A 461,373-nucleotide genomic window follows, 5' to 3' on the forward strand; every position below is an offset into this window, starting at 1 on the left:
AACCAATCCGCTCTGCCCGCTCCTTAATCGTGTCCTGAGCAATATCACGCCCATGCATCCGTATTGATCCGGAAGTAGGTTTATAGAAGCCACAAATCAGCTTAGAAACTGTAGATTTCCCAGCCCCATTTCGCCCCGCTATACAGACCATCTCTCCTTTATGAATACAGAGATTGAGCTTATCCAGCACCTGCTGATTTTTTTCGTATCCAAAAGAAATATCTTGCAGTTCAAGGATGGGTGGGCTCTCCAGCTTATCCTGGCGTGATTGATTGCACTCATACCAGATCTTAAGTTTATTAGAACACGCCTCCAACTGAATATTGTTCACATGCTGCGGATTCATATTTGCTGTAATCGAACATCCGGCATACTTCAAAGCCGTTAAATAGAGAGGTTCCCGAATGCCAACTTCTGAAAGCAACGTTGTGCTCAACAGCTCTGCAGCCGGCATATCCGCCGCAATACGTCCTTCATGGATCACAATAATACGATCCACCGCCCGATGCAGCACCTCTTCAAGACGATGCTCGATCATAATAACGGTTTTACCTGTCTCTTTATGCACTCGATCAATAAGCTCAATCGCTTTTGTACCGGTATAAGGATCTAAGCTTGCCAGCGGTTCATCAAAGAGCAGGATGTCCACATCACCTACCAGTACACCTGCCAAGGACGTTTTTTGCTTTTGTCCACCCGATAACTCCTGAGGAGAAGAGGCCAGAAAGTCGTGGATATCCACCGCTCTTGCGGCAGCCGCCACTTTGCTCTTCATTTCTGTCTGCTGAACCACATGGTTCTCTAGACTGAAGGCGATATCCTCACCAACCGTTAATCCTACAAATTGTCCATCCGGGTCCTGCAATACGGTACCTACCTGATTGGACAGCTCTGCGATACTCAGATCCTTCTGCTCCTGGCCTATAACCCGTAATGAACCTGATATTTCCCCTCTGTAAGCAAAAGGGATGAGACCATTAATGCAATGAGCCAGTGTACTTTTCCCAGAACCTGAGGGTCCCACGATAAGCACCTTCTCCCCTTCAACAATCGTTAAGTTAATCCCCTGTAGTGTGGGTTCCTGCTGCGCCCGATATTGAAAGCTGAAATCCTTAAATTCAATCATTACTTTTTTCATCTGAGACCTTCCTCTGGGTTAATGTGAAGAGAAAAAAGCCGGTGATTTCCACCGGCTTTTTAGCTTGGATATGTATTCCACTCAAGCTTCTCTAGTCAAGCTGCCCTGTTTCGTTCTTGTCTTAGCATACGCAATGGCTAGTAAAGATCCGATCACTGCCACCGAAGCTATATTTAATGCACCTGCGGTCAGTCCTTGCGTAAATACTTTATTAGCGGGTTCTGCATAGATCAGAATATCCAACACTGGGGCTACAAGGAACCAAGCTACAGCATTCGCTGCAATCTGAGCCAGATTAAAGCGTATTATTTCCTTCCGTCCGAATTCCCCGTCATGAATAGCGATTCTAGCTACTAACAAGCCAATAACCAGCCCTACAATTCCTGATGATATGACCCAACTGAACCATGGCGATCCATAAGATATCGTATCCTTCAGGGTATGCCCGATCAGGCCTATAAATAATCCGGCAAACGGGCCGTACAATAGGGAGAACAATGCCAGTAATGCGTATGTAGTCTCGATGTTAGTGTTTGGAATACCCGAAGGAATCGAGCCGAATCTCCCCAATATAACGAATAAAGCAGAACCAATACCAATCGCTACAATCGTCTTGATCGACAACACCTTTTGTTTTGCCATGTTTTCATCTCCCCCAACGCATCTATTATGTTTTATGTGATTATACATCGGAATAGTCGGAATTACTATAGAATCTAAATAAAAAAATCTGCAAAGCAACATAATGTTGGCTTTGCAGATTCATAGTTGATAATTCAGATCCTATTCTCTATTACTTCACTGTCACTGATACTGTAACTGTTTTGCCGCCTAGCTTTCCTTTAATGGATGTCGTTCCTTTACTCACAGCTACAATCTGACCACTTGCAGATACTCTCGCTACAGAAGGCTTGGAGCTAGTCCATACCGCACTTCCAGTAACAACAGCAGTCTTACCAGTATCATACTGTGCAGTCACAACTACATTCTGAACGGCTCCCGGAGCCATTTTCAGTCTGCTCTCATTAACGGTCAGCTTTGTTAATTTAGGAACTACAGTAATTTTGACACTAGCAGCAATCCCTTGGTAAGATCCTGTCAACGTAGCAGTACCTTCTGTTACTGCTTTAACGGTTGTAGCTTTAACCGTAGCAACCGCCTCGTTTGAGGACTCCCAATTCATACTGCTGGAGACATTCCCTGTCTTACCATTAGAATAATAAGCCGTTACCTTTATCGCTTTAGAGCCTTTAATGTTCATTTCGATAGCAGTAGGTTCTACAACTAGCTTAGTAACCTTTTGTTCAATGGTAACTGGGATACTGATGGTTTTATTAGCGTAAGTTCCCTTTAAAGTAGCAGAACCCTTCACCAGTCCTTTGATTACCTTACCGGAAGTTGTTGTCTTGATAATCGCATTCGTACCGGTAAGCTCCCATTCCATAGTTGCAGTAGCATCAAGTTCACTGCCGTTTTCCATCACAGCTTTTACTTCAGGAACAGCCTTCTCTTCACCAGTAACAATCACCAGGTTTTCTTCTGGTCCAAGCAAGACAAGGACTTTATCTTTCACTGTAACCTTTACTTCAACACTTTTTTCTCTTACAGCAGTTTTTGAAGTCGTTGGGTTTTCTGATTTTATTTTACCGATAACCTTCACAATACCTGCCGATTCAGCTACAATCTTGCCGTCTTTAATGGTGGCAATCTCATCATCCGCAGAGGTCCACTCAATATCACTACTAAGATCTAGCTTTGTTCCGTCAAGCTTTGTACCATTTACTTTTGGAAGGCTTACGGTGTCATCTGTGTAAAGCTCCAATTCCGTCTTGTCGGCTGCCAGTTCTGTGATCGTAGGATACACTGTCAGCTTAAAGCTTTTATTAATTCCTCTGTACTCTGCTTTAATAACCGAAGTTCCCACTGCTTTAGCAGTCACTGCCGCAGTATCGCTACCAGGCGTAACGGTTGCCGCCAATTGGTTATCCGAAGTCCATACTGCGCTGCCTGAAATGTTCGGAGTAGAATTCGCAGCATCGCGAACCTCAGCTTTAACGTTCAGGGTTTCGCCCATAAACAGGAATTGATCTCCTGTAGGAGTAAGTAGTAGCGCTTCATAAGGAGCACGTACATATACGTCTACTGTTTGTGTAATCCCTAGATAGGATACTGTAATTACAGCTTTACCAGCAGACAACACTTTGATCTCGCCTTTGTCTACTGTAGCTACACTAGCACTAGAAGAGGACCATTCTGCTTTCTCTGAAATATCATTTGCGCTGGATTTTGTAGTTTCTTTAGTCTCTGCAACCAACTTCAAAGGTGCATCTCCGACTAGCATCTCTAGTTCTTTAACGATTTTGTCGTCATGTTTAAGCTCAATTTCAGAATAAGGCAATTTCACTACAGCCTTAAAGGTTGCTGTTAAGGTCTTGTATTTGGCAGTGATCGTTGCTGTACCTTCACCAGCCAAAGTGATCTTACCTTCTGCAATGGTCAACACGCTTGTGTTGGAGCTGCTCCAAGTAGTATCAGCCGTTACATCCTTAGCAGAAGTCGCTGTTTCTCCACCAATCGCATTGGCTTTGACCAGCAGTTTATCCTCATCATCACCCAATTTGTAGTTCCCTTCAGAACTATATTCGAGCTTCAGTTCTTTAACAGGATGGGCTACCTCAACTTCAATGGTAGCAAGTGCATGATTATAAGTCGCTGTAATAATAGCTTTTCCACTGTCAATCGGAGTCAATAGGCCATTTACTACCTTTACAGCGTTTGTGTTAGAAGAATTCCATACAACTGCACCTGTCACATCTCTTTTAGATGAGGACCCTTCCACATTCGCATATACCTTAAGTTGCTTTGGCGTTTGTCCAACCGTAAGCTCTACTTTAGCGGAGCTTTCGAATTCAATCGAGTTGATATCGCCGGTCGCTGCAAAGACACTTACCGGAAAAACCGCAGTAGCTAACAATATCATGATGAGGAGCATTTTCGTCATTTTCCTGTACACAGTCATTTGTTCTCTCCCTTAGGCTATAATGTCGTTCGGTGGTTTATCCCCACACTCTTTTACTTATATCGACAATTGTACCCTAAGTGTTTACCCCCTGGCTCTATAAAGCGAAATTCGGGACTTTCAGACTAGATAATACGGTAAAGGTTGATCAAAATATTAGGAAGTAATATGCTAACTACTAAATTCTTTCTTGAAACAAGGGGGCTACGATGAGTGCAGAGAACGTCCAACTAGAAGCAATCCCGTCTCCTAAACAGGAAGATAGCTTCCTTAAAGGGGTAAAAGATTGTATTCCCACACTACTAGGGTACTTAAGCATCGGACTCGCAGCAGGTGTTGTTCAAAAGACAGCCGGGCTCAGCATTGCTGAGATTGCCTTAATCAGCTTGATTCTTTACGCGGGCTCAGCTCAGTTTATAGCTGCTGGAATGATAGCTGTTAGCAGCTCGCCTGCGGCCATTATTATTACGATATTTATCGTGAATCTTCGCCATATTTTGCTTAGTGCAGCTCTTTCACCTTATTTCCGCCATCTTTCCCCACTGAGAAATATGCTGGTTGGTTCTTTATTGACTGATGAGACCTTTGGAGTTGCCATCAATCAAGCTTTGAATAAGCAGCAAATCAGTGAAAAATGGATGCACGGTCTAAATCTCACCGCTTATTTAAATTGGTTTCTTGCGAATGTAGCGGGAGCTTTTTTAGCCCAGTGGATCTCAGACCCTGATCAATTCGGTTTACAGTTTGCCTTACCTGCGATGTTTATTGGCATTCTTGTAATTTCCATGATTGACCGTAATAAAATCAAACTAGATTTGGTTGTCGCAATCCTTGCCGTGATCATAGCAGTAGGAAGCTCCTTCCTATTCTCCAGCAGTGTTGGAGTGATTATCGCTACAGTCATTGCTTCAACGACAGGGATGGTGTTTGAAAAATGGAAGTAAGATGGGATGTATTTCTGATCATTCTAGGAGCAGCTTTTGTGACCTTTATTCCCAGGGTGGTTCCGCTCATGATCCTTAGCCGGTTTGAATTGCCAGAATGGGGAATGCGCTGGTTAAACTATGTTCCTATCTCTGTTATGGCAGCATTAATAGGTCAGGAGATATTTTTGAATGATGGGAAATTTTCGTCTTTAGCTAATAACATTGAGCTTTTTGCGGCACTGCCTACTTTTTTGGTTGCGATAAAAACCCGGAGCTTGCTAGGCACTGTACTGGCGGGGATTGTTTCAATCATGATTCTACGGATGTTTTTTTGATCCACTTCTACGCGTATGAAGTCACTATCGGACACAGCTGACCTTATTCGCAGCATTATCCCACTTTTGGAACACTAACGGACACCATAGTCGCTATTGTCTTGAAAAACACCTATTATGTACCACTTTCTAAGGAATAACTGCACTGGAGTCCGAAACTAAGCATAAAAGGCAAAAAAAATGCAAATAACGCCATCTGGGTCCGAAAGCATCAGGAGATTGTTATGAATTGGTGGTCTAGGCAGCAATAACTAAAAACAGAGCAGCCCTTCCCCGCTAACGGGAAAATGGCTGCTCTGTTGTCTTTTACTAATATCTATTGCTTAACGGATATCAATTGCTTAACGGACAGCCTGCTGAAGCCCAGTCTGACTAACCCCGACCAACTCACCGCGGCATTCGTTCACGCCAGCTTCCGTTATCTTCACCTGACAAAGTTCTCCTTGGAGTGAATCTTCTCCATCAAAGAACACCTGCAAATAGTTGTCGCTAAATCCATGCTGGATATTGCGCCCCGGAGCCCCTTTTGCGGCTCTTTCCGGAATAACACTTAATGTCTGACCTACAAATTTGCGAGCATAAGCTATTTGCATTTCTTCCGAAAGATCAATCAATTCCTGCACGCGTACATTTTTGATTTCTTCGTCGATCTGATTCTCCATCCGCGCTGCTGGAGTGCCCGTCCGCTTGGAGTAAGGGAATACGTGCATCTCGGAGTAATTAATAGCTTTCATGAAGTCGTAGCCGGCACGGAACATTTCATCGGTCTCCCCCGGGAATCCAACGATAACATCCGTAGTAATCCCGACATCCGGCATCGCCTGACGGATCAGCTGCATTTTGGCGTAATATTCTTCTGTCGTATATTTACGGCGCATCGCTTTCAGCACATCATTATGTCCGGCTTGCAGCGGGATATGCAGATGACGGCACATTTTAGAGGAACGGTTCAGCACCTCCAGCAGCTTCTCATCGATCTGGCTAGCTTCGATAGAACTGATACGTACCCGCTCCAGTCCATCCACCTTATCTAGATCCCACAGCAAATCGGCTAGACGGTAATTATCAAGATCGTCACCGTAACCACCGGTATGAATACCCGTGAGAACAAATTCCTTATACCCTGCTTCTACTAATTGATGTGCCTGGGTTACGATACTTTTGGGATCACGGCTGCGGGAAAGTCCACGCGACCATGGAATGATGCAGAATGTGCAGAAGTTGTTGCAGCCATCCTGAATCTTCATAAAAGCACGCGTCCGATCCGCAAAGCCAGGTACATCCATCTCTTCGAATTCACGTGTCTTCATAATATTACGAACAGCGTTGACCGGCTGACGTGAGGCTTCAATGTTCTTTACATGCGTCATGATCTGATCGCGGTCCTGGTTACCAATAACAAGATCGACACCAGGAATATCAAGAATCTCACCAGGAGAGGTCTGCGCATAGCAGCCAGTAACCGCCACGATAGCTTCTGGATTGCGGCGAACGGCACGACGAATCATTTGACGGCTTTTTTTGTCACCTGTATTAGTTACAGTACAAGTATTAATCAGATATACATCGGCGGGTCCCTCGAAATCGACCTGCTCGTAACCTTCATTTTTGAATAGCTGCCAGATGGCTTCGGTGTCATAAAAATTCACTTTACAACCTAAAGTATAAAATGCTACGGATGGCATCTCTTAAGCTCCTCCCATTTCTCCCGATTCATATAAAATACAAGCAGCGGCAACCATGCCCGCTGTCTCACAGCGCAGAATACGCCGTCCTAGTCCTACGGAAACCGCACCAGCTTCTTCTGCCTTTTGGCATTCCTCTGGTGTAAAACCCCCTTCAGGACCTACCACAATCAGTACCTTCCCACCAGCCTGCGGTGAAAGCGAGGATAACCAAGGGGCAACACTGCTGCGAAGCTGCAAGCCTTCTTCTTTTTCATAACAGAAATAAACAGCATCATATTCACTAAAAGTCTGTAGCAGCTGCTTCCAGGATAACGGTGAGCCTACAGCCGGAACGATGTTCCGGTGTGCCTGCTCGGCAGCTTCTTTACAAATTTTACGCCAGCGGTCCAGCCGCTTACTTTCCTTGCGTTCATCGTATTGTACAATCGTGCGCTCCGACAGAAAAGGAATAAAACCAACGGCTCCAATTTCTGTACACTTTTGAATGACAGTTTCCATCTTATCGGCCTTGGGTAAGCTCTGAGCCACTGTGATTTTTATCCGCGGTTCATGCGTCATCTCCAGGGTTTCCAGGATGTTCACTGTCACTTCCCCTATTTCGATCTGAGCAATCTCCACTAACGCTTCACGGGAGACGCCATCGCTGACAATAAGCTTGTCCCCAACCTTACCGCGCATGACTTTGGCAATATGCCTTGCATCTTCCCCGTCAATTCTAACGTTATCTGCACCAAACTGCTCTGGTGTAACAAAATATCGCTGCATCTCTTCATCATCCTGTTCATGAATTCAGTAAGAAGAAACGGTAAAGACGCCTTAATAAAGACGTCACCCGTTTCTTAGAGAAATATAACTATGGATCAGGCGAAATTTAACTATCCTATTTTTCAACAAATTACATAATACAATGTTTAAGCAGGGTTGACCAGACTTCAGTCCCTACCTTAGCTGCCAAACATTCTTAGGAATAGCTGCACAAATGTTCTCGACATTTCACTAGCCCAGTGGCCAAGAGGATCGATGGTATAGGTTCGTAACCCTGGAATAAACAGAATTAATAAAAAGATAAATACAGCCCATTGCTCAAATTGCTGTAATCTGCCCCGAATGGAGCGAGGAGCAATATCCTCCACAATCCGGTAGCCATCCAGCGGAGGCAATGGAATCAGATTGAACAAGAATAAAAAGAAGTTCCATTGAATAAAGGTGCCAAAAAACAGATACACTGCCTCTAAAACGCGATCATTGGAGATCGACTCTAATACACCGGTTGCCGCAAGCACCCCATATATTAAAGCACCAATAATCCCTAGTAACAGGTTACTGATTGGGCCCGCAGCAGACACAATGACTCCCATCAGACGGGGGCGGCTAAAGTTATCACGGTTTACAGGAACTGGACGTGCCCACCCGAAACCAGCAACCAGCAGCAGTAAAATACCAAAAAAATCGAAGTGTACAGCAGGGTTAAGCGTCATACGTCCTAATAATCTAGCGGTAGGGTCACCGAACTTATTTGCGAAATAAGCATGACTGAATTCATGTACTGTAAAAGCAATTAAAATCGTAATGAGCAGAAAAGGAAGCTGATCCAGATCTACACGTATTATACTTTGCAATATATCCATTTTTACCTCTTTCCGGCTGTAAATGCCACCCAATCTTCTTCACGGGATACTTCCATAATCTCAAAGCCGGACTCTTGTAGTGCGTTAGCCACAAGCCCTTCTTTATCCTTGTAAATACCAGAGGTAATATACAAGCCTCCTGGCTGAAGTGCACGATACACATCATCCGTAAACAATACGATGATTTCTGCCAAAATATTCGCAACTACAATCTTCACCGGGAGTGTAACGCCGAGGCTATCCTCTGTTACTTGCTCCGCAGGTGTTCCCTCAAGAGTGTGACCCGGTCTAGCGGATGGCCACATTTCTCCAGCAGCCGTGTCAGCTACACCTTCACCGCCTAGCAAGGAGAGCAGGTCGCTTTCTTTTACCGTAATGAACTTTTCAAGTTTATTCAGTGCTACATTCTCGCGCGCACTTTCAACAGCTACAGGGTCCAAATCTAACGCCAGCACGGATTTCGCACCGAGCAGCATTGCACCTACAGCCAATATTCCTGAACCCGTACCAACATCGATTACTTCTTCGCCGCCGCTAATATTCTTCTCGAGCGCACGCAGGCACAAAGCTGTTGTAGGGTGAGTCCCTGTACCAAATGCCATACCAGGGTCCAGCTCAATGATTGCTTCATCTGGGCTCTCAGGTGTATATTCCTCCCAAGTTGGTTTAATCGTGAGACGCTCCGATACCCTGAGCGGTTTAAAATATTGCTTCCAAGCATGCGCCCATTCGTCTTCATCTACGGTTTTCCAAGAAATCAGCGATTTGCCCGGATCAATGCCGTACTCACGCAATTCTGCTACCCGTGGAGTCAGTTCTTCTATAACAGCATCCATATCCGTGGAATCGGCATAATAACCTTTGATTACCGCTTCCCCTTCTGGGATATCATTCAAGGGTTGGTCGTATAATTCACCGTAACGCGTATTCCGTTCTTTACTGAGTGTTCCGGATTCTTCAATAGAAACCCCACCCGCTCCTGCTTCATATAAAAAATTCGAAATCATTTCTTGTGCATCTTCTGTTGTATGTATCGTCACTTCATGCCATAACATCTTTATGTGATCCTCCTAAAGTTTTGTGAGCGTTAGCTTCATTGATTAACTTCGTGCAAAACTGGCTTCGAAAGCATAGGCTTAGTTTTGTGAGCGTTAGCTTCATTGATTGACTTCGTGCAAAACTGGCTTCGTAAGCATAGACTTAGTTTTGTGAGCATTCGCTTCATAGTATAACATTTCTTCTTGGGGTAACGCCAAACTACAGATCAACGCTCTGCCATGCCCGTGCTGTTCCTGCAAAAGCAATCGAGCGAATGATCATCTACCATCCCCGATGCCTGCATAAAAGCATAACATATGGTAGAGCCGACAAACTTCATGCCTCGCTTTTTTAATGCTTTACTCATTGCGTCAGACTGAGCCGTTGAAGCAGGGACATCCGCACGTGTCTTCCAATGGTTAAGTGTAGGCGCGCCCCCCACAAAGCTCCAGAGATAATCTGAAAAGCTGCCTGTTTCCGCACTAATTTGCAAATATACTTTTGCATTACGAATGATAGAATCAATCTTTAAGCGATTTCTAATAATCCCGGGATCGTTCATCAGCTCAGCAATTTTCAGCTCATCATAATGCACAATTTTTTCCGGATCAAATCCATCAAATACCTCTCTGTAATGTGCCCGTTTTTTTAAGACGGTGTACCAGCTTAACCCTGCCTGCATGCCTTCGAGCATAAGTAATTCAAACAGCTTCCGGTCATCATACAGAGGTTTGCCCCACTCTTCATCATGGTATGCGATATATAAAGGATCCTCATTAACCCAAGCACAGCGAGTGATTTCCATCCTTTTCTCTCCTTTACGCTAATCCTCGCTGAGTCCACTCAGCATCTACTCACTGTAAACGAAAAAAAGGGAAGAACACAAGGTTCCTCCCTAAAAAAGATTTTCTATGGCCGCAGCTGCACTCTTGTTTCTTTATCCGGATCGTCAGTCGTATAGAAGAATATATAAATAGAAGCTTCTGTACCTTTGAAACCCTTGTAAACATCAATGGCCTTATTGTTTCCATCCCCAGTGAAATTAACGGTCAGAGGTTTACCTAAAATACGCTCTTTCCCCAGTCCGATATGGGTCTGGTTAATTCCACCGAAGCGAGCATCTTCACTTTCAGTCTCTACATAAAGATCGGCACCCTGCATATAGTACGTCCATTTTACCGGGTATCCGCTAAGCTGCTGGATAAGCGTCTGTTTCTTATCAGATATATTCGTCAACAGAAGTGGTGTTTTTTCGTCCTTGTTAATTTTATAGCTGCCGTGCTGAGTCACCTTGTATTTAGCAACAAAGGTAATTGGCGTCTCTTCTGTGATTTCAAGGTCAACTGGCCGCTCAAAACGAAGCACTGTTAATTCCGGCTCACCTTCTGGAGATCTCCAGAAATTGCCCTCCAGCGTCTTGCCTGCTACTTCAAGAGTAGACTTTTGATACGGGAAATTATTGCCTTTCTCTTTACTTCTAATAGCGATTCGAATTTGAGTAGGCGTCACTACCATTTTCTCCAGCGTGTAATTAGGTTCGCCCTCTTCTAGCGGCAGATTCAATGAAGTATTTATGGTTCCGCTCTCCATCTGCTTTTTGCTTAATTGAAGATCAAAAGCTAGGGGCCCCTCAACCTTTTTCTCTTGTTTCATGTACTGCAGCTTGTAATTCACTTCTCCGCTGGAAATATCAGCCGCCTTAAAATATTGCTGGGACGTATATTCCCCGTTTTCTCCCGGTGTACCGAAAGCACCTCCAGCCAGCGAATTTATGAGCGTTCCGTTTTTGTAAGCCACTATATTTGGAAAGGCCCATTCTTTTGTTTCTGGCTGATCAAAAATGATTGCTGAAGAGAATAATATTTTTTCTTGTCCTTGGGTAAAAGGTTTCACCTCTATGCTGCGCATTCCTTCCTGTCCAATAGGAAACTTTTGTGTCTCCTGCGATTGGATATCCAGCGGTAAATCTAACTCCTGTGTACTAAAGGCTTGCAGATTATCTGCAACTAGTTGCACATTCACAGTATCCTTTTTCGGTGTCCAATCACTCTCGAAATATCCGTTGTAATGTTGATTTTTCTCATCCCATAACACATAACTGAACTCACTAGGACCATTCGCCCCATCTGCGCCCTTCAAAGTCATTCCATTAACATTCCAATTTTCATTTTCCAAGCGTTTTCCTACATCCAAAGTGAATAAGATAACCGTCCGATTCTCATCCACAATCGCTGTATGTAGCTTCAGAGTTACTCCATCCTGCGTCACTGACTGGTTCAGTTGTTGTCCGAGATTTTGGGCCAGCGCTGCTTGAACGCCTCCTCTTCCATGGAGCAAATTATCCCAATCATAATGCACTGCTGCATATACGGGTGCCGCTGCAATAAGTACTGAAAATGAAGCCACCACAGCTATTTTACTCCAGTTTCTCCCTCTGTTCCCACTACCATTCGCCATACGAAGTTGTAGGGGAGTCATTGTACTGTTTTCTTGCTCTAAACGTCCCCACATGCGTTCAAAATCTGGATAAGGCACGCCTTTATCTTCATTTAAACGATGCTCCAGCATATTTTCTAACTTTTTCAAAAGCTTCGCCCTCCTTTAGTTCAAGTTGAACCCCAGCCTCCTGCAGGATTCTCCTCATTACCGTTAGCCCTTTATGCAGCCTAGATTTGGTCGTTCCAAGTGGAATGGACAGCAGATCCGAAATTTCAGCCAGACTGAAATCATGCATATACCTAAGTGTGAGCACCATCCTAAGTTTGATAGGGACCTGGCTCATATATTGCGCCCACTCGACCTCCGTCTCACGCTGCTCAATCTGCTGCTCCACAGCTGTTTCTGCCGTTTTATTAAAGAAATGAAGGTTGTCCGTAATCTTCTGTTGTAAAGTCCGTTTTCGTTTCAAATGATTGAGGCAATGGTTGACCGTTATTTTCATAATCCAAGCCTTGATATGCTCCACGTGCTCACGATTACTGCGAAATACGGTAATAAAGACATCCTGAGTCAAATCCTCTGCATCCGCCGCGTCATGCACCATATAGTAGCAAGTCCGGTATACATCTTTATTGTAGGTTTCAAATAACTCCCGGTTACTCTCCAAATTTTACGCCCTCCTTTCTTGACTGAGATATCTATATGACAACCAATCCTTGGAAAAGGTTCGTTTTTCTGAGCATAAACTATCGCTACTCTTAAAGACATAGAGAAAATCAAACAGGCTTAATAATCTGAATGAAGCAAATGGAGGAAGGACAATGACTCTTTTAACTACTGGTCCGATAGAAAACAATGTTAACTCAGAAGACAACACAAGACTTACACAACAGGTCACTGTCAAAATTGCTAATGGTAGCGGTCAGATTGCTTCCACAGTTCTGATCGAAGGCTACTACATAAATGAAGAAAGAATTCAATATGTAGGCGATCTGCTAGATGTGATGCCAAATCAGGTAATAACTAAAATTATTTTGCGGATTTTGATACCTTCGAATTTTTTTCACAACTGCTAGTTTGCCAGACCATCCAATCCAACTCTCATTTTGGGGTAAAGACAGTGCAGAGAAATTAGTAACCCAGCATCGATTAGCTACAGCAGAATTACTCGGATATGGGGCAACTGGGGGGACGGGGGGCTAAAGGTGGGACTGGCTCTGATGGGGCGATTGGGGACACCGGAGTTACTAAGGTTAGTGTTACTGTAGACGGAGTCATCACAAATCATAGATATATGATTCCTACCTTGATTGTTAACAAAATCGGATAATACCAACAATAAAAGGGTCCATCTCTTTTAAGTAGGAGACCGACCCTTTTTTGCTGATATTCAATCTATCAACATACATATTAACAATTAAAGGATATCCATAACCTCGCGCGCTTGTGTGTCGAGATTTTGTGCAGAAGAAGCAATCTTCGAAAAATCCTCCAACGCTACCAGAACCTGCTGCTGACTATCTTCTATATTTTCTTGCACTTGATTTGTTCCTATAGAGATCTTTCCAATTTCCAGCGTGATCGCATCCACACTATCCCGTACCTTTATGATCGAATCTTGTACCATGGAAGATAATTTTCTTACTTCTTTTGCCACTACGTCAAAACCTCGCCCATACTCCCCCGCATGAGCTGCTTCAATAGCTGCATTTAGGGCTAATAATTGCGTTTGCGAAGCAATATTGCGAATCGTTTGCACGATGCTATGAATCGATACAGCTTGCTTTTCAAGATTAGCTAGAGTATGTGTATTTTCTATCGATACTTCGGCGATTTTGTTGATGCTTCGTAATAATTCTTGACTGCGCTCAATACCTAAATCTGCTCTTTGATTCAAGCTGTCTGCCATCTCTTGCATCCGTTGCACAACATTACTCATGTTACTTTGTCTTTGGGTAATATTAGTTGCTATTTTAGATACTCCGATGACTTGTTCATTGCTTTCATCAAACACTGGCATGTAGGTAGCTTCAAGCCAAACCGCATTTCCTTTCGAATCCATTCGTTCGATCTTATCCTGAAAACTCTTCCCTGTAAAAAGATCCTGCCAAAACCGTTCGTAACCTGGGCTATCTGCGAAATGTGGAAAACAGAATTCTTTATGATGCATTCCGTACATTTCATCTTTTTTATATCCCATGGAATTTGCAAAAACTTCATTCACATAAGCTACCCGGCGATCAAGGTCAAACCGGATAATAGCTAAATTTCTTTCTAAAGATCTAACAACAAGCTCATCAGTAACTCCTTGAGAGTGTACCAGCCCCATTCTAATTCCCCCTGAAAAAATTCAATAGTTGATTGGTCGTAGCTAGTATATTCGAACAATTATACATCCTTAATCTGTAGTGTGATATTAGCTATATTACTTAAAATATTTATAACTTCTGCAGACGTTAATATACTTGAAAGTGATGATAATTAGGGTAAACATCCCTAATGATGTGCAAGATTCGAAGGTTGATCTATCATTTAGGGAAATACTCCCCAAAAACTCATGAAATCAGGCCTTTTTCTATCTTTTCAGGGGATTTTCAGGGAGGTTTTCCCTAATTTCATTTTCCAACAGAAAAATATCTACAGCTACGTCGACTATGAGACCCCCAAATTCTTCTTAGCGGTAACCTTACTTATAAGCTAAAAACTTGCCTAACTTAGTTCATTTTTACTGATCTAATAACAAAAACCCCAGCTGCAAATATCAGCTAGGGTTCAAACTCTCAATTTCATTTTCAAATTCCTATCATTCTCAATCCCATGTAGCAAAGTATGGAAGTTCCTCCGATTCAAATGCACTCCAGCCAGACTGCGGCGCAGCAAGCCACGCCTACCCTCGCCTTCGTGCAGCAGTTATCTGCAACCTGGGCGAATATTTTCCTTCTCCCATTGTACGCACAGTCAAAAGTATCTTACTTATTGGATTTATAATCTTTTATCTTAATCCCCAAAACCATATCCTTCTGATATGCGTCAGCTTGCTTCAAACCAATAATCCTTGGGTCCGAAGGGTAGTGACGTTCAAGATATAACAAAAATGCGTGATGAAACCTAATTTCAGCATCCAATTTATTCAGTTCATTCGGATGATTCTCTAGTTCGGTTAATTCTGCTTCCCATCGATACAAATCGCTCGCCTCAGAGCGCTCCATACGAACCTTCTCTGTCAGCTCCCGCAACTCAAGATAGGCGCGTTTTACTTTTGGAGAGTACAACTGCTTCTGGTTCAAATAGGTTAATAATGCGATCAATAAGGCTAACCCTGTCCACAAAATAACGTTATCCATCTTCTCCCCCCACACTTAAGCTCTTCGCCCTAATTATACATGCCCAAACGCAAAAATACCCCACAAAGTGAGGTATCCGCCTTAGCTTTTTTAGCTGCTATTCTTTCTTCATAATCTCATTCAGCTGACGTTTGTCCGCTTCTTGTGCGCGATCCTGAGCTTCAATATCATCAAGATCGGCTTCCGCCGCCGAGAATTCTACATCCTCTGCTTTAGCTTCGTATAACATTTTCAATTTCTCCGTCTTGGAGAAGATTTGTGAGTTCTCTCTATCCATTGTTCGTCTCCTTTCTTTTTACTCAATGAAGTGCCTGATCAGGCCATCCCGCCTGCTTCTTCAATTAAGCGCAGAGCCTGATCGTAGGACTCCGTATGCACAATAACCGTAAGCAAAATATCTCTCCCCGTTGGACCACCGTTACCACCATGACTCATCCCGCTAGAGCTGGTGTCCGCAGCTGCAAGTATGCCTGTGTGTGCATGCTCAGCGGTCATGGAGTCCATTCTGGCCACATTGCCTGTCACCGGATTTACCCCTGAGCTAAAGCTGGTACCTCCATATCTACTGAAGCGATCAATGGAAACTTCAATGGCCCGAAGTGCACGAAGCTTGCGCGCGACGCCTTCGGCTTCCTCTGGACTTTTAAAATATGCCAAAATATATCTTTCCGACATCTTATCCCCGCTCTCGCTTGAAATTCAGATATCTGTTGCATTCATTTATATTGTCTTAATTTCATTTGTTTTATGCTCTGATTTTCTTATATTCCACTTATCTACTGGGAATTCGACATTTTCCTCAACGCTTCGCTGCAATATGGTACTAAAGTTGTATATTCGATTTGAAGTTATAGCTGTAGAATAAATTTAATTTTCATAATTTTTTACATTTTATTTTGAGGAGGAGAACCACAGACACATTGCAATACAAAAAATTCATTTGGGAGGATGAACTTATTTGAAACGTACCTTTAAACACTCTATTCAAAGATTCGGTATTGGAGCGGCAAGCTTCGGACTGGCTGTGTCTGTTCTTTTTCCATCAGCTGCATTTGCGAACTCATCCCTTGAATCTTCAACCCTCGTTACGGATGTACAGTCTCAAAGTGTAACCCCTCATAACTATGCTGGAATACTCAAAGGTTCAGCACCAGTTTCAGTAATTGTGGAATTGACTAATAAACCAGTCAGTGTGTATGTAAATGAGGCAAAAACTTATTCTTTACGATCCTCAGTCTCCTCACAACGCAGTAAAATTATCTCAGAGCATAAAAGCTTTATTTCCTCAACACAGAAAATCGATGCCGATATCGGTTTTGAATACAGTGAGATTTTTAACGGGTATTCCATTACGCTGCCAGCCAATCAAGTAAACAAGCTGTTAGAGCTTCCAGGCGTTGCGGCTATCTATCCAAATGAAGAAGTACATGCACTAGCAGACAGTGTTGAAGTAGCGACATTACCTGTTACACGTTCCTATTCAGACAGCGGCAAGCTAATAGGCGCGGACAAACTACATGATTTAGGTTACACAGGCAAAGATATACAGGTAGCTGTTGTCGATACTGGTATTGATAAGAATCACCCTTTGTTAAAAGATAATTATAAGGGTGGCTATGATGTATATGATCAGGATGATGATCCGGCTGAAACAGCCCCTGATGCTAACTTCCCTCCAAGAGCAGGTACTCCTTACGAAACCTCGCATGGTACACACGTTGCCGGGACAATTTTAGATGTGGCACCTGAGGTAGAATTGTATGCGTATCGCGTACTTGGTCCCTATGGATCTGGTTCCACAGCGGATGTAATTGCGGGTATTGAGAAAGCAGTCGATGACGGAGCAGATGTTATTAACCTTTCTCTAGGCTCTAGTGTCAACCAAAGCTATTCCGCGAGTTCAATCGCGATAGACAATACCGTAAAATCGGGCGTGAACGTTATTGTTGCCGCCGGTAACGCTGGTCCTGATGCAGGAACACTGGGCGAACCCGCTGGTGCCCAACTCGCGCTTAGTGTTGGAGCTTCTACTACTCCGATAAATACCCCTTTCTTTGATATTGGCGATGTTAAAAAGATTCCCGGGACATTAGCCAGTTACTCCCCAGATTTAATCGATAATATTGCTGGCAGTAAGATCGTTTTCGCTGGTCTTGGGAGTCCTTCCGATTACAAAAATCTGGATGTCAAAGATAAGGTAGTGCTTGTTGATCGGGGCTCGCTGAGCTTCTCAGACAAATCTCTTAATGCCAAAGCTGCTGGTGCGAAGCTTTTGCTGATTGCCAATAATGAGCCTGGTGAAATCAGCCCCACCCTTGGTGCGCCTGGGGATTACATTCCTACCTACGGAATCAGTCAAGCCGATGGCAAAAAAATAAAAACTCAGATGGCTGCGGCTAAAGATATAATCAGTTACTATATAGCGCTTGAAGTAAATCAGTTAGCAAACTTCAGTTCTATGGGTCCAGGGATGCCCGATTATCTAATAAAACCTGATGTTGTAGCGCCCGGAGTCAATATCAACTCGACGATCCCTAGCTGGGATGGGAACTATGACCAAGCTTTTGGCTTGAAAAATGGCACTAGCATGGCAACCCCACATGTTGTAGGAGCTGTGGCTTTGTTACTGAGTAAAAACTCTGATCTGAAGCCAAATGAAATTAAAGCTCTGCTGATGAACAATGCTGATCCTATTTTTAACCGTGATGGGAATTCTTACTCCTTGTACCAACAAGGTGCAGGTTTAATTAATCTGGAGAAGTCGATAAACGCTAAATCCATTGCTAAAGTCGGTGAGATCCTTAACAGCGGTCTTCCGGGTACTGTTGAAATCCCTTATTACACAGGTTCCTTATCCTTCGGCTTACAGCCAAAGGGTGTTACTGTAACGAAAGCTGTCTATGTAGAGGACTTTAAAGGAAACGGAGAAACATACACCCTGTCCACCAAATGGCTGACAGAAGCTCCTACTGATATTAGTATTGATTTTGCACCAAACAGCGTTACCTCAGGGGCAGATCAATATGCACAATTTACACTCAATGTATCTAAAACAGCAAAAGAGGGCGCATATGAAGGCATCCTGTTACTTACCTCTGATACAGAAACCCTTCGTCTGCCATTTAACGTTGTTGTAGGTGACCAATTTAATGTAGCACCTATTAATCAGCTCTCTTTTGAAAGTCCACAAATTTCACCTAATGGTGATGGTCGCTCAGACGACACCACATTTACCTTTTCTGTCAATGAAGAGCTGGAAGGCATAAGTTTCGTTGCCTCTTCAAAAGATGCTCCTGCAACAGTTTTAGGTGAAGTTTATGCGATCGATGAGAAGATCTATCGTGGTGTATACGAAGTTCCAAATTGGGATGGAACATTAACAGACCTGGAGACCTCCGCCAAGTCTACTTTAGCAGATGGTCACTACTACATCATTCCTGTGCTTCCCAATGGGCAACTGCTCGAGAAACAAAAGGCCGAGTTCACAATTGATACCGAGAAGCCGCTAGTTTCCGGCATCACCATTGAGGAGTATGAACGCGAAGCGCCAACCGATCCTGGCGTGGCACAAATTAGTGGTTTCATTGATGATGACCTAATGGCCTATTATATTTCTAATACAAACCCTATTGGAAACTGGTTTACCGTATATGCCGAAGGCAAACATTATGATGGGAATGCTTATAAATTTGGCGGTGTGATTGCAAATAACGGTGCCTTTACCATTGATGTTCCTGTTAACGAGGGGCTAAATGAGTACAAAGTCCATGTGGTCGATAAAGTTGGCAATGGTGCAGACGACGATGATTACGTTCAGCGGCTGCTTTATAGCACAGGGGACGGAACTTTCACAGTAACTCCGGCTCTTTCTGCATCCACCATTGAAGTAGGACAATCTGTGACCGTTAATTTAGATTATTCCGTGACAGATGAGGTTTATGGCGTCTATGGGGCTTCATTCGGTGTCATATACGATGATTCCCTTGAAACACCAGTAATCCAGCCAAGCGTACAGCTGGTTACGTATCAAGAGGAGCATTTCTCTAGTGTTCCACTTACAGAATATTCACAAACGTATGATCTTGGAGACGGCCACAAACTGACACAATATAGTGTCAATCTGTCAGGAGGTGCTTATCACGGCTCTGGCTCACTAGCCCAAATAACCTTCGAACCAGCAACAGCAGGAGATTATTCCTTTGAGCTATATGATGTCCAGATTTGGAATGATGCCACAACATCAACTATCCCATCTGGTTTGAGAACAGTAAGTGTAACTGTAAACACACCTGAAAAACCTACACCAACGCCAACGCCAACACCATCAGCAACGCCAGATCCAACAGAAACACCAACACCGACACCAACACCATCGCCTACATCGCCTCCATCTTCTGAGTCGTATGTACCTACAGCAACCAGCACTCCCACTCCTGGACCTTCTTCCAAATCCGGGAAGCTAGTAGAGACAGCCGATCCAGCTGGTGGTAAAGCTTCAGCGGTGTTTAATATCTTAGATACTGCATTAAAAAATTCGATTCAGAATGCAAAAGATAAGACTTCTGTACTTGATCTTAGCGATGTGAATTTCAATAAGTATAGCCAAGTCGTTATTACGCTTACCCCGGCGCAAGCTGAACAGTTGAAGAAATCGGAGAATGCACTCAGCCTTAACGGTAATGGATTCAATGTTCTTATTCCAGCGGCAACCCTTCCGGATTTCATTAGCAGCAGTGGTTTGTTGCTTACGATAAGTCTGGCTGATGCTAGTGATGCAGCAGTGTTATCAGAAAGCTCAGCTGCGATCAATATTGGTTCTTCCATTCTTACCATCAAAAATGGTTGGACAACCGGAAAGCCGGTTACCCTTCAGCTTAATCTAAAAGACAGCAGTCTACGTGATGCTCGAAAAACTGCCGCCTATGCAGAAACAAAGGATCATAAATGGTCCTATCTGCAACCTGGATCTTTCTCTAAAGAAGGTATTCTACAGTTTACAGTTACTGGCGACGGCTCTTATAGCGTGGCATCCCGTAATGTAAGCTTCAAGGATATCGGCACACACTGGGCTAAAGGCGATATCGAAGTTCTTGCTGCTCATGGCATCATTGCCGGCAAAGGAACCGATGGCAGCTTCAAACCTGCTGACACCTTAAATCAAGCGGAACTGTTAACGCTCTTCGACCGTCTACTCGGAAAAGGTGACACATGGAATACTCGTATCAAACAAAGTGGTTCACGCGATGTGCTGACTCGCGAAGAAGCAGCCCTTATCATTGCTGAGGCCCTAGGCGCTGATCTTACAGTAGCTAAGACTCCTTTGAGCTTTAAGGATGCCGACAACATCGCTGCAGAAGCACGTAACGCCGTAGCCTATGCTGTAAGCAAAGGTTATCTCAAGGGCGTTGGTGCGGACAACTTCAATCCACAAGGCACTCTGACTCGTGCACAAGCAGCAACCATTCTGAGCCGTGTGTTTGAGGACCTACGTTCTTAAACAGTATCTAGTTGAACTCTCAAAGAAAGCCCCAGCAGCCATTTGGCTGCTGGGGCTTTCTCGTCTTAAGGTCACATCTGCGGCGTATACGAGGCAACTATCGGACACAGTTGCACTTAAACGCTGATTTATGCGACTTTTGCCATGCCAACGGACCCCATAGTCACTATTAGCACGTAAAACACCAATCATCGGCGCTTTTCTGAGCAATAGCTGCACTGGAGTCCGAAACTTCGCACAAAAGGAGAAAAATGTGCTAATTGCATCAGCTGAGTCCGACTTCGCACAAAAGGCGATAAATGTGCAAATAGCGTCATCTGGGTCCGTATGCCTCCAGATTCTTCTGGGTCCTATCCACTCAGATGATTATTCTCAGCGCTATCGGACACAGTTGCACTTAAACGTTGATTTATGCGACTTTTGCCATGCCAACGGACCCCATAGTCACTATTAGCACGTAAAACACCAAATATGAGCACTTTTCTAGGCAATAGCTGCACTGGAGTCCGAAACTTCGCTCAAAAGGAGAAAAATGTGCAAATAGCGTCAACTGAGTCCGTATGCCTCCAGCGTCTTTTGGGTCCTATCCACTCGGATGATTATTCTCAGCGCTATCGGACACAGTTGCACTTAAACACTGGATTATGCGCTATTTGCCATGCCAACGGACCCCATAGTCGCTATTTGCACGAAAAACACCAAATATGAGCACTTTTCTAGGCAATAGCTGCACTGGTGTCCGAAACTTGGCTCAAAAGGAGAAAAATGTACAAATAGCGTCAGCTGAGTCCGTATGCCTCCAGCGTCTTTTGGGTCCTATCCACTCGGATGATTATTCTCAGCGCTATCGGACACAGTTGCACTTAAACACTAAATTATGCGACATTTGCCATGCCAACGGACCCCATAGTCGCTATTAGCACGAAAAACACCAATCATGAGCACTTTTCTAGGCAATAGCTACACTGGAGTCCGAAACTTCGCTCAAAAGGAGAAAAATGTGCAAATAGCGTCAGCTGGGTCCGTAAGCCTCCAGCGTCTTCTGGGTTCTATCCACTCAGATGACTCAGCGCTATCGGACTCAGTTGCACTTAAACACTGGATTATGCGCTATTTGCCATGCCAACGGACCCCATAGTCGCTATTAGCACGAAAAACACCAAATATGAGCACTTTTCTAGGCAATAGCTGCACTGGAGTCCGAAACTTCGCTCAAAAGGAGAAAAATGTACAAATAGCGTCAGCTGAGTCCGCAAGCCCACCTAGATAATTCAAAGCATATAGTGTGTTTAAAAAAGCTGGAGACCAGTCGGGGGGTTCAAGGTTACAGGGTTCGGGGTTCGGGGTTCGGGGTTCGGGGTTCGGGGTTCGGGGTTCGGGGTTCGGGGTTCGGGGTTCGGGGTTCGGGGTTCGGGGTTCGGGGTTCGGGGTTCGGGGTTCGCGGTTCGCGGTTCGCGGTTGCCGGGCTTGTCGGGGTCGGGGTCACCGGGGTCACCGGGGTCACCGGGGTTACCGAATTTACCGGGGTTACCAGGTTTACCGAGGTTACGGGATTGGCCGAGTTAGCCAAACACGCAGAATTTCGCAGGTTCAAGCATCACAGCTCCTCCAAAGATTTGCATGAGGTTAGTTAACTGGCCCTGCCCTAATCTCATGCTAAACAAAAACGCAGAGCAGCGATCCCCCAAGAACGGGAGGATCGCTGCTCTGCTGTCTTTTTCTATTCATTTACTGAATGAATGAGTTAGGATATCAGTCCCCGCGAAACGCACGTTTCACACGATCAAAGAAGGACTGCTCGTGCTCATGTGTGTTTTCTCCGTTCAGAGAAGCGAACTGGCGTAGCAATTCTTTTTGCTCTTCATTGAGCTTGCTAGGTGTCACAACAATTACTCGTACATGCTGATCACCTTGGCCAGATCCACGCAGACGTGGAACACCTTTACCTTTGAGGCGGAAGAAAGTGCCTGTTTGCGTTCCGGCAGGAATCTTCAGCTTCACTTTTTCGGTTAAGGTTGGAATTTCAATCTCATCACCAAGTGCTGCCTGTGCAAACGTAAGCGGAACCTCGCACATAATATCATCGTTCTCACGCACGAAGAAATCATGCGATTTAACACGGATAACAATATACAAGTCTCCAGCAGGACCGCCGCGTAAGCCGCCTTCGCCTTCGCCAGTCATGCGCAGCTGTGCACCGTCATCAACACCGGCCGGGATGCGCACATGGATCTTGCGTTGCTTTTTAACCTTACCCTGTCCGGCGCAAGTCGTACATTTTTCCTTAATAATCTTACCTGTACCACTGCAATGTGAACAAGGACGACGATTACGCATCTGTCCAAGCGGTGTATTCTGTACGAATTCCTGTTGTCCACTACCATGACATACGGAACAAGTCTCTGGTTTAGTGCCCGGTTTAGCCCCGGAGCCGTAGCAGGTATCGCAAGTTTCTGTACGTGGAATAGTAATATCGGTTTCTTTGCCGAATACCGCTTCCTTGAATTCAATGGTCATGGTATACTGCAAATCCCCACCGCGCTGCGGTGCGTTAGGATCACGGCGTCCGCCGCCTCCAAAGAACATATCAAAGATATCGCCAAGCCCTCCGAAGTCGCCACCACCGCCGCCTCCGAAGCCGCCCATACCTTGGTTAGGGTCAATATGGCCATATTGGTCATATCTAGCTCGCTGTTGTCCATCACTAAGAACATCATAAGCTTCTTTTACTTCCTTAAACTTAGCTTCAGCGTCATCTGCTTTATTCACGTCTGGGTGATATTGGCGCGCCAATTTCCGGTACGCTTTTTTCACCTCATCGTCTGAAGCATCTCTACTAAGGCCAAGCACTTCATAATAATCGCGTTTATCTGCCACTGCTTTCACCTCCGTGCATACATACTCAAATTCCTTATTATCTGTCAAACAAACCATTATACGATAAAACCTCAGGATCTGACCATCCAGATTCAGCGATGTTTATTCTTACAATATCAGAAGGCGCATTCGCAAAGAGTGTGCAATCTGATATTACAAAAGGAAAGTCAAAACACGGGATGACCCGGTTTTGACCTTCCCTTCTAAACTATATAAGAATTTATCAGTTTCCTATTACACTTATCGTATAAGGTTACCCTTGATTCTTATCTTCGTCAACAACCTCATAGTCAGCGTCAACTACATTATCTTTTTTAGGAGCGCCTTCAGAGGCTCCAGCGCCACCTTCAGCACCTTGCTCAGCTTGAGCAGCTTGTTCGTACAGCTTCATGGACAACTGTTGTACAATCTCAGTCAATGCTTCTGTAGCTGCATTGATTTCTTCAAGATTGTCAGTTTCAAGTGCTGCTTTAACTTTATCTTTAGCTTCATTTGCTTTTTCAACATCAGAAGCATCAGCTTTATCGCCAAGGTCTTTAATTACTTTTTCAGTAGAATACACGAGTTGGTCAGCACCGTTCTTCGCTTCCACCAGTTCTTTACGCTTACGGTCTTCCTCAGCGTGAAGCTCGGCATCCTTCATCATTTGTTCTACTTCTGCGTCGCTCAGGCCGCTGGAAGAAGTGATAGTGATTTTTTGGCTCTTGTTCGTGCCTTTATCTGTTGCAGATACATTTACGATACCATTGGCATCAATATCGAAAGAAACTTCGATTTGTGGCACGCCACGTGGTGCTGGTGGAATCTCGTTCAGCATGAAGCGTCCCAGTGTCTTGTTGCCATTTGCCATTTGACGCTCACCTTGCAGCACGTGAATCTCTACGCTAGGTTGGTTGTCAGCAAAGGTTGAGAATACTTGGGATTTGCTTGTAGGAATCGTAGTATTACGCTCGATCATCTTCGTGAACACGCCACCTGCAGTTTCAATACCCAGGGAAAGCGGAGTTACGTCAAGCAATACAACGTCTTTAACATCACCAGTCAATACACCCGCTTGAACAGCAGCACCAAGAGCTACTACTTCATCCGGATTCACACCTTTGTGTGGTTCTTTGCCAGTAAGCTTTTTGATAGCATCTTGTACAGCTGGGATACGTGTAGAACCACCAACCAGAACGATTCTAGTAAGGTCTGCAGGGGTCATGCCAGCATCAGACAATGCTTGACGAGTTGGTCCCAAAGTACGTTCTACCAGACCAGCAGTCAGTTCATCAAATTTCGCACGAGTCAAGTTGATCTCTAAGTGCTGAGGTACGCCGTCAACCACAGTGATGAACGGAAGCGATACAGTTGTTGTCAGTACGCCTGACAATTCTTTTTTCGCTTTTTCAGCTGCATCTTTCAAACGTTGTACAGCAGATTTATCTTTGCTCAGATCAATGCCTTGCTCTTTTTTGAATTCGGATACCAGGTAATCCATAACCACTTGGTCAAAGTCGTCGCCACCCAGCTTGTTGTCGCCGCTTGTAGCTTTTACTTCGAAGAAGCCATCACCAAGTTCAAGGATGGATACGTCAAAAGTACCGCCACCAAGGTCATAGACTAGAATGGTTTGATCTTCGGATTTCTCCAGACCATATGCCAAAGCTGCTGCTGTTGGCTCGTTCACAATACGCAGAACTTCCAAACCTGCAATTTTACCTGCATCTTTGGTAGCTTGACGTTGGCTGTCATTAAAATAAGCAGGAACAGTAATAACTGCTTGAGTAACAGTTTGGCCAAGATAAGCCTCTGCATCGGATTTCAGTTTTTGCAGAATCATTGCCGAAATTTCTTGTGGGGAGTAGTCTTTACCATCAATGCTTTCTTTATGGTTAGTACCCATGTGACGTTTAACAGAGCTGATCGTACGATCAGGGTTAGTAATCGCTTGGCGTTTAGCCGTTTCACCGACGATACGCTCGCCGTCTTTCTTAAAGCCTACAACCGAAGGGGTTGTACGCGCGCCTTCTGGGTTTGGAATTACTACGGCTTCGCCGCCTTCCATAACGGCAACGCAAGAGTTCGTGGTTCCTAAGTCAATACCGATAACTTTACTCACAATAATTTGCCTCCTCTAAAGTTATATGGAGCCTAAGCTCAATAAATTTATAAAAATATCAAAAAAATTCGATTGATAATAAACTATCCGGGCAACAGCCTGCAATCGGATAAATAGTAGGCAAAAGCACTGCTGCTTTATGGCGAGCAGAAACTGCCCGTCCTATATAGACAGACTACATGCTGACTTTGACCATGGCCGGACGAAGAACTCTATCTTTCAGAAGATATCCCTTTTGAACCTCTTCTGTAACGATACCCTCTTCGTACTCCTCGCTCTCAACCTGCATAATAGCCTGATGGTATTCAGGATTAAAAGGCTGTCCTACTGTTTCCATAGCTGTAAGCCCCTCAGCCTTCAATACCCCATCCAGCTGACGGAAAATCATATTAACGCCCTTCGCGAAAGCTTCGGATTCAGGATTAGCTGGAGTAGTGACTAACGCACGCTCGAAATTGTCCAGCACGGAAAGCAATTCCGTCAGGAGCTTGGAGGTAGCATATTGAGCCAACTCTTCTTTTTCCTTCTGGGTACGACGACGGAAGTTATCAAAATCAGCTTGTGCACGCAAGGCACGACCTTGATATTCATCAGCAAGATCCTGTAGGCGTTTCACCTCAGCACCTGTATCTGAAGCACCTTCACTAACGTTTTCAGCTGTAAATGAGTCGGCATCTGAGACTACTTCAGCCACAGGCTCCTCATTGATCAATTCCTCTTTGAATTCATTAGAATCTTGAACTTGTTCCTTTTTCAAGTTGTCTTCACCTCCTTAAAATCATTCACGAAATCATGTTGACTCTGTTCACTTATACCAGTGCGCCAGCATCGCTGTCAAATCTCGGGATAAAATGCCCAAGATCCCCATCACTCTTGCATATTCCATACGGGTCGGCCCAAGGATCCCAATGCTTCCTAGTGCCTGCCCATCAAGTGAATAAGTGGCGGTGATCAGACTACAGTTAGCGAACGCTTCGTGATTGTTTTCTGTTCCTATTCGTACTTGAATACCTGTGCCACCCACTGTAGGGGCCAGCATTTTGAGCAGTGTCGGTGTCTCTTCCAGCAGATCAAGAATACTCTTCACCTTGTCTACGTCTTTGAACTCAGGCTGTGTCAGCATATTCGTTGCTCCGCTGAGATAGATGCGCTGCTCTTGATCGCTTTCCAGCGCGGTGTCCAGCACCTGCATTAATTCTTCATAATGTGAGATGTGACGCTGCATTTCTTCGCCAAGCTCGGAATAGAGCCGAGTCTTCAGCTTATAGAGTGGTACATTGACCAGTTTACTATTCAGTAGGTTAACCACTTTCTCCATCTCGGAAACAGAAATCTCCGGCGGAATGTTCACCGTACGATTCTCAACTTGCCCCGTACTTGTGACGATAATGGCCACAGCGGTTGTATCATCTAATGGTAACAACTGAAAATGACGCAATGAAGTATGAAAAACCTCCGGTCCCAGCAGGATGGAAGTATAATTCGTCATATTGGAAAGAATCATCGCCGCATGTTGGATTACCTGCTCCATTGCATTTAGCTTCTCGGCAAAAAAAGCGCGGATCGTGCCCATTTCTGCCGTTTCGGCGGAATTCCACGGTACCAAATGATCCACATAATATCGGTATCCTTTATGGGAAGGAATTCTTCCCGCCGATGTATGAGGCTGCTCGAGATAACCTAAATCCTCTAGGTCAGCCATTTCATTTCGAATCGTAGCCGGACTGTATCCTACATCTCCCCGTTTAGAAATGCTGCGAGATCCTACTGGCTCTGCCGATGAAATATAATCATCCACAATTGCATTTAGTATCATTCTCTGGCGATCAGTTAACATGTTATTCCCTCCTATCGGCTGTGGCTCCGATTCGTTAGCACTCGACTCAGATGAGTGCTAACCACTAATACAAAAATACCAAACTGACATTGACATTGTCAAGTCAGTTCAGTATCTTAAGCACTGCTATTTCATCGCAGGCATGCTGCTTTTTACAATTCACGCAATCTGTCCATACTTTTTCAGGGAAAATCTCTTTCTGGACGACTTCAAATCCATTTCTAAGAAAAAAATCAACAGCATAGGTTAGTGCCATTACCTTTGGGATTTTCTGGTTCCTAGCTTCCTCGACCAGCTTCGCCAATATCATGGAGCCTACGCCTTTACCCTTGCCTTCATCATTCAATCCAATTGAACGAATCTCTACGAGATCATTCCCGAGCTTGAAAAGTGAACCACAGCCTACGAATCTGCCTTCGATTTCGGCAACTACGAATTGATCGATCTGGCGTGTCAGCGCCTGCCGGGAACGGGGCAACATGATGCCGCGCTGGGCATACTCTTCTATCATTAGATACAATGGCTCAACGTCTTCTACCACAGCATTTCTACAAATCACCTGTGCGTCTCCCGCTGGAGACGAATGGCGAATCATTTCCGTCTTGGCAAGCACTTTGGTTCACCCCTCTGTTGATAATATGAATAAATATACAACAGAGTGAATTACAATTCAAGGGGTATTTTAAAATTAAACTTCTGTCAGGGCGCCTACAAATTCAGCAAAAACATCGTTCCCAAACAAGATTCCTTGCTTGCTGAGTCGGTAAACCCCTGCTTCTTGTTCCAACAGCCCTGCATGCAGCATTTTATGCAAGGATTTCTCGAATACTTCCTCTATTGAACGCCCGAATTGCGCCTGAAAAGCTTCATTAGAGACGCCCTCATGCATACGCAAGCCGACCATCATAAAGTCTTCCATCGCTTCTGCTTCTGAGATTGGGTATGCATCCAGTCGTGGCAGCCCTTTACGTGTGGCTTCTACATATGGATTTACGCCCTTAACATTAATATGCCGCTGACGCCCCACATATCCATGTGCTCCTGCTCCTAGACCATAATAATCTTCATTACGCCAGTAGGTGATATTATGGCGGCTCTCCATTCCTGGTTTCGCGAAGTTACTGATCTCGTATTGATTGTAACCTGCTTCCTTCATCGAGGACATCAACAGGAGGTACATTTGCAATTCATCTTCTTCATTAGGAAGAGGAAGCTTGTTCTTATTAAACAGCGTGTGAAAAAGAGTATTCTCCTCCACCTTCAAGCTGTAAATAGAATAGTGGGGTAGATCCAGCTCCAACGCCTTGCGGATACTTTCGCCCAACATCTCAACAGTTTGATTAGGCAGCCCAAACATCAGGTCAACCGAAAGATTATTTAGTCCAACTGCACGTGCATTCTCTAGGCTCCGGTATACATCATCTACATTATGAATCCGGCCGATGCCTGTGAGCAGCTCGTTCTGAAATGCTTGAACACCAAAGCTCACCCGGTTCACGCCGCCTTCTTTCATAACCGTCAGCTTGTCCAGATCCGTTGTTCCAGGGTTAGCTTCCATAGAAAACTCAATATCTTTATCCCAGTTGGGGAAATGCGTGCGAACAGACTTTAAGAAATAAGCCATTTCATCAGGTTTTAAAACAGTGGGTGTGCCTCCGCCGACGAAGATCGTTTTGATAACACCCGGAGGGGTGTTCTTGACGGTCTGCTCCATCTCTCGATCCAAAGCTTCGAGATAATCCATAACTGGCTGATCCTTGAGTACATAGGAATTGAAATCACAATAAAAGCACTTATTGGTACAAAAAGGGATATGAATGTATACAGCCTCAGGGGGACGGCCATTAGTCTTCGTTGTCATTAGCTGTCTCCTTTATATAAAAATATCGTTTGAATAGTGTAATCTAAAAAACAAGAAAAGGGAAGCCTGACGGCTTCCCTCCGAGGGCGTTCATTTATAAATGAACTCTATTTTATAATATAAGAAAGTATAAGTTTTACGTTATCCTATATATTTTGTATTTCCCGCAGAAACGGATACCGTCCCTATAAGGACGGCAAAGCCGTTGCTTCTTGATAAATCCGCATTTCCACAAGTTCGGCATGTACTCCACCGTTAGTTTCATGAATAACGATCCGGACAGCATCTGTAAGGACAGGCTTCTCTAATCGATGAACATTTTTCCGGCGATGGTTATCTTTGACACGGAGCATGACTTGCCACGCGCCATCAATGAGCAGCTCTACATCATAGTTCTTTACCAGTTCAGGAATCACTAGAAATGGCGTTTCATGGTGATGTAAGTTGATGAGATCTTCATTGACATCATCATTAAAGGTGAAATGGATTTCGGAGACTGGAGCAGCATCCGGGAGACGCGCCTCTACCCACTCCGATCTACCCGCGGTCATCGGCTCAGAAACCCAGCTATGTGGTCCCGCGAAAGGTCGAACATACCCATCAATGACTTTAGATGCAGCATATGCCGATGTTTCTACTGCAAAGCAGAAATGCCTGCGTACAAGTTGTTTCATGCTCCACTCTATCACCGGCTGATCTGGCTGATGATCCTCCAGCGCTGAATCAACAACGGATTTAGCACCTCGCTCAAATGTAATGACACCTGTGATTGGGGTTTGTGAAATATGCAATTGAAGGTGTTCATTAGCTCGAATAATAGCGAAGATATTACATTCGCCGATAAGACTACATTTCTCCTCTTGTATCGGAACTTCAATCCAATGCTGTTCTCCAGCCTGTACTGTTAAAACATCAACCTGTTTGCACTCCGCCGGCACGTAATTTTCCGCACGTCCAGTCATCCAGATCTCCACGGTCAGCTGCGTCTGAATACTTGCTGACACAAGCAGCCTTAACCCACGGATACTTCCTTCAACCGGAAACAAAATCCCTACATCATGAGAAAGCTCATAAGCTTCGGCTGGACGATCCAGCAGGATACCATTCAACGTGCTGGATGCATGAATCTCGCTTTTTCTGGCGAGGTCCAGTGGATCTTCGTTACGTAATCCAATAATCGAAGCATCTTGCTTTAACATCACCTGTTGCAATTCATGCATATGCTGCTGGCGAATTTCACGTGGGGTCACACCTTTGATGACGGATAAAGCTGCACCTGCTCCAGCTGCTTCACCCATGATCGCACAGGTTGCCATAACACGTGTTGTTCCAAAAGCCACATGAGATGCACTGATATTACGACCCGCGAAGAATAGATTCCCCACATTCTTCGAATATAGCGAACCAAATGGAATATGGTAGATCCCGTCCGCATGCAGATGCTTGGAGCCACTCTCTTCTGCGTACATCCCTTGCGGTGGATGCAGATCAATCGACCATCCTCCGAATCCAATCCGGTCTGCAAATTCACGCTGCGCAAGAATATCATTTTGCGTTAAGATCGTATCGCCAACAAACCGTCTGTATTCACGTTTACCCGGAATTGAGCCAACCCACTCCAGCGTCATATTTTCGGCATCAAAATGACCTGAGTTTTTAATGTAATCCCAAATCCCATAAATAACAGAGGATAGTTCATCACGTATACGTTCATTCTCATCCACCGTATCAAGCTCGCCGCCCCACTCAATCCACCAGTAGTGACAGCCTGAATCCCCACTCCGAATGACCCGGCGGATCGGGATAGACGTTGTTGTAATATCCTTCGCGAATGAGGGTGCAACATAACGTACCGGTTTTCCAGTATCCTGTGTATAGAACAATAATGTACTGCCTAATGTAATATTATCAGGCACTTCTGGTGCCCATTCCTCATTAAATTCATGACGGGCTTCACGTCCTAATCGGAAATCCGCTCCTGCTAGGAAGCCCACTAAACCATCACCCGTACAATCGATGAAAGCATCGCTCTCGAACGTGATTAAACGCTCAGATCCCATCATCCAGCCGGTCACACTCTGAATCGTACGCTCCTCTGCCTCACCTTCCGCTTCCACTTCACGTACATCGGTATTTAGGAACAAGCTGATATTCGATTCTGCCTTCACCGCTTCGAGCAAGGTTAGATCCCATAGATATGGATTCCCTTCCGGGTTCCGGTATTGATTCTCGATGAACAGCTCACCCATAATGCCTGTCTCACGTGCATAGCGATTTACACCATGTCCTGTTGCACCACATACCCATACCCGAACCTCTGAACTCGAGTTACCACCAAGTACAGGACGATTCTGTACCAGTGCTACCTTTAACCCAAGACGTGCTGCAGCAATCGCCGCGTTCATCCCTGCAAGTCCACCCCCGACCACTGTCACATCGGATTTAACCGTTTCTGTTCTCATGTCAGTATCCCTCCTATAGTTAGCCTTTCACAGCCGAGCTAGAAATTCCTTGAATAATATATTTCTGACCTATGAAGAAGATAACAATCATTGGAATGATCGCAGCCGACGAAGCGGCCATCATCCCGTTGTAATCCACATTGTTCTCAAGAATAAAATTCTGCAATCCAAGCGGAATGGTATATAACTTAGGGCTCTGCAAAAATACAAGCGCATTCTCATAATCATTCCATTGCCAGGAGAAATCAAGAATAGCAAACGTAGCGATTGCCGGCTTCGCTAATGGCAGAATTAAGCGGAAAAATATTTTGTAATGACCGGCTCCATCCAGAAAAGCAGATTCCGTAATTTCCTTAGGAATGCCCATAAAGAACTGCCGAAGCATAAATACACCGAAGATCGAGAACATGGCTGGAAGGATTAGGGCCAAATGCGTATTGTAAATCCCAACCCAGTTAAACATGATAAACTTAGGAACAAAAAGCACCTGCGGTGGAACCATCATCATGGATAGATATATGACAAATAGGCCATCCCGCCCTTTAAACGAAGTACGTGAAAATCCGTAAGCGGCAAGGGCAGATAGAAACACAGCTCCCGCAGTTCCAATAATCGATATCTTAAGTGAATTTAAATAATACGGAACAAAATCATAACTTCCTGTCCACACCCGAATATGATTGCTCCAGTTGAGAGATGAAGGCAGCCATTCGTTAAACACCTCGGCAGGTGTCTGAAAAGATGTGCTGAGCATCCATAGAAAAGGCACAATCATAAATAGTCCTAGAACAAACATGATGATCGTTACTGGCAGCTTCACCTTCATGTTTCCTGCTTTTTCATTCATACCGCCTGCTCCTTTAATTTATGGTTTCGGGGTCCCGCAAAGCACCACTTTGTAGGGTTATTTAGTAATGAACCCAGCGCTTTTGGCCGATCCACTGAATGACTGTAATGACGAGAATGACGGCGAACAAGAACCATGAAATGACTGAAGCGTATCCCATATCGTAATAACTGAATGCTGTTTTATAAACGAATAGTGATAAGACCGTCGTACTTCCGCTAGGTCCTCCAGCCGTAATGGCTTGAATAATCGAGAACGATTTCATCGTCATAATTAATCCGGTAATCATTAATAAAAAAGTTGTTGGACTAACAAGAGGCCATACAATTTTCCATGTTGTTTTGAATGTGCTTGCACCATCGATCCGGGCAGCTTCTAGCTGCTCTGTCGAAATTTCCTGTAGTGCTGCTAAATATATGATCATATTATAGCCAAGCATCAGCCAGATCTGTACGATATCAATGGCATACATTGCGGTTTCCGTATCCGCAAACCACCCTGGCGGCGATGTTATGCCAATCCAGCGAAGCAGTTCATTGATGGGTCCCTGTGAAGGCTGAAATAGCAGCATCCAGACAAATGCAACGGCTACTCCACTAGAGATATACGGCAGGAAAAACATTCCACGCAATAATCCTTTAAGATACACACTGCGGTTTAGAAATAGCGCCACAATAAAAGCGAGCACCATCGATACTGGAACCGATATCAGGAATATCACCGTATATTTGATCGAGGCATAGAAATTATCGTCATGGAACAACCGTTTGAGATTATCCAGCCCGGTAAATTGCCAATTCGGATTTGAAAATTGATAATTCGTAAACATCAGGACAAAGGAAAAGATTGCAGGAATCACAAAGAATAAGAGAATACCAATCATATTCGGGAGAATAAAAGTCATGCCGATCCAGCCTTGTCTGTCCATCCAGCTTCTCCGCTTCACGGTATCGCCGCCTTTCGTATGCTGAAAAATGGGTACACGAAAGAGAAGAACGAAGAATTCTTCCTCCTTCTCTTTTGTGCCAGCTATTTCTTTATTTCATTAACTCTTGCGAACGGGTTTGCATATTTTTCATCGTGGTATCAATATCTTGCTTATTTAAGAAGTATTTTTCATACTCTTCTTTACGTGCATCAATGGCTTGTTGAGGTACATTTAGCTGGAAGGATGGGAATTTGCCGAATACAATATTATTCATTGAATCTGTATCATATTTGTCTTCTACACCATTCAAGAGAAGGCTCATCGCTTCCTTACTGTCTACACTCTTAGAGGCTGGAATACGCCCCCCGCTTGCCATTGGCAGCATACCGCCATCCGCATACCATTTTGCGAACTCCCAAGCCGCATCCAGGTTCTTGGACTTTGCATTAAGAGCAAGCATGTCGCCCACACCTCCCGAATATTTATAATCCTTTTGATCTTTATTCACTTTTGGAATAGCGGCGAACGCGGTTTTGAAATCATGCGGATAGTCCTTCAAGTTGTTCGCATTGCGGAAAATAAACTCACCTGCTGCCAGCATTGCCGCTTTGCCTTGCAGGAACATGGTGTCAACCGGCATTTTACTGGTCAGCTGCTCCCCATATTCCGGTGTGGATTTGTCCACGAACATCATGTTATGCAATATTTCCAGTTGCTGTTTCCAGAGATCATTTCCAAAGTTTGAAGTACCATCCGCCTGTTTCACACCCATTCCAGCAAGCGTACCGTCCATCGTTGTTGCGAAGGAGGAATCTGCCTGCAATAATCCGTACACACCAGGTTTCGTTAGCTTCTTCGCATACTCCTCAAGATCTGACCAAGTCCAGTCCACCGCAGGAATCGGTAATCCTGCTGCATCCAGCATATCTTTGTTCAACCATACAAACGCCATGTTTTTCTTTGTAGGAATCCCATAGTATTTATCATTGATTTTCCACATCGCTGCGTCCTCGCCGATCTGGCTGTCGATATCATAATCTGTTTTCGTGCTTAGATCCAAGGCAACGCCTGCATCCATACGTTTCTGTAAATGAGCAAGATCGTAGTTCATGAAAAGGTCTATGTTTTGATTGGTCATCAAAGCAGTGTCCAGCTTTAAGTTGCCTGCATCGTCATTTACATTACGGATATACTCGACCTGAATATCTGGATGATCTTTATTCCAGTTATCAACTACAGCTTGAGGCCCGGCTTCTGCAGGAACTGCCCCCCACATCGTAAGCTTTATTTTCTCCTTTGCTGGTTCTCCATTTGCACTGCCCTGCGATGCATTACTTCCACCACTCCCACAACCAGCCAGCATCGTACCTGCTAATAAGACAGAAAGCACTGCAGGATACCACTTTTTCTTCATAGATAGCTTCCCCCTTGGAAGGATTATGTGTTGTGCTCTACATCTATAACTTTATCATCAGAGCGGATTCTGGGGGATGAACTACATTTGGGAACTTATAGAACGTTTTTTGGTTCTTTACGGAATTCATTTGGCGTGACACCACACCACTTTTTGAAGATTTTTATAAAATAATTATCGTTCTCAAAGCCTACTTGCTGCCCAATCTCGCTAATTGTTAGCTTCGTTTCTGCAAGCAGCATTTTCCCAGCCTGAATCCGACGCTCTTGAATATAATTGGTCAACGTTTTCCCTGTCTTTTTCTTGAATAAGTCACTTATATAGCTGGCATCCATCCGGATCAACTCTGACATGGATTTGAGCGAGATGTCCTCAGCATAATGTTCTTCAATATAAGCTATAATTTTGTTCATCTCCACATGATCTGTCGGTCCCGTTTGTTGCTTCTCAGGAAACCATTTATCGGCCTTCTTCATCTTCACCATTCGCTCCAGCTCGGCCTGAACCTTACCCATCGTCTGCTTCAAACCTTGGAGATCTAAAGATAACTTCAGAATGTAGTCCGAAGCCCCAAATACGAGCGCCTGCCGGGCGTATTCAAATTCACTCAATGCGGTCAACATTACAAACCGGCAGTCGAAGCCTTCCTCTCGCGCAATTTGAAGAAGCTTCACTCCATCCATCACCGGCATATTGATATCCGTCACTACCACATCAGGCTGAAGCTCACGAATCATTTGCAAGCCTACTTCTCCATTCTCCGCCTCACCTATAATTTCAAACGGAATCCCAGCCTTTAAGAATAGCTTCCGTATACTTTTAACCGCAGGTTGTTCATCATCCACAATTAACGTTCTCCACATGTGAGCTTACCTCCATCGTAAGGTTTTGAAATAAGGAATGGAAAATGGATGATCACTTCAGTTCCTGTATCCGAAGATACAATGTCCATACCTGTCCGTTGATTCTTAAACAACAGCTCTAAGCTCTCCCTAATATTCTGAACACCGATTCCTTTACGTTTCCGTGTAGCCTTATTCAGCTGTGCTCTTTCTATCCCCATGCCGTTATCTCTAACCTGCAGATACAGCTGTTGCTCAGTCACTTTAGCGGAGATATCAATTCTCCCTTGTTTTACAGACTGACCGAAGCCGTGAATCAAGCTATTTTCAATTAAGGGCTGCAGACAAAATTTAGGGATTAATGCGTATTGCAGTTCCTCGTTGATATCATATTGAATTTCAATCCCATGTCCAAAACGTTGCCGCTGTATCTCCATGTAAGATTCTATTAGTACGATTTCATCCTTTAACAGGATCAAATCGACTTCAGTATTTAAGGTTGTCTCCAATATTTTTCCTAGTGCAACACAAATTCCATAAATTTCATCATCATCTTTATCTAAGGCAATGCTCTTTATCGTATTCAATGTATTTAGTAGAAAATGCGGGTTCATCTGCGAAAGTAATACCTGAAATCGAACGAATTGCTTCTGTTTTTCTTCAAGCTGAAGTCGCTGCAACAGCTCATTTAAATCATGGATCATGATATTGAAACTCTGAGTCAGGGCAAGAATCTCTCCCCGCCCTTGCTCGGGTAATTTCATTTTGAGATTCGTCTTAGCGGTCATTTCCATCTTCTTCTGTAGCTTCTTAAGCGGTACTGTAATCGTCGATGATATGAAATAAGTTAATAGAACAAATAGCAGCAGAATGATTCCAAATCCACCAAAAAAACGTCGTTTCTGCTTGTCTACCTCAAGAAATAGCTGTGCTAGCTGCACCTTTTTAACAACATAGCCATTTAACTCCTCGATGTAGCTGTATGTGTATAAACTTTCCTCCTTCGGGTCGACAATGGATGCAGCACGCCCCGTCTGCCGCTGGTTGGCGCTCTTCACAATACTCTGCGCAATATCAGGGGAAAAAGTCTCATCCTTAAGCGGATTAAGCATCACACCCCCCAAGGCATCGAGTAGAAATAAAGCCCCTTCCTGTTTACTCCCTAACGTTGATCTGGTAAACCACTCCTCATAATCGATACTTAATCTTGCATAGGCATAAATATTCAAACCATTATCACGCATAACCTCATAGAGACTAAGCATTTTCTTACTTGTTGTACTTTCCCGGACCACATTATTCTTGTCATTCGGATTCCATATATATCGATTCGTTCCTTCTCGCTTCAAGGCTTGAACCCAATCCTCCGATTGGATTTCGTCGTAGCTCAAGGTTTCCTTTGGCATAAAGGAAGTGTATGCGTTTCCATGAAGATCGATTAATGTATAATACACCGTCGCTCCACTCATAAAGAATGTATTTTCAATCGCTCCAAACTTGTTTTCAACGAGTTTTTTTCTCGTGATTTCATCAGATTGCTCGGGATTCTTCATTATCGATAAAATCGTCGTATCTTGTTCGAGTAATGACCCTGTTTTCATCACGAGACTCATGAGATCAACAAAACCATTCTTAATACCAATAAGCTGCTCTATGTTCTTCGTTTCCGCATTATCCTGCAGCATTTGTTCTGTCTCTTTAAAGTTATATAGAACGAGTATGGCAATGGGTGTTAGTACCAACAGCAAGAAAGCTAACAAAATCCGATTCTTAAAGGTACTTGGCGTAAGTTTCAAATATAATCGCTTCACGAGGACTCCCCTCACTTTGTATGTGCTTACAATCCTTCCCCCTATTGTAATCTGCTCCTGCTTAAAAAAATAGAGCCGGGATATTCTCCCGGCTCTACCTATTTTCTACTCATCGATCTTCAGTACTGCCATAAACGCTTCTTGTGGTACTTCTACACTACCCACTTGCTTCATGCGTTTCTTACCTTCTTTTTGCTTCTCCAGCAGCTTCCGTTTACGGGAAATATCGCCGCCGTAACATTTAGCAAGTACGTTTTTGCGCATCGCCTTAACGGTTTCACGCGCAACCACCTTCGTACCCACAGAGGCTTGAATCGGCACTTCGAACATTTGACGCGGGATAATCCCCCGCAGCTTCTCACAAATGATACGTCCGCGGTTGTAGGCACGATCGCGGTGAACGATAAAGGACAAGGCATCGACCTGCTCATTGTTAAGCAAGATATCCATCTTGACCAGATTCGAACGACGGTATCCGCAAATTTCATAGTCGTAAGAAGCATATCCTTTCGTACCGGATTTCAACTGATCAAAGAAATCATAAACGATCTCTGACAGCGGAATCTCGTACGTAATCGTTACACGATTAGTATCTAGATATTCCATATTTACGAACTCGCCGCGTTTGTTCTGGCACAGTTCCATTACAGTACCCACGAAGTCGTTAGGCACAATGATCGCTGCTTTAACATACGGCTCTTCAATGTAGTCAATCGTACCGATCTCCGGATAATGTGACGGGTTGTCGATTTGGATCATTTCGCCATTGGTCAGCATAATTCGGTAAATAACACTCGGCGCTGTTGTGATTAGCGGCAAATTGAACTCGCGCTCAATCCGCTCTTGAATAATCTCCATATGCAAGAGTCCAAGGAAACCGCAACGGAAACCAAATCCAAGTGCGCTTGAGCTTTCCGGCTCAAAGCTTAGCGAAGCATCATTTAGCTGGAGCTTCTCCAGTGCCTCACGAAGATCGTTATAATCGGAGGTCTCAATCGGATACAACCCGCAATATACCATCGGGTTGATCTTACGGTAACCCGGAAGCGGCTCAGCAGTAGGATTCTTTGCGTCAGTGACAGTATCACCGACACGGGTATCTCCAACATGCTTGATCCCAGCTACGATAAAGCCAACATCACCGATGTTCAATTCATCGACAATGGTCATACGTGGCATAAATGCGCCAACTTCAATGACCTCGAAGGTCTTCTCAGTTGCCATCATCTTAATCTTCGAACCTGCACGGATCTTCCCGTCCATTACGCGCACATAGACGATAACGCCTTTGTAAGGATCGTAGTGAGAGTCAAAGATCAATGCTTTAAGCGGCTCTTCTGAATTACCGGATGGCGCAGGAACCTGCTTCACCACCTGCTCCAGAATTTCCTTGATTCCGATACCGGCTTTGGCAGATGCCATAACCGCTTCACTGGTATCCAGCCCGATAACATCCTCAATCTCCTGCTTTACCCGGTCAGGGTCAGCGTTTGGCAAATCAATTTTGTTGAGCACAGGTAGGATTTCCAGGTTATTATCCAGTGCTAAATACACATTGGCCAGCGTCTGTGCTTCAATTCCTTGAGCCGCATCCACAACCAGCAGTGCGCCTTCACATGCTGCAAGACTGCGGGAAACTTCATAGGTGAAATCGACGTGCCCCGGTGTATCAATCAAGTTGAGATAATACTCTACACCATCGTCTGCACGATAGGTTAAACGCACGGCTTGCAGCTTTATTGTGATACCACGTTCGCGCTCCAGATCCATCTGATCGAGTACCTGTTCCTGCATTTCACGCGTGGTTAGTGCCCCCGTGTATTCCAAAATGCGGTCAGCTAGTGTCGATTTACCATGGTCTATATGTGCAATAATCGAGAAATTGCGAATTTGTTGTTGTCTTTTCTGAACGTCAGTCATTCCTTACCCCCACAGACAGCCTGATATTAATCCACTTATTATAACAGTACAAGCTTACTCCATCAATCCCGCGCTGGCCCAAAACAAAAGAAACAGCTATACACGATCCCGTGAAATAACCGTTTCTTCTAAATTTGCTGTTAATTTTCTGCCGAAGCGAACAATGAAACTACCCAGCGGATTCCCTTCTGGGAAGCCTGCTGCAAGAGACCTGCCGTCTTATCTGCCAGAACATCGACTGTAGGCTTTTGCTCCTCAGGAATTAGAATTTGCTCCGGAGATTTCGTACTATAATCATCCACAACTTGCTGAGGAGGATCTGCGGCTGGCGTTATATTGCTATTTTGAGGCAAAGGAGAGACGGCCGTATATGCACCTGTGACAGGATCGATCACCATTGGCACATATACATAAGTCTGCCCACCCTGTGTCACACCATTCTTTTGCAGTTGTGGCTGTGGCTGCATGCCTGTTACTTGACTGGTAGGTGTAGTCGGGCTGGCATTCCAGCCGGGCAGAATCTTAGAGACTGTTGACCCCCCACTTCCGCCGAACTGCATCCCTAAGAGGATGCCAATCCCTGCCCAAATCCCGACCATAACCAGTTTTTTTCCGAAACGCGACATGTACACCACTCCTTTTTAATCCTTGGTAATTTATTTTAAGAAGCTCCGTTTGATTTCTTTGGTGTTGTAGTGGGATTCGCCACTTTTTCAGGTGCGTTCACCTTCTCAGCGTCATGACTGCTCCAGTAAACATCAGCGATAGCATCCGCCAAAATATCAGCCGTACGCTTTAATTCCTCAGCCGAATTATCAATTCCGCCCACTTCAATCAAAACACTATTAGGAGAGAGGGTCTGATTGTACTCCCCGTTATTTCCTTTACCCGCAGCTTTTCCCCATATCCCACGAGATATTCCCGGGTAATTCTTTTCAAGCTGTTGATGAATCTTATTGGCAAACTCTTCGTTCTTCTTCCAGTCTTTATTTGCATGTCCAATGATAAAATAGACCTGTGCGTAGCTTTTCCCGTCAATAACAGCTGTTGTTTTGCTATGACGCTGCGAATCGCGGTGAATGTCGATAAAACTATCCATTTCCTCATTTGCGCTGAGTGCTGATTTAACCAAGATCCGGGAATATTTATAGGAAAAGTTCCAGTTATAGTCGGTGATTTTGGTTGGAAAATCTTCTTTGGCATGAACCGTACCAATCCCGAGCTGTTCCAGTCTTTTCGTAATATATGATCCTACCAGCATTACATTTTTAGTTGAAACTCCGGAGCTGGGATTTTCATTTGCTGCCCCTAACAGAGGGTTGTAGGCCTCTCTAGGATGTGAATGATAGATTAGAATCCGTTTGATCGAGGTATCCTTAGTGCTGTCTGTGCCGCTTTGCGGATCACTCTTATCCGTCCCTTCCTCCGCTGATGGATCAGGAGATGGTGCAACCGTCGCTTCAGGCTGCTGTGTTGTAGTATCTCCATGCTTGTCCCCTTCGTCCGGAACAGAAGTTTCTGCATCTTCACCACCCTCAGCCAGTTCATCAGTCCCAGGATGATAATCCACTGGTGCTCCTGTAGATCCACCTGAACCTTTCCGCAAAAGAAATGGATCATCCGCCGCCATCCCCGGCACTTCACGAGAGACTAGACTCTTAGGGTCGCCTGGATTCACGCTGGTCAGCAACTGAAATACGAAAGAAGTTACCTTTTCACCTGAAAAAGCGGATGGCTCTTTACCCTGCGGTAAATGCGGCACCTCCATCCCCAGCAGCTCCATGAAAAAACCACTGGACAGGGAGGCGGCAAGCCCCTTCATTGAAGGAATGGGTGAAGAGCTAAGCTTCTGTCCGGCCAATCCACCGGCTCCAAGCAGCATAAAAAATACTAGTGAACCTCCGGCCAACAGCAGCATCGTTCTCCCCAGCGATAAAACATCCAGCATTTTTCCCCTTAAACGGCCGATGTTCCAAAGCTGAAACCATTTTTTATTCATTGTAGTTATGTCCTCCTCCAGCCCTCTGTAATCTCTTATACTCCAAATCTATGAGCGCAAGAGCAATACTAGAACCGAAAATGAGAGAATAGACATAAAGCCCGTACAGGATACCTTAATTCAGCATCCCGCCGGGCTAAACAAACCATAATTCAGTTAGTGGGTATACGCGCCAACATTCTCAGGATCAACCGCATCATGTAAAGCCGCATTCAGACCACTGGCCACAATATTCGCGATCCCTTCAATAAATTCATCGATTTCCTTGGGAGTGACAATCAAATCGTGCCCCAGAGGTTCAAGCACTTCCTTCACTAATGACAAGCGTTCCTGCTCAGAGATATCGTCCAGCATCCCCATGATTTCCTTCGTATGGTTTGCTCCTTGCCCGAAGTGATTTTTCATCATCTCCAGCACATTATTTACAATAGTTGAGGCATAGCAGACAGTGGGCACTCCGATTGCGATACAAGGAACACCCAGAATTTCTTGGGTTAATCCACGTCGCTTGTTGCCAATCCCCGAACCGGGATGGATCCCAATGTCGGCAATTTGAATCGTCGTATTGATACGCTCCAGTGACCGGGATGCCAACGCATCTATGGCAATAATAAGCTCAGGTTTCGTCCGATCCACGATTCCCTGCACGACTTCACTCGACTCAATCCCAGTCAGCCCAAGCACTCCAGGAGCAATAGCGCTCACCTTACGATAACCAGGGGAGATCTGATCCGGAACCAGCTCATAGAACTGCCGCGTAATGAGTGAGTTCTCCACCACCAACGGACCCAGTGAATCCGGTGTAACATTCCAGTTACCAAGACCAACAATCAACACAGATGCATCCTTGCCAATCCCAATTCTGATCAAAAAGTCCTCAAATTCGCGGGCAAAAACTTCTGCCACCTTTTGCTGCAAGCCTGTATCTCCGCCACGCAGAGCGGGTACCTCAAGGGTTACATAGTTACCAATTGCGCGTCCTATTGCCTGTGATCCAGCAGCATTAGCTACACCAAGACGGGTCACTTTAATCCCATCAGACTCTTCCACTTCTTCGTTCACACCAGGGATCGGCGTTCGTTGTGGGCCTTGAGCCATTTCCTTTGCCTCTAATGCCAAATCGGTGCGCACAGAATATAGCTGCAGATCCGGTTCCATTGTGTACCAGCCTCCTAAAAGTTTTGTAAGCATACACTTCCATGAATTACTTCGAACAAAACTCACTTCGAAAGCAGCTGCTTAGTTTTGTAAGCATACACTTCCATGAGTTCATCCTCATTTGGCAAGCTTCTGCCTATGCTCTTTTGTCGATAGTGTGCGAGAGAAAGCCAATGTTTATGCAGGATACGGAGGTTTAATTTGAAAGCTTTAAGTATTGCTTTTTGCTACCGGTCATGCTAAACTATTTTAAGTTGTGAATCATTTGATAATGATTTCGAATGTCTTACAGGAGGTGAATGCAATGCCAAATATTAAATCCGCGGTTAAACGCGTAAACACGAACGAAAAACGCCGTGCACTGAATGCTTCCCAAAAATCCGCGCTTCGTACAGCTGTGAAAACTGCTGATGTAGCTCTGACTGGTACGGAAGTAGAAACTGCTCAAGCTGCTTTCCTAGCTGCTTCCAAAAAGCTGGACAAGGCCGTAAGTAAAGGTCTGGTTCATAAAAATGCGGCTGCCCGCAAAAAATCCCGCTTGGCGAAGAAATTGAACGCTCTTACGGCTCAAGCCTAAGACGACATTCATAATGAGCAATTGAAGAACCTGACCGCTATGCTTCATACGGTTAGGTTTTTTTTGTGTCTATTAATTAATAATAAGTAGTGTTTAAGAGATGTTTATTAAATGAAAGAAGACCCCCTCAGAGAGGCGGTCTTCTTTCATTTATTTATTCTCTTTTTTCATTTCATAATAGTTACCATCCCATAAAAAAATCATCGTTTGATCGTCTTTAACAATAAAACTGCTGCCGGGATTCGTCCAATTATTTATAGACACCGTCTTAACCGATTCCGTCTCGATGCCAAGGTCACTTAATTCATTTCTGTATTCGTTAAAAAAGTCATCCTTTGTAATGCTCTCTTCTTTATATTCAGGGTTCATAATTTCATCTTTATCAAAAGATGCCTTTTCTTGCGAATAAGTTACCCGCATGCCAATAAGCTTTTCATCCTCCGCTGCCGAGACAGGTGTAGAACCTACTAGACCTTGTACACTCCATTCCCCAAAATAAGAAGGTGCATCTGCAGAGGTATTCGTATTCGCAGGCGACTCAGAAGCTGAACCTGACGGTGAATTAGTATCCGTTTTGCCACAGGAACTAATTAATAGAACGAGTAACAGCAGTGCCGAATATTGAAATATTCTTTTCATAGTCAGATCATCTCCAATACTTTTTCCCCTTCTTAGCTCAGACACCTAAACGCAGCATGAACAGCTCCAGCCCTAGAACTTTGTCTATAGCCCCTGTTTTCATTTTATAATCCAGATCCGCCAATGCACTTAAGATTTGCCGTAATCGTTCACTGGAGAACTTATGGGCCTGCTCCCCAGCAAGCTTAACCGCATATGGATGCAATCCGATCTGTGACGCAATCTGTCCCTGCGAATAACTATGTGCTGATAAATCCTTAACCTGCAAAATAATGCGGAACTGCCGCGCAACCAACGCTGCGATCTTGATCGGTTCCTCACGCTGCTTCAGCAGCTCATATAAGGTATCAAGCGCCTTATCAAGACGCAGATTAGCGATATCCTCAACAAGCGTAAACACATTTTGTTCTGTTCCACGGTGTACCAGACTCTCTACGGCCCCCGCATCCACAGTGCCGCCCTTACCAGCGAATAAACAAAGCTTGTCCATCTCTGCAGATAAACCTTGCAAGCCTGTGCCTGCATTCGTTATAAGAATTTCTGCCGTGCCAGGTGCCATTACACAACCCCGCTCACGAATTCCTTTTTCCACCCAGCGCAGCAGCTCTTCTGCTCCCAGCGGATTAAAGGCTAATACTGTGCCCACTGATTTGACAGTCTTCACAATTTTTTTACGCTCATCCAGCTTATCATTATTCACCATAAAGACGATTACACTGAAGTCTACAGGATGCTGCAAATAGTCACTTAAAAGATCTATACGATGCTCCAGTTTGGCATTTTCTTTGCCCGCTGTAAATAACGAGGCATCCCGCACCAGCAATAATTTACGTTCTACCATAAATGGCACAGTCTCCGCTTCTTCTACCACAGCCTGCACCGGCGTCTCAGAGAGATCAAAGGGAATAACTGCGAAATCACGATCCTCTTTAGCAATCAGCTGTTCTTCCAGCAGTGCCGTGAATTCATTCATTCGAAATTTCTCACTGCCATATAAAACATATAACGGTGAGATCTTCCCTTGTTTGATTTCTTTTATCGCCGTTTTGGCATCCATCCCGCCACTTCCTTTTCCATTCATCTAGCCCATTTTGTCCAGAGTTCTATTGTAGCAAAAAAAACTACAAAAATGCATGCAAAAACGGAGAAACTCTGGCAGCCATGGCCAAAGCCTCTCCGTTTAAGCGGCGCATCTATATAAACGACGGAGTGCGAAGCTCTAGAAACTCCGCATCCGGCGGTCATACCGATGTTCTGCAAAACCTATACTTTCTAGTTCCTGTCCTGTTGATATAGTATATTCAGAAACTTCGAAAAAAGTTCCAACCCCACTTTAATTTGTTGAAGATGAGGTTGGAGTGTTCGTTGGTGTCGCCCCAGGGGATACAGCCGGACTTGAAGAAGCTGCTTCCTGTACAGTGTACACCTTGGTTACATTCACACCATCTTTTTCAGTCACGTACGTAAACTTCGAGCTGTCCGCAGACCATTCACCAGAAATCCAATTTCCTTCCAGCGGGTAAGAGTTTACGGCTAACCGTTCTTCCGTTGAGCCCGCTGGCGACTTCTTATAAATCACAAGCTGCAGCCCAACAAATTCTATAGCATACTGACCATCAGGAGAAGTCCAGGTCTGCACATTAGGATCTTCAGAACTGCTTAAGCTCATAACTTCCCGTCCATAGTCATAAGGAATCTTTAAAGAATCCTCCATCAGCGGAGCAGAATCAGCTGCGCTGTCTGAATTCATATCAGCAGTTTGCTCCTTATTATTCACCTTTAGCTGATTGCTACTGGCATTACTAGAATCTGAATTTTGAGATTTCGTGGCGACATCCTGCTTTGGCGAAACAATTTTCTCTGTAGGCTTAGGATCTGCGCTTTGAGGCGGTTCGGTGATCGACCGCCCTCCAGCTCCAGCTCCCGCATCAGCTGCATCCGCCGGTGCACTTGGCATCGAGGTAGGGTCCACTGGTCCTGTCGCTCTATCTAAAGCGGCGTTATCTTCGTTCATTACCGGTGCATCCGTCTTATACTGCGCAGCGCCCTCGTTCTCTCCACCAGCGGCAGGTGAAGCTCCATCAGAGTTAGCAGTAATAGAAGCTTGTGATTCCATTGCTGTATCCTTAGTATCATCGCTGGCTGTTTTAGCACTATCCTGCATCCTTTGTTCTACTTCTGCCCCAGGCATTTTATCGGGCATATTAAATATTGCGATCCCTAATAGAACGGCAGCTGCAATAGCTCCAATGCCTGTCCGTGTTGCTATAGAGGTTCCCTTGGAAGGTTTACCACGGGAGCTTTCACGTGAAAATGGGACAACAACCTGCTCCTCAGATCTCACAGCACTCTGTTCACGACTGCTTCGATCCAATTCTGCAAGCTGAGGTAAAATAGAGTCAACCAGACTAAACGGGGGTTTCACGTCTGGCAACTGCTCCAATTCATTGGAGAGAAGTGTCAGGCGCTCAAAGACTTCCGCGCAGGAAGGACAATTATCGATATGACGGAACATCTCAACAATCTCATCTTGACTCAAATCTTTGTCTAAATAGCGGTGCATCCATTCCATCACCTCCGCGCATTTCATCCCGATACACCACCTTTCTGGTACTCCTGAAGTCTATTCTGCAGTTGCTGTCTAGCCCGAAATAAGTACGATTTCACTGTATTCAAGGGCAAATCCAGACAATCTGCAATCTCGTTGTAAGAAAAATCCTGTAAATAGCGCAGGACGATGACTGTCCGATGATGCTCGGGCAATTGATCAATCGCTTCGCGTATATCCTCAGCTAAATAAGAGGATAGAACCTCACGTTCCACATTGTGTTTATCCTGAAACACCATTTCATGTTCATCAATAGAAACTGTAGGTTTAGTTCTTCTGAATTTATCAATGCAAATGTTAGTGACGATTCGCTGAACCCACGTTTTGAACTGGGCCTTCTCCTCATATGAGCCGATTTTTGTATAAACCCGGATCAAGGCTTCCTGAGATGCATCTAACGCATCTTGTTCATTATGCAAAATGTAGAAGGCCGTTTTATATACATGTCCTTCAATTTCTCGCAATAGGGTGATTAGAGCGTCGCGATCGCCCGCTTGAGCGGCTCTGATGAGTCCCTGCTCCACCACGAAGGTTCCCCCTCTCTATGCAATCTTACTGACGCGCAAGACTGCGAATTTGTTGCAACCGTGTAATTAATATTTTTAGAATACCAAACTTTTCTTAGAACGTCATGTTAAGCCAGCCGTTACAACGCGCTATCCCGCATTGCACAGCCAATAATTCCTACTAAGCATACAGGGGAAACAACAATCATTCAAATACTCTTTTTCACTATCTTAGTAACAAAAATGACATCAAAAGAAACGGCCTATCCCCTTGTCGGAAATGAAGCCGTCTGTCTTAAATATTACCCTCCGGTATCGAGCAAGAAACTCTATTTATAGAGCGCAATTTTGCAGAGCATGAAGACCGCGTAGTTTTCCCTAGTCTCATCATCCACCACATAGGCTTCTCCATTCTCAAATAATTGAGGGTTATTGTAATTGCGCTCTAATCTGTAGATCTGCCCTTCCGTCACCTTACAACCATGGAATGCCGACTCAATTTCTACGTACTCAGCATCATCTTCATCCGCTGCTTGATACAGCTTTTTATCATTATAAGCAGGCATATACTCACTCCCGGCTGGATAATAAATCCTGACGTTCAGTCCATGTATCACTACTCTTCTATTATATAGTTTATTATCTTTATCCCGATTCTATACTTTCTAAAAAGCATAGAATAAAAGGAATAATGACAGCTCAAAGAAAATCAACATAAAAAGGCTGCATGGCCAACGTTTGTCAGCCACACAGCCTATAAATAAAAACGCGAATCTGGATTTCAATCTCCGTTCGAATACATTAAATCCCTTTTATCTCTTTAAACTTCGCCACATATTGGGCAGCAAGATCGGTAATCTGATCATATCGGCCATTCTTCGCCGGTGCAGTCAAATTCCCCCCAATGCCCACAGCCATGCAGCCGTTTGCAATCCACTTCTCCATATTGTTCAAATCCACGCCACCGGTCGGCATAATATTTACATGTGGCATAGGACCTTTAACCGCTTTTACATAATCCGGCCCGAAAGCACTGCCAGGGAACAATTTAAGCACATCCACGCCGTACTTCAGCGCTTCCTTCATTTCATTTAATGTCATGCAACCAGGCATATAGGGAATGCCATAAAGATTACACATCTTAGCTGTCTCCACTTCAAAAGAGGGACTAACCACAAACTCTGAACCTGCAAGAATGGCTATTCTAGCTGTTAACGGGTCCAAGACAGTTCCGGCGCCAATCACCGCACGACTTCCGTACTCAGCAACCAATCTCTTAATCGCCACATCCGCGTCTGGTGTAGTAAAAGTTACCTCAATATTATTTAGACCGCCTTCTATACAAGCAACGGACATCTTAAAAGCTTCCTCAGCACTATCTGCTCGAATAACCGCTACAACCCCGACGGATGCCACATTCTGCAATACTTTCATTTTCTTCATCAGTAGACTCCCTTTCTCTTGGTACGATCATAGATAAACAGGAAATACTTTTTTAGATAAACTTTTTTATTAAATTTACTAATTATTTCGTTTTGTTCTATAAGGAAATAGTAATAACAATACGATTAACAGTCAATACATTTTTATTACATCAGGTGCAAATAAGTAATAAAATTTAAGAAAAACCTTTATAAAACAAGGGTTTATGGAAACATTATTTTCTTTTTACGAAAAAAGTTTTTTGGTTAACAATTATTCTTTTATTGTACAAAACCGATTTATGTGATAATTTCAAATTACAAATCATTATACTGGGATAAAATCATTACCCTAGGAGGAACTAAAAATGAGTAAACAGCTGGATGCCGTCACTTTCGGGGAGCCGATGGCGATGTTTTATGCGAATGAGGCCGGTCCTCTGCATGAAGTATTTTCGTTCTCCAAAGCATTAGCAGGTGCAGAAAGCAACGTGGCTACAGGCTTGTCGCGTTTGAATCATCCTACCGGTTATGTTACGAAGCTTGGCGAAGATAACTTTGGCACATTCATTGCTCAGGCGATGAAGAATGAGAACATTAATACGGACAATATTACTTTTACTAAAGAGTATTCAACAGGCATGCTTATCAAATCGAAAGTGGTTACCGGCGATCCAAAGGTCGAATACTTCCGCAAAAACTCCGCGGCCTCCACGCTTAGTCTGGAGGATTTCGACGAGGCCTACTTCAATTCCGCAGGACATCTGCATGTTACAAGTATCTCCGCCGCTTTGTCCAAGAGCTGTCATGAATTTTCTATTCACGCTATGGAATTTATGAAGAGTAAAGGAAAGACGATCTCTCTGGATCCTAATCTGCGTCCTAGCTTATGGCCGGATACAGAAACAATGGTGAGTACCATCAATGATCTGGCTACACGCTGCGACTGGTTCCTGCCGGGACTCGGTGAAGGTAAAATCCTTACCGGACTGAGCACACCCGAAGAGATTGCAGACTATTACCTGGAGCGTGGCGTAAGCTTAGTCGTCATCAAGCTTGGCCCTGAAGGCGCTTACTATAAATCCTCTGCTGGGGAAGGTTACGTGGACGGATTCAAGGTGGAGCAGGTTGTTGATACGGTGGGTGCAGGTGATGGATTTGCGGTTGGCGTAATCAGTGCGATGCTGGAAAAGCTTCCGATTGCTGAGGCCGTCAAACGCGGCAATGCGATCGGTGCGTTAGCCGTCATGTCGCCAGGCGATATGGACGGACTTCCCACCCGTGAGGAACTTGCGAAGTTTATGCAACAAGAAGTCTAATAATTGCAAAAAGACACAGAGCAGCGATTCTCCGTTATTGGAGGAGCGCTGCTCTGCTTTTTGGGTTGCTGATTGGCTGCTATTGCTATGCTATGGCTTTGGCTTTGGCTTTGCTATGCTATGCTATGCTATGCTATGCTATGCTAAGCTTTTGCTTTTGCTTTTGCTTTTGCTTTTGCTTTTGCTTTTGCTTTTGCTTTTGCTTTTGCTTTTGCTTTTGCTTTTGCTTTTGCTTTTGCTATTGCTATTGCTATTGCTATTGCTATTGCTATGCTTCAGCAGTGTAATCAGTTCGCTCTGGGGCTTTCGGACCCAAAAGACGCTATTTGCAATTTTTTTACCTTTGCGGCGTAGTTTCGGACTCCAGTGACACTATTCCTTATGAAAAAGGGCATTTAGCATGTTTTCCATGCCGATAGCTGCGATGGGGTCCGATAGTACTCCAAATATGGGATTATACTGCATATAAGGTCAGCTGAGTCCGATAGTGACTTCCTACGCGAGAATATTACCCAATCAAACCCAAGTTTAGTGTTTAGATAAAGTTAGGTCCAATAAAAGGGGAAGTGCCCAGCAAGCTAAGAAATAGCTGCTGGGCACTCCCCTTTTTATAGTTCAAACTTATTTGTAAGACTTCACCGACTGCCCTTGCTGCAAGGTCGGCGGGAAACGATATGTAATTGGAACAGAAGCTCCCTTATCCTCGATACAAGAGAGTATAATCTTGGCAGCCTGCATCCCCATCTCGTAAGCAGGCTGACGGATTGTCGTAATGACCGGATTATAAATTTGCGCGAATTCCGCATCATCTATCCCGATGACCGACAACTGTTCTGGAATAGAGATGGCATTTCGATTCGCATATTTCAGAATTTCCGCTAGTGTGATGTCGTTCGTAGCCAGCAGTGCAGTTGGCGGCTCCGGCAGTGCTAATAAGTGTTCCAGCCCCGAAGCTAATTCCTCTTTGGATACACTGCAAATATACTCCTCACGCAGCGTTATGCCCGCTTCTTCCATCGCTTTTTTGTAGCCACTAATCCGCTCTTTCCGAGGGGTAATCGCATGCTCCCCAATTGGAAGGGACACCAGAGCAATCCGCTCATGGCCTTGCTGAATTAGCTGCCCTACGCCTATCTTTGCCGCCATTTCATTATCCAGCAATAGACTCTGCGTGGTGATTCCATCTACTAGACGATCCATAAAGACTAGCGGGAAATCAGCCTCTACCAGCTTGCTATAGGCAGACGGGTTATTCCCTGTAGGAAAAATAATCAGCCCATCCACCTGACGAGCGATTAAGGTTTCTACATATTTGCTTTCTTTCTCCGTATTCTCATCTGCGTTGCATATGATCACTTGGATTCCGTGATGCTGCAGCTCATTCTCAATCGCCCGGATACATTGGATTGACAGCGTGTAGTCAATATTAGCTACGATGATCCCGACCATATGCGTCCGGTTCTGCTTCAGACTGCGCGCCAGACCATTTGGCTGATAATTAAGCTCCTCAATTACGGCCTCAATCCGGTTTTTCGTCGCTTCGCTCATATATTTAAAACGTTTGTTCAAAAATTGGGAGACCGTACTTTTCGAAACTCCCGCTTTTTGAGCCACATCATCAATCGTTAACTTCTTCATCGCTTCGGCTCCACTCTTCTCAAAAGAAAATACTTTATCAAAAAGTATAGCTTTTATTTAGTGATTTATCTACTAGGGAGTCTGACTGTAAAATTCCTGATACAGCTCATTTTGTCGCTCTTCTGATAAAAATGCCCAATCTTCATCTAACCACCCTGGTCCACCTTTCGTAAGAATATCAGCTTTATAAAGTTCTCCATTCATCTCATATTCCATGGTTAACGATTGTCCATTAATGTCTCTAAATCCAATGGTCGATGCAGGTGTTTGAATGCTTAAGGTCTCCATATCATAAAGCACTGTTTTGTCTTGGTATGTCTTATCTACCGGGTATTCTAGGTAACTAAATACGATCTGGTCATGCTCCTTATCCACTGCGATTATTGACTTATATTCTAATAGCTCCCAATCAAAGGACGTAAGCTCTTTCGGTACCACTGATTCTCCTGTCGCTGCTTTTTTAACATTTAGAATAAAAAATCTACCATTCTCCATAATGCCTGAACCTATAGTCTTCGTATAGGTAAATAGCAGAGCGTAATCGCCCGCTCCAAAAAATCCACTCAAATATTGATAAGTACTTGCCCCTCCTGCAAAAAGAGGTAAAGTATAAATCCTAGTAGCTGAAGAAGCCGATAATTCCGTCTGGTCCTTCGAGCTCAGGTAAAGAGTGAACGGTTCTGTAGGATGTGTGTACTTTGGCTTCTTGTAGTCCACCATCGGGGGTGGCGGCGACCAAAGGATTCCCGCTGTTGTCTCAACGGCATACGCTTTACTCTTATCTCTGTTCATTGGCAAAGGCATGTAGTATTTCTTACCGCTAATCTCAAATTCTACTGGACTTGTCGGAGGCTCTATCGCTTTATCATTAGTTGCAGGACTAGAAGAAGGCAGTATGCCTGCGCCTTGTGACTGAACGGATGACGAATGGATTGGCCCTGTGTTTTTCCATATGCCCATAGGGAAGGTAAGCGCACCTATCAACAAAATCGTAGCCAGACTGGTCAACACCACATTTTTATTTATCCAATAACGTTTGTAAGCTGAACTTTTATTCGCAGCAGCCTGTTCGATCCGCATCATTAACTCAGACGTAAAACCATCTTCAATGAAAGGATTTTTGCCTGCTTGCGCATACCAATCCGTCTGCCCGATCATCACTGGATTACTATCATCGGCGTTGCGTTTCATTCCCTCTCCTCCTTCTGGATAGCCTCTTTAACCTTCTCTCTCGCCCGCGCGAGCCGAGATTTCACGGTTCCTTGTGCTACATTCAGCAAATCTGACATTTCGACAATGGATAATCCATGTTGAATATCTAGCACAAGCACCTCTCTGTTCTTCTCTGGAAGGGTCATAATAATTTCCCAGATCCGGTTCGCATACTGATTGCCAAGGGCTTCTTTTTCCGCAGAAGGTGCATTAACAGCAGCAGGTTGATCACCCAAAGCTATGAATCTGCGCCAAAAGCTATTTTTGCTCCAACTGAAGGCCGTATTTCTGGTAATCGTAAGCAGCCAGGTTTTCATCGAAGATTGCCCCCGGTATTTCCCAACATTCTTGTACGCCTTCAAAAACACTTCTTGGCTGATATCATTTGCCTGCTCTCGACTTCTAGTTAAGAAAAAAGCATAATTCCACACATCCGAGCCATACGCCTCCATCATTTCCCGCAAACTCATTGCGGGCGCATACGCTGCTGTATATGGTATATCTTCGCTTAGCATGTTTCGCCTCACCTCTTGCCTAATAAGACTTTCCAAACTTGAAAAAGTTCCCTCTAAAATAAAAAAATAGGTCATTTATTAAAAAACACCACCGATGAACGTTTAAGCGTTCACTAGTGGTGTGTGGATATTTTTTAAAGAGAGCTGAATTTCTCCTGTAGCCGCCGTGCAAGCTCATCGTCTGATAACGGATTACGATGCGTATTTTCCAGATAGATATGCTTTTCGGTCTCGGGCATCAAATATTCCTTATACCATAAAAACATATCCGGACTATCCCCCTGAATCCGCAAAAATTTACGGGCCGTTTCTACGTGATCTATAGTGTTGGCAATATTGGTCAACCAATCAGCCCGATAAAAATGCTTCCACTGGCCGATCTCTGCCCGTAAAAGAGCCTGCTGGCCCTCCTTATAATCCCAAACCGCATGAGAAGCTTCGATAAACGCCTCTGGAAATCTCTCTTCTTGGTAACACATATACGCCTGGCAAAGAGAGGATAATCCTCTGCACCCGCTCCAATGCAGCTCAATTTGAACTAGCAGTTGAACATGCAGCCTGTTTCGCTCTTTTTCGGGTAAAAGTTCCATCACCTCTAGGCACTGCTTTCGCAGCAGATACCAGACTAGTATTACTCGCTCAGCTCGATCCCTGAACCATCGAACCTGCTCTACAAAAGGAACATCCCCTGAGGCCCAGCGCAGTCGCTCATCGCTCTCCGTCTTATTTTGCAGCCAATGCCCTATAATCTGCCTTGCCGGATGATGATAGAATTCATCGCCTGCGCGGTCGTCAGCATTAGGACCATATACTATGGTGTTTTTGAAGTAGCTTTTGTACAATTGTGCAATTCGCCCCTGCTGCGCTGTGTAGAAACGGTTAACGAAGGTCTGAAGCTGTTCATCAGCATCTGCTGTTCCATCCATCCACAACTTTGCTGTCAGATCTAATGTATAGAGATGAGGCAAAATATTCCCTGAATTCACTAGCAGATATTCACTAGCCCCTGCCGCAAATGCCCCCTGTAATTCCTCCACTATAAAGGACGGATCCGTTGGGAATTGTGTTAGATGATTGGAGGCCTGCAAGTCGTGGAAGGTGACGTGGTAATATACCCCGTTTTTGCCTTGATCTCCTGCCTCGGGTAGAGCAGGCACGCGCAGATTCAGATGGCCATGTCGTCGCGACACCATTTTACCGTATCCGTTATCCGCCCATATTTTAATAACACCTTCTGGCACTTCGATCTTTCCTTGTTTATACAGCTCCGCAATTTCTCCGTACATCGCCATACAGCACACAGGCTGGTCCACATATTCACAGATCATATCGTATTGCTTGCGAACTACAAATGAGATCAAATCGCCCCGTTTCTCCGGAGTATCAAAAGAGGGATCATTCTCCCAAAAAGGTTTATCGCCCTGTCCGCGAAAGGAGAGCACCCAGAGTGTTTTTTCATCTTTTTGCCGCTCGATAGCTTCTCTCCACAGCTGTTCAAATAATTCTGGATATTCTTTATAGCTAGCCTGCTTGCCCGGAAAAGCACGCAGGAACATTTGCGCACCAAGCGGCTCCGCATGATGATGTGTGATCCACAGTCCCATATCCACCGCAAGCTGATGATGAATTCCGTTTCTCGGCAAATCCGTCCCGGGGATTACCATATTTCCACCACAGCGCAGCAGCGCTTCAAAAACAGGCTCCCATACCTCCGCCGTCGGAGGATAATCCTCCTTCCAGCCGATAAGACACACTTCATCATTCACGAACCAACCTCGGTAGCGTACCTTTGGCTGAATGCTGTTGTAATCAGAAACAGGTAAATTGATCGCATCTTTCTTAACAGGAGGAAGCTCCGCCCAGAACCAGAAGGGATCGACACCAAGCACGTGGCGGCTATAATGAAGCATCCCATAAATAATGCCCAATTCATCGCGGCCGATAATATGCAAGATCCGATCCTCTTCACTACCTGTAAAACGCAAACAAAAACCCTCCGCCCATTCCGGGCAGCCATCATCCTCTGTCGCATAACGAATAATTACAGTAGCTGCTGCTCCTTGTACCGGAGCTTTTCCGAACACCTGCTCATGATCCCTGGCGATCATCCGCCAAGCATGTCCAATTGGATTACTGCGTTCCACTTGAACATCATATACACTTTCCGCTGTGACTCTAAATTCTGCATATGTATTCACTATCGCTTCATCTCCTAATTCGCTACAAAACACGGAGGACACAAGCTTCTCACCACCGCACTTTGCAACATAGTTTAAGTAGGCATAGAGTTTACCAGAATCTTCTATCTCTATTATAAAGCGTTTACATATATTGTGCATGCGTAATAATTACTGGAGGAGGACGGCGGCAACTGGATTAGAGCAGCTGGTGCTAGAAAGGACAACAGTTACTAGCATTAGAGCAGCTGGTGCTAGACAGGGACAACAGTTACATACTTAGAACAGCTGGTGCTAGAACAAATGAACTGGGATCATCAGCAAGTAACAGGAACTTATGTGAAAGTTAGTATCGCTACAACGATAATATGTAACTGAGGTGCTTTGATATGTTCATATGGAGCGTTTAGTTGCACTTTGTGCAACTAAAAAAGATCTTTCCAGCTCATAAAGTGATTTAGTTGCACTTCATGCAACTATTTCTGCTCAAAATTAGAAAATAGGCGTTTTTCCAGATTTTAAGTGTACAAAGTGCAACTAAATGAAGAACCAGCTACTTTAAATTGCGATCTATTGCACAAAGTGCAACTAAACAAGGTTTTAGATTTTATAGTGGTGTAAAAGACCACGAAAGGAGCTTTAAAGGGGCCTTAAAGGGACTTTATAGAGCCTGCGAAAATTAACATACACCAACCCAGCACTCAATCACATTACTCGACTACCTCCCTAATCCGCTCCCTCCGCCAACTTATGACGCACAATAATCCCTTCGGCCCGCACACGCATCTGGATCTCTCCCTGCTGATCCGTTCTATAAATAGCAGCTTGATTAGCTTTCAAACGTTCCAATACCTCAGCTTTCGGATGACCATATAGATTATTTACTCCTGCAGAAATTACCGCAGCGGCTGGGTGCCAAAACTGCAGCCAAGACTCGCCTGTTGAAGTTTTGCTCCCATGGTGAGCTACTTTCAAAACGTCAATGACAGGTCCTGCGTTAATGCGCTTTTGCAGGGCTTGCTGCACAATCTCCTCCTCGGCTTCCAGATCCATATCTCCGGTAAACAGAAAATTTCTTCCGTTCATCTCTAGACGAAAAACTACAGAATCGTGGTTCTGATCCTCCAGCAGTGGGATGCTATTCAGCATAGAAGAACCTGACGCTGCTCCCTCTCTATCTTGTTCTTCCGGCCATAAAAAGGACAGCTCCGTCTTATCATCCGGGGAAAGCCTCATTCCCTGATGTACGGCATACAGTTGAACATTGTTCTCCAGCGCAGTCCGCATCATCTCCATATAAGATTCACGGTCAGCGAGTGTGCCATTAAAAAGCAGTGCCGAAACCGGAATCGCCTCCATAACGGCTTGGAGTCCCCCGGCATGATCCTGATCCCCATGAGTCAAAATAATCGCGTCCAGACGGTGGATCCCACGTTTTTTAAGCAAAGGCACCAACACTTTAGCCCCTACCTCGAACGGGCTGCGGCGAATGCGCCATTCTTCTTTTTGCCCAAAATTTAACGTTCCTCCACCATCTACAAGAATATGAGCTCCTTTTGGTGTAGTGATGAGGATACTGTCGCCTTGCCCGATATCCAGGTAACTAATCGTCCCTTTACCCGCCTGACGTTCTGACTGATAACCCTTGTACAGCATTAGGCCCAGTCCAACCGCAGATAGTAGAACAATCGCTCCGCTCCAACGTACAATCTTAGGTTCATCCAAAAAATACTGTGCGCTCCCCGTTCCCCCAAACCCGCCGTGCTTGTTCACAGATAAACCAATCTCAGCTAACGGCCTCGTCTCATCCTCCATATACTGAGGTGTTGCGCGGGCTTCTACTCTTAGCTTGGCAGCATACAACAGCCCATACAATAAGACATAATACACTCCAATCCAAAGCAGTGAAGGCGAGCGCCAAATCAGAACTCCGCCAGCAAAACCATTAATCCATTCAACCGCATAAAAAGTAACGTTATTCAGCAGCTCCGTAATATGTGCCAAAAAAATCGCGGCATCTCCCCACAATCGTCCAAGCAGTAGCGCAAGCGTTCCTAACGGCAATACGATAAAAGTAATAAAGGGCACAAAAACCAGATTAGCCACTAAAGACAGCAGAGAAAATTGATTAAAATAATAAATCGTCAATGGAAATGAGACTAACTGGGCAACTAGAGTCACAGAGACGGCGCTTTTAAGCCAGCGTGGCAGTGCGCTCAGCAGAGGGTCCATAAGCGGAACGTAGACCATTAATCCTAAGGTCACCAGAAACGACAACTGGAAACTGACACTGAGCAGCATGTAAGGATTCCAAATCAGCATAACCAGTGCCGCTGCAGCCAAAATATTCAGTCCATCCTTCAGCATGCCAACTCGTGCAGCGAGCAATGCAATCATACTCATTAATCCCGCACGCACGATAGACGGACCCGCACCTGTCAACAGGACGTATACAGGAACGAGCACTAAGGTGACTGTTAGCGTGGTTTCTTTTGTCATCCGTAAGCGCCTGAATATAAATAAAAGAACACCAACATACACCGCAACATGCATACCTGAAATGGCGAGGATATGTGTCAAACCAAGTTGTGAGAACTGCTTAAAAGTATCCGGATCGAGATCATCCTGCATCCCAATCACCAAACCCTTCATATATCCAGAGTGGCGCGCTTGAAACAGCCGATCCGTCTCCGCTCCAAGAACTGCCCGCGCTTTATCATTCCAGCGTAAGATCATTAACGGATTCCATGAATCTGGAGCAGTTGCTTGCACATTTTCTGCACCTTGACTCTTTAGAAGCCAGTGAATCTTCTGCGTATGCAAATAGGCCCGATAATCAAACCCTCCGTAATTCCGCGCTGTTGCTGGCTCTTCAAGTACACCGTTTAGCGACACCTGATCCCCTCTGCGCCACTCCGCAGCAATAGCGATTTCTTGCTCGGCAAGTAGTTTGATCTGCACCATAATTAACTCCCCATGCACTCTTTTATCTTGTTCGTCCCGCGGATCAGGTGAAGCGGCATCTTCCTCAGTAATCAACGATAACTCTGAGAGCTTCATCGTGAAATCAACCCGGTCCCCGTCCCGTTCCACAACGGAAACTATCGTCCCCTTAGCCTCCACGGCAGTCTCATTCAACTCCGACAATAATCTCCCTAGCGCTTCAGGCAGGTGACTTAAATTACGGCCTTCATTCCATTCCCAATATCCAGCGGATAAACTAATCGCCAAACAAAATATCACCAGCTGTTTCCAGCTCATGTTCACCCAAACCCTCATACTAACCAGTAAAAATAGTAATCCAGCCCACGCCAACCATAAGCTAATCCCTGAGAATAAACACGCTGCTGCACTTCCAGCCACCCAACACACTGTAAAACTTAATAAGGGTCTCTCCTTCAAGCCTCCATTCTCCTCCTTTCGCAAGATAAAAAAAAGAACCTCTGCATACGCCATAAAAGCGCACGAGAGGTTCTTCCTCAAGCCATCTTATTCAATTAGGGTTGTACAATACAGCTACTCCGCTACTTTAATCATCGTTTCACTTGGCGGCTCATAATTCTCCAATTGGCGAAATACGATGCCTTTGGCAGCCATCATTGCTTCTACCTTTTCCATATCCTTACGGTAAGGACGATAATACACAATCTCCACAATACCGCTATTAGCCAGCATATTTGCACAGGTCCAGCAAGGCTCATCCGTCACGTAGACGGTACTGCCTTCCCGGTCAATCCGGTCTGTGAATAGCAAAAGATTCTGTTCGGCATGAATCGTGCGAATGCAGCGCTGTTTCTTCACCATAGTCTCTACGCCATCCACGATCTCCATCTCATATTGCTCCGAGAGCATACAACCTGCCTCTGAGCAATCAGGTACGCCCATTGGCGCCCCGTTGTACGCGGTACCAAGCAGCTTCTTGCCTTGCACCAGTACAGCACCTACATGTCGTCGTGAGCAGCGTGAACGAGTTGAGACCATACAGGCAATGTCCATGAAATAAGTATCCCAGTCTTTACGATAGGCAGTAGTCATAATCAATCTCCATATCCTTCTAAATAGTTGTTAACTATTGTAGCACATCCCCGCAAGTTTTCACTAGGACAACGGTTGTGGCACTTCCAACGATCTTCATTTCTTATTTATCTTCAAAATATTACTAAAGCTTTTAACTTCTCCAGCATTTTAGGTCCTATCCCCTTTACCTTTCCCAGATCAGACAGGCTGCGAAAGGTCCCTGCACGGTTGCGGTAATCCATAATTGCCTGAGCCTTCTTTTCTCCGATGCCCGGAAGATCCATCAGCTCCTTAACACCCGCAGTATTCACATTTACTTTACCTTCCTGTGAAGCTGCTGATATGGAAAGCTCAGTTGTCTCCTTAGCCGCAACAACTTTATCCCCTGCCGGCGTTTGCTTCCCTGCAATGTTTGGCATTTGAACTTCTGCCCCTGCTGGTGTTTGGCCTTCTGCCATTGGCGTTTGGCCCGCTCCTTCTGCTCTCTCCCCCGCAACTGCTGTCGAAGCTTTTTCAGCTTCCGAAGTTTGATCAGCTTGTTCTGCTTGCGCTGCCTCCTTAACCTTCTCACCTTCTTCAGCATTCCCAGCAGCTTCAGCCTGCCCTGCATCTTTCTCTAAATGTAGCTTATTTCCCTTCGTCTGATGACCTCCCTCACTGCCCCCAGCAGCTGGAGCGGCACCAGACTCAGCGATTCCAACCGCTTGCTCCATACCAACATTCAAAGTCTCCCACCCGGCAATCCCGGAATCGCCCTTGCTCCCTGCCGCCCATAAAAGCCCACTTCCTATTACAGCAGCAGCCACTCCGAGTACGATACTTCCTTTATTCATATTACTTTCCTCCTCACAAAAATTCTTCTTATGCCTTTTTGTGAATCTTCATACATTCCTGCGGCTGGAAACTCCTTTAATAATTCATACAAAACCTGTCATCTGTCCAAGTCTATCCTGCATACATATAACGAAGAGCATTCATGTCAGTTAGTAAATAAGCAACGCTAGAAAGGAGGAACCACAGGTGAAAGTTGGATTTATCGGAACAGGCAGCATGGGCAGCCTGCTGATTGACGCCTTTCTTTCTTCCGGAGCCCTGAATCCGTGCGATGTACTCGCCAGCAACCGCAGTCTGAATAAACTGCTGGAGCTAGAAGATCGTCATCCCGGCATAAACTTATGCGGAAGCAATAGTGAAACAGCGACTGGAAGTGACATTGTTTTTTTATGTGTAAAACCGCTGGAATTCAAAACCTTAACAGATGAGATCGGCCCTTATCTCCGTAGCGATCAAATCGTCGTATCCATTACAAGTCCCGTTCAATTGCAACATCTGGAATCCGCTTTGCCGTCCAAAATAGCCAAGATCATCCCCAGCATTACACACTGTGTCAAAAGTGGGACATCACTGTGCATATTTGGCAGCAGGCTTAATAAAGAAGACAGGCTCGTGCTGCTGCAGCTGTTGTCTTTCATAGGTGTTCCTTTGGAAATTCAAGAGGCCCATACCCGAATCGCTTCTGATTTCTCCAGCTGCGGACCTGCGTTCTTGAGCTATTTCATTGAACGCTGGATTGAAGCTGCGGTGGAAGTTACCGGGATTGAAGAGACGTTAATCAGCCGGCTTGCAGGTGAAATGCTGCTTGGAACAGGCAAGCTGCTAACAGAAGGAGAATTCACCCCGCAAGAGCTTCAAGAACGTGTAGCTGTCCGTGGTGGGATTACAGCAGAGGCACTGAACCATCTTCGCATTAGCCTTGAGGGCGTATTCGAACGTCTCATCATGACTACCCATGATAAATACGATGAGGATGTTACCAAGCTGGATGCGTTATTTGGGCATGACGGTATTATTCAAAGTCCCGTAGACCGTTAGAAAACAATAAAACCCGCAGCACGGAATTCTCCGTTGCTGCGGGCAATATTGCGTTCTTCGCTTAACCCACTACGATATTTACAAGCTTGCCAGGAACCGCAATGATCTTGCGTACGGTTTTACCTTCTACTGCTGCACTCACATTCGGGAGTGACAACGCATGAGCTTGCATCTCTTCTTGACCCATATCCTGCGGGATCAATGCGCGTTGTACGATTTTACCATTTACCTGAATAACGATTTCAACCTCAGCATCCACCGTCCATGCTTCATCATACGTTGGCCAAGCCACGTAGCTGATACTTCCTTCGTGACCGAGCAGCTGCCACAGCTCTTCAGCGATGTGAGGCGCCAGTGGTGACAACATTTGTACGAAGTGTTCAGCAGCTTCTTGGGACAAAGTTTCTTGCTTATAAGCATCGTTAATAAAAATCATCAATTGGCTAATTGAGGTATTGAAACGCAGATGCTCGAAATCATCAGTGACCTTCTTAATGGTCTTGTGCCAAGTGCGTTTGAACTCGTCAGTGCCACCGTCTGCTGTGATTTTGGTGCTCAGCTTACCATCTTCACTCACGAACAGGCGCCATACACGGGACAAGAAACGGTGAACTCCTTCTACACCCTTTTCATTCCAAGGTTTGGTTGCTTCCAGAGGGCCCATAAACATTTCATACACACGCAGCGTATCTGCACCAAATGCTTCTACAATCTCATCAGGGTTGATGACATTTCCGCGTGATTTACTCATTTTTTCATTATTATTTCCAAGAATCATACCTTGGTTAACCAGCTTATGGAAAGGTTCTTTTGTTTCAACTACGCCGAGATCATAAAGCACCTTGTGCCAGAAACGTGCATAGAGCAAGTGAAGCACGGCATGTTCTGCTCCACCAATATACAGATCTACTGGAAGCCAGGCTTTTTGCTTCTCAGGGGAGCAAAGCTCTTGATCGTTTTTCGGATCAATATAACGCAGGTAATACCAGCAGCTGCCCGCCCATTGCGGCATGGTGTTCGTCTCGCGGCGAGCCTTCATGCCAGTCTCAGGATCGATAGTTTCCACCCACTCTGTTACATTCGCAAGTGGAGATTCCCCTGTACCCGAAGGTTTGATTGCCTCTACATCTGGCAGTACCAGCGGCAGCTGATCCACCGGAACAGTCTTCATTGTGCCGTCTTCCAAATGCAGAATTGGAATCGGCTCTCCCCAGTAGCGTTGACGGCTGAACAGCCAGTCACGCAGACGATAAGTTACTTTGCCTTTACCTACGCCCTTCTCTTCCAACCAAGCAATCATCTTCGCAATCGCTTCTTCATTCTTGAGTCCATTCAGGAAATCAGAATTGACATGCGGGCCATCTCCGGAATAAGCCTCTTCTTCAACGTTGCCGCCTTGAACGACTTCCACGATATTCAGGCCGAATTGTTTAGCAAATTCCCAGTCGCGAGTATCGTGACCCGGAACTGCCATAATTGCTCCCGTTCCGTAACCAGCAAGCACATAATCTGCAATCCAGATTGGCGCCTTCGCACCATTCACAGGATTAATTGCATATGCGCCTGTGAAGACACCACTCTTCTCTTTCGCCAAATCCGTACGCTCCAGATCGCTCTTACGAGAAGCTTTTTCACGATATTCTGCCACAGCAGCACGCTGTGCTTCAGTTGTAATCACATCAACAAGCTCATGCTCTGGTGCCAATACGCAGTAACTTGCTCCGAACAGTGTATCTGGTCGTGTAGTAAACACGGTCAGGTTAGCTTCGTGACCTTCAATGTTAAAGTTCACTTCTGCACCTGTTGATTTCCCGATCCAGTTGCGCTGCATATCCTTGATGCTTTCGGACCAATCCAGCTCTTCCAGATCCTCCAGCAAACGCTCAGCGTACTCTGTAATTCTCAGAATCCATTGACGCATCGGTTTGCGCACGACAGGGTGACCTCCGCGCTCACTTTTACCATCGATAACCTCTTCGTTGGCAAGTACCGTACCCAGTGCCTCACACCAGTTAACAGGTACTTCTGCTACATAAGCCAGGCCTTTGTTATACAACTGGATAAATATCCATTGTGTCCATTTATAATAATCCGGATCAGTCGTACTGATCTCGCGGTCCCAATCGTAGGAGAAACCCAGCGATTTGATCTGACGACGGAAATTATCGATGTTCTTATCGGTAAAATCACGTGGATGCTGGCCGGTATCCATCGCATACTGCTCAGCCGGAAGTCCAAAAGCATCCCAGCCCATCGGATGCAATACGTTGAAACCGCGCATCCGTTTGTAGCGAGAAACGATATCCGTCGCTGTGTAACCCTCTGGATGACCTACGTGCAGTCCTGCACCTGAAGGATACGGAAACATATCCAGTGCATAAAAATTGGGTTTTTCAGGATCTTCTCCTGTCTTAAAGCTTTTGTTCTCATCCCAGAACTTTTGCCATTTCGGCTCAATAGCCTGCGCCCGGTAACCAGTAGCGGGTATGCTATTTGTTTGGTTGTCGCTCATTGTCTGCTCCTCCTTGGAGTGTTACTTCTTAGATTTCTTATTTCTTAACCAAGCATATTCGCCCTCGGTGTCCATATAAGGACGGTAAGCATTTATGCGGGAAATATAAGACATGAAGTATTGCGTGAAACGTATACTCTCTTATATTTACAAAAAAACCTCCCATCCCTAGCGTATTATCGCTAGGGACGAGAGGTTATAATTCCCGTGGTACCACCCTAGTTAGCGGCTGAATATACTTTATTCTGCCACTCACTTTGCACCCTTTAGCGGGGGTGAGGCGACGGCGGTTCATTCATGACATCCATTATCTCTTATGGATATCCTGTAAACTTGCACCGTTACTCCGAGGTGAGTTCACTCTGTTCCGTTAACCGACTCGCACCTTAGTGCCGGCTCTCTGCAATAACGGTATAGAATTAATACTCCTCATCATCGAACAACTATATACTGAGTCATCAGTAATATTCCCCAACATTATATACAAAACTGTTATCAATAGTCAATGATTATCCCTTTATACAGGCTTTCGTTTGATTAAAAACGCCATAAAGTGTTGAATAACGACTTTTGCAGCTGCAAAGAACGGTACAGCAAGGATCAGTCCAATCATCCCTGCCAGCTCACCACCTACCAGCAATGCAAAGATAATAAGCAGCGGATGCAAATGTAGCGTCCTGCCTACTACCTGTGGAGAAATAATATTGCTCTCCACAATTTGGCATAAAGTGTTTACCACAGCAACCAGTAGAACTAATCGAAAAGAGACGGTCGAAGCCATCACAATGGCAGGTGCAGCCCCTAGAAAAGGACCCATATACGGAACAATATTAAATACTGCCACCACACTGGCGAACAGTAAGGCATAAGGCATTCCGACGATAGCATAGCCGATATAGGCGAGCACACCTATAATGATGCAGACCAGAAATTGTCCGCGAATGTAATTGCCGAGCGCGGCATCAATATCTTTTAACAAAGTAACAATAGACTTGCGGCGTGCGCGGGGCAGACAAGAGACCACCGTCCGTTCAAATACGTCAAAATCCTTCAGAATATAGAACACCAGAAACGGCACGATAAAAGCATTGAACAGCAAGTTAATCGTTGTCCCTATGTTATCGAGAAAATGAGAAATCCCTTCGGCCAGACGATTCTCCAGTTGAAAAAACCAGTTGTTCATCCCCATTTCAACCCCAGGTGGTATTAGCCTTGTATTCATATGGCTCATCAGGCCTTGGGCTTGCAGTGTGATCTCAGGCAGATGTTCATTTAACTCTTCAAGCTGCTCAATAAACATCGGGATAAGGTTGATGGCGATCACGGTAATCGCCGTTAGAAACACTGCATATATAAGTAGAACAGCTACGCTACGCGGCATCTTCCGTCCGGCCAGCATACTAACCACGGGATTCAGCACATAGGAAATAATCATAGCTGCCAGAAATGGAGCGAGGATTGCCTTTAAGAATACAAAAATCCCCTGCAGCATCGGACGAAGCAACCAAACAAAATACAAAATGATCAGGGATAGCAGCACTCCGATCATCCAGCGGAACCATTTACTTTGGGACCATTGTTCCATGAGAGTACCCTCCTGCGGTAGAGCCTGGACTAGCTTCGTAAATAAGTATATGTATGGCCGCAGCAAAATAACCATCAAACACACAAAAAAGCGTCAATAACCTTGCAACTGATTTCAGCTGAAAGGAAATTGACGCTTAAGTACATAGAGCAGTCTTGCTTACAAAGCAAGATTCATAGTTAAGACGACGCATGAATTTGCGGGAAATCCTGAGTCATATCATCCCCGGAGAACAGGTCGTCCAGTGAGCTTAGTGTGCCGTCTTCTTCAACTTGATAAACCGACATTTTCTCGCCATTTACCGTCAATTCGATGAAACAGCCCCAGCAATAAAACTGGTGGGAACCGATCTTTCCGATATCTTTGGAGTTGCAGTTTGGACACTTCATATAATACATTCCACCTATCCGTTAACAATATTAATGGCTTTTTGTAGCCGTTCTTCGCTCATCGCAGGAACCATTAATGCATTCTCACCAATGGACATCTCGTCAGAACAAGGCAGCCATTTGCGGCCTTCGATCAAATCAGTGACAAGCCCGTCACTAATTTCCAGCGCTCCTATTGTGTTTCCCAACTTTTGGTCAAAATAAACATCAGATATTCGTCCGAGTATAGTTCCAGTTGTAGTTAGCACTTTTAAATCCTTAAGTTTGTTCTTTCCAAGTAGAAAAGTACAAGGTATATGATCGGCATCTATCTTATCAATCGACTCTTTACTACGAATCATGACAGCATCCTCGCCGTAGGCCACAATATCTTCCCATGCCACAAATTTCACATGGCCACCAAAAAAAGATTTGCTTTCCAGTTCAATACCCGTAATATTCCAGTTTGAATCGAGCAAAATATCGACAATTTTGCCGATTGCGTTACCCTCTTCAACTTCATATACAGCCAAGCCGATCAGATCTTGAAGTTTCATGGCTGCTCGGTCTCCTCACTTTGAGTGTAATTACGAGTTCTCAAAAAGTGAAAGCCCGAATGATCGGGATACCTATCATAGCCTAGAAGTAACTAGTCTCTGATACGCAGCCGATTCAGAATGGTTTCAACTTTTCGAGCAACGTACTCAATTTCTTCAGTAGTATTACCCAAACCCATGCTAAATCGAATCGCGGACCCTAAAATATTTTCTGGAAGCTCCATTGCTCTCAGAACATGGGATATTTCCAGTGATCCTGACGTGCAGGCTGAACCGCTTGCCGCCGCAATCCCGTCCATATCCAGGTTCATCAGCATAACATCTGTTCTAGCTCCCGGGAAGCTCAAATTCAGTATACTTGGCAAAAAATGCTCGGTATTGCCGTTAATCGAATAACTTTCCCGTCCAATCAGCGTATCCAGCTCTTCAAGTAGTCTATTGCGCAGGAGCTGCACTTTTTGTCGACGTTCTGATAGACCTGTAACTGCTATCTCAACAGCCTTGGCAAATCCAGCAGTACCTGCTAGATTTTCTGTTCCGGCTCGTCTGCCGCGCTCTTGAAGGCCACCGTGGAGTCTTGGATGCAGCGGTGCTCCACTCCGCACATAAAGGCCACCGATCCCCCCAGGTCCATTGATTTTGTGAGCTGTAAAGCTCATGTAATCTACCGGAAGCTCCCGCAGTGTGATCGGTAAGGCACCAAGAGCTTGTACAGCATCAACATGGAACAGAATTCCCCGCTCTCTGGCAAGCTGGCCAATTTCCTGAATCGGCTGAACGGTTCCTACCTCATTATTGGCATACATTACACTGATTAGCACCGTGTCTTCCTGCACCGCTGCTTCTACGTCTGCAACGGATACTCGGCCTGTAGAATCCACAGGAAGATAAGTAACCTTAAAGCCTTCCTTCTCCAGCTCTTCGCAGGTATGTAGCACCGCATGATGTTCTATCGCAGAGGTGATAATATGATTGCCTTTCTGGGCAACAGCAGCGACAGCTCCATAGAGGGCTAGATTGTCGCTTTCGGTTCCGCCGCCAGTGAACACCCACTCTTCCGGCGAGCAGCCTAAAAAGGCGGCGATAGTATCGCGCGCCCCATTTAATATTTTCTTGGCTGAACGTCCGAACTGATGTACACTGGACGCATTTCCATATTGTTCTGTCATTATATTCAGCATGACCTTGGCCACCTCGGGATGAACCGGAGTTGATGCGGCGTGGTCCAAATAGATGGTTTTCATCATTCATTTCTCCACTTCTAGGGTATAGGACAATAGTTCGTTTTTAAGAACTATTAAATTATACCGCGCGAGAAGTTAGTTTTCCACAAACTAAAGAACACAATATTGTAATCAATTCCCTACATAGGCTAGGATAATGACAGCCAATTCTCTTCAGAGGTAACTTCTATGCCGTTTTTTCTAAGTAAAGCCGCAGTCACGCCGTTGCCAGCGATCTTCTTCCCTTTGAACTCTCCGTTATAAATCATGGTGCTGCCGCAAGAAGGACTGTTTTCCTTGAGGACTACCATCGTGGCTGAAACCTCTTGAGCTTTTTCAAGCGTAATATAGGCCCCTTTTAAATATAGTTCTGTTACATCTGTTCCCGACCGGTCCACTACTTTTGCCGTTCCTGCAAGCACATCCTCACCATCCCCGCCGACAATTTCAGCTGGCTCTCTAGGCGTAGAGAATCCCCCTAATAATTCCGGACACACAGCAATAGCCTGATTCTCATTCAAAAGCTTCTGAATTTTCTCATCCAAACAATCCGTACCATTATATCTTACCTTCATGCCAGCTAAACAAGAGCTTACCAAAATCACCTATATGCACCGCTTTCTTCATTCATTGTGCTTCGTTTATAATAAGATACAACCCTCAACAGCCGTTCAAGCTAAGAAATATTTCGAGCATAACATGCTGATTACAAGCTGTAAACAAATCTAGCCTCAAAAACGACCGAATGGGAAGTGTATAAAATGTGCGGACGATATACAATAACAGTCACCATGGAAGAGCTGATGGTCAGATATTTTGCCAATGATTCTACCATTATCCACTATGCTCCAACATATAACGCAGCACCCATGCAGCAAATTCCGGCAGTCATTAACACAGGGTCCAGCAATAAACTTGGGGAACTGCGCTGGGGTCTGGTTCCTTCTTGGGCCAAAGATGATAAAATCGGCAGTAAAATGATCAATGCCCGGGCAGAGTCACTCCTTGAGAAGCCTTCTTTCAAGCGATTAGTAAGCTCCCGCCGCTGCATCATCCCTTCTGATGGTTTCTATGAATGGAAGGCACAGGGCAGCAGTAAACAGCCCATGCGAATCGTGATGCGCGATGGGGGTATTTTTTCAATGGCCGGATTGTATGATATTTGGATGGACCCTGAAGGTAATAAATTAAGTACCTGCACGATTATAACGACTACCCCAAATGAACTTATGGCTGAAATCCATAACCGTATGCCAGTTATTTTGAAGCCTGAGGATGAGCCTGAATGGCTAAGCCGGAGCAATCAGGACGCAAATTCGTTAATAAAGCTTCTTAAACCCTATGATCAGCATCAAATGAGAGCCTATCCGGTTTCCACTGCAGTGGGAAATGTCCGGAATAATACGAAGGAATTAATCAATGAGATATAGAAAACAATATTATTCAAATGGTGGGAATGATTGTCACCCTTTTATTGACACTAATTCTGACCTCGTTGTTAATCCATGAAAAAACATCTTAACCCTGCAGATTAACCGCAGAGTTAAGACCAGCGCCGCTCAATTTGAATTCTACGTCCCATCAATTGATGATACATCTGTAGAAATCTGTCTGCATACAGCTCGGAGGACAGGTTAGTCCGGATATGCCATTCTCCATTCATCCTGATTCTGGCCCGCAGTGCCGGATCATCCATTAAGGATAGAGCAGCATTCACAGCTTCATCCAGCTGCCCTCTCGTGTATATTTTTCCAGTGTGATTGTTAATGACGAGTCTTCGAACGCCGTCTGAATCTGTAGTAAGTACAGGACAACGGCACAACATCGCCTCAGCAACCGCATATCCAAATCCTTCCAGAATCGAGGTGGAAAGGAGCAAACCTCCCGAATCACCAATAATGCTCATATAATCTGCCATTTGCTCATGAGGAATATTGGAATACGAAATTAATCGTGAAGAAATCCCTGTCTCAGCTACAAATTGATCAAAGCTTTCTTTTTGCTCTGGATCAAACAACGTGTCATCCTGAAAAATCCATAAATAAAGCTCGGGATGGATCGTCAGCAGCCTTTGCCCGATTTGCAGAAATTCCCGCCAATTCTTATTCGTTTGAATGCGTCCTACCCAACCGAGGATAGGGAAACTTTTGGCGGGATAATTGGTATATCCAAACTGATCGCAATCGATCGGATCATCAAAACAATATTGTGGAATGGTTGGAAATCCGCCTTTGAAAAGCGCCTGCAAATGGGTTGTTTCCGGATACAGCAGTGCATCGGTGAGCCTGTAAATGCGCTCTGTAAAATTATTAACGACCTGCTCAGCTTCATCTAAGGTACCTAAACCCTGCACTTCAAAAACAAGCGGCCCTTTATACCCAAACCCTCGAATCCGCTCTGCTAAGTTAATATCCGTACACACTACAATTAAGTCAAATGCTTCCCGAGCAAGCATTGCCCTGATCTCGTCATCACTATTGGTAATATGCGTTTGAATGTTACGGATATTCTGCTGTCCTTTTCCATGGTGTGTATACAGTAAATGGCACTCTACACCGCGAGCATATAACGCTTGGCAGCGAACTCGGTTCAGAGTTTGCATACCACCACTCGGGTTATAAAAAGTGAACAAAATCTTCATCATGATCACTCATTCGCAAATTATTTTAGGTAAAAGAGGTCTTCAACAAATCATACAAATCTGCGCTGCGAAACAGCTCATTATAATAGTGGCTTTTGGTCGAGGGGACATGTCTGTGTCGAAATCCAATCAAGCTATGATCATCCGTGTAGTAGTTGGAAATCGTATCCCCACCCGTAGTAATCAAAGCTTCCAGCATGTACTCAATATCGAGCGCTCCTATAAAAACCTTTGGACCTAAAACTATCGTAAATGGGGTGGATAGCTGCTCAATAGCACTGCAAATCGCGTGTGACTCCACAGCCCCAGGCAGCCAAGCGAACGCTGTCGCAGGATGAGGTATGGTTTCCAATAGAGCTGATGGCTGACGTGTAGTTGATAAATCCAGCACCCGGCATTCATAATTGCTATACGTTTGTTCGTACAGATTCTCTATCCTCGTTATTTCATCCGCACAAGCATTCACTACAGGATATAAAACGGTAATCATCGCCGGAATCCCTCTGCGAAACCGCGCCTGATGGCGGGTCAAATGATAGGCATATCTCCATCTACGATGATTTTCAACCGAATGTAACTGGGCAGATACACTAAAGGTAGAATCCACACGATAATTCACCAGTTCCACCGGTATAAAGCGAATCTCACAATGTTCAGCCAGTCTCAGCCAGTAATCATAATCTTCCACCGGTTCCATTCCATAAGCTCCAACAAGCTTCGCAATCTGTGTTTTGTACATAAAAGATACGCCAATGAGCGAATAATCCAGCAATCTCTCTTTGGGCTGTGACTGATAATTACGCTGCGTAGCCAATTGATGTTCGTTGTGAAGAAACTTTCCCTCGTTATCGATGCTTTGAAAAGAACTGAACACGATGCCTAACTCCTGTGGACCTCTAACTAGCGCCCCCCGAAGGATTTCGAGGAAACGGGGTTCATAAACATTGTCGCTGGAAACCCAACTCAAATATTGAATACTGGGCTCACTAAACAAAAGATCAAAGCCAGTATTCAGTGCATGTGCTATACCCCTGTTCTGTGCGTAAGAGATAACCGTTACCCTCGGATCTTCGACAATAATGGATCTCACGAGCGGTTCCATTTCTGGTGCTCCATCGATCACAACAACCAGCCGAAAATTGGTAAAAGATTGGTGTAGAACAGACTGCAGAGCTTGCCGCAGAAACTCCGGCTTTTGGGTATACACAGGCATAACTACTCCTACATCCGCCATGATTTTTACCTCTCTCTACATTGGAGTATAAAATCAGTATATTTTGATTCCTCTCATATGATTGTGTGAATGCCCCTAAAATACTTTATTGCGCCTAAAAAAGCAGCAATCGCCCTATTTCTGTCAGCGACTGCTGCTTAATGGTCTAAACGTTACTATTATATAGGGATAGATAATGCCGTAATCTGCGTCAATTCAGATTGAAGCACTCGCTGATCAGTAACTAGATTTCCGAACTCGTCCAGCCCATACACGGAGGTAACTACTTCTGCCAAAGGAAAAGGACTACTAATTTGTACCTCGTAAGCCAAATTGCCCCCAATGAAAAACTCTCTAATATCAGAACTCTTTGCAGGAACGTAATACCCTGTGACATAAAGCGGAGTAAGAACTGGCATCGAATATGGAACACCAAAAACTTCGACGATCATCATTGCACTCGCATTACTTGTGTTACGAACACTGACTACTACATTACTTGCTGCAGTACCAGTTGCTCTTGTATTTGTAATAAGACCTGTTGTATAAGGCATTTCCTCACTCCTCCTTTTGGTTTCTATCAACTTATTCACCAGGAAGCCGATAGTTGTGAGGCAAGAGGAAGGGGAAACTCGTGGAATAACAGCCAATTAGACAGGTAGAAGATTATATTGATATCATTTCCGTTCCGCTTTGAGGATATGTCGACGGGTGATTTCTGCCTTCTTATAAACAAAAATAAGTACAAATGTTCGCATATAAAGAATAATAGTGTTAAAATAAAGTTATACTAATCCTAAACTAAAGCCTAAGGAGTCTTGCCTAATGAGTCAAAGAGTTGCTTACAATGAAGTTGCACCTGAGGGTATGAAAATCATGATGGATATGGAGATGTACACCAAAAAATCTACGATTAATCGGACTACAAGAGAACTTATCAAAATCAGAGTTTCTCAAATTAACGGATGTGCTTTCTGTATAGATATGCATACATCCGAAGCTCGTAAAATGGGTGAAACTGAACAACGAATTTATTGTTTAAATGTTTGGGAGGAATGTACTTTTTATACACCTGAAGAGAAGGTTGCTCTAGAACTAGCTGAGCATATTACGCTAATCCCTTCCAAAAGAGTTCCGGATGAGCTATATAAGCAAGTACGTGAACATTACGATGAGAAACAATATGTTGATCTTGTGCTGATTATTAATCAAATCAACAGTTGGAACAGAATTTCTATTGCAATGGGAAATACCCCCGCAGCACAATAATTAACATTAATTAACCTTAATGAACACTTTAGGGTGTTCTTTTTTTATTCTCCGCTCCGCACGTTCCACGGCTCCGTTGATATATGAATCATCTCATTAAAATGCCCTGCCAGTATAATCACTAGCAAGGCATTTTTTCTTGCGATCGTGTTGGGTTAGTTCAATAACAATTTCTGATTTTAGTACTCTCTTTTATTTCCCTTCTTTACGTACTCCCACTCAACCTCAACATTTTTCCTAACTCTTTGCAAAAGTTGAAACAAGACTTCCGTTTCTTTTTCAGATAATCCTGCTAACGCAACCAAGTCGGTATGGTCCCCTTCTCTCTTCAGAAAAGAGTAGGCTTGTTTGCCTTTTTCAGTTGTGAATAACCTTTTTATTTTTTTGTTCGTTTCATCGTCTTTCTTTTCAATAAAACCTTGGATTTCAAGCTTCTGAATCGCACGTGCTGCTGTTGTTCGGTCCACCTTTATCATTTCCGACAGCTTTTCTTGAATAATGCCCGGATTCTCATATATCCGGACCAGATATAAATACTGCCCCTTTGTAAGCTCTAATTCCTTGAACTCTATATTACTTATGGAATCTAATGCCCTCGCTATCATTCCAACTTCACGAAGGATCTCTTTCATTCAATCACCTACCAGTTCCAATAATGTTGTATTTACAACAATATTGATTGTATATATACTTATAATTGTCGTTAATTCATTATGACGTTTTTCCTAAAAAAAACAAATACAGAATGGAGTAAGCAAGAATGAATCTTAAAAGAATTACACTAATCGAGGAACTTGAAGCTGCATTTTCAATCAGAAAAAAAGTATTTGTTGAGGAACAAGGCGTTCCCCTTAATGATGAATTTGATGAATTCGATACACTGAATGGAGAATGTGAACATGTCCTGGCCTATTATGATGGGCAACCAGTTGCCACAGGAAGGATCCGCGTTCTTGATGGTATAGGTAAGTTAGAGCGTATTTGCATCCTAGAACCTTATCGTAAATTTGGAATTGGGAAAAAAATCATTTCGGCATTAGAAGAGATCGTGGTGGAAAAGGGGCATCAAAAAGTTAAATTGCACGGGCAAACTCAGGCGGAGGGCTTCTATAAGAAACTTGGTTATCGGGCTTCATCTACTGAATTTATGGAGGATGGCATCCCTCATCTTTTAATGACTAAAGATCTTTCTGCTTCAAAAGAATGAAGAAGTTTAGTGTAACTACGTTTTCCATTTTCACTTGCGGGATTTTCATCTTAACCCTAGGCGTTTCACTAACAATAATCTCTGACCTTGGAGCATCACCTTTTGATGCACTTTTAGTGGGTCTATCCAAAAATGTCGGTCTTACAGTAGGCAGTTGGGAAGTACTGATCGCATGCCTATTGATTGGATGTAATTCATGTTTATCCAAGCAAAGACCGGAATTATTAGGGCTGGTAACTGCATTCATAGCAGGCTTAGGTATTGATATGTGGCTTTTTTTGTTTAACCATCTGATCGAGCCTAATCTGTGGATCAGTAAAATTGCTTTTTATGGTTTAGGCTTAATCGCAATTGGATTAGGTACATCCATTTATTTATACGCAAATTTCGCACCGATTCCAGTGGACCGGCTAACATTAGTACTGCAAACGATAACTAGGCTTAGTATACTATTTACTAGAACAATCATTTATCTTGTTTTCTTATTTGCCGCCATTATTTTCAATGGGCCTATTGGGATTGGCACTCTACTTACCATTTGTTTAGGCGGATTAATTCTTAATTACTTTATGCCACTTACACAGAAAGTCTTGGACCGATTGCTACAACATTAATAGCGAACTCCGCTAAAGAAACTTGATTTATACAACAAACCATAATCTTATCATTGGGAGTGAATAATTTGGAGATTAGAATCGATAACTTAACCGGAACCGAAATCATAGCATTGATCAGTGAACATCTTCAGAGCATGTTTGAGCAATCTCCCCCAGAGAGTGTACATGCGTTGAATTTAGATAAATTAAAAACACCTGAAATCACCTTCTGGAGTGCCTGGGAGCAGGGCGAACTCTTAGGTTGCGGTGCTCTTAAAGACATGGGTAGCCATCATGGTGAAATCAAATCCATGCGTACTTCTACCAAGCATCTTAGGAAGGGCATTGCATCTAAAATGCTTGCCCATATTATTAAAGAAGCTAAGCAACAAGGCTATCGGCGGCTGAGCTTGGAAACCGGATCCACTGAAGGGTTCGAAGCGGCTAGAAAACTATATGAACAATATGGGTTTGAATACTGTAGTCCGTTTGCAGATTACATTGAAGATCCCTATAGTGTTTTTATGACGAAAGAATTATAAGTACTGTAGAGGTGCTTACTTGACTACTAATCAATGGATACCGATTCTCGCAGCGTTCATCGGAGCCTTTTGCTGCTGGATTGCGCTCCTTAATAAACGTAAGAACAAATAGAATCACAGATAATAAAAGATAAAAAAAGACTCCCAAATGGGAGCCTAAAGGTTGATTTATAATACTGTTGAGTTATCTTTCATTGGAGATCTAAATATAAAACATGTAATTGTCAGCCAAACTCTCTTCTTTGTAGTTAATCAAATCATAAAGTGTTGTGGAATCCAGCACATCGGCAATACTGTCGCGAATACGCAACCATAAATCCCGTTTCGCTGCATCGTCCTCTTCCGTGAAGTCTACAGGAGAGATAGGGCCCTCCAGCACACGGATGATATCACCGGCAGTGATAGCATTCGCCTCACGCGACAAAATGTATCCGCCATATGCTCCACGAATACTTTTTACAAGTCCTGCATTGCGCAGAGGAGCAATTAGTTGCTCCAGATAATGCTCGGAAAGACCATTTTTCTCAGCGATACTCTTAAGTGAAGTTGGTCCTTCACCAAATTTCAGTGCAAGCTCCATCATAATTGTTAGTCCGTAACGACCTTTAGTTGATATTTTCAAAGGGGCACCTCTTTCAGTTTAATGTCTGATTATTGTATACTATTGATTCGGCAAGTCATTTGGATTGTCATATCAAGGTATTCCGATAATTACTCTCAGTTTATGTTATCATATCCGAAGTCACAAATGAAATGGAAAACAAAACATTTTACGAGAATGTTCACCCCAGGTGGACATTTTGTTGTTTCCAGTCTCTTATTTCAGAGGTTTAGAGTAGACAGGTATGTTATAATACATTTTGAGCCGGGTGTTCCATGAATGACCGGTATTTTGGGTACAGAAATGGTGATTACGATGACAAAAGCAAAACAAGACACCCGTGTCGTCGTCGGCATGTCCGGAGGGGTCGATTCCTCCGTCACGGCGCTTCTGCTCAAGCAGCAGGGCTATGACGTCATCGGCATCTTCATGAAGAACTGGGACGATACCGACGAATTCGGAGTATGTACGGCCGAAAGCGATGCAGAGGATGTTCGCCGCGTATGCGAGCAGATTGATATTCCTTACTATACCGTTAATTTCGAGAAGGAATACTTTGATAAGGTATTTTCTTATTTTCTCGATGAATATAAGGCCGGCCGGACGCCAAATCCTGACGTCATGTGCAACCGCGAGATTAAGTTTGGAGAATTTTTGAACAAAGCTCTTCAGCTTGGTGCCGATTATGTCGCAACTGGACATTACGCACGTGTTATAGAAGAAGATGGTGTGTACAAGCTGCTCCGCGGCGTAGACAACAATAAGGATCAAACCTATTTCCTGAATGCACTGGGGCAACATCAACTCTCTAAAACAATGTTCCCTATTGGACATCTGCCGAAACCTGAAGTGCGGAGAATTGCTGAAGAAGCAGGACTTTACACTGCCAAGAAAAAAGATAGCACAGGCGTCTGCTTTATCGGCGAGCGCAACTTCCGCGAATTCCTCAGCCAATATCTCCCGGCACAAGCTGGCGATATGGTTGACATAGTAACTGGAGAGATCAAAGGCCGCCACGACGGACTTATGTATTACACGTTAGGCCAACGCCAAGGCCTTGGTATTGGTGGCTCTGGCAACGGCGAACCGTGGTTTGTAGCTGAAAAAGATCTTAGCCGCAACATTCTTTATGTAGTACAAGGAGACAAGCACCACAGCCTGTACTCCACTAGCCTGATTGCTTCCGGTGTTAACTGGATTGACGGTCAAGCGCTTGGGCAAGAGCCGCTGAAATGCACCGCCAAATTCCGGTATCGCCAGCCAGATCAAGGCGTGACCCTTACAGCGCGTGAAGATGGAACGATTAATGTAGCCTTTGATGTTCCACAAAAAGCGATCACACCTGGTCAAGCCGTTGTCTTCTATCTCGGTGAGCAATGTCTCGGCGGCGGAACGATAGAATACGCGGAGAAGGTTGTTCCTTCAGCACAAGTGTGAATGTAAACCAAACTTCTATAAAAGCTTGATCTACAAGTAATCGTAGTAACTCACAATATCTAACTAGCATACCAAAGCACGAAATAGTTGTATTTAATACAGCTATTTCGTGCTTTTTTATTTCTTTTTGGGTTTTAGTTGCACATTGTACAGTTAAACTGAGCTTATATCTCAATAAGTATCCATATACTGATAAATAGTTGTATGAAGTGCAATTAAATTACGTTGGCGCGGCTAGAGCCTATTCTAGTTGTAGGAAATACAATTAAAACGGACATGAAGCCACAATTAGTCGCAGTGCAGTCGCTAACCAGCCAATAACAAAAAAAGCCCCAGCCAAATGGCTAGGGCTTCCCTCATTTAGACTTTAAGGCTCAAGTCCCCATGCTAGAGCACCATTCAAGTACAACGGCACATGATTCCATTCCGTGTACGATGTTTTGGTAGGATCATACGAGTAGTCTCCAACCTCGTTGTAATTGCTCCAGTCCGTTTTGTTGACCCGGATCTGGATATCACCCGTGTTGGCTCCCGGTGCAAGACTGCCTGCACCTGCGCCAAAGGAGATTTCTAAATAATAGTCCGCTCCAGTTTTGGCAGGGTCTACCTTCACGAATGTTCCCTGTATATTACTTCCACCGATGTTAGCATAGTCAACATTAAATTGTTGAGGTTTATCGCCATCAATCGTGTAATAATACCGCAGCTTTACATCGCTAAGCGCTACAGCCGTATCCCCATTGTTAACAATTTGCAGCTGCGGGCGGAACTGATTATCTCCCGGATTGGTATCACTTGTCCGGTACTTCACCACCAAATCTCCTTGTGCCGGAATCGGTACATCCATAGGCTTGGCGTGAACCTCAGGCGAATTCGGGCTCTCTCCAACCACGTTGGAAGCACTAACTACATAGTAATAATCCGTACCGTTAACCACGGAAGTGTCACTGTAAGTAGCTTGAGTGACAACAGCCACATCGCTGTAAGGGCCACCAGTTGTTGCAGCTCTTTTCACAGTATAGCTTGTAGCTCCAGTTACGTTGTTCCAACTAAGATCTACAACTTGGTTACCAGCGACCGCACTTGGTTTAGAAGGTGCTTTTGGAGCTACTGGCTCCGTAGGCACGCTGCTGTTGATCAGTCGATCGTATTCTGCATAAGCAGTTGCCATATCTACTTGCGACCAGAAGCGATGGTAGGTAAATTCAGGGGCCCCATTGTCCCATGTTTTAGTCACTTTATTAAAAGAAGTATTGTATTTGTCCAGCAGATATTGCCACTTAGAGTCATTTACGATATTTGGACGGATATCGGTATAGCTTGCATATACCCCATTTCCGCCTTTAGCAGGATCGGAAGGCACTGTTGATGTACCAGGGATTGTATTTCCTTGGCCGAATGTACCTGTCCAGCCGCTTGGGAAATAGACTTCTTTAGTGAAATAGCGAGAATAATCTGCACGGCTTTCGGTAGTTGCAATACCAATTCCATCGTTATAACCCCATGCCGTGTCTAACAAAGATTTAGCCAGTACCTGAGCTTCTCCTCCCAGAGTACTGTAGCTGCCATGTTCAGCTTTGGTGCCAGCCGCATAGAAGGTAAGTGCCTTAATATAGCTGCCCAGTACACCTGTATCTTGGCTTGGACTCTTAGTTACGGCTTTCAGGTTATTGTTTGCAGTAGAACCACTGAAGCCATTCCACGTATTAGGTTGTCCTGTCCATTCCACATTACCTGGAATCCAGAATTCTCCTGGTGCAGAGACTGTAGCCACTTGCGGATTGGCGCCTCCAAGAATTCGATTTCCTTGGCTGTTCAGATAGTAACCTTCAGCATCCGTAACTGGACGTTTGTTGGCAAAAGCATAATCTTTAGACCAATCTACCCAATTTTCTATAACTTGTTTTGCCATTTGGAAGTTTTCAGATGTAGTGTCTCCGTTAGAAGCAAGGATATAGTACAGCTCTGCTACCCGCTCCACACTCCATGCCTGCATTCCGAACCAGTTATTGGATGGAGGATCGTGGTAGACTGGAGCTTCGTCATAGGCCATGCCATAAAAAGTACTGGTTCCAGCTGGATAAGCCTTGTAAGCGCCTTGATAACTATTGGTCGCTCCACCGGCAATTGCCCCTTCAGAGGACTGCAGCCAAGTATAAAATTCCAATTGACGTTTCAGAGAATTTTCCCAATCCTGCCCACCTGTAGCTGATGACGGAATCAGACCACCATCCGAATCAGAAAGTGCGTAGGCAGCTACGACATTCTGATACCCTTGGTGGGCATGGCTCGCACCGATTCTCCAAGCCCAGTTTCCTGTAGCTCCAAGTCCACCGCCCCATGCGGTATACCAAGCCAGAAGATATTGATTAGAGTCTTTGCCAGTCCCGGCATCAGGGGTGCCGTCAGTAGCAGCACTTCCTACTTTTTGGAAGTATTTATCATACATACCGTAACGCAGGAAATCGCCCATTTTCTTAGCTTTATTCAAATACACTGTATTGTTGTAGCCGAGCTCTTTAGCCCAGTACATTGCTTGTACTGCGCGTGCATCGGCATCTGTAGCATTTGTGTAACGCCATTGAGCGGAAGGCACGTTAGCTTCTTTTGTGAATAGACTCATGAAGCCTTCGTTTGCTTTTCCGAACGTTTTGTCATCTTGAGACGGGTGAGGGACCGCCTCCCAAACGGACTCTTGTTCACCCCGTTGGAATGTATTCACATAAGCGGCTGTATGCGTAGGATTCAGCAAGTTGCCGAAGCCGTACCAGTTGTCCACGTCTACCAGCCAGTGCATCAAGTAGGTCTGGTTGTTGCCATACGTCGCCTTCAATTCAGCATCTAGCGGATCTTTACCTGCTGTATACTGGCCACCTAGCTGACTTGGATACTGATCCGGCTGAGCATGCTCCGCTGCATACGTAGCCGGGCTGTTCGGATTGTAATAACTCATGGTTGGCTGCTCTTCCTTGCCATCACCTTCGTTAATAGGAATGATATATTTCTCCATGTTGTCCCAAGCGGATTCCAGCTTAGTCCAGTCCCCTGTGTGATAACCATAGAGTACCTCAAGCCACATCCAATAACTGTAAGCTTCTGAGGTCGTCATATGTCCGTAATCAGGGGCTTCACTCATCAAGGTCTCTACCGCATGATAAGGTACTCCTTCGGCAGAGAAATAACCATTTGCGGGGTCTTTTAGCTGCGCATATAATTGCAGAAATCGCGTCTGCTCCGTAGTTGAAGCGTGAGCAGTCTGAGGTCTAAAATTAAATAGACCGGTCATGAGTGAGAGAAACAGGACTGTGGCCATTATTACAGAAACAGGCTTCTTTATTAAGCTCAATTTCATCATCTTAGGCAAGCTCCCTCTCTTGGATATATTTATGGTTCTAAGCCCCATACAAGTGTTTCACCTTGATAAAGTGTAACCTTATTCCAATCGGCAAATGTCTGCTGAACCGCGCTGTAGGAATAATCATCCGTTTCATTATAAGCCGTCCAGTCCGTCTTATTGGTGCGAGCCTGAATCTCGCCGCTATCTCCACCAGGCGCTATACTTCCAGCCCCTGCACCAAAAGAAATCTCCAGATAATAATCCGCGCCCGTACTGGCGGGATTCAGCTTAACAAAACTGCCGCTTAAATTACCACTGCCCACTACAGCATAATCACAATGAAACTGTTGTGGTTTATCCCCATCCACAGTGAAATAATAACGCAGCTTCAAGCCGCTAAGTGCCACAGACTCGGTTCCTGTATTCATAATTCGGAACTGAGGGCGCAGCTGTCCATCACTGGCATTCGTATCATTCGTACGATATTGCACCTTCAAATTTCCCGTTGTGGGCTGTGTCGGTTCTTGGGGATTAGCACTAACCTGTATAGATGGCAAGCTCTCCCCTACACTATTCGTGGCAGTGATCACATAATAATAAGTGGTTCCGTTCACCCGTCCACTATCCATGTAATCCGTTCCCGTGACATTCTCAAGCACCGTATACGGGCCTCCACTCACTTCACTGCGTTTAACGGTATATTCACTGACCCCGCTAATCGCATTCCAAGTCAAATGGACAGTCCCATTACCTGCTACAGCCTGAACATTAGTCGGACGTGCAGGGACTTGAGGTTCTCCAGGTTGTCCGCCACCCGCTGGAAGTTCTCCATACATGTGCACACCTGCTTCAAACACCGGAATGTTCGCTGTTTTTACAGGAGTTACTCCTTGAGCTGCCACCCCTTGGAATGAAAAATCATTAGCATTATTCCAGAAGTTAGTGTTCAGCGGAGCTGCAATTCGGAATTGAATCTCCTTACGATGAGCAGATTGTCCACCCGGATAAATCAAAGTACCTGTAAAATCAACCTTAGTATAGTAGATATGGTTAGCTGCATCGTAAGGCTGAAGTGCAGACACCGTTCCACCCTGATTGTAGCCTCCCGCTGTAACCGTAATATCCTCAGGACCATAACCAGCCGCTATCGCTTCACTAAGATCCACATAATAGTTAAAAGACATCTCTTTACTGGCCCTTGCCGGCCAGCCCGTACGGTTATTCAGCAATGCTCGAATCTCTACAAAGTTGCTGCCACTAGCATTCACAGAGGCTTCGACAAACATCTCATCTTCACGTGTCTCTGCAGGTGGAAATTGTGCAAGGGGCTGTTGCCCTTGTCCATGCAGCAGCACCATTTTTGCAATAGCTCCTGTAAAAGCTGCATTGTAATCGGTTGCAACTTCATTCGAGACATAATCGTTAATGGAGTCGGTGTAACTGTCTGTTTTGGACGGGCCTCCAACTAGCGCTCCGTACAAGACATGGCGATGATTTACCGGAACGCTCTGACTATCATTCCATGATCCATGTGAGGTTCGATGATGGGGATGCTGAGGAGAATTATTACCAAAACCGATAACATAACTGCTGTTTCGTGGATTGTCGCCAAGCATATACGTAATTTGTCTCTCCGCGAAAGAGCGCGCCGTATCTTTCTTCACCGGATCGCTCACCCAGTCTGAGTAAACGAAGGCCATAAAAGCCTGATTGGCTGCATAACGCAATGCGCCCCATTGATCCAGATGGGCTAGTCCGCCAGGTGTATAGGCAACACGGTCACTTGTTCCACCCACTCCAGTCGTCCAATACTGCATATTCCGTTCAGTGGATTGAATGAACTTGGTCTGCCCGGTGATTCGTGCCAACAGTAATTGAGCGCCATAATGCTTGTCGTCCCAAGACTGTGTCCACTGATACCCCCAGTTTCCAGCCTGATTCGTTCCCCATTGATCGCTTGCTGCAATAGCCTTATTGAGATACTGCTGATCGTTAGTCGCCAAATACAACCAGACAGCCCCCCAGCTCAATTCATCCGCGTAACCGCTCCAAGAATTATAATATTGTTTGACGTCGGTAATGCTGTCGGAATAGGAGCCGCGATAAGTGTCTGCAAAATTGTAAAGCTGTTTAGCATGCAGCAGCAGCTTGTCCGCGTATACGGCATCCGTATCCCTGAAAATAATGGATGCTGAAGCTAACGCTGCAGCTGTTTCTGCGGCAAGATCTGATCCGGGATGAGTGGCATCAATTTTGTAGGAAGGTCTCTGCATCTGCATGACTTCTGCGGGTCCCCACCAATTATGATCGGTTGTTCCGTTACCAACTTGTCCCCACAGCTCGTTAGGAGCGGTATGAGCTTTCACAAAATAATCGGTTGCCCAGCGAATATTGTCTAAAATTTCCTCCAGCTGCCCAGACCCCTCATATCCTTGCTTGTACTCATAAACTGACCATGCCAGCATCGTTGTAGAATAAGCCATAGGCAAACCGAATTTAACGTGATCACCGGCATCGTACCAACCACCAGTCAGATCATGTCCCACATCCGCCCCGTCCAAAAGACCGGAATCGCCCCGCCATTCCACCCGATTGTTATCTGGCAATTCACCAGACCGCTGGGTTTCGTAGAAATAAATAGATTTTTGTAGAACCTCCGCATAGTTGTAGTCTCCGGCCGCTGCCTCTGCTATCGCCGGTTGAAATGCAGCATTTGAACAAAATGTAAGCGTAAACAACAAACTGAACACCAGTCCTTGTTTCCTATACCTCTTGATCATTTCTACTGCCCCTCTCTTCAGTGAATGCCACAAGAAAGATTACACCTCAGTCCCGTAACACCTCCCTCACTTGAATCAGGTACCTGTCATTGCGATCATCCACTCACCTCACTCTAAGAGCTATATTTAAGCGAAAGTTTCGCTCTCACCCAAAATATACCATATCTTTCATTAAAACACTATATTTTTACAGGAAATAATGCACAAAATATAGGAATAATTGTTAATTTAACGGAAAATAAAAAACAGCAGCTCAGGATTTCTCCTTGAACTGCTGTTCATTAATCCCCTCTTACTGAGCCACCGCAGCTTTATCTGCAGAAACCGCAATGTCGTTATAATAGAGTCCGGTTCCATCACCAATTGCAAAGTTTAGAACACGGTTATTAACCGGCACAATCACAGCACGATAAAGTGTTGGGAATACTGGAATCTCATCAACCATAAATTGTTGCCACTCTTTATAGATTTCTTTACGTTTGTCTACATCAAATGCAGCCTCAGAGATCCCTTCGGCGAGCAAACGATCGTTCTCTGCACTGGAGTAACGTGGGAAGTTATAGATTGCATCTTTACCGTACAGGCCTGATGGGTCAACGTCAATCCCTACCCCCCAAGCACCTTGGTACACATCAACAGTAGGATCATCCTCACCATTTTGACCTATGCGATCATAGAAGGTATTAAACTCTACCATTTCCAAAGTTACATTCAGACCAATCGCTTTCCAGGATTGTACATAATATTGAGCCAGCGGCTCAGCAATGTCTCCACCAGTCATCGAAATGAAATTAATCTTCAGCTCGCTGCCATCTGGATTCGTTCTAAATTCACCGTTTAATTTGTAACCAGCGTCATCCAGGATCTTTTTAGCTGCTTCTGGATCAAAAGCTACGCCCGGATTGGTAGTATCATGGAATTCTGGATGGGACGGTGGAATCAAGGTAGTCGCATTCCAACGCAGACCATTATAGAACTTTTTACCAACAGTATCATTGTCAACCGCAGCCCACATTGCTTTACGAAGATTCACATCCGCCATTTTAGCTTTAGGATCGGTAACAACCTCTTTTTTCGTTGCATCCCATTTGCCAAGCTTAAATCCAATATACGTATACGCACGGTCAACCGCCCCGAGATACTCAACATTTGATAGCTTCGCATTATCTGGGAATTGATCAATAGGGAAGGAATCCACCAAGTCAACTCCACCAGATTTCAGTTCTTGTACAATCGTTGTTGGGTTGATAACCTTCAAAATTACTTTATCCAGTTTAGGGGCTCCACGCCAGTAATCTTCATTCTTAACAAATACTACAGACTCACCAGGAACGATACTCTCTACTTTAAAAGCTCCGAAGCCAATTGGCTTTTGGCGGACTTCAGGGGAAGAGGAGATTTTGGCAACATCCATGCCGCCAAAGATATGTTTGGCTAATGGATAAATCCATACGCTACCCGTTAACAAGGAAGGTGTAGATTGCTTATAAGTAATTTGCAGTTTCTTATCACCCAGCACTTTAATCCCGGATATGGTCTTGGCCTTACCGGAATGGTACTCATCCATGCCTTCAATATTAGTGAAGTCAGAACCGTAACGAGGACCATCATAAGCAGGATTACCAATAACTTCATGGGCGAACAACCAGTCTTCAGCCGTTACTGGCTTACCATCCTGCCAGTTTACATTGTCGCGAATCGTAAAGGTAAAGGTACGTCCATCTTCTGCAACTTCATAAGTAGCCGCACCATCATTAGTATAAACATAGTCTTTATCCCAAGTTAACAAACCTTCATCAAACCAGTTCAGAACTTGAGCATCTGGATCTCCAGAATAGAAGTTCCAGTTCAAAGTGCCTTCAAATGGACTATCGGAAACAAGTCCAAATGTAATTGTCCCTCCGTCAATAGCTTCACCTTGGTTAGTCTTAACGTTACTGAAATCTTTAATGTTATAAAGTCCGTCTTCTGCCTCAGGCGCGGCCGTTGCTTCTGCGGTTGCCGCAGGTGCGCTGGCGTTAGGAGCTGCTGTTGATTCAGCCGCTTCGTTGTTGTTCTTGGAGCCGCAAGCCGCAAGAGCGAACAACATTACAAACATTAATGAAACTAGTAAAGCTTTTGAACGAATGGCTTTTCTCATTTAATCATTTCCTCCCTTATTATCCTTTTCTTTGTCTTGCGTCGGTCGCACGTTTTAGCGCTTGACCCACATTATTTATACTCAACATCAATACCAGGATCAGCAATGATGCGGGTAACCAGATCCACCATCTGAACTCAAGAGTCTGCGGATTTCTCGCATAGCTTACTAGAGTACCCAGACTGGGTGTACTTTCTGGAAAACCAAAACCTAGAAAGGATAGGCCTGATTCCAATCCAATATTAGCTGCCAGATTCAAGGTCATTGTTACGATAATGATTGAGCTTAAGTTCGGCAGAACTTGCGTAAACATAATTTTTAGATTGGAGGAGCCTAGGGTCTTAGATGCCTGAACATAATCCAATTCCTTCTCTTGTAATGTCTTGGAACGAATGAGCCTGGCAATCCCCATCCAAAGAAATGCTGTCATGATAAAGGAGAAGGTCAACGTATTGTATTTAGGAACTGCGCTGACAAAAGCTATAACAATCATTAGAAAAGGTAGAATCATGAAGAAATCTACAATACGCATCGCGACATTATCTACCGTTCCCCCAAAGTAACCTGAGACTAAACCTACCAGAATACCGATAATTCCCGTAAAAAATGTAACCATAAAGGCAATAGACATGGAATTTCGTGTTCCTATAATTAATTGACCGAATACATCCCGTCCTCCATAATCAGTCCCCAGCCAATGCACAGCCGAAGGCTTCTCATATAGGGCGAACAAGTCAACCGTGACAATTTCTTTCTGATCTAAAAATAAGGAGATCCCATATACAGCAGCAATAATCGTAAATAGGAAAATCAACGAGACCAGTGCCAGCTTATCCCGCACCATCTCCCGCCAAACAATTTTGAAGCCCGATGGACTTTTATCAGTTTCCTGCAGCAGAGCTATCTCTGCGCTCGTCTTTGCCATTTCATTCACCCCAAAGTGTTCATCTTCTTATTTAATCCGGATACGAGGATCTACGATACTTAAAATAATGTCTGATAACAACGCACCGACGATGGAAGCAACCCCATACAGAAGAACGAGGGCTGTTACCACGCTGAAATCCCGAATCGTTATCGAACTTAGAAACAGCAAACCCATTCCTGGATAGCTGAAGATCGTTTCAACGAACACCGTACCACCGATTAACCCAGTGATCTCATATCCAAAAAATGCAGCGATCGGCAGCAAGGAGTTTCTCAAAATATGACGATTGTATACGCGTGACTCCGAAGCCCCTTTAGCTCTAGCAGTGAGAATGAAATCTTTTTGCTTCGTATCAATGATCTCATTTCTCAGATATTGGACGGTCCCAACCGTTGCAATTAGCGCCATAGATAACGCAGGCAGAAGCAGATGGTAGAATTTACTCCAGAAGTGACTTAGTGTACCTGGAACTTCCCCGGGACTGACACTGCCGCTGGTAGGAAACCAATGAAAATGAAATCCGAAAACCCATACCATTAAAAGTGCAAAAATAAACAACGGTGCAGCAAATCCAATATAGGTATAGCCAGTTATCAAGCGATCCAGCCACGAATCGTTATAACGTCCGCTGGTAATACCAAGCGGGATAGCAATAAGGTATGTAAGAATCAGCGTAACAATGGCCAGCCAAAGTGTGTTCATCAGGCGTTGTCCGATTAGTTCTGAGACCGGCATTTTGAAACGGAAGGACTGGCCGAAATCCCCTTGTATCGCTTTAGTGATCCAATCCCAGTACTGGATGTACCATGGATCATTTAGACCGAGCTTTTCTCTCATCGCATCAATGGCCGCCGGATCAATATTCGGATCGAGCATTCCTGAGAGTGCGTCACCAGGCATCGCCTTCGCCATAAGAAAAACAAGAATACTTAATAGAACTACTTGAGGGATCATTATAAGAATTCTACGAACGATAATCTTCCACATATTCTCAACCTTTCTCAGGCAAGGCTACCAGATGAGTCTCGGAAATTGATTTTAATGGATAAGCCATGCCTTCTTCATCAAAATAATTCCGGTGCGCTTGTTCATATTCCTTGCTTACTGATTTTCTGAATTCCGTCTGCTTTTCTCTCTGTTTCGGATCAATATCAGGAATGGCGGCAATGAGTCGTTTGGTATAAATATGCTGAGGATTGTCAAAAATATCTTTAGCAGTCCCTTGCTCCACATGTCGTCCTTTATACATAATCCCTATGTGATCGCACATATGCCTGATGATCCCGAGATCATGACTGATAAATAGAAAAGTAAGATTCAGCTCTTTTTGAATGTCCTGCATGAAGTTAAGCACCTGTGCCTGTACTGAGACATCTAGCGCAGATACCGGCTCGTCAGCAATAATAAGTTTTGGCTTGAGTGCAATTGCTCTGGCAATTCCGATCCGCTGCCGCTGGCCGCCAGAAAATTCATGCGGATATTTCAGGATGTTCTCAGGACTTAAGCCTACTTGTAAAAGCAATTCCTGCACCCGGCGTTTTTCTTCCCCTGGAGACATTTTTTCGAAATTACGCAACGGTTCTGCAATAATATCGAGTACACGCTTCTTAGGATTTAAGGAAGAGTACGGATCCTGAAAGATCATCTGAATGTCTTTGCGGACATTTCTTTGCTTTCGTACACCCCTCAAGGCCAAATCTTGCCCTTCAAAAATCACGCTGCCGCTAGTAATAGAATTAAGACCTATAATCGCGCGACCCGTTGTCGTCTTTCCGGAACCAGATTCACCAACCAGACCATAGGTTTGCCCAGCTTCAATGGTAAAATTAACATTATCGACAGCCTTAACTACGCCAACTTCCCTTCGAAAAACACCGCCGTGGATCGGAAAATGTACTGCTAAATTTTTAACCTCAAGAAGTCCCATTGTGGATTGCCTCCTCGTTAGTATCAGGGAAATGGAAATTGTTATAACAGGTGCAGCGAACGAAATGTCCGGGTGCGACTTCATGCAGCTGTGGGTTCTCCTCATGCTCCGATTCAGGAATCCAAGGCGTCCGTGCCGAGAAACGGCAGCCCTTACGCGGAAGGTTTTGCAGTGGTGGAACAATCCCCTGAATCACATGCAACCTGGATTTTTCTTCTTTTGCCGTTGGAATGGAGTTTAATAAGGATCTCGTATATGGATGTTTCGGATTAGACGTCAACGTAAAAATATCTGCGATTTCGACGATTTGTCCGGCATACATCACCGCAACACGGTCAGCCATTTCGCTTACAACCCCTAAGTCATGAGTGATTAAGATAATGCCCGCTTCCATATCGTTTTTTAATTTTTTAATAAGTTCAAGGATTTGTAATTGGATAGTCACATCTAGTGCTGTGGTAGGCTCGTCGGCGATCAAAAGCTTGGGTCCATTGGCTATCGCAATGGCGATAACCACCCGCTGCCTCATGCCACCGGATAATTCGTGGGGGTACTGCTGATATGTATGCTCGGGACGGGAAATTCCAACCTTGGTCAATAGATCAATGACCTTCTCTTTTCGCTGTTTCTTAGAAAGCTTGGAATCATGTAGGATAAGTACTTCTTCAATCTGTGAACCGATGATCATTAGCGGGTTTAAAGCGGATAAAGGATCTTGAAAAATCATAGACATTTCTTGGCCGCGCAGCTTGTTTAGTGCAGCAGGAGACATAGTAACGATGTCCTGGCCCTTGTATTTGATTTGTCCGTCAATTCTGGCTCTGGTATGCAGCCCCATAATGGAAAAGGCGAGCGCACTTTTTCCTGAACCAGATTCTCCAACGATAGCCAGAATTTCATTTTTGCGAACAGACAGGGTAACATCATCAACCGCAGCATAATAGTCGTCTGCAATTCTGAACGATGTCGACAAATTTTTGATTTCTAGTAGTTCTTCGCCCATATTCATCACCCTAACGACAAGGATTTCAAAATTAACACAATGAAAATATTATGTAAATTTTGATATAAATAGTGTTGATTTTCATGAAACATTTTGAAATAACCAATGTGATGATAATTAACACTGTTAAGAATACTACCAGTAGTTCAATCGGAAATAAAAATGAACATCTCGTAACTTTGTAGTTCATTTTAATTAACTTATGGTAAATTATCAATCTTTTCCTATAAAAAATTTTCAATCGATGTGATTAAAAGTAACGTAGGCAACAAAAAAACGGCTCTAGGCCGCCTTTTTTTGGGAATTATTTAGTTCGACTGAAAGTTAAAATCTTTGGCTTTCCAGCATGAAATTGGAAGGTATTACAGTCGCTAGCTGCTCACTGCTCCCGCCGAAGCTTTTGATTATGACGAATCTTAATCTCATTGCCTTGCTCAGTAGCTTGATAAAAAACACGCTGAGAAATCTCCTTAGGCAAATACTCTTGCTTCACATAATGCCCCGGAAAATTGTGCGGATATTGATATCCTTCATGCCCTAACGCAGTTGCACCTTTATAGTGCGTATCACGCAGATGCAGCGGTACCTCCGCTGATTTGATCTCATCCATACTTGCCATTGCATTGGAAATAGCCATAACCACAGCATTAGACTTCGGACTTTCCACTGCAAAAAGAATAGCTTGGGCAATGTTCAGCTTCGCCTCTGGCCAACCATTGTTTCGATACGCATCCAGCGCACTCACCGCTTGAACCATAGCTTGGGGATTAGCCAAGCCGATATCCTCACTGCTGGCTGCAATCAGGCGCCGAATAAAAGTCATAGGGTCCATTCCAAGCTTTTCTACCGCATACAGAAACCAAAACAACGCGGCGTCGCTGGAACCGCGAATACTTTTATGAAAAGCGGATAGCACATCATACTGCGTAGATTCATCAGCCTTCACAATGGGGCGCCGAATGGATTCCTCTGCCACCTCCAGCGTGATATGAACACTTCCATCAACTTGTGGTGCGGTAGTCAGGGCTGCCAGCTCCAGTGCATTTAGTGCCCGCCGGATGTCTCCATTAGCCATTGTTGCAATATGCAACAAAGCCTCCTCATCGACCTGAAGCTCCATAAATCCAAGACCTTTCTCTTTGTCCGCCAAGGCTCTGCGCATTGCGATCAAGCTGTGTTCACTCGTTAATGCCTCCAGCTGAAATAAGGTGGAGCGGCTCATAAGCGCCCCATTAACATAATGGAACGGGTTCTCTGTAGTCGCTCCAATGAAGGTAATAGTCCCTTTTTCTACTGCTGGCAAAAGCGCATCCTGGCGTGAGCTATTAAATCGATGCACCTCGTCCAGGAACAGGATCGTCTTAGTGCCGTACAATGTTTGATTGTTCTGAGCTCGCTCAATAACCTCCCGTACATCCTTCACGGTAGCTTCCACCGCATTCAGACGTACGAACTCTCCTTGCGTGTGATGAGAAATAATATGCGCGAGTGTCGTCTTGCCGCATCCCGGGGGGCCATAGAGCAAAATCGAAGAGACTTGATCCGCCTCAATCGCTCTTCGCAGCAGCTTCCCCCGACCTATGATATGCTCTTGACCAATATATTCATCAAGATTCTCCGGTCTCATCCGGTCCGCAAGCAGCCGTCCGCCCCCGGTGTCCTCTCCGAAAGAAAATAAATCCATAACTCCACTTCCTTGCTATATTCTTGTAAAAGCTCAATGTAAATCCTCTCTATCATACCATATCACAGGGAAGGATTAGGATGCCCTGCCGGGTCAAGGTAACAGTATCAGCATAGACTTATTTTACGCCAAAATAAAAAGAGCATGATCTCGTCTTAGAAAGGCGGGAGCCATGCTCTTTTTTCAAAATATAAGAAAGTATAGGTTTCACGCTACACTTTATCCTTATGATTTCTCGCATAACGCTTACCGTCCTTCTAAGGACACCAGAGGCGTTTATGCTTGAATTGCAAGCTAGCAATTTACTGCCAGCCGCATTTTTGATATGATTTTACGAATGCTTTCTTCCGATAGATGGTACTTCTTCTGAAGTTCCGCTACGGAATCACCGCTTCGATGACAACTGAAAATTTCCTTGTTCCGGTTCGCTATTTCTTTCCTCGAACCGCTGTTCTCGCCCCATCGAACCCGCTCTTCCGTCTTCTTTGGGATGTAGAGCAGTTCACCTTGGATGTATCCCTGAAGCTCTTCGAGTAAGCCAGGGGGGAGCACATCCTTCCCATTTACATAACTCAACTTGCATTTCCTCCTTCAACAGGTGTGTCCCTATGCGTCGGTCAACTAAGTTTTTAGTTATAATCACGTCACCTGCCTCCTTTCTTCTCCTCATATTTGGAAAAATCCGTAATTTCATTATATAAAAACCTTTTGGTAGCGTCTACATTCGATTTCATAAATTTCGTTCTTATGGATAAGTGTGGTACTTCTTATGTTAGTAATAAGGAGGCCGTAAGGCCTCCTCGCTTTAAGCAGGTTTCCGTCTTAAACGGAAACCACCTCGTATACTGAAATCATTTCAATCAGCCTCCTTCCAGAAGTGTTCTTGCCCGGCCGGACACTTATTATTAAGCCATACCTATGGGGGAGTTACAAGACCAAGAACAGTTATAACCATTCTCCACCAGTCTTACTCTCCCTCAGAATCGCTTCCAGCCGCCGTTTGCACATAGGAAGGAACTTCCCCATTATGGAGCAGCCACAGCTCATGGAGAGCACGTGTACAGCCGACATACATCAGCTTCGCGTCCCAAGCCGTCGCTCCATAATGGTCTTGATCGGCATCTGCTAAGATCACCGCATCGAACTCCAAACCTTTTGATAAATAGACAGGCAGCACCGATAACCCGCCCTGATATTGCGTCATACTGCCATCAATCAGATGAATATCTTCAAAATGCTGTGCCAGCTCCGCATATAGTTCTGCAGCCTCATGAAGATTTCTTGTTAGGACAGCCACCGTACGGTATTCCCTTCCTGACAGAGACTTCAGTGCAGAGGTTATTGTCCGCAAGCGAGCTTGCTCATCAGCCACCAGTTCCCCAGCATCCTCGCCATAGGCGATCATACGCACGGGATCTCCACTACGAAACACAGGAACAGCCAGCAATGAGCTCTCCACACCTGAAGATAGAATTCCATTAGCGAAGTCTATAATTTCCATAGTAGAACGATAGCTGCGTGTCAGCGCGTGATAAGCCGTGTTCTCAGGGGCAAACAACGTCTGCATCTCTTCCCACGCGTGTACGCCTTTATAGGCATGTATGCCCTGCGAGAGATCACCCAGGATCGTAAAGGAATGGCCTCGCACATATAAATCCAGAACGGCAATTTGGAAAGGTGAAAAATCCTGAGCCTCATCGATTACTACATGGTCAAAGCGAGTAACGCCCTCATCACCATTCAAAAGATAATGGATATACAGCAGCGGAGGTAAATCCTCTTCACGTATGATGCCTTTTTTCAGCTCTTTTGCCGTTTCCTTCAACACAGCTGCCGGAATTTCCTCTGGCGGTTCAACCGGCCAATCCTCAGGAAGTTTAGCTGCTCGGAAAATTTGCTTATAGATCGTTAATGGATCATATTTAGGCCATTTGGCACTATAAGCCTTCTCTCGCTGCGCGCCTTTTTTCTTGCGATCCTTCATAGCAGCAGCTGAAGGACTCTTCTTCAGTTCCATCTCAATCCAGCGATGAATCCGCGCCATTACCCGTTCCTTGCGCTTGGCTGGAGGATAGGGAGCATACTCCTCATTATGCCAGCGCAAAATCATAGAACGTCGTAGCACCGCACCCTCCCACGGGCTAAAATCACCCTCAGGTACAGAGCTGCTTTCCAATAGCTTGATACTGGACTCTATGATTCCCATCAGCACCGTGGAACCCTTGAAGCGCCCTGGTGTCTCTTCTGTAATTACCGGCATGCCGCCAGGGGTTTCGAACCAGCGGTTCATCGTCTCTGTCGCATCCTGTTCCGGCAATTCCAGTCCTAGTACATTAGCCGCCCAATCCGGAAATGTACTTTGAGCAATATTACCTACCCCGAGCTCAGGCAATACGTCCGAGATGTAATCCAAAAACATCCGGTTTGGTGCAAAAATGATCATTTTTTCCGCAGAAACCTGATCCTTGTATTGATACAGCAGAAAAGCAAGCCTGTGCAGTGCAACGGTTGTTTTACCGCTTCCTGCCACGCCCTGAATGATTAGCGCTGTATTTTTGGCAGCACGGATAATCTTGTCCTGCTCCTCTTGAATGGTCGATACGATATCCCGTAGACGATTATCCTTGTTCTCCCCAAGTCGATAGACGAGAAACTCATCTGATACAATCGGTGCATCGCTTTCCCGATTGTACGTATCCGCGACCCGCTCCAGAATTTGCTTCCGAATCACCACGTTGCGTTTGAGGTATACCAGCCCCTCTATTAATCCCTCAGGAGCTTCATAGGAGGCTGGCTCGGTACCGCCGGTAAACGAATAAAACAGGCTTGCTACCGGTGCGCGCCAGTCGATGACTAGCGGACGGTCGCTTACCTGCTCGCGGTCTACGCCGATTTTGCCTATATAGAGTGCCTTCCGTTCATTCTCATCATTGCCTTGAAAATCAAGCCGTCCGAAATAAGGCTCCTGCCTAAGCTTGGCAAGATCTTTGCGCTTCTGATCACGGTTCGCTTCCAGCACCTGTTCCGTATAGTCATGTCCCGTGTACACTGGTGTCTGCTGGAGCTTCTCCAGCAAAGTGTCAATTTCAGTAAGCGCTTGATTCAGCCTGTCTTCTTCCTCTTGATAGGCACTTTGAAAGTTGTCTTCCAATTTCAGTTACCTCCTAAAAGTTTATCGAGCTTAAATTTTCATGCTCCTACGCCCATTTCTCACGCAAAAGGATACCCATTGTAGCACAATCAGCACTTAAATACCAAATCTTTCAAATGATTTGACTAAACTTATAAGTTCTCCAACCTAAAGCACTTTGGTGCTCCTTAGCTCGCACAAGCGTCGAATGTTTGGGACAAACCAAAGGCATTTTTGCCTTTGCTTTTGAGCGCTTCCACACATTTCGCTCCGATCAGAGGCATTTTTGCTTTTGATTGCGGCGTCCAGGCACATTTAGCTCGCATCAGAGGCATTTTCGCCTCTGTTTTCAGCGTTCGCACACATTTAGCTCCGATCAAAGGCATTTTTGCCTTTGATTTCGGCATCTACGCGCATTTAGCTCCAATCTACGGTATTTATCCCTTTGATTTCGGCGTCTACGCACATTTAGCCCCAATCAACGGTATTTATCCCTTTGGTTTCGGCGTTCGCACACGTTCGGCTCGAATCAACGGCATTTTTGCCTCTGTTTTCGACGTTCGCACACATTTAGCTCCAATCAAAGGCATTTTTGCCTTTGATTTCGACGTCCAGGCACATTTAGCTCGCATCAGAGGCATTTTCGCCTCTGTTTTCGGCGTTCGCTCGCATTTCGCTCCAATCAACGGTATTTATCCCTTTGTTTTCGACGCTTCCACGCATTTGGCTCGAATCAACGGTATTTTTCCCTTTGATTCTGACATCTACACGCATTTAGCTCCAATCAGCGGTATTTATCCCTTTCTTTTCGACGTCTACGCACATTTGACTCAATCAGCGGCACACGCAATTACCTCTTTGATTTCAACGCTGGCTGATAGAGCTAATTAGTGTGCAACAGGTCCCTCGCAATCAAAGAAACTGGATGCCGCACTATAGCACAGCCTGCAAAATAAAGTTAGCCACAAACAAACCAGCAATTCCATACAACGCAGGTGGCACTTCCTTCCCTTTGCCCAGCGCCAGCTTCACAATTGGGTAGGTAATAAAACCAAAAGCCATACCGTCCACGATGCTATAGGTGAATGGAATCATAACCATGATTAGAAAAGACGGGAACAGCTCGGTCAAATCACTCAAGTCCATCTCACGCACATTCTGTACCATTAGCCCGCCGATCACAATCAGGATCGGTGCGATCGCACTGTCGGGAATATAGGATAACAGCGGTAGGAATAAGAAGGTCGCCCCGAATAGAAGCCCTGTTACCAGCGAGGTGAGACCCGAACGCCCGCCCGCAGCTATTCCTGCATTAGATTCTGCAGCGGCCACGACCGGACTGCTTCCGAAAAGACCTGCGGCGATATTAGCAAGCGAGAGCGCACGCAGGCTGCTTTTGAAGCGTTCTGGACGGCCTGCCATCATCGTCTGCGAGGCTACAAGACCGATATTTTCAAATACAACGATTAACAATAACAGGAATACAGCAATCCAGAACACCAGGCTCACAATGCCGCTCCAGTCCATTCCGAAAAATAGGCCGCCATAACCTGAGAATACATGCCCTGAGGCCTGTTTTTCCGGTGCATGTGCAGCTCCCAGCAGATAGGCTAGTCCTGTACCAACCAGCATACTTATCAGCAGGCCACCATTAGTTCCCCGGATAAATAACACTAAAGCCAGCAATAAAGTCACACAGGATGTAATAACTGCAGGATCACTAAAATGTCCTATGGCAACAAAAGTAGTCTGATGGGCAATCACTATCCCACTCTTTTGCAGCCCTATAAAGGTCAGAAACAGCCCTATACCGACTGTAATGGCATGCTGCAGGTTTTGGGGAATTGCCTCACTAAGAATACGATAAAGTGATGTAAAGGCCACGATAGCGAATAACACGCCTGTTATAACGACTACAGTAAGCGCCTCTCTCCAGTCCAGTTTCATGGAATGAACAAGCGTATAAGTGAAAAATGCGTTAATCCCCATCCCGGGAACCACGATGATAGGCGTCTTCCCGCCAAAAGCCATCAGCAGACAGCCGGTAATAGCAGTCAACAGTGTAGCCACCATTGCCGGTCTAAGCGGCATCCCCGCGTCATGGAGAATCGTCGCATTCACCATAACAATATAAACTGAAGCAAAATAGGAGAGAATCCCTGCAGCCCATTCCCGTTTCCAGTCATTCTCAGGCGCAAGCCCCACACTATTTCGCCAAAAATTCGATTTCATGTACAAAAACCTCCACTGATATTAAGTTCCGCAGGCGGATATTACCCGGATTATAAATCTAATAATCAGCCGTTCATCCCGGTTCAGCTATTATGCCTATTTGTGGCCTGCTTCTTGCAGAACCCGCCTGTTTAACGACAACAAAAGGGCGTACGCAGCCGGATTCCAGCTACTCGCCCTTTTGTCCATTACTCTAATCCTATAACTATAATTGAAACAGCCTCAGCTCAGCAATTCACTTACAAGCTGACGCCTCCAGCCTCAAGCAAATCCCGCACGGCAACGCTGACCATAATTAGGCCGGCTACCGGTGGAACAAATGAATTGCTGGCTGGCGGTTGTTTCGCTTTACGTCGATCCGGCGCATTCTCCGGAACAATCTTGTCCGTAACATCCTGACGTGGCTTCATTGGCGGCTCCGTTGAGAAAACCACCTTCACGCCTTTCTTAATCCCATCCTTACGCAGCTTCTGGCGAATGACCCGGGCAATCGGATCATACGTTGTTTTAGAAATGTCCGCTACCTGGAATCTTGTAGGATCCATTTTGTTGGCAGCACCCATGCTTGAAATCATAGGAATTCCACGTGCCAGACATTCTTTAATCAAATGGACCTTGTAGATAATCGTATCCGAGGCATCGATCACATAATCCGGTTTCAGCTTGAACAGTTCCTCATAGGTTTCTTCCGTATAGAACATGTTCAGCGCAATTGCTTCACATTCCGGATTAATCAGCCTCACACGGTCTACCATCAGTTCGGCTTTCTTTTGCCCAACCGTAGTAGTAAGTGCGTGGATCTGCCGATTCACATTGGTAATGTCGACGGAATCCTTATCAATCAGGATCAGTCTGCCGATCCCGCTACGAGCCAATGCCTCAACAGCCATACCGCCAACACCGCCGATACCAAGTACCGCTACTGTGCTGTTCTTCATAATCTCCAGACCTTCCGGTCCGATCGCCAGTTCCGTACGTGAGAACTGATGCAGCATGAGGTCAGCCTCCTTCAAAAGCTATGGCGAAGCAGAAATCTGCCTCGCCCGCTTTATTTAATTATTCTTTTTCTTTTTCTTTCTTTGGTTTAAGAGCCAGCTTAATATGCAGTTGCTCCAATTGTGAACCGTCTACTGGTGCAGGTGCATCCATAAGCAGGTCCGTTGCACTTGCTGTTTTCGGGAATGCGATGGTTTCGCGCAGATTTGTACGGCCCGCCAGCAGCATAATTAGACGATCTAAACCGAAGGCAATACCACCATGTGGAGGTGTACCATATTCGAACGCATCCATCAGGTAACCAAATTTCTCGTAAGCAACCTCATCTGAGAAGCCGAGAGCTTGGAACATTTTTTCCTGTACTTCACGTTTGTAAATCCGCATGGAGCCGCCGCCTACTTCATAACCGTTCAGAACGATATCGTAGGCTTGTGCACGAATTGCACCTGGATCTGTGTCGAACAGATGAAGATCCTCTTCACGTGGACGAGTGAACGGATGGTGTTCTGCTACATAACGTTTCTGATCTTCATCATAACCAAGCAATGGGAAGTCAGTCACCCAAGCGAACTTGAACACGTTATCGTCGATCAGACCCAGCTGACGTCCGATTTTGACACGAAGGGCACCTAGAACGTCCGCTACAACCTTTTTGGTATCAGCGGAGAACAACAGTAGGTCGCCTTCTTCAGCGCCTGTACGCTCCTTCACAGCGGCAATTTCTTCTTCAGTGAAGAATTTGACAATCGGCCCTTTGAACTCGCCGTCTTTCACTTGAATCCAAGCCAAACCTTTCGCTCCATAACGCGCAGCATAAGGTCCGAGATCATCGATTTCTTTACGAGTCCAAGTCCCACAGCCTTTAGCATTTAGACATTTCACTTCTCCGCCTTTTTCGATCACGGAAGCGAATACCTTTACGCCACTTGTGGCAACAATATCGTTCATTTCCACAAGCTCTAATCCAAAACGCAGGTCAGGTTTGTCTGAACCGTATTTGCCCATAGCCTCAGCATAAGTCAAACGTTGGAATGGAAGTTGAATATCCGCTCCTACAGTTTCTTTAAACAGACGTTGCATCAGGTTCTCCATCATGCCAAGCAGCTCATCCTGAGACAGGAATGAAGTCTCGATGTCCACTTGTGTAAATTCCGGCTGACGGTCAGCACGCAAATCTTCATCACGGAAACAACGAGCAATTTGATAATAGCGTTCAACGCCACCCACCATCAATAGCTGCTTGTAGATTTGTGGAGATTGTGGCAATGCGAAAAATTCGCCTTCATGCACACGGCTTGGCACCAAATAATCACGCGCACCTTCCGGTGAGCTCTTAGTTAGGATTGGTGTTTCTACATCAATAAATCCTTCACTGTCAAGGAAATCGCGGAAAATCTTAGAAGCTTTCGAGCGTAGCAACAATGTTTTTTGCATTTCTGGACGACGCAGATCCAGGTAACGATATTTCAGGCGAAGAGATTCGTCTACTTCCACTCCATCTTCGATGAAGAATGGAGGGGTCTTAGCAGCGTTCAGCACTTCGATATCTGTAATTTGAACTTCAATCTCACCTGTTGGCAGATTGCGGTTAATGGTTTCTTCATCACGTTTAACCACTTTTCCTTTGACAGCCAAAACATACTCACTGCGAACCTTATCCGCAATTTGCAGTGCTTCGCCGGAGTAGTCCGGGTTGAATACAACTTGCACAATACCGCTTCTGTCACGCAGGTCAATAAAAAGTACACCCCCAAGGTCGCGGCGGGTCTGGACCCATCCGTTCAAGGTTACCGTTTGTCCAATATGTTCTGGTGTTAATTGCCCACAGTTATGACTTCTTTGCATAATTCACCATTCCCCTTTTTATTTAAAAATACATTTCTACTTAAAAAATCTTCTTCTATACCAACGCCTGAGCCAGCTCTTCGAGCTTCACAGTCTGCTGTTCCCCTGTGCTCATCGACTTCAGCGCAATTACACCATTCTTCAGCTCGTCTTCGCCAAGAATCGCAGTATAACGTGCCGACATACGGTCAGCTGACTTCATCTGCGCCTTCATCTTCCGGCCGAGGTAGTCGCGTTCTGCCGAGAACCCTTGGCTACGCAGAAAGTATAGCTGCTTAGAGATTTCAATGTCAGCCTCATCGCCAAGAGCTACAAAATACACATCCAGTGGCTTCGCAGTCTCCAGCTCTACCTTCTGATCTTCCAGAATAAGAAGAATACGCTCCAGCCCGATCCCAAAACCAATACCCGGTTGATCCGGTCCACCGATTTCTTCAACCAAACCGTTGTAACGGCCTCCGCCGCCTACGGTATCAATAGAGCCAATGCCAGCTGCTTTATATTCAAAGGCAGTATGCGTGTAATAATCCAAACCACGTACAAGACGAGGATTAATCGTGAACTCCACACCCATGATGTCGAGATGCATCTTAACCTTCTCAAAATGAGTTATGCATTCATCATCCAAACTGTCCAAAATGGAAGGCGCATCTGTAAATTTATCCTGATCCACCTTGCAATCGAGCACACGAAGCGGATTACGCTCGATTCGACGCTGACAGTCACTGCAGAGGTTATCCTTCATCGGTCTAAGGAATCCCAGCAGCTTCTCCCGGTAAGCCGCACGGCTTGGTGCATTACCCACGGAATTAAGCTCCACTCTTACATCCTTAAGACCTAGATCCTTATAGAATTGATAGCCCATAGAGATTACTTCTGCATCAATAGCCGGATCCACGGCCCCAAACGCCTCAATCCCAAACTGATGGAACTGGCGATATCTTCCGGCCTGCGGACGCTCATAACGGAACATAGGACCGATATAATACAGCTTGCTTACATCAGGTTCACCGTATAGCTTGTTCTGAACGTAAGCCCGCACGACACCAGCCGTTCCTTCTGGACGAAGAGCCAAATCACGGTCGCCTTTGTCCTTGAACGTATACATTTCGCCTTCCACAATATCCGTTGTTTCGCCTACTCCACGTTCGAATAACCCTGTGTGCTCAAACATAGGTGTGCGAATTTCCCGGTAGTTAAAACGGCGGCATAAATCTCTGGCCTTCCCCTCAATATACTGCCATTTCTCCACAGCACCCGGAAGCACGTCCTGCGTTCCTGTTGGTTTCTCGAATCTTTCTTTAGCCACAGTCTATCCCTCCTAAAAAATAACCCCTCTAAAGCTGTTCTCTTCATCTGTTTCTATTGCAGAAAAAGCAAAAAATCCCTCGCCCTGTTTTATAAAAAAACAGGGACGAGGGATTATCATAACCAATAATACACCACGTGGTACCACCCACATTCCGGATCAGTAAAAATATACTGAAGCCGCTCAAAGCGGTTAACGCCCGCCTACGCGTAAACGGCTACTGATCGCGGCAATCAATACTGCCCACTTTCGCCGTACGTTCTCGGGGAGGTCATTCATTCGCTCATCAACAGAATCCTTGCAGCCAAGCGATACCGGTTCATCATCCACTTAAGTAGATGTCATCCGAATCGACAAGGGATTCTTCTCTGGAGTTGTGGGTTCTCGAATTACTTGGTCCCGTCATCAAAACCATATGATAAAATCGTATATTGTTAATATTCTACTGAACTACTGCATTAAAGTCAAGGTAGTAAAAAGGATGCCTGGTATAAATTTTGACAGCTTCCGAGTTTTTTATTCAGCAATTATATTGTAATAAAAAAAATGACCTGCAGCCGAATGCTGCAGGTCCATCATCATATATTATTAAAAAGGGGGTCATGCCTTTATTATAAACACGCTATATTAAGGAATCATGTACGTAATATTACGATTATATTACATTCCATGAAAGCGGTTTATTTTTAATAGAATACTATTCGAATTGTTCAACATAGGCCCCTTTGCCCCGAAGGATTTCCACAACTTCATTATAATTCTCTTCTGCTATACTTAGCTCCATCACATAACGAAGTTCACTTAAATCCCCATCTTCGAGATCTCCTTCTGCCACGTTCGCACTAACCTGATCTTCATTCACACTATAATGTGTTTCAGGGTCAGCCCGAGTGTCAGAAGCGGCAATGCCAGGGACCAGCATAGCTCCAGCTGCAGGTGTGCTAGCCGTTCCAAGCGTTCCAGTTGTGCCTGCGACTACAGATGCACTATCCAGTGGAATGATTGGAAACAGAATATTACGATCATTGCCGATAGGGTCTGTGAGTGGCCAAACCTCCAAGCCATCCACCTTATAGCTAATCAATGCTGTTTTTGCGCCTTCTGCTTCATTTTCAGTTCTGAAATACGCTTGGATTTTTCTGCTCATTGCCATTACCTCCTTGGATTATAAGACTCTAAAATAAAAAATACTTATTTATTTCAGGACCTTCAATATTTCACGAACAAATGCAGGCTCATCTTTTGGTGTACGCGAAGTAATGTAATTGCGATCAACCACAACTTCCTCATCCTTAAACTCCGCGCCGGCATTCACAACATCATCCTTCAGCGGAGGATAAGAGGTAATGGTGCGTCCCTTAAGCAAGTCTGCACTGATCAGAATTTGCGGTCCGTGGCAAATAGAGGCGATAGGCTTGCCTGCTTCATTTGCTTCTTTTACAAACTTCAAAATATCAGCATTTTGCCGTAAATTCTCGGGGGAAGAACCACCCGGGATGACAATCGCGTCATAATCACTTGCTTGAACATCGGCGATCGCCTTGTCTGCTGCGTAGGAGACTTCTTTCTTTTTACCTAGCAAGGTCTCCCCTTTTTTCAAACCAATAATGTCAGCTTGATGTCCTGCCTTTATAATTTCATCATAAGGAACCTTCATTTCAGAATCTTCAAAATCATTAGCCAGTAAGAAAGCAACGTTACTCATGTAATAGTTTCTCCTCTCTGTCTTTAGCAATTAATGATGTTCTAATTATTCTTTCTTGTGGTCTATTACCCTTATGAGGATGCTTTCTAACCTTTAATCGGAAAAAAGGCTTCCTTCACAACACCGAAAAAGCCGCATTTTCCACCCGCTTCAGGTACGCGGCAAGAGATTGCGGCTTCTTCCCTTCATCACTAGTGGTTCGGTCTCGCCGTCTAGCTTTTTGGCTAATGCACAGGCTTCCATAGGACTCCCAGTCGGTAGTGCCGGGAGACTTCTCCATACCCATGCCTTCTGTGATTGTCTCATTCTTAAACTCCTGCCTTATGCGTGATATCTGCCTGCATTTAGTTTATCCAGCCCAAAGAAGCTCTATCCGCATAAAAAAAAGATGTCGAAAGTTAGCTCCGGCCAGAAGCAATCTTCGACATCCTCTATTTCGTTAGCTGCGGCTATCCAGAATGAGAGTAACTGGGCCCCAATTGGTCAGCGACACATCCATCATCGCTCCAAATATGCCCGTCTCCACCTGAAGACCTCCAGCTCTAAGCTCTTGATTAAAATAATCATAAAGACGCTCGGCCTCCGCAGGAGCTGCAGCTCCCATGAAATTCGGCCGTCTTCCCTTACGGCAATCTCCGTATAAAGTAAACTGGGACACTGAAAGAATAGCCCCGTTAGTATCCGTGACACTATAGTTCATTTTGCCAGCATCATCTTCAAAAATACGCAGTCCAGCTATTTTATCCGCTAAATATTTGGCATCCTTCTCTGTATCTTCATGGGTAACGCCGACAAGCAGCATCAGGCCATTGCCAATCGCTCCGGTCACTGTCTCATCCACGGTTACTTTGGCGTCCTTACAACGCTGTACTACAACTCTCATCGCACTACTTCGCTCCTTGCCTTATTGCATGATCCGATTCACTGTATATACATCCTTGACTCGTTTCACTTTATCTACAACGGATTGCAGATGCTCCGTATTACGAATAAGGATGGTCATATGAATCATTGCCATCTTATTCTTGTCAGAGCGCCCAGTGACCGCTGAAATGTTCGTTTTGCTCTCGGACACAGCCTGCAGTACTTCATTGAGCAGTCCATTGCGATCATGGCCTGTAATCTCAATATCCACACTATAGTTTGCTTCCATCGTGCCTTCCCATTCCACTTCAATCACTCTAGCTGCTTCTTCTCCGTCACCTTCACCCGGAATGTTAGGACAATCCTGGCGGTGTACAGATACGCCCCGGCCCCGTGTAACATAACCTACAATGTCGTCACCCGGAACCGGGTTGCAACATCGTGCAAAACGAACAAGTAAGTTTTCAATTCCTTTTACACTAACGCCATTGGTGGGTTGATTTCGTCTCTCGCCGGAAGACTTGATCTCCTTCATCTCTGAAGTAAGCTCCAAGTGGTTAGCAGCTTCTTCCTGCTCCTTGCGCAGCTTCTCCGTCAAACGGGAGGCAATCTGCGAAGCGGTAATCCCACCAAAACCAACGGCAGACAACATATCCTCTACATCATTAAAAGCAAATTTTTTCGCAGCTTCCAACAGTTTTTCATCAGAAATCCACTCGGAAACTTCAACATTCAGGCGCTTCAGCTCACGTTCAATCGCTTCGCGACCTTTTTCGACATTTTCCTCACGTTTTTCTTTTTTGAACCATTGTTTAATTTTGCTTCTTGCGTGAGAGGATTGTGCAATTTTGAGCCAGTCACGGCTAGGTCCGTAAGAATGCTTAGACGTCAAAATCTCAACAATATCGCCCGTCTTCAGCTTGTGATCAAGCGGCACGATCCGCCCATTCACCTTGGAACCAATCGTACGATTGCCCACTTCTGTATGAATGCGGAACGCGAAGTCAAGAGGCACAGAACCAGCAGGAAGCTCAATAACCTCACCTTTAGGAGTAAATACAAACACGAGGTCTGAGAAAAAATCCATTTTTAGTGATTTTACGAACTCTTCGGCATCCTTAGCTTCATGCTGCAGCTCCAATATTTCGCGAAAGAAAGGCATCCGATTCTCCGGATTAGCATTATTACTGCTGCCTTCTTTGTATGCCCAGTGTGCGGCTATCCCGTATTCTGCCGTGCGGTGCATTTCCCAGGTGCGAATTTGCACCTCAGTAGGCTCTCCGCCTGGTCCTACCACAGTAGTATGCAGAGATTGATACATATTGGCTTTTGGCATAGCTATATAATCTTTAAAACGCCCCGGCATTGGCTTCCATAAGGTATGAATAATTCCAAGGGTTGCATAACAGTCCTTGATATTATCCACAATGATACGAATGGCCAGCAGGTCATAAATTTCATTAAACTGCTTATTTTTTGTGCTCATTTTGTTATAAACACTGTAAATATGCTTCGGGCGACCGGAAAGATCACCTTCAATGCCCATTTCATCCAGCTTGGCACGAATACGGCCAATTACGCTGTCGATAAATTGCTCACGTTCAGCCCGCTTCTTATGCACCAGATTAGCAATCCGGTAATACTGCTGCGGGTTCAAGTAACGAAGCGCAATATCCTCCATCTCCCACTTAATCGCGGAAATCCCCAGCCGGTCAGCTACAGGACAGAAGATCTCCAACGTCTCATAAGAAATACGGCGCTGGCTCTCTTCAGATTGGTATTTTAACGTTCGCATATTATGCAGACGGTCCGCCAGTTTAATGACAATGACCCGGATATCCTGGGCCATAGCAATAAACATTTTGCGGTAATTCTCGTTCTGCTGCTCTTCCTTTGAGCGAAAGCGAATGCGTTCCAGCTTCGTTAAGCCGTCAACAAGCATTGCGCAGGTATCGCCAAATTTAGCGCGGATTTGTTCCAGTGAGACCGTCGTATCTTCCACCACATCATGCAAAAGCGCTGCAACAATAGATATAACATCCATTTGCATATTGACGACAATATCTGCCACCGCCAGCGGATGCAGAATGTATGGCTCCCCCGACTTGCGGATCTGCCCGTGATGAGCCTGATCGGCAAATTCATAAGCTTCCCGGATGCGGAGAAGATCTTTATCTTTTATATAGGCGCCAGCCTTATCAATTAATCGCTCAATGCCCATTCTCGTCGTATCCGATTCCTTTCTATAATAAAATGAACCCGCAACTGTTCAAAAATCTGCAGGTTCCAATCATTTCATTTGTCCAAGCTTACTTACGCCCTTATTCAAAGTTGTCTATAATTATGAGGCTTAAGGAGGATTACGTCAACACTTGCCATCTCATGGTATTCCAGAAGTAAAAGTAATTAAATTCGGACAAATTAATAACACTTGTAAAAATGTTGTTGTAAAAAAGCCAAGTTCTATTTAATCTAGTAAAGGCGGATTTTCGCCGGACAACCTAATATCAGATAAGAAAGAGGAGTGAACTCCATTGCAACGCGAAATTCAAGTTAACGAAAAACTTCCATGGGGCCCAGGCTTTCTATTAAGTCTCCAGCATTTGTTTGCCATGTTTGGCAGTACAGTGCTAGTGCCTAACTTGTTCGGGGTCGACCCTGGAATGATTTTGCTTATGAATGGTATCGGTACATTGCTGTACATTTGGATCTGTCGTGGTAAAATCCCTGCGTACCTTGGTTCCAGCTTTGCCTTTATTGCACCGGTATTGTCAGTACTCAGTCGTTACCCAAATGATCACATGAAAGGATACTCGCTTGCTTTGGGTGCTTTTATCGTCACTGGTATTATATTCGTGCTCGTGGCATTGATCATTCGTTATGCAGGAACCAAATGGATTGATGTTGTTTTCCCTCCGGCAGTAATGGGAGCTATCGTAGCTACGATCGGACTTGAACTTGTACCTGTTGCCGCACGAATGGCAGGACTTATTGCTCCTGAAGGCGTTGCAGTTGCAGACTGGACTCCAGATGGCAAAACAATCGCACTTTCTATGGTGACACTTGGTGTAACTGTAATTGGAGCTGTACTCTTCCGCGGTTTTCCAAAAATCATTCACATCCTTATTGGTATCGTCACTGGTTATGGTTTAGCATATATTTTGAAAATGGTGGATACCGCTGCTATCTCTAATGCAAAATTTTTAGCGCATCCTTCCATTGTTACTCCTTCATTTGATTGGAATGTAATATTCACTATTATCCCGGTATCATTAGTTGTTATTGTTGAGCATATTGGACATTTACTTGTTACAAGCAATATTGTCGGCAGAGACTTGGCAAAAGATCCTGGACTTGACCGCTCTCTGATGGGGAACGGGATATCTACAATTATCTCCGGTTTTATCGGTTCTACTCCAAATACAACCTACGGTGAAAATATCGGGGTAATGGCGTTGACTAAAGTATATTCGGTATATGTAATCGGCGGCGCAGCGGTGATTGCTATTCTGCTTTCATTCTCTGGTACTTTCTCCTCCGTCATCGCTAATATTCCAACCCCTGTAATGGGTGGTGTATCCCTGTTGCTGTTTGGTGTAATTGCGGCTTCCGGATTACGTATTTTCGTTGAGCAAAAAGTTGATTTTTCCAAAGCTACGAACATGATCATGGCTACGTTGGTACTCGTTGTCGGAATCAGTGGTACAACCCTTACTATGGGCAACGTTAAACTAAGTGGTATGGCGCTGGCTACAATTGTTGGTATCGTATTGGCATTGTTCTTCAAACTCATTGAAGTGCTTGGACTGTCTAATGATGGCGGAGAAAGTGATAAAACTGCCCATTAATCGATTGTAAAAATAGAATTTTAAAAAAGCTGCTCCAACATCCATTTATGGACTTGGGCAGCTTTTTTTATTAACTCAGATACAAAACAGCAACTCTCCGCCACAAGGCAGACAGCTGCTGTTATTATCTTACATTTTCCAATTAATGTTTAACTTCCACCCTTTGCGTCACGCGCTAATCTTTGCACTTTTCAGCATAATTCGAGCGCCGAATCCCCGTTTATTTCCCGGGAAAAGACAAACTTCACAAGATTAATCCTCGTAATTCACCAAGGAAAGAACTTCAACTCCAGAAAGCTTATTACGCCCAGCAAGCTCAACCAGCTCAATCAGAAAAGCAGCACCTACCACTTTACCGCCAAGCTGTTCTACAAGGTTAACCGAAGTAGCAATGGTTCCACCAGTAGCCAATAAATCATCAGCGATCAATACTTTTTGACCAGGCTTGATGGCATCTGTGTGAACAGCAAGGGTGTCCTTGCCATACTCAAGATCATAACCTACCTCTATAGTCTCATATGGAAGCTTACCACTTTTACGAATCGGCACAAAACCTACCCCCATCGCATAAGCAAGAGGTGCTCCAACTACGAAGCCACGTGCTTCTGGTCCAGCGATAACGTCGATTTCCAAATGCGCTACGAGAGCTTTCAACGCGTCAATCGCTTGGCGGTAAGCCTCACCGTCTTTAAGCAATGTGGTGATATCTTTAAAACTAATACCTTCTTTAGGGAAATCAGGAATCACACGAATACTATCTTTAAAATCCAAATTTATCATCTCCTATAAGTTTTGTTAGCATAGCTGCTTTGATTTCAGATCGGCAAAACTTGCTTCGTAAGCATTCGCTTTGTTATATGAGCGTTGCATTTTTATACACCATTGGGTACGCTCAGCATCTCATATTCGCATGGATTATGATACGCCTAAACGACGCGATAACATCCAGTCCTGTAACTCTGACAGGCTGCCCTCCATGAAGTATTGCTCCATCTCCGCCATCTGTCCCAGTCTAACAAAATGACTCGATGCTGTCAGACTTTTAGCTACTGGCTGAGTAATAAACGCCACACTTCCCTGACTTCTTTTAATAAAATCAAGCTCCTCAAACACATCAAGCATGTTGTTAAGCATGCGGATACTTAACGAGGACTGGCGGCTTAACCGCAGCAAAACTTCGTTCTCAGGCGTTGCAACTGAGGTGATCGAAGCCAACAGTTTATATAGTATTTTGAAATGATCCCGTGTCGGAGTAATAAGTCGTTCTCGGCCATCCTTGATAGAATGCAATAACGCAATATTATCAGCATTAGGGAAGGTTTGGAGCAGCGCATCCAGTTGTTCAGGAGTCTCCGGCATATCCAGTATGCATAACAGAGAGACATGCCCTGACTCCTGAAGGGGCTCATCCTTAACAGCAGCGCTAATGCCAGCTTCTTTATCATATACCCATAAAGACATTCCTATCAATTCACTTGCAGGCGTACTACGTCCGTTCTGAAACACTGCAGCAGCTCGATACGGACCCGCACCACTATAAGGAAGAAGTAGTTCTCTAATATGTGCGGCTTGCCGTACGGCGTCAGCAGCACCACGAAGATCGAATAACTGGGCATCCTGCACAGATAAATCCTGCAGCATCAGCTGTGATTTGCGTGAGCCATTCCATTCATTGATCGACAGCTCAGCTAACACGTTGATCGTAGTACCCGCCGGTAGCAGCCTGGATAAAGCGCCTTTACCAAACGCCAAGGCTTCAATGCTGTTTTTCCCCTGCTGCAATACAATCTTCAGGTGTTTTCCATCTTGACCCATTGTACGTGTCTCTTTCACGGTAGCCCCACGAATAATAAACTTCGGCAACGGATTAGACATTCCGAAAGGTGCAAGCCTTTCCAATTCTAGCGCGGTCTGCAGTGATAAATCCGAGATTGACACCTCTGCATCAGCGGAAGCAACAGGAACGAAATGCTCTGGCGTTAACACCCCGGACGCATATTCATTTAATGCTGCAGCAAAGGCTTCTAATCCATCCCGATGCAGGCTCATTCCCGCAGCGGCTGGATGACCTCCAAAATGATCCATTAAATCAGAACAAGAAGAAAGTGCAGCGTAGATATCAAGTCCAGGTATGGAGCGAGCAGAACCTTTGCACATTCCGGTCTCTGGATGTATATCCAGAATGATCACAGGCCGATAATAACGCTCCAGTAGTTTGGAAGCCACTATACCTACCACACCTACATTCCAGCCATGATCAGCAAGAACAATGATGTCTGGGATTTCGCCACCCTGTGTCATCTGCTCCAGCTTGGCAGTGGCCTCAACAACAATTCTTTCTACCACCAATTGGCGTTCTTTGTTAAGCAGGTCAAGCTCTCCAGCTAGCTGCTCTGCCTCAGCCGCATGCTCGGTAGTGAGGAGGGACACAGCCCGTCCAGCATGATCCAGACGACCACTGGCATTGATGCGCGGCGCCATGCCAAAAGCGATATTGACCGCACTCACAGTGCTCATGTTCACACCGCTGACAGCGAGTAAGGCACGAATCCCCGGGAAACTTGAATGGCGCATACTTTCCAAGCCATTTCTAACAATCTCACGGTTCTCGCCAAGCAGCGGCATTAAATCCGCAACCGTTCCTATCGCTGCAATCTCTGCCCATTCTGTGGGAGTCTCTTCCCCTAGAATAGCCTGAGCAAGCTTATAAGCCACACCTACACCCGCTAATCCTTTGAACGGATAAGGGCAATCTGGCAGCTTGGGATTAATAAGCGTATAGGCTTCTGGCAAAAGCTCAGGAGGTTCATGGTGATCCGTAACGATCACATCGATCCCCAGTTCATTAGCGTAAGCAACCTGATGATAAGCGCTAATGCCAGTATCTACTGTAATGATTAAGGAGACACCTTGCTGTAAAGCCCAATCCAGGGCATGATTATGCAGCCCATAACCCTCGTTAGAGCGGTGTGGGATATAAATATCAAAGGAAGCGCCTAAATAGCGCAGCAGATGAATCATAAGTGCTGTGCTGGACACCCCGTCGGCATCATAATCGCCATAAATAAGAATATGTTCTTCATCTTTTAAAGCCTTTCTAATTCTAGGAACCGCTTCAGCCATTCCTTTGAGTAGGAACGGATCATGCTGTTCTTCCTCACTGCCATCCATAAAGCTTAGAGCTTCATGAGGCGTGTTCATTCCTCTATTTACTAATAGTGAGGATAAGAGTGGAGAAATAGAAAGGCTCCGGGCCATATCCCTAACTGTGTCGGGATTGGCTGCCGGAGATTGCCATCTTGTTTTTGAATAAAGCAATAGAACTCACCTTTCTCTCACCTTGCAAACTACTGAAGCAACGTAGGAATATCATTATCCGGCAATTCATAATTGCTTTTGTACGGATAGCCGGGATCATAAGGAACAACGTCCATATGCACCTCACCGACATGAACAAACCGGTGCTGCAGCAGCTTCCTAGCGCATTCCGAAATATCCTGTGCTTCCATCACCGTAATCCGCGGATTCACACTGATTTTCACTTGAAGATTCACATAATTCCCTTGCTCAAGTGCCTTCAAATGTTCTACGCGAATGACGCCATGAACACGTTGCACTGTTTCAATAAAATTAGCGGCTTCCTCCGAAGGAAGCTCCTGCGCATTTTTAGTGTTAATAGAGCTAGCAATGAGTGAATAGCCTTTACGAAGAATTAAAACTCCGGTTAAGAGTGCGGCAATAGGATCCATATAAGATAGAGGATGCCAATAGGTACCACCCATGGATAACGAAATTCCGACTAATACTGTGATAGATGTATATAAGCTGAAACGATGACTATTAACATATGCAGCATGACTGCCATCACCTATTTTTTTAAAGTAGCGATATTGATATTGAAAAACAGCTTCTTTAAACACAATAGATACTAAGACAGTTACAAACGCCAGCTGTCCGTGTGTAGATGATTTTCCATCTGTTAAGTCGCGGATTGCAGAGAATGCGATCTGCAGTCCCCCCATAAGAATAAATACCGAAAAAAGTATAGCCAGCAGCGGCTCCTTAGTGCCCCGCCGTTCTTCGATCCGTTGCTTACTCTTTCTCCCTTGCTCAGAGCGCCACGGAAGAATATCCGCCAGTTTAGCTGCTGCATCTGCTCCGGAATACAAAGCATCCCCCATTAATGCCTTGCTCCCTGAAATATAGCCAAAACTCCCCTTAGCTACTGCCAAAGTAACATCGCTAATGATCCCTGTCCAAGCAACCGTCTCGCTTTGCGGTGATCGTTCTTTATTCATACGAGGCCCTCCTTACCAATAGCAAGTAATCTCATGATGATTCAATACACATGACATGACCCTAAAGATTTCGAAAGCCGCGTCGCATTTGACGCGGCTTTCTTAAACGTATAAGAAAAGTAGAACTTCGATGCTAATTTCTTCTAACCTTTATTCGGGCTGCTCTTCACTTTAACCTTCTCACGCTTTTTAAGCACTAACCAGAGTGGACTTGCAATAAAGATGGAAGAGTAAGCTCCGAAGAGCAAGCCGATTACCATCGCAAGCGAGAACATCTTAATCGACTCGCCACCGAACAATAACAGGAAGAACGCCGCAATAAATACGGTAAATGCAGTATAGAGAGAACGCATGAGCGTTTGAGCCACACTTTTGTTCACAAGGTGTTTCAAGTCTTCATAAGTTTTCTGTTTACCAAAACGTAAATTCTCACGGATACGGTCAAAGATAACGATCGTATCATTGATGGAATAACCGATGATCGTAAGCACCGCTACAATGAACGTCAAATCCACTTCCAAGCGGAAGATAGAGAAGAGTGCGACTACGATAAAGGCATCATGGAGCAAGGCCACAATCGATGCCACGGCGAAACGCCATTCAAAACGAATACTTACATAAATAATAATCCCCAGACAAGAAATCAGAACTGCATAAATAGCATTACGTGCCAATTCTTTTGCCATTTCAGTGTCCACGGTGTTAATTTCAAATGATGCTTTGTCATCCAGCTTAAGGATTTCAGCTTTTAGGGCTTCATCTTGAGCCTCATCAAGAACTTCGTCATAACGAATATTCACACGCTGATCACCAAACGAAATCGTCGGTTCATGATCGACATCGATTGCACTAGTTGCAGTCTTAACCTGATCCAAGTTCAAATTCTTGGATAGGGAGATGTCCACATTAGATCCAGCTTTAAAGTCAACGCTGTAATTCAGGCCAAATGTCGCCAGGAAAATCAATCCTGCTACTGTCAATGCGATAGAGAAAATATAGAAATATTTACTCAAATGTACGAAATCAAGCTCTTTCTTAAAGCGCACGGATTTCACTCTCCTTAACACCGAAGCTCTTCGGTTTGTTCAGCTTACCCGCTTTGACAAGCTGGCTAAGCAACCAGTGGGAGAAATAAAGATTCGTGGCGATACTCAGCACGATTTCTACAATCAGCACCAATGCAAAGCCTTTGACCGCACCTGTACCGAAGGCAAACATAACTGCTGCCACAATAATAGTAGTCACATTGGAGTCCATTACTGTCCGGAAAGAGGATTTATTCCCTGCCTTAACGGAGGACAGTATACTTTTTCCACTGCGCATTTCTTCCCTTATCCGTTCGTTGGTAATGATATTGGCATCGACCGCCATACCTATACCCAGAATAAATGCGGCTATACCAGGCAGCGTCAAGGTGAAGTCCGCGAAGACGAAGACCGCAATTAGCGCCCATGTATGCAAGAGCAAGGCAAAACTAGCCAAAAGACCTGGCAAACGATACATTCCGATCATGAAAATAAGGATAATCACAGAAGCCAGCAGACCTGCTCGAATCGTTTGATCAAGCGATTGCTTACCCAGGGTAGCACCCACACTTTGGGAATATTTCTCCGTCAGCTTCAGTGGCAATGCACCTAGGTTAATCGTGTCTGCAAGTTCGCGCGCTTCCTTAATTGTATAGTTACCAGAAATAGAAGCACTGCCATCGGTAAGTACTGCTTGTACCGTAGGGTCAGATAGTTTGTTCTCATCCAAGTAAATTGCGAGATTCTTTCCCAAGAGACGTTTAGTAATCTCTGCAAATTTGTCCTTGTCCTTAATCTTGATGCTGATGATTGGCTGATTCAGGTTATCCCGTCCAACTTCTGCAGCACCTTCAACAAAATCACTACCTACCAGTTCGATTTTGCTGTAAGTTCCCTCAGCGTCACCTTCAGCAGCACTACGGAAAGTCAGAACTGCAGGTTCCTTCATTTTTTTACGAACCTCGGCTTCATCCGTTACGCCCGCAATTTTCAAACGGATACGGTCCGTACCTTCAGTAGTTACCTCTGGTTCACTTGTTCCGAGCGCATTCGCCCGTTTTTCTAAGCTTTCCGCTGTCTTCAGCAGAGAAGCTCGGGACAATGCTGCTCCCGCTTCCATAGGCTCAGCATGATACAAAATCTCAAATCCGCCTTTCAGGTCAAGACCAAGTCTAACCTTGTCCAGCAGTCCAGGAGTAGTAAATGCCATAACGCCTGTCAAAACGAGCACGGTAATAAAAAAGCCCATTAGTCTCTTCATGCTCTAGCTAGTTCCCCTTTCATTAACTCAATATTCCTATTATAGCTACACGCGAAATGACCGTCAATTCACAGCATTGATAGAGCTATACTCACACAAAGAAACGGCCGCCCCTGCCTAAATCAGCAAGACATCCGTTTTAATAGGAGATGTGGAGTTATTATTCTCTTACTTTACTGCTTTATCAGGCAGTTCGCAAAAAGAAATATGTGGTTTATTGTTCAGTTCAACCCCCGATAGGCCGCAATAGTCAAATAATTCATGTAACTATTGGCTTTCAAGGAATAAATGTCGTTTACCAGCTTATGTAGGGGAGGCAAGCCTTCCTTATCATAATTACGGCTGATGCAATCCCAAATATCCTTGCTGGTTACATACTCATAGCCGAGGAGCCGGAATTCTTCAGCTTTGCTGCGGCACATGGCTTCGATTTCTTCACTATGTTGATCATGATTCCACTGTTCCGATTCCACGTGTTGACACCTCCAAAGATCGCTCATGTTCGTATGCTCACCATAGATATTCGACTCTTGTTCTTCGCTTTCCTTCTTCCGTCACAAAAAGTTAATGCCACTAAAACAAGGCATGCCGAGATAGGGGTACAGCATATCCATAAGAATAGACAAGTTCGCCAGCGTTTTATTTCATTTTGGGAAGAAGGCGTGACCTTTGAAGAAACAGAGCTTTATACAAGGAACTTTAATCTTGCTAGCCGCCGGCATCATTAATCGGATGCTTGGATTTATTCCCCGGATTGCTTTACCCCGTATTATCGGAGCAGAAGGTGTGGGTCTGTATCAGCTCGCGTATCCTTTTTTTCTTGTGCTGGTTACTGTCATTACAGGCGGGATTCCACTGGCGATAGCCAAGATGGTGGCGGAAGCAGAAGGAGAGAATCGGCCTGAAAAATCACGGCTGATTTTACGTACTGGACTTGCTCTTAGTATTGGACTTGCAATCTTCTTTACATTGGTTGCTTTGGTAAGTGCCTCATGGGTCTCCAATGTTATCTTAACAGACCATCGGGTTTATTATACGTTTATTGCCATGATCCCAATGATTGGGATTGTCGCCGTATCTGCAATTTACCGCGGTTATTTCCAAGGCAAGCAGAACATGATTCCATCGGCGCTCTCCTCCATCTTCGAATCTTTAGTTCGAATATTCTTTATGCTCTGGTTCTCCTGGTTGTTGCTTCCTAAGGGTATTGCTATGGCGGCGGCTGGAGCGATGTTAGGTGTGACGGTTGGAGAAATTGGCGGAATGTTAGCGATTCTGTGGCAATATTATGTCATTACTAAAAAAGATAAAAAGCAGACAAATCCGACTCCAGAGCAACCCGCTCTCGAGCCGGAGGTTATCCCATCTGATACACAAGGTGTGAAAGCCAACTCCCCCATATTACGGCGGTTACTAGGCATATCCATTCCCGTTACGGCAAGTCGGCTTGTAGGCTCTTTTTCTTATCTGCTGGAATCTATTATTACTGTGCGCAGTCTCGCCTTGGCAGGTATAGCCGCTGCTGCCGCTACAGCTCAGTACGGGTCTTTACAAGGGATGGTTGTTCCTTTATTGCTGCTGCCCGGGGCATTAACCTCTTCACTTGCCGTGTCTCTGGTTCCTTCCATATCAGAAGCTGCGGCAAGAAAGGACTTGCCCACCATTCACAAGCGTATGCATCAAGCGTTGCGGCTTGCGCTGGTAACAGGGGCTCCTTTTGCTGTTCTTATGTATATCCTGGCGGTTCCGCTATGCAATTTGTTATATGGTAACGCGGATACAGCTCCTATGCTGAAGCTCATGGCTCCATTCGCCTTGTTCATTTATGTTCAAGCTCCTTTACAAGCTGCGCTGCAAGCTATGGATCGACCGGGCAGGGCACTCATCAATACCTTAATTGGAGCAGTAGTCAAAATCATTCTGATCGTAATACTGGCATCGCAACCTGAATATGGAATTTACGGCGCCATCATAGCCATTATTGTGAACAGCATTCTGGTTACGATGCTTCACGGATACAGTGTGGTCAGTCTTATTTCATTATCTTTAAGAGTAACCGAAACCATAAAAACCTTATGTGCAATGGTCATTATGGGAGCGGGCGTGCATTATGTATACACTTCCATTCCCATTGCAGATGTACAATGGATTCAATTTATATTTGCCTCTGCGATAGGAATGGTCCTGTATTTCGGAATCAGTCTGTTAGCTGGCCTTATCTCAATTCGTGATTTGGACCGTCTGCCGTTTATCAAACGCAGGCTCTAAAAAGCTATCTGTTGTCCAAACGGTCGACATAAATTCTGCCCTTATGATCTATGGAGCATAGAAATACATTTTTGAAATCAGATACTCCTTTTTGACGAATTTGAGTTCTTAACCAAAATCTGGTTTTTCCAATCATCTCTAAATTCTGATCCTGCACCTTGCCATCCATAATCAGAGGGATTGGAAGTCCTTCATATCTGATCTTATTCTTCGGCAGCTCTATCTTACGGTTCTTATTTCCTTTGTTATCGTCACTCTTTTTATGCTCAGCAGCTGCACTGCTATTGCCTGATGGGTTAGAGGATGAACTCCCCTTCTCTTTCTCGAATACGGTTAGCTGTCCACTAGGCTCCAGGATTGCAAATTCCACGTCAGCAGGACTGGCGATGTTCTGTCCACGCAACTGCTGCAGCAGATCATCAATATTATATCTCTGCCTACGCATTTCGCCCCGGTGCAGCTTGCCGCCAGAAATGAGTATGCTCGGTTTGCCGTCCATTAAAAGTCTGAGCTTTCTGCTCTTAAGACTGAGCTGAGCCACAATTACCTGTATCAACACCAATGTTGCCATCGGAACGACTCCTTCATAGATCGGCCGATTAATATCCTCAAGCACAAAAACAGCAATCTCAGCAATCATGATGGAGATCGTTAGATCAAATACAGACAGCTTACCTATTTCCCTCTTCCCCATGATGCGCATACACAGGAATATGAAGAAATACATCAGCACGGTCAAGAAAATATGGGTAGAGATATGCTGGAACATATAGCTTCGCTCCCCTCCATTCTCACCCGCAGACTTGTTTCCTCGGGTGGATTAATGTAACCCTATTCTGACCGCTCTGTGCAGGGAACATTCGGAAGCCGGCATATTAATTAATGGTAAAAAGGCTGCAATGCCCTTTCTTGTACTATTGGGGCAAGCCATCCCATACAATGAATAATAACTATGTTGATTCTTTTTCCTCAAAAAAACTTTAGGAGGTTGTACCATGTATTTAATCCGGCGCATGTTCTCGTGGAGAATAGCCAATCCTGTGTTATCTGGCCTATGTCGATCATTCCTTTGGATGCTGATGGGTGCGTTTGTCCTCTCACTTTTGTTATGGGGCAGCAGTCTGAAGGAGCAGGATCTCTCAATGTACACATACATTGTACACGGCATAGCTGCAGCATTCGGAGGACTAACCGCCGGTCGCAGAGCCACGAGCAAAGGCTGGTATCAAGGAAGTCTTACAGGCGCATTTTATGGAATTATCGTTCTGTTGATCGGTTTTTTGGCACTGGACAGCGCACCCTCTGGTGTGGATCTGCTATGGGTTCTGGCAGCTGCTGCAATTGGCGCTCTCGGCGGAATGTTTGGCGTTAATTTACAAAAAAGCTAAAATTATAATTCCATTAAATTCGAAACATTCCTTGAAAATATGTTAAACTGTGATCATCTGACTTCATTAAGAGATCAAGGAGGCTTCGATTGCTTTGTTTTACCAATCAATGAACCATATTGTTTTGTACACAGTTGCATTAGTAGTGATATTAGTATGGATTGGCGCTAAACGTAATCCACTCATGGCATTGGTTGAAATTGGGAAAGAGATGCTGCGATCCTATAAGTTTTTGTTGCTGATTGCAGGAATGTTTGGCGTATTAGCCATAAATAAATATGAACTGCAAATTGAACAAAAAATGCATCTTACCTCTGATTATACGCCGTTTATATTTGGTCTAGAGGGTCATTTTGTCCAAGCCGTTCAGGATATATTCTACAGTCCATGGTTAACACCGATCATCGTCTTTTTCTACATTTTCATGCTTCAGTCTGTTCTAGCAGCATCATTAGGAGTCTATCTGTTAGATAAAAACCGGGTGATGTTATATGCCACCTGCTATGCTATTATTATCAACTATGCCTTGGCGATTCCATTCTATCTTTACTTCCCGGTAAACGAGGTTTGGTCCTATCTGCCAGCGGGCGTCAAATTTACTATGCTGGATGTATTTCCGAAATTCGAACAGGAATATAGACCGCTATCCGGTCTCAATAACTGCTTCCCGAGTCTACATACGTCCATATCTGTTACAATGGCACTTCTGGCCTTCCGTTCAGGGAACCGCCGCTGGATGGCCATCACTAGTATTTCCGCAGTTGTAATCGTCTTTGGAATTTTCTATCTGGGCATTCATTGGCTTACAGATATGATTGGTGGAACCTTGCTAGCTGTACTAGCCTCTACAGTTGGCGTTCAACTCGCCAAATTAACTTTGCGGGGACGTGAAGAGTCGCTTACCGTTCCGAGCCGCGTAACAAATGTACGTTAAAGTTAAACTGCTAAATCTTAATAACCTTAAAGATCAAAAAAGCGGTGTCCTCTCCAATGAGAAGACACCGCTTTTTATGTACTTAAATAACTCTATACTTTCTCTTCGACATCCGTCGCCACAGCGTGGCTGATGGAACCGCGATCAAAAGTCAGCTTAGTTACATCGTTGACCCGCAGAACCACGATATCATCGGAAATCTCCATGATCGTACCGTGAAGTCCTCCAATAGTAACGATTTTATCGCCCTTTTTCAGAGCTTTCAACATTGCGTTACGAGTTTTGGTCTTCTTTTGTTGCGGACGAATCAGCAAGAAGTAGAATACTACAAACATAAGGACAAAGGGACCTACCAGGCCTAGTATACTACCTCCACCACCTGCGCCAGCTGCATATTGAAACGATTGAATCATATTTCTCCCCCCTTTCAAAGTACATTAAAACATGACTCTTAAATCAAACCCTAAAAGCCTTTAAGATTATCATATAATCCGTATTTGGCAAAAAACTCATCGCGAAAATCAAGCAGCCGATCTTCTTTGATGGCTTCACGCACTTTACGCATTAAATCCAACAAGAAGTGCAAATTGTGGTATGTCGTCAATCGAAGTCCGAAGGTTTCATCGGCTTTGATTAGATGGCGCAAATAAGCGCGGGAATAATTCCGGCATGTATAGCAATTACACTCCGGATCAAGCGGCCCAAAATCACGGGCATACTTAGCGTTGCGTACAACGAGTCTTCCCTGACTGGTCATCGTTGTTCCATTACGGGCAATACGAGTAGGCAAGACACAATCGAACATGTCTACTCCTCGGATTGATCCTTCCAGCAGCGCATCCGGTGAACCCACGCCCATCAAATAGCGAGGTTTGCCTTGTGGCAGCAGGGGAACTGTATAATCCAGCACTTCATACATTAGCTGCTTGGACTCTCCGACGCTGAGCCCTCCAATAGCATACCCCGGGAAATCCATGGAAGTCAAATCAGCCGCGCTCTGACGGCGCAGATCTTCATACATGCCCCCTTGCACGATAGCAAAAAGACCCTGATCGTTAGGACGAGCATGACTTTTCAGGCAACGTTCTGCCCAGCGCGTGGTGCGCTCTAGGGATTTTTTCACATAATCATATTCAGCCGGGAATGGAGGACATTCATCAAATGCCATCATTATATCTGAACCCAGAGAGTTCTGAACCTCCATCGCTACTTCCGGAGACAGGAATTTCTTATCCCCATTTAAATGGGAACGGAAATGAACTCCTTCTTCCGTAATCTTGCGCATGTCGCTTAACGAGAATACTTGAAACCCGCCGCTGTCTGTCAGAATCGGGCGATCCCAGTTCATGAACTTGTGCAGTCCACCAGCTTCACGAACAATATCATGGCCTGGTCTTAGAAACAGATGGTAAGTATTGCTCAAAATAATATGGGCATCCATTTCTTTCAGCTCTTCAGGACTCATGGTCTTAACTGTAGCTTGTGTGCCGACTGGCATAAATGCTGGTGTCTCAATCACACCATGTGGAGTGTGGACTCTTCCAAGTCTGGCTCCGGATTGTTTGCACGTTTTGATGTGCTCATAAGTAATTGCTGCCATAAGTTAACCCATCCTCTTACCTTAATAAATAAACATTGCATCTCCAAAGCTAAAGAATCGGTACTTCTGCTCTATCGCTTCTTCATAAGCAGCTAGAATATGTTCCCGACCTGCCAAAGCGCTAACCAACATAACCAAAGTAGACTTTGGCAGGTGGAAATTGGTAATTAGCGCATTTACTACACTGAACGTATACCCTGGATAGATAAAAATATCCGTCCAGCCGCTGCATTCCACAAGCGGACCACCTTCACATTGTCTTCCGACCGTTTCAAGTGTCCGACAAGACGTTGTGCCAACTGCAATAATACGGCCGCCTCGTGCCTTAGTAGCATTTATGGTATCTGCCGTTTCTTGAGACATTACGAAATACTCAGAATGCATAACATGCTCTTCAACCTTCTCTACAGACATCGGACGAAAAGTACCGAGACCTACATGAAGGGTGATATAAGCGATATTTACACCCTTAGCCTCAATCTGTTTCAGCAATTCTTGGGTAAAATGAAGCCCTGCGGTAGGCGCAGCGGCCGATCCCTCATGCCGAGCATACACAGTCTGATATCGTTCACGATCATCCAGTGTTTCCTTAATATAAGGTGGCAACGGCATCGTTCCCAGCCTGTCCAGAATCTCCTGAAAAATACCCTGATATATGAAACGAAGCGTACGGCCGCCCATATCAGCTTCGTCCTCGATAACGGCACGAAGCTCATCACTAAAGATAATCACCGCGCCTGTCTTGAGCTTTTTCCCTGGCTTTACAAGTGCTTCCCAGCGATCATCCCCAAGATTCTTTAGGAGAAGCACTTCCGCCTTAGCACCAGTATCTTCTTTCACTCCAAACAATCTCGCTGGAATGACTCTCGTATCATTTAGAACAAGCGTGTCTCCGGGATTAAAATAATCAATAATATCGGTAAAATGCCGGTGAGCCAGCTCTCCATCCTCCTTATTCACTAGAAGCAGTCTAGAAGCACTGCGATCAGCGAGAGGTGTCTGGGCAATCAATTCTTCCGGCAAATGAAAATCATAAGCATCTACATTCATGGTCTGTCTTCATTCCTTAACTATAGTAACGTTCTTATAATAGTGTTGCAATATTTGCTTGTAATCATACCCGCTGTCCGCCATGCCTTTCACGCCCCACTGCGACATGCCTAGACCATGGCCGTTGCCTTGTCCAATGAACAGAAAGCCCGAGCTGTTAGTGATCACTCTGGCCGCAGAATCTCCGCCCATCACTACAGTTCCACTGCCATTCACATTAACCTTCCCCGATGCGGAAAGCACGCCAGCACTCTGCGAGCTGCTAATTGTGGCGGTAGCGCCGTCAGCGCCTAATACAGTATAACTTCCGGGTGCCACAATATCAAACAATGTACTAGGTAATCCATTAAACGCGGAGCGGAACATATCAGGATATTTCACATTCAGAGCCTGACCATTAGCTTTCACCTGAATCACTCTTCCAGAAGGACCGCGCTGGGTGACCTGCAGGTTAGAGATGCTGGAAGGGAGCGTGCTTGTTGTTTTACCCTGCAGGCTTTTTAGAAGTTCAGCAGAGGTATACGGCCCTTTAATCCAGCTATAGCTGCCAGACTCATATACTTTATCCAGAGCCACAGCGTTCTCACCCGGATTCAGCTTTCCGACTGCACTAACACTGCTCTCAATAACTGGCAGAGGACGTATATTCACATCTTTGGTTGTAGCGGTAACTATATCGAGTCCGGCAGCGGTTTTGCTACCCGTCAATTTAATATTATCTTCACGTGCATAACCAGAGGTACCATTCGCAAGCAGAACATAATACCACTTCTTAGCAGCAGCAGCCGAAACATCTTCAACGCTTGGAACACTAGCAAATACATCGCCACCATTCGCCCAAACCTCTGAAGGGTCAGCTGTCATACCTCCACTATTGGAAGAAAATACAGCCTCAACAACTTTACCACCACTCATCAGCACTTCACCAGCAGTAGTATCTACAGCTTTGATAATGGAGGGAGCTTCAGACCCGATTCCGTTATATACCTGACTAAGAGTGGTATCTACTACATTCGCTACATCAAAACGGTTGCCTTGGGACAGCGCATAGCTGCGGGCGGCGACAGCCTGAGCTTTTAGCGCTTCTTCTGGCCAGCTGGAGGAAACCTCTCCTCCAACTACGGCATACAAATATTGCTCCAGCGGCACTACATTAATTACAGCCAGCGATCCGCTCAAATTGCTCAGTTCCAAATTTCCGCGATATGTACGCTTGGATCTTTCCACTAACTGAATCCCAGCCTCGCTGCCTGCAGCAAGAAATTTAGCATTGCTTCCAGAAACCAGATAATGATCGGCTTGAGTTTCACTGCTAAAATCCAGTCCGGCATCCTTACGCAGTATTAATCCGGGCGAGGTCGCCACCGAAACCGTAAATTGTGGTGCCGCCGTAGACACAGCGGCCTGAACAGCTGTTAAATCACTATCGTTGGCAGCTTCGCCTACCCATACCTCTACTTGTGCACTGCCATCGTTTCCTGCCAGAAACACCTTCCAAGCATCCAAACCAGCTGCAGTGAGGCTATTAAGCGCCACATCTGCTTCCTGCTCCGAAGAATAGCGGCCAGCTGATAAATGTTTATTACCTTTCACTGCTGGGGTTTGGTCAGCAGGAATGCTCAACCCTGCTTTGACTACACGGGTAAGCCCATCCTTGGCAGCTGCTTCACTAGCATAGACGCCCGTGTACAACTGATACACAGTCGCTCCATTTCTGGAGATTGCAAAAATCTGCGGTTTATCGGAGGTGGATTGGAGCTTTTTAGCTGCATCCGCTGCTGTCTGCCAGCTTGAAACCTCCATCACCTTAACTCTATATCCGTCCAGACTTACACGAATTTGCTTCTGTGCTGGGACAGACACCAAAGGAGCACTTCCTGCTTGATCCGACAGCAAAGTAAAGCTTTGCGTTGATAGCAGTGTTACTGCTGGCACAGTGGATTTATATTTACTTCCAATATCAGCATAAAGAGCAACTCGTATCGTGCTATTAGAATCGGCATGACTGGCACCCGCAGGGATCAGGAAACTTCCTACAGCAAGCGCAGCCGCAAGCAATCCTTTGCTTAGCGGGGCGACCCCTCTCCATTTCCTCTTCGTATGCTTCATCCAGCATCCTCCTTTATAATTGTAGTGACGAACTAGTGCTGCTCCGGAGGGAGCGGAAGCCCTAAATGATGATAAGCGGCCGGGGTTACAATTCTTCCACGCGGACTCCGCTGCAAGAAACCTATCTGCAGCAGGTACGGCTCATATACGTCCTCAATCGTCTGACTTTCCTCACCAATCGTAGCTGCAATCGTATCCAGTCCTACAGGACCGCCGCGAAAGCTTGAAATCATAGCACTTAACATCTTGTGGTCAATACTGTCCAGCCCACGTGGGTCCACCTGAAGCATCTTCAATGCTTCCCCAGAAATTTCAGGAGTTATAATTCCATCTCCGCGCACTTGAGCAAAATCACGGACCCGCTTCAATAAGCGGTTAGCAATCCGCGGCGTGCCCCGCGAACGAAGCGCGATCTCTTCTGCTGCATCGCCAACAATCTCAATGCCTAAAAGATCCGCATTTCGAGAAACAATGTAACTCAGCTCATCTATGTTATAGAATTCCAGGCGACTGACCACTCCGAAACGATCACGCAGTGGTGCAGACAGTAGTCCTGCCCGGGTTGTGGCACCTATCAGTGTGAACGGCGGCAAATCCAATCGTACCGAACGGGCACTTGGCCCTTTGCCGATCATGATATCCAGCGCGAAATCCTCCATCGCAGGATACATAACCTCCTCAACCGTGCGGTGTAAACGGTGAATCTCATCGATGAAAAGCACGTCGCCTTCCTGCAGATTCGTCAGCAGAGCGGCAAGATCGCCTGGACGCTCTATCGCAGGGCCGGAAGTTGTTCGCAGGTTCACACCCAGCTCATTGGCGATAATATTAGCGAGCGTTGTTTTGCCCAGACCCGGAGGTCCGTACAGCAGTACATGATCCAGCGCTTCGCTTCTCATTTTGGCCGCTTCTATATATACCTTCAGGTTTTCTTTCACCTGAGTCTGGCCGATATATTCTCCCAGATAACGAGGACGCAAGCTTAGTTCTACCGCCTGCTCATCCATCATCAAATTCGCGGATATAATCCGGTCATCCATTTCCTATCGCTCCCTTTCTTTAGGATGTGTACGGCTTTACTTAGCTATATATAGCAGCCCTAGTGCTTTCTTCATCAGCACATCTACAGTGCCTGTCTCTGCTCCCTCTTTCTTCAACGCGAGCCACACGCGGTCCAATTCGCTTTCGGTATAACCCAGCCCCTTAAGCGCATCCCGCGCCTCTTGCCAGGCCAATCCATCCGTTGCTTCTTCCGTTGGCACTGCAAACAATCCCGTTTGCATTGAAGCCATACTGAGTCCGTCCAGCTTGTCCTTCAAATCAAGGATCATACGCTGTGCCGTCTTTTTGCCAATGCCCGGTAATTTCGTTAAGAACGTTATATTCTCTTGATAAATCGCTGAAATCAACTGATCCGGTGTTCCACCTGTCAGGATTCCAAGCGCAACCCTAGGACCGATGCCAGATACCTCTATCAGCTTGCGGAACAATTTTTGTTCCTCACGAGTCGGGAACCCAAATAATAGCGTAGCGTCCTCACGTGTTTGGTAATGAATATAGATCGTTACAGGTCCTTCTACTTTAGCAAAAGCATAAGGATTCGGGCAGAATACCCGGTATCCTACTCCCTGCACATCCAGCACCACATATTCCGACTCCAAATGAACGACGGGTCCTCTTAAGAAATCTATCATTTTCGCAATACCTCATTTAATTTAGAATTAAGACTGCTCGAATGGGCATGGCATACCGCTACCGCCAGCGCATCCGCCACATCATCGGGTTTCGGAATCGCCGATAGCTTCAGCAGCAGCTTCACCATTTCCTGGACCTGCCGTTTCTCAGCCTTACCATAACCCACAACAGCCTGCTTTACCATCATAGGTGTATATTCCGAGACGGGGAGACCCCGCTGTACTGCAGCTAATATAGTCACACCGCGGGCCTGCGCCACTGGCAATGCTGTAGTAACGTTGCGAGCGAAAAACAGCTTTTCTATCGCCACAGCATCGGGTTTATATTTATCAATGAGCTGACCCATGCCTTCATAGACATGCAGCAGTCGTTCTTCTTCAGGCGTATGAGCCTCAGTCTGAATACAACCATATTGGACGGGGGTCAGTTTATGTCCTTCCTTATCCACAAAGCCAAAGCCGACGATCGCCAGCCCCGGATCAATTCCCAAAATACGCAAACACGATCTCTCCTCTATAACAGGCAGATTATTCCACCGTTTTCATCCATTCCTCCGCCATGAAGCGAACATATGTATTCCTTCTAACCATTATAGCAAAAATCCCCCTTGCGGGAGAAAAAAAGTTTACTGTTTGCAGCGAAATGGCAACTTTAGGCCTACAGTTAAGACTCTTCCCCGTTTCATTTCACACAAAAAAGCTGCCCTCAGCCATTAATAATGACTTTAGGACAGCTTTATCAAAGCTATTGCTTGTTCTGCATGACATGCTCAGCAGCTTCGCGGGCATAATCACTGAAGGTAGACAGCACACTGTTGTACTCTTCAATATCCTGAACACGAATCCCCTCATGAAGCTCTTTCCAAATATTTTCCGGCAATGAGGATTTCAGGGAACCCATATCCATTTGAAAAAAAGTCTTCAGTACCTTCTCCTGAACTGGCGGACCTTTAAACAAGGTCAAATTCCCAAACGCATCTACACCAATGTAAGCTTTATTTTTTATCATTGTCGATAAATCATTCACTTTTTGTTCCAGCCACAAATCCCCTTCTGAACTAATCCAACCGCTCCATTCAGGGTGTTCATTGATTATAGTCTTCAGCTGAAGCGGGTTCTTTACGCCCGGCAACGTCTGAATCTCTTCTCCGGACACATAGGTTGTTTTTAAATGAACGGTTCTGCTGAGCCCACTTTGGGTGATGGTTTGCAGCAGTTGTTCATTATTTAAAGTGCCCTTCTCTTTTGCCTCATCACTGTCCTCGCCTACTTTAAAGACAGCTGCGGCCAGCTCACTATCGGCACTATCCGCCCAGCTAGAATTCGTCAGCAGACCACTGATTTCCTCAGGTACCTGCATACTGCGCCAAGCCAGTACAGCAAAAGCTATACAAGCAGCTCCTACCCAAAGCGCCTTTTTCCAACGTCTCCATCGCCGCCAAAGTTGTTTTTTTAAGCGAAACGCGTTCACGTTAATCCCTTCATTCTGGTTTTTCCCTATTGTGACCTAAGAAGGGAGCATTTATGCGCTTTTCTGTGAATAATCGACATTTCTCCAAAAATACAAGGTTGACCTTGCAGTATAGTTCAAGATTTATGGTATAACCAATAGACTATTTAGTTCTTAGTGTGCTATGCCATTGGATTGGGCGTTTGGGATGGTGGCGATGTAGGCGTTCTGCGTTTGCGGGATGGGGAATGCGTTCTGGTGCTGGGAGTATGTGTTCTGCGTTTGCGCGTTGTGCGGAGTGGATCTAAAACTAATTAGGGAAAAACTCCCTGAAAGTAGGAGAAATTTGCTCTAAATGAACGAAACCAGGGAATTCCTCCCTAATAAATAGGCTGTTTTCCTTATTTCCGGGGAATCAGACATAAAATTAGGGAGTTTTTCCTCAATTATATGCCTGACGACCAGAATCCTAAGAATTTCAGGGAGAAATTCCCTAATCGCTCTATAAGAGTTTTACTTTTCGCTTCAATTGAAGGATAAGCTCATTCTTCACTTTTTGTTTCACCTAGGCCGCACTCGGTGTTCACTCAGTACTCTCTCGGTACGTCACTTGAAGCATCATTTGTCATCAAATGCAGCTTCAGCTTCAAGTGTTAATTCCCTTTACCTTTGTTCAGCCCCTTCTTCGTATTAAAGTCACATTTAAGCGTTAGGAACCACCGGCAGCTTCACATGGCTCGGATACTCACGATTATGGTAAACAGTCTGCAGCACAGTAATCGCTTCTGAATCTTCATACGGATTACTGCCTGTATTTGTATTAGGGAAAGCAACGAATTTACTGGACGAAGTAATCGAGAACCGAATTCGGTGTCCCACAGCAAATCTATGGGCAATATTCGGCATGAAAATATCATATTTCTCCACCTGCCCGGGAATCAGCAGCTCAGGCGCTTCCAATCCATGACGGTATTTAGCTCTGACAATATAATTGGATAACCGGATAGAGTCCCCTTGTTCATTCACGTCACTAAGCGTAACAACCCAATCCGTATCTTTGCCAGTGCTGGCAGCATAGATAACCGCAGACAATTCTCCGGCCACAGTCAGCTCATCCGTCAGAATATCACTAGTGTAGACAAGGATATCATTGCGCAGCTCGTATTTTCGCAAATTCTCAGGCTCTCGTTCACCGCGATCATTCATAGGATCATGAGGATTATAGATATAAGTATCTTCAGGAGAATGTTCCTCAGGCGCTGCAAGCAGTTGCCCATCCCCTTGTCCTGAATTCGCTCGCCCGCCGCTGGAAAGGTAGAAGGAAGAAGTGGTGGCTTCAGCAGGTGTCCAATCCGCGGACGTTCTCCACTGATTTTCACCAACAACATAATAAGAGGCTCTAGGCTCCTGCTCTATTCCATTTGGAATGCCTTTGAGGAAGCGGTCGAACCAGCGCAGCACAGAAACATCGTAATCATAGACTACGGCATCATTGCCGAAGCTCACGCCTTCGTAGTCTCTAGCTCTGTTCGGCCCGTGCTCCCAAGCGCCCAGACGGATTTTTCGATTTGGCACATCATGTTCTGTTAGCATTCTCCATGTTTCCGATACGCCGGCGCTGTCGCCGTCATACCAGCCTGAGATAACATACATAGGCACCTGCACCTGATCACCGCGCTCGGTAAAAGTACAGTTTTTCCAGAAATCATCATACTCCGGATGCTGGCTCCACAGATCCCATGGACCTGATGTTTTGCCAATCATTTGCTGAGGGATCTCTTTAATCGGTCTTGCATCAACGGCTGCTTCCGGATTCACCGTAATGCCTCCAAAGATATCAAAATCCGTCCGAGTACCCACAGATTGAGCAAGAGTCCAAGAGAGCAATGGCCAAGAACAAAGGGTTCCCCCTTTGCGAACGGTATCAACAAATGGAGAGCCCACGTTCACTTCATCCACAACCGCCTTCAGATTCGGGTGCCCACTGGTGGCCGCCGCCACAACAACAAAACCTAGATAGGATGCGCCCCACATGCCGACGTTGCCATCCGACCATTCCTGAGCAATAATCCAATCAATCGTATCATAACCGTCATCCCGTTCATTATAAAAAGGAATCAGTTCGCCTTCCGAATCTGCCCGACCTCTAACATCCTGCGATACTACTGCATAACCTTTATTGGCCCATCTCATAAAAATCTCTTTTTTTCCGTTGCGGTCATAACATGTTCTTACGAGAATTGTCGGCAGCTTAGTTCCCGGCTTAATGCCCTCTGGTAAAAAAACATCTGTCGCCAACTTCACCCCATCGCGCATCGGAATCAGATCAGTACCCAAATCGTTCACACCATATTCTGCCTTGGATAGAAGAGGATCGTCGTAGACCACTAACGGAGTCAGCTTCTCATAACCTGCTTTAACCATAAGCTCAATACCATACCGATTCGGCGTTAAAAAAGCGATAATTTCCCCGTCCAAAGTCACAATGTCCAGAGCCGTCTCTTTGCGCAGCGCCCATACTTGTGAGGTCAGTTCGCGGCCTTCAATCTGCGCCTGATACTGGATATGCTTTTGATAGATATCGCCATTACTCAGCACTACCTCGTCTTCTGCCCATTCTGCATTAGCATAAGCATCCAAATGTTTATGGATTTTTTGAAGCGGGAGTACGGTCTTGAACTGTCCATCCAGCACATTGTCCTGCATTTGCGTTCTTCTGCGCGGATCGACCTTAGCTAGCATGATCTGTTGCTCTGTAAAATGAATTTTGCCTGTATAAACACCAGAAAAGTAGACGTTAAATGTAGATGTGTGTAAGTAGGTTGTCATCTGTTTATCCCCTATCCGCAAATTTCTTCAAATACGCGCAGCCAGTTGCCGCCCATGATCTTAGCAATATCTGCATCCGCATAACCGCGGGCAACCAAACCTCTAGTAAAGTTAATAAAATAACTATATTTCTTAAGTCCAGCAACGGTTTCTGTAGAAGGTCCGTCTCCTTTGGCGAATCCAAGCTTGGGTGCGATATGTTCTTTAAAATAAACCAATGACCAGAGCACATCGCTCATCGGCCAATCCGTTCCAATTCCGACATGATCCACGCCTACAAGCCGGATTACATATTCGATATGATCCAGCACATGGTCAATAGTTGTATGTTTAGGATCTTCATGAACAAACCAAGGCATAGCAAAAATACCAATAACTCCACCCGTCTTGGCTATCGCGATAATCTCCTCATCACTTTTACAGCGCATATGCGGATAGATCGCCTCTACACCCGTATGTGAAGCAATCACCGGAGTTGTGGAATAAGCGCAGGCATCTAACGTAGTCTGTTTCCCGCAATGCCCCGTATCTACAATGATCCCCAGCTTGTTCAAGCGTGCAATGAATCTTTTCCCAAAATTAGTGACCCCGGCGTTCGATTGTTCTGCGCAGCCCGCCCCAATCTGGTTCTGATTGTTGTAGGTCAATTGTATAATTCTTAATCCGAAGTTATAAAGTACATCTAATTGATCGAGATTCGTGCCCAGACCATCCGTTTCTTGTGCTGTGATAATGCCCGCTTTATAACCATTACGCTTGGCAGCACGTATGTCTTCGGCAGTTAAGGCTTTGATTAACCAATCTGCAGAATCGAATTGCAGTTGCACCTCTGCCATGCTTGTAATGATGCTGTCTAAGGATTCCAAATGAAGTTCGCGGTTCCCTGCTGTAATTCCGGACTTGTACCACTCTTCCTTATACTCAGGGATCTCTCCGCTCGCAGATAGCTTTGTGATGATTTTTGCAGGCATACTGCTGTATACCATTGGCTCATCTTTATAAGGCTCACATAATTCTTTGATTCTGTCAGAGATAGAGTCTGGAATCGCGCTTGGAGATAAGGGACCTTGAAACAGCAAATCGATAATAATGTTCTGCTCATGCAAGCGTTTAGCCCGCTCCTCCTCTTGCTCCGTCAACTTGAAATCATACAGACCTTCATAAGTGCTCATCGTGTAGTCGCTCCTTAGAATGCAATTTCAGTGCCTTTATGTAATCTAACAGCTTCATTATATATAAAATTAGCTGCTGCTAAATCCTCAATGGCCAGCCCTAATCCTTTAAAAAGAGTAATGTCAGCTGCGGACCTTCTGCCCTCGATAGTGCCACTGATCAGCTCACCAATCTCCCCGACAATATGATCTGCTGTAATTTTGCCTTCGTTCAGCGGGATTAAATAATCCCCAGATTCATTCTGAGCGGATTCCAGCCGATCTACATATAACTTAGCTAATTGGACGGTCTCCGAATCCAGCTCACGGTCATTTGGTCTGCATGCGCCGACAGCATTGATATGTACACCCGGTTTCAGCCATTCTCCCTTGAGCACAGGTTCGGTGGATGCTGTCACGGTACAAATGATATCCGCTGCGCTGACTGCCGCTTGAACTGTCTCGGCAACAATGATCTGCACATCATATTTTTGGCTCATCTCCATTTGAAAATCCTGTGCCTTTGCGAGTGTCCTGCTCCATACTTTTACCTCACGGATGGGTCGAACCCGCAACATCGCTTCCAGATGACTTTTTGCTTGTTCCCCAGTTCCAAGAAGAGCAAGGATTTCGGCATCCTCTCTGGCCAGATATCGGGTTGCTGCTGCACTGACTGCCGCCGTACGAATGGCTGTAATCTTTTGTCCATCCACTATAGCCTTCAGAACACCCGTAGATGAATCGAATAGGGTAACAAGACCTTGATGAGAAGGCAGGCCTGAACCATGATTGCTGGGAAATACACTGATGATTTTGGCACCAGCTACCTCTTCATGCTGCAAATAACCCGGCATTAAGCCGAGCAGATTGCTCTTTTTTAAAGGAAGCACTTGTCTTAAGCTTTGTACCGCTTGTCCAGCGGAAAGAGCCTTCAAAACAGATTCCATAACGGAGATGCAAGATTCCATAGCTAACAGTTCGGCCACTTCATTTTGATTAATGACTAGCATAAGACGGACCTCCTTCTCCTCATCATGATTGCACGAACGCGAATATAAAATTTTCTTACTATCATAACTTATCCGGTTTAAATATTCATGTATAAAGCTGGAAGGCAAAATTTGTCCTGACCCGAGTTATTCTCTATACTTAATATAGTACGTATTATATTTTAAGGAGCTGACTATTGATTATGGCTAATAAAATAACTTTAGGAAAAACCAATCTGCAGGTTCTCCCGCTGGGTCTGGGTGCCAATGCTGTTGGCGGGCATAATTTATTTCCGGGTTTAAATGATGAAACCGGCAGAAATATTGTGCGCAGCGCTCTGGATCATGGGATTAATTTTATTGATTCCGCCTTTATTTATGGACCAGGAAGATCCGAGGAACTGATTGGCGAAGTGCTGAAGGAAAGAGGCGGCCGCGACAATGTGGTCATTGCTACTAAAGGCGCTCACGTGATTACCGGTGACAAGATTACACTCGACAACTCTCCAGCTTTTCTAAGACAGTCTGTAGAAGACAGCTTGAAACGCCTCCAGACCGATTATATTGATCTTTACTATATTCATTTCCCTGATGAAAGCACACCTAAGGACGAAGCTGTAGGTGAACTTAAGAAGCTGAAGGATGAAGGAAAGATTAGAGCCATCGGGGTGTCTAACTTCTCCATTGAACAGCTGAAACAAGCCAACAAAGACGGTCATGTGGATGTTCTTCAATCCCACTACAATCTGCTGCATCGTGATGCGGAACAAGATTTGCTGCCTTATACGCAGGAGCATGGCATTTCTTTCGTGCCCTATTTCCCACTTGCGTCGGGCCTGCTGGGCGGCAAATATAAGCAAGGCGATACATTCAGCGACATTAGAAAAAATGACCCGCTATTTCAAGGGGAGACCTTTGCCAAGAATCTGGAGAAGGTGGACAAAGTTCGTCAGATTGCCAATGCTAAAGGTGTCGAAGTCGCACATGTCGTACTTGCCTGGTATTTGACCGTACCTTCCATAGATGCGCTTATTCCGGGCGCCAAACGTCCTGAGCAGATCGTTTCCAACTTAGAGACGCTGAAGGTGCAGCTGACACCAGAAGAGATCAAAACTATAGATTCCATATTTAAGGCGTAATCTAGCCTCATTAGATTAAGGGGTTGTCCCATGGCCACGAAATGGCTGCTGGGGCAGCCCCTTTTCTGCTTGGGTTCATCGGATGATTCGGGTTAGATAGTTCGATTGCCACGATTCGTAAGATTCGTCATTCGGTCGACCTATCACAGCTCCCCGCACAATGCCCCTATCGGACACAGTTGACCCTTAACGCAGCATTATTGCACATTTTGAATTCCAACGGACCTCATAGCCGCTATTGGCACGAAATACACCTAATATGAACCTTTTTCTAAGCAATAACGTCTCTGGGGTCCGAAACCCTGCTGAAAAGGCGATAAATTTGCATATAACGTCATCTGGGTCCGTAAGCGGCAGCGGATGGCAGTCGATCGTAGTGGAGAGCAATCATTCTTCTCCAATATCCTAAATTCTTTGTATTAGTAAATATTGTTTGCTATACTTTCTCTGAAGTAACATTGGACTTTAATTTTTATAAAAAGGGGAATTCCTTGATGATTATTCAACCTAAAACTCGCGGATTTATATGTACAACAGCCCATCCAGAGGGATGCGCCAAACAAATACAACAACAAATTGAATATGTAAAAGCACAAAAGAAAATTGAGGGACCTGCTAATGTACTAGTCATTGGCGCTTCTACCGGATACGGACTAGCTTCCAGAATTTCAGCCGCTTTCGGTGCTGGCGCCAACACTATTGGTGTTTTCTTTGATAAAGCTGCTGAAGGTCAACGTACAGCTTCTGCTGGCTGGTACAACTCCGCAGCTTTTGAACAACAAGCAGCGCAGCTTGGACTTAAATCTCACAGCATAGTTGGCGATGCCTTCTCCGATGCTATCAAAGAGAAGACCATTGAATTGATTAAAGCTGAATATGGCACAGTTGATTTAGTTGTCTATAGTGTCGCTTCACCACGCCGCACTCATCCGGTAACAGGAGAAACCTTCTCCTCCGTCATTAAACCGGTGGGAACCGCTTATTCAAACAAAACCTTGAACTTCCACACAGGTGAAGTTTCCATGACCACTATTGAGCCTGCTTCAGAAGAGGAAGTACGTCAGACCATCGCAGTTATGGGCGGCGAAGATTGGAGAATGTGGATCGATCAGCTTCAAGCAGCTGGCGTGCTTGCCGATGGAGCTACAACCGTTGCTTACTCCTATATCGGGCCTGAAATCACTCACCCTATCTATCGCGACGGAACGATTGGTCAAGCCAAACATGATCTGGAACAAACAGCGGTCCAACTGAATGATCGCCTGTCCACTCAAGGTGGACGTGCTTTTGTTTCCGTGAACAAAGCTCTGGTAACCCAATCCAGCTCCGCGATTCCTGTAGTCCCTCTTTATATCTCTGCATTGTATGAAGTAATGAAGGAAAAAGGGCTGCACGAGAACTGTATTGAACAAATGTACCGTTTATTCTCTGAGCATCTTTACAGTGGGGGCGAAGCTACTGCTGACGGAGGCTGCTTGATCCGAATTGATGACTGGGAAATGCGTGAGGATGTTCAGACTGAGGTTATGAAACGTTGGGACGAGCTGACAACCGACAATGCAGGTGAGCTTGCTGATCTTGAAGGTTACCGCCAAGATTTCTTTAACCTGTTTGGTTTTAGAACAGAGGGTGTAGACTACGAAGCTGACATTGATCCTAATGTCGACATTCCAAATATGTATTAATAACTGATCTATAGACAAATGAGGTTGTCTCTGAAGTAGTGAATTCTACTGACGAGATAACCTCTTTCTCTTTTAGATAGACATTGGCTTACCTCCCCTCTTTATGATATGGTTTGATTGAATACTGCATGTTCTACTAACATTCGAAGGAGTGAGTCACTTTTGGTTAAAAAAATTAGTGTAGCAAACGGCGCACTTGAGGTGTCACAAATTTCGCTTGGCTGTATGCGGATTGCTGATTTATCTGCAAAAGAAGCAGATACACATGTACATAGTGCCCTCGAGCTCGGAATAGACTTTTTTGACCACGCCGACATCTACGCAGCTGGCAAAGCCGAGGAAGTATTCGCAGGTGTACTGGAGAACAATCCGGGTATGCGTGATAAAATGATGATCCAAACCAAATGCGGAATCCGCAACGGTTTTTTTGATTTCTCCAAGGAACATATCCTGCAATCCGTGGAAGGCAGCCTTAAGCGCTTGAAAACAGACTATATCGACGTCCTACTGCTTCACCGTCCTGATACGCTGTTCGAGCCAGAAGAAGTCGCTGAGGCTTTTGATATTCTGGAAAGCAAAGGTATGGTCAAACACTTTGGTGTCAGCAATCAGAACCCGTTGCAAATCGAGCTGCTTAAAAAAAGTGTAAAGCAACCGCTGCTGTTCAACCAGCTGCAATTGAGCATTATGGTCACTGGCATGATTGATACAGGTTTCAATGTGAATATGACTAACTCCGGTTCAGTTGTTCATGATGGCGGGATTTTGGAGTACAGTCGCCTGCATGACATGACCATTCAGCCTTGGTCGCCTTTCCAATATGGCTTCTTTGAAGGCGTATTCTTAGATAACGATAAGTTCCCTGAATTGAACGAGGTCATTAACCGCTTAGCAGCTGAAAAAGACGTAACCAATACAGCGATTGCCATCGCATGGATTCTCAGACATCCGGCAAATATGCAGCCTGTCGTTGGCACAACTAATACGCAGCGCTTGCGTGATATTGCCAAAGCTTCCGATATTACTCTCACTCGGCAAGAATGGTATGAAATCTACCGTGCTGCCGGCAATGTCCTTCCATAAACACCTAAAGCCACGAGGTACGTTATTAACGTACGCCGTGGCTTTTTTACAAGAGAGCGATTCAATCCTCACGTTCTAGTAAAACTAGATAGACAGCGTCAAGATATTCGTATACTCACAAAAAGAACACAAAAAATAATAACTACTACCGAAATACTTAAGATCATAGTGGTTCTTTTGTTATCCTTTTTCATAATCCATCCTTCCTTTCTATAGATGCACATCTCTCTTTTCAAAAGAAATTAAAGCAACGCTCAAGCAAACTCCTATGATTACAACAGGGATTAGGATCATACGAACACCCTCGTTTAGGGTATATATTTCATGTGAATTTACAGCAGAGAATTTAAAAATTTGCGTCGTTAGCGTATTTTCAGAAATCACTCTCAGATATACATACGAAGAGTCTTTCAGATAACCACTGAGCAGAAAATCGCCAAATACAAAAACAAACGTGGCAATAACAGCGGTAGCCGATTTTTTCATCAATACTCCTAACAACAGCACGACAGCGGAATAAGCTGCGAGATACAAAATATTGAATCCAATAGCCCCCATAGCAACGATAAACTTCCCCTCTAAGCTTTCATTTCCGATATGGGAACCCGTAACAAGCGCTGCCAGCATATACAATACATAAAAAAGACCAAAAAATTGAATTACCCACCATAATACCACTTTTAATTCGGTCAGATATTTTCCCAGTAAATATAATGACCTGCTCTGACCCGAAGCGATAATGGTTTGAACCGACCCATACTCAAATCCCTCGGTAGCAAAAAAACAAACGTAAATCGGGATGATAAAATACAGAAAAAAAGATAACTGAATGCTAGTAATTAAAGGCTCTAAAGGACCGTCTATATCAAATCCTACTTGTACCCCCATCCAAACCAGTAATAAGGCACTTCCAAACAGCAAAAGAAGACTTATCCCCTTGAACATGGGATCCTTGGTTACATAATAAGCTTCAGCCTTAAGAAAATTCCTCATTCGTTACCTCCAGCAATTAGATCCATATAATAGTGCTCAAGATTTGGAGCCGACAGGTTAATCCCTTCAATATGGATGCCCCGCTGTAGAAAAAAAGACATCAGCTCTTCCAGATTTGTACTCACTTTAGGAATTTGAATTTCTCCAGCTTCGCTGATCGTAATGGTTTCTAGTTGGAGTTCACTTTTCAAAATCTGAAGCGTCGCTGCGGGATCAGCCGTTCGAATACAGATCTTAGTTTCCGCCGTATGCAAGAGTTCCTCCGCAGAAGCTTCTTTGATTAACCTTCCTTTATGAATAAAACCGTATTGGGTCGCTAGTAGCTGCAACTCACTTAAAATATGACTGGAGATTAGTATAGTCACTCCTTGTTCTTTAGATAGCTTCTCCAGGATCTTTCGCACTTCTACAATGCCTGACGGATCAAGACCATTAATAGGCTCGTCCAATACCAGAAATTTGGGATCGTTAAGTAGAGCAATAGCCAGACCTAAACGTTGTTTCATCCCAAGGGAGTATTCTGAGGTTAGCTTAGAACCGGCATCTGCCAGAGAAACTGCCTGCAATACTTCCGCAATTCTGCTCTTATCCTTAATCCCAAACGCACGGCAATAAAACGTAAGATTTTGCTTTGCATTTAGATTAGGATAAAGCGCTGGCCTTTCAATTAGAAATCCAACCTTTCGCCTCGCCTCGTGAACAGCTTTTGTGTCCTTTTTTTCAAAAAGAGAGATTTCGCCATGTGTCGGATGTACCAATCCGCCTATTATTTTCATTAATGTAGTTTTACCTGCCCCATTTTCGCCAACAAACCCATAAATATCTCCTGCCCCAATCGTCATATAGACATCCTGAAGTGCAAAAGACTCTCCGTATTGTTTGCTTAAACCTTTGGCCTCAAAGATCGTTTGAGTCAAATCAAACACTCCTCTTTTCACTTTTCCATATCCTAACATGTTGCCATGGACACTACATTCAAACTGTAACAATCAAGTTAGTTAATGTAATTATTAAGAAGGATTTGTATAATGTGACTTATATGGTCGACAAATTCACGGATATTTTGGACAATTCTTGTCGAAAGGAATGATAAAGTGATACGTATTGCTGTCTGTGATGATGACTTTCCCACTACTGAATTAATAGAGAGACTTATTCTGGAGACTCAAAGGAATTTCACAAGGAAAATAGAGGTGTCGATCTTTTATTCCGGAGAAAGCTTCACTAAGGCCATTCAAGAGGCCTGCGCGTTTGATATTATTTTTATGGACATTGAAATGGCGGATATGGATGGAATAAAAGCTGGGTATGTACTGCGGGGAAATGATGAAAATGATCTAGTGCAGCTTATCTATGTCTCTAGTCATGATGAATATCATCTGCAACTCTTCGATGTTCAGCCCTCGGGATTTATCAAGAAACCTATCGATTCAGAGATATTTAAGCAAAAACTGATTTCTACGATTGAAAAAGTAATTCGCAAGCTGCAGCAAGGCAAAAAAAACTTCTTATCACTACAGCAAAAAGGAAAAGAAATTCTAATCCCCTATCGAAATATCATCTATCTGGAAAGCAACCGGCGGAGAATTATTCTTTATTCCTGCAAGGATCAACTCGACTACTACAGTACACTAAACGAGGAAGAGCAGAAGCTTCCTGTGAGCGATTTTGTCCGAATCCATCAATCCTACATCGTTAACTTTTACTTTATTAAAGAAATCAGTAACCAGGGAGTAATTCTCCTTAATGGCGAAGCCTTACCCATTAGTGCAAAATACAGTGCCGATTTTAAGAAAAAATATCTGAAATTCAGGGGGAGTCTTGTTGGATAATATCTTTCTGGAGGAGTTATTCTATCTAGTAACGCTTCCACTTTTACCTATCATCATTCATTACTTCTACAGCCATTGTTTCGTTAGCCGACTTACCACCAAAGCCAATCTTGTTATCGTGTACTCTCTATATTTCCTCTGTATTGTCTTTCTGCACTATAGCTCACTGCCAGGCTCAATCCTACTCACACTCAATATTGGCCTGATTGCTCTCTTATCTTTTTTTTACAATGGAAATATCAAATGGCGGATCGTTGCCGCTCTTTTTCTGGTTGCGCTTATTACGCTTAGTGAGTTATCACTGCCCCTATTTTACTCGACAAAGGGATATATTCTGAACCAGTTTCTTTCCAAGCTGCTGATGTTTATATTAGCTTTTGTATCCGTGCGCGTAGCTAAAGCCTTTGGAAATGGCGGGTTATCTAAATGGTATTGGGTTCTATTATTTATTTGCCCTTCTATAAGCACACTAGGGATCTACAGCTTCGCATCCAGCCTTTATATGCAGTCCTTCCCTACCCTTGTTCCAATCCTATCCACAGGACTACTCATTATAAATTTATTGATATTTATCTTATGTGACCGTATGTTAGTTATCCAATCTGCGCAGAACCAAAGTTATTTACTTGAGCAACAAAATGCTTACTATGTAAATCAATATCTTTTGACAAAAGAAGTACAGGAAGAATCTTTTAAGTTCCAGCATGATATTAAAAATATTCTCATAGGTTTACGCGCAAAGGTACAATCCGGTGAAGCTGCCAATCTAAATGAGTTGGACAACTTACTGGGGCAAATAGACAATCCAATAGGCGTCAGCAATAGCGGGAATACGATTATTGATTCCATTATCAACTACAAGCAGCAGGTCGCTGAGAAGCATCAGATCCCCTTCAAGTTAGACTTGAACATCCCTGCACAGCTGACGCTCGACACCACAGTTATCAGTGTGATTTTAGGAAATGCACTGGACAATGCCATTGAAGCTTGTTGCGATAAAAGAAATGAAGAGTGCTATATAACCATACATATGCATTATCTTAATGAAAGCTTGTTCATCCGGATTCAGAATCCTTATGTGAATGAAATTCATACGAATCGTTTTGGCGACATCTGCTCCACAAAAACTAATAAATCCGGTCATGGTATAGGCTTGAAAAGTATCCAGAAGGTCGTAGAGGATAGTAATGGTTTAGTAGATATTTCATATAACAATAATCTATTTCAAGTCGAAATTGTTCTTTTTATGGTCCCCTGTAAAAAAAGGATTTAGAAGCTTATCATAAGCTTCATCATAAACCCAAGTGATTCCTTCATCTTTACTGGTAAGATATATAGTTCCTGCCACACCGGTATCTTGATCAATTAACGAGATAGGGAACAGTCCTTCCTTTCTATTAAAGATAGGAGAAAGGGGATTTTTTTTATATTTATCAAACTTTTCTGGAAGCGATACAGCAAGCCTTTCCCAAGTTTGCCCCTGATCTTTGGTCCAATAAATTACAGGACTCTCATCCATATAATATCTGTACCCTAAAAACCCGATATCCGAACTAGAAAATCCCACGCCGGTCAAATGTTCCGAATAAATATCATTTGGATTGCCTATCTCTTTCCACGTCTTACCTCCGTCAGAGGTTTGATATACGTAATTCAGCGCACTCCCAACTCCTTGTGAAGCACCACTGACCAGCCAACCATCATTTTTATTCGTGAAACCGATAAATTTTGTTTCATATCCCATTGCTCCAGGAATAGGATAGTCATTCCATGTCTGTCCCTTATCATTACTGATTAAAACATGCAGCGGCAATGATTTTCCATCTGCAAAACCATAAACAATAGCTGTTTTATCCTCGGATATAAAATAACCGGTGTTCTCTTGCCCCATTCCCAGAACCCCTCCGGTCGTATCCAATTTTAATGGCACATTTGCTTTAACAGCTCCATTCCGATATAAAACAGAAACGTTCCCCTCTGCATCTATGGAGTACGAGTTGCCAGCATCATTAACAACAACTTGCTCCCCCTCAAAGCCAATGGAATAAATCGTGCCGGGTTTGATGAATTCGCTGCCTTTTATATTAGTGCACGCCGCCAACACGCTGATTACCCCGATCAAGAGCAGGACGGTATAAAATAGAGTGATGCCGTTTCGTTTTTTCTTCGTATTAAGAATAGATATAAACCGCTCTTTCATGGAAATTCCCCTCCATATCTAATATTTCCATTTTGCGAATAGTTTTTGCTTAACCATAGAGATCAGATATTTCTAAATCTGCATCAGGTAGCTTCTTAATTTCATTATTGATGAATCAATCGACTGATCAGACAGTTGGTAACCGTTGCTATTATACAACTGTGTAAATGAAATGCAAGTGATCTGTCCTTCTGTTTCTCTATATCATCGAATGCGAAGCTAACGGTATATACTAGAACTTTGGAAATAGGGTAATTCAGAAGTAGTAGTAGAGGAAAATCTAATGCTCCTATTAGAAATTCAATAAGCTCTGAAAATGAAAAAGGTCTATAAAATCGCTTATTAAGCAATCTTATAGACCTTTTTAGTATACGGTGAGAGGCTCGAACCTATCGATATTTATTTTGAACGCATTAATAGATATAGAAAATAAGGCACACTCAGCATTGTTACAATAATTCCTGCGGGAATATCTGACTTAAAGCTGACCGTTCGAGCAATCGTATCCGCTACAAGCAGCAATAGCGCACCAATAAGCGCTGAAGTAGGTAGAAGCACTTTGTAGTCGTGACCTACCAGCTTGCGAGCCACATGCGGACTAATCAATCCAATAAAGAAGATCGAGCCCCCGAGCGCTACACAGCCAGAAGCTATGCCTACAGCCGCAATCGCCAAGCGCAAAAATTTCTTCTTTACAGCGACTCCTAATCCTATCGAAATTTCGTTGCCTAGCACCAAGACGTTCAATGTCCTGAAATTAGAAAGAATATATGCGAATAGCAGCAATACCCAAGGTGCCAACAAGCTGATATAAGACCACTTGTCACCCCATAAATATCCTGCTTGCCAACGCTGCGCAAACTCATACTTCTGGTCATCAAGCTTTAAAGTCAGGAATAGCGATAGCGCACTAAACCCCATATTGATCGCAACACCAGTCAAGACAAGTCGTGTAGAAGAAATCATACGACGTTTTCTATAGGCTAGAACATAGATCAGAGCTGCTGCCAGCAGACCACCTAAGAATGCCATAGACGGCAGTAATAATGTTATAGCGGCGCCTTGAATGCTTACCGTTGAGATAATCAGCAACACCATAAGACCTGAACCTGAGCTAATACCAAGCATGCCGGGATCAGCCAGATCATTGCGCAGCAAAGCCTGCATAACTGCACCTGCCAGTGCCATCCCAAATCCAACAAGTATCGCTAATACGATCCGAGGAAGACGAAACTTATAAACAACGAGATTATGCTCCTCTGGACCTTGTCCAAGCAATACTTGAAATACTTCAAGTGGATTGAGGGACACCTTTCCCATATTAAGACTAAGAATAGCTCCTGCAATAAGCAGTATTAAAAGAGATAGAATCCATATTGTAGCCTTATGCGATTTAACAACTTTCATTTGAAGGCTCTCCTCTCTTTGCTCGCAATTAGCAAGAAGAAAGGAACACCAATCATTGCAAAAATAATGCCCAGTGCTGTCTCTGCCGGACGATTAATCAGCCTTCCTGCGATATCCGCTACAACCATAAGTGCGCCGCCGTAAATGGCTGATGCCGGAATAATATAACGATAATCTACACCTACAAAAAAACGCATAATATGCGGAATAATCAACCCTACAAAGCCGATTGGCCCTACAAGTGCAACAGCTACACCCGCTAGTAAAAGGACCGCAAGCGTAGCTATCATCTTAACGAGAACGATCCGTTGCCCGAAGCCTTTCGCAATCTCTTCCCCCAAGTTTAAAACAGTGATAGAGCGTGCAATGAATAGTGACAAAGCCAGTCCACCTAAGAACCAAGGTATAACTAGCCTAATTTCCACCCATGTTGCTCCAGCCACACTACCCGAAGTCCAATAAGCAAGGGCACGACCAATTCCATAGTTTAATGAGATAAATGACCCCACAGCTCCAAATAGCATTGTAATTGATATTCCAGCTAGCACCAGTCGTTGAGGTGTCATTCCTGAACGATTCAATGAAGCGGCAAGATACGTTAATCCTGCTCCAAGTCCTGCGCCAATAAAGCTAACCAGCAAGGTTGTTGTCTGCAGTTGTCCTGGAAGAAAAACCAGTGTAACGGCCATTGCAAGAGCTGCTCCTGCATTTACTCCCATTAATCCGGAATCTGCTAAGGGATTTCGCGTATAGCCCTGCATAACCGCTCCTGCTACCGCGAGACACATACCTGCAATAATATCAGCTGCTGTACGCGGAATACGAAGGGCATGAATAATCTGATGCTCGGTCAGTTCAGGATCAAAATTAAAAATCGCTGTCCATGCCATTTTCAGGCTCATGGAAGCAGAGCCAAATGAGATAGAAGCTGCTACTGAAAGCAGCAGCAGCAGTATCCCTAGGAGTAGAAACAGACCGAAATACGATTTCCCTCTTAAATCAGGGATAACGGTTGTTCTATCATCTAGCTTTCTATTTTTTTTCATACGCTGACACTAGCTTCTCAACTACAAAATCTAGCTGCTTATCAAGAGAGTAGATATCGGAATAATATGAAAAATCAAACCCAATTTCGATCAATCTACCTTCTTTAATTGCTGGAATGCTGTTCCAAATTGGATTGTCTGACAAATCATCAGCCCCATCCCATACAGAGCGGAACACGAAGTCTCCTATATACTCAGGTAACACCTCTAAGGAAACAAACCCTCCAGTAGCCTTCTCTCTGCCATCAATCTTTTTCTGAAGAATCTCTGGTGCTTTTAGCCCTAAATATTCATAAATGATCTGAGAGCCCCTTCCATAAAGCTTGCTATCGATCACCGCCATCTCTTTTTTGCCGCCTTCGATAATGGTTACTGTCTTATCCAAAATTCCAAGTTCATCAAGCTGCTGCTTGCTCTTCTCCAACTTCTCGTGGAAATTATCTAATAGAGCTTGTGCCTCCTGCTCCTTGCCAAATACCTCGCCAATCTTCATTACACGTTCATCCGTCGCCATTTTTTCATAAGGGATTGGAACGGTCGGTGCAATATCCTTAAGGATTTCGTAAGTTTCTTCAGAAGCAGCTATGATCAAGTCCGGCTTTACTGCCATAATAGCCTCTGGATTAGGCTCATACCATGAACCTAGATCTTCAATCCCCCCAAGCTCTTCTGCAAAGGCCGCTCCTTCAAAGACACTCGAAGTCCCTACTGGCTTAATGCCGAGGGCCACAAGATCCCCTTGAAGGTATAACACGACAACCCTCTTTGGATTAGCTGGAACAACAATATCTCCCTTTATTGTAGAGATAGTTCTTGTCTGAGCCTCCTTATTGGCATTGTCAGCTGGAGTTGAATTATTTGCTGGTGATGATGTAACTTCAGAAGCTTTGGATCCATTAGAATTTGTGGCATTAGAACCAACACTTGCAGATCCACATGCACTTAATAGCAAGGTAAAGCTAAGCAGCATCGCTACAATAAAACTTGACGTCTTTGTTAATCTCATAGGTGAAGACCCTCCGGTTATTTCATTATGGTAATAGTAATGATAATGATTATCATACTCAATAACATTATATCGGGAGGATATGTGCTCGCCAATGGAGAATTTGGCGGTGGTAAATGGACGATTGTCCGATGAGCTCACCTGCCTGCTTTCCTTGCGGAACCGGATGGGAGATTGACCATTGTATTTACTGAACATGCGACTGAAGTAATATACATCGTTATATCCAACTTCTTCTGCAATATCGCGAAGTGGAGCATCGGTACATCGTAATAGCTCTTCTGCATGTTTAAGCCGGAATCGTATCAAATATTCAATCAAGCTAAACCCTGTCTCCCCTTTAAAGCGGGTTGATAAATGACGAGGGCTATAATTAAATTGCTCCGCTATAGATTCTAGTGATAAATTATGACGATAATGCTCCTCAATATAACGGACAACCTGCCCAATGACATCCGGTTGCCTGAGGTTAATTCCATCCTTTGTGAACTGCTTTAATAATTCATGTATAAACTGATAGAACAAGCCTTTAACTTGAATTCTTTCCAATTGGCTTCCTTGTGCCCAAAGTTGTTCCATTGCCATTAGTTGATAGTGCAGTGGTAATGGCTCCAAAGACTCGAAGCTATACTGCATCCGAAATGGATTGCTGCGTTCTAAAAGTCTTGCTAAATCCTTTCTTCCTGGCAAGGAGGCTCTATAGAATAATAAATAGTACTCAAACAACTTCCCTGTCTCTATACTTAGTCTCATACCCTTACCACCATGTACAATAAAGTGACGGTCTGCCTCGTAATCTATGCCGTTGAGATTCAAGCTGGCCGTACCCCGCACACAGTAGATAAATCCACATGCTGGTAATACATAGCCTTGCAGCTTGTCCCCAGGCTTCATCACAGCATGTCGAATATCAAGTACTTTAACAGCGGCATAATTCCATGCGAAAATATGATCTTCCAGCCTCATCTTTGCAATACACTCCGATCTGCTCCACAATCTATTTGAATTAATTATATTTCACAATAAATGATAATGATTATCAATTAGTATTAGGTAGTTCCTCTATTTTGTCAATCGCTGTTTAGTATCATGATTGCTTATAGCTTTCGAAGTGGAGCTTCCTCAGGAATGCCTCTATCTCATTCACATATCCTCTTACATTAATCTTTCTGGGTACAACTAAGTCCAATTTCTTATTCATACTTGAAGGATGTATCAAAAGTTTTCCGGCACAGGCATGAACGGAATTGTAAAAAAACAAACAAAAAAGTTCATCAGATATAGTATCTAATGAACTTTGAGTTGATTTAGTTGGTACCGGTGAGAGGACTCGAACCTCCACGGTTTCCCTCTCGATTTTGAGTCGAGCGCGTCTGCCATTCCGCCACACCGGCAAAGTATTAAGTTAAAATATGGCGCGCCCTGAGAGATTCGAACTCCCGGCCTTTTGATTCGTAGTCAAACGCTCTATCCAGCTGAGCTAAGGGCGCAAAATTTATATGGAGCGGACGACGGGAATCGAACCCGCGACCCTCGCCTTGGCAAGGCGATGCTCTACCGCTGAGCCACGTCCGCACACGGTATGTATTGATGTCCGACTCACTAAAGAAGTGAGCCATGAAGGACTCGAACCTTCGACACCCTGATTAAAAGTCAGGTGCTCTACCAACTGAGCTAATGGCTCATAAAGCAAGAAAATGGCGGAACCGACGGGATTCGAACCCGCGGTCTCCTGCGTGACAGGCAGGCATGTTAGGCCAACTACACCACGGTTCCAGAAGAATAATTGCTTAATGAAAATTGGTTGCGGGGGCAGGATTTGAACCTGCGACCTTCGGGTTATGAGCCCGACGAGCTACCGGGCTGCTCCACCCCGCGTCAGTAAAAAAGTATTAATTCCCTTGGATTCCTCGGAAAGTATCCGGAATCCTTAGTGAAGCATTAACTTCACTTTTGGGGATGTGTTATGGTGGAGGCTGAGGGGATCGAACCCCCGACCCTCTGCTTGTAAGGCAGATGCTCTCCCAGCTGAGCTAAGCCTCCATGTAAAGAAGCAACTTAATTATCATAACATAATCAAATCTGTAATGCAACCATTTTTTCTAGAAGTCTGATGCTGTTTCAAGAAGAAGTGGTGACCCGTATGGGATTCGAACCCATGTTACCTCCGTGAAAGGGAGGTGTCTTAACCCCTTGACCAACGGGCCGTTTTAAAAACAAATTGTTTTGACAACAAAAAAGATTATATCATGTATTATTAAGTATAGCAATACCTAAACTAATTATTTTTCTTTTTACTCTTCCCTAGGTAATAGATTGATATGAAGCTTTTGAGATATTATCTCAACGATTTCACCTATAGTTCTATCATTCGTGTCTAGATGCTGCTTAAATACCTCGTGATCAAGCCCTCTGATGCACCTGTCGATCTGCTGAGCAGCCCAAGAGTCTTTTCCTTCACTCTAACGCTTAATCTCTTAAGCAAGGTCTCTCGGGAGGCACACAAACTAAAATGATAAAGCACCATTGATCCATATAATCATGATCATTTGCCTCCATGAACTAATTTTCATTCAAAAACCACTTCACAGTGATTGCCTATCCTTATAATAAACTGCTAAACATCGTACAACAAAAAGACCACTGTCGATTACTCAACAGTGGTCTTGCGTGCTTGGCAACGTCCTACTCTCCCAGGACCCTTCGGTCCAAGTACCATCGGCGCTGGAGGGCTTAACGGTCGTGTTCGGGATGGGTACGCGTGGAACCCCTCCGCTATCGCCACCAAACGGGCATTTGCGGTACAAATGCATTATTCAGGTCTCAGCATCGCCAAATGCTGAAAACAAATTCATCATCATACAGTCACTTGGACTATATAAATCTGAGCTTGATTCCTGAAAACTGAATCCGAAACGAATCTGCGTTTGCCCTTCTTACGGGGCCCCCGGAAAGTATTCGGAATTAGCTTCGCAGCTTCTTCTTCACTTTTTGGGGTATTTTTAGGATAAGCCCTCGACCGATTAGTATTGGTCAGCTCCATGCATTGCTGCACTTCCACCTCCAACCTATCTACCTCGTCGTCTTCAAGGGGTCTTACTAATTGGGAAATCTCATCTTGAGGGGGGCTTCACGCTTAGATGCTTTCAGCGCTTATCCCGTCCGTACGTAGCTACCCAGCCATGCTCCTGGCGGAACAACTGGTGCACCAGCGGTACGTCCATCCCGGTCCTCTCGTACTAAGGACAGCTCCTCTCAAATTTCCTGCGCCCACGACAGATAGGGACCGAACTGTCTCACGACGTTCTGAACCCAGCTCGCGTACCGCTTTAATGGGCGAACAGCCCAACCCTTGGGACCTACTTCAGCCCCAGGATGCGATGAGCCGACATCGAGGTGCCAAACCTCCCCGTCGATGTGGACTCTTGGGGGAGATAAGCCTGTTATCCCCAGGGTAGCTTTTATCCGTTGAGCGATGGCCCTTCCATGCGGTACCACCGGATCACTAAGTCCGACTTTCGTCCCTGCTCGACTTGTAGGTCTCGCAGTCAAGCTCCCTTATGCCTTTGCACTCTGCGAATGATTTCCAACCATTCTGAGGGAACCTTGGAACGCCTCCGTTACTCTTTAGGAGGCGACCGCCCCAGTCAAACTGCCCGCCTGACACGGTCCCCGTACCCGGTAAGGGTACTAGGTTAGAACCTAGATACGATCAGGGTGGTATCCCAACGGCGCCTCCACCGAAGCTTGCGCTCCGATTTCTACGGCTCCCACCTATCCTGTACAGATCGTACCCAAATTCAATATCAAGCTGCAGTAAAGCTCCATGGGGTCTTTCCGTCTTGTCGCGGGTAACCTGCATCTTCACAGGTATTAAAATTTCACCGGATCTCTCGTTGAGACAGCGCCCAAGTCGTTACGCCATTCGTGCGGGTCAGAATTTACCTGACAAGGAATTTCGCTACCTTAGGACCGTTATAGTTACGGCCGCCGTTTACTGGGGCTTCGGTTCATAGCTTCGGGTTACCCCTAACCACTCCCCTTAACCTTCCAGCACCGGGCAGGCGTCAGCCCGTATACTTCGCCTTGCGGCTTCGCACAGACCTGTGTTTTTGCTAAACAGTCGCTTGGGCCTTTTCACTGCGGCCCCCTCGTGCTATTCACACTACCGGGGCACCCCTTCTCCCGAAGTTACGGGGTCATTTTGCCGAGTTCCTTAACGAGAGTTCTTCCGCGCGCCTTAGAATTCTCTTCTCGCCTACCTGTGTCGGTTTGCGGTACGGGCACCTTCTCCTGGCTAGAGGCTTTTCTTGGCAGTGTGAGATCATGACCTTCGCTACTACAATTTTCGCTCCCCATCACAGCCCAGCCTTAATGATGTGCGGATTTGCCTACACATCAGCCTCACTGCTTAGACGGACATCCATCAGTCCGCGTCACTACCCTCCTGCGTCACCCCATCGCTCATAGCGGATTACGGTGGTACAGTAATTTCAAACTGTTGTCCTTCGACTACGCCTTTCGGCCTCGCCTTAGGTCCCGACTTACCCTGAGCGGACGAGCCTTCCTCAGGAAACCTTGGGCTTTCGGCGGATCAGATTCTCACTGATCTTTTCGTTACTCATACCGGCATTCTCACTTGTGTAGTGTCCAGCGCTCTTTTCAGTACACCTTCAACCCCTACACAACGCTCCCCTACCCCAGATACATAGTATCTAGCCATAGCTTCGGTGGTGTGTTTAGCCCCGTTACATTTTCGGCGCAGAGTCACTCGACCAGTGAGCTATTACGCACTCTTTCAATGGTGGCTGCTTCTAAGCCAACATCCTGGTTGTCTGTGCAACTCCACATCCTTTCCCACTTAACACACACTTGGGGACCTTAGCTGATGGTCTGGGCTGTTTCCCTTTTGACAATGGATCTTAGCACTCACTGTCTGACTCCCGGCAATAAGTATATGGCATTCGGAGTTTGACTGAGCTTGGTAATCCTTGCGGACCCCGCACCCAATCAGTGCTCTACCTCCACTACTCTTATACCGAGGCTAGCCCTAAAGCTATTTCGGGGAGAACCAGCTATCTCCGAGTTCGATTGGAATTTCTCCGCTACCCCCACCTCATCCCCGCACTTTTCAACGTACGTGGGTTCGGGCCTCCAGTGCGTGTTACCGCACCTTCACCCTGGACAGGGGTAGATCACACGGTTTCGGGTCTACGTCCACATACTAATTCGCCCTATTCAGACTCGCTTTCGCTGCGGCTCCACCTTCTCGGCTTAACCTTGCATGTTAAACGTAACTCGCCGGTTCATTCTACAAAAGGCACGCCATCACCCATTAATAGGGCTCTGACTTTTTGTAAGCACACGGTTTCAGGTTCTATTTCACTCCCCTTCCGGGGTGCTTTTCACCTTTCCCTCACGGTACTGTTTCACTATCGGTCGCCAGGTAGTATTTAGCCTTAGCAGATGGTCCTGCTGGATTCATACGGGGTTTCACGTGCCCCGCACTACTCGGGATCCGTCTCGGAGAGAATACAGTTTAGGTTACAGGGCTTTTACCTCTATCGCGGGCCTTTCCAGACCTCTTCACCTACCATATTCCTTTGTAACTCCATGTGAGACGTCCCACAACCCCTAAGAGCAAGCTCTTAGGTTTAGGCTGTTCCGCGTTCGCTCGCCGCTACTGACGGAATCACTATTGTTTTCTCTTCCTCAGGGTACTTAGATGTTTCAGTTCCCCTGGTCTGCCTCTACATTTCCTATGTATTCAGAAATGAGTAACTGCGAATTACCACAGCTGGGTTTCCCCATTCGGACACCCCCGGATCAAAGCTTGCTTACAGCTCCCCGAGGCAGTTTCGTTGTTCGCCACGTCCTTCGTCGGCTCCTGGCGCCTAGGCATCCTCCGTGTGCTCTTATTAGCTTAACCTTGATTCTTCCGCAGGAAAATATCATACGATGACATTCTCTTTGGAATCATCTCACTAATAACATTTACTTGTTTACACAATTTGCTAAAAGATGTTCTAAAACGCAAATTCGTTTCGGTATCCAGTTTTCAAGGATCAAGTCTTACTTGAGAGCTTAAACTCTCAAAACTGAGCAACGAGTGAGTAACAGGCCTAAACCTGAGTTTTGGAAGCTGAGCTTCCGATTTGAATGTCCTCATTGCAGAGAACGATTCTCCATAGAAAGGAGGTGATCCAGCCGCACCTTCCGATACGGCTACCTTGTTACGACTTCACCCCAATCATCTACCCCACCTTCGGCGGCTGGCTCCCTTGCGGGTTACCCCACCGACTTCGGGTGTTGTAAACTCTCGTGGTGTGACGGGCGGTGTGTACAAGACCCGGGAACGTATTCACCGCGGCATGCTGATCCGCGATTACTAGCAATTCCGACTTCATGCAGGCGAGTTGCAGCCTGCAATCCGAACTGAGACCGGCTTTGATGGGATTGGCTCCACCTCGCGGCTTCGCTTCCCGTTGTACCGGCCATTGTAGTACGTGTGTAGCCCAGGTCATAAGGGGCATGATGATTTGACGTCATCCCCACCTTCCTCCGGTTTGTCACCGGCAGTCACTCTAGAGTGCCCAACATTACTTGCTGGCAACTAAAGTTAAGGGTTGCGCTCGTTGCGGGACTTAACCCAACATCTCACGACACGAGCTGACGACAACCATGCACCACCTGTCTCCTCTGTCCCGAAGGCCGCTGCTATCTCTAGCAGATTCAGAGGGATGTCAAGACCTGGTAAGGTTCTTCGCGTTGCTTCGAATTAAACCACATACTCCACTGCTTGTGCGGGTCCCCGTCAATTCCTTTGAGTTTCAGTCTTGCGACCGTACTCCCCAGGCGGAGTGCTTACTGTGTTAACTTCGGCACCAAGGGTATCGAAACCCCTAACACCTAGCACTCATCGTTTACGGCGTGGACTACCAGGGTATCTAATCCTGTTTGCTCCCCACGCTTTCGCGCCTCAGCGTCAGTTACAGCCCAGAAAGTCGCCTTCGCCACTGGTGTTCCTCCACATATCTACGCATTTCACCGCTACACGTGGAATTCCACTTTCCTCTTCTGTACTCAAGCCACCCAGTTTCCAGTGCGACCTCAGGTTGAGCCCAAGGTTTAAACACCAGACTTAAATAGCCGCCTGCGCGCGCTTTACGCCCAATAATTCCGGACAACGCTTGCCCCCTACGTATTACCGCGGCTGCTGGCACGTAGTTAGCCGGGGCTTTCTTCTCAGGTACCGTCACTCCGGTAGCAGTTACTCTACCGGACGTTCTTCCCTGGCAACAGAGCTTTACGATCCGAAAACCTTCATCACTCACGCGGCGTTGCTCCGTCAGGCTTTCGCCCATTGCGGAAGATTCCCTACTGCTGCCTCCCGTAGGAGTCTGGGCCGTGTCTCAGTCCCAGTGTGGCCGTTCACCCTCTCAGGTCGGCTACGCATCGTCGCCTTGGTGGGCCGTTACCCCACCAACTAGCTAATGCGCCGCAGGCCCATCCCTCAGTGACAGATTGCTCCGTCTTTCATTCTTCTCTCAGGAGAAAAAAGAAATTATCCGGTATTAGCTACCGTTTCCGGTAGTTATCCCAGTCTGAAGGGCAGGTTGCCTACGTGTTACTCACCCGTCCGCCGCTAAGTTACTTTGAAAGCAAGCTTTCAAAGTAACTCCGCTCGACTTGCATGTATTAGGCACGCCGCCAGCGTTCGTCCTGAGCCAGGATCAAACTCTCCAATTAGTATTGAAAAGAGCGATATGCTCATTTTGAAACATCTGACGAGAAAATTAATTCTCTAATTTTGGATTTCACTTACGTGATTTCCTACTCACTCGTTGTTCAGTTTTCAAAGATCAAGTTCTCGTTGGCGCCGTTTAATGTCTCAGCAGCAACTCTTATAATATATCATGCTTTCTGATTTATTGCAACTCTTTTTTTCAAAGTTCTTTGCAATCTAATTCAGATTAACATTCACCAACCGAAAGCTTTATAGTTCCTCTTTGCGACTGGATTTATAATGTACCATATATCCCTATATAAAAACAACACTTAAAAATTTATATTTTATAAATAAGTGCTTTTGCCCCACTTTATTTAACATCTTTTATCCCTATTTACCTATAAAAAAACGTGTAGATTCTAAGGATACAGAATCTACACGTAAGTCAAACAACGGCTTAATATATAAATTTATTAGTTTGAAATCCAAGGATTTCTACGTTTTTTAGTACTCGCTGCTGAACCTTGAGATTTCGTAGCAGTTTTGCTTTTCTTGCTACTAGGTTGACCTGAGGTCTTTGCTTTTTTGCCTGTTGCTGTTTCCTTTGCTACACTCCCCTTATTCTTGAGAGAAGCGTTAGAAGTTGACTCATCAGTCTCTGTTCTAGCCGCTTCAGGAGATTCCTGCACGAACGCTTCAGGTTCTTGAATTTCCGGCACCCGATTATGCTGCGAATAATTACCTATCCCTGGATACTGCGGATTGGATGGAATATTAGAGTTATCCGGTCCACCAAATGCTCCAAGCGTAGAAGTAGGTACCATTCCCTGATTAGGCATTCCTGCTCCATATGCGGAAAAAGCGTTTGGATTCCCATATTCAGGATAGGTGTTATATACAGGCATGTCATATGAATAAGTTTGCACTGGTTGAATATGCACGCCTCCGCACCCACAAGTTGGCCAAGGAAGGTTCGGCGTCTGTCCTCCATATTGAGGAACAGCATACGGGGAGAAATCCCCGCCAACATTCATGCCAGCAACATTAGCCTCCATCGGATTCCACTGTCCTGGACTCATATTAGGGGCAGCATTGGGATTCCATTGTTCTGGGCTCACGTTAGGCGCTGCATTGGGATTCCATTGTTCTGGGCTCACGTTAGGCGCTGCATTGGGATTCCATTGTTCTGGGCTTATGTTTGGCGCTGCATTTGGATTCCACTGTTCCGGGCTTATGTTTGGCGCGGCATTTGGATTCCACTGTTCCGGGCTTATGTTTGGCGCGGCATTTGGATTCCACTGTTCTGGACTCATATTAGAATACATATTGCCCGAAAAATAACATGGTGAAATACATTCTGGTGCATAAGCCATTGGCTGAACATAACTTGGTGCCCAGTTCATGTTCATATTAGGGCTATTTTGATATGAATCATAGAGATAAGGATTTCCTCCCAGGCCCGGGTATCCGTTGGAATTATCCCATGTGCAATCATTGTCTGCTTTCTTCTCAGCTTTAGGTGCTTCTTGTTGAGCAATCGGTTCTTGATTTGGAACCGTAATCTGAACAAATAAACTCTGCATTTCAATTTCTTGCACTGGAGCAACTTCCATTTGCATATTAGGCGCAGGATTGGGTGCAATATTTTGTGTATTAATAGGGGCGATGTTTAGCGATGGGTGTGGTGCAGAATTGGATTCAGGTGAGATATTTGTCACTGGTTTAGGTGCAGGTTTAGCTTCTGGCTTGGTCTCTGGTTTTACTTCTGGTTTAGTTTCTGGTTTAGGTGCAGGCACTACTTCAGCAGCAGGCTGTTCTTTGGGACCTGTATATTCCTTGCCACCCACCTGCGTTTTCTCTGACGCGTTAGACGGTGTATACCCAGGCTGTGTCGGTGAGGTATTGGATACTTTTTTAGGAATATTAACTACTTCCCCTAACATAAGTACATTTGGATTCTTTAGTTGGGGATTGGCCTCAACCATATCCTTCAAAGGAATTCCCCAGGCTTTAGATAATTTCCACAAGGTATCTCCTTGTTTAACGGTGTGCTTGTAGTAAACTTCACTGTTCTCCGGTACGGATACAGGGGCCGTAGGTATTTTTACTTTGTCTCCAACCGCTAACACATTCGGATTACTGATCTGCGGGTTTGCTTCAATAATTTTTTGTAACGGCACTCCGTACTTTTGCGATAATGCATACAAACTATCGCCTTGTTTGACAATGTGTATTTTCACGTAGCATTAACCTCCTAAAAGTTTTGTGGAGTATTGCTTTCTTTACAGCTACACAGCAAAACTGACTTCGAAAGCAAACACCCTTTTCATGGAACATTGCTCTCTTACAAAGTTATATGCGGTACAGCCGCCTCCTTCGTTACTACATCTTATGCAGCCCATGGGCGAATGACATCCCCGAAATAAAAAAAATCCTTTCATGATCCATGAAAAGATTAACCGGAGACTCCCGTTTTCTTCTGCATGTATGCATAAAAGGACTTCTGATGCGTATTCAATGCTATTTACGTTGTATAATTAGTCTTTATTCCCAAACCTTATAGCCATCTTTATCAACCACATTACGGAACTCTTCGAGCAGCTTCAAAGTGATTGGACCCGCTTGTCCTTCACCAATGATCCGGCCGTCAATTTCACGTGCAGCAATAACTTCAGCAGCTGTGCCAGTGAAGAACACCTCGTCCGCTATATAAACATCATGCATTGTGAACGGTTCTTCTTTCAGTTTAATACCTAATTTCTCACAGAGCTCAATGATCGCCAGACGGGTAATTCCTTCAAGGGCTCCCAAGTAACATGGAGGAGTGAAAACTACACCATTTTTGATGATGAAAATGTTATCGCCCGATCCCTCAGTAACATAACCTTGAGCGTTCATCATGATGGCTTCGTCGGCTTCTGCCAAGTTGGATTGGATTTTTACTAGGATATTGTTTAGGTAATTAAGCGATTTGATCTTTGGATTGAGTGCATCCGGAATATTACGGCGTTGGGACACAGAAACTGCACGAAGTCCGTTCAAATACGCTTGTTCTGGGTAAATAGCCAGTTGTTCAACGATAATAATTACACTAGCTTTTGGACAACGGCGTGGATCAAGACCTAAGTTCCCTGGTCCCCGGGAGACGATCAGTCGAATATAACCGTTCCGCATGTCATTTAGACGAATCGTTTCAGCCATAGCCTCCAGCATCTCATCATACGTTAGCGGAATGTCCAGCATGATCGATTTTGCCGAATCATACAGTCTGTCCAAATGCTCTTTACATTTAAAAATATTGCCGTTATAGATACGGATACCTTCAAAAATACCGTCTCCATACAAAAAACCGTGATCAAAAACGGATACCTTTGCATTTTCCTTCGTTACGTGTTGTCCATCCAAATAGATCCATTGCTCAGCCATGAATTTACTGCACCTCCGCTTTCTCTTCCTCATAGGTGTATGTGGGATACGAGCCCAGAATCCTTACCTGACAACCTAAAGCACTAATTTCTTCAATAGCCCCTGGCAGCAGAACAGATTCTATCGGTTCCAGCACATCAATATAAAAATAATAAGTACCCAGCTTCTTCTTCGTTGGTCGTGATTCAATACGCGATAAATTCAGTTTCCGCCAGGAAAAAGCAGCAAGCACCTGATGCAAGGCACCTGGAAAATCCTCTGGCAGCGTTACTAGAACACTCGTCTTTACTCCTGTGCTGCTCCGCGGAAGATCTATCTTCTGTGGACCAACCAGGACAAACCGTGTGTAATTGTTGTTGTGATCTGTAATTTGCCGATCTACAATCTCCAGCCCATGAGTAGCGGCGCCAAGAGCGGTACCGATAGCAGCCCAGCCCTTGCCGGGATTGTTTTTGACGATTTCTACAGCTTCAGAGGTACTTCCAACCGACTCCAGTTCAGCCCAAGGGGCATGCTTACGAACAAATTGCATACATTGTGCCATTGCTACGGGGTGCGAAAGGATTTTTACCATCTTGGTGAAATCCTTGTTGCCGTCTGTATCTGTGAATTCCCTTGGGTTACCGATAAGATTCTGTATCGATGGAAAAATCCATTCCGTCTGCATTGGCAGATCCACTTCATTGATGAGCCAATCGATGTGAAGACTAACTGAGCCTTCAATGGTATTTTCAATCGGAATCACGCTGTAATCGGTGGTACCATTCGCCGTAGAGAGAAATACATCGGAAATTAACTTGTGATGCACAAGCTTTACAGGTTCACCGTTAAACAAATGCAGCAGCGCTTCGTGGGATACCGAGCCCTGCGGCAATACCGCTATTGATTTCATGACCGTACTCCTTTTATCATATCCAAAAATGATACGTTTTGCATCTCGTTTATTTCAAGCAGCTCTGTAGTAACTCCAGAAGCACAAGGTGTTAACCAGCAGGTCCGAGCGGAAATGCCATGTTCCTGCATCGTATTCTTCAAGAAGGCCTCAAGCTCACTCTTACGGGTCTCTTGGCGATCCACTAAACATAGCAGAGTCGGTCCAGCACCGCTAAGTGCGATCCCTAAAGCACCGTGTTCAGGAGCTTCTGCGAGCAGCTTCTCCATGCCCGGTATAAGCGGTGCACGATACGGCTGATGCAGGCGATCCTGCATCGCTCTGCTAAGCAGGTCAAGCCGACCTGATGCCAGCGAAGCCGTCAATAGAGAGGTTCTGCTAATGTTGTACACAGCATCACTAACTGAGATTTCTGTTGGAAGCAATCCCCGCGCTTTTGTGGTTTCCAGTTCGAATTCAGGAATAACCACCAGCACCTCAAGATTTTGTGGTGGTTCTAGCCGAACATAATCCGCATGTTCACCATCCCACACGGCAGTAATAATGCCGCCAAACAAGGAGGCACCCACATTATCGGGATGTTTCTCAAGCTGGGTAGCCATATCAAACAGCTTAGCATTATCCAGCGGAGAGCCAATCATTGTGTTCGCTGCGGCCATTCCGCCAATAATAGCTGAGGCACTGCTGCCGAGTCCACGCGTAAGCGGAATCTCCGAGTACATGGTTATCGATAATTCAGGCACCGTAACGCCTGCCTCTGCAAATACCATTTGAGCGACCTTATAGAGTAAATTGCTCTTATCCTGAGCCACTCCATTCATCTCATCACCATATAGATGAAAAACAGTCTCCTCTGCTTCCTCCATCTCAATCCAGGCATATAGCGGCAAAGCCATACCCAGAGTATCGAAGCCCGGACCAAGATTGGCAGTACTAGCAGGCACTTTAACCCTAGCTCTTCCGTAAATACTCATAACAGGTACAATCTCCTTACTATGTTTTGAAATATGAAAGTATTAGTTCAGTGGCTTGGTTAACCTTCCACACGATAATGGCTCTTAATCCGGCGGATGACTTTCAGCTCCTCGAAATGGCGCAGCACTTTGTTCATGCTTGCTTTACTAGCGTTATGAGTGACAATAATGATCTCCGCATCAGGATTATTGGGATTGGCTTGCTGAACTACTGAATCCAAACTTACATCATATTCGGCAAACACTTGAGTAATCTTAGCCAATACCCCTGCTTTATCATCAACATGCAGAAGCAAAAAGTTTTTATAAAAAATAGCTTCATCACTCTTAAGCTTTTTCTGCTTGTAAGGTACTTTTTGCTTCAATCCATTCACACCTAGTTTAAGGTTCTTAATGACAGCTACCAAATCAGCTACCACTGAGGTTGCAGTTGGCATTGCGCCCGCACCCGCACCGTAGAACATGGTCTCTCCCACTGCTTCCCCGTATACGTAAACTGCGTTGAACACGCCATTGACGGAAGCCAAGGGATGACTAGCCCGAATCAAGGTTGGCTGAACACTGATGCTGAATTCTTCATCCTGACGTTCAGCGATGCCTAACAGCTTAATTTCATATCCGAGACGTTTCGCAAAGGCGATATCCGCCTTACTCACCTGAGAAATCCCACTCACACTTACATCATGCAGCTCCACATTAGTACGGAAACCTAAGGTTCCGAGAATCGCCATTTTGCGGGCAGCGTCCAGGCCTTCCACATCCGAGGTTGGATCAGACTCTGCGTATCCCAGATCCTGCGCTTCTTTTAACACATCATTATAGGATGCGCCTTCTTGGCTCATTTTGGTTAGTATGTAATTAGTCGTTCCATTCACGATACCTATAATCTTCATAATCTTATCTGAGGAAAAGCCCTCGATAAGTGTGCGGATAATCGGAATGCCTCCTGCTACGCTAGCCTCATAAAAGACATCACATTGCTTCTCCTGCGCCTTAGCAAGAATCTCCGAGCCGTGCAGCGCCATCAAATCCTTGTTCGCAGTTACGACATGTTTACCGCGTTCCAAAGCTTCAAGAATATATTCTTTGGTTCCCGCGATTCCCCCCATAACTTCAACGATGACATCAATTTCAGGATCACGAATCACATCCCATGGATCTGTCGTTATTTTAGCAGGATCAACCTCGATTTCGCGTGGTTTATTAGAATTATTCACAGCTATACGTTCAATGACAATTGAAGAGCCTACCTGGCTGCTTAAATCCTCTTGATTCCCTTCCACGATACGAACTACACCTGTGCCTACTGTTCCCAGGCCCAGCAACCCCACTTTAACCGGCTTCATCTGTCTCCTCCTAAAAGTTTACGAATATAGTTCCTATCCCTGTCCAACGATTAAAGCACGCTTCACTCCTGGAATCTCTTTCAGACTATCCAGCATCTCTCCGAGCTCCTCATTTAAGTGTGAAATTTCTACGGAGATCACCACATTTGCCCGGCCTTGCAGCGGAATACTCTGGTGAATCGTCAACACATTAGCCCCATGTCCTGCTACAGAGCCTAGTACCTTGGAAAGCATTCCAGATTCGTGCTCCAAATCCATGGAAATCGTAACGATCCGCTCTCGTTCGAGCTGATGGATCAAGTGAATTCCATCCTTGTATTTATAAAAAGCGCTTCGGCTTAATCCCACCTGCTCTACACCTTCATTTACGGTCTTCGCATCCCCGGCCTCAAGCAATTGTTTAACCTGCATAGTCTTAAGTACAGCATCAGGCAATATGTCCTCCCGGACCAAATAATAGCGTTCTCTCACGAACGTCCTCACCTCAAAGACTTTTGTGTTTTCTTAGTGGACATTATATCGGAAAAGGCTTGTAAAATGCAATAACTTTATCTGGATGCTCCAAGGCCGGGTAGTTAGGTGTAGTAAAACCCCCGGATTCCCGGGGGCAGAAGGCAATCGTATGTACACTAGCTGTATGGAATCGTCGTCCCGCAATAGTCACAGATTTTATCCTGCCCAGGAAGTACTCTACTCTTAGCACCGCAACTCGGACAAACGATGGATTTCGGCAGTTGGACAGGTGGCTTAGGCCTATTCTCCGGCAATGACTGCCGTCCAGATGATGGCTGGTTCTCTGTTGCCGCGGAGGGCTGTGCCCGGTCAGGATGTACAAGATTGGGCGGTTGTTTATCTAAGAGCTTAACACGTCCTTCATAATAGACAAGATCAGAAGCAAGTAACCCCCATCTCACCAAATACCGTAGGTCTCTACGTACATCATCTTCACTTTGTTTCGTGATATCAGCTAAATTACCAATATGCCTAACATCATCCACTACGATCAGCATGAGATACTTCTTGCACAGAAAATCAAAGTTTTCTGTTGCGAAGGTAGCCCTCCCTGCAAAGCTGTCTGCCGGAATTATAAAGATCACGTAGAGGACCACCAGAATGATCAATAAAGTGTACCACTTAAAATCCCCTTTGTAGGTCCCCACGGCGAAGAGGACAGCAAGTTCCATAAAAGCTCCCATACATACATGATAGAGCAATTTGTAGTTAAATGATTTCCGCTCATTCTTATAATGAGTGCTTACAAAACGAAGCATCGCAAGTACAAACCCAAGCGGAGCAAACAAATAGGCAATCGCCATGATGATTCGATCAAACACTGTCTGGTCTCGTTTGTTACGGTAGCGAAGGTTATTCTCAGGCGCACGCACCAGTGCTTGTGCCCGTTTGGAATAAATAAGCTTCGGCGGCAATTTCACAAATGAATTGTCTACACGTCCTTCATAATAAACAATATCTGGAGAAAGCACTCCCTGATCTTTTAAATATTCCAAAACCTCGCGGACATTCTCTTCACTGAATCCGCGGATATCGGATAGGCTGCCGATATGCCTTATGCCGTCCACAAGAACCAATGCGATATAGTCATTGCAAAGATAGGTGAATCCCTCTCTCCATCCTACGGCCCTAACGGATAATTTGATGGCGGGAATCCTAAACAATGCGTAGATAATCACCAGCCTGATCAAGAGTGCGACATAATCGATTTGACCGAGTAGCTTGCTAATAATGAAATAGATCGCCAATTCTACAAAGGCACCCATACACGCATGATAAAACAGGTTAATATTGCTTGCTTTGCGCTGTCTCTTGGAATGTGTAGATAATAACCGAATGGCAGCCAATATAAAGCCAACCGGAGCAAATACATACGCAAACACAATAGTGGTATAATCAAACGCCGTCCGCTCATATTCATGCTTGTACACAGGTTTTCCCGATGCCGGCGGCTGTCTGCGTATATCCAATCCACTCATTTTGTCTTTAATCCCCTTATTTATGTAATCCTATATGCGATGCAGCTAATCTGTTGGTTGACGGCATTAATTGTACGGGATCTTCGTTCCACAGTAATCACAGCTTTTAGATTGGCTTGGGAGCACAGTATTCTGGGCTCCGCACCCCGGACAACGGATAGACTTAGGCAGTTGCGGCGGAGACTGAGGCTGCGCAGGTATTTGCTGCCCCGATGCTTGGGTTCTCCCCGTTCCTCCAAAGCCCGAAGTACTTTCAGGGTAACCTTGATTAGCTGCTGATGGTTCTGGCGTCTGGCGCCCTTCGGATAATGCGACATCAATATCAAGCAGTCCTTTATCCTTCAGATACTGGACATCTCTCCGTACATCACTTTCACTTTGGCCTATTCGTTCAGATATACTGCCAATATGCCGGATATTCTTATTTTGAATCAGCTCTATATAAGAAGTGTTAAGCTTAGAAAGGGTATATTTAGCTTTCGCTGTCACACTGGCCAGTATAAAAGCTGGAGTCAAAAACATGATTGCAATTAAAATAAGCGTTGATACTAATTCAGAAGTTCCAAATTCCCCATTGAGCGCACTAGAAAACATGGCAATAGAAAGTTCAACAAACCCACCAATAAATACATGCATCAGCAGATTGAGGTTAGTCGGTCTACGGTAATTTTTGTAATGCGTTGTCATCAAACGTAACAAGGCAAGCACAAGTCCAACTGGCATCAGTAGATAAGCAGCCGCGAGAATAACATAATCAAACCCGGTACGTTCGTATTTAAGCCGGGGAACGGTTGCATTTCCTCCCGGGAGCGGTGACGGCTCTTGTAGGTTCAAACTGTTCATGTAGTAAACTCCTCCTATTTAAGTGCCGCTAATTCACGGTTACGCCGCTGAAGTGTAGACTTTATACTCTCTGACATCTCATTTACTTCTACCTGCCAGCCCTCATGTGGCTCTTGGGTCGCCAGCAGTAGCTTCACGTGATCATGTAACAGAGAAATCTGCTGCTGCAGAATATCCTCTGTAGCATATAAAGACGGTTCTGATATCGGATCACTGTACTTAAATTTTTCCTCCAACATATCTAACACGTTCACTAGCTGCTCGGATTCGGAATTCTTCCAGCTACTAGCCAGCTCACTCATTTCAGTTAATTCGTTCTGATACCGCCGAAACTTTTGTAAAGACCTTTTGGCTTGCTGTTCCCCTGCCCCAGCATTCCACCCGTAAAGCCCTATCGCGGCCAAAGTGATCGCTCCTAACACAAGAATCAGCAATTGTTCGGCTGCGTACCACAAGGCGGGTAACTCCAGCAGCCAATCGAAGAGTAAGGCCGATACAAATACGATGGCTGCATAGATTCCCGTAATGATTGCGCCGCTGATAAGAACAGGCGGAGTCTGCTGAATGCTACTTGCCGTTCGGAGCCAAAAAATACAATAGCCATAGATTACACTTTCTGCTAGCAGAACCGCGGATAAAGAAATTATGAACCGAAACAGTGAGTCAGAGAAACCTAATCCAATAAACGAGAACACTGTCAGTACTATAGCTACCGCATAAATGATGGTAATAATGTATATATATCTCCTACTTTTGTTCATTAGGTCCTCCTTAGCCTGCTTTTGTTCCGCACTCTGCACAGAATTTTTGTCCAGCTTTCAGCTCATGTCCACAGCCGCTGCATTTAATCACCATGCTGTCTCCACAATGAGGACAGAATTTCACCCCTGGCGCTACCATAGTCCCACATTTACCGCAAGCTTTAGGCATTTCTTTTCCACAGGAGACACAAGAAGCCGCTCCCTCAGGATTATCTGCTTTACAGGATGGGCAAGCACGATAAGGATTCCCGCAACCTGGACAGAACTTAGCTCCCGCATTTAGTTCATGCCCGCATTCAAAACATTTGATCTTGTTCGCAGAGAGAGAACCTTGCGGGTTGCCTCCAAGCGCCTGCCCACAACCGCTGCAGAACCGTCCCTCTACTGGATTCATAACTCCACACTTAGAGCAGGAACGCTGCTCTTGACGTATAACTGTAGTCCCTGAATCCAAGTTCATCCCTCTAGTCATACGGTTCACCATATCCATAGCGGGTCCAGCAAATCCCATTCCAAGTCCAAGCCCCATCCCGGTGTTCATCATGCCCACTCCAAGATTGCCGGGATTACCTGCCGCTTCTTCCATCGTGTCAAAACCACGCTCCTGCTGATAGGTGAAGCCCATGATATCCATTTCCGCTTTTTTAGCCAAAGCTTCCTTCAAACGAATCGTTGCCGGATCATCCTCTGGAATATTGATCGAATCAATATAGAAATTATTCAGTTCAATGCCATTATCCAAGAAAGCCGAGGCTAGCCGGCCCTGAATATGTTTGGAGATCTCTGCAACATAAGCATTAATCTCCAGTATGCTGATTTGCTTGTGCACAAGGTAAGAAGAAATAAGTTCATTTATATTCGACATCAGCAGTCCGCGGAAATAACTGATAAGCGTTTCATGATCAAACTGCGGGAGCGTCCCTACGAGCTTCAGCAAGAATTTTCGCGGATCATCGATTTTTACACCAAACTGCCCAAAAGAACGAACAGAAATCATAATTTTGTATTTGGGATCCTGAAGCTGTAAAGGTGAGCTCGTTCCCCATTTGACATTCATCGAATTCGTCTTATTCACATACCATACTTCAGCCGTAAATGGTGATTTTCCACCAAAAGGAAGATTAACGATATTGGATAAAATAGGTATATTAGCGGTGCTTAGCGTGTGCCGCCCAGCTGTAAAAGAATCAAGCGCTTGTCCGCCCTTGAATAGAATCGCTTCCTGGGATTCATTAACGATTAGTTGTGTCCATGTCCCCAGCTCCTGGTTAGGATATTTCCATGCAAATATACCTGGAGGACCGTCATACTTCACCACTTCTATAATTGCCATCTGCTATTCCTTCTTTCATTATCTTATATATAAATAACGTGTACGCTCCCAAATGGGAATTAGTGTATTTCGATATTTATTGTATACGATATATATCGTGTTTTGGGTTCTTTTATTGAAAAAAATTACTGATCTCCTCACAAAAAAAGCGCCAACTATGCTATCCCTTTACAGGAAAACCATAGTTGGCGCTTCATAGTCAGCTAAATATTAATAGTAGCTGCTGTTCTCAACGAATTCGAATTCGAAATCAGCGATACGGACAATCGTTCCTTCTACAGCACCGCGTTTACGAAGCTCTGCATCTACACCCATATGACGCAAAGTCCGTGCCAGCTTGAGAATCGCATCATGTGTGCTAAGCTGCATGCGCTTCAGCATACGTTCGATACGTGGGCTTGTGACCACAAACGCCTCGTTATCCCGTGTAATAGTAAAGGAATTATCCTCTTCTGCTTCCAGCTTATACACCTTACGTTCAGTAGTTTCAGCAACTTCCTCAACCACCGGCGCAACCGGAATGCTGTCGAGAATATCCGTTGCACGATATAGGAGCTCCTGAACACCCTGACGGGTAAGGGATGAAATTGGCATGATTTCTAAATCCGGCCGCACCTCAGCTACGCGTTCGCGGAAAGAAATAAGATTCTCTTCTGATTCAGGCATATCCATTTTATTCGCCGCCACAATCTGCGGACGATCGATTAGACTAGCATTGTACTGCTTCAGCTCATCATTAATTAGAACCCAATCCTCGAAGGGATCACGGCCCTCAGAGCCAGACATATCAACTACATGAATGATGATACGCGTACGTTCAACGTGACGCAGGAATTCGTGACCCAGACCTATGCCTTCACTAGCTCCCTCGATTAATCCAGGCAGATCCGCCATCACAAAGCTTCGGCCATCCCCAACATCCACTACCCCTAAATTCGGTGTAATTGTTGTGAAATGGTAAGCTCCGATTTTGGGCTGAGCTGCGGACACAACCGACAGCAACGTAGATTTACCCACACTCGGGAAGCCTACAAGCCCTACATCAGCCATTACCTTAAGTTCCATAACAACATAACGCTCTTGGCCTTCTTCACCGTTCTCTGCAAGCTCTGGTGCAGTATTATTAGCTGTGGCAAAACGGGTGTTACCCCGGCCTCCACGGCCTCCACGTGCAACTACAACCTGTTGTCCATGACGCGTCATATCGGCAATGATCTCTTGCGTATCATCGTCAATCAGAATGGTTCCTGGCGGAATACGAACGATCATATGATCCGCATTCGCTCCATGTTGGCTTTTGTTCCGTCCTTTAATCCCTTTGTCAGCTTTGAAGTGGCGCTGATAACGGAAATCCATCAACGTGCGCAGTCCCTCATCTACACGGAAAATAACGTCGCCTCCACGGCCTCCGTCACCACCGGCAGGACCACCCTCCGGTACATATTTCTCCCGGCGAAACGCAACGAGACCATCCCCGCCGTCACCGCCTTTAACATAAATCTTAGCTTTATCTACGAACATAAATGTTCACCTTCCTCACATTTCAAGCGGTAATCGCAGCTCTACATAAGCCCTGCTAGGCTTAAACTGCTCTGCTTTCATGATTTTTCCTTGTACTATATTATAAATTTGCCCTTTGAGCAGCTCGGGATTGCCATGCTCCCCCTCGCCTTCGAAGGAGATAAGAATGTCTCCTCCATCCTGAAAAAAGCCAAGGCGCAGCTTGCGCGTCTCCCCCTGAGGAGCCAGCCCGTTGTACTGATAAGCCCGTATGGTCTGCATAATCACTGAAGTCAGCTCATCTCCTGCTTCTGGATTTAGCTTGTCCTCTAGCTGCAACCCTTCCTCCACCTGAACTTCCAATTCCAGACTAGACCTGTTAGTTCGGAAGGATTGGATATAGAAAACCAATGAAGGAATGCCCAACTTAGCGATACGACTATCAAGTGCTATGCGTTCCTTTATTCTTTCCACACACTCCACGGATTTATTAGGCTTTCCAAGCTGAATATATCCGTATAGAATCTGCAAATCGTTCATCCAATCATGTCGATGATGATTCAGTGTCCGAATCGCCGCCTGTTGCAGAGTGTTCTCTTGTATACGCAGCTCCCGTTCATAATGACGCTGGCTCCAGATAAAACTGAAAGCAACGATTGCCACTACCCAGACTCCGAGTAATAGACACGTCAGAAGAGAAGTATGCCAATACAAAAGACCTAAAGGAAGCATTACGGATAACATGACTGCCCAGATTGCACTTTTCCAGGATTTCATTCTTTCTCCCCGTCCCTCAGTTCGCAAAATTCATGACTTCGTTTAGATAATTTGTTTTGTTAGTATCATTTACCATTTCCTAGTATAACACACGCGTTCACTGTAGTTCACCAGAGATAATAACGAGAATTTCACATCTATCTAACCATTCCAACTTTGCAACACAAATAATTATGAATATTCTACAAAAAAGCCTCCGGCACTCATGCCGGAGGCTTCTACTTGCTCATATGGTCCGTAAGCTTACGCTTCCAGTGCCGCTGCTACCGGAGCGACATCAACTGGGTACACGCTCACTTTTTTGCGATCGCGGCCCCAACGTTCGAACTTCACTACGCCATCCACCATTGCGAACAAAGTATCATCTTTACCGATGCCTACGTTAGTTCCTGGGTGAATTTTTGTTCCGCGTTGACGAACCAAGATGTTACCGCCGGTTACTGCTTGACCGTCAGCACGTTTCACGCCAAGACGTTTGGAATGGGAATCCCGTCCGTTTTTTGTGGAACCTACACCTTTTTTCGATGCGAACAATTGAAGATTCAATTTCAACATGTTGTCAACCTCCTTCTTTAAATATTTACTTGCTGTATTTGAATATACTTCCCGTATGATTCTGCGATATCATTCAGCATCACGACCATGGATTCAAGCAGCAATTGTACCTTCGCGGAAGTATCGAAATCTTCAACAGAACTTAATGTTCCACTTAAGAATCCGTTCTTCATGGATGTATCCATGGAGATTCCGGTCAAGGTCTCAATCGAATTGACGGTTCCAACTGTTACAGCGGATACCCCGGCACATACGATATCTTCGCCACGCTTCGCATAACCCGCATGCCCCTTAACCTCAAAGCCAACGATAGTTCCTAGATCCGATAATCGTGTAATCCGCACGCTAATCATTAACGCACCTTCTTACGCTTGAATCTTCTCGATAGTTACTTTCGTGTACGGTTGACGATGACCTTGTTTCTTGTGGTAGTTCTTCTTAGGTTTGTATTTGTAAACTACAACCTTAGCGCCTTTACCATGTTTCTCGACTTTAGCTGTTACAGACGCGCCGCTTACTAGCGGAGTTCCTGCAGTCAGACCACCATCATTAGAAACAGCCAATACACGGTCAAAAGTTACACTTGCGCCGTCTTCAGCTTCCAACTTTTCAATGAACAAAACGTCGCCCTCTTGGACTTTGTATTGTTTACCACCAGTTTCGATAATTGCATACATTTTACTTGCACCTCCTCATGTCTCAGACTCGCCTAGTCTAGGTGGCAGAATTCCCGTAGGAACTGCGCTTATGTACCCGATCGGAGCGGTTACAGCATGTGCAGGATCAACTGCATCAAACACATACTTGAAGATAGTATCATACTTATGACTTATCGTCAACTCATTCCAGCCATTCTCCAACTTTTCCGGTTCCCCCGCAGCACTGGCAAATCACAGGCGCAAAGCTGGCTGAATCATGCCTTGCCTTCTTTCTGGTCATCTCGAGCAGCCCGAGTCTTGTCCACCCCAAAATATGTGTTTTGGTGCGATCCTTGCAGATCACTTTCTCTAATCGCTCTGTGACCATCTTGCGGTGAAGCTCTTGTTCCATATCAATAAAATCGACAATAATGATTCCACCAGTATCGCGTAACCGGATCAAACGACCGATCTCCTCAGCTGCGAGCAAATTCGTATTAGTAACCGTTTCTTCAAGCGATGCTCCGCCAATGTATTGAGCGGTGTTGACATCAATTACGGTTAACGCCTCTGTCTCATCCCAGATCATTGTTGCTCCGCCCTCCAGCGTGATTTTGCGGCTGAAGCTCTTGAGCAATTGATCCTGAATACCATAAGCAGCGAAAATAGACTCCGCTCCATTATAAAGACAGACTGGCTTGTACCCTTCAGGAGCCATGTCGTCCAGAAAGGCTGTTGCTTCTCTAGCTGCGGCAGATGAATCAATAATCAACTGATCCCGTTGCGGATTAAAGGCATCTCTTATAAAGCGTTGGACAATACTAAGATCACGATGTAGTAAAGCGGGAGCCTCTACCGTTTGTGCCTTACGTGTAATATTCTCCCATTGGGCACGCAAAAAAGAAAGATCACCCTCCACAGCTTCATGTGGCTCGTCCTGAGAAACCGTCCGCATAATAAGCCCTTCTTCTTTCATTCGCAGACGTTCTCCGATTCCTTTGAGACGACTGCGCTCTGCATCCCGGCTTATTTTTTTGGAGACACCGACGTATTCTGCAAAGGGCATGTACACCATCCAGCGCCCGGGCAACGTATAATGAGTCGTTACACGCGCGCCTTTTCCGCCGCTCGGCTCTTTCCGCACTTGAACAACAATATCCTGTCCCGGCTGCAAAAGCGTCTCGATAGAGGGCTTCACATCAGGCTGTTTATCCAAATTAGGATGCAATACATCATCAACATATAAAAAAGCATTCTTCTTCTGTCCGATATCAACAAAAGCAGCCTGCATACCTGGAAGTACGTTAATCACACGGCCCTTGTAATAACTGCCGACCAACCCTTGCTGCTGATCGCGTTCAGCCGCGTACTCCACCAGCCTTCCGTTTTCCAGAAGAGCCATTCGGGTAATGTGCTGCGTGCAGTGAACGATCATCTGTTTCATGGCTTCACCTCTGGTTTCGTTCGTTCATTCCTTCACATTCTCTGCATAAATACACTATATTCCGAAGTAGGTTGATATTAAGCGCTGTTCCGGCACAACAGCAACAACATTTCCTTTACCGTTTAACACATAGATAAAATGATATTGATTACGTTTAAATAGACGCAATATATCATCTAAAGGTTTCGCAGATAATGCAACTATTGGACGAGCTACGCTTCCTGTTCGCAAATGATACTCATAAACAGCCTCCCGATTCATCAAAAAAGCAACAAACCGGTACGGTAAATTACGATGGTCGGTGAAATTCGAATACAGCAGAAAAGCTCCGATCATGACCATATTCAGCCTAAGGCCTCCACCCGCTCCAAGAGGCAGCAGCGCATATATAATCACAAGGACACTTGCGGCTACACTCACCCGTCCAGTCCATAACAAAGTGTAGTAATAAGGAAGTACTAAACTAATAGTGGCCTGAAGCACTTTACCTCCGTCAAGCGGCAGCACTGGCACTAGATTAAAAAGCCCAATAATGGCATTGGCATGAATAAAATAGGTCAGAAATTCCTGATTGCCATAACCGGCTTGTTGAAGTCCAAAAGCAATAACGATCATAATTCCATTTTGCAGTGGACCGGCAAGGGCTATTCCGATCTCACGACTGGCTGTAAGCCGCCCATGATCTTCAATAACAGCCACTCCGCCAAACGGAAGAAGCTGAACCGACTTAACTGTAACACCGGCCAAAAGAGCCGCAACGACATGTCCCATTTCATGAATGAAGACAATCGTAAATAAGGTGAGCAGCTCTAGAAATTGTCCCGTGACCACGGAGAATAACATAATGATCACGAACAGTGGATGTAGTGACAGTTCGATACCAAAGATCCTAATCAAACGATACCACTTCTGTAGGATCAATATAAGTCTTGTCTTTTATCACTGCGAAAAATAGTGTTGAAGCTGAGGATACGTCCTTCTCCATCATCCAACCGAGTGAATCCCCGCTCTGCACCCAGTCATCAACCTCCAGCTTGGTGCCGCTCAAATGTCCGTATTCTGCAGTGACACCGCCTGAATGCTGAACAGCAATTCGAATGCCCCCTTCCAGCTCCTTAGAGATGGAGAGAATACGTCCCATGTCTATACTTTTCACCGTCACATTTAAGGTTGAATCGATTTGAGGCATAATTTCCACCCCTTTTAGCGTAGATGCAAAAGGCTGGACAATGCTCCCAGCTATCGGGGCAGTAAGTTGATGATGAGCGGCCACTTTTTGAGCAGGCTCATCTTTATCCCCAAATATCGGAATGAACGCTGGAGCTCCGTTAAAGTTCTCCTCATACCAGACTCTCACAGCCGTGAAATCCATGTCATTGCTTAACGCATCACTAATAAAATCTTGCATCTTATAGGACCATGGCTGATGTATCGCAAAAATCCCCCACACTGCTCCAAACACAAGAACACTAGCAACAAAGCGCCGAATAAAACCGGCAGTAAAATTTGAGCCTCCACCGCCGTTATCCTCCCAGCCTCCACGACTCTTTTTCCACATCACCTCTGGATCGGGCTCTACAGAGGATTGATCGGCATTCTTAAATCCTGTTCCCCATTCCTTAAAGCTCGTACTCTTATCCGGCATAATAAATAAAGGGGGAGCCTCCGCTATTTCTAGTTCCGGGACTTCCGAAACTCCTGAGACTGCTGAGACTTCCGGGAGTTCCTCCAATAAACTACGAATACGCTCCTTGCGGCGATTCTTGATATCTGATTTCTGATCCATATTTATCCCTCCGGACGGGCTTGTTTTACTTCCATTTTATGAAGCACGGAAGTCTCTTTAGAACAAGCCCCTCCAAGACAGACCATTTAAATCCCGGAAATGCCATACATTCATATTTATTCAAAAAAAATAAGCCCCACCATAGATTTCTCTACTGGTGGGACCCGTGTATGCTTCTTATCATAGGATTGCTTAGTAAAAATTAAGCCATGCCGAAAAATTTCTTAAGTTTCTTAAATGCTCCCGGTTTCCGGTCAAGCTGCATCAGGGGTACAGCATCACCTAGAATTCGGCGTGCAATATTGCGATAGGCAATAGCAGCTGAAGAATCGGGATTCATAACTGTAGGTTCTCCGTTATTTGCGGCTTTAATGACTAATTCATCATCCGGAACAATTCCGATAAGATCAATGTTCAGCACCTGTAATATATCCTCAATATCAAGCATATCCCCAGACTTCACAAGACCTGGGCGAATACGGTTTACCACCAATTTCGGCGATTCCACACTCGACTGTTCTAATAGTCCGATTATACGATCGGCATCCCGTACAGCGGCATGCTCTGGTGTGGTAACCACAATCGCTTTATCCGCACCGGCAATCGCATTGCGGAAGCCGTGCTCGATTCCTGCCGGACAATCGATCAGAACATACTCATATTCCTTCTTTAGTTCAAGAATGATATCTCTTACTTGTTCAGGAGAGACAGCCGTTTTATCCTTTGTTTGAGCTGCAGGCAGCATATACAATTCATCAAAGCGCTTGTCTTTAACGAGCGCTTGATTAAGGCGGCAACGTCCTTCCGCTACATCCACAAGATCATAAATAATACGATTCTCAAGCCCCATAACTACATCCAGATTACGCAGTCCAATGTCGGTATCGACGAGACATACTTTTTTGCCCTGCAGTGCAAGTGCGGTTCCAATGTTGGCTGTTGTGGTTGTTTTGCCAACTCCGCCTTTGCCCGAGGTTACGACTATCGCTTCTCCCATGGAGGCTACACCCCTTTAAACACATTTAAATCCTGACGTAATTTGACCAAATTATGAATCTTATCGATCTGCATAGCTCCGTTTGTTAAATATGCAAATTCCATACTGCTTTCTCGGGTTTCCCATTCATCGGGCGGACGACTAATAATATCGGCAATTCGCAGCTGCGTTGGAGACATTAAAGAAGCAGCTATAATCGCTTCCTCATTCCCGTCTACTCCAGCATGCGCCATCCCTCTTAGCGAACCTAGTATATAAATATCGCCTGAACAGGTTATGGTCCCCCCAGGGTTCACATCCCCCAGATATAGAAGATTTCCGTTATGGTGCAGCACCTGACCGGAACGTAGAATTCCGCTCATCAGAAACAATGCGTCATTATCCTCACTGCCGGGCGCTGGAAGCGCCTCTATAGATCGAATCAACAGATTTCCCTGTCCCTTAAGAATCTCCAGCACAGCTTCCTTGTCTTCCTCAGTTACGGTACGATTGCCCAGCTTTATGTCCACATGTACAATCGGTCCAGTTAAAATATTTTGATGGCTGTGCTCCAGCTTATAGCGAAGCTCGCTCAGAAGATCTTCAAAGGGACATTTGTCGTCTAGCAGGAATATCAGGCCATCCTTGATGCCCTTAATCCTTACATGCTTGGATTTTACTGTCATATGCCTGGCCCCCTATCCTCATTCATTCGTGCCGGGCCCCTTAAATTCCTGCTTTGTATAGAAAGAAAATAGAAGCTCTTTAAGCCGCTTCTTCCTTATTCGTTTCTTTCTTGATTAGCTCAAGCTGGCGCCGAACCGGTATGTAGAAGAGTAGCCCGATGGCAAAATGAAAAAGCATCGTCGGCAGCATGTGATTCAAAATCGCCCAGCTATAAGGTTCTTGATTAAGATTAAATACACTATAGATACCAAATAGTATACTATCCCCAAGTAGACTTCCAAGCAGAACCACAGTCATCATAAGGGGCAGCGGAGCACGTGGAATCTGAAATAAAAGGCCGATTAAATAAGCCGACAATCCCATCGCAAAAGAGTGTGCTCCAAGAATTCTGCCGTAAAAAACGACATCATGCAGCATTCCAAAACATAATCCCAATATAAGTGCTGTATGCCGATGATGATATATAGTCACGAACAATAACACTACAAAAACCAAATTCGGAATGATTCGCATCTGCCACACATCTGGAATCAGCCAAGGTAAGATGGTTCCCTCCACAATAAATAAGAGGAACAGTATCAGAATAAGAACTGATCTGCGCATATTCACTATTCAGCACGCTCCTCCGTAAACACAACAATCAAATGCTTCCAGTCCTGAAATTCTGCTGAAGGCTTTATCACTGCTGTGGAGGTTAATCCAAATTCACCAACATCGACGCTTTCAACTGTGCCTATTGTCAACCCCCTTGGATACAAGCCTCCAATACCGGAAGACAGAATAGTATCCTCCGCTGCAATAGGATCACCCGGTGGAATCTTGGTCATCAGCAGTCTGTTCGTCTCTGGATTATAACTCTCAATCATCCCAAAGGACTTACCCTCTTTATTAAAGGCAGTTGCCGCAATAGGCGGCTGGGAATTAGGATCATTAGTGTCCATCATGGTCATCAGTTTCACAGTAGAAGTGAAATTGCTAACTTGACTGATAACACCTACCAGACCATCGGTTGAAATAACAGACATATTAGGTCTGACACCATCTTTGGAGCCTAAATCAATTACAATGGTGCTGTTGCTTGGTTCTGTAGTCTGGCTAATTACTTGCGCAATACGATATTCATACTTATACAAATTCTTCTGTTCTTTAGTGAATTGCCATTTTTTTTCCAAGTCTTCATTCTGTGCTTTAATAAAATTATACTGGGCTTTATCACGTGCATACTGGGCAGCCATAATTTTAAGCTGTTCATTTTCTTTAGCAAGATCACTCAGATTTCCAATATCTTCAAACAAGCCCGCTACATATCCAGCGGGCTTGTAGAACATTTTTTGCACGAAACCAGTCGAATCTCTGAGAAAGTTCTCCGGCCAGGACAAGCCTTTCCTTGTTGCCAAGCTGAAGCCCATTACCACAATGAACAGCACCAGTGTAATCAACAGAATAAACAGACGTTTATTGCTTAAGAGTTTAAACAGTTTCAACACCCTCTAACAACAGTATTTCTCCCATAACAGGGGTTGACTTACACAAGTGGTAGAACATCATCTTATCTCTTCGAACGAAGACTGGATCCGCTGCGGCTCTTGAACAAATGAATGTTCTCAAGTGCCTTACCGGTTCCAATAGCTACACAGTCCAGTGGATTCTCAGCAACAATAACCGGCATTCCCGTCTCACGTGCAAGCAGCTTATCCAAGTTGCGAAGCAAAGCTCCCCCACCTGTCAAAACAATTCCACGATCCATAATATCTGCTGCAAGCTCTGGCGGACATTTTTCCAACGTTACTTTAACAGCTTCAATAATAGCATTCACTGTGTCAGACAAAGCTTCACAGATTTCATCAGAAGTAATTGTAAGTGTTTTTGGCAGACCTGTTACGAGATCACGGCCGCGAATTTCCATGGTTTCAGCCTTTTCAAGAGGAAGGGCAGAGCCAACATCCATTTTGAGCTGCTCCGAAGTACGTTCACCGATCATCAGATTGTATTGACGTTTGATGTATTGAATGATGGACTCATCCGCCTCATCACCTGCAACACGCACTGAACGGCTAGTAACAATACCGCCGAGCGAAATTACAGCAACTTCAGTTGTACCTCCACCGATATCTACAACCATACTACCTGTAGGCTCCCATACTGGCAGATCCGCGCCGATAGCAGCAGCAAAAGGCTCTTCGATAATGTAAGCTTCGCGAGCTCCAGCTTGTTTGGTAGCATCTTCTACCGCACGTTGCTCTACAGCAGTAATGCCAGATGGCACGCAGACCATTACATTAGGATGACGCTGGAACATAGAACGCTGTTTCTGTGCTTGACGAATAAAATATTTAATCATCGTAGCCGTTGTATCAAAATCAGCGATAACGCCATCTTTCATCGGACGGATCGCACGGATGTTTCCAGGTGTACGACCGATCATTTTTTTGGCGGATTCACCCACAGCTTCAATCGTCTTAGTATCAGTGTTAATGGCTACAACGGAAGGCTCTCTTACAACAACACCCTTACCGCGTACGTAGACAAGCGTATTCGCTGTCCCCAAGTCAATTCCTAAATCTTTTGTGAAACCACCCAACATGCTAATTTCTCCTTTTCCTAAGTAAATCTACATTTATATTACATATGTCCTTTTTCTTTCAAGCTTACGAAACTGCTATCTCCGATAATTAGATGGTCCAGCACATCTATTCCGATAATCTCACCTGCCTGAAGCAATCTAGCAGTTAGGGAAATATCTTCTGGACTAGGTGTTGGATCACCACTAGGATGATTATGCGCGCATATAATAGAGGCGCTACTGCATTTTATAGCTGCTCTGAATACCTCACGAGGATGAACGATCGAAGCATTCAGGCTGCCCATGGACAATGTTTCTTGTCCAATCACATGATTCTTCGTGTTCAGAAACAGACAGACAAAATGCTCCTTTTGCAAATAACGCAATTGCTCAGTCAGAATCTCAGCAGCGTCCCCAGGACAGCGGATAATGACCGGCATATTGAACCTGGAATTCGCAAGGCGCCTTCCCAGTTCGATGCCTGCTTTTAGTTGTACGGCCTTGGCAGGACCGATACCGTTGATTTTGGTCAGTTCTTCGATGCTAAGGTCAACTAGCCCACGCAGGCCACCGATCTTCCCCAGCATCTGCTGTGCAATATGAATAGCCGACTCGCGGCGTGTTCCCGTACGCAGCAGAATGGCTAACAACTCCGCTTGACTTAATGATTCCGCCCCATAATGCATCATGCGCTCTCTAGGTCGTTCTTCATGGGGGAGGTCCCGCAGCATAATTGGTTGCGACTCCATCCCTATCCCTCTTTCCCCAGGCTTCCTACCGGCTCAATACAGTTATACCGAACTCGGATAGCATTTCGCCAAGAAGCGACAAAGGCAATCCGACTACATTGAAATAACAGCCTTCAATTCGTTCCACCAAAATGGACCCAAGCCCTTGTATCGCATAAGAGCCAGCCTTATCAGCGGGCTCTCCCGTAGCTATATAAGCAGCAATTTCCTCTTCAGTCATTGCCCTCATCGTTACGGAAGTAACACGGTGCTCCACTATAGTCTTCCCATTCGGGAGTCCGAGGCAGGCTACACCCGTGTATACCTTATGAGTTCGGCCCTGAAGTCTGGTAAGCATCGCTTTGCTGTCCAGCTTGTCCACCGGTTTGCCTAGCACAGTATTATCTAGTACAACAATTGTGTCGCTTCCTATAATGACTGCGTTACGCTCTCCGGCTGTAGCTACTACGGCTTCTGCTTTTCGCAAAGCTAGACTGCGCACGATTCTCTCCGGCGTCCAATCCGGCGGTGTGCTCTCATCAGCTTCGCTGGTAATGACCTCAAAGGGTAAACCCAGTAAGGATAACAGCTCACGTCGACGCGGTGAACCTGAGGCTAGAATAATGAGTGGTGAGTTGTCCACGTTGTAAACGTCCCTTCTTGCTCAGTAACGAGAGTTACAGTCTGCGGTACAGCCATACAGCTGTAATAATACCGGCGAGACTAAGCATGCACAATTTCAAATGAATAGTGATGTCATAGGTTATGATGTCTAAATCGGCTCGCGGAGACCATTTGAGCACAGTCGATGTTGTTAGAAAAGACAGAGCCTTTACGGGCTGCAGCAGCTTGGCGATCCAGGCTCCAGCCAGCCAGCCTAGAATTAGAAATAACAGCAGTGTTCCTACATTTTTCTTCTTCATCTCAGTCTTCCCTCGCCATTTTTTGACACCCTAATTATTATACGGTGAAACGGTGATCAATACAAACGTAAAATCCCCTACGGTAATGTTTACCACCTTTTGCCCTAAAAGTTGCGGAACGATACCCCTCTCCGAAAAAAACAACAAGCCCCCAATTCCCCGGAGACTTGTTGTTATTTTGAATCCGCAATCCAAGCATTCAATTCATAGCAGACAGCAGCTGTTTTTGGCTGGTCAAGAAGCTCAGCATGGATTCCTGCACTTCCCAAAGCAGGGCTTGCGCCTTGTTCTTGTTATATTCACTCAGTGCTGAAATTCCTTGGCTCATAGATTTCTCTAGCGCTGCGCAAATGCTTTTGGCTTCAGGCGTTATGCCTTGCTCCAGAGCTTTAACAGCTTCACTCCATTGGAGATGAAGATCACTCACAGCTGAGGTATTAGCTGCCGCATCCGTTTGTCCGCCACTGAGTAAAGAAGCGGATTGACTGCTTAGTTCACTGAGCAACTGTCCACTCACCGCAAAATAACTATTCACAGCCTCCGCATTTCCGGCAAATCCTAATCGTTCCACTCCGGGAAGATCCACCTCTCTTACATAAAGCTCAATCCCTTGATTCTTCAGTCCACTGCTGAGCAGCTTAGCTTGTTCACGGTCAGAGGACATTCCGGCATATACACGATTTCCGTCAGCAGGGTCCAAGCCCGCAGCCAAGCCAGCGTCCAACAGCTCTTGTCTAGCTTGTTCCGCGCCTGCCGGCGTACTGAATACGCCATACTGCAGCAGGTAGTAGCTTTGCGCAGCCACTTGAACAGGAATACTGTTTTTGCCGGCATCATCTGTGCCCGTAACCGGCAATCCCGAGGTTCCTACACCTGCTGGATCATTAGCTCCGGAAGTCTGCCCTGAAGTAGCCAATGTATCTGTTATCCCGGTTCCTGAACTACTATCCATGTTTCCTCCATAAAAAAAGGAAAGCGCCGCATACCCAAGCAGTAGACCTGTGCCGATGGCCCCCACCACAGACAGGGATAATTTCCACCAATACGATGGGCGACGAGTATGATATGAGCCCCCATAACCTCCCGTGTAAACCTCTGCTGATTTATCTCTGTCATCCAGTACCAAATCTGAGAGCAGATACGATTGCTGCGTATTTCTGAAATCTCTATCCTGTTCGTCCCATTCTTGCTGGCGTGGATCTACAGTTCCTGAGTAATAGTCGTAAGCATCCTCCGGCGGTGCCTCACGCGTAGAGCGTAGATCAGGTTCTTGCACCCAAGTATGCTGCTGTGCTGGACCGACCTCCTTGCGCAACTCCTCTGCATATTCTTCAGCTGTACCCAGTCCGCCACTGGACCAGCGCTCCACTACCTGCGGTTTTGGCTTAGGCTCGTCCTTATTCACGTCAAATCGGAATGTCATTCTTCCGTTATTCAACAGTAACACCTCACCTCATCTAATCTATATGGAAATATATGATAGACAATAGAGAGATATGCTATTTTTATAGCCAAATGAATAATGAAAGTTATACGGATTCAGTTTACATTACATGTAACTTTTATATACTATATAAAAAGAGCTAAAAGTGTGCACTATACTAGTTAAGCTAGAAATAGGATTTTAGTTCATTACAGTTTAGGAGGGCTTTTTCTGAAACAAAAAATTCAAGCAGCAATTGTGGGCTACGGTAATTTAGGAAAAGGTGTACGTAAGGCTATTAACCAAAGTGAAGATATCGAGCTGGTTGCGATCTTTACGCGCAGAGAGCCTGGACAACTGGAAGCCGGTGAAACCGGTGTGAAATTCGAGCATATCTCTGCCGTCGAACAATATAAGGGAAAAGTAGATGTTATGATTCTGTGCGGAGGATCGGCTACCGATCTGCCAGAACAGACACCAGCTATTGCCCGGATGTTTAATACCGTGGACAGCTTTGACACTCATGCCAAAATCCCTGAGTTCTTTGCGACCGTTGATGCCGCAGCTAAACAAGGCGGAACACTCAGCGTAATTTCTACGGGCTGGGATCCAGGCCTGTTCTCCATGAACCGTCTGCTAGCTGAAGCTATTCTTCCACAAGGTAAAGAATATACTTTCTGGGGTAAAGGCGTCAGCCAAGGTCACTCTGATGCCATTCGCAGAGTAGAAGGCGTTAAAGGTGGCGTACAGTATACTGTTCCAGTACAAGAGGTTATCGAGGCCATCCGTGCGGGTGAAACACCAGAACTCACTACTCGTGAAAAACATCTTAGAGAGTGTTTTGTAGTAGCTGAGACAGGTGCAGATCAAGAGCGCATTCGCGAAGAAATTGTGAATATGCCGAACTATTTTGCAGATTATGATACTACGGTTACTTTCATCACTGAAGAAGAACTGGCAGCTCAGCATAGCGGTATTCCGCACGGCGGGTTTGTTATTCGCAGTGGGGTAACAGGAGAAGGCACGAAACAAATTGTTGAATTTGGCCTGAAGCTGGAGAGCAATCCTGAATTTACAGCTAGTGTGCTTGTGGCTTATGCCAGAGCTGCTCAGCGTATGAGTCAAGAAGGTCAAAGCGGAGCGCGTACTGTATTCGATATTCCACTTGGGATGTTGTCTCCGAAATCACCAGAAGAACTGCGCCGCAACTTGCTCTAAAATCCTGTCAACAAATAACCCGCGTAGGACTTTTAAGGGTCCTCGCGGGTTATTTGTTGTCCAGAGCGGCAAGCATCATGTCTGACAACCCTCTATACAAGACTAAGAATCTTACTCTTAACATGATTCATTTCGTAATTCTTCAACAAAGTCTCATGCGCACGATCCGCAATAATGGCGCCAAGCTCAGGATTTTTCAGTAAATTCAGTACACTTCCAACAACCTCAACTGAGGTATTAGCCAGCAAAATATTTCGGTTATGCTCACAATTCAGCTTCTCACACATGATTGAGCTAGTAACCACCGGGGTTTTTAGCGCCCAGGATTCCAGTATATTTCTAGAAACTTCGCAGCCTTCAAGGATAGGCACCAGAACAGCTTTAGACCGTCGTATGTATTCAGTAGAGGAATTTACTGGTCCAGTGACTATGACCGATTCATCTTCCTTAATCAAAGTCATGACCTCTGGGTGAACCTCTGAGCTGATAATGTAACTTTTGATATCAGGCACTTGTTCTTTAATCATGGGATAGGTTTTTTTAAAGAATACTCGGGCTGCATCTATTCCCAGTCTCATATTCATATTCCAGTGCAGCACAATTGAATTTTCTTTAGTCACAGGCTCTGCAAAAGTCTCATACTCATTCATCTTGATGAAATGGGGCACAACATGAACCTTACGAGCATCGGCAAATGATAGAGATTTGAACGCTAGTGCATCCCATTCCGAGGTTGCTAAAAGTAGTCCCGTCTTATTCATTAATCGCCGTTTATTCCTACGATCCCATGCAGCATTGAGTTTATTATATGGATTCTTCCTGCTTAACTTTCCTGCCTCTCCGGCAGATCCTCCGCTTCCGTTTGCAAAACTATAGGTATCTGTGATCACACTGGCTTCTGGAAGCAAGTTCCGCACCATATCAATGCATTTACCCAATAGGACATGCGATATAAATACATGCTTGTAATTATTCGAACGGCAAAGCTCCAAAATAGTGTTCTTCATATCTTTATCTATATGACTTAAATTTGAGAAATTCCGCAGTTTATGTAAGGGGCGCAGCATTGGCCTCCAGGTCGTATAATCTTCATTAATGTTATGAACCGTAAGTGCCGTCCGCTCATTTATAGACACGGTTTGGTTGGCACTGCCGTACGTCAGCAAATCTATATCAAATTTCCCAAGCAAAATCTCGAGAATACTCCCTGTTCTCATTTCTCCTTCTAGATCCTCTGCGCTTTGATTCTGGGCTGATAGGAACAGCATTCTTTCTCGCATGACTCTGGCTCCTTGTATTTTGTAATAAAAACCCCCATCTACTAACTGAAACTTTAGATGCAGTTCAATAGTAACTCATTTCAATTAAAAGTTTTGTCGATTTATAGGAGAAGTCTAAAATTTTTTAAGTTTTTTTCTGAGTTTCCAAAATTCTATCACGATTTACCCTTATAAAACGCCACATTTTCTAAAATATAGACTAAAACCCCTTTTTTTACGCCATACATAATCATGAATTGCTCTATGGATAGAAATCGTAATCTTTAGGTAATATGTACTACGCCTCTTTGCATACAAAAAAAGCATCTCCCTCGCTTAATGTCGAAAGGAAGACACTTTAGTTGTCATAGCTTCTAACTACACAGTTCCGGCCCTTTTTCTTAGCCTGATACAATGCAGTGTCACTAAGTTTGTAAAGAGTGTTCAATGCGTATCGTTCACCTGAATCCACCGTGATGATGCCAACACTTATCGTGTAATGCAAGGGCACACCATGAATGACCGCCCCTGTAACCGCTGTGCGCATCCGCTCTGCAATCATATCACTGTTTTGTTCATCGGCTCTATGCAGCAGCACAGTGAACTCCTCACCACCGAATCTTCCGAACAGATCACCATTGCCAAGCTGCTGTTTTATTTTATGAGCCAGATCTTTTAGAACGTGGTCGCCGGTATTGTGGCCGTAGGTATCGTTTATGCGTTTAAAGTGATCCACATCCAGCAGTAAAAAAGAATACGGCAGCTTCTTCATTGCTGAGGCAGCTATTAAAGGCCGGGCGCGCTGTACAAAGGATCTGCGATTCAAAATACCTGTCAACACATCATAAGTGGCCACCCGTTCCAATTCTGTAAAGGAATCCTCCCTATAAAGCAGCATGATTCCTGCAGTTCCTAAGAACATAAGCAAATAAATCCCCAGATAAAAAAATATCTGCAGCCAGTGAGAGGTCTGTGCATTCCATCCTAACATCGAATAAAACGGTTCAAGTCCCTTGCTAACCAGCGCTAAAATTACAACAAAGTACAACAATCCTATGGTTCGCTGGAGAGAGGTCTCTCTAATCTTCACAGCTAATATATAAGCTGGCAACGCTAAGATCATAATCCCAAATAGACAAGTTGCAGCCATAACCAACCGCTCATCTGGCATAATTATATGCAGTAGCACTACGATGACAATGGATACTCCGAACAGGATCGTATAATATCGTTCAATCCTACTCCCAAAAACTCTGAGAAGCATCAGAAGCGCTAAGCTTTCCAGCGTACCTCCAGCTAAAGCAAGCAGCATACTGATTGGAATGGGAAGTCGTGAGTCTGTGAAATCATTCAGCAAAAGGAGAATTAAAGCTGCCAGCTGCAAATATTTTGCCGTGACAAACAAGGTAGAAGTCCGTTCCTGCGCGTAACGCAAACGATAGACGACAATAAGCAATACCGTAAAGGATTGCCACATAAAGAGGCAGACCAGCAGTGTCTTGAGATCCAGATGCATGTTAGTGAATTTCACCCCCTGTATTCTCCAAGCTCAATAAATATAATTGTATCTGACCACTCGGTTTCTTCCTTCTTGTTTGGCTTGGTATAACGCTTTATCGCTCAGCTTGTACAGCTTATTTATCCAGATCTCCTGATCCGGTATGATTGTAATTACACCTATACTAACTGTATAGCCTTGTAAAAGTTTTTGTGTAGGCGTCTTCATTACTGCCTTTCGTAACACTTCAGCTTTCCGGTCACAGCTAGCTTCATCCAGCCCGCAAAGGATAACTGCAAATTCCTCGCCGCCCAGCCTGCCAAATAAATCGCTGTTTTCGAGGTTGTCCTTAATCGTCAATGCGAATTCTTCCAGAACAACATCGCCGGTATCATGGCCGTATGTATCATTGATTTCTTTGAAATGATCCAAATCCAGCAGCATAAACGAAAAGTACTCTTGCTCAGCAACTGCCTTCTCAAGCCGAACCTCAGCTTCCTCAAGAAATGCTCCACGGTTAAGGATTCCAGTCAGATCATCGTAGCTAGCGATTCGTTTCAGTTTTACAAAGGAGTGCTCGTTAGAAAGTAGAATAAAGCCTGCGGCTCCCACAATCAACAATAAATACATCCCCAGGTAATATAAATACTGCGAAAGATTAGTTGTGAACACGTTCATCTCTGGCTCCCAGATCAATGCAACAATCGCGCGGAGCAGCATAATCCCTGCAAAAGCGTAAAACAATATTCCGAGTATCTTCTGAAGAGGGGTGCCTTTTGGGTTCACCGTGAGGTGGTAAGCTGGATAGACAATAAACAGTATCGACCATAATGAGGTACAGGCTATGCGCCAGCTGGAATGATGAAAGAAGATCGCAACAATACTAAAAGTAATCGAACTAAGTATGGAAAGCGTTATGTAATACAACTTTATCCGCTGACCAAGGATTCCCATCATCAGCAATAAAGCAATAATCTCCAGACAGCAGCCTAAAAGAATCAAAGCGTTGCTAAGTGGAATGGATAAAGCGCGGGGGATATGACCCCATAATAATAATGAACACCAGAAGAGCAGCTGCACCGCCTTTGAGCGTATGAATAAGGTGGATGCCCTGTCTTTAGGAGCGCTCCTCCGGTAATTGGTTATCAGCAGCAATATAAATAGATTTCCAAAAATAAATAAATACACTAACGTTTTGATATCAAGCTGGGAGTCCATGAGTCACCACCTACACGGAAAAATTGATCCTCTACTGACAGCACTATAGCACTCAATGGCTGGTTCAGCAAATACCCTATTTATTTCATTTTTTAGAATGTACATACACCGCTTAAGTATACAAAAAAGCACTTCCCCCTGCACGGAGCTCGGGGGGAAGTGCTATGGTCAAGAGAATATGAATATTCTCGTGTAGGCCTGTGTTTGTATTAACGCTTCTTCAAGCCGTCCGCCAATGCGTATCCAACCTTCCAGATATCGCCTGCGCCCATCGTAATCACTAGGTCACCTGGGGCAATACGAGGTTTCAGATCAGCAAGCACATCTTCTTTGGTTGGCAGATGTCTTGCACCAGCGTTACTGTTCTGCACAATAAGCTCAACCAGCTTCGCAGATGTAACCCCCTCAATCTGCTTCTCACCTGCCGGAGAGTAGATGTCGGTGATGATCACCTCATCTGCTTCGCTAAAGGCGCGGCTGAAAGCATCTAGCAGGAAGAACGTACGTGTATACCGCTGAGGCTGGAATACGGCAATAATCCGTTTCCCCGTTGCCTTAGCAGCACTGATTGTCGCCTGAATTTCAGTTGGGTGATGCGCATAATCATCGATGACCAGAATGTCATCGACTTCTCCGAGCACTTGAAAACGGCGCTTCGCACCATGGAATTTCACGATCGCTTCAGCGATTTTTTCAAAAGAGATTCCTGACTTCAAACAAGCGATAACCGCAGCCATTGAATTATACAGATTGTACTGGCCTGGCACGGATAGTTCAATTTGTCCCAATACTACGCCATTATGGTTCATCGTATACGAAACTTGACGGTCGCCAAGAACGATGTCTGTGGCAATATAATCTGCAGTCTTCGACTTGATGCCGTAAGTAATCACCTTACCTGACACTTCAGGCAATAAAGAAATCACGTTCTCGTCATCTGCACACACAATCGCAGTGCCGTCTTCACGGGTCTGGTTCATAAACTGTACATAAGCAGCCTTGAGACGGTTAAAATCTCCGCCGTAATTCTCCAAGTGATCTGCTTCCACATTCGTGACAATTCCAAGCCAAGGGTGATAGTGCAAGAAAGAGCCATCACTCTCATCCGCTTCCGCCACTACATAATCGCCTTGTCCTGCCTTTGCATTCGTACCGACGTTCATAATCTCTCCGCCGATAATATACGTAGGATCAACTTCACACTCTTCCATTACAAGTGCGATCATAGAGGATGTAGTTGTTTTACCATGCGCTCCGGCAACGGCTACCCCTTTACGTTCGTTCAATAAACGGGCTAACATTTGTGAGCGGTGCAGAATTGGAATCTTAAGACGCTCTGCTTCCACCCATTCCACATTATCGCTGGACAAAGCCGTAGAGTACACGACGAGATCCGCACCTTTTACTTGTTCTGCTGTATGCCCAATATAAATCTTGGCACCTTTAGCAATCAATTTATCCGTCAATTCTTGGGCAGCCACATCGGAGCCCGTAACCGTATATCCCATTTCTAGCATTACTCGGGCAATCGCGCTCATACCGTAGCCGCCGATCCCTATAAAATGCACACGTTCAGTAGTATCCAACAGTCGTCACCAGCCTTTTTCAGTATCGGGTTGCTGCAAAAGTGTACCGCGCACGTCAGAAATCAAATACAGCGTACCAGATACGACGGCAAGGTCATCCTCCGCTGTAATCGACTTCAGTTGTTGCAGCGCTTTTCCCCAATTATGTTCTACTATGATTACCAAGTTTACCTTGGCATATTTATCCCGCAGACTTTCTGCGATAACCTGCAGATGCTCCGCGTCCATTTTGTTCTGGAAATCCGGTTCGGTCAGGATGAGCGTATCCACTATAGGCAGTATATGCTTAAAGTAGGATTCATGATGCTTATTTGCCATCATTCCCATAAGTAAATTTAATTTACCGTATTTATAGAGCTGTGGCAGGCTTTTGGCAAGGCTCTCCGCGCCTTCCGGATTATGTGCTCCATCCAGTACGATCCTCGGAGATTTACTTACCTCTTCCAGCCTTCCAGCCCAAAATGCATGACGCAATCCTTCCAGAACATCTTCATCCTCTAGCATGAACGCCATATACTGGCGCAAAACTTCAAGAACCATCATGGCTCCTGCCGCATTGCTAATCTGGTGTTCGCCTTTCATCACAATCCCAAGTTCAAGCGAACGGAAGGGACCCTTAAAGTTAAAGGTCTGCACATCCGCATGGATTCCAGTAGCTTCATAGCTAAAATCTTCTCCGGCAAGATAAAGAGTAGAGCGGCAAGCCGCCGCTTTCTCCTTGAGTACAGCCACGACTTCCGGTTGATTTACGCAGCTAACAACAGGTACACCGGGTTTGATAATCCCGGCTTTCTCCATTGCAACCTTCTCAAGCGTATCTCCCAGAATATCCATATGGTCATGGCCGACATTTGTAATCACCGACACGATCGGAGTAACGATGTTCGTTACATCCAGCCTTCCCCCAAGCCCAGTCTCCCATACGACAACATCCGGACAAGAAACACCCGCAAAAAATAGAATGGCCACAGCTGTAGTTACCTCAAACATCGTTGGTGAGCCAAATTCCGTTTCTGCAATCTCATCTACCAAAGGACGAAGGGTATTCACTAGCTCAAGAAGAGTTTCTTCAGGAATGTCCGTATTATTATATTGGAACCTGTTCGTGAACTTCGTAATATACGGAGACGTGAAGGTGCCGACAGAATAGCCGCTTTGCAAAAGTGCGCTTGTCAAAAAAGCACAGGTGGAGCCTTTGCCGTTGGTACCCGCCACATGAATAAATTTCAGCCGACGGTGCGGGTTTCCCAGCTTGTCCATCAACATCTCAATTCTGTCTAAACCTGGCCGGATTCCAAAAGGAATCAGGCCCTTGATCCAGTTAACCGCTTCGGTATATGTCGCAAGAGGGGCGGTGCTCCCGCCCCGATTTAGGTCATCCATGTCTCTTATCCTCTCAGCTCTGCTATGCGGGCAAGTACTTTCTCACGTTTGGCAGAATAATCTGCCTGCTTCGCCTGCTCCTCTTCGATAACTTTTGCGGGAGCTTTGGCCACGAAGCCCTGATTGCTCAACTTTTTCTCTACGCGTTCTACTTCGCTGTTCAGCGTCTGCACTTCTTTTTCCAGACGAGCGATTTCTTGTTCAATATCAATCAGCCCCGACAAAGGCAGAAGCAGTTCCGCTCCCGTTACTACAGCGGACATTACCTTGTCTGGCGTTTCCGGATTCAGGCCAGCTTCGAAAGAAGAGGTATTGCAGAAACGTCCGATGTAGTTGTCGTTACGAGTAATGATGCTCAGTGTTTCCTCATTGCTCGCTTTAATAATCAAATCAACCTTTTTGCTCATCGGTACATTTACTTCAGCACGGATATTACGAACTGCCCGGATTACATCCATCAGCAGGTTCATTTCCGCTACCGCTTGCGGGTTCTCCAGAGCAGCATCATACTCAGGCCAAGCAGCCAAAGTGATTGTCTCTCCTTCATGCGGCAGATGCTGCCAGATTTCCTCCGAAATAAACGGCATAAACGGATGGATCAAGCGCATCGTGCGGTCGAGTACATAAGCAAGTACGGACTGTGTCTTCGCTTTGGCTGCGGCATCCGTTCCGTAAAGCGACAGCTTCGCGAACTCAATATACCAGTCACACAAATCGTCCCAAATGAAGTTGTACAGCTGGCGGCCGGTCTCGCCGAACTCGTACGAGTCAATTAGACGCGTAATTTCACGAGAAGTTTCGTTCAGACGGTGTAAAATCCAACGGTCAGCCGTAGTTAGCTCCCCAGTAATGTCAATATTCTCGAAGCTAACTCCTTCAAGATTCATGAGGGCGAAGCGTGACGCATTCCAGATCTTATTAGCGAAATTACGCGCCTGCTCTACCTTTTCCCAGCGGAAGCGTAAATCCTGACCCGCTGTGCTGCCGGTAGAAATCATATAACGCATAGCATCTGCGCCATACTTCTCGATAACCTCAAGCGGATCTACACCGTTGCCGAGTGATTTGGACATTTTTTGTCCTTCAGCATCCCGTACCAAACCATGCATCAATACGTCCGAGAATGGTTTCTCTCCGGTGAATTCCAGTGCCGAGAAGATCATCCGCGCTACCCAGAAATAAATAATATCGTAGCCCGTTACGAGCACATCGTTCGGATAGTAACGTTTGAAATCTGCACTGTCTTCATTCGGCCAGCCTAGGGTTGCAAACGGCCAGAGGTTGGAGCTAAACCAAGTATCCAGAACATCCTCGTCCTGTTTCAGGTCGGTTAAGCCGCTGATCCGGCGCGCTTCTTCCTCGTCATTCGCCACAACCAGCTCACCGGTAGATTCAGAATACCAAGCCGGAATACGATGCCCCCACCAAAGCTGACGGGAAATACACCAGTCGCGTACGTTTTCAATCCAGTTCAGGTAGGTTCTCTCGAACCGTTCAGGTACAAAGTTAACCCCATTACCATCCTTCTGTGCATTGATGGCAGCTTCGGCGAGCGGCTGCATCTTCACGAACCATTGTGTGGACAGGTACGGCTCAACAACCGCTCCTGAACGTTCACTGTGTCCAACTTGATGCACATGATCTTCAATAGAGATCAGAACGCCTTGCTCCTTCAGATCCGCCGTGATGGCCTTACGGCATTCACTCCGGTCTTGACCTTGGTAAGGTCCTGCTTCTTCGTTCATCGTACCGCTCTCATCCATTACGTTGATCTGCGGCAAATTGTGCCGTTGACCTACCTCGAAGTCATTTGGATCATGAGCTGGCGTGATCTTAACCGCACCGCTACCAAACTCTTTATCTACATACTCGTCAGCGATAATTGGAATCTCCCGGCCGATAATCGGCAGGATCAGGGTTTTACCAATCAGATCTTTATAACGATCATCCTCAGGATGAACAGCAACTGCCGTATCACCCAGCATCGTCTCCGGACGTGTGGTCGCTACAGTGATATGTCCGCTGCCATCTTTAAGGGGGTAACGCAGGTGGTACAGATGACCGTTAACTTCCTTATATTCAACCTCGATATCCGACAACGCCGTACGAGCCGCCGGGTCCCAGTTGATGATACGTTTACCGCGATAGATCAAGCCTTTATTATAAAGCTTAACAAATACCTCGCGAACTCCCTTCGACAAACCCTCATCGAGGGTAAAACGCTCGCGGGAGTAGTCAAGGGAAAGTCCCATTTTTGCCCACTGCTCATGAATGGTGTTCGCGTATTTGTCTTTCCAATCCCACACCTGCTCCAGGAACTTCTCACGTCCGAGGTCATGTCTAGAAATCCCCTGCTCGCGCAGCTTCTGCTCTACCTTCGTTTGTGTTGCAATACCTGCGTGGTCCGTACCTGGCAACCAAAGCGTATCGAAGCCCTGCATCCGTTTAGTACGAATCAGGATATCCTGTAATGTGAAATCGAGCGCATGCCCGATGTGCAGCATTCCCGTTACGTTTGGCGGCGGGATCACAATACTATAGGCTTTAGCATCCGGACGCTGGCCTGCGCGGAAATATCCGCCCTCTGTCCAGTAGGAATACCATTTCTGTTCTGCTGCCTTCGGATCATACGTTGTTGGCATCTCGTTTTTAGATTCATTCGTAGCAGCAGCATCTGCCGCTGTTAGATGGTTTTGGTCAGCCATTCTCTGATACCTCCACTAGTTTACTTGTAGTTGCTTATAGTTGTTAATAAAGTTGCTGTATAGAGCACACAGGTCTCTGAAAAAAACAAAAAGACCCCTCGTCTCAAAGGACGAAAGGTCATTCTTTCGCGGTACCACCTTTGTTTCGCGCCAATGAAAAATAAAACTACACTTCTTACCCTACGGATTCAGAAGCTTAGCGCGACACTCGTACAGATAACGGCTGCTACCGGCCACAACCTAACTTATCCTTCACAAATATGAAGATAAGCTCAGAAGGGCGACTCCGGGGCGACTTCGGGGGCTGTTTCCTACGGAATGTCACAGCACTTGCAATTCCGCTCTCTGAAGGGCTGACCGCCTACTCTTCCCGTTCCCAGTCTTTACTTAGATATTGCTTACTCCATAATACATTTTGAGCCCCCCCTAGTCAACCTGGATACGCCTTTGCAGCGGGACTTTAGGCTGAATTTCGACTTATTTCTTCTGAAGCATCCCTTCCAACAATGAAACAGCAAAAATCCCGATCCTAATACCTGATCGGGATTCACCTATTCATGTGTGTACGCATCACGATTCGATTACGGGATGTACAACACTTGACCTTCCTCTACACTCTGCCCGGATAAGCGATTATACATTACCAGCTCCCGCGCACTTAGCTGATACTTCTCTGCTATGGTATCCAGTGTTTCTTCACGCTGCACAATACACAGCCGAACTTTGCGGAACATGTTAGCTCCATCCGCGCTGGCAATGAATCTGCTCTTCCATTCCGTATTATTGCCAACCTCTGGAACGTCCACTGCTGCAGATGTGTTTCCTTCCGACTGCAGAGCTTCCTGCTCTTTACGGACACGACTGGAGCTTAGTAAAGAGGAGAAGGTGAGATGTTCTTTTTCCGGAATTTCTGCTTCTTTTTTACTGCCCAAGGCGATCTTAAGATCTTGTTTCTCCTCATGAGAAGCCACACTCTCTTGTGAAACAAAAACTTCGTTCGCATTCTCATTAATCGGCGCAGTATTCTCTTCTTGCTTAGAAAGCGCATTATTAGCCTCATTTTCAGAAGCGAATACAGGGATATCCTGAATTGCATCTGCACTAACGGCTGGAACAGCGGTCTCTCTAGGAGTAAAATATTCCTCTGCCGACTGTTGGTTCTCTTCGCTCACATTGCTTGCTTGATTCAGCTGAGACACCTCAACCTCTTTGTTCTGGGCCTCGGCTTTAAACCAGTAATCGGATAAACCCGCTTTAGCATCGTCAACTTGGGACTCCAGACTATGTGTCCGTGCTTTAGCTCCCTTGTCCTTCTCCTGACCGGATGAGAAATTGACTACAGGGGACGTATGAGCGACTCCACTTGAGACTAATGATTCTTCTGTTTCCTGTTCATTCGCTTCGGCATGCTCATGTTCTTCTACAGCAACCTGTGAGGCATCCTCACCGAAGGTCCACTGAGAATTTTCATAAAGTGCATCATTTTCCTGTTCTTGTAGCTCCGTAGTAGCTTCTACCCTGTCATCATTCACAGGAGAATAGGCGACTGTATACTCCTCTTGCTGCCAGGCTGGTTGAGGTTGAGGGTCCGCACCACCGATCCCCCGCAGCGATAATACGCCTGTTATATTCACAGTGCGCATCGTGAGCAGATCGATATCAAAATTCTCAATCTCTACCCCAATATCTTCAATCGAGCTGACGCGTGTAAGCGGAACAGTGATTTCCACGGGAATGGCATGCTCCAGACGTTGTGTTCGGTCATCTTCACTCCGGTAAAGCCCGGTAAGCAACAGCTGACCATATAACTCGGCACGATCCTCCCGCTGAATCACCTGAATTTCCGGAAGTAGTTCAACCTCCTCCAGCTCAGCTATTCCCGGAAGCTCTTCCGAAAGGTGAATGCGTTCGTAAATATCAAACCGCAAGCCGTGGGACTGATCAAACACGGGATATGTCCTCCTTCTTGGCATAATCTAACCCTGAGACAGGCCCAGAGCATAAGCCCAAAATGTTACTCCCCACATGTATATGCTTCAAACAGAGAGGCATGACAACTTTGGTAGTACTAACCGGACAGGATGCTAATAAATTTCATGAATTTAAGAGCTCACCAAACCTTCAGCCTGCTGATAGATGCACTACTTCGTAAGAACAAAGTATTATATGCTGCTTTTATTAATAAGACATGGATAGATGTTTTTTTTCTGAAAAAATAGAAAAAGAACAGTAGAACCAGCTTTTGCTGATTCTACTGTTCCTTAGCCACTTACGTATCTGTCAGGGTGCTTCAGACAGCAGCTCTCGCAGCTGCAGCATATCCTCCGGCCACGGATCGCTGACTTCCAGCTGTTCTCCGCTCCAAGGATGGCGGAAGGACAATGCCTCGCCATGCAGGGCATGGCGGCCGGCAGCGCTGGAAGCCCAAACCGGACCGCCATATAGTTCATCCCCATACAAGGGATGACCCATATGGCTGAGATGAACGCGAATCTGATGCGTCCGTCCAGTCTCCAGCTGCACATGCACCAGGCTTCCGCCATGCAGTGCCTCGCGCTCGATGATTCGCGTCACGGCAGATTGTCCGCCGGGCGAGACCCGTCTGCGCGCAGCGTGATGCCGATCGCGCCCAATCGGGGCATCGATCACCTTAAGCGCAGGCGGCACGATGCCTTCAACGATCGCGGCGTAGTGCCGCGAGATGCTTTTTTCACGCATATTCTCGTCCAGGACTAACTGTGCGAACTCATTTTTCGCATACATCACCGGACCCGTTGTATCTTTGTCCAAGCGGTGAATATGGCGCACAGCCACATTTTCGCCGGAAGTGATATAATGCGCAGCTACGAGGTGATCCAGAGTTACACCTGTTCCACTGCCATCGGGATGTACCGCCAGCCCAGCTGGTTTATGAGCTACCAGGCAAAAATCATCCTCATACAGCACCTCAAGCTCTTCCCATATCGGTTCAAGCCCCGCTTCACGATCGGGAAAAAGCGCCAGCCGAAGCCGGTCGCCTTTCCACTGAATGCCTCCCTCGCGGCGTAACCGCAGATGAAGTTTCTCGGGCATGCCTACAGTTTCTAACAGCCACTTGTCAATCGTTGCTTGCGTATCCTCGGCTCCAGTAATGATTTTGCCGGGTGTTACCTCCAGCCACTCTCCACGCCGGGTCCAAGCGCCACCACCGGTTCTTTCTCCGGCTCCGATGCTCAAAGGGCCTTCAGGGCATTATAATGGCCCTCAATGGTATCATCAATATCTTGCTCACTATGTGCAGCCGATATGAACATCCCCTCAAACTGTGAAGGTGGCACACTGATGCCTTGGTTTACCATATGACCAAAATAACGACGGAAAAGATCCGTGTCACTGGACTTAGCCGTTTCAAAATTGATTACAGGTCCTTCAGTAAAGAATGGGCAAACCATTGATCCTACCCGGTTGATAGTGAGCGGAATGCCAGTCTCAATTGAATTCTTTTTCAAACCCGCTTCCAGACGTGCACCCAATTGTTCCAGACGATCATATACTTCCGGGGTCAACAGCTTGAGCGTAGTATATCCGGCTGCCATCGCCAATGGATTACCACTAAGTGTGCCCGCCTGATAAATCGGTCCAGTAGGAGCGATTTGCTCCATGATCTCTCTTTTGCCGCCATAAGCACCCACTGGAAGTCCGCCGCCGATAACTTTGCCAAAACAAGTTATATCCGGAGTAATCCCGAACAAGCCTTGAGCACAGCCACGATTAACACGGAAGCCTGTCATAACCTCATCAAAAATAAGCAGTGAACCATTGTCAGAAGTTAATTTACGAAGCCCTTCCAGGAAGCCTGGAAGCGGTGGAACCACGCCCATGTTGCCGGCAATCGGCTCTACGATCACTGCGGCAATCTCATTGCCAAAACGTTCGAAAGCAATCTGAGTGGACTCCAAATCATTGTAAGGAACCGTAATGGTATTCATTGCAACACCTTCTGGGACACCCGGGCTATCCGGCAAGCCCAATGTAGCTACACCAGAGCCAGCCTTAATAAGCAGACTATCCGCGTGACCGTGGTAGGAGCCTTCGAATTTCAAGATTTTGCTGCGCCCAGTGTAACCACGTGCCAAACGAATCGCACTCATCGTAGCTTCCGTTCCAGAGTTAACCATGCGTACAATATCTACAGATGCCACTCGTTCAACAACATTTTTTGCCATTTCCGTTTCGAGTAGCGTTGGAGCGCCAAAGCTTGTCCCTTTTACCGCCGTCTCCTGCAATGCCTTCACAACCTCGGGATGCGCATGACCCATAATCAGCGGACCCCATGAGAGCACATAGTCGATAAAGCTGTTGCCGTCGATATCAAAAATACGCGAACCTATCCCATGATCCACATAAATCGGAGTCAGACCTACGGATTTAAACGCCCGTACAGGGCTGTTCACCCCGCCGGGAATATATTGTTTTGCTTCATCAAAAGCCTTCCGGGACGCTTCCTCTTTACGCGCCATTGGCACATTACTCATGTATCTTCACTCCTATTCTCTTCTTGGTTACACAAGCTTGTACAAACATATATTAGCTGCCGCGATGTCGGTGTGATGAAGATTAGCCGCGCAGCCAGCGGGCTGCATCTTTTGCAAAATAAGTAATAATAATGTCCGCACCAGCACGTTTCATGCCCGTCAGCATTTCCAGCACAACGGCTTGCTCGTCGATCCAGCCTTGCAATGCCGCTGCTTTTACCATGGAATATTCTCCACTCACATTGTAAGCCACCAAAGGAAGATCAAACTGATCACGAATCGTACGAATCACATCTAGGTAAGCCAGAGCTGGCTTCACCATTAACATATCCGCGCCTTCCAGCACATCGGATTCTGCTTCACGGAGTGCTTCGCGCAGATTGGCAGGGTCCATTTGATACGTTTTGCGATTCCCGAACTGTGGTGCTGAATCCGCTGCTTCGCGGAAAGGGCCATAAAATGCCGAAGCATATTTGACCGAATACGACATAATCGGCACATGCTCAAAGCCGTTCTCATCAAGTCCCGCACGAATTGCGTGAACAAATCCATCCATCATGTTGGAAGGGGCGATAATATCTGCTCCAGCTTTTGCTTGGGATACCGCCGTACGAGTCAAAAGCTCCAGCGAGGCATCGTTGATAACATCGCCATGGACCACACCATTCACCGTATGCGTATGCACCATTCCACAATGTCCGTGATCCGTAAATTCACAAAGGCAGGTATCTGCAACGACCAACAGCTCTGGGTACCACTGCTTGATCAAGCGAGTAGCCTCTTGCACAATTCCATCCTCTGCAAAACCGGAAGAACCGATAGCATCCTTCGTCTCGGGAATCCCGAACAACAATACAGCCGGGATGCCTAGTGCGGCGATCTCGTCCACTTCTGCTTTTAACGTATCCAGCGAAAAATGATACACGCCCGGCATTGAGCTAATCTCATTCTTCACACCTGTTCCATAAGTCACAAAAATAGGCTGTACCATATCCAGCACATTCAGTATCGTCTCCCGCACCATGCCACGAATTCCAGCAGAACCGCGCAAACGGCGGTGACGTGTAATTGGAAAGCTCATTTGTTCATCCTCCTGAAAAATCAAATATAAAACCAAATTATGTGTCTGGCAGCAAACTACAACTAGCCACAGCCAAGTCTAAATTAGCCGCAACCAAACCGCCGACCACTGGCTAACTACGTATAGTTGTAGTTTGTGCAACTATCTCGATGTTTTGTCCTAATTGTAAGCTTTAGTTGCATTCTCTACAGTTATTTATTACAAAAGTGCGAAGATTCCTCATTTAGCGGATATTTAATTGCACATACTGCAACTAAACTCAACTTTAGCTGATATATAGGAAATTTAATTGTATAAAGTACAACTAAACCTAAAGCAGATCTGCTGACATTAACCTACTGCATATTCTCTACATACCAGTTAGTTTACAACCAAATATTATCCTCCGAACTCCATAAGTCACTACGTTCGGAGTTCAATTTATATGTTACTTGAAGGTAGCGATGTGGCACTTTTGAGCGTAGATATAACGGCGAGTAAACCAACGGCGCGTAAACCAACAAATGTTAGTTAGTAAAAGTAACCGCTAACTCATTAATAACTACCAACTCACGTGTAACCACGAACTATTTAGTAACTACGAACAAACTCTAAACTCACATGTAACCACGAACTATTTAATATCTACGAACTATTTAGTAACTACGAACTATTTAGTAACTATGAACAAACTCTAAACTCACATGTAACCCCAACTATTAGTAACTACGAACAAAACTCTAGCCTATAATCTAACTAAATATAAGCTGAGCGCTATATTTCTAAGCAGGCACTGCCTTTCTCCGTTGAACAGCTACTACTCTCCCCGCAGAGTAATCAGCTTCTACCTTCCCACCAGAAAGTAAGCTGCGTAAGCTAAGCACACCTGTAAACTATTGCTTCGTTCTATCCTCGATCCGAGCGCTACTGCAGCTGAGTCTCCGCATTCCAGCGGCAGAGCTCCTGCACCAAACCATCTATGGTTGCCTCTTCAGACAAGAGACCCGGTGTCAGTCCCGCGTCTACCGCAGTCTGCTCCGTTAACGGACCGATGCAGGCGATTTTCACATTTGCAAGCAGCGGGAGCGGATCTTCAAGCCCCAACCGTTTCAGGATGTGTAAGAAATTACGCACGGTTGACGAGCTGGTGAAGGTTACCGCGTGAACGCGACCTTCCTCTAGCAGCTTGAGCAGCTCGACGTCATCCTCACCCGTGACAACCGTTTCATAAGTATCCACGTCTGTCACCTGAAGGCCAAGCTCTCTCAGCTTGTCCGGCAGCCAGTCCCGCGCCAGATCGCCGCGCGGCAATAGCACGTTCTGCCCCGGCAGCAGCTGGGGACCGAACGTCTCAATCAGACCTTCCGCCTGAAACTTTGCCGGAAGTTCTTCAGCAATCACCCCGCGCTGCGCCAGCGCGGCGGCTGTGCCTGGCCCCACCGCTGCAATACGCGCGCGGTGTAGCCCGCGAATGTCCGCCCCCAGCTCCGCCAAGTGGCGCCAAAAAAACTCCACGCCGTTCGGGCTAGTGAAGAATACCCAGTCGTACGATTCCAGCGCGCCAAACGCCGCAGCAATCTTCGCCTTCTTCTCTGCCCCTTCCGGCATGATCGTCTCGATCACCGGGAACTCATAGGGTTCCCCGCCGAGTTCTTCAATTCTATCCACCAGCTCGCTTGCTTGGCTGCGAGCCCGTGTCACCACGATGCGTTTGCCGAATAACGGCATCGCCTCGACCCACTTCAGCTGCTCACGCTGCAGCACCACGTCGCCGACGACGATGACTGCCGGCGGCTGAAAATCCGCCGCCTTCACCTTCGCCTCAATATCGGCGAGGGTTCCCGTCAGCGTCTCCTGATCCGCTCGTGTGCCCCAGCGCACAAGTGCCACTGGTGTTTCTGGCAGCCGCCCGTGCTTGATCAGCTGAGCGCTGATGTAACCTATTTTAGCTACGCCCATTAGAAACACTAACGTTCCCGTGGCGTTCGTTACTTTATCCCAATGAATGGAATGATCCAGTTTATCCGGACTTTCATGCCCGGTGATAATCGACAGGGAAGAGGCATGATCGCGGTGCGTAACAGGTATACCCGCATAGGCAGGTACACTGATCGCTGACGTGATGCCCGGTACGATTTCGTAATAGATCCCATTTTTGCGCAGCAGCTCCGCTTCTTCACCCACCCGGCCAAAAATCGTAGGGTCCCCACCCTTAAGCCGCACCACTGTTTTCCCCTGTAAAGCCAAATCAACTAACAATTGATTAATCTCTTCCTGCTTCATCGTGTGGCGATCCGGCAGCTTGCCTACATAAATCTTCTCCCCACCGGGTTTCATGCATTTCAGCAATCTAGGACTTGCCAAGCGATCATACACCAGCACGTCGCTTTTTTGGATACACTCGAGGCCTTTCACAGTAATCAGCTTTGCGTCCCCGGGACCTGCACCTACCAAATAAACCTTCCCCGTCAATCCACTCATCCCCTAACGTCTGACAGAATCTTCTCCGCTCCTCTTGCAATCAGCTTTTTAGCGACTTCTTCGCCGAGCTGTACCGGGTCAATCCCCGTGCAAGTTTCTTTCAAAATCGTTGAACCGTCCGGTGTTCCCACCATCCCCGTTAACGAGATTACTTTGTGCTCAGCGGTAGCAGCTTTGGCGGCTGTGTCAAGCACCGCATGAGCACCAATCGGCACTTGGCAGCCGCCATTCAGCACGCCAAGGAATGTGCGCTCCGCCGCTACCGTCAATGCCGTATCGGCATCGTTGTATAATGCCAGCAGCTTCCGCAGGTCAGCGTCATCTGCGCGGCACTCGATGCCGAGTGCGCCCTGCCCTACAGCGGGCAGGCAAACCTCCGGCGGCAGGTAGGCGCTCACGCGATCCTGCCAGCCCATGCGCGACAGCCCCGCCGCTGCCAGCAGGATTGCGTCGTATTCGCCGCTCTCCAGCTTGCGCAGCCGCGAGTCAATGTTGCCGCGCACGGGCTCAATGACCAGATCAGGCCGCAGCGCAGCGAGCTGGCTGGATCGGCGTAGGCTGCTTGTGCCTACGCGTGCACCCTGAGGCAGCTCGTCTAGCGAGACGCCTCCGTTAGAGATCAAAACATCACGCGGATCGACTCGCTTCGGCACAGCACCATTGATCAACCCATCCGGTAGCTCGGATGGCATATCCTTCATGCTGTGCACCGCCATGTCGATTTCTTTTTCCAGCATCGCTTGCTCGATTTCTTTCACGAACAACCCTTTGCCGCCTACCTTGGATAAAGTAACGTCAAGAATGCGGTCACCTTTGGTGACGATCTTTTTCACTTCAAAAGTAAAACCAAAACCATGCTCCTCGCTAAGTCGCTCCAGATCAGCAATCACATGTCCCGTTTGCGTCAACGCAAGCGCGCTTTGTCTACTCCCCACTATAACCTTACGCATTTGTCCATTCCTCCTGGTAACGTTCGCCTCTTACTCTTCACCGCAGAACCTTGCACTAGAAATCCAAACCCAAACTAACCAATTAACTACTCTCACTCTAAAAAAGGCATTATTGCCTTTGAATTCGCTACTTCGGATGATCCCCACCAAATTTGAGGCATTTTTGCCTTTCATAAGCTCCTTCGGCGATTGTTGCTCATTTATAGGGCATTTTTGCCTCTCTTTTTGCTAATTTGGCTGTTGTTGCTCAATTTAAAGGCATTTTTGCCTTTCTTTTAGCTCCTTCGACGACTGTTACTTATTTAGAGGGCATTTGTGCCTCTCTTTTTGCTAAATTGGCTGTTGTTGCTCAATCTAAAGGCATTTTTGCCTTTCTTTTAGCTCCTTCGACGACTGTTGCTTATTTAGAGGGCATTGTTACCGTACATTCCGCCATCCAAGCTACTTAAGCTCGATTCAACAGTATTTTTACCGTACATTCCGCCATCTCAGCTACTTAAGCCCAATTCAACAGCATTTATACCGTACATTCCACCCTCTAAGCTACTTAAGCTCAATTCAACAGTATTTATACCGTACATTCCGCCATCCAAGCTACTTAAGCTCAATTCAACAGTATTTATACCGTACATTCCGCCATCCAAGCTACTTAAGCTCAATTCAACAGTATTTTTACCGTACATTCCGCCATCCCAGCCACTACGAGCCAACTCAGCCATTCATTATAGTTACTCAAAACCGCTCATCCACTTCATATCTTAATCTAACCCAATTTTCTAATCTTTACAGTGTCCACGCGCACTTTTACTCCACCCGTTGCTGAGCAATCCAAGCGTCCATATCCTCCGGGCTCCACGCTATGAAGGTACCCATACTCATCTCGTTCAACACATCCAGCGTGCCAAGCTTCCGCAAAAGCCTTCCACGAACTTCAGCAGAAGGTTCTTTTTCCTTAATCCGGGTTCGCATGGCATGCACAAAATCCAAATATGGCTCATACGCCGCATCCAGCGCTTTTTCAAGCACATTTTTGATCTTCGTTGCCGCAAGCGGGCCAGCACCCGAAGTAGATACAGCTACCGTCAAACGTCCCCTCCGAACCACTCCGGGCGTGATAAAGTTTCCCGCTTCCGCATGGCTGGCCACATTCACATGAATTCCAAGCCGTCTAGACTCCCGCGCAACCTCTTCATTAACCGCCCTATCGTTAGTGGCTGCATATACGAGAAAGGCCCCACGGAGATCTCCGGGAGCATAAGTACGGTCCATCCAGATCAGAAGACCTTTTTCAGCTAGAGAATCAAGCGGATCTGTCAAAGAAGGACTAATCACTTTAACCGCCGCTCCAGCTTCCAACAGCCCGCTCACCTTACGTTCAGCCACGACACCACCGCCAATAACCACACAGAGCTGCCCTTCACAATCCAGCATTATGGGTAAATAACGCGCCATGCCCCTCACTCCCCGCTCCAACCGTGAAAATCAGACCAAGAATTCAACAGAAAGTTCAAGATAATAAAAGCATATCCTAAAATCGCCCAGCGAGCCATACTTACTCCACTTTTCCGCCCGGACTTCTTAAAGATAATATAAAATATGTAAATCCCAAGACCGATAAGAGTCGTTAATACTTTTAAATCCTTCAATAAAAGCGTCCGTCCCTCAGATACTATAGATAAACCCGCCACCACCAGCGATATTCCCAGCAAAGGAGTGCCCACCAAAATAGCGGTGTAAGAGTATTTATCTGTAGTCTCCAGGTTCGGCAAACGACGGATCCGGTCGCTCCATTTCTTGCTTTTGAGTCTGGTGTGCAGGAACAAGTACAATATTGCAAATACCGTTCCTAACGTCAGTGCTGCAAAACTCAAATTTGCCAAAATCACATGCATCGTCAGCCAGCCATACACCGCACTCCAAGTCTCAAGTGTATGTCCACCCGCCGTCAGCCAGACCCGATTAAGCAGAAAAACACTAAAACCAGCCATACTGAGCAGCAAAATCGTAAACTCGCCTCCACGTGTAAAAGCCACCGCAAGCGAAGTCAGCACAATACTAAAAGCAAACCAAAACAAGAAATCATAAGGTGTAAAAATAGGCAGGCCTTTCTCCTGAGAGAAACGAATTCCAAGTCCTGCAACTTGCAAAAGACCCACAACAACAAGAAGCCCCGTGCCTAACCGCTTCCCACCCGGACTCCTTTTAAGGCAATCCGAGAAAACAAACAGCAGGCTCAGGGCATAGACCAGCAGAGCGGCATCATATATTCCGTTCAGCAGTTGCATATTATTCACCCACCCAGCAAGCCTGCCGGAGCAAGCGCCGTTTTAGGCACAGAGAAATCAGCGCTGCCAGCCGTACGTTCTCCAGAATTAGACTGCTTCACCGGGGCAATGTCTCCATCATCTGAATCGGATTTGAGCTGTTCCTGCAACGCAAAGATTTTGGAAAAATAATCAAGAGCTTCATTCCCTTGCTTACCGCCGGACAGCTCTTTAATTACATTGATCGGATCATGCATCATCTGGTTCACGATACTTTTAGTCAGGCGGCGGATTACTTTCCGCTGATGCTCGTCCAGCTCGGGCAGCTTGTTGAACAGACTCTCCATCGTTTCTTCATGAATCGTATTCGATTTATCCTGGAGCGCCCGGATCACCGGTCTTACCCCAAGCGTCTTGAGCCACAGTTGGAACTCATCCATTTCCTCGCTGATCATCACTTCAATCTTCGCAGCTTCACTTCGGCGCATTTCCAGATTATTCTCCACAATGCCCTCCAGATCGTCAATATCATACAAAAAAACATCCGGCACACTTGCCGCCGCAGGATCAATATCACGTGGTACAGCAATATCAATCATAAAAAGCGGCCGCGAAGGGCGGCGTTTCATAGCATGCGCTACCTTATCAGCCGTAAGCACATACCCGTCTGCTCCTGTTGAGCTGATCACGATATCTACTTCATTTAGAGTTGTTAACGCATCTTCAATCGTGCTCGGCTTACCCGAGAACTTCTCCGCCAATTCAATCGCACGCGACAGCGTACGGTTAGCGACAATCACTTCTGCCGCACCACTACTGTATAGATGCTTCACGGTAAGCTCGCTCATTTTGCCGGCGCCGAGAATCAGCACTTTTTTCCCAGTGAACATGCCAAAAATCCGCTTGCCCAGCTCCACAGCCGCATAACTGACCGATACTGCGCTCTCGCCGATTGACGTTTCACTATGTGCTCTTTTGCCGAGCGTCACCGCTTGCTTGAACAACCGATTGAACCAAGTTCCAGTTACACCCTCAGCCTGAGCTGTGAGAAAAGAACTCCGCACCTGTCCCAGGATCTGCGTCTCCCCAATCACCATGGAATCCAGGCCGCAAGTCACGCGGAACAAATGCGCAATCGCCTGTTCGTCTTCATAAATATACATATGCTGAGCAAATTGCTCGCTTTTCACACCAAACCATTGCTCCATAAAGCCGCGGATGAAATAACCAGCCATATGAAGGCGGTCCATCACCACATAAATTTCCGTACGGTTGCAGGTAGCTACTAAGACCCCTTCTAGCACACCCTTCGTCTTCATCAGTTGATGGAGCGCTGCCGGAAGATCACTTTCCGCAAAAGCAAACTGTTCCCGAACCTCCACGGGAGCCGTACGATAATTCAGGCCAACGACGACGATGTGCATCGATAGTTCACCATCCTAGTCTCTATAAGTTGCTGAAATCCAATTATATAAATTAATATCTTACATACCGTTCACTTTCACAACATCTCAAAACACTGTGTTAAGTATATCACACGAAAATAAGACTTTTTACAGATTTTTTGAACGCTTTATGAAATCCAGATAATAATTATTATAAATAAAAAACCGTAGGTTCGCTACGGTTAGGATGAGTTATTTTTAGCTAATTTATAAGGTTGTGATAGCAAAAAGGAAACATTAGGGCCTACTAGTTCTTAAAATCGTCAAAAATTCCGTTCTCAAAAAAAAAATAAGTCACTGCTCAGTGACTTAAAACTTCTCAGCCAAAAGAGATAGACCTCGGAAGTTATATAGTAGACTCTACTCTTTTTAGAAGTCGCCGATGCTTAGACCAAACTTTAACCCAAACACGATTTTCATCATCCAGATAAAAACGAATATTCACTAATTTTAAAGGCGTCCATATTTCTTTAAAATAGTAATTAGGCATTTGGCGTCTCTCCCACGAGAATAATATTGATATAGTTCTAAGTATAAAACTATTAAACAATATTGTTTGTCGTAATGCGCCTTAAGCCAAGATAAGAAAAAAACTATTTTTGTCGGATTATAGTGAACATTCTACAGCAGATTAGCGAAACCAGTTCTTAATCTGATCAAGAGTACTTTTTGCCTCCGGACCATTGTAACCAAAGGTGTTGCCGATCATTTTCACATACTCGTTGAACGTTGTTTCTCTACTTTTTCGGTCACTCCACCAGCGTTTAGCGTTATATCCTGATGCAGAACCCACATATGTCAGCTCAATCTCCGATTTTTTGTACACACGACCAAAAAGAAATTTCACCCTCCGCATGTGAAAGTCAGAGGAAACAACAATCGCAGATTTAAAACCGTATTCTTTCATTATAGGAAGAGTGTACTCGGCATTCTGATAAGTGCTATCCGCCGCGTTCTCGGTATAAATAACGTCCTGGGGTATGCCTAAAGCTAGGGCGGTTTGGACCATGTCACCCGATTTACTCGTCGACTCTTTAGCATTGGAAAGAATTATATAAGGAGCATAGCCTGCTTTATATAACTCAGCTGCTTTTTCCACACGACCTTGGCCTCCGCTTAGGACAATGATGGCATCTGATTGTTTGGGAGATTCAGTGAAGGTGAGAATCCTGCCACTAATTAAGAGTAATGTTGTTATAATTATGACTACTGAAAATACAATATTAATTTTCCGTTTCACTCTCGTCCCCCTTTACATTTCAGTTGATCACTTTATTAATTTACATTTTCTTGATTAGTTTAAAAATCCTCATGAAATCACTCTTATTTAAGAATAATAATTCTTTTGCACTAATATTATAATCTCTTTTAAATCTAACTAAAAATGCAGCTCCCGCAAAGAAATACGAGCATACAGAAGATAGAGCTGATCCATATATACCCATGTAAGGAATGGTAATATAATTACAGATTAAATTAATCACCACACTAATAAATAAGATCAAAAAGTAAAACGTCCATTTACCATTTGCTGTATATATAGTTCCTATCAATTTAGTGTAACTCATACTAAATGTTCCAAAAAAAATAATCATTGTGATAGCATATGAAGAAATAAAATCTATACCAAACATTAAAGTTATAAAAAATTTACCTATAAACAATAAACCGATAAAAACTATGGTTAATATACTATTAGATGCCCTGATAGAAAAAGTAAGACTATTCACAGAATTTGACTTCGCAGTCTTGTTAATCAGTACATCTTTAAAAATATCTGGCACTATCCAGGTATATTCAGCAATGGCTAAGCCAGTTGCATATATCCCAATTAGAAAGTATTCAATATTAAAATTGTTTAATATTATCAAATCCACCTTATAATTCAAAGTCACCAATAAAGTGGTTAACATTGGAACCATACCTTTAAGCACCAATGTAATCCATAAATCATATTTAACTTTTTTAAAATCAAATTTCCGAAGAAGGCTCATTAAATTGATAAGAATAATTATAAATTCCTTAAGACCAAATATAATTAATGCGATTATTAAGTTTTTATCTAAAAATAAAAATGCGATTAAAGATAAAAAGAAGTTAATTGTGGAGGATGACATATAGGAAATTGCGTTAATTCTTATATTCTCTACTAAATTTAAATAATTTAATTGAAAAGATAGCATACAGATTTGAGTTAGTATCAAGATTGAACGAATAGCTACGTCATCTATAAATATAAAAAGAACCAGTGAAACTAATAAAAATACTATAAACATAGTCATTATTAATGATAAAAAAGTCGAAAGATAGAAACTCTCATGCTTTCTTTTATAGTTAGGATAAATATTAGCTATTCCAAAATTAAAAATCACAAAAGTGATACTTACTATATTTATTACAGATGAATATTCTCCTTTCAATGAAGGCCCTAAATATCTTGTTATAAATACAATAGAACCAAAACCAAATATTATTGACCATATTTTTTTCATTGCAGAAATTGCATACAAATTATTGAATTTCACAACAATTATCTCCTTCTACAATTATTCTGAAATCAAAGTTTCATTTGTATATAATTTATGGATTGGTTTAGCTGGAACTCCTCCTACTAACCAAAAATCTCCTACATCCTTCACTACTGAGGAACAAGCTGCAACTATACAGCCTGTTCCTATAGTAGTTCCACAAGTAATAACCGAATTACTAGAAATCCAAGAATAATCTCCAATTTTAATTGGTGCATTTTCTGATTTTTCAGAAATCCTCCCATTTTGGTACATATGTTTAGTTGTTGCAATAACAACCATCGGTGAAATTATTACCCCATTACCAATCGTAAGACCACCGGAAGCATTTATCCAACAATTGTGCGCAATATATACATCGTCGCCAATCTCCATATTTCTACTCACATTTAGCGTGACACCTGATGCAATCTGAAAATTCCTGCCACATTTTTTAAAAAAAGGACGCATTAACAATCCTCTTAACTTGTTAGAATAAACACTATTGGGAAGAATTGAAGTGAATATTTGAATTAAATGGATAGGGAAATAATATCTCAGAAAATAAAATAGCCTACACAAATTTCTCAGAAAAATTCCTCCTTCTAATCATTTTTTATAGATTAATTTATTATTGATCCAGTAAACTATTAAAAATAAAAATAGGTTCATAGACATGTCATTAACTTGATTCATTGTATTTTGACCAAGCATAAAACCTAATCGAATACAACTTAAGGTCACTATATAAACAATTTCTATCCTACTATTTTCAAGTTTTAATGAAAGTACAGTGAATTTTTTTGCTAACCAAATAAAGAAAATCCCAATAATCGGAGCACCTATAAAACCAAAAAACAAATATCCTTGTCCTATCATAGGAATGATTTGTGTAACTCTAATACCACCTGAAATTCTTTCATTAAAATAAATATTTGAATAATAAATTGGCATATCCTTTATGAAAATATTCACTCCAATCATCGGGCGAAATATATCAAAAAGAAGTACAGAAATATTACGAGACTCAGGGAAAAATTTAGCTGTCTCGATAGCCATCGCAACATTATAAGGTCCGCCTAAATAAATACTTATATTATCTGCGATATCCCATAAAAATGATGTACTTTCTTTAACTCCCACAATCCCTCTAGCAATTGTTACAGACTGAAAAATACTCAGAACCACCAAGGCCATTATCCCCAGAGGTATAAAAATTTTTTTAGAATTAAATAACTTGTAAAAAACTATAGTAGATGTCATAAAGGTCACTATTATATCAAGTCTACTTATTCCATAGAATATAGAGGTATTTAAAAAAACTAGTATAATTGAACTCAAAACCCATATATAATTACCATTTTTTTTATACAGTACACTCGCCTTATAAATCAAACCTATAAACATAAAATTTTTCAACGTCATAATACAATATATTGTTATAGAATAAAGCAATCCCTCTTCCGTAAAACTAGAAACTAAATTTTCTTTTGCACGTAAGAAATTAAAATTAAAAAGAGCCGAAGGAAATAATACTATTAAGATAACGGTTAAAACAAAAAAACCTAAATATCCAATGTTATTGTCAGCAAATTTAAATTCGATTTGTTCCTGATCACTAAGATTTTCTGGATTTATTAATCTATATTTATTGATATTATTTAATGATTTGTTACGAAGTAAATAAAATATTAAATAAAATACAAATGTGATAACAAATAGTTCATACGTCATTAATAGCACAGCTTCATTAACTGCTGTGCTATCCGGCGGTGTCATCGATCTACTAAAATAATAATAATTTGTTATAGGAATCAATAATGGCAACAAAACATATCTAGCAAAAATGGTTGCTATAAAAATATTTATAAAGATGCCCCTTCTATTCAATAACACGGGCTTTAAAAACAATAAAAAACAAACTAAGAACGATAGAGGTAATAGATATAACCTTCCATACCCATTGAATAAGGTAACTTGCGATAAATAATAAGTAACAAAAATACTGAATATCACAAGAAAAAAAGAACTAGCTTTTAAAATTTTCGATGTATTTCTCAACTTATAGTTCTCCTAATTTTTTATGTATTACCAGAGTTCAATAAACCATTTAGAAATAACTCTCTATTTTTTTCTATTTTATGTTTATAAAACTTCTTTGAGTATTCAAAATTTCTATAACTTAAGTTAAGCTTCCTATCAGGACTTTTTATAATATCATATAGAATGTTACTCATTTCATGAAAATCTCCTACTTTGAATCTTTCTGTCCTATTTAAGGACTCCTTCAAACCACCAACATCAGAGGCGACAACTACTATACCTCTGCTCATAGCTTCTATAACAGCCCTTCCGTGTGCCTCTGTAACACTCGGTTGTACGTAAAGATCTAACTTATCCATCCAATCAAATATTGATTCGCCACTCGCTATAGTTCCTAAAAACTCCACATTATCTGTTATCTCTAATTCAGAACACAATTTTACCAATTCGCTAGAATCTCCTTCCCCGACTATTTGAAGCTTACAGTGGACTCCTCTTTCCAATAATAATTTTAACGCTCTAATCGCAGTTTGATGACCTTTGAATTTCGAATTCAAAGCTCCAATCATACCAATTAATATTAGAGAATTTTCATTAATTGCACTTAATTTTTCCATTCTATCAGAAATTACATTATCGCTAGGAATTTCCAAACTTATATTTGCTACATCTGAAAAAGCTATCCCCTTACTCGGATATATACTTTGCATATATTCGCTAGTTATATATGCTACAACTGGTGCTTTATCAATATAATATTTAGTAGCACCATGTATAATAGGAGCTAGTAATTTACCTGCAATATTCCCATAATTCCAGTAACCTTCAAATGCATTGGAAACAACTTCCACCCCAAAGGGTATCTTTATCTTTAATGCTTCTTTACAAGCTAAGATGCCTATAACACTGGGCATTCTAATTATTGCATAATCAGAATTCTCCAGTACATTTCTTATTTCATTAATTATTTTTTTATTTTTTAATAATAAATCAAGAATATTTTTATAGTTTTTTATTGGTAAATGGATAGCTTTTTCACCATTAGATTTTTTATAGCCTTGCCTATTTTTTAAATCACGCGCTTCGTAACTTTCTGATCTTGTTGATACGATTATCTTTTCGAAGCTTGATAGATACCTATCCCAATAATGATATGGGAAATGAATGGAATGATGATCACCTTTTTTATCAGCTAACAAAACTGTATCATGAAAAAAAGATACTGTATTTTTCTTTTCATTCATCATAAAACTCCTATCAATAGCTATAATCGCCAATAATTATATCCCAATTTCTCAACTTCACTTCTATTCATAATACCTTTAACATCAACTATAACCTTATCCTCATTATTCTTTACTGCAAATAACTTATCAAAATCAGCAATCTCCATTGCTTCAAATTCCCTATGAGAAACAGCAATAATTAAGGCATCCAGATTGTTGATTTCATTAACACTAACTAAACTAACATTATATTCTATTTCAGCTTCTTCTTTATCAGCAACTGGATCATAGATTATTGGATCAATTCCGTAACCATTTAACTCATTAACAATATCAATAATTTTGCTATTCCTAGTATCTGGGCAATTTTCTTTGAATGTAAAACCCAATAATCCAACTTTTGCTCTTTTTATAGAAATATCAGCTTTGATAAGATTTTTCACTAATGCTTCAGCAACATATTTACCCATATCATCATTTATTCTTCTGCCCGCTGAAATGATTCGTGAATGATATCCTAAATTTTCTGCTTTATACGTTAGATAGTAGGGATCTACTCCAATACAGTGCCCCCCCACTAATCCAGGAGTGAACTTTAAAAAGTTCCATTTGGTTCCGGCAGCTGCCAAAACTGATTTAGTATCTATACCCATTTTATTAAAAATCATTGATAATTCATTCATAAATGCTATGTTTATATCACGCTGCGCGTTTTCAATTACTTTAGCTGCTTCTGCTACTTTAATACTTTCAGCTCTATATACTCCTGCTTTAACAACTAACTCATAGATATTTGCAATAGTATCTAGGCTTTGCTTATCCATACCTGAAACAATTTTAATAATAGTTTCTAAAGTATGTACTTTGTCACCAGGATTGATTCTTTCAGGTGAATAGCCAACCTTAAAATCTATACCACATTTAAGACCCGATTCAGATTCCAGAATTGGGATACAAACATCTTCTGTAACACCTGGATAAACAGTCGATTCATAAACGACAATTGAACCTTTTGTTAAATTTCTACCTAAGATCTTACTTGATGCTTCTACGGGATGCAGATCAGGGGTTTTATCTTCGGTTACTGGAGTAGGAACTGCTACAATATGAAATTTACATTCTCTGATTCGATTCTCATCCCATGTAAAATCAACAGTCGTTTTTGAAATAATATCATCACCAACTTCTTTAGTGGGATCTATTCCATTTCTATACAAAGAGATTTTTTCTCTATCAATATCGAAACCTAATACATTTGTTTTTTCAGCAAAGGCAACAGCAATAGGCATTCCTACATAACCGAGACCCATCACACAAATTTTTTCTTTTTTATTGACAATTTTTTCGAACAAGTTCATTTTTTTTCTCCTTCAATATTTTTGTATATTTCAGCCATTTCAGACAAAACTTTATCTAGAGAGAAGACACTTATTTTCTCCCTTCCTTTCAGTCCCATCTCAAACCTTAACTTATCGTTTTCATACAATTCTAAAATTTTGTTAGCCATAGCTTTGCTATCATTAATAGCAACTACAAATCCATTAACATTATTTTCAACGAGATCAGCCCCACCGCGACAATTAGTGGTTATAACAACCTTACCACTTGCCATAGCCTCCATAAGATTAACAGCTAATCCCTCTTGTAAACTAGATGAAACAGCAACATCACTTAAAGAAACTAATTCTTTTATATCATTTCTAAACCCCATAAATTCTATAAGGTCTGTAACTCCGCGATTTATCGCTGAGTTTTCTAAGAATCTACCTAACGTTTTCTTACCAGGTAATAGCAATTTAAGATTTGGTATTTTATACTTTAATAATTCAACTACCTCAATTAACATTGCTTGATTTTTTCTATTACTTAATTCACCTGGATAAATTAAAATATAATTTTTCTCGCTATATCCATATTGACTTCTCAACAATTGCTTCTCACTTTTATCAATCAAACTAAATTTATTTAAATCTACACCTACTCCATGAACATGTTTTATATCCTTTGCATAGAATTTTAATTTTGCTATATTATAATCTTCTTCATTAATTGTAATTAAGCAATCGGTATATTTGGATAACCATTTTTCAATAGGATAATATAAAAACCAATTCTTATAAGGTGCCCCTTTATAAAAATGAAATCCATGTGCTGTATATATTACTTTCGCGCCCTTTTTTCGATTCTTACGAGCTGCTAATCTAGTTAAAACTCCCCCCATAGGCGTATGGCAGTGTATTAGATTGTATTCATTTTCATTCATAATTTTTTTTAATTCTCTATATGCTTTTAAATTATCCGTCTTTAAAGGTGATCTCTGAATACATACATTGAATTTCTCATCAACATAAGGTAGTGTTAAATCTCCATTAGCAATCACATGCACTTCCCATCCCTCATCTTTAAACCATTTTAAATAGGGCAGATGAAATGCTTTGATATGATAATCAACAGTCGCGCAAAAAGCAATTTTCTTTTTTACTTCATTCATTTACAACAACCTCTTAATTAATTCTATAATTCGTTCCTGATTCTCTCCACTTAGACTACTACCTGATGGTAAACAAACTCCATTTTCAAATAAAGATTTCCCAAGAGAATTTCCCACTTCATTAAAATGAGAGAAGAAAGGACTTGATATGAAAAGAGGCTGTAAATTCATGGGTTTCCATAAGGATCTAGATTCTATATTTTCTTTTTCCAATTGGGAAATTATCATTTCTGGTGTTACTAAATAACCTTCTTTAATTGTTACGACAGTTAGCCAATAATTAGGATTACCTTCTTTATTAATGGGCATAAATTCAAAAGGAGTATTATTAAAATGACTTATGTATATACTCTGTATTTCTCTTTTCTTTTCTATCCGTGTATTTAATATTTCCAACTGACCACGACCAATCCCAGCACAAATATTAGACATTCGGTAATTATATCCAACTTCTTTATGTTCATAATGTTTTGCTGGCTCTCTTGATTGAGTAGCCCAAAAACGCATTTTCTTTATAGCCTCTTCGTCATTGGAAACAACCATGCCACCACCTGAGGTAGTAATAATCTTGTTACCATTAAATGAAAAAATACCAATATGACCAAATGAACCACATTTTTTCCCTTTGTACGTTGCCCCTAGCGCTTCAGCTGCGTCCTCTATAACTGGAACATCATACTTTTCACATATCGGAAGTAGCAAATCATAATCAGCACTCTGACCATATAAATCAACTATAATAACTGCCTTAGGCATTTTATTTTCTTTTTTAGCCCACTCAAACGCTTTCTCTAAAGCAATAGGGGACATATTCCAAGTTTCTGGTTCAGAGTCAATAAAAACTGGATTAGCATATTGATATAGAATAGGGTTACAGCTTCCTGCAAAGGTTAGGTCTGAGCAAAACACATAATCTCCTGGACCGACACCAAAATATTTCAGTGCTAAATGAATACCTGCTGTGCCAGAAGATAAAGCCAATCCATGATCTACGCCTACGTACTCGCATAATTCTTCTTCAAATTTATCAACATTTGTACCTAGGGGAGCTATCCAGTTAGTATCGAACGCTTCTTGTATGTACTTCATTTCGTTCCCACTCATATGAGGCGGGGATAAAAAAATCCTTTCCGACATCGCTTTTCATCTCCAAGTTTTTCTTTATTTTTGCAGGCACTCCTGCCACCATTACATTGTCCGGTATATCCTTTATTACTATGGTTCCAGCAGCTACAATTACATTAAATCCGATAGTTACATTATTTAGCACTTTAGAACCTACACCCAACCAACTACAGCTTTTTACATGAACAGTTCCACAAACATTAACACCTGGAGAGATGTGTACCCCATTTTCTAATATACAATCATGGTCTATGGAAGAAGAAGTATTTAGAATACAACCTTTACCAACTTTAGTACTAGCATTTACTACTACTCCAGCCATAATGACACTGCCTCTTTCTATCTGGCTGAATCTGCTTATTGTACTAGATGGATGAATGATACTCGGAATTTCATAGCCTGCACGTTCAAGTCTTTCCAGCCATATCATTCTTGTCACATTATTTCCTATGGCTACAAACGCTGCTGAATAATCTTCTCTATGATCCATATAACTTTCAAATCCACCCAATACAGCTTTCCCCAATACATCATTAAGCTCTTTATTATTATCTAGGAAGGCTATTTCATCCCAATTGCCAGTACTCAATGCCGCATCAGCAACAACCTTGCCATGCCCACCTGCTCCCAAAATCAATAACTTAGACACCCATATTCACCCAGCTTTCGCTCTTTCTACTTAGATATCTAGAGTACTTCCAGAGAACATCGGCATTGTATCGTTCTGAGAATTATTTATTCCTTCTCTTACTAGAACGTTCTTTATGGTTTTAAAGACAATTTTAGTATCCAAACTGAGGCTAATATGATCTACATACCAAACGTCATATTGAAATTTTTCTTCCCAACTGATGGTATTCCTACCGTTCACCTGGGCCCATCCAGAAATGCCAGGGACCACTTCATGTCTACGATTTTGTTCAGGAGTATAATGTTTAAGATATTGCACTAGTAAAGGACGGGGACCAATAAAGCTCATGTCGCCTTTGAGAATATTGAATAATTGCGGCAATTCATCTATACTACATTTTCTCAAAAAGGAACCTACTCTAGTCATTCTTAGTATGTCAGGTAATAGATTTCCATCTTGGTCAGTCTCTAATGACATTGTTCTGAACTTATACACTGTAAATATCTTTCCCATCTTACCAGGTCGCTTCTGACGAAATAAAACAGGACCTTTCGAACCAATCTTGATAGCTATAGTTGCTGCTAACATGATAGGTGAAGATAAAATGATTAAAAAACAAGCAGTGATCCAATCAAGTGTTTTTTTTACAACTAAGTAAGGCTTCATCCATCACTCAACCTCTGCATATATATTGATAAAGAAACAGCGGATATTTAATCCGCCATTCCCGCAGCCAGATCTTTCCCTAACTGAAGCTGTGATTCAAATTCACTTTTATATTGACTAATAATTTCTGTACTGTACCCATTGCTGTTCAGTTTTTGTTCAGCATCAGCAACTATACTATTGAAGCTAGCTGTGAATGAGGCTAGTTGTTGTACCCCTTTAGCTTTAATACTTTTCTTACTCGCCTCATCTGTTGCTCCAACATACTCAAATGCAATACTCATTAATGTCGATTGACTTTGATTTTTAAGCGCCGTAAGTTTAGCTTCTGTGTCACTAGTGATAGTGTCATATGAAACCTTTCCAGTTCCTGCAGAACCACCACCTGTTGCACCTGTTGTATCCGTTGGCGCTGGTGTCGCTACTGGAGATGGGTCCTTAACATTGTCATTGTTTGTCGATCCATTAGTGGCTTGTTCCTGATAAGCCTTGGAAGCTGCAGTAATGGTCTTCGTCTTCTGATCCCAGCTAATGTTATGACCTACAGATTCCGATAAAAAACGTAGGGGTACATATAAGGAACCATTCAGGATGAAGCTAGATTGACCTGTAGGCAAAGCCTTGGTTGCACCGTTAAATGCATAACTTGCCTTTACTTGATTGAGGACAATATTCTTCGCTGTTGCTAGAGAACCATTCCCGTTCTTTGCATTCATTAGGTATTCTTTAATCACAACTAGCTCTGAGCTGCTAGGCTCTGCTACGGTAACTTTAACATTTTTAGCATCCCAAGCTACACTCTTCTGTAAAGCATATGACATAAACCGTAATGGAACATAAGTTGTATTGTTGTACATGAATACATACTGACCTGCGGGTGGCTGAATACTCACGCCGTCAAAAATCAAATTCACGTTCATGCTTTGCGCTTTAATCGTTGGATTTGCAGCCTTAGTCGTTGCACTTGGTACTGACGCTGCTGATACTGAGATAGGTGCGGATGCTGTTAAGGGTGCTAAACCAATTGAAGCTATTAACGATAAGGCTACGACTGATAATGTTGCTTTAGACATATTTATTCACTTCCCTTTTCTTTCGCTTTTAATTGTTCTTCTTCAGCAATGATTTGGTCATGTGTTTTCCCTTGACTGACTCCGTACTTCTTAGCAATCTGAGAAAGCTCATTGTACTGCTCTGTGGATACTTTACCTAGGATGATACTGCGCGCTTCACGCTTCTCCTCAGTCGTTAAGCCACCCTTTGCCAAATCTTTAAGACGATTAATATCTGATACGCTAAGTTGACCGAGAACAATAGAAGCAACATCTGCTTTATCTTGAATCGTTACATTCTCTTGAATTTGCTTAGCTTTATCTGTGGAGACCTGTGCTGTGTAACCATCTGAATTCGCATTTTTTAAATCTGATGATGGAGCTTTGGTCGGTTCACTAGTAGTAGAAGCTGTTGTTTCTCCACTAGGTTTATCGTTATTTTCACTACTTTGATTACTACTTCCCTCATCATTTGCTGGTGGAGTAGTAGGCACCGCGGACTCTACAGGATCGACATTACTAACATCAACTGTATCAGTTGTCGCTGTTCCTTGGTCCTGACCACCACCAACATTATCCTCAGACTCCAGATCAAAACCATCTGCCATTGAATTCATCAGCTTATCGACAGCATAATTCGCGGCGAACAAACCACCAACACCCAATACTACAATAACTGACAGCGTCCATAAAAGGATCTTTTTCCATCGTTTGTTGAACACTTATATATCCCCCTTTATGAATTAGTTAGCTAATAGCAACTTGGGCAACGGGCTGCATCGGTACAATCTGATTGATTATTTCGCGGATGACTTCTGGTTCCTCAGTGAGAACACGTTCCAAACGTTTAAACTCCAGTTCTAACTGGTTCAGACTTATTACATTAGGTTTACCGATAAAGATTCTTCCATGATCAGTAGAACCTAGATTTTCTTCATCTGTAAGCAACTCTTCATATAACTTCTCACCCTCACGAATACCGGAGAAATGAATATCAATGTCCTTATAGGGTTCATATCCAGAGAGCGTAATTAAGTCTTCCGCCAACGTTAGAATCTTAACCGGTTCTCCCATATCCAGAATGAACACTTCTCCGCCTTTGGCGAAAGAACCAGATTGGATGACAAGCTGAACAGCTTCCGGAATCGTCATGAAATAACGCACCATTTCTGGATGAGTGACAGTCACTGGCCCTCCGGCAGCGATTTGCTGCTTAAAGGCTGGAATTACACTACCACGACTGCCAAGAACATTCCCAAAACGCACAGCAGAGAACTTTGTTTGACTTGTGGTGTGCAGGCTCTGCACATACATTTCCGCAATCCGTTTAGTGGCACCCATTACACTGGTTGGGTTAACCGCCTTATCAGAAGAGATCATTACGAATCTCTCGGCACCATATTTATCTGCACAATCCGCAACATTTTTGGTGCCAAAAACATTATTTTTAATGGCTTCCGAAGGATTACGCTCCATTAAAGGAACGTGTTTATGTGCTGCTGCGTGAAAGACCACATGCGGTCTATGGCCACTGAATACATCCATCATCCGACTGCGATCCTGCACATCTGCTATCACGGTTACAATGTTCAACTCCGGAAAACTCTTACGAAGCTCCATTTCAATTGTGTAAATACTGTTCTCACCGTGTCCAAGTAACATTAGCTTGTCCGGACCAAAAGGAGCAATCTGCCGGCATAACTCTGAACCAATAGAGCCCCCAGCCCCCGTAACTAACACCGTCTTATGATGTACATAACCTAAAATGCTGTTCAAATCAGCTACGATCGGTTCACGACCTAATAAATCTTCTACGCTAACATCCCGAAGTTTCTTAACTGATATTTTTCCAGCGATCAGATCATTAAGAGCCGGTATAATCTTCAGCTTTGCTCCAGTCTTTTTGGCAAGATTAATAATTTCAGAAATCTCAGTACGTGAAACAGAGGGCATGGCGATGATTATCTCATGAATTTCTCTTTCTTTCACAATAGCTGGGATTGCATAACGATTTCCAATTACAGGAACACCCATAATGTACATATGGTATTTATTCGCATTATCATCAATGAAACCGACTAATTTGGTATGCGCAAAAGAGGGTCCCATCATTTCCCGAGCAATTAATATCCCACAATCACCAGCACCTACAATTAGTGTATGGGTCTTAGTGTCTTTGTAATTGATTCGATCATTATGAAGTACTCTCCACAAAAATCGGACTCCACCTACTAATAAAAGAATAGTCTCCATCGACCGAACTTCTATGGCAAGAGGTACTCTATCCGGCAAAATTAGATACGCCAGTGCAAATGAAAATAAGGACCCTACTACAATAGCTTTAGAAACCGATATAATCTCACCGATACTGGCATATTGCCACATTCTTCGGTAAAGACCGAAGTATATAAGGCTTCCACCGAATGCAAATGTTGCAATCAAACCAAATTGCAGCATCTGTACAACGTATTCCTGAAGAGCATGGTTAGGGTACCGAAACAAATAAGATGTCACAATACTGAACCAAATGATCGCAAGATCAATGAAGAATAAAAGAACCACTCTAGATTTCGCTGTCATTTTCAGTGCCTCCAAAAATAACATTTTTAATTATGAATAAATCAATTTCCATAGTAGTAGTAATAGTACCCTTCACTAGCTTTACGTTTTACATTATTGAGAACAACACCAAGCATTTTTGCACCAACGCGATCAAGATTAGCTTTAGCTTTTACTGCGATATCGCGTTTCACCTTACCATAGCTGACAACCATAATAACGCCATCACTCTTCGAGGCCACAATTTGTGCATCCGTAACCGCTAATAATGGTGGAGTATCAATAAGAATGACATCATACCGCTGACGCAAATCCTGTAAAAGAGTGCTCATCCGATTAGATGCCATCATTTCCGCCGGGTTGGGCGGGATTGGTCCAGAGGTCATGATTGAAAGATTATTAACACCGGAATCTTGGACAGTGTCCTCAAGAACTGCCTGCTGAGACAGTAGAGAGGATAAACCAAAACGGTTACTTAGTGTAAAAGTCTTATGTGCCGTTGGCTTCCGCAAATCGGCGTCAATCAACAATACTCTTTTATCTGCTTGTGCGTAAGCTGCCGCCAGGTTAGCAGATACCGTAGATTTACCTTCTTCCGGCCCGGAGGAAGTGACCATAATCACTTGAATAGTCTGATCTACAGAAGAAAAATCAATATTCGTGCGCAATGCGCGAAACGCTTCAGAGACAGGAGAGCGTGGGTTCGTAACGGTGATCAGATGGCGTTGTTTATTTGGAAGCTGTGACATGTTCGAGGTCCCCCGCCTTTCTGGATGATTGTTTCTGTGTTTGTGCGGCACCTTGTTTGCTTTCATCTTGACCCAATCTTGTAATCATAGCTATGGTAGGCAAACCAAGATACTTCTCAATATCAGCTTCTGTCTTCAGGGTGTCATCCATATATTCCAGCAGGAAGGCAATCCCTAATCCAATCATCAAAGAGACGATAAAAGCAATAGCCATGTTCAGTAAAACATTCGGTTCTACCGGCCGTGGCTCAACAGTTGGATTCACTTTAGCTTCATTCAGAATCGATACATTTTCCACATTAAATAGACTTGGAATTTCTTCCTTGAACACAAGTGAAATGGCATTCACGATTTCAGCAGCCCGCTGATAAGAATTATCTCGAACGACAAGTGTCATCACCTGCGTATTATTTACGGAACTCACATTAACCTTTTTTAATAGCTCTTCCGCAGTAATATTGAATTGCGGATAATCCTTTGTAACAATATCAAGGATGGCCGGAGTCTTAATAATTTCCTTATACGTATTAATTAATTGAATATTGGTATTAATCTGGTTTAAATCAAGCTGCCCCACCGCTGACTGCGTCGGTGTTTGGTTAACGATAATCTTCGTGGATGCCTCATATACCGGGTTTTTAATATACAGACTATATACACCAGCAATACCGCACACCAATACAACTATGCTGAAAATGAGCCATAGTCTCTTCCTGACGATCTGAAAATAATCGCGAAGATCCAATTCTTGTGATGACAAGTGAAATTACCCCCAAGCTATTTCTGAAATATTTCGATGCCTGTTCAAATCTTCCCTATTTGCAAAAAAATCGCCTCCTCTCACCTACATGAGAGGAGGCTGTATACTATAAATTTTATTTACTTGAAGTTAATAGTACGGTAGATAATTACTGCTGCTTCAGCACGGGTAGCTGTATCGTTCGGGTTGAACTTGCCAGCATTTCCGATAACCAGGTTGTGGCTTGCTGCAAATGCTACACCATCTCTTAGGGATGCGCTGATCTTAGCAGCATCAGAGAATTTACTGATTGCAGTAGAATCTGTTTTTGCATCAGGATTGATAGATTTCAACGCACGGGAGATCATTGTTGCCATTTCTGCACGTGTAATAGTTGCATTAGGATCAAATTTGGCTGCACTGCGTCCAGTGATAATCCCTTTTTCTGCTGCTACTGCTACATATGGTGCATACCAAGCAGTTGAACTTACATCGCTAAAGCTTTGTACAGCAGAGTTGTTTTCCAGGTTAAGCGCACGAATCAACATTTTGGAGAACTCAGCACGAGTTACGTTGTTCTTCGGTGCAAATTTACCTGCTCCGACTCCTTCAATCGCACCTTTAGCAGCTACGACTTGAATTTGTCTACCAGCCCATGCTTGTACAGCAGCAATATCATTAAAGGAGACTTTATTCTCAAGTACTGCGTAAGAAGAGAATGTATCACGTGGTTCTACGATGAAATCTCCATCAAGAACTCCACCTTGGAATTGCAGGTCGCCGTATACAAGCTTACCAACGGAAAGCAATTCTTTATCAAGACCATCAGTATTCTTAAGTGGCAGTTTGATAGTAATTGGTTGTTTAAATGTGCTTTGTGCCACACCGTTCACACTAAGTGTGAATTCATACACATCCGAAGCCAATTTCAGCTTGGTAACGGAAGTTACAACTTCTGGTTTAGCTGTAGTTACTGTCAATGAAATCGCTGTGCTGAATTGGCTTACAGGAATCGTTACAGTTACACCGTTGAAAGTAACGGCGATATTCGCAATACCTTTAGCTTTTGCAGCTTCAATAATGGCTTGGGAAAGTGGAACTTCAACTGTAGTAGCGTTTACTGTTCCCAGATTCAGGGTCAAAGTAAGACCAGTTTTACCAGGGTTCGCTGCAACCAGCTTATCAAATTCCTTAATTACATCAGCATCAACCAATTTCAAGGTTGCTTTACCGTCAACAATGCTTACGAGCTTAGATACGTCATAGATTCCTGGAGTTTGAACAGGAGCTACAGGCGTTGTAACACTTCCATTTCCGCTTCCACTACTACCATTACCGTTGCCATTACCGTTGCCATTATCGCCTAATCCGTAGGCTTTAATATAAGCAAATGCAAGTGATTTCGCCGCAGGTTTTGCGGATTTAATATTATTGTTCAGGTTTTTCAGTGTTTCTTTCACATCACTAGCAGTAACTCCAAGCTTGTCCAACGCTTGACTTACTGTGAGTGCTCCTGTTCCTGTTGTATGGCTCAATACTTTCGCAATAGCTTCATTCAGCAAAGTATCGTAACCGGATTCGGATGTGAGAATTGCCAACAAATCTGAAGTTGACTTGCTGCTTACCAGATCACGAAGTTCTGTTTCAATACTGCTCAAGAATTCAGCAACACTATCAACAGTAAGTCCAGACACACCCGCTTTATTTGCAATTTTGCTCAGCAAAGCAATGTTTTTGTCGTCGTTACGGATCACTTGAATTCCGGAGAAGTCATTTTCATACACATCATAGACTACACTAGTAACACTTTGGAACAATTTAAGTGATGTTTTTGTTTCCGCTTCATCCAGTGTAATATTTTTCAGAATTGGAGCAAAAATTTCTACGAATTCTGCCTCACTCAGTGCTGCAACCTCAGTCTTCAAATTGTAGAGATAAACTGCATCTGTTGCGGATAATTGTTTGTAAACAGCAAGAACCTTATCCTTAACTGCTGTACTGCTACTAACTGTAGCCGCAGATGCTGTGCCTACTGCTCCAAGGCTTCCCAACGGAAGACCCGCTACGGATGCTGCTACCATACTTGCTGCTAATGTTGATACTACTAGTTTCTTTTTCAAAGTCACTAAATATCCACCTCTTCTTATGTATTAAAATACTGTACTACTATAGACCTAGAACAATTCGCCCAAATGCTACGCTATTACGTATAGCATTAAATCACCCAATAAAACCCATTCTACCACTATTAGGTAGATTAGTCAGCCCTTTCGGAAAAAAAATCCAAACAATTTTTGTCGGTTTCCCCTTGTTTGTACGTGTTTTCCATGAATAACCTCGCCATTGGTCATAATTTGCTGAGCATTGCCGCGAACATAGTCACGCATCTCAGGGCCTAATTCTTTCTCCATAACCACATAAGCAGCGTTTAATCCAAAAGGACGATGAACACTGTCATGTGCATCAGAGGCCAACACATGTACTGCATTTCTACGGCATAGCTCCAGCGACAATTTCTGTAGCTTATTCCCGAAAACACCTGCAAGACTCTGTGCGGTTACCTGCCCAAGTGATCCTAGCTCTATCAGTCTCTCTAGTTTAGAAGGATCAGCAGCTATTTCAGCATTGCGCTCCGGATGGGCGATGACCGGAACGAACCCTTGAATGATCAGCTCGTGGCAGATTTCTTCCATGTTACGTGGTACTCGTGAAGAAGGCATTTCCAGTAAAATATACCGCGAATCTGCAAGACTCAGCAGTTCCCCCCGCTCCAGATCATTCAGAAGTTCACCGTAGATACGGATCTCTTGACCTGGAAGAACAAGCAGTGGATTACCAGCCTGACGAAGTCTCTCATTCATCATCTCCACAGCTTCTTTAATCTTGGGGGCATTATTCATATATTGACCGTTGGCATGATGTGGCGTGGCGATGACTGAAGTAATCCCTTCTCTGTGGGCGTCTTGCGCCATGGCAAGAGCAGCTTCCCAATCAGAGGATCCGTCATCCAAAAAGGGTAAGATGTGGCAATGAATATCTATCATATGTTATCTATCGGTCCTTTTCCATAGAAATTTTAGTTTTATCAACAAAAAAATACAACCATTCCCACCAGGAATGGTTGCTTGATTGTAAATGAGTTCATATCTTACGCTTCGGTTGACTCCTCTTGCTGAGATTCATTTGCTATCATTTCAGCATCCTCTGAATCCGGAGATTCATTCTCAGAAGGGCGAATATACCCATCGATTAAGCCCCAAAGCTCGTCTTTGCCGAGACCAATTTCCGAGGAGAATGGAATAAAATTATCCCCTGGCAGCACGCCCAGCTCCTGCTTCATGGTCTTGATATGCTTTTGCCAGCGTGTCTTAGGAATTTTATCCGCTTTGGTCGCTACAACGCACATAGGAAGATCATAATGCTTCAACCAGTCGAACATCATCTTATCATTGCTGGTAGGCGAATGCCGCAGGTCCACAATAAGCAGAACAAGCTTCAACGTATCGCGCTCAGAGAGGTATTTTTCAACCATTTTACCCCATACCGCGCGTTGCGTCTTGGAAACCTTGGCATACCCGTAACCTGGAAAGTCAACAAAATACATGTTGTCTTCATTGATACGGTAATAGTTCATGTGTTGTGTCTTACCAGGCGTGGAGCTTGTCCGAGCCAGATTCTTACGGTTAATCATTCGGTTAATGAGGGAAGACTTCCCCACATTGGAACGCCCTGCCAGAGCAACCTCTGGCAAGGAATCATCAGGGTACTGATCAGGGCCAACGGCACTGATAATAAATTCGGCAATATTAACTTTCATAGGACTTCCTTTCTAATGCACACTACTCGGTGGCTCACTGCTAATTTCATTATGATGCTCAACTAACGCATGATGCAAGACCTGATCCATATTAGATACCGGTACGAACTCAACATCATTACGTACGCTCTCAGGAATATCTTTCAAATCCCGTTCATTGTCTTTGGGAAGAAGGATCTTTTTATATCCAGCTCGGTGAGCCGCAAGGGATTTCTCTTTCAATCCACCAATGGGCAGTACACGTCCCCGCAAGGTGATTTCACCTGTCATCGCCACATCCTTCGAAACATAACGTTTCGTGAGCGCGGAGATCAATGCGGTTGCAATCGTAATCCCTGCAGACGGACCATCCTTCGGAATTGCACCTTCCGGAATATGGATATGAATATCAATCTTCTCATAAAAATCGGGCTGGAGCCCCAGCTCCTCCGCCTTCGAACGAGTATAGCTGAATGCGGCCTGTGCCGACTCCTTCATTACATCGCCAAGCTGTCCGGTGAGGGTTAGTTTACCTGTTCCCTGCACAACCGTAACTTCGATCAGCAATGTATCACCGCCAACCTCAGTCCAAGCCAGCCCAGTGACCGTACCGATCTGATCTTCAAGCTCGGCCATACCGTAACGATATTTAGAAGCCCCAAGATAATCCTTGATGTCATCAGGAAGAATGACCACTTTCTCTTTTTCCTCAGACACGATTTGTTTCGCAGCTTTGCGGCATAATGCTGCAATCTGCTGCTCTAAATTACGCACACCGGATTCACGGGTATATTCGCGGACAATACGTAATAAACTATCGTCTTCGATAATCAGTTGATCTTCTGCAAGACCGTGGTTTTTCTTCTGCTTAGGCAATAGATAACGGCTGCCGATTTGCAGTTTCTCCAGTTCCGTATATCCCGGAATGAACAGCATTTCCATCCGATCCAGCAAAGGACGCGGAATATTATGCACTACGTTCGCTGTTGTTACAAACATTACGTTCGACAAGTCGAACGGCAGCTCTACAAAATGATCACTAAACGTGTTGTTTTGTTCTGGATCCAATACCTCAAGCAGCGCTGAAGATGGATCTCCACGGAAATCCGCAGCCATCTTATCGATTTCATCCAATAGGATAACCGGATTAATCGTACCCGCCGTCTTCATGCCTTGGATAATCCGGCCCGGCATCGCACCTACATAAGTCCGGCGATGACCTCGAATCTCCGCCTCATCACGTACACCGCCTAACGAGATACGGACGAACTTGCGATTGAGCGAACGGGCGATGGAACGAGCCAGTGAGGTTTTCCCCACCCCTGGAGGACCTACAAGACATAAAATCGGACCCTTAAGCTTCTTAACCAACTGCTGAACGGCCAAATATTCCAATACCCGTTCCTTCGGTTTTTCCAAACCGTAGTGATCCTCATCAAGTACCTGCTCGGCCTTTTTGATGTCAAGATCATCCTCTGTCTGTTCACTCCAAGGGAGACTGAGCAGCCAATCTACATAGTTGCGAATAACGCCGCCTTCTGCAGAGCTGACTGGCATTTTTTCCAGCCGATCGATTTCTTTCTCCATCTTTTCTTTCACGCGTTCCGGAACATTTTTCTCTTCCATTAGCGTCCGCAGCTCTTCCGCTTCTCCTACCCGGCCTTCCTTCTCGCCTAGTTCTTTCTGGATCGCTTTCATTTGCTCACGCAAATAATATTCCTTCTGCGTCTTTTCCATCTGCTTTTTGACACGTTGATTGATCTTACGTTCAAGCTCCAGCACTTCACGCTCATTATTAAGAATATCAAGAAGCTTCTCCAGCCGTTTACTAACATCAATCGTCTCGAGAATTTCTTGCTTATCCTTAATCTTTAGCGATAAATGACTCGTAATGACATCCGCAAGTCGACCAGGCTCTTCTATATCGGATACAGCAGCGAGGGTCTCTGGGGTCACTTTTTTGGATAACGTAATATAGTGTTCGAACTGATTGAGTACTGTACGCATCAGCGCGTCACATTCTTGATCGCTATCTTCATCTTCCGGCAGCTCACGCGCCATAACCTCATAGTACTCATCATTATCGATATAATTAATAATTTCGGCCCGTTCTACACCTTCAACCAGTACACGTATCGTACCGTTTGGAAGCTTCAGCATTTGCCGCACATTGGCGACAGTACCGACCCGAAAAATATCGTCCTGACCTGGCTCTTCAATATTCACTTCCGACTGGGAACAAAGAAGAATCAAATTATCTTCAACCATAGCTTTCTCTAGCGCCCGAACTGACTTCTCACGGCCCACATCCAAGTGAAGAACCATGCTTGGGTACACAAGAAGCCCTCTTAGCGGCAATAAAGGAAAACGACGACCTTTTGTTTTATTTGTCATCATCGCTTTCGCACCTCCCATGGCTCTCAATTAATCTCATATGCATTCATTCTAACAAAAGCAGCCCCAAAACACCAACAGAGTCCTTAGATTTCAAGAAGAACCGACTTGCTTTTCCTTAAATAGAGACAACGTTTCTTGTAGCATTTAAAAAGGAAGCAGCAGAATTGCCTGCAGCCTCCTTTATTTTACAGCGACAAATCTCACCTTATTCTTCGAATTAGGGATCAATTTAGTTTAACCCTTTGCAGATTCACCAGCCGCATCGGCCTTTAGGAGTGAAGGTGCAGCGGAGAACAGCTCTCCAGCAACTGCAGGCAGCCTTACATCAGCTGTATCGGCACCGAACAGATGACGGAACACCTCTTCTACTGTTTCCATTGGAATAACGCGTAATGGCGCGAGGTCAGCGAAGAGAGACTGCCAGTTTTCTTTTGGAATAAGCACTGTAGTGGCACCAGCTTGAAAAGCAGCTTCTACTTTGGCAATTACACCGCCCACTGGCTTAACTCGACCATGGATGCCTATCTCACCTGTGATCGCTACCGTGTTATCCACGGGAAGTCCACGAATAGCGGAGACAATTGCTACTGCCATCGCTACTCCAGCAGAAGGTCCGTCAATCGGTGTACCCCCTGGGAAATTCACATGTAGATCATAACGATCGGGCTCCAGATTCATCGTACGCAGTACGGTCAATACATTCTCAACTGAGCCCTTTGCCATACTTTTTCGCCGAATCGTGCGGGAGCCTCCACCGATCTCTTCTTCATCCACCACACCTGTCACGTTCAATCTGCCTTGGCCGTTCACAGCAGGCGCTGCGGAAACTTCGATTTCGAGCAGAGTCCCCATCCCCGGTCCATACACAGCAAGACCATTGACTAATCCAATCTGCGGTGCCGAAGGAATCTTGCGTTCCGTACGCAGCGGAAGCTGGCTGCTGCCTGCCACCCATTCCACATCAGCAGCATTTAGTGTATCTCTCTGCTCAGTTAAAGCTAATCCGGCAGCCAACTGAATCATATTAACTGCCTCCCGGCCGTTGGTTGCATACTGTTGCACCACAGTGACTGCTTCCGGACTTGGTTTAAGCCCAATTTTCTGTATCGCGTCACGCGCGATCACGGCAATCTCATCCGGCAGCAGCGGGCGGAAATAAATCTCCATGCAGCGCGATCGCAGCGCAGGTGAAATCTCATCCGGAGAGCGCGTAGTAGCGCCAACTAGACGGAAATCGGCAGGCAATCCATTTTGAAAAATATCATGAATATAAGCCGGAGTATTATTATCCTCCGAATTATAATAAGCGCTCTCTAGCAGGACCTTCCGGTCCTCAAGCACTTTAAGCAGCTTATTCATCTGAATAGGGTGAAGCTCTCCTATCTCATCCAGAAAAAGAATCCCGCCATGCGCCTTAGTCACCGCGCCCGGTTTCGGCTGTGGCACACCCGCCACACCCATGGCCCCTGCACCTTGATAAATAGGATCATGCACAGAGCCGATCAACGGGTCAGCAATACCACGCTCATCAAAACGAGCGGTAGTGGCGTCAATCTCTGTGAATTTGGCGTCACTTTTAAAAGGAGAAAGCACATTCTTTTTCGCCTCTTCCATGACAACACGCGCTGCCGCAGTCTTGCCCACTCCCGGCGGACCATAAATAATCACATGCTGCGGATTAGCGCTGCAAAGTGCGGCTTTCAGGGCGCGCAGCCCATCTTTTTGCCCGACAATATCTCCAATAGAAGCCGGACGTGTTTTCTCCGACAATGGTTTAGTTAATGTAATCATCCGCATTTTCCGTAACTTGTCCAGTTCCTTGCGCGACTCTCGTTCTACCGCTGTCTTATTTGTCTTCTGACCCCGCAGCAGATTCCAAAAGTATACGCCGATAACCAGCGCGAAAAAGAGCTGCACGATCATCACAACTATACTTAATTCCATAGGTCATCCTCCTGTTTCGTTCAGTCTACCTTTCCACCCTTGGCTACTATTAGGTAGTATAGCCGTTTCGGTAATTAGTAAACGCGAATTTGAGGATTTGTTGAATTGTTGCAGTAGGATAGACTCTGATAATTAACTATAAGGGCATTAATGAGTATGGGGAGTACGAATGTAGCTTAGATAATTTTAAAAAAGGAGATTGTTGAGGAGGTTGGAGAGGAAGGAATGCGGAGGAGTGAGGAGTTATACTCAACATTTTTGACGCCGATTCCCCTCTTCACAGGGGTAAGCCAGCCTTTTTCACAGAGATTCTTTAGCATCATGCGTACTGTTTTGGGATCTAGCGTGAAATAATCAGCGACTTCTTTAGGGCGTATCACCCCAGCTTGACGCACCACTAAACGCATGATTTCCTTCTCAGCGATTAGCAGTCTGCCACGCGGTGCATCTACAATTTGGTAGCGGCTTAGCGCCAAACGCAGCAGTGTAACACATAACTCAGGGCGCTGTTCAACATCATCATAGGCAAATGAAATTACTTGATAACCCATTCCGTACAGAAAAGTTTCACGATTTAGCTCATTACAATACTTCAGCCTATCCATGTCTCTTACATGAGCTGCATACCCTTTGATCTCAAACAAAAGCTTGATCGGCCCCGGCAAAAAAGCAAAATCAGCAAAATAAGCTCGTCTTTGTAAATCCAGCACCTCATACTCCGGATGAAGATTATTGAAATCACCACAAAGCGGCCACCAGACATTCTGCAAAAATAATTTCTCGGCGTGGCCATGCCCTCTCTCCAGCCTCCCCCGACGTTCGCCCGCTCTGCTTGCAAGATGATGCGCAATAAATTTTTCATGGGCTTGTTCATAGTTCATGTTTACTCATCCCTTCCTCCAAAATGGAAATAAACGCAAAAAAAAACGCCCCATGAGCCCCCGGATATACCGGAACTGCACAGGACGTTCTTCGCCACTTAGATCACTACTTACCTAACGTCGCCCAAAATTACTATACGATGCTAAGAAGTGTTTATAATATTATGAGATTGAAAATTCTTATAAATACCATTCAGACCAAGTTACTTCGATTGCACCGGAGGTGCAAGGTTAGCGTGGGCGCGGCCTGGGATTTCGCCCGTTGCCTCGTAAGCCACCACAATCGCATCAATTTCCTTCTTCAGCTCGTTTACGAGTTCAGCTTCAGGCACTTTACGGATCATTTGTCCGTAGCGGAAAAGCAAACCTTCCCCACGAGCGCCAGCAATACCGATATCTGCTTCACGTGCTTCACCAGGACCGTTAACAGCACAGCCAAGGACGGAAACTTTAATAGGCACCTTAAGCTTCGAAATGTATTCTTCCACCTCATTAGCGATGGAAAAAAGATCGATATCCAGTCGTCCGCAAGTCGGACAAGAGATCAGCGTCGCCGCGTTAGAGATCAGACCAAACGTCTTCAGCAGCTCACGCGCCACCTTAACCTCTTCAACCGGATCGGCACTAAGCGAGATACGCAGTGTGCTGCCGATGCCCATAGAGAGCAGTGCACCAATACCTGCGGAGCTCTTCACTGTACCAGCAAACAATGTGCCAGATTCTGTAATCCCCAAGTGCAGTGGATAAGGGATGACTTCCGCAGCCTGACGGTAAGCTTCGATGGCCATTGGCACATCGGATGCTTTTAGAGAAACGATAATGTCGTGGAAATCCAGTTCCTCCAGAATCCCAATATGGTATAACGCACTTTCTACCATAGCTTCTGGGGTTGGGTATCCGTATTTTTCCAAAAGGTGATTCTCCAAAGAACCGGCGTTTACACCAATCCGAATCGGAATTCCTTTTTCTTTACATGCTTTAACTACCGCTTCTACCTTTTCGCGACGACCAATGTTCCCCGGATTAATCCGTACCTTATCGATGCCGTTCTCGATAGCCATCAACGCTAGCTTATAGTTGAAATGAATATCCGCTACGAGTGGGATATGAATCTGTTTCTTGATCTCCTTGATTGCGGCAGCCGCCTCTTCATTGTTGACAGTTACGCGTACTAGCTGGCAGCCTGCTTCCTCAAGCCGCAATATTTCAGCTACAGTAGCCTCCACATCAGCGGTTTTGGTTGTACACATGCTTTGAATCGCAACCTCGTTGTTTCCCCCAATAATGAGCCCGCCAACATTGACAGGACGGGTTTGGTGTCTCAAGAACATGATTTTTCTCCCCCATAACGCCAAAGCTCCACCCCTTCGCTCCCGCTAATGTGAAGCGGGATAAGCGGAAGAAAGGTGGAGACTGTGACATGTATTGTTAAGGAAAAGCGGCTTACGCGCTTTCCTCTTTCTTCTTGTCTTTCTTAAGGTTGAGCTCAGGCAAAGCTTTCTCCTGAACGACCTGTTCCGTGATCACACAATCCTTAATATCATCGCGTGAAGGAACTTCATACATCACATCGAGCATGATGCTCTCAATAATCGCGCGCAGTCCACGGGCTCCCGTATTACGTTTGATCGCTTCCTTGGCAATTGCTTCGAGTGCCAATGGTTCGAACTTCAACGCTACGTTGTCCATTTCCAGCAGCTTGATATATTGTTTAGTGAGTGCATTTTTAGGCTCGGAAAGGATACGTACAAGCGTATTCTCATCAAGCGGCTCCAAAGTCGAGATGACTGGCAGACGGCCTACAAATTCAGGAATAAGACCGAATTTGAGCAAATCTTCAGGCAATACCATCGACAAATATTCGCCAGGCTTAAGATCCTTTTGTCCTTCAACTGCTGCGTTGAAGCCAATGATTTTTTTACCGATACGGCGTTTAATCATTTGCTCCAGGCCGTCAAAGGCACCGCCAACGATGAACAGGATGTTCGTCGTGTCGATCTGAATAAACTCCTGGTGAGGATGCTTACGTCCGCCCTGCGGAGGCACAGAAGCAACAGTTCCTTCCAGAATCTTCAGAAGCGCTTGCTGCACACCTTCGCCGGAAACGTCACGAGTAATGGACGGATTCTCGGATTTACGTGCTACTTTATCAATTTCATCAATATAGATAATGCCGCGTTCGGCTTTCTCCACATCGTAATCTGCAGCTTGAATGAGTTTGAGCAGAATGTTCTCAACATCCTCGCCAACATAACCAGCTTCCGTTAAGGAAGTAGCGTCTGCAATAGCAAAAGGAACGTTGATAATCTTCGCCATCGTTTGTGCTAACAAGGTTTTACCAGAACCTGTTGGACCGAGCAAAAGGATATTACTCTTCGTCAGCTCAACATCTTCGATCTTGCTTTGGCTGTTCACGCGCTTGTAGTGGTTATAAACCGCTACAGAAAGAGATTTCTTCGCTTGCTCTTGACCGATTACATATTGATCCAAAATATCACGAATTTCCTTTGGTTTTGGAATGTCCTTCAGATCAAGCTCTTCCTCATGACCGAGCTCTTCTTCCACAATTTCCGTGCAAAGCTCGATACATTCGTCACATATATAAACGCCCGGTCCTGCTACAAGCTTACGAACCTGCTCTTGTGATTTACCGCAAAAAGAACATTTCAATTGCCCTTTTTCATCATTAAATTTAAACATCTAACCACCCCTTTAAGATTTCATCGGTGAAGAAAGAACCTGGTCAATAAGCCCATATTCCTTGGCTTCTTCCGCGCTCATGAAGTTATCGCGGTCTGTGTCCCGTTCGATTTTTTCAAGGGGCTGACCTGTGCGATCTACATAAATTTGATTCAGCTTCTGTCTCGTCTTGAGGATCCAGTCAGTGTGAATCCAAATATCAGACGCTTGACCTTGAACACCGCCGAGCGGTTGATGAATCATTACTTCGCTGTTGGTCAGCGCATATCTTTTGCCCGGCGCCCCAGCTGTTAGAAGGAGCGATCCCATGCTTGCTGCCATCCCTACACAAATGGTTGAAACATCCGGTTTGATATATTGCATCGTATCGTATATACCCATGCCGGCTGTTACTGAACCACCGGGTGAGTTGAGGTACAAGTGAATGTCCTTCTCGGGATCATCTGCTGCCAAAAACAGCAATTGAGCAATAACCAGATTGGCGACATCATCGTCAATCGCACTGCTTAAGAAAATGATGCGATCCTTGAGCAATCTGGAATAGATATCGTACGAACGTTCTCCACGACTTGTTGATTCCACAACCATTGGTACCAGACTCATGCCACCAACCTCTTTTCTCTGTACAGATTAGTCTTATCGTTTCAGAAATATTTTAACACGTTCACGGCGCGATGTCATTTTTTCACTACAGTGGACAGTCCGCTGCTTGTGAATTGTGACGTTACCGCCCCTATTACCTTATTGCCATACGTTCATACGGATACCTATGTAGTCACATATATTTGCGGCCGAGGATAAAAATAAGGCACGTAACGAAACTTACGTGCCTTATCATATCTGTATGGAGGCCGTGTAACTGGCCGTTCTAGGTAGTGTCAAGCTAAAACGCCTTCGGCGTCCTTTTAAGGACGGTAAGCGTTTATGCGAGAATTATAAGAATAAAGTATAAAGTGAAACTTATACCTTCTTATAATTTTAAAATATCCTACTCAGCTTTAGTGTCTTCAGCAGCTGGTGCTTCTTCTACTGCTTCAACTTCTACACTATTGCTAACAAGGAAATCAATGGTTTTACGCAACGAAAGCTCTTCGCTCAAGCTGCCCAGTGAACCGTTAGCTGCCAAGATGCTGCGGATTTCTTCTGGAGTACGTTTGTAAGCTTCAGCCATAGTAGCCAACTCTTCGTTAACTTCTTCTTCGGAAACTTCAATGTTCTCTTGTTTTGCGATAACTTCCAATACCAGGTTGTTGCGAACGCGTTTTTCAGCATCGCCTTTCATTTGGTTCTGCAAGTCTTCACGAGTTTGGCCGGAGAAGCTAAGGAACATATCCATGTTCATACCTTGTTGACGAAGACGAGTGTCGAAGTCACGAACCATATTCTCAACTTCACTGTTGATCATAGCTTCAGGGATTTCAACTTCAGCGTTAGCTGCTGCTTTATCAACAACTGCATTCTCACGAAGGCCTTTCAGTTCTTCCTCTTTACGGGATTCGAGTTGAGCCTTCAAATCTGCTTTGTACTCATCCAAAGTTTCGAATTCACTTACATCTTTAGCGAACTCATCATCCAATGCAGGAAGTTGTTTGCGTTTGATTTCGTGCAGCTTCACTTTGAATACTGCTTTTTTACCCGCAAGGTTCTCTGCATGGTATTCATCAGGGAAAGTAACTTCAACATCTTTGAAATCTCCAGTAGCCATTCCTACCACTTGCTCTTCGAATCCTGGAATGAAGGAGTTGCTGCCAAGCTCAAGAGAGTGACGTTCAGCTTTTCCGCCTTCAAACGGTACATCATCAACATATCCGTCAAAATCGATTACAGCGATGTCGCCGTTAGCTGCTGCTTCTTCTTCAACTACTACAAGCTCAGCATGACGTTCTTGCAGACGAGCAAGTTCAGCACTCAACTCTTCTTCAGTCACTTCAGCTTTTTGTACTGGAACTTCCAGACCTTTGTAATCGCCGAGCTTCACTTCAGGTTTAACCGTGATCTTCGCTTTGAAGATAAAGGATTGGCCTTTAGCAAATTGCTCAATATCAACTTCAGGACGGTCTACAGGGAAGATGTCAGTTTGTTCAACTGCTTCACCGTAAGCTTCAGGAAGAAGAATGTCGATTGCATCTTGGTACAAGCTTTCTACACCAAAACGGGATTCAAAGATCGGCCGAGGTACTTTACCTTTACGGAAGCCTGGTACGTTAGCTTTTTTAACGACTTTGTTAAAAGCTTTATCAAGTGCTGCTGTTACGCGTTCTGCGTCTACTTCTACTTCAAGAACTCCAAGGTTCTTCTCTATTTTTTCCCATGTTGCTTTCATATTATACTTTTCCCTCCAAAATATAGGTTCACAAGTTTACTTCAAATAATGATACAATCCACGCACAGAATAACCATTATATTATATACAACATTACTTTATTTATCAAGTAGAGAAGTCTTTACAAAACCCTTGAGAGCACGATAAGCTCCCTCAAATTGAAAGCGCATGCCGTCTGTGATGCCATACATTCCACGTGTCTCTTCCTCTTGTCGGGAGCCGTTTAAACTCTCCGAAACAAATTGGTGCAACGCTCCTGCCCAAATATCCAGCAAAACGTCTTCGCCTTCCAGCAATTTCCGATATTCATCCGACCCATAAATCGACATGATGAACTGGCCCCAGAGCTCTTGTGCAAAATAATACAGCGTAGGCTCATGCACCTCAGCCTGCCCGGCTACCCGCTCCAGCACATGACTCACCTGCGGAGGAAAATCCTCCGTCTGCAGTGGCACGCTCTCGATCTCTACAAGTACCTTTTCATGGCCGCGAATCAGCTTCACTGTTCCCTGCATCCCACGCCGCTTAAGCGTCTGCAAGGTCCGAAATTGCAGCAGTGGATGAACATTATCCCCCTGTAGCCAAGTGGTCAGCTCCTCGTCAACGCCGCCACCTTCCAGATAGGATAGCTGCTCTAGTGCAAGTATTGTCGCCTCAGACAGAGGCTCGTTCATCACCCGCTGCAGCAGCTTTTTGGGATACCCCGTATCCTCGTTCATTTTGGATTTGGCCAAAAAGCGGGCCATATCCTCTTCCCTTAAATCTTCGTCTTCGGGGTGAACAGCTCCCTCCGCATCTCCATTCTGGGACGCGTAAGGAAATGCCGTTTCGAGCCATTCCAGCAGGGACCGCCATTCCTCGTAATTTCGCTCTTCCTGTCCTTGACACTGCAGCAAAAAACGAAGCAGCTCCATCGCTTCCCCGTAGCGTTCACTTTCCAGCATCACCGTCAGCTGGATTTGATAATAGTCCAGTGTCTTGGGGAAAAGGACGATATTCTCTTTGGTGGCGGGGGAATCCGAATGTTTAATGAGGGCACCTCCTTATGTCTACTTATGTGAATGGAATCCTAACCATTATAAAAGTTATTAATACCTTAAGCTTCTTCCGAAACTTAATAATTGTAGATTATAGCATACCCCGTACTCTTTTTAAAAAACAGCTTGAAAAAAAACACCCCATATGATATGATAATTCCTGCTTGCTTTTCTGCCAGCAACCATGTCCCGGTAGCTCAGCTGGATAGAGCATGCGCCTTCTAAGCGCACGGTCGGGGGTTCGAATCCCTTCCGGGACGTCATATAGAAACAGCCTTCCTTCGGGAAGGCTGTTTCTGTGTTCAGGGGAGGGGTTGGGCGGCGCTCAGGGAGTCACTGGGACGAATAGACGGCTGAATGACTGAGCTTAAAGATTCGAGGCTCTAGATTAGCCGAGTCTCAGGGGTTCATGGAGCTTGGATTCGAAGCTCAGAGCCTGATGAAAACTTAGCCTCGTCGGAGCTCAGGATCCGATAGAGCTTAGCATTCAGTGAAAACCCATGCCTCGTCGGGCTATGAGTCGATGGAGCTTAACTTTTGATGCTCGCTCGGACTTGGTCACACTTAGAACTCATTGGGGCTGAGGGTTCTGTGAAGCTTAGCAATCGATGATCAGTTTCTATGAGTCACTGCCAGGTCATCCCCCGCCGCGTCAGAACATTACGGTTAATTTTCCGGAGAAACGCCGCTACATGCTATCTAATTGCATTTTCTGCAACTAAAAGTACCCTTTTACCTCCAAAACTCGCTTTAATTGCATTTCATACACTTATATTCTCAGATTTACGCCTAGAATGGCCTTTTCACCATTTTTAACTGCACAAAGTACAATTAAACCCAAACAAACCTATCCCCCTTAAAAATAAGTGCATAAAGTGCAATTAAAAACCGCTCACTACTCATCGACTATTACTTTTCACATTCCCATTTCTGATTTTTAAATATGGGAACTTTTTTAGCTCTCTATAAGCGTGGCCAATCCAATTACTCAAAAGACACGCGCATTAGCAATTTTATCGAAGGATGAGAGTACCTTTGCTTATTTAATCGGGAATAAAAAAACTGTTCACGGCGATTTCTCGCCGAGAGACAGTTTTTTATGCATGTTCTTCCTATATAAGCGAATCAGCGCCCTTTTCGGCGATTTCCGAGCCAGAGCGGAAAACGGAAAGCAAAGTTAATAAACAGAACTACAAATACGAGTACGGCTGCTGATTTGTCAGCGATTTGCCGCGCATCTTCTACAATTGCTTCAGATTGTACATACCATAGATGCACTGCCAGGGTTTCTCCCGGCGAGAACAGATTAAAGTCCCACATTTCGCCCGAGGTACTGAGGCCAGCGGTAAGGATAATAACCGCAGACTCCCCGAAGGCGCGCCCAGCAACGAGACAAATCCCAGTAACAATGGCTGACATTGCAACGGGTAGAACTACTGTGCGGATCACATGGAATTTAGTCATGCCCAGTGCATATCCAGCTTCACGCATCTCCCCAGGAACAGCACGAACCGCTTCCTCCGTCACACGTGCAAGCATAGGCAGATTCAAAAGCGCCAAGCTTACCCCACCGCCAAGAATCGTCAGGCCGATTCCAAAATATTCAGCAAATATCGCAAGTCCAAGCATACCAAATACAATTGAAGGAACCGAAGAGAGAGCTTCTACACATATACGCAGGCCGCCTGTAAAAGCATTATCCGGAGCATACTCCGCCATATAAATCCCCGCACCTAAACCGATAGGGACGGAAATAAGCAGCGAGATGAACAAAATATAAAAAGAGTTGAAAAGTACAGGACCGATCCCGCCACCTACGTCAATCTCTTCAGGCTGTTTAATCAGGAAGTCAGGCCGCAGCGCTGGCAGACCTTTACTAAGAATCGTGAAGAGCAGCCAGAAGATTAGCAGCATAACTAAAGCCCCAAGCGTATAAAACCCTATAGTCGCCATCTTATTGCGTCTCTGAGCACGCGCTGTATGCTTTGTACTTGCGAATCCGTTCACGCTGCATCCCTCCTTTTTCTACCCAGCACGCGGATGATCAGAATCAGTACAAAGGAAATCACCAGCAGAAGAAAAGCCATCATATGTAGGGCATAATTCCAGGTTGATTCAAACTCTACATTCGAGATTTGCATAACGATGTTACTAGTCAAGACCGAAGCAGGTGTAAATAAGGTTTTTGCCAACTGTGGTGTGTTTCCTATAACCATAACTACAGCCATTGTCTCCCCCACAGCACGAGTCATCCCGAGAATGACCGCGGAGATAATTCCTCTGCTAGCCGCAGGCAAAACAACACGCATAATAACTTGCAGACGGGTAGATCCAAGAGCGTACGCAGCATCCCGATATTTGCGTGGAACAGCGACAATTGCATCATCACTGATTCGGCAAATTGTTGGCAGGACCATTAATGCGAGCACGAGGGCCGCAGCCAGTAATCCATCGCCCAAGCTCTCCCCACTAACTCTACGAAGAAATGGAAGTAATACCGTTAAGCCTAAATAACCATATACTATAGAAGGAATACCAACGAGCAAATCGAGCACCGGGCGAATGAAGGTCTTCATCCACTTTGGAGCAATCTCCGCACAGAGCACGGCCATACCCACAGAAATAGGTACTGCGATCAGCAGGGTCAAAGCCGTCAGTGAAAGTGTATTTACAATGAAGGCAGCAGCCCCAAAGGAGTCCTCTTCAGGCGTCCAGTTAAAAGAAAAGAAAAAGTCCGCAGGCGAGAGATGACCAAACAGAAGCAGCGCCGTTTTGCCGATAAATAGAATTACAAGTCCAAGCACGAAGCAAAGTGCAAGAATGCTGAATAAGAAATAAAAGCGGAATAATCGGTTGCTAAACATATGTCTACTGTGACGTTTGGAGTTGGCGCTAACTTCTGTAACGCCCTCCTTAACCTTAGTTGCCAGGTTGTGGACTGGTGCCCCCATACTTTCCCTCCTGTAAGCGGCCAACCCCGTATCAAAATCGGGGCTGGCCGCTGTTACCGTTCAATATGATCTTCAGATGTTATTAACCCTTCATTGCTGCGATCGGAATGAATTTAAGCTTTTTCAGAGAACCTTGTTGGAACTTTTTGCTTTGTACGTATTCGATAAATTCTTTAGTTGCGCCAGTAGGTTGGCCTTTAGTCATGTAGTAACCATAAGCCCAAATCTTATAAGAACCGTTAATTACGTTGTCTGTAGTAGCTGCGATACCGTTGTGTTTCACTGCTTTTACGTCGCCACTTACATAAACAAGGTCGATATAACCGATGGAGTTAGGAGTAGTTCCTACTGCTGTTTTCATGTCGCCGGATGAACCTGTTTCTTTGTAGTTCTTAGCTTTTTTAACGATATCTCCGCCATCCAAGGCTTTAGCTTGATAGTTAACGCGGGTACCAGAACCGAAAGAGCGAGTGATGACAACGATATCTGCATCTGCGCCGCCTACTTCTTTCCAGTTGGTGATTTTGCCAGCGAAAATGCCTTTAAGTTGTTCTGTTGTGAGGTTATCTACACCCACATTTTTGTTTACAATCGTTGCAAAAGGAATGACAGCTACTTTGTTCGCTACCTGTCCGTCAAAAGCTTTGAAGCCTGGTACGTCGATGCTAGCATCCCAGTCGCAAGCGCCGATATCAGCGATGCCTTTTTTCACAGCTTGTGGTCCAGTTACAGAACCTTTACCAGATGCTGCGATTTTTACTTTAGGGTGCAGCTTTTGGAATTCTTTTGCCGCTTGCAAGGTCAATGGAAGAAGTGCGGTTGAACCGTTAACGGTGATTTTGCCACTAAGTGAATCTGCTGCTGCTGCAATCCCTGCAAAAGATGCGGTTACCGCGATTACGGCTGTTAAAGCCGTTACTGTTAATTTCTTGAAGATTTTCATTGTACTATTTTCTCCTCTCGGCTCTAGGCCGTTAAAATATGTTTGGGATAATCATTATTTAGTCAGTTGCAGCCCTTTACCGCCTTGGATAACCCATACGCTGTCGCCGCTCACAATCGCAAGCTTGCTTCCGTCTTTAGATACAGATACTTCAGATACATCTTCAGCCGTACGGAACAGTTCGGTCTTTGCACCACTACCATCGATAGAATAGATCACTGTGCTTCCGTCTGCCGTAGTACCTGCCACTACCAAACCATTGCTAACGCCAGTGGACCAATTCACTTCGATATCAAGTGCAATATTAGTGCTGGTTGCGTCCGCTTTTACAAGCTTTAGGGTATTCTTCGCATTGCCGTCTGCATCTGCGCTCAGGTATGCCACATTTCCATCAGCCAAAATCTCTGGATAAAGCTTGTTATCTGCTGTGGTTGTTAATGCAGCTGGTTTAGCATCTTTTGTAGCCAGATCAAGCTTATAAAGCTGCTCTCCTGCCGAGCTGAAGTCTACCGTAAGAGAATCTTCTGTGCTGTCTGCATCATTTTTAGCAACACCCGTCAAATTAACGATATAAACGGCGCTTTTTTCGTCAGCAGAAATGCGCAGTTCAGATTTATTCTCAACCTTGTCAGCCAATACGGATTTAACATCACCAGTCTCTACTGAGATTTTAGCGATTTTTTCTTGCTTGTCTCCTTGGATGAAATAAATGCTTTTCCCATCTTTGGACCAAACCAGATCTGTCTTCACGCTATTGTCGGTGCCTAGTGTTTTAACAGCTCCGCTAGACAAGTTAATCAGATTCAGCAAACCTTTCTCATCATTAAAAGCTCCCCACTGTTGATCCGGCGATACTGCAAAGTCCACCGCACTGTCATTTGACGAAAACACTTCATAGTTACCTGGTTCTGTACTGAATTTGATAAGCTGAGTAGTTTCAGCATCACTTTTGTTCGCAATCAGGTTACCAGCTGCTGTCCAGTGCAAAGTATCAAACAATCCTTCCGGACGTGCAAAGCTCAAAATCGTGCTAGCATCAGCGTCCAGCTCTCCACCTAATGCAATAACTAACTTAGTCAGCTCTACATAGGTTTTACCGTTATAAAACACTGGAGCCACTGTGAACGATTCGGAATTACCATCTACTTGATAGCTCTTTGAGCCTGTTTTGAGTTGCACATTATGTAGTCCTTTGCTGTCGTTAAGTTCAAACCCGCTTGTTCCCAGTACTACCTTAGCCCCAATTTCACCAGCTACCTGAGTCAGCGAGTAAAGCTTGTAACCACTGCTGTTAATGGTGTTAAACACAATCGGCGTTCCGTTTACATTCCAAGTAGTTGTACCTTCTTTAACTGCTGTAACAGCAGCGACTTGATTGGTAGCTACAGATTTTACATTACTGCCGGTGCTAGCTGCAGATGCACTTCCAACGCCTACTGTTGCAAGAAGTGCTGAAGCCAACGTTGCGCTAATCCATTTACTGTTTTTCAATTAGATTCACCCTTTTCGTATAGGTAACTGCTAATGTCATTTTCGTCTACAATTGTCAATTCTGTTGCAGAGGAATGTAATGGAAATATTAACTAGTATTCTTTTTTTAAAAAAATCAGGTATATTAGCTCATTTAACAATTTTCTTGCTCTAAACCAAATGAACTAAAGAGCAAAAACAGCCTCTTTTCGTAAAAAGGTGCTTGGTGCAGTTACCTTAATTAGTTGGAGAATTGTTTGGGATTTGGTGTGACGTAGGGACTAGTTTGAGATTGCAGGCGGGTGGGGGGAAGCTTGTTGCCGAGGTGGGCGGGTGGAGTATATTGCAGAGACCGCTTGGGTGTGTGGGGAAGCTTGTCGCTAAGGTCGCTGGGCACTTGGAGTATATTGCGGTGGTCGCTTGGGCGGGTGGGGAGCGTATTACGGAGATCGCTTGGCGGGTGGGGGAAGCTTGTTACTGGCGAGAGTCTGCTATCAATTATGTGGCTGCTGCTTACGATTTAAAAACTAACTGGTCTGTTGGGGCGGTTTCTGCGTAAGGGGCATCGTAGGAGATTCGGCTGATTGTACGGGATTTATACCGTTCTTTTACTGACTTTAGTAGGATTGGGCTCATTGTGCGGGATTTATACCGTTCTTTTGCTAACTTTAGCGGGATTTGGTACATTGTGCAGGATTTATACCGTTCTTTAGCTGACTTCAGCAAGAATGAGCTCACTGTACGGGATTTATACCGTTCTTTTGCTGACTTTAGCGGGATTGAGTTCTTTCTACGGGATTTATACCGTTCTTTTGCTAACTTTAGCGGGATTGAGCTCTTTGTGAGGGATTTATACCGTTCTTTAGCTTGATTTATCTAAATCATGCCTATTTAGTGGCATTTATGCCCTTCTTTTGTCTGGTTTAGGTAAGTCCGTGCTATTTTGAGGCATTTATGCCTCTCTTTTAGCTGATTTAAGTGGATCGACGCCATTTAAGGGCATTTATGCCTTTCTATTACCTAGTTTAGGCGGACTGACGCTATTTAGTGGCACTTTTGCCTTTTATTCAAATCATCTCTATATACATAGTAAAAGGACATGTTGAATTAACAAACGTCAATCGGGATTAAGCTAATACTGTGGGATACCTTTGTATAAAATATATGGTTTACAATTCCTAACTTTTGATGCACAGTAATGAGTGAGTACTCACTCATTATATAATTAGAGTGTTTAACGCAATGCAGTTCATCACCATCACCATCACCATCACCATCACCATCACCATCACCATCACCATCACCATCACCATCACCTTCTACACCATCTACACCTTCTACACCTTCTACACCAGCAACATCTTCAACTTAAGTAAGTATCCCAGAACATTCAGAATCGAGGAGATAAACATGGGTTCAGAGATTCCAGTTATTTCAGTGAGCCATGTCGGGAAAGCGTTTGGAGAGAAACAGGTGCTCGAGGATATTTCGCTTCAAGTGGAACGTGCGGAAACCTTTGGCATACTAGGACCATCGGGCTCAGGAAAAACAACATTAGTGAAGCTGCTTACAGGTATCGATGAGGTAACCTCCGGCGAGGTGAAAATACTTGGCGTGACGATGCCGAAGCTGACTATGCTGCAACAGATTGGGTATATGGCCCAGTCTGATGCCTTGTACACGGAGCTTAGCGCGAAGGAGAATCTGGAGTTTTTTGCAGCGCTATATGGACTAAAGGGGGAGCAACGCTCCAAACGCATCACAGCCGTAATGGAGATCGTTAATTTACAAGATCATTTAAGAAAAAGAGTAGACCAATACTCCGGCGGGATGAAACGCCGCTTATCATTGGCGATCGCGCTGCTGCATGAACCGCCGTTGCTTATTCTTGATGAGCCTACAGTTGGCATAGATCCGGTATTGCGGCTATCCATCTGGAAGGAACTAAAAGCGCTGAACCAGAAAGGCACCACTATTGTGCTGACCACGCATGTCATGGATGAAGCTGAAAAATGTGACCGGCTCGGAATGATCCGTGATGGCAAGCTGCTTGCTGCCGACACGCCTGCCGGACTGCTGCAAGCCACCGGTTCAGCTTCTATTGAAGAAGCCTTTTTATATTATGGAGGTGTGCGTTCATGAGAATCCGAGCGATCACCTTAAGGATTTTGCGACAATTCATTCATGATAAAAGAACAATGGCATTAATGTTCATTGCACCACTCCTCGTTCTAAGCTTAATGAGCTTGGTCTTCAACGGTGACGCCTATGAACCCAAAATCGGTGTGTCCGGTGTACCTCTAAATATGTCAGCTGCGTTAAAAGAACAAAATGCCACCATCAAAGAATATGCCAGCGCAGAGCTGGGAAAAGGCGCTTTAGTAGAAGGAAAAATTGACGCTTTGATCACTTTGAACGGAACCGCCGGAGATTCGCAAGTTACGCCTCAAGTGCTGTTAGAAGGTAGCAACCCTACAGCCAATAAGGCAGTAATCATGACGCTGCAACAAATCTCCCAAAAACTTCTTCCAAGTACAAAGGAACAATTACAGCCGCAGATCAGCTATCTTTACGGTTCTGAGAATATGAAGACGATCGACCGTTTCGGTCCCATTATGATTGGCGTATTTGTTTTCTTTTTCGTATTCTTGATTGCAGGTGTATCCTTCTTAAGGGAACGAACCACAGGCACGCTTGAACGCCTACTTTCGACTCCATTGAAAAGATGGGAGATTGTGCTCGGGTATGTATGTGGTTTCGGCATATTTACCGTTTTTCAGGCGCTATTGATCTCATGGTATTCCATACAGATTCTTGGCATTATGATGACAGGCAGCTTTGGTTACGTATTGCTGATCACATTACTCCTATCGATGACAGCGCTGACGTTGGGCACACTGCTGTCGGCTTTTGCAGCCAATGAGTTGCAGATGATTCAGTTCATTCCACTCATTATAGTGCCACAAATCTTCCTCAGTGGATTATTCCCGCTTGATACCCTCCCACTGTGGCTCCAGCGCGTTGGCCTAGCTACACCGATCTATTACGGATCAGAAGCTCTGATGAACATTATGGTCCGTGGCAAAGGATGGAGCGCAATTGCAATGGATGTCTATGTACTTATAGGATTTTCGCTGCTATTTATGCTGCTGAATGTATTGGCACTGCGCAAGCATCGCAAAATGTAACTTCACAAAAGCTATTATCATTGAAACAAAATGAATCAAGCATGGAGGGTTATTGTAATGAAAGAGGAAGTTTCTACGGAACAAAATATAGAAGAGCAGTGGATAGAAGAGCTGCTGACCCTTGGCAAAGACGAGAAACTGACACCGAAGCAGATTTCTATTCTACAAGCGGCGATTGAGGTGTTTTCCGAAAAAGGATACTCTGCGACATCCACGAGTGAAATTTCTCAGAAGGCGGGCGTGGCGGAGGGAACGATTTTTCGCTATTACAAGACTAAAAATGATCTGCTGCTTGCCATAGTAGGTCCTACCATGAGTCGCATGCTTGCGCCTTTTGTGCTGCAGAATTTCAACGGCGTGCTCGATATGCCCTACGACAGCTTCGAGGAGTTCCTGCGGGCATTTATGATCAATCGGCTGGATTTCGCCCGCAAGAATTTTAAAATTCTTAAGATTCTTATTCAGGAGATTCCTTTTCAGCCAACAGTTAGAGCGCAGTTTGTAGAGAATATTCTTAGCAAAATACTGGAGCGCGTGATTGATATTGTTGAACATTTTAAGGAAAAGGGTGAAATCATCGAGGTGCCTACACCCACACTTATACGCTTCACACTCTCGTCTGTCGTAGGTTATTTGATGAATCGCTTGCTGCTGCAGCCAGATAAGGACTGGAACGACGAGGAAGAAATCAACCTGACGATCGCTTTTATCATGCATGGAATAAGTAAAGCAACACCCCCTATTTGATGCGCACGCCCGTTCTGTTATCATAAGTACTATATTAAATTCGGACTTTTCGAGATCAAGTTATGAGGAAGGAATTATGTTATGGGCTTTAGTGTATCAGAACGGGTAATCAAACTGCTGTGCGGCAAGTCTATTTTTGAAAAAGGATTAGCTTATTACCAAACTGAAAGTGTCGATATAATTGAAGTTGAAGAATACAATGACTCCATTCCAGATTTGCCCCGCTCTCGATATGAAGCCATTGTTCAGGGGGCGATCGACTATGAAGTTATGGTGGTCATTGATATTGATGGGGATGTCCAGGCAGAGTGTAATTGTCCAGCCTACTCCCATGGGGGGCCATTCTGTAAACATATCGCGGCTGTGCTGATCAACGTTGACGCCCTTAAAACTGGCCGAGATCGTTCAGAGCCTACCGGAGCTTCGCACCTGTCCTCTATAGAAGATACTGAGATTCTAACCCCACGTATTTTTACAGATACTGCGCAAGACAACGGGGGAAAGTCCAGAGATCAACAGCTCGTGAGCAGCCTACTGGGGATGTTCAGCAACCATACACCGCGTCCTAGCGGTACGGGGGCTTTTGTAGATAACAGACTTCCTCTAAATATAGAGTTTACATGCAAGCCGTTCACTTATAGTTACAGCCACACCATGCTGGGTATAGAAATGAAAGTCGGTCCAAAACGTCTATATATTGTTCAGAAAATAAGGGGATTTCTAGAAAGCGTACACCGCGGAGAATCCTTTGAGTTCTCGAAACATTTTATCTATGATCCTGCCATTTACAGCTTTCGGAAGGAAGACAATGTTGTTCTACAGAAGCTGATTGATATTGTATTAAATGAAAAAATGTACCGCGATAACGTAACTCCTTACTCACCTTATGGGGGAAGTATTGGGGGAGATCGTTTGCTGGCCGTCCCTCCTTTTTTCTGGGAGTCGCTTCAGCCTGCGCTTTCAGAGGTCTCTTCGGTATTTTTGCAACAAGAAGAGGTGCTGTACGAAGGCATCCTTGTGTCTAATGAGGCGCCTCCACTCAGCTTTGAATTTGAACAGGCAGAAGAGGATGGATATCATCTGGATATTCAAGGACTTGAGCAGATTTCGGTCTTAGAAGATTACGGGATAGTACTGTCGGAAGGTAAGTTGCTGAAGCTATCCCCTCAAGAATGCATACGCCTTGCTGAAATGAAAAAAATGCTGGATTCCTCCCGCCGAAATGGCATCGATATTGCCCCCGAGCAAATGGAGTCTTTTATGGACAAGGTTATTCCTGGTCTGAAAAAGCTAGGCAACGTCCATATCGCCGATTCCATCGCGGATCGGATTGTCCAACATAGGCTTACCGCGAGACTTTATCTGGACCGTGTGAGAGATCGGCTGCTCGCCGGACTAGAGTTCCAATATGGTGACATTGTGATCAATCCCTTAGATGAAAAAGCCCATGTTCGCGGGACGAATTTGATTCTTTTGCGAGACGGGGAGGGAGAAGCCCGCATTCTGGAGCTGATGGAGCACGAATCCTTCGCTAAAACTGAGGGCGGATATATTATGACAGACGAAGAGGGCGAGTACGATTTTTTGTACCATACCATTCCGCTGCTGGAACCGCTGCTTTCGGTCTATGCGACCTCCGCAGTCAAAGCAAGACTGTTCACGAGCACTACACCCCCAAAGGTGAGCATTAGTTGGAATGAAAAGACGGACTGGCTTGATTTTAAATTCGATATGGGCGGGATTCCAGAAGCTGAGATTGTTATGGTTCTGAAATCCCTGCAGGAAAAACGCAAATACTACCGCTTGCCTGATGGGGCCCTACTACCGCTGGAGAGCGAGGAGCTTCAAGAAATCATTACCTTTATGAATGATATAGGCATCCGGGAAGGTGAGATCAAAGGGGTGGAATTTTCTCTGCCCGTTGTTCGCGGGCTACATTTGACCTCTACGGATGCTAAGAGTGACTCCATTAAGCTGGGCAGATCCTTTAAAAGGTTACTTGCGAACATGCGGAATCCTGAGAATCTTGATTTTCCTATACCTGACAGTCTGGTTCCTGTGCTAAGGGATTATCAACAGTATGGGTTTCAGTGGCTAAAGACGTTGGCCCATTACCGTTTTGGTGGTATTTTGGCGGATGATATGGGGTTAGGCAAAACGCTGCAAAGTATCGCTTTTCTCCTGTCAGAACTTCCAGAGATCCGTCAGAATGGACTTCCTGCCCTAATTGTCGCTCCTGCGTCTCTCACTTATAACTGGCTTAATGAGCTTAAAAAATTCACGCCAGAGATCAAAGCTGTCATTGCAGACGGTAGTCTAATTGAACGCGGGCGGATTTTAAAAAATACAGCAAAAGCTGATGTAATCATCACTTCTTATCCGTTGCTTCGCAGAGATGTTCAGCTGTATGCTAAAAAGTCTTTTCATACCCTGATTCTCGATGAAGCACAAACTATAAAAAACCATACTACACAGACAGCCCAAGCTGTAATGGCGCTTCAAGCCCGGCACCGTTTTGCACTTACGGGTACTCCCGTGGAGAATGCGTTGGAAGATTTATGGTCCATTTTCGGCACCGTGTTCCCTGGGTTGTTTCCAGGCAAAAAAGCTTTTCATGATTTACCAAGAGAAACGGTTGCGAAGCGGGCGCGTCCCTTTTTGCTGCGGCGCTTAAAGAGTGATGTGTTAAAGGAACTTCCGGACAAAATCGAATCCGTACAAGCATGTGAACTGCTGCCGGAGCAAAAAAAGTTATATGTAGCTTATCTCGCCCGTTTGAAAAAAGAGGCGCTTAAGCATTTGACCCAAGATAGCTTCGGCAATAATAATCGGATCAAAGTTCTGGCGGGACTAACTCGTCTGCGCCAGTTGTGCTGCCATCCTGCTCTTTTTGTCGATGGATATGAAGGAAGCTCTGCTAAATTCGAGCAGCTGCTCGAAATCATAGAAGAATGTCGCAGTTCGGGTAAACGTATGTTAGTATTCTCACAATTCACAGAGATGCTCGGCCTGATTGGACGTGAACTAGGATATCAGGGCATTCCATACTTTTATTTAGATGGTCAAACGCCTGTTTCTCAACGAGTAGATTTATGTAATAAATTTAATGAAGGGGAGCGGGATATTTTCTTAATCTCCTTAAAGGCCGGCGGGACTGGGCTCAACCTAACTGGGGCAGACACTGTAATCCTTTACGATCTTTGGTGGAACCCTGCCGTCGAGCAGCAAGCTGCGGATCGGGCTCACCGGATTGGGCAGAAAAATGTAGTGCAAGTAATTCGTCTCGTCACCCAAGGCACCGTAGAGGACAAGATGTATGAGCTGCAGCAGAAGAAAAAGAACTTGATTGATGAGGTCATCCAGCCAGGTCAAGAAAGCTTGTCTACCCTCACAGAGCAAGATATCCGGGAGATTCTAATGATCTAAATAACAATATTGGAGAAAAAATCAGGATATCCTGCAGCCCATAGGGCTATCGGGATATCCCTTTTTCTTCAGATTATGCGATTGTAACTCCTGCACTAGCATAGCCAGCAACAGTTGTTGCAACGTCAATGCCAGCCGTGACCGTCGAAGTGAAGACCAACAGCAAGCGTTCTCCCACAGTTACAGGGATGCTCAAACCTGTGGTATTACCACTGCTAATAGTTCCAAGAGCAATTAATCCTGTAAGCGGAGGACTTAACGTAACTAAAGCCCCAGGTACTGCTGTGAAGGTATTGTTAGGTGTAGTAGATCTGTATAATTGAGCCGTGATTGTTACCGTAGACCCCACTAAACTAACGGAAGCTGTCGCACTAAAATAGGCTGCCATAGACGTAAGCGTTCCAGTTCTAGGAACCGAGAACGCAAAGTTCAGCAAGGTTCCAGCCGCTCCGGTGAGATCTATAGTACCGCCTGTAATACTGATATTGGTTGCACTGCTACCAAAACCAACTGCACTTGAAGTATTCAAAAGCCCCCCTAATACAGTGGTCATTGCTACTGGAAGACCAGAAGAATATGGAATAATTGCACCTGAACCAGTAGCACCTGTTGCTCCAGTTACACCAGCAGTTCCTGTTGCTCCAGTTACACCAGCAGTTCCTGTCGCTCCCGTTGCTCCAGCAATTCCTGTTGCTCCCGTTGCTCCTGCAGTTCCTGTTGCTCCCGTTGCTCCAGCAGTTCCTGTTGCTCCCGTTACGCCAGCAGTTCCTGTCGCTCCCGTTGCTCCAGCAGTTCCTGTCGCTCCCGTTGCTCCAGCAGTTCCTGTCGCTCCCGTGGCTCCAGCAGTTCCTGTCGCTCCCGTTACACCAGCAGTTCCTGTCGCTCCCGTTGCTCCAGCAGTTCCCGTTGCTCCCGTTACGCCAGCAGTTCCTGTCGCTCCCGTTGCTCCAGCAGTTCCTGTCGCTCCCGTTACACCAGCAGTTCCTGTCGCTCCCGTGGCTCCAGCAGTTCCTGTTGCTCCGGTTACGCCAGCACCTGTCGCTCCCGTTGCTCCAGTGCTTCCTGTTGCTCCCGTTGCTCCGACGCTTCCTGTCGCTCCAGTAGCTCCAGCACCTGTGGCTCCAGTTTCGCCAGTACTTCCTGTCGCCCCCGTTGCCCCTGCACTTCCTGTCGCTCCCGTTGCTCCAGCACTTCCTGTCGCTCCCGTTGCTCCAGCAGTTCCTGTCGCTCCCGTTGCACCAACGCTTCCTGTAGCTCCTGTAGCTCCAGTAGCACCTGTAATTCCTATATTTTCTCCATATAATTCAGAGTAGACAAGGCGATGAGCAGTCACTAATTGACCTGTGCTACTCTTCCCCCAAACTGAAATTTGAATGGGATCATCAATCGTAATAGGTGTTGTGAATAGAAATTCAAATGAATCAAAGTTTGCATAATAATCCCTATTAACCACTTGATTAGGAGCTAAATTAACCTGTTCACTTACATATAAAGTTCTTGTCCCATTCATATAATAGCCTTCGACTTGAACCGTTGACGGAGTATCATCACTCTGATTGACAATTTTAAGAGTAACAAGCTGAGTAGGTCTTACACCGCCTACCAGATTATTTTCTATGGGACCAGTAGATAGTTGACTCAATTTTCAACACCTCATTTTTCATGAAATTATAATACTCGTATTATTTGAATTTCGAAAATCAACTCACCTGAACAAAACTATCCTCAAGAGTTACGTATAAACTAGGGTTTTATCTATAATCATTCCTCCCCCTGCTCTAAGTTGATAATCTATGAGCCTACAAATCAGTTCATATTTTTTGGCTCTTTATAGTATTATTCTTATTTTGAATTAAGGTGTGGACATCCATTTAAAAACTACTATTACACATATTTGATTTATTAAAATAAGCTAAAAATCTGTAATGGTTTAATAGAATAAGAATCTAATAAGCAACGTTCCAGTCGACTTATAACATATGCCAACAAAACAGAGGGTAACCCGAGAGCCACACTAACGGCTACCGAATTACCCCTGTTATAAACACTGAACTTGAAGATAAATAAGCTTAAGTTAATTCATGAACAGACCAGACGATACCTGCTGAGTTCGCTCCACCCAAATTCAAAGGAACCGTCAAACCATTTGCCACATAGAACAAGCCAATCACATCACCTGCGGTTAATGCAAATTCTCCAGCTAGCGTCACAGTACCACTTCCCAAAATTGCTCTCAAATCTAATATTAGCGCTACATTCACATCAAGTACTGGGAACAACCCACTTACCAGATTTGTTGCAGTAGGAGAAGTTCTCTGAACTACGAAAGCCGGATTAACTCCAGCACCAAGACTGATAGAAAGTGAGGCAGTTGTGGAATAATTGATAGTCGCTTCAATCGAATATCTACCAGTTGTCGGAATGGTATAATTTCCCCCAACTTCGTCGAAAGACGGGCTATCATAAAAAGGTGTTGTCACAGTCCAGCCAGTTAATTGTGTAGATGTGGAAATTGCCAATGAGGGTTTGAAAGCAGAAAACCCTTCTTGTTGAATATTCGGACCTGTTGCTCCAGTTACTCCGGTAGCTCCTGTTGCTCCGGTTACACCAGCTATTCCAGTCGCTCCTGTTACTCCAGCTACTCCTGTTGCTCCTGCTACTCCAGTCGCTCCGGTCACTCCAGCTTCACCCGTTGCTCCGGTTACACCAGCTACTCCTGTTGCTCCAGTTGCTCCTGCTACTCCAGTCGCTCCGGTTACTCCTGTTTCACCCGTTGCTCCGGTTACACCAGCTACTCCTGTTGCTCCTGTTGCTCCAGTTGCTCCTGCTACTCCAGTCGCTCCGGTCACTCCTGTTTCACCCGTTGCTCCGTCTACTCCCGTTGCTCCCGTAGCACCAGTCGCACCAGTCTCTCCTGCTCCAGTTGCTCCAGTTGCACCAGTCGCCCCAGTTACTCCGTCTGCTCCTGTCGCCCCTGTTGCCCCTGTCTCTCCTGCTCCGGTCGCTCCTGTAGCACCCGTTGCTCCGTCTGCTCCCGTTGCTCCAGTTGCACCTGTAGCTCCATCGGCTCCTGTCGCCCCAGTCTCTCCTGCTCCGGTCGCTCCGGTAGCACCCGTTGCTCCGTCAGCTCCCGTTGCACCTGTAGCTCCATCTGCTCCTGTTGCCCCAGTCTCTCCTGCTCCGGTCACTCCTGTTGCACCCGTTGCTCCATCGGCTCCCGTTGCACCAGTCGCACCAGTCACTCCATCTGCTCCGGTCGCCCCTGTCTCTCCTGCTCCGGTCGCTCCGGTAGCACCCGTTGCTCCGTCAGCTCCCGTTGCACCAGTCGCACCAGTCACTCCATCTGCTCCGGTCGCTCCCGTTGCTCCTGTTGCTCCATCCGCTCCGGTTGCACCAGTCGCCCCAGTTACTCCGTCTGCTCCTGTCGCCCCTGTTGCCCCTGTCTCTCCTGCTCCGGTCGCTCCTGTTGCACCCGTTGCTCCATCCGCTCCAGTTGCACCAGTCGCGCCAGTTGCTCCATCGGCTCCTGTAGCTCCAGTCTCTCCTGCTCCGGTCGCTCCTGTTGCACCCGTTGCTCCGTCAGCTCCCGTTGCACCAGTCGCCCCAGTTACTCCATCTGCTCCTGTTGCCCCAGTCTCTCCTGCTCCGGTCGCTCCTGTTGCACCCGTTGCTCCGTCTGCTCCCGTTGCACCAGTCGCACCATCTGCCCCTGTTGTACCTGTCGCCCCAGTCTCTCCTGCTCCGGTAGCACCCGTTACTCCATCCGCTCCGGTTGCACCAGTTGCACCTGTAGCTCCATCGGCACCTGTTGCCCCAGTCTCTCCTGCTCCGGTCGCTCCAGTTGCTCCGTCTGCTCCCGTTGCACCAGTCGCCCCAGTCACTCCATCTGCCCCTGTTGCACCTGTCGCCCCAGTCTCTCCTGCTCCGGTAGCACCCGTTGCTCCATCGGCTCCGGTCGCTCCCGTTGCACCAGTCGCTCCGGTCGCGCCAGTTATTCCTTGCGTTACACCAAGCAATTCTGCATGTACAAGTCGATGGGCAGTCACAATCTGGCCAACGCTATTTTTTCCCCATACTGAGATTTGAATCGGATCATCTACCAGACTTGTAGTTGTAAAAATAAATTCAAACGCATCAAAATCGGCATAATAATCACGTGTTATAACTTCATTAGGTGCTACATTTATCAGCTCGCTGACATATAAAGTTCTTGTCCCATCCATATAGTATCCTTGAACAAGAGCCATTGATGAATCAATGTCACTTCGGTTATCAATTTTGACAGTAACATGCTGAGTAGGTCTTACACCCCCTACCATACTATTGTCTATCGGTCCGGTAGATAAATAACTCAATTTCTCATCACTCCTTTAACGTTAACTGTGTCACAAAAATAATTATTAAATTAATACTGCCTGCTTCTCCCACGCAACTATGCGATGAGGATCTACCAATGCCCCCGAGTTCTGTTTTCCCCAGACTGAAATCCCAACCTCTGCTTCAACTGCTTCTACTGTTGTAAACACAAATTCAAATGCGTCCAAGTCGGCAAAATAGTTCTTAGTTAAAACTTGATTAGGTGCTAGATTTACTGTTTCATTCACATACATCGTTCTTGATCCGTTAAGAAGGAAACCTTGAATAACTAGATTATAAGGATTAAGAGAATCCCGATTAACTACTTTTACGGTTACCAGTTGCGACGGTCTGACCCCTAGGATTGGGCTGTTATCTATAGGTCCAGTAGAAAAGATAGCCATGTTTTATTCACTCCTCCCTTCCACTACAAATTGAAAGATTAGTGGCTCCGTATAGTAATATTCCTTGGCTTGAGTTAGCGTGTGGACTGTTGTGCAAAGGAACAGCTGGTCCTATAACAAGACAGCCTTCTTTTTCCAAATTTATAATCTACTAATCTGATAAGCTAACAACAAAGAGCAACCAAGATTGTTAAGAAGCTAACCACTATTGCTTTTTATGAAATATTAGGTATACTGGTAAAAATTAATTAAGCATCGATGAGCGGGAGAGTAGTTAACGAGATCTAGTCCTCAGCGAGCCGGGAGAGTGTAAGCCGGTACAGATCCCTTTAATGAAGCGCACCCGTGAGATGGACTTCTGAACCTTAGTAGGAAGTCCCGGCTGAAGGCCGTTATCCCGTAAGGTGGCTGAACAACTTGTTCAGCAACGAGAGTGGTACCGCGAGCGCTAAAGCCCTCGTCTCTTTTGAGACGAGGGCTTTTTTGTATTTTCAAAGGAGGGTATACCATGTTAAATCAAATCATCAAAGACGGAATCGAGCACAGTGTACAACGTGTATTCAATACCTTAGGAGCTGACTATCCAGAGGACATTGCCATTCTGATCGAACAGCCAGCAAATCTAGAGCATGGTGATTATTCATGCAATATTGCTATGCAGCTAGCCAAAACTCTACGTAAATCCCCAATGGTCATAGCAGAATTAGTGAAAGCAGAGCTTCAATTCCAAGGGCGCTTCGCCGGTCTTTTACAAAAAGTTGAAGTCGCTGCTCCCGGATTTATCAATTTGTATATGAATTGGCAAAGCTGGGCTGAACATTCCTTTGAACTGCCTGCCAGCACTGGGGAAAAAGTCATCATCGAGCACACTTCTATCAACCCCAACAAAGCCGCCCACGTAGGTCATCTAAGAAACGCCTGTATCGGCGATACTCTAGTCAGAATTATGAAAAGAACTGGGTATAACGTAGAGGTCCATAACTACATTGATGATCTCGGCAATCAGCTGGCGGATACAGTTGTTGGATTATTAAATATATCTTTAGAAGGGGAACACCAACGTTTCGGTGATTTTTGCTGGGATCTTTATGCCAAAGTGAACAAAGAATATGCGCTGAACCCTGAGATGACACATAAGCGCACAGATATACTGCACTCCCTTGAACAAGGGGGCGGTAACGAAGCCTGGCTGGGCAACCTTGTAGCTGAACGCATCGTTAGAGAGCATGTAGAGGAAATGAAACATTTTGGAATTTATTATGATTTGCTGGTATGGGAGAGCAGTATTTTAAAAGAGGGATTTTGGGTAGCCGCAGCTGAGCTACTGAAGCAGACAGCCGTTTTTGTACAAGAGACTGAAGGTAAACTCGCAGGCTGCTGGGTGCTAAAGCAAGGAACAGAGGCTAACATTGGAGCGGATTCAGAGGAGCATCAGCTCGATAAGGTGCTGGTGCGTTCGAATGGGATTTTAACGTATACAGCCAAAGATATTGCCTATCATCTCTGGAAATTTGGTCTTTTGACCAAAGATTTCTCCTATAGCGAATTCTCGTCCGGTTTATGGACAACTGGATTAACTGGAACCCAAGAATCTTATGGGCAGGCGGACAGAGTCATCAATGTGATCGATTACAGACAGGAATATCCACAACAGATGGTTAAGCAAGCCTTAGGGGTACTAGGTTATAACGAGCAAGCAGACAAACTCCATCATGTGAGCTATGGTGTTGTATCTCTTAGTCCCGCTTCGGCGGCCGAGCTGGGTATAGATATTTCAGAAGGCAAATCTTCTTATGCTATGTCCGGACGTCAGGGAATCGGGATTAAGGTAAGCGATCTGGTGGAGCTTATGGAACAGAACATTGAGCACTCACGTTCCGATAAAGACGGCCTCTCCAGCCGATTGATTGCCACTGCTGCGATTCGCTACTATCTGCTGCGGTTTAATTTAGGAACGGAAATCGTGTTTGATTTCAAACAGGCTACCGAAATATCCGGCAATACCGGAGTTTATCTGATGTATACTTTTGCGCGTGCGACAAGCGTTTTGAGTAAAGCTACGATCCCAATCCTTACAGCTGCCGCACAGCTTCAGTTCCCTTCCGAATTGGAAAAAGCAGAGCTTGCGCTGCTAAGACAGCTAAGCCTCTGGCCCGAGATATTACATTCAGCAAGTATAGAGTTAACGCCAAATACGCTCTGCACTTACGCACATACCTTAGCTACCCTGTTCAACAACTTCTATTCTGCATGTCCGATTCTAAAAGGCGATCCAGCTACGATCGAATTCCGCCTCTGGCTCACTTCAAGATTCAAAGACATCTTGGGAGATGTGCTCGAAGTGCTTGGGTTACCGACACCGAGCCGAATGTAAAAAACACAAAAAAGGCAATCTCCGCGCTTAACGCGGAGATTGCCCTTCTATATATATGTTACTTATAAATCTCTATCACATTTCCAGCTTCCGTGCTGAGACGATCAAAGTCCGCACGTTTGATGCGAACACCACCACTACGATAGCGGTTAGGTGTACCTTCTGTTTGCACTTCCGTACCGTTGATAGTAATTTGACTAATCTCACGACCTGTAAGGTGATAGATAAAGTCTACCTTAGTGCCTGCATATTCAAAACTAAAGTGCATTCCATCCAGCGAGTCCGGCAGAATAGGGTCAACAATTAAGTCTCCACCTTCCGTACGGATCCCCAGTGCATTCGAGATTAACTGGTTCATATAGATCCCAGGACCGCTGGAATAGATTCTCCAGCCACCTTTAACAGCTACGTCACCATTGCGCAGTTTATCGAAATTCTCCTGTGCCTCATAACGGGTGTTAAATTTACCATCCGAGCTACTGAAATAGGAGTTAGCTTGACGTAGTTCAGCGTTTGGCACCACATCGCGGATTCCGATCGGATTAATCGCTGCCAGACCCTTCCAGACCTGATCGGTTTTACCGAGCTTGGCCATAGCCTCTACATAACGGATATGTGCATGCACATACTGAAGTCCAATTTCCCGGCCAAAGTTAGCCGCTTGCTCCGCACGTTTGAAATGAGTGCTGACCCCGCCAACATATTGAGCTGGACGATTCATCAGACGCACACCGTCAGGGCAGAATAGTTTATCCTGAATGACATCATAGTGTGCTTCGGCCTGTTCCGGAGTAAGCAGCTCACTGATCATACTGCGCGTCATAGGCAGCAGACGGTACTGAATACCTGTTTCTGTGTCACTTGGGTGCACCATAAGCTTAATCTGCTCAGGGTCCTCCATATACAGGAAGCCAGGAATCACTTCGGATTGAAGCATATGAGTATGGAAATCCTTACGGATTCCTTCCACCATCGCCTTCAGTTCCTCTGCCTCAGCTTGATCAACTGAACGAAGTACCTCTGAGAACTGATTAAGTGTCTGATAGGTAAGCGCCACTGTCCAGCTGCTAACCATATACTGCTTCAGCTGTGGATTTGCAGGCTGGAGCGTATCATCCCAGTCTCCATCACCGTAAGAAGACAGATGTGTGTCATGCAGGAAATGATCCTTAATATAAGCAATTTCCTTCCGTGCGTGATCCAGCAACGTCGCTTTTTCTTCTGTAAAGTCAAAGCTGTGCTTACGGGTATACGGTACTGTTGCTCCCAAGATGCTGTAATCCTGAGTTACTGCCAAGTAGTCTCCAAGCACCTTAAGCGGCCATACAATAATATCTCCATGACTTTCTTCTTGTTGTATCTTCGTGTATTTATCAAACATGAACCACTGTGGCCAGTTGCCATCATCTTCATATTGATGACTATACAGCGTCAGCAAAATTTCCCGAACCTGTTCGTATTTTTGCGTAGCCATGAAATATTCCACAGGTCCCTGACATACATCCCGGGTTCCCCAAGCAGCGCCACCATATTGCTCTAAACCATGTGGAACCGAATAGTGAACCAGCATGTTATGTGTGTACCACCAAGTCAGAGCGTTAACCTTAAACAGTTCACCTTCTGTTCCGTCCCCAAGCGTCAGGCGGAAGCCATTCATCACACCAGCATAAAACGCGCGATAAGCAGAAATCTCTTCCTCAGCTGAACGATTTCTTGGAGCAAGTGACTTACCATCCAGAAGGCCTTGAATATTCAAGGTCCATTCACTGCTGGCAGACAGCTCCAGAACTGCTAACGGCGCTTCAGTTGGTTGAACAGGAGAGACAAGTCTACCTTCATCCTGCAGAGTTAACTCCGCACCCTGTACCTGTAATTTATACTGTAAGTCGGGATATTCACCAGCACTTAGTGCGCTTCTGTCAGCGGAGAAGATTACTGCTCCACCTTCTTGCTTAGATTGATATGGAAGCTCGTATTCATTAACGTTCATGGTGATTTGATTAGTGACTAAATAACGATAAGCTCGTCCGCTTTCCGAACGCACATTCAGGAATATCTCCGGCGAATCTTCGGTGGTGTAGTTCGTAATAATGAAGCATTCACCATCTGTTCTGTAATACCAACGAGCATAGTTGAAACCAACCTCAAATAGAGAAGGCATGGTCAGCAAACGATATTCACCGTTCCACTCTACATAAATGCGTTGTCCTGAAGCTTTTGGAATGTTAAGCGCATTTCTTGGATTGGACATTAGCTTGTTGAAATTGGTATTTCCAATTACCACTTGGGAGTTAAAGATCCCGTACATATAAGAAGTTGTTGTGATGACCTTATCATTAAGTCGAGCGTTATCCCCACTCATCAGGATATGGCCGTGTGGCCGTTCTACGCGCATTTCTTTCTCTTTTAATACTACGTGCTCATAATTCTCCGTGAAAAAGGAAAGTAGTGTGTCTCCTTCTCTCTCCTCCTGATAACGAACCGGAAACAAGACCCCGATTTCTTTCTCTGTCAGCGAATCTGCAGCCAGCGGTGCTCCCAGCTCCTTCGAGAAGAAAGAACGTTCAAGTGCTGCTTCAGCTTCTAAAGGTAAATCTTTAACAGCATCCCAAGCCGCAGCAATATCATTAGCAAATTCTAGCGCAGTGATCGCTTCTGGATGATCTTGCTTAAAAAATCCGTAGAACACAAACCGTGTTTCCCCGCTCAGCTTCACCCGTTCCGATTGCAGCGCAGTATATGCGAATTCATATTGATAGATCTCATTACTTAATTGCTCACGACCCAAGCTCTCTGGTTGGTTGGTTTCTTTATAGGACAGTCCAAAGAATTGAAAACCGTCTGTTGAGAAGCTTGTTGCCTTGGTAAGTGAACCCTGTTGCAGATATGGGAATTTCCCGCCCTGCGGCTGATTCTGTCTAGAGCAAACAACGTACCCGTTGGATTGATCCTCAAATACCGCATGATCGATATACTGTGACAGGTAAGCTTCATTACTGCGGACAGCGGCGATATCAGCAATCCCTACATCCTGTCCGTACACAAGATCTACCTCTGCATTTTGTCCAGTAAGCTTCACATCCCAGAACCAAGCTCCTCCTGCAGTAGGGGTGAAAATAACTTGATATTCAATATTTTCCGCAGTACCTTCCCAAACCAAACGGTTTCCAGCCTTACGTACAGTGCTTGAAGAATGAATGCCCAGCAAAGGAATGGCTTGAATGTTTCCATCATTGTGCACTCGCAAATATAGATTGGATAATGAACCATCCACAATGCTTGGCAGCAATTGATTGATCATTGTCCGTTCGTAGAGGACTTGGAACAAGTCCCCGCTGTTTGTAAAAGTGAAGGATAGATCCCCGGCGTTTAAACGGATGTTAGTATTCAAATTAGTAGTCATATTATACACTTCCTCCATTACGGCGTTACTGCCGTATATATTCTACTTATGCTAATGTTAAGCAAAAATCCCGTTCTTTAACCTCATTGCTGTTCGAACCGACGAATAATTTAAATCGTCCCGGATCGCTGCTAAAGCTTAGATCGCTATGATAGTAACGAAGCTGCTGTTCGGTAAGTGTAAAGGTCACTTCACGACTTTCCCCTGGTGAGAGGTTGATTTTGGCAAAATCCTTCAGTTCCTTCATTGGTCTGACGACCTCTCCGGAAATGTCTCGGATATACAGCTGCACTACCTCTTCCCCATCCACTTCTCCAGTATTGGTCACCGTAACTTTTATTTCAATAGGCTGATTTTCAGTCATGATATCACCGGACAGAATTGGTTCACTATAGCTAAATGTCGTATAGCTCAGTCCAAAACCAAATGGCAAAAGCGGTTCATTAGGAATGTCCAGATATTGCGAGACATAACGTTTGTCGGCACCCGGAGCATGAAGTGGGCGTCCAGTGTTGAAATGATTGTAATAGACTGGAATCTGCCCAACGGATACCGGGAAAGACATCGTTAATCTTCCTGAAGGATTCTCATCTCCATAAAGTAGACTGGCAATTGCCGCTCCGCCTTCACTGCCCGGGAACCAAGCTTCCAGAATGGCATCTGCATGCTCGTACACACCGGCCAAGTCTAGTGGACGTCCATTAAACAACACCACCACGATAGGCTTATTCAGCTGTTTCAGACGTTGTAAAAGCTCAAGCTGCGCTTCCGGCAAACGGATATCTGAACGGCTGCCCGCTTCTCCACTCATCTCTGAATGTTCACCAAGCGCCAGTACAATCACATCAGCTTGCTTAGCAGCCGCTTCCGCCTCCAGCCACTGTTCCTCTGTAAAGCTATCGACTCCAGAACCTTCTGCAACAGTAATCTTACCCGCACCTGCGCGAGCTTGAAGTGCTGGTGCAAGACGGCTTGCCTCTTCCGTTGAACCCAACCACGACCACGGTCCAAGAATATCTCCGCTAGTAGCAAACGGTCCAATTAGCGCAATCCGTTGCTCTGCAGCAAGCGGCAGAACCTGATCATTCTTGAGCAGTACGCAGGATTTAGCCGCCAACTCACGCGCCGCATTTCGATGATCTTCACAGAAGATTACCTCACGCTCTTTCTCGACGTCAGCTCCGCGGAACGGATGCTCGAACAAGCCCAATCTTTGCTTCAATTTCAAAATACGAAGCACAGCTTCATCAATAATCTTCTCATCTACTTGTCCATCTGCAACAAGCGCCGGAAGCTGATGAACGTAACAAGCCGTCATCATCTCGATGTCTACACCAGCTTTGATGGCTTTAAGTGCTGCCTCAGCCTCATCCTCGGCGACACCATGTGGGATCAGTTCCTTCACTGCACCCCAATCCGAAATCAATACGCCATCAAATCCCCATTCCTCACGAAGCAGCTGGCGAAGCAGCTTGACGTTGCCGCTTATCGGAATCCCATCAATCGTATTAAATGAAGTCATGACCATCTCTGCACCTTCATCCAGTGCTGCACGATAGGCCGGCAGATAATATTCACGCAGCTGCCGTTCCGATAAATCCACCGTATTATAATCACGACCGCCTTCGGATAGACCATAGGCAGCAAAGTGCTTAATACAAGCCGCCAGACGATCTACATCACCAGTCAAGTCGCTTCCTTGAAATCCGCGCACAAACGCACGGGCAAACCTACCATTCAAATATGGATCTTCTCCTGTAGATTCCATTACTCTTCCCCAACGTGGGTCCCGTACAAGATCCGCCATTGGCGCATAAGTAACGTGCACACCGGAGACCGCCGCTTCTTTAGCCGCAATCTCGGCGCTCAGCTCTGCGCGATCCATATCCCAAGAGCAGCCAATTGCCAGCGGGACCGGAAAAATCGTCTTGAAGCCATGCACAATATCCGCCATCATCAGCAAGGGAATGCCCAATCTATTTTTGCGTAAATGGGCTTCCTGAACCGCAATGACTTGCGCTGCACCTGATAGACCAAGTACAGAGCCGCTGCTCTCGATCATGTGGTCCGTAATTCCCATGGATGCCATAGGGCCAGTGATTTGTCCTCCATCCTCTGCCCCTTCATAGAAATTAGCGGCTAGCTGCTGCAATTGTGCAATCTTTTCTTCAAGCGTCATCTGGTTCAACAAGGTAGTCAGTTGCTGCTCATTCATTTCAAATCCTCCATTGTTCAATTCTGCCGATGCCTATGAATGGAAAAACCCGTGTGCAAGAATTGCACGCGGGTCCTGTAGGTTCATTCCTACATGCATAGGGCGAAAGCTATTTTTTTAGATTGTTTAGTTCATCTAGAACCGGCTGAACGAGGGATTGTTTGCTCTTAACCCATTCTTTCCAGTTCGCCTCTAGATCGCCTGGTTTCAAAATCAGGTTAGTGTATTCTGTAGCATAGTCAAAGGAAGCCTGATTTTTAGCCTTGGAATCATACAACTGGTAGTCCCAGTCATATTCAGCCGTTGCTTTGTCTTTTAACGCAAGCTCAGCTTTTTCCTTGAACAGTTCTACAGAACGATCGCGATATTCTTTTTTGATCGCAGGGTTCACGACACTAAAGTCATCCGCCAAGACATACAGTCCTTCAAAACGGTTCGGATATTTCTTATCCAATGTTGTTCCTTCAGGGAGTAGGCTGATTAATTCGCCATTTTCGCCTTTTTTCCAGTCTGTTCCTTCAAAGCCCAAGTTAACGGTCAATTGACCTTCTTTACTTGTTGTATATTCCATGAAGTCCATAATCCGTTCAAATTTCTCTTTGCTAATATCTGGCGAGAAGATTACAGCAGACCAGAAGTTAACTTGATCAAGGTTACGATATTTACCGTCATCGCCAAGTACAATAGCTGTGTGTACTAGGTCATCACTATTTACACCTAGGTTATCATTCATTTTAACGTCCATGTCTTTTCTGTAAGAAGCCAAACCACCTAGACTCGTAATACCGGAAACACCGTTAACTGTGAACTTTTGGCCAGATTCACCATTTTTCCAAGTATAAAACTCAGGGTGCAGTAATCCTTCTTTATAAGTAGTTTGAAGTTCTTTCAGTGCCGCTAACGTTTCATCGTTGGCTGGACCCCATTGGTATTTGCCATCTGCATCTTTATAGAATGCTGACTCTACTCTGGAATGCACGCTATTAGCCATTACAATATTAGTCAAAGCATCGTTGATGTCATAAGAAATAGGAATGAGTTTATCTCCTACCTTGCCAGGGTCTTTCTCTTTAAGCAATCTAGCAAATTCCATCAGTTCTGTAGTAGTGTAAGCATCCTTCAATTCAAAACCAACGGCTTTAGCCCAGTCAGAACGCAGAGCAATTACTCCGATTTGGTTAATAAGCGGATCTGCCGGCTTGTTCTCAAAGTATACCGGTCTTGGCAGAACATAAGTGCCACCTACCGCTTTCTCCAATTCATCGCCAAGTCCTGTCAGCTTATAAGCGGCTGCCACATTCGGCCAGCGTTCTTTCCAGTCATCTGGCAGCTTGTACAGCAGCCCTTGATCAATGTAATTAAGCGCATCACCGTGAACATAGTTCCAGCTTGCTACGTCAGGAAGATCACCAGAGTTAATCCATAGGCGAAGCTTCTCAGCCCATGAATCCCATTCAATATAGTTGTAATCCCATTTAATATTGAACTTATCCGTAAAATATTTATGATACACGTTATCAAAATCAGATTCTGTTGTCTTAATGGTACTGGCTAACGAAATCTTCAACTCATCTTTATATCCATCTGTTGGATTGCCTGAATTTCCGCTATTAGCATTGTTGTCTGAGCTTGAGCATGCTGCCAACATGATTGGAGTAAGACATAAAACACCGGCAAGGATTGACTTTACAGATTTTCTTTTTAAAATATTCATTTTGTCCTCCTTAAATTGTGTGACTGACCCTCTTTTATATGGATAAATCATAAACCACTAGGTCTTGATAGCCCCTGTAAGTACCCCTTTGGCAAAGTGCTTTTGGAGCATTGGGAAGAAACACATAATAGGAACCATGGTAACGAATACTGCCGCCATTTTCATACCCATAGAGAATGATTGCTTACCCACTGCGTCAACACTTGTGGCATTCGATGCATTCACTTGGGCTTCCATAATGATAGATCGCAACACGTTCTGCAGTGGCATCTGATCCGCTTTCCGCAGGAAGATCATGGCGTCATACCATCCATTCCAGAAGGCTACTCCGTAGAACAATGTGATGGTAGCTACGATTGGAGCAGATAATGGCAGGACTACAGAGAACAGGATTCTCCATTCCCCAGCACCATCAAGTCGCGCAGATTCCATCAGGGACTCAGGCAGACTGCTAAAATAGTTCGACATCAGAATCAGGTTAAACGCACTGAAGCTTCCAGCCAGAATAACTGACCAAAGGTTGCCTGTCAGATGCAGATCCTTCATCACCAGGTACAAAGGTACAATCCCGCCATTAAAAATCATTGTGAACAGGACAAGCATAAAAATCAGCTTTTTGCCCGGGAATTTATTGCGGCTAAGGCCGTAAGCCATACTTGTCGTTAAGAACAAGCTAAGCGGTAGTCCTAAGATTAAGATCTTAAAGGTATTCCAATACCCTGTCCCGATCCGCCCATCAGCAAAGAGTGCCCGATAGGATTCCAGTGTTGGGTTCTTCGGAAATAACATCATAGGGTTATCAGCGTATTCTTTTTGCGTAGAAAAAGAAATCATAATGACATTCCAGAATGGAATAAGAATGGCCAAAGCGCCTACACTCAGAATTACGAAAATCACATAATCCATAGCAGTCATTTTTTTATGGTCTTGCATAATTGTCAGCTTTTTTTTACTCATACATTTGCACTCCTTTCTTACCGGAATAAACCGTCTCCGCCCATAAGTTTGGCAGCTCTGTCTGCCAGAATCAGCAGAATCATATTAACAAGTGAACGGAACAAACTGACTGCAGTGGAGAATGAAAAGTCTGTTGAAGACTGGAACGTGATTCGGTAGATATACACATCTAGTACTTCCGAGACGTTTTTCGTTGCAGCGTTGCTCAAGTTAAAGATTTGGTCAAATCCAGATGACATCAGGCCACCGACGGAAAGGATAAACATAATCGTAATCGTCGGAAGAATGTTAGGCAGAGTAATGCGGAACATTTGCTGCAAGCGTGTAGCACCATCAATCTGTGCGGATTCATATTGGTCTGTATCAATACCAGAGATAGCGGCCATAAAGATAATGGCTCCCCAACCTGCTGATTTCCAGATATCCGTAAGATACAACATCGGAACGAACATTTTTTCAGAACCCAGGAAGTTAATGCCTGTCCCGCCAAACATTTGAATGAGGCTGTTGACCAGACCATCATAGGAAAGCACATTGATAACAACCCCGGATACTACGATCCATGACAGGAAGTTCGGAAATGTAAACACCGTCTGTAAAGCTTTTTTGTAACGATTCATGCGCAGTTCATTCAGCAGCAATGCCAATATGATTGGAAAAGGGAACTGAATAATCAGCTTACCGATGTTAATGGTTAACGTTCTCCATACGGCGTCAATAAAAGCCGGGTCACGGAACACATAGGTGAAATTCTCGAATCCGCTCCATGGGCTGCCCCAAATTCCTAAATTCGCTTTAAAATCTTTAAAAGCCAGAGATAGACCACCCATCGGCAGATAAGCGAATAGGAAAAGCCACACTAGTCCAGGAAGCACCAGAGTATAGACCATTCTGTTCTTCCAGACTTCTCTTAGGAACAGTTGGAATCTGCTGTCGTTCATTTTTTTAGCCGGTATTGCAACTTCGGATTTCAATTTGCATCTCCTCACTCTGCTTATGTCTTTTAGTTGTACAAGAAATCAAAGGTTGTCTTCAGATGTTCCTCCCAGAATCGCCATTCATGAGTTCCAGAGGTCTCAACATACTGAAATTCATAAGGGGTCGTCTCCAGGTAAGCTGCGAATTCCCGATTCATCTCCACAAACGGATCTTCCGAACCACAGCAAGTCAGAATCGAAGGCAGATTACGTTTATCGTCGACCAATTTAGCGGCTAAAGCGTACAGATCCTGATCCGGCTTAATTTGTAAGCGTTTTCCAAAAGTACCCGCCATCTCCCTCGCCATGTCCTTGGACATTTGCGGATCGTTTAATCGTTTCTGGAGATCGGTAACTCCTGATAACGAAACCACTTTGCTGTAACGCTCGGGATAGGTAAGTGCACATTTCAGAGCGCCATACCCGCCCATCGATAAACCAGCGATATACGTCTTCTGCGGATTATCATCCAACCTCATCATTCGGCCACAAAGCTCGGGAAGCTCATGGGTCACATAGTGGAAGTAATCCAGTCCGTACTCCATGTCTGTATAATAGCTCCTGTTTACTTGGGGCATTATGACTGTACAACCATATTGACTTGCATACTGCTCAATAGTAGTCATCCTGTGCCATGTACTGGCGTTATCACCAGCACCATGCAGCAGGTAGAGCGTTCCTCCAGACATGTTGCCTGAATCGACGGGAGAGATAATACTGATGGTCGTTGTCATTCTCAAGGTAGGAGAGCCTGTCTCAACTGTTAATAATGCCATGAGTTATCTCCTTTTCGTTCTTATTCATTTGTTTATTTTCTTGCAAGATCCCCGCTTAACCAGTACAGATTCGAATACCATATGTTTGTTTTGCGAATCACCTGTGATCAGGTCAAACAAAATTTCAACACTGGCCTTCGCCATATCCACTCCGGGTTGGCTGATCGTATCCAGAGATGGATGATAATATTCTGCCATTTCAATCCCGTCGAATCCGATAATCGAAACATCATTTGGAATTGATAAGCCCAAGGACAATAACGCCTTAGCCGCCCCAATGGCAATCGTATCTGATGCAGCAAAAACAGCAGTGATATCTTTTTTCTTATTGAGCAGACGTTTGGTAGCTGTAAAGCCTGAGCTTGGACTATATTCACAGTCCTCTACCATTGAAGGGTCGTACTCAATTCCATGCTCCTCAAGCGCCTTGATATAACCCATAAGCCGCCGGTTACCTGTTGTATTTTGCACCAGAGGAAATCTGGCCAAAAAACAGATATTGCGATGTCCTAATGAGATTAAATAGCTGACAGCCTTATAAGATTCCTGAAGATCATCAATGATCACGCTTGAAAAAACAGCAGGATCGACTTCTTTTGTAGTCGTGATGGTAGTCAGAACAAATGGAATTTTTAATTGTTTGAATTTATCTTCGGAGTGATCATACGTTCCGCCCATAAAAATTACGCCATATAGATTTTTTTCTTTTACAAGCTGTAGAGCGATATCGATCTCGTCTACTCCATCTTCTACATGCTGGATCATTAGCGGACATCCCCGCAGGTTCACCTGGCGTTCAACTTCTTTGATCATGTCGGCAAAAAACGGGTTTGAGATCCCTTTTACCATTAGCGCTATGGTATTGGATCGCGTTTTTTTCAAGTTGCTCGCATTACCGTTTGGAATATAGTTATGTTCTCTAACAACCGCCATCACTTTAGCTCTAGTTGTATCGCTTACAACACCGCTATTATTGATTACTCTGGAGACTGTGGCGATACCCACGCCTGATAGCCTTGCAATATCTTTGATATTCATAATTACCTTGCTCCACTCCTATGATGAGTCCCCCCTTCACCCGATGAAAATCAGGTTGTGGAAACGCATGAAATGATGGGAAACGTTTCCCATGACATCATTTTGAGTCCTTTGCGCGTTTTTTCCGCTTACTCCGTCCATTATGAACAGGTAATTTTTATAAGTCAACTAAAAACACAAAAAAAATTGTGATTCATCACTTTTTATTTGGTTAAAATTACAATAAGTATATAGTTACTAAATCAATGAATTAGAAATAATTGTAATTTATATATCAAATAATAGTTCCACTTGCTTTATTGACTTTAAAATAAGAATGGAATACCATCAATTTAGTGATTTTCATCGCAATAACAGAAAACGTTTCCACTCATTTTTCTAGTTTTTCTTTTTGTCACTTCGCTATCCTAGCTAAGAATATCAAGAGAAAGAAGGACTCTTTTTATGTTGAACATGGCTCCATTCGCAGCTAAGGCTCGTGAACGAAACCTGAATATTTTCAATGTTCGTGTGCTTCAAAACGGAAACCTTGTGGGAAAACTGGATCTCACGGAGGATATTCGGCGCTTGCAGCATTCCGTCAGCAAGTCTTTTACTTGTATGGCAGTAGGTCTTGCCATTGATGAAGGGAAGCTGACACTGGAAACAACGCTTAGAGATGTTTTTCCGGAGTATGCCTCTCCTCTTAAACAAACACCTCCTTCCATGCAGCCCGGAGATATAACTTTGTTCGATTTGCTGCGAATGAGTACAGGGCACGACTCCCCTCCATTTTGGGCTGAGGAGAGATTAGCCTTGAAGGATAAGAATTGGGTACAGCATTATTTGTCTCTGACTTTAGACAGAGCTCCCGGCGAGAAATTTACATACAGCAGCGGAGATACCATTATGATCTCTGCAATGGTGCAAGCCCGCGTCGGGCAAACCGTAAAGGATTATCTGTTACCTCGTTTGTTTGCACCTCTGGGCATAAACAATGTCGATTGGGAAACAACACCTCAAGGGGTAACCCTTGGCTGTGCCGGACTTCAGATTAGCACGGAAGAGTTAAGCCGGTTTGGACAGCTGCTTTTACAGCAAGGAAAGTGGCAGGGCCAGCAACTAATTCCCGCAGCATGGATCAATTTTGTTACACAAAAACAGATCGACAATGATGGAAATGGCGACTGGGGAGAAGGATACGGCTGCCAATTCTGGCTCTGCTCCCACGACGCTTACCGTGCCGATGGCGCTCATGGACAATTCTGTCTTGTGGTGCCGGACGCTCAAGCAGTCATTGCAATTAACAGCATGGAAGATAACATGCAGGGAATCCTGGATACCGTCTGGGAGGAAATCTGGCCGCTTCTTTAGAAGCGGTCTTTTTTTATGGCTTGAGGTTAGCGTGCGCATAATGGGTAATTTACATTCTTCGGCGATTAGTACTTAACACCGCCAAGTAACCAGCGCTGTCTCAGGCTGAGAAGGCTTGCGGACTCAGGTGACGTTATTTACTCTTTTATCGCCTTTTGAGCAACGTTTCGGACTCCAGCGCAGCTATTCCTGAGAAAGTGGCTCATTTGGGGCACGTTTTGGCACCAATAGCGACGATGGAGTCCGATGACATCGCAAATGTGGCACTTTTCAGCATTTAAGGTCCTCTGGGTCCGATAGCTGCTGCGTATGTACAATTTAAGTAACTAAACAGATGATAAGTAACTAAACACGCCCAAGCGTTCACACCAATAAATGCTCAAACCGTAAGTCCCCAACGCCAAACACGCCATGCAGTCAACACCAATAGATCCACAACACCAAGTAACCAGCATTACTTAGACTGAGGAGGCTTGCGGACTCAGATGACGTTATTTACTCTTTTATCGCCTTTTGAGCAACGTTTCGGACTCCAGCGCAGCTATTCCTGAGAAAGTGGCTCATTTGGGGCACGTTTGGCACCAATAGTGACGATGGAGTCCGATAACATCGCAAATGTGGCACTTTTCAGCATTTAAGGTCCTCTGGGTCCGATAGTTGCTGCGTATGTGCAAAATAAGTAACTCATCACACCAAGTAATCAGCACTTTCTTTCTCAGACCGAGGAGGCTCGCGGACTCAGGTGACGTTATTTACTCTTTTATCACCTTTTGAGCAACGTTTCGGACTCCAGCGCAGCTATTCCTGAGAAAGTAGCTCATTTGGGGCACGTTTGGCACCAATAGCGACGATGGAGTCCGATGACATCGCAAATCCCGCACTTTTCAGCATTTAAGGTCCTCTGGGTCCGATAGCTGCTGCGTGTGTACAATTTAAGTAACTAAACAGATGATAAGTAACTAAACACGCCCAAGCGTTCACACCAATAAATGCTCAAACCGTAAGTCCCCAACGCCAAACACGCCATGCAGTCAACACCAATAGATCCACAACACCAAGTAACCAGCATTACTTAGACTGAGGAGGCACGCGGACTCAGATGACGTTATTTACTCTTTTATCGCCTTTTGAGCAACGTTTCGGACTCCAGTGCAGCTATTCCTGAGAAAGTAGCTCATTTGGGGCACGTTTGGCATCAATAGTGACGATGGAGTCCGATAACATCGCAAATGTGGCACTTTTCAGCATTTAAGGTCATCTGGGTCCGATAGCTGCTGCGTATGTGCAAAATAAGTAACTCATCACACCAAGTAACCATTACTTTCTGAGGCTGAGGAGGCACGCGGACTCAGATAACGTTATTTACTCTTTTATCGCCTTTTGAGCAACGTTTCGGACTCCAGTGCAGCTATTCCTGAGAAAGTAGCTCATTTGGGGCACGTTTGGCATCAATAGCGACGATGGAGTCCGATGACATCGCAAATGTGGCACTTTTCAGCATTTAAGGTCCTCTGGGTCCGATAGCTGCTGCATATGTGCAAATGTGATCTAGTCGCTCGAAGTTTGATGTTCAATGATGGTTAGCAGCTCAACACACCAAGTAACCAGCATTACTCAGACCGAGGAGGCACGCGGACTCAGATGACGTTATTTACTCATTTATCGCCTTTTGAGCAACGTTTCGGACTCCACAGCAGCTATTCTTGAGAAAGTAGCTCATTTGGGGCACGTTTGGCATCAATAGTGACGATGGAGTCTGATAACATCGCAAATTCCGCATTTCTCAGCATTTAAGGTCATCTGGGTCCGATAGTTGCTGCGTATGTACAAATGCGGGCTAGATGCTGGAAGTTTAATGTTCAACGATGACTCGAATTTCGACGTTTAAATCAAGAAGGAAGACAAAGCACCCCGTGTGTGACCTCGAACTAAAACTCGCGCACGCAAAAACAGCCTTCCCGAAGGAAGGCTGTTAATTGACGTCCCGGAAGGGATTCGAACCCCTGACCGTGCGCTTAGAAGGCGCATGCTCTATCCAGCTGAGCTACCGGGACATATAAGAAATAAATACTATGTATTGACGCAACGATATTTATTATACCTTATTCAGCGGATTTTTCAAGTCAAAACAACTTAGAAAAATAATAAAAGTGTTTCCGGTGCAGCTTTTTCACACATCAGCGTAACCACAGGAAATGAAAAAAACGGCATTTCTGCCGTCCTTTTCAGCCATTCCAGTGTGCGTTTTACAAACCTTCGCTATTTACTCCAGCTTTCGAAAACGCTTCTCCAGCTGCTTTTTTAAATCCCCAAAAGTGAGTAATTCTCGTTGAAATTTGGAATGCTCATCTTCTGGCGACATGAAGTTACTGCCTGTAAATGCACTCGAGGTCACATCTTGAAAAGCGTCATGCATATTGTTATCAAACCAATCGGTAGAGGTATCAGCATCATTAGTCAGAATACGGACAATCTCATATCCTTCTTCACGCCGATCCTCAACGATATACACCAAAAGCGCAGGATCACTAACAGCACCCGGCAAAACACCCACTTCTGCACAAGGCGCACCATCGTACTCCATCATTCTGCGAATTTTGGCGTCTTTAATATAATACACCTGTCATCCTTCCCTCCTGGCAAATTCCCCTCTCCCCTAGTGTTCGGATAAGGACATACATTTTATGCCTTCCTTCGGCATATATCTGTATTACTTGGCAAAAAAGTAAGGACAACAATCGCACAAAAGAGAGGATGAACCATCATGTGCGGAATAACCGGATTTATCCAGTGGCGCGGAGATCTCACTCAGCACTCGCAGCTGCTGGTCAAAATGACTGAAACTTTAGCAAACCGCGGCCCCGATGCAGCCGGAACCTGGATCTCAGGCCCCTGTGCTTTCGGTCACCGCAGACTTAGCGTTATCGATCCGGAGAACGGTGCCCAGCCCATGATCACCCGCCATGAGGAACAGGTATACGCGATTGTTTACAACGGCGAATTATATAACGCCCTCGAACTCAAACAGGAACTTAAGCAGCGAGGGCATCAATTCCGCACCCAGTGCGATACAGAAGTGCTGCTGCATTCCTATATCGAATGGGGGCCGGATTGCGCAGAGAAGCTCAATGGAATCTTTGCTTTTGCAGTATGGGACGGTCTTCGGGACCAAGTCTTTTTTGCACGTGACCGTTTAGGTGTGAAACCCCTGTTCTATAGCAAGGTTGATGACGTCCTAGTTTTTGGCTCAGAGCCTAAGGCGTTGCTGCAGCATCCCAAGGTACAACCAATCGTGGGTCCTGAAGGTCTCGCAGAAATCTTCATCATCGGTCCAGCGCGTACACCGGGTCATGGTGTTTATAAGGATATGCAAGAGCTTCGTCCAGGTCATGCTATGATCTATAGCCGTGAAGGTCTGCGCAGTTATGCCTATTGGAAGCTGGAGAGCGCAAAGCATACTGACAATGAAGCAGAGACGGCCGCTAAGGTGCGTGAACTGCTCCAAGATACACTCGAACGCCAACTGGTCTCAGACGTCCCTGTTTGCTCTCTTTTGTCGGGAGGGCTGGATTCCAGTGCGCTGACGGCACTTGCAGTGGATTACTACAACCGGAATGGTCAGGGACAAGTGGATACTTATTCCGTAGACTATGTAGATAACGACAAACATTTCAAAAGTCATACTTTCCAGCCGGGAGCAGATGGGCCGTGGATTAAACGAATGGTCGATGAATTAAATACAAATCACCACTACATCTCGTTCGATACCCCGGAGCTTGTAGAAGCGCTGGATAATGCTTTGTACACTAGGGATTTACCAGGGATGACCGATGTGGACTCTTCTTTGTACTTATTTTGCCGGGAGATTAAAAAGAACGCGACAGTAGCTATTTCCGGTGAAGCGGCGGATGAGATTTTTGGCGGATACCCTTGGTTCCACCGTGAGGAAATGCTCTCCTCAGGCACTTTTCCTTGGTCAGTTGCTCCGAAAATGCGTGCAAGTCTACTTTCCCCAGAAATTAACGAGTGGATTCGTCCACTGGAATATTTGGGTGACAGATATAGTGATGCGGTGGCTGAAGTTCCGAAATTGGATGGAGAAACAGGAAAACAAGCACAAATGCGCGTAATGTCCTATCTGAATATCACCCGCTTCATGCCTACTCTGCTAGACCGTAAAGACCGAATGAGCATGGGCGCAGGGCTAGAGGTACGTGTTCCTTATTGTGATCACCGACTCGTTCAATATGTATTTAATATTCCGTGGGAAATCAAGAATCTGGGGGGCCGTGAAAAAGGGATTTTGCGTAAATCTCTTGAAGGCATTCTTCCAGACGATGTGCTCTACCGCAAAAAAAGCCCTTACCCCAAAACTCATAATCCTGCCTATTTAAATGCGGTACGAACTCAGGTATTAAACATTCTGGATGACTCCACTTCACCCCTACTTCCGCTAATTGATGCTGCCAAAATCCGTGAGATCGCCGCTTCCCCGGAATCCTCAACCAATCTGCCTTGGTTCGGCCAGCTCATGTCCGGTCCTCAGCTGTTTGCTTACCTCGCCCAAGTGGATCTCTGGCTGCGTAAATATAACGTCTCCATCCAATAAGCGCGTAGAGAACTGAGGTAATCGACAAGCCAAACAGCAAGTCCCCGTATCCGGTGGCTTGCTGTTTGGCTTGTATTTGCAATGATTACTCTACGATCTTATCTGAAAGATCTTTAAAAGTTAAAGTTGTCCGGGTCCGGGCCAAATCGATGGTCTTTGTTCAAGCCCTCGATAGCTTTGACATCCTCGTCACTAAGCGTAAAGTCAAAGAATCCGGCATTCTCCTTGATTCGATCCGCATGTACGGATTTAGGAATCGTAATGACACCTTGCTGCAAATCCCAGCGAAGTACAATTTGAGCAGGGGTCTTGCCATACTTCTCAGCCAACTCTTTTAAGAGCGGTAGATCAAGATTCCCCTGCATTAATGGACTCCATGCTTCAAGCTGAATACCCTGTTCATTGGCATATTTCAGCAGCTCGCGCTGAGTCAACAGCGGATGGAATTCCACCTGATTCACCACAGGCACCACTCCGGTATCCTCGATGATATCTTTCAGATGATGAACCTGAAAATTGCTCACGCCGATAGATTTGATGAGGCCTTCTTTTTGCAGATGAATTAAGGCCTTCCATGTCTCACGATATTTCCCTGCCACCGGCCAGTGTATGAGATACAGATCTAGATAGTCCAGACCCAGCTTGCGCCGGCTATCCTCGAACGCTTTTAGCGTAGATTCATAACCTTGATCAGGATTCCGTACTTTCGTTGTAATAAACAACTCATCCCGAGCCACTCCACAATCACGAATAGCTTGTCCTACGCCTTCTTCGTTATTGTATCCGGCTGCCGTATCAATACTGCGATATCCTAATTCCACTGCGGTTTTGACCGCATGAATAACCTCTTCGCCATCTTTAGTCTTATACACGCCAAGACCCAGCCACGGCATGGTCACCCCGTCATTTAAAGTAGGACCACCCGAGAACGGTGCATTCAATTCACTCATCGCTTAACCCTCCAAGCTTATTGTTATTTCGTTAAACATACTTAACCTATTTATCCACTTAAGAAGCAAACGCTACCATAAAAAGTATAGCAGATGGCTTCATCATTCCCCAAATCCTTACAAAAAAACGGAGGCGTAAGCGCCCCCGCTCTTCTTTATTTCTCAATTAGTTTGAAATCATCAAAATGGAATTCAGGAGAAACAATACAGGATACCAGCGTCGGCTCTTTGCCTAACGAGCGCGCGGCCTGCCATACTCCCGCTGGAACAACCACTTGTGGCTGCTGGCCTGCAGCAATATCGAGACCCAGAATAACTTCCTGCACATCCTCAGGCTTATCTCCATTACCTCCGAGACTTAGCACGATTGGACTACCGGAATGCCACAACCAAACTTCATCGGACAATACAGTATGCCAATCAGATTGTTCGCCTTCGTGAAGTAAAAAATAAATTGAAGATGCCGAATGACGTGATCCAGAATAGCTATCGCCTAACACTTCCTGCGAAATTTCAAATTCCGAATTCCAAAGTCTTTTGTACCAACCACCCTCAACGTGAGGCTGTAATCCAAGCAGTTCAACTAGCGGTGAAATTTCTTTTTGCGTCACAGTAGCTTCTCTCCTTCAAAGTTAGCATGAACAACAATAGCTTCTTATGCATAAGGTTGTTTTTGCTTTTTACTTTAACGGAATAAGCTCGAATTGTAAAATCTATTTACTGTCCTTGCTCGCTTTGAAGACTTCTGCAATCGCTCCAAGACTTCCCAGCGTTTCAACAGCGCTTGTTGGCAAGAACACTTTATTAGCAGGACCTTTGGCAATCTCAGCCAGAGCCTCGAAGGAACGATAAGCCAGAACATGCTCATCCAGACCTGCCGAACGAATTAGCTCAATGCGTGATTTTTCTGCTTCTGCCACGGCTTGAATCGCTTTAGCCTCACCGTGTGCTTCCAGCTCTTGCGCCTGGCGAGAACCCTCTGCTTGCCGGATACGCGCTTCTTTATCGCCTTCTGCTTTTAGAATCTTACTTTGTTTATCCCCTTCAGCGCGTAGGATCATATCCTGCTTGGCAGCTTCCGCCTCCAAAACAATGGCACGTTTGCTCCGCTCTGCTTTCATCTGCTTATCCATCGCTTCCTGAATATCCAATGGTGGTTTGATATCGATAACTTCCACACGCTCGATCCGTACGCCCCACTTCTCAGTAGCTTCATCGAGAGCAAGACGGATATCCGTCGAAATCTTTTCCCGTCCAGACAAGGTCTCATCCAATTCCAGCTTACCGATGATTTGCCGCATTGTTGCCGTCGAAATGTTTCTTACCCCATACACATAATCAGAGATACCATAAGTAGCTTCCTCTGGTCCAACCACCTGGTAGAAAATAATCGTATCAATCTGCACCTGCACGTTATCCTTTGTAATTACCGTTTGTGGAGGTACATTCGCTTGTTGAATCCGTAAATCATGGTACGTGCGCACCTGATCAATTACAGGAATCAGAATGTTCAACCCCGGTGTCAGCAGACGATTAAATTTACCGAGCCTTTCCACTACGCCTACCCGTTGCTGTGGTACGATTTTGACTGTTAATGCCACAAAAACTACGACCACTACAATAATAATTGCGATAATTGCCCATTGCATTAGTTCATTTCCCCCCATCGTTCTACTTCGATAATCGTCGTGCCTCTTTTCACTACTCTTACAACCTCATCCTTGCCCAGATTCTGATCAGAGCTCGCGCTCCACGTATCTCCGCCTACCTTCACTTGCCCGTAACGTCCCTGCTCTATCGGCTCAACAACTACTCCTTGCCTACCGATGATTTCTGTACCTGTATCCTTGAACCCACGTGAATGGCGAAATCTTGAAACCAGTGGTTTCGAGAATATAGTCAGACCAAGTGCGACCAGTGATCCAAGGACCACCTGAAACAAAATGGCTTCGGGAACAATCAGCGACACCAAACCTGCGGCCAAAGCACCAATACTAAGCCACAATAAATAAAAAGTAAGCGTCATCATCTCAACAACAAACAGGACACCGGCTGCGATCAGCCAAAACACCCACACAACCATCGGTGAGCCCACCACCTTCCGTATGATACTACTATAACGAAAAGAAACATCGATGCGTTGCATAGTTCCATAAAAAAATATTTCAGGCATGTATATGATTTATATTCATTACATCGGTGGTTATGTGTTTCTTCATGAGTTTCTTGATAAAAGCGAGTATACAAATCCAAAAGGGTTCACTTTTTGAAGAGTCACTATAAATTAGAAAATTGTCCCCCTATATCACCTGATTTTATCCCTAGCGCAATTGCAAGCTATGCTTGAGAATAAGAGTTACCATCACCCATTTATATCTAATTCATCCTAATTATCCAACTTCCAAACAACCTCCTCTATTCATTCAAACCATACACAGCATGTTACATCTTTTAAAATCCAAGAAACAGCAGCACACAAAAAGCATAAAAGAAAGCGCTTACTGATTGGGTAAGGCTTGATTTGGACCGCTGCTTTTTTGCTGCTGAATCTACGAATTGAACTTCAATAGAATGATAGGGACGCCAAGGGTGATGGTGCACTACAACCGACGGGAGGTGAAGGTCAGGACATCTTGCCGAAAAGAATTTCGAACTACACTTTGAATCTAGGAGGTAGAAATTCAATGATCTTCACGAAAAAAGCTTCACGCAAAACCTTTGCAATTGCGATGATCGCCGCGCTTGTTCTGACACTCTTTTCCACCCTGGGCGGCAGTCCCAAAACAGCCAACGCCGCACAGGATTACAAACTGGTTGGTTATTACGCTTCATGGGCCGCTTACGGGCGTGCTTACAATGTAACTGATATCGATCCTACCAAAATGAATGTCATTAACTACGCTTTTGCGGATATTTGTTGGAATGGCATCCATGGCAATCCCGACCCCACCGGACCTAATCCGGTGACCTGGTCTTGCCAGAATGAGCAAGGCCAAGCCATCAGCGTTCCGAACGGTACGATTGTTCTTGGTGACCCGTGGATTGACACTGGAAAAAGCTTCGGGGATGACAAATGGGATGATCCCATCAAAGGTAACCTGAAGCAGCTATGGAAGCTGAAGGAAAAGAACCCGAACCTGAAGACCCTAATCTCCGTTGGGGGCTGGACCTGGTCGAACCGTTTCTCGGATGTAGCTGCGACAGCTGCGACCCGTGAGGTTTTTGCCAATTCCGCGGTTGATTTTATTCGAAAATACAAGATGGACGGCGTGGATCTCGACTGGGAATATCCAGTAAGTGGTGGACTCGCAGGCAATAGCTACCGTCCTGAAGATAAAGAAAACTATGTACTGCTGCTGCAAAAAGTTCGCGAAAAGCTGAATACAGCCGGCGCGGCGGATGGAAAAACCTATCTGCTGACCATTGCTTCCGGGGCAGGCCCAACGTATATCAACAATAATAATCTGGCCGGCATTGCTTCCGTTGTCGACTGGATCAATATTATGACCTATGACTTTAATGGGAGCTGGAACACCACCACTGGACATAATGCTCCGTTGTACTATGATCCCGCAGCTTCCGCTTCGGGCTTAACCGAACCGCAAAATTTTAACATCGATAAAGCGGTAACCTCCTATCTTGCGAATGGTGTACCTGCGAACAAGCTTGTACTTGGCATGGCTTTTTACGGTCGTGGTTGGGGCGGAGCTCCTGCTTCAGGAAACGGCCAATATCAGGTGTCCGCTGGCATCTCACCAACGGGTACATGGGAAAAAGGCAGCTATGATTTCTATGATCTCGAAGCCAATTATATCAACAAAAACGGTTATACCCGCTATTGGAATGATACATCCAAAGTGCCTTATCTCTATAATCCAACAAATCAAACCTTTATCAGCTATGACGACGTAGAATCCTTTGGCCACAAGATCAGCTACCTGAAGTCCAAAGGTCTTGCAGGTGCTATGTTCTGGGAAACAAGTGGTGACCGGAACAAAACACTAACCAATAAACTAAACGCCGATCTTGGTGGCGGAGTGGTGCAGCCGACACCGACACCGACACCGACACCGACACCATCCACATCACCAACACCAACTGCAACCGCTACACCTACTGCAACTCCAACTGCAACACCAACACCAACGCCAACTGCAACCGTGACGCCAACCCCAACGCCTACACCGGGACAATGTTCGGCAGCGACCTGGGGTGCAACAACCGTATACACTGGCGGACAGCGTGTCTCCTACAATGGCTCAGTCTATGAAGCCAAATGGTGGACGCAAGGGGATCGTCCTGATCTTAGCGGAACTGATGGGGTCTGGAAATTCATCAGCGTATGCGGAACAGCGACACCAACACCAACTGCAACTGTGGCCCCAACTTTAACACCTACGGTAGCACCAACGCCTACCGCAACCGTTGCACCTACGCCTACTTTAGCGCCAACGCCAACTGCAACCGTTGCACCTACACAAACTCCTTTACCTACCGCTACGCCTACTTCGGAAGGGTCTAGCTGGGGAACAGGCGTTGCGTACAAAACAGGTGATGTCGTCGCTTATAACGGAAAAACATATACCTGCTTGCAGCCCCACACTTCACTTCAGGGCTGGGAGCCAGCCACCACACCTGCGCTATGGAAGCTCAATTAAAGACTTGCAGGAAGCATCGTTCCTGAAATAACATCATCCCCCTTTGGAGGTATATTAAATATGATTGCAAAAGCACGTGCTAAGCGCAAAATATCCATAAGTTACCTTGCTGCGCTAATGAGCCTAATCGTTCTGGTTCCACTTTACACCGGGACAGGTGCATCCTTACCAGTGGCCCATGCCGCGGAAACAACACCTTCCGCTCCCGCTCCAGCAGCTGATCACCCTCGTAAAATCGTTGCTTACTTCCCAGAGTGGGGCGATCAGGAGAACAAAGGATTTTACACCGTAGACAAGATTCCGTGGGATAAAATTACCCATATTAACTACGCCTTCGCCAAGGTAAATCCTCAAACGAACAAGATTGATCTCATGGACCGTACAGCTGCAATCGAAAAAGACTATCCCGGTCAGCTGACCACCTTGCCTTTTAAGGGGCATTTTAACCAACTGGTTAAGTACAAACAGCTCTATCCTGATGTCCGCACCCTGATTTCTGTTGGCGGCTGGTCGGGTTCCGGAGGGTTCTTCAACATGGCGAATTCGGAAGCCGGGCGAGAAGCTTTTGCCAATAGTGTTGTGGATTTTCTGCGTACCTATCAGTTCAACGGAGTAGACATCGATTGGGAGTACCCTTCTGGCACTGGGCAGTCCGGTAATCCTAACGATTTTGCCGTGGCAGAACCGCTGCGTACAGTTAATTACAACAACTACGTTCTTCTTATGAAAAAACTCCGCGAAAAGCTCGATCTGGCAGGTTCACAAGACAATCAGAAATATGACCTGACTATTGCGGCCACCGCCTCTTCCTGGATTCTTGGGGGCATGAAGCTTGGGGAAGCCAATCAGTATTTAGACTGGGCGAACCTTATGACCTATGATTTCCATGGGGCTTGGAATGGATATGTTGGGCCGCATTCTGCACTGTACCCGGATTCCCGCGATACTGAAACTGCTGCGCTGGGTACTCCGGTTCTGAATACCGACTGGGCGGTCCGATACTATCTTGGAACGCTTCCTCCGGAAAAAATCGTGATCGGAGTTCCTTATTATTCACGAGGCTGGAAAAATGTGAATGGAGGCATCAACAATACCGGCCTTTACGGCACAGCTCCGACAACCGGTGGGGGAGCAGATGGCCAATACGGGATCTGGAATGATCCCGCACCAGAGCAGCCTGCTGGTGCAAATCCGATCTGGCATGTGCTAAATCTGCTCAAAGATCCAGCGAATAAGCGTTACTTCGATCCTGTTACCAAAACACCGTACTTATTCAATGCAGACAAGAAGATTTTTCTTACGTATGAAGATAAGGAATCTCTTGGCTACAAGCTGGATTACATCAAGCAAAAAGGCTTGGGAGGTATGATGTTCTGGGAACTAACGGGCGATTACTCTGAGCAGAGCGATGGCACTTATACGTATGGCAATTCTCTGACCGATTTTGCCTATGATCAGCTGAAGACAGCCACGCCACCGGGTGGAGCTCCTAAGCCGCAGTTGCCTGAACCTAAAAACTTCATCCTCAGCTTCAGCGGCGCCTATGATCATCCCAACTATACCTATTCATTAAAAATAACGAACAATACCGGCACAGATATTTCCGGTGGCTGGAAGCTGGAGTTCGACCTGCCAACAACTACAACCCTAACCTCGGCATGGGGAGCCGGTAGCGTTGAGCAAATCTCCACGGCCTGGGATTTCAACCGCTACCGTATTACAGGTACAGCTACTCAAACTATTGCGAATGGAGCTTCACTTGAAATTCCGGGTATGATGAAGCTAAACTTTTCAGGCGGTCCACAGCGAATCACCCTGAACGGAAACTCGTCCCAACAGGAATACGATAAACTGTACGGAGGCATTACACCTACGCCAACACCAACACCGTCTGCATCACCGACACCGACTCCGACGACTACACCAACACCAACACCAACACCTACAACAACACCGACTCCGACTCCGACGGCAACCGTGACGCCTACGCCAACTGTAGCGCCAACACCTACTCCTACGCCGGGACAATGCTCGGCAGCGACCTGGAATGCGGCAACCGCATATACTGGCGGACAACGCGTTTCCTACAGCGGCTCACTCTATGAAGCCAAGTGGTGGACACAGGGAGACCGTCCCGATCTTAGCGGACCGGACGGTGTCTGGAAATACATCAGCGTGTGTGGAACAGCAACTTCTACACCAACGGCAACTGTAGCTCCAACAGTAACACCGACTTTGACACCAACGGTGGCACCGACGCCTACTGCAACCGTTACTCCAGCGCCTACGGTGGCACCGACGCCCACCGCAACCGTAACACCGACGCAAACTCCATTACCGACTGCTACTCCTACTTCGGGAGGGTCTAGCTGGGTAACAGGAGTTGCTTATAAAGTAGGTGATGTCGTCGCCTACAGTGGAAAAACGTATTCCTGCTTGCAGCCTCACACTTCACTTCAGGGGTGGGAGCCAGCTTCCACCCCTGCTCTTTGGAAGCTGATATAATCCGGTACTCTCCTTGATTCCAACAAGGAGAACATCCCATTATTAGTGCAGAGGCATTCTCATCCTTTGGGGCTTACGTTACGGACCCAGTTGACGTTATTTACAAATTTCAAGCCTTTGGAGCTGTGTATCGGACTCCAGTGCTGCTATTCCCTATAAAATGCTTCTTTCGGGGTGTTTTTCGTGCCCATAGCGACTTTGGGGTCCGTTCGAATCTCAAATATCGGATAAAGCTGCGTTTAAGGTCAGCTGTGTCCAGGTAGCCGCTTCATACGGTTGAATGTGCTAGAATCGAACGAAGTTTGATGCTTTGTTTAAGGGGAAGGAATAAAAAACGGGGGTGCCCAGCAGCCATTTCGCGGCTTTTGGACACCCCCACTTTTATATAAAAATCTATTCCTGCGATAGGCCGCCTTCGGCTGCCAGTTTTTTCTCCAGCTTTGCCGTCAGCAGTCGCAGTGCAGTTCCTCGATGGCTAATCTGCTGCTTCTCTTCCAGCGTAAGCTCGGCCATAGTTTTTTCATGTTCCGACAGATAAAATAGCGGGTCGTAACCGAAACCGCCAGCACCTGATGGTTCTGAAGTAATCCAACCTTCGACCGTACCTTCTGCGGTTAGCTCCTGCTTGGAAACTGGATCGTACAGCGATAAAGTACAGACGAACCTAGCCGTGCTCAGCAAAGGCTGATCTGTGTCTTCCCCCTGTTTCAATCTCTCTAGCTCGCTAAGCAGCTTCAGGTTATTTTCCCCATCCGTAGCGTCTTCACCGGCAAAACGTGCAGAGTACACACCCGGTCTGCCATCCAAAGCATCTACACAAAGACCCGAATCATCAGCGAGTACCGGAATTCCAAGTGCATCACCTACGGCTTTGGATTTTTTAAACGCATTCTCTGCAAAAGTAGCTCCGTCTTCCACCACATCGGGCAGATGCGGATAGTCATACATACTCTTAACTGTCAGGCCCAGCGGGGCAAAAGCGTGCTCGAATTCGCGCACCTTCCCCTTATTCTTCGTTGCGACAATGAGAATATTGCCCTTGGAATTCATGTTACACCTCTTGGCCCGGCTGGCCGGAAGGGATTTTCAGAGCAATCGCTCCGAGCGCTTCTTTTTGCGCCGCAATCAGTTCATAAATTCCCTTCTCACCTAGACCTAATAATAGGTCCAGCTCTTGACGCGAGAATGGTCTTTCTTCGCCAGTCCCTTGTACCTCAACAAAAGCACCGCCGCCGGTCATGACTACATTCATATCCACTTTGGCTTTAGAATCCTCTTCATAATTCAGATCGAGCAATGTTTTATCTCCTACAACACCTACACTAATTGCTCCCAAAAAGTCTGTTATAGGAAAAACAGCCAGCTTGTGCTGTAGTGCAATTTTATTAATAGCAAATGCCATGGCAACAAAAGCGCCTGTTATCGAAGCCGTCCGAGTTCCCCCATCCGCCTGAATCACATCACAATCCAGCGTAATACTGCGTTCACCTAACGCTTGTAAATTCACCACGGAGCGAAGCGCACGGCCGATCAGCCGCTGGATCTCCATTGTACGTCCGGTAAGTTTACCGCGTGCAGCTTCACGTTGATTACGGGACTGGGTGGCCCGAGGAAGCATCGAATATTCGGCAGTTACCCAGCCTTTTCCTTGTCCTTTAAGAAACGGAGGCACTTTTTCCTCTACAGTAGCCGTACAAATAACTTTGGTGTCTCCCATCTCAATGATCACGGAGCCCTCAGCATATTTATTCGTTTGGGTCGTTATTGTCAGCGGCCGTAATTGGTCGTCAGTTCGCCCGTTTGATCTCATCTTTTCTGCCTCCTACATCGTATAGCTAATAGTTTAGTGTGAGTCCCGTTTCCCTGTTGTTCATTGCGGCAGTTCACCGTTCGGGACGTTACGTCTTTTTGAGCAACTTTTATTCTACCAAAGAGGAGGCACAAAAGCATCTTTTAAACCTTAGAAGGTCATTCTATAACGGGAGCTCGTTCAAAAATTCAGGTGCAGAAACAGGTTTGCTATAATCCACATTGTCAGTGTCAGTAATCGATTGTTTGCCGTTCAAACGAATTTGAACCAGAGCATCTTCCGTATTTTGCGCAACAGTCAGAACAACCGATTCCAGCAATTCGGCAGGAACTTCCTTCCCATCTGCGAACATATCGTCAGTCAAGGATACAGTAACAACACCGTTTTGTCCGGCTTCAACCGAATCAAGTGATGTGCCCTGTGTCATAACCATTTCCAGACCGTCTCCGGATTCAGGTCCCGCAATCAGTTCATTGATAGCAGCAGTCAGCTGCTCTTGCCCTGCGGGTACAAAGCGCGTAACCGGAACATAATATTGGATACCGTCAGGAGATGTTGTGGAAAAATAAACAGTAACCGCACTAGAGTTCATCAAAGATGGACCTTGTTTAGGCAGGTTAATGCCCATTGTACGGGACAGCGGGCGATCCAGCGGAGTGCCTTGAAGCGGCATTTCCGTAAGCTTTTTACCATCTACCCAGAACTGCACACCTTTAATGTCATCTTGACCGGTAAGTGTCCAAGTGATCGCTTCAAGGATTTTGCGTTCATCCGCAGCATCGTAGTTGTTAAATTCCGAATTGAACTCAACAACTGCCAGATTCGACTTGTCTACCGTAATGCTTTGCACCTCAGTTCCAGCTGGTAGAATGCCTTGGAAGCCTTCTGGCAATGAGGACGCATATTCTCCCTTATTCACTAATGCCATTAAAGAGTTCTTGAGCGTGCTGGAATCTTTGCTTTTTGGCAGATTTAACGACACTGGAGCGAGTAAGCCGTTTCCATCTTCCAAATATACGGTCGTCCGGTCACCGGAAACCGTTGCTTTATCCGTTGCTTTAGCGGTTTTGGTGCTGTCCTTCACAACTGCTTGTGCATCATCCTGAGCCACTGGACCAAATACACCTGAATCCAAAGTATTATTTCCCTCTGTCTGTAACATCTGCGCTTCAACCTCAGGTGGCGGAGCATCAATCGATGCTGATTCCGAACCGAACAAGCCACAACCGGACAGTGCCAGTGGAACTGCGAGTAGGCAGACTGCGGAAATCCCGCGGATTTGTTGCATTGTTTTCATCATTTATTACCCCTTTCAAGGTTAGATAGCATTTGTACTGCTATGTATACGAGACCTTTGTCCAAAAAATAACAACTGCTTATCCTAAATTGTTGGAAAAGCCTGTGCGCTTTATTTTCAGGTTAGGTTGGATCTAGATATTAATTCACATAGACTCCGTTTTCTGGACAAATACTTTTTCTAAACGTACAATCTGAGATAACACCAGCGCTTAACATCATGCTAACGAACGTTGTAATGCAAAGACTTAACTTACGAGGTGACTAATCATGGCTGATGAACCAATCGCAAAAATACCTTACAGTCTGAACAGCAAGGCAGTCGCAGATGCGACCAAAATGTGGTTGAATAAGCGTGGAGTAAACCTGCAGGAAATCGCAGAGCTCGTTATGTTTCTGCAAAAAAAATATTATCCAAACTTAACGATGGAAGAATGTGTCCATAACGTTGAGATGGTACTCAGCAAACGAGAAGTGCAAAATGCGGTACTTACGGGCATTCAATTGGACATGCTCGCGGAGGAGGGGAAGTTGTTTCCGCCGCTTCAGGATATGATCGAAAATGATGAGGGATTATACGGAGTGGATGAGATTCTGGCTTTCTCTATCGTAAATGTATATGGCAGCATTGGCTTCACCAACTATGGTTATGTGGACAAGCTTAAGCCAGGCGTTCTTGAACGGTTGAACGACAAAAACACCGGGCAGATCCACACCTTCCTCGACGATATCGTCGGCGCGGTAGCCGCTGCAGCTAGTAGCCGAATCGCACACCGTAAGCAAGCGGAGCGTGAGATAGACCTCGAACTTCCGCATTCGCCTGAGGCTCGCGAAGAAGCTGCAAGGAAACTTGCAGAACATGAAAAACAACCGGAGTAACCGGTGTTTTGGGTACACTCTGAGAATTAAAAAGCGATTGTTTCGTAACCCTTGCGGGTTATGAGACAATCGCTTTTTTTAAGGTTGGGTTGGGACAGTTTTAGGGAAAAACTCCCTAAAAAATACCGAAAATCGTTCAAAACCTAAGTTATTAGGGAATTCTTCCCTAATAACTCTACGAAAACCTTAATTTATAGCTACATTCGTAGATTATTAGGGAGAAATTCCCTAATATCCGCTCTACACCCTAACAAACCTCAAAAAACAGGGAGAAATTCCCCAATTAGTCAATACCAACACTTAGTTACTCGGCAAGATGTGTTTCTACCCACGAATAGCGGCATCTGAGTCCGAATAACCTGTGTAACGCATGAGTAAAGTAATCAAATCTGAATCCGAATGCTCAGGTAACGCATGAGTAAAGTAATCAACTGGTAGTTGGTAATGCGATCGGACTCAGGTGACCCTATACTCACATATCCCCTTTGATTTGGACACTTTCGGACTCCAGAGTCGCTATTCACTCAAAAATGACCAATAACTACCCTCTGCACTAGCAATAACGCCTCTCCGGTCCGATACTCACCTCAAAAGTCCCAAAACCCACGAATAGCGGCATCTGAGTCCGAATGATCAGCATGACGCATGAGAAAAGTAATCAAATGTTAGTTGGGTAATGCGATCGGACTCAGGTGACACTATTTCCATAAAACACCCTTGATTTAGTGACTTTCGGACTCCAGAGTCACTATTCACTCAAAAATGACCAATAACTACCCTCTGCACTAGCAATAACGCCTCTCCGGTCCGATACTCACCTCAAAAGTCCCAAAATCCACGAATAGCGGCATCTGAGTCCGAATGATCTGTGTGCATGAGTAAGTAATCAAATCTGAGCAAGAATGATCAGCGTGACGCATGAGTAAAGTAATCAAATGTTAGTCCGAATGATCTGTGTAACGCATCAGTAAGTAATCAAATCTGAGCCCGAATGATCAGCGTGACACATAATCAAAGTAATCAAATGTTAGTCCAAATGATCAGCGTGACGCATGAGTATGTAATCAAAGGTTAGTTGGGTATTCGATCGGACTAAGGAGCTCAATATTCATATAAATAGCACCGAAATATACTCTCTACTTAGTCACTAAAACCAAAACCCAAAAAAGAGCAGTCCCAATAACGCAAGACTGCTCTGTACCTCTACTCGATCATAACATTCATATCTCAATTCATTTCATCATTCATCATTCATCATTCATCATTCATCATTCATCATTCATCATTCATTTCATCATTCATTTCATCACTCTTCGATCCCTTTAGAAACTCTAACTAACATGGTCACCAGCACTTTCAGATGCTGCAAACAATATAGCACCGTCCGCCTCTATCATCACTGCCCGCTCCCGGCGCATCAGCTCCGCCAGATGCGCCAGTGTCTCACTCATCGCAAAGCGCATCTGGTGAACGGTGGTTACCCGTCTGCGAAACAGAATTTCGCAGACGGCGAAGCCGCTCAGCGGGCCGTTTGCGAGCAAGGCTGCCGCGGCATCCAGCCGCTCCTCATGATGAGCGAGCAGGCTGCTGACCCGGTGCGCGAAGCCCATGAACGGTTCCCGATGACCCGGGAACGCCATGCTGACCGGGTAGCTCCCCAGCTCCCGCAGCCCCTGAAGAAACGTCTGCAGCGGCTGTGGATCGCTGCCTGGAAGCAGGCTGACATTGGGCGAAATCTGCGGCAGCACAGCATCGCCGCAGATCATTTGCCCGCTGCCCGCATGATAGAAACTCACATGTCCCGGTGCATGTCCGCCAGTTACAATCAATTGCCATTCACGGCCACCCATCCCGAAAGGCTGTACCTCATTCAGATAAGTTACAACCGGCTGTGGCTCTACTTGAGCGTCAAAGCTCTCCAAATGCGCTTTAATTCCACTCGACCATTCCTCCGACATTCCGTGTCTGATGAAATATAACGGCAAAACTTCATTGATATCCGTGTTACCGCCCCACATCAACATCGCTTCGGCATGAGCACGTTCAGTCATCCATACTTTACATCCGGTCTGCGACTGCAACCATCCCGCCAATCCATAATGATCGGGATGATGATGCGTTACGACGATATCCCGCACGTCCTTCCACGACAATCCCAGCTCCTGCAGGATCGCCTGCCAGCATTTTTCTGTCTCCGGGCTACGCGGACCCGGATCGATAATAGTAATTCTGCCATCCTCATCGGGAAGAATATAGCTGTTCACTTGACGAAGCGGCGAGTCCATGGGTACCGAGACCTGAAGAATGTTCTCGTCCCATGAAGTGATATCCGCCTTAGACATGGTGCGATCACCGCCTTTGAATCTTTTTCCTGATACCATTACGATCGAATTCCACTAAAAATCATCCGCGTGGAGCTTTCTGCATTATAAACCTCATCTTCATAGCTGCCATGCACAGCTTCGAGCTGTAAACCCGCTTCCTCGATCATTCCGCTGAATTTCTCCAAGGAATACAGCTTCACACGTTCATGATATTGACGAGATGTAGAATCATTTTTAGAGGTTAAAATGATGTCCTTCTTCACATACCCATCCTCGATCCGCCGCGACTCATCAATCAGATTCTTTCCATCCTCGCGGGTAGAATGCGGCACCAGATGACGAATCACATACGCAGGGTTCAGATAATCAATAACAAACTTGCCACCCGGCTTCAACATCCGATAGATTTCACGCAAAACCTTTACCTGCTCCTCATCCTCTTCAAAATAACCAAAGGAAGTGAACAGATTAACCACAGCATCGAAACCTCCTATTAACGGTAGGTCCCGCATGTCAGAACGCAGCCAAGTTACCTGCTCCGCTCCTTTTTGAGATCTTGCCTCACGCAGCAATACCTCTGATAAATCTACTCCAGTTACCTCGTACCCTGCTTCCGCAAGCGCCAGTGAATGACGTCCCATCCCACAACATAAATCCAGCACTTTGGAGCCTGGCGGTAGTCCCAGCCACGAGATCATTCGTTCAACTTCTTTACGAGCTCCACCAAAGTCTCGATGTTTGTATACGACCAGATAATCCTCTCCGAAGCTCTTTTCATACCATTCAGTCATGTTGTCTCTCCTCCCACAGGCGTCTTCCTGTAACTCCACTCTATGTATGTTAATGTATCGCCATTGTACAGTCTTTTACTCACAAACTCAAAGAAGAGTTGTCACAGTGGAGCGCTCAGCCCCTTCATGACAACTCATTCCTGTAGCTTCCCTTACACAAGCTGCTGCAAATATACTCGTGCTTCATAAGGACGAAGTTTAAGCGGTTGGATCTGCTCATCTTTTTCCACGGAATAATTAGAAATTAACAGCTCAATATTGTCTGGTTGGAACTCCGCTGGCCATTCGAATACAGGCTCTCCATCATAAAAATTCAGAATAACCAGCAGCCGCTGATCTTCTAATGTCCGAGTATACGCATATATCTCTGTATGCTCTGCGAGCAGCAGCCCGTAGGCTCCATAAACGATGACTTTGTGTTTTTTTCTCAGGGCAATCAGCTGTTTATAGTAGTTGTAAATGGAATCGGGATCTTTAATCGCATTGCCAGCGTTGATCTCCATATAGTTGGAATTTACTTCAATCCAAGGAGTCCCCGTCGTAAAACCACCTGCGTGACCATCGTCCCACTGCATCGGGGTGCGGGCATTATCCCGGCTTTTATGATGAATGGCAGACATAATCTGCTCTTCTGGAACGCCGTTTTTTCGCTTTTCTTCATAATAATTAAGCGTCTCTACATCCCGGTACTCATCAATGGATTCGAAACAGACATTCGTCATACCAATTTCTTCGCCTTGATAAATATAAGGTGTGCCTTCAAGCATGTGAATGAAGGTCGCCAGCATTTTAGCCGAAGGAATCCGGTAAAAAAGGTCGTTCCCAAACCGGGACACTGCGCGCGGCTGGTCATGGTTGCAGAGATAATTCGCATTCCAACCTTTGTCATGCAGAACCGTCTGCCAATTACTCATAATCTTTTTCAGCTCCAGTAGACTCCATGGGACGACATCCCATTTCCCACTACCTGCCGAAGCGGCATCCAGAAACATATGCTCAAACTGAAAAGTCATATTCAGCTCCCGGCGACCATCACCTACATAATCAAGCGCCTGCTCCGGTCCAAGTCCTGAAGTCTCTCCTACCGTCATAATATCGTAGAAATAAAGCACTTTATCATATAAATTCTGTAGCAGGGTATGCACATCTGCCAGATTGGAGAACATTCCATAAGCCCTTACGGTAGGTGTTCCACCTGGATTATCCGCATCCGGGTACCCTTTCGTCTTCACGATATGTGCAATGGCATCAAAGCGGAATCCGTCCACACCCTTCTTCAGCCACCATTCCACCATCTCATGCAGCTTATCAATGACCACCGGATTCTCCCAGTTCAGATCAGGCTGATATTTGGAGTAAAGGTGAAGGTAATATTCATCCGTCCGCGGATCATGCTCCCACACCGAGCCACTGAAATAAGACTCCCAGTTATTCGGGGGACCTCCATTTTTTCCTTTTCGCCAAATATAGTAGTCCCGTTTCGGATTGTCCTTCGACGATCTGGATTCAACAAACCATGGGTGCTCATGTGACGTATGGTTCAGAACCAAATCCATCATCAGCTTCATCCCACGTGCGTGCATCTCCCTCAGCAAATGGTCAAAATCATCCATCGTGCCAAATTCCTTCATAATGTCACAGTAATCACTGATATCATAACCGTTATCATGGTTTGGTGATTTATAAATTGGGCAGACCCAAATCACGTCTACACCTAAATCCTGCAGATAATCCAGTCTGGATATGATTCCTTGCAAGTCTCCAATCCCATCTCCGTTACTATCCATGAAGCTAATCGGATAAATTTGGTACACGACACTCTCTTTCCACCATTTCGGGTTCATTTCTCGGTTACCTCCTATTTAGCTATATGTAGAGTTTAACCACACAAAGCCTAGTAGATAACAATTTACCCCTACTTCCCTAGTCCCTTTTGATATTGTGAGGGCGTAAGTCCGGTCCATTTCTTAAAAGTAGCACTGAAGTGGCGTTCTTCCCCATAGCCCACTAACTTTGCAACGGCGTACATTTTTAAGTTTTGGCGGAGCAGCTTTTTTGCCTCTTCTACCCGGTATTGATGCAAGTAATCGAGAAAATTCACACCCAGCTCCTGGCGGAACAGTGAACTTAAATAAGTATTAGATACATAAGCTTCCTTCGCAACATACTCCAGAGACAGATTGGTATTATATTTGTTACGGATGATCTCAAGCGCTGTAACTACTGTTCGATGCAGAGGGCGATGTTTAGAAAAAGCCTCCACCACATTCTGCATGATCTTATTCAGGATCGTAGATAATTCTTCCAGCGTCTCGATCTGTGGTGCCTGCTCCATCCAATTGACCAAATGCTGCTTCCATTCAAATCCAGCTACTTGTTTTTCCTGCGCAAGCCTCTTAAGGCGAACGACAAAAGCGGTTGCCCGAATATTCACCTCCTGCTTGAGGCATCCGGGGTTTCCGCGAAAACGTTCCAGCCATTGCTCCAGCAGATCGAGGGCAAGCTCATTACTTCCTGCACCGACTGCCACAAGCATCTCATCCTCCAGCACATTTAATTCAGGATCATCTAAAATCCCGATCTCCTGTGCGCCACCCCCAATAACTCCTGAGCCTTCTGTATAAAAATAAACGCCGCCTTTCCCGTTCAGAAAGCGGGATTCCATGGCCTGAAGCGCTTCTTTATAAGACAGATGAGCTTCCGAAATATCCGCACGACAGGAGCCTACAGCAATACTGATTGACAGCTTGAGGTATTTCTCCAGATTGCTTTGCAGCATCCCAATCTGCTCTTTTAAATAGATGGGGGTTCGGTAAGACTTGCGGGAATCCGTTCCAGCTAAACCACTGCCGATCCAGAGCAGGAGATTGCCATCATGGAAGGTCTCGATTTTTCCTTTATAGATAGGAGACAAGGTCTCACTAATAATATTTAGGGCCGCGTAACGTAAAAGTACAAAATCCTGTCCAGACCCACCGGCAGAGGGAGGATCAAAATCAAAGCTGACCAGCCCAATCTGCGGACCTTCATGACTAATAGCCATAGCTAACTCACCGATCAGCTCCTGCCGCCGCTCCAGCGGAACCGGAGGATGATGAATCCATTGGGACAGCACTTGGCTTTTGACAAGCGGTGCATTTTTATGCCAGGAACGATCTCTTTTTAGCTGCTCATTCTCCTGACAACGCTGCCTTTCAATTAGCTCCTTAGCCTTGAGTACCGTCTTCAGAATTTCCTCCGGCCGGCACGGCTTCAGCACATAATCGACAACCCCCAGCGCAATCGCTTGTTTCGCATAAGAGAACTCATTATAGCCAGATAAAATAATCGAGCGAAAGTCGTAACCGCGACGCCGTCCAGCTTCGATTAGCTCCAGACCATTCATCTGCGGCATGCGGATATCCGTTAACAATAAATCCGGCTGTTCAGACTCCATCAGAGCCAGCGCTTCACTTCCGTTCCCCGCTTCGCCCATTACCTCAATCTGATGCGAATTCCAGTCAATCATATTGACGATACCCTCACGGATGGTGTCTTCGTCTTCAGCAATCAGCAGCTTCAGCTTCATCATTTAGGGACCCTCCACAGTGATATGAATGATAATACGTGTGCCTGCTCCTTCTACACTCTCTACTTGCAATGAGGCTCCGGCAAAAAACAAAGCTAAACGTTCCTGTACATTCGAGAGCGCAAACCCCGAACGTCCAGCATTCTCCTCTTCCTCCGAGATAGAGCTTCCTCTCGCTAAACGCTGATGTAGCTCCTGAAGTCTTTCCGGCGTGATTCCCACCCCGTTATCTTGAACTTCGAGCACAATAGTCCTATCTTTGCGGAAGGCGCGAATCGAGATTAGTCCGCTTCCAGCCAGTGGCTCGATCCCATGAATCACTGCATTTTCCGCCAGTGGCTGGAGCAGCAGCTTAGGAACTGTAAAATCCTTGATACTCTCATCCAAGGTAATTTCGAACTCAAAACGTTCTCTAAACCGATTTTTTTGCAGGAACAAATAATTCTTTACAAGCTCTACTTCCTGTTCCAATGTAAACGTATCCCGCCCATCATTTAAGCTCAGCCGGAATACTTGAGAAAGCGAATAGACCATATCCGCTATTTCTTTGTCGCCTTTCTTCTCAGCTTCCCAACAAATCGTATTCAGCGTGTTATATAAAAAGTGCGGCCTGATCTGTGCCTGAAGCGTTTTCAATTCTGCTTCCTGCTGCTTCAGTTTGGAGGCATATACATCATTGATGAGCGATTTGATCCGCTGCACCATTAGATTATAACCATGGCCCAAGAGACCAATCTCATCATTTCCTTCAAAAAATACGCGCTGCGTGAAATCCCCTGTCTGGAATCTGCGCATGGAGCGGGAAAGCTTTTTCAGCGGTTTCGTTATTGAGGCGGCGGCGAGCCAGGTAACCATTAAGCTAACTGCTAAGCACAGAAAAGCGATCGTCACCGTGACCTGTGAAATCTGCCCCAGCTCTTTGACAAGCTGCCGTTTGGAATGCACCACCACTACATACCAACCCGTCGTTTCTGACTGCAGATGCGAGACAATCCACTGTTTGTGATCCGCTGTAGACTCCAGTCTCTGCTCTAGGTTCAACTTAGGATCGCTGTCCGCAAAATACGGAAGATCAAGATCTCTTTTGCCGATCCAGCTCCGGTTAGAAGCCGTAATGATGAGCCCGTCTCGATCTACCACAAACATATCTACATCATCTTCAGAGTTGTCTAGATATTGGCTTCCAATCTTACCAGCATCGACCCCGATCACCGCTAGCCCTGCCGGTTTTAAAGTATATACATTCTTGATAATTCTGGAAAGTACAATCTTATGATAATGATCACCAACAAATATGCCATCCGTGGGTCTGGACAATCCAAAGGTTGGACTGCCTGCGGCTTCAACGGCTTCCTTGTAGTACGAGGTTTGGACAAAGTTAGAGAACTTCATGCCAGTCGTCAATCCGGCTTGGTTCGCAGCAAAAGGCTCCGCCCCGTTATTCTGGTCTTCCAAAGAGTATAGAATCAGGGATTGAATCGAATTGCCAGCGACCATCAGGTTGGTGACCGTTTTAAATACGGAATTACGTTCTTTTTGTGCTTCTGACGACACTAAGAGCCGCTGCACACTTTCATCCAGAAAGAGTGTATTGGAAAAAGAAATCATTCCCCTCACCATCTCATCAATCTGCTCTGCTGTTTTCCGGGTCAGGTGATCCTGTGACTGTTTCATTTTCTCCACCACCTGCTGCGAAGAGATCTGATAGGAGTTCCACCCCATAGCAAATATAGTCACGAGAAGCAGCGGCACAAACCATAATAACAGCTTAAACTGGAGCGGAAGATGGCGATAACGGCTTAATAAGCGGATGTTTCGATTCATGAGAACCACCTTCATGTATAATCAATAAATGTGTAAACCAAGTATAACTGAAATCATTAAACCCTGAACCAGCTTTTTACAATCACTGAAAAATGCCTACATAGTTCTTAAATATGGACCATGTTTCTATCGGTCATAAACTCTTAAGATGGGGATGCAAGATGAAACGACATTGTCATCCTCGTTTGATGACAGCCGTTCTCGTGGAAATATATCTCATAAAAAAGGTGGGTTTTTGATGAAAGGTAAAGGAATAAAGCTAGCACTTATGAGTCTAATGCTACCAGCTCTGCTGGCAGGCTGCGGTGGCGGAAATAACAATGCGAAAGCTACCAATGCACCTACAAATGACAAGGCCGAAGCTACTGCCGAAGCAACAGCTAGTGCAGGGGAAAACACACCCGCCGAAAAAATCACACTGAAGTTCTTCACCGCGCTCGCGGATCGGGCCAATGGTTCAGGTAAGGTAGAGCAAGACATTATCGATGCTTACATGAAAGAGAACCCTAACGTCAAGATTGAAGTGGAAGCGCTTCAAGATGAGCCTTACAAATCAAAAATCAAAGTGTATGCCTCCAGCAATCAGCTTCCCGATATCATTCAAGCCTGGGGTCAGCCCTCCTTCCTGAGTCCGCTGCTGGATAACGATCTGCTGCTTGAACTGAACAGTGCTGACTTCGAAGGTAATCAGTTTGTGTCCGGATCCATGGACGGCTTCAGTAAAGACGGTAAGCTTTACGGCTTGCCGCGTGGTGCCGACTACATGGTGATGTACTATAACAAAAAAATATTTGCTGACAACGGCATCGAGGTGCCAAAAACAACAGATGATTTGCTTGCCGCCGTCAAAACACTTCGTGCCAAGAAAATTAACCCGATCGCTATGAATGGTATGGACGCTTGGACACTGCCTATCTGGTATGAATTTGTAGCCCAACGTCAGACTGGCGATTTCAATACAATGGATGAAGCTGTGGCACGTAAAATATCCTTTACAGATCCTAGTCTGGTTGCAGCTGCAACTGAAATGCAGCAATTCGCCGATGCTAAAGGTTTTGCCGATGGCTGGCTGACTGCCGATTACGGTGCTGCACGCAACTTGTTCGGACAAGGGCAAGCTGCCATGTTCTTTATGGGCGCTTGGGAGTCGGGTCTGGCAACAGACGAGAACTTCTCTGAAGAATTCCGCAATAACGTAGGTGCTTTCGCATTCCCAGCTTCAGCTAAAGGTAAAGCAACCGATGATGCCGCTTGGTATGGTGGTGGATATGCAGTCAGCAAAAACTCCAAACATGCTGAAGCCGCTGTTGATTTCTTGAAATATTTCTTCGCTCCAGAGCATTGGTCTAAAATGCTATGGCAAGCTGGCGCGGGTACACCTGCGCAGCAATTCGATCAATTCCTAACGGGTAACGAAACCCAGCTGCAAAAAGAATTGATTGAAGTGTTCAGCTCCATGACCTCTTCCAGCGGTACTCCACTGCAGGATGTGGGTGACGATGAGTTCAAGCAAAAGGTAATGGAGGCGCATCAAAGCCTGCTTTCTGATGCGATTACCCCTGAAGAATTCGCCAAAGCACTGGATGCTGCATCCGATAAATTCGCTGGTAAATAAACCAGAGAACTAAAAAAAACATGAACCTTAGCGCTCCTGAAGTAACCTTATAGATGGCAGTGCGCAAACCCCGGCTTCCCCCAGAGGCCGGGGTTTTGTTTTCGAAAAAATGTATACACCGATCTGAAATTTACGGCATGTTCCGGTGCCTGGCTTCCCGTTACGATGGTAATAGATAGATTACTCTTTAAAAGGACGGAGATTTCCATGCACAGAGTGTTAAGCGACAAAAAAGCGATTTTCTTACTCATCGCACCTGGACTGTTCCTATTTGCTTTTATGATCTGCATCCCTATCTTCATGAGCGCTTATTACGGTTCTACGGATTGGGGCGGGATCGGCAAATACAATTTCATCGGCTTTGATAACTACCGCGAAATTCTATTTCATGACAAAGTGTTCTGGAGATCGCTGGTCAACGCCCTGCTCCTGACCGCCGCCACAGTATTTTTACAACATCCCTTTGCCATTCTCATGGGGATATTCCTAACCAACTCCGGCAAATACGAAAAAATATTCCGGACGATCTTTTTTATCCCCGCTGTAATTTCCGTCGTCGTTACAGCCAAGCTGTGGACCGGAATTTTCCATCCGAACTACGGACTGCTTAACAAGCTGCTAAGCGGAGTTGGATTGGACGCACTTACGCATGATTGGCTCGGTGATCCGAAGACAGCCATCTGGTGCATCATCATTGTTGTTATGTGGCAAGGCTTTGGGTATGCACTGCTGCTGTATTATTCAGGTCTGCAAGGCATTCCGGAAGATTTAAGCGAAGCCGCAAGAATCGATGGCGCCAACAACTTTACCCTCTACACGCGTATCATCATTCCGCTGCTTTCGCCGATGATGCGGGTTGCCATCATCATTGCCGTCACCACCTGTCTTAAGCAAATGGAAACCGTATTCTTAATGACCAACGGTGGCCCTGCAAATAGCACACAGTTCCTAGGGAACTATCTGTACAAAACCGCCTTCTCATCATCGCTATACGGCTATGGTAATGCCATTTCCATTCTGTTTATTGTGTTCTGCCTGATCCTAACCGTTATCCTCAACAAGATTTTAAAGAAAGATATCGGAGAATTTTAAAGAAACCCTGTAACCGGAGGAAATCCTATGAATAATTCCTTATCGCCTGCCGCTTCACCCCCTAAGCTAAACCTTCACAAACAAGAACGCAGAAAGCCTACAACGGGCAAAATCCTAATGATGGTGTTCCTATGTATCATCGCGTTGATTCAGTTATTTCCGCTTATTTGGTTGATCGATTATTCCCTGCTCAAGAGCGGTGAGTTCTTTGGAAGCTCATTTCTGAAATGGCCCTCTCCACCCCAGTGGGAGAACTATCGAAACGCTTTTACCTACGGGCGTGTGCCACGTTATTTCGCCAACAGTCTTATCATTACAGTGATAACTGTTATGCTCTCTGCGCTGGTGTCCCTGATGATGGGATATGCGTTTACCCGGATGAAATGGAAGCTAAGTGGCATTGTCCTCTCTCTAATCATGTTAGGCATGATCATCCCGATTCACGCCACATTGCTGCCAAACTTCATTCTGTTTAACAAGCTTGGGATGCTGAACAATATGTACACATTGATTTTGCCTTACTCAGCCATTGTCATCCCCATGAGTGTCCTGATTATGACCGGGTTCCTGGAGACCATCCCACGGGCTATTGAAGAGTCCGCCGTTATTGATGGCAGTGGCATTTACGGGTTAATCTTCCGTATCATCCTGCCCATCACCAAACCCGCGCTGGCAACCATCTGTGTGCTCAACTTCATCAGCACGTGGAATGAATTCATTATGGCGAACACCTTCCTCACCTCGGAAGATCTTAAGACAATTCCCTTCTCCATTATGAAATTCACTGGTGAGTATTCATCCAACTATGGTGCACAGTTCGCGGTTATGACGATCATCGCTATCCCAACCATCCTGATCTACCTGCTCTTCACAGAACAGATGACCAAGGGAATTACCGCTGGAGCGGTTAAGGGCTAACACAATAAACTTAATCCTAACAACATTAAAAGGCTGACAAGACAGGTTTCGTACCCGTCTTGTCAGCCTTTATTCATTCTTACTAATATCTCTTACGGTCGTTGCCAATCCTCCCTCAGCCATTCAACCAAGAGGAGCTCTGGCACATTCACTTTATTAACTTCGGCATAGTCTCTCACCCGTTCAAGCAAACGTCCCGCGGTTCCAGCACTAACCTCTAAACCATGTGCGTTCAGTACATGTATGATTCCACCACTTCCGGAATGTTTACCTAACACAAAATGATGTGCTCTCCCCACCTCTGTGGGATCAAAGGTCTGGTAGGTGGCTGTTTCTTTCAACAAACCGTCAACATGTATCCCAGATTCATGTGTGAAGGCGAGTGATCCGACGATTGGTTTGGCATCGCCGACACTTCGGCCCGAGGCTGTGATCACCCTATCCGCCAGCCCCTTCAAACACTCCGGACGTACGCTGCTCTCTCCGCCATAAAGATAACGCCAAGCCATTACTACTTCTTCCATTGCTGCATTCCCGGTACGTTCACCAATCCCTGCTACCGTAGTGCTTGCCCAGACCGCACCCGCGGCAATACCGCTAAGTGTGTTTGCAGCCGCAAGACCAAAATCATTGTGGCAGTGTACCTCAAGCTCTACATCTACAGGAACAGCACTAAGTAATGTGCTTACCCGCTCTGCCATTTGACCCGGATGATGAGCAGATACCGTATCTGCATAACGGAACCAACGAATGCCTTCTTTATATAATGTATTTACCAGTTCAACCAGGTACTCCATACTTGCCCTTGAAGAGTCCTCCATCCCCACCGACACAGTCATTCCTAGCCGTTGACCATATTCCGTCGCATGCAGTAATCTTGTCAGACCTTTGGCAGGTGTTAAACCTAGCTTACCTTGTAATTGAATTTCCGAGACAGGGATCGATACATGACTCCAGTTCACACCCGTCGCCCAAGCTTTGTCGATATCACTTTCCAAAGCCCGATTCCAAGTCATCATCTTCATAGGTAGACCTAAATCAGCGATAGCCGCAATATCTTCTTGCTCTTGCTTGCCCATGGCAGGAATTCCTACCTCTGCTTGCTCCACTCCGCATTCCGACAGCAACCTTGCGATTTCCAGCTTTTCTTCCCTCGTGAATGAAACTCCAGCCGCCTGTTCACCATCCCTAAGTGTCGTGTCACATAGCCTGAGACTTTTCACGGTTTACCTTCCTCTCCGCAGCAAGTGCAATTCGGATTACGGGTAATATGGACGCTGTAACAGGCGAAGTCGAGTGAATTGAAGCGATGCATTACGCCCGCATAAGTCGTCCCTACCCTTGTAACCCATTTTACGGCTTCCAACGCAGCCAGACAACCCGCAATTCCGGAGGTTGCTCCCAATACTGGAAAGCCAAACGGTTCCCATTCTGGATTCACATCCGGATAAAGACACTCTAAGCAAGGGGTTTCACCAGGTATAACCGTTGTTAGTGAAATCTCAAATCCATACATCGCCGCCTCTACCATTGGCGTGCCGGTTTCTACACATAGGCGGTTCAACGTATATCTTTCCGGAAAATCATACCGTGCATCAATCACTATATCGGCTTGTTCTACCCAAGGTTTTGCCATATTATATTCAATCTTCGAATTAAATCCTTCCATTTCAACATTTGGATTCAGACGTTTTAGCTGCTGAATGGCTGTGCTCATCCTTTCCATACCTAAATGATCACTGTCCATCAATATCTGTCGATTTAAATCTGGAGGCACAATGTTTCCTTCATGCGCCAAGATCAGCTTGCCGATTCCGGCAGCAGCTAAATAAAGTGCGGCAGTGCCTCCAAGCCCTCCAATTCCAGCAATCATCACTGTAGCTTCTTTTAGCGCTTTCTGCCCGCCCTCTCCAAGCAGCTTCAATTGGCGAGCGTATCGTTCCAGTTCGGTGCCGCCTATAAGCTGCTCCATGTTGCTCCCTCCCTGTGGCTGAGCTGCATCATTGGAATCTAACCCTCCAGACCATCCGTTCCATAAAGAGCTGTCATTTCATTAAATTTATCCATAAAGGCTAACCCTTCTTCTACACAAGCAACGCCGTAGCGAATTACTTTCTCCTCAGAGGTAAAAGGAAACGGAAAACCTGCTCTCAAGCTTTTTAACACAAGAATAATCCGATCACTATATAAAAGAGCACGCCCAAATCCTTCCCCGTTTATTTCAGATGAACTCTGAACCAGAACCCCACTCTTCTCCTCGATCACGCCCGCCACCGCCTGAAACAAGAGAGGAACCTGCAAACGGACTTTTGGAGAAACCGCGCAGTTAAAATCAGATTTGTTCTTATCTTCAGCGGAAGCGAGAAACAATCGTTCGATCTTCTTCTGTGGTGAAAGAGAAGCATGTCTTCCAAAAAAGTCTTCTGTATCAAGCAATTGACACAACCGCCGTATGAACATCTTTGCTATATCTTTATCCAGCTCTTTCTCCGTGGTTCGACTACGGCGGTTTAATACTGCCGCTTCCGGAGCAACCCGGCCCATTAATGCAGCACTCTCATTAGCTATGGGATCCATCTACACTCGCCCCTTCCGCTTCATTTTCAGCATGTAATACCTTGGCTAGCCACATTGGTGGTTTGCCCTGTAGCATTTCAACAATCCGCTTCACTTGCTCATCAATAGGACTGCCTGGTGGAACCTTTACTGGCATAATTTTATGACGTGTGACTCTTGCCGCTGCTGAGGCTCCAATCTGCATGATGAATATTAGCGTGCAATCCTCTACCACCTCCAGACGACTCTCTATTTTGCCTGCTTCATCCTGATTGAGAATCGTTGGCAGTTTACGAAGACCTATAAGCTCCCCGCCACTTTTGGTAACTTTATAAATTGCGAACATCGGACTCTGCCCAAAATGGGCATTCACTCTAATTCCATCCTCTGTAGCGAATGCTACTTTCACGATGTTCCTCCTCCCTTCGCATTAACAGATTCGCCGCTTTATTCGTCCACTCCATCGCTCCCCGATACCCTACAGAAGTGGCCATATAAGCACCAAGCTCATTCCAAACGGGAAATCCAGCCGCCATAAATGCTGCATCTAACCGCGCCGCTCCATTTATCCCATGTGAGTTACCGATCCATAAATCTGCACCTTTACCCAAAAACTCAACATCATCCAGATCACCGACCCATACCTCTCGTTCCATCTCAACCACCAAAGGAGTTTCATAGGAAGTGACCAGGGCCTTTTGCTCCACCCCCAGCTCTTCGAGCCAAGAAGATACGGTATACAAATGATCTGGCTCCAGCGCAACAAGTGCAGACATTCCCGCAAATTGAAAATGAGCATCCAGCATGCTATCCAATAAATTCTCTCGTTGCCAGCAATAACGAAGCTGTACCGGCTGCCCGCTAATTTGATGCAGAAATTGCAAAATATCATCCGTTGCTTTAAGCCCCATAGCACTCTCGAATACTTTGTAGGGAGTTCCCAGCGCATTATGCAGTCTTCTAGCTGGACGCTCCATACTTCCGCCGATGGCAAGGGTTAGACCCGAATGCAAGCTTTGCAGCATCGAATCTAGAGGCACCCCACCTCTTGTTAGCGGTGAAAATCCTGTCAGCAGATGCCCAGACAAAGAGGTCGATATATCAGGTACAGCGATTACCTCAAAACCGAAGGAGGATATCATTTCTTTCAGCTCCATCACATCACCCGGCGTCAGAAACGATCCCGGCAAGAGGGTAATCTGACGTGAATTCACACTCCTTGAACCCCGATGGCCTACCTGCTGAATCATCTCATCAAGCATCGCCTCCACGGTAGAACTGAACCCCGATTCCAATGAACCACGAAAGTCAGGTAAGGTGACGGAAAAAGCAAGCCCACCCCGCATGTTCCGCTCCCTTTTATAGGTCTTGAGCATGGATTGATAATCCACTCCAGCCACATCCGTCAGCTCAGTCCCAATAATGCCTATAATGTCTGGTCGGTGTTTACTGAGTATGGTATTTAGAGCTTCCTCTAAATTACGATTCGCATCAAAGATTACATCCATCTCCTGCAAAGCAGAGGTCTGTACGGCTATAGGCTCGCGAAAATGCCGGGTAAGCAGCGCCTTCGGAAATGCGGAACAACCTTGCGCGCCATGCACAATAGGCAATGCCTTGTAGCAACCCTGAAATGCCAGTACGGAACCAAGGGATTGACCGATTTTGATTGGATTAACTGAAGTAGGTTTACTCCTTTTGTTAACGGTCATAGGAAGGTTCCTCCTTATCCCAGGGAGCGGCACTGGCAGCCAGCTTCCAGATTGGATTAGCAAGAGAATACGTCAGCTCCTTAGCCAGCCTTAGTAAACCTTCGTAACCAGCATAGGCCTTGTGTCTTTCTTGATTAATATCGATAAACGGAATCTGCTCTTTCATTGCCACATACATATTCCGTCCGCCAGCAATCATAATATCTGCCTTACGATCCCGGACGGTTTTGATAATTCGGCTTGCCCCGCCCTCCGGGATATATTCGGTGTCATCACCAACACGATCCGCTATACGCCGTACATCATCTTCCGTGCTTTTGTTCGTGCCTACACCTACCACCTGAACGCCTAACTCCTTCAGTGCGGAAATAATCGACCAGCTTTTTACTCCACCCGTATAGAGAACTGCTTTCTTTCCTTTAAGCAGCTTGCGGTAGGGCCGCAGCTCCTGAATCAGTCTGCTTTCCTCTCGTTCCGTCAACCGATCCACACGCCGCTCCATCTCACGGTCATTCAGCAAATAAGCCATTTGACGTAAGGAATAAGTTGTCTCCTTGGCCCCATAGAAGGAGCCTTCGAAATAAGGAATGTGGTATCTTGCCTCCATTTCTTTTGCCAGACCTAACAATGCACGGCTGCACACAACCATATTCACTTTTGCATGATGTGCCCATGTAATTTCCTTATATCTTGCATCCCCTGTAATTCTGGACATTAGCGTAATTCCAACACTCTTCATTAATTTCTCGATATCCCACATTTCACCCGCGATATTGTACTCCCCAATCAAATTCACACCTAAAGGAATCTCAATCTCTGGTTCACCTGTGCCAATTACATATTGTAGCAGCGCTTCACCAGCCAGCCGATTTCCAAGATTCTTACTGCCTACGAATCCGGGGCTGTTCACGGGGATCACAGGAAGCCCCAATCTGCCTGCCGCTTCCTTGCATACCGCATCCAAATCCTCGCCAATCAATGCTGTCACACAGGTCGCATATACAAATATTGCCGGAGGCATAAAGCGCCCGGCAATATAGTCAATGCTATCTTTCAGTTTCTTTTCTCCGCCAAAAATAATATCGTTATCGTTGAGATCTGTAGTGAATCCGTATTGTGAAAGCGAAGGCCCGCTTGACAAAGCCCCTCTACTTTCCCAGCTATTCCCGGCACAAGCAGCCGGCCCATGGACAAGATGCGCAGCATCCATGATCGGCAGCAGCGTGATTTGGGCTCCGTCAAAGGAGCAGCCCCCAGCCGCTTCGCCCGGCTTGGGGCGTGGACATGGTTTCGATTTCGGAGTTAAGCTCCCGCAAGCTTGCGCGTCGAATACATCGTTTCTGATGGACTCCATCGTACCACCTCCCGTAACTGAATACTCCTTACGCTTAAAATGCTCAATTATTCAGTGTCACTACGATAAATATTGCACTTCCGGCCGCTCCCCAACGCTCGGCTCCGTATGAGGACGAGGGAATGAATCGGAAGTATACGATTCGGCTTAACGTTCTCCTACTAACGAACAAGATCGTGGTTGAAGCCAGATGAATCCTCATCCAACCCCTGCAGAATTGTATTTACTATAGTAGTTAACAAGTTCAAGGCACCTTGATAACCGATAATCGGATAACGATGCAGATGATGGCGGTCAAAGACAGGGAAGCCTACACGGATCAAAGGAACGTCGGCATCTTTGGCAGCAAATTTAAGATGAGAGCTTCCAATGGCAAGATCCACAGGATCATCAATCAGCAGAGAGCGCATATGCCACAAATCATTTCCGATATGAACCGTCGTTTCTGCCCCGTAGGGGCTGGCAGCAAGCAGAGCTTTCGCTTCTTCTTTAAATCCGTTTTCCCCATTGGAGCACACAATATGAATAGGCTCTATACCCACTTCCAGACAGAATTCAATCAGGCCGATCAGCAAATCCGGATCGCCAACTAAAGCCACTCGTTTGCCATGCAGATAAGGGTGGCTATCGAGCAAAGCATCCACTACCCGGCCACGTTCTTCCACAAGCTCAGGCGGAATGGGCAATCCCGTTAATTCACTGATAGACTCTATTAGCCGATCTGTGGCATGAATGCCCAGCGGAGTCGACATCGCAACGGTCTGTTGTTTCCATGTGCCGCTGATGTATTCCAATGTTTTTTTGACAGAATATTTCTGAAGTGAAAGAGTTCCCAACGCATTAGCTGCCTTCGGCACATCCGCCAGCTTCGTTCCCCCATAATAATAGGAATATTCTCCCGTAGCCGGGGAATCAAAATTTCCGCTGTGGTCACCAAGGAAGGTGTAGCCTGTATCAAACGCGGCAAGGATTTTTCGAATTTCCGCAAAATTCCCCGTATAAGGCTCAAACCCTAAAATGACATTCAGCTTCTCTCCAGTTCCCTCTCCACTGCCAGGGGTAGCTTCAATCCCAGAGCGGATGAACAAGGTACTGAGGATGGACTTTAACATGGAATCGTAACCTGTAATATGTGATCCGGAAAAACTTGGCGTGTTGGCGTAGGGCACTGGAATTTCGTTCGAAATTGCATCCTTCTGGCGGGCATTGGATATAAAAGCCTGCAGATCATCCCCTATAACCTCAGCCATACATGTAGTGGATACAGCTATCATCTCTGGCTTATAGAGCGCCACACTATTTTCAAGACCATCAATAAGATTGTTCATCCCTCCAAACACCGCACCATCTTCTGTCATAGAGGAAGAAACTGCGGGGGTCGGCTCCTTGAAATGACGGCTTAAATGACTACGAAAATACGCAGTGCAGCCTTGAGAGCCATGTATAAACGGCAGAGTTTTTTCGAATCCCAGCGCAGCCATCAAGGCTCCTAGGGGCTGGCATGCTTTATGAGGATTAACTACCAGTGAGGTGCGGGCAAAATTCTTATCCTTATATTCAGACGACTTCGAGTAGGCTAATGCTTCTGCTGTCTCTTGCTCACTGCAGGGTGCCTCGAATGCTTTTTTCCCTTCACGTTGCTTCACATAGGGTTCAGTTTGAAATAATGTGTTGTAATCTGGGATCTCCAGTTTGTCCCTCATACGCCCGCCTCCTTTTTAGGGAGTGATCCTGTTTTCCCTGAATTGATCAAGCTCCACACTGGGCTGTTAATGGTCATGTCCATGTCCTTAGCAAAAATCTTAAACCCATCATAGCCATGGTAAGGACCACTATAATCCCAAGAGTGCATTTGCCGGAAAGGAATACCCATCTTGTGATACACATATTTCTCCTTCACACCCGAGCCCATCAGATCAATATCAAGTCTTTGCGCAAGCTCTTCCAGCTCGTAAGCGGTTGGATCATCGTAGATAATAGTGCCTTCCGGAAGTTCAGGAAATGTCTTCTCGTAATCATCCTTGTGAGCGAACTCATAACCTGTGCCCACCACCTCCATCCCCAGATCCTCATAAGCCCCCAGTGTATGGCGAGCACGTAATCCGCCTACCAGCAGCATGACCTTTTTACCTTCCAGCCGGGGTTTAAATTTAGAGATAATCGCCTCCATTTGTGGCGTGTACTTAGCGATGACTTTCTCGCAGTTTTCCTGAATATATTCATCAAATCTTGCGGCGATGGCTCGAAGGCTTTCAGCGGTTTTGGTCGGCCCGAAAAAGTTGTATTCCAGCCAAGGAATCCCATATACTTTCTCCATCGTCGTTACCATATAGTTCATGGAGCGATGACAGTGAATCAAATTGAGCTTCGCCTTATGCGCGATCGCCAATTCATTGATGGTTCCATCCCCAGACCACTGCGCAATAACACGCAGACCCATTTCCTCCAGTAAAATGCGTGAAGCCCAAGCGTCCCCACCGATGTTATAATCTCCGATAATATTAATATCATAAGGACCACATTCCGCAAGCTCCTTCTTCCCCATCAGAAAATCACGGATCGCATCGTTAGCAATATGATGACCCAAGGATTGGCTAACCCCACGGAACCCTTCACAACGAACGGGAATGATCGGGATACCTAGCTCGATAGACATTTTTTTGGACACCGCTTCAATATCGTCTCCGATTAGCCCCACAGGACACTCTGATTGGATCGAAATTCCTTTAGCCAGTGGGAACATTTCTTTAATTTCACGGCAAATGACTTCAAGCTTCTTGTCACCGCCAAATACAATATCTGTCTCCTGAAAATCACTCGTCACCTGCATAGCCGTAAAATTATCAATGCCCAGTGTTCCGTTGGCATAATTCCGTCTTGTTCCCCAGCTATATTGCCCACAACCTACAGGACCATGGCTGATATGCACCATATCCTTGATCGGGCCCCAGACCACGCCCTTCGAACCGGCATAAGCACATCCTCTTTGGGTCATAACCCCCGGACGGGACTTCATATTCGATTTGATGGCGCATTTGCCACAGTTTATTAACTCTTCATTATTGATTTCAAAATGCTTCTGACGATCCTTCCGTGCCTTTTCCGGGTAAGCCTCAAGAATCTCTTCGAGCATCTTTTGGTTATCTTCGATATTAAGCCCCATTCTGAACCCTCCTCATCCCTTAGAGTGATCCGGTGAACAGCCGTCTCTCCACTCCTGTTCACCGGACGAACCTAATTATTGGCCAGATGCCTGCAGCTTTTTCAGCGCCGTCTCTTCATCCTCAATCACACCAAATTCCATGAGTAAATCCTCCAGCTCTTCCATAGAAATCGGGGTCGGGATTGTCATCATATTGTTATTCAGGATCTTTTCTGCCAAAATCTCATATTCTCTCGCTTGCTGATGATGAGGATTATATTGGGCCACGGTCATTCTTCTCAGCTCTGCATGCTGAACCACATTATTCCGCGGGACAAAATGGATCATTTGTGTATTCAAACGGCGTGCCAGCTCCATAATGAGCTCATCCTCACGGTCCGTATTACGACTGTTGCAGATCAGACCGCCCAATCTTACGCCACCGCTGTTGGCATACTTTAGAATTCCGCGCGCAATGTTATTGGCCGCATACATAGCCATCATTTCCCCGGAGCATACGATATAAATTTCCTGTGCTTTATTCTCACGGATCGGCATTGCAAATCCACCGCATACCACATCACCAAGTACGTCATAGGATACAAAATCCAATCCTTCATAAGCCCCTTGCTGCTCCAAAAAATTAATAGCTGTAATAATCCCGCGGCCGGCACAACCCACACCCGGTTCAGGTCCACCACACTCCACATTAAGAATGTCGCCATATCCCAACTGAACTACATCCTCGAGCTCCAAATCCTCAACCGTTCCTCTTTCTGCTGCCAATTGGAGCACTGAATTCTGAGCTTTAGTGTTCAAAATCAGCCGTGTGGAGTCCGCTTTAGGATCACAGCCTACGATCATTGTTTTTTGACCAAATTTAGTGGCGAGCTGCGCCAAAGTGTTCTGCGAAGTTGTGGATTTACCGATACCGCCCTTACCGTAAAAAGCTATTTGTCTCATCATTCATCATCCCTTCGAAATCGATATATTTTCAAAATAAGAGCTGATCTTCACACTTTCGAGAATCGCATCTTGTATTTCACCTTTACGCACCAGAGGCAATACTCCGGCTTTATTTAAGCTGGCGCGAGGGACATCGCCAATACCAGAACAGAGCAATATTTGACAGTCCTGTAATATAGAAATAATTTCTTGTAGCGTGGCATTCTTATCCCCATTACAATCCGCTTTACCGTGGCAATAGGCCTGAATCTTTCTGATACCTAGCAGTTTCACGCTTATTCCATCCGTTTCATAAACCATGAACTCTGTCGCGTGGCCAAAATGTTGATTGACCTTATCCCCACCACGTGTAGCAACAGCGACTTTGGTGGTGTGCTGCCCTTGCTGGAAAGAGTTCTGCCTTAGCTCTTTGGCTTTGACACGCTGACGGATTTTGGCATCGAGTTCACGTTGAAAGAGCGCTCTAGCTTGCTCATTAATAACTGGATTTTCATCCATCTTTTCTAATATAAAATCCTGATTACGATCCTGACCTAGCAGCCCAATGGCATCAGCACGGCATTGCCGACAATGGCGCATGACCTTCATCCCTTCGCGCCCAAGCACTTCCTGCAGGTTGTGCAGTTCTTTAGGACGCGGCGCCTTGCGCCCATCCCGTTCATACTGACTTCCCGGTGCGATAATTAAAGGCGTCACATTATGCAGAGTTGCCCCGAGCGCTTTAACTGTTCGCGATACTTCAGGGAGATGATGATCATTGACCCCTGGAATCATAACGGAATTAACTTTAACAAGAACACCTTGCTGCGCCAGCAGCTCCAAACCTTGAAGCTGGCGGCTGATCAGCAGCTCCGCTGCTTCTTGTCCTTCGTACCGGATCCCTTCGTCAACAACCCATGGATAAATTTCACGGCCCACATTGGGATCAATGGCATTGATGGTGATCGTGACATGACGGATACCTAGCGCTAGTATGGCGTCTACATGCCTGTAAAGGGTCAATCCATTAGTACTCAGGCAAAGGGTAACATCAGGGACCTGCCGCTTGACTCGTTCGAACGTGTCAAAGGTTCGTTCTGGATTCGCCAGCGGATCACCCGGACCTGCAATCCCAACTACCGACAGTTGCATCAGCTGTGCGGCTACACCTTTCACTTTGCGTTCAGCTTGCTCTGGAGTTAGCACTTCACTAACTACACCAGGCCTGCTTTCATTCACACAATCGAATTTCCGGTTGCAGTAATTACATTGGATGTTACAGGCGGGAGCAACCGGGATGTGCATCCTAGCAAAAAAACGATGAGCTCCCTCACTGTAGCAGGGATGGCGGCTGAGCTCCTCCTCTGCTTCAATGGATAACCTCGATGACGCCTGCGGCATTTCCCCACCTCCTAAAAATTTTATGCAGCATGAACTACTAGTACTTCTTCGCAGTAAAACTCACTCCGATAGAACAACTGATGTAATTTTAGTTAACACACTTCTCGCTTGATTGCTTTGATTAGTTTCATCATATTTTCATCAACCTACATCGTCAATCGAGTTTTCCCTTTTTAAGTCCTGTTTTTCCTTATGTTTGCAGTTTCGTCATATTAAATGTGAGTTTATATAACCTATATCTATCATGTTTCCGTTTCCATTTTATCCAATCTCTGTTGATTCTCCGTCATCATGTCATGTTTCTGGCCATTTTAAGGATTCTTAAAAGATAGAATCCATTTATTTCTGCAACTTTTATTGACAATGACTTTCATCTCGTATATGATCTCTTTAGGCAAGAACACATTGAATAATCTTAAAAATTTAATATATCCCGTAAAGGGGAGTAGCTGTTAAATAAAGTCGTCAATACGAGAATATGAGGATATTCTCCGGCTTTATTGGCAATTCACATTGTTAGCGAGACCTTTACCAATCAGGTTAGACCTTTATTCCAAAGGCTAATCTGTTTGGTAAAGGTCTTTTTTATATAAATTTGGTTAAAATGGTAGGGTAGATATCTTTTGGTAGATATTTGCATTCAAAAAGGGAGGACAACAGTAATGGATTGGGGATTATTATTAGAGTACGGTTGGGTATTGCTTGTTCTGGTAGCACTAGAGGGACTACTCGCCGCAGATAACGCATTGGTATTGGCAATTATGGTTAAGCACCTTCCTGATGAGGAAAGAAAAAAAGCGTTGTTTTACGGATTAGCGGGGGCCTTCGTGTTCCGATTCGGTTCGCTATTTGTCATCTCCTATCTGGTCGATATCTGGCAAGTACAAGCCATCGGCGCGATTTATTTATTATTTATCGCGGGTAATCATATTTTCCGAAAACTGTTGTTTAAGAAGCCCGTCACAGATGAAGCTGCTGAAAGCGGCACTGACGGTGCGGTCAATAAAAAGAAATCCAGCTTTTGGTTTACTGTTCTGAAGGTAGAAGTTGCTGACATCGCCTTCGCGGTCGATTCCATCCTAGCCGCAGTTGCACTCGCGGTTGCTCTTCCTGCAAGTGGTCTTCCAAAAATCGGAGGCCTCGATGGCGGACAATTCCTCGTCATCTTTGCCGGTGGATTTATCGGTCTGGTCATTATGCGTTTCGCAGCTTCCTTCTTCGTTAAGCTGCTGCATTCCCGTCCAGGACTTGAAATTGCAGCCTTCTTTATCGTAGGTTGGGTGGGTGTTAAGCTGTCAGTCATTACATTGGCGCACCCTTCACTTGGTGTTCTGTCCGAAGATTTCGCTCATAGTACCTGGTGGAAAGCCACCTTCTACGTTGTGCTCGTACTCATCGCTGTAATCGGCTGGTTTATGAGTAGCCACAAGGTTGAAGAGAATGTTGGCGAGAATCCGGTTCGAGAAGTAGACAAACAACTCGGTAAATAATCGTTAAAATACAGCCACAAACCATACCCCGAAAGATGCACCTTCTGAACAGGTGCCCGTCTTTCGGGGTATTGCTATTTATCCTCGTTTTTGCTCTCGATATTCCTGCGGCGTACAGCCAACGGTTTTTTTGAAGAATCGAAAAAAATAGTGCTGATCACTAAACCCGAGCTGGCCGGAGATCTCGTGCATTTTTAGAGCAGTTCCAAGCAGCAGCTCCTTACTCAGCTCCACTTTTTTCTCCAGAATATAATCAGAAATCCCCTTCCCTGTCGTTCTTTTATACCAGCGTGACAGATAGGACGGATTAAGTGAGACTTCCTGCGCAATCCGGGTTAAGGACAAATCATCGGCCAGATGGGATTTAATATATTGGTGGATCATGGACAGGATATTCGATTCATCATGTTTATAGGTAGCGCTTCTGTTCGAGATAATCCATTCAAAAAACGTGTGATAAAAAGAGATGACATCCGACCAGTGTGTATTGATATTAAAATATAACATGCGTGATAAATTCATACCGCTATGTGCTTTTTCCGTTAAACCTAATTCTTGTAAAGTCTGCAGCAGGGTGTTGCTGATCCCAGACATTAATCTTAATCTCAAAAAAGGATCCTCCGGCCCACCTTCCCCCGAGAGCTCCACCCATTTGCGAAAAGATGTGCCCCAATCGAGATCACCTTCAAGCAGCCGTTGTTTTAAATAGTCGAGCAGTAGTTCCGCTGTTGCATTTCGATTATGCATAGAACCTGGACTTGGGCTCACTTCCTTGGTATTTATCCTCAGCAGCTTTTCCATCCCAAGTCCGGGGCTATCAAAAATGGCTAATCGTAAACGGTTCAAGGCATAGTTCAGCTCATGCCAATCCACTTCCTGATCACTGGCGATGATAGACACAGATAGTTGCAGACATTTGCCACAGGCTTGCTGAACGGATTCCATTGTTCCGTGGACGAAGCGCAGCGTTTTTAACCAGAGCTCTTCTTCCTTGATTGAGGATACACTTTCACTTTTAGGCTGAACAAAACAAGCTATCGTCCCCGGATCCAGATCCACAGCCTTAACTTCAACCTTGTCGCTGAGCAGCTCCTCCGCAATATTGGCTACCGCATAACGAATTAAACTCCGGTCTGAAGCCGTTTCATAATTTCGCCAAGCCTCCATCCGCAGAATAATAGGCAGGACGGATCCATCCGCTTTGAACGGGAGCTGAATGGCATCGAATTCAACCTGCAAGCTCTGCCGGTCTATCCGTTCGGTGCGTCTTAGAATATCGTGTAATAACTGCTGCTGTAACTGGGGCAGCGCGCGCGGGAGCTTGTCGCGAAGCCACTGGCTTTTATAGAAATAATCCTCTTCTGAAGATATTTTCTCCAAAGTCAGCTCCACAGCGGCACGAATTTTATCCATCCCCTCTGTCTTCAATAAATAGTCAACTACACATGGATTTCGGATCGCCTGATGGGCAAAATCGAATTCATTATGTCCTGTCAGCAGAATTACTTTACAACGTGGCCAGCGGTCGACAATTTCCTGAATTAACGCCATCCCATCCATACCTGGCATACAGATGTCACTAAGCACAATATCTATTTTTACGGTATTAAGCCAGTCTATGGCATGATCCGCTGAATGAACCTTTATGATCTCCAAATCTTTAAAATCTGCCTTTACAAAAAATTCGTACAGCCCATCCAAAATATTAGGCTCATCATCAACTATCATCATTCGTTGCATCCTGCACGTCCCCTTTAAGCGGTAAATTGACTCTTACACAAAGTCCGCCCAAACTGCTTCTCTCTGCCTGCAAGCCATAAGGGGAACCAAATTTGATCCTCAATCTCTGATTTACATTTAATAAACCCGTGATCTCCCCCTGAATGGCATTCTGCTCGGAGAACTGGCGCTGCAAGAGATTTAACTTGTCCTCACTAAGTGAGTCACCGTTATCTTCTATTATAATAGTCAGCGTATGCTCAACTTTTTCATAACTCATTTTTAATAGGCCATTGCTGCTTTTTTGCTTAAGCCCATGCTCGAATACATTTTCAATAATGGGCTGCAGGAGAACCCGTGGGACTTTGATGTCCCGGCAATCCGCTGCAATCTCATCTACCTCAGCTCTAATTCTCGCGCCAAAACGAATCCGCTGTATAGCCAGATAAACCAAAGCATGCTCCTGCTCTTGCTGCAAAGTAACCTCCTGGGCGGAATCCCGGGTCATGTACCGAAAATATTGCCCTAAATAATCAGAGAACTCCTTGATCAGCTCTACATTTTCCACCTCAGCCATCTGTTTTATGCTAAATAGACTGTTGTAGAGAAAATGAGGCGTGATCTGCGATTGTAAATGTTTAAGCTCCGCTTCCCCTGTCCGGATACGCTGCACGTAGTTCTCATCGATTAACGTATTCAGATGCTTAAGCATCTCATTGAAACGAGAATATAGATACCCAAACTCATCCCTGCGGGAGTGAGTAATAAAGATCCCCGTCTGCCCCTGCTCCGCTTTCTTAAACCCTCTGATAAGAATAGACATCGGGCGATGAATCATCCTGTACGTCCATAAAGAGAACAAGATAATGATCACTATCGAGACAACGAACAACAACCACAGCAGCAATGAGTAGACATGAATCGGCTTCATGAGCACCGTATTGGGAATATTTGCGGTCAGCCTAAAGTTATTGCTGTGATCGTAGAGCGAATAGTAAAAAGAATTATCAAAACGATACCGCTGCACACTTACAGTCTCTTCACTATTTAGAGGTTTCTCTATGGGAAACAACCTGGGCTTCTGGTCAGAAGTTGATATCACATAATCGTTATTGCCGAAGGCTAACGTAATATCGCTCCCCCCTGATACCGCAAATTCTTTCAAACGCAACTCAAGCTCAGGTGAGGAAAGCTTCACTCCCAGCAAAAAATTAGGTGAAAGATTGCGATCCAGGTTATAAGGATTACTACGCAGTAAATATAAGTCATCTTCGTATTTAGATAAAGCACCCTTCAGATTACCCATAGTGGCCAGCAGACTTTGCCATTCCTCGTTGGTGACATCCCTAACCCCCACCGCAGCGCTAACCCGCTTATTAATTTCCGGGACATAATACACAACATCACTAATATAAGGACTGGTTTCTTTGATTTGTTTTAGCTTGGTGTATATATTGTTCAGATTAGAATCCACTTCGTACCGGCTCATAATTGGAATACGGGTACTGAAGGTAGCCAGCGTTTCATCCTGAGAGTACTCCGTGACTAAGCCCGTTATCCGTTGCAGCTCAAATTCAAGATGGCTGTAGTAAAAATGAACCTTCGATTCGTTCGCCCTCTCCACTTCAGCTTGCATTTGGTTGGAGCTATAGTAGGTAATAGATATACTCAGCGCACAGAGTGGAAGCATGACCAATAGGAAAGCTCCGATCAGCTTGATCACAATGGAATCGGGGTTCCACCCGATGGAGAATGATTTCATTGGAATTTTCTCCCTCTTCTATCGAATAATAATAAAGAAGGAGCCATGTTCAGGCTCCTTCTTATTTTTAGGTCCAGTCCAGTTTAACCCTTTACACTACCCACGACTAGTCCATGCACAAAATATCTTTGCAGGAACGGATAAATCGCCAGGATCGGAATGATAGACAAGAAGATCTGGGAGGCTTGCGTTGTACGGTCTGAGATTTGGTTTAATAACGCAGCTTGTTCAAAAGTAATATTTTCGGTCTGGATCGATACCTGCTGAAGTATGGATTGTAAATAGGTGGCCAGCGGATAATGTTCCGGGCTCCTCATATAAATCATGCCATCGAACCATGCATTCCAGTGACCTACCAAAGCGAACAACGTAATGGTCGCAATACTTGGCATAGATACCGGCAGATACACACTCCACAACGTACGTAAGTGTCCTGCGCCATCCATCCATGCGGCTTCCTCCAATTCTTTTGGCAAACCTCTGAAGAAATTGAGCATGAGCAGAACATTAAAGATCGGCACCGCGCCCGGTATAACAAGCGACCAGATGCTATCCAGCAGCCCCATTTCTTTTACAATTAAATAGCCAGGAATCAGACCCCCGCTGAAGAGCATCGTGAACACAAAAATCCAGGCATACACGGTCCGTGAGTGGAAGGACTTTGCCTCTTTAGACAGCGGATAAGCTACTAGAATCGTAAACAACAAGTTAACGGATACCCCAAGCACTACCCGAAGCAGACTAGTTCCGAAGGAGTGAATGAACTGGTTGTTCTGAAGGATATATTTATAGGAAGAAAGAGTGAAATCCACAGGCCAGAAGGTTACGCTACCCGCGTTAACAGCTGCGCTGGAGCTAAAGGAGATCGCCAGAATGTTCACGATCGGAAAAAGACAAAGCACTGCGAGCAAAGTCAGAAATACATAATTGCAGCGGAGAAACCAACGATAAGCAGTTGAAGTATGGTGCATTTAGTCCACTCCTTTCTCTCTAAAAAATCCGATATTTAGCAAAACGATACGCCAGATAATAACCCAGCCCGATAAATACGAAGGAAACTACCGATTTTATCAATCCTAGTGCGGTCGATACAGAGTACTGAGCATCCTGTAGACCAATTCGGTAAATCATCGTGTCCAAAATATCGCCTGATTCATACACTAGCGGGTTGTAGAGGTTGAACACTTGGTCAAATCCCCCATTCAGGACGTTGCCAAGGCTGAGTGTAAGCATCAGGATCATAATCGGGCGAATGCCCGGAAGCGTAATATGCCAGGTCTGCTTCCATCTTCCGGCACCATCGATTACAGCAGCTTCATAAAGAGAGGAGTCAATGCTGGTTAAAGCCGCCAAATAAATAATCGTCCCGAATCCAAACTCCTTCCATTGATCTGTGATCACTAGTACGTATGGGAACCAGCTATTGTCCGCTAGAAATTGAATAGGCTGCATGCCTAGTGCTTTTAAAAGCATGTTGACAATCCCGCTGCTCGGAGACAGTACATCTACGATAATCCCGCCCAAGATAACCCATGAGAAAAAGTGCGGCATATAAATAATCGTCTGAATCGAACGTTTGAAGCCGTTTACACGAACCTCATTAAGCAATAGAGCCGCTATAACTGGCACGGTCAGGCCAGCAATAATTTTCATGACGGAGATAAATACAGTATTCCATACGACCTGACCAAAACCGGGAAGCTCAAACAAATAACGAAAGTTTTCGAGCCCTGTCCAGTTCATATTCTTAAACCCTGAGATCGGGGAAAAATTCTGGAAGGCAATTACAAGGCCAGCCATCGGAATATAACTAAAAATAATGATCACTATTAAGGCAGGTAAAATCATTAAATGGAGCGGAATATTACGTAGAAATTGCTTAGTATTAAAGTGCATATGCTTTCTCCTCCTTGTATCTCAATTATAGAGCAGCCCCAAATTGCCTTAATAGTGTAGCGTATTGACTTTAAGTATCTTTTGTTGACCTGGTTATCGAACCGAATAGCTGTTCAGCCAAAAAAAGAACTGCCCGTTTGTCATTATCATGACTAGGGGCAGTCCTCTTCTGCGTCGTTTTTACTAGTTTGCTTTTACGATATCATTTACTTCTTTCGTTATTTGATCTCCACCGAGCTTTTTCCAGTTGGCTACGAATTTGTCGAATTCATCGATAGGAAGACTTCCGTAAATGATTTTGACAAAGGTCTCTGCACGCAGTTTATCCAAGGTAGCCGCTTTGCTGTTCATCGTTTTAGTTGGGGCATAAATGAACTCATTCATCAACACCAAGTCATTGTCGCGGTAGTGTTTGATAACCGATTGTGAGCTAAGCGGCCCAAAGATCCGTTCCATATGCCATTTATCAAGATCTCCACCGCGGTAGCTTTGAATATCATCATAGAATAATTTAGCTTCAAGGCCCATGTTTGAGGTATCTCCCGATTCAAGGGCTTTTTCCACTTCATCCTGTGCTTTTACATTTTTGTTCGGTGGGAGGTTGGATACAACCGCGTTTTGGAAGCCCAGACCTGTGTCCCCGTTCAAATATTTTGCCCGTTCCGTTTTAGCGGACTCCCCAAACATTTTCTCTGCTTGGAAGTTAAGCAGCTTGATCAATGCCTCCGGATGCTCGTAGCCCTTACGGACCGCGAATACGCCTCCAATCGTAAGATGGTTTTGAGTTTTGGCAGGTTGGTCATCAATAGATTGTACTGGATAAGGCACCCAGTTAACATTTTGATCCTTTTTAATCATGTCCTTTACTTGGAAAGGGGCCCATTGCGGCAAAAATAACATACCGGATTTACCAGCATTCACATCCTCCATCGCTTTGGCAAAGTCTTTTACCCCAAACTCTGGATCAATGACTCCTTCTTTATACAATCTTTGCAGCTCCGCAATTCCAGCCTTTACCTCCGGTTGAATCGTACCATTCACAACCTCGCCATCGGCGTTTTTGATCCAAGTTTCCAGGTAAGCATGGTACCCGAGTAGAAACGCATTGATTGGCAAGTCCTTGTTCAACGAAATGCCGTAAGTATCCTGTTTGCCATTTCCGTCTGGATCTTTAAATGTAAAGTCTTCTGCAATCTTAATAATATCCTGCATGGATGTTGGCTCTGCCAGATTCAGCTTGTCCATCCAGTCTTTTCGAATCCATATCATATCAGAGGAATCCAGCGAACCCGGGAAGCTTACCATCGCCATCAGTTTTCCATCTTTCGTAACCGGCTTTAGCCCTGCTCCGTCCTCTTCTGCGTAATATTCTTTGACAAGATCCGAAGCATATTTATCAAATACCCCGGTCAAATCCTCCAACATGCCAGCTTCATAAAGCTGCTCGAATTGCACCGTGGACACCTTTAACAAATCAGGCAAATCCCCGCTCGCCAAGGTAACATTCATTTTATCGTTATAGTTAGCATCAGCCACAATCCAGTCATAGGACACTTTAATCCCAAGCTCTTCCTCGTATCCTCTGGTCCAGATGTTATTGGAATGTGTATCGCCCTGCGCCAACGTCTCTTTGCCTGTTTCGTTCATCGTGGAGCGAAGTTTGATCGGCGGATCATATTTGGTTAAAGGGCCGCCTTCCATTTCCGTTTGCACACTAGTGTTTCCCTCTGCGGAACTACTACTGTTTCCACTACTGTTTCCACTATTATTGCTGGAGCAACCACTGAAAACTAATGATAAAACAATGGCCGATGCCATTAAAGGCAAGCCTTTAATCTTTCTTTTCATCTATTGAACCTCCCTTATTTTCTATATCCTAATTGTAAGAAGAAAGCGTTAACACAGCGAGTGTGAACCGTTTACATTCGGTATCTTTTCTTTACCTATTCATGTTCGCCTAACAAAGCTCCGCTTTAGGGTCACTCTGATTATCATAATACTGTGAGTTTGTAAGTGTCTATGTATTGGTAATTAATTACACAAAAAAGAGGCTGATCCTTATGCTATCCCATAAGAATTTTAGCCATCAAGATTACCTATATAGTGAGCCGGCGGTGCATAGTGTAGGCGGAATGGACTGAGGATTGCGCTGAGGATTACGCTGAGGATTGCGCTGAGGATTACGCGGAGGATTGCGCGGAGGATTACGCGGAGGATTGCGCGGAGGATTGCGCTGAGGATTACGCGGAGGATTGCGCTGAGGATTGCGCTGAGGATTACGCGGAGGATTGCGTTGAGGATTACGCTGAGGATTACGCGGCATTACGCGTTTAATTGTATTTAGTACACTTATAATGCATCAAATCACTCGGCCAAAGGATATAAGTGTATTTCGTACACTTATATTCTTGCTTTTCTCGCCAATAGGTGAATTCTCTAGTTTTTAGTTGCAGAGAATGCAATTAAAGATACACATTCACCTTTTGCATAAGAAATAGCTGTATAGAATGCAGTTATTTTGCGGATTCCAGCAAGAATCGGCGCACAAAAAATGCTGAGAGAATACTGGAAACTGCATCTGCCAGATAGAGATGCTTTATTCAATCCGCCGCGCTGCAAACTAAAAAACCAGGCAGCGATTCTCCAATCGTCGGAGAATCGCTGCCTGGCTGTCTTATTAACACTTATTGACCTATGATCTGATCGGTCTTTCCTTGCAGCTCCACTAGCTTCATGATCACCGAAGCCGCCAGCGCTTTTGTTACATTCTGCTGCGGATTAAACTTGCCGTTGTCATCCTTTAAGAGTCCCAATTTCACAACAAGAGCCACGGCCCCCTTATTGTTTATAGCTGAGCTATCACTAAACTGACTTACAGTCACATCTTTATCAAGATAAGCTGTGAGTTTATTGTATTTCAAGAAATTAGCCAGATGAACAGCAAGCTGTTCCCGGGTTAACTTACTCTCTACTTGCAGGCTTTCATCCTTATTGATCCATTTACGATCTGCTGCAAAAATAACTGCATCATAATATGAATTCTCTGGCTTCACGCCTGCCACAGTTTTTCGTTCATTATTATTATAATAATTGGTGAAATTTGGACTAGAAGCTTTGGCAAGATAGGATAACCAATCACCGACAGTTATTTCTTGATCCGGGTTCACTTTACCATCGGCATCCGGTGTAATCACATGGTGGTTTACCAATTCTGTTAATTCCCGCTCTGCTGCATGACCTTTGATATCCGTTGCAGATAGTTGAGCATCTTGCTGACCGAGGTAATCATACACCGCAACCCATTTTCCAGTAGCTGCATCCAAAACCTGATTCAATCCGTTAGATTCATCAAAGGTTGTATCATATACCAGCTTCACCTTCGGTGCGACATAGTTACTATAAGTATTGTATCCGCCAACCTGAGTATACTTCAGTTTAGTCTGATATTTAGGTTTATAACTTTCGAGCGCTTCTTTCTTGGAAATTGTTGCATCAGGCGATAATGTGATTCCATCGATACCGCTTATCCGATTCCCCATGTAAGAAGTCAGTCTGCCGTAAAGATCCAAACTTACCGTAATGGTGCTGTCACTCACAGGAATTCCTTGATGATATCTAATAAACTGGTATCCATATCCTGATCCGTCTGAAGTCAAACTCGAATTATCCCCGTATTCTACCAGCTTTAGCTTCTGGCTCGCCTGAGGATATAGACTATTAATTATACTAAGCGCTTTCACCTTCGCTTCAGCCTCACTAAGCTTCTTACCTCCAGCAGGTGCCGGCTCTTCCTTCTTCTTATCCTGAATAGCACCATAAGCTTGAACCTGGTACTGCAATACTTCACCGGTCTTTGCATCGATCTCAGCAGAGGATTGTTCTGGAAAGCCAGCACCAATGTAACGATCATTTCCATTACTGCCCCAGTATAGCTGCCAGATTTTTCGATCTGAATCCTGATAGTCATTTCTCAAGGTTTGCGAGATCAATTTACGATCTGCCGGGATATAAGCAACCTTCTCTACAAGCTGTGCTGCTTCTTTTGCAGAAAGCTCTGTACTAGAACTTCTTGCCTGAAAAACATCCTTGCTCTTCGCTACTTCTGAATACACGACTGAGGTGGATACGGATTCTTTTCCTTCATAATCTATCCGCTTGCCCGTTAATGCATCGATAGGATATAGAGACTGATCTATTGGACGCCAGCCTAGGATCCAGTTGTTAGGTTTTCCGTTCTTATAAATAGGAATGTAAAATAGGCCCACATCAAACTGTTCCGCAAATTGCTTCTGTGCTTGCTCCAAGGTAATCTTGGGCTGTGCAGACGGGTACTCAAGCCCTTGAGAAGACTTAGAGAATTGCGTTACAGTTCCGTTACCATCCACAACTATGTTAATGCTGTCCGATCCAGAAGGAATACCATTTTTCAGAATACTGAAGTTATATCCATATTGAACAGGACCGAATAATGATTCCGAAAAATAACTATAACCAACATTCTCATTTAATTGCAGCTCACTGCTCTTAACCGATGAGGCTGCCTTAGCCACAAAAGTCTTGGCGATCTCCAATGCCTGAGTCTGCGATACTTTCGGTGGATAATAGGATTCGTTCTTCTCCTGGGAGAATGAGAGATAGGTGTTGATGATATCACCATTAATGGCGTCTACCTCACTGCTAAAACCATATCCTATATTCCCTTCTTGAACCTGCCACTGAATATGCCAGATCATTTGATTTGCTGGAGCTGGGTAGCTTTGGTTAGATCCCAGTTGAACATTGTTTACAGTTGCATCTTTTAGAGATGGGAATAGTTCTTTTAACTTTGCAATGGCTTGCTCCTGCGTGAATTTCACTTTTGCAGGATCAGCCTCAGATTTCGTAGTCGTAGCTGGAGCCGCTGATTGCGTACTAACCTGCGTTACGGAAGTGTTGCTGCTAACAGATATAGAATCGGCTGCGGCTAAGCCAGGGGGTAAGAGTAACGCGAGTGCAACGGAAGTGATTAATACCGTTTTAGCTGTTTGATGAACAAAAAGAGTACTATTGCTTTTCAAAAGAATTCATCCTCCTCTAACACGTGATTCATATTATTATACAGATATTTTCTTGTATTTTCCATAATTATTTAACGACAGGAAATTACGACATTTTTGTGATGTGAGCTATAATGGTAAACAGTTGCAGCTATAATTCATCTAGAAAGGGGGTCACCGACATTACTGACTGGAACCTTCAGCCGCTTATTGACGGTATTACTAACCTAGACATTCGCAGTTGTTTGATCATTCAACATGGAGAACCCATACTGGAGCATTACCGCGATCCACAAATCGCTGAAGAGCTTGGCAAAATCAACTCGTGCACCAAAAGCGTACTCTCCGCCTTAGTTTGCATAGCCATAGATAAACAAATGATTCCACCTCCAGACACACCTATTTCTTTATTTTTTCCTTCATTAAAAGAAGATCGTGACCCACGTAAAAGAGAGATCACTATCGAACACTTATTAACGATGACCGGAGGCTTTAACTGGACAGAGTTTGGTGGGCAGAATTCTTTTCCGGCCATGACTAAAACCGCAGACTGGATAAAATTTGTGCTTGCACAGCCATTAGCTCATACACCAGGAACCGTGATGACTTATAACTCAGGCTCCTCTCAGCTCTTGTCCGCAATCCTGCGTAATTGTGCTGGACAGGCGGTTGCAGAATTTGCCGAAGATCAGCTGTTTCAACCACTTGGCATTCAAAGCTATCACTGGGAGAGTGATCCGCAAGGCATACATACCGGTGGGTTCGGACTTCATCTGAAGCCGGAGGATATGCTGAAATTCGGCTTACTTTATTTGCAAGAGGGACGCTGGAAGGATCAGCAGATCCTTTTTTCAGATACAATTCAGCAATCTACTCGCCCTTACGTTGAAGCCAATCATCCGCAAAAAGGATTCTACGGCTGGCATTGGTGGGTATCCCAATTCAATGCAGGTTCAGAGCAACAGCCGAACGAGATCCCTTATTATTTTGCACTCGGCTTTAAAGGGCAGCATATCATTGTAGTTCCTGCTTACGAGCTGGTTGCCGTTATCACCGCGGATAAGTACAAAAAAGGCTCTCCTGCAAATGTTTTCGGCCGATTTATTGTGCCAGCTCTTCTAGGGCAGTAAGAACCAGGAATCACATGCAGTTCTATGTGTGGATACCACACAATCCATAAAGCAGCCGCAGCCATAGACTGATAAAGTCTTGGGCTGTCGCTGTTAGTTTTGTACAAATGATCGCTATTAATTTTTCTTCAACTCGTTTGCTACAAGCTTAAATGACGCCAAATTTCTTTAATGCGTAGGCTATCCCGCCTTCACTTGCTTTTTTTGTAACAAAATCGGCTTTTTGTTTTAACTGTTCCGCACCGTTTCCCATCGCAATGCCCAATCCCACATACTCCAACATGTCGATATCATTCCCACCGTCACCAAACGCGATAGCCTCTGACTTGCAAATATTCAGATAATCCAGCACCTGTTTAATCGCCGTTGATTTAGAAACTTTTGTTTCTTCAAGCACATTCATAACGTATCCGTGAAAACGTTCGAACCATAATTCAGGAAATCTATCTTGGAATTTTTGCGCTTCATTTTCGTCCGCATACAAGCATATACAGTAAACCTCCTCTGGCAGAGCGCTCATTTTTTCGGGATATTGTGTAAGACTCAAAGTCTCCTTTAATGCCTTCATAACGCGCTCATCCTCGGAACCCATTCCGTTCATGGTTAAAAGTTTGGTGAAATAGGACATGCCATGTCCGTTCAACTCAGCAAAAGCCGAGAGTTCCCGCACGGTTTCTGTTGAAAGCGTTGATTTATAGATAACGTTATCCTTACATTTGACAAGCGCACCGTTAGCAGAAATAAAGGTATCAATGCCCATAGACTTGAACTCTTCACATAAGTTATGTGGTCTCCCTGTTGCAACTACGACTTTAATTCCTTTCTCTATCAACTTCTCAATTGCTTCTATCGTGCTAAGTGGGATACTTCTATCAATTTCACTCACTAGAGTACCGTCCACATCAAAAAATACAATCTTATACATATTATGAAATAAGCCTCCCCGTTCGATCGTAACTAGATAGATTATATTTCATGGGATCTAAAACAAGAAGGAAGCCGATCACACGGATCAGCTTCCTTCTTGTTTTCTTATTCAGCTTCGGCACAACAAGCTTACGTCGTTAATTTTGCATATACCACAAAAAATAACATCATTTCACCAATGATCAGGTAATTAGGTATAAGGAACAACAAATCTACTGCGAAAAAAACACCAAGTAAACCTAATAACAACGCCAAATGGAATATCCCTAACCGTTGCTGTATACGTCTATATTTATGGAAGACCAGTGAGGTAGAGCAGAAGTAGAGCAGGACCGATCCAAAAACAAAACACACCATAAATATATAATTTAATTGATCTAAAAATAACAGTTGGATCGAAGCTGCAATCATACTCAAGGATACATAAATAAATAAATGCCCGTAAATTATGGTTTGCCCGGCAGTCTCTATAGTCTTATCCACTTTCTTTTCAACATTATCAAAATATTGCCACCACATAGCTATAATTAATAGAAAAGTTAATAATGCAAATACAATAGATTGCCACGTCCAGTGGCTAGACTGTAAAACCGCAAGGATACTGACCACTGATTCCCCAAGCAGAATAAGCGTAAACAACGAAAAGCGTTCCAATAAATGATGAGTATTGATCGGACTTTTTACCAAGTATTTCCGACCTACTAATGGAAGCAGAATGTCTACAGTAATTCCCGCATACAAAACTACATAACGCATCCAAGAGTCAAAGAAAAGTGATAAAGAAGAGATCACTAATCCAATCCAAAATCTGCTTCCCAAATACCGGGCAGTGCCCTTTCTATCAGCCGCTTCATTCTTATTTATCGTAAGATATTGAATGGCTGTCATAGCTCTTAAACCAACATAACCTATTAAGAATGGCATATAATATTGATCAAAGTTAACCGATAGGCTCGCCGTCATTATTAATACAAAAAATAATTGTAGAATCAAGAATATCCGATGTGAAAAGATATCTTGCCCAAACCGATTCACAAAAAGCGATTGCCCTACCCAAGCCCACCAGATCGGAATAAATATTAAGATAAATTTGGATAAGTATTCAAGTGGAATTGTACCCGCCTCTACATGCAATAGGACATGGCTCGCTTTTGAAACTGCTGCTACAAAAAGCAGATCATAAAATAGCTCCAGCCAAGTAACTTTCTTCTCAGCAATGGATACTGTACTGTGCTCAAATCCCGATGTGCGTTTATTCATCGTCTGACTCCCTTGGTTTGGATGTGTATTTCTAATACAGTTTATCGAATACTTATCCATCTTAACCGAATTGATATACTAATTTGAAGACCCTTTACCTAAAAATAAAACCAGCAAGCCTCCACACAGGGAGCTTGCTGGTTTTTAGTAAATAAAGTTATTCCCCGGCAATACCGGAGCGTTCCACACTTTCTACAAAATGACGCTGTACGAACAAATACAGAATCAGAATTGGCAGAATGGTTAGAATACACGCCGCCATAACCTGATTCAGTCCAGTTGGGGCCATCCCAATAGAACCCGAAGTCATTTGCGACATCGTCTCCGCTGCCTGATTATTGGAACCATAAAACATCGCTAATCGCTGCGACAGATTATAGAAATCCGGTGTTGTTAAATACGTATTCGGTTCAAAGCTGTCATTCCAGTGCCATACCACAGAGAATAAGAATACGATCAGCATTGCCGGCTTGGCGATAGGAAACATGATTTTCCAGTACGTTCTGAATGCGCCTGCACCGTCGATACGTGCTGCTTCCTCCAACACTTTAGGCATGCCGCGATAGAACTGAATAAAGATCAGTACGAATAATGCCCCCTTCAACCCGTGCCCAAACATAGAAGGAACCACAAACGGCAAATGTGTATTAATCCACCCCAAGTCACTAAAGAACAAATACAGTGGCACAACAATCGTCTGCGGTGGAACTAGAAAAGTAAACAGCAGCAGAACGAAACACACTGCGTAGCCTGGAAAACGGTATCTGGCAAAACCATAACCGATTAAGGAACAGCTTAAGATTTGCAGAACTGCACTCCCGAAGGAAATAATCGCACTATTTGCGAACCCGGCCCAGAATTTAAGCGAATCCCATGCCAAAAAATAGTTGCCAAAACTTATCTTTTTCGGAAGCCATTGCACTGTGGCATCGGCCACGTCTGTTACTTGCATCATGGATTTGGATACCATGTATAACAAGGGATATAGGAATACGAACGTTAAGCTGAGAATAACCAAGTAATAAAAAGCGATATTCAGCACCTGAAGCGAACGTTTCACGACCCTGTCCAGCCTGCCGCTTGCTTTTAGACGAGTTGTCAGATGTTCCATGTTCGTTGTCCGAACCTGCTTTACGGATTCCTTCAACATCTTCTACTTCCTCCCTTCGGTGGCGCCGAGCGACTTGCTGAATAACAGGAAGACCAAACCCAGAACCAAGAAAATAAACACAAAATAAATCCAGCCCATCGCTGAGCCATATCCAAAATCATTATTCTTAAAGACGACATTCAAAATATGACTCATGATTTGATTATCTGCCTTCGTGAATGAGCTGACGATACTAAACAATGTGTTTACGAGCATCATCGGCATAATCATCGGGAAGGTGATTTTCCAAAAACTCTCCCACGCGGTTGCTCCATCACATTTGGCCGCTTCATACAGTGAAACAGAAATCGTCTGTAACCCCGCTAGAAAAATCAGAATTTGCACGCCAGAATCCCACATCACCAGCGTTAAAGATTCTGCATATTTCAGCAATGACTTCAAAATGTCGCCGGGGATAAAGTTATGGAGCTTATCATATAAATCCTGATTATAAAAAATTGGTAAATTTGCGGCACCCTGATCCATCAATTTGCCCAGAATCGCCCCTGAAGCAATGATGACCGGCAAAAAGAACACGCCACGAAAAAAGGTTTTTCCTACGAGTCCGCGATTTAGCAGAATCGCACAAAAGAGCGAAAAGATAAGAATTAACGGAACCTGAGTCACCGTCGACACCATCGTCGATTTCAGCAGAGGCAAGAAATTAACATCTGTAGTAAAAGCGGCGCGATAATGCTCCATCCCAACAAAAGTGGCCAGTAAACCGCCTTTGCTCACTTGGAGATCCTGAAAGGAATAATACAAGGAACGGCCCAGCGGAACAGCCATAAACACCAGAAATCCGACCAGCCACAGGCCGATGAAGGAATATCCTTCAACGAAATAACGCGCTCGCATCGATAGCTTTGATTTTTTCACTTCATCATCCTCCTGTTACCGCATAGCTGAATGCCTCGACGGTCTGACCAGACACGTCAACAGACTGCTCATTATAGTTGACTATAATGCTCACACCGTTTGCATAAGTCGTCCGAAAGACCTTACTTTGCAGCTGCTCATGATTCGTCATTTGCTGGTTGCTAATGCTGTCATAGACCTCTTTCAATGCGAGATAATTCTGCACAGAAGGTGCCAGCCAGTTCTCAAGACTAGAGCTGAACAGCCGGTCTGCCATGGTTCTCTGAAGATCGCTAGTCGGAGCATAAGTTAATTCATAACTTGGAAGGGCTCCATATTCCAGCGCCCGTAAGGTTTGGTTACGGGAATCATCGTACAGATTAACCGGGCTTGCTGTATAAGGCACTAAGCCGTGTAACACTAGTTGATAAAAAGGAATCGCCCGATCTGTATAGACAAATTGACTGGAGTCGAGCGGCACCTGATCAATCCGGTTCACATGTCCTAATGTATAGGCAAAACCATAATCTACTGCCGTGTTAAGCTCACCCTTACGGAAGTTATCCAATGCATTAACATAAGTATCTTCTGTAAGCTGGCGGTCCGTATTGGATTTATTATCCTCATCGGAGTATAGCAAGCTTCCAAAGTGTTCAAACTGCACACCCTTCACACCCAGATCCTGAAACTTGCTTAACTCAGCATTACTGCGTTTTGCGATAACACTAGGTTTCATTAAATAAAAATAGTCATCCGTATTCCACCGGGTAGAGAGATAATAGACGTACTGCTTCAAGACTTCACGATTAATACCGCGCACAGCATCTCTGCTTGCCTTCACGCCGTTGCTATCTTGGTAAGGTTTCACGTAGTTAGCTTTCAAATAAAGATTTACGCCCTTGCCTGCGGCATATTCCTGAAGCTCTTTTAGTCCCTTATTGCCTCCCAACTTCTTCTCAACAGGGAATTGTTCTGGCTGGTTTCCGTATAAACCATTTTTGGACCATCCCTCGATCGTAATCTCTAGCTGAGTAACACCCTCTGCCTGATATTGATCAATCATGTCCTTGATTTGTTTAAACGTAGCTGCTTCTATAAAAGTTGAACCGATGACTTCATCACGTGAAATCCCACCGAGCACTTGAAGATACAATGGCGTGTTCTCAAGAACTACTTCCTTGACCTTTTTCTCCTCCATTAAGTAATTACGGTATTCCTTCGCCATCCCAACGTAGTTGGCTTCCTCACCTTGGAGCAGAACATAACGTACGTTACGATCGGTTTTGATCATCTCACCCTGATAATAAGGAATTTGGCCGGAATTGCCGACAAAAATAACATCATCCTTGCGCAGGGTAAATTCACTTGATGCTCTATAAAGCGAAATAGCGCGAATGCCTGATGGAACACCGATGATTTTAGCGTCGGTATCTCCCTTAGTAACAATTGCTAAATATCCTGTGTCTCCCTGATAGATCCCAAACACTGGCAAGGCGATAGCTTTTTTAAGAGGTGCCGCCTTTTGCCAAGAGTTATCCGTAATTTCATGATTTTGTTTCACGAAGGTTTCGTCCCCGCCGTAAATGTATTCAGAATAACCTTTCAAATAAGCGGGATGATCTTTCCGAAACTCCAGCAATGCCCCTGAACCATCTGGAAGCATCATTGCCCCCTCTGCATCTTCTCTAGCCGCATGAAAAAATGGCAGCACCTCCAGACTCGTGAATTTCGCATTCCCCTCTTCCTTCAAATACTCCTGTGGAATGGAAGCCTCAAATCCATTAGCAGTCAGTCTGTACTCCAGAGCAAAAGAAAGCTTCAGGCTAATAAAAGCAAACTCCGCGCGGACGACATCTTGCTCAATCGTTACGGTAACCGTGGAGTCTTCATCTTTAAGTGGGTAGACCTGTGTAATGTCAGCCCCCTGTGTGTATCTGGCATAAATCGGCGCGGTCGTATATTTCTTAATATTTGGCATGGCTGTTCGCTCCAGCTGTGGAGATCCAAGCCACTCCTTGTTTGTGATTTTATCTGTGATGCGAAGATTTCCCGATTTCTCATCTACATATAAAATATAGCGTTCGTTCTCCAGTGCTTTTGTTCCAGGCGTGACCGGCTGCAGCTCAACCTTCTGAACAAGTGCTGCTACAGCTGTTGGAGCCTGCTCTTCTGCCGGAGCCGTGGTCTCCTTTTCTTGCACAGCAGTGGCCTGCCCTTCCGCTGGTTCAGTCACCACCGATGTTTGCTCTTGCCCAACCTCTTTGCTTTCTTCAGTCTGAACAGACTGCGCAGCGGTGGACGGATCGGCGGAACTGTGTAGGGGTTGAACATTTATCACTGCGAACAGCATCATCACAACAATACAGAGAATGGCCCGCACTTTAACTTTTTTTCTCATCGTGTTACCTTTCCCTCCTTACGCGCGCAATCTCAATTCTTTGAGCAGATCGACAATAAATGAAACAAATTGATTGGAAATACCAAATAGCAAAATGCCTACAAACCAGATAATGGCGATCCCTATTACACTGATTATGGTGATAAAAATAACCTTGCGAATCTCAAAATCATGCAGGATCTTCACCTTCATTAAAATCAACCAAGCCACCCAAAGAATCACAAACTTGTGCAGCAGATTGAAGGTTGAAGCCTCATCCAGCGAAAGGACCAACGTTAGCAGTGTGACTGGGATGATAAAGAGCATGTATGGAACAAGCGCAAAGGCACTGCCCACAAAAATCTCTTTAAATTTCCCCTCACCATCCATAATCGTACTGACACCCCAGTTCGAGACACACCAGGTCAACCAAGGAACGATAAGCCAAATAAACTCATGAAACATAGAGATTTCATGCGGCTCTCTAGTTTGAAAAGCATACCCTGTAATCAGAATCGAGATCATTCGTGCCACAAAGGTCAGTAGAACGATGGCAATCCCCTGTATCCAGCGGATACGCTGCTTTCCTTGAATATCGTTATAGAACTGATAAGGATGAACTACAACCTGATGAATCATTCGCAAAGTGTTCATCCAATCTCCCCCTTTGCCGGTTCCAAAACTGCCTTGTTTCCTCTATACAGCCAGGCATGGAATCTCCGGTATAATCTCGGCGCACTCCAGAACAGTACTAAGAACAGTCCAATTCCGCCGGCAAAGAAATAAGTAAAGTGCTCCCGGATATACAATTTACGATATTCGCGGAAAGCGGATGAATAGTCAGCTTTGGAATTTGAAAGCTTGAAATAGCTCATAGATTCCTTATATTGCTCTGCTTTATAAAGCGCTTTGCCGATAGCCTGATAAGCCATATCATAATTGGCGTTCAATCGCAGCACCTCTTGCCATAAGGATTGCGCTTCGTCATAGCTGCCATCTACATATAGCAAAGATGCCTGATGAACCAAATCCGCAAACGGCGTGGTCCGGAAGCGATCGATTCTGCCCCGTCCTTTATCCACTACATAGATCAAACCATCAGCGGTTTGATCTACGGCGGAAGGAGTCACGAATAGTCCATTCTGATCCCCGATCCCGCCGAAGCTGAATAACAAATTCCCCAGCTTGTCATATTGGAAGACTTTACTGGACTGCAAATCCAGCGCGGTTATAAACCCGTTCTTATCAATACTGATGCCCATAAAAGAAGCCATACTGAATGGACCCTCGGAGTAATAATCGCCGTACCAGTGTTTACCAATGTTCAGCGTATCTACGCCTACCGGAGATAACCGTTTGATCTGGTTATACTCTTCGCCCAGGGTCGTGCTGTAGATAAATCCTTCTTCATCCAGATCCACGTTGGAGAACTCAGAAGGTTTAACGGTCGCCAGCTGGTTCTGCTGCTCTTTGGTGGCCACCAGCTTAATTAAGAGTCGTGTCCAGGAGAAGCCTACATGGTTCGCTCCATAGAACCCCTTGAACTTACCGCCCGAGTCAATTTGCAGCAACCCCTGCGTGTTACCATCGCTCACCACATACATATAATCACGCTTATCTACAACTAATTTAGAAGGAGAATAAGAGAAATTAGCACCCAGTAATGGGCTATCCGGTTTTAGAAACTCTTTTACAAACTTGCCATTTTTATCAAAAATAGCAATACGCGCGTTTTTTGTATCTGCTACATATACCGTTCCATCCTCTTTCACGAATACACCCTTCGGCTCCTGCAGCTTGCCGCTGCCTTCCGTATCACCGATCAAATTTAGCAGACGACCGTCCTTATCCATATGAACAATCCGGCTATTGCCCGTGTCTACTACGTAGAGTGAATCGTCATCACTAATAAAGAGAGATTCCGGATTTTTGAAGGACCCCGTATCTGTTCCTGTTGGATCGATAGAAGAATCGTAGAGATAACCATTAATCGAGCGGACCTCATTGCCGGACTGATTCCACGTATACCCCTCATACGGGGCTTCGCCAGCTAGCGCCTGCCCTGGAAGCAGCAGCACTGGCAGTGTCAGCGTCACCAGTAGCCCTGTTAGCAGCATTTTTTTCATATTACGTCCTATCATCATGACTCCCCCTATTCCTTCAGCCCCGAATGGGCCATTGTCTGAAGCACCATCCGCTGCGTTAATATAAAGACAAGAATAGTCGGGAGAATCATCAAGAAGCTTGCTGCTGCCAAAGTGCCTACCCTAGCAACGACTCCGGCTCCACCACTGATGGTTTGGATGGCAAGCGGCAATGTCTTCATTTCCTGAACAGTCGTATAGACCATTGAAGGATACGGATCATTCCAAGCAGAAATGAAGCTAAATAAAGCAAAAGTCGAAATCGCCGGCTTAAGCATTGGCATCACAACCACCCAGAATACCTTCCATTCTGAAGCCCCGTCTATGCGGGCCGCCTCTAATAAAGCATCTGGAAGCTGCCGCAGGAACTGGGTCATAAGAAACATTCCCATTGGTGCAGCCAGATAAGGTAAGATCATTGCAAAATACGAATTCATTAATCCGCTGCGGCTAATCAGCAGATATTGCGGTATTTGCAATACTAAGGGTGAAAACATCAGCGCCGCCACAATCATACTAAAGATAGCGCTTTTAAATGGCATATTGTGCTTGGCAAGCGGATAAGCCGCCATTGCTGAAATTAAGACACCCCCGACCACAATCCCCGATGTAACGACCACGCTATTGAAAATAAACCGTGAGAACGGCACCGCCGAAGTTCCGGTAATTAACAGCAAATCACGAAAGTTCACCAACGTCGGATTCACTACGAAAAACCGCGGTGGGAACAGGAATAGTTCGCTTGTTGGTTTTAAAGCAGTCACTGCCATATAGACAAGTGGCAGCAGCATAATTAGGCCAAACACCGTTAAGAACAGATATAAAAAGATGCCGCCATAGTCAATACGCCGTAAATTTATTTTGTGCATCCTAATCCCTCCCCAGCACTTTGAAGATGAGACGGTTGAGCCCAAGCATCAAAGCGAACAGTAATACAGCAATCGCTGACGCATATCCCATCTCAAAGCGGATAAATGCGTAGTCGAACAGATGCGCCATAATCGTATGGCCTGCATAAAGGGGACTCGGAAATCCAACAAGCCGCATACTGACGTCAAAAACGGTAAGCGAACCGACCACCTGCATCACCGCACCGAATAATAGCTGCGGTTTGACGCATGGAATCGTAATGTACCAAAGCTCCTGCCAGCGGTACTTGACCCCATCAATTGAGCCAGCTTCATATAAATCTGTCGGTACATTTTGAAGTCCGGCCAGAAAAGCAAGGAAACCTACCCCCATACTCATCCATAAGGAAACTATGATGATCACCGGTACGATCGAATCTACATTTTGTAGAAATAAATAAGGTTCATTGATAATCCCCAGCTGAATGAGCCAGTGATTGAGCAACCCCTTGCGGTCGCCGGCGAACAAATACAACCAAACCACGGACATTGCTACTGCACTTGTAATCGATGGCACATAGTAGCATAGGGTATAGAAAAAGCGGAACTTCTGCGGAATCTGGCTAATCAGCCAGGCCAGCAAGAAGGCCATAATATAACCTATCGGACCTGTAATAATAGCAAATTTCAGCGTAATCCCAACAGCTTTAAGAAAGATATCGTCGTCTACAAACAACAGCTTATAGTTAGAGAAGCCAATGAATCTCGGTGTCTCAATAATGTTGTAATAGCTGAAGCTTAGAACGACGGACATGATAATAGGAACAATAGTAAAAACGGTGAACAGAATCAGGAAAGGGGCCAAGAAATAATAGGAAACTTTATTTTTCTTGATATCCAACCAAAGCTGCGCCCATTTCCCGGGAGTTTTCGTCGGCTGCATCTGTACGGCTTCGTTCTGTGCCGGTGTAATTATTTCACTACTCATTTCTGACCTCCTTCCTCTTTAGCGCTTGAAGTCTGGGAAGTTTCAATTCCGAACTCTTCGCGTTTCTTACTAAGCTCTTTATTGATTTCACGCACACCTTGCTCCATCGCCTCCCGCGGGAATTTACCGTTGAGCACAATTTCATTCCAGATGTTGGCGATATGCCGGGTCGTGTAATATCCTCCAAGCACCACTTCGCGCTCTTTAAACCACTCCCACTGTTCCATAATGGCGTCGATATCATCTTGCTGCCACGGCAGACGTTTGAGCGCTTCAACATTGGCTGTATTCCAACGAGCTTCAACACCCAGCAAAGACTCAAGCTCTGAACCGAAGTTCTCCTGTGCATCCGCACTGGTCCACCATTTCAAGAACTCCCAAGACTCTTCTTTCATATCCGTATCCTTAAAAATAATTCCTGTCTGTGCAAGCCCGCCTGTAGAACGGTTAATCTGTCCATCGGCTTGTTCAATACCCGGCATTGGTTTCATGCCCCACCAGCCTGTCAATTCAGGTGCGGCAGTAGATAACAGGATGTATGTGGAATAATCAGCAACGCCGATTGGCATCTCTCCAGAACGGAAACGGTTATAGAAATCCGCTTGTTTCTGCAGCTTGTAGTTCGTAAAGAGTCCCGTCCACATTTTCATAGCTGTCAGAGCTTCTGGTGAATCCAGATCAGACAACATCCCATTATTCTTATAGAAATCTCCACCATACTGGAATAAGAACGGCGCAAACTCATTAATGGCTAGACTCGGATTGTTCGGGGCATGTGGATAATAGAAGTCCATCCCGTTTTGTTGCAGCACAGGAATCAGTTCCATAACCTCTTGCCACGTATTCGGAATATCCTTCTCGCTAATGCCCAGCTGTGCCATAATATCTTTCCGGTAAAAGAGCATCGTGAAGTTCTGATTCTCCGGCAATGCGAAGTCTCCGTTATCATACTTATAAGGAATCAGTGCGCCCGCTCTGAAACGTTCAGCAACCTCTTGATAATCTGAGAATTCATTCAGATTCACGAGTGAATTCCGCACCGCGAAGTCAATCGGCACTTCACCCTCAACCCCCAGTGCCACATCGGGAGCAAGTCCGGCAGTATTGGCTAATAACAGAATCTGCTTCTGATCCGCTGCAAGCGTAGGAATAATATTGACGTTCACCTTGATGCCCGTGTTTGGTGTAAAGTCCTCATCCACCATTTGCTTAATGATCTCCGCCCAATCACGTCCACGAGAGATCCAGACATCCAGCACCTTTTCATTTTTGTACGTATTTCCTATGCCGCTGTAATCCTTTGTAAAAGAACTAAAGAAGTCATACGTCATCGTCCCTACACGGGTATACCAAGGAGCCGCGTCTTTAGGCCATGGCTGATCTTCCGACTTCACTTCAATATAGTCCATTACAATACTCTGCTTCATTAATCCGTTGACCCATAAGCCAAGCGATGACTGCAGATCCGTAAATTGCTGAAGACGACCTGGAATACTTGAGGTATCCTTCGCCATTTCCAGGAACCGATCACGTGCTTCATAAAGCGTACTCAGCTCAGAGCTTCCATCAGCAACGCCAAAAGCATACATATCCTGCACGGCATCATCCAACGTCCGCGCCATCAAATGTAAACGTGGCACAAGATTAGGAATGTTCTGCTCCAGCTGCCAATCCCCGTTTGGATCGGGGTTCGTTCCCGTTACCTGCGTGATTTCACGTCCCAAAAGAGACATTTTATGTGTAGTGTTCAGCACAGCTTCAATCATTCCGCCTACACCCGATACTTGAACTTCCATCCGCAACGTATGCTTGCCCTGTTCGAGATAAAAGAAGTATTCTCCGTCCTCATTCCCCAGCTTGTTTACTTGCCATTCCGCTTTGTAAGGGAATTTCAAGGCATTCAGCTCTTGGAACGGTACCTCGCCATCAATCATAATCCGGCGTTCCACCGGTATCCCGTTTAGGAACCACTGGCCGTAACGAATTGCGATATTGTAGAGCCCTGACTCTGGAATCTCGAAATTCCATTCCGCCCATTGTCCACCCGTACGCCACCCGACACCCCCAAAACTATTAAGCACAATAGCATCTTTGTTAAAAGGTTCGGTGAGTGGCTCCCGGTCCTCGATCCGCTTCAGCGTTGGATCTGAACGAAGGGAGGATTCTTCTGCCTGAATTTTGATCACTTGATTCTGAACAGGCTTGTAACCCTTATTCTCATACTCCTGCTTCACTTCCGCATAAGTCGGGAGCGGTTCTGGAGAAAATATTCTCAGTTCACTAAGTGCAGCCGGTTCCCGGATGGCTTCCAGCTTCACCGTATGCTCCCCTTTGGTCAGATAAAAGCGAAAGGGATCCGCAGTTCTGGCCTCGGCATCTCTAAACTCCCGATATTGCCAGCCTGTTACCTCTTCCCGCTTGGGATTAAATTCATTCCCTTGATTGTCCAGCCATGGCTCTGCACTTTCCTTCCACATCCGCTGGAATTCCATTTTTTTTACTTGAGAGAATAAATACTCCCCATCAATCTTTACGCTTCGAATGATCGAGGATCGTTTACCAGGAAGGGCATAATACTCCATCCCCATCTGATATAACCCATCTGCCGGAACCGTAAATGTATATTCCACCCAGCTATCCTCTGCTTTAAGCGCTAGTACCTTGCCGGGTTTTCCACCAAGATCCGTCATTACCTCTGTACCTTCAGCACTAATGGCCGTATAATCCGCCGAAGGAATAGCAAGCGTAAAATCCGATGAGTCCTTTGCTCCATCCTGCTGTTTTTCCTCGTAATAGCTTAAGTAAGAGGCTTCGAGTTTTGAATTCACACTATCGCTTTCTAAAATAGAGCTTTCATCAACATCCGCATAAACGGGGATGCCCTCCATCGCTGAATTATCAAACCCTCGTGATTGATTCCACCACACTAGGGAGACTCCTAAAAGTACCAGTAACAACAAACTAATCTTATATTTTCGCAGTATGCGTAACACGCATCGGTCTCCTCCCATCTTTACGGGCCTCTCGGACTTAAGTGAATACAAGCAGGGCAGCTCTGGCAATTGCAGGCTGCCCCTCCTGTTATTAGATTTCCTTACGGCTGCATTCCCATTGCCTTTTTAAAGGCAGCAATTTCTTTGGAAGCTTGCTTCAAGACATCATCACCAATTTTTTGAATAGCCGTCTTGGAATCTGTGTTCTTAGCCAGTGCATCACCGATCGCCGCTATAAAGATTTCCCAGCCCTTGTTATCTACTGGTGTAAGGTGTTTGACTGGAATATCGTTGCTTAATTGCTCATATAGTTTAAATTCCTCTTGCCCACCCAGATATTCATTTTTAGTGTTTGCGTACCAATCAAGACTGGAAATATCCTTGTAACCCGGCTGAATGGAATGTTTTGTCCAAATTTTCCAAGCATTTTCACTTCTCATGCTCCACTGAATGTAAGCCCATGCCGCTTCTTTATTTTTGCTTTGCGAAGGAATAACAAAGCTTGAGCCGCCCATTCCCACGTTAATTCCTATTGGCAAACGGGTTACCTTCCATTTTCCGGCAAGCTCAGGGAATGTTTCCTGAAGTCCGCGCGCTCCAAATGAACCCGATACGACACCAACTAAATCACCTTTCAGAACTAGCTGTTTACCTTCGTCTGAGCCATAACCGATATGAGGTGCCCAGCCCAGCTGTTGTCCACGTTTTGTAATATCAAGAACTTTCACCATTTTGTCCGTATTACGTGTCCAGTTCATATCCTTATCAAAGTAGCCGACTTCATCTCCTGCCCATACGATCGGGCCATCGCTCCACTCCATGAAATATTTACCGTTAGCTTTCAAAATTTGAGCCAGGTTCAAGAGATTCTCTTCATCTTGCATGTATTCACCAAGCTCAGCAGGATCACTTGGCAATCCAAGCTCTTCAAAAATGTCTGCACGGTAGTAATAAACCCCCGGTGTCATATCCCAAGGCATACCAAGCAGCTGTGAGCTGTCCGGTGTCATCCAACGTTCCCAGTTATATGGAGCAACCAGATCTTTATATTTTCCAGCGTTATAAGGCTCTTCCAAAAGATTCTCCAGCACATTGCCCGCCATATAACGGTTCAACTGGTACATTTCGACTTCTGCTACGTCCGGTGCCCCGCTACCTGCGGCGATTGTCGTTTGCAGCTTGTCATGCAGGTCGCCAAAGGGCATAACTACCGTCTTCAGCTTGATTCCAGGATATTCAGCCATAAATGCAGCGCCGACTTCCTCGAACACTTTTTCATTAAAGGCCCAAACGGTAACCTCACCTTGAATATCTTTGCTTGGCAGGTCGTTGGCAGGATCTGCTGCTTCCGTGCCCTCAGTAGCTGTTGCATTGGTTGGCTCACTAGCATTATTAGTTTTTTCAGTGTTCGTTTTACCGTTGTTAGCTGCATTTTGATTCGTCGTTGAGCTTCCAGCGCTGCTACAGGCTGACAGAATAAGCACAAAAACCATTACCATACATACGACTAAACTGCTCGTTTTTCTTTGCGAAATCATAACCTAACCTCCCTCTTAAATTGAACAAATAAATGCTTGTTTATAGTGAAGGAGTGAACCTCCCTCCGTGACCGGCTATTTCCCCCCTTCCTTTAGTCTTAACACGGTCACGGAATATTTCGGGAATTCAAACTCCAGACTACCTTTGTCTACACTTACCTTTTGAGTTACAGGTGCCACCTTGTCAGGTTCAGCGAAGCTATTCTCAGCATTTAAATCGTCCGACTGAAGTACGGTAGCTGTTCCTTCCAGACTTGATGTGGCAAGTCCGGCAAAAGAAACATCCGTGCGCTGAGCAGTGTCACCCGCATTAACGACTTTAACGATCAACTCACCTGTGGCAAGATCACGGCTCGCAGTTTGGAACAGCGGCCCTGCTGGACTTTCATCGTTCACCTCTTGTATAAGCTCATCGTCGAGATAGAGCCGGATATTAGCACCTGATAATTCAATGCGAATATCGTACAATTTCCCAGTCTCAATCCTTACAGGAACCGTTCTTCCGATGACTGCTCTTGTTCCACCTACTGATTTTTCAATCGCGCTCTGCGTATTTCCCCAGCCGCCAAGATTCCACCAATAGAAGTTACCTTCATCTTTAGAGCCGAACATAATGAGCATGCCTTCTGCTCCGCCAGTCTTTTTCGCCTTAAGAGAAAGTGTATAATCACTCCATGAAGTCTCACCGGCAACTGCACGAATATCAATATCATTAGAAGTCTGCTTAAAAGTACCCTTGGATTGTTCCCAGTCCCCATTGTTTAGAGTCCAGGCTCCGGAATCCTTCTTGAAATGATCTTCAAAAAGAACGTCATCACCTTTCGCTACTCGTACATCGCTGTACTCTACCTGGGTGGCCCAAGTCCCCAAACCAATTCCACCTTGAATGGATTGCTTACCGGAGGTTTCTTCTTGACCTAGAGCCACAAGTGAGGTTGGAAGAACTACATCCCCCTTATTGCTTCCAAACATCTGCTGCACATGATAAGAAGGTGTTCCGTAGCTAGTCGATGAATCAAACACAATAGCGTCCGGGTTCCAAGTACGATCCTTCGTATTCACAAACAACGGGGCATAAGAGGACATTTTTACGATATCAGAATTCCGTTCCATGCCCATCATAAAAGCGGCCTCGCCGATTGCAGCGTTCAGATTGCCTTCTCCGGCACCCTTGGTTACCGCATACTCACCAACATAAATCTCAGGACCACTCCGGTCATAAGTATCGTATCTGTTCGAGTTGCTGAGGAACCATTCAGTGGTTTCATAGTAATGCTCATCAACCATCTCGATAGGCTCACCTTCAACTGCCGCATTGGCAATGAGATGAATCTCTGGATACTTCTCTTTAATTGCTTTATAAAACAAGCCATAACGCTTAATATATTCACTCATCTGGAAATTGTTTTCGTTACCAATCTCTACATATTTCATATTAAAAGGCTCCGGATGACCATTAGCGGCTCTTTGTGCCCCCCATTTGCTAGTAACCGGTCCGTTTGCATATTCAATGGCGTCCAGCGCATCTTGTATCCATGGCTGAATTTCACTGACTGGAACGGTATTCTGCTTGGCTATAGGATCTCCGTTATGTGAAATCCCGATATAAGCTACATATAATGGTTCCGCTTTCAGATCTTCGGCCCATTGCAGATATTCGTGGAAGCCCAGCCCATCTGAGGAGCGGTAATCCCAATATCCCTTATGACCGGGACGCGTTTCAATCGGACCAATGGTGTTCTTCCATTGATAAGCATCAGTTGGCGTTTTCCCTTCCACAAAACATCCCCCCGGAAAACGAACGAATGCGGGTTTCATCGCAGCTACCTTTTCAGCCAAATCGATGCGAAGCCCATTCTCCCTGTTGTTCCAAGTCTCAGGAAACAAAGACACCATATCGAGATAAACAGTCCCTACATTGGCAGCAGAGATTACAATTCGTGCGTTTGCTACAGTACCTGTAGAAGTCAGTGTGTATGTATATGGATGCCATCCTTCTTTTAACTTATCAACGGTCTGTTCTGCATATAGCTCATTGCCATCTGGGCTCTCTAACGTTATACGCAGTGGCATATTGTCCCCTGGCTCTGGCCGCGCATAGAAAGACAACTTGTAACTGGCCTCCTTCGTCAAAGCAATCCCCCAGTAACCATTATTCACAGCAGATACCGAACCACCCTCGGCAGCTGATGATACTGTTAAAGCCATTGCCTGGGTCTGAGCATCGTTCAAAAGCTTAGTGCTGGTCAGAGCAAGCTTCCCTTTACTCCCTCCTTTTTCATCCATCCACCAATTGAACAGTGTGACCGAACTATCCTCAAAGGAACGATTGGAAATCAGCTCTGCATATAGCCCTCCATCTCCCGCATGATTAATCTCTTCGAAAAAGGCTCCGTACAACATCGGGCTGATCTTAGCTCCCGGATTCCCCGTATCCACAGTCAACGTATATGCGGTTCCACTACTTGTGTTAGCTGCTGTCGCCGTTGGAAGAGTTTCCTTTCCCGCTTCACCCGTTGCTTCTTTGGCAGACTCCTGAGACAGTGTTGCTGGGTTTTCGCCCTTAGAAGCCCAATAATACGTCAGCCCGCCAATCACAATCACGAAAATCAGCACCGTAAGCCATAGCTTCCGTCCATATTTATTCAAAGATAATTCCCTCCAACTTTTTATTAGCGTTTTCATTTTTATGAAGTGAACAGATCCTTCCATTCGTAATAACTTAAAATCATTTCACAAAACCTAAATGAATCCGTTTCCATTGATAAAATACCATACTAAAATCGGGTTGTAAATAAATTAAACTAAACCTTTTTATACTTTTATGAATATAATTTCCAATAGTTTTGCAAGAAATTAAGAGATTTATTAGTTTTTTTAAAACAAATTCCCTCTTTTCATCTCACCATCTTTATATTTTTCTAAAATAAACGGGGGTTTACAGCCCTAAGTAAGTTTAATTTTCATTTTTTTCTTCATTTATTTTACTGTTTTATTTTTCCATTCAAATAATAATGAAACTAAAATTAATTGTATTGCCCCCAAAAAATCATATAAAAAAAGCTCCCCCTTGCCTAAACTCAGGCAAAGGAAAGCTATTGTTCAATCTCCAACTAAATTTAGTTCCGCCACTTCATAAACTTGTAATCAAGAAAATCAACAAGCAAGAAGAGAATAAAACCGACCAAGCTGAACAACATAATTCCAGCATACATCTCCGGATAATCTAATCTTAACCACGCATCCATGATGAAAAAGCCCATACCATGCTCTGTTCCATAGATCTCCGTAAAAAACAGTACAGATATCGCCGTTCCAAGCGAAATACGAATCGTACTCAGAATTACTGACAATGCACCCGGCAGTGTCACATGCCAGAACTTCTGCACAGCGCTGGCACCTATACTAGTTAAGACATCATAGGTATTGTCCGGAATAGCCTTAACCCCATCCCTTACCGAAATGATGATCTGAAACAATAAAATCAGCATGATCATTAGGATTTTGGACGTCTCCCCAAGCCCGAAGAACAGCATCACTACTGGAAGCAGGGCAATTTTGGGAACAGGATACGTCAAGTAAACCACAGGGTCCAGCAGTTTGTTCCAGGTCAATGAACGTCCCATTAGAAGACCTATAAGCAGTCCAATAATTAACGCCAGTACCACACCTGCAAAAATTCTGAACAAGCTATACCCTACATTTATAGCAATATCCTGCGCCCCTAACTGAAACATCGCCTTATATACAGCAAAGGGACTTGGCAGAATCGAATGGTTCATAAGTAAAAATGCGATATACCAGACTACATTCATACAGACAAATACAAATAGCAGCCTTACTAGATGATGAAGTCGACGTTTGTTTACCATATCTCCTGCATTACCTTTCTAATCCGCTTAGTCTGCTCAAAGAAATCCACACTGTCCCGCTTATCCTCATGCTTCATATGAAACACCAAATGATTATCAATAATTTCAGGTGTAGTTTCTTTGTTGGACGGCATGACGATAATCTTTTGCCCCAGCAGAATCGCTTCTTCCACATCATGAGTGACAAATAATGTAGTCGTCGGGTTAGCCATCCAGTTCTCTAAAAAGAGGACCTGCAGTGTTTCCCTTGTTATCGCATCGAGTGCAGAGAATGGCTCGTCCAGCAACAGAATAGTAGGCAAAATGGCAAAAGCTCTGGCAATCGCTACTCTTTGCTGCTGGCCTCCACTGAGGGATAAGGGATAACGTTCTGCTAAATCAGAGATCCCCATCGACGAAAGCCACTGCTTAATCTGCGTCTCCCGTTCTTGCTTGGATGAACTTGCCGTATGCGTAATCTTCATTGCGATTTGAATATTATCATGTACAGTCTTCCAAGGAAGAAGCCCATAGTTCTGCGGCACCAGTCCAATTAACGTTTCTTTCTCATGTACAGATTTCTCATTAAAAAGAATTTGTCCCTGATAACTAGGCAGCAAGCCCGCAATCGCCCGTAATAAAGTAGATTTCCCGCTGCCGGAGGGTCCGATAATGGTGTAGATCCCATGTTCCGGCAAAGATAAATCCACCTGACCTAAGGCTAATTGTCCGCTCTTATATTCTACTTTCAGATCCTTTATGGCGAGTCCTTTATTTCTTGAATTGGACATCAGAAATCACATCTTCAGCCGAGATATTTTTGCTGAGCAAACCTTTTTCCCGTGCCCAAGCAAATGCAGCCTCTACTTCCTTCACATCCACTTGATAAGCTGGTACATAATCCGGTACTTTGATCTCATCTTTTAATGTCTCTGGATATCCTACTTCTTTGATTACAAGATCGATATATTCAGATTGCTCATGGGATTTCATATAAGCTACTGCTTCATCATATGCAGCATACATACTGCGGATAGCTTCTGCTTTGGCATCAATTGCAGTTTGCGGGAAAGCTAATACGAACGGATTTACTCCCGCAGTTAGCGTTGAGCTCAGTACACGCAGGCCTGAGGTTTTGCCCATCGTTACAAAAGGTTCTGGCAAAATTGCCGCATCCGCCTTATTATTCTTAAGCAATTCTAAACGGGTCGGAATCTGTGGAACCTCTGTCACTGTAATATCAGCTTCGGTCAGACCTGCTTGTTTCAGCATCATTGCCACTGTATATTGTGTGGAGGTATTTTTGGACAAAATCACGGTTTCCCCCTTCAAATCCTTCACATCCTGGATCGATTCATTTCCAGTCAGTAAATCAAATTCCCCAAAAGTTGTACTGGTGATCTTCACATCCAGTCCAGCCTCATTGTAAATGGAGATCGCAACCAGGTCAGCACTTAGACCATCCAGCTTGCCTGCTTGAAAAGCTACATCCCGATCTTTGGCGCTTTTAAACGTCTGGATGTCCAGATCCACACCGTGGTTTTTATCGAAACCTTGTTCATGTGCGATGATAAAAGGAATAGCATCAATCGAGGGTAATAAACCGAGCGACAATGAGGTAACTTCTTTTGCAGCCTCTGGAGCAGCTCCCTCTGACGATTCTGTATTTGTATTATTTTTCGAACCACAACCGACTGCAAGTGCAGCGATGACAACAACCATCATAGATAACAACAACATTCTCTTTAGACCTTTATTCTTCATTTAACTCTCCTGCCTCCATTATTCTTTCTATAGTGTAATTCTCTGTAATATTCTTTGCTCACTCATAAATGTGCATGCAAAAAAATCCTTAAGCTCTACAAAAAAAGCTTTAGGCATGTTAAGTTTACCACCAATCTTTATATTTTGTATATTTATAAATTTAGATATAAGTAAATAGAAGCGACGCAAAAAAAGCTGACAGCGGAATGGTTCCACTACCAGCCTCAATCTCTATGTTATGGAGTTAGTAGATTTGTGTGGATTTTAATGACAGCTTTTTTAATCTGCTGCCCCGGTTGACCCATACCCGGTCTGTGAACATCATGAGGGAAAAAGACCGCGAACATTCCAGGCTTCAAAGATAACAATATTTCATCTGCTGATGGGGGATAAAGCGCATATTCTCCTTCGGCATCGTAAGGCTTAATGGGCTCGATCCCTTCTTGCAGGGGTGCCCAGCCAATCGTTTCTTCACCTTCGATCAGATAATGCACATCAATATAAGTCTCATGCTTCTCTGCGGCTTGTTCCTCCAGCGATTTTGCCTCCAAAGCCATAATCGAAGCATACATTTCGTTCCCGCGGATTTCGATTCGCCCAAGATCAGGATCATGTTGTAAGATTACTTTCAATTCCTCAATAGCCTCAACAATGACAGGATTCTCATACTTGATATGCTCTTCCCAAGATGACAAAGAACCTAAGATCATAACTTCCCATTCCCCTCACATCTTAATGTACTAAACCAGTTTCTCACTGACTGCTGAAGCTGTAGTTTCTTTATTGATTATGGATTGCTCACTAGTCTTCTTGAAATATTCTACATATAAAATATCAAGCAGATAGAGCTGCGATATCTTTGCAGATAATGAACCCCCTTGCAGCGGTCCTTCATTAGCACCACATAGCAGGGTCAGATCGGAGTACGAGGTTAACGGTGACTTTTCAAACCTGGTAATGGATATTACTTTGGCTCCTCGTTCCTTTGCTTTTCTTGCAACCTCAATGCTATCCTTGGTCGAGCCGGAATAAGAAATCACAACAGCGACATCCCGGTTAGACATCAACGCTGCCGACATCATCTGCAGATGTGAATCCATTAAACATTCCGTTTTGTTCGTAATGCGCATAAATTTAATCTTGGCTTCCATAGCTGTGACTAGAGAAGAGCCCACACCGAAAAACAATACACGTTCTGCATTAATCAAATACTCAATGGCCTCACTGATCTTCTGTATATCAATTAAATTATAGGTCTCGTTGAGTGCACTTACATTCGTGGTCAGCACTTTAGAAGCAACAGCTTCAATCGTATCATCCATCAGAATCTGATCGGTAAGCTGCGGGATCTCATTCTCCACAGTGATGCTATGTGCCAATGCGATCTTGAACTCTTGATACCCTTTATAACTTAAAGATTTGCAAAATCGAAATATACTTGATTCCCCAACATCACATGCATCTGCAAGATCAGTAATCGACATGTAGACTACACTTCTCGTATTCTCCAGTACGTAGTCCGCTACCTTCTTCTCCGTATTCGTCAAATTATTGTATTTAGAATGAATTGAAGAAAAAATACTGATTGTCCGCAAAAAAGCCCCTCCTTTTCAATAAATTAATGTACGAATAAGGAGGAAGCTCCCAGCAGACCTGCCTTATTCCCTAATGAGGCTTTAACAATTCTCACTCCCGCAAAGCTTTCCATAATCAAAGACTTCGTGCGCTCTTCTACCCTTCGAACCAAATCTTCTTGTTCCATTACGCCGCCACCAATAATAATCGCGGATGGATTGAAGATATGTGTGATAGAGGCTAAACCCACAGCCACTTCAGTAATCCATAGATCTAAAATACGTTCAAGCTGCTCATTTCCGCTCTGTATTTTATCAAATAAAGCTTTTCCGTCCGTGCATTCGGGATCTGCCAGCTGAGCCATCTTCACTAAAGCTGTAGTTGAAGCGTATTTTTCATAATACGGCAGTCCTTCTACTCCGGATGGGGCCGACAATGGGTGAGTAAAGATATGGCCAAATTCAGCCGCTACCCCATTAGCCCCTTTATAGATTTGACGATTAATGACGATCGCACCGCCAATGCCTGTGCCAAAGGTTAGACATAAAAAATTGTTAAAGCTCTGAGCAGCCCCAAAATAAGCCTCGCCTAATGCTGCTGAATTCACATCGTTCTCTACCATAACAGGTTTATGAAAATGATGGGTGACAATATCCTTAATTTTCATTCCAGTATATCTAGGTATATTTTCGTTAGCATAGACAATAAATCCTTCTTCTGCATTAACTTGGCCCGCGGTGCTTATGGCAATGGCATCAAAATGATCGTATTCTGCAATCTTTTCCAGCATTCTCGAGATTACATGGGGTCCCCCCAAGTAGCTTTCTGTTGCATACTCCTTGAAGTCATGTACATTCCCCTGTTTATCGCATATACACATCTTGGTATTGGTACCGCCAATATCTACGGCTACAATTCTCATTCCCATCTACCCTCTCTGGCGTTCTACTGAATAGCGTTCACAAACCGTTTCGTAATCTCCATCGGTCTCGTGATCGCAGAGCCAACCACTGCTGAATACACACCTAAATCAAACATGGTCTTTAATTCTTCAGGAGTGGAAACCCCACCTTCAGCTATAACGGGAACAGAGAAGTTGTTGACGATTTGTTGAACCAATTCAAAATCTGGCAAGTTGCGGCCTTTAGTAGCCTCGGTATAACCGCTCAAGGTAGTTCCTATCAGATCAAATCCCAGCTCAACAGCCTTCGCAGCTTCCGCAAATGTAGAACAATCCGCCATAAACAGTTGATCTTTATAGGTCTCTTTTAAAAGTGGAAAAAGTTCAGAAATAGTAGATCCGTCCGGGCGAATCCGGTCTGTAGCATCCATAGCAATGATATCTACCCCTTCGCGGTACAGCTCATCGACTTCCTTTTGAGTGGGTGTAATAAAGACTTCAGAGCCTTCATACACCTTTTTGATTATCCCAATGATCGGCAGATTCACTTGCTTTTTGATTTCTTGAATATCCGCTACGCTGTTTGCCCGAATTCCAGAAGCCCCGCCTAAATAAGCAGCATAAGCCATTCTACCCATAATAAACGGGCTATGCAGCGGTTCTTCTGGTAAGGCTTGACTGGAGACGACTAGTTTATGTTTTATTTTTTTAAGTACATTATTTTCAGTATTCATCAGTAACCCACTCCACATTTTTATTTATTCTTTAACTGCTCCTGCCGTAATCCCATTGGTGAAGAACCGTTGGAATAACATGAACACTAGCAACATCGGAATTGCAGCGATGGTAGCTCCGGCCATTTTATAAGCGAAATTAGGATTCAAATCCTGCATTAAGGTCGCAGTACCAACCATTAATGTTTTCATTTTGTTCTCTTGGCCTATAACCAGCTGCCACAAGTAATCATTCCAGACTTGCACGAAATTCAGAATAAATAAGGCTCCAATACCAGGTTTGACAATAGGCAACATGATGCGCGTGAAGATTCTCCATTCATTTGCACCATCTATTCTCCCGGCTTCTCTTAAGGCATTAGGGGTTAAATCGAAGAATCCCTTTAATAGGAACACTCCAAATGCACCCGCCACGTTCGGCCAAATCATACCGTTATAACTATTTACCATTCCAAATTGTTGGGTGATCCGGAATAAGGGTACTATCATAATTTCTTTAGGAATCATCAAACTTGATATAAAGATAATGAAGATTATATTTTTACCTTTAAAATTAATCTTTGAGAACGCATAGGCGGCCATAGAGCCTACAACAATAACCAAAATAGTAGAAATACCAGATACATAAATACTATTAAACGTCCATCTTAAAGCCGGCTGGTTCTGAAATACATCCACATAGTTGGAGAATGTAATCGATTTGGGCCACCAGTCTGGAGGCATCTTCACAACATCCGAGCTGTTTTTAAGTGAACTTGTGAATAACCAATATAGTGGAAAAAGATTAAGGAGTGCGAAGAGGATAATGATCACATTCGATATCACATCAAACTTCTCTCTCTTTTTCTTGTTTTTAATCTTCGACATGTTGTATTCCCCCTCACTTCACCTTAATCATGCTTCGTAGCTGTGGCACAGACAATATCAATGTAATCACGAACATGATAACCCCTACCGCAGAAGCTACACCGAGTTGGTTATATTTAAAGGCATTATTATAAAGGTAGTACATCAGCGTTACGGAGGAATTGTTCGGTCCGCCACCGGTCAATAACTGAATAACTACAAAGATTTTTAATACGGCAATAATATTGATAATCGTAATATAAGTTGTTGTAGGTCCTACCGAAGGAATCAGGATCTTTGTAATCACTTGCCATCTGCTAGCACCATCGATTTCTGCTGCTTCAAAAAGCTCTTTCGAGACACCAATCATCGCAGCTATATACAGAATAATTGCCTGGCCCACGTTAGTTGCGAAGGTTACAAATATCACGACTGGCAGAACCGTCTTTGGATTTCCCAGCAGATTAATCGTCCCTAGTCCCATGTCTTTATATAGATAAGAGATAAGTCCGTTAGCCGGATTCAGCAAAAAGCTCCAGACCATACTCATAACCACCATGGACACCATTACCGGGATATAATAACTTCCTCTAATAAAGGAAACGTACTTAGCATTCTTATCAAATACCGCAGAGGCTACGAACAATGCAAACCCCACTGTAAGTAGAACGATAAATATTACGAACACAACGGTGTTGATGGTAGCCTTAAAAAATACCGGATCATTAAACAATGTGGTGTAATTGGCAAAACCCACAAACTTCTCGCTGTCATAATTAATCTGGTATAGACTCAGCCGCATCCCTTCTAAGATCGGATAGACAAGAAAGGCTAAGAATACTATCATCTGAGGTAAAATAAACAGATAACCTGTAATATTCTCTTTTAGGTAATTACTACGTAGTTTCATATCGTTTACCTTTCTAATTAACAGCCCTAAAGTCTCTTCAGACCCTAAAGGCTGTCAATCGTGTATTGTTTATCTGGTCTTAGATTATTGGAAAATTACAGAGCCAGCTTTATTGGTCTCAATCACCTTGTTGCCACTTGCCTGATAATCTTGCACAAACTGTTCCGGTGTCTTAGCTCCCATGTAAAGTGCTTGTAGCTCTGGATATAAGACCTCTCTTAATTGGCTGTATCCTGGAACGTTGCCTGTGAAGTTGAACAAATATTTAGAGTTGGCATCGTAAGCTGCAAACAGTGGATTCTCCGCTTTAAGCGCTTCGGCTACAGAACTTCTTACAGGAATACCATTCTTAGAGGATTTAACTAACTCAGGATCGCTTGAGAAGAACTTCACGAAATCCTTAGCTACTTCAGTCTTCTTAGCATCTTTGGACTTGAATACACTAGCGCCTACTACATAAGTAAAGGATAGAGGATCTCCGCTTTCCGACGGAATATTAGCAAGTCTCATATCGAATTTCGCTGCCGTACCGTCCGCCATATTTGCTTTCGTACCATTAAACAGAATTGGGTTAGTGAAACTGATCGCTAATTGCTGATTTTGGAACATAGCATTGGCATCATTAGAAGAAACAGATTCTGCGCCTGGATTTGTATATCCGCCGTCATATAGGTTTTTCAGCCAAGTTGCAGCTTTAACTCCGTTCTCATCATTCAGGACAATGTTGCCTTGATCATCAAAGAACTTATTGCCGAACATTCTCATATAGGCAAGGTTCCATGTATCGCCCTGATTATTTACAGCGAATAATGCCATTGGATATGCATTGGAATACTTATCCTTCGGCAGATTGTTTTTGAGACCCTCAAGAATTTGTTGATATTCATCCAAGTTCCAAGTTTTGATTTCGGATTCTTCACCCACAAACTTTTCCAAGCCTGCTGCTTTAAACATGTCCGCGTTGTAAACCAAGGTGCCTGGGTTGTGCTGGAATGGATAGAAATAAATATCTTCTCCGAACGTTACAGCGTCCCAGTAGTTTTGAGCAATATCGCTTTTCGCGTCTTCATCAATGATGTCGGTCAAAGGAACCAATGCTCCACGGTGAACGTAATCCCCCATCGGGAATACACTCTCAAAGAACACATCTGGAGGTGTTCCTCCGCTTAAGTTAACGTTAAGCAATTGATCGCGCTGATCTCCAGCAATGACCTCTATTTGAATATCTGCATCGTATTTATCATATTGTGCTTTGAATTTCTCAGCGGCGTGCTTTAGGAAGCTATCATAGTCCGCACCTGCCTCCGTGGCATCCACAACACCCTTCCACTGTGGAGTCAGCCATACTCTGATCGCCACTTTTTCCTTCCCAGACGCAGAAGAATTATCGGATGTATTAGAGCTCGCAGCATTGTTACCTGAGCAACCTGAAATTAAAGAAATAATCACCATTAGCGCAAGCATTGCCGAGAGTAAACGTTTTTTCTTCATTTATAAACCTCCCTAAAAGTTTTGTGAGCATTACCTTCTCTGAATCGCTACGTACAAAACTCGCATCGAAAGCATACGCTTAAAGTTTTGTGAGCATTACCTTCTCTGAATCGCTACGTACAAAACTCGCTTCGAAAGCATAGAACCTTTAATTTAAAATCCGTTTGGCATGGTATTGCACTAAATCGGCCATGCTGCGATGTCCTTGCGGATCAAGATGCATATAATCAATTTCATTCATCGATACATGGTCTCTGGAATCTACAAAGTGGATACCAGTTCCCGTTAGCAAAGCTGCAAGATGCTCAGCGAGCTCCATAGACTTCTCACTACATCCGCTACCCATTGGTTTGCCAATAGGGGTATGAATATACTCTGCTCCAATCGGAGGGGGCGCGATTACTAGAACCTCTGGAGCCTTCCCCTCAGGTCCTGCACCGCTACCTTTAGCTTTAAGAGCCAGCCTAACAATACCTTGTGCGATGTTATAAGAAGTTAATCCAAACCTTTCTTTGGTATCATTGGTCCCAAGCATGATCACAACCAAGTCTAATGGCGAATGTGACATCAGGCAGGGATAGATATAGGAAATTCCAGAAAGTCCTTCAAATAGAGGGTCCTCACTGACACTTGTTCTGCCCGGAAGCCCTTCTTCGATCATACGGTAGGCGTCACCCAATTCTGTATGAAGAATTCCCGTCCAACGAATATCATCCTTAAATCTGCGGTCTGTCTCTGCGTCGTAGCCCCAAGTATTAGAATCGCCAAAGCATACGATGGATTTCTTCATTTGTCTTAACCGCAATATCTTTCAATAGCTTGATCAATCAATTTCATAATGTCTGCGATCGGACCAGCATCTTCAGCGGCTACTGCCTCAAGCGGTGCTCTTACGCTACCAATGTTTACGCCTCTTAATTTTAGAATCTCTTTTATTCCGGCATACATGGCACCTTTCAGCGAACAAAGGGCGATGATAATATCGTTGATATCGCTTTGAATTTGTCCAGCTTCTTCGAACTTACCAGCCTTAACAAATTCATTAGCTTGCAGGAACAGCTCAGGCATAACCGCATAGGTTCCACCGATTCCCGCATCCGCTCCCATGATTCTTCCCGCAACATATTGTTCATCCGGTCCATTAAATACCACTACATCTTTTCCACCCACTCTTTTGAATCTTTCAATATCCATAGTCGGCATGGAGGAGTTCTTCACACCAATCACCTTTTTGTTCGCAAGCAGCTTCTCAAATAGGGACGGAGTCAGTGTATATCCAGTAGTCTGAGGAATGTTGTAGATGATGAAGCTTAGAGGGGTTGCCTCCATAATCTCGCTCCAATATTTATAGACTGCACTATCAGGTAACTTGAAATATATAGGCGGGATTGCGGATAATGCATCGTATCCTAAGGTTGCAGCATGTTTCGCTAACTCAATACTATCTCTAGTGGAAGGGGCACCCACGTGGGCAATCAGTGTCATTTTACCTTTCAGGTTACTAGCTACGTAGCTTAGTACCGCTTTGCGTTCGTCGAGACTCTGGTAAATACATTCTCCTGAGCTGCCTCCCACATATACACCTTGAACTCCTTTTTCAAATAAGTAATCACATAAAGCATGCGTCCGGGATTCCGAAATATTTCCTTGATCGTCATAGCAGGCATAAAAGGCAGGTATAATTCCGTGGAACTTTGTGAGTGTCATTGTTAATCCCCCTTAAGTTGTGAGCGGTTTCTTTTCTACATAAACAAAATATCATTATATTTTGCTTTTGTAAATTATTTTCTCTATTTTTAGAAAAATAAAATTTATTTCCACCAATCTTATTTATGATTAGCAAAATAATGGTTTTCAGTGCAACTCGCAGCTAATAATCATTTATTTTTCCATATTCATTAGAAAATAATCCTGTAAATTCTCCACCCTAAATTTATTTCTTCAGGGCAGTATTTGTTGGATATACGGATGTAAAATAATTAAAAAAAGTGGTACTAATGAGTATCCTTTCAGCTTCGTTAAAAATGTCTCCTACAGGGAGACACTTCTCTCCAGATGAAGCACAAAACCTAAATAACACACAATGTTCACTGAATAATCTGTGTTTTTCAGACGGACACACCTTTTAAAAAATGGAGTTTAGGATTATAATGAAAGCGTAAACAAAGAACTACAAAATCTATTTTGTTTCTTCGCCAAAGGAGGCTGGAGGAAATGCTAGCAGGACTTAAAGAACTTAAAAATTGGGTGACAGAAAACTGGAATCCAACATTGAATACAGGTAATGAGGACTACCGGAAAATGGAGTACTCCGTGGAGCGTCATCTGCACACTCCGCAATCTCCGAAACCACTTAGCTATGAAGAAGAGGCTCGCATCAAGACCGTTAAATTTCATTAACTAACCCTTCAGATAAAGATTGATTCATAACGAAGACATCAGACCGCCAGTTCTGGAAGCAATTTCAGTGGATGCGGTCTTTTATTATGCCTTGTAGTTGTATACCGAAAAAACCTCCTCCACCCTAAAGGGTGAAGAAGGCTAATAGGTTACTTTCAAGGACATGGCAGTAGGTTATCAATTCAAAGGCCTTGTTTAGTTCATCCTTCGATAAACCTCAGCGCGCGTTCCGATTGATAATCAGCTAGGCCTTGGGCGAATTGTTGATCAGGAAATCCTCTATGCAGCAGCTTTAATCCACCTGAAGTTAAGGAGACATGATGGTGGAATTGATAAAATAACAGCCTATCATGATCCAGAGCATCGTTCTTTAAGTACCGGTAGAAATCCCCAAATCTCATCTGCAAAAAACTATGCTCATGCTCAATATCATAAAACATTGCTCCTTCGATATCGATCAAGAAAGGTTCCAGTTTATCGTTAACCATAACATGGTCAGGACCCAGTTCCCCGTGAATAAACCCATATTGCTGTCTGGGTTGAATTTTTGATTCAAGCTCGTACAACTTATCGAGCAGTTTGCTTTGATTAGACCTGATCTTCTCAATATGTTGGGAGGCATAGGCTAGCTGTACTTTCGCATTTTCCATTTGTAATAAATGACATTGCCCCATGCTGCTCTCGTTAGCATTTGCTTTCCCAAAAACATGCCTCTCGTGGGTATGCATAGCAGTAAGCATCTCCCCCACACGCTGAAAAACTTTATCTTGAACACGTAACTCGGGATGATGAAAATAGGTTTCTGCCATTCTTCCATCTATATATTCAACCAGAGCATAATCGAAAGAGTAACGATCTCTTACCTTATTCAGATCATAAAGAGCAGGGGTCTGAATTCCATGTTGTGTTAAGTACCTGTTATTTAATTCGAATAAATGACTTCCATAGGATTGTTCGTTTATATCTTCATTTTCTTTTTCTTCTTTAAAATAATTCATAGAAAGATCCCACACATACAAAACGCAGGAAAATCCATTACTGCACTCAATCTTGTAGACCACCTTTTGTGCGCCGCCATGCATGCGCGAAACACGAGCAACGAAATAACTGCTGCCAAAAACCCTACTAATATAATCCTGTAAGTCAGCCTTATCGAGATGACAAGTAACGTCCATTAACAACACTCCATTTATTAGGTTTTGCCGGCTTCACAATAGTAAATAAAATCCAGCCGAAAGTATAGACTTATTCTTTCTGATCAATTATGATGTTGAATAAGGTCTTGAAAAAAACAAGCATACAAAAAGCCGTTGGAATTCATTTCAACGGCTTTTTTTTATGAAATATCTAAACAAATATAGAGGAGTACTTTCACAACATGTTCAAACGACTAACTGCACTATTTTCGATTCCCTCTTATGGCTTACTCTTTTTATGTATGTTACTGCAGGGGATGGGGATTTCACTCAGCGCACCCTTTTTATCCATTTATTTTACGGAGCAGCTTGGAGTATCTGTCGGGCTGTTTGGTGTTTTTCTGGCCACCACGTTAATTGCCGGGATATGGATCAGTACACTAATCGGAAGACGCTCTGACCTCGGCTTAAATCGAAGAAACATTTACCTTGTCTCCACGCTCTGTAATGCTCTGGCTTATAGCGGATACTTGCTCATTGGGGATTTTACGATCTTATTCATCTACATGATTGTGTTCACCGCCCTCGGTGCACCAGGGATGCCTCAATTGTTCGCCATAGCTAGAGAAGCAGTGAATAAGAGCGATTTTACGGATACTGCGTTTGCAAATTCTACCTTGCGTTCTGCTTTCTCTCTCGGCTTTATTACAGGTCCTTTAATCGGTACTCTGCTAATTGCTGCTGTTGGGTTTAAGGGGATCTTCTCGGGCACCATCGGAGTATTCCTGCTGGTTGCCTTACTTATTTCGCTATTCCTGAAATCAAATACAGAAGTGAAAAGCAGTACTGCAGAAGTAAAAGTAAAAAGTTTCCGGTTGGGTCAGAACCGTAATGTTCTGCTTCCTTTTCTGATTATGATACTCATGTATGTAGCCCACTGGACGAGTAGCATCAATACTGCCCTCTTTATTACCAACAATCTAGGGGGAACAACAAGCGATGTTGGTTTAGTCAGCAGTATTTGTGCTGCGCTGGAAATTCCTTTTATGATCATGCTGGGACTACTTAGTGCAAAATACAGTAACCGAATCCTGATGATGTGCGGAGCCATTTTCGGAGGAGCTTATTATCTCGTTGTCATTACTTCAGGCGCGATGTGGCAAATGCTTGCAGCCCAAATTTTGCTTGCCTTTTTTGTTGCCGTTATTTCAGCGATTGGCATTAGCTACATTCAGGATCTGCTTCCAAACATGCCTGGGTATGCATCCACACTCTACTCTAATTCATCCACGATCGGCAGACTGATTGGCAGTCTTGTTGGCGGGTTATTAGCTAGTGTTGTTGGGTACCGGTATTCATTTGTACTCTGTTTCATACTCGTCATTATTTCTACAATCATGCTTGCGGTAAGCGGACGTTACTCTGTAGATGATCCACAAAAGCTAGCGATTTAATCCACTTTTTCGGGCTTCATTCAGCCCTTGAAACTTCTCCATATTTTCTCGCGACTAACTAACATATCTTTAAAAAGGTGGGGTTAGATGTTAAAAACTATTGCAAGAATGCTCATGTTGATGTCTTTAATCTTTCTGGCAGCATGTGCAGGGGATGTTAAACCCATCGAGGAGCCGAACACAGGAGCAAATACGCCAACCCAAAGTCCAGCGATGAATACGCAGAAGCCGCAAAACACAGAACCCAAGCAGCCAAATGAAACCAGCTTTAAAGCAGAATTGTCGATAAATCTGAAATCATATTCAGATCAATTGACAGAGTATGATCTCCCCGCACTTGAAGTGCTGGAAAAAAACCTAACTGCTTTGGTTGAGCATGACCACACACTTTTCCAATCCGGGTTCGTAAACAAAAAACTAGCAGATGCTATGGAACCTTATTATGACGAACAATATCAGTACAAATTCACAGACATCGAAAGCATCGATTCCATGTTACCCAACGAACATCAGGTGAATATAACGGTGACCGGACAACGCTTGGATATGGCCGCAAAGACAGTTGAAAATGTAAAAATGCTATACGCTATTCGGCCAAACGATCAAGGGGAATGGGTCATTTATATCATTGATTGATTGATTGATTGATTGACTAACTGACTAGCTTATGAAAAATCGTCGTCCGATTCCTGACAGGGAATTTGAACGGCGATTTTTTTGTGAAAAAAACCAATTTCTCCCCTTGCTAGCATTGCGAGATGCGGAGAATGGAATCATGTTTGTGGTAACCTTCTAGCTACCTACCCGATCTAATATTTAAGTAACGTTACGAACATCCTAAGACTTCTAGTCAAGAAAGCAGGTAAATCTTTGCATATAGATCCTATTGTCGTCAAAGCCAAAGCTGGGGACCCTGAAGCATTCGTGCAGTTGATGCAGGAGATAGAGTTACCTTTATACAGAACTGCAAGGTCCATCGTCAACAAAGAAGAAGATTGTGCAGATGCCCTGCAGGAGACGATGCTTAAAGCCTTTAAGAACATCCATACACTCAGAGAGCCCGCTTTTTTCAAAACGTGGATCTTCCGGATTCTGATTAATGAATGCAATAAAATGCTCAAAAACAACTCAAGAGCCCTCCCTTATGGAGAGCTTCCCGAAGTTCCTTCCACTTCCAAGGATTATGAGAAAATCGAATTATGGGATGCCGTTCAACATCTTGAGGAGAACCTCCGGATTGTCATTCACCTTCATTACCTACAGGACATGCCGATCCGTCAAATTTCCGACATTCTCGAAATTTCTACGGTTGCTGTGAAGACCCGGCTGCATCGCGCCCGCAAAAAGCTAAAGTATTCATCTCAATTCAATCAAGAAATGGAGTTGCGACATGGTAAATACTAAGTTAGAAGAACAATTAAAGAACTGCCAAAGCCTACTTCCCGCTCAGTTATCGGATATTGCCCGCTCCAAGCTGAATGAGACTTACCAAATCATCAGGGAAACCGATAATTCCATTTCCCCCGTTCAGAGAAAGATGGATGCATCTAGAACTTTTAATAAGTGGTTGATTTCCACTGCAGCCGCTGCAATTCTTGGAGTTACAGTCCTTGCTTCCGGCTTTGTATCGCCCGCAATGGCTGGTGCACTCAAGCAAATTCCGGTTTTGGGACAAATCTATTCATTATGGGGCGAAAAAAACTTAGATCCCGGTGTTCAACAAGCCGGGGATTTCATCACAAACGTAAACCAAAGCGTGACCCATAGCGAGGTGACCATGAATATCCCAACGTTGTTATTTGACGGAACCCGAATTCTTATGAACCTAACCACTCCTGGAAACCGTTTGGCTTCGGAGCCCAATTCGCCGCCTTCAGATGCCAATAAAGGCGCGGTGGATAAGTTTGAGGTTCTCTATAAAGGTCAACCTCTGCTCTGGAGTTACGAACACATGGATGGTGAGACTGCTTCCAGCATAATGGTTCAGGTTTTGAACACTTATTATGATCCGAGCACAACAACACAGACTGTCCAGTTCCCTGATCAGTTTGACTTGACTGTAAATGTAACGTTAAAGGGTTACGATGTCCCGTTCGAATTCGTTCTGCCTGTTACCAAATCAACGCCTGTTACCGCACTAACTTCAGAGGAGACCAAGCATCACGATAACATTAACTTGCAGATCAGTAAGGTAGAAATCACCCCAATCACAACGCAGGTATCCATTGAGTACAAAACCAAACCGGGCCAGAGCGTAGAAGAAATGCTCGCTTCTATCCCTTCGAAATATAAGGGTGCTAACGGGGGCGTCATCGCTCTTCAATTTGACATTGTGGATGAACGTGGCGTTCAACTGAAGCCCATCGGTGCTCACCCCTTAAGCGAATCTTATAATGTTCGTTTTGAACCCTTCAAGACTATACCGAATACCGTAACCATCAAACCGTACTTAGTCGTTTCCGAAGGTCAAGCCCCAGCTGGGACTACAGGACTGTGGGAAGACAACAATATGGTCAAGGAATATATCCCTGAGCTGGAGACTGTACTTTCGGTCCAATAGTTCATTTGTAAAAGGGTATGCAAAACTACAAAAGACGAAGCCATAATAGGCTTCGTCTTTATATTTAGATGGCTTCAGGTAGGTTCAATCCAATAAGGTTATTTTGATGAAGCCAGCTTCGATAATTTGTCGGCAATATCTTCAGCTTGTAACAAGGAGGAGTATGAATCTGCTGCAAAATATTTTTCCATATCAATCTCAATCATTCGATTGTTTTTGACCGCATCCAACATCTTCCATGTTGCTGGCAACTTAGGCGGTTCTTTGTCCTTTACGGTAAGGACAATAACGTAGTCACTGAAGCTAGAATAAAAAGTGGACAGTAGTTAACAGACTGGCGATAATGAGTCCACGGAGGTGTGTTCACATGGGAGAACATCGACAACGGTATAACGAAGAATTTAAAAACAGACAGTGCAGTTCATTCAAGAGCAAACAAAGACAGTGGGCGACTTGGCGGAAGAGCTTAACATCCCAAAAAGTACCCTGCATCAATGGAGTATATGTTGCTGTTTACTCTGTCTACGTATCACATGTTGGCGAATATCCACCAGTTGAACCGTACATTCCACCGTTTCAGCTACTCCAGCTCTTATCTACGGGATTTATACCGTACATTCTACCGTCCCAGCTATTCATGCAAAATAATTATGAAGTACGCTCGCAACTCCAGTTTTCGTTGCCCTATATAATAAATTCGGCCTCTTGAATGAGAGTCCATTCCCATAGATAACCTACGCAAATTATCTATATCGGCAAGATTTAGGGCCATCCTTTTACAGGATGGCCCTCTCATTGATTAAGTTGCAATTTTGCTAACCTTAATACTCTCCTTTAATTACAAAAAACGAACCCCGAATTGTTCCGGCTAGCTTGGACTTCTGCCTAGCAAACTTAAACTTCTCTTCTAGCTCCTTTGGGATCTCCATCCCCTCAGAAAGCTTAAAACCAACAGCCCGCTTCTTAGGGTCATCCACCGTATACATAACGTTCACCGCAAGACCATCCTCATAAAAGACATAAGCGAATTTAATATCTTCCACTTGAAAACGCGATGTTTCTAAAGGTTTGGCCGCAAACTCAATATCGCGTTCTTCTTTTAAAATTCGGTTCACATAATCAAGGGTCTCCTGACTTTCGCTGGCTCGTACAACCGTAAACTCATGTTTGTATTTGTTCATAAAGTAACGGGCCTCATTAGCACGCAGACCAGCAAGTGCATCTACTACAGGTGAAGATTCTAACCCAACCGTAGACACATTTTTAAAATCAACGATATAGGACATTTTCATCTCTCCTTTTCTCTCATTATTACCAAAAAAACTTATCGTTACTTAGGATACGGTTCGCGTATTGTCTGTAACGGCAAGTTTCTGTGTTAACTGCTGTGCTCTTTTTCTATTAAAGTGACCATCTCACGCTTCCACTTTTCTCGCTCCTCTGGCGGGATCGGCTCCCCTTTGTCATACAGAAATCTAATCATATAGAACCCATCCTTCGTAAGCAGGCTGGTAACAAGTTCATGCTCTAATACATTATTGTTCATCAACTGTGTCTCTACTATAGAGCTATTAACAGTCTGATGCAGTACTTGAGCAGTCAACAAGGTTTCTTGGGAGATATAATCCGCTGTATGCTTCTCTACAGAAGATGCCTCTATCTTATCAAAATAATTAATCGTGAACGTATGCGAAGGTTCGTACCGATGGTATTCTCCTAACGGGTAATATCCGATAAATTGACTGTTACTGTAGATATGGAAGGTTGCAGGTACATAGCTATCAAGCTGAAAATACGGGATGAATCGCGCAATGCCTGAATTGATCTCTTCTCCAGGAGGAATGACCGCATCCACACCACTAAGGAAATCACCCTTCTTATCTACAAAAATCGTGCTATAAGGGCTGTACCTCGTAATCCAAATTGAACCATTCTCCTTCACAGCCTCAACGTAATAACTGATAATTTGATTTCTTTTTTCCTCACGTTCATCGGCGGGGTTGATACAGGTATGAATGTGCTTCCGAGTGTATGTAAAGACTGCTTTAGTGGCATTCATTGACAGCAATTCAAATTCGAGAATTTCAGATTTTATATTATAGATTTGAAATGTCATCATTAATTGAAAGTGATTTAAAAAGGACATTCCCCTTTTATCTGGATGAAATCTTTTGCTCAAACCTTCTTCATCCTTATCCATATAAGCCTGCTCCAAGCCTTCAACCAAGGCCTGTAGCTCCTCTTTTGTGATGCCTTTATTTTTTTTAAAGAAAAACATGTCTTCTCTCCCCTCATCATCAATCTACTTCCAATTACTTGCTCCTATTTATTATACGGGCATACCTGTGTACTTTTCTAGTTATGAAGAAACCATCCCTGACAAAGGAACGGTTTCTTTGAGTTGGTATACCTTTCGGTCATCCCTACATTTTAAAATGTTTACGAACTAACCTAAATTGTTCTTCTACGCTCATGTTTGGTGTTCTTTCTATGGTTTTGATGCCCAGCTTAGTGCATTCTCTCTTCCGGGATAAACGGTAATATAAATTCAGGCATTATTCCAAAATCTATTAGGATTGGTTGGTCATCAGGTAACTTCAGCAAGTCAATAATAAGAATTCCATCATCTCTTTGACCACTTGAAATAACCATTGGCTAGAGATCGTCCTCTAATGTTTGAAAACCTAATTCCTCTACAAACTTCTTGGTTTAATTGTTCTTTCAAATAATTATTATTTATCTTCATCCAACACACCCCATTTATATTTCAAAAAGCTTACTCTGACACGTTGGTTGTGAGGGGTTGGCAGATTCTTATCTTTCTAGATAAAAAAAGCCTTCCCCACCCAAAAGGGTGAAGAAAGCTTAAATGTGTATCCCCAAAATATGGGCAGCTATATTAGGTTTTCGTACCCGAGGATGTCTTAGTCAATTGCTCCTCCAGCCACCTTATCGCCTCAGACTCTCCAGAGAAGGCGCCTCCGGGGCAGCCGTAGGTTCTTTTAGTGGACAACGCTGTAACTGGCTTGTAGACAGCAAGCAACTTTGCATTCTGCATTACGACCGCGATGCCTGAACAATATTGGGCGATTTCCCGCTTGTTCATCTTGCACCAGTTCATATACAGCTGTGTGACCGCACGCTCTGGACGTGTGTTTTTCTCAGCAGAATGCACCATCAGCAGGCCGAAGGCAGATCGGCGCGCGAGCAGTTCTTCCCAATATGCGATATATTCTTCTACTGTCTCCTGATCAAACGCCTCCCCCAAACTAAGGCTTATGATCGGCCAAGCGGATTCATCCTTTGTTATAGCCATACGTTTCCCTCCTAAAATGTGCCGAGCATTGCCTAAGATGTGATGCGGAATCCAACGGCTTGCTGTTGCAGCTTCCAGAGCCGGTCGTACAGTCCGCCGCGCAACAGTAAGGCTTCATGTCGTCCCTGCTCGACCAGCCGACCGTCTTCCAGTACGATAATGTTGTCCGCACCGCGTATGGTTTTCAACCGGTGGGCGATAACAATGACGGTTCTGCCCGTAATCAACGCATCAATTCCTTTCTGGATTTCGGCCTCATTCTGCGGGTCAAGCGATGCAGTAGCTTCATCCAACAGCACAATTGGAGCGTTCTTGAGAATCGCACGGGCAATGGAAATTCGCTGCTTCTCCCCTCCGGACAGCGTACTGCCGCCTTCGCCTACCGGCGTGTCATAACCAAGCGGTAATTTCATGATGAAATCATGGCAGTGAGCCATTTGCGCTGCCTGCTGAATATCCCGCTGCGACGCCCCCGGCCGCCCAAAAGCAATGTTGTTCCCGATGGTATCTTGGAATAGATACACATCCTGAAACACCACCGATACAGATCCTAGCAGATGTTCTGGATCAATATCCTTGATGTTGCGCCCACCTAGCAGAACGCTCCCTTCTTCAGGATCATAGAAACGTGAGATCAGGCGCAGCACTGTACTCTTGCCGCTGCCTGACGGGCCCACAATTGCAGTCAGTGAACCTTGCGGCATTTCCAGACTTAAATTTTTGAGAACAGGCTCTCCTCCATAGCTAAAGGTTACATTGTCAAACCGAATGGTGCTGCTTTTAGGAAGAGGACTCGTATTACCTGTCATTACCGGCTGGCGTAGCAGGTCTACTATACGTTCACCCGCTTGTTCGTTGTAGCGGAATTCGGCATAATTGGCTAGCGCCGTGGTCAATGGATCATAAATACGTGTGCCGACAATAAGGAATACTGCCAACTGCAAAATACCGAGCTCCCCCCCTAATAATAGATGAACACCTACGTATACCATTAAGGTCAGTCCCGCACGAAGAAGAGCCATAGCGGTTAGAATAACCGGACCGAACATCCCTTCCAGCTTCACACTTTCCTTCATCAAAGTTTTAAAAGAGTTATCCAGACGGACAAATCGTTCTCCCGTCAGGTTATAGGCCTTCATTACCCGTATACCGTTCAAGTATTCTTGCAAGCGGTTCGCAGCGTTCAGCTTGGCCTTCATATGATCCGCTCCGAGTCTCCGCCGCAGCTTGCCCGATATATACATGATCAGAAGAGCAACCGGCAGCGCTACGAACATGGAAATCGCCATCCGCCAGTCCAAAAACAGTAAACCAGCAAGTGCAAATATCGGCAGGACAAAAGCCCCCGCAAGCTGTGGCAGCAGATGTGATATGCCCGTCTCAACGAGCGTGAAATCGCCCATCATCATATTGGCTAAATCACCTGGGTCCCGGCGAGTCAGGTAACCCAGCGGAAGCTTCCGCAGATGTTCTGCTAATTCCGCACGTCCCTGTGCAGCAACATTGTATGCCCCGCGGTAAGCGGTGCGATAGGCGGGAATCTCACTCAGGAACATCAGCACCATGACGGCGACAAGCCCTGCGCAGATCCACCAAAGGCGTTCTGTCTGAAGTTCTGCGCCTACAGTAATATAAGGAGCAAAAATCAACCGCACCGCCTCAATTACAAGCGCGAACGGAAGCACACTAACTAGATTAGCCAACAAGGAAAAAAGCACAGGCTTCAGCAACTGCTGCGGTTTACCGGCAGTAATATTATGCAATACCTTCATAGCTGATCCCCTCCTTTTTCCATATGCCAATCTCCGGCGTCAGTGTAGGCATGCCACATTTTTGCGTAAAGCCCGTCCGCCTCAATCAAACCTGCGTGCTCTCCACGTTCCACGATTTCTCCATCCCGCAGCACCAGAATTTGTGCAGCTTCACGTATAGAGGAGAGTCGGTGAGCAATGACAATAACCGTCTTGCCGCGCATAAGCTCCGTAAGTGCTAACTGCATATGAAACTCATTTTCCGGGTCGGCAAAAGCAGTCGCTTCGTCGAGCACGAGCACTGGTGCATTTTTGAGAATAGCCCGAGCTACTGCAATGCGCTGCTCCTCACCACCCGAGAGATAGACACCGCCTTCACCAATTAACGTATCGTATCCCTGCGGCAGCCGAGTAATGAACTCGTCGCATTGTGCCGCTCTGGCTGCAGCCTGGACTTCCTCCAAAGTCGCTCCCGGTTTGCCGACAGCAATATTCTCATACAAAGTGTCATAGAATAGGAAGGTTTCTTGAAATACAAAAGCAACTGTATTCATTAATTCATGGATCGCCATATGGCGAATATCGACTCCACCGATGCGGATTGCACCCACTTGCGGGTCCCAGAACCGCGGCACCAAGCTGGCCACCGTCGATTTTCCCGAACCTGACGGGCCTACCAGTGCTGTAACCTTCCCTTGTTCCGCACGGAATGAGACTTCGCTGAGCGCCGCTGCAGTCCCTGCATCTTCACTGTAGGAGAAGGTTACATCGACAAATTCAACGTCAAAAGTATGCGGAGATAGCGGTTCTGCTATTTCCGGTACAGGCTGCTGTGCCAAGAGACGGTCCATCCGCTCCACGCCTTCGCCAATATCCCGAGTGCTTGAAGCCAGCAGAAGTAGCTTGTAGAGCGGAGATGAAACACCGGGTGCCATAATCAGAAAGAACAACAGCACAAGCGCAAAGGACATGGAATCCGGCCGACCGCTTAGCATGAAGACGCCCACCGGCAAAATAAAGGTAAATGGTGACGCCAGCAATGTTTTGAATAAGATATAACCTGTTTGATAACGGTCCGTATACTCCAGACAATAATCGCGGTAGCTGGTCATATCACTGTAGAACTTTCTGAAAGAATGCACCGTCTGCCCGAACACCTTAACCGCGGGCATCCCCCGTACATACTGCACCGCCGAAGTATTGATCTGCTCCAACGAATCATGATACTGCTTCACACTGGCCTTGCCTCTGCTGCTCATCATAAGCGCTGACTGCACACCTAATCCTATAATTATCGGCAGCAGGCAAGCTACCGCCAACGGCGGACTAAACCAAAACATCGCCACGATCATCAGCACTGTAGAAGCCAGCACGCTGACTAAATCGGGAAGCTGATGCGCTACGAAATTTTCCACCTTGTCGACATTCTGCTCTAGCGTCTTCTTGACCACGCCTGTTGAAGTCCCGTTCAGGAAACCGAGCGGCAATCTGCCCAAATGCTCGGTCATTCGCACACGCAAATTATATTGAATACGAAAAGCCGCAATATGCGAGCACATAATACCACAATACGAAGTCACCAGCCCTCCGATTAACCCTCCAAGTGCAATCCACCCCCAGCGGATCATATACGCACCGTCGACCTGTCCAGGCGATGAAGCATGGCGCAGCAGCTCTGCCAAAATGAAATAAACAGACAAAAACGGAATCAACATTAATACGGCGCTGACAGATGACAATATTCCGGACAAGAGCAGCAAACCTCGCTTCTCTCCGGCGATCTCCAGCAGCCTTGGCATGCCGGTTTTGGTTTTACTCACAGCCGTTCCCCCACTCTTGGTAATTACGCGCAAAAAAAGTGCACTGAGAATGATTCTCTGTGCACTAGTGTATAGGAACGTTGTTCACGATTGCTACCGTTTAAGGGATTATAATTAACCAAATCAGGAGCATCTGTGCAGGATACGGACTTACAACTTAATACCGAAGAGGCGCTGCCTGCCGCTGATCAGATATTCTCCTGGACGCACACCGAACTTTTTGCGGAAGGCTGCCGAGAAATGACTCACATTACCGTATCCAACTCTGGAGGCTGCTTCACTTACAGTCATACTCCCTTGTTCCAGCAGCTGCTGCGCTCTCTGCATCCGTTGTTCGATAACGTAGGCATGCACGGTATAACCAAACATTTCCTTAAAGCCCTTTTTCAGCTTGAACTCATTGAGGCATATAATGCGAGAAAGGCCTGCAAGCGTCGGCGGGTGCAAATAATCACGCTGTAAAATCTCCTTAGCGAGCCGCAGGCTCTCCATATCCTCTCTGGACAGCTTGACCGAGCGTGGAATCCGGTCTGCTTCATATAAAGATTCATTGAGATAGACCGCCATAAGCTCCAGCATTTTGCCCTCCAGATAAAGTTCACGCATGCCATGGCTATAGGAACAATCCGCAATCTGCGATAGAATGAAGCGGATGGATGGTGTGATGTTATTTTTTCCAAAAAACAAACCCGCACCAGCTCCGATGCGAAGCCGTGTATCCTCAGTCAGACCACTGGTCATCCGCTCAAATTGTGCAGGGCTCATATCTATGCTGATGAATCGGTACCCCGCTCCACTCAGGTATGTGCAGTTTTCACTTCTTACTCCGCCATGAAACAGCGCAATTTCTCCTGTATCTATAACAAAATAGTCCGATTTCAGCGAGGTCCCCCACTCAATGCCATGCCCCATGCAGAATGCCAGCTCTGTACGCGGAGTGCTAAAATTGCCCTTCGCTTCGATATCCCGATTAAAACAGAGATTAAAATCTGTCATCTGGATATACCCATGGCTAAGCAGGCTGCGGCAACTGCCTTCCCCTATTTCGACTGGAGGTTTAATCTCAAAATGAGCCCCATCAAAACGATAATTATAATCCACCCCTTCACATGTAAGCGTCTTATGGGCATCAATCGTTTCTGCTTCTTTCAGTCCATTGCTTCGCTCCATGCACATCCCTGCTTCCTCTTACTTTGGGTTAATTATATATGCAATGAGAATGATTATCAATTAAACATTACGATTTCCTCTTCGTTCAGACTGAGCAGTTGGGCAAATACACTGGATTATAATCAAAAAAACCTTTCCCACCCCGAAGGGTGAAAAAGGCTTATATGTCTCACTTCCGAAGCCGTATCTAGCCTTCATAGCTACTCTCGTTTCTTCCCAACTGCCCCAAGATAGATAACAAACTCTTCATCGCCGTCTAATTCTAAAATCTCATCTATCAACTTTTGATCATAGATTCCAATTGCGCAAGCACCTGCACCGATGGATTCGCTGGCTAAATAAAGGTTCTGGCAGACATGTCCAACATCGATGAGGATTTTTTTGTGAGCAGAAATATCATACTTCCATTCGGAGCGGTAGGGTGTGGTACTCCAGGCAAACAATACAGAAGCCTTTTTGGCAAAGTTAGGGACAAAGGGCTGATCCAAAGTAATAGCATCAATCTTTTGTTCAAGTTGATCTAATTCAAACATAAATAAGAGCTTATGTTCCACAGGCAGGTATCTGTAGATCCCTTGCCCAATACCCTCTACACGCATAATCATTAAATAGGTTTCAAAGGTGTGCGTCGCCCCACTGCAGGGTACAGTCCGCAGCGTAAGTCCGTTCTTATTCATGCCGCTAATCCCTTGGGTAGCCCATAATAAATAGGATAACTCCTCCAGACTAACAGTATCCTCAGAATAGAACCGTGTACTTCTTCTTTGATCTATACAATCAAAAATATTATCTTTACTCACAACGTCTTTGCTGACCTTGGGCAAATCAATAATTAGTGAATCTGAATCAAATGGCTTAACAATTGGCGGTTGTGCAATTCCCTTGATCTTATCTGTTTTGATATGTTTGAATTCATGAAAATTGGATTTCAGAAAATTTCTTTGTTGTTCATATCTGGTCATAACAGATCCTCCTGAACTACCTTAATAGCTCTAATTTATCATGCCATAAAAATCATACGGTGATCTAACTCACTCTTCAGTTATTTTGGTGAGTAAACAAAAAACCTCCCTTTGCCCCGAAGGGCAAAAGAAGGCTTAAACGCGTCACTTCCGAAGACATGGCCAGCTATATTTTCAGCTCCCCAAGCTTGATCAGCTCGACAACCGCTTGTGAACGGCCTTTAACGTTTAGTTTTTGCATTACATTGGAAATGTGGTTTCGAACTGTTTTTTCGCTGATAAATAATAAGCCAGCGATATCACGAGTCGTTTTGTCCTGCACGAGAAGCTCAAAAACTTCGCGCTCACGATGAGTCAACAGAAATTTGCTGTGGTGTTCGTTCCCCTTCAATGGTGTCACCCCTCCTTGCCCTGGGTTTGTTTGGTATAACAAGGTAAAGGGATACAGTCAAAACATATTATGTAGTGTTGATGTTAATGGTGCTGTCACAATTATAAAATGGGCTTAGTTCATTCAAATGCAAAATCCTGAAATTTTCATGAATAAGAACATCTTTTTTCAGGGCAAACTACGGTTTGTTGTTCCTTATTAAAGGAGGTGTATGTATGAGCCATTCAAAAAACAATCAACCTACCAAAGCAGAAGTACAAACAACGAAATTAAACAAATTACCACTCGTAGGTAAATTCGAACCCGAATTTTCTGCAGAGGAAGCTGCAGAAGTGTTCGAAAACCAACCCTCTGCAGATCATGAATCCCATAATGAACGATAAAAAGCGGATGACGCCTTGATCTTATTCTTAAGCAGATCAAACCTTCAAAGAATGGAACTGTCACTTTAACAGCTTAATTAACTATAAATGAGACGGTTCCCTTCATTTAAACATCGTAAACGACTTAGAACAGCGATTCGCCATTAATGGGAATCGCTGCTTTATGTTGTAGGCTGTTGGCTGCCCGCTCCAATAGTGTATTCACCAGCCCCAACTGAGGCTTTCGGACCCAGATGGCGTTATTAACAAATTTATCGCCTTTTGAGCGAAGTTTCGGACTCCAGTGACGCTATTCCTTAGAAACAGGCTCATATAGGGTACTTTTCAAACCAATAGCGACTATGCGGTCCGATAGCGGCTCAAATATCGAATAATGCTGCATGTAGTGTCATCTGAGTCCTTTAGTTACTGCGTATGCGCAAAAGTTTGCTGGGGCGGTTACTGCTGCGTCGCGCAATGGTTCGCCGGGTCGACTGCCCGCTCCAATAGTGTATTCATCAGCCCCTACTGAGGCTTTCGGACCCAGATGGCGTTATTAACAAATTTATCGCCTTTTGAGCGAAGTCTCGGACTCCAGTGACGCTATTCCTTAGAAACAGGCTCATATTCGGTACTTTTCAAGCCAATAGAGACTATGCGGTCCGATAGCGGCTCAAATATCGAATAATGCTGCATTTAGTGTCATCTGGGTCCTTTAGTTACTGCTTATGCGCAAAAGTTTGCTGGCACGGTTACTATTCTGCTTTTTCAATTGTAATCGGATACATTACTACAAAACACACTCCCGACCCTGGGAGTTTTTTTGTCGTGCCATTATTACAATGAGATACATCACATTTTTATATTGACAGTAATTGTATACGGACTTATGATAAGTCCAGCATAATTGATAACGATTATCATTTAGAAATAAAAAAAGGGGTGTTTTTTTAATGAAATTTACTTATGCTGTGCCTGCAAGTCTACTTGCGGCCTCCATACTGTTCACTGGATGTGCCAATAACAACAATTCTACAAATACTGTTGCCAACAGCACTACAGCCACCAACGCACCGACGACTGATGCGGCTACCAACACACCGGAGACTGCCACCGCTGACTTCACGTCAGCTATAGATCAATATCGCACATACGTCATCCAGCAATGTGATGAATTTGTAAAGCAAACAGAGAGTTTCACCAACGCTATAAAAGAGGACAAGATTGATGAGGCTAAGGCGCTCTACGCTCCTGCCCGCATGTACTACGAACGGATTGAGCCTATTGCAGAAGCACTTGGTGACTTGGACCCAAATATCGATGCCCGGGAAAATGATGTAGATGCGGCAGAATGGCGCGGTTTCCACAAGCTTGAGAAAGCACTCTGGCAGGACAATACAACTAAAGACATGACAGAAGTTGCTGACCAATTGCTGAAGGATGCACAACTGCTGCGTGCGAAAGTTGAGACCGTTGAGATCGACGCGAATCTGCTCGTAACTGGTGCTGTTGAGCTTTTAAACGAGGTCTCCTCCTCCAAAGTAACCGGAGAGGAAGAACGTTACTCGCACACAGACCTGTATGATTTCGTCGCAAACGTTGAGGGTGCGCAAAAGATATACGAGCTGTTAAAACCAGAACTAGCTAAAAAAGATGCCGATCTTGAAAAAACCATTGGTGAACGATTCGCTGCCTTGCAAGCTGAGCTTGCCCCTTTCAAATCCGGAGATGGATATGTTTCCTATGAAGAGCTGAAAGAAGATGAAGTACGTAAACTGAGTCAGAATTTGGACGCCTTGGCTGAGCCATTGTCCAATATGGGAACTATTCTAGGAGTGTGACCCTCATGAATAAACATAACAAGTTCACTGGAGTACCAGGTAATCCTGAAAGTCCCCCTCTTAATGATCAATCGAAGAATGAGCCTATATTTGGTAAAAAATTAAGCCGCCGCGATATGCTGCGGCTTACTGGCGCCACTGGCCTTGGTCTTTTGTTAGGGGGCGGAGGTGTCGGTGGAATTATGGCTGCGCGTAATGCTGTAGCTGAGCCAACGAAGACCGCAGAAGGTGATTCCAGTTCCATTCCTTTTTATGGGAGCCATCAGGCGGGGATTTTGACACCTGCACAGAACTTTATTTATTTTGCTGCCTTTGATTTCACCACAACCAAACTGGCCGATGTGAAAAAAATAATGCAAGCATGGACCACTGCCGCTGCCGCTCTTACTACTGGCGAGCTTATTGGTGACGTAAATGACAACCCCAATCTTCCACCCTCAGACACCGGGGAAGCGGACGGGCTAAACCCTGCACGGTGTACGCTGACCTTTGGTGTTGGTCCTTCCTTTTTTGATGAAAGATTCGGCTTAGCTTCGAAACGCCCAGCCCTATTGGCCGATCTTCCGGCATTTGCGGGTGACAATCTTGATCCGAAATGGTGTGGCGGGGATATTTGCGTGCAAGCCTGTGCGGATGATCTGCAGGTCGCATTCCATGCGATCCGTAATCTGGCGCGTATCGCCCGGGGGACTGCTGTACTGCGCTGGACACAGGAAGGTTTTCAACGCACTGGAGCAGCGGATCCCAAGGGGGCTACGCCACGCAATCTTTTGGGTTTCAAAGACGGCACGGGCAATCCCGATACAACCGATAACGCTGAAATGAACAAAGTGGTCTGGAACAGCAGCAGTGACGGTCCTTCTTGGATGAGCGGCGGCACTTATATGGCGGTACGCCGGGTACGTCTGCGTATTGAAGTCTGGGATCGGTCTTCGCTAAGTGATCAGGAGGCTACCTTCGGGCGTTATCGTCACACCGGAGCTCCACTCGGAGCTAAGGATGAATTTGATGATCTGGATCTTTCAGCAGCGGACGCTTCCGGGAAACCTGTCATTCCAGTGAATTCACATTCCGCATTGGCGCATGGTGACGGTACAGTCAAAATGCTGCGCCGCTCCTATTCTTTTTCCAGCGGTTTGGACGTCACCACGGGCCAGCTTGATGCAGGTTTGTTATTCATTAGCTTTCAACGTGATTTAATGAAACAATTCGTTGCCATTCAGCAGCGCCTCTCTAAGACTGATCTTTTGAACGAATATATGACTCACACCGGCAGCGCTGTATTTGCCTGCTTCCCCGGTGTCCGCAGTGGCGGCTTTATCGGGGAAACACTACTAAGCTAAATTTATGGCTGTCCATTATTGAAGGGGGATTATCCCGATGTTATCTCTTACGCATCCTAACCGGCAAATGCCAAAGGTTGCCTTGCTGATTCTGTTTGGCTTTTTGTGTATGCTTTTGCTCTCCAGCCCCGCGGGGGCGGAGGGCGATGGCACGGTCGACGAGCTCCTGCCGCCGGTCGGCAGCGCACTCGTCGAAGCCGGCCAGAGCCGCTGGGACGCGGCCGCGGCCGATGTAGAAGTGTTCGCTGCGCTGTGGCGCACCGCGAACACAGGCACGCCGGACCCGGCACTCGCCATCCGGCTGCTGCCGTTGACGCCGCGCTTGCAGACGCGGCGAAAGCCCTTGCGGCGGGCGGCGGCGAGCCCGCCAAAACCGCACTGTCCACGCTCGCGAGAAGCGTGGACGCGTACGTCACCGCCGCCTCCGGCACGGTCGGCGGTGACACCGGAGCCGCCGGACGCGAGACGGCGGCGAAGCTTTTGCCCGCGGCGGAACGCACGCGGGATGCGGCGCGCAGCGCCGACTGGAGCGCGGCAGCGGCAGCGTACCGCGACATCGTCAGCGGATGGAAGCCGGCGGAGCGCAACATCCGGGCGGACGATTCCACCGTCTACAGCCTGCTGGAGACGCGAATAAGCCTGCTGCGGATTGCGCTGCAGGCTGAACCGCTTCGCGAGGCATCGGCGAAATCGGAAGCAGAAGCTCTGTATCAACTGCTGGCTGATTACAGTGAAGGCAAAACCATTGACGCTGGGGATACTTTCAGTGAACCAGCTTCTATAGAGGGATTAATCAGTTACCTGAACAAAGCATCCTCCGCTGCCAAAGACAATAACAGCACAGAAGCGGCTAACATCATGGAGCAATTCATCGTAGCCTGGCCTTCTGCCGAAGGGCAAGTCCAGATCGCCTCACCAACAGTCTACAACAATATCGAAAATGAGAGTGCGGCTGTCACAGGTTACCTGCTCTCAAATCCGCCTAAACTGGATCAAGCTTTAACCATCATGAACAATATGCTTAGCGAACTAACGCCTTTGGCTGGTGAAACCACTTATAATGCTTGGGATGCCGCTTTGATTCTCTTGCGCGAAGGGCTTGAGGCTATTCTCGTCTTGTCAGCTCTTCTTGCTTACCTGAAACGTGATGGGAACGCCAAAGCGCAAAAATGGATCTGGTCCGGTGCAGCTGTCGGCCTCATCGCAAGTATCGGATTGGCTGTTTTGCTCACTTATACCATTTCTCGGGCAGCTTCCGGGGGAGCACGGGAGATGATTGAAGGAATTACTGGTCTTGTCGCAGTAGTTATGATGCTCACAATCGGACGCTGGTTACATAGCAAATCAAACACTGCAAATTGGAACAACTACGTGGGTAGGCAAGTTGATGGCGCGCTGGCCAAAGGAAACCTTTGGTCACTGTCCTCCGTTGCAGCGCTTGCTATTTTACGTGAAGGTGCAGAAACTACAATTTTTTATGTGGGCATGGCTCCATCCATCAAGCTGTCTCAATTACTGCTTGGGATTGGATGTGCTCTGATTATTCTTGGGATTGTAGGTTATGCAATTATTGCCTTGAGTGCAAAATTACCGATTGCCGCCTTCTTCCGTACAGCTACAATTCTGATTTATTACCTAGTATTCCGCTTTCTTGGGGAGAGCATTCACTCGCTTCAGGTTGCCGGCAAACTTCCTGCACATGTACAAGAGGGCTTGCCTTCAATTAACTGGCTTGGCATGTATCCCACTTGGGAAACCTTGCTTCCACAGCTGCTTGTCTTGTTGTTTATTGTGTGGGAGCTGTTTCGGAACAGATCGCCAAAGGCTTCACGAACAGCTTAGTTTTAATACAATAGATACACCGGTCCGTCACGCCCTTGTGGTTACGCCGGTTTAGTCCGGTAATCTCTTGCATTTACAGTCTAATTTATGAAATGGATTCCATAGCAAGCTTTTTATTTGGGAGGTAATTTGCGGACAATATGATAAAATAAAATGACTATACACAAGCACAAAAGGGAGGCTGTTGTACTCTAATGGCTAATATTAAAGAAATTGCCCGTATGGCTGGTGTTTCTGTGACAACAGTCTCGCGTGTGCTCAATAATCACCCTTATGTAAGTGAAGTCAAACGAACCGCAGTCCTAAAAACTATTGAAAAATTAAACTACACGCGTAATATGAACGCCGTGCATCTGATCACTGGGCGGACTCAAGCTATAGCTGTTATTATTCCGTATACCAACTTATTTTATTTCTCAGTCATTATTGCAGGCTTGGCTCAAGAAGCACTGCTGGCTCAATACCGGCTCGTTCTCTGCCAAACCGATTATCGTACGGAAGAAGAAATTAAGGTGCTTGAGATGCTGCGGAACAAAGAAATTGACGGTGTAGTTATGGTCTCTTCAACAATGAGCTCAGAAGCTATTGAAGAATATACAGCTTATGGTCCTATTGTGGTGTGTCAGGATAGGGGAGAACGCCAATTTTCTTCTGTATATATTGAGCATTATTCTGCTTTTCGCAGTGGCCTTCAATATTTGAATGATAAAGGTTACCGCCATATTGGCTACTGTGAAGGAAGACCACACGGCAGCAGCAGCTCTATCCGCCAAATTGCCTTTAGAGACTTTCTAGAAGCTACAGATCAGCCTTACAATGATGAATGGATGATCTATAACTGTCTGACCGAAGAGGACGGTGCCCGCGTACTTCACCAACTGCTGCAGATGAAGAATCGTCCTGATGCCCTGATTATTTCAGCAGGCGATCATATAGCGGCTGGTTTAATCATCGAAGCTTGGAAAAAGGGTATCCGCATTCCTGAAGATTTGGCCGTCATTGGATTTGATGATCAGCCTATCGGCCGAACGTTAGGTCTGACCACAGTAGATAATCAGTTAACTGAAATGGGCATATCCGCTTTTCGGATTATCTATGATCAGATCCAGCGAAATGATGGACAACCCGTCCACCGCAAGCTTGAGTATCGTATTATAGAACGCAATACAGTATAGTATCCCTTTCATCTTATATCTCCGTAATTACATCATTTAACGGTCCACTTTGCAGCCTTCTGCGAGTAGGCCGTTTTTTATTTTTGCATATTCCTCTCTAGTATTCATTTTTATCCCTTGCTTCCGAATGGAATTTGTTTTATCCTAAGTATGAAAATAATTTTCTGAATTCAGTTAATAATTATAAAAATAATTTCGATACCCCTTGAAACGAGGTGGATGAATGGATGTCCCCAATACTGCATGCACTCGAGCATGAGAAGGCCAAGCTCTCTCAAATGGAACGAAAGCTGGCTGAACGAATTCTCTCCTCACCAGGCGAAATCGTTCATATGGGCATTACAGAATTAGCAGAACAATGCGGAATAAGCCCGGCAACGATCACACGTTTCTGTAAGGTGCTTCATTTTAAAGGCTTTCCGGATTTCAAGGTGAAGCTGGCAGCAGAAATTGCTCATAGTGATGCCGCGCCGCAGGATGGTGGCTCTTCTTATCAAGATATTGTAGCCGGCAACCCACTCTCCGTGATTGTGGAAGCGATGCAGACGAACCATCTGACCTCCATCCGGGATACTACCTCACTGTTAGATCTGGAGCGATTGCAGGCAGCAGTTCATTTATTGTGCCAAGCACGCCGCGTTGATCTATACGGGATGGCGACCTCTTCCATTGTCGCTCAGGATTTCTATCAGAAGCTGATCCGCATAGGCGTAAATTGTACTGCTTTTGCTGATTCCCATATGCAGATTACCTCTGCTTCATCACTCTCCGAAGGTGATGTCGTGTTCGCAGTATCCTATTCGGGAGAGACTCCCGAGACCATTGATGCCTTGATGTGTGCGAAGGCTAGCGGAGCAAGCACTATCGCGCTAACCTCTTATGGCAGCAGCACCTTGGCTACTCTGGCGGATATCCCCCTATTCTCCTCATCTTTGGAGAAAGGCATGCGCCGGGGAGACATGGCCTCACGCATAGCTCAGCTTCACATCATTGATATTTTGTTCACTGGAATGGTCAGCACCCGTTTTGGGGATTTTATTCCTAGACTGGAGCAATCTTATCTCAATGTCCAACAATACCGAAACAAACGAGGAGGACAATCCTAATGAATATTCTAAAGTTCCATAGTGATGAAGATTTCGTACAAACAGGTGCGAATCTTATTGCCAGCCTGCTGCAAAGCAATCCTAAAGCCGTGCTCGGTCTTGCGACCGGAAGCTCCCCAGTTGGGGTTTATGCCAAATTGGTTGAAATGCACCAAAAAGGACTTGTGAGTTTCTCTAAAGCAACTTCCTTTAATCTGGATGAGTATATCGGCTTGCCTGTCGACCATCCACAGAGCTATCGCAGTTTCATGAACGAGCAATTATTTAACCATATAGATATTGATCCAGGACAGACACATATCCCTAACGGAAACGCAGCGGATATGGAAGCAGAATGCCTTGCATACGATAAAATGCTGGAAGAAAACGGACCCGTTGACTTGCAGATTCTCGGTATTGGCAGCAACGGCCACATTGGATTCAACGAACCCGATGCTAACCTCAGCAGCAAAACCCATGTCGTCGACCTGCTTGAAGATACCCGGGAAGCAAATGCTAGATTCTTTGACAGTTTGGATGAGGTCCCTCGGCAAGCGATCACAATGGGCATTGGAGGCATCCTAAAAGCACGCCAAATCCTCTTATTAGTTCGTGGTGCCGGCAAAGCTGAAGCCATCCGCAATGCTGTTGAAGGCCCGATTACAACCCAATGCCCTGCATCTTTGCTGCAGAGCCATCCAAATGTAATCGTTCTCGTAGATGAAGGAGCAGGCAAATGGCTGAAATAAATAAAGAACTAGAACAGTTGCTGTTCGGTAAGGTACTGACTCCCCAAGGTTTAATTGAGCACGGTGTGATTGCCGTATCTGGAGAGCAGATCCACTATGCTGGAGATGCGGCTTGGCTTCCAGAGCGTTACGCGCATTGGCCTGCCAGTGGTCAAGCAACGGATCTTCTGATCCCCGGATTTGTAGATGTACATGTTCATGGTGGAGCTGGCCACGACTTTATGTACAGTGATACTGAATCGCTGAATGCCATCACTAAGTTCCATAGTTCCCAAGGAACAACAACAATGCTGGCTACAACCATGACCGCTTCCAAGTCTGCTATTGACCAAGTATTCTCCGAAGTCAGCGCTTATCGCGCTGCTGAAATGCCTTACACACAAATCGCAGGCATGCATTTGGAAGGACCCTTCATCAGCCCGAAATGGTCCGGCGCACAAAATCCAGAGCATATTGTTCCTGCCAATATTGAGTGGCTAGCACAATGGGAGAACGATTATCCAGGAATGATCCGGCAAGTCACGCTTGCTCCGGAACGTGAAGGTGCCCTCGAAGCTATTCTCTGGCTGCGCAAGCACGGTATAACTGCAGCGCTCGGGCATACGGATGCCTCCTTTGAAGAGGTTATTGCCGCAGCAGATGCTGGACTTAACCAAGCCGTGCATATGTTCAATGCGATGACACCCCTACATCACCGTAAGCCTGGAGCGGCTGGAGCTATTTTGTTCGATAAGCGCATTCGCGCAGAGATTATAGCCGACGGGATTCATGTTCATCCCGCAGCCATTTCTATATTGACCCGTCTCAAGAAAGAGAACAATTTATTACTGATTACTGATGCCATGTCTGCAACTGGACTTAGTGATGGTGAATATACAATCGGTGATTTACCTGTACTCGTTCAAGATGGCATCGCTACCCTTAAAGATAATCCCGCTGCTCTAGCTGGAAGCACACTAACGATGATTCGCGGCTTCCGTTATCTGATCCAAGAGGTAGGACTCACCTTGGAAGAGGCCTCCCGCGCTGCAAGCCTTACGCCAGCGGCGTCCATTGGAATGGAACGAAGCATTGGCTCCTTGGAGGCTGGAAAACGCGGCGATATCCTACGCCTTGATGCTGAATTTAATATTCGCGGCGTATGGATCGGCGGACGTCCAATCACCACTTAATAAAATTAGCTCCAAACAAAAAAGCAACAATTCTCTCCAGATGGTGAGATTGTTGCTTTTTTATTTAGATCACAAAAATCATTAATAATTACGAGTTGGGAAAATTCGTTCAACCATGGTGCGGAATTCATCCACAAATCCTTTTATCGGATGACCGGCACGAGCCTCTTCAGCATAAACATTGGCGCGTTCCACGAAGTCAGGATTTGCTGATACGTATACATCCTTAATTCTCGCATCATGTTTTTTAACTTCCGCAGCAATTTTATCTTTAATTGCTTTGGTAACTGTTTCTGTTTCTCTTGTATTTATGGTGTTATTTGTGTTACTCGTGCTATTGGTGTTGTACATATGCGTCGAATTACTTCTGTAATTCGTATCATGGGTACTAGGAGTGGTACTGCGCATGCCCATTCCAGTTCCCATACCTTTTCCCATCCCCATATCTACATCATGTTTCGAGCCATTGCTGTTCAGAAGAGGACCATTATTATAAGTATGGTTTCTTGTCGTACCTGTTCCCATAGTACCTGTACCTGTTCCTGTTCCCAACATATCCGCTCCCAAATTACCCATGCCATTGATTCCATTTCTGGTTGCCGGTCCAGTACTTGTTGTACCAGGAACTGTATTTACAGTACCTTTTAAGGCTCCGTTCATACCATTGGTTACGGCTCCAGTATCATTCATTCCATCACGGCCAATTTTCACTCTTCCTGTACCAGACATTACGCCAGTCGGTCCGTAATTGTGAGGAGTGGTTGAGGATTTTGCCCGATACGATGGAGTCCCTTTGGCACGCAGGCCAGCAGTTGCATCATTTAAAGTTACTGCTACATACGCGCTTTTTCCTGCAAGCATTACATTCGCTGAGCGGACTTCAGGCATTGCAGCAATCCGGTCTGCAAGCTCCTGACTAACTTCCATCTTAGTGATGTTATGCGTGCCACCGCGTACGGAATTCACACCAATACGCCCATCATTTACTCCCCGGACACTATTGGTTTGCACATTCGATTTTTCTGCCGTATTGGTTCCACACCCTGTAATACTCACCAAGCCGAGAAGCAATGCAGCTGAGACTGACATACTGATCTTGGATCGCAACATGAATTCATCCTCCATCTCTAATGTTGTATGTGTGCAGTGTACGATCGTTAGGATGACCTTCTGAAGAACAAGCTATCCTGAAAGGATTTGGAACTATGCCGCTTTGACCGTCACCCGCGAGTGCAGATCGGCGTATCTTATAAACAGTAAGCCATATCTCAACAAGTCGGTATTACTCCGCAAAAGTCAGGAGGCTTGTGCATGAAAGTTCTATTTACGTTTTATGTACCGAGTGGCGGGGTGGAGACATTAAATAAGCTGCGATGTGAAAGTCTCCAGCGAAGTGGGATCGAATGCCATGTTTTATATCTAATGCCGGGTTCAGGCCAGAATACGACCAATTTTCCGGTATTTGTCTCATCTTCAGATGAAGAAATTAAAAATTTGCTGGAGACCCATAATTACGATGCCATTATTGTTACATCTGATTATTTATTACTGAAACGTCTGCGTGAACTTGGTTACCGCGGTATTATGATATACGAATCTCAAGGCCTTGGAAAACGCAGTCATGCGGAAACTCTGATCAGAGATGCCGTCCCTTATTTACGTTCTTATTGTAATGCGGTACTAATCCCGCCAACCGATCATTTATTGGAGCTGTTTATTGAAATCTGTCCCTGGCTGCATCGTTATGTAATTCCGAATATTGTTGATGTCCAGTCCTTTCAGCATATCCCTGCTGAACCTCCCGCTAATCCGGTTATCGCTTGGGTAGGCCGGCTAGAGAGCAATAAAAATTGGCGGGAATATTTGAGAATCGCCCATGAAATTCGCCTTTATAAACCAGATATTCATTTGTGGATGTTCCATGATCCTAATTTAGCCGCAGAGGATCAGAAACAATCCTTTCAGGAGGAGCTACGCGCCCTAGGACTGAATGATCGTCTAAGTACTTTTACCAATATTCCTAATCATGTAATGCCCATTTATTATTCCTCGATCGCTAATTCGGGTGGATTCCTGTTAGCTACCTCCATTACAGAAGGATTTGGATATGCTGTTGCCGAAGCGATTTGCTGCACTTGTCCAGTACTTAGTACAGATTCCGATGGTGTCAGATCCTTTATTGTTCATAATGTCACGGGTAAATTTTACCCGCTTGGCAATATTCCAACTGCCGTCAACGAAGGACTGGAGCTTATGAACAATATTCCTCTGCGAGAGGGTCTCCGCCAGCAAGGAAGAGGATATATGGTCTCACGCTTCGGAACCGAGAAGTATGCGCAATCTTTTCGTGAAATGATGAATTCCTATGCCATCTTCTAACCGATATCATGCAAAAAAACCTTCAAGCCACTTCTTACGTGGTATTGAAGGTTTTTTATATTTTAAGGACATATTATTAAGAGTTCCTCGCTACGATCTCAAACAGTGCATTCTGAAACAATTGTGTGCTTTTTTCCCAAGTGAAATGCTGTGAATCCTGCTCCCCCTTACGAGCCAGCCGCTGGCGTAAATCCGGGTCTTTAATTAAGGTTATGATATCATCCGCGAGCCGATTCTCAAACCGGTAGGACATTAAGCAGTTATGGCCATGCCTGCCATATTCCATATTTCCACCGGAGTAAACAGTAACGAGCGCTGCTCCACAACGCATAGCCTCGATGCCTGGTAGCGATCCCGTATCATACGTACTTGAGCTTACAAAAATATCGCTCTCACTATAATGGTAACAAAGCTCAGTATCATTTGCAGGAGTCCTTATATGATATCGTTCGTCCGCTAATAAAGTTTGCAGGGTAGTCGACTCAGCAAATTCACCAGGAGGAATGATCAAATAAAGTTCAACTTCTGGATGAAGTCTTCTGACCCGATTTAACTGTTCAAGCAAATAGTCTTGTTCACGATGGCCTGAGAATCCACCCTCTGGCTTTCGCATAACCGCGGAAACTACAAGCTTATTTTCAGGTTCACGAATGTTCAAATTTCTAAAAACAGGATTCACACCAATGGGCACGATTGTCCCCTTAATCCCATGATTCATCTGGACGATTTCTTGCTGCCAACGGGATAGTACAAGCAGATTGCTGGTTAAACTATAGGATGCAAAAGAGCGGCTATTGTCAGGTAAAAAAGTGGGCTCGTAGCAAAGCGCTAAACGAATATGAATCCCTTTCCCCTCATTACTTGCGTGCTGCGATACCTCGACTGTGGTATAAAAGTTGGAGACAATCACGTCCCCCACTGGAAAATCGCTGGCCGACAAATCACCATCTGCCGCATAACGCAATTCACAATTTATCTCGTATTCAACGACACCATCGCTGGGCAAGAGGATCGTAATTTCATGACCGATCTCTGACAGACGATTAGCCAGTTCTGCCAGCATCCGTTGTGCTCCGCCCCTAGATAGAGTTAGAACAGGAAATATTAATTTCATTCCCCTCTCTCCTTTAGCAGCAGATGCGATAGAACCCCATGATGGTTTGCTTGTACCTGTTCTATCTCTCTTTTCTGCGCCTCACTATAAATCACTGAGCCCATCTCTTGATGCACTCGATAATCAAGCTGCGGATACTCAATATAAGACCAGCTAAAATGCGGTAAAATACGCAGCCATAAATCATAGTCTTGAGTATATAACAACATTTCATCGAACGTTCCTACAGCACGAAATATATCCATATGAAGAAGAACTGTACTCCCATTCACCGGACAACCCAACATCATAGTCTCAATAAAATGGGCTCTGCTGCTAAAAAGCATACTTACCGTATCTGAGATCCGTTCTCCCTGCTCATTTATATAATAATAGGCTGTATAGTTAAACAAAGTACCCGTACTTTTGAGCTTTTCTATTTGGTTTTTGATTTTATCCGGGTGAAATTGATCATCTGCACTGAGCCAGGCAAAATACGTTCCGGTAGCCACTTCTATCCCTTTGTTCAAAGCAGAAGCCGTCCCTCCATTACTCTTTTGTATATAAATGATTCTGTCACGGAAGGGGGCCAACTTCTCCAGCCATAGGGTAGAACCGTCATCGACTACAATAAGTTCTATATTCGGATAGCTTTGATCCAAGACACTTTGGATGGCGAGATCCACATACGAACAGTTATAAAATGGGATGATCACCGATACTTTAGGTTCTTCACTCATACGCGCTCACCTCCTTCACCCGGAGCTCAACTTTTATACTGTTTTACAAGCAAGCAGGGCATCTACTGGTGCATGGCCCTCCCCGAATGCTTCACGAAACGATGGGTTTTGGGCATGATGGAAACCTTTAAGTACCGTTACCTCATACCCAAGTGCAATAAAATCCTCCGGCTCCCATCCGCTCCGATGCTTTTGAAAATACTCTCCCTGCAAATGATAATGATCCATACCCTCCTGTGGAAAAAAGCCCCGAGGGGTAAATACAACTACTCGGTTATTGGCGATTCTTTCGGCCATCCCGAGCAGAGTCTTCGCTTCATTTTTATTAAAGTGCTCTATTGAATCAATAAAGGTAACCGCTGAAAATGTTTTGGGGAGGAATAATTTATCCATATGACTGGCATCTGCATGTACCGGAATAATATGAGGTGACTTATATTGACGATGCAGCAGGTACGGCCTGTGAATTTCTAATCCAAGCACTACTGCGGCTTCATATCGTTCAAGTAGGGTACCGGTGCCGCTGCCGATATCCAGAATACTCTGGCAGAATTTCAACTGTTCCAGTAAGACTGGCAGAAAGTCATTCACTTCAATTTCCCGGTACATTACCTTCAGCCCCCCATAGAAGAAATCAAGTGCTGCAGCGAATTTTTGTAGCGGGCATTGGTCGCAGCTGCCTCTGCCATAATTACATCAAAATATTTGATCGTTCCCATGCCCTCATGCGTCCGGTAAGCTGTGAGGGATTGATTCAACATCACCGGTGGATATCCGTTCAGAATGGCGCGGAACCATAAGTCATAATCATGGGTGTAAGGAAGTGATTCATCAAAAAGCCCGATGGCTCCAAATACCTCTCGTTTAAACATCACCGTACAGCCATTAATGGGATTACCGTGTAAAAAACAACGTAAGTAATCCAGGTGACTAGGAAACAATGGCGCAGCATTCAGCTGAACCAGCTGCGATTGAGCGTTAATATAATTAAAGTTGGTATAGGAGATTAACAAGTGGTTCTGCTCCATGAACAGAACCTGATTGTTGATCTTATCCCGATAAAATAAATCATCCGAGCTAAGCCAGACCACATAGTCACCCGTTGCATTCAATATGCCGTGATTCAGTGCGGAGGCGGTTCCCCCATTGCCTTTGCCCAAATAATGAATTCGGGAAAGATACGGTGTAATTAGATTGCTATGGGCATGCGAGCCGTCATCGACAACAATGATTTCGTAAGGTTCCCAAGACTGGGAGAACGCACTTTGCAGGGCGTGCTCAATATAAGGACAATTATAAAAAGGAATCACTACCGAAACCTTCGGTCTCATAACAACCTCCCCTCCCCGCTAACTCGGTAATAATTCAAAATATCCATTAACGATTGCTTAAGCCCAATTTCCGGAAGCCAGCCCAGTGAAGTCACATCAGCCTCAGGGGTTGATGCTTCTGAATGAACCTTCTTATCCGCTGTGGCTGCGATCTCTGAAATAGCCCGTTCAGCATCTGCAGGTCCCCAGTCCATTGGCACTGGACCTACAGAATGACTGAGCAACTGCTCCGCGATCTCCCCGAGTTCCCGCTGCTTCCCCGAATCGATGCGATAGATGGTTCCATTTGTACCTTTACGCAAAATGTAATCATAAGCTCTAACGGCATCTCTTACATCTAAAAAATCACGCAGCGCATAACGAGAAGAGAGCTTAAATGGAGGTATTTCCTCTTCTGGCTGGCCTTCACTTCGGACAATGTGCTGTGCTAATAAAGAGCAGAAGCCGGTGGAAGGACCGGGACCAATCAGATTACAGGGCTCAGCCAGCAGAACCGGCTGTTTAAATAAGGTGCCCCAAGCGAGGGACACCAGCTCTTCTATTGTTTTGCTAAGACTGTACGGGTGTGGTGGCCCAGCCACCACACCCGGTTTGAACTTAAGTCTGGAGCCAGCCACTAGAATCCGACTGCTCGGCAGGCTTCGCATAGCCTCCAGTAAATATAAGGTGGCCATCACATTGGTCTCCATATAAAGCAAGGGATTAAGCCATGACTCGGGTACGGAGTTCTTCCCAGCCAAATGAAGGACAGCGTCCGGTGCAGTTTGCTTGATCATCTCAGCTACTGCTTTCCGGTCACTTAAATCACAAACATAAATCTTTACTCCTTCTGGAAAAAGAGTGGAGGCAGCTGTCGATTGCGGCCGCAATACAGCGATAACCTCAGCCCCTCCTGCCGAAAATAATCGAACGGCATGTTGCCCGGTAAATCCACCGGCTCCGGTAATCAGAAGTCTTTGACCTGTCATAAATACATCTCTGACTGTTTCATCCAGTCAGCCAGTTCCTGCAGCATTAAAGGATATGAAGGCAGCGGCAAGAGGACATCCGCTCTTGTATTCACTAGTGTACGATCCTGAATATGTTCATCCTCAGGGATGATCTCCACATTTTCTTTATGAAAAGCCGCCTGAATATGCTGAAGCAGCTCATATTTACTTACCGGCTCTGGATGCGCTAAATGGATTAGCCCCGATACGGGGGAATCCAGCATTACATCCACTGCTTTGGCTAATTGGAGCGTTGTGACCCCGTTCCACATCACCCGCCGGTATCCTGAAACTTTACCACTCTGCGCCAGGAACCAATCCATCAGACCAATACCGCCTGAGCGGATTTCGGGACCAATAATGGAAGTGCGAATCGTAAGATGCCCGGGTTTTTGCACCTCACCGAGACTTTTCGAAATTGCATATACAGAGGTTCCATCAGGAGCATCCTCTTCGGTGTACCCTCCGCGTGTTCCTTCGAACACGCAGTCGGTACTGATATGAATGAGCCTTGCCTGAACATCCTCCGCCTTTCGCCACAAGTGATGAGGGAGAAAGCCATTCACGTGGTAAGCCCCAATTTTGTCACGCTCCGCGAATTGATTGAGAACCCCCATTGCATTGATAATGCAATGAGGGGAAACGATATCGACCAGCTTCTCAACTCCGGCTATATCGTTCGCATCTACATACAGCCCGCCAAGATCGCTCTTATCCCGGGTTGTATGGAAGACGTGATGCTTGCCCTGGCGGCGAAAATAATCCGCCAGCATATGCCCCGCCATACCGTTTCCACCTAGGATAAGCAGCTTCATTGCAGGAACCCTCCCCGGATCAAGATGCTTTTGATCTCTTCCCGATCCATCAGATTCGTCTCTGAACTGAAGCTATTGAAAGAGACATGAGGATAAGCGCTATAATGTGCCTTTAATTCCGGCATGTTCAGCGTAGGGAGAATTACTAGATACTGTTCATCGTAGACAACGGTAGTTAAGCTTTCGAAATCGCTCATCAGAATCTCGTGGATTTTCTCCCCCGGACGAATCCCGGTCTCAACAATACTCACATTGGACTCTCCGGAAGCCTCAATCAGCACCTCAGCAAGATCGATAATTCGGCAGGTAGGCATAGTCATGACGAAGATTTCTCCACCCAAGCTAACCTCAGAAGCTTTAAATAATAACGTAATAGCATCGCGTAGGGTAAAAAAGAAGCGGGTCATTTTCATATCCGTAATGCGTACCTGACCCTTATCCTTAATCTGCTTCATGAACAAATGCACTACGCTGCCGTTCGTTCCGAGCACATTACCTCCGCGTACAGTAACGAACCGGGTGTTTGAGCCAATCAGATTGGCATAAACGAACAATTTTTCCCCGATCGCTTTGGTCATTCCATAGAAGTTGGATGGGTTCGCAGCCTTATCGGTAGAGATGTAAATTGCTTTCTCAACGCCATTTACAATGGCAGCTTCGATCACATTTTGAGTTCCCACTACATTGGTTTTGAGTGCTTCATAAGGCTGATCTTCACAGACTGGAACATGTTTGAGCGCCGCCAGATGAAAGATATAATCAACGCCACGGCAGGCTGCAATCAGCGCATCCTTGTCACGGATATCGCCAATGATAAAGCTGAGACGTTGATCTTCAAACTCCCGGCTCATCGCCACTTGAGCGGATTCACTGCGGGAGAATACGATGATTTCCTTAGGATTTTGTGGCAGAAGTTGCCTAATCAGCTCATGCCCCCAGGAACCAGTTCCGCCTGTGACCACAATCCTTTTATTATTGAACATGCAGGTTCCCTCCAAGCAAGAATTTAACTACCTTGACCGAAACATCCGGAGTCATGTATCCTTCCGGTGCCTCCCAATCCCGATTGAGCGCCGTCATCAGCTTGACGCTGCGCAGAATACTTTTCTGATCTACACCTGAGACTACATTGCTGCCACAATCCACTGTTTCTGGACGTTCCGTCGTTCTGCGAATCGTAACTGTTGGCACTTTCATCAAGCAGCATTCCTCCTGTACAGTCCCGCTGTCGGTGATGGCACATAAGGCGTGCTGTTCCAAATAGACAAAATCAAAAAATCCGAAAGGTTCATGAAATTCAACTAGTGGGTTCATTGGAAGGGAAAATTGCTCGGTAAGTTTGGAGCGAGTGCGAGGATGAATGCTGCATATTAAACGAATTCCAAAATGCTCAGCCACTGCGTTAAGACCCGACATAATTTGTACAAGGGACTCTGGATCATCTACATTCTCAGCACGGTGGGCCGTGACTAGGAAATACTGTCCTGAGGTAAGCTTCAGCTGTTCCAGAATGTCACTGGTCTGGATTTTGTGCTCAAAGTGGGTCATGACCTCATGGATCGGATTTCCTGTTAACACGATACGCCTGCTGGGGAAACCTTCGCTGATTAGATGTCTTTTGCTCTGCTGCGTATAAGGCATATTAATGGTCGAAACGGCGTCGATGACACGGCGGTTTTTCTCTTCTGGTACTTGGAGGTCATAACAGCGGTTGCCCGCTTCCATATGCACCACCGGAATTCCCATACGTTCAGCCAAAATCGCGCATAACGCGCTGTTCGTATCGCCCAGAAGCAAAACGCGATCTGGCTGTTCTTTTAGTAAAATGCTTTCTAACCCTCCGAACATGGCGGCAAGCTGGCCGCCTAGTCCTGCTTGTTTATCCTGCAGCACATAATCCGGTGCCCGCAGACCCAGCTCAGCAAAGAAAATGCCGCTGAGACTGGCGGTGAAGTTCTGGCCTGTATGCACCAGGATGTGCCGCTCAGCATGTTCGTCGAGAAGCGGAATGATTACACTGAGGCGAATGATTTCAGGCCTCGTGCCTAAAATCGTCATGATCTTCATGAGTTCACTCCCCTGCCTGTTTAATTATGGTCTGACTTGGCTCAGTCAGCGGACTGTGCTCTGGTTGCTGGATTGAGCTCATTGAGCGGGAAATGTACCGTTCATTGGGCTCAGGTTGCTGGAATGAGCTCATTTAGCGGGATTTATACCGTTCATTGGGCTCCGGTTGCTGGAATGAGCTCATTTAGCGGGATTTATACCGCTCATTGGGCTCCGGTTGCTGGAATGAGCTCTTTTTGCGGGATTTATACCGCTCATTGGGCTCTGGTTGCTGGATTGAGATCAATAAGCGGGAATTATACCGCTCATTGGGCTCCGGTTGCTGGAATGAGCTCATTTAGCGGGATTTATACCGCTCATTGGGCTCCGGTTGCTGGAATGAGCTCATTTAGCGGGATTTATACCGCTCATTGGGCTCAAGTTGCTGGAATGAGCTCTTTTAGCGGGATTTATACCGCTCATTGGGCTCAGGTTGCTGGATTGAGATCAATAAGCGGGAATTATACCGTTCTTTGGGCACATCTAGCTAAATTCGCTGCATTCAAGGGCATAACTGCCTCTCTTTGCGCTCATCTTGCCGAATTCGACGCATTCTAGGGCATATATGCCCCTCTTTGCACTCAGCTAGCTGAATTCGACGAAATCTAGGGCAAATATGCCTCTCTTTGCACTCAGCTAGCTGAATTCGACGAAATCTAGGGCAAATATGCCTCTCTTTGCGCTCAGCTTGCCGAACTCGACGCATTCGAGGGCAAATATGCCTCTCTTTGCGCTCGGCTAGCCGAATTCGACGCATTCGAGGGCATATATGCCTCTCTTTGCGCTTAGCTTGCCGCTTCGCTGCAATCGAGGCATTTACGCCGCGCGCCGCCGTCCACCGCGGCGGGCCCGGCGGCGCTTGCCCCCGGCGGTGCTGCGCCGCCGGGCAGAACCTTTACGCCGCTTGCGAGCAACGCGGCGCAAAACCAACGGGCGCCCGCTTCGCCGGCGCGCGGGCTTTGCCGCGCCGCTTGCGGGCGACGCGGCTCGGCAGGCCCTTGCTTCGCGGCGGCAAATGGCGACGCTGCGGGTAAATCAGGCTGGACAGCAGGTGGTTCCACCACCACCACGCTGTCAGCCTCGCGCACCGCAGGTGCGCTGCAATAGCGGAGGTTCCACATCTCCGCAAGACCCTGCAGGCGGCTCCGATAAGCCGCCGGACCATATACGGCGTCGACGCGCTCCCGCGCTTGACTGCCTAGAGTTAACGCCAATCCCGGCTGCGCCAGCATGACGTTGACTCTTTCTGCCAGCGCGGAAATGTCCGATGCTGGCACGAGATTTTCGCCGCAGCCCGCTGCGTGCAGAATTTCCCGCAAGCCCCCAGAGTCGTAAGCGATCACGGGCTTTCCAAAAGCCATTCCTTCCAAAGCAGTCATACCGAAGCCTTCGCGGATCAGACTAGGAACCACTAGCACATCCATGGCGCAATAGGCAGATGGAAGACATTCAGCATAACCAACAAATTTAAACCGGGTGTACAGTCCCTCAAGCTTTACCTTGCGGACACAACGCTCATAATAGCTTTTATCGCCAGCTGACCCAATGACAACAAATTTCGAGCTTGGATGAACCGCGTGCACAAGCACAGCCATTTTCACAAAATGTTCTAGACCTTTTTCTTTGTTGATAAAAGAAGAAATATAACCGATCAGCTGTTCATGCGGTTTAACCCGCAATTCCCGCCGCCGTTCGCTCCGAAGCTTGCTCCAAGCCTCAATCATCATCTCTTTATCATTCCAAGAGGGAGGCAGCTGGATCACTTTTTCCGCTCTCACGTCCTCTGGAAAGCAAGCTGCAGCTGTTTGTGAAATAGCTAGTATCTCATCACTATTCCGATGAATCAGCCCTACACTAATAGGTGTATATTCATTGTCTGTTATCGTCTCTGATATTTTCCATATCACCGGAATGCCCAGTGACTTTGCAGCCATTGCTGGCAGAGCATGCACACAGGTACTTGTAATAACAAACGCCGGGCGCAGGGAATTCAGCCAGTCTGTTAATTCGTGATACTCCCTGCTTTCCTGGAATTTCTGAGCATCTGCCTCCAACCCTGCATAAGGAGTGTACATTCCATATAAAAGAGGAATCGAAAGCAACTGTACACTTATTCCACAGCTTCGAGCCTGAGAAGTCAGCTTGCCGTCCTGAGGCGCAACGAGAATACAATTAAAGTACGGAGAAAGCTCCTGAGCGAAAAACAACAATAGCTTCTCCGCTCCCGTAATACTGCGTGTATTGGATACATGTGAAAAGAGGACGATTGTAGCTTTGTCAGCCATGGCGTTTCGGCGCTCCCTAACGAGGGGCCTGGAGCAGCCATTCACCTCCTTAAAAAATTTACAAACTTTGCGCTAATTTCTATCCTTCGCAGTAAAACTCTCTTTGAAAATGGTCGCTCCTGTGACTCGCAACATCGCTTCCGCTTCGCTCTAGAATCTCGTCAGTCAATTTCAATTCGCTCCCGAGCTTCGCCCCTTCACTTCCACTCTGCTCTCGAATCTAGCCAGTCGCTTCCGCTCCGCTATACAAGCCCGCTCCAGACGTTGCTTCTTTTCATCAGGCCACAGGCATAAGCTGAGGTTCGGTTCTACAGTATATCGAGGAAAAACAGATGCCGGCACGACACCTGTCCCCTGGTAAGCGCACATTTCCGTTCCATTTCCGGGCATATGACCTAGCCATAAATTACTGTTAACAGCTGGTGTATACGTTTGGTGTAGGTGTGATCCTTAAGCGTCCGTTCAAAAGCGCGCAGGGCAATCGCACGGCGTTCTTCCTCATGAGTCAGGTAATAACGGATTTTATCCATCATTTCTTGAGGGCTTGCAAAAGTCTCAATTTCTTCACCAGGTTTGTAGAAAGATCCCATATCATCTCTGGCATCCACTAATTGCAGCGTACCCGTAGCCGCGATTTCAAAAGTACGCGGATTAGGAGATACCGCCGGAATCGAAAGCGTATTGTTGTTCACTACTTCATCAATGTGCGAGCGGTGGAGGTTAATGACGATTTTGGATCCGCTGTAAGCTACCGCTGTTTCCTGTGGTGACATCCACTTGCCAATCTCAATTCGATCTCCATAGAGTGCCGCCTCAGGCAGACGGTCCCACCAGATGCCGTTAATCACCGTGTTATAGTTCATCAAATCCGGAAGAATCTCACGGAAGAAATTAACCCGGTTCCAATAGGCAGAGCCAATAAAACTAACTTCGCGATTCAATGGTGAACGTGTTGTAGTTGGACGGTAATGCTCGCGGTGAGCGGCAAAAGGAAGATAATGAACTTCAGGGCAGCCAAGTCCCTTATAAAAATCAATACAATTACGCTCAAGCGTGAACACAAAATCGTAATGCGCCACAATTTTAACTGTAAAATCAGTGTAATAAGGATCATCTGTAAGCCAAATGGCTGTCTTAATTCCGCTAGCCCGAAGAACGGAGATCTGCTCAAGCGGTAAATCCATACCATCCAGCACAAGTACCAGATCCGGTCTTTGAGCGGCGGCTAACTCCACTAAGTTTTGACGCACATCTGTTATCGTGACTTGTGTGGTTAATTTTTGCAGCGCGTAGAGGACTGCATCGTCTAATGGAGAGTAGGGATATCCTTTACCAGAAGCCACATACATTACATGAATATTCCGTACAGGAAATACTTCTTCTGGCCGACCATCTAAAATCGCAAGCCGTCCCCGTAAATATCCCTCATCATATCCGCCCTTAAAACCACTCAGACGACCACGAAGCTTTTCTTCCTCTGGAGGTGTCAGTGGTAGCGGTGGTGCAGGCATAATAAATTCATTGTTGTTCATCATCATCCTCGCTCCTTTATCCCGTTATAGATTTCATACACTTGAAGCAATCACATTCAGCAAATGAGGCAAACGCGCAGTGAATGTATGGTTCCGCATGGTTGTCTGTAGTCCCCGTAAAGCGTAAATTCGGCGCTCTTTTTCATGCTTCAGATAGTACTCAATCTTCTCCTGCAATTCCTTAGCAGAGCCAAAAGTATCCAAGTCATAACCTGGCCGATAATAATTGCCCAGATCCTCACGAACATCCGTAAGCTGCATAGTACCGCAGGCACTGATCTCATAAGTACGTGGGTTGATAGAGCGTGATGGTAAACGGAAGCTATTCCGGTTATCCTGCCCCTCCTCCCACGGACGGTGAATATTAATGACTAGCTTTGCACCACTGTAATAGTTCGCAGTTTCCTCAGGTGGGATAAAGCCATTGCTAATAAAAGGGGCAAGCTGGTCATAAGTCGCAAGCCGTTCCCAGAAGCCGCCAGCGATCAGCACCTTCTTATCCTTTAGATAGGGGGCAAGTTCATCAAACAGCGCTGTCCGATTATGAAATGCATTGCCTATAAACACAATGTCGTACTTATACTGCGGTGCCGTACGGCGCGGATAGAACATCTTTGGATTGACGCAAAGCGGTAAATAATGAACGGATGGAACTCCAAAGGATTGATAAAACTCCACACAACCGAGCTCATGCGTAAAGACGTGATCATAATGCCGGCAAATCACTGAAGTATCCTCTGTAAAATAAGGATCATCCACAAACCAGATCGCAGTCCGAATGCCCAGCTTTCTGATTTCTGTAATCTGTTCTAAATGATTTTCCGGAAAAACATGCAGTCCATTCATAACCAGCACTGCCCCGGGCATCTCCCGAGCCGCGGTCTCCAGCATAGTTTCTGGAGTGCTTATCACAAGCTCACTTACAAGCTGCTGAAGCGCCTCAATTACCCCAGTATCGATTGCATGGAACCCTTGAGGAACATACATTAGCTTAAATGGCCGACAGGCTTCGACCTCTACAGTACTCCGACGCTGCACAGCCTCACACATGCCAAGACGATATCCTTCGTGATAACCGTCGCGATAATCTCGCGGACGCTTGTGTTTTCTCCTTTTCGCTTTCACGGCCTTCACCCTGCCCCGTTGTATTCTCAAGACAGTATAACTATATGCGGAGTCAGCACTCGCCTCATGGACATCTGTCATTACTAAAACTAAATTGGCAGATGTACCCTGTCTTTTGCCCGGCTTGCCCGAACCCCGTCAGATTTCATCCACTCGCTGGATGCTGTTATACTATAAAGGTCTAGCTAGAGGCACTAAACTTGTCATCTCTGTCCAATCTGTCCGAAGATGATTACTTTTTGAAATTCACAAGGGGGGAACTATGAATAACACCACGTTGTATTTGCGACACGCGGAGCTGCTGCGTGATCTGGTGCCATCCTTTCAAACCTATCCATTTCATCTGCCTGCTGTTCGAACGCTGGATCGCCTGACTTTTCAAAAACCAGTGACCTTTCTTGTTGGAGAGAACGGCACAGGCAAATCAACCTTGTTAGAGGGAATTGCTGCTGCTTGGGGCTTTAACCCTGAGGGTGGAACGCTAAACTTTTCTTTTAACACTCGTTCCTCGCATTCGAATCTTTATGAGTATTTTAGAATTGCTAGAGGGGTTAGACGGCCGAAGGACGGCTTTTTTCTGCGTGCGGAGAGTTACTATAATGTGGCTTCTTATATTGATGAGTTGGATGAACAACCCGGTGGCCCACCGATCAAAGACTCCTACGGAGGCAAATCTCTGCATGAGCAGTCCCACGGAGAGTCTTTTTTAGCTACATTCGTTCACCGTTTCGGCGGCCGCGGCCTTTATATCCTCGACGAGCCTGAAGCAGCGCTTTCCCCCTTACGTCAAATGTCTCTGCTGGTGCGTATGCATGAGCTGGTCGGGCAAGATTCACAGTTCATTATCGCAACTCATTCCCCCATTCTGATGTCCTATCCCGGTGCTGAAATTTTTCTCTTGGAGGGGGAGGGAGTACGGTCCGTCGCCTTGGAGGAAACCGAACATTATACCGTGACCAAAGCGTTTATGAACGATCGTCAAGGGATGTTGCGTGAGTTATTTGAAGATGAATAAGCATACACGACTTCGACGTCCCTTTAAGGACGGTAAGCGTTTAAGCGAGAAATATAAGGATAATTTACAACATGGAACATATAAATTCTTATATTATAGGCTATGTTAAATTCTAATGTTGATATTTGACCATAAGAAAACCGCCTTCGTTGAAAAGGCGGTTTATTGCTATCGTGTCCCGTTAGCGCAACGACTTACTCTGTTGAATTTCGTGTTCCTCAACATAAAGCGGCATCAGAGAAGGCGGATCGTACCTTATCGCGGCCTTTAAACGACAAAATGGTGCCGATAGCCATAGCCCCATAGCCGCAACGAAATAATAAGCCTAATCCGACAGTGCCCGCATGATGTTGGATTTCGCCTCTGCCGCAATTGCTTCATTCCCGTCATCGACCGCTTGCATTAAGATCAGTATGGGGATGTATACCGCGATTAGCCGCGCCAGTAGCTTCGTTTCCTCGTCCGCTCCTCCGTACGTTTCGAAAAACACGCCGCGAGCGTAAGGTGGTAAAAAGCTATAAGCAACGCTCAAATCGCAAGCCGGATGGCCTACGCTCAGATCGCCCCAATCAATGATGCCGGAAACGATCCCGTTCTCATTCACAAGCATATTTTTGAAATGAAGATCGCCATGTAGCAGTGCATTCACCGCCTCGACACGGTCCTTTTGCAGCCTGCTAATATACGCTTCGATCACACCGGACTCCTCCGGCGACAAGTGTTCAACCACCTTCGATAGAAAGCCCTCCAATTTCACTTTGCGCGATGCTATGTCCGTCAAGTTTCGATGATCTTGCTGAACTCCGCACTCCAGCGCCGCCTGCACCGGAAACTCATGCAATCTCCGCAAAAATTTCGCCAGCGTCTCTGCCGATAAAGCCCGGCGTTCTTCCGTCAAACCGATTGGGAAATCTCCTAGCACGTAGTCATAGCCAAGAAATGGTGCCGGGTATTCGTCACTTGCTTCGCCATAAAACAACGGTTTCGGATAGGGGATGGTTATATATGTCTCCAGCTTTGGCAGCAGCTTCCCTTCCATACGAATCGAGCCAACTGCAATCGTTCTTCTTGGAAACCGGAACACGTACTCGTCACCGATGAGAAAAACCGTATTGTCCCAGCCCCAGCCCAATCGCTTCACTTGCTTCGATGACAGCTGAGGGAATTGTCTGCCGATCAGCGTCCGCGCCTGCTCTTCGTTAACCTCCCACTCCGCATCCCATACATTCGTTCCTCCCATGAATTGTCTGCCTCCTCGTTCCTTACGTTATTTAGATGTTTACATTCCCTAAAAGTGAAGCGATCCATCCATTTCTTCAAGCGGCTGTGGTAGCTGTTTACGTTTTGGATATGGTACACGCCTTTCACACGTTGTTTTCCGTCGGACTTGAATCGGTAATGAGTCATGCCTTTTGAATTCGCATAGGAGCTAAATGCCCTCCATGAATCAGTGCATAACACGTTTGAGTCAGATAGATGACCACCAATCGCTTCGTCTAATTTTGTAATCCGAATACGTCCACGCCCAAGTACGCCAGAGTAAGTCATTTTCTGACGGTCACGGGCAACCAGCACGCACACTTGATCGTGGCTTATACCACGATATTTCGCTTTGCCGCCACGTTTACGTGGCTTGCGTTCGGTAATATTCCGCTTGCCCCTTTCCGAGTAAAGAAAGTAGGTCTCGTCCATTTCAACAATATCTTGAAATGCTTCGGTTGGAATCTGCTTCAGAGCGGAAAGAATCTTATGCCGCTAGTAAAACAAGGTGACATGCGTGACTTCATCGTTTAACTGCTCTGCACATTTTCTCAGAGAAAAGCCCTCAATCATGCATTCGATAAAACGAACCCACATATGAGGTCGCCTCATTCGTTGCAGAGGGGTGTTCGTAAGGTCATTGAATGTTTGGCGACAGGACTTACAACGGTAACGTTGACGTTTAACCTCTCCAGTGCGTGTTCTTACAGCCTACTTTCCAAATCGAACAACAGAATGGTTTTTGCAATGCGGGCAAACAAGTCCATCTTTATGCTTCTGCTCTTGAATTTCATCAATCGCTCGAACTGGAAGTGCCACTCCCTTGGTTCGGGACTGCAAAAAGTAGATAAGTTCTCGCTTACCATTATCGTCCAACGTATCAGCAAGCTTTTTCAGTTCCTTTAAATCCATGGGCAAATCATCTCCGAACAGTTATATTGCCCTTATTATAGAACACTTGTTCGTAATTATCAAACATCAACAACAAAGTTTAACATAGTCATATTTATAAAAAAACAGCAGGTCTCCAAATCGAAAACTTGCTGTTTGCTTTGTGTTATTTTGTGTTTGATAGGTGCTTGAAATCAGCGTCTCGCAATCCCCGTCAGCTTGTGTATAATCCATCCAAACATGACTACAACCATCATATCGAAGCACACATTAAACAAGAATAAATGCTTACCGATGTCAGCCCTTCCGTCCCCAAGAATCGGAACCAAGAAGGAGAAAATCCCTATTAGCCCTAGCAGCATCAGCAGCTCGCCGGCAACTTTGCCACGAATATCTCTGCTGCGGAAATACTGGAACAAAGCTCCCGCAAAATACACCAGATAGAATATGGAGAGAAATCCGAGCGTGTGCGGAATATGTTTGTTTTTGAATTGGCTCCATGCACTGTAAGTATAGGATAATGCACCTGCTGGTTTATTCTCGCTTTTCTCGTAGTTTCCTAGATAATACGGGCGAATCGCCATGCTGTTACTCGCAGCATATTTCATATTATCTATCAACCGGTCCGGATGCTTCAGATAGAAGAACAATACATCTTTATGAGATACACGGTCATAGAAGTCCGGAACCAGCGAAGGATCATCCTGCTTAATCACTGTATCGGTCTGAAAATAATTTGTACCCGCCAGTACCTCCAGCCGCTCCGGCAATCCGAGATCCTGCAAGTCTCCCTTCACATCCGGCGATTCGTTTAAAATCCCAAAAAACACCGTTTGATACAGATTAATATGCTTCAGATCTTTTGGCGCTGCCACATACAAAACGATGGATACAAGAAAGATGGCAATCGAAAAACGTAAAGCCAGCTTCCTCCATTTGCCCTCTCCGTCAAGCATCATAAACCGCAAGAAAATCAGAGCAAAGGCAATCCCAATCGGTGCATTCTGGATTTTGGAGGTGACCAGAAACAGAATTGCGATAAAAAACAAAGTTAATCCTTTAGTGGTTGGCTTCTCTTGGCTGGTTAATCTTAATCCTAATGCAAATGTCAGCAGCATAAACACCATCGACACTGGTTCTCCAAACAAGGAGTTGAAATAGGCCACATACCCGATATCGTAAAACACAAATAAGATAGCTGCTCCCAACAGCAGCCCTGTAACATAAGAGCCACGAGCATTATACTTCACCAGCAGCCAAGTTGCCGCCAGTAAAAGAAGCCCATAAACTGCACCCAGCAAACGAACATCAAAAAAGCTGCCATGGATGAGCCCGCCGATCAATCTCGGCACAAGTACTATTAAAATCTGTGAGGAAGGATAAAAACCTCTAAATAAATTTTCATAAGCAAAACTGGAATGACTAAAATTGAAAAACTGGTCGGCATACGATGCTCCAGTGTCATAGTAGTTCAGACCGATGGTATTCATCATACGCAAAAAATCTCCGTTATCGGCAACACCAATAAAAGGCCCTACGAATAGCAAATAAATAATGATACCGCAGCCGGCAAGGCCTACGAGATACTCCGGTTTCCAGAACTTTTTCATGATTCCCCCTATCTCTGTGGTAACAGCTTCACATATTCGTCGGACAAATTCATTAGCTTCAAAATATACTCATAATCAGTCTGATATTTTGTGAAATCCGATACTGGCTTAAGCGTATCCAGCGACACAGCTTTACCATCAGCAAAATCTTTACCAGGCACATAGAGAATATCATCATTAAAGAAAGAACCAGAAGGCAAATAATACCGCATTCCTAACACATTACGATCAATGTTCAAGAGATCATGACCAAATGCTGTATAACCTTCTTCTTTTAAAGAAACCCCCAATAGGTTAGCTATCGTAGGAAGAATATCCAACTGTCCACCTGTTCTCTCTACTACCTTCCCTTGCTCCATTCCTGGTACATGTACAATCAATGGAATATTAAAGCGACTGATCCGGGAATCGTATGGAATCCCCAACGCACTTTCTACTTGCTCCGGTGGCACATCCTGCGGCTGCAAGCCAAAATGATCGCCATACATCACCAGCACAGTGTTATCCCACATTCCATTTTTCTTCAAACCCTCTATTAAAGTTCCAATGGCATAATCAGTATAGTTAATAGCAGTCAAATAATCGCCAAGCATCGTGTTTTTTAACTCATCAGGCACTGAAATCTTCTTAAAAGAGTCCGGAATTTGGAAGGGATGATGGCTGGACGCCGTCACCATTTGTGCGTAGAAAGGAGTTCCTTTCTTCTGCAGCTCTGCCAATTTCTCGACACCCGTAATATAAAGCTGTTCATCGGAAGCACCAAACGCATTAAAATGATCATTGGTAAAATAATCTTTATCATAATAGCCGTTAAATCCAAGTGCAGGATATAGCTCATTCCGATTCCAAAAGCCCACTTGATTCACGTGAAAGGTGTACGCCTCATATCCTTTATCTCTCAGCAGACGTGGTAGGCTCGGCAGTTCTCTGTCCCCGAATCCAGTGGACATTGCCAAGGTCCCGATTGGATAAATCGACGTGTTGCTCATAAATTCAGCGTCAGAAGTATTGCCCGGACCAATCTGCTGGTAGACATGGGGGAAGTAAAATCCCTCATCTGCCAACTTGTTCAACACTGGAGTCAGCTCTTGACCCTTCAGGGATTGATGCAGCGGGAAGTTTTGGAAAGCTTCCATTTGGATGACAATTACATTTTTGCCCTTTTGCGAGCCAAAATAATCAGGTGCTGTGCCCGCGGCCTTACTACTATAAGGATAGGAAGCTTGCAGTTCATCAATCTTCGCGATGGTATCCTTAATATCTCCGGTTCCAATGAGATTGTTATCTTCCTTGACCTTAATTGCGGCAACGACCTCATAATTCAGGAATCCGGCACTTTCTGCCTGCACAAGCTCATTTGTAATTCCCCGCGCAGAATTGACAGAATTGGCCGATAAAGCAAAACCTCCAAGAATAGCCACCAGAATCACCATCATATGTGCCAATCGTGTGTTCCGGGAGCTGAATCGCTCACGCTCACGCGGATAGGCTTTTCCATGCTTCCATCTGCGGATCAAGACATAGATTGCCATGATCACAAAATCAGCGAAAAATAAATAATCAATAGTCTGTATCGTTGATTCTACGCTTGCCTTCACTTGAAACACCTGATTCAGTTCATATAAAGCCAGATACGTAGGAACAGAACCAAAGTGATTGAAATATACACTGGCTGCGAACAGCAGCAGCGATAATATCCCGTTAAATGTCCAATAGACAGCTGTTCTCACCCGCGAAGGAGTAATGACTGTCAGTATCCCCATGATGAAGAGGACTGGAGCAACATCTGCTGCAATCCACTCCCAAGCAATTCTATCAAAGAACAGCACTCTCAGCAGGAGCAGCTTCAACCATAGCAGCAGGACAACAATATAGAACTGAGCTCGATTCGGCCCGTGCTTTTTCACGTTTTAATCCCCTCTTACCTTTTCATTTGTTCTGATTATGAACTCTATTCATCTTTTCTGTAAAATATCAGATTGTTCTAGTATAACAATACTTACTTTTTTTATCAAAAATGTGCACCTTTCGCTCCCACTACAAATAGGGAAATCCCACGCCTTTTCGGCTGTGGAACCTCCCTATTTAAGCCTATTATGTTATGCCTTTCAATCTAAGACTGGCTTGCTGGCAAATCCTCTTTTACCTTCCAGATCGTTAAATCACTATCATAATATACAGTGATCTCAGGACTGCCAAGCTTATGAAAGGTGAGATTCCCGGGCTCCTGATCTCTTTTAAGCAAGCTATATTCGCTCACATCAGCAACGCTAAATATCTTAGTCAGCAGAGGTGCTGCCTTCTCACGTAGGCGATCCCCATCAATTAGAGACAGCTCCCGGTCTAATACCGTTAGTTGTTTGGGATCTGTTTTATCACTAGCACGAGGATTTGTATCACTAATCTGCTCAATCCTTCTAGTAACAGTATCGAACGTAACCGAAACCTTTGATCCGTATTGCAGCGTAAGCGTATCCTGATCCTTGTCCATAGCCCGAAATACTAAACTAAGCTCTTCACCTCCGTTACCTCTCAACACCTTCAAGGCCTGTTCCCCAGCTTGACGCATCTCTTCTGATACCGCCGAGGCCTCAAGCGTGGCTGATGCGTAATCGAATTCACCATTTACAAATCCGATACGCCATTTCTCCGCCCTAAAGTTATTCTCAATTTTCACGCCAGAATGTTGTGTAACATCATATTCAACGTATCTGAGCACTTCATAAGCTGAATCATTCGCATAACCCAGTTTGCCCTTGATCTCTTCCGCACGGGTATTCATTTCAGCGTCGATCTCCGCAGCTGTCAGAATCCTACTCATCTTCGTTTGCACCAGTTCTCCTGTCTCATAATTGATCCAGATATATGCGGAGTCCTCACCTTTCTGGTAAGAGTAAAATATCTGCTGTTGCTCCTTAAGCCATTCCCGGTGATCTAGCGGATAAGTCTTTCCAAGTAAACTCTGCATCACCTGATCTGCGTTCCGCTGTAGCTCAGCCTCCGTGAAATGCGACGAAACCTCAGTTTGCGCAGGGTTGCTTGATTCATTACCGAGGAACCTTCCGTTCAGAAAGAATACACCTAAGCCCAACAATACAATAAAACTCGCCACAGCCAACAATTGCACAGGCAGTCTTTTTCCTGAGTAAGATTTCGCTCCCTGTTGATCTTCTTGAATTCGGCGAATGACGTTGTCTGCATGCCTCATAGTAAACTTTTCATTTCCAAAAGGTCCTTTTCGGGCCTGAGCATACCATTCCGGTTTATGATCCTCCATCATTCTACCCCCTTTAATTTGTTCTGAATTTTTTGCCGCGCTCGGTGCAATCTTGATTTTACCGTTCCGTGACTCAAGTTCATCAGTTCAGCTATTTCTTTTATAGAGAGTTCATATTTCAAATCCAGGACCAATATTTCGCGCAGCTTTGGAGACAATGCCATAATTAGATCCCATATCTCACCAATGGACTGATTACCCAAATACTCCATCTCCGCAGATCGGGCTACGCCAATAGGTTCGATAGTTTTTTCCCGCTGCTCCACATCAACCGTGGACAATGGCTGTACACCACCCCATAAGCCCGAACGAAAAAAGCGCGATTTCCGGTGCGAAAAAACAGTATTCCTGGCAATCGTAAGCAACCATGCTTTAAATGAAGAATTCCCCCGGTACGTTCCAATCCGGTAATAACATTTAATAAATACTTCTTGAGCCAGATCATCGGCTTGTTCAGAATTTTTGGTAAGATAATAGATATAATTCCATATATCCTCTCCGTAACGGCTCATGATTTCTCTTAGTTGCTGTTCATTCATCGTCTCGCTATGCTGAAGACCTTCCAGTTCCAATTAGCTTCACCTCACTTAATACGACCTCATAAAAGGCACTTTAGTTCCCTTATGTTCATATTTTCTCATAAAAAAACAGGGGGTCCAGTGATGATCCCCTGCGAATGATAAGATATCCGAATCCGAATCGACCTTTCCCCTCAAACGATCGAGGTATGCGTGAGTAATCTTTTAATAGAACGGTTAGCTTCATTTAGTACAATTTCTTTATCCACAGTCTTTAGCAAACCTCTTTCCATCACGATCTCCCCGTCGATTATCGTTGTCTCCACATCTGCCCGCGTAGCGGAATATACAATTCTAGAGATGGGATCTACGTCGTAAGAGGGGAAGGTATGAAAATTGTAGAGATTCAGGAGCACTAGATCTGCTTTTTTGCCTACCTCGATACTCCCGATCTTATCCTCCATCCCTACGGCCTTCGCCCCACCAATAGTAGCCATACGGAATACACTGCGGGCATCCATGGTTGTGGGTCCGTGATGAGGCTTTTGAATAATCGCCGCCAATCGCATCTCATTAAACATATCCAGATTGTTATTGCATGGAGCGCCATCCGCTCCCAGACTAAGAGAAACATGCTCATGAAGCATCCCTGGTGTGTCCGCAATTCCGGAGGCCAATTTCAGATTGGAACCCGGGCAATGACTTACATGCACCCCTCGATCCCGCAAAATCCGCCGCTCCTCAGCATCCAGCCACACGCAATGCGCCAGTATAAGCCGTTCATTGGCTAATCCTAGATGATCCAGATAGACGATGTTACGCATGCCAGTCATGGCCTGCACAATCTCAATTTCCCCTAAATTCTCAGACGCATGAGTATGCACCTTCACATCGTATCTTGCGGACAGATCCCGCACCTCGGTTAATAAAGGCTCTGTACAGGAAATCACAAAACGTGGAGAAAATGCATACTGAATCCGGCCGTTTCCATAACCATTCCATTTTTCCAGTAGATCGACACTTTCCTGCAAAGAAGATGCGGTATCCTCCTGCAGCGCCTCAGGCACATCTCCCCCTTTTTGATCCATCATCACCTTGCCGGACAAGGCCCGGATTCCACTTTTAGCTATAGCCTGAAACGCAAAATCCGTATGATGGACAGTCTCCATATCCACAATCGTCGTCGTGCCGCTGGTGATCAGTTCGCCAATGCCAAGCATAGCCGAATAATAAAGGGATTCTTCATCATGCGCGGCCTCTAATGGCCAAATTCGTTTGCGCAGCCAATCCATCAGCTCCAGATCGTCCCCTTTACCACGGAATAACGTCTGGCATAAATGAATATGAGTCTGAATAAAACCCGGAATTAATGTACGGTTCGTAGCATCAATGATCTGTTCGTCGCCCTGCGGGATCAGGCCAGTGCCGATTTCAACAATGAGATCATCCTTAATCCGGACATCCCCGTGTATAATTTCCTCTTGCTTGTTCATCGTAATGATTTCGGCATTTTTGATCAAAATATTTCCCATAGCCCTTCTCCCCCTCATTGAGTTAATTCCAGTACAACCTCACACATGTAGCACAAAAAGGCCACAAAAATATGCCTGAGCATATTTTCGTAGCCAGAAATTTACGGTTCCCGGTAGAGACCCTTAAACCAATTATTAAGGATATACGAAAAAAAGACTATTCATTTGTAATTTGAATAGTCCAATAATAATCTAAAGACAGGTTATATGTCAATATATATGACATATAAAATTGATTTCGTTTTATTAATACTGTTTTATAAAAGTGATTTAGTATTTTATGTTATGTTAAATAACATAATTCGATTTATGATCACGATTATTCTGTTTGAAGAAAATTTTGATCACGATACCCTGTACTTTGCGTCAGATTTACTGTCAGGAAAACATAGAAAATAAGCTATCCGAGAGCTATTTCATGGCTTAAGAGACAGCCGTTTCGTTCGATTAAGTCGGCCATTTCGCACGATTAGGTCGACCATTTCGGACAGTATCTCTGCTTACTCTAACGCGTTGTGCTAAACCACTGCCTGCATATAGCGCGGTATGGTGGACTGGTCAGAGCCCGAAAGTGTACGTCTAGCTCTATTCATCTAACTGACCTATGCCGACCCTACTGCTACTCAACTGCTACTTCTGCACTGCTTCGGCTTCTACACTACTCCTACTTCTGCGCTTCTACTTCTGCTACTACTACAACTACAACTACAGCTCCTACACTACTCCTACTTCTTCTGCACCACCACTTTCCCCTTGCGCCTATTACACTGCTACGTCTACTGCTTCTGCTACTACTGTCCCTACACTACTTCTACTACTTCTACTTCTGCACGCACTTCTACGTTCCCCTTGCGCCTATTACACTGCTACGTCTACTTCTGCTACTACTACACTACTCCTACTTCTGCACTTCCACTTTCTCCTTGCGCCTATTACACTGCTACGTCTACTGCTTCTGCTTCTACTACTGCCCCTACACTACTCTTATTTCTGCACTTCTACGTTTCCCTTGTGCCTATTACACTGCTACGTCTACTGCTTCTGCTTCTACTACTGCCCCTACGCTACTCTTATTTCTGCACTTCTACTTTCTCCTTGCGCCTATTACACTGCTACGTCTACTGTTTCTGCTTCTACTACTGCCCCTACGCTACTCTTATTTCTGCACTTCTACTTTCTCCTTGCGCCTATTACACTGCTACGTCTACTGCTTCTGCTTCTACTACTGCCCCTACACTACTCTTATTTCTGCACTTCTACGTTCCCCTTGCGCCTATTACACTGCTACGTCTACTTCTGCTACTACTACACTACTCCTACTTCTGCACTTCTACTTTCTCCTTGCGCCTATTACACTACTCCTTCTTCTTCACCGCTACTTTCCCCATGCGCCTACTCCACTGCTACATCTACTTCTGCTTCTACTGCTCTCGCTACGTCTACACCACAGGTGAATCATAATCCTCCATACTTTCGGACCCAGATGACGCTATTTGCATATTTATCACCTTTTGAGCAGGGTTTCGGACTCCTGTGACGCTATTCCCTCGAAACAGGTCCATATGCAGTGTGTTTTATAGTAATAGCTGCGCTGGAGTCCGATAGCATCCCAAATGTGGGAAAATTCCACGTTTAAGGTCATCTGGGTCCGTTACTATCGAGTCATACTCAACTGCTGATGCTTATGGACCCAGATGACGCTATTTGCACACTTATCGCCTTTGGAGCAGGGTTTCGGACTCCTGTGACGCTATTCCCTCGAAACAGGTCCATATGCAGTGTGTTTTATAGTAATAGCTGCGCTGGAGTCCGATAGCATCCCAAATGTGGGAAAATTCCACGTTTAAGGTCATCTGGGTCCGTTACTATCGAGTCATACTCAACTGCTGATGCTTATGGACCCAGATGACGCTATTTGCATATTTTCGCTTATTGATCAGGGTTTCGGACTCCAATGAGACTATTTGCACATTTATCGCCTTTGGAGCAGGGTTTCGGACTCCAGTGACGCTATTCCCTCGTTACAGGTCCATATGTAGTGTGTTTTATACCAATAGCTGCGCTGGAGTCCGATAGCATCCCAAATGTGGGAAAATTCCACGTTTAAGGTCATCTGGGTCCGATAGTGTCGAGTCATACTCTGCCACTGATGCTTTCGGACCCAGATGACGCTTTTTTTTTTGCAAATTCATCACCTTTTGAGCAGGGTTTCCGTAAGCGCAAATGCTACATAATCAAACAAAGTTTTTGTTTAGAGAAAGGTGTTATTTCCACAAAAAAGAGGATATCCCAGCAGCCATTTGATGGCTCTGAGATATCCTCTGGTTCTCTTGCTATGTTAAGCTTCCGAATTTCCGTGCTTTTCTAGAACCTTCTCGAACACCGGAAAATTAGCGGTGCGCCCCGGAAAAGTTACTTCACCCCTGCGATCATAACCTAACTTGGGATATAGGGCGAGTGCCCCAGTGTTCTTAGCATATGTATCCAGACGGATACTGGAATAACCATTCTGGCGAGCATATTCTTCTGCATAAGTGCTAAGACGCCGCGCAACTCCCTTCCCTTGCACTTCGGGATGCACAGCCAATCTATGCATAATTAAATGAGGCCCTTGCGTTTCTGTCCAGTCAATCTTCCCATACTGCTCAGATTGGTGCTCGTCCAACACTAGAATGCCGGCCACCGCATTGTTCTCCTCACATACCCATAGATTGCCACGTTCAATATCAAGGGAGATGATCTCCCGGTTCGGATAATGCTCGTCCCACTGATCGCTGCCACCTGCTTGCATCACCTGTACGCATTTGGCAATCAGCTCCATAATTTTATCAATCTCATCTTTGCGTGCTCTGCGAATCTCAGTACCCATGAATCATCCCTGCCTTCATCTTAACCTCATATTATTTTCACTTTCATTATGAAGTTTATCACATCGGCAGCGCAGCAAACCAGTCCGCACGAAAACCCCAAGACCCGCTCACGGACGGAGCGGATCTTGTCATCTGTGTCTCCTAGCTGAATTCCAGCTTATGCCCGTCCTCGAAGCCCTTGGCGAAACCGGCGTCGAACCCCACGTTGTATGCTTCGGTGTAGCCCTGTTGAAAGGCGTCTGCCGGAGGCGTTTCCGGCGAAACGCCCAGCTCCGGGGGGAGCGGAATTACCTGTGGAGCAGGCGGAGCCTCGCTCACGGGTACCACAATCACCGGTGGCTGCGCAACCCTTACTTTACGAACAAGCTTGCGACGAAGTCTTCTTTTCTTGCGTAGCAATAGGCCTTTCTTTGACTTCCCATAACGAGCAGTTTTCCGGGCAAGAACTCTGCGGGATTTACGGGCTAGCCCTTTACGAACTTTTGCTTTCCGCGAGAGCAGCAATGTGCGTCTACGGGTTCTGCCTGAACGTAGCGTTCTGCGGCTTTTTTTCTTCATGCTTCTACTCCTCCTGTGCTCCATGTTCTCTGGAGGTTCCTACGGCGTATGCCTTGCTCAGCCATGGCGCAGCAGGAATTCCCCGTTTAGGACGATGTAGTGAAATCCCGGACATCATCCGGCACATCGCACTCTGATACCCACTTAAAATCCTGATATTGTCGCTCAATTTGCGGGCCGTCAACTCAGATTGCTCCGTCAATTCGGCGATGCTCTCCAAGATGGCCGCCAAAGCAGCCTGACTGCGCGAAATGGAGCGAATCATCTCCAGCTTGACGGCATGTTCAGAGAGACGGTCCCCGCTCATTTGCTGTCTTCTCCAAAACTAAAGCCATCACCTGACATGTCTCCAAAACCTTCCCCGCCACCATCGTCTTCACCACTGCCCAGCACTGCTTTTAAATTGCTGTAGAGTCCGTTCTCCAGTTTGGTCAGCCCTTCGACCATCTCCACGATGACCTCGTGTATAGAGAGGGACTCCTTCAGTTGCTCACTGTGGGAATCAAAGGCTCTAGCGTGGATATGATGCTGTGCCCACTGCTTTACCTTTTCAGCTTCAACCGCCTTAGCTTCCAGAATCAACGCAACGTTCCACTGGATGGCGGCGGTGGACTCCAGCATTTGCAGATAAGCCTTTTCTCTGCTCATCTTCCGCCTCCTGCTCCTATAGCGTTACTCTTCTTCTTGACCGTTCAATTCCTTAATCACTCTACCTACCCCATCAGCCATCGCTTCTTCCAGATCTGCAAGTGCATTCAAGTAAGCAATAATATTCTTGTTTACCTGAGTTGAGCTTTCGATCATCCCGCTGATCCCATCAAAATCAGGCTCCGCATCTGGCAGATCGTGGACAATTTGCGACATACGGACAGCCACATGGCGCTCAGCATCTAGAATCCGCGCCATCTGTTCGTGCGTATGGGCCATGTGCTGCAGGACTTTAGTTATTTTACTCTGCACCTTCATGTCTCCTTTGCTCAAACGCCCTGCTACAGCATATGCGGCAGGAGCCGGGACGGTGCCGGGATCCTCGACAAGTTAAGGCTCTATTCGTGACTGGAATGACATAAAAATTACGTTATTGCTAAGTACATTTAAAAGGATTAAAATGTGAAATGCACAATCCTGAGTTTACCAAAGGTTGGTGGGGAATATATGAAGCTTGAAAGCAAGCGTATCGATCTAATACCTTTAACTGCCCCAGAGCTCACGCTAGCAATAAATAACTATTCGGAGCTACAGCAGCAATTAGGCTTAGCTGCCATCAGTGCGGCGCTTGATGATGAAATGCAATATGCTATGCAGATCAGGCTAAAAAAGGTGCAGCAGGACCCCGACCATTACCTATGGTTAACGAACTGGGCCATCATCCATCGGGAAGATCAATGTATTATAGGATTCATTATCCTTAAAGGTTACCCGAATGAGAAAGGCGAGGTTATTCTAGGGTATGGGATTGATGAGAAATATAGAAGAAAAGGGTATGCAACAGAGGCACTACACACAATTAATGCATGGATTTTCTCCCATCCCCAAGCTGTCTATGTAATCGCTGACACTGAAAAAGATAATACAGCCTCCCACAAAGTATTGGAGCGTCTAGGCTCTGAGAGATACAAAGAAACTGAGGATTTAATCTGGTGGAGGATTTCTAACCCTCGAGCTCTCTGAGTAACGTGTGATTTCAAAGCCCTTGCAGCTATCTATAGTAGGATTACAACAAAAAAATGCACTGCCTTATGGCAGTGCATCTTTTAACTTTTCCCCCGCCTCGTGTAAAGACTGAAACGTTCCCGCATCACTCCACCAATCCTTAAGCACATCATAACTAAGTCTGCGATCAGCGGCGTATATATTATTTACATCGGTAATCTCCAGCTCCCCCCTCTTGGAAGGCGATACCCGCCGGATGATATCAAATACAGCTTCATCGTACATATAAATACCAGTTACACAATAATTGGTCTTCGGATGCTCAGGCTTTTCTTCGATATAAGCAATCCATGCCGCATCTTGACTATCAAACACAGGTACACCGTATCTGCGCGCGTCCTCCACCGGCTTCAGCAACACCTTTGCAGTGCCCGCTGGCTGACGAAGATAACTCTCCACATAAGGCTTCAGATCATCCATAAAAAGATTATCCCCGAGCAATACAACAAATCGTTCCCCTGGGAAAATGAACCCTTCTGCTAAATCAAGCGCCTCGGCAATGCCTCCGGCAGCTTCCTGAATTTTATAGGTCAGAGATACACCAAATGCAGCACCGCTACCTAAAAAATCCGTGTACAGGCCAGCAGACTGCTTGCTTATGACCAGAAGAATGTCGGTAATTCCTCCCCGGCGAAGCCGGTCTATGCCGTAACAGACCATAGGATATTTGCCGACCGGAAGCAAATGTTTGTTCATAAGCCGGGTCAGCGGTTGAAGTCTAGATCCTGTTCCGCCCGCCAGTATGACTCCTTTCACTTACTTTCCTCCTCTTTATCTACGTCCTTTGCCTTCGGATCTGCACTTCATATAAAATTAATAGGATCTACATTCCATTTATCTATAAAGATCTTGCGGTTTCGTTCCACCAGTTCTTGCAGTCCGGTATTGTAAACTTGCTTGAAACTTGCACTTCCTTCATGGTGCACCAAGCAATCCCCGGCGATAAGCAGCCGATATCCCTTTATCCTGGCGCGATAACAATAATCATCATCTTCGTAATGTCCAGGTGAGAATCTCTCATCCAGTAGACCTACGGAAGTTAGCAGCTCTCTTTTGAATAAAAAACATAATCCTACCAGCCGTCTCGTCTCCAGCCATTTCTGGGGATTTGGAAGGTTCGCCCTCTCAGCAGCCTGATGAAAACCTATCAGACCTTCATAATCGGTCTTCACCTGTTGACGTCCACTGGCATAGTTTGTGACTGGTCCAACAATACCTACATCAGGAGCACTATATAGAGCCCTCTTCAGATTAGTTAACCATCCTTGAGACACCACTACATCGTTATTCAGCAGCAGGACTTCATCACCTGACGCTAGCTGTAGCCCCAAATTGCATGCAGTTGGAAAGCCGCGATTGTCTGGCAATGAAATAAACGTTATATGATTCGCACGGCAATAGGTGTCTGTTCCGTCCGTTGAAGCATTGTCCACTACGATAATCTCATAAGGCGGCGGAGTGTAGGCACGAATAGATTCCACACAGGCCCGCAGCAAGGGCAGCGCATTGTAGGTTGGAATAATAATACTCGTCAGCGTCATATCCGATTCCTCCAAGCGGCTACCTGTCTGCGGTACTCACGCTGTGTTTCACTACTTAGCAGACCGCCAGCTTTTCGCCGGGAAAGAACCTCATGTAGAGCCTCAGCATGATCTCCTATGATCAGTTTTTCCACAGCATTTCCAACCCCTGTATTTGCCTTGCGCAGCCGATTATGTTTAATAACATTTACCGTTCCTACCTTCTCCACCCGTAACTTTTCTAATACAGAGCGAGCTTGGGCTTTAGGTGGAACCATTAATTCACGGTAGCCTATGGTCTCAAGCGCATGCCGCGAAAGCGCATGAGGAACAGCTGTCATAGAGCTAACCCCGAGATCGTACCTATCCAGAGCGTAATTCAGAAACAGTTTGCTGCGGGTGACATCATCACATAATCCAAAGGAAGGCATCAGTGAGTCTAAATCATTAAGAGCTACATCAATTCCGCGATCTACAGCCGCCGTGAATGAAACGAGCTGAGAGGCCGGAATGACCATATCTCCATCCAGAAAAAGCAATATATCCCCGCGACTCAGCTTTGCACCGATAGCCCGGCCCACATCATGTCCGACAGACTCTGGGCAGTGTACTACAATGGCTTGACGATGTTGTCTAGAAATAGGAAAAGAGTTATCACTGCAGCCATTAAGTACGATAATAATTTCTGCAGGTTCAAGCCGTGCAACCTGATGCAGCAGACGGGACAAGGTCTGCTCCTCATTACGCGCGGAGATAATGACTGACAAAGTCCCACGTAACTTCGGTAATTTCAGAGTCTCCTTGCCTGCCTTCGATTGCCGAGACAGAAGCGGGCGAGCAGCAGCGTTGGCTTTTACAGAGCGATTGGCTGACCTGTGACGGATTGGGCGTTTCTTTGCCATTCGAGCTGCTGTGCCTCGTAAAGTTGCAACCATCATCTCACCATCTCTCTGCGCCGGGCTCCGTCGCCAAAGCCCGCTCTGTTCCCCCGATGTTCCAGCAAGAGGGATACAGCCTCCATATGATCCGCTGTAATCAACTGCTGCAATGGATCTATGCCGTCTTCCTTGCGCCTCACCGCATTTAACTTCCCTACAGGTATTTTGTGAGCGGCTACCACATGCAGTCCACTAAGAATTGCCTGGGCATGCGCCAGTGGAGGACGTGATAATGAATCGCTCCCTAAAATATCAAGTGCTCTGCGGCTGATTGCGTGCGGAACTGCCGTCATCGAACATCCCTTCAGATCTGGACGGCCAAGCAGAATATTCAGTGCATGTTTAGACAGCACCACCGGATGGGGGGACAGCTTCCGGACCGGACCGGAATAATCATTAAGCGCTATGTCCACTCCACCACTAACAGCAGTGACGTAAGGACGCAGCCCCGAAGCAGGTATCACCAAATCTCCATCTGTAAACAATAGGATTTCTCCCTTGGCTGCCTCAGCTCCCACACTACGGCCAGCGTCGTGTCCAAGCGGCAACTCATAGGAAATAACACGCGCACCTAGCGATTGTGCAATCCCTGCCGTTTGATCAGTGGATCCATTCACGACCACAATTACCTCGCAGCGCGGATGGACCCCTCTGGCTCCAGATATCACTCCCGCAATGGTCTGAGCTTCATTCATGGCTGGAATAATAACCGAAACATAGGGATTAGGATGGTTAACTATAGGGACTACAGCGACTTGCCGCACTGGGCGTGAAGTCCGCCGCTTCATCCGAGAGACCCGCCGCCCTGTGCGGCGGGCAGAAGTTCGTTTGGGCTTCATGCTCATCCACCTTCCTTACAGAGCCAATTCTTCAGGCTGAGGGTTACATCACAGTTTATGTACTACAACGCACAGGGTAACGGCAATTGTCTCCTGTCGTTCTGAAAACAGGACAAATGTACTCCCCACCAAACTTCGGCTTAGATACATTGCGCATAGCCAGCTGCCGCGGACACAACCTGCGGCGGTAACGAACGCAGTAACGCAGCAGGGGGATTAGGTTAGGACGCTATCGGACACAACCGAATCCACAACGGATGATTATACTTTGGCACTATCGGACACAGCCGAATCCGCAACGGATGATTATAATTTTGCACTATCGGACACAGCCGAATCTGCAGCGGATGATTATACTTTTGCACTATCGGACACAACCGAATCTGCAGCGGATGATTATACTTTGGTGCTATCGGACACAGTTGCTCCTATTCGCCGCATTATCACACTTTTAGATTATTAACGGACTCCATAGCAGCTATTGGCATCAAAAGAACCCAATAAGGCTCTATTTCTATACAATAGCGTCACTAGAGTCCGAAACCAGCCTCAAAAGACAACAAACCTGCAAATAACGCCATTTGGGTCCGTAAGTAGTAGCAGATGTTTAGAGTACCAGGCTATCGGACAGAACCGCAGCCACAGCGATTGATTAAACCCGGCGATGCTGACAAGTACCGTTCCCCACCAAAAAAACAGAGCAGCGATCTCCAATAAGGAGATTCGCTGCTCTGCTGTTTTTAAGAGGAATTGCTTAAGGTTCAATCAAATACACGATCATCTGCTGCCGGTTTAGCTAAGGGAGCACCTATAGCAATCCAAGAGATAACCCCATAGAAATGCGGAGTTTCGCGCAACCGCACCACTTGAATCACTGCTTCTCCATTGGCTCTGCTCTTTAAGGAAGCATAGAAGTAAGGCTGATTGGTCATGGCAACAAGCACATAACCCGTATGCCCAAAGCTCTCATCAAACGATACGGTCACCTCTACACTCTCTGCATCCCCATTGAACATAAATGCTGTCATTCCAAACTGTTGTAGTGCTTCTCGCTTCCCAGCTGTCTGAATCGGACTGAAGGACAGATGATCTGTATTTACAGAGTTCGGTGCCAGATGAGTCCCGTTTACTGCACCTGGGGAAATATGATATTCCTGAACACTTTCTTCTTCCAGATGGCGGGCTTGAATCGCAAACGAAGAGATTTTGGATGCTACTACTGCTTCATCCTGAAGCTCTGTTGTCCCTACTGCACCTTCTGTCAGATGAGCGGACTCGATACTGCCTTCCTTCAGCTTAGCTCCGTTGATACTGCCATCCGGGAGCAGGGCTGAGCTGCGTGTTTCATCCGCAAGATGCTCTAATTTGATGATGCCAGGCTGCAAATGCCGATCTGCCACGATCTTGTCAGCAAGATGCTCTCCGTAAACACTCCATGGTTGTAAATGTGAAGAACTCACGGAGCCTTCAGCGAGTTTTTCTTCCGTAATGCTGCCATCCGGCAACAAATCCGCACTGCGTACCTCTTCTGCCAAATGCTTTAGGGTGATGCTGTCCGATCGAATATGGCGGCCATCCACCGCATCCCCGGCCAAATGACCTCCAGAGACGCTGCCTTGGGCTAAATGGAAAGACTGAATCGTCGCAACTTCAATCTTCTCGCCTGTAATACTGCCTTCCGGCAATAAATCAGCGCTGCGCACTTCTTCTGCCAAATGATTCAGAGTAATGCTTCCAGCACGGATATGGCGGCTATCTACCGCATTCCCCCCTAAGTGTCCCCCATAGACACTGCCAGGAGCCAAGTGGTAGGCAGTAATAGATCCACCCTCCAACTTTTTACCGGTAATGCTGCCATCCGGCAGTAACTCGGAGCTGCGTACCTCATCCGCTAGATGTGCTAGCTTGATCTCACCTTTTCCAATATGGAGACCTTCTACTGCAGACGGACTCAGATGAGTTCTATCCACACTTCCAGGCACTAGATGAATTGCTTCTACGGAGGCTTCCGCCAGCTTCTCCCCAGTAATGCTTCCGTCTGGCAGCAGTTCGGAGCTGCGTACCTCATCCGCCAGATGCGCTAGCTTGATCTCACCTTTTCCAATATGGCGTCCTTCTATTGCAGACGGACTCAGATGAGTTCCCTCCACGCTTTCAGGTACAAGGTGATTTGAATTTATGGATGCTTCCGCCAGTTTCTCCCCAGTAATGCTACCGTCTGGCAGCAAATTGGAGCTGCGTGTTTCTTCGGCCAAATGAGCCAGCGTGATCTCACCATATCGGATATGACGTCCTTCTATTGTGTCCGGACTCAAATGACTGCCATCTACGCTTCCAGGCACCAGATGATTAGAATTTACGGATTCTTCCGCCAACTTCTCCCGAGTGATGCTACCGTCTGGCAGCAAGTCAGCGCTACGTGTTTCTTCGGCCAGATGAGCTAACGTAATCTCACCTTTTCCAATATGGCGTCCTTCGACAGAACCTGAGCTTAGATGAACGCCTTCCACACTGCCAGGTACTAGATGATTTGAATTTACGGAAGCATGTGCCAGCTTTACTCCAGAAATACTACCGTCTGGCAGCAATTTGGAGCTGCGTGTTTCTTTTGCCAAATGAGCCAGCGTGATCTCACCGTATCGGATATGACGTCCTTCAACTGTGTCTGGGCCTAAATGGCTGCCATCCACACTGCCAGGCACTAGATGTATAGAACTTACGGATTCTTCCGCCAGCTTCTCTCTAGTAATGCTACCGTCTGGCAGCAGATCAGCGCTTCGGGTTTCATCGGCGAGATGAGCTAAGGTAATCTCACCTTTTCCAATATGACGTCCTTCGACGGAACCTGAACTCAGATGTCCGCCTTCCACACTTCCAAACACTAAATGAATAGAATCTACGGATGCTCCCGCCAGCTTCTTCCCGGTAATACTGCCTTCAGGCAGCAAGTCGGAGGTATATGCATCTGCAGCCAGATGAGCAAGCGTGACCTCACCCGGTAGGATATGTCGACCTTCTACAGAACCCGAGTTCAAATGGCTTCCGTTCACACTTCCAGGCAGGAGATGGTTGGAATCTACCGATCCTTCTGCCAGCTTCTCCCCAGTTATGCAGCCGTCTGGCAGCAACTCAGAGCTACGTACCTCTTCCGCCAGATGAGCCAGCGTGATCTCACCCGGTAGGATATGACGGCCTTCAATGGTATCGATACACAGATGACTGCCGTCTACACTACCAGGTGAAAGATGCTGAGAATCCACGGCACCTTTTACCAGCTTAGAGCTATTAATACTGCCCTCTTGGATTTGAACTGCAGAAATAGAATTCGGAAGGATATGACCATTCCCGATAGACAACGGCCGGATATGCGCCCCACTGACACTGCCGGGATTCAAATGTCTACTTTGAACAGCACTTTCGCTTATGGTTTTCGAACTTACAGCATTTACCGACAAATGCTCAGCTTGAACTGCTGACGCCGCCAGTTTACTGGATTCTATGCTGCCGTCTGCAAGCTTAGCCGAAGTGACTGCTAAATCACTGATTTTATCCGTTGAGACACTTTCCGGTGAAAGCTTCAACGAGGTCACTGCATGATCGGCCAGATGATGAGGCTGCACGGCTCCTGCTGCCAGGTGAATTTCTCTCACCGCAGCGGAAGCCAGCTTATCTCCTGAAACTGAGCCCGATTGAATCGCAGCGGAAGTCACACTATTTTCACCAAGATGTCTTCGTTCCACGGCTCCCGTGGCCAAATGATCCTTATTTACCACAGCATCCTGCAATACACGGCCGCTCACACTGGCATCCGCCAGATGTTTTTCCTCCACTGTACAAAAAGCGATATGTTCACCACTGACTACTTCACGCGCAATCGTGCTGCCAATCACTGCACCCGCTGCCAGCTTAGCTGCATTTACACTTCCATCTGCCAACTTGGCTGAAGTAACGCTCTGTGCACGAAGATGCTCCCCACCCACAGATTCTGAAGCCAGCTGTTCTCCAGTCACAGCACCGGAAGATAAATGTTGAGTCTGAATAGCTTCTTCCTTGAGCTGCTCCGAGCCGACCGCTTCCGCAGCTATATGCGAATGATTCACTGCTTCGCGTTCCAGATGAATAGAAGTTATGGCTTGCATAGCAATTTGCGGTCCGCGAATGGCGGATTTAGCAATATGTCTTGTGGTCACTGCTTCGTCTGCCAGCTTATGTGGGAGAATGCTTTGGTCAGCAATTTTGGACGAGGTTACCGCTTGCTCCACTAGCTGCGCAGTCCCTACTGCACCCTCAGCCAGCTTTAAAAAAGAGATGCTGCGGTCAGCCAAATGCCGACTTGATATTTCGCCATCACCGATATGATTACCATTCACACTTTCTGGGCTTAAATGTACGCTTCTTACGACATCTGCACCAAGTTGCTTAGAACCTATAGCTCCATCAGCTAAATGCCCGCCTTCGATAATACCCGACTGCAGCTGTTCCTTACCGATCAATTTGCTGGCAAGCTGATCAGAACCAATCGCTCCCGGGGCCAGATGTCTGGCGGTTATCAAAGCGTCGCTAAGATGGCGGCCTTCAATGACAGCATCCGCTAGCTTTGAGCTGCTGATTTCACCATCAGCTATTTTATCGCCAGATACCGCTGCATCGGCCAGCTTGGAACGGTCAACACTGCCGTTTGCCAGGTGGCGGCTTGTGATGCTGCTGCTTCCTATTTTGTCACTAGTAACGGCTCCATCTTCCAGTAAATCCGCAGTAATAATCAAATCGCTTAAATGGCGGCTCTCAATAGCTTTATCTGCAATTTGACCGCCGCCTATAATCCGATCAGCCAGCTTCTCTGGACTAATACTGCCATTTTTCAGCTTCTCTCCACTGATCGAATGATCCAGCAGCTTACCACCACTAACGCTTCCTTCTGCTAAATGCTCGCCCACTATCGATTCTGGTGCGATTTTTGCAGAAGTGACTGCCTTGTCCGCGATATTGATACTCTGTACAGCGTAATCTTGCAGCCAAGGTGTACCAATAATGCCGAACTTTAGCTTAGAACCGTCAATGGTACGTGGAGCGATTTTGGCTCCGGTCACCGCTGCATCCGAAAGATCATCTGTATAAACGGGCTGAAAACGTTCTTTCTCTGGAGGAGCGAACCATACGGTTTCAGGAAGATTATCCGCCTGTTTCTGAAGCTGCGCTTCCTCTATAAGCTCCGGCTCCAATTGTAGAACTGGAGCAGAAGTTGGCTCCTCTAGAACGACTTCAGCTATTGCTCCCCCACTTACCTGAACTTCCGCGATCTCTGCTTCACTGACTCCGTCACTGTTATTCCCCGAGCTTCTAGAGCTGCTTTTGGTATCCAGCATACTCAGTTCCTCTTTATTGGGATTATCTACAAAATAGAGTCGTTTCTGTGGACTGCGCGGCTGCTTTTTTTTGGAACCCCTCACAAGCAGTCTCCTCCTTCCATCTAATGTTTCTCCTAGGCATCATATGCAGCGGTATGGGCTTATGACACCCTTTTGCGATGAGGCCTTCATAAGATTATGTATAAAAAAAGGCATCTGCCTTCGCGCATTCGTCCACCCTGACACGCGGGTACAAACATACTATGACAAGAGTAGAAAAAGCAGGGATCATGTAACCGATGAAACAGGAGGAACAAACATGGGGCATAAGCTCGTTGGAATATTACTAAATGCCGATATGCACCGGGGCGTTCCCCGGCTAAAAACAGGACAGGAGTCTCTATCCAACTATGAAGAGGCCGCGGCGGCATACGGTTTAGTCCCTTGCTTCCTGAAGCTCGCGGACATCGATACGGACACAGGCTTTAGTGCCGCCTATATAAAGGGAGTTAATGGATATAAAAGCGTAGTTGTTCCTACGCCTGCTGTTATCCATAACCGGGCAATATACAGCAAAAACAGCCCTGGAATGCAGCGTCTGCTGAAGCACTATCCCCTGATTTTCAATACATGTAATCGATACGGCAAAGATGAGATCCATCAGCTGCTTGAAAAAAATACGGAGCTTCGCGAATATTTACCCGTAACAACGAGAGTCTCAGGCCTAAAAGAAATGATGAATCTTTATCCCGATCTCATTCTTAAACCTTGCCGGGGAAGTATAGGGAATGGGGTCATGCGGCTGGTCCGCAAGGGAGCTCAGCGTTGGACCTTGAGCTACCTCTCCCCTTCGATGCAGCGCTGGAGAAGTATTCCCGTCAATCAGGCGGCGTTGCCACAAGCGCTCCGCGCACGCCTAACCTCCGTGCCTTATCTTGTACAAGAACGTATTCCCCTTGCTGAGATTGGAGGACGTCCCTTTGATCTACGCGTCACCGTTCAGCGCGGCTGGGGAGGAGATTGGCAGGTCACTGGGCTCTTCGCCAAACTGGCTGCCCCAGGAGGCTTTGTCTCCAATATAGCCCGCGGAGGAGAAGCGTTAAGCTCCTCCCTCGCGCTCGAAAAGGCCTTTTCAAGATCCACAGCGGCCCACATCCGTATGTCTGTCGAAATACTTAGCCTTGCAATCGCACGGTGTCTGGAGCAAGACCTTCCCGGACTGGCTGATATCGGACTGGATATAGGCATTACTAAGGACGGACGACTCTTCTTCATAGAGTGTAACGGTCGTGACCAACGCTACGGATTTCATAAAGCCGGCCTTACGGAAATTTGGAAAGACAGCTATCGCAGACCTATGGGATACGCGCGTTTTTTAATAGAAACGAACAGTACGGTATATAACAGTTATTGATTTGTCTCCTATTCTATGTCAATATAATGCAGAGCAGAGACGACCCGTATACAACCGTACTGCTGCATTATGGAAGGGAGATGGGCATGGTAAAACAATTGCTACGGCTGATGACCGAGCTATCCTCACACCGGTGGCTTTCACGGTTAATGGGATCTTTTTCTCATAGTAGAATCAGCCGTTTTCTTATCCCGGCATTTATTAAGACTTATCAAATCCCCTCCGCTCAAGCGGAGAAAAATCCTGGAGAATATCTCACTCTTAATGAGTTTTTCAGCCGCCGGCTGAAGCCGGGCATGCGGCCTATTGCAACCGACGCTGACGCTTTGGTTAGTCCCGTAGACGCAACGATCACTGCTATGGGTGACATTAACGCCGGTACGATTATGAATGTAAAAGGGCAGGATTATAAGATCGAGGATCTCCTTAATCACTCCCCGCATCTGGAGCTGTACAAGAAGGGTTTTTTCTTCGTTCTTTATTTGAGTCCTACCGATTATCACCGGATTCACTCTCCCCTTACCGGACAAAAGGTGGAGAGCGATTATATTCGCGGACGGGCCTATCCTGTCAACGATTTCGGAATGCGACATATGAAGGGTGTCCTGAACCGCAACGAACGTCTCATTACGTATATTGCCGGGAGTCACGGAGAAACCGCGGTAGTAAAGGTAGGCGCAATGAACGTCAGCAGTATTCGTTATACGGATGATACCGCTGCCGAGTGGCAAATAGGCGATGATCTGGCTTATTTTGAGTTTGGCTCCACCGTAGTGCTGCTCACGGAAAGCGGTACCTTTACCCCGAGACCCAAGCTTGAGGTCAACTCAAAGGTAAAAATGGGCGAACTACTGGGAACGTTGCATCGACCTTTGTAGGGAGATTTAGGCGAATTCCCAGAAAAATTAGAGGGTGCCTCAAAAGCCATGAAATGGCTGCTGAGGTGCCCTCTAATTTTGGGGACTTCGTGTGGAGCACAGTTGCGGAGGCGAACGCTCTAGCTATCGTCCAGCTATCATCTACCTATCGCTAGCCAACGTATACATATCGTCTATCCATCGTACACCTATCGCTAGCTATCGGACCCAGCTGACCTTATACGCGGCTTTTTCGCACATTTGCAAATCTATCGGACTCCACCGCAGCTATTGGCATGAAAAACACCCTATTTGTGCGAGATCTTAGGCAATAGCGGCGCTGGAGTCCGAAACTCCGCCCAAATGGCGATAAATGGGCAGATAGCGGCGGCTGAGTCCGTAAGCATTTGCAGAGCTTTGGGGGAGGTTGCTCGAGCGTTAGTTGAGGGCTAGTCGAGTGTTGGTTGAGGGCTGGTTGAGGGCTGGTTGAGGGCTGGTTGAGAGCTGGTGGAAGGTGTGCGCTCGCCGCTATCGGACCCAGCTGACCTTATACGCGGCTTTTTCACACATTTGCAATTCTATCGGACTCCACCGCAGCTATTGGCATGAAAAACGCCATATTAGAGTCGATTCTCGGGCAATAGCGACGCTGGAGTCCGAAACTCCGCCCAAATGGCGATAAATGGGCAGATAGCGGCGGCTGAGTCCGTAAGCATTTGCAGAGCGTTGGTGGAGGTTGGTCGAAAGTTAGTTAAGGGCTGGTCGAGCGTTAGTGGAGGGCTGGTCGAGCGTTAGTGGAGGGCTGGTCGAGCGTTAGTGGAGGGCTGGTCGAGCGTTAGTGGAGGGCTGGTCGAGCGTTAGTGGAGGGCTGGTCGAGCGTTAGTGGAGGGCTGGTCGAGCGTTAGTGGAGGGCTGGTCGAGCGTTAGTGGAGGGCTGGTCGAGCGTTAGTGGAGGGCTGGTCGAGCGTTAGTGGAGGGCTGGTCGAGCGTTAGTGGAGGGCTGGTCGAGCGTTAGTGGAGGGCTGGTCGAGCGTTAGTGGAGGGCTGGTCGAGCGTTGGTCGAGAATTAACGGAAAGTTGGTGAAGGGTTAGCCTCAGCGCTATCGGACCCAGCTGACCTTATACGCGGATTTTTGACACATTTGCGATTCTATCGGACTCCACCGCAGCTATTGGTATGAAAAACACCCTATTTGCGCTAGATCTTAGGCAATAGCGGCGCTGGAGTCCGAAACTCCGCTCAAATGGCAATAAATGAGCAAATAGCGGCGGCTGAGTCCGTAAGCATTTGCAGAGCGTTGGTGGAGGTTGGTCGAAAGTTAGTTAAGGGCTGGTCGAGCGTTAGTTAAGGACTAGTCGAGCGTTAGTTAAGGACTAGTCGAGCGTTAGTGGAGGGCTGGTGGAGCATTGGTCAAGATCTACGGAGAGTTGGTGGAACGTTAGCATTCAACGCTATCGGACCCAGCTGACCTTAAACGCGCCATTTTCGCACATTTAATTGGTCACAAACACACTAATAACAAAAAGGACAGCCCCAAGGCTGTCCTTTTATCTTTTCATGTAACCCACCTATTACACCTGATGCGCTTATTTAACCTTTACGCCCCGTTTTGCTTATTACTTTACACCCGTCATACTCAATACACCTGCTACGCCTATACGCTTATTACACGCCAATTACACATGTCCCTGCTTAGCAACATCAAGCGCCTTGGCCGCTACCTGTTCCGGATCGCCTAGATAAAAGCGACTGATAGGATTCATGTCCTCATCCAGTTTGTACACGAGCGGTACTCCGGTAGGGATATTGAGCTCCAGTAATGCCGCTTCATCAATATCCTCCATAAATTTAATCAATGCACGCAGCGTATTGCCGTGGGCTGAGATAAGCACCCGTTCTTTTTTACGCAAAAGAGGTACGATCCGGTTTCCCCAGAAATCGCCTACACGATGTACAGTGTCCTCCAGGCTCTCTCCACGCGGGATATCTCCCGGACGAACACTGCTGTAGCGAATATCGTTTCTGGCATACCTAGGATCATCAAGCTCCAGCAACGGGGGTCTCACCGATAAACTCCGCCGCCAGATATGCAGCTGCTCATCTCCATATTTTAGCGCTGTCTCGCTTTTACTTAATCCCTGCAATGCCCCGTAATGGCGCTCATTCAATTTCCAAGACTTTTGCACGGGAATCCACAGCAAATCCATCTCATCCAGTACATAGTTAAGAGTTTTAATCGAGCGTCTGAGTACCGAAGCAAAAGCCAGATCAAATGTGTACCCAGCGTCCTTCAACAGCTTGCCAGCAGTCTTTGCCTCTTGGATACCCTTCTCAGTTAAATCCGGGTCACTCCAGCCTGTGAACAAATTCTGTACATTGTACTGGCTCTCACCATGACGTATAAGTACGATTTCGTACATTTTCTCTCTCTCTCCTTCCAACTATGGACCTTATATATTCTACCGACGAACAACGTTATGCGAAACGTATGCAGAAAGCTCTCACCTTAGTAATAACCCAATCGTAGAAATAAATATCTACCGCTACCTCATAGTTAGGCCAATTAAACATCCTTAAAGGTACGTGAATGAGGCGTGCATGGAGCGTGAACGGTGTGTGGATATTGCGGTAAATGAGCGTACGCTTCATTGCAGAATGTGCAACAGAAAATCTTAACTTTCACTTGAAGATACATTACATTGTACTTCGTGCAATAGATTATCGTGATAATCTCTAGAAAGGCTGTTTCTGCTGAATTTGAATGTAAGATGAGTCACAGAATTCAAATTCGACTGCTATTAGAGTCAATCTATTGTACAAAATACAACGTGAGGCACGATGAAATGCCCATCAGTTACTCTAATCTTCGACTTAAGTTCATTATATATATCATTTTCTAACAACACAAAAAAACCGGATGCCTCACGGCCCCGGCTATTTATATTTTTAGTCATATCAGGCGATTCTATGCTTGCTTGTTCAGTTTAGAACCAGCTATCCACGACAAAAGCATTCGCCTGCTTTAACCGTTTTAAGCGGTTTCTAAAAATACCTCCGCCTCCACTCTTACAATCCGTGTTGCAAATTCTGCGTCTGATGATCATGCCAAGAGTCTCCTTCCAAGAAGTTATGTAAATTCTCTGTAAACTAAACTGCAAAGTATTTACCCTTGGTTGAACAAACTGAAACAAAAAAAGTGAATCAGCGGATCTCAGATGGACTTTTTCCGGTATATTGCTTGAACTGGCGGCTGAAAAAGAAAATGTCACGATATCCAAGCGCATCTGCTACCTCAGTAACATTCATTCCCGCGTACAGCAGTAAATGCTGAGCACGCTCAATCCGGGCTCGGATGACATAAGACTGCACAGAAGAACCCGTAAGCTCCTTGAACTTAATTGAAAAATACCGCGGTGAAAGCCCCGCACGAGCAGCAAGATCCTCTACACGATGTGCAATCCCCGGATGCTGGCTCACATAGTTCGCTATTTCGTGAATGATTTCTGTCAAATGGTTGCTAACATAACGTTCTACTGGCTTCACACGGTCCTCCCTCAGCAGATGAATCATCAGCTGCTTCAGTACAAGCTGCCCCTCTTCCTCAGCGGCGTAAGTATCCACCAGAAATAGTCGAACGTACCTAGCAAGCAGATGTTCAAATTCAACGGTTTCTGTAAGCTCACGATAGGGCAGCGGAATATCCGTCACCTCTTCGGAGACATCAAAATGAATATATGTAAGTACAAGTGGCTTTTGCGGATTATGTGTAGCACTTGTATGGTCACCCGGACGAAAAAGGAAGCAGCTTCCCTTACCTACTTGAAAGGGTTCATCGTTACGCACAACCGTCCCTTCCCCGCTCCATACATAAAATAAATCATAATTTTGCAGCGACTTCTCTCTTTTTTGCCATTTCCAGCCCGGCTCGCATACAATCTTAGCCAGAGCCGGCAAAATAACAAAAGAGGACGGCGATGCATGCAGCATAACGTTCCCTCCTAAAAGTTTTGTTAGCATAACCTACTTTGAACTACTTCGCAAAACTTGCTTCGTAAGCATCCGCTTAGTATTCTCAGCAAATCTGCTCTTTCTGACTTCGCAGTGTCTATATAGTTTTGTTTAGCTTAATCTACTCCGAGTTTCTTCGTCAAAATTCGTAAGCATTCGCTTAGTTTTGCATTTCATCTTCTTTATCATACCTTGTCATGTTGCATTTTGTACATCTTCCCACGCCAGATGCAGGCTTGTTATCCCTTCCTCCAGCTCCGCGGCATTCAGATGGGCAAAAGAAAAACAAGCGGCCGGCGCTCCCGGTGATAGCTGATATAACGCGGCATCTCTAAAATCCGTGCCGCGCCTAAGCGCTGCCGCTCGGAAAGCAACAAACTCTTCGCTGCTGCGCAGCCAGCGGGCATATACATGCAAGCCCGCATCACCAGGCAGCAGCTCGAAGAGCTCCTTAAGCCGTTCCGACAGCAGCGTCCTGAGGATGCGTCCGCGTTCACCATAGATGCGTGTCATCCGGCGCAGATGACGGCCATAGCCGCCTGTATTCATGAACCGCGCCAAGGCTCGCTGCTCCAGCAGCCCTACCGGCAAGGGCTCATATAGTGCCTTGGCGGCGATAGTCGGCTTTACTAAAGGGGGCGGAAGCACTGCAAAACCGAGCCGCAGGCCTGAAAACATCGTGTTTGAAAAGGAGCCCACATATACGACCCGCTCTTCACGATCCAGTGCCTTTAAGGGCTCGATAGGACGCCCAGCCCAACGGAACTCACTGTCATAATCATCTTCAATGATTACTGCATGATGCCGCTGCGCCCATCCCAACAAGGTTCGGCGTCGTTCTAAAGGCAGTACCACACCCGTAGGAAATTGACGGCTCGGCGTAACAAACAACAGCCGGGCATCCCAATCCTCCGGAATAAGACCGTTGCCATCCAGCTCCCCTGCCAGCAATCGGCCTCCGGTGATCTCTACGGCTCGGCGAATCCCGTGAAAGCCCGGGTTCTCAACGACCGCTGAGCCTTCTGCATCCAGCAGCAGCTGCGTCAAAATAACGATGCCTTGCATCGAGCCGCTGAACAATACGATATGCTCTGCATCCGCGCGAATCCCGCGGGTAATCCGCAGATGTGCAGCGATAGCTTTCCGAAGTCCTTCGTCGCCTTGAGGTGGACAAGTGCTTTGCAGCAATCCACCTTCCTTCCCTCCGGCATAAGAGAGCGCACTACGCCATTCGGAGTAAGGAAAATGTTCCATCCGCATACCACTACTCTGGAAGCTCACTACTTTCTTGTTACTCTTTTCATAAAAGGGTATCGGGCGCGCAAGCAGCCGCTTTCCCCATGCCGAGATTGGAATCGTAGTCTCGCTTGCACAATCTCCTCCAGCAGCATCTGCGTCTTCACCCAAAGCCCGGTTCTCACCGTCACTGCGACTGGCAGCTGAAGCAAAGCTATCTTCCGATACGAATGTCCCCCGCCCCGTTTCAGTCCTTACATAACCATCAGCGAGCAACATTTCATACACCTGCGAGACCGATCCGCGCGACAGCTCATAGTGCTTAGCAAGACTTCGTGTAGACGGCAGCGGAGTGCCTCCCGGAAGTGTTCCTTCCAATATTCCTGCGCGGAGCGCGTGATATAACGCTAAATATTTGTAGCGGTGTATCGCCAGATATTGATCGTATGCCAGCGTGATATTCATCGTTATCCTCCTTGACCAGCAAGTGGTCCATTAAAAACTATCTTAATTGGTCCTTTTTAATTGTCAACCACTCTACTATTCTTTAAAGAACATTTACATTGGAGCAGACGCTCTAGACTAAAAAGAAAGAGGACGTGATCCCTATGCGCAGAAAAGAATTTAAAGTAGATCAGGAGGAAGAATTGGTCTCTTTTCTAAACGGAATGAGTTTTGGTTTTCTCGGAACAAGCGATGAGCAGGGGCAACCGCGGGTGACACCGTTGAATTTTGTATATACAGATGGTTGTTTCTATTTCCACGGCAGTCATGCTGGTAGCAAAATGAAGTCGATCCGCAATCAGCAGCAGGTCTGCTTTACGGTAGCGGATGAGTATGCCCTTATCCCGTCTTATTTTAGCGATCCCGAGCTGGCCTGCCCTGCAACCGCCTATTTTAAAAGTGTGACCGCCTACGGCACAGCCGAACCTGTTGAAGACATTAGTGAAAAAGCCAGTGTACTCTCCTTATTTATGAAAAAGCTCCAGCCCGAGGGGGGTTATGATTCCATCGATGCAGAGGACCCTAAATATCGTCCCCGTCTAAAGGGAGTTGCCGTTGTGCGCATTACCCCCGAGGAGATCACTGCGAAGTTTAAGTTTGGGCAAAACCTAAAAGAAGAAGAGCGCTCCGGCATCATTTCCGGCCTGTCTGAAAGAAATAATCCGCGTGATGAAGAAACGATAGAAATGATGAAAAAATACTGCCCTTTCCACGCCGAATGATATTTTTTAAAAATCGTATCTTTCCAAGTGACGGTTGCAATTGGCGGTGATATAATGTTAGGCAATGTTAACAGTATGTTATCCCCAAAGAACCCTGGAAGGATGAAACTGATGAATCCACTAGCTGGACAATTAAACGAAAGTATCAAAGCAGGAAATGAACATGTGTATGATATGCTCTCTACGCTTGGCAAAGAGATTTACTTCCCAAAAGAGGGCATCCTGAGCCAATCCGCTGAAGCAGGAGCTCACGCCAAGAAATACAACGCAACCATCGGTATTGCTACTGAAGGTGGCGTACCTATGCACCTCGGCGTCATTCAGGATAAACTCTCCGCTTACAGTCCTAAGGATCTTTATAGTTACGCCCCTCCGGCAGGTAAACCAGAGCTGCGTACTGTATGGCGTGAAAAGATGCTGCGCGAAAATCCATCGCTAGAAGGTAAAACCATCAGCAATCCCGTTGTAACCAATGCCCTGACTCACGGGCTTAGCATTGTCGCTGACCTCTTCGCAGAGCCAGGTGACGCGATTATCTACCCGGACAAGAACTGGGAGAACTACGAATTAACCTTCGGAATCCGCCGCCATGGGGAGACCGTTAACTATCCGCTGTTCACAGAAGAAATGACGTTTAACAGTGCAGGTCTGGAAGACGCGCTGCTTGCTCAAAAAGAACGCGGCAAAGCGATTGTGCTGCTGAACTTCCCTAACAATCCTACCGGATATACTCCAGGGATTAAGGAAGGCGATGAGATCGTTGCAGCTATCCTTCGTGCGGCTGAGGAAGGCATCAACGTTGTTGTTGTAAGTGATGATGCATACTTCGGGTTATTCTTTGAGGATTCACTTAAAGAATCGCTGTTTGGCAAACTGGCTCATCTGCATCCTCGTGTGCTTCCAATTAAGATTGACGGTGCGACCAAAGAAGAATTTGTCTGGGGCTTCCGTGTGGGTTTCATCACTTATGCCTCGGAGGACAAAGACCTGCTGGCAGCATTGGAGCAAAAAACACTAGGCATCATCCGTGCCACCATTTCCAGCGGTGCGCATCCTTCGCAGACCTTCGTACTAGACGCCTTGAAATCTCCGGAATTCGAAGCACAGAAGGAAGAGAAGTTCCAGATCATGAAAGGCCGTGCGAATAAAGTAAAAGCACTGCTGGATAGCGGCAAATACGGCGAGGATGTGTGGACGTATTATCCTTTTAACTCCGGTTACTTTATGTGTCTGAAGCTGCACACAGTTGCGGCTGAAGATCTCCGGCTTCATCTGATTCATAATTACGGACTAGGCACTATTGCTTTGGGTGAAACTGACCTACGTATTGCCTTCTCATGTATCGAAGAGGAACAGCTCGAAGATCTTTTCGATCTTGTATACGCAGGTGTTCGCGATTTAGAAAAAGCCTAACTGAACTTTATATAGCTTACAATCAGCTCCGTTTTCACGGAGCTGATTTTTTTTGTACACGAATCCGACATTGGCCTATACACGCCCCACTCTCCGCACATACAATACGATGTACTCAAGTACAACACACACACCGAAAGGGGAATGAACATGAGCGAAGAAGTTAGAGGCGGATATGGATGTTGTGGAGGTGGCCCATTCACTAGCACTGGCGCCATCCTGGTTCTCTTTATCTTGCTGGTTATCATCAGCCGTTCACTTTTTGTCTAACCATTAATGACAGTCTCGGGAGAGAGCTCTAAGCTCTTTCCTATTTTCAATCCCTTTTTTTCACAATAGACGTGGGTGTCCAGTAGGTCATGATAATGGCTGCTGTGACGTCTGCGTCTTTTTTTAAAAATTCCACCTTGTTCTTAGCACCAACCGCACCAACCTTTGTTACCTCAGATCACATTTGCCCGCATAAAAGCAGCTATCGGACACCGCAGACCCTAAAGGCAGTATAATCCCATATTTTACTCACTTACGGACCCCAAAGCCGTTATTGGCATGCCAAACCCCAAATATGAACCTCTTCATAGGGAATAACGCCACTGGTGTCCGAACTTCCCCGATAAAGGTTGTAGATTTGCAAATAACGTCAACTGGGTCCGTAAGCCTCAGGGGATAATTATGATCGGCGGCGGAGGTGCAGTCTTAATGTAGATCCAAACCACACCTAAAAAAGGCTGTCGCAAACGTAGAAAATCTACGGCTGCGACAGCCCAAAAGCTAAAAGTATCTTTACAGCTGATGTATTACAGATTGTACAAGTTGTAGATCAAAACCGCTGCCTCTGCACGGGTGGTAACACCTTGTGGATGAATCCGCAAGCCGTCTCCCTTGATCAGGCCAGCACGTATTAGTGCTGCCACACTGTCACGTGCAAACGCTGATACTTGCTGGCTATCCGTGAAACGGGTCATTGAAGCTCCGTTGCCGGCTGGAAGCTGTCTGCCGGCTGCTGCAATCGCTTTTGCAGCCAATGTCATCATTTCCTGCCGCGTAACAGAAGCGTTAGGATCAAAGCTTCCATCTGGACGACCAGTGGCGATCCCCAACTGCTTCGCTATAGCCAACGCTTCATATCTGTAATCGCCAGGCTGCACATCTGTGAAGCTTTCTGCACTAACGCCTTCCAAGCCAAGCGCTTTTATAAGCAGGAGCACAAAATCTCCCCGCTTCACTTCCGCTTGAGGTACAAATTGATCCTCTGTCATTCCGTTGATGATGCCTTTGGAGCCAAGCACCTCAATCGCATTGCGGGCCCACTCAAATTTACCGATATCCCGGAATGTCTTCTCCGTAAAGGTGATACTGTACGTACCAGAGAGAATTCCTGTAAAGGAAACCATCCCTGTAGCAGCGATATATCTGCCACTTGGAACAACCGTTAGAATCCCCAACGGATTCAGACTATGAATCGTTATATGTCCTTCTTTACCACGTTCTTCTGATCGTGGAATATACGGTAGGGACACCTTAACCCGCATGTCAGGACTGTTCCATACGGCTTCCTTGCCATTGATAGTTACGCTCAGTTTAAATTCTGGACGAGAATCTGAATCCACCTTGGTTATCGTAATTACCCAAGGGGTTCCTGCCTCTTTTGCCGCTTGTTTCAGCAGACTACCTGGCAGCTCCAGCACACCAAATTCAGTATGAACGACCAATGAAGTCTTATCATCTGCAAAGATTATACCGTTTGGCAATTGCAGCTCATAACCCTTAGCTGTAGCTACTGCCGGTATATCAACAGTAACCGCTGAAGTTGCTCCACTTAAGCCTGCTGTAGCAGCCTTTTTCAAGCTCTCCAGGTCTACACTTGCTCTCGCCGCACCGGTATTACTGTTCAGCACTGGTGTTGCTGTAAGGAGGGTGCTGCCGGTTACACTGCCTGCATTTCCGCTTGAATTCCCCCCTGTTGTTCCGCTGTTGCCACCACCTGTGGTACCCCCGCTTCCGGAAGTTGGTGCTGTCGTTGGCCGAGTAGTCGGTTCAATGGTTGGACTTGGGGTTGGTTCAGGCGTTGCTGTTGGTGTTGGTGTTGGATCAGGTTTATCCGCAGAAACAATATATTCAAAACTGGAAATATCACTTGGCTTCCAGCCCTCTTTTACAGCAATCGCCTTAATCGTCTTGCTCTTGCCTACATAAATCACTCCACTATACAGTTCGCTGGCTGCTGTAGGTACAGTGCCATCCAACGTGTAGTGAATAGACGCTCCAGCTGTAGCTGTAGTTAACTTCACGGCAACCTGCCCTGTATAAGTTCCCCCGGCAGGATCAGCCTGCGGTGCAGACACCGTTTTCATATCAACCACTCCGCTGATCACATACGTGAATGGAGCTACAAAACTGTTCTCCATGCCCTCTTTTACCGCTATCGTACGAAGAACTGTGACTCCTGCTGCGTCAATAGTTCCGGTATAAAGTGGACTGTCTGCTGTAGGCAATGACCCATCGGTTGTGTAATGAATCTCTGCTCCTGATGTCGCTGTAGTAAGGCTGATCGTTTGTAATCCGCTGTAAGCTCCCGGTTTCAAAGAAGAAACGGGTAAGGAAACCTTTGAATGAATCGGCTGCTCTCCTTCTTCCGTCCGTTCCAGCGTAAACCAATCTAGATTGGCACCGTCATTATTGAAGCTCATCCGTACTACCTGTTTTCCTTGCGCAAGTTGTACGACACCACTCGCCAGCGTGTAATTCGACCATCCACCTGTAGTAGGCATAGGCACTGTTGAGAGTTTTGTACCCTTTACAGATAACGTAGTGCTTACCCCGCCTTGTGCTGTAGCATACCGATATACGATTTTATAAAATCCGGCTTCAGTAATATCAAGGACATAATCCATGGAACCCCCTGCAACGGTAAACCCTACATTTCTAAAGTCCAGCACACCGCCAGTCATGGTACTCTGAATTCCATTGGGTGTAGCATCGTAATAATTCTCGGCTTCCACCTTTAAAGAACCAGCGCCATCCATGATTTCTTCAGTATAAGGTTCTATTTGAATACCACTGAGCTCGTATCCTGCTGATCCAGCTTGCAGGCGCAGCTTCTGTTCACCCGCCTTCAATTGAAGAACGGTGCGTATGCCAACGGTTTGCGAGTAAAGATTCGGCACATCAACGGTTCTTAATGTCTTCCCATCCTCCGTTTTATAAATAATGCCCTTAGGAGCACCATTCGCGGAAGTCGCGGTAAGCGTAAAAGCATAGTTTCCATCCTGCGGCACATTTACCCAGTAATCGATGCTGTCTCCAGCATCAATGCCGGTCAGCTTCGCTCCGCTGCCTTGACCGCTGACTGTGATCCCTTGCAGCTGGTAGAATTGATCCAGTGCGTTCAAGCTTGTGACTTCTATAGGTGCTGTAGCACTAGTTGTTCCTAAGAGCTTAACCTCCGCACGCAGCACGCCGCCACCACTTGAATCGGCATAAGCATTTGCTGGCACATTTACGGTAAGCTGCAAATCACTATAATACGGGGTATGATCATTCCATGCCAGCGTCAGCTTCACATGGGTAGGGTCAAGTAAGGCAGCTGCCCCAATACTTACATGCCCCTGATCCTTACCTGGGCCCGAGACAGAAATGCTCTGAATGGCATCAGGATTAAATGTCCCTCCTGAAAGGCTGACTACCAATTCATTCCCGTTCACTTGATAAGGCAGCGTACTCGGAGAAAGACTGATGCTCTCTTCGTCGTTGATTGCTGTAACTATAAGAGGCAATTTCAGAACACGTACGCTGCCAAAAGACTGATTTGATTCTGTCTGATACACATCAGCGGTAACCGTAAGAATACGATCCGTGTCGAAATCAATAATTCGCGTACCCGCTAATACGACCTTCGCTGTATAATCATCCACCCGGTATACGCTATCGACAACTGTACCTTCGTAACCTTCAATAGACCAATAAGCGGTGTCCAGTTCAGGTGCATATTTGTCATTTACTAGCTTGACGATAACTTCTGCACCCTCCTCATTTCCTTCTACCAGAGCAGTCTCCGATTGAAGCGCGGGGCCGATCGTAAGCGACTGCAGATGAAATCCTGCTCCATTTACTTTCATGGTCAGCGTCTGCTCCCCGGCAGGCAAGGTTACCGTTCCATTAGCTATTTGCCAATTGGACCATCCCCCCGTCTTCGTCAAAGCATAAGTAGCTGCCGTTACCGTTACTCCATCCTCTCCCGTCAGCAGTTCCAGCTCTGCATCATCCTGATTAGTAGCATAGGAGATCAGGAGTGGGTAGGTACCGCTGGCAGGTACATTAATCTTGTACTTCACCCAATCGCCGGGGTCAGTATAACCCACTGCACCACCCGTTACTAATACACCTGAAGCTGTCGTGTAGTCTTGCCCTTGAAGCACAGCAGGAAGCTCATGTGATCCGGAAGGCGCTTGGCGTAAAGCTAATGAACGGATATTATAACCGTTCCCGTTCGTCTTCAAGGTGAGCTTGTGAATGCCCTTGTTCAGAGAGATCAAGGATTGATAATCTGCAAAATCGGTCAGACTCTCCGTCTGCTGCACAATTGGAAGCGTAGCAATGACCTTACCATCTTCACTAATCTCCACCGATTTTCCGGCGCCATCGCTGAATTGAGCGGCATGCTTAAATTGAAGTGAATATTCACCGCTCTCTTTAACATCAATCACATAGTCGAAGGTGGACGATGCGTCTGGCGAGAACCCGCCAATATAACCCTGCTCATTCACAGTGTAAACCCCTTGCGCTTCTTCAAAATCAACAGCATTCACTACACCCGGCACCGCCTGTATACCATTCAGACGTTCCCAGCTATAAGTGCCCACTGATTTCGCCGGCAGCACAGCACTAATTTGCGCACCGTCCACTAGCAATTTAAACGGCTGTGGATCCGACGTCTGGTTGATTACTACCGTCACAATCTCTTTTCCATCTGGACTAGCAAAAGCTACGTTCGTTACAGTACCGCTTGAGCCGTAGTCACTATCAATCCGCACGTACCCCGGTTTAACGAATTTTGTATATTGGCCCATCAGATAATATTCTGGCAGCAGCCAGTAATGGTTACGGTCTCCCGAATCCTGCACAATCGGGGTTGGGTCTGGCGTTCCGGTCCACTGATGGGAGGCAATATCACTGTCCAGCATCGCTACCCAGGAGTTATAGCTGCGGGCCCAATTACGGAAATATTGTGCAATGCGGTCTGCGCCTGAGGTACCCCAGACTGCGCGTTCGGTCAAATATACATTTTTGTCAGGATAGAGATTATGGAGTTGGGTCATCAGACCAAGGTCACCGCCATAATCATGAAAAGCAGTTCCGTCCACCGCATCGTAGGCACCTAATTCAGGATTGCCTAGGATTTGTGCTGGATAGGCCATCGTGTCACCAGGATTATGATCAAATGTCCACAGCTTCACGTCTTTGAAACCATGTTCATCTAATTCCTTCCGCAGCAGTTTAGCCAGCTGGGCTTCTTGCTCCCACGGCATTTTGGTGCTTGGATATTCAATTTCCAGCAAAGGTTCATTCTGCAAGGTCAGACCTTCAAAGGTAATTCCCAGCTTCTCGTACTCCTGTACGAATTTAAGATAATATTTGGCCAGTACAGGCAGATATTCATCCTTCACTTGGCCTTTGATCATACTGTCTGTAGTCTTCATCCAACCGGGCGGGCTCCAAGGTGAGGCGAAAAACTTAATATCCGGATTGATGTTTTGAATTTTTTTAACCGTGCTGATGATATGGTAGTCAATGTCCTTTTGGATGGAGAAATTCTCCAAATTAATGTCGGTTTGTCCTGGAGGCATATCATCGTAGGTATAAAATTGTTTATCTGTAAAGTCAGCCGTCCCAATCGTCAACCGGAGCATACTCATTCCGATCCCCGATACAGGATCAATCATTTTCCGCAGCAATTCCTCCTGCTTCGCCGCAGACATCTTCGCCAGATTATTGACCGTCGATTCCTCCATGGAGGTACCGATCCCTAGAATAGATTGATATTTCCGGTCAGGATCAATATGGAGCTCTGTACCTGCCTTCACGTCGGGAACCACAATATCCAGCTTCGCCTGCTCTTCCAGCTTCAAATCACCCTCTTGATAACGGTCAGCATAATACCACTTCCGATCGGAAGGATCTCGCTCACTCGATACCCAAGAGCTAACTACATCTGACTTAATAACATGTTTAGTGCTTTCCCCGCCATCTCCGGGATTCGATGGATCTACAGGCACATCACCTGTTCGAGTGAAGCTTACCCAGTTCAGGTTGATATCCCCACCGGTAAATTCCAGACGGATCTTTTGCAACCCTGCCTTCTTAAACACAACATTTTCTACAGCTTTCGTCTGCCAATTCTGCCAGCCACCTGTTGAGGTCACGCTTAATGTTCCTAGCTTAGTTCCCTCTGCTGATTTGATGTTGACGCCTGTAGTGCCACTATTAACGGAATAGCGGAAATCGGCTTGATACGTACCTGCTTGCGCCACATTCACGTTATATTCGAGCCACTGTCCAGCCGAGGTATAGCCGACATTGAGACCGCCACCTATATCCTGCGTATTTTCAGTTTGCAGTCCTGCGCTTTTGTTCAAAAAATCCTCTGCTTCAATTTTGCCGGGAATCGGCAGGGAAGGAATCTCTGGAGCTTCCGGATCGACAGGAGCGGTTGGAAGCTTTGGTGTTTTCTCATTTTTGGTCAAGCCATATCCCGTTTTGAATAACACATTTGTACTGTTATTGTCTGCCGGATAATTGTTCAAAGTGAATGGCCAACGAATCGGATTTTTGCCTACAAAATCCTTAGTACCAAATAACACATCAGCTACTCCAGCACCCTCTGTGCCTGGTAGCCAAGCTGCCACAAGCCCATCCCAATCTTCCAATTGGCTGGCTATCGTCATTGGACGTCCAGACACCAGTACAACGATAAGCGGAATATTAGGATCAGCAGCACGTATATTCGCAAGTGTCGCCAGATCCTGCTCATCCAGATTCAAGCTGGTCCGGTCGCCATCGGTCTCGGCGTAAGGTGTCTCACCGATAACAGCGATCGCCGCATCATAACCCGCAGCCCCACGCCCATTAAGGTTATATGTGACCGTTGTAGAAGCAGGAACAGCCTCCTTTATCCCTTCGAGGATCGTCGTGCCTTCAGTTATATTGCCCGACTTCCCTTGCCAAGTGATCGACCAGCCGCCGGCTTGGTTACCGATATTATTAGCGTTTTTACCCGCTACGAATATTTTATCCATCCCGCTTAATTGCGATAGAATTGGACTTCCATTTACCTCATCGTTCTTCAAAAGAACAAGCGACTCCGCCACAGCTTGGCGGGCTAATTTGCGGCTTTCTGCTGAGCCAAAAGCACTCAACAGCTCCGGTTCGCTTTTGGGATGCTCGAACAATCCTGAAGCGATTTTGACCTGCAGGATACGTTCTGCCGCATCATCTATGCGCTCAGTAGAGATTTTACCTTCGCCTACAAGTTCTGTGATGTACTTAATCGTATCCTTCCAAACGGTCGGCATCATGAACATATCGACTCCGGCGTTTACGGACACATTTAGCTGGTTCTTCAACCCGCTAACAGCTTTGCCTTCACTATCCACTGTGATTTGCTGCACAGCGTTATAATCCGAAATAACGAAACCGGTAAAGCCAAGTCCGCCATTTTTCTTGTCACCCTTCAAAACATCGGTCAGCAAATGTTTATGGGCATGCATTTTAAGACCTTGGATGCTGTGATAGGAGGCCATAACCGTCTGCACCCCTGCGTCTACAGCTGCTTTATAAATTTTCAAATCCTTATCCATGATCTCTTGCTCGGTATATTTAGTGATGTTGCCTTGATTTACACCATTATCCGTATAACCTTCACCTAGATAATGTTTTGCAGTTGCCGTGATTGTATCTGTCCCTGCCAATGCAGCAGCAGTCCGTCCTTGCAGACCAAACACATAAGCCGCACCTAGTTCTGCTGAAATATCCTGATTATCACTAAAACCTTCATAGGTTCTACCCCATCTTGCATTATGAGGGGAGGCTATCGTTGGGGCAAACGTCCAGTTCGCTCCTGTTGCGGCTACTTCCTTAGCAGCAGCTGCACCAATAAGCTCAGTCAATGCGGGATCATTAGCAGCCCCTAGGCCAATATTATGCGGAAAAAGCGTCGCGCCTTTGACATTGTTATGTCCATGCACCGCATCCACCCCATAGAGCAGCGGAATGCCTAATCTGGTAGACAATGCACCATCCTGATAGCTATCAATCAAACTTCTCCAGTTATCGCGAGTGCTGTCACTTTCTTTTCCGTTAGGGAATGAGCCTCCCCCGCTGAGTACAGAGCCAAGAGCATATTTCTGTACCTCCTCAGGTGTGACGGCAGCTCTTTCTGCTTGAACCATCTGCCCAATCTTCTCTTCCAGCGTCATTCGGGATAATAGATCCGCAGTGCGCTCCTCCACACTTTTTGTGGGATCATAGTACACTGGAACTCCTGAGGCATCCGCTGCGGCCCGAGGTATACCCGCCTCAAGCACATTCAAGAATAAGGATGATAGTAAAAGCGCCACCATGAATATTGATAATCTTCTTTTCACGCCTGAATCCTCCCCCAATACTGTTTTGTTGGTACGGATGACTACGCCTATGAATGGAAGCGTATACATGATGTAAGATACAGGCTTATTATGCTGGAGCCATCTGGTAAAAGACATACAGCATTTTTTAAATACTCTGTTCCGTTTTTGCAAATTTAAGGACTTGCCCGGCTCAAATTATGCTTCCAGCAAAAAAAGGCTCTCTCATTCGTAGAATTTCTCTACTGTGAGACAGCCTTTTTATTGTGAATATGAAATTGCCTTACAGATCGTCGTCATCCAATCGTGCCGCTTTGCGGGACAAGTATCCTTTAAACAGAAAGACTACCACAATACCTGCCGCTAAGGTAAAGATCACTGGCATCAGACGGTCACCTATGGAAGCTAAGAAAGGTAATCCAAGAACCAATGCCACAACCAGATGCGCACGGAATACAAATTGTGTTGTGTTGTCCGCCTTACTGCCTTCAGGAAAAGGATACACTGTCAGCCAAAAAGACTCGCTATGCAATTTGCGGAGTGCCGACAATTGAACACCAATGATGAACAGGAAGAACAAATAAATTCCGGTGCCAAAGTAACTATCACGGTTCCACCAATTCAGCAGCAGAGCCAGCACCGATATCCGCATAATGATTCCAAAGATATCGCCCCGGGCAAAGCTTTTGGTCAGCAGATACCGATAAGCAGTATCCTTGCGCCAAGGCAGCTTAGCGCCCCATTTGGAAAGATAACGGCGGGAATACACCCGTTGCTCACGGCCCGGCACATCCACGAACCAGCCCAGAACCATCAGCGCACGTGCACCTTGATTGTTTTCCATGGCGATCAGTCTTTCCCATGGCACAGCGTGACGTCCGGGCACAGACAGTGCAGCAAGATAGGCTGCTGCCAATAACACCATAAATATCAGGCTCGGGCCGGCAGGCTGCCACAACCAAGCGGCAATAATCAAACCTCCAACTGCCCAGCGCAAGAAAGCATACACACCTGCCATCGGACGTGACAGCATAGCTATCTCTTTCCATAATCCATAACTCGCGATCAGCTTCACAGCAATCAGGATCAACACTGTAAATAAAAGTCGCTTGGGAGAATCATCTGTACGTATGTACAACGGCCAAAGGGTGATCAGTACAAATAACAAGCGAATGATCTTCCACACGTTTCCACTGACCCAGGATGGTGCAAAATATTCCTTCATGCGGTGACCCTGAGGCAGCAGAAAGATCGTATCCGGGGTCTGCAAATAGGTTCGGAAGCCGCTATGCACTGTCGCAGGCAACAGTAATGCTAACATAATCCAGCGAATGGGAATGCCTTCAGGTACATTTTGTAGCAGCGATGTATACCAAGCAGAGAAGACAATCAACACGAACAGGAAGACCATGGCTACGCCGCTTTGAATGATATATCCCACATAAGGAAGCATACTTCCCATGAATCTACCGCGCCGCGTGCGCCGCAGCTCTTTCAAATCCATATTATCTCCCTCCCTGAACCAGCTCGTAGAACAGCTGCTCCAAAGTCAGCCCCTGATGCCCGGCAGTTGCCGCTATTTCCGCCAGCGTGCCCTGTGCAATCACCTTACCTTTATGCAATACAATAAAACGGTCGCAATAATTCTCTATTGTGGAAAGAATATGAGAGCTTAACAGAATCGACGATCCAGAGTTCTTCAGATCCATCATGAAATCAAGCAAGGAGCGGATCCCTAGCGGATCCAATCCTAAAAAGGGCTCGTCGATGACATATAAAGCAGGTCGTGCAACGAAAGCGCACATGATCATAACCTTCTGTTTCATCCCTTTGGATAGATGGGTCGACAGGGTGTCCATCTTATCCTCCATATGGAACAGCTTGGCAAGATGCGAGGTGCGGGATTCATAATCCTTTTGATCTACCCCATAAGCTCTGGCAGTAAATTCAACATGCTCACGAACCGTCATTTCGTCATACAGCAGCGGCGATTCCGGTACAAAAGACAACGCATTATTGTATCCAACGGGATCTTCAGCACGCGTCTTGCCCTGTACGGTGATATCGCCCTTATGGGGCGACATCAATCCTAGAATATGCTTCATCGTCGTACTTTTTCCTGCTCCGTTTAAACCAATCAATCCAACCATTTCGCCAGGCTGCACCTGAAGTGCAATATCATGCAGCACTGGCTTATTCAGGCTGTACCCACCACTGAGACCCGTAATTTGCAATACGGGAGCATTATTCATTGACCGTCACCTCTCGGAGTTTTGTCTTTCAACCACTTTGGAGCTCCTTTATTTTTACGGTTCTTCTCACGTTCCGCATTGCTGCTGCGTTTGCTCCGTGCAGGAGTCGCATCTCCGCGTGCTCCCGCAGAAGGATTCGCGCTGCGCTGTGAATCGCGCTGTTGTTCTCCGCTTGTTGTTTCACTTGTGTTAATCGTAGCCATTCTTTTGGCAGGCGGTGTACCTGCTCCAACGGATGGCGACTGAACATTGGAGGCTCCAGATGTGCTAACAGGCGGCTTGCCGCTGCGTGGAGCGGATCCATCACGGCGTTGCCCACTGCCTTCATTACTCCGTCCCCGTCCATTGTGCAAAGCGCTGCGTGCTTCATCTGCTGCAAGCACCTTACCACCGACCATCTCCCGCTCCTCAAGCGCAATATCCAATTCGCGGGCGAACTTCCGCATGATAAAGGTCTGTTGCTCTGTAACAATTGTTACAGATAAGCCGCGGCGTCCCATCCGTCCGGTACGGCCTGCACGGTGTACATAATGTTCAGAATCAAAAGCCGGATCGTAGCTAACTACCAAAGAAAGATTCTCAATATCCAGTCCTCTGGCAGCTACGTCACTGGCAACAAGCACACGAAATTTGCCTTCCCGGAAACCTTTTAATACATTGCTGCGCGTTACCTTATCGGCATCTCCGTAAAGTGCTGCCGCAGTAAGCCCAAGATGATTCAGCTTAGCCTCAACCTCGGCAATATCATCTGTAGCATTCACGAACACAATCGCTTTATCGGGATTGTAATGGCGAATCACCCGGCGCAGCATGTCCATTTTGTTACGCTCTTCAGCAACAACATAATGATGCTCCAAGCTTTCAGCAGTCATTACACCTGGAGCAATCCCAACCTCTGCCGGATTCTTCATTTCACGATTAGCCAGCGCTTTCGTCTCTGGTCCGATCGTTGCCGACAGCATAACAAGCTGGCGTGAACGCAGCGCACTGCTGACAATCTTTGTGACTTCGCCGGCTCCGCTAAGCTGGAACATTTGGTCCGCCTCATCCAGAACAATAGTACTGACTTCATGCATCTTCAATTTACGAAGTCCAATCAGCTCACGGATCCGCCCAGGTGTTCCCACAACTAGCTGTGGATGCTCACGCAGCTTGTCAATCTGGCGTTTGATTGCGGCCCCGCCAATAAGACCCATAACTCGGATTCCGCGCTGTTCACCATAACGTTCCGCCTCGCGTAAGATTTGCATCGCCAGCTCCTGTGTAGGGGCGAGCACCAGCTTTTGGACCACCTTCTGCTCCGGATTAATCGTTTGAAGCAGCGGCAATAGATAGGCCAGCGTCTTACCCGTTCCAGTCTGGGAAGCTGCAATAACATCTCTTCCCTCTAGTAGAAGCGGTATTGTCTGCTCTTGTACCGGGGATGGAGCGTTAATGCCGAATTCCGACAACCGGGCAATGAGGTCTTCCTGAATGCCGATAGCCGCAAAAGAAGCTTTATTCATAAGTGTAATTCATCCTTTTCGCTTGAGATAATATCTTCATTATATGCCAAAAAGGCCTCTCCACCAAATGGAAGGCCAATAAAGCTGACAACAGGGTCTATTTTCTGTTCATCGCATTATAAGTAAGCTTGTCCGCCAGGCGAGGAAACAGCCCGTAAAGCCGTATGCCAAACCCTGCCAGACCCGGAAGATCGAGCTCTTCTTTGCCGGTCTCCATAACCTTAACGATCTTAGAAGATACATGCTCTGGGGTCATCATCATCCGGGCTACACTCTTCTCATAATTGCCAGACGGGTCAGCCGTTTTGAAAAAATCGGTGGCAATCGGCCCCGGGTTCACAGCCGAGACGATAATTCCACTCTTCCGCAGCTCCTGACGGAGCGCATTTGTGAATCCGAGTACAGCATGTTTGGTAGCCGTATAGGCTACGGACTTGGCCGTGCCTATCTTCCCTGCCATGGAAGCCACATTTACAATCTGGCCGCTTCCCCGCTCCAGCATATGTGGAATAACAGCCTTCGTGCACCGGACAATCCCCATGTAGTTAACATCCATCATATCGTCAAATTCATGAGGCTCCATCTCCGTAAAAGCAGCAAATTTGCCGTACCCTGCGTTATTTAGCAAAATATCAATTCTGCCATATGCCTCCAAAATTTGTGCGAAGGTCTTCTGAACACCCTCAGCATCTGTTACGTCACAGGTGTACAGTCCAAAAACGCCCGGGATACCGGCCGCTGTTTCTTTCAGCTTCGCTTCGGAACGTGCTACCAGGACAGGGATTGCCCCCTTTTTACTAAGCATCTGTGCCGTTAATGCACCAATGCCGCTGGACGCTCCTGTAATCACAACAACCTTATCTTTGAGTACCATGAAAAGTATTTCAGCTCCTAACTCTTGCCTAAGAGATCATCACCTGAATATCCATCTCTCCAACCCCATCCATCAACAACGGAATACTAAGCGCTTTACGAGGCATAAAAGACATGCTTTCCATCTTCATAATCTGAGGAGGACTTATATCCACCGAAACACCTTGATTATATAGAATGGTACTGGCATTCCCACTGATCATATTGCTCAGCTCTGAAATTGCACTTTGACCCATCTCATCCATCTCGGTGATCACAAAGCCACCCATCATAATCGATACCATTCGCAAGGCTACCTGCTCCGCGATACCAAATATAATATTTCCGCTCAGTTGGCCTGTCATCCCTACTTGAATCCATATATGATTATCGATCAGTTCAATTTCTTTAATGCCTAAACTCCCCGTAGAAGGCGAGACCTGAATTACTTGTTCTATAACAGTCCGTGCAGACTCTAGAAACGGATTAATTACTTCTGCTTTCATGAATGTCTAGTCTCCCCCTTTATCGTGCTTTGGTCATATACCAAAAGTCCCAAGCAATATGGATATATTATACTTTATATATCGGCACAATTCAGCAAAAATTAATGCATATGTCGAATTCAAACCCAAGATAGTTTACGCAGCAACATTGCTCTGCCGGGTATTATCTCCTATAATTTAAACAAATGCCAACGTGGAACGTAAGATATTAACGCAATTACACATCCAATTCGATGGTCCAAAGGAGGTATTCCATGAACATCAGCCAGCTGGAGACACTAATAACAATTTCCAAAACGATGAGCTTTCGCAAGGCCGGAGAACTGCTTAATCTGACCCAACCAGCGGTATCAGCACAGATTAAGAGCCTTGAAGAAGAGTTCAAGACTCAGCTGGTTGACCGAAACCAGCCTGTTACATTAACGGATAGAGGGACTGTCTTTCTGGAGCATGCGGAACAAATAGTGAGGATTGTCGAGGAACTTAAGGAACGGCTTGCAGATCTTGATGAAAATCCCCAAGGTCATATAGTTTTAGGCACAACTACCTCAATCGCTATTCAAATTTTACCGCGTATTCTATCTTATTTTAAAGACCAGTTCCCCCATATCAAAACATCAATTTCCTCTATGTCCTCATCACAAATTTATCAGCATGTCGAAAACGGCATTGTTGATGTCGGCATCGGTTATTTAATTGGACGTAGCCCGGGCATGTCTACTTCCATTTTGTATTATGATACCTTCGAACTGGTGGTCTCTCCCAGACACCCTCTCGCTCAAGTGAAGACCGCTGGGATAGAAGCCTTAAGCAAAACCCCGCTGATTCTGCTCTCACCAGACACAGTGGGCCGTAAATTTGCGGATGAGGTTCTGAACAAACATGGCATTCAACCTCAGGTCATTATGGAGCTGACCAGCAGCGAGGAAGTGAAACGGATGGTCGAGCTCGATTTGGGCGCCGCCATTATTTCCAAGCAGTCAGTTACCGCTGAGGTTCGAGCCGGCACTCTCAAAATTGTGCCAATTATTGAGCTGGAGGTCACGCATCCTGTTGGTGTGATCACGAAATCAGGAAAATACGTAAACTCTGCTATGAGGCAGTTCCTAAGCGATCTTAAAGGCATGCCAGAAACCCAATTTATCGGGTCTGAATAAATCCCACCCACAAAGTGGAACCGATTACTTCTGAGCTGATTGCATAACCTTGTTTAAAGGAGATGTTCTTGATGAAATTTGATTTACACACCCATCATTTCCGCTGTGGCCATGCTGACGGAACGATTAGAGATTATATCGAAGCTGGGATTGCCGCTGGATTGGGCGTTATAGGTATTTCCGATCATACTCCCTATTTCGGAGATCCATCCGATCAGGCTTTTCCCAAAATCGCAATGGCTAAATCCGAATTTGCTAATTATGTAGATGATGTTCTCTCCCTCAAAAAAGAGTACGAAGGCGTTATCGACGTCCTGTTAGGCATCGAATCAGATTACTTCCCCGAACATGCTGAGATATACCGCAAGACATTATCCGCCTACCCTTTTGATTATGTGATTGGCTCGGTACATAGTGTTGGTGGAGTCAGCATTTTTAACAAAGGGCGCTGGAAAAACCTTAGCAAAAATGAGAAGATCCGCGTGAAGTCTGAATATTACCGGTTGATTGCTGATTCCGCACGCAGTGGTATGTTCCAAATACTCGGGCATATTGATGCGATGAAGGGGAATTATCCTGCTTTTTCCGAAATTCCTGCACCTCAGCCGATTGACGATTGTCTGCGTGTAATTAGTGAATGTGACGTGGCCATCGAAATCAATACCTCAGGCGGAACTAAGCTGGTCGGCGGCTGGTATCCCTCTGAAGATATTCTGGAGCGGGCACTACATTTTGGCGTAGAGGTTAGTTTCGGTTCGGATGCACATAAGCCGTCCCGGGTCGCTGAGGATCGTGATGCGGTAGCTGCACAGCTCAAAGCAATAGGCTTTACACACTGGGTTTATTACAAGCAGCGCCAAAAAGTCAAAGTTTCTCTGTAATCTAGCCTAAACGCCTTCAACGTCCCTATAAGGACGGTAAGCGTTAAAGCGAGAAATTAAATAATGCACCAAGCGTTATTGGTTTAGGGGCAGGGTTCACCCTCCGTTAAACCAATCTCAGCTTGGTGCATTATTTTGTTTATTTACAGATTATCACAGCTAAAACCTTGTTGTTTCAGCGTACGTTTCGCATCTCCATATTCCGGGTTAATCTCATAAAAATGAGCAATCGTACTGGTCCAGTCTCTCTCCGTCATCCCCTGCTGCTGCAAGTATTCACGGTGGGTTTGATTATATGCCTCCAGGAGGCCTTGTACATCCGGATTGTATTGCTCCTCATGAAATATAGCTTCCAGCGGCAGCCGCGGCTTCTGAGAAACCTCCTCCGCTGGGTATCCCACGCAGAGACCGACGACAGGGAATACGTACTCCGGCAGCTTCAGCAGTTCAATCACACCCGCTGTGTTGCGGCGCACACCCCCAATAGGAATGATGCCCAGTCCCATGGATTCCGCCGCTGCAATCGCGTTAGACAATGAGATTCCCACATCTGTAGCTCCAACCAAAAGCGCATCCACATCTTTTACGGCTTCAAAAGACTTGCCTTCCAGCTCACTAGCTACTTTAGCTCTATAAAAATCCATGCAAAACACCAAAAAAACCGGTGCTGCCGCTACATGCTTCTGATTTCCGCACAAAACTGAAAGCTGCTGCTTACGCGCAGGATCTTTGATGGCGATTATCGATACCTGCTGTCCATGAACCCATGACGGTGCGGCTTGAGCCGATTCAATCATTGATTGTAGCTTCTCTGGCTCCACAGGCTGGTCTGAATATTGCCGGAAAGAACGATGATTTTTTAATGTTTGTACCACTTCATTCAAAATGTTACGCCTCCTTGGTCATTCCACTCCATAGTATGTTAATCATAAACGATCGGATTCGGTACTGCCAATCACTTACGCTACTCTTTTCAAACAAAAAAAATGGACCCGAATCATCGGGTCCCAAAGCAGTATATTTTTAAAAGGGGGTCATGTACTTAGTTTAACCGCACACTGTTAGAGTTTGATAACGGCATTATTTCATTTGTGTAACAATGTGAATACTTTCATTACATCGTCCAAGGAGCCGACTTTGGGCATCACCCGCTCCAGCTTCATACCGTTCTTGAGCATCACACGTTCCGATCTAATATTATCTCCTGTGCAGCGTCCTTCGATCCTTGTTATCCCAAGGGTATGAACACTATAGTTCAAAAACAAACCCACGGCCTCCGTCGCCAGCCCGCATCCCCACCATGCCGGGTCCAGCATATATCCTAAGGTAGCTGTGCCCTCACGGCGGTTCCAATTCTGCAAAGCCACTATACCGATCAACCGCTGCTGCCCCTTTAAATAGATCCCGGCATGCAGCGCACAAGGATCGAAGGCAAATAACATCCGGTTTACCAGCTTCTCCACCTGGGCAGATGCTGATCCAGGGCCGGAGCGTACTAGAATATGGCGCTGCACATCTGGATGGGAGAGCAGCTGCCGCAAAGCTAAAACATCCTCAGGCATGATCAGCCTCAGATCTACCGCTAAACCATGTTGTGTCTCTAACAACACTGCTCCATAGGTGCTCATCTTCTCTCCCCTTCCGTGCAGCTAAAATTCCAGCCTAATCAGCTCATGGACCGATGCAGCGTCAGAACCGTTAATTCTGGCCTACACAATAACCGAAAAGGCATGTATGTCTCTCCAAACCCTCTATTCACATACACAGGCATGGCTTTGTCTTCTGTATAATACAATCCATTTATGTATTTAAGCGATCCATAAGGTGTAAATGGCGCACCTATAAAGGGCAGGCGAATTTGTCCGCCATGACTGTGCCCGGAAAGCTGTAGATCAAATGAATAGGCCTGTGCGGTATCCGCATAATCCGGCTCATGCATCAAAAGAACGTTAAAGGTTCCTTCAGGAACACCAGTAATTGCTTTCGCTGGGTCGGGTTTACCGTGTAACAGATCATCCAGACCCGTAACCGCCATGACTGCCCCGCCTCTTTTTAGAAGGTAGGATCTATTCCTTAGCACCCGGAAGCCCGCAGACTCCAGCAGCTCGGTAACCAGCTGGGTATTCTTGTAATCATGATTGCCTAATATCGCAAATTTACCCAATGGCGCACTTAACGCTGCCAGCACCGGTACGGCTTCAACAAGATCCTCAGGATCGCTGTCCACAATGTCACCCGTGAAGCAAATAAGATCCGGTTCAGCTTTACTTATATGTTTAGCGAGCCGGGCGAGATCCCTGGCATCCTTATTAAATCCGAGATGCGTATCACTGAAATGAACAAGCTTCATCCCTGAAAAAGCGGAAGGAAGCTCCTTGAAGCGCAAGTCCAGCTTAGTGACCTCAATCCAGTTTGGCTCCCCCTGCCATGCATATCCGCTTGTAAGCAATCCTGCGCCGATTACAGCAGCCGCACCCCGAGTCAGGAACTGCCGGCGGGTAATTGTAGACTCACCACCAGAATGCCCCTTAGAGGTGTCCTTGTGGATCTTATCGCCATTCTTATTGGGAGAAGCCCCAGACGATTGTATCTTCATAGGGAGATTCTCCTTTCTTTACCTTTTCCCCGAAAAACAGATGGTCCAAATAATAACTTATATATTATTCCGGGCAGTTAGAACAATCCGGCATTCTTCTTCCGGAGTTTCGCTGTAAGCGCGTGCAATCCCTTTTTTTGCGATTTCTGATTTTTCAACTCGTCTCAGCATAAATGCTACTTCCAGCGTTTTTTCAAAAGGAAACGGTTCAAGCATTAACGTTGACTTATCCTGCCACTCCGCTGTGATAACACGACCTGACGTAAAACTGAAATCTTCAGTACCTGAGAACCCTTCACGCCACCATGGATGCTCCTCTGATTTCGGACACCCCGGCTCATTTAAGGCCAAATACAAGGACAGATCATCGCAGAATTCTAAAAGGCGGGCATCATAATACAGCTCATCTTCCCCAATAGGCTTAGAAGCTTCAAGTTCCCGATGGATACGTGCTCTGCGTTCCTCTTCATTTTCTTGATATAAAGTAAGTTCTGGATAATCGAGTCCCGCTATCTTAATAAGCCGTTCAAAATGCAAGCTGCACAGCAACGCTCCGTACGGTGTGTGTTCCTCGATCTCATCTAATCCACGCTTATAAAAGGTCAACTTAGGCACTACAGGAAAATCAATAAAGGTGTAGGGTGCTTGCTCCGCATCATTCCAGAAAGGGGTCTCATCCAGATCAATCCAGCCCCTATCATGCTGTGCTACTGCCCACAGTACCTCTTCCCGGCGTCCTTCAGTTGGCACATGCTGCTCTTTGAACCCAATGGCCAGCTCTCCGGCAAGTTTCCCGTGATCATGCTGCTTAACCATTACAATTGCTCCATCTTGCTCCCGACAAATCACGATTATTCCTCCTTGTTCCACAGCTAACATTACGTTAACAATGGATATTATAGCATAAATTGGTCAATGTTCTGAACCTGCTCCAGCCCTGCAAGACTTTCCCGCCACAAGCAGATAAGAGAGTCATAACAACATAAAAAAAGCTACCCCCCAGCGAATGGAATCCACTTTGAGGATAGCTCAATAGATAAACATTTGGCGGTACTATTAATTACACACCTAACCAACGTTTGAACATATGCTTCGTTGTTTGCTTGTTAATTTCTGCAATGGATGTCGTAAGAGGTATTCCCTTTGGACAAGCGCGTACACAGTTCTGTGAGTTACCACAGCCATCGATCCCGCCATCCTCCATCAGAGCATCCAATCTTTCGTCAGCGTTCATTTCACCTGTAGGATGAGCATTGAACAGACGTACTTGAGAAATGGCTGCCGGTCCGATGAAATCCGTCTTTTCGTTGACATTCGGGCAAGCCTCCAAACATACGCCACAGGTCATACATTTGGATAATTCATAGGCCCACTGCCGTTTTTTCTCCGGCATCCGCGGTCCCGGTCCAAGATCGTACGTACCGTCAATCGGAATCCATGCTTTCACCCTTTTTAGTGCATTGAACATCCGGGTACGGTCAATGACTAAGTCACGCACCACCGGAAATGTCTTCATAGGCTCAATTCGTACAGGCTGCTCCAGATTGTCTATAAGTGCAGCGCAGGCTTGGCGGGGTTTGCCATTAATCACCATGGAGCAAGCTCCGCACACTTCTTCTAAACAGTTGGAATCCCAGCATACGGGAACTGTGCTGTCACCTTTGGCATTCACAGGGTTACGCTGAATTTCCATCAAAGCACTGATCACATTCATACCTGGACGATAAGGAAGTTCAAATTCCTCGACATACGATGAACTTTGTGGATCGTCCTGGCGGGTGATGATAAACTTTACGTTTTTGGGAGCTGCAGCTGTTTCCGCCATAATGGTTCCCTCCTAAAATTGCCTGATTTTATTTCATGAAGCTTGCCTCGCAAGCTATTCTGTTTCTGGAAAGCGTTAATCCTTCGAATAATCGCGTACCCGTGGAGGAATCAGCGAGACATCCACTTCGTCGTAGGAGATTTGTGGACCCTCTGCAGTCCAGGCTGCTTTTGTGGTCTTCAAGAACTCCTCATCATTACGATTCGGGAATTCCGGTTTGTAATGTGCACCACGGCTCTCATTCCGCATAAGCGCCCCAAGTGTCATCGCTTCGGACAGCTCCAGCATATTCCAGAGCTGGCGAGTGAAGGCCACACCTTGGTTATTCCAGCGCGATGCATCATTCATATTGATCTTGCGATAACGCTCCTTAAGCTCTTTGATTTTGCCAATAGTCGCTTCCAGCTTCGGATTGTGCCGCACCACGGTCATATTAGCGGTCATCCATTCGCCCAGTTCCTTGTGGATCACATAAGCATTCTCTGTCCCTGACATTGCCAATAGAGACTCATATTTGTCCGTTTGCTTTTTGTGGAAGCTATCGAATACGGAAGAAGAGATATCCTGCGATGATTTCTTCAGGCCTTTAATGTATTCAACAGCCTTTGGTCCTGCGACCATACCGCCGTAAATAGCAGATACCAGAGAGTTGGCGCCTAGACGGTTCGCTCCGTGATATTGATATTCACATTCTCCGGCTGCAAAAAGACCCGGAACGTTCGTCATTTGATTGTAATCAACCCACATGCCGCCCATAGAATAGTGCACAGCCGGGAAGATCTTCATTGGTATTTTACGGGGATCATCCCCCATGAATTTTTCGTAAATTTCAATAATCCCGCCAAGCTTCACGTCCAGCTCTTTCGGATCCTTGTGAGAGAGGTCCAAATACACCATGTTCTCGCCATTAATGCCCAGCCCTTGATCCACACACACATTAAAAATTTCACGTGTAGCAATATCGCGCGGCACCAAGTTACCGTAGGACGGATATTTTTCTTCGAGGAAATACCACGGTTTCCCGTCTTTATAAGTCCAGATACGGCCGCCCTCGCCACGTGCCGATTCCGACATCAGGCGGAGCTTGTCATCTCCCGGAATAGCCGTTGGGTGAATCTGGATAAATTCTCCATTGGCATAATGTACGCCCTGTTGGTACACCGCACTTGCGGCTGTCCCTGTATTAATAACGGAGTTCGTTGTTTTGCCAAAAATAATACCCGGCCCGCCGCTTGCTAAAATAACAGCATCCGCAGGAAAAGTCTCAATCTCCATCGTCTTAAGATTCTGGGCACTGATGCCGCGGCATACACCTTCGTCGTCGATGATAGCTGAAAGGAACTCCCAGTTCTCGCGTTTAGTTACGAGACCTTCAGCTTCCCAGCGGCGCACCTGCTCATCCAACGCGTACAGCAGCTGTTGGCCTGTAGTCGCGCCGGCAAAAGCTGTACGGTGCCGCTTCGTTCCGCCGAAACGACGGAAGTCGAGCAGACCTTCCGGTGTGCGGTTGAACATAACGCCCATCCGGTCCATAAGGTGAATAATACCTGGCGCAGCTTCACACATCGCCTTAACCGGCGGCTGATTCGCCAAAAAGTCACCGCCATAGACGGTGTCGTCAAAATGCTCCCAAGGGGAGTCGCCCTCACCTTTGGTATTTACAGCGCCATTGATGCCGCCTTGCGCACATACGGAGTGTGATCTTTTTACAGGAACTAATGAGAATAAATGGACATGCGCACCGGCTTCCGCTGCCTTGATGGTAGCCATCAGGCCGGCCAGGCCGCCGCCCACGATAATGATATCGGATGTTGCCATGATAGTTCACTCCTTTTATCGAAAATATCAGAAAGGATTCTTAAATTAAATGAAGGTCTTTATGGACTGGGCAATGGTTGCTGCAGTTTGAAATTCACTGTCACGGAAAGTAACCAGCGAAATCAGGAACATGAAAGTTACTAATACAAATATGCCAAGACAGAGGTAAGAAGATACCCGCTGTGCACGTGGACCAACGGTAATTCCCCAGCTGATCAAGAAAGACCAGAGACCGTTCGAGAAGTGGAAGCATGCAGCAACGATACCGATAATATACAGTGTCAGCAGAAGTGGCTGAGTCACGATATCATGCATCAGACCGCCTAATTCTTCGTGCTCCACATTACCCACCGCCACCTGAACCCGTGTTTGGAACAAGTGCCAGACGATAAAGATGAAGGTAACAATACCTGTAATCCGTTGCAGGGTATAACGCCAGTTTCTTTCAATGTTGAAACGGTTCAAGTTCGGCTTGGATTGATACGCAATATAAAGTCCGTATACCCCATGGTACAGCAGAGGAAGCCATATACCGAACAATTCCAGGAAGAAGACGAGCGGCAGGCTGTTCAGCCATAACACGCTGTCAGTGAAACCGGAAGCGCCACCCTCTACAGCCGCAAAATTCGTCATCATGTGCTCAATGAAGAAGGCTCCAAGTGGGATAACGCCTAGCAAGGAATGAATCTTTCTGGAATAAAATCCTTTCATACAAAGTAACCCCTTTCCGATTAAAACAGCGTTTTCATTAATGGGTATTCACCGCCGGAACTACATTTGACACAGGATAACGTTGACAATCCAATGACAATAATTCCTTAATTTACCGTTATCCTAGAGTTTACCGGACTTAGTTTTATTTTTCACAAAATGTGAATATCTTGTGTCACTTTTCATGTTACTCTTTTTTCGCTTATAAGGGAATTGCAATCTAATTATTAAACGTTATACAATAAACGCATAAGAATAGATTTTATATGATAATAATTCTCATTTAGCAAAACAACATTTTCCGACATAACCTGATTTTCCTTATGTAATAAGAACAGTTACTCTTACGGCTATGAATTTCATCACTACTGATCGTACATCGCATTAGGAGAGGAACTCAATTATGTTTGACGATTTAGATGTTTTTGCAGCAGTTGTGGAACATTCCAGCTTAAACCGGGCCTCACGCCAGCTCAATCTATCCCAGCCCGCCTTGTCTCGCAAAATTTCTAAACTCGAGGAACGTCTGGGGGTCGCACTGTTTAATCGTTATGGCAAACGACTGGAGTTAACCGAGGTTGGGCGTCTCACTTATTCCTATGCGCTTGAACAACGGCAGCAGCGTTCGAAGTTTCTGGAGGCTCTTTCCAAATTCAAAGAGGGGGAGCCAAGGCTTGTCACCTTGGGGGCTAGTCTTACCTCCCTGCAGACCACGCTTCCGCCGCTGGTAAACGCTTATATGGACAAATATCCGACCGCAGAGCTGAAGCTGATCACTGGCCGAACGCATGAGATCGTATCCTCAGTTAGTGAGGGAAAATCAGATGTAGGTCTGATCGCTTCCTCTATTCAAGAACCCGGGTTGCGCTGCATTTCTCTATTTGAGGATCAACTGCGACTAGTCGTCTCAGAGCAGCATCCTTTAAATTTATCTTCCAAGCTAACCATGGATAATCTATCCCGGCTGCCTATGATTCTCTTCTCAAAGGGGACCTGGTACCGGCGTCTGACGGACGATCTATTCCAGCGCTGCGGGATTGATCCCGATGTGCGCATGGAGATTGACTCCTTCGAAGCCATCGTACGGCTGCTTCCGACCGTCAAAGCGGCTGCGTTACTGCCAAAGTCTTATCTGCGTCCAGAACTGCTGAACGGCGGCGGGCTGGTGTCCTTACATATCAAGGAGCTGGAGCAAACTCAACGGACCACCTGCCTGATCTACCGTGACGATGGAAGCATGAGCACGGCGGCTCGCAGTCTGGTGCAAGTTACCGAAGAGATGTTTCTGACAGAACGCGAGCAGTAAAGCCGGACCAAATGAATCAAGGGGCGCACCTAGTGATCTCCAAATGAGGCAATAAGTGAAGTACTTATAGCGTAATTAGGGAATTTCTCCCTGAAGTTCAGAGATTTCTGTTCAGCAGACTTAAAATTAGGGAAAACTTCCCTAATTTTCGGCCGATTCAGTAACTAATTAAGGAATCCCTCTGTTTATTAGGGAGGAATTCCCTAATGTCGTTCATTTAGAGCGAATAGCGGCTATTTTCAGGGAGTTTTTCCCCAACTAGTTTAAAACCCACTCTGTACATCGCACAAACAAAGAACACATATCGCTTTTCGCCACACATATTTCACCGTCACAGATACCACAAATCATCTAATTGCAAGCCGTACGATAACCACACCTAGCAAGTCGCGCACCGACCAAACCAACATTATAGAACACTACGCATGGTCCATAGTCATATGGCATATTAAAATCCAATACGTTTCCTACTCTTTACTCCATAAAAAAGAAGCTGCCCCCAAGTAGAATTCACTACTTTTGAGTCAGCTTCTTTTCCTATGATTCTTGGTTCACAACTTCACTCTCAAAACGGTCAATACTTTCATTAGGACCAATGAGTACCATAACATCGCCTTCACTTAAATAATCATGGGCAGTTGGAGCGACGATTATTCCGCTTTCCCTATTTAGGGCAACAATACTGCAGCCATATTTAGCTCTTGTATTTAAATCAGACAAGCTTCTGCCGTTCATGCAGGACGGTACGGTCAGCTCGACAATTTTATAATCCTTGGACAGTTCAATATAATCCAGCAAATTGGGCGTCACCAGCTGATGTGCCACACGAATCCCCATATCCCGCTCCGGAAAAATAACCCGATCAACCCCCAGCCGCGACAGTGCGCGGCCATGAAGGATAGAGATTGCCTTAGCCACCACTTGCTTGACTCCAATCTCCTTCAACAAAATGGCCGCCAGAATGCTTCTCTCCATATTGTCACCAATCGCAACAATCCCACAATCAAAGTTCCGTACACCAAGCGAGCGCATAATTCCCTCATCTGTAGCATCTGCTACTACCGTATGCGTCAGCTGATCGCTCATTTCCTCCACGCGTTCTTCATGGTGGTCAATGCCGAGCACCTCGTAGCCCATTTCCATCAGCTCAAGCGCCAGGCTTGAACCGAAGCGACCTAAGCCGATTACTACAAATTGCTGTGCTTTCATTTCTAATTAACTCCTATCCAATAATTATTTTACCTTCCGGATACTTATACAGTGGTTTACCCTGTTTGGGACCGAGTGCATACGCTAAGGTTAGTGGACCTAGCCGACCTGCAAACATCGTCAGACAGAGTAGAACCTTACCGATCGCTGACAGTTCCGGAGTTAGCCCCATAGTCAGTCCTACCGTAGCAAAGGCGGAGGTCGTCTCAAACAAGATTGCCAAGAAATTACTGTCTTCAGTTGTGGAGAGTATCATCGACACAGAGGCGATTAACAACAAAGCCAGCAGCGTGATCGTTAATGCCTTGTAGATGCGCTCTTGAGCCAGCCGATAACGGAACAACACAACATCTTCCCGTCCACGCAGCATAGCAATTACAGCACCAATCATCATTGTAAAGGTTGTTGTCTTGATCCCGCCGCCCGTTGAGCCCGGAGAAGCACCAATAAACATAAGAATCACTATAAAAAATTGTGTAGCCTGCCGAAGTCCAGCAATATCTACTGTGTTCGCGCCAGCCGTACGGGGAGACACGGATTGAAAGAAGGCCGATAATATTTTACCGCCGAAATTCAGTGAACCCAGGGTACGAGTGTTAGTAAACTCAAATATAAAAATAACCAAAGCTCCGATCAGAATCAGCCCTGTGCTGGTGGACAGGACAACTTTACTATGTAGAGACAGCCTGCGGGTTACCCGAAACTCCACCAGATCTGACATTACAATAAAACCAATCCCCCCGGAGACAATCAGAAACATTACAATAATATTCACAAGCGGATCATATACATAATCAGTTAAACTGCGAAAATCCCCAAAAATATCGAACCCCGCATTATTAAACATAGACACCGCATGAAATATGCCATAATAAATCGCTTTTCCCAACGGCATATCAAAAGCCCAGCGAATAGACAGCAGCACAGCGGCACAGCCTTCTATGACAAGAGAATATATGAGGACTCTCCGGATCAGTCGCACAATTCCTTCCATAGAGCCTTGATTCATGGCTTCCTGTAGGATTAGCCTGTCCCGCAAAGATATTTTACGCTTTAACACCAGTGAAAATAGAGTGGCCATGGTCATAAAACCTAAGCCGCCGATCTGGATCAGGATCATAATTACGGTTTTCCCAAAAATGGTGAACGAAGTTCCGGTATCCAGCACAACAAGCCCTGTAACACAGGTTGCCGACGTTGAAGTAAATAATGCATCAATAAATTCCACGGAATTCCCGCTTGTGCTTGAGATGGGCAGCATAAGCAGCAGGGCCCCTATCAGAATGATCGATGCAAAACCAAGCACCAGTATCTGCGGCGGCGAGAGCTTCAGAAACTTAAATTCAGAAATCCTGCGAAACTGTGAAGCCACTTTGCTCACCTTCTTATCAAAAATTCCAACAAAAAAAGCACTGGAAAACCAATGCTGACTTGGTTCCTGCAGTAAATTAGCCTACGAGGTTAGCTGTCGGATTCGGACTGTGCAGGCTGCCCTATTCGTTCCCAGAACGAAATTCACCCCTGATGAAAGTGCCATTTATCGTGTACACTCCACTTTTCATCACTTCTTATGGTTCCCCCGTTTTCACCAGAAATTCGGCTACTATACAATTGCATACAAATTATATACGTTATTTAGTGAATTCACAAAGACACAATTAATGCTCATTCACATGAAAAAATGCGGTTTAAAGAGACTGCATCAAAAGGAGTGCCTTTTCTCATCACTTTTCCGTGTTTTCCCTGCAATTACACCGATTCTCATCATTCGTGCAGAAATGAACACGATAAAATTCATGGTATAAATTCACATGACTATTCTATACTATCTCTATTACCCATAAAAAGAACATATAATGTTTTTTGTAACCAACCAGGCACTAATACTATAATGGAACATAACATTGTCACAGTACATAACAAGGAGGCGTTACATGAATCCCGTCGGCCAGCCCTTACAGCAACGTGCCCTCTCCAAGAGGCTCATCATCTCGGGCATTATCGGTCTTATTCTATTTATTATGTTTCAGATTTCCCCTTCACTGCTTAGTAGCCCTACAGGTGAAGATACCACCGTCATTAGCAAGGCAGAAGCCCGTGACCAAGCCATATTATTCGCAGAACAAAAGCTCAACTACACCGAAGCACCAAACGATCAATGGAATGTACTTTACCAGACGGACTCTTCCTTTTATGGTTATATGTCTCGCGAGAAGCTTGTGGAGGACTACACCAAGAAAAAATTGGATCAAAAATATCCTTTTGATGTCTTTCGGGCAACGCTTACTCCTTCAGCGGAGCAAGAGCCGCAAATCATCGTTGACCTCAATATGTATACCGGTAAGATTGTCGCTTTCTCAAAGGCTGCAAAAGTTGTCTCCGAAGAGGGGCCAGGCATTGCTTCCGTTGGTGCAAAAGAGGACAAGGGAGCTGACCTCACTCTAGCACAGAAGGAGAATCTTGCTCGTCCTTGGCTTCAAGAATGGGAAGTAAATCCTGCCAAGCTACAAATTGAATCCAATACAGGAAGCCATGGGCTAGTGTATACGGATAGTACTGTTCAGGTCGGCGAATCCTTATTGCACTATTATTTTGATTTCAGTGGAGAGCAGGTATCCAGCTTTAATGCCGGATTCACTGCACCGGCTTGGCATACCTCCTACGTACAAGGACAGACCTCTTTAGCGGAAAAGCTAACATTATTCGGTTACGGTATACCCACACTGATTTTAGGAATTCTGGCACTCGTCTACAGTATTCTTAGAAGAGAGCATACTTCCTTTAAACGTGGAGTATTCCTAAGCTCAGCCTATTTTGTAATCATGATGATCAGCACCTATAATATGCTTCCTGAATCAACGGGCGAAGGGCTAGAAGCACAGATTACCTCTGTCATTATGTTTATCATTTATGCTTTGTACAGCCTGCTGATGTCCTCCTTGCTCTACTTCTCTTTAGTGGGCGGTAATGGCCTATGGCGAAAAGAGGAAGGCATGAACCCTTGGCCCCGCGCCAAAGAGCCCGGCTATGGACAATATGTGTTGGACAGTATCCGGGCTGGATACATCTGGGCTTTCGTTCTGCTAGGGGTGCAGACGGTTATGTTCATCATATTATCGTTTACCTTGCACAATTGGTCTACTACAGACGCCACCCAATCTCCTTATAACATGAGATATGCTTGGCTTCTGCCTATCGTCGCATGGCTCGCTGGTTTATCTGAGGAAGCCATTTATCGCTTTTTCGGAATTCCTATGCTGAAAAAGGTGTTCCGGAACACTTTTATCGCTTGCTTGATCACCACGCTGGTTTGGGCGTTTGGCCATACGTTATATCCGATCTATCCCATCAGCTCCCGTCCCATTGAGCTGACTGTAATCGGGCTGCTGTTCAGCTATATTTTCCTTCGTTACGGGTTTATTGCTGTCATGTTCAGCCACGTCGTGTTTGACAGCATCCTGATGGGCGCTACGCTGATCTTTATGAAGGAGAGCGTAAATGTAGGCGCGGGTATCTTCGCGATTATTATGCCGTTCATAGTCGCTTACATCGTCTATCGATTTAATCCACCACAGAAGCCTAAGCCGGTGGAGCCTTCTTCTTTGATTTAAACTAATGTGAAGACGTAATGAAATTAAAAAAGGGCATCAAAGCCGCTTTAGTCGCTGCTTTGATACCCTTTTTCTTTTGTCACCATTGCTATGAGGTTGGCTCTTCATCCTTGAGCGCATCAAGAATTTGTTTTGCCAGCTTTTCTCCAATAGAAAGTGTACGGAAATCATCCACGGAGGCTTCTTTAATTTTCTTAAGCGATCCGAAATGCTTTAGCAGCGCTTTACGGCGCTTCTCACCTATACCAGGTATAGAGTCCAGCTTGGAGGTAACCATGGACTTCCCGCGCTGTTCACGGTGGAAGGTGATCGCGAACCTATGGACCTCATCCTGAATCCGCTGCAAAAGGTAAAATTCCTGACTGTCCCGGGCTAGCGCGACAGGCTCTGGCGGATCTCCAACCAAAAGCTGAGCCGTCTTATGCTTATCATCCTTAACAAGGCCGCAGACCGGAATGAATAATCCCAGCTCATTCTCCAGAATATCAATAGCAGAGGAGATTTGCCCTTTCCCTCCATCGACCACGATAAGATCCGGTATCGGAAGATTCTCCTTCAATACCCGCTCATATCGCCGCCGAATGACCTCGCGCATCGTTCCATAATCATCCGCACCCACCACCGTACGAACCTTATATTTACGGTACTCTTTTCGTGCAGGCTTGCCATCAATGAAGACAACCATCGCTGAGACCGGATTAGTCCCCTGAATGTTCGAGTTATCGAACGCCTCAATACGGCTCAAGCGTTCAAGCCCCAAGCTCTCGCCTAAGCTGATCGCTGCTCCAGAGGTACGCTCTTCATCCCGTTCAATCAGCCGGAATTTCTCGTCGATAGCCACTCTTGCATTTTGGCAAGCCATGCCAACCATCTGCTTCTTAAGACCGCGTTGTGGCACAAGCACCTTAATGCCCAGCCACTCCTGCAGAATGGAGGCGCCGCCAGCGGCATCCACGATCCCAGCTGCCGCAGCTTCCTCCGCCGCCGTCGCACGTGCCTCAGCCTCTTCAGCCGATTCAGGGGTATCTTCACCCTGTTGTAAATCCGCTTCTGCTGGAGCAGCTATGGCGATCTCGGGTTTAGTCTCTTTATTAGCCAGAGATTCCTCATCGAGCACATCCGGCAGCAGGATCTCCTGCGGCAAAGCGGGATTATCACTATAATACTGCGTCACATAAGACATAAAGTCACTGTAGGCTTCACCATAGAACGGGAACACGGAGGAATGGCGCTGAATCATCTTCCCTTGTCTCATGTACAGAATCTGTACACACATCCATCCCTTGTCTACAGCATAACCAAATACATCCCGGTCCTTAGTATCTGTAGTGTTGATCTTCTGCTTCTCCATCAATGCATCGATATGGATAATCTGATCCCGCAGTTCCTTCGCCCGCTCAAAATATAATTCCTCAGCAGCTTCCTGCATTTTTTGCTGTAAATCCTTTTTAACCGCCTCATGACCTCCGCCTAGAAAAGCAGCGATGTCCTGCGTAATCTGCTCATACTCGGATTTCTGAACCTCCTTCTCACACGGTGCCAAACACTGGCCCATGTGATAGTAAAGACAGACCTCCTTTGGCATCACGCCACATTTACGAAGCGGGTACATACGATCTAGGAGCTTTTTTGTCTGCTGAGCAGCATAAGCATTAGGATAAGGGCCAAAATATTTTGCTTTATCTTTAATCACCCGGCGTGTAACCTCAAGGCGCGGGTGAGTTTCATTCGTTATTTTTATATAAGGAAACGTCTTGTCGTCTTTCAAAAGCACATTATAACGCGGCATATGTTTCTTAATCAGATTACACTCTAGAATGAGCGCTTCCATGTTACTGGACGTAACGATGTATTCAAAATCAGCAATATTAGCGACAAGCCGCTGCGTTTTACCATTATGACTGCCTGTAAAATAAGAGCGTACCCGATTCTTAAGTACCTTCGCTTTGCCCACATAAATAATAGTGCCTTCCTGATTCTTCATCAGATAGCAGCCAGGCAGATCGGGTAGTAGTGCCAGTTTATTGCGGATATTGTCCAAAATGATCCCCTCCAGCTAAATTGGACCCATGATTAGTTGGCATTCAGCACACAAAACGCCTCCGGAATGAACCGAAGGCGCTGAGTGGCAGGGCCGAGGCCCGAACAGTAGCATCTATCAATTATTGATGTTTTGCTACGATATTTTTCAGGGATTCTTTGGAGTTCAGTCCCACAACTTTATCTACCGGTTGACCATCTTTGAAGAAGATCAGAGTTGGGATACTCATAACACCAAAACGGGAAGCCGTTTCCGGATTCTCATCCACATTCAATTTTGCAATTTTCACGTCGTCTCCGAGCTCTGTGGACAATTCATCCAAGATTGGAGCGAGCATTTTACAAGGACCACACCAAGGAGCCCAGAAGTCTACTACTACAGTACCTTGACCTTCCACTTCGTTACTGAAGGATTGGTCAGACACGTTCACGATAGCCATGATATTGTTCCTCCTTTAAGTTTTGCGAAGCATTACGCACATCTTAAGCCAAAGCTTAGTTCATGGAAGCTGCTCCGAAATATGAGTTAATAAATTGTTTCATGTAATATGATAACCAAATTACCACTTACCGACACATTACAAGTATAACATATCTTTATGGGATATGTGAAATATCACTCGCAATTATATTGCCTTCAATGTATTTTTTTTGCGTACTCTTTTCTTTACAACCTCCCCAGCATTTCGGTATACTTAAAGAAAGCGCATTAATTGTCAATGACTTATTTCATAAACTAATGTCAATTTGCATCTAATAATACAGGGCTTGTCCCTGTAAGGAGGCAGAAACTATGGATGTTAACGCGCAAGTACGGGACCCACGAGAACATATCAACGAAGAACCCCGCAATGATCTTGGGGATTTAATGACCGGATTTTTCGGAATGACCACGTTTATGACGGTTGTCTTTTTCGGAATGGTCATCCTTAAGTTTATTCTCTCGGAGTAAAGGAATCATCGCACAATAAAAAGAAGCTGTCTCAAAAGTAGTGAATGCTACTTATGGGGCGGCTTCTTTTTTTGGAATAATGAGGGAAAACCTCCCTGATTATAGCTGATATTTGCTATAAATGAACGGAATCAGGGAATTCCTCCCTAATAATCGGGAGAATATCTGTTTTCGCTGACGAATCAGTTCATTTTTAGGGAGACTTTCCCTAATTATCGATCAGATTCAGTATGCCCGCCAGATGCTGCAACCCGAAAGTGTGTTTGAACAAGTGAAAAACAATCAGGACTTAAGACGATCCTGCTTCGTAGCAGGGAAAAAGCGGCGTTTGAGTTCGAATAACTAAAAAAACGAAGAGCAGCGATCCTCCAATAAAAGAGGAATCACTGCTCTTTTGAATTTTACATTATGAATATTCCAGGCTTATCTATTGGCCCCTCTTTGATTCTCCCCATGCAGTGGAAGAACATCCACAAAAGGAGCAATGCGATCCATTAGTCGTTGGCCTTTATAGACCTCTTCACCATCTTTGCTCGTAAAGCTAAGATGTTTCTCCAAGCCATCCAACGGATAATTCGAGGTGTAGAAGGTTGGTTTGCGGTTCATCCGATAATTCAAGATCGCCCCAAGTACATGATCACGAGCCCAAGGATTCAAATTTTCCGCACCAATGTCATCAAAAATAAGTAAATCGCAGTTTTTCATTGTATCGACAGTTTCCTTCATCTTCTGGCCATCCATCATGATCGATTTCAAGTCCTCTATAAAGTCTGGCATGTATACGATCACTCCGGTATATCCAGCAACAGCAAGCTCATGCAGCAAATAACACATCAAAAAAGTTTTGCCTGTTCCGAAAGAGCCATGTAAATAAATGCCGCGTGAAGTCAGGCCTTCCTCTTTAACATTCGTGATATAATCAAATATTTTATTCACAGCCGAGACCCGGCGCGGGTCTTTGCCCATAATATCTATCTCATCATAACCGCCGTTAAGTACACGCTCGTCCACATAAAAGCTACGAATACGTTTGCGGATGTTATCCTGATTATCTTGTGCCACTTTAAGCCGGCATGCCGTCTTGCGTTCATATAGATCCACTGAACCATTCACAGTTTCTACCGTTAGTTTACTATAATGGCCAGGAAAATCATTTGGACACTTCTCTAGTCCTGGGCAGTTCGCACAGTTTCGGCTTTCCTCTACATATTGATACAGGCGACTCATATGAAGCCGCAGTCGTGATTCGTCCAGTTCAGGATGTTCGGACTGTAATGCCTTCACAAGTGGATGATTGAATAACCCCTGTTCAAGATCGCGTTGACGCTGCCGTAGAGTTGGATTGTTGATCGAACGAAGTACATCGCCCATAGACTCCATTGTTCCACCTCTCTTTCATTAAGGCGTTTGCGATACGCCTTTTTTCTTACTAGCCTTAATTTCTGCCGCTTTCTTCATCATCGCCGCGAATTCCTCTTCCGATACTGTTCCGGCACTTCCATCATCCAGCACAATCGGAATTTCCGGTTTATTGGATCGACCTGTATTTTTGGCATAAGAACGTGATCGTGTTCCTCCAGCCGTATTAGCCGTTGTCCCCTTGCCCTTCACTTTGGACTGATCTCTAATATATCTTACAGCCTTCTCGTAGGTGTTCACTTGTTTAACCAGCATATTGGAGGCGATAGCCTCTACAAAATTGCGGTTCATCCGCTGTTCTCCACCCGAGGCTACCATAGTCATTAAATAATGAATGAGTACATTAATTACTTCACCGCTCAGCTTATAGTTCAGATCTATTTTCTCGAACATATCCATCAGATGGCTGGGTACTGCACCCGGGAAAAAGGTTTGTAGCAGTCTTGTATAAGGTTCGTTTCGCAGCATCATATTATATTGGTGAATGTCACACTTGGACAAAAATTGTGGCGGTACTTCTACATAAAACTCCATCTCTACTGATTGCTCTGGTGGTGCTATAGAATCATCATTCTCTTCGGTCGCACTGGACCGGATAGAAACAACTTTCGCAGCTGCAATTTCACGTTTTTCCTGTCGTTTCATATCTTGCCTGAAATGTTGGCTCGCTTTATATTGCAACGCATCCAGCATGACCTCGCCCTCCGGTGAGAACACTCCATCCTCATCCAGCAAACGACATAAATCCTGCGGACTCAGTTCGTATTTATGAGCAACATAGTTAATTACACCCATTTGAGTATGGTCAAAGCGCAGTTTTTCTACATGAGCCCGATTCACAGACTCCCGTGGAAAACGCAAAATAATGTCACTATATCCGATTGCCTGCTCTCCGGATTCAAGCGTGCCGGGCTGTCGAACAGAGGCTACCTCTGCCAAAGCTTGCTCCAGCTCATAATCAATGACATGTGTATTAAGTTGAAAAATATCATAAAAAGGCACGGAAATATTCTCTTTGCCTATAGATCTGCGACTCCACTCTTCCGGCTCGCGATTCCAGAACTGTTCCCGTAAGGACAGCACAGCAAATTTGCCAATCTTATCACGTAACAGCAAGGTTAAATGCTGAGTGGCAAAAAAGTCGGCTGGCGATAGCGGCGGCATTAGCTCATATTCATATAAATAATCATCTGTTTCCGGCACATAGATTCGACAGGTCTGCAACAGACCCACTGCTTCTAACCGGGAAGCCTGATCAATTAAATATTTGCGGCCTTTCTCATTGGGTTCAACACCCAAAGTCATAAATAGCCTGCGCTGTTGCTCCACTCCAGAATAGCCAATGCTATCTGCTGGCACATGTTCAACCAGCAAGCGATAGAAACTGATTGCAAAGGCTCCTACCATAGGTTGATATACAGAGCTAAGCATACGTCCATCTATAACACTAAGACCAAATTCGCGGGAAACGCAGTACCGATGATGTTCGGTGAAATGATGTAAGTTACTCATCCGCATCTACGGATACCCCCTTGTTTACACGAATTCATACAGGATTCTATTCTATCACAAATTAACATAGCGAAAATGTAAATAAAATCCCAATTTCGACTCTTTTCGCAATATAATCAACTTCTTCTTACGAATAACTACCTCTATTAAACAAGAAGAAACGGCTTCGCCGTCCTCTAAAGAGGAAGGTATCCCGTTTCTCGCAGAAATATAAGACTGATTCATAACATAGGCTCTTTCAAATCTTTAAAACATCTTGTAACCGCCAAAGCGCAGCTTTTGAATGGTCCATCCACTAAGTATAGCACCTGCAAGACCAGCGACACCTGTAAGATAATCAACAAAGTGGAAACTGGAGAGATGCTCCCAGAGCGACATCGCGTTTCTATCCCAAATAGAATAGATTACGACGGGTAGAATAATAAGTACGAATAGATAAGCGGGAAACCAGGTTGTCTTCATTAACATGTTAAGAATAAAGCCGATACCAAACATCATCACAAAGAATAAAACGGCTAGGATAAACACTGGAATAAATCCCATCTTACCGTCTCCACCCCTTTCTATAAAGAAGCGCACATCTTTTACAAGCTAGTAGTAAGTTTACTAGAAAAAATGTCACGAAGCAATGAACTTTATTCAAATTCACGCACTAATTCGCACACTTAGAGGATGCCTCCGTTTGCTCTTGGCGGCTTGATTGCGATACAATGCAAGTAGATTAATCAGATCATACATAGCCTATGAAGCAGATGCTTCGTAAGACTAAGTTTATGCTTCAATTGCGAGTTTTACGCGATGTTATTTTGGGCGAGGCTTATGCTTCGTAAAACTAAGCGTATGCTTTCGAAGCAAGTTTTACGCGATGTTATTTTGGGCGAGGCTTATGCTTCGTAAAACTTTTAAGGAGTGAGATCATGATCGAAGCCGCTTTGACACTGGAAGGCTGGTATGCACTGCATGACTTCCGCTCTCTGAACTGGACCGCTTGGACGGCAGCAGATGATGAAGAACGTGCCGTTGCCCTGGAAGAACTACATGCTTTTATGCAGGAATGGAGCCCTGTTGAGGAAGCTAAAGAAGGCAGCACCGCAGTATACTCCATAGTGGGCCAAAAGGCCGATTTTGTAATGATGTTTTTGCGCGAAAGCCTAGAAGCTTTGAACCAGCTTGAGACCGCCTTTAACAAAATCGCTTTTGCTCAATATACAACCAAAGCTTATTCATATGTAAGTATTGTTGAATTAAGCAACTACGCTGCTGGCGGCAGTGGCAGCGACGGTAGCGACCCTATGCAGAATCCGCATGTTGCCGCACGTCTAAAGCCTATTTTACCGCAAGCGAAACACATCTGTTTCTACCCTATGAACAAAAAACGCGAGCTTGCCGATAACTGGTACATGCTTGATATGGACAAACGCCGGGAGCTCATGGCTTCACACGGGTTAATTGGACGTTCATATGCAGGTAAAGTGAAGCAAATTATCACCGGCTCCGTCGGTTTTGATGACTGGGAATGGGGCGTGACTCTGTTCGCTGAAGATGCACTGCAATTCAAAAAGCTGGTATACGAAATGCGTTTTGACGAAGTAAGTGCTCGCTACGGCGAATTCGGACCTTTTTATGTCGGCAATCTGCTGACTGAAGAATCTTTTGAAGAAATGCTCAAGCTGTAACAACAAAAAAAGGGTGTGTCTCCAGTTCGCATGGAGACACACCCTTTTTAACTGCCATATGATTAGATTAAGACACCGAAGTTCCTGAATCCTCATCTTCGTTATCCTCATCATCTTCACGTAAACTTTCCAGATATTCAGCCGTGGCCCGATCCCGAGCGCGCCCTTTATCCTTCAGGCGTTCGATACCAGGGAGAATGAGCAGATCAATTTCCTTCTGAACGATATAAGCCAGATCATACTGGTTCTGATCCTCCAGATAAGATCCAACCTCTATCAGTCCGTTATAACGGTCCAATTCTTCACGAGTCAGCAGTCCGCGTACCTGTACGCTGCAATGGCGCATCTTATAAGAATCTTCCTTTTTTCAGAACCAGCGGAATTCCGCCGATAATGAACAAGTAGCGCATATCTACAACTTTTTTCAACTGAGCTGCAGTCCAGCCCTTGTAAGTTTTGCTGCCTACTACAGCGATTCCTTGGCCTTTGCCTAGGGAAGCTACGGTTCCTTTATTGCTGAATGCGAATTTCTTCGGCTGTTGATTGCGGATTGCCGCCACCAAATTATGCGCACAGCATTCACCCTGCTGCATAGCAATCTGAGCGGTTGGCGGGTAAGGGCGTCCTTCCGGATTAATCATAAGGGAGCCATCACCAATAATGAAGATATTCTCTTGGCCCGGTGCACGTAGATATTCATCTACCTTCACGCGCCCACGCATAGCTTCAAATCCGGCAGCCTCAATAAGACGATTGCCACGGATTCCGCCTGTCCAAATAATTGTGGAGGCTTTGATTTCTTCGCCTGATGCCAGAATTACCCCGTTTGGCAGACACTCCTTGATCGCAACACCCATCTTGAAGGTAACTCCCTTTTTGGTGAGCAAGTCCATCGCATACTCAACAAGCTCAGGAGCAAAACCAGGCAGTGCTGTCGGAGCAGCCTCTATGTTATATATATTAACCATACTTGGATCAACGTCATATTCTTTACACAGTCCAGGGATACGGTCAGCTAATTCAGCTACAAATTCGATACCGCTAAAGCCGGCACCACCGACAACAAAATTAATATGCTCCTGAGCATTGTTCTCGTTCTTGTACTTAGCGAATTGATATTCAATATGCTCGCGGATTAAACGAACGGAATTGATGCTCCGGATTGTCAGTGCGTATTTATCAAGTCCAGGAATACCAAATGTTTCAGGCTCTCCACCTAAAGCAATGACAAGATAATCGTACGATAGGGTACCATCCTCCAAAATAATCTTTTTCTGCTGAGTACGAATTTCCTGAACAGATGACTTCACGAGGTCGATCTTGAATTCATCGATTAGTTTCGAAATGGACACCCGAGTGTGTTCAATACTGTCCGTACCCGCCGCAGGCATATGTAGATGGGTAGTAAAATAGTGGTACTCGTGACGGTTTACAAGCGTGACATCCGCTTCATTATAATTCAAAGCCTTCTGCAAGCGCTGTGCGGTCAAAATACCCCCATAGCCCGCGCCTAAGATAACGATTTTGGGAATACTACTCATGTTCCGGCTCCTTCCAAGAGGTAAATCTGTCTTTGTATTTTTTATTAAAACAATGTACGGTCCTTTTTGTGAATTTATACACTTATATTTAGAAGAAATTCCAATCAAACTTGAAGCATTTCTAAATTGACCATATCCATTGTAAACCTTAGTGTAGCATTAATCAAACATTAAAATACTAAAAAACGTCACACTTTTATTGACTTCTAAAGTCTTTCTTTGCAGGTATGTGTCACAATGATTATAATAAGTAGGTACACAAGTATGGCAAAATGAATATATCAACTCGGAGGTGTAATATCCCGTGACCCAAGAGCAATCCAGCGTTCCTATGAGCGACCTTTTAATCATAGGTGGCGGGCCAGCTGGCATGTTTGCCGCATTTTACGGCGGAATGCGTCAGGCATCAGTAACCCTTATTGAAAGTATGCCCCAATTGGGGGGACAACTTGCTGCCCTTTATCCAGAAAAATACATTTATGATGTGGCAGGTTTTCCAAAAGTAACAGCACAAGAATTGGTCGACAACCTGTCTCGGCAAATGGATATGTTCCAATCCAATATCCGGCTGGAGGAGAAAGTGATTTCTGTTCAAAAACGGGACGAACGTCATTTTGTGGTTACAACCGATGTAGCCGAATACCACAGTAAGGCGATCATCATTACAGCTGGTGTAGGTGCATTTGAACCTCGTCGTTTGGAATTACCCAACGCTGGACGTTTTGAAAAAGCAAACCTCCATTATTTTGTAAATGATTTAAATGCCTTTAAAGATAAAAAAGTTCTGATCAGCGGTGGCGGTGACTCTGCAGTTGACTGGGCGCTCATGCTGGAACCCATCGCTGAACAGGTAACCCTGATTCACCGCCGGGATAAATTCCGTGCGCATGAACATAGCGTTGAGAACCTGATGGCTTCCAAGGTTAACGTAGTTACCCCTACTGAAATTACAGAGCTGCATGGTGATGAGTTCATTACCAAGGTTACATTGTCAAATATCAAGACCAAAGAAACTCAAGAAATTGAAGTGGACAGCGTTATTGTTAACTTCGGATTCATCTCTTCCCTAGGTCCTATTGCCGAATGGGGTATTGATATTGAGGGGAACTCCATTGTTGTTGACTCCCGTATGGAAACAAGCATTCCAGGCATTTTTGCTGCCGGCGATATCACAACTTATCCTGGTAAGCTGAAGCTGATTGCTGTAGGATTTGGCGAAGCTCCAACGGCTGTGAATAATGCTAAGGTGTACATTGATCCAGAAGCGAAGCTATCACCGGGTCACAGCAGTAATATGAAACTCTAAATCTATTAACACAATAAAAAAGGGTATTCTTACAGACCTGTTAATAACAGCCTGTGAGGATACCCTTTTATGTTTGTTTGTGCCTCGCGGTTTTATATATGTAGCCTGCTACAAAGTTATCCTTTGCGCTTTTTAATGAAGAACCGCATGTACTGGAGAGTGTAAGTTTCGTTTGCGAATTTCAACGAGTAGAAGAGCGATGAAATCATGCTCTAGTTGCAGCTCTATTGCTCTATGGTAAGAGTCAAGCAGCATCTCATCCGACAATTCAACCATAAACTTCATCTACCTTTCCTTTATTTGGATCTGAATCTATCATATCAAACTATCATTTTTCGAACAAGCGTTCGCGTTATCCACAAGTACATGTGGAAATCCTGTGTATAAAATGTGTGTAAGCGTTATAAAGGTACTAGCTACACAGTGGACTATGGGGATAATAGTTATACACAGGATTGAACCACTTGTATAAAGCAAAAAATATATTTTTATTGTAAATAAATTACAATGTTATTTACCCCAAAAGAACGCAACTAAACGCAATTTTATCTTACTACTCTATTATCGTCAATTCTTAAAATAATTGTTAATTTATTGAGGTCTTGTATTAACCTCCAAAATCCATATTTTCCCCGAATAATCCACAGCATAATCAAAGCCCAGCTCACCTATTCCCGGAAAATGCCGTTCCATAATTCCGATACATACATGGGTTAGTCTCCGCATTTCTGCTTTCTTCGCTGAAGCTTTAATCCGCGGCAACGATCTACGAAGTCCTTCACGACATGATAGCATCGTTCCCCCTTTACAAAGATTGGTTACGAACAGACCTGGCCGAGCCAATCTCCCTACCATGGAGCGAAATTCCCAAACCTCACCATTCTTAACTACTTTGACCCGATAATCAATAGGCCGTCCACCGATTCTCGCCAGGGAAATCCCTTGTTGAATCAAATATCTGCGTCTTGCCTTCACAGTATTAAGCGCACGTCTCATGGATCCAAAATCCTTGTAAATTCGAGTTCTGTCCATATAGGTGAATCCATAACCGCGACTATCCCGAAAAACTTTGATTACACCGTAACCTCCGCCACCCACAATAGGTTTAATGACAACATTTCCATATCTACGAAGCATTGCCAGGAGCGTTTCTGCCCTGTACCCCCTCGTCATTGGGATATAGGGTGCAACCCGAGCGTCGGTCAGCAACGCCTCTGTCTTCAGCCACTTACTGGCCAATTGTCTTCCTGCCATCGTCCTTTCCCTCCCTTCACAATCCAGCCTACCCTATACATTACTCAGAGAAGGTCTCGCCCTCTTGTATGATTGTCCGTGTAAGATGCCGCTCTTAGCAAAAAGGGCTTAGTGTTTAGCACAGCATCAGTCGACAGCGACAGGGTACAACCGCGGATTTTGTAGATTCAGTTCTCAAGAAATTCGACATCAATATCTTAATGGATGAGTTCACTATAACTAGAATAATCTTCAAAATCGTTGTATTATTAATAGCGGTTACATTTTCAATTTCTACTATTATAGTGAGTACTAACAGAATCACTAAAAAGCACAGCGCGGGGAGGGCTCAGAATGGCACAGTTTTTTGAGGTTTTATATTGGGTGGCTATGCTTGGGATGTCCATTGTATTGGCTGGAACGACTATACTGATCTGCGCCATTGGCTTTAAATTTATTAAAGACAAACGCAGAGCACTGGGTACGGGCTGTATCGCCTTCTCCCTTGGAGCTGCAGCACTCATCGTATTTATGATTAATTACAAGTTTATTATTCCAGCCTAATGTACGCAGGGACTGCCTATAAACAGCTTATTTCTATGCACAGACGGTCCGACCATCGCAAAAAACAACAGAGCAGCGATTCTCCAGTTATGTGGAGAATCGCTGCTCTGTGTTTTTAAACAATAGCTATCTGCTTCAACAGTGTCGTTAACCCATGAGCATTTCGGACCCAGATGACGTTATTTGCAGATTTTCAACCTTTGAGGCGTGGTTTCGGACCAGTGACACTATCGCTTAGAAAGAGCTTCATATTTACTGATTTTCATAGCAATAGCAGCAATTCGATCCGTTGGCACCACAAATATGGAAAAATGCGGCGTTTAGGGTCCTCTATGTCCGATACCTGGCTTGCGATACATGGTTAGCGATATATCGTTCGTGATACATGGTTAGCGATATATCGTTTGCTTCCTATGTAAAAGAATAAAGAGCTACCCCAGCGCCCATTAAATGGCTTCTGAGAAACTCCCCTATTACTCATAAATCCAGCGACAGGCGTATCATATCTATGACTTGAATCCCATTTTCAAAGATTTCTTCACTGTAATGCCTAATAAAAAAATCTCTATCAATGCCGGTGATTCTGAATCCACATTTCTGATAAAGTGCCAATTGTCCAACGCTCGAATTTCCTGTGCCAATTTCAATGGTTTTTACCCCAAGCAGCTTGGCATTCTGAATCGCATGGTTCAGCAGCTGCTTACCTATTCCTTGCCCGTGTTTATTTTCGTCGACGGCGATATTTACGATTTCTACAGTCTCCGGTCTTGTCTGCAGCACAACGTAGACTCCGATGATGCTGTTATCCACCTCAGCCACACAACATAACCCTCTTTGTAAATATCCGTTAACTAAGCTCTCCGAAGGATCTGCTAATAGAAGTAATTCTAATGGAGGCTGTTCACCAGCTTTTAATTTTCTGATTTCCATTTCCATTTCCGAACTCCTTGTGATGATTTTTGTCATTGAGAATAAAAAAAACTCCAAGCCTGTGTTGTTAGAATCCAACACGGGGCTTGGAGCCGTGATTGCTGTGATTAGCAAGGCTCTTCGTTAGGTTTCCCTGCATCCGTAGCTGTACGGAAGCTTGAACCGCAGCCGCAAGTTGCAGTAGCGTTAGGGTTGTTGATGGTGAAACCACCCGTCATGCCGGATTCTTCAAAGTCGATTTCGAGACCGTCCAGGTAACGAAGGTTCTCCTTCTCCACAACCACTTTCATGTCTTGAATGTCCATATATACGTCCTGATCGGTTTCATTATCATCAAAGCCCATAGCGTACGAGAATCCACTGCAACCGCCGGGCGTTACTCCAATACGGAGGAACATGTTCGGTACTTCTTGTTCAGCAAGCATCGCCTTTAATTGTTCTGCTGCCTTTTCACTAATATTAATCATGATCTCATCCTCCTACAAATTCGTCTCCCTTCATAAGCGGAAACTTATGTTTAAGGGACCTTCCGGCCAAAAGTTATTTCTTAAAAATATAAGAAAGTATAAGTGTTGCACCTATTCTGTATGTCTTATATTTCTCGCTTAAACGCTTATCAACTTTATAAGGATGCCAATGACGTTTATGCTTGATAAATTCAGTATAACCGACTATTCCGTTACCC

General features: G+C 45.3%; 376 protein-coding genes, 10 tRNA genes, 3 rRNA genes, 1 pseudogene, 2 riboswitches and 2 other annotated features (1 of these 394 running past the window's edge). Of the genes and pseudogenes, 74 read left to right on the forward strand and 316 right to left on the reverse strand.

Annotation, left to right across the window (positions count from 1 at the left end; translation table 11 throughout):
* The 3 genes from MHH89_RS15315 to MHH89_RS15325 form a co-directional block, all read right to left on the reverse strand.
* Nucleotides 1–1,138 carry the 5' portion of an ABC transporter ATP-binding protein gene (locus MHH89_RS15315; RefSeq protein ID WP_076281217.1) on the reverse strand. It extends 569 nt beyond the left edge of the window, so 1,138 of the gene's 1,707 nt are visible here — the first part of the coding sequence; the start codon lies at nucleotides 1,136–1,138; its stop codon lies off the left edge, out of view.
* Between the two features lie 81 nt (nucleotides 1,139–1,219).
* Entirely contained in the window at nucleotides 1,220–1,780 is a 561-nt protein-coding gene (locus MHH89_RS15320; RefSeq protein WP_076128974.1) for an ECF-type riboflavin transporter substrate-binding protein, read from the reverse strand.
* A 151-nt stretch (nucleotides 1,781–1,931) separates the two neighbouring features.
* Nucleotides 1,932–4,157 carry an Ig-like domain-containing protein gene (locus MHH89_RS15325; RefSeq protein WP_076128972.1) on the reverse strand — a complete coding sequence of 742 codons (2,226 nt, stop codon included), beginning with the start codon at nucleotides 4,155–4,157 and terminating at the stop codon, nucleotides 1,932–1,934.
* A gap of 209 nt (nucleotides 4,158–4,366) precedes the next feature.
* Here MHH89_RS15325 and MHH89_RS15330 point away from each other — a divergent pair, with 209 nt between their 5' ends.
* Nucleotides 4,367–5,101, forward strand: coding sequence for an AzlC family ABC transporter permease (locus MHH89_RS15330; protein WP_076281216.1), 735 nt, complete (start codon nucleotides 4,367–4,369; stop codon nucleotides 5,099–5,101).
* Complete coding sequence (locus tag MHH89_RS15335; protein WP_036683900.1) at nucleotides 5,092–5,418, forward strand: AzlD domain-containing protein; 327 nt, start codon at nucleotides 5,092–5,094, stop codon at nucleotides 5,416–5,418. The genes MHH89_RS15330 and MHH89_RS15335 overlap by 10 nt, the downstream gene beginning before the upstream one ends.
* Nucleotides 5,419–5,759: 341 nt before the next feature.
* Here MHH89_RS15335 and mtaB read toward each other — a convergent pair whose 3' ends face one another.
* The 7 genes from mtaB to MHH89_RS15370 all read right to left on the reverse strand — a co-directional run bounded on the left by mtaB (nucleotide 5,760) and on the right by MHH89_RS15370 (nucleotide 12,878).
* A complete protein-coding gene (gene mtaB / locus MHH89_RS15340) occupies nucleotides 5,760–7,103 on the reverse strand; it encodes a tRNA (N(6)-L-threonylcarbamoyladenosine(37)-C(2))-methylthiotransferase MtaB (protein ID WP_076128970.1) in 1,344 nt (447 codons plus the stop codon).
* Between the two features lie 3 nt (nucleotides 7,104–7,106).
* A complete protein-coding gene (locus MHH89_RS15345; RefSeq protein WP_076185272.1) occupies nucleotides 7,107–7,871 on the reverse strand; it encodes an RsmE family RNA methyltransferase in 765 nt (254 codons plus the stop codon).
* Between the two features lie 179 nt (nucleotides 7,872–8,050).
* Nucleotides 8,051–8,734 (reverse strand): site-2 protease family protein, encoded by a 684-nt coding sequence (locus MHH89_RS15350; protein WP_076128966.1) that lies wholly within the window; start codon nucleotides 8,732–8,734, stop codon nucleotides 8,051–8,053.
* Between the two features lie 2 nt (nucleotides 8,735–8,736).
* A complete protein-coding gene (prmA, locus tag MHH89_RS15355) occupies nucleotides 8,737–9,789 on the reverse strand; it encodes a 50S ribosomal protein L11 methyltransferase (RefSeq protein WP_036683907.1) in 1,053 nt (350 codons plus the stop codon).
* Nucleotides 9,790–9,998: 209 nt separating this feature from the next.
* On the reverse strand, nucleotides 9,999–10,577 hold the full coding sequence (locus tag MHH89_RS15360) for a DNA-3-methyladenine glycosylase I (RefSeq protein WP_076192116.1): 579 nt from the start codon (nucleotides 10,575–10,577) through the stop codon (nucleotides 9,999–10,001).
* Between the two features lie 104 nt (nucleotides 10,578–10,681).
* Entirely contained in the window at nucleotides 10,682–12,358 is a 1,677-nt protein-coding gene (locus MHH89_RS15365) for a DUF4179 domain-containing protein (protein WP_139329916.1), read from the reverse strand.
* Nucleotides 12,318–12,878 (reverse strand): RNA polymerase sigma factor, encoded by a 561-nt coding sequence (locus tag MHH89_RS15370; protein WP_076128962.1) that lies wholly within the window; start codon nucleotides 12,876–12,878, stop codon nucleotides 12,318–12,320. The genes MHH89_RS15365 and MHH89_RS15370 overlap by 41 nt, the downstream gene beginning before the upstream one ends.
* A gap of 154 nt (nucleotides 12,879–13,032) precedes the next feature.
* On the opposite strand from MHH89_RS15370, the gene MHH89_RS15375 reads away from it, so the two are divergent.
* Nucleotides 13,033–13,287: a hypothetical protein gene (locus MHH89_RS15375; RefSeq protein WP_340033529.1), complete on the forward strand. Its 255-nt coding sequence runs from the start codon at nucleotides 13,033–13,035 to the stop codon at nucleotides 13,285–13,287.
* 98 nt (nucleotides 13,288–13,385) lie between these two features.
* Nucleotides 13,386–13,541 carry a hypothetical protein gene (locus MHH89_RS15380; protein WP_179088332.1) on the forward strand — a complete coding sequence of 52 codons (156 nt, stop codon included), beginning with the start codon at nucleotides 13,386–13,388 and terminating at the stop codon, nucleotides 13,539–13,541.
* An 87-nt stretch (nucleotides 13,542–13,628) separates the two neighbouring features.
* Here the strand turns inward: MHH89_RS15380 and MHH89_RS15385 are convergent, their stop codons facing one another.
* The 4 genes from MHH89_RS15385 to MHH89_RS15400 form a co-directional block, all read right to left on the reverse strand.
* Entirely contained in the window at nucleotides 13,629–14,540 is a 912-nt protein-coding gene (locus tag MHH89_RS15385; RefSeq protein ID WP_341087508.1) for a methyl-accepting chemotaxis protein, read from the reverse strand.
* A gap of 640 nt (nucleotides 14,541–15,180) precedes the next feature.
* Complete coding sequence (locus MHH89_RS15390) at nucleotides 15,181–15,555, reverse strand: hypothetical protein (RefSeq protein WP_339244535.1); 375 nt, start codon at nucleotides 15,553–15,555, stop codon at nucleotides 15,181–15,183.
* Between the two features lie 97 nt (nucleotides 15,556–15,652).
* Nucleotides 15,653–15,832: a YfhD family protein gene (locus MHH89_RS15395; RefSeq protein WP_036683923.1), complete on the reverse strand. Its 180-nt coding sequence runs from the start codon at nucleotides 15,830–15,832 to the stop codon at nucleotides 15,653–15,655.
* Between the two features lie 38 nt (nucleotides 15,833–15,870).
* Nucleotides 15,871–16,230, reverse strand: a complete 360-nt coding sequence (locus tag MHH89_RS15400; protein WP_341087511.1) for a hypothetical protein — start codon at nucleotides 16,228–16,230, stop codon at nucleotides 15,871–15,873.
* A gap of 283 nt (nucleotides 16,231–16,513) precedes the next feature.
* Here MHH89_RS15400 and MHH89_RS15405 point away from each other — a divergent pair, with 283 nt between their 5' ends.
* Nucleotides 16,514–21,052 carry a S8 family serine peptidase gene (locus MHH89_RS15405; protein ID WP_341087512.1) on the forward strand — a complete coding sequence of 1,513 codons (4,539 nt, stop codon included), beginning with the start codon at nucleotides 16,514–16,516 and terminating at the stop codon, nucleotides 21,050–21,052.
* A gap of 1,752 nt (nucleotides 21,053–22,804) precedes the next feature.
* Here the strand turns inward: MHH89_RS15405 and dnaJ are convergent.
* The 16 genes from dnaJ to gpr form a co-directional block, all read right to left on the reverse strand.
* Complete coding sequence (gene dnaJ, locus MHH89_RS15410; protein ID WP_036677487.1) at nucleotides 22,805–23,929, reverse strand: molecular chaperone DnaJ; 1,125 nt, start codon at nucleotides 23,927–23,929, stop codon at nucleotides 22,805–22,807.
* A gap of 253 nt (nucleotides 23,930–24,182) precedes the next feature.
* Nucleotides 24,183–26,030, reverse strand: coding sequence for a molecular chaperone DnaK (gene dnaK, locus MHH89_RS15415; protein WP_038572932.1), 1,848 nt, complete (start codon nucleotides 26,028–26,030; stop codon nucleotides 24,183–24,185).
* Between the two features lie 175 nt (nucleotides 26,031–26,205).
* A complete protein-coding gene (gene grpE / locus MHH89_RS15420) occupies nucleotides 26,206–26,787 on the reverse strand; it encodes a nucleotide exchange factor GrpE (RefSeq protein ID WP_036677491.1) in 582 nt (193 codons plus the stop codon).
* 48 nt (nucleotides 26,788–26,835) lie between these two features.
* A complete protein-coding gene (gene hrcA, locus MHH89_RS15425; protein ID WP_036677493.1) occupies nucleotides 26,836–27,867 on the reverse strand; it encodes a heat-inducible transcriptional repressor HrcA in 1,032 nt (343 codons plus the stop codon).
* A gap of 103 nt (nucleotides 27,868–27,970) precedes the next feature.
* The gene (locus MHH89_RS15430; RefSeq protein WP_051490987.1) at nucleotides 27,971–28,462 is read right to left on the reverse strand and encodes an N-acetyltransferase; all 492 of its coding nucleotides are present in this window, start codon (nucleotides 28,460–28,462) and stop codon (nucleotides 27,971–27,973) included.
* Between the two features lie 93 nt (nucleotides 28,463–28,555).
* Nucleotides 28,556–29,728 (reverse strand): radical SAM family heme chaperone HemW, encoded by a 1,173-nt coding sequence (gene hemW, locus MHH89_RS15435; protein ID WP_076105910.1) that lies wholly within the window; start codon nucleotides 29,726–29,728, stop codon nucleotides 28,556–28,558.
* A 185-nt stretch (nucleotides 29,729–29,913) separates the two neighbouring features.
* A complete protein-coding gene (locus tag MHH89_RS15440) occupies nucleotides 29,914–32,190 on the reverse strand; it encodes an FAD-dependent oxidoreductase (RefSeq protein ID WP_076310169.1) in 2,277 nt (758 codons plus the stop codon).
* A gap of 19 nt (nucleotides 32,191–32,209) precedes the next feature.
* On the reverse strand, nucleotides 32,210–33,037 hold the full coding sequence (locus tag MHH89_RS15445; RefSeq protein WP_076129699.1) for a carbohydrate ABC transporter permease: 828 nt from the start codon (nucleotides 33,035–33,037) through the stop codon (nucleotides 32,210–32,212).
* A 61-nt stretch (nucleotides 33,038–33,098) separates the two neighbouring features.
* Nucleotides 33,099–33,983: a carbohydrate ABC transporter permease gene (locus tag MHH89_RS15450; RefSeq protein WP_249267723.1), complete on the reverse strand. Its 885-nt coding sequence runs from the start codon at nucleotides 33,981–33,983 to the stop codon at nucleotides 33,099–33,101.
* Nucleotides 33,984–34,074: 91 nt separating this feature from the next.
* Nucleotides 34,075–35,379 carry an ABC transporter substrate-binding protein gene (locus tag MHH89_RS15455; RefSeq protein WP_076129697.1) on the reverse strand — a complete coding sequence of 435 codons (1,305 nt, stop codon included), beginning with the start codon at nucleotides 35,377–35,379 and terminating at the stop codon, nucleotides 34,075–34,077.
* Between the two features lie 95 nt (nucleotides 35,380–35,474).
* Nucleotides 35,475–36,242: a response regulator transcription factor gene (locus MHH89_RS15460; RefSeq protein ID WP_076141556.1), complete on the reverse strand. Its 768-nt coding sequence runs from the start codon at nucleotides 36,240–36,242 to the stop codon at nucleotides 35,475–35,477.
* Entirely contained in the window at nucleotides 36,227–38,032 is a 1,806-nt protein-coding gene (locus MHH89_RS15465) for a sensor histidine kinase (protein WP_256717218.1), read from the reverse strand. Before MHH89_RS15465 ends, MHH89_RS15460 begins: the two co-directional genes overlap by 16 nt.
* A 105-nt stretch (nucleotides 38,033–38,137) precedes the next feature.
* On the reverse strand, nucleotides 38,138–39,952 hold the full coding sequence (gene lepA / locus MHH89_RS15470) for a translation elongation factor 4 (RefSeq protein ID WP_036677511.1): 1,815 nt from the start codon (nucleotides 39,950–39,952) through the stop codon (nucleotides 38,138–38,140).
* Nucleotides 39,953–40,092: 140 nt separating this feature from the next.
* On the reverse strand, nucleotides 40,093–40,578 hold the full coding sequence (locus tag MHH89_RS15475; RefSeq protein ID WP_076129694.1) for a hypothetical protein: 486 nt from the start codon (nucleotides 40,576–40,578) through the stop codon (nucleotides 40,093–40,095).
* A 35-nt stretch (nucleotides 40,579–40,613) separates the two neighbouring features.
* On the reverse strand, nucleotides 40,614–41,951 hold the full coding sequence (locus MHH89_RS15480) for a stage II sporulation protein P (protein ID WP_076219577.1): 1,338 nt from the start codon (nucleotides 41,949–41,951) through the stop codon (nucleotides 40,614–40,616).
* A gap of 156 nt (nucleotides 41,952–42,107) precedes the next feature.
* Nucleotides 42,108–43,109 carry a GPR endopeptidase gene (gpr, locus tag MHH89_RS15485; RefSeq protein ID WP_036677518.1) on the reverse strand — a complete coding sequence of 334 codons (1,002 nt, stop codon included), beginning with the start codon at nucleotides 43,107–43,109 and terminating at the stop codon, nucleotides 42,108–42,110.
* Between the two features lie 304 nt (nucleotides 43,110–43,413).
* Between gpr and rpsT the strand changes: the two genes are divergently transcribed.
* The gene (rpsT, locus tag MHH89_RS15490; protein ID WP_036677521.1) at nucleotides 43,414–43,686 is read left to right on the forward strand and encodes a 30S ribosomal protein S20; all 273 of its coding nucleotides are present in this window, start codon (nucleotides 43,414–43,416) and stop codon (nucleotides 43,684–43,686) included.
* Nucleotides 43,687–43,836: 150 nt separating this feature from the next.
* Here rpsT and MHH89_RS15495 read toward each other — a convergent pair whose 3' ends face one another.
* The 6 genes from MHH89_RS15495 to MHH89_RS15520 all read right to left on the reverse strand — a co-directional run bounded on the left by MHH89_RS15495 (nucleotide 43,837) and on the right by MHH89_RS15520 (nucleotide 48,882).
* Nucleotides 43,837–44,325: a hypothetical protein gene (locus MHH89_RS15495; protein WP_076193273.1), complete on the reverse strand. Its 489-nt coding sequence runs from the start codon at nucleotides 44,323–44,325 to the stop codon at nucleotides 43,837–43,839.
* A gap of 37 nt (nucleotides 44,326–44,362) precedes the next feature.
* Complete coding sequence (holA, locus tag MHH89_RS15500; protein ID WP_036677525.1) at nucleotides 44,363–45,382, reverse strand: DNA polymerase III subunit delta; 1,020 nt, start codon at nucleotides 45,380–45,382, stop codon at nucleotides 44,363–44,365.
* Between the two features lie 276 nt (nucleotides 45,383–45,658).
* Nucleotides 45,659–46,915: an anti-sigma factor family protein gene (locus MHH89_RS15505; protein WP_076310168.1), complete on the reverse strand. Its 1,257-nt coding sequence runs from the start codon at nucleotides 46,913–46,915 to the stop codon at nucleotides 45,659–45,661.
* Complete coding sequence (locus MHH89_RS15510) at nucleotides 46,912–47,460, reverse strand: RNA polymerase sigma factor (RefSeq protein ID WP_036677530.1); 549 nt, start codon at nucleotides 47,458–47,460, stop codon at nucleotides 46,912–46,914. The genes MHH89_RS15505 and MHH89_RS15510 overlap by 4 nt, the downstream gene beginning before the upstream one ends.
* 308 nt (nucleotides 47,461–47,768) lie before the next feature.
* Entirely contained in the window at nucleotides 47,769–48,005 is a 237-nt protein-coding gene (locus tag MHH89_RS15515; protein ID WP_038572950.1) for a hypothetical protein, read from the reverse strand.
* Nucleotides 48,006–48,240: 235 nt separating this feature from the next.
* Nucleotides 48,241–48,882, reverse strand: coding sequence for a bifunctional 2-keto-4-hydroxyglutarate aldolase/2-keto-3-deoxy-6-phosphogluconate aldolase (locus tag MHH89_RS15520; protein WP_038572952.1), 642 nt, complete (start codon nucleotides 48,880–48,882; stop codon nucleotides 48,241–48,243).
* Between the two features lie 346 nt (nucleotides 48,883–49,228).
* On the opposite strand from MHH89_RS15520, the gene MHH89_RS15525 reads away from it, so the two are divergent.
* Nucleotides 49,229–50,179 (forward strand): sugar kinase, encoded by a 951-nt coding sequence (locus tag MHH89_RS15525; RefSeq protein ID WP_076179379.1) that lies wholly within the window; start codon nucleotides 49,229–49,231, stop codon nucleotides 50,177–50,179.
* A 621-nt stretch (nucleotides 50,180–50,800) separates the two neighbouring features.
* On the opposite strand, the gene MHH89_RS15530 is transcribed toward MHH89_RS15525, so the two are convergent.
* From MHH89_RS15530 to MHH89_RS15560, 7 genes are all read right to left on the reverse strand, one after another.
* Nucleotides 50,801–51,817, reverse strand: coding sequence for a LacI family DNA-binding transcriptional regulator (locus MHH89_RS15530; protein ID WP_076278809.1), 1,017 nt, complete (start codon nucleotides 51,815–51,817; stop codon nucleotides 50,801–50,803).
* A gap of 72 nt (nucleotides 51,818–51,889) precedes the next feature.
* Nucleotides 51,890–53,008 carry a hypothetical protein gene (locus MHH89_RS15535; protein ID WP_076310165.1) on the reverse strand — a complete coding sequence of 373 codons (1,119 nt, stop codon included), beginning with the start codon at nucleotides 53,006–53,008 and terminating at the stop codon, nucleotides 51,890–51,892.
* Complete coding sequence (locus tag MHH89_RS15540; RefSeq protein WP_341087521.1) at nucleotides 53,005–53,544, reverse strand: RNA polymerase sigma factor; 540 nt, start codon at nucleotides 53,542–53,544, stop codon at nucleotides 53,005–53,007. The genes MHH89_RS15535 and MHH89_RS15540 overlap by 4 nt, the downstream gene beginning before the upstream one ends.
* A 134-nt stretch (nucleotides 53,545–53,678) precedes the next feature.
* Nucleotides 53,679–55,742: a glycosyl hydrolase 115 family protein gene (locus MHH89_RS15545; RefSeq protein WP_256717518.1), complete on the reverse strand. Its 2,064-nt coding sequence runs from the start codon at nucleotides 55,740–55,742 to the stop codon at nucleotides 53,679–53,681.
* Nucleotides 55,743–56,447: 705 nt separating this feature from the next.
* Nucleotides 56,448–59,123, reverse strand: coding sequence for a ComEC/Rec2 family competence protein (locus MHH89_RS15550; RefSeq protein ID WP_076310193.1), 2,676 nt, complete (start codon nucleotides 59,121–59,123; stop codon nucleotides 56,448–56,450).
* A 114-nt stretch (nucleotides 59,124–59,237) separates the two neighbouring features.
* Nucleotides 59,238–59,756: a deoxycytidylate deaminase gene (locus MHH89_RS15555; RefSeq protein ID WP_076137388.1), complete on the reverse strand. Its 519-nt coding sequence runs from the start codon at nucleotides 59,754–59,756 to the stop codon at nucleotides 59,238–59,240.
* 113 nt (nucleotides 59,757–59,869) lie between these two features.
* Nucleotides 59,870–60,571 (reverse strand): ComEA family DNA-binding protein, encoded by a 702-nt coding sequence (locus MHH89_RS15560; RefSeq protein ID WP_076308797.1) that lies wholly within the window; start codon nucleotides 60,569–60,571, stop codon nucleotides 59,870–59,872.
* A 187-nt stretch (nucleotides 60,572–60,758) separates the two neighbouring features.
* Between MHH89_RS15560 and comER the strand changes: the two genes are divergently transcribed.
* On the forward strand, nucleotides 60,759–61,610 hold the full coding sequence (gene comER, locus MHH89_RS15565) for a late competence protein ComER (RefSeq protein ID WP_036677548.1): 852 nt from the start codon (nucleotides 60,759–60,761) through the stop codon (nucleotides 61,608–61,610).
* A gap of 61 nt (nucleotides 61,611–61,671) precedes the next feature.
* On the opposite strand, the gene leuS is transcribed toward comER, so the two are convergent.
* From leuS to MHH89_RS15595, 6 genes are all read right to left on the reverse strand, one after another.
* Entirely contained in the window at nucleotides 61,672–64,122 is a 2,451-nt protein-coding gene (gene leuS, locus MHH89_RS15570; protein WP_076129683.1) for a leucine--tRNA ligase, read from the reverse strand.
* Nucleotides 64,123–64,639: 517 nt separating this feature from the next.
* Nucleotides 64,640–65,707 (reverse strand): AI-2E family transporter, encoded by a 1,068-nt coding sequence (locus MHH89_RS15575; protein WP_036677553.1) that lies wholly within the window; start codon nucleotides 65,705–65,707, stop codon nucleotides 64,640–64,642.
* Nucleotides 65,708–65,886: 179 nt separating this feature from the next.
* Nucleotides 65,887–66,096: a hypothetical protein gene (locus MHH89_RS15580; RefSeq protein WP_036677557.1), complete on the reverse strand. Its 210-nt coding sequence runs from the start codon at nucleotides 66,094–66,096 to the stop codon at nucleotides 65,887–65,889.
* A gap of 14 nt (nucleotides 66,097–66,110) precedes the next feature.
* Nucleotides 66,111–66,632, reverse strand: coding sequence for a PRC-barrel domain-containing protein (locus MHH89_RS15585; RefSeq protein ID WP_036677560.1), 522 nt, complete (start codon nucleotides 66,630–66,632; stop codon nucleotides 66,111–66,113).
* Nucleotides 66,633–66,724: 92 nt separating this feature from the next.
* Complete coding sequence (locus MHH89_RS15590; protein ID WP_076129682.1) at nucleotides 66,725–67,876, reverse strand: cysteine desulfurase family protein; 1,152 nt, start codon at nucleotides 67,874–67,876, stop codon at nucleotides 66,725–66,727.
* A 128-nt stretch (nucleotides 67,877–68,004) separates the two neighbouring features.
* Nucleotides 68,005–68,460, reverse strand: coding sequence for a DUF523 domain-containing protein (locus MHH89_RS15595; protein ID WP_076129681.1), 456 nt, complete (start codon nucleotides 68,458–68,460; stop codon nucleotides 68,005–68,007).
* A gap of 156 nt (nucleotides 68,461–68,616) precedes the next feature.
* Between MHH89_RS15595 and MHH89_RS15600 the strand changes: the two genes are divergently transcribed.
* Nucleotides 68,617–69,285 carry an SOS response-associated peptidase gene (locus tag MHH89_RS15600; RefSeq protein WP_341087527.1) on the forward strand — a complete coding sequence of 223 codons (669 nt, stop codon included), beginning with the start codon at nucleotides 68,617–68,619 and terminating at the stop codon, nucleotides 69,283–69,285.
* A 113-nt stretch (nucleotides 69,286–69,398) separates the two neighbouring features.
* Here MHH89_RS15600 and MHH89_RS15605 read toward each other — a convergent pair whose 3' ends face one another.
* The 3 genes from MHH89_RS15605 to MHH89_RS15615 all read right to left on the reverse strand — a co-directional run bounded on the left by MHH89_RS15605 (nucleotide 69,399) and on the right by MHH89_RS15615 (nucleotide 72,263).
* Nucleotides 69,399–70,499 (reverse strand): glycosyltransferase family 4 protein, encoded by a 1,101-nt coding sequence (locus MHH89_RS15605; protein ID WP_254857104.1) that lies wholly within the window; start codon nucleotides 70,497–70,499, stop codon nucleotides 69,399–69,401.
* 22 nt (nucleotides 70,500–70,521) lie between these two features.
* Entirely contained in the window at nucleotides 70,522–71,730 is a 1,209-nt protein-coding gene (locus MHH89_RS15610) for a glycosyltransferase family 2 protein (protein WP_341087530.1), read from the reverse strand.
* A gap of 158 nt (nucleotides 71,731–71,888) precedes the next feature.
* Entirely contained in the window at nucleotides 71,889–72,263 is a 375-nt protein-coding gene (locus MHH89_RS15615; RefSeq protein WP_076278817.1) for a hypothetical protein, read from the reverse strand.
* Between the two features lie 271 nt (nucleotides 72,264–72,534).
* Between MHH89_RS15615 and MHH89_RS15620 the strand changes: the two genes are divergently transcribed.
* Nucleotides 72,535–72,978, forward strand: a complete 444-nt coding sequence (locus MHH89_RS15620; RefSeq protein ID WP_076179371.1) for a carboxymuconolactone decarboxylase family protein — start codon at nucleotides 72,535–72,537, stop codon at nucleotides 72,976–72,978.
* A 179-nt stretch (nucleotides 72,979–73,157) separates the two neighbouring features.
* Here MHH89_RS15620 and MHH89_RS15625 read toward each other — a convergent pair whose 3' ends face one another.
* Complete coding sequence (locus tag MHH89_RS15625) at nucleotides 73,158–73,610, reverse strand: MarR family winged helix-turn-helix transcriptional regulator (protein ID WP_076105880.1); 453 nt, start codon at nucleotides 73,608–73,610, stop codon at nucleotides 73,158–73,160.
* A 128-nt stretch (nucleotides 73,611–73,738) separates the two neighbouring features.
* Here MHH89_RS15625 and MHH89_RS15630 point away from each other — a divergent pair, with 128 nt between their 5' ends.
* From MHH89_RS15630 to MHH89_RS15640, 3 genes are all read left to right on the forward strand, one after another.
* Nucleotides 73,739–74,185 (forward strand): GNAT family N-acetyltransferase, encoded by a 447-nt coding sequence (locus MHH89_RS15630; protein WP_076129675.1) that lies wholly within the window; start codon nucleotides 73,739–73,741, stop codon nucleotides 74,183–74,185.
* On the forward strand, nucleotides 74,182–74,799 hold the full coding sequence (locus MHH89_RS15635) for a YczE/YyaS/YitT family protein (protein ID WP_076179369.1): 618 nt from the start codon (nucleotides 74,182–74,184) through the stop codon (nucleotides 74,797–74,799). The genes MHH89_RS15630 and MHH89_RS15635 overlap by 4 nt, the downstream gene beginning before the upstream one ends.
* A 68-nt stretch (nucleotides 74,800–74,867) precedes the next feature.
* Nucleotides 74,868–75,323 (forward strand): GNAT family N-acetyltransferase, encoded by a 456-nt coding sequence (locus MHH89_RS15640; protein ID WP_076179368.1) that lies wholly within the window; start codon nucleotides 74,868–74,870, stop codon nucleotides 75,321–75,323.
* 202 nt (nucleotides 75,324–75,525) lie between these two features.
* Here the strand turns inward: MHH89_RS15640 and cymR are convergent, their stop codons facing one another.
* On the reverse strand, nucleotides 75,526–75,945 hold the full coding sequence (gene cymR / locus MHH89_RS15645; RefSeq protein WP_036677599.1) for a cysteine metabolism transcriptional regulator CymR: 420 nt from the start codon (nucleotides 75,943–75,945) through the stop codon (nucleotides 75,526–75,528).
* Between the two features lie 294 nt (nucleotides 75,946–76,239).
* Between cymR and mnmA the strand changes: the two genes are divergently transcribed.
* Complete coding sequence (mnmA, locus tag MHH89_RS15650) at nucleotides 76,240–77,361, forward strand: tRNA 2-thiouridine(34) synthase MnmA (RefSeq protein ID WP_076129704.1); 1,122 nt, start codon at nucleotides 76,240–76,242, stop codon at nucleotides 77,359–77,361.
* Between the two features lie 367 nt (nucleotides 77,362–77,728).
* Here mnmA and MHH89_RS15655 read toward each other — a convergent pair whose 3' ends face one another.
* From MHH89_RS15655 to MHH89_RS15700, 10 genes are all read right to left on the reverse strand, one after another.
* Entirely contained in the window at nucleotides 77,729–80,713 is a 2,985-nt protein-coding gene (locus MHH89_RS15655; protein WP_341088813.1) for a glycoside hydrolase family 48 protein, read from the reverse strand.
* A gap of 32 nt (nucleotides 80,714–80,745) precedes the next feature.
* Nucleotides 80,746–83,478 carry a glycoside hydrolase family 9 protein gene (locus MHH89_RS15660; RefSeq protein ID WP_076179367.1) on the reverse strand — a complete coding sequence of 911 codons (2,733 nt, stop codon included), beginning with the start codon at nucleotides 83,476–83,478 and terminating at the stop codon, nucleotides 80,746–80,748.
* A 292-nt stretch (nucleotides 83,479–83,770) separates the two neighbouring features.
* Nucleotides 83,771–85,618, reverse strand: coding sequence for an oligopeptide ABC transporter substrate-binding protein (locus tag MHH89_RS15665; RefSeq protein WP_076218485.1), 1,848 nt, complete (start codon nucleotides 85,616–85,618; stop codon nucleotides 83,771–83,773).
* A 19-nt stretch (nucleotides 85,619–85,637) separates the two neighbouring features.
* The gene (locus tag MHH89_RS15670) at nucleotides 85,638–86,543 is read right to left on the reverse strand and encodes an ABC transporter permease (RefSeq protein ID WP_076129671.1); all 906 of its coding nucleotides are present in this window, start codon (nucleotides 86,541–86,543) and stop codon (nucleotides 85,638–85,640) included.
* Nucleotides 86,544–86,570: 27 nt separating this feature from the next.
* Nucleotides 86,571–87,533 carry an oligopeptide ABC transporter permease gene (gene opp4B, locus MHH89_RS15675; RefSeq protein WP_036677612.1) on the reverse strand — a complete coding sequence of 321 codons (963 nt, stop codon included), beginning with the start codon at nucleotides 87,531–87,533 and terminating at the stop codon, nucleotides 86,571–86,573.
* Between the two features lie 4 nt (nucleotides 87,534–87,537).
* The gene (locus MHH89_RS15680) at nucleotides 87,538–88,473 is read right to left on the reverse strand and encodes an ABC transporter ATP-binding protein (RefSeq protein ID WP_036677615.1); all 936 of its coding nucleotides are present in this window, start codon (nucleotides 88,471–88,473) and stop codon (nucleotides 87,538–87,540) included.
* The gene (locus tag MHH89_RS15685; RefSeq protein WP_076129669.1) at nucleotides 88,460–89,476 is read right to left on the reverse strand and encodes an ABC transporter ATP-binding protein; all 1,017 of its coding nucleotides are present in this window, start codon (nucleotides 89,474–89,476) and stop codon (nucleotides 88,460–88,462) included. The genes MHH89_RS15680 and MHH89_RS15685 overlap by 14 nt, the downstream gene beginning before the upstream one ends.
* A gap of 379 nt (nucleotides 89,477–89,855) precedes the next feature.
* Nucleotides 89,856–91,160, reverse strand: a complete 1,305-nt coding sequence (locus tag MHH89_RS15690) for a replication-associated recombination protein A (RefSeq protein ID WP_076129668.1) — start codon at nucleotides 91,158–91,160, stop codon at nucleotides 89,856–89,858.
* A gap of 294 nt (nucleotides 91,161–91,454) precedes the next feature.
* A complete protein-coding gene (locus tag MHH89_RS15695; protein ID WP_076129667.1) occupies nucleotides 91,455–91,736 on the reverse strand; it encodes a CD3324 family protein in 282 nt (93 codons plus the stop codon).
* 391 nt (nucleotides 91,737–92,127) lie between these two features.
* Nucleotides 92,128–94,311 (reverse strand): HelD family protein, encoded by a 2,184-nt coding sequence (locus tag MHH89_RS15700; RefSeq protein ID WP_339169399.1) that lies wholly within the window; start codon nucleotides 94,309–94,311, stop codon nucleotides 92,128–92,130.
* Nucleotides 94,312–94,530: 219 nt separating this feature from the next.
* Here MHH89_RS15700 and MHH89_RS15705 point away from each other — a divergent pair, with 219 nt between their 5' ends.
* A complete protein-coding gene (locus MHH89_RS15705; RefSeq protein ID WP_144024613.1) occupies nucleotides 94,531–95,181 on the forward strand; it encodes a hypothetical protein in 651 nt (216 codons plus the stop codon).
* A gap of 42 nt (nucleotides 95,182–95,223) precedes the next feature.
* Here MHH89_RS15705 and MHH89_RS15710 read toward each other — a convergent pair whose 3' ends face one another.
* From MHH89_RS15710 to MHH89_RS15755, 10 genes are all read right to left on the reverse strand, one after another.
* Nucleotides 95,224–96,522, reverse strand: coding sequence for an NCS2 family permease (locus MHH89_RS15710; protein ID WP_036677630.1), 1,299 nt, complete (start codon nucleotides 96,520–96,522; stop codon nucleotides 95,224–95,226).
* A gap of 239 nt (nucleotides 96,523–96,761) precedes the next feature.
* Entirely contained in the window at nucleotides 96,762–97,517 is a 756-nt protein-coding gene (locus MHH89_RS15715; protein ID WP_076277219.1) for a tRNA threonylcarbamoyladenosine dehydratase, read from the reverse strand.
* A gap of 61 nt (nucleotides 97,518–97,578) precedes the next feature.
* Entirely contained in the window at nucleotides 97,579–99,363 is a 1,785-nt protein-coding gene (aspS, locus tag MHH89_RS15720; protein WP_076193219.1) for an aspartate--tRNA ligase, read from the reverse strand.
* A gap of 55 nt (nucleotides 99,364–99,418) precedes the next feature.
* A complete protein-coding gene (gene hisS / locus MHH89_RS15725; RefSeq protein ID WP_076281194.1) occupies nucleotides 99,419–100,672 on the reverse strand; it encodes a histidine--tRNA ligase in 1,254 nt (417 codons plus the stop codon).
* A 192-nt stretch (nucleotides 100,673–100,864) separates the two neighbouring features.
* The gene (locus MHH89_RS15730; protein ID WP_155288182.1) at nucleotides 100,865–101,002 is read right to left on the reverse strand and encodes a hypothetical protein; all 138 of its coding nucleotides are present in this window, start codon (nucleotides 101,000–101,002) and stop codon (nucleotides 100,865–100,867) included.
* A 367-nt stretch (nucleotides 101,003–101,369) separates the two neighbouring features.
* Entirely contained in the window at nucleotides 101,370–101,819 is a 450-nt protein-coding gene (locus tag MHH89_RS15735; protein WP_036677637.1) for a hypothetical protein, read from the reverse strand.
* A 48-nt stretch (nucleotides 101,820–101,867) separates the two neighbouring features.
* Nucleotides 101,868–102,377, reverse strand: a complete 510-nt coding sequence (locus MHH89_RS15740; protein WP_076105448.1) for a type 1 glutamine amidotransferase domain-containing protein — start codon at nucleotides 102,375–102,377, stop codon at nucleotides 101,868–101,870.
* Between the two features lie 150 nt (nucleotides 102,378–102,527).
* Nucleotides 102,528–102,683 (reverse strand): hypothetical protein, encoded by a 156-nt coding sequence (locus MHH89_RS15745; protein WP_179087027.1) that lies wholly within the window; start codon nucleotides 102,681–102,683, stop codon nucleotides 102,528–102,530.
* 133 nt (nucleotides 102,684–102,816) lie between these two features.
* Nucleotides 102,817–103,260 carry a D-aminoacyl-tRNA deacylase gene (dtd, locus tag MHH89_RS15750; protein WP_036677641.1) on the reverse strand — a complete coding sequence of 148 codons (444 nt, stop codon included), beginning with the start codon at nucleotides 103,258–103,260 and terminating at the stop codon, nucleotides 102,817–102,819.
* A 21-nt stretch (nucleotides 103,261–103,281) separates the two neighbouring features.
* Nucleotides 103,282–105,462 carry a RelA/SpoT family protein gene (locus MHH89_RS15755; protein WP_036677643.1) on the reverse strand — a complete coding sequence of 727 codons (2,181 nt, stop codon included), beginning with the start codon at nucleotides 105,460–105,462 and terminating at the stop codon, nucleotides 103,282–103,284.
* A gap of 313 nt (nucleotides 105,463–105,775) precedes the next feature.
* Between MHH89_RS15755 and uraA the strand changes: the two genes are divergently transcribed.
* Entirely contained in the window at nucleotides 105,776–107,089 is a 1,314-nt protein-coding gene (gene uraA / locus MHH89_RS15760) for a uracil permease (RefSeq protein ID WP_038572987.1), read from the forward strand.
* Nucleotides 107,090–107,341: 252 nt separating this feature from the next.
* Here uraA and MHH89_RS15765 read toward each other — a convergent pair whose 3' ends face one another.
* The 6 genes from MHH89_RS15765 to MHH89_RS15790 form a co-directional block, all read right to left on the reverse strand.
* Complete coding sequence (locus MHH89_RS15765; protein ID WP_036677647.1) at nucleotides 107,342–107,860, reverse strand: adenine phosphoribosyltransferase; 519 nt, start codon at nucleotides 107,858–107,860, stop codon at nucleotides 107,342–107,344.
* A 144-nt stretch (nucleotides 107,861–108,004) separates the two neighbouring features.
* Nucleotides 108,005–110,407, reverse strand: coding sequence for a single-stranded-DNA-specific exonuclease RecJ (gene recJ / locus MHH89_RS15770; RefSeq protein WP_340011084.1), 2,403 nt, complete (start codon nucleotides 110,405–110,407; stop codon nucleotides 108,005–108,007).
* A gap of 29 nt (nucleotides 110,408–110,436) precedes the next feature.
* The gene (locus tag MHH89_RS15775) at nucleotides 110,437–111,387 is read right to left on the reverse strand and encodes a cation diffusion facilitator family transporter (protein ID WP_036677651.1); all 951 of its coding nucleotides are present in this window, start codon (nucleotides 111,385–111,387) and stop codon (nucleotides 110,437–110,439) included.
* 143 nt (nucleotides 111,388–111,530) lie between these two features.
* A complete protein-coding gene (gene secF / locus MHH89_RS15780; protein ID WP_052097271.1) occupies nucleotides 111,531–112,433 on the reverse strand; it encodes a protein translocase subunit SecF in 903 nt (300 codons plus the stop codon).
* A complete protein-coding gene (gene secD / locus MHH89_RS15785; protein WP_036677653.1) occupies nucleotides 112,423–113,673 on the reverse strand; it encodes a protein translocase subunit SecD in 1,251 nt (416 codons plus the stop codon). The genes secF and secD overlap by 11 nt, the downstream gene beginning before the upstream one ends.
* A gap of 221 nt (nucleotides 113,674–113,894) precedes the next feature.
* Entirely contained in the window at nucleotides 113,895–114,146 is a 252-nt protein-coding gene (locus MHH89_RS15790) for a post-transcriptional regulator (protein ID WP_036677655.1), read from the reverse strand.
* Between the two features lie 196 nt (nucleotides 114,147–114,342).
* Between MHH89_RS15790 and spoVB the strand changes: the two genes are divergently transcribed.
* On the forward strand, nucleotides 114,343–115,941 hold the full coding sequence (spoVB, locus tag MHH89_RS15795; RefSeq protein ID WP_076185511.1) for a stage V sporulation protein B: 1,599 nt from the start codon (nucleotides 114,343–114,345) through the stop codon (nucleotides 115,939–115,941).
* Nucleotides 115,942–115,945: 4 nt separating this feature from the next.
* On the opposite strand, the gene MHH89_RS15800 is transcribed toward spoVB, so the two are convergent.
* Nucleotides 115,946–116,710 carry a DUF421 domain-containing protein gene (locus MHH89_RS15800; RefSeq protein WP_076130399.1) on the reverse strand — a complete coding sequence of 255 codons (765 nt, stop codon included), beginning with the start codon at nucleotides 116,708–116,710 and terminating at the stop codon, nucleotides 115,946–115,948.
* Between the two features lie 226 nt (nucleotides 116,711–116,936).
* Between MHH89_RS15800 and MHH89_RS15805 the strand changes: the two genes are divergently transcribed.
* Nucleotides 116,937–117,329, forward strand: coding sequence for a TIGR04086 family membrane protein (locus tag MHH89_RS15805; RefSeq protein WP_036677660.1), 393 nt, complete (start codon nucleotides 116,937–116,939; stop codon nucleotides 117,327–117,329).
* Nucleotides 117,330–117,423: 94 nt separating this feature from the next.
* Nucleotides 117,424–118,263: a phosphatase PAP2 family protein gene (locus tag MHH89_RS15810; protein WP_248549480.1), complete on the forward strand. Its 840-nt coding sequence runs from the start codon at nucleotides 117,424–117,426 to the stop codon at nucleotides 118,261–118,263.
* 92 nt (nucleotides 118,264–118,355) lie between these two features.
* Here the strand turns inward: MHH89_RS15810 and yajC are convergent, their stop codons facing one another.
* The 11 genes from yajC to MHH89_RS15865 all read right to left on the reverse strand — a co-directional run bounded on the left by yajC (nucleotide 118,356) and on the right by MHH89_RS15865 (nucleotide 131,156).
* A complete protein-coding gene (yajC, locus tag MHH89_RS15815) occupies nucleotides 118,356–118,676 on the reverse strand; it encodes a preprotein translocase subunit YajC (RefSeq protein WP_038572999.1) in 321 nt (106 codons plus the stop codon).
* A gap of 50 nt (nucleotides 118,677–118,726) precedes the next feature.
* Complete coding sequence (tgt, locus tag MHH89_RS15820; protein ID WP_036677666.1) at nucleotides 118,727–119,863, reverse strand: tRNA guanosine(34) transglycosylase Tgt; 1,137 nt, start codon at nucleotides 119,861–119,863, stop codon at nucleotides 118,727–118,729.
* 21 nt (nucleotides 119,864–119,884) lie between these two features.
* On the reverse strand, nucleotides 119,885–120,913 hold the full coding sequence (gene queA / locus MHH89_RS15825) for a tRNA preQ1(34) S-adenosylmethionine ribosyltransferase-isomerase QueA (protein WP_076218789.1): 1,029 nt from the start codon (nucleotides 120,911–120,913) through the stop codon (nucleotides 119,885–119,887).
* A gap of 9 nt (nucleotides 120,914–120,922) precedes the next feature.
* A complete protein-coding gene (locus MHH89_RS15830; RefSeq protein WP_341087545.1) occupies nucleotides 120,923–123,022 on the reverse strand; it encodes a SpoIID/LytB domain-containing protein in 2,100 nt (699 codons plus the stop codon).
* A 32-nt stretch (nucleotides 123,023–123,054) separates the two neighbouring features.
* On the reverse strand, nucleotides 123,055–124,062 hold the full coding sequence (gene ruvB / locus MHH89_RS15835; protein ID WP_036677672.1) for a Holliday junction branch migration DNA helicase RuvB: 1,008 nt from the start codon (nucleotides 124,060–124,062) through the stop codon (nucleotides 123,055–123,057).
* Between the two features lie 36 nt (nucleotides 124,063–124,098).
* On the reverse strand, nucleotides 124,099–124,716 hold the full coding sequence (gene ruvA / locus MHH89_RS15840) for a Holliday junction branch migration protein RuvA (protein WP_036677675.1): 618 nt from the start codon (nucleotides 124,714–124,716) through the stop codon (nucleotides 124,099–124,101).
* A complete protein-coding gene (ruvC, locus tag MHH89_RS15845; protein WP_036677679.1) occupies nucleotides 124,713–125,216 on the reverse strand; it encodes a crossover junction endodeoxyribonuclease RuvC in 504 nt (167 codons plus the stop codon). Before ruvC ends, ruvA begins: the two co-directional genes overlap by 4 nt.
* Nucleotides 125,217–125,461: 245 nt before the next feature.
* On the reverse strand, nucleotides 125,462–126,187 hold the full coding sequence (locus MHH89_RS15850; protein WP_076310160.1) for a BofC C-terminal domain-containing protein: 726 nt from the start codon (nucleotides 126,185–126,187) through the stop codon (nucleotides 125,462–125,464).
* Between the two features lie 681 nt (nucleotides 126,188–126,868).
* The gene (locus MHH89_RS15855) at nucleotides 126,869–128,995 is read right to left on the reverse strand and encodes a CocE/NonD family hydrolase (RefSeq protein ID WP_341087549.1); all 2,127 of its coding nucleotides are present in this window, start codon (nucleotides 128,993–128,995) and stop codon (nucleotides 126,869–126,871) included.
* A gap of 11 nt (nucleotides 128,996–129,006) precedes the next feature.
* Nucleotides 129,007–130,167 (reverse strand): dipeptidase, encoded by a 1,161-nt coding sequence (locus MHH89_RS15860; protein WP_341087551.1) that lies wholly within the window; start codon nucleotides 130,165–130,167, stop codon nucleotides 129,007–129,009.
* A gap of 14 nt (nucleotides 130,168–130,181) precedes the next feature.
* Nucleotides 130,182–131,156, reverse strand: coding sequence for an ornithine cyclodeaminase family protein (locus MHH89_RS15865; protein WP_341087553.1), 975 nt, complete (start codon nucleotides 131,154–131,156; stop codon nucleotides 130,182–130,184).
* A gap of 182 nt (nucleotides 131,157–131,338) precedes the next feature.
* On the opposite strand from MHH89_RS15865, the gene MHH89_RS15870 reads away from it, so the two are divergent.
* The 3 genes from MHH89_RS15870 to MHH89_RS15880 all read left to right on the forward strand — a co-directional run bounded on the left by MHH89_RS15870 (nucleotide 131,339) and on the right by MHH89_RS15880 (nucleotide 135,042).
* Nucleotides 131,339–132,274, forward strand: coding sequence for an aldo/keto reductase (locus MHH89_RS15870; RefSeq protein WP_341087557.1), 936 nt, complete (start codon nucleotides 131,339–131,341; stop codon nucleotides 132,272–132,274).
* Nucleotides 132,275–132,768: 494 nt separating this feature from the next.
* Complete coding sequence (gene fabV / locus MHH89_RS15875; RefSeq protein ID WP_339169429.1) at nucleotides 132,769–133,959, forward strand: enoyl-ACP reductase FabV; 1,191 nt, start codon at nucleotides 132,769–132,771, stop codon at nucleotides 133,957–133,959.
* A gap of 174 nt (nucleotides 133,960–134,133) precedes the next feature.
* The gene (locus MHH89_RS15880; RefSeq protein ID WP_370510776.1) at nucleotides 134,134–135,042 is read left to right on the forward strand and encodes an aldo/keto reductase; all 909 of its coding nucleotides are present in this window, start codon (nucleotides 134,134–134,136) and stop codon (nucleotides 135,040–135,042) included.
* Between the two features lie 210 nt (nucleotides 135,043–135,252).
* On the opposite strand, the gene MHH89_RS15885 is transcribed toward MHH89_RS15880, so the two are convergent.
* Both MHH89_RS15885 and MHH89_RS15890 read right to left on the reverse strand, forming a co-directional pair.
* A complete protein-coding gene (locus tag MHH89_RS15885) occupies nucleotides 135,253–136,035 on the reverse strand; it encodes a hypothetical protein (protein ID WP_076130409.1) in 783 nt (260 codons plus the stop codon).
* The gene (locus MHH89_RS15890; RefSeq protein ID WP_076310699.1) at nucleotides 136,032–136,952 is read right to left on the reverse strand and encodes an ABC transporter ATP-binding protein; all 921 of its coding nucleotides are present in this window, start codon (nucleotides 136,950–136,952) and stop codon (nucleotides 136,032–136,034) included. The genes MHH89_RS15885 and MHH89_RS15890 overlap by 4 nt, the downstream gene beginning before the upstream one ends.
* Nucleotides 136,953–137,129: 177 nt before the next feature.
* Between MHH89_RS15890 and MHH89_RS15895 the strand changes: the two genes are divergently transcribed.
* On the forward strand, nucleotides 137,130–137,867 hold the full coding sequence (locus MHH89_RS15895; protein ID WP_248549475.1) for a LytR/AlgR family response regulator transcription factor: 738 nt from the start codon (nucleotides 137,130–137,132) through the stop codon (nucleotides 137,865–137,867).
* Complete coding sequence (locus tag MHH89_RS15900) at nucleotides 137,860–139,140, forward strand: sensor histidine kinase (RefSeq protein WP_038573017.1); 1,281 nt, start codon at nucleotides 137,860–137,862, stop codon at nucleotides 139,138–139,140. The genes MHH89_RS15895 and MHH89_RS15900 overlap by 8 nt, the downstream gene beginning before the upstream one ends.
* Here the strand turns inward: MHH89_RS15900 and MHH89_RS15905 are convergent.
* From MHH89_RS15905 to MHH89_RS16115, 43 genes are all read right to left on the reverse strand, one after another.
* The gene (locus tag MHH89_RS15905) at nucleotides 139,087–140,067 is read right to left on the reverse strand and encodes a WD40/YVTN/BNR-like repeat-containing protein (protein WP_341087560.1); all 981 of its coding nucleotides are present in this window, start codon (nucleotides 140,065–140,067) and stop codon (nucleotides 139,087–139,089) included. The two genes, MHH89_RS15900 and MHH89_RS15905, sit on opposite strands and share 54 nt — an antisense overlap.
* A 399-nt stretch (nucleotides 140,068–140,466) precedes the next feature.
* Entirely contained in the window at nucleotides 140,467–141,474 is a 1,008-nt protein-coding gene (locus tag MHH89_RS15910; RefSeq protein ID WP_076278873.1) for a FecCD family ABC transporter permease, read from the reverse strand.
* Nucleotides 141,471–142,520: a FecCD family ABC transporter permease gene (locus MHH89_RS15915; RefSeq protein ID WP_080742574.1), complete on the reverse strand. Its 1,050-nt coding sequence runs from the start codon at nucleotides 142,518–142,520 to the stop codon at nucleotides 141,471–141,473. The genes MHH89_RS15910 and MHH89_RS15915 overlap by 4 nt, the downstream gene beginning before the upstream one ends.
* Complete coding sequence (locus tag MHH89_RS15920) at nucleotides 142,507–144,492, reverse strand: AraC family transcriptional regulator (RefSeq protein ID WP_340011109.1); 1,986 nt, start codon at nucleotides 144,490–144,492, stop codon at nucleotides 142,507–142,509. The genes MHH89_RS15915 and MHH89_RS15920 overlap by 14 nt, the downstream gene beginning before the upstream one ends.
* 346 nt (nucleotides 144,493–144,838) lie before the next feature.
* Nucleotides 144,839–144,920, reverse strand: a tRNA-Leu gene (locus MHH89_RS15925).
* 19 nt (nucleotides 144,921–144,939) lie between these two features.
* Nucleotides 144,940–145,016: transfer RNA gene (locus MHH89_RS15930), tRNA-Arg, on the reverse strand.
* A gap of 10 nt (nucleotides 145,017–145,026) precedes the next feature.
* Nucleotides 145,027–145,101 (reverse strand) — tRNA-Gly (locus MHH89_RS15935).
* 36 nt (nucleotides 145,102–145,137) lie between these two features.
* A tRNA-Lys gene (locus MHH89_RS15940) sits at nucleotides 145,138–145,210 on the reverse strand.
* Between the two features lie 14 nt (nucleotides 145,211–145,224).
* Nucleotides 145,225–145,302: transfer RNA gene (locus tag MHH89_RS15945), tRNA-Asp, on the reverse strand.
* Between the two features lie 25 nt (nucleotides 145,303–145,327).
* Nucleotides 145,328–145,404: transfer RNA gene (locus tag MHH89_RS15950), tRNA-Met, on the reverse strand.
* Between the two features lie 89 nt (nucleotides 145,405–145,493).
* A tRNA-Val gene (locus MHH89_RS15955) sits at nucleotides 145,494–145,569 on the reverse strand.
* Between the two features lie 89 nt (nucleotides 145,570–145,658).
* A tRNA-Glu gene (locus MHH89_RS15960) sits at nucleotides 145,659–145,733 on the reverse strand.
* A gap of 465 nt (nucleotides 145,734–146,198) precedes the next feature.
* Nucleotides 146,199–146,315, reverse strand: a 5S ribosomal RNA gene (gene rrf / locus MHH89_RS15965).
* A 214-nt stretch (nucleotides 146,316–146,529) separates the two neighbouring features.
* Nucleotides 146,530–149,455 (reverse strand): 23S ribosomal RNA (locus MHH89_RS15970).
* Between the two features lie 262 nt (nucleotides 149,456–149,717).
* Nucleotides 149,718–151,275 (reverse strand): 16S ribosomal RNA (locus MHH89_RS15975).
* The 16S, 23S and 5S rRNA genes sit together here with 8 tRNA genes alongside, the layout of an rRNA operon.
* A 453-nt stretch (nucleotides 151,276–151,728) precedes the next feature.
* The gene (locus MHH89_RS15980) at nucleotides 151,729–153,495 is read right to left on the reverse strand and encodes a LysM peptidoglycan-binding domain-containing protein (protein WP_341087561.1); all 1,767 of its coding nucleotides are present in this window, start codon (nucleotides 153,493–153,495) and stop codon (nucleotides 151,729–151,731) included.
* A 304-nt stretch (nucleotides 153,496–153,799) separates the two neighbouring features.
* Nucleotides 153,800–154,681, reverse strand: a complete 882-nt coding sequence (gene ilvE, locus MHH89_RS15985) for a branched-chain-amino-acid transaminase (protein ID WP_036685189.1) — start codon at nucleotides 154,679–154,681, stop codon at nucleotides 153,800–153,802.
* Between the two features lie 4 nt (nucleotides 154,682–154,685).
* On the reverse strand, nucleotides 154,686–155,573 hold the full coding sequence (gene pheA, locus MHH89_RS15990; protein ID WP_036685188.1) for a prephenate dehydratase: 888 nt from the start codon (nucleotides 155,571–155,573) through the stop codon (nucleotides 154,686–154,688).
* On the reverse strand, nucleotides 155,570–156,547 hold the full coding sequence (gene thrB, locus MHH89_RS15995) for a homoserine kinase (protein ID WP_076309137.1): 978 nt from the start codon (nucleotides 156,545–156,547) through the stop codon (nucleotides 155,570–155,572). Before thrB ends, pheA begins: the two co-directional genes overlap by 4 nt.
* A gap of 59 nt (nucleotides 156,548–156,606) precedes the next feature.
* Nucleotides 156,607–157,893, reverse strand: coding sequence for a homoserine dehydrogenase (locus MHH89_RS16000; protein WP_036685184.1), 1,287 nt, complete (start codon nucleotides 157,891–157,893; stop codon nucleotides 156,607–156,609).
* Between the two features lie 33 nt (nucleotides 157,894–157,926).
* Nucleotides 157,927–158,364: an ACT domain-containing protein gene (locus MHH89_RS16005; RefSeq protein WP_038573029.1), complete on the reverse strand. Its 438-nt coding sequence runs from the start codon at nucleotides 158,362–158,364 to the stop codon at nucleotides 157,927–157,929.
* 158 nt (nucleotides 158,365–158,522) lie between these two features.
* Nucleotides 158,523–159,884 (reverse strand): hypothetical protein, encoded by a 1,362-nt coding sequence (locus MHH89_RS16010; protein ID WP_076194469.1) that lies wholly within the window; start codon nucleotides 159,882–159,884, stop codon nucleotides 158,523–158,525.
* Between the two features lie 66 nt (nucleotides 159,885–159,950).
* Nucleotides 159,951–160,727: a hypothetical protein gene (locus MHH89_RS16015; protein WP_076281867.1), complete on the reverse strand. Its 777-nt coding sequence runs from the start codon at nucleotides 160,725–160,727 to the stop codon at nucleotides 159,951–159,953.
* Nucleotides 160,728–160,741: 14 nt separating this feature from the next.
* A complete protein-coding gene (locus MHH89_RS16020; protein WP_076129386.1) occupies nucleotides 160,742–161,488 on the reverse strand; it encodes a hypothetical protein in 747 nt (248 codons plus the stop codon).
* 10 nt (nucleotides 161,489–161,498) lie between these two features.
* A complete protein-coding gene (locus MHH89_RS16025; protein WP_076280019.1) occupies nucleotides 161,499–162,821 on the reverse strand; it encodes an SPFH domain-containing protein in 1,323 nt (440 codons plus the stop codon).
* Nucleotides 162,822–163,031: 210 nt separating this feature from the next.
* Nucleotides 163,032–164,342 carry a GTPase ObgE gene (gene obgE / locus MHH89_RS16030; protein WP_036685174.1) on the reverse strand — a complete coding sequence of 437 codons (1,311 nt, stop codon included), beginning with the start codon at nucleotides 164,340–164,342 and terminating at the stop codon, nucleotides 163,032–163,034.
* Nucleotides 164,343–164,357: 15 nt separating this feature from the next.
* Nucleotides 164,358–165,098 (reverse strand): Spo0B domain-containing protein, encoded by a 741-nt coding sequence (locus MHH89_RS16035; RefSeq protein WP_076105522.1) that lies wholly within the window; start codon nucleotides 165,096–165,098, stop codon nucleotides 164,358–164,360.
* 243 nt (nucleotides 165,099–165,341) lie between these two features.
* Nucleotides 165,342–165,653 carry a 50S ribosomal protein L27 gene (gene rpmA, locus MHH89_RS16040; protein WP_036685171.1) on the reverse strand — a complete coding sequence of 104 codons (312 nt, stop codon included), beginning with the start codon at nucleotides 165,651–165,653 and terminating at the stop codon, nucleotides 165,342–165,344.
* 17 nt (nucleotides 165,654–165,670) lie between these two features.
* Complete coding sequence (locus MHH89_RS16045) at nucleotides 165,671–166,006, reverse strand: ribosomal-processing cysteine protease Prp (RefSeq protein WP_036685168.1); 336 nt, start codon at nucleotides 166,004–166,006, stop codon at nucleotides 165,671–165,673.
* Nucleotides 166,007–166,018: 12 nt separating this feature from the next.
* Nucleotides 166,019–166,330, reverse strand: a complete 312-nt coding sequence (gene rplU, locus MHH89_RS16050; RefSeq protein WP_036685166.1) for a 50S ribosomal protein L21 — start codon at nucleotides 166,328–166,330, stop codon at nucleotides 166,019–166,021.
* 14 nt (nucleotides 166,331–166,344) lie between these two features.
* Nucleotides 166,345–166,431 (reverse strand) — a sequence feature (ribosomal protein L21 leader region).
* On the reverse strand, nucleotides 166,346–166,513 hold the full coding sequence (locus MHH89_RS16055; protein ID WP_155288184.1) for a hypothetical protein: 168 nt from the start codon (nucleotides 166,511–166,513) through the stop codon (nucleotides 166,346–166,348). (Overlaps the previous feature by 86 nt.)
* Nucleotides 166,494–167,735, reverse strand: a complete 1,242-nt coding sequence (locus tag MHH89_RS16060) for an Rne/Rng family ribonuclease (RefSeq protein WP_076129388.1) — start codon at nucleotides 167,733–167,735, stop codon at nucleotides 166,494–166,496. Before MHH89_RS16060 ends, MHH89_RS16055 begins: the two co-directional genes overlap by 20 nt.
* Before the next feature lie 54 nt (nucleotides 167,736–167,789).
* A complete protein-coding gene (locus tag MHH89_RS16065; RefSeq protein ID WP_036685160.1) occupies nucleotides 167,790–168,632 on the reverse strand; it encodes a M50 family metallopeptidase in 843 nt (280 codons plus the stop codon).
* Nucleotides 168,625–169,521: a M23 family metallopeptidase gene (locus MHH89_RS16070; protein ID WP_341087568.1), complete on the reverse strand. Its 897-nt coding sequence runs from the start codon at nucleotides 169,519–169,521 to the stop codon at nucleotides 168,625–168,627. The genes MHH89_RS16065 and MHH89_RS16070 overlap by 8 nt, the downstream gene beginning before the upstream one ends.
* A 202-nt stretch (nucleotides 169,522–169,723) precedes the next feature.
* A complete protein-coding gene (gene minD / locus MHH89_RS16075; protein WP_036685156.1) occupies nucleotides 169,724–170,518 on the reverse strand; it encodes a septum site-determining protein MinD in 795 nt (264 codons plus the stop codon).
* A gap of 5 nt (nucleotides 170,519–170,523) precedes the next feature.
* Nucleotides 170,524–171,183 (reverse strand): septum site-determining protein MinC, encoded by a 660-nt coding sequence (gene minC, locus MHH89_RS16080; protein ID WP_036685154.1) that lies wholly within the window; start codon nucleotides 171,181–171,183, stop codon nucleotides 170,524–170,526.
* A 79-nt stretch (nucleotides 171,184–171,262) separates the two neighbouring features.
* The gene (gene mreD / locus MHH89_RS16085) at nucleotides 171,263–171,793 is read right to left on the reverse strand and encodes a rod shape-determining protein MreD (protein ID WP_081386380.1); all 531 of its coding nucleotides are present in this window, start codon (nucleotides 171,791–171,793) and stop codon (nucleotides 171,263–171,265) included.
* Complete coding sequence (mreC, locus tag MHH89_RS16090; protein ID WP_076129391.1) at nucleotides 171,793–172,671, reverse strand: rod shape-determining protein MreC; 879 nt, start codon at nucleotides 172,669–172,671, stop codon at nucleotides 171,793–171,795. Before mreC ends, mreD begins: the two co-directional genes overlap by 1 nt.
* 62 nt (nucleotides 172,672–172,733) lie before the next feature.
* A complete protein-coding gene (locus tag MHH89_RS16095) occupies nucleotides 172,734–173,768 on the reverse strand; it encodes a rod shape-determining protein (RefSeq protein WP_036685150.1) in 1,035 nt (344 codons plus the stop codon).
* A gap of 38 nt (nucleotides 173,769–173,806) precedes the next feature.
* A complete protein-coding gene (radC, locus tag MHH89_RS16100) occupies nucleotides 173,807–174,496 on the reverse strand; it encodes a RadC family protein (protein ID WP_036685147.1) in 690 nt (229 codons plus the stop codon).
* Between the two features lie 25 nt (nucleotides 174,497–174,521).
* Entirely contained in the window at nucleotides 174,522–175,118 is a 597-nt protein-coding gene (locus MHH89_RS16105; protein WP_076186081.1) for a Maf family protein, read from the reverse strand.
* A 34-nt stretch (nucleotides 175,119–175,152) separates the two neighbouring features.
* On the reverse strand, nucleotides 175,153–175,398 hold the full coding sequence (locus MHH89_RS16110) for a DUF4321 domain-containing protein (RefSeq protein ID WP_036685144.1): 246 nt from the start codon (nucleotides 175,396–175,398) through the stop codon (nucleotides 175,153–175,155).
* A 199-nt stretch (nucleotides 175,399–175,597) separates the two neighbouring features.
* Nucleotides 175,598–176,836, reverse strand: a complete 1,239-nt coding sequence (locus tag MHH89_RS16115) for an SPOR domain-containing protein (protein ID WP_076194477.1) — start codon at nucleotides 176,834–176,836, stop codon at nucleotides 175,598–175,600.
* Nucleotides 176,837–177,052: 216 nt separating this feature from the next.
* On the opposite strand from MHH89_RS16115, the gene MHH89_RS16120 reads away from it, so the two are divergent.
* Nucleotides 177,053–178,039 carry a diaminopimelate dehydrogenase gene (locus MHH89_RS16120; protein ID WP_076280015.1) on the forward strand — a complete coding sequence of 329 codons (987 nt, stop codon included), beginning with the start codon at nucleotides 177,053–177,055 and terminating at the stop codon, nucleotides 178,037–178,039.
* A gap of 92 nt (nucleotides 178,040–178,131) precedes the next feature.
* Here the strand turns inward: MHH89_RS16120 and MHH89_RS16125 are convergent, their stop codons facing one another.
* From MHH89_RS16125 to MHH89_RS16330, 42 genes are all read right to left on the reverse strand, one after another.
* Nucleotides 178,132–179,319, reverse strand: coding sequence for a glycosyltransferase (locus MHH89_RS16125; RefSeq protein ID WP_076194482.1), 1,188 nt, complete (start codon nucleotides 179,317–179,319; stop codon nucleotides 178,132–178,134).
* A 337-nt stretch (nucleotides 179,320–179,656) separates the two neighbouring features.
* Nucleotides 179,657–180,829 (reverse strand): diguanylate cyclase, encoded by a 1,173-nt coding sequence (locus MHH89_RS16130; protein WP_179089463.1) that lies wholly within the window; start codon nucleotides 180,827–180,829, stop codon nucleotides 179,657–179,659.
* A gap of 18 nt (nucleotides 180,830–180,847) precedes the next feature.
* Nucleotides 180,848–182,014 carry a GGDEF domain-containing protein gene (locus MHH89_RS16135; RefSeq protein ID WP_076129397.1) on the reverse strand — a complete coding sequence of 389 codons (1,167 nt, stop codon included), beginning with the start codon at nucleotides 182,012–182,014 and terminating at the stop codon, nucleotides 180,848–180,850.
* A 209-nt stretch (nucleotides 182,015–182,223) separates the two neighbouring features.
* The gene (gene murC, locus MHH89_RS16140; RefSeq protein WP_036685137.1) at nucleotides 182,224–183,600 is read right to left on the reverse strand and encodes a UDP-N-acetylmuramate--L-alanine ligase; all 1,377 of its coding nucleotides are present in this window, start codon (nucleotides 183,598–183,600) and stop codon (nucleotides 182,224–182,226) included.
* A gap of 6 nt (nucleotides 183,601–183,606) precedes the next feature.
* On the reverse strand, nucleotides 183,607–184,983 hold the full coding sequence (locus tag MHH89_RS16145; protein WP_339188226.1) for a bifunctional folylpolyglutamate synthase/dihydrofolate synthase: 1,377 nt from the start codon (nucleotides 184,981–184,983) through the stop codon (nucleotides 183,607–183,609).
* A gap of 5 nt (nucleotides 184,984–184,988) precedes the next feature.
* A complete protein-coding gene (locus MHH89_RS16150) occupies nucleotides 184,989–187,688 on the reverse strand; it encodes a valine--tRNA ligase (protein ID WP_076129400.1) in 2,700 nt (899 codons plus the stop codon).
* Between the two features lie 581 nt (nucleotides 187,689–188,269).
* Nucleotides 188,270–189,637, reverse strand: coding sequence for a LysM peptidoglycan-binding domain-containing protein (locus MHH89_RS16155; protein WP_076280011.1), 1,368 nt, complete (start codon nucleotides 189,635–189,637; stop codon nucleotides 188,270–188,272).
* Between the two features lie 331 nt (nucleotides 189,638–189,968).
* On the reverse strand, nucleotides 189,969–190,904 hold the full coding sequence (locus MHH89_RS16160) for an RluA family pseudouridine synthase (RefSeq protein ID WP_256717565.1): 936 nt from the start codon (nucleotides 190,902–190,904) through the stop codon (nucleotides 189,969–189,971).
* Entirely contained in the window at nucleotides 190,901–192,202 is a 1,302-nt protein-coding gene (gene hemL / locus MHH89_RS16165; RefSeq protein ID WP_445739129.1) for a glutamate-1-semialdehyde 2,1-aminomutase, read from the reverse strand. The genes MHH89_RS16160 and hemL overlap by 4 nt, the downstream gene beginning before the upstream one ends.
* Nucleotides 192,203–192,284: 82 nt before the next feature.
* Entirely contained in the window at nucleotides 192,285–193,283 is a 999-nt protein-coding gene (gene hemB / locus MHH89_RS16170) for a porphobilinogen synthase (RefSeq protein WP_076129402.1), read from the reverse strand.
* Nucleotides 193,284–194,186: 903 nt separating this feature from the next.
* Nucleotides 194,187–195,734, reverse strand: a complete 1,548-nt coding sequence (gene cobA / locus MHH89_RS16175; RefSeq protein WP_341087578.1) for a uroporphyrinogen-III C-methyltransferase — start codon at nucleotides 195,732–195,734, stop codon at nucleotides 194,187–194,189.
* Nucleotides 195,735–195,739: 5 nt separating this feature from the next.
* On the reverse strand, nucleotides 195,740–196,693 hold the full coding sequence (gene hemC, locus MHH89_RS16180; RefSeq protein ID WP_076129403.1) for a hydroxymethylbilane synthase: 954 nt from the start codon (nucleotides 196,691–196,693) through the stop codon (nucleotides 195,740–195,742).
* 488 nt (nucleotides 196,694–197,181) lie between these two features.
* Nucleotides 197,182–197,376: a hypothetical protein gene (locus tag MHH89_RS16185; protein WP_341087579.1), complete on the reverse strand. Its 195-nt coding sequence runs from the start codon at nucleotides 197,374–197,376 to the stop codon at nucleotides 197,182–197,184.
* A gap of 121 nt (nucleotides 197,377–197,497) precedes the next feature.
* Nucleotides 197,498–198,145, reverse strand: coding sequence for a precorrin-2 dehydrogenase/sirohydrochlorin ferrochelatase family protein (locus tag MHH89_RS16190; RefSeq protein WP_341087582.1), 648 nt, complete (start codon nucleotides 198,143–198,145; stop codon nucleotides 197,498–197,500).
* A 5-nt stretch (nucleotides 198,146–198,150) separates the two neighbouring features.
* Nucleotides 198,151–198,978 (reverse strand): cytochrome c biogenesis protein CcsA, encoded by an 828-nt coding sequence (ccsA, locus tag MHH89_RS16195; protein WP_076129405.1) that lies wholly within the window; start codon nucleotides 198,976–198,978, stop codon nucleotides 198,151–198,153.
* Between the two features lie 5 nt (nucleotides 198,979–198,983).
* Nucleotides 198,984–200,381: a glutamyl-tRNA reductase gene (hemA, locus tag MHH89_RS16200; protein WP_076306845.1), complete on the reverse strand. Its 1,398-nt coding sequence runs from the start codon at nucleotides 200,379–200,381 to the stop codon at nucleotides 198,984–198,986.
* Between the two features lie 652 nt (nucleotides 200,382–201,033).
* Nucleotides 201,034–201,642, reverse strand: coding sequence for a YdcF family protein (locus MHH89_RS16205; RefSeq protein ID WP_341087585.1), 609 nt, complete (start codon nucleotides 201,640–201,642; stop codon nucleotides 201,034–201,036).
* A gap of 40 nt (nucleotides 201,643–201,682) precedes the next feature.
* The gene (locus tag MHH89_RS16210) at nucleotides 201,683–202,927 is read right to left on the reverse strand and encodes a polysaccharide biosynthesis C-terminal domain-containing protein (protein WP_341087586.1); all 1,245 of its coding nucleotides are present in this window, start codon (nucleotides 202,925–202,927) and stop codon (nucleotides 201,683–201,685) included.
* Between the two features lie 21 nt (nucleotides 202,928–202,948).
* Nucleotides 202,949–203,380, reverse strand: coding sequence for an acyltransferase (locus MHH89_RS16215; protein ID WP_341087588.1), 432 nt, complete (start codon nucleotides 203,378–203,380; stop codon nucleotides 202,949–202,951).
* Nucleotides 203,381–203,518: 138 nt separating this feature from the next.
* On the reverse strand, nucleotides 203,519–204,970 hold the full coding sequence (locus MHH89_RS16220; protein WP_341087591.1) for an O-antigen polymerase: 1,452 nt from the start codon (nucleotides 204,968–204,970) through the stop codon (nucleotides 203,519–203,521).
* Nucleotides 204,971–204,990: 20 nt separating this feature from the next.
* Nucleotides 204,991–206,196, reverse strand: a complete 1,206-nt coding sequence (locus MHH89_RS16225; protein WP_341087593.1) for a glycosyltransferase — start codon at nucleotides 206,194–206,196, stop codon at nucleotides 204,991–204,993.
* A gap of 20 nt (nucleotides 206,197–206,216) precedes the next feature.
* Nucleotides 206,217–207,536, reverse strand: a complete 1,320-nt coding sequence (locus tag MHH89_RS16230) for a nucleotide sugar dehydrogenase (RefSeq protein ID WP_341087595.1) — start codon at nucleotides 207,534–207,536, stop codon at nucleotides 206,217–206,219.
* The gene (locus MHH89_RS16235; RefSeq protein ID WP_341087596.1) at nucleotides 207,533–208,669 is read right to left on the reverse strand and encodes a glycosyltransferase family 4 protein; all 1,137 of its coding nucleotides are present in this window, start codon (nucleotides 208,667–208,669) and stop codon (nucleotides 207,533–207,535) included. Before MHH89_RS16235 ends, MHH89_RS16230 begins: the two co-directional genes overlap by 4 nt.
* Nucleotides 208,670–209,758: a DegT/DnrJ/EryC1/StrS family aminotransferase gene (locus tag MHH89_RS16240; protein ID WP_445739130.1), complete on the reverse strand. Its 1,089-nt coding sequence runs from the start codon at nucleotides 209,756–209,758 to the stop codon at nucleotides 208,670–208,672.
* Nucleotides 209,727–210,443 (reverse strand): acetyltransferase, encoded by a 717-nt coding sequence (locus MHH89_RS16245; RefSeq protein ID WP_076272798.1) that lies wholly within the window; start codon nucleotides 210,441–210,443, stop codon nucleotides 209,727–209,729. The genes MHH89_RS16240 and MHH89_RS16245 overlap by 32 nt, the downstream gene beginning before the upstream one ends.
* A 30-nt stretch (nucleotides 210,444–210,473) precedes the next feature.
* The gene (locus tag MHH89_RS16250) at nucleotides 210,474–211,091 is read right to left on the reverse strand and encodes a sugar transferase (RefSeq protein WP_076272799.1); all 618 of its coding nucleotides are present in this window, start codon (nucleotides 211,089–211,091) and stop codon (nucleotides 210,474–210,476) included.
* A 47-nt stretch (nucleotides 211,092–211,138) separates the two neighbouring features.
* Nucleotides 211,139–212,164 (reverse strand): copper amine oxidase N-terminal domain-containing protein, encoded by a 1,026-nt coding sequence (locus MHH89_RS16255; protein WP_341087601.1) that lies wholly within the window; start codon nucleotides 212,162–212,164, stop codon nucleotides 211,139–211,141.
* Nucleotides 212,165–212,166: 2 nt separating this feature from the next.
* On the reverse strand, nucleotides 212,167–212,865 hold the full coding sequence (locus MHH89_RS16260; protein ID WP_341087603.1) for a hypothetical protein: 699 nt from the start codon (nucleotides 212,863–212,865) through the stop codon (nucleotides 212,167–212,169).
* A gap of 25 nt (nucleotides 212,866–212,890) precedes the next feature.
* A complete protein-coding gene (locus tag MHH89_RS16265; RefSeq protein WP_341087604.1) occupies nucleotides 212,891–214,723 on the reverse strand; it encodes a polysaccharide biosynthesis protein in 1,833 nt (610 codons plus the stop codon).
* A 41-nt stretch (nucleotides 214,724–214,764) separates the two neighbouring features.
* A complete protein-coding gene (locus MHH89_RS16270) occupies nucleotides 214,765–215,451 on the reverse strand; it encodes a CpsD/CapB family tyrosine-protein kinase (protein ID WP_036685074.1) in 687 nt (228 codons plus the stop codon).
* Nucleotides 215,432–216,211, reverse strand: coding sequence for a YveK family protein (locus tag MHH89_RS16275; RefSeq protein ID WP_036685072.1), 780 nt, complete (start codon nucleotides 216,209–216,211; stop codon nucleotides 215,432–215,434). The genes MHH89_RS16270 and MHH89_RS16275 overlap by 20 nt, the downstream gene beginning before the upstream one ends.
* 119 nt (nucleotides 216,212–216,330) lie before the next feature.
* The gene (locus MHH89_RS16280; protein WP_341087606.1) at nucleotides 216,331–218,316 is read right to left on the reverse strand and encodes an S-layer homology domain-containing protein; all 1,986 of its coding nucleotides are present in this window, start codon (nucleotides 218,314–218,316) and stop codon (nucleotides 216,331–216,333) included.
* Between the two features lie 135 nt (nucleotides 218,317–218,451).
* Nucleotides 218,452–219,234: a tyrosine-protein phosphatase gene (locus MHH89_RS16285; protein ID WP_341087607.1), complete on the reverse strand. Its 783-nt coding sequence runs from the start codon at nucleotides 219,232–219,234 to the stop codon at nucleotides 218,452–218,454.
* A 104-nt stretch (nucleotides 219,235–219,338) separates the two neighbouring features.
* Nucleotides 219,339–220,007 (reverse strand): ribosome biogenesis GTP-binding protein YihA/YsxC, encoded by a 669-nt coding sequence (gene yihA, locus MHH89_RS16290; RefSeq protein WP_341087609.1) that lies wholly within the window; start codon nucleotides 220,005–220,007, stop codon nucleotides 219,339–219,341.
* A 12-nt stretch (nucleotides 220,008–220,019) separates the two neighbouring features.
* Entirely contained in the window at nucleotides 220,020–222,383 is a 2,364-nt protein-coding gene (gene lon, locus MHH89_RS16295) for an endopeptidase La (RefSeq protein ID WP_076129428.1), read from the reverse strand.
* A 234-nt stretch (nucleotides 222,384–222,617) separates the two neighbouring features.
* Complete coding sequence (gene lonB, locus MHH89_RS16300) at nucleotides 222,618–224,327, reverse strand: ATP-dependent protease LonB (RefSeq protein ID WP_038573063.1); 1,710 nt, start codon at nucleotides 224,325–224,327, stop codon at nucleotides 222,618–222,620.
* Between the two features lie 176 nt (nucleotides 224,328–224,503).
* Nucleotides 224,504–225,208, reverse strand: a complete 705-nt coding sequence (locus MHH89_RS16305) for a BlaI/MecI/CopY family transcriptional regulator (protein WP_341087612.1) — start codon at nucleotides 225,206–225,208, stop codon at nucleotides 224,504–224,506.
* A gap of 203 nt (nucleotides 225,209–225,411) precedes the next feature.
* Complete coding sequence (ispG, locus tag MHH89_RS16310) at nucleotides 225,412–226,539, reverse strand: flavodoxin-dependent (E)-4-hydroxy-3-methylbut-2-enyl-diphosphate synthase (protein WP_036685055.1); 1,128 nt, start codon at nucleotides 226,537–226,539, stop codon at nucleotides 225,412–225,414.
* A gap of 112 nt (nucleotides 226,540–226,651) precedes the next feature.
* Nucleotides 226,652–227,908, reverse strand: a complete 1,257-nt coding sequence (gene clpX / locus MHH89_RS16315) for an ATP-dependent protease ATP-binding subunit ClpX (RefSeq protein WP_036685052.1) — start codon at nucleotides 227,906–227,908, stop codon at nucleotides 226,652–226,654.
* Nucleotides 227,909–227,920: 12 nt separating this feature from the next.
* A complete protein-coding gene (gene clpP / locus MHH89_RS16320) occupies nucleotides 227,921–228,511 on the reverse strand; it encodes an ATP-dependent Clp endopeptidase proteolytic subunit ClpP (protein WP_076129430.1) in 591 nt (196 codons plus the stop codon).
* Nucleotides 228,512–228,896: 385 nt separating this feature from the next.
* A complete protein-coding gene (gene tig, locus MHH89_RS16325; protein WP_036685045.1) occupies nucleotides 228,897–230,231 on the reverse strand; it encodes a trigger factor in 1,335 nt (444 codons plus the stop codon).
* Nucleotides 230,232–230,329: 98 nt separating this feature from the next.
* Complete coding sequence (locus MHH89_RS16330) at nucleotides 230,330–231,175, reverse strand: hypothetical protein (protein WP_036685042.1); 846 nt, start codon at nucleotides 231,173–231,175, stop codon at nucleotides 230,330–230,332.
* Nucleotides 231,176–231,454: 279 nt separating this feature from the next.
* Between MHH89_RS16330 and MHH89_RS16335 the strand changes: the two genes are divergently transcribed.
* Nucleotides 231,455–231,528 (forward strand) — tRNA-Arg (locus tag MHH89_RS16335).
* An 865-nt stretch (nucleotides 231,529–232,393) separates the two neighbouring features.
* Here MHH89_RS16335 and pstA read toward each other — a convergent pair.
* The 4 genes from pstA to MHH89_RS16355 all read right to left on the reverse strand — a co-directional run bounded on the left by pstA (nucleotide 232,394) and on the right by MHH89_RS16355 (nucleotide 236,653).
* A complete protein-coding gene (gene pstA, locus MHH89_RS16340) occupies nucleotides 232,394–233,221 on the reverse strand; it encodes a phosphate ABC transporter permease PstA (RefSeq protein ID WP_076194563.1) in 828 nt (275 codons plus the stop codon).
* Between the two features lie 50 nt (nucleotides 233,222–233,271).
* On the reverse strand, nucleotides 233,272–234,219 hold the full coding sequence (gene pstC / locus MHH89_RS16345; RefSeq protein WP_036685038.1) for a phosphate ABC transporter permease subunit PstC: 948 nt from the start codon (nucleotides 234,217–234,219) through the stop codon (nucleotides 233,272–233,274).
* Nucleotides 234,220–234,301: 82 nt separating this feature from the next.
* Nucleotides 234,302–235,162, reverse strand: a complete 861-nt coding sequence (locus MHH89_RS16350) for a phosphate ABC transporter substrate-binding protein (protein WP_038573065.1) — start codon at nucleotides 235,160–235,162, stop codon at nucleotides 234,302–234,304.
* A gap of 54 nt (nucleotides 235,163–235,216) precedes the next feature.
* Complete coding sequence (locus MHH89_RS16355; RefSeq protein WP_076186125.1) at nucleotides 235,217–236,653, reverse strand: stalk domain-containing protein; 1,437 nt, start codon at nucleotides 236,651–236,653, stop codon at nucleotides 235,217–235,219.
* Between the two features lie 265 nt (nucleotides 236,654–236,918).
* Here MHH89_RS16355 and MHH89_RS16360 point away from each other — a divergent pair, with 265 nt between their 5' ends.
* From MHH89_RS16360 to MHH89_RS16385, 6 genes are all read left to right on the forward strand, one after another.
* Nucleotides 236,919–237,191, forward strand: a complete 273-nt coding sequence (locus MHH89_RS16360) for a hypothetical protein (protein WP_341087618.1) — start codon at nucleotides 236,919–236,921, stop codon at nucleotides 237,189–237,191.
* 78 nt (nucleotides 237,192–237,269) lie between these two features.
* Nucleotides 237,270–237,503, forward strand: a complete 234-nt coding sequence (locus MHH89_RS16365; RefSeq protein ID WP_076281892.1) for a hypothetical protein — start codon at nucleotides 237,270–237,272, stop codon at nucleotides 237,501–237,503.
* A gap of 539 nt (nucleotides 237,504–238,042) precedes the next feature.
* Nucleotides 238,043–238,774, forward strand: coding sequence for an ABC transporter ATP-binding protein (locus MHH89_RS16370; RefSeq protein WP_076279987.1), 732 nt, complete (start codon nucleotides 238,043–238,045; stop codon nucleotides 238,772–238,774).
* Entirely contained in the window at nucleotides 238,771–239,820 is a 1,050-nt protein-coding gene (locus MHH89_RS16375) for an ABC transporter permease (protein ID WP_312150608.1), read from the forward strand. Before MHH89_RS16370 ends, MHH89_RS16375 begins: the two co-directional genes overlap by 4 nt.
* Nucleotides 239,821–239,877: 57 nt before the next feature.
* Nucleotides 239,878–240,567 carry a TetR/AcrR family transcriptional regulator gene (locus MHH89_RS16380; RefSeq protein ID WP_341087620.1) on the forward strand — a complete coding sequence of 230 codons (690 nt, stop codon included), beginning with the start codon at nucleotides 239,878–239,880 and terminating at the stop codon, nucleotides 240,565–240,567.
* An 81-nt stretch (nucleotides 240,568–240,648) separates the two neighbouring features.
* Nucleotides 240,649–243,993: a DEAD/DEAH box helicase gene (locus MHH89_RS16385; protein WP_341087622.1), complete on the forward strand. Its 3,345-nt coding sequence runs from the start codon at nucleotides 240,649–240,651 to the stop codon at nucleotides 243,991–243,993.
* Between the two features lie 73 nt (nucleotides 243,994–244,066).
* Here the strand turns inward: MHH89_RS16385 and MHH89_RS16390 are convergent, their stop codons facing one another.
* The 3 genes from MHH89_RS16390 to MHH89_RS16400 form a co-directional block, all read right to left on the reverse strand.
* Nucleotides 244,067–245,635 (reverse strand): exosporium glycoprotein BclB-related protein, encoded by a 1,569-nt coding sequence (locus tag MHH89_RS16390; RefSeq protein WP_341087624.1) that lies wholly within the window; start codon nucleotides 245,633–245,635, stop codon nucleotides 244,067–244,069.
* A 427-nt stretch (nucleotides 245,636–246,062) separates the two neighbouring features.
* On the reverse strand, nucleotides 246,063–248,348 hold the full coding sequence (locus MHH89_RS16395) for a collagen-like protein (protein WP_341087626.1): 2,286 nt from the start codon (nucleotides 248,346–248,348) through the stop codon (nucleotides 246,063–246,065).
* Nucleotides 248,349–248,393: 45 nt separating this feature from the next.
* The gene (locus MHH89_RS16400; RefSeq protein WP_036687001.1) at nucleotides 248,394–248,753 is read right to left on the reverse strand and encodes a hypothetical protein; all 360 of its coding nucleotides are present in this window, start codon (nucleotides 248,751–248,753) and stop codon (nucleotides 248,394–248,396) included.
* A 249-nt stretch (nucleotides 248,754–249,002) separates the two neighbouring features.
* Nucleotides 249,003–249,221: a binding site (T-box leader), on the forward strand.
* 40 nt (nucleotides 249,222–249,261) lie between these two features.
* Between MHH89_RS16400 and MHH89_RS16405 the strand changes: the two genes are divergently transcribed.
* The gene (locus MHH89_RS16405; protein ID WP_341087627.1) at nucleotides 249,262–251,127 is read left to right on the forward strand and encodes an arginine--tRNA ligase; all 1,866 of its coding nucleotides are present in this window, start codon (nucleotides 249,262–249,264) and stop codon (nucleotides 251,125–251,127) included.
* 58 nt (nucleotides 251,128–251,185) lie between these two features.
* Here MHH89_RS16405 and MHH89_RS16410 read toward each other — a convergent pair whose 3' ends face one another.
* The 7 genes from MHH89_RS16410 to MHH89_RS16440 all read right to left on the reverse strand — a co-directional run bounded on the left by MHH89_RS16410 (nucleotide 251,186) and on the right by MHH89_RS16440 (nucleotide 262,207).
* Nucleotides 251,186–254,530, reverse strand: a complete 3,345-nt coding sequence (locus tag MHH89_RS16410) for a GH36-type glycosyl hydrolase domain-containing protein (protein WP_341087629.1) — start codon at nucleotides 254,528–254,530, stop codon at nucleotides 251,186–251,188.
* 46 nt (nucleotides 254,531–254,576) lie between these two features.
* Nucleotides 254,577–256,745, reverse strand: coding sequence for a beta-glucosidase BglX (bglX, locus tag MHH89_RS16415; RefSeq protein ID WP_076281897.1), 2,169 nt, complete (start codon nucleotides 256,743–256,745; stop codon nucleotides 254,577–254,579).
* Nucleotides 256,746–256,854: 109 nt separating this feature from the next.
* Complete coding sequence (locus MHH89_RS16420) at nucleotides 256,855–258,459, reverse strand: extracellular solute-binding protein (RefSeq protein ID WP_248549556.1); 1,605 nt, start codon at nucleotides 258,457–258,459, stop codon at nucleotides 256,855–256,857.
* A 57-nt stretch (nucleotides 258,460–258,516) separates the two neighbouring features.
* Entirely contained in the window at nucleotides 258,517–259,416 is a 900-nt protein-coding gene (locus tag MHH89_RS16425; protein ID WP_036686985.1) for a carbohydrate ABC transporter permease, read from the reverse strand.
* Between the two features lie 17 nt (nucleotides 259,417–259,433).
* Nucleotides 259,434–260,357, reverse strand: a complete 924-nt coding sequence (locus MHH89_RS16430; RefSeq protein WP_036687012.1) for an ABC transporter permease — start codon at nucleotides 260,355–260,357, stop codon at nucleotides 259,434–259,436.
* 62 nt (nucleotides 260,358–260,419) lie between these two features.
* The gene (locus MHH89_RS16435; protein WP_076310363.1) at nucleotides 260,420–261,169 is read right to left on the reverse strand and encodes an alpha/beta hydrolase; all 750 of its coding nucleotides are present in this window, start codon (nucleotides 261,167–261,169) and stop codon (nucleotides 260,420–260,422) included.
* 24 nt (nucleotides 261,170–261,193) lie between these two features.
* A complete protein-coding gene (locus MHH89_RS16440; protein ID WP_076142395.1) occupies nucleotides 261,194–262,207 on the reverse strand; it encodes a LacI family DNA-binding transcriptional regulator in 1,014 nt (337 codons plus the stop codon).
* Between the two features lie 444 nt (nucleotides 262,208–262,651).
* Between MHH89_RS16440 and MHH89_RS16445 the strand changes: the two genes are divergently transcribed.
* Nucleotides 262,652–263,560: a serine hydrolase domain-containing protein gene (locus MHH89_RS16445; protein ID WP_076281899.1), complete on the forward strand. Its 909-nt coding sequence runs from the start codon at nucleotides 262,652–262,654 to the stop codon at nucleotides 263,558–263,560.
* Nucleotides 263,561–265,540: 1,980 nt separating this feature from the next.
* Here MHH89_RS16445 and MHH89_RS16450 read toward each other — a convergent pair.
* A tRNA-Arg gene (locus tag MHH89_RS16450) sits at nucleotides 265,541–265,614 on the reverse strand.
* A 209-nt stretch (nucleotides 265,615–265,823) separates the two neighbouring features.
* Nucleotides 265,824–266,180 carry a hypothetical protein gene (locus MHH89_RS16455; RefSeq protein WP_036686975.1) on the reverse strand — a complete coding sequence of 119 codons (357 nt, stop codon included), beginning with the start codon at nucleotides 266,178–266,180 and terminating at the stop codon, nucleotides 265,824–265,826.
* A 144-nt stretch (nucleotides 266,181–266,324) separates the two neighbouring features.
* On the opposite strand from MHH89_RS16455, the gene asnB reads away from it, so the two are divergent.
* Nucleotides 266,325–268,169 carry an asparagine synthase (glutamine-hydrolyzing) gene (asnB, locus tag MHH89_RS16460; RefSeq protein WP_076129204.1) on the forward strand — a complete coding sequence of 615 codons (1,845 nt, stop codon included), beginning with the start codon at nucleotides 266,325–266,327 and terminating at the stop codon, nucleotides 268,167–268,169.
* A 113-nt stretch (nucleotides 268,170–268,282) separates the two neighbouring features.
* Here the strand turns inward: asnB and MHH89_RS16465 are convergent, their stop codons facing one another.
* The 4 genes from MHH89_RS16465 to MHH89_RS16480 form a co-directional block, all read right to left on the reverse strand.
* A complete protein-coding gene (locus tag MHH89_RS16465) occupies nucleotides 268,283–269,119 on the reverse strand; it encodes an aldo/keto reductase (RefSeq protein WP_036686969.1) in 837 nt (278 codons plus the stop codon).
* Nucleotides 269,120–269,274: 155 nt separating this feature from the next.
* A complete protein-coding gene (locus MHH89_RS16470; RefSeq protein ID WP_036686965.1) occupies nucleotides 269,275–269,730 on the reverse strand; it encodes a cupin domain-containing protein in 456 nt (151 codons plus the stop codon).
* Nucleotides 269,731–269,832: 102 nt separating this feature from the next.
* Entirely contained in the window at nucleotides 269,833–270,768 is a 936-nt protein-coding gene (locus MHH89_RS16475) for an SPFH domain-containing protein (RefSeq protein WP_076129203.1), read from the reverse strand.
* Nucleotides 270,768–271,202: an NfeD family protein gene (locus MHH89_RS16480; protein WP_076129202.1), complete on the reverse strand. Its 435-nt coding sequence runs from the start codon at nucleotides 271,200–271,202 to the stop codon at nucleotides 270,768–270,770. Before MHH89_RS16480 ends, MHH89_RS16475 begins: the two co-directional genes overlap by 1 nt.
* Nucleotides 271,203–271,803: 601 nt before the next feature.
* Here MHH89_RS16480 and MHH89_RS16485 point away from each other — a divergent pair.
* Both MHH89_RS16485 and MHH89_RS16490 read left to right on the forward strand, forming a co-directional pair.
* Nucleotides 271,804–273,777, forward strand: a complete 1,974-nt coding sequence (locus MHH89_RS16485) for a glycosyl hydrolase family 18 protein (protein WP_341087635.1) — start codon at nucleotides 271,804–271,806, stop codon at nucleotides 273,775–273,777.
* 60 nt (nucleotides 273,778–273,837) lie between these two features.
* Nucleotides 273,838–276,282, forward strand: a complete 2,445-nt coding sequence (locus MHH89_RS16490; RefSeq protein WP_341087636.1) for a glycosyl hydrolase family 18 protein — start codon at nucleotides 273,838–273,840, stop codon at nucleotides 276,280–276,282.
* Between the two features lie 393 nt (nucleotides 276,283–276,675).
* On the opposite strand, the gene MHH89_RS16495 is transcribed toward MHH89_RS16490, so the two are convergent.
* The 3 genes from MHH89_RS16495 to MHH89_RS16505 form a co-directional block, all read right to left on the reverse strand.
* Nucleotides 276,676–277,332, reverse strand: coding sequence for an XTP/dITP diphosphatase (locus MHH89_RS16495; protein WP_076310366.1), 657 nt, complete (start codon nucleotides 277,330–277,332; stop codon nucleotides 276,676–276,678).
* A 1-nt stretch (nucleotide 277,333) separates the two neighbouring features.
* Nucleotides 277,334–278,092, reverse strand: coding sequence for a ribonuclease PH (rph, locus tag MHH89_RS16500; protein WP_036686952.1), 759 nt, complete (start codon nucleotides 278,090–278,092; stop codon nucleotides 277,334–277,336).
* Nucleotides 278,093–278,255: 163 nt separating this feature from the next.
* Entirely contained in the window at nucleotides 278,256–279,389 is a 1,134-nt protein-coding gene (locus tag MHH89_RS16505; protein ID WP_179088341.1) for a GerMN domain-containing protein, read from the reverse strand.
* Nucleotides 279,390–279,658: 269 nt separating this feature from the next.
* Here MHH89_RS16505 and MHH89_RS16510 point away from each other — a divergent pair, with 269 nt between their 5' ends.
* Nucleotides 279,659–280,267, forward strand: a complete 609-nt coding sequence (locus MHH89_RS16510) for a phosphatidylglycerophosphatase A family protein (RefSeq protein WP_341087638.1) — start codon at nucleotides 279,659–279,661, stop codon at nucleotides 280,265–280,267.
* A gap of 1,331 nt (nucleotides 280,268–281,598) precedes the next feature.
* Here the strand turns inward: MHH89_RS16510 and MHH89_RS16515 are convergent.
* From MHH89_RS16515 to MHH89_RS16535, 5 genes are all read right to left on the reverse strand, one after another.
* Nucleotides 281,599–282,609 (reverse strand): MBL fold metallo-hydrolase, encoded by a 1,011-nt coding sequence (locus tag MHH89_RS16515; protein ID WP_076310388.1) that lies wholly within the window; start codon nucleotides 282,607–282,609, stop codon nucleotides 281,599–281,601.
* Between the two features lie 38 nt (nucleotides 282,610–282,647).
* Nucleotides 282,648–283,382 (reverse strand): class I SAM-dependent methyltransferase, encoded by a 735-nt coding sequence (locus MHH89_RS16520; RefSeq protein WP_076279956.1) that lies wholly within the window; start codon nucleotides 283,380–283,382, stop codon nucleotides 282,648–282,650.
* Between the two features lie 152 nt (nucleotides 283,383–283,534).
* Nucleotides 283,535–285,226 carry a glycoside hydrolase family 13 protein gene (locus MHH89_RS16525; protein WP_076129196.1) on the reverse strand — a complete coding sequence of 564 codons (1,692 nt, stop codon included), beginning with the start codon at nucleotides 285,224–285,226 and terminating at the stop codon, nucleotides 283,535–283,537.
* A gap of 71 nt (nucleotides 285,227–285,297) precedes the next feature.
* Nucleotides 285,298–286,953 (reverse strand): response regulator, encoded by a 1,656-nt coding sequence (locus tag MHH89_RS16530; RefSeq protein WP_038573084.1) that lies wholly within the window; start codon nucleotides 286,951–286,953, stop codon nucleotides 285,298–285,300.
* Nucleotides 286,954–288,774, reverse strand: coding sequence for a sensor histidine kinase (locus MHH89_RS16535; RefSeq protein ID WP_076186346.1), 1,821 nt, complete (start codon nucleotides 288,772–288,774; stop codon nucleotides 286,954–286,956).
* A gap of 238 nt (nucleotides 288,775–289,012) precedes the next feature.
* On the opposite strand from MHH89_RS16535, the gene MHH89_RS16540 reads away from it, so the two are divergent.
* The 3 genes from MHH89_RS16540 to MHH89_RS16550 all read left to right on the forward strand — a co-directional run bounded on the left by MHH89_RS16540 (nucleotide 289,013) and on the right by MHH89_RS16550 (nucleotide 292,399).
* On the forward strand, nucleotides 289,013–290,389 hold the full coding sequence (locus MHH89_RS16540) for an ABC transporter substrate-binding protein (protein WP_076129193.1): 1,377 nt from the start codon (nucleotides 289,013–289,015) through the stop codon (nucleotides 290,387–290,389).
* 207 nt (nucleotides 290,390–290,596) lie between these two features.
* Entirely contained in the window at nucleotides 290,597–291,481 is an 885-nt protein-coding gene (locus tag MHH89_RS16545) for a carbohydrate ABC transporter permease (protein WP_036679565.1), read from the forward strand.
* Between the two features lie 27 nt (nucleotides 291,482–291,508).
* Nucleotides 291,509–292,399, forward strand: coding sequence for a carbohydrate ABC transporter permease (locus MHH89_RS16550; protein WP_036679567.1), 891 nt, complete (start codon nucleotides 291,509–291,511; stop codon nucleotides 292,397–292,399).
* 92 nt (nucleotides 292,400–292,491) lie between these two features.
* Here the strand turns inward: MHH89_RS16550 and MHH89_RS16555 are convergent, their stop codons facing one another.
* From MHH89_RS16555 to nifB, 10 genes are all read right to left on the reverse strand, one after another.
* Nucleotides 292,492–293,622: a homocitrate synthase/isopropylmalate synthase family protein gene (locus MHH89_RS16555; RefSeq protein WP_280753694.1), complete on the reverse strand. Its 1,131-nt coding sequence runs from the start codon at nucleotides 293,620–293,622 to the stop codon at nucleotides 292,492–292,494.
* Nucleotides 293,619–294,371: a HesA/MoeB/ThiF family protein gene (locus MHH89_RS16560; RefSeq protein ID WP_076279960.1), complete on the reverse strand. Its 753-nt coding sequence runs from the start codon at nucleotides 294,369–294,371 to the stop codon at nucleotides 293,619–293,621. Before MHH89_RS16560 ends, MHH89_RS16555 begins: the two co-directional genes overlap by 4 nt.
* A gap of 38 nt (nucleotides 294,372–294,409) precedes the next feature.
* Entirely contained in the window at nucleotides 294,410–294,976 is a 567-nt protein-coding gene (locus tag MHH89_RS16565; RefSeq protein ID WP_076279961.1) for a DUF269 domain-containing protein, read from the reverse strand.
* Entirely contained in the window at nucleotides 294,960–295,364 is a 405-nt protein-coding gene (locus tag MHH89_RS16570; RefSeq protein WP_076218880.1) for a NifB/NifX family molybdenum-iron cluster-binding protein, read from the reverse strand. The genes MHH89_RS16565 and MHH89_RS16570 overlap by 17 nt, the downstream gene beginning before the upstream one ends.
* A complete protein-coding gene (gene nifN / locus MHH89_RS16575; protein ID WP_076218881.1) occupies nucleotides 295,330–296,667 on the reverse strand; it encodes a nitrogenase iron-molybdenum cofactor biosynthesis protein NifN in 1,338 nt (445 codons plus the stop codon). Before nifN ends, MHH89_RS16570 begins: the two co-directional genes overlap by 35 nt.
* Nucleotides 296,657–298,021 (reverse strand): nitrogenase iron-molybdenum cofactor biosynthesis protein NifE, encoded by a 1,365-nt coding sequence (nifE, locus tag MHH89_RS16580; protein WP_076218882.1) that lies wholly within the window; start codon nucleotides 298,019–298,021, stop codon nucleotides 296,657–296,659. The genes nifN and nifE overlap by 11 nt, the downstream gene beginning before the upstream one ends.
* A gap of 161 nt (nucleotides 298,022–298,182) precedes the next feature.
* Nucleotides 298,183–299,724, reverse strand: a complete 1,542-nt coding sequence (gene nifK, locus MHH89_RS16585) for a nitrogenase molybdenum-iron protein subunit beta (protein WP_076308822.1) — start codon at nucleotides 299,722–299,724, stop codon at nucleotides 298,183–298,185.
* Nucleotides 299,721–301,184: a nitrogenase molybdenum-iron protein alpha chain gene (gene nifD / locus MHH89_RS16590; RefSeq protein WP_076279964.1), complete on the reverse strand. Its 1,464-nt coding sequence runs from the start codon at nucleotides 301,182–301,184 to the stop codon at nucleotides 299,721–299,723. Before nifD ends, nifK begins: the two co-directional genes overlap by 4 nt.
* Before the next feature lie 75 nt (nucleotides 301,185–301,259).
* On the reverse strand, nucleotides 301,260–302,129 hold the full coding sequence (nifH, locus tag MHH89_RS16595) for a nitrogenase iron protein (RefSeq protein WP_256717248.1): 870 nt from the start codon (nucleotides 302,127–302,129) through the stop codon (nucleotides 301,260–301,262).
* A 3-nt stretch (nucleotides 302,130–302,132) separates the two neighbouring features.
* Nucleotides 302,133–303,509, reverse strand: a complete 1,377-nt coding sequence (gene nifB, locus MHH89_RS16600) for a nitrogenase cofactor biosynthesis protein NifB (protein ID WP_076308820.1) — start codon at nucleotides 303,507–303,509, stop codon at nucleotides 302,133–302,135.
* A gap of 662 nt (nucleotides 303,510–304,171) precedes the next feature.
* Here nifB and MHH89_RS16605 point away from each other — a divergent pair.
* The gene (locus MHH89_RS16605) at nucleotides 304,172–304,999 is read left to right on the forward strand and encodes a TerC family protein (protein WP_036679597.1); all 828 of its coding nucleotides are present in this window, start codon (nucleotides 304,172–304,174) and stop codon (nucleotides 304,997–304,999) included.
* A 78-nt stretch (nucleotides 305,000–305,077) separates the two neighbouring features.
* On the opposite strand, the gene MHH89_RS16610 is transcribed toward MHH89_RS16605, so the two are convergent.
* From MHH89_RS16610 to MHH89_RS16635, 6 genes are all read right to left on the reverse strand, one after another.
* Nucleotides 305,078–306,730 (reverse strand): response regulator transcription factor, encoded by a 1,653-nt coding sequence (locus tag MHH89_RS16610; protein ID WP_341087643.1) that lies wholly within the window; start codon nucleotides 306,728–306,730, stop codon nucleotides 305,078–305,080.
* Nucleotides 306,717–308,480 (reverse strand): sensor histidine kinase, encoded by a 1,764-nt coding sequence (locus MHH89_RS16615; RefSeq protein ID WP_076194607.1) that lies wholly within the window; start codon nucleotides 308,478–308,480, stop codon nucleotides 306,717–306,719. Before MHH89_RS16615 ends, MHH89_RS16610 begins: the two co-directional genes overlap by 14 nt.
* An 83-nt stretch (nucleotides 308,481–308,563) precedes the next feature.
* Nucleotides 308,564–309,451, reverse strand: a complete 888-nt coding sequence (locus MHH89_RS16620; RefSeq protein ID WP_076281910.1) for a carbohydrate ABC transporter permease — start codon at nucleotides 309,449–309,451, stop codon at nucleotides 308,564–308,566.
* A 19-nt stretch (nucleotides 309,452–309,470) separates the two neighbouring features.
* The gene (locus MHH89_RS16625; protein ID WP_036679607.1) at nucleotides 309,471–310,376 is read right to left on the reverse strand and encodes an ABC transporter permease; all 906 of its coding nucleotides are present in this window, start codon (nucleotides 310,374–310,376) and stop codon (nucleotides 309,471–309,473) included.
* 183 nt (nucleotides 310,377–310,559) lie between these two features.
* A complete protein-coding gene (locus MHH89_RS16630) occupies nucleotides 310,560–312,224 on the reverse strand; it encodes an extracellular solute-binding protein (protein ID WP_341087646.1) in 1,665 nt (554 codons plus the stop codon).
* Nucleotides 312,225–313,060: 836 nt separating this feature from the next.
* On the reverse strand, nucleotides 313,061–315,433 hold the full coding sequence (locus MHH89_RS16635; protein ID WP_076308819.1) for a YcdB/YcdC domain-containing protein: 2,373 nt from the start codon (nucleotides 315,431–315,433) through the stop codon (nucleotides 313,061–313,063).
* Between the two features lie 113 nt (nucleotides 315,434–315,546).
* Between MHH89_RS16635 and MHH89_RS16640 the strand changes: the two genes are divergently transcribed.
* The gene (locus MHH89_RS16640; protein WP_081388353.1) at nucleotides 315,547–316,542 is read left to right on the forward strand and encodes a serine hydrolase domain-containing protein; all 996 of its coding nucleotides are present in this window, start codon (nucleotides 315,547–315,549) and stop codon (nucleotides 316,540–316,542) included.
* Nucleotides 316,543–316,690: 148 nt separating this feature from the next.
* Here MHH89_RS16640 and MHH89_RS16645 read toward each other — a convergent pair whose 3' ends face one another.
* The 24 genes from MHH89_RS16645 to MHH89_RS16760 form a co-directional block, all read right to left on the reverse strand.
* Nucleotides 316,691–317,467 (reverse strand): Cof-type HAD-IIB family hydrolase, encoded by a 777-nt coding sequence (locus tag MHH89_RS16645; protein WP_076308818.1) that lies wholly within the window; start codon nucleotides 317,465–317,467, stop codon nucleotides 316,691–316,693.
* A gap of 131 nt (nucleotides 317,468–317,598) precedes the next feature.
* Nucleotides 317,599–318,687, reverse strand: coding sequence for a low temperature requirement protein A (locus MHH89_RS16650; RefSeq protein WP_076281986.1), 1,089 nt, complete (start codon nucleotides 318,685–318,687; stop codon nucleotides 317,599–317,601).
* Between the two features lie 199 nt (nucleotides 318,688–318,886).
* The gene (locus tag MHH89_RS16655) at nucleotides 318,887–319,879 is read right to left on the reverse strand and encodes a carbohydrate ABC transporter permease (protein ID WP_081387615.1); all 993 of its coding nucleotides are present in this window, start codon (nucleotides 319,877–319,879) and stop codon (nucleotides 318,887–318,889) included.
* 3 nt (nucleotides 319,880–319,882) lie between these two features.
* Nucleotides 319,883–320,758: a carbohydrate ABC transporter permease gene (locus tag MHH89_RS16660; RefSeq protein ID WP_081382489.1), complete on the reverse strand. Its 876-nt coding sequence runs from the start codon at nucleotides 320,756–320,758 to the stop codon at nucleotides 319,883–319,885.
* Nucleotides 320,759–320,762: 4 nt separating this feature from the next.
* Nucleotides 320,763–323,135, reverse strand: a complete 2,373-nt coding sequence (locus MHH89_RS16665; protein ID WP_076281912.1) for a DUF5696 domain-containing protein — start codon at nucleotides 323,133–323,135, stop codon at nucleotides 320,763–320,765.
* An 18-nt stretch (nucleotides 323,136–323,153) separates the two neighbouring features.
* Complete coding sequence (locus tag MHH89_RS16670) at nucleotides 323,154–323,768, reverse strand: YIP1 family protein (RefSeq protein ID WP_076129177.1); 615 nt, start codon at nucleotides 323,766–323,768, stop codon at nucleotides 323,154–323,156.
* Nucleotides 323,765–325,258 (reverse strand): NHL repeat-containing protein, encoded by a 1,494-nt coding sequence (locus MHH89_RS16675; RefSeq protein WP_139332089.1) that lies wholly within the window; start codon nucleotides 325,256–325,258, stop codon nucleotides 323,765–323,767. The genes MHH89_RS16670 and MHH89_RS16675 overlap by 4 nt, the downstream gene beginning before the upstream one ends.
* A gap of 8 nt (nucleotides 325,259–325,266) precedes the next feature.
* Nucleotides 325,267–326,127 carry a carbohydrate ABC transporter permease gene (locus MHH89_RS16680; RefSeq protein ID WP_036679629.1) on the reverse strand — a complete coding sequence of 287 codons (861 nt, stop codon included), beginning with the start codon at nucleotides 326,125–326,127 and terminating at the stop codon, nucleotides 325,267–325,269.
* Between the two features lies 1 nt (nucleotide 326,128).
* Nucleotides 326,129–327,094: a carbohydrate ABC transporter permease gene (locus MHH89_RS16685; protein WP_076129175.1), complete on the reverse strand. Its 966-nt coding sequence runs from the start codon at nucleotides 327,092–327,094 to the stop codon at nucleotides 326,129–326,131.
* Nucleotides 327,091–330,021, reverse strand: a complete 2,931-nt coding sequence (locus tag MHH89_RS16690; protein ID WP_076194598.1) for an extracellular solute-binding protein — start codon at nucleotides 330,019–330,021, stop codon at nucleotides 327,091–327,093. The genes MHH89_RS16685 and MHH89_RS16690 overlap by 4 nt, the downstream gene beginning before the upstream one ends.
* A 167-nt stretch (nucleotides 330,022–330,188) precedes the next feature.
* On the reverse strand, nucleotides 330,189–331,625 hold the full coding sequence (locus MHH89_RS16695; RefSeq protein WP_076129173.1) for an ABC transporter substrate-binding protein: 1,437 nt from the start codon (nucleotides 331,623–331,625) through the stop codon (nucleotides 330,189–330,191).
* A 75-nt stretch (nucleotides 331,626–331,700) separates the two neighbouring features.
* Nucleotides 331,701–334,274, reverse strand: a complete 2,574-nt coding sequence (locus tag MHH89_RS16700; RefSeq protein ID WP_175620011.1) for an alpha-L-arabinofuranosidase C-terminal domain-containing protein — start codon at nucleotides 334,272–334,274, stop codon at nucleotides 331,701–331,703.
* A 470-nt stretch (nucleotides 334,275–334,744) separates the two neighbouring features.
* On the reverse strand, nucleotides 334,745–335,497 hold the full coding sequence (locus tag MHH89_RS16705; protein ID WP_081383954.1) for an ABC transporter permease: 753 nt from the start codon (nucleotides 335,495–335,497) through the stop codon (nucleotides 334,745–334,747).
* Nucleotides 335,491–336,267 carry an ABC transporter ATP-binding protein gene (locus MHH89_RS16710; protein ID WP_076129171.1) on the reverse strand — a complete coding sequence of 259 codons (777 nt, stop codon included), beginning with the start codon at nucleotides 336,265–336,267 and terminating at the stop codon, nucleotides 335,491–335,493. The genes MHH89_RS16705 and MHH89_RS16710 overlap by 7 nt, the downstream gene beginning before the upstream one ends.
* Nucleotides 336,248–337,240 (reverse strand): ABC transporter substrate-binding protein, encoded by a 993-nt coding sequence (locus MHH89_RS16715; RefSeq protein ID WP_312149209.1) that lies wholly within the window; start codon nucleotides 337,238–337,240, stop codon nucleotides 336,248–336,250. The genes MHH89_RS16710 and MHH89_RS16715 overlap by 20 nt, the downstream gene beginning before the upstream one ends.
* 236 nt (nucleotides 337,241–337,476) lie before the next feature.
* Nucleotides 337,477–337,950, reverse strand: a complete 474-nt coding sequence (locus MHH89_RS16720; RefSeq protein ID WP_076281915.1) for a YhcH/YjgK/YiaL family protein — start codon at nucleotides 337,948–337,950, stop codon at nucleotides 337,477–337,479.
* Between the two features lie 30 nt (nucleotides 337,951–337,980).
* A complete protein-coding gene (locus tag MHH89_RS16725) occupies nucleotides 337,981–338,835 on the reverse strand; it encodes a MurR/RpiR family transcriptional regulator (RefSeq protein WP_051491079.1) in 855 nt (284 codons plus the stop codon).
* Nucleotides 338,836–338,858: 23 nt separating this feature from the next.
* A complete protein-coding gene (locus MHH89_RS16730; protein ID WP_312149213.1) occupies nucleotides 338,859–339,737 on the reverse strand; it encodes an ROK family protein in 879 nt (292 codons plus the stop codon).
* Between the two features lie 23 nt (nucleotides 339,738–339,760).
* Nucleotides 339,761–340,450, reverse strand: coding sequence for an N-acetylmannosamine-6-phosphate 2-epimerase (locus MHH89_RS16735; RefSeq protein WP_036679646.1), 690 nt, complete (start codon nucleotides 340,448–340,450; stop codon nucleotides 339,761–339,763).
* A 24-nt stretch (nucleotides 340,451–340,474) separates the two neighbouring features.
* On the reverse strand, nucleotides 340,475–341,317 hold the full coding sequence (locus MHH89_RS16740) for a carbohydrate ABC transporter permease (protein WP_081382492.1): 843 nt from the start codon (nucleotides 341,315–341,317) through the stop codon (nucleotides 340,475–340,477).
* 13 nt (nucleotides 341,318–341,330) lie between these two features.
* A complete protein-coding gene (locus MHH89_RS16745; protein ID WP_076129168.1) occupies nucleotides 341,331–342,206 on the reverse strand; it encodes a carbohydrate ABC transporter permease in 876 nt (291 codons plus the stop codon).
* Nucleotides 342,207–342,290: 84 nt separating this feature from the next.
* Complete coding sequence (locus tag MHH89_RS16750) at nucleotides 342,291–343,697, reverse strand: ABC transporter substrate-binding protein (RefSeq protein ID WP_076129167.1); 1,407 nt, start codon at nucleotides 343,695–343,697, stop codon at nucleotides 342,291–342,293.
* A gap of 148 nt (nucleotides 343,698–343,845) precedes the next feature.
* Nucleotides 343,846–344,487, reverse strand: a complete 642-nt coding sequence (locus MHH89_RS16755; protein WP_076129213.1) for an SGNH/GDSL hydrolase family protein — start codon at nucleotides 344,485–344,487, stop codon at nucleotides 343,846–343,848.
* Nucleotides 344,488–344,492: 5 nt separating this feature from the next.
* Nucleotides 344,493–345,404, reverse strand: a complete 912-nt coding sequence (locus MHH89_RS16760) for a dihydrodipicolinate synthase family protein (RefSeq protein WP_038573110.1) — start codon at nucleotides 345,402–345,404, stop codon at nucleotides 344,493–344,495.
* Between the two features lie 507 nt (nucleotides 345,405–345,911).
* Here MHH89_RS16760 and MHH89_RS16765 point away from each other — a divergent pair.
* On the forward strand, nucleotides 345,912–346,097 hold the full coding sequence (locus tag MHH89_RS16765) for a hypothetical protein (protein ID WP_036679656.1): 186 nt from the start codon (nucleotides 345,912–345,914) through the stop codon (nucleotides 346,095–346,097).
* Nucleotides 346,098–346,297: 200 nt separating this feature from the next.
* Here MHH89_RS16765 and MHH89_RS16770 read toward each other — a convergent pair whose 3' ends face one another.
* Nucleotides 346,298–347,227 (reverse strand): aminoglycoside phosphotransferase family protein, encoded by a 930-nt coding sequence (locus MHH89_RS16770; RefSeq protein ID WP_076218773.1) that lies wholly within the window; start codon nucleotides 347,225–347,227, stop codon nucleotides 346,298–346,300.
* A gap of 248 nt (nucleotides 347,228–347,475) precedes the next feature.
* Between MHH89_RS16770 and MHH89_RS16775 the strand changes: the two genes are divergently transcribed.
* The 4 genes from MHH89_RS16775 (at nucleotide 347,476) to MHH89_RS16790 (ending at nucleotide 351,247) form a co-directional block, all read left to right on the forward strand.
* A complete protein-coding gene (locus tag MHH89_RS16775) occupies nucleotides 347,476–348,687 on the forward strand; it encodes a sugar efflux transporter (RefSeq protein ID WP_052097297.1) in 1,212 nt (403 codons plus the stop codon).
* 87 nt (nucleotides 348,688–348,774) lie between these two features.
* Nucleotides 348,775–349,323, forward strand: coding sequence for a hypothetical protein (locus MHH89_RS16780; protein WP_076218769.1), 549 nt, complete (start codon nucleotides 348,775–348,777; stop codon nucleotides 349,321–349,323).
* Between the two features lie 234 nt (nucleotides 349,324–349,557).
* Nucleotides 349,558–350,091 (forward strand): RNA polymerase sigma factor, encoded by a 534-nt coding sequence (locus tag MHH89_RS16785; RefSeq protein WP_076310374.1) that lies wholly within the window; start codon nucleotides 349,558–349,560, stop codon nucleotides 350,089–350,091.
* The gene (locus MHH89_RS16790; protein WP_076310375.1) at nucleotides 350,078–351,247 is read left to right on the forward strand and encodes a DUF4179 domain-containing protein; all 1,170 of its coding nucleotides are present in this window, start codon (nucleotides 350,078–350,080) and stop codon (nucleotides 351,245–351,247) included. Before MHH89_RS16785 ends, MHH89_RS16790 begins: the two co-directional genes overlap by 14 nt.
* A gap of 98 nt (nucleotides 351,248–351,345) precedes the next feature.
* Here MHH89_RS16790 and MHH89_RS16795 read toward each other — a convergent pair whose 3' ends face one another.
* From MHH89_RS16795 to MHH89_RS16835, 9 genes are all read right to left on the reverse strand, one after another.
* A complete protein-coding gene (locus MHH89_RS16795; RefSeq protein WP_175619009.1) occupies nucleotides 351,346–351,498 on the reverse strand; it encodes a hypothetical protein in 153 nt (50 codons plus the stop codon).
* 570 nt (nucleotides 351,499–352,068) lie between these two features.
* The gene (locus MHH89_RS16800; protein WP_076219519.1) at nucleotides 352,069–352,533 is read right to left on the reverse strand and encodes a phage tail protein; all 465 of its coding nucleotides are present in this window, start codon (nucleotides 352,531–352,533) and stop codon (nucleotides 352,069–352,071) included.
* A 92-nt stretch (nucleotides 352,534–352,625) separates the two neighbouring features.
* Nucleotides 352,626–353,525, reverse strand: a complete 900-nt coding sequence (locus MHH89_RS16805) for a hypothetical protein (RefSeq protein WP_076309186.1) — start codon at nucleotides 353,523–353,525, stop codon at nucleotides 352,626–352,628.
* A gap of 621 nt (nucleotides 353,526–354,146) precedes the next feature.
* A complete protein-coding gene (locus tag MHH89_RS16810; RefSeq protein ID WP_081390604.1) occupies nucleotides 354,147–354,563 on the reverse strand; it encodes a hypothetical protein in 417 nt (138 codons plus the stop codon).
* 32 nt (nucleotides 354,564–354,595) lie between these two features.
* On the reverse strand, nucleotides 354,596–356,335 hold the full coding sequence (locus MHH89_RS16815; RefSeq protein ID WP_076219521.1) for an ABC transporter ATP-binding protein: 1,740 nt from the start codon (nucleotides 356,333–356,335) through the stop codon (nucleotides 354,596–354,598).
* Nucleotides 356,332–358,113: an ABC transporter ATP-binding protein gene (locus tag MHH89_RS16820; RefSeq protein ID WP_076310390.1), complete on the reverse strand. Its 1,782-nt coding sequence runs from the start codon at nucleotides 358,111–358,113 to the stop codon at nucleotides 356,332–356,334. Before MHH89_RS16820 ends, MHH89_RS16815 begins: the two co-directional genes overlap by 4 nt.
* Before the next feature lie 171 nt (nucleotides 358,114–358,284).
* Nucleotides 358,285–359,304: a helix-turn-helix transcriptional regulator gene (locus MHH89_RS16825; RefSeq protein WP_179086330.1), complete on the reverse strand. Its 1,020-nt coding sequence runs from the start codon at nucleotides 359,302–359,304 to the stop codon at nucleotides 358,285–358,287.
* A 200-nt stretch (nucleotides 359,305–359,504) separates the two neighbouring features.
* Entirely contained in the window at nucleotides 359,505–360,266 is a 762-nt protein-coding gene (locus MHH89_RS16830; protein ID WP_076130854.1) for a SagB/ThcOx family dehydrogenase, read from the reverse strand.
* A gap of 166 nt (nucleotides 360,267–360,432) precedes the next feature.
* Nucleotides 360,433–360,657 carry a helix-turn-helix domain-containing protein gene (locus MHH89_RS16835; protein WP_019908812.1) on the reverse strand — a complete coding sequence of 75 codons (225 nt, stop codon included), beginning with the start codon at nucleotides 360,655–360,657 and terminating at the stop codon, nucleotides 360,433–360,435.
* Between the two features lie 215 nt (nucleotides 360,658–360,872).
* On the opposite strand from MHH89_RS16835, the gene MHH89_RS16840 reads away from it, so the two are divergent.
* The 8 genes from MHH89_RS16840 to nagA all read left to right on the forward strand — a co-directional run bounded on the left by MHH89_RS16840 (nucleotide 360,873) and on the right by nagA (nucleotide 370,226).
* A complete protein-coding gene (locus tag MHH89_RS16840) occupies nucleotides 360,873–361,040 on the forward strand; it encodes a hypothetical protein (protein WP_169744806.1) in 168 nt (55 codons plus the stop codon).
* Nucleotides 361,041–361,972: 932 nt separating this feature from the next.
* Entirely contained in the window at nucleotides 361,973–362,860 is an 888-nt protein-coding gene (efeO, locus tag MHH89_RS16845) for an iron uptake system protein EfeO (protein ID WP_076310376.1), read from the forward strand.
* A gap of 5 nt (nucleotides 362,861–362,865) precedes the next feature.
* On the forward strand, nucleotides 362,866–364,203 hold the full coding sequence (efeB, locus tag MHH89_RS16850) for an iron uptake transporter deferrochelatase/peroxidase subunit (protein ID WP_076281922.1): 1,338 nt from the start codon (nucleotides 362,866–362,868) through the stop codon (nucleotides 364,201–364,203).
* 252 nt (nucleotides 364,204–364,455) lie between these two features.
* Complete coding sequence (locus MHH89_RS16855) at nucleotides 364,456–366,045, forward strand: FTR1 family iron permease (protein WP_341087659.1); 1,590 nt, start codon at nucleotides 364,456–364,458, stop codon at nucleotides 366,043–366,045.
* A 194-nt stretch (nucleotides 366,046–366,239) separates the two neighbouring features.
* Nucleotides 366,240–367,220, forward strand: a complete 981-nt coding sequence (locus tag MHH89_RS16860) for a LacI family DNA-binding transcriptional regulator (RefSeq protein ID WP_340394570.1) — start codon at nucleotides 366,240–366,242, stop codon at nucleotides 367,218–367,220.
* Between the two features lie 227 nt (nucleotides 367,221–367,447).
* A complete protein-coding gene (locus tag MHH89_RS16865) occupies nucleotides 367,448–368,326 on the forward strand; it encodes a MurR/RpiR family transcriptional regulator (RefSeq protein WP_076219325.1) in 879 nt (292 codons plus the stop codon).
* Nucleotides 368,326–369,054, forward strand: a complete 729-nt coding sequence (nagB, locus tag MHH89_RS16870; protein ID WP_076130421.1) for a glucosamine-6-phosphate deaminase — start codon at nucleotides 368,326–368,328, stop codon at nucleotides 369,052–369,054. Before MHH89_RS16865 ends, nagB begins: the two co-directional genes overlap by 1 nt.
* Entirely contained in the window at nucleotides 369,042–370,226 is a 1,185-nt protein-coding gene (gene nagA / locus MHH89_RS16875; protein WP_076130422.1) for an N-acetylglucosamine-6-phosphate deacetylase, read from the forward strand. The genes nagB and nagA overlap by 13 nt, the downstream gene beginning before the upstream one ends.
* 81 nt (nucleotides 370,227–370,307) lie before the next feature.
* Here nagA and MHH89_RS16880 read toward each other — a convergent pair whose 3' ends face one another.
* A complete protein-coding gene (locus tag MHH89_RS16880; RefSeq protein ID WP_341087662.1) occupies nucleotides 370,308–371,336 on the reverse strand; it encodes a YhcN/YlaJ family sporulation lipoprotein in 1,029 nt (342 codons plus the stop codon).
* 201 nt (nucleotides 371,337–371,537) lie between these two features.
* Between MHH89_RS16880 and MHH89_RS16885 the strand changes: the two genes are divergently transcribed.
* Nucleotides 371,538–372,605 (forward strand): glycosyltransferase family 4 protein, encoded by a 1,068-nt coding sequence (locus MHH89_RS16885; RefSeq protein WP_076195135.1) that lies wholly within the window; start codon nucleotides 371,538–371,540, stop codon nucleotides 372,603–372,605.
* A gap of 76 nt (nucleotides 372,606–372,681) precedes the next feature.
* On the opposite strand, the gene MHH89_RS16890 is transcribed toward MHH89_RS16885, so the two are convergent.
* The 8 genes from MHH89_RS16890 to wecB are packed head-to-tail and all read right to left on the reverse strand — an operon-like array spanning nucleotide 372,682 to nucleotide 379,640.
* A complete protein-coding gene (locus MHH89_RS16890; RefSeq protein WP_076281924.1) occupies nucleotides 372,682–373,719 on the reverse strand; it encodes a glycosyltransferase family 4 protein in 1,038 nt (345 codons plus the stop codon).
* The gene (locus MHH89_RS16895; RefSeq protein WP_076141520.1) at nucleotides 373,716–374,438 is read right to left on the reverse strand and encodes a glycosyltransferase family 2 protein; all 723 of its coding nucleotides are present in this window, start codon (nucleotides 374,436–374,438) and stop codon (nucleotides 373,716–373,718) included. Before MHH89_RS16895 ends, MHH89_RS16890 begins: the two co-directional genes overlap by 4 nt.
* A gap of 33 nt (nucleotides 374,439–374,471) precedes the next feature.
* The gene (locus tag MHH89_RS16900; RefSeq protein ID WP_076141519.1) at nucleotides 374,472–375,047 is read right to left on the reverse strand and encodes a class I SAM-dependent methyltransferase; all 576 of its coding nucleotides are present in this window, start codon (nucleotides 375,045–375,047) and stop codon (nucleotides 374,472–374,474) included.
* 5 nt (nucleotides 375,048–375,052) lie between these two features.
* Complete coding sequence (locus tag MHH89_RS16905; RefSeq protein ID WP_076130428.1) at nucleotides 375,053–375,769, reverse strand: glycosyltransferase; 717 nt, start codon at nucleotides 375,767–375,769, stop codon at nucleotides 375,053–375,055.
* Nucleotides 375,766–376,737, reverse strand: a complete 972-nt coding sequence (locus MHH89_RS16910; protein WP_076281925.1) for an NAD-dependent epimerase/dehydratase family protein — start codon at nucleotides 376,735–376,737, stop codon at nucleotides 375,766–375,768. Before MHH89_RS16910 ends, MHH89_RS16905 begins: the two co-directional genes overlap by 4 nt.
* The gene (locus MHH89_RS16915; protein ID WP_076130430.1) at nucleotides 376,734–377,573 is read right to left on the reverse strand and encodes a dTDP-4-dehydrorhamnose reductase family protein; all 840 of its coding nucleotides are present in this window, start codon (nucleotides 377,571–377,573) and stop codon (nucleotides 376,734–376,736) included. The genes MHH89_RS16910 and MHH89_RS16915 overlap by 4 nt, the downstream gene beginning before the upstream one ends.
* Nucleotides 377,570–378,556, reverse strand: a complete 987-nt coding sequence (locus tag MHH89_RS16920; RefSeq protein ID WP_036679704.1) for a polysaccharide biosynthesis protein — start codon at nucleotides 378,554–378,556, stop codon at nucleotides 377,570–377,572. The genes MHH89_RS16915 and MHH89_RS16920 overlap by 4 nt, the downstream gene beginning before the upstream one ends.
* On the reverse strand, nucleotides 378,546–379,640 hold the full coding sequence (gene wecB / locus MHH89_RS16925; protein ID WP_076103696.1) for a non-hydrolyzing UDP-N-acetylglucosamine 2-epimerase: 1,095 nt from the start codon (nucleotides 379,638–379,640) through the stop codon (nucleotides 378,546–378,548). Before wecB ends, MHH89_RS16920 begins: the two co-directional genes overlap by 11 nt.
* An 81-nt stretch (nucleotides 379,641–379,721) precedes the next feature.
* Between wecB and MHH89_RS16930 the strand changes: the two genes are divergently transcribed.
* Nucleotides 379,722–380,237, forward strand: coding sequence for a hypothetical protein (locus MHH89_RS16930; protein WP_341087664.1), 516 nt, complete (start codon nucleotides 379,722–379,724; stop codon nucleotides 380,235–380,237).
* A 227-nt stretch (nucleotides 380,238–380,464) separates the two neighbouring features.
* Here MHH89_RS16930 and MHH89_RS16935 read toward each other — a convergent pair whose 3' ends face one another.
* The 4 genes from MHH89_RS16935 to MHH89_RS16950 form a co-directional block, all read right to left on the reverse strand.
* Nucleotides 380,465–382,009: a glycosyltransferase family 4 protein gene (locus MHH89_RS16935; protein WP_341087667.1), complete on the reverse strand. Its 1,545-nt coding sequence runs from the start codon at nucleotides 382,007–382,009 to the stop codon at nucleotides 380,465–380,467.
* Nucleotides 382,010–382,135: 126 nt separating this feature from the next.
* On the reverse strand, nucleotides 382,136–382,306 hold the full coding sequence (locus MHH89_RS16940; RefSeq protein ID WP_175619029.1) for a hypothetical protein: 171 nt from the start codon (nucleotides 382,304–382,306) through the stop codon (nucleotides 382,136–382,138).
* A gap of 53 nt (nucleotides 382,307–382,359) precedes the next feature.
* On the reverse strand, nucleotides 382,360–383,475 hold the full coding sequence (locus MHH89_RS16945; protein ID WP_076134266.1) for a CgeB family protein: 1,116 nt from the start codon (nucleotides 383,473–383,475) through the stop codon (nucleotides 382,360–382,362).
* Nucleotides 383,476–383,529: 54 nt separating this feature from the next.
* Nucleotides 383,530–384,630, reverse strand: coding sequence for a CgeB family protein (locus tag MHH89_RS16950; RefSeq protein ID WP_076098583.1), 1,101 nt, complete (start codon nucleotides 384,628–384,630; stop codon nucleotides 383,530–383,532).
* 253 nt (nucleotides 384,631–384,883) lie between these two features.
* Between MHH89_RS16950 and MHH89_RS16955 the strand changes: the two genes are divergently transcribed.
* Nucleotides 384,884–385,636 (forward strand): AAA family ATPase, encoded by a 753-nt coding sequence (locus MHH89_RS16955; protein WP_076278170.1) that lies wholly within the window; start codon nucleotides 384,884–384,886, stop codon nucleotides 385,634–385,636.
* 325 nt (nucleotides 385,637–385,961) lie between these two features.
* Here MHH89_RS16955 and MHH89_RS16960 read toward each other — a convergent pair whose 3' ends face one another.
* From MHH89_RS16960 to MHH89_RS17015, 12 genes and pseudogenes are all read right to left on the reverse strand, one after another.
* The gene (locus MHH89_RS16960) at nucleotides 385,962–386,876 is read right to left on the reverse strand and encodes a phosphotransferase (RefSeq protein ID WP_076280494.1); all 915 of its coding nucleotides are present in this window, start codon (nucleotides 386,874–386,876) and stop codon (nucleotides 385,962–385,964) included.
* A 26-nt stretch (nucleotides 386,877–386,902) separates the two neighbouring features.
* A pseudogene (locus MHH89_RS16965) lies at nucleotides 386,903–387,808 on the reverse strand (IS1595 family transposase); the annotation flags it as partial.
* 173 nt (nucleotides 387,809–387,981) lie between these two features.
* Complete coding sequence (gene wsfD / locus MHH89_RS16970) at nucleotides 387,982–389,397, reverse strand: glycan biosynthesis hexose transferase WsfD (RefSeq protein WP_076187161.1); 1,416 nt, start codon at nucleotides 389,395–389,397, stop codon at nucleotides 387,982–387,984.
* A gap of 8 nt (nucleotides 389,398–389,405) precedes the next feature.
* Nucleotides 389,406–391,304, reverse strand: coding sequence for an LTA synthase family protein (locus MHH89_RS16975; protein ID WP_076187158.1), 1,899 nt, complete (start codon nucleotides 391,302–391,304; stop codon nucleotides 389,406–389,408).
* 206 nt (nucleotides 391,305–391,510) lie between these two features.
* Nucleotides 391,511–392,677 (reverse strand): hypothetical protein, encoded by a 1,167-nt coding sequence (locus MHH89_RS16980; RefSeq protein WP_175623585.1) that lies wholly within the window; start codon nucleotides 392,675–392,677, stop codon nucleotides 391,511–391,513.
* A complete protein-coding gene (locus MHH89_RS16985; RefSeq protein WP_076141513.1) occupies nucleotides 392,674–393,246 on the reverse strand; it encodes an RNA polymerase sigma factor in 573 nt (190 codons plus the stop codon). Before MHH89_RS16985 ends, MHH89_RS16980 begins: the two co-directional genes overlap by 4 nt.
* A 140-nt stretch (nucleotides 393,247–393,386) precedes the next feature.
* Nucleotides 393,387–394,724, reverse strand: coding sequence for a 5'-deoxyadenosine deaminase (locus tag MHH89_RS16990; RefSeq protein WP_076130441.1), 1,338 nt, complete (start codon nucleotides 394,722–394,724; stop codon nucleotides 393,387–393,389).
* A gap of 70 nt (nucleotides 394,725–394,794) precedes the next feature.
* Nucleotides 394,795–394,893, reverse strand: a riboswitch (purine riboswitch).
* Nucleotides 394,894–397,062: 2,169 nt separating this feature from the next.
* Nucleotides 397,063–397,593, reverse strand: a complete 531-nt coding sequence (locus tag MHH89_RS16995; protein ID WP_076281928.1) for a GNAT family N-acetyltransferase — start codon at nucleotides 397,591–397,593, stop codon at nucleotides 397,063–397,065.
* Between the two features lie 142 nt (nucleotides 397,594–397,735).
* The gene (locus MHH89_RS17000; protein WP_139330222.1) at nucleotides 397,736–398,176 is read right to left on the reverse strand and encodes a hypothetical protein; all 441 of its coding nucleotides are present in this window, start codon (nucleotides 398,174–398,176) and stop codon (nucleotides 397,736–397,738) included.
* Nucleotides 398,157–398,459, reverse strand: coding sequence for a hypothetical protein (locus MHH89_RS17005; protein WP_051491084.1), 303 nt, complete (start codon nucleotides 398,457–398,459; stop codon nucleotides 398,157–398,159). The genes MHH89_RS17000 and MHH89_RS17005 overlap by 20 nt, the downstream gene beginning before the upstream one ends.
* Complete coding sequence (locus tag MHH89_RS17010; protein WP_036679724.1) at nucleotides 398,456–398,800, reverse strand: hypothetical protein; 345 nt, start codon at nucleotides 398,798–398,800, stop codon at nucleotides 398,456–398,458. The genes MHH89_RS17005 and MHH89_RS17010 overlap by 4 nt, the downstream gene beginning before the upstream one ends.
* Nucleotides 398,801–398,824: 24 nt before the next feature.
* Nucleotides 398,825–399,112, reverse strand: coding sequence for a hypothetical protein (locus MHH89_RS17015; RefSeq protein WP_036679726.1), 288 nt, complete (start codon nucleotides 399,110–399,112; stop codon nucleotides 398,825–398,827).
* Nucleotides 399,113–399,307: 195 nt separating this feature from the next.
* Between MHH89_RS17015 and MHH89_RS17020 the strand changes: the two genes are divergently transcribed.
* The gene (locus MHH89_RS17020; RefSeq protein ID WP_076142552.1) at nucleotides 399,308–399,823 is read left to right on the forward strand and encodes a GNAT family N-acetyltransferase; all 516 of its coding nucleotides are present in this window, start codon (nucleotides 399,308–399,310) and stop codon (nucleotides 399,821–399,823) included.
* A 66-nt stretch (nucleotides 399,824–399,889) separates the two neighbouring features.
* Here the strand turns inward: MHH89_RS17020 and MHH89_RS17025 are convergent, their stop codons facing one another.
* From MHH89_RS17025 to MHH89_RS17040, 4 genes are read right to left on the reverse strand one after another with little or no spacing between them, the layout of a single operon-like run.
* Nucleotides 399,890–400,621 carry a sugar phosphate nucleotidyltransferase gene (locus MHH89_RS17025; protein ID WP_076130445.1) on the reverse strand — a complete coding sequence of 244 codons (732 nt, stop codon included), beginning with the start codon at nucleotides 400,619–400,621 and terminating at the stop codon, nucleotides 399,890–399,892.
* Nucleotides 400,622–400,668: 47 nt separating this feature from the next.
* The gene (locus MHH89_RS17030) at nucleotides 400,669–401,406 is read right to left on the reverse strand and encodes a glycosyltransferase family 2 protein (protein WP_076142551.1); all 738 of its coding nucleotides are present in this window, start codon (nucleotides 401,404–401,406) and stop codon (nucleotides 400,669–400,671) included.
* On the reverse strand, nucleotides 401,403–402,287 hold the full coding sequence (locus MHH89_RS17035; protein ID WP_341087669.1) for a glycosyltransferase family 2 protein: 885 nt from the start codon (nucleotides 402,285–402,287) through the stop codon (nucleotides 401,403–401,405). Before MHH89_RS17035 ends, MHH89_RS17030 begins: the two co-directional genes overlap by 4 nt.
* A 32-nt stretch (nucleotides 402,288–402,319) precedes the next feature.
* Entirely contained in the window at nucleotides 402,320–403,162 is an 843-nt protein-coding gene (locus MHH89_RS17040; RefSeq protein WP_256717542.1) for a glycosyltransferase family 2 protein, read from the reverse strand.
* A gap of 268 nt (nucleotides 403,163–403,430) precedes the next feature.
* Between MHH89_RS17040 and MHH89_RS17045 the strand changes: the two genes are divergently transcribed.
* Nucleotides 403,431–403,625, forward strand: a complete 195-nt coding sequence (locus tag MHH89_RS17045; protein ID WP_076281929.1) for a hypothetical protein — start codon at nucleotides 403,431–403,433, stop codon at nucleotides 403,623–403,625.
* Nucleotides 403,626–403,923: 298 nt separating this feature from the next.
* Here the strand turns inward: MHH89_RS17045 and MHH89_RS17050 are convergent, their stop codons facing one another.
* Complete coding sequence (locus tag MHH89_RS17050) at nucleotides 403,924–408,612, reverse strand: WIAG-tail domain (protein WP_076219590.1); 4,689 nt, start codon at nucleotides 408,610–408,612, stop codon at nucleotides 403,924–403,926.
* Nucleotides 408,613–408,829: 217 nt separating this feature from the next.
* On the opposite strand from MHH89_RS17050, the gene MHH89_RS17055 reads away from it, so the two are divergent.
* Nucleotides 408,830–409,924, forward strand: coding sequence for a YheC/YheD family endospore coat-associated protein (locus MHH89_RS17055; protein ID WP_076280560.1), 1,095 nt, complete (start codon nucleotides 408,830–408,832; stop codon nucleotides 409,922–409,924).
* 86 nt (nucleotides 409,925–410,010) lie between these two features.
* Nucleotides 410,011–410,802: an archaetidylserine decarboxylase gene (gene asd, locus MHH89_RS17060; RefSeq protein ID WP_076130450.1), complete on the forward strand. Its 792-nt coding sequence runs from the start codon at nucleotides 410,011–410,013 to the stop codon at nucleotides 410,800–410,802.
* A gap of 1,656 nt (nucleotides 410,803–412,458) precedes the next feature.
* Here asd and gpmA read toward each other — a convergent pair.
* The 3 genes from gpmA to pdxR all read right to left on the reverse strand — a co-directional run bounded on the left by gpmA (nucleotide 412,459) and on the right by pdxR (nucleotide 416,491).
* The gene (gene gpmA / locus MHH89_RS17065; protein WP_076141983.1) at nucleotides 412,459–413,202 is read right to left on the reverse strand and encodes a 2,3-diphosphoglycerate-dependent phosphoglycerate mutase; all 744 of its coding nucleotides are present in this window, start codon (nucleotides 413,200–413,202) and stop codon (nucleotides 412,459–412,461) included.
* 781 nt (nucleotides 413,203–413,983) lie between these two features.
* Nucleotides 413,984–414,769 carry a helix-turn-helix domain-containing protein gene (locus tag MHH89_RS17070; protein ID WP_036679782.1) on the reverse strand — a complete coding sequence of 262 codons (786 nt, stop codon included), beginning with the start codon at nucleotides 414,767–414,769 and terminating at the stop codon, nucleotides 413,984–413,986.
* Between the two features lie 216 nt (nucleotides 414,770–414,985).
* Nucleotides 414,986–416,491, reverse strand: a complete 1,506-nt coding sequence (gene pdxR / locus MHH89_RS17075) for a MocR-like pyridoxine biosynthesis transcription factor PdxR (RefSeq protein WP_341087672.1) — start codon at nucleotides 416,489–416,491, stop codon at nucleotides 414,986–414,988.
* A gap of 143 nt (nucleotides 416,492–416,634) precedes the next feature.
* Between pdxR and MHH89_RS17080 the strand changes: the two genes are divergently transcribed.
* The 3 genes from MHH89_RS17080 (at nucleotide 416,635) to MHH89_RS17090 (ending at nucleotide 418,935) form a co-directional block, all read left to right on the forward strand.
* Entirely contained in the window at nucleotides 416,635–417,252 is a 618-nt protein-coding gene (locus tag MHH89_RS17080; protein WP_076127916.1) for a pyridoxamine 5'-phosphate oxidase family protein, read from the forward strand.
* Between the two features lie 111 nt (nucleotides 417,253–417,363).
* Nucleotides 417,364–418,665 (forward strand): aminotransferase class I/II-fold pyridoxal phosphate-dependent enzyme, encoded by a 1,302-nt coding sequence (locus MHH89_RS17085; RefSeq protein WP_036679816.1) that lies wholly within the window; start codon nucleotides 417,364–417,366, stop codon nucleotides 418,663–418,665.
* Nucleotides 418,666–418,815: 150 nt separating this feature from the next.
* Nucleotides 418,816–418,935, forward strand: a complete 120-nt coding sequence (locus MHH89_RS17090; protein ID WP_212592220.1) for a YjcZ family sporulation protein — start codon at nucleotides 418,816–418,818, stop codon at nucleotides 418,933–418,935.
* 527 nt (nucleotides 418,936–419,462) lie between these two features.
* Here the strand turns inward: MHH89_RS17090 and MHH89_RS17095 are convergent.
* From MHH89_RS17095 to MHH89_RS17120, 6 genes are all read right to left on the reverse strand, one after another.
* Complete coding sequence (locus tag MHH89_RS17095; RefSeq protein ID WP_341087673.1) at nucleotides 419,463–427,307, reverse strand: glycoside hydrolase family 3 N-terminal domain-containing protein; 7,845 nt, start codon at nucleotides 427,305–427,307, stop codon at nucleotides 419,463–419,465.
* Between the two features lie 262 nt (nucleotides 427,308–427,569).
* Nucleotides 427,570–428,790, reverse strand: a complete 1,221-nt coding sequence (locus MHH89_RS17100; RefSeq protein WP_076141980.1) for an ABC transporter permease — start codon at nucleotides 428,788–428,790, stop codon at nucleotides 427,570–427,572.
* A gap of 1 nt (nucleotide 428,791) precedes the next feature.
* Complete coding sequence (locus MHH89_RS17105; RefSeq protein WP_339188400.1) at nucleotides 428,792–429,538, reverse strand: ABC transporter ATP-binding protein; 747 nt, start codon at nucleotides 429,536–429,538, stop codon at nucleotides 428,792–428,794.
* Nucleotides 429,535–431,043: a DEAD/DEAH box helicase gene (locus MHH89_RS17110; protein WP_076184753.1), complete on the reverse strand. Its 1,509-nt coding sequence runs from the start codon at nucleotides 431,041–431,043 to the stop codon at nucleotides 429,535–429,537. Before MHH89_RS17110 ends, MHH89_RS17105 begins: the two co-directional genes overlap by 4 nt.
* Before the next feature lie 97 nt (nucleotides 431,044–431,140).
* A complete protein-coding gene (locus tag MHH89_RS17115) occupies nucleotides 431,141–431,917 on the reverse strand; it encodes an SDR family NAD(P)-dependent oxidoreductase (RefSeq protein WP_076141978.1) in 777 nt (258 codons plus the stop codon).
* A gap of 28 nt (nucleotides 431,918–431,945) precedes the next feature.
* The gene (locus tag MHH89_RS17120) at nucleotides 431,946–432,401 is read right to left on the reverse strand and encodes a chemotaxis protein CheX (RefSeq protein WP_036679793.1); all 456 of its coding nucleotides are present in this window, start codon (nucleotides 432,399–432,401) and stop codon (nucleotides 431,946–431,948) included.
* 254 nt (nucleotides 432,402–432,655) lie between these two features.
* Here MHH89_RS17120 and MHH89_RS17125 point away from each other — a divergent pair, with 254 nt between their 5' ends.
* Both MHH89_RS17125 and MHH89_RS17130 read left to right on the forward strand, forming a co-directional pair.
* Nucleotides 432,656–433,558 carry a LysR family transcriptional regulator gene (locus MHH89_RS17125; RefSeq protein WP_038573173.1) on the forward strand — a complete coding sequence of 301 codons (903 nt, stop codon included), beginning with the start codon at nucleotides 432,656–432,658 and terminating at the stop codon, nucleotides 433,556–433,558.
* Nucleotides 433,559–433,629: 71 nt separating this feature from the next.
* Entirely contained in the window at nucleotides 433,630–434,439 is an 810-nt protein-coding gene (locus tag MHH89_RS17130; RefSeq protein ID WP_076193295.1) for a histidinol-phosphatase, read from the forward strand.
* Between the two features lie 143 nt (nucleotides 434,440–434,582).
* On the opposite strand, the gene MHH89_RS17135 is transcribed toward MHH89_RS17130, so the two are convergent.
* The 7 genes from MHH89_RS17135 to MHH89_RS17165 form a co-directional block, all read right to left on the reverse strand.
* A complete protein-coding gene (locus MHH89_RS17135) occupies nucleotides 434,583–435,314 on the reverse strand; it encodes an NADPH-dependent oxidoreductase (protein ID WP_339191286.1) in 732 nt (243 codons plus the stop codon).
* A 210-nt stretch (nucleotides 435,315–435,524) separates the two neighbouring features.
* Entirely contained in the window at nucleotides 435,525–436,067 is a 543-nt protein-coding gene (locus MHH89_RS17140) for a GNAT family N-acetyltransferase (RefSeq protein WP_051491088.1), read from the reverse strand.
* Nucleotides 436,068–436,105: 38 nt separating this feature from the next.
* Nucleotides 436,106–437,035: a metallophosphoesterase gene (locus tag MHH89_RS17145; protein WP_341087675.1), complete on the reverse strand. Its 930-nt coding sequence runs from the start codon at nucleotides 437,033–437,035 to the stop codon at nucleotides 436,106–436,108.
* 57 nt (nucleotides 437,036–437,092) lie between these two features.
* Nucleotides 437,093–437,884 carry a DUF3891 family protein gene (locus MHH89_RS17150; RefSeq protein ID WP_341087679.1) on the reverse strand — a complete coding sequence of 264 codons (792 nt, stop codon included), beginning with the start codon at nucleotides 437,882–437,884 and terminating at the stop codon, nucleotides 437,093–437,095.
* A gap of 211 nt (nucleotides 437,885–438,095) precedes the next feature.
* Nucleotides 438,096–438,860 (reverse strand): succinate dehydrogenase iron-sulfur subunit, encoded by a 765-nt coding sequence (gene sdhB / locus MHH89_RS17155; RefSeq protein WP_036679800.1) that lies wholly within the window; start codon nucleotides 438,858–438,860, stop codon nucleotides 438,096–438,098.
* Nucleotides 438,861–438,935: 75 nt separating this feature from the next.
* A complete protein-coding gene (gene sdhA, locus MHH89_RS17160; protein ID WP_076127961.1) occupies nucleotides 438,936–440,678 on the reverse strand; it encodes a succinate dehydrogenase flavoprotein subunit in 1,743 nt (580 codons plus the stop codon).
* A 45-nt stretch (nucleotides 440,679–440,723) separates the two neighbouring features.
* Complete coding sequence (locus MHH89_RS17165) at nucleotides 440,724–441,389, reverse strand: succinate dehydrogenase cytochrome b558 subunit (protein WP_036679804.1); 666 nt, start codon at nucleotides 441,387–441,389, stop codon at nucleotides 440,724–440,726.
* A gap of 403 nt (nucleotides 441,390–441,792) precedes the next feature.
* On the opposite strand from MHH89_RS17165, the gene MHH89_RS17170 reads away from it, so the two are divergent.
* Nucleotides 441,793–442,695, forward strand: a complete 903-nt coding sequence (locus MHH89_RS17170; protein ID WP_036679806.1) for a LysR family transcriptional regulator — start codon at nucleotides 441,793–441,795, stop codon at nucleotides 442,693–442,695.
* A 537-nt stretch (nucleotides 442,696–443,232) separates the two neighbouring features.
* Here MHH89_RS17170 and MHH89_RS17175 read toward each other — a convergent pair.
* On the reverse strand, nucleotides 443,233–443,904 hold the full coding sequence (locus MHH89_RS17175; RefSeq protein WP_036679808.1) for a potassium channel family protein: 672 nt from the start codon (nucleotides 443,902–443,904) through the stop codon (nucleotides 443,233–443,235).
* Nucleotides 443,905–443,917: 13 nt separating this feature from the next.
* Nucleotides 443,918–445,276: a TrkH family potassium uptake protein gene (locus tag MHH89_RS17180; RefSeq protein ID WP_254848997.1), complete on the reverse strand. Its 1,359-nt coding sequence runs from the start codon at nucleotides 445,274–445,276 to the stop codon at nucleotides 443,918–443,920.
* A gap of 62 nt (nucleotides 445,277–445,338) precedes the next feature.
* A riboswitch (cyclic di-AMP (ydaO/yuaA leader) is annotated at nucleotides 445,339–445,516 on the reverse strand.
* A 322-nt stretch (nucleotides 445,517–445,838) separates the two neighbouring features.
* On the opposite strand from MHH89_RS17180, the gene MHH89_RS17185 reads away from it, so the two are divergent.
* On the forward strand, nucleotides 445,839–447,515 hold the full coding sequence (locus MHH89_RS17185) for a CPBP family intramembrane glutamic endopeptidase (protein WP_341087684.1): 1,677 nt from the start codon (nucleotides 445,839–445,841) through the stop codon (nucleotides 447,513–447,515).
* An 88-nt stretch (nucleotides 447,516–447,603) separates the two neighbouring features.
* Here the strand turns inward: MHH89_RS17185 and uvrC are convergent, their stop codons facing one another.
* Entirely contained in the window at nucleotides 447,604–449,556 is a 1,953-nt protein-coding gene (gene uvrC / locus MHH89_RS17190; protein ID WP_282580007.1) for an excinuclease ABC subunit UvrC, read from the reverse strand.
* Nucleotides 449,557–449,677: 121 nt separating this feature from the next.
* Nucleotides 449,678–449,995: a thioredoxin gene (trxA, locus tag MHH89_RS17195; RefSeq protein ID WP_036679814.1), complete on the reverse strand. Its 318-nt coding sequence runs from the start codon at nucleotides 449,993–449,995 to the stop codon at nucleotides 449,678–449,680.
* Nucleotides 449,996–450,348: 353 nt separating this feature from the next.
* On the opposite strand from trxA, the gene MHH89_RS17200 reads away from it, so the two are divergent.
* Entirely contained in the window at nucleotides 450,349–450,507 is a 159-nt protein-coding gene (locus MHH89_RS17200; protein WP_094902239.1) for a YqzM family protein, read from the forward strand.
* 423 nt (nucleotides 450,508–450,930) lie between these two features.
* On the opposite strand, the gene dnaI is transcribed toward MHH89_RS17200, so the two are convergent.
* From dnaI to MHH89_RS17215, 3 genes are all read right to left on the reverse strand, one after another.
* Nucleotides 450,931–451,887, reverse strand: coding sequence for a primosomal protein DnaI (dnaI, locus tag MHH89_RS17205; RefSeq protein ID WP_076134190.1), 957 nt, complete (start codon nucleotides 451,885–451,887; stop codon nucleotides 450,931–450,933).
* 18 nt (nucleotides 451,888–451,905) lie between these two features.
* Nucleotides 451,906–453,444, reverse strand: coding sequence for a DnaD domain protein (locus tag MHH89_RS17210; RefSeq protein WP_076184760.1), 1,539 nt, complete (start codon nucleotides 453,442–453,444; stop codon nucleotides 451,906–451,908).
* 240 nt (nucleotides 453,445–453,684) lie between these two features.
* A complete protein-coding gene (locus tag MHH89_RS17215) occupies nucleotides 453,685–453,981 on the reverse strand; it encodes a YuiB family protein (protein ID WP_036685224.1) in 297 nt (98 codons plus the stop codon).
* Between the two features lie 374 nt (nucleotides 453,982–454,355).
* Here MHH89_RS17215 and hemQ point away from each other — a divergent pair, with 374 nt between their 5' ends.
* Entirely contained in the window at nucleotides 454,356–455,114 is a 759-nt protein-coding gene (gene hemQ, locus MHH89_RS17220) for a hydrogen peroxide-dependent heme synthase (RefSeq protein ID WP_036685226.1), read from the forward strand.
* A gap of 67 nt (nucleotides 455,115–455,181) precedes the next feature.
* On the opposite strand, the gene MHH89_RS17225 is transcribed toward hemQ, so the two are convergent.
* Complete coding sequence (locus MHH89_RS17225; protein ID WP_036685228.1) at nucleotides 455,182–455,460, reverse strand: hypothetical protein; 279 nt, start codon at nucleotides 455,458–455,460, stop codon at nucleotides 455,182–455,184.
* A gap of 1 nt (nucleotide 455,461) precedes the next feature.
* Nucleotides 455,462–456,655 (reverse strand): NAD(P)/FAD-dependent oxidoreductase, encoded by a 1,194-nt coding sequence (locus MHH89_RS17230; protein WP_076127970.1) that lies wholly within the window; start codon nucleotides 456,653–456,655, stop codon nucleotides 455,462–455,464.
* Nucleotides 456,656–456,986: 331 nt separating this feature from the next.
* On the opposite strand from MHH89_RS17230, the gene MHH89_RS17235 reads away from it, so the two are divergent.
* Nucleotides 456,987–457,961, forward strand: a complete 975-nt coding sequence (locus MHH89_RS17235) for an NAD(P)/FAD-dependent oxidoreductase (protein WP_076128050.1) — start codon at nucleotides 456,987–456,989, stop codon at nucleotides 457,959–457,961.
* A gap of 132 nt (nucleotides 457,962–458,093) precedes the next feature.
* Here the strand turns inward: MHH89_RS17235 and MHH89_RS17240 are convergent, their stop codons facing one another.
* Together MHH89_RS17240 and MHH89_RS17245 are read right to left on the reverse strand one after the other, a co-directional pair.
* Nucleotides 458,094–458,237, reverse strand: a complete 144-nt coding sequence (locus tag MHH89_RS17240; protein WP_036685584.1) for a sporulation histidine kinase inhibitor Sda — start codon at nucleotides 458,235–458,237, stop codon at nucleotides 458,094–458,096.
* 315 nt (nucleotides 458,238–458,552) lie between these two features.
* On the reverse strand, nucleotides 458,553–459,215 hold the full coding sequence (locus MHH89_RS17245; protein ID WP_076127972.1) for a YheC/YheD family protein: 663 nt from the start codon (nucleotides 459,213–459,215) through the stop codon (nucleotides 458,553–458,555).
* 333 nt (nucleotides 459,216–459,548) lie between these two features.
* On the opposite strand from MHH89_RS17245, the gene MHH89_RS17250 reads away from it, so the two are divergent.
* Nucleotides 459,549–459,758: a hypothetical protein gene (locus tag MHH89_RS17250; protein WP_036685233.1), complete on the forward strand. Its 210-nt coding sequence runs from the start codon at nucleotides 459,549–459,551 to the stop codon at nucleotides 459,756–459,758.
* 477 nt (nucleotides 459,759–460,235) lie between these two features.
* Here MHH89_RS17250 and MHH89_RS17255 read toward each other — a convergent pair whose 3' ends face one another.
* Complete coding sequence (locus MHH89_RS17255; RefSeq protein ID WP_341088816.1) at nucleotides 460,236–460,688, reverse strand: GNAT family N-acetyltransferase; 453 nt, start codon at nucleotides 460,686–460,688, stop codon at nucleotides 460,236–460,238.
* Between the two features lie 107 nt (nucleotides 460,689–460,795).
* Nucleotides 460,796–461,155: a HesB/IscA family protein gene (locus tag MHH89_RS17260; RefSeq protein WP_036685235.1), complete on the reverse strand. Its 360-nt coding sequence runs from the start codon at nucleotides 461,153–461,155 to the stop codon at nucleotides 460,796–460,798.
* Nucleotides 461,156–461,373 lie beyond the last annotated feature (218 nt).

This window comes from Paenibacillus sp. FSL H7-0323, assembly GCF_038002725.1.
Classification (GTDB): Bacteria; Bacillota; Bacilli; order Paenibacillales; family Paenibacillaceae; genus Paenibacillus_AQ; species Paenibacillus_AQ odorifer.

Coding starts and splice junctions, on each gene's coding strand:
- MHH89_RS15320 (WP_076128974.1), bottom strand. CDS start 1,780: ATGGCAAAACAAAAGGTGTTGTCGATCAAGACGATTGTAGCGATTGGT.
- MHH89_RS15325 (WP_076128972.1), bottom strand. CDS start 4,157: ATGACTGTGTACAGGAAAATGACGAAAATGCTCCTCATCATGATATTG.
- MHH89_RS15330 (WP_076281216.1), top strand. CDS start 4,367: ATGAGTGCAGAGAACGTCCAACTAGAAGCAATCCCGTCTCCTAAACAG.
- MHH89_RS15335 (WP_036683900.1), top strand. CDS start 5,092: ATGGAAGTAAGATGGGATGTATTTCTGATCATTCTAGGAGCAGCTTTT.
- mtaB (WP_076128970.1), bottom strand. CDS start 7,103: ATGCCATCCGTAGCATTTTATACTTTAGGTTGTAAAGTGAATTTTTAT.
- MHH89_RS15345 (WP_076185272.1), bottom strand. CDS start 7,871: ATGCAGCGATATTTTGTTACACCAGAGCAGTTTGGTGCAGATAACGTT.
- MHH89_RS15350 (WP_076128966.1), bottom strand. CDS start 8,734: ATGGATATATTGCAAAGTATAATACGTGTAGATCTGGATCAGCTTCCT.
- prmA (WP_036683907.1), bottom strand. CDS start 9,789: ATGTTATGGCATGAAGTGACGATACATACAACAGAAGATGCACAAGAA.
- MHH89_RS15360 (WP_076192116.1), bottom strand. CDS start 10,577: ATGGAAATCACTCGCTGTGCTTGGGTTAATGAGGATCCTTTATATATC.
- MHH89_RS15375 (WP_340033529.1), top strand. CDS start 13,033: ATGACTCTTTTAACTACTGGTCCGATAGAAAACAATGTTAACTCAGAA.
- MHH89_RS15380 (WP_179088332.1), top strand. CDS start 13,386: ATGGGGCAACTGGGGGGACGGGGGGCTAAAGGTGGGACTGGCTCTGAT.
- MHH89_RS15385 (WP_341087508.1), bottom strand. CDS start 14,540: ATGGGGCTGGTACACTCTCAAGGAGTTACTGATGAGCTTGTTGTTAGA.
- MHH89_RS15390 (WP_339244535.1), bottom strand. CDS start 15,555: ATGGATAACGTTATTTTGTGGACAGGGTTAGCCTTATTGATCGCATTA.
- MHH89_RS15395 (WP_036683923.1), bottom strand. CDS start 15,832: ATGGATAGAGAGAACTCACAAATCTTCTCCAAGACGGAGAAATTGAAA.
- MHH89_RS15400 (WP_341087511.1), bottom strand. CDS start 16,230: ATGTCGGAAAGATATATTTTGGCATATTTTAAAAGTCCAGAGGAAGCC.
- hrcA (WP_036677493.1), bottom strand. CDS start 27,867: ATGTTAACTGATCGCCAGAGAATGATACTAAATGCAATTGTGGATGAT.
- MHH89_RS15430 (WP_051490987.1), bottom strand. CDS start 28,462: ATGATTCGCCATTCGTCTCCAGCGGGAGACGCACAGGTGATTTGTAGA.
- hemW (WP_076105910.1), bottom strand. CDS start 29,728: ATGACAACGAAGACTAATGGCCGTCCCCCTGAGGCTGTATACATTCAT.
- MHH89_RS15440 (WP_076310169.1), bottom strand. CDS start 32,190: ATGAGAACAGAAACGGTTAAATCCGATGTGACAGTGGTCGGGGGTGGA.
- MHH89_RS15445 (WP_076129699.1), bottom strand. CDS start 33,037: ATGAATGAAAAAGCAGGAAACATGAAGGTGAAGCTGCCAGTAACGATC.
- MHH89_RS15455 (WP_076129697.1), bottom strand. CDS start 35,379: ATGAAGAAAAAGTGGTATCCTGCAGTGCTTTCTGTCTTATTAGCAGGT.
- MHH89_RS15460 (WP_076141556.1), bottom strand. CDS start 36,242: ATGTGGAGAACGTTAATTGTGGATGATGAACAACCTGCGGTTAAAAGT.
- lepA (WP_036677511.1), bottom strand. CDS start 39,952: ATGACTGACGTTCAGAAAAGACAACAACAAATTCGCAATTTCTCGATT.
- MHH89_RS15475 (WP_076129694.1), bottom strand. CDS start 40,578: ATGTCGCGTTTCGGAAAAAAACTGGTTATGGTCGGGATTTGGGCAGGG.
- MHH89_RS15480 (WP_076219577.1), bottom strand. CDS start 41,951: ATGAATAAAAAATGGTTTCAGCTTTGGAACATCGGCCGTTTAAGGGGA.
- gpr (WP_036677518.1), bottom strand. CDS start 43,109: ATGGAACCGGATCTGCAGCTATATTCTGTGCGCACCGATTTGGCATTA.
- rpsT (WP_036677521.1), top strand. CDS start 43,414: ATGCCAAATATTAAATCCGCGGTTAAACGCGTAAACACGAACGAAAAA.
- MHH89_RS15495 (WP_076193273.1), bottom strand. CDS start 44,325: ATGAAAAGAATATTTCAATATTCGGCACTGCTGTTACTCGTTCTATTA.
- holA (WP_036677525.1), bottom strand. CDS start 45,382: ATGGATGCCAAAACGGCGATAAAAGAAATCAAACAAGGGAAGATCTCA.
- MHH89_RS15505 (WP_076310168.1), bottom strand. CDS start 46,915: ATGAAATGCGCGGAGGTGATGGAATGGATGCACCGCTATTTAGACAAA.
- MHH89_RS15515 (WP_038572950.1), bottom strand. CDS start 48,005: ATGCCTGCTTATAATGATAAAAAGCTGTATCAAGCAGCGGATGAAGAT.
- MHH89_RS15520 (WP_038572952.1), bottom strand. CDS start 48,882: ATGAAGAAAATGAAAGTATTGCAGAATGTGGCATCCGTCGGGGTTGTA.
- MHH89_RS15525 (WP_076179379.1), top strand. CDS start 49,229: ATGAGTAAACAGCTGGATGCCGTCACTTTCGGGGAGCCGATGGCGATG.
- MHH89_RS15530 (WP_076278809.1), bottom strand. CDS start 51,817: ATGAAGAAGTTAACGATTGATGATGTGGCTCAAAAAGCGGGAGTTTCG.
- MHH89_RS15535 (WP_076310165.1), bottom strand. CDS start 53,008: ATGAAACGCAACGCCGATGATAGTAATCCAGTGATGATCGGGCAGACG.
- MHH89_RS15540 (WP_341087521.1), bottom strand. CDS start 53,544: ATGCTAAGCGAAGATATACCATATACAGCAGCGTATGCGCCCGCAATG.
- MHH89_RS15555 (WP_076137388.1), bottom strand. CDS start 59,756: ATGACTACTGCCTATCGTAAAGACTGGGATACTTATTTCATGGACATT.
- MHH89_RS15560 (WP_076308797.1), bottom strand. CDS start 60,571: ATGAATAAAGGAAGTATCGTACTCGGAGTGGCTGCTGCTGTAATAGGA.
- leuS (WP_076129683.1), bottom strand. CDS start 64,122: ATGAGCGACAACCAAACAAATAGCATACCCGCTACTGGTTACCGGGCG.
- MHH89_RS15575 (WP_036677553.1), bottom strand. CDS start 65,707: ATGGAACAATGGTCCCAAAGTAAATGGTTCCGCTGGATGATCGGAGTG.
- MHH89_RS15580 (WP_036677557.1), bottom strand. CDS start 66,096: ATGAAGTGTCCAAACTGCAACTCCAAAGATATCGGAAAGATCGGTTCC.
- MHH89_RS15585 (WP_036677560.1), bottom strand. CDS start 66,632: ATGAAACTTCAAGATCTGATCGGCTTGGCTGTATATGAAGTTGAAGAG.
- MHH89_RS15590 (WP_076129682.1), bottom strand. CDS start 67,876: ATGAAAACCATCTATTTGGACCACGCCGCATCAACTCCGGTTCATCCC.
- MHH89_RS15600 (WP_341087527.1), top strand. CDS start 68,617: ATGTGCGGACGATATACAATAACAGTCACCATGGAAGAGCTGATGGTC.
- MHH89_RS15605 (WP_254857104.1), bottom strand. CDS start 70,499: ATGATGAAGATTTTGTTCACTTTTTATAACCCGAGTGGTGGTATGCAA.
- MHH89_RS15610 (WP_341087530.1), bottom strand. CDS start 71,730: ATGGCGGATGTAGGAGTAGTTATGCCTGTGTATACCCAAAAGCCGGAG.
- MHH89_RS15615 (WP_076278817.1), bottom strand. CDS start 72,263: ATGCCTTATACAACAGGTCTTATTACAAATACAAGAGCAACTGGTACT.
- MHH89_RS15620 (WP_076179371.1), top strand. CDS start 72,535: ATGAGTCAAAGAGTTGCTTACAATGAAGTTGCACCTGAGGGTATGAAA.
- MHH89_RS15625 (WP_076105880.1), bottom strand. CDS start 73,610: ATGAAAGAGATCCTTCGTGAAGTTGGAATGATAGCGAGGGCATTAGAT.
- MHH89_RS15630 (WP_076129675.1), top strand. CDS start 73,739: ATGAATCTTAAAAGAATTACACTAATCGAGGAACTTGAAGCTGCATTT.
- MHH89_RS15635 (WP_076179369.1), top strand. CDS start 74,182: ATGAAGAAGTTTAGTGTAACTACGTTTTCCATTTTCACTTGCGGGATT.
- mnmA (WP_076129704.1), top strand. CDS start 76,240: ATGACAAAAGCAAAACAAGACACCCGTGTCGTCGTCGGCATGTCCGGA.
- MHH89_RS15655 (WP_341088813.1), bottom strand. CDS start 80,713: ATGAAATTGAGCTTAATAAAGAAGCCTGTTTCTGTAATAATGGCCACA.
- MHH89_RS15660 (WP_076179367.1), bottom strand. CDS start 83,478: ATGATCAAGAGGTATAGGAAACAAGGACTGGTGTTCAGTTTGTTGTTT.
- MHH89_RS15665 (WP_076218485.1), bottom strand. CDS start 85,618: ATGAGAAAAGCCATTCGTTCAAAAGCTTTACTAGTTTCATTAATGTTT.
- MHH89_RS15670 (WP_076129671.1), bottom strand. CDS start 86,543: ATGGCAAAGACGAGCGCAGAGATAGCTCTGCTGCAGGAAACTGATAAA.
- opp4B (WP_036677612.1), bottom strand. CDS start 87,533: ATGTGGAAGATTATCGTTCGTAGAATTCTTATAATGATCCCTCAAGTA.
- MHH89_RS15680 (WP_036677615.1), bottom strand. CDS start 88,473: ATGGGACTTCTTGAGGTTAAAAATTTAGCAGTACATTTTCCGATCCAC.
- MHH89_RS15685 (WP_076129669.1), bottom strand. CDS start 89,476: ATGGGCGAAGAACTACTAGAAATCAAAAATTTGTCGACATCGTTCAGA.
- MHH89_RS15690 (WP_076129668.1), bottom strand. CDS start 91,160: ATGGATTTATTTTCTTTCGGAGAGGACACCGGGGGCGGACGGCTGCTT.
- MHH89_RS15710 (WP_036677630.1), bottom strand. CDS start 96,522: ATGAAATCGAATTTTTGGCGAAATAGTGTGGGGCTTGCGCCTGAGAAT.
- MHH89_RS15715 (WP_076277219.1), bottom strand. CDS start 97,517: ATGCTGCATCAGTTCTCACGTACGGAACTGGCGATCGGACCGGAAGGT.
- aspS (WP_076193219.1), bottom strand. CDS start 99,363: ATGCAAAGAAGTCATAACTGTGGGCAATTAACACCAGAACATATTGGA.
- MHH89_RS15735 (WP_036677637.1), bottom strand. CDS start 101,819: ATGAGCAGAAAAATCCAAGCGTATTTCAGAACTGAAAATGAAGCAGAA.
- MHH89_RS15740 (WP_076105448.1), bottom strand. CDS start 102,377: ATGAGTAACGTTGCTTTCTTACTGGCTAATGATTTTGAAGATTCTGAA.
- MHH89_RS15745 (WP_179087027.1), bottom strand. CDS start 102,683: ATGAGACAATCACAGAAGGCATGGGTATGGAGAAGTCTCCCGGCACTA.
- dtd (WP_036677641.1), bottom strand. CDS start 103,260: ATGAGAGTTGTAGTACAGCGTTGTAAGGACGCCAAAGTAACCGTGGAT.
- MHH89_RS15755 (WP_036677643.1), bottom strand. CDS start 105,462: ATGGGCATTGAGCGATTAATTGATAAGGCTGGCGCCTATATAAAAGAT.
- MHH89_RS15775 (WP_036677651.1), bottom strand. CDS start 111,387: ATGAATAAAGAACGATCACCGCAAAGCGAGACGGTTGCTTGGACAGGG.
- secD (WP_036677653.1), bottom strand. CDS start 113,673: ATGAAGAGACTAATGGGCTTTTTTATTACCGTGCTCGTTTTGACAGGC.
- MHH89_RS15800 (WP_076130399.1), bottom strand. CDS start 116,710: ATGTTCCAGCATATCTCTACCCATATTTTCTTGACCGTGCTGATGTAT.
- MHH89_RS15805 (WP_036677660.1), top strand. CDS start 116,937: ATGTATTTAATCCGGCGCATGTTCTCGTGGAGAATAGCCAATCCTGTG.
- yajC (WP_038572999.1), bottom strand. CDS start 118,676: ATGATTCAATCGTTTCAATATGCAGCTGGCGCAGGTGGTGGAGGTAGT.
- tgt (WP_036677666.1), bottom strand. CDS start 119,863: ATGGCAGCAATTACTTATGAGCACATCAAAACGTGCAAACAATCCGGA.
- queA (WP_076218789.1), bottom strand. CDS start 120,913: ATGAATGTAGATGCTTATGATTTTCATTTGCCGGAAGAATTGATTGCC.
- MHH89_RS15830 (WP_341087545.1), bottom strand. CDS start 123,022: ATGAAGCATACGAAGAGGAAATGGAGAGGGGTCGCCCCGCTAAGCAAA.
- ruvB (WP_036677672.1), bottom strand. CDS start 124,062: ATGGATGACCGGATTATATCCGCGAATTTGATGATGGATGAGCAGGCG.
- ruvA (WP_036677675.1), bottom strand. CDS start 124,716: ATGATAGATTTCTTAAGAGGACCCGTCGTTCATTTGGAGTCGGAATAT.
- MHH89_RS15855 (WP_341087549.1), bottom strand. CDS start 128,995: ATGACAACCTACTTACACACATCTACATTTAACGTCTACTTTTCTGGT.
- MHH89_RS15860 (WP_341087551.1), bottom strand. CDS start 130,167: ATGAGCACTTATGAAGGTCTGTATGATTTCAAGTTGACGGAGCAAGAG.
- MHH89_RS15865 (WP_341087553.1), bottom strand. CDS start 131,156: ATGCTAGTCATTAATCAAAATGAAGTGGCCGAACTGTTAGCTATGGAA.
- MHH89_RS15870 (WP_341087557.1), top strand. CDS start 131,339: ATGGCTAATAAAATAACTTTAGGAAAAACCAATCTGCAGGTTCTCCCG.
- fabV (WP_339169429.1), top strand. CDS start 132,769: ATGATTATTCAACCTAAAACTCGCGGATTTATATGTACAACAGCCCAT.
- MHH89_RS15885 (WP_076130409.1), bottom strand. CDS start 136,035: ATGAGGAATTTTCTTAAGGCTGAAGCTTATTATGTAACCAAGGATCCC.
- MHH89_RS15905 (WP_341087560.1), bottom strand. CDS start 140,067: ATGAAAGAGCGGTTTATATCTATTCTTAATACGAAGAAAAAACGAAAC.
- MHH89_RS15910 (WP_076278873.1), bottom strand. CDS start 141,474: ATGAAAGTTGTTAAATCGCATAAGGCTACAATATGGATTCTATCTCTT.
- MHH89_RS15915 (WP_080742574.1), bottom strand. CDS start 142,520: ATGAAAAAAAATAGAAAGCTAGATGATAGAACAACCGTTATCCCTGAT.
- MHH89_RS15920 (WP_340011109.1), bottom strand. CDS start 144,492: ATGAGGCTGGAAGATCATATTTTCGCATGGAATTATGCCGCTGTTAAA.
- ilvE (WP_036685189.1), bottom strand. CDS start 154,681: ATGGCTGAGCAATGGATCTATTTGGATGGACAACACGTAACGAAGGAA.
- pheA (WP_036685188.1), bottom strand. CDS start 155,573: ATGAAATCAATAGCGGTATTGCCGCAGGGCTCGGTATCCCACGAAGCG.
- thrB (WP_076309137.1), bottom strand. CDS start 156,547: ATGAGTATTTACGGAAGAGCTAGGGTTAAAGTGCCTGCTAGTACTGCC.
- MHH89_RS16000 (WP_036685184.1), bottom strand. CDS start 157,893: ATGAAGCCGGTTAAAGTGGGGTTGCTGGGCCTGGGAACAGTAGGCACA.
- MHH89_RS16010 (WP_076194469.1), bottom strand. CDS start 159,884: ATGAGTGGATTGGATATACGCAGACAGCCGCCGGCATCGGGAAAACCT.
- MHH89_RS16015 (WP_076281867.1), bottom strand. CDS start 160,727: ATGAACAGTTTGAACCTACAAGAGCCGTCACCGCTCCCGGGAGGAAAT.
- MHH89_RS16020 (WP_076129386.1), bottom strand. CDS start 161,488: ATGAACAAAAGTAGGAGATATATATACATTATTACCATCATTTATGCG.
- MHH89_RS16025 (WP_076280019.1), bottom strand. CDS start 162,821: ATGGCAATTATAGAAGTGGTGAAGTATGACGGTCCTCCAGGTATATTT.
- obgE (WP_036685174.1), bottom strand. CDS start 164,342: ATGTTCGTAGATAAAGCTAAGATTTATGTTAAAGGCGGTGACGGCGGG.
- MHH89_RS16035 (WP_076105522.1), bottom strand. CDS start 165,098: ATGAAATCCTGGAAAAGTGCAATCTGGGCAGTCATGTTATCCGTAATG.
- rpmA (WP_036685171.1), bottom strand. CDS start 165,653: ATGTTGAAATTGAATCTTCAATTGTTCGCATCGAAAAAAGGTGTAGGT.
- MHH89_RS16045 (WP_036685168.1), bottom strand. CDS start 166,006: ATGATTAGCGTGCGGATTACACGATTATCGGATCTAGGAACTATCGTT.
- rplU (WP_036685166.1), bottom strand. CDS start 166,330: ATGTATGCAATTATCGAAACTGGTGGTAAACAATACAAAGTCCAAGAG.
- MHH89_RS16060 (WP_076129388.1), bottom strand. CDS start 167,735: ATGAAACAGATGATCGTTCACTGCACGCAGCACATTACCCGAATGGCT.
- MHH89_RS16070 (WP_341087568.1), bottom strand. CDS start 169,521: ATGGATCAGAAATCAGATATCAAGAATCGCCGCAAGGAGCGTATTCGT.
- minD (WP_036685156.1), bottom strand. CDS start 170,518: ATGGGAGAAGCGATAGTCGTAACCTCGGGCAAAGGCGGAGTTGGCAAA.
- minC (WP_036685154.1), bottom strand. CDS start 171,183: ATGACAGTAAAATCCAAGCATGTAAGGATTAAGGGCATCAAGGATGGC.
- MHH89_RS16095 (WP_036685150.1), bottom strand. CDS start 173,768: ATGTTGGGTGGTTTCACAAAAGATTTAGGAATTGACTTGGGGACAGCG.
- radC (WP_036685147.1), bottom strand. CDS start 174,496: ATGGAGTCGCAACCAATTATGCTGCGGGACCTCCCCCATGAAGAACGA.
- MHH89_RS16110 (WP_036685144.1), bottom strand. CDS start 175,398: ATGAAGAAGAAAAATGTAGGAACACTGCTGTTATTTCTAATTCTAGGC.
- MHH89_RS16125 (WP_076194482.1), bottom strand. CDS start 179,319: ATGCGAGAAAGAATGCTGTTCCTATCAGCCCAGAATCAAAGCGCAGAG.
- MHH89_RS16135 (WP_076129397.1), bottom strand. CDS start 182,014: ATGGACTCCCAGCTTGATATCAAAACGTTAGTGTATTTATTTATTTTT.
- MHH89_RS16145 (WP_339188226.1), bottom strand. CDS start 184,983: ATGGATGACCTAAATCGGGGCGGGAGCACCGCCCCTCTTGCGACATAT.
- MHH89_RS16150 (WP_076129400.1), bottom strand. CDS start 187,688: ATGGCTGACCAAAACCATCTAACAGCGGCAGATGCTGCTGCTACGAAT.
- hemL (WP_445739129.1), bottom strand. CDS start 192,202: ATGAGTAATGTGCCAATGGCGCGTAAAGAGGAAGCGTCCCGGAAGGCT.
- hemB (WP_076129402.1), bottom strand. CDS start 193,283: ATGAGCTTTCCAATTACACGTCACCGCCGTTTGCGCGGTTCTGCTGGA.
- hemC (WP_076129403.1), bottom strand. CDS start 196,693: ATGCGTAAGGTTATAGTGGGGAGTAGACAAAGCGCGCTTGCGTTGACG.
- MHH89_RS16185 (WP_341087579.1), bottom strand. CDS start 197,376: ATGTACGGTAAAAATACTGTTGAATTGAGCTTAAGTAGCTTGGATGGC.
- MHH89_RS16190 (WP_341087582.1), bottom strand. CDS start 198,145: ATGGCGCGTTATTTACCCATAATGCTGGATTGTGAAGGGCAGCTCTGT.
- ccsA (WP_076129405.1), bottom strand. CDS start 198,978: ATGCAACTGCTGAACGGAATATATGATGCCGCTCTGCTGGTCTATGCC.
- hemA (WP_076306845.1), bottom strand. CDS start 200,381: ATGCACATCGTCGTCGTTGGCCTGAATTATCGTACGGCTCCCGTGGAG.
- MHH89_RS16215 (WP_341087588.1), bottom strand. CDS start 203,380: ATGCGTCCTTTTTTTAAAAAATGTGGCAGGAATTTTCAGATTGCATCA.
- MHH89_RS16225 (WP_341087593.1), bottom strand. CDS start 206,196: ATGAATGAAAAGAAAAATACAGTATCTTTTTTTCATGATACAGTTTTG.
- MHH89_RS16230 (WP_341087595.1), bottom strand. CDS start 207,536: ATGAACTTGTTCGAAAAAATTGTCAATAAAAAAGAAAAAATTTGTGTG.
- MHH89_RS16235 (WP_341087596.1), bottom strand. CDS start 208,669: ATGAATGAAGTAAAAAAGAAAATTGCTTTTTGCGCGACTGTTGATTAT.
- MHH89_RS16240 (WP_445739130.1), bottom strand. CDS start 209,758: ATGAAGTACATACAAGAAGCGTTCGATACTAACTGGATAGCTCCCCTA.
- MHH89_RS16250 (WP_076272799.1), bottom strand. CDS start 211,091: ATGAAGCCTTACTTAGTTGTAAAAAAAACACTTGATTGGATCACTGCT.
- MHH89_RS16255 (WP_341087601.1), bottom strand. CDS start 212,164: ATGTCTAAAGCAACATTATCAGTCGTAGCCTTATCGTTAATAGCTTCA.
- MHH89_RS16265 (WP_341087604.1), bottom strand. CDS start 214,723: ATGACAGCGAAATCTAGAGTGGTTCTTTTATTCTTCATTGATCTTGCG.
- MHH89_RS16270 (WP_036685074.1), bottom strand. CDS start 215,451: ATGTCACAGCTTCCAAATAAACAACGCCATCTGATCACCGTTACGAAC.
- MHH89_RS16285 (WP_341087607.1), bottom strand. CDS start 219,234: ATGATAGATATTCATTGCCACATCTTACCCTTTTTGGATGACGGATCC.
- yihA (WP_341087609.1), bottom strand. CDS start 220,007: ATGAAAGTTAATATTGCCGAATTTATTATCAGTGCCGTTGGCCCTGAT.
- lon (WP_076129428.1), bottom strand. CDS start 222,383: ATGATGACAAATAAAACAAAAGGTCGTCGTTTTCCTTTATTGCCGCTA.
- lonB (WP_038573063.1), bottom strand. CDS start 224,327: ATGGAATTAAGTATAGTTGTGATGATCGTGCAGCTCTTTTTCGCGCTG.
- MHH89_RS16305 (WP_341087612.1), bottom strand. CDS start 225,208: ATGAACTATGAACAAGCCCATGAAAAATTTATTGCGCATCATCTTGCA.
- ispG (WP_036685055.1), bottom strand. CDS start 226,539: ATGTTCTTGAGACACCAAACCCGTCCTGTCAATGTTGGCGGGCTCATT.
- clpX (WP_036685052.1), bottom strand. CDS start 227,908: ATGTTTAAATTTAATGATGAAAAAGGGCAATTGAAATGTTCTTTTTGC.
- clpP (WP_076129430.1), bottom strand. CDS start 228,511: ATGAGTCTGGTACCAATGGTTGTGGAATCAACAAGTCGTGGAGAACGT.
- tig (WP_036685045.1), bottom strand. CDS start 230,231: ATGAAAGCAACATGGGAAAAAATAGAGAAGAACCTTGGAGTTCTTGAA.
- MHH89_RS16330 (WP_036685042.1), bottom strand. CDS start 231,175: ATGCTGGAAAGTGAACGCTACGGGGAAGCGATGGAGCTGCTTCGTTTT.
- pstA (WP_076194563.1), bottom strand. CDS start 233,221: ATGGCGACTATAGGGTTTTATACGCTTGGGGCTTTAGTTATGCTGCTA.
- pstC (WP_036685038.1), bottom strand. CDS start 234,219: ATGGGGGCACCAGTCCACAACCTGGCAACTAAGGTTAAGGAGGGCGTT.
- MHH89_RS16350 (WP_038573065.1), bottom strand. CDS start 235,162: ATGAAAATCTTCAAGAAATTAACAGTAACGGCTTTAACAGCCGTAATC.
- MHH89_RS16370 (WP_076279987.1), top strand. CDS start 238,043: ATGGGTTCAGAGATTCCAGTTATTTCAGTGAGCCATGTCGGGAAAGCG.
- MHH89_RS16375 (WP_312150608.1), top strand. CDS start 238,771: ATGAGAATCCGAGCGATCACCTTAAGGATTTTGCGACAATTCATTCAT.
- MHH89_RS16380 (WP_341087620.1), top strand. CDS start 239,878: ATGAAAGAGGAAGTTTCTACGGAACAAAATATAGAAGAGCAGTGGATA.
- MHH89_RS16385 (WP_341087622.1), top strand. CDS start 240,649: ATGGGCTTTAGTGTATCAGAACGGGTAATCAAACTGCTGTGCGGCAAG.
- MHH89_RS16400 (WP_036687001.1), bottom strand. CDS start 248,753: ATGGCTATCTTTTCTACTGGACCTATAGATAACAGCCCAATCCTAGGG.
- MHH89_RS16405 (WP_341087627.1), top strand. CDS start 249,262: ATGTTAAATCAAATCATCAAAGACGGAATCGAGCACAGTGTACAACGT.
- MHH89_RS16410 (WP_341087629.1), bottom strand. CDS start 254,530: ATGACTACTAATTTGAATACTAACATCCGTTTAAACGCCGGGGATCTA.
- bglX (WP_076281897.1), bottom strand. CDS start 256,745: ATGAATGAGCAGCAACTGACTACCTTGTTGAACCAGATGACGCTTGAA.
- MHH89_RS16420 (WP_248549556.1), bottom strand. CDS start 258,459: ATGAATATTTTAAAAAGAAAATCTGTAAAGTCAATCCTTGCCGGTGTT.
- MHH89_RS16425 (WP_036686985.1), bottom strand. CDS start 259,416: ATGAGTAAAAAAAAGCTGACAATTATGCAAGACCATAAAAAAATGACT.
- MHH89_RS16430 (WP_036687012.1), bottom strand. CDS start 260,357: ATGAACGACAGCAGATTCCAACTGTTCCTAAGAGAAGTCTGGAAGAAC.
- MHH89_RS16435 (WP_076310363.1), bottom strand. CDS start 261,169: ATGGCATTATTAACAGTTGAGACAGGCTCTCCTACCTTGAGAATGACA.
- MHH89_RS16440 (WP_076142395.1), bottom strand. CDS start 262,207: ATGAATATCAAAGATATTGCAAGGCTATCAGGCGTGGGTATCGCCACA.
- MHH89_RS16445 (WP_076281899.1), top strand. CDS start 262,652: ATGTTGAACATGGCTCCATTCGCAGCTAAGGCTCGTGAACGAAACCTG.
- asnB (WP_076129204.1), top strand. CDS start 266,325: ATGTGCGGAATAACCGGATTTATCCAGTGGCGCGGAGATCTCACTCAG.
- MHH89_RS16465 (WP_036686969.1), bottom strand. CDS start 269,119: ATGAGTGAATTGAATGCACCGTTCTCGGGTGGTCCTACTTTAAATGAC.
- MHH89_RS16475 (WP_076129203.1), bottom strand. CDS start 270,768: ATGCAATGGGCAATTATCGCAATTATTATTGTAGTGGTCGTAGTTTTT.
- MHH89_RS16480 (WP_076129202.1), bottom strand. CDS start 271,202: ATGGTTGTGTGGGTGTTTTGGCTGATCGCAGCCGGTGTCCTGTTTGTT.
- MHH89_RS16485 (WP_341087635.1), top strand. CDS start 271,804: ATGATCTTCACGAAAAAAGCTTCACGCAAAACCTTTGCAATTGCGATG.
- MHH89_RS16490 (WP_341087636.1), top strand. CDS start 273,838: ATGATTGCAAAAGCACGTGCTAAGCGCAAAATATCCATAAGTTACCTT.
- MHH89_RS16495 (WP_076310366.1), bottom strand. CDS start 277,332: ATGAATTCCAAGGGCAATATTCTCATTGTCGCAACGAAGAATAAGGGG.
- rph (WP_036686952.1), bottom strand. CDS start 278,092: ATGAGATCAAACGGGCGAACTGACGACCAATTACGGCCGCTGACAATA.
- MHH89_RS16505 (WP_179088341.1), bottom strand. CDS start 279,389: ATGAAAACAATGCAACAAATCCGCGGGATTTCCGCAGTCTGCCTACTC.
- MHH89_RS16510 (WP_341087638.1), top strand. CDS start 279,659: ATGGCTGATGAACCAATCGCAAAAATACCTTACAGTCTGAACAGCAAG.
- MHH89_RS16515 (WP_076310388.1), bottom strand. CDS start 282,609: ATGTCTAAGGCGGATATCACTTCATGGGACGAGAACATTCTTCAGGTC.
- MHH89_RS16520 (WP_076279956.1), bottom strand. CDS start 283,382: ATGACTGAATGGTATGAAAAGAGCTTCGGAGAGGATTATCTGGTCGTA.
- MHH89_RS16525 (WP_076129196.1), bottom strand. CDS start 285,226: ATGAACCCGAAATGGTGGAAAGAGAGTGTCGTGTACCAAATTTATCCG.
- MHH89_RS16530 (WP_038573084.1), bottom strand. CDS start 286,953: ATGATGAAGCTGAAGCTGCTGATTGCTGAAGACGAAGACACCATCCGT.
- MHH89_RS16535 (WP_076186346.1), bottom strand. CDS start 288,774: ATGAATCGAAACATCCGCTTATTAAGCCGTTATCGCCATCTTCCGCTC.
- MHH89_RS16540 (WP_076129193.1), top strand. CDS start 289,013: ATGAAAGGTAAAGGAATAAAGCTAGCACTTATGAGTCTAATGCTACCA.
- MHH89_RS16545 (WP_036679565.1), top strand. CDS start 290,597: ATGCACAGAGTGTTAAGCGACAAAAAAGCGATTTTCTTACTCATCGCA.
- MHH89_RS16550 (WP_036679567.1), top strand. CDS start 291,509: ATGAATAATTCCTTATCGCCTGCCGCTTCACCCCCTAAGCTAAACCTT.
- MHH89_RS16560 (WP_076279960.1), bottom strand. CDS start 294,371: ATGGAGCAGCTTATAGGCGGCACCGAACTGGAACGATACGCTCGCCAA.
- MHH89_RS16565 (WP_076279961.1), bottom strand. CDS start 294,976: ATGGATCCCATAGCTAATGAGAGTGCTGCATTAATGGGCCGGGTTGCT.
- nifN (WP_076218881.1), bottom strand. CDS start 296,667: ATGACCGTTAACAAAAGGAGTAAACCTACTTCAGTTAATCCAATCAAA.
- nifE (WP_076218882.1), bottom strand. CDS start 298,021: ATGGAGTCCATCAGAAACGATGTATTCGACGCGCAAGCTTGCGGGAGC.
- nifK (WP_076308822.1), bottom strand. CDS start 299,724: ATGAGGGACAAACTGGAGATCCCAGATTACAACACATTATTTCAAACT.
- nifD (WP_076279964.1), bottom strand. CDS start 301,184: ATGGGGCTTAATATCGAAGATAACCAAAAGATGCTCGAAGAGATTCTT.
- nifH (WP_256717248.1), bottom strand. CDS start 302,129: ATGATGAGACAAATAGCTTTTTACGGTAAGGGCGGTATCGGTAAATCC.
- nifB (WP_076308820.1), bottom strand. CDS start 303,509: ATGCCGCAGGCGTCATCGAGGTTATCCATTGAAGCAGAGGAGGAGCTC.
- MHH89_RS16605 (WP_036679597.1), top strand. CDS start 304,172: ATGGATTGGGGATTATTATTAGAGTACGGTTGGGTATTGCTTGTTCTG.
- MHH89_RS16610 (WP_341087643.1), bottom strand. CDS start 306,730: ATGATGATAGTTGATGATGAGCCTAATATTTTGGATGGGCTGTACGAA.
- MHH89_RS16615 (WP_076194607.1), bottom strand. CDS start 308,480: ATGAAATCATTCTCCATCGGGTGGAACCCCGATTCCATTGTGATCAAG.
- MHH89_RS16620 (WP_076281910.1), bottom strand. CDS start 309,451: ATGCACCATACTTCAACTGCTTATCGTTGGTTTCTCCGCTGCAATTAT.
- MHH89_RS16625 (WP_036679607.1), bottom strand. CDS start 310,376: ATGCACTTTAATACTAAGCAATTTCTACGTAATATTCCGCTCCATTTA.
- MHH89_RS16630 (WP_341087646.1), bottom strand. CDS start 312,224: ATGAAAAGAAAGATTAAAGGCTTGCCTTTAATGGCATCGGCCATTGTT.
- MHH89_RS16640 (WP_081388353.1), top strand. CDS start 315,547: ATGGTAAACAGTTGCAGCTATAATTCATCTAGAAAGGGGGTCACCGAC.
- MHH89_RS16645 (WP_076308818.1), bottom strand. CDS start 317,467: ATGTATAAGATTGTATTTTTTGATGTGGACGGTACTCTAGTGAGTGAA.
- MHH89_RS16655 (WP_081387615.1), bottom strand. CDS start 319,879: ATGTTGAAGGAATCCGTAAAGCAGGTTCGGACAACGAACATGGAACAT.
- MHH89_RS16665 (WP_076281912.1), bottom strand. CDS start 323,135: ATGAGAAAAAAAGTTAAAGTGCGGGCCATTCTCTGTATTGTTGTGATG.
- MHH89_RS16670 (WP_076129177.1), bottom strand. CDS start 323,768: ATGAACACTTTGCGAATGATTCATCAGGTTGTAGTTCATCCTTATCAG.
- MHH89_RS16675 (WP_139332089.1), bottom strand. CDS start 325,258: ATGATGATAGGACGTAATATGAAAAAAATGCTGCTAACAGGGCTACTG.
- MHH89_RS16680 (WP_036679629.1), bottom strand. CDS start 326,127: ATGCACAAAATAAATTTACGGCGTATTGACTATGGCGGCATCTTTTTA.
- MHH89_RS16685 (WP_076129175.1), bottom strand. CDS start 327,094: ATGAGTAGTGAAATAATTACACCGGCACAGAACGAAGCCGTACAGATG.
- MHH89_RS16695 (WP_076129173.1), bottom strand. CDS start 331,625: ATGATTTCGCAAAGAAAAACGAGCAGTTTAGTCGTATGTATGGTAATG.
- MHH89_RS16705 (WP_081383954.1), bottom strand. CDS start 335,497: ATGGTAAACAAACGTCGACTTCATCATCTAGTAAGGCTGCTATTTGTA.
- MHH89_RS16710 (WP_076129171.1), bottom strand. CDS start 336,267: ATGTCCAATTCAAGAAATAAAGGACTCGCCATAAAGGATCTGAAAGTA.
- MHH89_RS16715 (WP_312149209.1), bottom strand. CDS start 337,240: ATGAAGAATAAAGGTCTAAAGAGAATGTTGTTGTTATCTATGATGGTT.
- MHH89_RS16720 (WP_076281915.1), bottom strand. CDS start 337,950: ATGATCTTAGGTTCTTTGTCATCTTGGGAAGAGCATATCAAGTATGAG.
- MHH89_RS16730 (WP_312149213.1), bottom strand. CDS start 339,737: ATGAGAATTGTAGCCGTAGATATTGGCGGTACCAATACCAAGATGTGT.
- MHH89_RS16735 (WP_036679646.1), bottom strand. CDS start 340,450: ATGAATACTGAAAATAATGTACTTAAAAAAATAAAACATAAACTAGTC.
- MHH89_RS16740 (WP_081382492.1), bottom strand. CDS start 341,317: ATGTCGAAGATTAAAAACAAGAAAAAGAGAGAGAAGTTTGATGTGATA.
- MHH89_RS16745 (WP_076129168.1), bottom strand. CDS start 342,206: ATGAAACTACGTAGTAATTACCTAAAAGAGAATATTACAGGTTATCTG.
- MHH89_RS16750 (WP_076129167.1), bottom strand. CDS start 343,697: ATGAAGAAAAAACGTTTACTCTCGGCAATGCTTGCGCTAATGGTGATT.
- MHH89_RS16755 (WP_076129213.1), bottom strand. CDS start 344,487: ATGAAGAAATCCATCGTATGCTTTGGCGATTCTAATACTTGGGGCTAC.
- MHH89_RS16760 (WP_038573110.1), bottom strand. CDS start 345,404: ATGACACTCACAAAGTTCCACGGAATTATACCTGCCTTTTATGCCTGC.
- MHH89_RS16765 (WP_036679656.1), top strand. CDS start 345,912: ATGCTAGCAGGACTTAAAGAACTTAAAAATTGGGTGACAGAAAACTGG.
- MHH89_RS16775 (WP_052097297.1), top strand. CDS start 347,476: ATGTTCAAACGACTAACTGCACTATTTTCGATTCCCTCTTATGGCTTA.
- MHH89_RS16780 (WP_076218769.1), top strand. CDS start 348,775: ATGTTAAAAACTATTGCAAGAATGCTCATGTTGATGTCTTTAATCTTT.
- MHH89_RS16790 (WP_076310375.1), top strand. CDS start 350,078: ATGGTAAATACTAAGTTAGAAGAACAATTAAAGAACTGCCAAAGCCTA.
- MHH89_RS16800 (WP_076219519.1), bottom strand. CDS start 352,533: ATGTCCTATATCGTTGATTTTAAAAATGTGTCTACGGTTGGGTTAGAA.
- MHH89_RS16805 (WP_076309186.1), bottom strand. CDS start 353,525: ATGTTTTTCTTTAAAAAAAATAAAGGCATCACAAAAGAGGAGCTACAG.
- MHH89_RS16810 (WP_081390604.1), bottom strand. CDS start 354,563: ATGGCTATAACAAAGGATGAATCCGCTTGGCCGATCATAAGCCTTAGT.
- MHH89_RS16815 (WP_076219521.1), bottom strand. CDS start 356,335: ATGAAGGTATTGCATAATATTACTGCCGGTAAACCGCAGCAGTTGCTG.
- MHH89_RS16820 (WP_076310390.1), bottom strand. CDS start 358,113: ATGCCAAGGCTGCTGGAGATCGCCGGAGAGAAGCGAGGTTTGCTGCTC.
- MHH89_RS16825 (WP_179086330.1), bottom strand. CDS start 359,304: ATGGAGCGAAGCAATGGACTGAAAGAAGCAGAAACGATTGATGCCCAT.
- MHH89_RS16830 (WP_076130854.1), bottom strand. CDS start 360,266: ATGACCAGATATGAACAACAAAGAAATTTTCTGAAATCCAATTTTCAT.
- MHH89_RS16840 (WP_169744806.1), top strand. CDS start 360,873: ATGAGCCATTCAAAAAACAATCAACCTACCAAAGCAGAAGTACAAACA.
- efeO (WP_076310376.1), top strand. CDS start 361,973: ATGAAATTTACTTATGCTGTGCCTGCAAGTCTACTTGCGGCCTCCATA.
- efeB (WP_076281922.1), top strand. CDS start 362,866: ATGAATAAACATAACAAGTTCACTGGAGTACCAGGTAATCCTGAAAGT.
- MHH89_RS16860 (WP_340394570.1), top strand. CDS start 366,240: ATGGCTAATATTAAAGAAATTGCCCGTATGGCTGGTGTTTCTGTGACA.
- MHH89_RS16865 (WP_076219325.1), top strand. CDS start 367,448: ATGTCCCCAATACTGCATGCACTCGAGCATGAGAAGGCCAAGCTCTCT.
- nagB (WP_076130421.1), top strand. CDS start 368,326: ATGAATATTCTAAAGTTCCATAGTGATGAAGATTTCGTACAAACAGGT.
- nagA (WP_076130422.1), top strand. CDS start 369,042: ATGGCTGAAATAAATAAAGAACTAGAACAGTTGCTGTTCGGTAAGGTA.
- MHH89_RS16880 (WP_341087662.1), bottom strand. CDS start 371,336: ATGTTGCGATCCAAGATCAGTATGTCAGTCTCAGCTGCATTGCTTCTC.
- MHH89_RS16885 (WP_076195135.1), top strand. CDS start 371,538: ATGAAAGTTCTATTTACGTTTTATGTACCGAGTGGCGGGGTGGAGACA.
- MHH89_RS16890 (WP_076281924.1), bottom strand. CDS start 373,719: ATGAAATTAATATTTCCTGTTCTAACTCTATCTAGGGGCGGAGCACAA.
- MHH89_RS16895 (WP_076141520.1), bottom strand. CDS start 374,438: ATGAGTGAAGAACCTAAAGTATCGGTGATCATCCCATTTTATAACTGT.
- MHH89_RS16900 (WP_076141519.1), bottom strand. CDS start 375,047: ATGTACCGGGAAATTGAAGTGAATGACTTTCTGCCAGTCTTACTGGAA.
- MHH89_RS16905 (WP_076130428.1), bottom strand. CDS start 375,769: ATGAGACCGAAGGTTTCGGTAGTGATTCCTTTTTATAATTGTCCTTAT.
- MHH89_RS16910 (WP_076281925.1), bottom strand. CDS start 376,737: ATGACAGGTCAAAGACTTCTGATTACCGGAGCCGGTGGATTTACCGGG.
- MHH89_RS16915 (WP_076130430.1), bottom strand. CDS start 377,573: ATGAAGCTGCTTATCCTAGGTGGAAACGGTATGGCGGGGCATATGCTG.
- MHH89_RS16920 (WP_036679704.1), bottom strand. CDS start 378,556: ATGTTCAATAATAAAAGGATTGTGGTCACAGGCGGAACTGGTTCCTGG.
- wecB (WP_076103696.1), bottom strand. CDS start 379,640: ATGAAGATCATGACGATTTTAGGCACGAGGCCTGAAATCATTCGCCTC.
- MHH89_RS16945 (WP_076134266.1), bottom strand. CDS start 383,475: ATGCCTGCACCACCGCTACCACTGACACCTCCAGAGGAAGAAAAGCTT.
- MHH89_RS16955 (WP_076278170.1), top strand. CDS start 384,884: ATGAATAACACCACGTTGTATTTGCGACACGCGGAGCTGCTGCGTGAT.
- MHH89_RS16960 (WP_076280494.1), bottom strand. CDS start 386,876: ATGGGAGGAACGAATGTATGGGATGCGGAGTGGGAGGTTAACGAAGAG.
- wsfD (WP_076187161.1), bottom strand. CDS start 389,397: ATGAAAAAGTTCTGGAAACCGGAGTATCTCGTAGGCCTTGCCGGCTGC.
- MHH89_RS16980 (WP_175623585.1), bottom strand. CDS start 392,677: ATGATGGAGGATCATAAACCGGAATGGTATGCTCAGGCCCGAAAAGGA.
- MHH89_RS16990 (WP_076130441.1), bottom strand. CDS start 394,724: ATGGGAAATATTTTGATCAAAAATGCCGAAATCATTACGATGAACAAG.
- MHH89_RS16995 (WP_076281928.1), bottom strand. CDS start 397,593: ATGGGTACTGAGATTCGCAGAGCACGCAAAGATGAGATTGATAAAATT.
- MHH89_RS17000 (WP_139330222.1), bottom strand. CDS start 398,176: ATGGAGCACAGGAGGAGTAGAAGCATGAAGAAAAAAAGCCGCAGAACG.
- MHH89_RS17005 (WP_051491084.1), bottom strand. CDS start 398,459: ATGAGCGGGGACCGTCTCTCTGAACATGCCGTCAAGCTGGAGATGATT.
- MHH89_RS17010 (WP_036679724.1), bottom strand. CDS start 398,800: ATGAGCAGAGAAAAGGCTTATCTGCAAATGCTGGAGTCCACCGCCGCC.
- MHH89_RS17020 (WP_076142552.1), top strand. CDS start 399,308: ATGAAGCTTGAAAGCAAGCGTATCGATCTAATACCTTTAACTGCCCCA.
- MHH89_RS17030 (WP_076142551.1), bottom strand. CDS start 401,406: ATGACGCTGACGAGTATTATTATTCCAACCTACAATGCGCTGCCCTTG.
- MHH89_RS17035 (WP_341087669.1), bottom strand. CDS start 402,287: ATGGCAAAGAAACGCCCAATCCGTCACAGGTCAGCCAATCGCTCTGTA.
- MHH89_RS17040 (WP_256717542.1), bottom strand. CDS start 403,162: ATGAAGCCCAAACGAACTTCTGCCCGCCGCACAGGGCGGCGGGTCTCT.
- MHH89_RS17055 (WP_076280560.1), top strand. CDS start 408,830: ATGGGGCATAAGCTCGTTGGAATATTACTAAATGCCGATATGCACCGG.
- asd (WP_076130450.1), top strand. CDS start 410,011: ATGGTAAAACAATTGCTACGGCTGATGACCGAGCTATCCTCACACCGG.
- gpmA (WP_076141983.1), bottom strand. CDS start 413,202: ATGTACGAAATCGTACTTATACGTCATGGTGAGAGCCAGTACAATGTA.
- MHH89_RS17070 (WP_036679782.1), bottom strand. CDS start 414,769: ATGCTGCATGCATCGCCGTCCTCTTTTGTTATTTTGCCGGCTCTGGCT.
- pdxR (WP_341087672.1), bottom strand. CDS start 416,491: ATGAATATCACGCTGGCATACGATCAATATCTGGCGATACACCGCTAC.
- MHH89_RS17080 (WP_076127916.1), top strand. CDS start 416,635: ATGCGCAGAAAAGAATTTAAAGTAGATCAGGAGGAAGAATTGGTCTCT.
- MHH89_RS17085 (WP_036679816.1), top strand. CDS start 417,364: ATGAATCCACTAGCTGGACAATTAAACGAAAGTATCAAAGCAGGAAAT.
- MHH89_RS17090 (WP_212592220.1), top strand. CDS start 418,816: ATGAGCGAAGAAGTTAGAGGCGGATATGGATGTTGTGGAGGTGGCCCA.
- MHH89_RS17100 (WP_076141980.1), bottom strand. CDS start 428,790: ATGGATTTGAAAGAGCTGCGGCGCACGCGGCGCGGTAGATTCATGGGA.
- MHH89_RS17105 (WP_339188400.1), bottom strand. CDS start 429,538: ATGAATAATGCTCCCGTATTGCAAATTACGGGTCTCAGTGGTGGGTAC.
- MHH89_RS17110 (WP_076184753.1), bottom strand. CDS start 431,043: ATGAATAAAGCTTCTTTTGCGGCTATCGGCATTCAGGAAGACCTCATT.
- MHH89_RS17115 (WP_076141978.1), bottom strand. CDS start 431,917: ATGGTACTCAAAGATAAGGTTGTTGTGATTACAGGAGCGTCCAGCGGC.
- MHH89_RS17120 (WP_036679793.1), bottom strand. CDS start 432,401: ATGAAAGCAGAAGTAATTAATCCGTTTCTAGAGTCTGCACGGACTGTT.
- MHH89_RS17125 (WP_038573173.1), top strand. CDS start 432,656: ATGAACATCAGCCAGCTGGAGACACTAATAACAATTTCCAAAACGATG.
- MHH89_RS17130 (WP_076193295.1), top strand. CDS start 433,630: ATGAAATTTGATTTACACACCCATCATTTCCGCTGTGGCCATGCTGAC.
- MHH89_RS17140 (WP_051491088.1), bottom strand. CDS start 436,067: ATGAGCACCTATGGAGCAGTGTTGTTAGAGACACAACATGGTTTAGCG.
- MHH89_RS17145 (WP_341087675.1), bottom strand. CDS start 437,035: ATGAAGATACAATCGTCTGGGGCTTCTCCCAATAAGAATGGCGATAAG.
- sdhB (WP_036679800.1), bottom strand. CDS start 438,860: ATGGCGGAAACAGCTGCAGCTCCCAAAAACGTAAAGTTTATCATCACC.
- sdhA (WP_076127961.1), bottom strand. CDS start 440,678: ATGGCAACATCCGATATCATTATCGTGGGCGGCGGCCTGGCCGGCCTG.
- MHH89_RS17165 (WP_036679804.1), bottom strand. CDS start 441,389: ATGAAAGGATTTTATTCCAGAAAGATTCATTCCTTGCTAGGCGTTATC.
- MHH89_RS17170 (WP_036679806.1), top strand. CDS start 441,793: ATGTTTGACGATTTAGATGTTTTTGCAGCAGTTGTGGAACATTCCAGC.
- MHH89_RS17175 (WP_036679808.1), bottom strand. CDS start 443,904: ATGAAAGCACAGCAATTTGTAGTAATCGGCTTAGGTCGCTTCGGTTCA.
- MHH89_RS17185 (WP_341087684.1), top strand. CDS start 445,839: ATGAATCCCGTCGGCCAGCCCTTACAGCAACGTGCCCTCTCCAAGAGG.
- trxA (WP_036679814.1), bottom strand. CDS start 449,995: ATGGCTATCGTGAACGTGTCTGACCAATCCTTCAGTAACGAAGTGGAA.
- MHH89_RS17200 (WP_094902239.1), top strand. CDS start 450,349: ATGGATGTTAACGCGCAAGTACGGGACCCACGAGAACATATCAACGAA.
- dnaI (WP_076134190.1), bottom strand. CDS start 451,887: ATGGAGTCTATGGGCGATGTACTTCGTTCGATCAACAATCCAACTCTA.
- MHH89_RS17210 (WP_076184760.1), bottom strand. CDS start 453,444: ATGCGGATGAGTAACTTACATCATTTCACCGAACATCATCGGTACTGC.
- MHH89_RS17215 (WP_036685224.1), bottom strand. CDS start 453,981: ATGGGATTTATTCCAGTGTTTATCCTAGCCGTTTTATTCTTTGTGATG.
- hemQ (WP_036685226.1), top strand. CDS start 454,356: ATGATCGAAGCCGCTTTGACACTGGAAGGCTGGTATGCACTGCATGAC.
- MHH89_RS17225 (WP_036685228.1), bottom strand. CDS start 455,460: ATGCGCCATTGCAGCGTACAGGTACGCGGACTGCTGACTCGTGAAGAA.
- MHH89_RS17230 (WP_076127970.1), bottom strand. CDS start 456,655: ATGAGTAGTATTCCCAAAATCGTTATCTTAGGCGCGGGCTATGGGGGT.
- MHH89_RS17235 (WP_076128050.1), top strand. CDS start 456,987: ATGAGCGACCTTTTAATCATAGGTGGCGGGCCAGCTGGCATGTTTGCC.
- MHH89_RS17240 (WP_036685584.1), bottom strand. CDS start 458,237: ATGGTTGAATTGTCGGATGAGATGCTGCTTGACTCTTACCATAGAGCA.
- MHH89_RS17245 (WP_076127972.1), bottom strand. CDS start 459,215: ATGGCAGGAAGACAATTGGCCAGTAAGTGGCTGAAGACAGAGGCGTTG.
- MHH89_RS17250 (WP_036685233.1), top strand. CDS start 459,549: ATGGCACAGTTTTTTGAGGTTTTATATTGGGTGGCTATGCTTGGGATG.
- MHH89_RS17255 (WP_341088816.1), bottom strand. CDS start 460,688: ATGGAAATCAGAAAATTAAAAGCTGGTGAACAGCCTCCATTAGAATTA.
- MHH89_RS17260 (WP_036685235.1), bottom strand. CDS start 461,155: ATGATTAATATTAGTGAAAAGGCAGCAGAACAATTAAAGGCGATGCTT.